Genomic DNA, 326,267 nt, shown 5'->3' with positions numbered 1-326,267 from the left:
ACAAAGAAAAAGAAGCAAAAAGAAAGCTTCAACAATAATAATAACATATTAATTCTTGTTGAAGCTAATCTAAAGGTAAGTTTGATTATATAACCCCTGCTTTCTCCAGCTCCACCTGCATTTCCTGTTGAATTTTTTGTGCTTCGGCTCTTGCCGCTTCGGCAAAGTCTTCACCGTTTGATGCATAAATAATAGATCGTGAAGCATTTACAATCAGCCCGCAATCCTTATTCATTCCATAGTGACAGACCTCGGCGAGATTGCCGCCCTGCGCGCCCACACCGGGCACCAGTAAAAAATTATCCGGTGCGTATTTGCGGATGTTGGTAAACTCAGTGCTTTTGGTGGCGCCAACCACGTACATTATCCGGTCCGCATTGGCCCAGGTATTGGCCTTTTGTATTACAGCTTCATATAAAAAACCCTTCTCTGTTGTAAGGTATTGAAAGTCCTTGCTTCCCGCCGAGGAGGTAAGTGCCAAAATGATCACCCATTTATCCTTATATTCCAGGTATGGCGATACGGCGTCATGCCCCATGTAGGGCGACAGGGTTATCGCGTCAAAGCTCATCCCTCCTGCTGATTCGTCAAAAAATGCCCTGGCGTACATTCCCGAGGTGTTGCCCATATCGCCACGCTTGGCATCAATTATGTTTAAGCAATCTTTGGGCAGGTATTTCCAGGTGGCTATTAGGCTTTGCAAACCTTTAACACCATGTTTTTCATAAAATGCAGCATTGGGTTTATAAGAAATGCAAAGGTCCTTAGTTGCATCAATTATCCTTTTGTTGAATTCAAATATCGGGTCGGGAAAGTCTTTTAAAAACACCGGGATCTTTTCTATATCGGTATCGAGGCCCACACATAAAAACGATTTCTTTTGTTTTATTTGGTCGATAAGAAATTGACGGGAGATCATGGGCTATGTTTTATTTTTTGAATGCCCAAAAAAACTAAAATTTACTCGAAGTGTTAGCCCCTTAATGGATATTTTTTAAAATAGTTTGATAATATGAATTAATTGAGTAAAATTGCAGTGTTTTCCGTTGAATTTTTCTTGCACTAAAGAAACAATTTAAAACTCCACGTTATTTTATTAAAATATTTTACTTGGGTTTAGATGTTGCATACTAAGTTGCATAACAAATTTATTTCATAAAAACATTTTATCGAGACACACTTAAAACCCCTTTAGGGTGATTATCTTAACGTTTAGTGAGAATGCTGCTACCCCTGATTTCCGTTGAAAAATAAGAACTTCTACAAAAAATATTCAAATTAAAAATCCTTTTGAACTATAATTCATAATATGTTTGATACAAACGAATTGAACGACAAACTCGTTTCAGAGTTGCGCGAAATTGCCAAAAATTTAGGTATTGCCGAGGCTGATGAACTTAGAAAAGCCGCACTGGTAACCCGTATTGTTGAACAGGAACAATTAATTGAGGCGGCCCGCGCCCAACAAGATACCGTTAACAGCAACTATGCCGCTGTTGAACCTCCACCACCGGCAGCAGAAGCAGGTGAAAAAACACGCAAAAGGATCCGCGTTATAAAAAGCAGCACTGCACCGCGCATTGAAGTGCCGCTGGACGACACCAACCTTTTTGATATGCCTGATGACGAAAACGTTACAGACGAGTCGGAAAATTCGGATACCCAACCAACAGGACCGCAACCAGGTTCGGAGCCTGAGCAACCCGCAGAAAATGAGGAAAAAAGCGAAGAGGTAGTAACCGAAGGTGTACGCCCTCAGAAATTTGAGCGCCGTGTTAACCAGGCTGCCCCGCAAAAAAATCAGGAACCTGCGATCAATCTTGATTTTGATAATGTTATTGTAAACGAAGGTGTACTTGAGATCATGCCCGATGGCTATGGCTTCCTGCGTTCATCCGATTATAACTATTTAACATCTCCTGATGATATTTACGTATCACAGTCGCAAATAAAATTATTCGGCCTTAAAACCGGGGATACTGTGCGTGGCAGCATCAGGCCGCCGAAAGAAGGCGAAAAATATTTCCCTTTGGTACGGGTTGAAGCCATTAACGGCCGCATCCCTGCTGAAGTACGTGATCGTGTACCTTTCGACCACTTAACGCCGTTGTTCCCATCCGAAAAATTGAGCCTGTTTACAGACGCCGGTAACTATTCAACACGCATAATGGACCTGTTCTCTCCTATCGGTAAAGGACAACGCGGTTTAATTGTGGCCCAGCCTAAAACAGGTAAAACCATGTTGCTAAAGGATGTTGCTAACGCGATAGCCAAAAATCACCCGGAAGTTTACCTGATCATATTACTGATTGATGAGCGCCCGGAAGAAGTAACTGACATGGCCCGCAGCGTACGCGCCGAAGTGGTATCATCAACATTTGATGAGCCGGCTGAGCGTCACGTAAAAATCGCCAACATTGTGCTTGAAAAGGCAAAGCGTATGGTTGAATGTGGCCATGATGTTGTTATCCTATTGGATTCTATCACCCGCCTTGCACGTGCCTACAATACTGTAGCTCCGGCATCAGGTAAGATCCTGTCTGGTGGTGTTGACGCCAATGCCTTACATAAGCCAAAACGTTTCTTTGGTGCGGCACGTAACATTGAGGATGGCGGTTCATTAACCATTATTGCTACTGCATTAACTGAAACCGGATCGAAAATGGACGAGGTTATATTTGAAGAATTTAAGGGTACCGGTAATATGGAATTACAGTTGGATCGTAAATTATCCAACAAACGTATTTTCCCTGCTATTGATATCACTGCTTCGAGTACCCGCCGCGACGACTTGCTGCTTGATCGCGAAACATTACAGCGCATCTGGATCCTCCGTAACCACCTGGCTGACATGAACTCCCAAGAATCGATGGAGTTCCTGCAAGCGCAAATAAGGGGCACCAAAACCAACGAGGAATTTTTGATTTCGATGAACTCGTAATAAAATAATATTTGTGAAGTTTTATATTAGCATAAAAGTTAATATTTAACTTCACACTTTATTTAATAATTCTTGATACCTTCATACCGGAATGAAGAATCGCGTAAAAAAACACTTGCCTAATGCTATTACCTGCGCAAACCTGTTTAGCGGATGTATAGGGATAGTTTTGGCTTTCAAGGGTGAGCTTATTGCTGCCTCATATGCAATATTCTTATCAGCCATTTTTGACTTTTTTGATGGACTCGCATCACGTGTGCTTAAATCGTTTTCGGGCATAGGTAAAGATCTTGATTCCCTGGCCGATATGGTGAGCTTTGGTGTATTGCCTGCGGTAATAATGTACCAATTATTGCTTGATGCGCATCAAATAGACAACATCAGCCAATATTTAAACTTTATAGCATTCCTGATCCCGGTATTCTCAGCTTTAAGGCTGGCTAAGTTTAACGTAGATACACGCCAGGCGGAGCATTTTATTGGCCTGCCAACTCCTGCAAATGCCATTCTAATCGCCTCGTTCCCGCTGATCCTTGATCACCATAACCGATATTTTACCGGACCCTTGCAAAACCCCTATTTTCTATCGGTACTTATTATTATTATGTGCACACTGTTAGTAGTAGAAGTGCCGATGATGTCATTAAAATTTAAAAACCGCGATTTTAACAAAAATATTTTCCGCTATTTATTGTTACTATTTTCGGCAATACTCATACTATTTTTTAAATTTGCAGCAGTTCCGGTAGTTATTGTATTTTATATCATCCTATCGTTTATCCAGTTCAAATTTTCAAATGAAGATATCCTGGGACATCCGCAAAAAGAAGGCTGATAGCTCCGGTTAATTCGATCTAAATAACTAAAATGAAAAAATTCCAGGCAGAAATTGATGTAATGCCCAAAAAAGAAATACTTGATCCTCAAGGTAAAGCTGTAACCGGAAGCATGAAAAATCTTGGTTTATCTGAAATACACAATATCCGTATCGGTAAACATATTTCGCTGGAAATTGACGCTGAAAACGAAGAAACAGCCAACGCCAAAGTTGATACCGCCTGCAAAAGCCTGTTAGCCAACCTGATAATGGAAAGCTACAGTTTCAGCGTTAAGGAACTTTAGTAATTTGCAGATAATCAGCGCTTAGTACTATACTAAGGTATGTAAAAAGGTTGCCATATGGCATTGCTATTAAACCTCGGATAACTAATCTCTAATCTCCAGCCTCTAATCACTACCGGCTACAGCCCTGCTTGTTTTTCGGCCCGGATAGTTTCCAGTCGCGGCAAGTTAGCTGAGATAACTGCATGCACCGCATAGAATTTCGAAATCAAAAGCTCAGGGTCGGGTGCGCCGGCTTTAGCCATTAACTCAACTTCCTGGATGTTAGCCTGGCTGGCAGGCATTCCAAAAAATCCGAGGTTAGGTTTTAGCTTATGGGCTGCTGAAGCTGCAAGGGTCCAGTCTTTGTTTTCTATCGCACCGGTAATGGTTTGAAGCAGATCAGGGGTTTGCTGCAGGAACATTTCAATTGACTCTACAATAAATTCGTCACTGCCATCGGCAATTTCAAACAAGAAGGAGAGATCGAGGTCATGCTCAGGAAATATGTGTGACATATTGCGGTTTATATATTTCAAAATTATAACTTTTTTACGATCAAGTCATCTTTAAGTTCATTTTTGATCATTAAAATTGTTTTATTTATTACCGGGTGTGTTAAATCGGGCGCAATTTCGGCAAGCGGCTCCAACACGAACCTCCTTTTGTGCAACCCCGGGTGCGGAACTGTCAGCTCCTGGTCATCAATAATATCGTTCCCATAAAACAAAATATCAATGTCGATGGTGCGCGAACCCCATTTCTCTTCCCGTACTCGCCCTAATACAAGCTCAATACCCAGGATCCGGCGCAAAATCTCATGTGCCGGAAAACCCGTTTCAATAACTATTACCTGGTTTAAGTAATCGGGCGCATCAGTTTTTCCCCATGATTGTGTCTCGTATACCGATGAGGTTTTTAAAACCGGCGCAATATCTGCTTCAATTAACTTAATGGCCTCATGCATATAGAAATGCCGGTTGCCAAGGTTGCTGCCAAGTAATAAAAAAACAGTATTCATGTTGTAACAAATATTATAGATTTAGCTCTTAATATTATCCATATCGAATTGCTAAGTTTGCATAGATAAAAGATTTATAACAGTTAATGAAACAATTCTTCAAATTTGTACTCGCCAGCATGGTGGGATCTTTAGTTATAAGCGTCCTGATAATATTATTCGTTTTTATTTTCATCGGCGGGCTTATCGCAACTGCAGGCAGCGACAAAACAGCTGATGTATCGCCAAACAGTGTTCTGCAATTAAAATTCAACTATCCCATTTCTGAGCGTACGCCCAATAATCCCTTATCTGCTCTAAGTTTTCTAGGTGTTGATGGTGATAAAGCCGTTGGCCTTAACGATATCCTTGCTAATATTAAAAAGGCAAAAACCGACCCCAATATAAAAGGCATTTTCCTTGACGAAAGTTCAATGTCGGCTGGTCAGGCTACAGTGGAAGAGATCCGCAATGCACTTATCAACTTTAAAAAATCCGGAAAATTTGTAATAGCCTATTCAGAAGTTTATACACAAAGCTTTTACTACCTGGCATCGGTTGCTGATAAAGTATACGTCAATCCGAAAGGTATTTTTGAATTTAAAGGCTTTAGCTCGCAGGTCACCTTTTTAAAGGGTGCGCTCGATAAGCTGGGTATCGATGCACAAATAATAAAGGTTGGCACCTATAAAAGCGCAGTTGAACCCTTCTTTTTAACAAAAATGAGCGATGCCAACCGTCTGCAGGTAAATTCATATCTCGGCTCATTGTACGATCATTTTTTAACCGGCATCAGCGAAAGCCGTAAGATCAGGAAGGACTCGTTGTTCAATATCGCCAATGACCTTAAGATCCGCCTGCCGGAAGATGCACTAAGATATAAACTGGTAGACGGCTTAAAGTATAAGGACGAAATTTTAGATGAATTAAAAAAACGCTGTGGAACCAGCCCTAAGAGCGACTTGAAAAGCGTCGAATTAAGTGACTATACCTCGGGTGAGTCCACTTCTGACGATAAAAATGAAACATCAGGAAATCAAATAGCAGTAGTTTACGCCTCGGGCGATATTGTGGGCGGGGAGGGTGACGATCATTCCATTGGCTCCGAAAGAATTTCAAAGGCGTTGCGCCAGGCGAGGGAAGACGATAAGGTTAAGGCGGTTGTCTTGCGGATCAATTCCCCGGGCGGCAGCTCGTTGGCCAGCGATGTGATCTGGCGCGAGGTGGCGCTTACAAAAAAGGTGAAGCCGATCATTGTATCTATGGGCGATCTTGCTGCATCAGGCGGTTACTACATTGCCTGTGCTGCCGATTCAATTATTGCTGAACCCAATACCATAACAGGCTCCATCGGTATTTTCGCGGTACTGCCAAACATGCAAAAATTCTTTAATGATAAATTAGGCGTAACTTTCGACGGCGTAAAAACCGGGAAGTTTGCTGATCTGGGCGAGACATCAAGGCCTTTAACGCCGGAAGAAAAAGCTATCCTGCAAAACCAGGTTAACCAGGGCTATGATTGGTTCACCAAAGCAGTGGCCGATGGTCGCCATAAAACACAGGCGTATGTAAACAGCATTGGACAAGGCCGGGTTTGGACAGGCACACAGGCAGTACAGAATGGTTTGGTTGATCGTTTGGGTAATATTAATGATGCCGTAAAATCGGCAGCAAGAATGGCTCATCTCAAAAAATATAAATTGGCAGCTTATCCTGAGCAAAAAAGCTTCCTGAATAAATTCGGCTTAGGCATGAACGCCGAGATAAGAGCCCACTTTATGAAATCGGAACTGGGTGATAACTTTAAGTATTACGAACAGATAAAAAGCGTAACCCAACTGATGCGCACTCCACAGGCACGCATCCCTTATGATATAGAGATTAATTAAGTGTCGTGTCATTTCTGAATTGACGTTGAGCAAATAGTCATACTAAAATGTTAACCCTGTCTTTTCAATAAATACATTCAAGTAGTTTATTAACAGATACTTATATAATGGTTAACATAAAACTATGTTAACCCTGTAAACCCCCTTTTTTGTTAATTTGAGTCAATCTCAACCCATAACTATACGTCAGTTTATCATCGGGGTAACACTGGTTAGAAATATATTTTGATTAGAAAGCCACCTGATTTGGATGGCTTTCGTATTTTTACACCCTCGATCAATTATGGAAAATAAACCAATAGCCCGTAAGCTTCGCCTGTTATCGCAATTAATGGAGTTGCATGAGGAAAATCCATTTAAGATAAAATCAATAGCCAACGCGGCTTTTAAGGTGGATAAGCTGCCCTTCCCTGTTGCAGGGAAAAGCTTTGCAGAACTTGAAAAAGTTGACGGCATAGGTAAAAGCACCGCAGGAAAGATCATCGAGTTGCTGGAGAAAGGCACCATGACCGAGCTGGACGATATGCTTGCCAAAACGCCGGAGGGTATTGTTGAAATGATGGGTATCAAAGGCATCGGCCCAAAAAAGGTTGCCACCATCTGGAAGGAACTAGGCATCGAGAACATCGGTGAGCTTTTTTATGCATGTAACGAGAACCGACTGGTTGAGGCAAAAGGCTTCGGTTTAAAAACACAGGAAGATATCCGAAAGGTTATAGAATTCAACATGGCCAGCCATGGTAAATTCCTGTATGCCAAAGTTGAACAGGAAGCGAAGGATCTATTGGAACAGCTAAAAGGCGTTTTCCCGGATGCACTGATAGAGTTTGCGGGCGAATTTCGCAGGTACTGCGAGATCATCAATAAACTTGTTATTGTACTCGGGAGCCGCGACCAGGAGATCGCATTTAACACATTACAACATTCCGAACTTTTACAGGAGATAAAAACAGAGGGAAATCATATAACCGGCCATATTGAACACGGTTTAAAGGTGGAGCTTATTTGTGTGGAGAAGCGCTATTTTTATTCGGCACTTTTTGAATTTACAGGCGATGATGAGCATGTGCAGGCGGTGTTAAGCAGAACGGCCGACCTAATTGACCAGCCAACTAGTGAAGATTTGATCTACACAAAAGCAGGCCTTGAATATGTTTTCCCGGAGCTCAGAGAGGGTGATACTTTCATTGAAAAAGCTGCAAAAAAAACACTTCCACATTTAATAAATCATGCTGACCTCAAAGGCACCTTACATAACCACAGCACCTGGAGCGACGGCATAAATACTGTTGAGGAAATGGCCCTATATTGCCGTGATGAACTTAAGCTGGAATATTTAGGCATGTGCGACCACAGCAAAAGTGCCTTTTATGCAAAGGGACTAAGCACCGAACGTGTGCTGCAACAGCAGGAAGAAATAGATCACCTCAACAAAAAACTAAACGGCTTCCATATATTTAAAGGAATTGAATCTGATATTTTGTATGATGGTTCGCTCGATTACCCGGATGAGATCCTGGCAAAGTTTGATTTTATTGTTGCTTCAGTGCACTCCATACTTAAGATGGATGAAGAGAAGGCAACTTCACGCCTAATAAAAGCCATTGAAAATCCTTATACTACAATATTAGGTCACCCTACCGGAAGATTGTTATTAAGCCGTAAAGGCTACCCCATCGACTATAAAAAAGTGATCGACGCATGCGCTGCAAACAATGTAGTAATAGAAATAAATGCCAACCCGCTCCGCCTTGACCTAGATTGGCGCTGGCACCAGTATGCGTTGGAAAAGGGCGTTTGGCTCTCCATCAACCCGGACGCCCATAGGAAGGAAGGCTTTTTGGATATGTATTATGGCCTGCTGGTAGCACGAAAAGGCGGCTTATACAAGGAAAGATGCTTAAATGCATTATCATTGCAGGAAATTGGGGGGTTTTTTGGTAGAAAAAACTCAGTGATTAAAGGTTAGAGACCAGAGATTGGGTAAAACCTGTAATAAATAGACTGCGTCGTACCAATGACTAAAGAACCAGTGAACAAATGAATTTAATAAACAAAGTACGATCCATTCAGTCAGCACAAACAAAGCCATCGATACTTGTTATCGGCGATCTCATGATCGACCATTATATTTGGGGAAATGCGTCACGCCTGTCACCCGAGGCACCTGTGCCGATAGTAAATGTTAAAAGTGAATCCACAACACTTGGTGGAGCTGGTAACGTTGTACAAAACTTGGTCGCGCTTGGCGCTAACGTTACTGTTGCCGGTGTAATTGGCGATGACGCCACCGGGAATGACCTGATTAAAATACTGCAAAGCGAGGGCGTTAAAACCAATACGATAATTAAGGATCCCTCAAGGCCCACTACTGTTAAAACCAGGGTTTTAGCCGGAAGGCACCAATTGGTGAGGGTTGACCGTGAAGTTACGGAACCAATATCGAAGGTATTGGAAGACGATATGGCGGATAAGCTTTCTTCAATTATTGACCTGACCGACATCGTCATATTTTCGGATTATAATAAAGGGCTGTTTGCGCCCGCCCTAACCCAACGACTTATAAAAATTGCAACTGACCATAAAAAAAAGGTAATTATCGATCCAAAAGGGTTGAATTACGAAAAATATGGCGGCGCTTATTTAATAAAGCCAAACCGTAAGGAACTGGCGGAAGCCGCAAAAACAGAGTCGATAAAGAATATTGGCGAACTACAGGAAGCTGCAAAAACCATCTTCGCACAAACCAAGACTGCCTATTTAATAGTCACCCTTTCAGAAGAAGGGATGGCTATTGTGACCGAGCGATCCAGTAAGTTATTGCCGGTAAAGGCTACGGAGGTTTTTGATGTTACCGGTGCCGGAGATACCGTAATAGCCGCCATAGCTTATTTTATAGCTGCGGGTCTTACTGTGGAGGAGGCTTGTGAATTAGCTAACCATGCTGCAGCCATAGTGATAAGGCATGTGGGCAGTGCCACCACAACAATCGATGAAATTATAAAGGACATGGAGATCTAGTTATTGGTTCACTTGTTCATTAGTTCATAGGTATATTTGCAAACAAGAAAAAAATAATCCGAATTCAAAAATACGTCCCAATAATTATAGGGATCCGAAATCCAAACAAATGGTAATTGAAGAACTAAACGACCATCAGCAACTTGTAAAAAAAGTAATTGAGCAACTCGGTGGCGACATTGAGAAAGGTTGCGAAATGATTGTGTCGGCTATACAAAACGGAAAAAAAGTACTAACAGCGGGTAATGGCGGCAGCGCTGCCGATGCCCAGCACATTGCAGCTGAATTGAGCGGTCGCTTTGTTAAACACCGTAAAGCTTTGCCTGGCATCGCCTTGACTACCGATACTTCTGCATTAACCGCCATTGCGAATGATTATGGTTATGACCATGTTTTTTCAAGACAGGTGGAGGCTTTGGCGCAACCAGGCGATTTATTTATCGGTATTTCTACCAGCGGCAACAGCCAGGGAGTTTTGAATGCCTTTGAAACTGCCCGGAATTTGGGTTGCGTTACCTTAGGGCTATCTGGCAGAACCGGCGGCAAAATGAATGGCCTTTGCGATTTGAATGTTATTGTGCCATCGGAGATTACGGCCCGCATCCAGGAAATGCACATTTTAATAGGTCATATACTTTGTAAGGCCGTTGACGATTTGTTTTAATCAAGATGAGAATCGATTTAGAAAAAACACTGTTAAATAAAATTCAGCCTTTAGCCAACCTAAAAGCCACGGTTTCAACATGGCAAGCGGATGGTAAAAAGGTAGTTTTCACTAACGGCGTTTTTGATCTGCTTCACCTTGGCCATGTAACATACCTCGCAAAAGCTGGCGAATTGGGCGATAAGCTCATCATAGGTCTAAATTCCGACAGTTCGGTAAAGCGAATTAAAGGCGAAGACAGGCCGATAAACGATCAAAGTAACCGGGCAGCACTACTCGCCGCTTTGTTTTTTGTAGATGCGGTGGTTTTGTTTGAAGAGGATACCCCCTTTAACCTGATCACCTCGCTAATGCCTGATATACTGGTAAAAGGCGCTGACTATACCATAGACAATATTGTTGGCGCAAAGGAGGTTATTGCAAACGGAGGCGAGGTTAAAACAATTACCTTTGTCGAGGGATATTCATCAACCTCAATTATTAAAAAGATTAAAGAAAGAGAATTATAAAATGATAAGTGAGCTTTGCAACAAAGTATTTATAAAAACGATTTATGATTATCATTTATATAATGATATAAACTTCCGTTACGAAAACCCTTACGAAGTTGGTTCGTTTGAAAATTTGCTGTATACAAAATGTTGGATAGATACCGCCCAATGGCACATGGAAGACGAGATCCGCAACCCGTTGATTGACCCGGTTATTGCCTTGAAATGGAAGCGCCGCATTGACAGTTCGAACCAGGAACGCACTGATTTGGTAGAAGAGATAGATACCTACTTCCTGGACAAATACAAAGATGTCAAACCACTTGCATCCGCTCGAATAAATACCGAAAGCCCGGCCTGGGCAGTTGACCGCCTTTCCATTCTCGCATTAAAGATCTATCACATGCACGAGGAAAGTGTAAGGCCAAGTGTAAATGAGGCCGAATTAAACAAGCGAAAAACAAAACTAGGTATACTGTTACAACAGCGAACCGACCTGTCCCTGGCTATTGATGAACTGATTGAAGACATTCAAAAAGGCGAAAAGTATATGAAAGTGTACCGCCAGATGAAAATGTACAACGATCCTGAACTGAACCCTGTTTTGTATAACAGCAAAAAATAAATGCCGGCACCAAAGCATATATTGGCAATAAGGTTGTCGGCAATGGGCGATGTGGCGATGACCGTGCCTGTAATAAAAGCTGTGCTAAAGCAGAACCCCGAACTCATTATAACCTTTATATCCAGACCTGAATTTGCCGGTTTCTTTAACGACATCCCGAGACTCAGCTATTTTTCAGTTGATCTGAATAACGAATACAAAGGCTTAAAAGGTATTGTAAAACTGTTCAGAACACTAAATAAGAATACCCAATACGACGCACTTGCCGACCTTCACGATAATTTAAGAACAAAAATATTAAGAAAACTCTTCCGGCTTTCGGGCCTGCCCTATGCATACGTGGATAAGGGCCGGCCAGAAAAAAAGCTATTGACACGCTTCCCCGGTAAGGTTTTAAAACCGCTTAAATTAACTACGGAGCGTTATGCAGATGTGTTTATTGATTTAGGTTTTAACGCTCATCTTGACCACCAACTAGTGAAGCATCCGCAGCTGCTTACAACTGAGATACTTGCAATAAGTGGTGAAAAAACGAAGCCATGGATAGGCATTGCCCCCTTTGCAAAGCATAAGGGTAAAATTTACCCGCTGGAGCGGACAGAGGAAGTCATCAAATTACTGGATAACAGGAATGTAAATATATTCCTGTTTGGCGGATCGGTTTTAGAGCAGGAAATTTGTGAGCAATGGCAGGAAAAATATGTTTCAGTTATTTCGTTGGTTCGTAAAACAACCATGGAACAGGAACTTGCAATAATAAGCCGGCTTGATGTGATGATGAGCATGGATTCTGCCGGGATGCACCTGGCATCGCTTGAGGGCATTCCGGTAGTTTCGGTTTGGGGAGCAACCCATCATTATGCGGGTTTTTTAGGCTATGGCCAATCGGAAGGTGATATAGTTGCTGACGATATTGAATGCCGGCCCTGCTCAATTTATGGAAATAAACCCTGCTTTCGTAAGGATTACGCCTGTCTATACAATATTCAACCGGAAACAATTGTCGCCGCAATTGACAAGCATATCCGTTGAAGGATTGATAAATTAAACGATATTTTTTGAAACAATTTATATAAAAATTAGCTTCATTTAAATACCAATTAATTGTACTTTGTAACGTTATTATCGCTGGAACGTACAAGCTAAAAAGCTTTTAAAATATATCGTCGAAATGAAAAAATTACTGTTGGTAAGGCATGCTAAAGCAGAAAAGGATGCTGCGGGGAGGGATTTTGACAGGCCGCTAAAATATATCGGCATGCAGGATGCTGGTTTTATGGCCGACAGGATAAAGGATAAGGGGCTGATTCCGGAGTTAATAATAACAAGCCCGGCGCAGCGCACACTAACTACCGCCGAAATATTTGCTGACCATTTAGGTTTACCGGAACCTGCAAAAAATAAAGCCATTTATGAAGCAAGTGAAAAAACACTTTTAAGGGTTATCAATGCATTTCCTAACGAAGTTGGTTTCGTTGCACTTGTTGGCCATAATCCAGGTATAGCCTACATATTGCAATATTTAACCGGCGAGACTAGAGAAGTACATACCAGCACCACCGCATTAATTGATTTTGAAGTAGATGATTGGGCCCTGGTAACTGAGGATTTAGGTAAATTGGTTTACTATAGCTCACCGAATGAATAGGTTAGTCATTAGGCACTTGTTATTAGTCATTGGGAAAAGCTTCCGAATTTATGCCTAACTTGTTTATTCAAAATTCAATGATCAATAACTAAGAAATACAATACGTTTTCCCCGGCAGCGACCTTATATACCCCTGCATTTCCATATTCAATAAATTCATGGCCAGCTTACTGGTTGGCATATTAGTTTTTATCGAAAGGTCGTCAATTGCCAATGGGCCGTTATTTCCCTTTATAAAATTCAGGATCAGGCTTTCATCCGACGATAGATCAAGCGGTAAAACATACTGTTCAACAGTTTTTGTAACATCCGGTGTTTCCCAACCCAGGCTAAAGGCGAGATCAGCCACGCACGTAAGTAATTGTGCCTTATTGTTACGGATCAGGAAGTTACATCCCTCGGAATATTCGTCGCCTAATCGACCGGGGAACGCAAAGACATCGCGGTTGTAAGAATTTGCTATTTCGGCAGTGATCAATGCGCCACCTTTTATACTGGCTTCAACAACGATCGTGGCATCTGCCATTCCGGCAACAATGCGGTTTCGCTGCGGAAAGTTCTCCCTGTCAGGAATGGTTCCGGATGGATATTCTGATAACAGGCCACCATGTTCCAGCATTTTATCGGCAGTTGCCCGGTTCTGGCTCGGGTACATCCTGTCGAGCCCATGTCCTACTACACCAACGGTCGGTACGTTATGTTTTAAGCACTCCTTATGTACGGCAACATCAATCCCAAGGGCAAGGCCGCTTACAACCAAAACATTATGCATCTGTAATTCTTCAATCATTTGCCTGCATAGTTGTTTGCCATAATCAGTTGCATTACGGGTGCCCACAATGCTTACTATGTGTTGGGTATTTAAATCGGCATTACCCTTAGCATATAATAATACCGGCGAATCATTGCAATTTTTTAAGCGTTTGGGATATTTGCTGTCAGTGTAAAAAATCACCTCGACGTTGTTCTTCTCTATAAATTTCAGCTCTGTTTCTGCCTTTTTTAGTGCAACGTCAAAGTCCAGTTGATTAACCGTCTTCTCTCCTATCCCCGGCACCTTTAACAATTTAACAGCCGAAGCGCTGAAAACCTCCTCGGCGCCGCCAAAGTGAGCTACTAATGATTTAGCCAGCGTTGGGCCAATATTTTTTACGAAGGTTAAGGCAACACGATGAAGTAGCGACATATGTACTCTTAGCGGACGGCTTAGTTGCCGGCTGCTTTATCGCTCTAAAATATAAAAATCCTAACAATTTTAGCAAAAAATAAAAAACTATAAAAATAGTTTGCAAACTATGAAAATAGTTCTACCTTTATCGAACTATAAAAATAGTTTGCTATGAACATTAAGGAACTGACAAAAGCCGAAGAACAGGTAATGCAAATATTGTGGCAATTAAAAGAAGCCATAGTAAAGGACATTATTGAAGAAATGCCCGATCCGAAACCTGCGTATAACACCGTATCAACCGTAGTAAGAGTATTAGAGGGCAAAGGCTTTATCGATCATAAAGCCTACGGAAACTCACACGTTTACTTCCCTGCTATTAGCGATGCAGATTATAAAAAATTCACATTCGATAAAATGATGAAGAATTATTTTAGCAATTCATACAAAAGCCTGGTATCATTTATTGTAGATGAAAAGGATTTGGATGTGAAGGAACTGGACGAACTGACCAAACTAATTGACAACCTTAAAAACAAGAAATCATGAACTGGCTGCATTATTTATTAGAAGCTAATATATACCTGGGGGTGTTTTATTTGCTGTATTTTTTGTTGTTAAATAATGAAACGCATTATAAACTAAACCGGGCTTATCTTTTATTCACGCCTGTGCTTTCCTATATTATTCCACTGGTACAGGTTGGTGCTCTAAAATCATTCGAGGACGATGGGAATACGGTAACAACTATAATTATTAATCCGACCCACAAGGTAAACTCCGCGGCTGCTTCTATACATTTTACTTTACAGGATGTGCTGTTATATGGCTACCTGGCTGGCGCGGGAATTATGCTGACCGTGTTTATTTTCAAAATCATCCAGTTGGTAAAGCTAACGCGGGCACAAAAAAGCTTATTCGATAACAAGTATAAACTGGTTAAGGTGAAGGATACTAACACCGCCTTTTCCTTTTTTAACTATGTATTTATCGGGACCAATGTAGATGGCGCAGATACCATGATAAGGCATGAGCTGGTGCATATCGAACAAAAACATTCTTTCGACATTGTTTTTTTAGAATTGTTAAAAATCGTCAATTGGTTTAATCCATTTATTTACCTGTGGCAGCGCAGCGTAAAAACGCTTCATGAATATATTGCCGACGAACAAACCGCAGCTTATGAAAATGATGCCATCGGTTATTCTTCGTTCCTGGTAAGCAACGCCTATGGACTTAGCGGCTCTTCTATATCAAATTCATTTTTCAATTATAATTTACTAAAAAAGAGGATTATTATGTTAAATCAAAAACGCTCGGGTAATTTAGCAAGGCTAAAGTACCTGGCAGTAATTCCGCTATCTGCAGGATTACTTTGTGTGTCAACCCTTGGGTTCAGTAAAACTTATGGTTGGGTAGATCTTGCGCCGCAAACCGCCGCCAAATCGGGCTCACCCACCACTACCATTAAAGACACAAAAACAGGTGTGTCTACAAAAGAAGAAGCTTATAAGATTAATGGAAAAACCTATTACAAGGCTACCATTACTGATAAAACAGGTAAAACACACATCTATTATTCAAAAAACACTTCAGTCGCTGATCGTGCAATGTTGTGGCAGAAATACCAGTTCCATTTTTCGTCAGATACGGTTAAATCTATAACGCTCTCGCCGCCGCCATCGCTTAAATTGAAGAGCATTCCGCCGCCCCCACCACCCGCACCACCGAAATCAAAAAAAGCAGCTCTAAAAGCTAAAAGTGACGAAATAACAATAGACGAGCCCACAAAAACACCGGCAACTATCATCAAAAGTGACATAGCCGCAGCAAGAGCTAAAGCTGAAAGCGAGCAGCACAAAACGCCTCCCCCTCCTCCTCCAATGGGACCGTTTATGGCACCATCAAAGGTATTTGACGAAATGAACAGGTACGTTTCAAAGCATGTTAGGTATCCGGCAGTTGCCAGGGAAAACAAATCAGTGGGAAGTGTTATTGTTAAGTTCGATATTGCTGAAAACCGTAAGCTATCAAATGTTATTTTGATAAAAGGGATTGGCAGCGGTTGTGATGAAGAGGTTTTAAGGGTAATTAAAGGTTTTACCGGTGATATCAATACGAAATCGGGAACTTACAAATTAACCATTACCTTTAATTTAGACGGAATAGACGCTCCAAAATCAGCAAGTGAAAGTTTAGGTGGCGACCCGTCTTTCGCAGGCGAAATAGTTGTAATGGGCTATCCATCAAAATAAATTATTCTTCAATTAATATTGAGGAGCAATTGCTGAACGGCCTAAAACCGCTTTGGCAATTTGTTGCATACAGGGTTTTTGAAGGAAAAATATTACTTTTGGGATAACAGGGCCACTAGCCTCAAAATCCTAAACCATTATGCAACCCATCAAAAAGCCTGCAGCATTAAAACTAAATTACCTGCCGCATATAATGTTAGGTTTAGTTTTAAGTTTATGCGCGCTTAATAGCTTTTCACAAACATTTCCGCCTATTCCGCCGCCTCCACCCTTAATGTCTGATCCGGACAATACAACAACGACACCCGTTAATCAACACATTCGACTTGGAGATAGCCTGCACAAGGTAATGATGAAGGGACAACATGAATTTTTCGAAAAAATAGAAATGTTCATGATCAAAAAAATCCATAATGTAATCGGGCAGGATAACACCTTTTTAGGAATAATAACCATCCGCTTTACCGTTGGAGCAGACCGCCATATCAACAAAGTAATACTAATAAAGGGAACCGGAACCAAATACGATCAGATAACTGTAGATGCGTTAAAAGCGCAAACAGGCGAATTCAAGTATCTAACACCATTAACTTACGATCTTACAGTCGAGTATACTCCCGACCTGGCACATAGCATTCACGGCATTAAGATGAGTGATTTCAGAAGCGTCCGCGAAAAATAAAACTTTGGCTAAGCTTTTACATAGATCACTTGCTTGGTTTCAAAAAACTCTTCAGCGAAATAATCCTTTAAATGATATTGGGTAACCTTTAATCCTGATTCAGAAATTTCCTGCGTCAGGTCGCCACCCTTGAGGTATAGAATGCCATTGGGCAGCGTGTTTTTAGAATTTTTTTTAAATTTTCCGCGCACCCATGGGTAAAAATCTTTTAGCTGCGTTACGGCCCGTGATACTACAAAATCAAATTTTTCATCGATCTGTTCAGCGCGCTGGTGCGTAGCCTTAACATTTTTTAAGCCAAGTGCATTTGCAACCTCCTGTACCACCTTTATTTTTTTGCCGATGGAATCTACCAAGTGAAACTGCGTTTCGGGGAATAAAATTGCCAGGGGAATGCCGGGAAAGCCGCCGCCGGTGCCTACGTCAAGCACCGTTTCGCCCGGTAAAAACGATAACACCTTTGCAATACCTAAAGAATGCAACACGTGGCGCTCACCAAGTAACTCAATATCCTTGCGTGAAATTACATTGATCTGGTTGTTCCAGAACGTGTAAAGTTCAGGCAGCTGGTCAAATTGCTGTACCTGTTGTGCAGTAAGATCGGGGAAATATTTTAGCAGATAATTAGATATCATCCCTGTTAAAGCGGTTTATGATATTTCCAAGCAGGTACCTGGCCCTAAAAAGCTGGGCCTTAACTGTACCCAAAGGCAGGTCGAGTTGCTGGGCAATTTCTTCGTATGAAAGCTCGTCAAAGTAACGCAGCGTAATCAGGTTACGGTAGCGCGGCGGTAAGCTTTCTATCAGTAATTTTAACTCCTGGGTTTGTTGTTTTTTAATGGATGTCTCTTCCGGGTTAAGCACATCCGCCTTAATTTGCAGCTGTTTTTCCTCGCCATCCTCATCCGTCATGCCGTGGATCGACATCGTATTCAGCTTTTTTTTACGGATAAAATCGATACAATTATTGGTGGCCACACGGAAAAGCCAGGTGCTGAATGCGTAATCGGGCTGATATTTTTCTAATTTCTCGAAGGCCTTGGCGAAGGTTTCAACGGTAAGGTCCATTGCATCTTCCTTATTGTTCACCATTTTTAGCACCATAAAATAAATGGAATCCTTATACCTGTGCATCAGATCGGCATAAGCTTTTTGATCGCCTTGGCGCGCTCTGACAACAAGGTGAAAATCGTTCTTTGCGTTCTCGGTAAAATTCGAATTTATTTCCATTGAGTGGTTTTTATAAAGGTCCCAATTAATCCAAAAGTATTTAGGTAAATATAGTAAATAGCATCAAAAACAGGCAAATACCATACAAGGCCTTTGCCATCTAATCGCTTAAATAACTTACTATATATGATCAATTGAAAAATCAACCTAAACATAAGCAAACCTAAAGCTAACAAGGGTTCAAAGTTGAAAACTAAGCATAATGTTAGTAAAATGTAGAATAGAAAACCACTTACGGCATCAATGCTTAATGCCCGGCGATGCCTTTGTTTATATAATTTACCTACCCCAAAATGCCGTTTTTTTTGGCGGAACAACGATGCTATAGTTGTTTTAGCATCGGTGTAAGTAAACGATTCAGCATTAATTTCAATGGCCGTATTGTCTGGAGTGGCATTTTGATTTACGAACAGATCATCATCTCCCGATAGGACGTGCATATGGGCAGCAAAGCCCTTTGCCCCGAAAAACAATGTTTTTGTATAGGCCAAATTTCGCCCGATCCCCATATAAGCATCGCCCCTTAAGGCTGCAGACAAATAATTAATTGCCGTTTTTATAGTTTCAAAGCGGATGAATGGATTTAAGAAATTACCGGTCTTTTTATACGGCGAATATCCTAACACAATTTGGGCTGAACCTTTGAAATTTGAAGCCATATAGGTTATCCAGTTTTCAGAAGCCGGCACACAATCCGCGTCGGTAAATAACATGTGCTCGTTTTTTGCCGCCTTTATGCCCAGGGTTAAAGCGAATTTCTTACCGGTTTTAAACCGATCATGCTCTGTTATGGTAACAATTTTTAAACGGGGATATTTTTGACTTAACTCCTTTAATACATCTTCCGATGAATCATATGAGCAATCGTTTATTACTACAACCTCAAAGTCGGGATAGTTTTGTTCTAAAATTGAGGGCAGATTTTCGCGGAGGTTTTCGGATTCGTTACGCGCACTTATAATAACTGATATGGGCAAGGTTACTTCAGGCAGCTCCTCCAACGGTTTATAGCCGCGCAGTTTGCTTTGATTTGTTAGCAGGAAATATAGCTGAATTAAAAAACAAAACTGGAATAAAATGACAAATGCTTCGCGTATATATGTTTCCAAAACCCTCTTTAAATAATCGTGCAAAGTTGTTAAAAATTGTTGGAAAGTTGTAAGGTTGAAATGCTGTAATGTTAAATAAATCAAAAGATTTGCTCCAAAGTTTACAACATTTCAACTTTGTAACATTCCAACCTTACAACATAATTATTATGCTAATTTTGCACTCGTAATAATGAAATTTAACTTAACAGCACAAGATCCGCTTTCAAAGGCCCGGGCGGGTGAGATCACTACCGATCACGGCACTATTCAAACACCTATATTTATGCCTGTTGGTACCGCAGGTACTGTAAAGGCAGTACATCAGCACGAGCTTAAAAACGATATTAAGGCGCAAATAATCCTTGGAAATACGTATCATTTATATCTAAGACCGGGTTTAAATACGATAGAAAGCGCTGGCGGATTGCATAAATTTAACGGCTGGGATGGCCCGATATTAACTGATAGCGGCGGCTACCAGGTATATTCCTTAACCGATGTTCGTAAAATAAAGGAAGAGGGCGTCACCTTCAGATCACATATCGACGGCTCAAAACACCTGTTTACTCCTGAAAATGTGATGGATACACAGCGTACAATAGGCGCCGATATCATAATGGCTTTTGATGAATGCACCCCCTACCCCTGCGAATATCACTATGCACGCCGCTCTATAGAAATGACGCACCGCTGGCTAAGGCGCTGCTGCGACCGTTTCGACACCACCGAGCCTAAATATGGATACAGCCAAACCCTGTTCCCTATAGTACAGGGATCAGTATATAAGGATCTACGCGTAAAATCGGCCGAGGTTATCGCTTCGTTTGAGCGAGAGGGGAATGCAATTGGCGGCCTTTCTGTTGGCGAACCGGCTGAAGAGATGTACGCTATGACCGAAATTGTTTGCAATATATTACCGGAGCAAAAACCGCGTTATCTAATGGGCGTTGGAACTCCAGTTAACATATTGGAAAATATTGCCTTAGGAATTGATATGTTTGATTGTGTAATGCCAACGCGCAACGCCCGTAATGGCATGCTTTTTACAAAGGATGGCATAATCAACATTAAAAATGAGAAGTGGAAGAACGACTTTTCGCCAATTGAAGCCGATAGCGACCTGTTTGCCGATAAAGCCTATACAAAAGCCTATCTACGCCATTTGATCCATTCGGGCGAGATGCTGGGTGCGCAGATCGCTACTTTGCATAACTTACACTTTTATTTGTGGTTAGTTCAGGAAGCACGAAATAAAATCATTGCCGGAGAGTTTTATAGCTGGAAAAACATAATGGTAAACCGTTTAGGACAAAGATTGTAAATGAGGGCTTTTTTAAGAAGATATTTAAAAACAATCGACCGGTATATCATTAAGAAATACCTGGGCACCTTTGCGTTTACGCTCGGCATTTTCGTGGTGATAACGGTTGTCTTTGACATCTCGGAGCATATCGACAACTTCTTAAAAAACCACTCAACATTACAGGAAATAGTATTTAAGTATTACGCCGGATTCATACCATTTTACATGAATCTATTATCACCATTGATCAACTTCCTGGCGGTAATTTACTTCACCGCGAAGATGGCCAATCAAACCGAAATAGTACCCATACTTAGCGGTAAGGCAAGTTTCAGTCGTTTCCTGCGACCATATTTTATCTGCGCTACACTGATATTTATTGTATCGCTTTTCGCTAATCTTTACCTCATCCCCTTTACCAATAACCTTAAAATAACTTTCGAAAACTCAAACCAGTTTAATGGAGACCAGGATGTAAAAAATGAGGTACATATTCAATTAGATAAGCACACATTTGTGTATGTGCAGTCGTTTGATAACACCATTCATACCGGCTACCAGTTTATAATGGAGAAGTTTGACGGTGATCAGCTAAGGGAAAAGCTAGTGGCAAATACCATAGTTTATGATTCTGTTAAGCGTGTATGGAAGCTGAGAGCTTATACAATTAAGTATGTAAACGGCTTAAAGGAAAAATATGTTGATAGCACAAGCCGCGAAAAAGATACCGTTTTGGATATGCGGCCTGTTGATTTTATACATTATGATAATGTGTATACAGCAATGTCGACCAGGGACCTCAACCGGAATATTGAAAAGGAAAAGATAAGGGGAACGGGTGCGTTAAAGGAAATGCTGTATGAAAAATACCGGCGTTTTGTATACCCGTTATCCTCATACGTACTCACTTTAATAGGGGTGTCTATATCGTCACGTAAGGTTAGAGGAGGGATAGGACTGCCCCTTGGAATAGGAATATTCCTCTGTTTTGCCTATATAGTTATTGACCGTTTTGCATTGGTGTTTGCTGTAAAAGGCAGTATGGTACCCCTGATAGCCGTGTGTATGCCTAATGGGATATTTGCCCTGGTTGGGTTATATTTGCTATCAAAAGCACCCAAATAATGAGCGAGGAAACCGCACCATCGGCACTAAACAAAAACCTGGTAATTCTTCATTTCACCGTATTTATTTGGGGCTTTACGGGCATTCTTGGCCAGCTCATTTCCATATCCGCGGTAAGCCTGGTTTGGTACCGCGTACTCATCGCATCGGTATCATTATTTCTTTATTTTAAGGTGAATAAAACCGCATTAAAACTAAGCAGAAACAGCTTTCTGCAATTGATATTTACGGGCGCTTTGGTAGGCGGGCATTGGATCCTTTTCTTCGCGTCCATCAAACTTTCAACAGTTCCGGTTGCCTTGGTTTGCCTCTCATCAATCACATTGTTTACTGCAATTTTCGAACCGCTGATCAACAAAAAGAAGATCTCAAAACTCGAAATCCTGGCAGGCCTCCTGATAATAATTGGCATTGCCACTATTTTTAAATTTGAAAGCAGGTACACTAAGGGTATTGAAGCAGGCCTTTTAAGCGCCGTGTTTGCAAGCCTCTTTTCTATCATAAATTCACGCCAGGTAAAGAAATACGAGGCTCCTGTAATTGCATTTTATGAACTCTCGGGAGCCTTTGTATGGATCACTATTTATCTTTTATGCACCGGGGAATTCAACCAAAGCATGTACCTGAGAGGTGCCGATATTGGCTATCTCTTTATCCTCGGCACTATCTGTACTTCGCTTGCCTACGTTGCCGGGGTGTCTGTAATGCGCGAGCTTTCCGCATTCAGGGTAGCGCTTATTACCAACCTCGAGCCGGTGTACGGGATCGTCATGTCGCTTGTTTTTTTCAAGGACATGAACAAAATGACCATAGGTTTTTGGGTCGGAGCGGTAATAATTTTGTCTACCATCTTCCTCTTTCCGGTCGCAAAAAAACAAATTACCCGTCGAAAAGGCCGTTCGTAAGAAGACTTGTTATCACCTATCAAGCTCTGATTTATCATCACATCCATCACGCTTCAGGCAGTTATTTGCATCCCCTTCCGTGATAAATCTTTCAATCCCTGGTGGGGTGGGGGATAAAAACACCCGTGCTTAAAACACCATTCCAAGCCCGTCAAGCGATTATCTTTTTTTACCCTCACTCGCCAGCCATTTTATATTTCGTTGCAACACAGGCAAAATTTCAAAAAAACCTTAGTGTATTTAATCCAAAATAAAAGCGGTAGAGAAAAATTCAAAAACAATACGTAACTATAGTTTATTTCAGCGTAAAAAAGACATATACTGTAAAATAAGTAAATAATAATTACCTTATAATCTAATGTTTATATTAATCAACTAATTTAAAAATTTAAACTTTGCAAACTTTCAAATTTTATAAATACTAATAATTTTAGCCGAATTAAAATTAAGTCTATAAATAAGTATTCATATTATTGTAAATCAATATATTAAATCACATTAAATAAAGTTTATCTTTTATAACAAAGGATTTAACATCAAGTTTAGCTAAGTGTAACAAACCCGCAAATTATAATTTTCAAGAATTCGGAATTTTCCGGGTATTGTATACCAAAATAAAAACCGGGCAGAAAATGAACGTAATTTTAAAGCAGAAAAATCGACCGAAGGTCGCCTGTAAAATCAAATGAAATTAATTCTCACAGGGGCGGAATGTTGACTTAATTAACTTTGAGAGTTGGCCAGGAAAAACCAGAGAGGTAATTATTGAGCGTTCAAATTTCGGGCATCCTTCCTGGCCGAAACATCAACACCGGGATAAGTCAAAATTGAATTGTAAAAATTCAAATATCCGCGAGTTGTTTTTTTACCCCGCTCCGTCCTCCTTGAATTTGCCCCACGAAAATTTTGCGACATTTTTATTCCACATTAAAAAACCGGATATTGTATTAAATGTTAAACTAAATCACCATGAGAATAAAAACTATCATCATCATCGTCATCGCCGTACTGCTCACCATCGTGCTGATGCAAAATACAGGCCGGGTTAATTTCGAATTTTTATGGGCTACATTCTGGATGTCGAAATTGGTGATGCTGTTTTTTGTGGCAGCCATTTCATTTGTATTGGGGTTTATGGTTGGCCGCCCGAAACGGGTTAAAAAGCTTGGCGGCGACTACACCGACATTAATTCAGATAAAAGCAATCCCAGTACACTAAGCGACGACGACAAAGAATACATCAACTAAAATTATGGATAAGAAAATTGGATTTATCGGGCTCGGTAACATGGGCATTCCGATGGCAAAAAATTTGATCAGTGCAGGCTATCACCTGCAGGTTTACAACCGCACCATTTCAAAAGTTGACGAACTGGATGCGGCCTCAACTACCAAATGCAAAACGCCCGCCGAAGCTGCCAGCGGGGTGCAGATAATTATCACCATGCTATCCGAAGACGAGATCGTAAAGGAGAATGTTTTGGGTGAGGATGGGATTCTTAAAACACTCCCTAAAAATGCGCTCCATATTTCCATGAGCACCATCGCTCCTGACACCGCACAACTGCTCTCTGAAGCACACAAAATCGCAGGCAGCAACTACCTCGCTTCGCCAGTTTTCGGCAGACCGGAAGCCGCCGTCGCGAAGAAGCTTTGGATCTGTGTTTCCGGCTCTCAGCAGTCGAAGGAAATTGCGAAACCTTTGCTGGAAAGTTTAGGCCAGGGCATCTTTGATTTTGGTGAAACTGCTGGTGGAGCAAACGTTGTAAAAGTTGCAGGAAACTTCATGATCATGGCGTCAATGGAGATGATGGCCGAGGCTTATACCCTTGCTGAAAAAAATGGACTGGACAGGTTGAAGGTTGCCGAGTTTTTTGGCTCCACTTTATTTAACGCTCCCATTTTTCAAAATTACGGGCGGACCATTGCCGGCAAGCAATACCAGCCGGTGGGCTTCAAATCAAAATTAGGCTATAAGGACGCGCGTATTGCATTTAAATTATCACAGCAGAGCGAAACACCAATGCCGATAGTTTCTGTCGTACACAACCGCTTATTGAGCGCCGTCGCAAAAGGCTGGGGTGAGAATGATTGGTCGGAGGGTGTGGGCCGTGGCGTTAGTGAAGATGCAGGAGTTTAGAGAATTTCGAAAGTCGGATGTTCGATTTCGGATTTAACTGATTGCAGATTAATTAATTTATGAATACTCTGATTTTTATATCGGAATAAGTTCGGATTAGAATTGTCAACTTTTAAAAAGTTGACAATTCTGTATCTCTTCGAATATCGGAATTTCGAATTAGCGTGATAGTTCTAACAAAGGGATATAAAATTTATTTTTGCAATGCCTGCACCTGTAGTTTGTTTGTTTTATTAAAAGAGCCCTTACCAGGAAGTAAACACCGTACACTGCCACCGGAATGGTAAATGCAAGAAAAGCCAACAACATGATACCAGCCGGTGGACCCGGAATATCATCATCCTTTAAATTTAAAAGTAGTAGCCAGTAGGGCAAAACTACAATGGTGCAAACAGCCGACTTGAGTAAATACCTTCGCCGGCTCATGACCTTTATGTTCCTGCTTTTACATTCCGGACATTTTTGCGCCGGAAGTTTAGGTTTGCTGGGATCAACCGGTGGTTTTAAATTATAACGTTTAGGGTAGGTGGCCTTTTCCATCTTTCTAAATCCAATTTTTACGGTAAATCCGAAATCGAATATCTGAGTTTCGAGATTCTAATAAAAAACCTGGTTCTCTTCTTCCAGCCCGCTCAAGTCCGGAGCGTTTTCAAAGATACCGAAAACTGATGCCCCGCTCCCGCTCATGCTGGCGTATAAGGCACCGGCTTCGTAAAGCGCGGCCTTTACCCCTCTTATCTCCGGATGATTTTTAAAAATCGAACCTTCAAAGTCGTTTTTGATATATTTTTTCCATTCGCTAATGGGCTCATAAATTAAATCCATTAACGAGTCTTTTACTGGCGCAGGTTTTACGCCGCGATAAGCTTCGGCTGTAGAAATTTGAACAGGCGGCATAACCAGCACAACCTGGTATTTGGACAGGTCAAGTTTTATAGGTTCAAATTCGTCACCTACCTCGAACGCAAATACCGGTTCATTTTTAATGAAGAAGGCACAGTCGGCGCCAAGCTTTTTTGCATAGCCGATCATCTGTTCATCATCCATTCCCAACTCAAATTTTTGATTGACCAGGCAAATGAAAAAAGCAGCGTCGGATGAGCCGCCCCCAAGTCCTGCGCCTATTGGGATGTGTTTATGCAGATGGATCTTTACCGGTGGAATATCAAAATCCTTTTTCAACAGGTGATAACCCTTAACACAAAGGTTATCCTCTGCCCTGCCCGGAATCTCAAGTCCCGACGACTCGAAGCTCAATTCATCAGCCTCAACAATTTCCAGCGCATCTTTTATATTCACCGGGTAGAAAATAGTTTCCAGGTTATGGTAGCCATCATCGCGGCGATTAATTACATTGAGGCCTATATTTATTTTTGCGTTGGGGAAGATTATCATTAGTTGATTGGGTTGATTAAGTGAGTGGTTGATTAGGTTGATCATGTCACCCAACTGGCTGTGTCCTCACAGCCAGCATTCCTTTGCCGCAAAGTTATTATGTTCTGCGTGATTTAAGAATGATTAACAAACCTCTATTTTTGAACATCCGTAGGTTTCACAAATTAGATTATCTTAATTTGTATTTTTTAAATAAATTGATTCAGTTAGATTAAGTTGAATAGGTTGACTAAGTTGTTATCGATTATAACCATTTTCTTAAATAACAGCCTCATCAAAACCCACTAAACTCAATCAACTCAATCAACCCAATCAACTCAAAAAAATGAAACAGTATCTCGACCTGATGAAGCATGTGATGGAAACCGGCGCGCAAAAGCACGACCGCACCGGAACCGGAACATTAAGTGTGTTTGGCTACCAGATGCGTTTTAACCTGCAGGATGGCTTCCCGATGGTAACCACTAAAAAGCTGCACCTGAAATCCATCATCCACGAGCTGATCTGGTTTTTAAGCGGAGATACCAATATTAAATATTTAAAGGATAACAGCGTCCGCATTTGGGACGAGTGGGCTGATGCTGATGGGAACCTCGGGCCCGTTTACGGCTACCAGTGGCGCTCATGGCCAAAACCCGATGGGGGGCATATCGACCAAATCACCCAGGTGGTAAATCAAATAAAAAACAATCCGGACTCGCGCCGGATGATGGTTTCCGCCTGGAATGTTGCTGATGTTAACCAGATGGCCCTTCCACCCTGCCACAGCCTGTTCCAGTTTTATGTAGAGCCCCCTAACCCCTTAAAGGGGGAACTAAAGGGCAAGTTGTCATGCCAGTTATACCAGCGGAGCGCTGATATATTTTTAGGTGTGCCATTTAACATTGCATCATACGCTTTATTGACGATGATGATGGCCCAGGTTTGTGATCTTGAATACGGCGACTTTGTACACACATTTGGCGACGCTCATATTTACAACAATCACCTGGAGCAGGCGCAGCTGCAACTAAGCCGCGATCCGCGCCCCTTACCAACCATGAAAATCAATCCTGATGTTAAGGATATTTTTGCATTTACGTTCGAAGACTTTGAATTAGTGAATTACGATCCATGGCCGCATATAAAGGCTGTTGTGGCGGTTTAATCATTACTTCACAGGAAAGGATTACTCGTGCGTCCTTGCGAGGAACGAAGCAATCTCTTCACACGCAAATCAGGGAACGAAATATTGTGGCGATAAAACAACGGCTTTAAGGTTCCATCAACATACAGGTTCGTTGATTGTCCTACGCAGAGCTTGCTTCGTTCCTCGCAATGACGGGTTTTAAATCAACTATTTCATTATCTCAAAATTCTATGACCAAAACAATAGTAGTAGCCATTTCCGAAAACCATGCCATTGGCAAGGACAATAAATTATTATGGCACTTACCGAAGGATCTCAAGCACTTTAAGGAGATCACTACCGGTGGCACGGTAATAATGGGCCGCAAAACTTATGAATCAGTAGGTAAGCCATTGCCTAACCGAAGGAACATCATAATAACCAGGCAGGATATTAAAATTGAGGGATGCAAAGTGGTAAACTCAATTGAAGCAGCAATCGATCTTTGTAAAACCGAGAAAGAAGTCTTTATTGTTGGCGGAGCCGAGATCTATAAACAATCCATGCATCTTACCGACCGGATCTACTTAACCATTGTTCACAAAAATTTTGATGGCGACAGTTTTTTCCCTGAGATTAGCCTAAACGAATGGAAGGAAGTTTATCGCGAAGATCACGAGCCGGATGAGAAGAATTTATTGCCTTATTCCTTCATTACATATGAGCGGTTTTAGGGGTTAGAGATTGGTGATCAAAAATTGGTTTTTCTTTATAAAAACGACCGAAAACACGATTTATTGAATCATGTTTTAAAAAATTTAAAACTTTACAATTCACATAACATATTTATTATCAAACACTAACAAGCCCAACATCTAATCTCCGGGTCGAAATCTTAATCTCTCCGGCAATGATTTAAATTAAAAATTTCATGCTTAGGAAATTTTATTAGATTTGCCGTCTTATTTAAAATGCTTATAAACTAATTAATTACATATTTTAATTCACAATGCAAGGTAAAGGGGTTGTTAAATTTTTCGCCATATTGCTGGCTGCTGTATGTATATACCAGCTTTCATTTACATGGGTTGCACACAAAGTAGAGAATGATGCGCACGTATTTGCAAAGGGCGATACAACAAAAGAAAAGGCTTACCTGGATTCAATTTCAACGCAACCGGTATATCCGTTGTTAGGTCACAATTTTCAGTACGTTAAACAAAGAGAGCTGGCCCTTGGTTTGGACCTTGAAGGCGGCATGAGCGTTACCATGCAAATCAAGTTGAACGACCTGGTTAAAAAATTATCGAACGATAACACGGATCCGATATTTAATCAGGCCATGGCGGCGGCTACTGTTGACGGTATAAAAAGTCAGGATGACTACATTACCTTATTTGTTAATGAGTATGAAAAGCTTAACCCAAACGGAAAATTAGCCAGTATTTTTGCAACTAAGGATAACCAGGATCATATAAAATTTAACGCCACCAACAGCGAAGTTGAAAGCTACCTGAAAGATGAAGCCAGCACCGCCGTTACACAGTCGTACACGATTTTAAATACGCGTATCGACCAGTTTGGTGTTGCCAACGCTAATATTCAGCGTCAAAAAAATTCAGACAGGATTTTAATTGAATTACCTGGTGTGAAAGAACCGGAACGCGTTCGTAAACTGTTATCAGGAACTGCGAAGCTTGAGTTTTACCAAACTTATGATAACAGGCAGGTGAACCAGTTACTGACCAGCATCAATGGCATTATTGCTGCTAAGGTAAAACAGTCGAAAAAAGACACTACAAAAGCTGCGGTTAAACCAGTCACTCCTGCAACTGCTGCTACTGCCGCCGCTAAAACCGATACATCGAAAGGCAAAGATGCCCTCTCATTACTTAAAAAAGTTCAAAAAACAGGCGCAAAAGATACTTCCGCTTTAACCGGCAAGACACAATTTGCAGAGCAATATCCATTCTTCGCAGTTTTGAAGCCGGCGATATACCAGGGACAAAACGGACAGGGTGAAATTGCTCCGGGTTCTATAGTTGGCCACGCTGAAGTAAAGGATACTGCACAAGTTAACAAATACCTTCGCAGTCCCGAAGTAAAATCGGTTATCCCGCAAAGCATGAAATTCCTTTGGTCGGTAAAACCAATTCCAAAAACAAAAACATTCGAATTATATGCCATTAAATTGGTAACAGCAGCGAACGGCCCGGTACTTGCAGGCGACGTGATTAATGATGCCCACTACGACGTTGACCAGAAGGGTAATCACGAAGTGGTTATGGTAATGAATTCTGACGGTGCTCAAAAATGGCGCGCTGTAACTGCCGAAGCTGCTGCCGATCCGAATAACAAACAGCAAATAGCAATTGTACTTGACGACAATGTTTACTCTGCCCCTGTCGTTCAAAATGAAATATCAGGCGGTGTATCCTCAATTTCAGGTAACTTTACACTTGATGAGGCAAAGGATTTGGCCAACGTATTAAAGGCTGGTCGCTTGCCTGCCCCGGCACACATTGTTGCTGAAGCTGTTGTTGGTCCATCGTTGGGCCAGGAGGCTATTCATGCAGGTCTGCTATCCAGCCTTGTAGGCTTACTGGTGGTACTTGTATTTATGATAGCCTACTACAACAGGGCGGGCACCGTAGCAGTGGTTGCGGTTATTATCAACATCTTCTTCCTGATGGGCGTATTGACCAGCCTCGGTGCGGTGTTGACAATGCCGGGTGTTGCAGGTATCGTGCTTACCTTAGGTATCTCGGTGGATGCGAACGTACTGATCTACGAGCGGGTTCGTGAGGAATTGGCTTTAGGTAAATCGCTTCGTATTGCAATTACAGATGGCTTTAAACATGCGTTATCATCCATTCTCGATTCAAACATCAGTACATTCCTTACGGGTTTGATCCTTTTTGTTTTCGGTACAGGCCCAATCCAGGGTTTTGCGGTTACCTTGATGATCGGTATCATTACTTCCCTGTTCTGTTCATTATTGATCTCAAGACTGGTATTTGAATACATGCTTGAAAAAGGATGGGATATCAAATTCTCAAACCCATGGAGTTCACATACCTTCAAAAACGCTAATTACGCATTTGTTAAAAACCGTTTTAAATTTTACATATTCTCAGGCATCTTTATTGTTGCCGGTTTAATATCAATGGCTACCCAAGGCTTTAACTATGGTGTTGACTTTGTGGGCGGGCGTACTTATGTAATGAGGTTTGCTACTAAGGACGTAAGCACTGAAACTGTACGTAAAATTGTTGACAAGAATTTGGGCGAGGGTAACGAGGTTAAAACATTTGGTACAGATATAAGCATAACAACTAAATACCTGCTTGATAAAGATTCACCAACAAGTGATGCACAAGTACAGGCTGCGTTGATAAAGGCATTAAATACGAACCCGACAACACACGTTACCGAGAAAAGTATAATGAACTATCAAAAAGTTGTACCTACCATAGCAAACGGACTTAAAAAATCTGCTGCTTTAACGGTAATTTTTGCCATCATTATTATATCGGCATACATACTTATCCGTTTCCGCAAATGGCAATTTAGCTTAGGCGCGATGGTTGCAACTGCGCACGATGCTTTAATGGTACTATCATTCTTCTCTATATTTAAGGATGTGCTTCCGTTCTCGCTTGATATTGACCAGTCGTTTATTGCTGCAATATTAACGGTAATAGGTTATTCCATTAATGATACAGTGGTTGTATTTGACCGTATCCGCGAGTTCCTGAACCTGCACCATGCAAAAACTGATGATCCTAAGACCGTCATTAACGACGCGATCAATAACACCTTAAGCCGTACGATTATTACAGCTTTAACTGTGGTGTTGATCTTGCTGGTATTATTCATCTTTGGTGGCGATGTTATCCGCGGCTTCTCGTTCGCATTGTTGATCGGGGTATGTTTCGGTACCTACTCGTCGATCTGTGTGGCAACACCGGTAATCATCGACTTTGGAAAGAAAGATCTGAGATAAGTAAAAAAAATAGTTTATCTAAAGGCTCCAAAGAACATTTGGAGCCTTTTTTGTTTCATATACAAACTAAAATTAATTGGTTATGGATACTAAGGATAAAGCAAAGTTCCCCCAGGTGGTAATCGTTGGTGGCGGTTTTGGCGGCCTGCAGGTGGCAAGCCATCTGAAGGATGAGCCGGTAGAAGTGTTGATGCTCGATAAGCATAACTACCACACGTTTCAGCCGCTGTTATACCAGGTGGCCACCGGAAGTTTGGAGGCTGAATCAATTGCATTTTCGCTCCGTAAGAACTTTGCGGGTCAAAAAAACTTCCGCTTTAACATAGCTGAGGTTACAAAAGTGAATCCTGAAAAAAACACGATAGATACGTCCATTGGCGAAATCGCCTATGATTACCTGGTTATAGCAACTGGATCAAACACCAATTTCTTCGGCAATAAGGATATCGAAAAGTTTGCAATGCCGATGAAGTCAATCCCCGAGGCATTAAATCTGCGCTACCTGATATTGCAAAACCTGGAGGAAGCAACTATAAAAGCTACCCGCGAGGAAAAGGCCCCGCTTTTAACATTTGTGCTGGTAGGTGCAGGGCCAACAGGTGTGGAGCTAGCCGGAGCATTGGCCGAGATCAGGAACCATATACTTTGTAAGGACTATCCCGAGTTAAAAAAAGAAGACATGAAAGTTTACCTGGTCGACTTTTTACCAAAGGTACTCGGCCCGTTCTCTGACGAGGCATCAAGAAAGGCTTATGAGTTTTTAACCAACATGGGTGTTGAAGTACTACTGAATGTAAAAGTTGACAGCTACGATGGCGACGAGATAAAATTTGAGGGCGGTAAAACCATTCGTACCAAAAATGTGATCTGGTCGGCGGGCGTTATGGGGGAAGTTCCTGAAGGCTTGAATAAGGATATTATAGTTAGAGGCAACAGGATAAAGGTTGACGATAATTGCCGTGTTGAGGGCAGTAAAAACATCTTTGCGATAGGCGATGTGGCAGCAATGATAACCAGGGATACACCCAAGGGTCATCCGGGTGTGGCGCAGGTAGCTATTCAAATGGGCAAGTATGTAGCACAAATCATACTACAAATGCTTAACGGAGAACAAACAAAGCCGTTTAAATATTTTGATAAGGGTTCGTTAGCCACAATTGGCCGCAATAAAGCGGTTGCCGATCTGGGTAAGGTAAAATTCCAGGGATTTTTTGCCTGGCTGGTTTGGATGTTTGTACATTTGATCTCGCTTTTGGGCTTTAGGAATAAGGTGATCGTTTTTATAAACTGGATAGGCAGCTACATCAGTTTTAACGGTGGCAACAGGCTTATCATCAGGCAGTTTAGAAGTGAAACTTTGCCCGATAAAACCAAACAGGTATCAAAACCGGATTAACTTTGACAAATTCAACCGTAAAAATAACCGAATGCCCGCGCGATGCCATGCAGGGGCTGCATGATTTTATAGCGACCGATCTAAAAGTGGCGTATATAAATTCGCTTTTACAAGTTGGTTTTGATACGATAGATTTTGGCAGTTTTGTGTCGCCAAAGGCTATCCCTCAAATGCGGGATACTGCGGATGTCTTAAGTAAGCTTGATTTAAGCAATAGCAAGTCGAAACTGTTAGCTATCATTGCTAATTATCGCGGCGCGGAAGAAGCTGCCAGCCACCCGGAAATATCATATTTGGGTTACCCCTTTTCAATTTCGGAGACATTTCAAAGACGAAACACAAATTCAGGTATTAATGATTCATTTGATACTGTAAAACGGATGAATGAATTATGCGGTGCACGCAACAAGCAACTTCTTGTTTACCTGTCCATGGGGTTTGGAAATCCGTACGGTGATGAATGGAACGAAGAAATAGTATTGCAATGGGCAGAAAAGCTGATTGACGAGGGCATTCAACACATTGCGTTGGCTGATACGATCGGCATTGCAAGTCCCGAACAAATCAGTAGTTTATATCCGTTACTAAAAAGCAACTTCCCGGAAACTGACATTGGCATTCACCTCCACTCAACACCCAATACATGGCAGAAAAAAATTGAAGCCGCCTATAAAAGCGGTTGCAGAAGTTTTGATACTACAGTAAAAGGATACGGAGGCTGCCCAATGGCTAAAGACGAGCTTACAGGCAACATAGCTACAGAAAACCTGATTATATACTTACAATCTCAAAACGAGCCCATAGGGCTTGATATGGATAAATTCAGGGAGGCGATGGAATATTCGGGAAAGGTTTTTGGCTGATTAAGAGACTCGCTATTTGAGTTAAGCAAAAATCATTAAAACCAATTAACTCAATCAACCCAGTCCAACTTAATCAACTTTTAACCATCTTATAGTGCTTCATCCCCGCTTCTTCAAATTCCGGCCCGGTTTTTTCAAATCCAAATTTCTCGTATAAACTCACCGCCTGGATTTGTGAATTCAGATAAACATAAGTGGCATCGGCAGGCAGATCATCCAAAACGGCTTTCACCAGCACCTGCCCTACGCCCATTCCTCGAAATTTCTGCAGTACAGCGAAGCGTTCCAACTTGTAGCCATTCTCCGTCTTGCGCCAGCGACATGCTCCAGCGGGTTCGGCGTCAACTGTTGCTAAAAAATGTGTCGATACATCGTTAAATTCCAGCTCAAGGTCGGGAGGGCAGTGTTGCTCGCCTACAAATACTTCATAGCGGATTGCAAATACTTTTTCAACGTCGGCAGCATCACTTACTTTGCGCGCTTTTATTATGGGCATTTTTATACGAGTTTCTTTGCTTAAAACTGGCTTGCTTACTTGAATTATTTTCATTAGCCGCATCAATAGAATGCGTACAGGTTAAATCATCTTCCTGTTCGGCTAATTTAGATAATTGCACATAAAATTTTTGTAAATGATCGAGTTCTTTTTCAGTGAGATCTTCAATATTCACCATCCGGTTACTGGTACCCTGGTGCGATGCTATTAACTCATTCAGTTTAAGGTGAATCGCCTTCGAATCCTTATTCTGAGATTTCTGGATCAAAAACACCATCAAAAAGGTAACTATTGTAGTACCTGTATTGATGATGAGCTGCCAGGTATTTGAGTACTGGAAGATCGGCCCTGTTATGCCCCAGATCAATATGATAGCTGCGGCTCCTATAAAGGCGGCCGAACTACCCGTTGCTATAGTGGCCCAATTGGCAAAACGTTCAAATAAGTTCTTCTTTTTAGTCATGGTAAAACTATTTGATACAGAACAAAAAAAAGCGATAATGTTTTTTTAACATTACCGCTTTTTTTGTTTAATAGTGCACTAAGTTAGATTGAGTTGATTAAGTGATTGTTGCAATTTTCAACATAATCAACCACTCACTTAATCAACCTAATAAACTATAACTTACTATTTACATCGATGCAATTCAAATCGCCAAATGCTTCGGTCAGCCTTTTAACAAAGCTTTCTTCGCCTTTGCGCAACCAAACGCGCGGATCATAATATTTTTTGTTCGGAGAATCCTCGCCGTCCGGGTTACCGATTTGGGTTTGCAGGTATCCTTCCTTTGATTTATAATAATCCTTTATACCTTCCCAATAAGCCCATTGCATATCGGTATCAATATTCATTTTTATAGCACCATAAGATATGGCTTCCCTAATCTCTTCCTGGGTTGAACCTGATCCGCCATGGAATACAAAGTTGATCGGTTTTTCGGCAGTAAGGCCAAAGTGTTTTTTAACATACTCCTGAGAGTTATGTAAAATCACCGGTTGTAGTTTAACATTACCTGGTTTGTAAACGCCATGTACGTTACCAAATGCTGCTGCAACTGTAAAACGCGGACTAACCTTTGAAAGCTCCTCATACGAGTAAGCTACATCTTCTGGCTGTGTATATAAACGTGAGCTGTCAACATCAGAGTTGTCAACACCGTCTTCCTCACCACCGGTAACACCAAGCTCAATTTCGAGTGTCATACCCATTTTTGCCATGCGGGCAAGGTATTTGGCAGAGATTTCGATATTTTCGTGCAAAGGCTCTTCTGAAAGATCAAGCATGTGCGACGAGAATAATGGCTTGCCTGTTTCAGCAAAAAACTTTTCACCGTGATCCAATAAGCCGTCGATCCATGGTAAAAATTTCATCGCAGCATGATCCGTATGTAATATCACTGCTATACCGTAATGCTCGGCTAACAAATGCACATGCTTTGCAGCAGATACACCGCCAAGGATACAAGCCTGCAGCTTAGAGTTGTCTAATGATTTACCGGCATAGAACTGTGCACCACCGTTTGATAATTGAATAATCACCGGGGAGTTAACAGCCTTTGCCGTTTCCATAACCGCGTTAATGGTATTGGTACCTATTACGTTTACCGCAGGCAAAGCAAACTGGTGCTTTTTTGCTGCTTCAAATAGCTCCTGCACCTGGTCTCCGTGCAAAACGCCCTTATAATTTTTTAAATCCATTTAACTTTTAATTGGGGCTCGAAGTTAAAAAAAATAATGGTCATAGGTAATAATCACTTATTTAAACATCACTTTTTGCAAGTTTTTGAATAAACAATTGTTAATTATGTTTATGCTAAAAACAAGTATATAAATGAAGTGTAAATTTAGAGTTTTACAATAATCAAATGTAAAATTTGAGATATAAGGTTTGAGATAAGCGATTTGACTTAAGGAAACTAAATAAAAACAGCTGCAAAACCGTTTGTAAACCATGATATTGGGCACGAATTATTACTTCATAACTCTCCCCGATCTCATATCTCACATCTAATATCTTACATCTCGGAAAATATTTCGTTACTTTGCAGTCAATTGAAAGAGTTAGATATAGATATGGCTTGGTTTAAACGTGAGATCAAAGGGATAATTACGACCACTGAGGAAAAGAAGGAAGCCCCTGATGGGATCTGGAACAAATGCCCTGAATGTAAGAAGCCCCTTCACTATTCCGAACAGGTTGAAAATCAATATGTTTGTCACTACTGCGGGTATCACCTGCGCATCGGTTCAAAGGAATATTTCTCCATACTTTTTGATAATAACGAGTTTACAGAATTGTTCCCTGATTTGATTTCAGGTGATCCGCTGCATTTTGAGGATACCAAAAAGTACACCGACAGGCTAAAGGAAACCATGAGCAAAACCGGTTTAAAGGATGCTATTCGCGCCGGAGCCGGCAAAATCGGCGGGCAAGACCTGGTTATTGCCTGTATGGACTTCAACTTCATCGGCGGTTCAATGGGTTCAGTTGTAGGCGAAAAAATTGCCCGTTCAATTGATTATGCCATTGCTAACAAGGTTCCTTTCCTGATGATTTCCAAATCGGGCGGCGCGCGTATGATGGAGGCTGCATTTTCATTGATGCAAATGGCTAAAACATCCGCAAAGCTGGCTTTACTATCACAGGCTAAAATTCCTTATATTTCATTGTTAACCGATCCTACCACGGGCGGAGTAACTGCATCATATGCGATGCTTGGCGATATCAATATTGCGGAACCGGGCTCATTAATAGGCTTTGCAGGACCACGTGTTATAAAGGAAACTATTAAAAAGGATCTTCCAAAAGGTTTCCAGACTGCTGAATTTGTCCAGGAACACGGATTCTTAGATTTCATCGTCGACCGCAGAGAGATGAAAGAAAGATTAAGCTCATTTTTAAAAATGATGGCTAATTAAAACAGGTCTTAAACATTCAAAATAAAAAAGAGGTTGTCCAAAAAGGCAACCTCTTTTCATTTGTGCAGATTCAGGCTGAATATTAATATTTATTTAAAGATGCCTGCATTTTGGCCGGTGTCGCCTTCGGAGCCTTCGCTAAGTTTATCGTAGTTCGGCCCATCAACTTCAGCCTCTCCCTCACCCTTGTAAGTTTTTGATTTTGGGTCGCCGCGATTTATTTCGGCGGCATGTTCACTTCTTGAATTTTTAAAGGATTTTGTGGGATCATCCAAATCAGCATCCTGCTGTTTTATTTTTGGATCTATATTATTATTTTCCATTGGTTTATCATTTATAGATGTAAATAAGAAAGGTTACCAATAATGATAACCCTTCGTTAATACTGATCTTTTATCAGAAAAATTTAATTATTTATATGCCGCCTTCGGTACCAGGCTCATGACCAACCATTCTGCCGGTTGTACGGCCATGATTACTTGGTTTAAAATCGGTGGTTGCATTTCCTACTGCGGGAAATTCCTTTTGATCGGGAGGAGTAACGTCATTTCGCTCACTATATGAGGCATCGTTACCACTTTGCTGCTGCTCCTGTTCTGTTTGTTGAGAATAACCCGATCCTTCCTGTTCAGATTGCTTTTTTTCAGGAATTTCGTTCGGGCGACCCTGGCCTGAACGTTCCTGGTTTCTTCCGGGATTTTGATTATTTGAATTCATGGCGATTTTTAATTTATAATTAAATAAACCAACGAATTCCGCGTTTTGTTTTTACAAAGTGTAAAAAAACTATACTCCGGGAAAATTTAGCAGAAGTTTAAGCGCTAACCAAACAAAGCTCGCGAACCTTAGCTACGGTGTAATCTACCTCCTCCTTAGTGCTGTATTTGGAGAATGAGAAACGTACAGACGGCCGTGAAGAACTTGCGCCAATTGCGGTTAATACATGCGAACCAATATCACTTCCCGAGCTGCAGGCGCTGCCGCCAGACGCAGAAATACCGGCTATATCCAGGTTAAACAACAGCATATCTGCCATTTCCATTTCAGGGAACTGCACATTCAATACAGTATATAAGCTTTTTGCAGGATCGGTTTCGCCGTTAAAATTGATGCCGGGGATGCCTTCGGTTAACTGATTGATCATATAGGTTTTTAAGCCCTGGATATGATGCTGATGCTGTTCCATTTCGCTGTAGGCTATTTCAAGCGCCTTGGCGAGGCCAACAATACCGTAAATATTTTCAGTACCACCGCGCATATTGCGTTCCTGCGCACCGCCATAGATCAATGGCTTTATTTTTATACGATGGTTTACGTGCAAAAAGCCAACGCCTTTGGGTCCGTGTAGCTTATGCCCTGCGCAAACCAAAAAATGTGCTTTTAGCTTGCTCAAATCATGCTGATAGTGCCCCATGGTTTGTACAGTATCGCAATGATAAATGGCATTATAGGCTTCGCAAATATCACCAACATGCTCCATATCCGAAAGGGTACCTATTTCGTTATTCGCATGCATCAGGGATACAAAGCTGCGTTCATTATCCTTTAGTAAAGTTTCTAAATGATCGTAATCAACACTTCCTTTGCCGTCTACATCAACATAGCTTAATTTAATAACGCCTGCCCTTTCAAGCGCTTCCATGGTATGGATAACTGCATGGTGCTCCAAACGGCTGGTGATGGCATGTTTAATGTTATGATCGATAATGCCGCACCTGATGGCTGTATTATCAGCCTCGGTACCGCTTGAAGTAAAAAAGATCTCAGCAGGCGAGGTATGCAGCAGGTTAGCTATAGTTTTGCGAGCCCTCTCGATAAGTGTGCGTGCCTCACGGCCATGTGAATGAATGGATGACGGGTTACCGTAGGTATTTTCCATTACCTTTATCATTTCCTTAGTTACCTCAGGGTCAAGTGGCGTTGTGGCAGCATTGTCTAAATAAACACGCATGTTTGTAATTGATGAATGGGTCAGTTAGTGAATTAATGATGTATAAATCAATAATTCACAGCAAATTTTGTTACTACTATTATCTTCCGGTCTTTACCGAGTTCCGGGCTAACTTAACTTTAAAATCTCTTTTATATCGGCAATAATTTTATTTGCCAGGTTGTTAGCAACCGTTTCCGAATTCCCTTCCGAATAGATCCGGATGATCGGCTCGGTATTTGACTTGCGCAAATGTACCCATTCTTTGTCAAATTCTATCTTCAAGCCATCGATGGTGCTGTGGGGTTGCTTCTTATATTTCTCTTCAACCTTTAGCAGCAAGCCATCAATATCCATCTCAGGCGTAAGCGTTATTTTGTTCTTGGAGATAAAATATCCCGGGTAAGTGCTTCTCAGGTTCGAAACCGATTTACCATATTTTGCAAGATGCGTCAAAAACAACGCGATACCCACTAAAGCATCCCGGCCGTAATGTAATTCGGGATAAATCACCCCGCCATTGCCCTCGCCACCTATCACGGCATTTACTTCCTTCATTTTGTTTACAACGTTCACCTCTCCTACCGCAGCAGCATGGTATTCGCCGCCAGCCTTTTCAGTAACATCGCGCAACGCGCGGGTTGATGATAGGTTAGATACGGTATTCCCTTTAGTATTCTGTAACACGTAATCGGCAACCGCTACAAGCGTATATTCCTCGCCAAACATATTGCCATCCTCGCAAACAAAGCAAAGGCGGTCAACATCCGGATCGACAGCTATACCCAAATCGGCACGCTTGCTTACTACTTCCTTTGAAAGCGCGGTAAGATTCTCCGGTAATGGCTCCGGGTTATGCGGAAAATTGCCATCAGGCTTGCAATAAAGTTCATGAACAGTGTTTACACCCAACGCTTTTAACAAAGCTGGTACAAAAATGCCACCTGTTGAGTTTACACAATCAATAACCACCTTGAAATTAGCCTTGGCAATAGCATCCACATCAACCAAAGGCAGCGCCAATATTTTGTCGATATGCTTTTGTAAATAGTTTTCGCTGTTATCAACATTACCAAGGTCATTTACATCGGCAAACTTAAAATCGCTGGCTTCAGCTATTTCGAGCACTTCTTTACCATCGGCATCACTAATAAATTCACCATCGGCGTTCAGTAATTTCAGTGCATTCCATTGTTTTGGGTTATGGCTGGCGGTTAAGATAATGCCACCGGCCGCCTTCTCATCAGGAACGGCAACTTCAACAGTTGGTGTAGTGGATAAACCAAGATCGATCACATCAATTCCCAAACCCTGCAAGGTACCGATAACAAGGCTATTTACCATACTACCCGAGATGCGGGCATCGCGGCCTATAACAACCTTTTTTAAGCCCGACTTTTTAACGGCCCAACTTCCGTATGCCGCTGTAAATTTTACAATATCCAGGGGGGTTAATCCCTCTCCCACCGAACCACCTATGGTGCCTCTTATTCCCGAAATTGATTTTATTAATGTCAAAGTGTAAATGTTTTTGTGCCCGCAAAAATAAAGATATTTAACCGAAGCAGTAATAAAAATTACATTGTTTTAACCCTGTGGTAAATAGTTATATTTACAGCTTTATAATTAATCCAGGCAATGCCCGATTTCCTTTTACAACTCGACCGGCATCTATTCTACTTCATCAACCATGATCTTACCAATCCTTTTTTTGATTGGATAATGCCCTGGATGCGCAACGCTAAATTCTGGATCCCGCTTTACTTGTTTATTATCGGCTTTTGCATCTATAGATACAAAAAACAGGGCCTGATTATCATATTACTGTTAGCCTTATCCGCAGGATTTGCGGATTTCACCAGCGCAAATATTGCAAAACAAATGGTAAAAAGGGACAGGCCCTGCCGGGATACAATTGTTTCAAAAACTGATATAGCCCGCGTACCTTGCGGAACAGGTTACAGCTTCCCCTCAACACATGCAACCGATCATTTCGCAGTGGCTTTTTTCCTGATCATGTTGTTTCATAAAAAATGGCGCTGGATCTGGTTTTGGGCTATTCTTTGGGCTAGTGCCATCAGCTTCGCACAGGTATACGTAGGTGTACATTTCCCAATAGACGTTTTCTGCGGTGCGCTTTACGGAATTCTTGTAGGATGGACGTTTTCGGTATTGTTTAGGAAGATCATGCCGAATTGGGTTGCTTAAAGAATTTCAGATTTATGAAGTTTTAAAAACTTCGTAAATCTCGAGGAGAAATTACCCACGCAACTTATCCAGCAAATCACTTAATTGCGCAGCTTCCTCTTCGGTTAGATTATCTTTAAGCAAGTCCTTAATTTTAAACTCCTGGTCCATTTTTGCAAGGATTTCAAGGCCCTGTTCGCTTATCCTGATATCAACGGCACGACGATCCTTTGTGTTGGTACAACGGGATACCATACCTTTTTGTACCAGCCGATCAACAATACGCGAGGCATCCGACATTTTATCAACCATCCGCTCTTTTAGTAAATTCACCGTGGCCGGTTTCGGGTATTGCCCCCTTAAGATCCGTAGGATGTTGAATTGCTGCAGCGTAATATTATTTTGTTCGAAAAGCCCGCGCGACAGGTTGTTTACCCAACCATAGGTATATGAGAGATTGATAATTGCCTTATGGTAATTATTCTCAAATTTACTGCTTTGTATTTCGTCGTCTATCCGCATAATATTATTGCCTTAATACAAATATCCTTAATTATTTCTTAACATCCTTAGCCTGATCGGGTTTTCCATAATCCCACGGACAATTAAGGCACTTATTTTTACAACAATATCCGCGTTTTAAGTGATATTCCTTTGTAAAAACAAAGTTGCCATCTTCATTAATATAGTAGTCAATTCCCTCTACGAGCATTTCAATTAAGGATTTTCACAAAGATATCATCGCCGAAATACTTTTTCAAATGCATTCCATTGCCGTGCAATGTCCAGATCTGTGTTGGCTTTACGTGCGCAATGGCTTGTAAAATATCGTCCCAGTCTACATGGTCAGATATGTATAGCGTATCCTGGTTATTAACCTGCAAGTTTTTCCAGCCGGATGCAAATAACCGCTTCACACCCGCAGCCCTGATATAGCTGTCAAAGGTAAAGGGCGGCACTATATAAACAAACTCGTCCTGCTCCTTCATTAATTTACGGCTATAAATTTGGTGCTTACCCAACACCATTCCCATCTTTTCATAAATGGCATTAATTGGCATTATGCGGTGATGCACCAGGATTTGCTTTTGGGGCGCATACTCATTTATCATGTGGATCAGTCGCTGGCTTTTGCCCAATCCATAAGCGCCAAGCAGGATATTGCTTTTAATGTCATTCAGCTTTTTTATTTCCTCAACCGGGTCGGGGTGCAAAATTGCGGGATCTGCAAAGGTACTTTCGGTTATCAGCACATCAGCATTTACCCATTCAATGGGCTCGCAGGTAGCATCAGGCTGTAATTTATAGTCGCCGGTGTAAAGATACCTAACGCCCTGGTACTCCATTAAAACCTGTGCAGAACCAAGCATGTGGCCGGCGGAAACAAAAGTTACGGTAACGCCACCAACATTAAAAGGTGAATTATATCCGGCGATATTAAACTCCCTGCCTGCATTTTTTCCATATCGTAATTTCATAAAAGCGTGGGTAGCCTCCGTACAAAAAATGATATTATTCCCCGGCAAGGCATGATCAGCATGTGCGTGCGAGATCACAGCCCGTGTTACAGGCAGAATCGGATCTAAATAAAAATCACCGTATTTGCAGTAAAGGCCGTTGGGGTTAAAGGAAACAAAATTTTCTATTATCATTGAGTCATTTTTGCGTTCGGGAATGATAGAGATGTGGCGTCGTTAACAATGACCTAATGACTTTAATGACCTAATGACAAAAATTCATCATGCAATTTCAAAACCTGGGGTATTACCAACTGCACCTCGTCATTTATAATTATATAATCGGCCAATCCCGATTTCCTTTCTTCAGTAAACTGTTTGGCATTGCGGCCTTCAACTTCGGCCCGCGTAAGGTTATCCCGTTTCATCACCCGTTGGATCCGCGTTTCAAGCGGCGATTGTACCATGATGGAATAATCGCACATTTTATACGAATCACTTTCAAAAAGCAACGCGGCCTCCTTTAAAACATAAGGCGCATCATTTTTAACATTCCTTACCCATTCATCAAATGCCCTGAATGTTGCCGGATGCACCAATGCATTTAGTTTTATCAATTCATCAGCATCATTAAAAACTATGTTGGCAATATGCTTCCTGTTTAAGCTCCCGTCTTCAAAATAAGATAATTTTCCAAAAGTCGCCTTGATAGCTTCAATAAGGACAGGATCATTTACCATAACATTTTTTGCAGCATCATCGGCATAAAAAACAGGAATCCCCAATAGCTCAAATACCTTGCTGACGGTAGTTTTCCCGCTGCCTATATTCCCGGTTAAACCTATTTTAAGCATTATTTTTTGATGATAAAATCAACATTCTGCGGTTCAATCTTTACGATCTTGCTGTACGCCGGCGATTTAAAGATCACCACCGGCAATGATTTGTAACCATGTTTACGCCAAAGATCAAGATCTGCTGTCGCTTCAAAAAAATCCTCATCAGTTTGCGCATAGCGGCTTAATGAAGTAGTAAAGGTTACCCGCACCTTTAGCGGGAAAATTTTCACATCATCATAGTCATTATTATTGATCAATTTAACCGGAATCTCCAGCGTTTTCTCAGTATACTCATCAACAGGAATATTTACCTGCACATTTTTAGGCACTACACTGATATTGCCCTCCCTGGTAGCCTGTAAGTTCACCCTTGTGGTTATCGTTTCAGCAATACTGTCCAGCTTCAATGTGTCCGTTTTCCAGCTGGTTATATTATCAATAACATTGGCGGGGCCGTTTACAATCACATAGGCGGGGTTAAGCGTAATATTCCCTGATTGCGAAAATTGATGTTTGTAACCTAACGAGCTTAACAACTGTATAGGGACTCTTTTCACCTTCCTGTTAGAGAAATCAAAATAAAGCGTATCGGGATTAAAGCTGACTAGCTGCTGCCCCGGGTCTTTTTTTTCGTTGATCTGTGCCAGCTGCGAACTGAGCACGATATAGCTTTTGTATTCAAGCGATCTCAGATCTACCGAAACAGGGTTTACATCGTTATGCATCTTTGAAAAAAGCATTTGCCAGCCACTACCGTTAATAATCGCATTAACCGTATCTGATTGTAATGAATGAAAAGCACGCCTTTGCGGCGTATTTTTAAAATTCAGCACCTCTTTAACAGTATAACTGTAGGAATTTGACATCACCGTAAAGACCCACGCAACAATGGCAAGCACCAGGCATGTAAAAAATGCCGATGCCCGTCTTCGTTCTGTTGCAGATAACTTTATTATTGCCATATAGAAAAGTTAAAAGCTGAAAGGTTAAAGCTAAAAGCTGCAATTGCTTTTCCACTTCATACTTTCAGCTCTATTTTCTGTCTTGCTTTTTGCTTTCGCCTTTAAGCTTTCAGCTTACTTTGTAACCACCGGAGGCGTATTTAACGCCTTCGAAGCTTCTAATGATATTGCAGATTTATCAAACCTGATCTTGCCATTATCAACTTCTACTAAAAAGGTGGTATCGTTAACATCAACTATTCTTCCGTGTATCCCGGCAGTGGTAACTACCTTGTCACCCTTTTTTAATTCAGTTACGTATTTTTTCTGATCCTTTTGCTTTTTAACCTGCGGCCTTATCATAAAGAAATAAAACACTACTGCAATTAACGCAAAGGTTATAATTTGCTGTGTTGGAAGTCCGCCTGCAGCCTGTAATAAAATAGTTGCTATCATTTTAATTTATAAATTTATTTTGCCAGTACCTCGCCAACTAAATGTACCCTGGTTTGAGCAGGATTGGTGTTGGCGGTAATTGTAATTTGCTTATCCTGCAGACCAGATTTGCCTGCACTGTTAAATGTAACGTGTATCATGCCGCTTTCGCCGGGCTTAACCGGTGTTTTTGGCCATTCGGGTTTGGTGCAGCCGCACGTTGCAACAGCATCAGTAATAATTAACGGAGAGCTGCCGGTATTGGTGAATTTAAAATCGTAGCTAACCTTGTCGCCTGTTTTTATTTTACCAAAATCATGGGCATCGTTTTCAAATTTCATCGCAGCCGTACTGGCGGCGTTACCTGTGGTTTTAGTAGAGTCAGCAGCAGCGGCTCCGGTTTTGTTTGAATTGCAGGCTGATAATAATACACCTGCCGCCAATAAGGTTAAAAACAGTCTTTTCATTGTATTTAAGGGGTTATTCAATTAGTCCTCTGCCTATTTTCTTTACTTTATTTGTTGCTTTTAAATCAGCTAAAATCTTGTCCAATATACCGTTTATAAATGAATTACTCTTTGGCGTACTGAACTCCTTCGAGATCTCCAGGTATTCATTTATGGTTACCTTAACCGGGATTGAGTTAAAATTAACAAACTCTGCAATCGCCATTTTCATTAGCAATGTATCCATCATTGCTATACGGTCAGGCTCCCAATTTTGGGTTTTACTGGTTATCAGGTTTTGATATTCCTCATTATGACGGATGCTTTCCTCAAATAAGTTAACAATAAAATCCCTGTCCTCTTCCCAATTGCCGGTTACTTCGGCCAGCTTATTCAGCTCAGGCTCGTCGTTTGCAAAGTTCTTAAATGTTTTTGCAATCAAAGCTTGCAAAACATCCTTATCAACCGGCCAGTATAAAAACTTATCTTCAAAAACCTGTTCGGCTAATGACGACTTGAGGATCACCTTTTTGAAAATGAATTTGATGATATCCTTATCCGTCTGTATAGTGTCGCCTGTTTTTACCAGGTACTCCTTGTAATCTTCTGAATTTTTAAGAATAATGAACAAGGATTTAACCAGTTCAGGTTCAAAATCCCAGGCTATTTTATATTTTTTCAGTCCTGCTAAATAGTCCTTATTTTCATGCAACGACAGGATAAACCTGTTTGTTAATATTTTAAGATTGGGATTCAGGTCCTCTGCGGTAGGCAAATGTTTGTTAGCCCTCTCCTCGGCATCGTTTTCTGCGTAGCTGGTTATTTCTGAGATTAATGACAGCATCCAGATATACATTTCGTATACCTTATCAATGGTTTGCAATAAATTTTTTTCATGCTGTTTGATGTCGCCGCTGTTTGATTGGTGATAAGCGTATAACGACTGAAGAACTTTTACCCTTAGGTGTCTGCGGTTTAACATTTTGTAAGAACGATTTTAGTCCGCAAAAATAGCGGATTTTGATTGTATTTAATAGGTTGATTTTACTTTTTTTATATCGTCGATTCTTTTTTCGGCAATTTTGTTTGCTGCCTCAATGGTGGAAATGCTTTCGGCTTTAGAAAGCTTTAAAACATTACGTGTTGCCTCGTAAATATTTTCCGTCAGTTGCAGACTCCTCTTTTTACTAAATCCCATCAGCTCAGAGTAGCAATTTATCAGGCCGCCTGCATTTATTACATAGTCTGGCGCATATAAAATACCCTTATCAAGCAACATTTGCCCGTGTACGGCTTCATCTTCCAACTGGTTATTAGCTGAGCCGGCAATTATGGCGCACTTTAATTTTTTTATTGTTTGCGTGTTGATGGTTGCACCTAAAGCGCATGGGGCATAAATATCTGCATCAATATCAAAAATAATATTGTTTGATGCTGCCTCGGCGCCATACTTTTTTGCGACCTGGCCAAGCCTGTCCTCATTGATATCGCTGGCATAAACTTTAGCATTTTCGTCACGCAGTAATTTCACCAGGTTCTCTCCTACGTGTCCTATCCCCTGTACAATTACCGATCTGCCTGCCAGGTTATCATTGCCGTAAAGTTCCTTTATACAGGCCTTGATTCCCATAAAAACACCAAGGGCCGCTATTGGGGCCGGATCACCGCTGCCACCAATTGATTCAGGCACGCCGGTAACATACTGGGTTTCCATACGAATATATTCCATATCCCGCGGATTGGTGCCAACATCTTCGGCAGTTATAAATTCGCCGTTAAGGTTTTTTATGAACCGCCCAAACTTGCGTAGCAAAGCCTCCGATTTGTTCCTGTGCGAATCGCCAATGATAACCGCTTTACCCCCACCTAAATTGAGTCCTGTAATAGCAGCCTTATAGGTCATCCCCTTTGATAAACGCAGCACATCGTGCAAAGCATCAGCTTCAGTTTTATAGGCCCACATACGTGTTCCGCCCAAGGCAGGACCAAGTGTGGTGTCATGAATGGCGATGATTGCCTTTAAGCCGGTATCAGGATCACTGCAGAATACAACTTTTTTATGCCCGAAAGCCTCGAGCTGGCTAAAAATTGATTCGTTTGAGTTTGAATTCGGCATCAGAGGTGACAAAGTGAAATAATGTGTTCAGTGTGGACAAAAGTAGGTGTTTTTTTTATTGCGGCAAACATTAAGTTAGTTCGAAAGACGGAAAAGTCGGAAAAGTCCGAAAGAAAAAAAGAAATCCAAATCACCTAATCTTGAAAATATTGTCATCTTTCGTACATTCTTATTCATGTGTTGAATAAGTAATTTCATTATTCTACTTTTGGTCTTTCCGTCTTCCGGACTCTCAACACATGAAGGATCTTGCATACCTCAATAAGTTTTTCATCAAATATCGCTGGCGACTTATCCCGGGGGTGCTATTCGTAATCATATCCAATATTTTCGGCATACTTCCGGCGCAGGTAATCAGGGTTGCATTTGACCTGGTAACCGAAAACATTGCGGTTTACCGACTTTTTTCAGGTTTTAACAGGCAGGAAATTATCTACCAGATCTTTGGCTATAGCCTGTTCCTGTTTGGTGTGCTGGTATTAGTTTTGGCTTTAATTCGCGGTTTGTTCCTGTTTTTTATGCGGCAAACAATTATCTTAATGTCGCGGCATATAGAGTATGATCTTAAGAATGAGATCTATCACCACTACCAAAAGCTTTCCCTTGCGTTTTATCGCCGCCACAATACCGGCGACTTGATGAACCGCGTTACCGAAGACGTAAGCCGTGTGCGCATGTACCTGGGGCCGGGAATTATGTACACCATAAATACAGTGGTGCTTTTTGTAATGGTTATTTATGTAATGCTTACGGTGAATGTAAGGCTGGCTATCTGGTCGGTATTACCGCTGCCTATTTTAGCAATCATCATTTATTACGTAAACAATACCATCAATTTCCGCAGCGAAAAAATCCAACAGCGCCTCTCAGCGCTTTCCAGCTTTGTACAGGAAAATTTTTCCGGAATCAGGGTTATTAAATCATACGTTCGTGAGGGGCACGTAACCAGCAAGTTTGCGGCCGAGAGCGAAAACTATAAAACCCACTCCATGGAGCTGGTAAAGGTACAGGCCATGTTTTACCCGCTTATGCTGCTTTTAGTCGGTTTAAGTAACGTTATCACCATGTATGTAGGTGGCGTGGAGGTGATGAAGGGCAATATCACCTCGGGTAATATTGCTGAATTTATTGTTTATCTGAATCAGCTTACCTTCCCGGTTATTGCCTTAGGTTGGGTAACATCGCTCATCCAGCGCGCCGCTGCGTCTCAAAAAAGGATCAACGAGTTTTTAGACCAGCAACCCGAGATCATCTCGCCGGATGTTGCCAAAATTGACATCAATGGCCGCATCGAGTTCAATGATGTCTCCTTTGTTTATCCCGATACCGGGATCCAGGCATTAAAGAACGTATCATTTGTTGCGGAACCGGGCGAGATGGTAGCCATTATAGGCCGTACAGGATCTGGCAAATCAACCATCGCCAATTTAATTATGCGAATGTACGATACGACCGGCGGGCAGATCATGATCGACCAACAGGCAATTACACTGCTTAACCTGGAGGGTTACCGATCGCAAATTGGCTTTGTACCACAAGAGGTTTTCCTCTTTTCAGATACTATCGCCAATAATATTGCATTCAGCGCCGACGTGCTTGAAATGGACAAGGTGAACCAGGCGGCCAAAGACGCAGCTGTTTATACCAACATTATGGAGCTTGAACAAGGTTTTGAAACGTTGATTGGCGAGCGCGGCATAACGTTATCTGGCGGCCAAAAGCAACGTGTGTCCATAGCGAGGGCGATAGTTAAGCAGCCGCAGATCCTTATTTTTGACGATTGCCTGTCGGCAGTTGATACCCGGACTGAAGAGGAAATTTTAAATAACCTTGGCAGGAACATGCTGGGGAAAACAAGTATCATTATTGCCCATCGCATCTCCACAATAAAAAATGCTGATAAGATTCTGGTGATGGAAAATGGAGAAATTATTGAACAGGGAAATCACACGGACCTGATGCTGCAAAAAGGCACTTACTTTGAGTTATACGAAAAACAATTGCTTGAAGAAGAGGAAAGCGCATAGAAATCGGCCGAAAAATAGAATAATCTTAACAAAAGTTCATTTATATTGGAATTAATACTTGTACTTTGAAAAATTATTTATATTTATGCCAACCAAAACTAGTTACGATAATATATTATGGGAGATTTTGAAAACAGAGAGCGTGAAGAGGTTTATTCAAAGAAGGTAAGAGCAGGGAAGAGGACTTATTTTTTTGACGTAAAAGCGACCCGTTCGAACGATTATTACGTTACGATCACCGAAAGCAAAAAGCGTTTGGAAGACGGCGTTTTTATTAAACACAAGATCTTTTTGTACAAGGAGGATTTTGAAAAGTTTGCAGAGGGCTTAAAGGATACTATCGAGTACATTAAGGCAAACCAGGAAGTTGTTGAAAAACGCTACGAATACAGCGAACACCAGGAAGTTGCAAAAACTGCTGATGAGGACTTCTCCTTCGAAATTTAAACAGAACAAACTAAACTAACTAAACTAAATTAAACCCCTGCCTTAACCAAGCAGGGGTTTTCTATTTTTAGCGATGATCTATTTGTTCATCATTGATGCCGCTGCTGCACCAAATATTATAGCGCCTATAATTATCAGTGCATACAAACACAATATGATAATTGTAAGGATCCCCCAAAGTTTAAAAAACGACTTTAATTTACCAAAAGCGCCCGTTACATGATTATTGTCGAAAAACATGATTCCCTTTTTTACCTGGCTACCAAATTGATATAGGTAGAGAGAAAAGAAAAAATAAACAAGACCGATAAGCAAATAGAAAACGGTTAAAAAGCCACTCATTCCAGCCATCATTCCTGTATACCTAAAAAGCTGGCCCATTTACCTGCCTCACGCAAGTAAGACTGCGCTTCTAAATTTTAAATTAAAGCAGGCTCTGCAGCTGGCTGTTCAAAAATTTCCGGTGTCTCCATTGTTTTAAAAGTGATTTATTGTTTTGGATTTAGTTTATCTAAAGTTAAAAACTCTTCCTAATGAAACAACAGAATATCCCAATTATTTGTGCAGCACGCTGCCCAATACCACTAATGCGATGCTAAAATAAATGATCAACCCGGTAACATCCACCAGTGTAGCCACGAATGGCGCTGACGACGTTGCCGGGTCCAGGCCCAATCTTTTCATCGCAAGCGGGAGCATAGAGCCCGCAAGTGATCCCCATAAAACAATGCCTATCAATGACAAACCAACGGTAACAGCTATTAAAAATGAATGAGGCCCATAAATATTACTGAATGAGCTCCATGCTTCGATCCGGAAAAAGCCAATGGTACCTAATATTGCGCCCAACATCAAACCTGAAAGTATCTCCCGGCGCATTACCCGCCACCAGTCAACCACGGTAACTTCGCCCAATGCCATGGCCTGTATAATTAATGTAGACGCCTGCGACCCGCTATTGCCACCGCTCGACATGATGAGGGGAATAAAAAATGTCAATTGCACCACCACGGCAATTTCATCATTAAAATATTGCATGGCTGTTGAGGTAAGCATCTCGCTCAAAAAAAGAATGATCAGCCAGCCTACCCGTTTCTTCACCAGCTTAAACAGGTTGATATCCAGGTAAGGTTCGTCCAACGCTTCGGTACCCCCTATTTTTTGGATATCTTCGGTATACTCTTCGTTGGCTATCCATAAAATATCATCTACTGTAACAATACCCAATAATATATTTTCGGCATCAATTACCGGCAGCGCAGTACGGTTGTTCATCCTGAATACGTTGATCGCGTCTTGCTGCGGATCACTTGCGCTCAGGGAGATCAGCCGGCCGTCCATCAGCTCACTCACTTTTGTTTCAGGCTTTACGAGCAGGATCTCACGGATACGGATATCATCCAGCAAAACACCGCCTTTATCTATTACATAAATAACGTCTATAGTTTCTGAATTTTTCCCATATCTGCGGATATGCGATAACACGCGTTCTACATCCCATTCTTTTTTAACGGCGATATAATCGGGCGTCATTAAACGACCGATGGAGTCTTCTTCGTAACCTAGAAGAGAAAGCGCCTCTTTGCGATCATCAGGCGATAAATGCAGGATCAACTTTTGAACCGCATCGCCGTGCAGTTCGCTGAATAGCGAGGTACGGTCATCCGGTGGCAACTCATTTATGAGGCCGGAAACCCGTTCGCCGGAAAGTTTTTTGATGATGCGTTCCTGGGTTGGAAAATCCAGGATGCGGAATACATTTACGGCGCGGTTAAGCGATAAGGTTTCAATAAATAAAGGGCCGTGTTCAGGAAGTTCATCTATCAGTTCTTCAACATCCGATATGTTCAGGCTGTTCAAATATTCTTTTAGCTGTTTAGTATTCTCACTTTCAAGTAATACATTGATTTGTTCAACCATTTCTTCCATTAATAAACCTCCTGTTACATATTTAAATCTGTCGTTTTGTGTATTGCCGCAAAAGTCGTTTATTTTTTCAAAACACGGGCAATTTTTTCTGTTATCTTTGCGGACTTTTTGGGGATAAGTTCATAGTTGATAGTTCATGGTTCATGGCTGCCTTTCTATGAACTATCAACCATGAACCATGAACTAGAAAATAAAATAATGGGACTACAATGTGGTATAGTAGGTTTACCGAATGTGGGTAAATCAACACTTTTTAATTGCTTATCAAATGCCAAGGCGCAGGCGGCTAATTTTCCGTTTTGTACCATCGAGCCAAATGTGGGTGTAATTACCGTTCCTGATGAGCGCTTAACAAAGCTTACAGAAATAGTAAACCCTAAAAATGTAGTGCCAAACGTTATCGAGATAGTTGATATTGCAGGGCTTGTTAAAGGCGCCAGCAAGGGTGAGGGTCTGGGTAACCAGTTTTTGGCAAATATTCGTTCAACAAATGCGATTATTCACGTACTGCGTTGTTTTGATAATGACAACGTAATTCACGTAGATGGATCTGTTGATCCAATCCGCGATAAGGAGATCATCGACACAGAGTTGCAACTAAAGGACCTGGATTCAATAGAAAAGAAGATCCAAAAGGTTGAGAAGGCAGCGAAAACCGGTGGCGACAAGGAGGCAAAAAAGGCATTTGATGTTTTAACTGTTTATAAAAATCACTTATTGGCCGGTAAATCGGCCCGTACCGCACCTGTTGCTGAAGAGGACCAGGAGTATATTGCTGACATATGGCTGTTAACCGCCAAACCGGTAATGTATGTTTGTAATGTCGACGAAGCATCGGTTAATACCGGCAATGCTTATGTTGACAGAGTTAAAGCATCTGTAAAAGAAGAAAATGCAGAGGTGTTGATCATATCTGCACAAATAGAATCTGAAATATCTGAAATGGAAACCTACGAGGAACGCCAGATGTTTTTGGATGATCTGGGCTTGACGGAATCAGGCGTAAATAAGCTAATTAAAGCTGCGTACAAGCTCCTTAACCTTGCCACCTACTTCACCGCCGGCGTACAGGAAGTACGCGCATGGACCATCACTAAAGGCTTTACAGCCCCACAGGCCGCAGGCGTGATCCATACCGATTTTGAAAAAGGCTTTATCCGCGCAGAGGTGATCAAATACGAGGACTTTGTAAAATTCAATGGATCTGAAGCCATTATTAAAGAAAACGGTAAATTAGGTATTGAAGGTAAAACCTACATTGTTCAGGACGGGGACATAATGCATTTCAGGTTTAACGTGTAGGTAGAGCCAAGAATCAAGAGACAAGATTCAAGAAAAAAAAGAAAAGACAATTATTAAAAAAGCGTCCCGGCTCTCATCCGGGACGCTTACCAAATCATCGAACGATGATAACCAACTTAAACCTACTTAAGTGCTTTTATAATAGTCGGATATTTTCCGAACACTATGCTATTTGATTGCACCATCAGCCTTTAACTTAGCCGCTGCTTCTATCATCATCACACCGCTTAATTGTATGGTAAGATCGGTGCTCCCCGATGGAAGTATGCTCCAGTCTGGGCTTATCATAAAGGATGGCCTGCCAATACCTTTAACATATAATGTCTGTGCGTTTTGCTTTAGGAAATTGGCGTATTTTGTTTTATCAGCGGCATCAAGGTCCGGTAGTTCAGTTAACAACGTCAGGTATCTTACCGCTACGCCCTTAAAAAGTCCGCCATCCCCCTGGCCCTCGCTCTTAAGTATACCATTAACCGTAAGGTTTGGATCAGCAACTGTATTGTTCGCTGTGCGGATTGCATCCTGCAAATAGGCGGGATCTTTCGTGATGTTATAAAGCTCAACTGCCGAGCCTATAAACAGCCCCTGGTTATAGGTAAAGATCCAATTGTCTACCTGCCCGTCCTGGTTCCGGTTAATTCCGTCAAGCACCACTCCTGATGTTGCGTTAACTAAATTAGTTTTCATCCAGGTATAAAGGCTTTTGGCTAAAGCCAGGTCCTCCGCTTTATTTTGCAATTCATAAAACCGCGCGGCGAGGATCGTCATGTTGCCCGTCGATGGAATATTTTTATAATATAGCTGGCTGCGTTGCCAGGCTATGCCGCCACCAGCTATGCTGTTTGAGCCGCCTTTAATTTCGGCATATAGAATTTGGGCAACGTTTAAATAGTCTGCATCATTAGTTATGATATAATCGCGCAGACTTGCATTGGCCAGCCAACCCATATCGTCATAAAATTCGTTTGGATATGCGCCGCCATTCGCTGTTTTAATTCCGTTTAACAGCGCTTTCATCCTTTGCGTGTAAACCCCGCTTTTTGTTCTTAAATAACCATCCGTTAAAACGTCAAGCATATGTGCCTGCGGCCAATAGTTAAAGGTATTATTGCCGGTATTGTTTTGGATAAAGTAATTACCATCTGCAGATTTGAATGTGCCATAAGTATATGTTTGCAATGTATCCGCAAGCGACGCGTAATTGTAAACAAATGGTTTTACCGTAGTTGTGTCGGTGTTTTTTGGGGGCGGTACCGGGTCGTTCTTTTTTGAACAAGACGACAACGCCAACCCAATAAACAACGTTGATATGGTTAGGGTGTAATAATTAATGCGTTTGAATTTCATAGCGTAGATTTAAAGATTAATGGGTTACAACTAACAAGCCGTAACCCATTTTAATTGTTTATTTTAAAGTAATTGTATTGTTATAGTTCGGGATACCCGGACTAAAGTTTACATTAACATTGGCATTTTTATTATTGTAGGCCGGAACAATTTTGAAGCAAAAATTAAATTGTGAATTGTCTACCGGGTACATGTAAAAATAGGACGCAGGGCTGGCAGTAGAAGGATCGGGATTATCGGAATTTATACTTCCATACCATTCTACAGATTGATTCCCGTTTGAATCCATCACAGTAAATTTATACTTGTAACGGCTATCCAAACCATACGACTCCTGCGGGATAACAATTTTAACATTATCAATTTCCCACTGGCTGTTTCCTACATAAGGCAGTTCAAAGTAAACTTTATTATCAGGTGCGTTAAAGAATCCAACAGAAACAATTTGAGTTATAGTGGCCGCTGCGTTACTAAGGTCCAGCGAAATCCTGTATACATTTTTGCTGCCTGTTACGGTTGTGCTGCCACCTGCAACAACAGAAATGTTATTTTGGATAGAATAGCTGGTTGGGGTTCCGGTGGTGCCGTCAACTAAACTATAAGTGCCTGCGGTTAGCGAAGTGTACAACTCAAACACACCGTCGCTGATCTTTTTAAATGGCAGGGCTTTTGACAAATCTGTACCTTGTTCAGTAGCGCTTCCGGTAAGATAAAGCGCTGCAGGCAGCACGGCAAAGCCGGCCGGCCTGGTTAGCTGAATGGTATGGCTTGTAGTACTAACTTTTGCATTAGTTTCCTTAGATACAATAACCGCCCATTTTAAAGTTCCGGTACTTAACGAGGCAATTCCTGCCATTGATGCAATGGTATTTAAAACCTTTTGCGTTATTGTAGCCTGTGTCTGCACCCCTGATCCGTCAGAAAGCACCTTATAAATTGGCTTGCTAAAATCGCCGTCGGCTTTATCAAAAGCTACCTCGTATAGTACAAGGTCCTGTGTTGGGCTGGCAGTCCATTTAAATTGGATGCTTGGCCCGGTTGCAGGCGCGAGGGTAAAGCTTGCCGCATTATCAGGTGCAGAAAGCGTGGTTACCGGGGCAACATCGGCATTAAAGGCCCGTGTATCTTTTTTACAGGAAGTAATAGCAATAATGGTTAACATAACCATAAAGCTTATTTTTATAAAAGTCTTCATTTTTTCTGTTTATGGTTTTGTGAATTAATAGCCTGGGTTTTGGGTTAGGTTTTTATCAAGACTAAGGTCATTTGCAGGTATCGCCCAGAAATAGTCCCTGGCCGGGTTAAATTGCCTTTTTTGAGCCCTGATGTAACCGTTGTCAGTAGTTAAGTCTCCTGAGAACCTGGCACCATGTGCATATCCGTTCATCGTAGTTTCAGCTATTTTCCATCTTCTGATATCGTCTACCCTGATGCCTTCCAAAGCCAATTCCACCCTTCTTTCGCGCCTGATGATGGTAGTCATATCACCGCTGGCGGGGTAGTTTAACGCACCCGGATCAGTAAAGCCGGCTCTTGCCCGCAAAGCACCGATAGTTTGGTTCCAAACAGCGGCATTCATTTGGCCTAGGCTGTTTTTTGCTTCAGCATAATCAAGCAGAACCTCGGCATACCTGATCAAATGCAGGTTTAAGCCGGATACATAACTTGCAAGTGCATTTGGATCAAAGTACTTCCGCCAGTAGTAAGCTGTTGGCGATGAGCTTTCCCTGTCCCCAACATATTCGTCAGGACCATTTGGATTACTTGCATTATCACCGGGATCACTTCCAGGTTTTATGTAAATGGTTTTACTAGTACCATTAACACCGCCACCATTGTTCCATTTGTACCCATCATAAACCACGGTGGCAGTAAGCCTTGGGTCGCGGTTGACGTATGGATTATTGATATCATAACCTGAACCGGCATCAGTAATACCTTTTCCGTTCAGCATGATGTAGTCGTCAACGAGCTCCTGTGTCGGTGAATTTGCAATTACGCGGCCACCCACTGATAGCGGTGCAAAGTCGAAGAAGTCTGACCAGGTATAAGTAGTAGGTACATATTGTAATGAAAGCATGGATTCGTTATTGGTTTTGTTAACCACCTTGTCGCTAAACAAATCAGTGTAGCTTGAATTTAATGAATAGCTGCCATTAACATTTTGTTGGTTTATTAGTTTTTCGCAAACAGTAACAACATCAGCCATCCGGTCGCCCTGGTACAACAGCACCCTCGCCTCCAGCGCCAGTGCGGCACCTTTAGTAATCCTTCCGTTTTCACTTGCCGGAAGCGCATCTTTTGATGGGAGGTTTGGTATAGCTGCTTCCAGTTCGGCAATAATAAATTTAACGACGTCTGCTTTCGGCGTGCGTGCTATTACTTTTGCTTCGTCAGGAGTAATATTGTCGGTTACCAGTGGTACATCTCCCCACCACTTTGTCAGGTTAAAATGCGCGAAGGCACGTAAAAAACGTGTTTCGGCTATCATCCTGTTTAATACGTCTTTTGACAGTGTGGTATTTTGACCAACAAAAGTTAAAAACTCGTTACACGATTTTATGTCAGAGTAATAATTTGACCAGTCGCCTGCAAACTTTCCGGTAGCAGCAGTTGCGTTTCCACCAGATATAATGGCAGGATCGCCTGCACGTGAGTAAGCGTTGTCAGATAAGGCTTCTGCGCTAAAATACAAACCGTCATTATAAATTAAATGGTAGTTATTGTATAGTGCGTTGTATACGTTGGCGTCAACCTTCCAGAATGTAGCATCCGAAAATCTATCGGTAGGAACAATATCCAGCTTTTTACATCCTGTTATTGCTGTAGTTATTATAACTGCAATGAAGAACTTTTTAAAAAGGTTCATATTTCTATATTTAAAATGTTTTTATTAAAATGTTAAATCAATCCCTACGCCGTAAAATGCCGATAGCAGGTAACTACGCGGGCTGTTTGAGCTTGAGGTTATAGCAACGTTACTACCAAATTCCGATGTTTCAGGATCTGCAAATTTTAACTTGGTAAGCGTGGCAAGATTTTGCCCGATAAGGGATACTCGGACGTTATTGATTCCTAATTTTTTAACAATGTTTTTAGGTAACGTATACCCGATGTTCACATTTTTTAGCCTTGCATAAGCGGCGTTATATTTGAAAAGATCAGACCCGGTTTGCCAGTTGTTAACGTTTGAAGGGCCGGATGTGGCCAGTCTTGGATATTTGGCGCCTGGATTTTCAGGAGTCCAGAAATCTGTTTGGTGATCATAAAGAGTAGCCCCGTATCCCCCCTGGTAAGGCTCAACCAATTCACCCCTTAAAAATTCATCCCTTTTACCTACTCCCTGTATAAATATCGTCGCATCAAAACCGGCAACAGCTATTCTGTAGGTGAATCCAAAAGTGTAACGTGGAAAGGGGTTGCCTAATTCGGTTTTATCCTTCGAATCAATTACACCGTCATGGTTTAAATCTTTAAACTTCAAGTCGCCCGGACTAACAGCGAGACCTGCTATTTTCGGAGATGCATCAATGTCTGCCTGGTTTTGATATAAGCCATTTGTTTCATAACCGTAGTATTCCGTAATTGGGGAGCCAACTTTTCTTATCAATGCGTAAACGTCGGGTTGGTTAATTTGCTGTGTTGCGGTTCCGGTTAACTTCAATAAAGTGTTTTGGTTGTCGGCAACGTTTATGCTAAAGCTTTGACTAACCTTTTGACCTCTCAGATTATAGGTCAATGCTGCTTCCCAGCCTGCATCTCTAACTTTAGCAACATTGGCATCGGCAAGACCTGCGCCGAAAATTGAAGGTACATCTTGCGGTGTCTGTAAAATGTTACGTGTTACTTTATTAAAGTAATCAAACGAGCCCGACAGTTTGCCGTTAAATAAGCTAAAATCAACGCCAAGGTTAAAGGTTGCAGCACTTTCCCATGTCAAATCAGGGTTTGACTGAAAGGTACCTGCCCCACCCACTAACTGGTTATTAAACCCATAGGCAGCTGTGTAATTAAAATAGGTAGTTTCGTATTGAAAGTTACCCACGTTTTGATTACCCAATATGCCATATGACGATCTTAGTTTAAGATTGGTTAGGGTATTAGTTATAGGCTTCATAAAGTCCTCATCCGTTACCACCCAGCCGGCAGTTACTGATGGGAAGAAACTCGCCCTTTTGCCCGGTGCAAACTTGGATGATGCATCATCACGGAATACAAAATCCAGGAAATACTTGCTTTCATAATTATAATTTACACGGCCAAATACCGAAAGCAAGCTGTTGGCATCAATACCAACGCTATTGTTCGATCCGGTAGGGCTTATAGTAGTACCTGTTGTAGGCGTTCCCAAAGTAGGATCGGTAAGACTTTTGGACAAGCTGAATCCCCTGCCACTGTAGGTTTCGCTCGAAACACCAGCCGTAGCACTAATTGAATGTTTGCCTAAACTCTTATTATAACTTAAATAAAGCTGAGTATTGAATAGGTTGCTTTTGTAATTCCCATCATTAACCGACAAGTCATTATTCGCCGATGCCCCTGCCGGTAAAAAGTCAACTACCTTATCGTTATAAAAGCTGCCGTTATTATCAAGCGTACCGCCAAAAACACCGGTTAGCTTTAGGTCCTTGGTAATTGTTAAAGTACCGTTTAGGTTACCAAAAATCTCATCGTAATCGGTTTGATTAAATCCTCCTAACCTTAACATGCCTAACGCATTTTGTTGAGAGGATACCGGGTTGGTTAAATAATTACCATTAGCATCCTGCCAATTAAAATTCGAAGGTACACGATTCGCATCTGCGATAGTAAAGCCTTCATTTGCCGCTGTAGTTTTATTCCGGCTTTTTGTGTAATTAAGGATGGCGTTAAATTTAAATTTTCCAATTATTGAAGTTTGGTTTAAACGGAGGTTATATTTCTGATACCCGTATTTACTGCCTGAACCGCCATTACCAACAAAGCTGTTCATTTGATCCAGGTAACCGCCTGATATAAAATAAGAATTGGTTTCACCACCTCCGCTTATATTCAAATTGTGCGATTGCAAAGGCGCGTTGTACACCAAATGGTTTAAATCCCATGTTCCCCTGCCTTCATTTGCCAACTCCTGAATTTGCTCAGGTGTGTAAGCCGGCGCCAGACCTGAATTAACCAGGGCCATGTTTTTATCGTAGGCATTTTCTGCGGCACTTATTTTATGAACCATTATGTCGGGCACTTGTAAACCGTAACTGCCGTTATAGGTTACGGCTGCTTTTTGGTTGAGCTTTCCGCTTTTGGTTGTAATCAATATTACGCCATTGGCCGCACGCGAACCATAAATAGCAGCCGAACCGGCATCCTTAAGTATGGTTACGTTTGCAATATCGTTGGGGTTTATAGTGTTTAAGCTTCCGGTGCTCTGTGTTACAATTCCATCAATTACTACTAATGGATCATTACTGCCCGTAGTACCCACTCCCCTGATGTTAACTGTTGGAGTAGCACCAGGATCAAGTGAACTTTGCTGGATAATTAAATTTGGAGATTCACCCTGAAGCGCCTGAAAAGCATTCAATACAGGTTTGTCGCCTATGTCTTTGGCACCTACTGTATTTACTGCCCCATTGATGCTCGCCCTGGTTTGCGTACCGTAGCCTACAACAACCACTTCATTTAGCTTTGTATTTGCTTCTTTTAGCCTGATGCTGATTGTGCCATTGTCTGTAACCGGAACTTCCTGCTGTACATAGCCAAGGAAAGAAAATACCAAAACGGCGCCATTATCAGCCACCGAGATGCTGTACTTACCACTTACATCTGTGCTTACCGCGTTCTGAGTACCTTTTTCGTGTACGGTTACACCGGGTAAAGGTAAACCAGCAGTATCGGTAACCATACCTGTAATGGTCTTTTTAAGTACCTGCGCCACAACCGGGGCTGCCTTCCTGGTAATTAATATCGTGGTGTTTTCAATGGTATACGTTAAAGGCTGATTTTTAAAGCAGTCATCAAGCGCATCCTTTAAATTGGTATTTTTTACATTCAGCGTTATGGGCTTCGATGCCTTTAAGTCGTCAGCATTATATAAAAAGTCATAGCTTGTTTGTGCCTGGATCTTTTCAAAAACTTCCTTTATGGTCGCGCCTTTAACCTTGAGAGTGATTTTTTGCGCGTACGTTGCTGCCGACACCTGCAAAAAGGTTGCCGTTAGCAAAATAAGGGTTAATTTCATGACGAGCAGTAGTTTGTGAATGCAGCAAGGTTGCTTACTGCAATTGAAATCAGTAAAAATTTTATACATTTGAATGTTAGGTTAATTAATTGATTGTGTTAAGCTGCAATTATTCATTTATCTGACTTTGGCCTCGGCCTTTAGCCAGGGGCGTTGGAGCGCTCCTGGTTTTATTTTGCAGATAATTGTTTATTGAGGATGTACCGATCACTTCATAACAATTATCCTCCTTCCTTCAATCATAATGTGTATTTTTCCTATTTTTCCCAGGTATTGGAGTAGTTCTGTTATACTTTTTGAACGGTAAAATGTGCCGCCGAATTTCTGATCGCTCACACTGCCCTGGTAGTTTACGCTCACATCATACCAGCGCGATACCTTTTTCATGATCCCGATAATATCGTCATCATCAAAAATGAAGTAACCATTTTTCCAGGCCATCGCATCTTCAATATTTGCCTCAGATACGGCAATGTTGTCCGAATTGTTATTAATGATTGCCTTTTGCCCTGGCTTGAGCATCGAATGGGCGTTATTTTTGGTTATCTGCACGGCTCCTTCCAGCAGGGTAGCTGTTACTTCATTATCATCGCCGTAGGCAGCAATGTTAAAATGCGTCCCCAATACCCTTATCTGCACATTATTGGTACTCACATAAAAAGGCATTTCCTTGTTTTTTGCTACTTCAAAATAGGCCTCGCCGGTAAGCGTTATATGACGTTCCTTCCCTGTGAATGCTACGGGGTAGCTTATTGATGAAGCAGCATTTAACCACACCTTGGTACCGTCAGACAAAACCACCTGGTAGGTACCTCCTCTTGGGGTCGACAGCGTGTTAATGTTGTCCTGGCTTGCAGCCGCTTCGGTCTTATTTGCCGCGTTGTATAAAATTTGCCCATTGTTTGTTTTTAACACATTGCCCGCTCCCGTTTGTGCAAGCAAACCATTCGCCGCGTTTTTAAGCACGATTGTTTTGCCACCGGCCAATGTTAAAATAGCTTTATTACTTCCAGGCACAATGGCTGCAGACTGCTGATCAAAAGCATGTTTTTTTGTCGTTTGGTTCGATATATTTTTATTGAAGATGACCAATGCAGCAGTTCCGAACACCAGCAAGGCCGCAGCAATTTGAAACCAGCGGCCACTGTAAAATTTGACAACAACAGGATAAGCTTCTTCAACAACCGGCTGTTGAGTAAATCTTGGATCCGATTTGATGCGGCTCAAAACGTCTGCCGATTGTTTGCCCTTAAATTCCGGGCCTTTGTTAAAGTTGATCAGCTCTGTATCAATAACATCAGCAATTTCATCCGGATTGGTATTATTTAAATAATCCAACAGTTCGACACAATCAGCACGGCTTATTGTATCATTAAAATATTGATGCACAAGGCGTTGCAGCTTTGCTTTTTTCATTGTTAAGTATGGTTTATAATAATCCCCGGACGGGTGGTTCTGAGTATAGAACACCGGGGAAGCGCGGTAGGACTAGTGGGAAGTAAAAAAAATTAAATAAGGTAAGCCAACACGATACAATAGATGATATCGGAATATCGCAGTTGAGATCTTAAGGTCTTTAAAGCCTCAACCATGTGGTTTTTAACTGTATTCGGGGAGATATTTAGCTGCTCTGCAATTTCCTTATATGAAAGGCCTTCAACCCGGCTTAATTTAAACACCAGCTGCTGCTGGCGCGGAAGTTTCTCGATAATTTTACCTGTAAAGTTCTCCAGGTCGCGGGCGAGCACTTCTTCTTCGGTGCTATTTTGCTCTTCCATAAAATTCAGGAGATTTTCAACAAAATCGTTTGATTTGCATGCCTGCCTTAATGAATTAAGCGCCAACCGCTTTGCAACAACATACAAATAAAGCCACATGTTGCCCTCGGGGTCAAGCTTTTCCCTACTGAGCCAAACATTAATAAATGTTTCCTGTACCACCTCTTCGCTCAGCGCCTTATCCTTCAAAAAACGAAATGCAAGCCTATAAACCTTTTCGCTGTACGATTCATACAGCGAAGTAAACACATCCTCATTGCCTTCAATAAGCTGTTTAATGCTATTACCGTCAATTGGTTTGTTACTCACTTTTTGCAGATGTTTATAATTGGTGGCTAAATGTAAAAAGTATTAATTAGATATTAAATAATTCCCTGCAAAATATTGCTCAATTGTCCCGGACTAGGGTTCTTTAAACTTTTCGCATTTCTATATGTATTAGCGCAAACATCTATTCGCATACATAGTTTTAAACTGGTGATCATAAAAAAGGATTTATTTTTACCTTTAGGCCATTAACATTCCCTAATGGCTGCTATAAAATACTTTTCAAAAAACTCCCTGTTTTACTTTATCCTTTTTTCGTTAGTCTTTACCAAGGCGTCAGCGCAAAACAAATACGAACTTAATGACGGCTGGAAATGCCAAAAGTTAGCTAACGTACATGCAAATGGTACACAGGTTTCGAAACCCGAATTCTCAGTAGATAGCTGGCTAAATGCTACCGTTCCGGGCACGGTTTTAACTACACTGCTAAATAACAAACTGGTTCCTGACCCTTTTTGGGGGATGAACAATGCTCACATTAAGGATATTTATGATACGGGGCGGGATTATTATACTTATTGGTTTGTAAGGGATTTTACCCAGGCTGCACCTATTGGCAGCAACCAGGTTTACCTAAACTTAAGAGGTGTTAATTATAGCTGTGAAGTTTTTTTGAATGGAAAAAAAGTAAACAAGCAAACGCACTATGGTATGTTTTTGCGGCAGTCGTATAACATTACGGCGTTGCTGAACAAAACTGGCAATAACCGTTTAGCCGTTTTGGTATACCCTCCTGATCCGGTTGGAAATCCCAATGGTGGCCAGGGCGGCGATGGGCGCATAGCCAAAAACGTTGGTCTGCAGTATACCGCCGGCTGGGACTGGATCCAACCAATGCGCGACAGGAACACCGGAATTTGGGATAAGGTAACCATTGAAACAACAGGAGCTGTAAGAATTACCGATCCGCATGTAATTACACTGGTGCCGGGCATTCGGCAGGTGGAGGGCAAACAACAACCCGCAATCATTAAATCATCTGCTACGTTGAACAATCCTACCGCAAAGCCGGTAACCGGTGTGCTTCAATTTTTGATGGACGGACAGCGGATTACAAAAAGCATCACCGTTAAAGCAAATTCGTCAATTGACGTAAATCTTAACGACCTGGTTTTAAAAGACCCTAAATTATGGTGGCCAAATGGTTATGGCGATCACCATCTATATAAAACATCGCTTCAATTTTTGATCACAAACAAACCGTCGGACAAGGCTGATGTTAACGTTGGCGTGCGCGAAATTCAAACAAGCTGGAACGAGCAAACCAAAAGCAGGCAGGTTGAAGTTAACGGCCAAAAGATCTTTATAAAGGGGGGCAATTGGATCATCTCCGACGCCATGCTGCGCTTTTCGGATGCTCGTTATAACGCAGAAGTACGTTTTCACCACGATATGAATTTAAACCTCATCCGCGTTTGGGGCGGCGCTTTGGTTGAAAGACCGGAGTTTTACAATGCCTGCGACGAATACGGTATGCTGGTTTTCCAGGATTTCTGGGTATCCGGAGATGCAAATGGCCGCTGGTTTGACCCGATGAAGGCGGAAGATCAATGGACACGTCGCAAATATCCGGATGATCATAAATTATACTTAAAATCACTTGTTGATCAAATCAAACTTGTGCGAAACCATCCTTCACTGGCTATCTGGTGCGGAGGGAATGAGATCACTCCACCTGAAGATATCCTGCTGCCTGTTCGTGATTCTATTTTGCCAAAGCTTGATGGTACCCGTTGGTTTGTTGAATATTCCAATTCTGATAAAATGTCGCTCAATACGCTTGGCGGCAATGGCGATGGCCCATACGGTGTTCAGCCGGATTCGGCATTTTGGTCGGTGCATACATTTCCATTTAACTCCGAAATCGGTTCGGTGGGCATCAATGATTTTGAATCGTTAAAAAGATTTATCCCGACAGAAAATTTAATAGCGCCGGAATTTTCATCCGATAAAAAGAAAAATAAGGTGGATTCCGTTTGGGATTATCACAAATATATCGGCTATGATGCGTCAATAGAGCCTTATGGAAAGGCTACAGATGCAAAGGATTTCGCCGCCAAGGCGCAATTGGTTAATTACAACCAGTACCGCGCATTAATGGAAGGCTTTAGCGACCACATGTGGGATTGGTACACCGGTGTCATCATCTGGAAAACTCAAAACCCGTGGACAGCCATGCGCGGCCAGATGTACGACTATTATCTTGACCCAAATGCTTGTTTATATGGCCTGCACAGCGGCAGCGAACCGTTGCACGTAATGTACAACCCATTAAACGGTATGGCGACTATTGTAAATAACAACTTTACCACCAAACGCGACCTGATGCTTTCCATTAAAACCTATGATATGCAGGGAAGGGAAAAAATGCTGACCCAGGTTTTCGAGGAGATCCAGCCGCAATCGGTTAAAGGCTTTGTGCCGGTAAGGGAAGAGGTAGATGCGCTTGCAAAAAAAGAGGGCGTTTTTCTTTCACTTAGACTGACTGATCTAAAGCAAAATATAGTAAGCGATAACCTGTACTGGCTGCCCGATGAAAAAGGCGTTTATTCGGGTTTAAAAAAGATTGCAGCCTCGCAGGTTGAAACCACTGCAAAGCAAATTGGGCCCGGTAAAGTTGAAGTTACCTTAACAAATCCAGCCAATGCACCGGTTGCATTTTTCAACCGGGTATCGTTGGTTAATTCGCAAACCGGGAATCGTTTGCTGCCCGTATTCTATAGCGATAATTACGTATCGGTTTTGCCGGGCGAGAAGAAGACAATCACCCTTAATTATGATGCCGGTAAAATAAAAAATACGGCAATGATTAGTGTGAGCGGATGGAATTTGAAAGAGAAAACGATCCCGATAAACTAACATTGCGTCTAATTGACACAGATTTCATGTCTTTTGCAGATTTATTACATGTTTAATCAAACTCAAACATGCAATAAATCAGGCACTTCCGCAATCGATTTCATAAATCATAAGTATGTGAGTAACAATTAAGTATCATTTTAATTTCAAAGCACATTTTCGCCCTTTTTTATTTAAATTGAGCCCCTGTTAAACCAATATATTTACCGGCATATTTCATCATTAAAAAAACAGGCAATGCGTCTTAAATTTACTTTTCTTGTACTTATCCCCTTTTTATTCCTGGGCTTCGCTCCTATTAAGCCAAAGATCCTGGTGTTTACCAAAACTGCGGGTTATCACCATGCTTCTATACCGCTTGGGGTGGCAGCGATCACTAAATTAGGCCAGGAAAACGGATTCAGTGTGGATACGACATCCGACGATAAAAAATTCACAGAAAGCAATCTTAAAAAATACAGCGCCGTTGTTTTTTTAAGCACCACCGGCGATTTACTTACAGCTACCGAGCGTAACGATTTTGAAAGATATATCCAGGCCGGCGGCGGCTATGTAGGTATCCATGCTGCAGCTGATGCTAATTACGACTGGCATTGGTACGGTCGCTTAGTCGGCGGTTATTTCGTTAGTCACCCGGCACAACAGGAAGCGGTTTTGCATGTGGTTGATAAAACCCATATTTCAACCAAACACCTGCCCGATACCTGGAAAAGAAAGGACGAATGGTATAATTACAAGGATCTTGTAAAAGATCTGCATGTGCTGATCACTATTGACGAAACCAGCTACACCGGCGGTATCAACGGTTCATTCCACCCTATGGCGTGGTATCATAATTATGACGGCGGCAGGGCATGGTATACCGAGCTTGGCCACGTTGACGAATCATACAGCGATCCGCTCTTTTTAAAGCATATCCTTGGTGGGATCCAATGGGCCATCGGCGATCATGTTAAATTGAACTATGCAAAAGTTACTACGGAACGCATACCTGAAGAAAACCGGTTTGTAAAAACCCAGCTGATAACCGGCACCTTTTTTGAGCCTACCGAATTAACGGTATTACCGAACCTGGATATTTTGATAACCCAGCGTCGCGGCGAGATCCTGCTTTATAAAAACGACACCAAAAAAGTTAAACAGGCAGGGTTTTTAGATGCATACTGGAAGGCCCATGTTAAGGGCGTAAATGCCGAAGAAGGCGTTTTAGGCATCCAGGCCGATCCGGACTTTAAGAACAATCATTACATTTATATTTATTACAGCCCCGCCGATACCAGTGTAAATCGTTTATCGCGTTTTACATTTGTAAACGATACCATCGACAATAAAACAGAAAAGATAGTATTGCAGCTTTATTCACAACGCGAGATCTGTTGCCATACAGGTGGTTCCATAGCCTTTGGACCGGACAATATGCTATTCCTGTCGACCGGAGATAATTCTACGCCGTTTGACGAGGATGGAAATCCACCCTACAACACTCACGCCTTTGCGCCGCTTGATGACCGGCCGGGCTTTGATCATTATGACTCAAGGCGCTCAGCAGGCAATACCAACGATCTGCGCGGAAAGATCCTAAGGATAAAAATGAAGCCGGATGGCACTTACGACATCCCGGAAGGAAACTTGTTTAAACCAGGCCAGCCCAAAACAAGACCCGAAATTTATGTTATGGGCGACAGGAACCCGTACCGCATTTCGGTGGATAAAAAGAACAGCAATTTATATTGGGGCGAAGTTGGCCCTGATGCCAATAACGACAGCCTTGCTACCAGAGGCCCGCGTGGCTATGATGAATTTAACCAGGCACGCAAAGCCGGATTTTTTGGCTGGCCACTTTTCATCGGCCCAAATATTTCTTACCACGAATATAATTACGCAACAGGCGTTTCCGGTCCGGCATTTGACCCGGCAAAACCGATAAACAATTCAAAAAACAATACAGGTTTGCCAGAGCTGCCACCGGCCCAGCCCGCAATGATCTGGTATCCTTATGCTGCATCACCTGAGTTCCCGGAAGTAGGTTCCGGAGGTCGTACAACGATGGCGGGGCCTATATATTACACTGATTTGTACCCTAAGGCCACCCGTTTCCCGGATTACTATAACAGCAAGGTGATCTTTTACGATTGGATCCGTGGTTGGATAAAGGCAATCACCCTGCAGCCAAACGGCGATTTTGATAAAATGGAACCATTTATGCCATCCACCAAGTTTAATGCACCTATTGACATGGAGGCGGGCCCCGACGGCAGGATCTATGTGCTGGAATATGGTAACGGTTGGTTCCAGAAGAACCCTGACGCAGGCCTGGCGAGAATAGACTACAACCGTGGTAACCGTGCACCTGAGATCAGCAAGGTTAATGCAAGCAAAACTTACGGAGCGTTACCACTTACCGTTGTATTTACGGTTGCAGCAAAAGATCCGGAGGGCGATAAAATGAGCTACACCTGGAACCTGGGTAATGGCGTTACCAAAAAAACCGTTCTCCCAAAACTGATCTATACTTATACCAAAAAAGGAAATTATAATGCAACAGTTGATGTTGCGGACGACCAGGCTGCTACCGTAAAAAGTAAACTGCTTAACATCACACCAGGCAGCATGGTATCTAACATGTCAAACATCGGTGCGAACAGCCCGGGTAAAGCATTAATGATGACGCTTGATTGTAAAACCTGCCACAAAGTAGCAGAAAAATCGATAGGGCCGGCATTTACCGAGGTTGCTAAAAAATACCCGAATAACAAAGCATCTATGGCGCATTTAACGCAAAAGGTTATCAATGGCGGTACAGGTGTTTGGGGCGATGTGAGCATGCCTGCACACCCCGCGCTGAAACCGGCAGAAGCCAAACAAATAATAGGCTGGATCCTGTCGCTTAAGCAATAAACGATCTTTATAACCATTCAGCAGGATAATTACTTAATTATCCTGCTTTTTAATTTACCGCTCAATAGTGTTTTTAAATTTGCAACACTGTTTGACATTTTTACCCGCCCTTAATGAAAAAATTACTCCCCCTGTTTCTATTGCTGATCATTTTCTGCTCAGTCAAAGCACAAAAATTAACCGATATTTCCGGCGTTATCACCGGCACAACTTCGCAGCCTGTTTCCGGGGCGACGATAACACTGCTAAATACCAATTTCAATACGATCAGTAACGCTAAGGGTGAATTCAGCATCAATAGGATCCCTGAAGGAAACTATGTAATGCACATCAGTAACGTAGCCTATGCCGAACGCAGCATGACTATAACCGTTGGCGGTAAAGGCATGATCTTTAACATCAAACTTAAGGATGCCAACAACCAGCTTGATGAGGTGGTAGTTACTGCGCAAAAACGCGAAGAGGCCGTACAGCAGGTACCCATCAGCATTTCAACACTGTCAGCCAAACAAGTTCAGGCCTACGGCTTACAAAACCTTAAGGAGATCACGGCGATAGTACCCAACTTATATTCCGCAGGACCGGGTGATAACCGCAACGTAACTGGTATAAGAGGCATTGCCACCACATCATATGACCCTGCAGTGGTTACATATGTGGATGGCGTTAACCAGTTTAGCCTGGATACCTATATTCCACAGCTTTTTGATGTGGAACGTATCGAAGTTTTACGCGGACCACAGGGAACTTTGTACGGTAGAAACGCGCTGGGTGGCGTAATTAATGTAATCACCAAACAACCCTCAAACCAGACCAGCGGGTTCGCTGAGATTGAATTTGGCAATTACGGTGAGCAGCGCTATAGTCTCGGTCTGCGTACTGCGCTGATTAAGAATAAACTATTCTTAGGCGTAGCGGGAGTTTATTCGGGCTTTGATGGTTTTTACACCAACACCTACAACAATACTAAATTCGATAAGCAGCACTTCTTTTTAGGCAACTATTATCTGAAGTTTTTGGCAAGCGATAAGCTTACGCTGAATCTGAATGTGAAGAACTACGCGAACAGGAACAACGGTCCGTTTCAGTTGGCCGGCAGTCCACAGGAAGCTTTGAGCAATCCGTTTAAGGTTGACCAAAACGCTACCACAAAAATGATAGATAATATTTTTAATGCTTCATTATCGGCTAATTACAGCGGCAGTAACTTCAACTTTACTTCGGTTAGCTCGTACCAGGAAAATTACAGGTATTATACTACCCCGATAGATGGGGACTTTTCTGCTGACGATGCAGTAACGCTTATAAATAATTACGGCAATAAATGGAACAATGTTAAAGTTGGCACCCAGGAATTCAGGTTCAGTTCGCCGGCATCATCACAATCACCTTTAAAGTGGACAGCCGGGCTTTATGGTTTTTATCGCCACAGCCCGACCAAAACAGGGACGCATCTTGGAGACGGCACAAACCTAACCTTCATCAACACCAATATTGAAAATAATTACGGTGCTGCGGCATACGGTCAGGCTGTTTATACCATTACTCCAAAATGGGACATTACGGCAGGGATAAGGTATGATTTTGAGCATAAAAAAGAAGAAGTAAAAGGCGAGACACAGCCGGATGGCCAGGACGCGGCGGTAACCCAAGCTGATACTTCATCTAAGGCAAATTTCAGGGCGTTTACACCCAAGCTAGCCGTAGCCTACCATTTAACGGATAAAAATAACCTGTTTGCCACTTACAGCAGGGGTTTTCGCGCCGGGGGGATAAGTCAGCTGGGCGCAGACCCATCGCAACCACCATTATATGCTTACAAACCTGAATACAGCGACAATTATGAGGTCGGTTCAAAAAACTCGTTTTTCAATAAAAAATTAACAGTAAATATCTCAGCATTTTATACCGCCGTCAACAACGCGCAGGTGCCAACCCTGGTATTACCTGGCCCCATTACCATCACTAAAAATGCTGGCAAGCTAAAAAGCAAAGGCATCGAGGCAGAAATTGCGGCAACCCTTCTAAAGGGATTTGATGTGGCTTATAACTTCGGTTACACACATGCACGTTATACCGACCTCCTGGTCGCCAGCAACGGCGATGCTTTAAACCTGAAGGGTAATCACCAGGTTTATACACCTGATGTAACTTCGATGTTGGCATTGCAATACGCTTATGCGCTTGTTGGTTCGCCGGATGTTCAACTGATTGCGCGCGGTGAATGGAAATATTTGGGTAATCAATACTTCGATCTTGCCAACCAGATAGAACAAAAAGCCTACAACTTGTTTAATGCCCGCATTGGTGTAAGTACAAAACACTTCGATGTGTTTTTATGGGGGAAAAACCTGGCTGAAAAAAAGTATATCGATTACGCCTATGATTTCGGTGCGTCGCATCTTGGTAATCCAAGGACTTACGGAATTAGTTTAAGAACTAATTTTTAGGTGATAATTGCCACACTTTTGTTACACATATTTAACTTCTAAGTAAAACTTTTTCTAACGCGTGTGTGTTTATTAGTTAACACACATCAACCATGAAAAAATTTAACGAACATGATACGGTAATTTATACGGACGCGGCGGGACGGCTGATAGATACTTTTGTTATTTATGACACCGACCCATTAACAGGCCTTACGCACATAAATCACGAAAATTTAAAGGTGCCCGAGAAGGCATTAACATTGCATCCCAATACGATTGTTCAAAAGTATAATATGCCAATGAATGATGCCTTCAGCTTCGAGATCTTCAAAAAATTGAAGGAGAAATTTGATGGCACCGAAAACCAGGCAATCCGCCGTGAGTTAAAGGTTGAGTCGGTTTATAAAGAGCAATTGGCTAAGGCGTCATAAATCGCTTATGATCAATTTCTGAAATTTATCAGATCAGAAATAATAACAAAGCCGGACATTGATTTCAATGTCCGGCTTTGTTATGCCTTATGGATTCACTTCCATCCTCATCCCTTCAGAGTGCGCATTAAATTCTGGTGCATACATACATTGTACAGTGCTTATTCCTGTTGAGAAATTGCCCGGCTGCGATACCCGCAACTGGTACTCAAACACGTAATTACCCTTGTTTAAATTGCTGATGAAAAAGTTGGTTGCCACATCTTTAGTAACCTGGTAGTAATACAGCCCGTCCTGGTATTTATAATTCGACAAAACATCAACCGGCTCGGTACCTGCCGGGCGCATATCTTTCAGCTGCACATATTCAAAATCACGACCAGCTTTCAGGTAAACAACCACTTTAAGCAAGTCGCCGGTTTTCGGCTGATGTGTTGCATCAACCACTGTCAGTATTTGCCCGGCATTTCCCTGCTTTACAATAAAGTATTTACGCTCCAAATGGATGTCGGTCGATGATGGGGTGATCTTATCCAGATTTTCCAAATACTGCCAGTGTAATGCGCCGTAACTGAGCGTTTTTCCTGTGTTATTTATTTGCACTTTACCCAGTTCAGGTTTAACCTGCTCATCAACCCAAGCAGTCTTAATGTAGCCGGTGCCCGCATCAGCCTTAACATCGGGCTTTAATTCAGAAAGGCTTTTTCCACCTAAACTGATCTCAGGAACAGCTTGATCCGCAAGCCAGTTATCCCCTTTCATTAATAAAGCATAGCACGCGGCAGCGGTTGCCTTGGTAGTTTGCCAGTTGCTGGTTTGTTTACTCCGCAACAACCAAATCTTCATTTCTTCTACTGCTTTGGGGTTATTACCTGCTTCGGTAAACAACTCTATCAACAAGCTCTGGGTTTCAATTGGCGATTCATACCAATAATACCCCCGTTGGTTTTTAGCCCAATACATCCCCATATCATCAGTCTGCTGAGCAGTTTCCATTAATGATTTAATAATGGCTTGCGCAACTTCGGGCTTTTGGTTGCGTTGCATCGTCAGCGCTATCATCCCCTTTTCATACACGCCTTTATTTGCCCATTGTTTTGCTGCAAGCTGCAGGTAGCTGCGCAATAGGGCCTTCTGATCTGCGTTCATTTCCCGCGCTGTAAAATAGCTTTGCGTGTAATAGGCATGAATTTCCAAAGGTGTAATTACACTTTTATCGAAAGTCTTATTCTTCTTCAGTGCGGCAGCATCTGAAAGGAGTTCCTTATCCAAATAAACCATTGCCTTATCAACGATATCTTTTAAAGTTTGATTTTTAGGATCCGCGATTCCTAAATGATATAGCTGACCGATACCCGCCAATACGTTTTGGGTAATATATCTATCAGCATAATTGCCGCCAAACCATGGGAAACTACCATCAGGTAATTGCTTCTTTTGCAATTTATCAAGGTTGGTTTGCAGCTCATAGCTCATTTTATTCAAGTTGAATAGCAAGGCGATCCTTTTCTTTTGTTCCGATTCGCTTACCGCATCCTTTAACCATGGGGTTTCTTCAATTAAAGTTGATTTCAATTCCTCATTCTTTTCAAGGTTCGAAAGCAGTTCTGTGCTGTTTACGCTTTTCCATTGATCAAACACCTGCTTAATTACCGGCATTTTATTCACCAGGTTAGTTGCAAGACTATTGGCATAATAACGGCTAAATACCTGTTCCGAACATTCGTAGGGAAACTCCATCATATATGGCAATGCCTGTACGGCATACCATGCAGGGTTTTGCGTGTACTCAAGCGTTAATGTTTTGTTCTTTAGCGTAGTGCTATTTTGATTGATCAGCCTGTCGAAATTAAACGACTTAGATTGCCCGGCCCTCACTATCATCGGCATAGATTCGGTTACCAGCATACGGTTTGGTAATACCGGCAGGGTATTTTCCTCGCCATCACTATAATTGCCCGATTCGGCAGTTAAGCGATAGGTGATGGCTGACAATCCAGCTGGGATAAACAACTTAAACGACACCGGTCTATTGGCGTTGCTGTCAACCTCGAACTTTTGCTGTGCGTCATCAGCGTTGGCAAACAGGCTTACTGGCTGCATGTTTAACGCATTGAATAATTGCAGCTGCACCTTGCCTCTCAATTTTGATGCGGTTAGATTTGCCAGCCTTGCAGAAATAATTATCGTATCACCCTCCCTTAAAAAGCGCGGCGTATTCGCAGTAATACTCAATTCCTTTTGAGTTACCACCTGACCTTCGATGTAGCCGGTTTTAAGATCTTTAGTATGTGCAAAACCCTTAAACTGCCATTTGGTTAACGATTCGGGAATGGTAAAATCAATTACAATTTCCCCTTTTTCATTCGTCTGTAACTGCGGATAGAAAAAGGCAGTTTCGTTAAAGTTTTTGCGGGTGGTGATATTGGCGCCGGTTAAATTTGCCTGATCGCCATAATCATCAACCGACTGTAAGAATTTAAGATTTTTACGGCCCGGATCGGCTACTTTTAATTCCTCTAAAATAGGTGCTTTATCCGAATATTGTGATTTATAACCCAATGCTTCTGAATCTGCTTTTGCCATCGGAGCCTGCATTGCCACTGATGCCATTGCTGCACTGGAGTTACCCCTTATCCTGACAAGTCCTAAAGCCCGCGAAGTAAAGATCTGGTTGGCATCTCCACCATTTTCAGGAACAACTAATTGTTCGTATGAGCGGGCAGTCGGGTTAAAATAATCGTTGTTATATTTTAACGGCTGTGTTTGTACCTGGTTGATAAAATTGTTCTCCCAGTAAAAAAACCGACCTTCGTAGGTATACCTTGAATTCAAAATATTGCTCCAGTTATCGGCACCAGATGTGAGCGCGTCAAGTGATGCGTCATACAGATCGGCGACCATTTCAGCGGCTTCCTTTTGCTTAGCGCTCCCGGTTATTTGCAGCTTCCACTGTTCCTTTTCTCCAGGTTGCAGCTTATTCCTGAACGTAAGGAATTTTATATTCAGCTGATCATTATAATCTTCATTGGTGATCGGATACCGGTTATTATACAGTCGGTTTTGGCTCACCATTAAAAACTGTACGGTTATTTTATTTTCGCCGGTATCAACCGGAACTTTTATCAATTGCTGTTTATCGCCAGAAATACTTAACCATTTCATCGATAGCACTTTTGAATCAGATAATGTTTCCATCAAAACCATAGCCGGTTGTCCTATCCCAAGCAGGAACTGGGCAGGTTGCCCGGGTTTTACGCTGATTTTTATCGGGGTTACCCAATCTGTAAGTAGTTGCGGCCTGGCAGCCGCATTAACAACATGCACGTAGCTTACCGACGATGTCGTATCGCCATGTTCACCTTTTGCATTTACTATTATTTTATAATACCCGGTCGGCTGTTTCTTCAAAACAGCGAGATCAAAATCAACTGCCTTTTTACCATCGGCGTCTTTATTTATTTCGGTAATTGTATTTTGAGTTGCCCAATTTTCTTTACTATCTTCTTTACCGTAAGCATAATCCGGAAAATCCTTCCGGTATTGTTCTTCCGTTAGCATTTTTTGATCGGGTTGCTCCCATAGCTTTGTTTTGAACAAATAGCCGGGAGCTTTAAGCGAATACACTTTCAAATTGATCGATCCGCTTTGCATCTCGCCGTCCAGGTTTGTGATTTGCGCTGATACATGTGTAGAATCGTTGTCTTTGATAGTAGCAGGTACATCGGCAATAACCTGTAAATTATTAACAGCAACTGTAGTTGATGTATTTGCCGATCGGGTTTCGCCACTACCATCAGTTACATCAGCACTTACCGCGAAACGGTAATTTAAATCGCCGGGCTTTAGCGTTTCATCAGTAGCTGCCTTAAACTTTATTGTAAACTCGCCCCTGTCGTTTGTTTTGATGGTGTCTGTAGCAATCTCGACATTGCGGTTTAACACGTTACCGAACCTTTTAACTGCGTAATAATTTATTACCTGGGGTTGCCTGGTAACATGGTAGGCCACCTTAGCCTGCGAAATTCCATAACCCGAATAAGCAGTCACCGTTCCCTTAAGCGTTACACTGTCGTTGGGCTTATAACTATGTTGAATTGGTGTAAAAGCCACGCTAAAGGTTGGGCGCTTATATTCCTCAACGTTTACATATTTACTCCCGTCTGACGCGTTAATGGAAAGTGATCCATTCAAAATGTTTTGAGGAATAATAAAAGTGCCGCTAAAAGAGCCGAAGTCGTTTGATGATACCGGAATCGAAACAAGTTCCTTATTATTACCATCCCTTACGGTAACTATCCGTTTTTCATTAAATAGCAAAGTGCTTTTACCATTTTTGGTTTGAATATGCAGGCCCTTAAAATACACTGTTTGCCCGGGGCGATAGATCTGCCTGTCGGTAAACAGGGTGGTGTTTGTCCGGATATTATTATCGTTAAAATACCCGCTATATCGTTGCCCTACGTAAAGAGTGTCATTTGCAGTGGTCAACTTAACTGAATATGTATTGTTCTGTTTTAACGCGACATAGCAAATCCCGTCGGCATTTGTGTTTTGGTGTTCAGTTTCGGCGATGGTAAAGTTAACACCTTGCATAGGCGAACCTGTTTCCCTATCCATTACGCTTACTTCCAGCTTGCTGTCAGCATTTCGGCGGGCGGTAAATGATAGCTGGCTAACTTTAAAAGTTGTTAATTGCGTTAAAGATGGGTCATTTGAAGAGGGATCGTTTATCACAAGCAGGTAGATACCCTTTTGTAAGGGGTCTATCTTAAACTCAGCGGTATGGGGTCGATAGTCTTGTGGATCTGGCAATTGCAAGTTATCAACTCTTACGGGCTTTAGTTTCTTTAGGTAGTCTAAAACTTTCGTTGAAATTTGAACAACTCCGTTATTATCAAGATTACCATCATTATCAGGCATCCTGGCCAGGTCATTATACTCGGTTGCCCAAACCTTATAAATAGCAACGTGCACCGTTTTAATATTACGATAGGCAAGCTGCGCCAATATCGGCTTACCAGGCATATTTACATCCTCGGTGGAAGCTGAAAGCGTCTTCCTTTTTATTTCGGCAATTAAACCTGCGGCATTTTTGCCTCCCAAACTTTTTGGGAAGGCGGCAGCCGCTTTTGAATAATAAATTAGCGCAGTTTTTAAGCTATCCTTTTGCTGGATATATTTTCCATGCAGAACCCACGCATCTGCACTTATTGGGCTTGACGAAAACTTCGCGGCAATCCCATCAACTGCCTTCAAATAAAGCGAATCCTGGTTGGGCACATTGCCATGTGTGTATACAAATTCAAGCCGTTGCAGGTCGAGATCGGCCAACGCATCTTCGTTTTGTTTTTGCAGGTGGAAAAGTGTGGCCTGCTGCAGCAACTTTATGCCCTGGTAAAATGTCGATCCATAATCCTTTGTTTCAATTTGCAGGTTTGCAAAGGCACGACTATCGCCAAACAAAAATGGATTGCTAAGTGTAAAAGGCTGTTTGGGTCGTGTAATTGCTGCTTCTTCTGATAGGAAATAATCCAACGCGCGCTGCGCCAGCAGATCATAAAGCGTTGGGCGCAAATAGCGATTGGCCTTATCGCCTGCCAAAACGCCGTCAAGCACACTCACTGGCGTGGTTTGTTCAAGTTTGTAGTCTTTAAGCGACAGCTTAAACAATCCGCCAATGTGGTCGATCAATGTTTGCAGGTCCCATGTCGTAAAGTCGTCGCCCGGTTTTTCAATTGCGGTCCGTCGCGCAAATTGCAAACGGTTTTGCTGGTAATATTGCTGGTACATCGACGCCAATAATGATTGCAAAATGGGTTTAACAGGATATTCCCTGTTATCAACATCTTTTTTTAGGCGGTTTATTATTGCTACCTGCGCGTTTTCGTCCGTGGCATATTGCAAGGCTATCCGGTATAAAACAACCTGTACCTGCACTGGTGTATTTTTATTCCGCTGCGCCAATTTATCGAGCTTATCCACCTCTACCAATGCTGATTTCGGCAAACCAGCTTTCATAAGTGAATCTATCCGGGCATTTATTTTTTTATACCCCTGGGCAGTTGCGAAGCTGCAATAAAGCACAAAGGCAAGTAATAGGGTTGTTTTTTTTAACAGGAGATGTTTTGAAGACATAATGTTCTTATTGTTTAGGATAATGATGCAATGGAGCTTTTGTTTCCATAATCATTTTTTAAATTTATTTGCAGGGGTATTCCGGATTCAAACGAACTTTAAAGCAACAATGTATAAAATACAAAACCTGCCAATAAATTATCAGCAGGCTTTGTAAAATATTTTGTGCTCCCGACGAGATTCGAACTCATATCGATGGTACCGGAAACCATAATTCTATCCATTGAACTACGGAAGCAATATCGGCAAAGATATACATTCGGCACATTATTCATCAACTGAATGTTTAAATAATGTATGGCTTATAACATAGGTTATATAGTTCGCGTGCACTTTGGTTAGAGATTCAGGCCCCAAAACTTCGAAGTTTCTAACATCGTGGTTTGATAATTTTATTCGCTCTTCAAACTCTTAACCGGATTAGTTACCGCTACCTTTATGGTTTGATAACCTATCACCAAAATAGAAATTAATAGGATAACAAACACAGGTGATACCAGCAGCCACCAATTGATGCTGATGTGATAGGCATAGGTGGCGAGCCATTTATTCATTACCAATAAAGTTATGGGGATGGCTAAAACGGCTGCTATGGCTATTAGTTTTACAAAATCTTTTGCCAGCAACACCAGCAGTTGATTTAAGGCAGCGCCCAAAACCTTGCGGATGCCAATCTCCTTTGTGCGTTGAGTGGCGATTAAATGGGCTAACCCATAAAGACCAAGACAAGCCAAAAAGATGGAGAGCAACGTAAAATAATTAAACAGCTTTATACTGCTAACATCCTTTTGATACAACACATTAAATGAGCTGTCCATAAAATCATAAGTAAATGGATAATCCGAGAAATAAGACTGCCAGACATTTTTTACCAATTGCAGATTTTCAGGACTGATCTTAACCAACACGGCCGACGGTCTGAAAGTTGTGTAAACCATAACTAACGGTGCAATCGGGTTGTGCATGGAGGCATAATGAAAGTCTTTTATCACCCCTACTACATGGCCTTTATGATCAAATCCTTCTATCGCCTGGCCAATAGGCTTTTTCCATCCCACCTGTTTTACAAAGGCTTCGTTTACTATAAACCCTTCTTTTTTGTCGGTGGCCATTTCTTCCGAGAAATTCCGGCCGGCATCCAGTTGTACTTTTAGTAAGGGTATAAATTTGTCATCTACCGAAAAGTAATTCGACATCAACTCTCTTTTAACCCCATTTGCAGTTACCATAGTGGTTGATTTTGCCTGACCGGCGTTAAGAATGGCAAGCCCGCTTTGTACTGATGTTCCTTTCACCTGGCTTATTTCGTTCAATGCATTATTGAAAACAAGCACGCGTTGTAAGGCTACAGAATCTGGCGGTAAGGAAACACTCAAAACCTGGTTCTGATCGTACCCTAAGGACCTGTGCTGAACAAAATTGATTTGCCTGTTCATAATAAATGCACCGGCTATCATTACCGTGGCAATTACGAATTGTGTAATGGTGATAACCTTACGGAGGGTCAAGCCTTTAGCCCCGTGTTTAAAATTTCCTTTTAAAGCTGTGATTGGTTGAAATGCAGATAGCACAAAGGCCGGATAAAGCCCTGTCAATAAAGATGAAGCCAAAACCAGCCCGCAAATAATCATAAAACTTGCAGACGAACTCCAGAACGAGATTTTGATTTGCAGCAGACTGTTTAAAAATGGCAGGGAGATCAGCGTTAATGCAACCGCTATTACCAAAGCAAGCAGCGTAATAAAAAACGACTCGAACAAAAATTGCCCTACCAGGCTGGATTGAATTGCGCCATTAACCTTGCGCACACCAACTTCTTTTGCCCGTTCGGCAGCGCGGGCGGTTGAAAGATTGATGTAATTCAATAGCGCGATCAATAGGATCACTATAGATAAAATGGAGAAAATGTAAACCAGTTGCTTATCACCTTTAATGGTGTCCCCTACTTTTCCGTCGCTAAAATGCACATCGGTCAAAGGTTCCACGTTAAAATCCAATGAATATTTTACCGCGCCCATTTTATTTAATTCAGGCTGGATATCCTGTTTTGAGATCTTCGCCAATTTCTTTCCAAAGGCAGTCAAGTCAGGTGTTTGTTTAAAAAGAACAAAGGTATATACCGAAAAATCGTCGGCTAACCATTTAGTCGTTTTTGAATAATCGGCTGGAGTAATTGCACTTATTTTTAAATCCGAGTTTTCCGGCAGGTCTTCCAAAACTGCGGACACCTTACAAGGTATTTTATTACAGATAAGGCTTTTACCAATTGCGTTGCCATTACCAAAATATTTTGTCGCCAGTTTTTTGGTGATAACAATGCTATGCGGATCAGCTAAAGCTTGTGCTGCCGTCCCTTCAGCAAATTTATAATCAAAGATTTTGAATACAGCTGCATCTGCTTTGTAGACATTCTCTTCACTGAATAATTGGTTATCAACTTTTATTACCCCCGCGTCAGGTTCAAAACGTACCGCCAGCTCTACCTCAGGATAATTATGATTTAAAGCCGTGGCTAAAAGTGCGGGCGATAACGCTACGTTTACATTATCATTCTCCGGCGTGTGCATCAGGTTTGTGATACGAACTATCCTGTCCTTTTTTGTGTGATAGCCGTCAAAGCTCAATTGATAGTGCACATATAGAGAAATCAGCAGGCATGCTGCGATCCCTATTGATAAGCCCCCAATATTGATAAAGGAAAAACTTTTATGACGGATTAGGTTACGCCAGGCGATCTTTAAATAGCTTTTTATCATGATTACAGTTATTGGATTAACAAATGTAATTGATCCCGGTTACCGTAAAACCTGGTTAACAGTTATTTAACAGCTTTTAACAAGAATTAACGTTGGTGAATAGAGGTTAGAGCTTAGGAAAAAATTAAAACGCCTCTCCGACGTCGATAAACAAGCCGTTTGATCCCTGGCTGCCAAAGCCATAATCAATAGTGATGTTTGTGTTTGAGGTTTTATTAAGTTTTAACCTTACACCGGGACCATAGCCCGGTTGGATGCGTTGTAACCCAGTACCGGGGGCAGCTGAAAATGATTCCCCGTTAATAAACAGAACTCCGCCCAACAATCCGTTTCGAGTAATCTTAAACCGGTATTCGCTCTCAAAGTATACCATCTGTGCGCCGCGAAACCTGCCCTGAATATACCCCCTGCCGGTAGCGGAGTTGGTATCCCATTGTGTGCTTGGCAAGTCGAGGTAGCCGGGTTTCCCGCTTAAAACAAACCAATTATAACTCCATAAGGCAAGTACATTATCGGTTCCCGCAGGCAGTCTGATGTACTTACGAACGTCAATTATCAGCGAACGCCACGGGTCGCTGCTACCTAAAAATTCGTAGTTATCCCTGTATTGCAGGGACGCATATGCGCCTTTTAACGGATTAATCCCGTTATCGCGTGAGTCAAGCTGCATATTAAAGGTAAGCCCTGATGCTACTGTATGTGATTCCTTTCCATAAAGCGAATAATCCGATACCGTTCCGTTCGAATTCCCTTTGTCAGATATGTTCCAATGCGTATCAAAAATAAAGCCCACTCCGGCATAAAGATCGCCCGTTATGTGCCTCAATACAGTTTGATAAAACATAAAGTAGGAATAATCCATCGGGTCCACATTCTTTATACTGCAGCTGCTCCCCAGTCCGTAAGTACTTTGCGGATATTTATAATACTGGTATGCCCCAACAAAGTTGTAGTTATTATCCTTACTCCAGATGTTGGTTTGAACCGGGAGGATAAACTGTTTATTTTGCGTGTACGATACGCTGGCGATAATAGTCGATATCCGCGAATTCGGTCCGGTTTTAAGGATAGCATTGCCCGATAACACTAAGGCAAACTTGGACAACAGCGTATAACCGATTGCCGGGGCAATAGAAATCTCTGGTTTTGAAGTAATTGAATCAACCGCTCTGGATGGTTTACGGTGACGAATGCGGGCTATGAAATCAGAAATATCTTCCTTCCCGTTGTCTATCGCGATACTATCAGCAGCAATGGTATCCTTTAAAACAACAACGCCTCCTTTGCCTTTGTGTTTAACCGGAATGGTTTTTAACGGAACAGGGTTATTCTGCGCAAAAAGCCCGGTTGAAAATAACAGGGCAGTAATGAATGTTACTAAGGAGAGATTTAGCTTCATGCAGTCAGTTGATAAACCAGCCAAATTTTTCGTAAAAGCAACATTATTTAAGTGCCGAAAACCGGTTTATAATATGGGTCGAATGTAGTAAATCTGTTACATAATGGGGAATAAATTTGATAGTTAGCTGCGGATAAATAGCAGTTTGCGGTCAATATTACTATCCTATGACCGCAAACTGCTACCTAAACTCCAATTGGTTTACTCGCTTCTCAGGCTCTTAACCGGGTTTGCCAGCGCTGCCTTAACAGATTGAAAGCTGATTGTGGCAAATGCAATAACTACCGCAATAATTCCGGCTATTGCAAATACTGCCCAGCTTAAATTTATACGGTAGGCAAATGTTTGGAGCCAGTTATGCATAGCTAACCATGCAAGTGGCGTAGCAATCACAACGGCAATTAATACAAGCTTTATAAAATCCTGTGCCAGCATACCTACAATTCTGCCCACGCTGGCCCCAAGCACTTTGCGCACGCCAATTTCGCGGGTACGTACCTGTGCGGTGAATGCCGCAAGCCCAAGTAATCCCAGGCACGAGATCATGATAGCTATACCTGCAAAATAATTAAAGAGTGTGCCCTCCCGTTGCTCTGACTGGTACAATCCGTTGAACACATCGTCAAGGAAAGCATAGCCAAATGGGTATTCGCCGTTATATTGTTTAAATTGAGCCTGCGCCGCTGCAATAGCTTTCTGCGCATCTTTAGTTGTAGTTTTTACATAGATAGTGCTCAAATACTTCGGCGCATACCAGAATACTGCCGGCGCGATTTTTTCCTTCATTGAGGCGTAGTGAAAATCCTTCACCACACCTATTATCTTCCCATTAATTGTATTCATCCTGAAACGCTTGCCTATCGGATCTTTTAAACCCATTTCCTTAACCGCGGCTTCATTCAAAATATATCGGGCAGTATCGCTTACCGCGCCGGTAAATGAAGCGCCTGCAACAAGCCTCATATTAAAAAAAGAGATCAGATCTTTATCAACCGAAATCGGGTGTATGATAAATGTTGAGTTAGGCGCCTTGCCGTCCCAATCGTTATCACCGGAAATCCCTCCAAACCTTACGATATTTTGGTTTGAGCGTGTTACAGCAAGCACACCTGGTTGTTTCAAAAGCTCTGCCTTAACCGCGTCATAGTGCTGTTTGGCATCGCGCATCCAAAATGAAAAAACGTTCGTTTTGTCGTACCCTAATTTCTTCGACCTGATGTAATTTAGCTGGCCGGTAATTACTATAGTGCCTACGATCAAAATTATCGAAAACACAAATTGGGTTACAACCAATATCTTCCTGAACATTACGTCGCCAATCCCGGCAGAGATCTTCCCCTTTAATGCCTTTAACGGCTCAAATGAGGAAAGCAGCATTGCCGGGTAAATGCTCGAGGCGACTAACGTCACGGCTATTGCCAGCAGGATAACTGTCCATACATGGTAATCGGTAATATTAAGTGCAAGTTCCTTTCCGGAAAGCTGGTTGAATTCGGGTATCAATAACGCGATAAGCACCAATGCAAAAATGGCCGCAATAGTGAAAAGAAGTGCGGTTTCAACTATAAACTGCAGGAAAAGCTGAATTTTTGCCGCACCCACAATTTTGCGCATGCTAATCTCCTTAGACCGCAGCATTGACCGTGCAGTTGAAAGATTCACATAATTAATACAAGCGATAACCAAAATCAGCAAAGCGACTACTATGAAGATCCGCACCGTACTCATTCCCTTATCGGTCAGGTCGGCATTATACAAGTGCATTTTCGATAATGGAAGCAATAAATAATCAGCATCAGTATCGTCAGGTTTATGATTTAGGTGGATCTGCCGGATTTTGACAGACAGATTTTTTAACGATACACCAGGTTTAAGTAATAAATAAGTCTCATAGCTAAAGTATGAAAAATTGGTATTCATATCCACTTTGTTATTAACGAGCATGCTTTTGATGTTGTAGCTCATCGGCATTATCATGTCAAATTTAAAACTGGAGTTTTTTGGAAAATTATCGATCACGCCACTTACGGTAAAATTTTCCTTGCCATCAGCAGTTATTACCTTCCCTATTGGATTTTCTGTTCCGAAGAATTTTTCAGCAGCCTTCCTGGTAATTACTACCGAATTATCACTCGTAAAAGGTCTTGATTTATCGCCCTGTACCAATGGAAAATCAAAAACTGAAAAAAATGAGGGATCAGCAAAGGTTGCCTGATCGTCACCAAAAACCTTATCGTTATATTTATAGAGCGAGAAATTATAATTACCAGTTAATCGTACCTGGTCAAGCACCTCGGGCAATTGCTGTTTAATAAGCGGACCGATGGGCGCAACGCCTACTGTCCAGATTTGCCTGCTGGCACCCGTTCCGCCAAAAAGCTCAAGACGATAGATATTCGGCGTTTTTTTGTGAAAGCTGTCAAAGCTAAGCTCATCCTGTACCCAAAGTAATATCAGGATACCGATAGCTAAGCCGGCGGTTAAGCCAACAATGTTTATCAGCGTATAAAATTTGTTCTTTAACAAATTACGCCAGGCGGTTTTAATGTAGTTTCTTAACATTGTTCTTGTTTATTAGTTCAATTGTTCATTGGTGGATGACCTACAACAATCAAACACACCTTAAATACTGCAGTAAAAATAAAAGGTTACAAACTTTTCAAGTAAACTAAAAAGCCGATAGCCTTAAAGATACCATCATTTTTCACTTTCATTTTTTTCCTAATCCACTGGTCTCTAATTAACTAATCTCTAATCCTTACTCCGTTTTTAAACTCTTTACAGGGTTCATTAATGCAGCCTTAAAGCTGAGGTATGATACAGTTGAAAAAGCAACAAACAGGACTACTATAAACGGAATAACAAACAATGTCCAGTTAATATCAATACGGAACGCATAGGTTTGGAGCCATTGATGACTTGCATACCAACCCAGTGGCGCTGATACCAGGAAGGCAACAACAACCAGTTTCGCAAAGTCTTTATATAAAAGTTGCAGAATGCCATTTACCGATGAGCCCAATACTTTGCGGATTCCGATTTCCTTAGTGCGTTGCACGATGGTGTATGACACCAGGCCGAATAAACCCAAACAAGCCACGAAGATCCCTATCCCGGTAAACGCCGCAAACACCTGCCCGAATTGTTTATCAGCATGGTATTGCTCATTAAAGTGCTGATCAAGGAAGAAGTAATCAAACTGATCCCCAGGGAAAAACTCCTTCCAATTTGCTTTGAGTGCGGCAATGGTTCGGGGCAGGTCTGTGGTGTTTATTTTTACCGATACATTGCCCCTTACATCCGGGATGCATCTGAAGATTAATGCATCATAAGCATCATGTAATGATTGCTGGTGGTAATTATCAACCACACCGATAATGGTGTACACGTCGCCCCAAAAATCAACCCGTTTACCAATTGCATCAGCAGGTTTGGCAAAACCCATTTGTTGTGTGGCTTTTATATTGAATACAACAGCATGCGGATCGGTACTGAAATCTTTTGAGAATACCCTGCCTAAAATTACTTTTGCGCCAAATGCTTTCAGGTAATCATAATCACCGCCTATTATACGGTACTGCTTACCCTCGCTTTCGGGTGTGCCTACCAGTTTAATGCCACCCGCGTTCCATTGCACTGGTTCGCCAGGGATAGAGGTTGATACCGTTACACTTTTAACAGCAGCGTTTCTCAGGCTTTCATTTTTAAACGCGCTCATGCTGCGGTAAAATGAATCAACGCGCGACAATGGCGGTTTGATGACCAGCGTTTGATTGATATTGATTCCAAGGCTTTGCTTTTCCATAAACGAGATCTGCCTATAAACTGTTAGTGAGCCAATCAGCAAAAAAATAGAAGCCGCAAACTGGAACACCACCATGGCCTTGCGTAATATAATCCCACGGGGCGATGCGGACAGTTTGCCCTTTAATACCTCAACAGGCTTAAAATTTGATAAAACCATTGCCGGGTAAAAACCGGAGAAGAAAGAGCCTAACAAAAACAACCCGATCACCCCAAGCCAAAACGCAGGCTTAACCAACAGTGTTAGGCTTAAATACTGACCGGAGATAGACGAGAACACCGGGATAAAGACGATGATTAATGCTATTGCCAATACTATTGCCAATCCGTTCAGCAGCATTGCTTCCAGCATAAATTGTGTTATCAATTGGCCCTTTGCAGACCCAAGAGTCTTACGCACACCTACTTCCTTAGCCCTGCCAATGCCGCGGGCGGTCGCAAGGTTAATGTAGTTTATCCATGCTATTATTATCACAAATATGGCTATCCCGGCCAATAAATAAACAGATTTTCCGTCACCGTTTGGCTCAGCCTCTATCATTAAATGCGAATAAAGGTGAATGCTTTCCAGCGGCTGCAAATAGTATTTTGCACCATCTCCAGATCCCTTAAACGCTGCATACTCCTTATTTACGTAAGGCACAAACTTTGCCTCCAACGCCTTCGGGTTAACACCCGGCCTCAACAACACGTATGTTAATGCGCCATCGTTACGCCATGCGTTATCGATATCGTTTTTAGGGCCTACAAACTTTAATAAGGTGGCGTATGATAAAAGTACGTCTGTTTTGAAATGGGTATTAACCGGAAAATCTTTGATTACCCCGGTTATTTTCACAGGGTCATTATAGCCAAATGAAAGTAATTTACCTATCGGGTTAGCCGTACCAAAAAGCTTTTTGGCGTTTGTTTCAGTTATCACTACCGAGAACGGTTCAAGCAAAGCCGTTTTCGGATCACCGCTAACCATCTGGTAGCTAAAAATATTAAAAAACGAATTGCCCGCAAAATATACTTTGTCAAGGGTGATCCGTTGATCCTGGTAGGTCGCTAAAACTGATCCCGCTCCTACTACTTTTACAAAATCCTCGATCTCAGGAAAGTTGGCTTTAAATTTACTCCCCACTGCAAAAGCACCGGCAGCCCATTGCGTGCTCAGCTTGCCATTGTTATACCTATCCTGGCTTACCCGGAATACTCTTTCCTTTTTTACATGGAAGTTATCATAACTCAATTCAAATACCACATATTGAATAATGAGCAGACCGGCAGCCATACCAATAGCCAGCCCAACTATATTGATAAACGAAAACGCTTTGTTCTTTTTGAGATTTCTGAAAGCGATAAGTAAATAGTTTTTTATCATAACCACAGGATTTAGGCAAATCGTCCCGCTAAGATTATGCCGATTTTATAATTAATTGACTATCAATTACTTAAAACATACACATTTAAAATACACGTACGTTAATAGCATAGTAATCGTCCGATGGCGGACAGTGATAATTCTCCTTAATCAACAGGAATATGCGGGCTCAAAAGAAATTTGCGTACAAACCTCAAAATGTCTGTAACCTTTTATTTTACCAGAAGTCTTTAGGGCATAACAGTCATTCAAATACAACCAACAATATGAAATATTTAAACAAAACTAGTATTCTTCGCCTGCTGCCGATACTTGGCTTTGTGGCGTGTTTATTTACCAGTCCGGCGGTTATAGCACAGGCAATTGTTGTAAGTCCGAACCCTGTGGTAAATGTTAATGTTAACCCGATGGTAAACCCTGTTATTAAGGTAAATGCTAATCCGGTGGCGAATCCTCTAGTTAACGTAAACCCCAATCCTGTGGTGAATGTTAACCCAGTTGTGGATGTGAACGTTGATGCAGATGTAGACGTGAACATTTCTACTCCCGACCGCTCAGAAGGCAGTTGGTTTGCAACCATTCATAACGATAAGATAAGGATCGAGTTCAGGAGCGCCATTCCAGATGAGGACCACGATTGGTCGAGCAGCTCGGACTTTTTGTTGAGCGATTTCCCTAATCTGCCAAAAACCGATAAAGGCGAGTTTAGCCTGAAAAGAGAAGCAGGAATAATGTTGTTCATCGGTAAGTTTGAAGGTAACGAAGGTTACGGCCATTATAAATTCACCGCCGATAACTCGTTTAACGACTTTATTAAAGCCCACAACATTGATGGTGATGATGGTAAGGATCTGTTCACTTATTTTATAGTCGATCTTAAAAAAAACTATGTAGAAATGTTACAGAGAAATGGTTACAGCGATATTTCAAGGAACCGTTTGATTGCTATGTGTTCACTCAAAATCACTGAAGAATATATTCATTCCTTTAAGAGCGTTGGTTATGACAGCATTCCTGCCAACCAACTTATCGCAATGAAATCAATGAGAATTACCCCCGACTATATAAAAAGCTTCTCACAATATGGATATAACGACATTCCATTACATACGCTGGTAGCTTTGAAATCACAAAGAGTTGATGGTGAATTTATAAAGGGGTTCGATGCTATCGGTTATAAGAATATCCCGCCCAACGAACTGGTTACCTTTAAATCATTACGTATCACACCCGAATTTGTGAAAGGCTTTACAGATCTGGGTTATAAAGATATTCCGGCACATACTCTTGTACCTTTAAAATCTTTAAATATAACTCCTGAATATATCAACGGATTTAAAAAGCTTGGATTTACTGACATCCCATTAAATGAATTACCTGCTTTAAAATCAACAGGTGTAACTCCCGAATACGTCGCTGAGATGCAGCAAAAAGGCTTTAAGTCCGACAATCTAAGAAAATACATCCAGTTAAAAAACACGTTTGCCCAAAACAACTAAATCACTTATCGTAATGAAAAAGATATTAATTACCTGCTTGTCAGCGATTGCTTTACTAACAGCATTTTCCGGCAGCGTATTTTCTCAACAGAAGCAAAAAATAAAAGTCGCCAAACCACCGGTTAATAACGATGACGACAGCTGGACATTTGACGACAAACGCTCTCCCGGCACCTGGGATGCAGTAATCGATGCCGACCAGGTAAACATTCAGTTTTATGGGCTGCACTGGGGCTTGGGTCGCAATATCCCGGCATCGGAGTTAGGCCCACTTCCAACCGATAAAATTTCTGAATTTGTATTAAACCGGGAAGCCGGCAAAGCATCTTTTAAAGGTGTCTTCCAGGGCCGCTTTGGACATGGCACTTACCAATTTGAGGAAAATGCGCAATTTAAAGCCTACCTGGCCCAACGTGGTTTTAAAGGCCTTGATAACGAATTGATGATGAACGTATTTTTCACAGATATCAACAAAGGCTATTTTGATTACCTGAAGGAAAATGGTTATGCAACAATCACCAGCGATCAGTTTAAAGACCTTGCCGAACAGGATTTGAGCCGCAAAAAATTAGCTGAGTATTTCGACCTGTTTAAAACTGAAGGCTACGGGCACCAAACAATAGACAAAATAGTTGAGTTACGCGAACATGGTGTGAGCGCCAAATTTGTAAATGGCTTTCATCAAGCTGGCTTTAAAAACATACCACTAGATAAGGTGCTTGAATTGCGCGACCATGGCGTAAGTCCTGAATTCATCAGCCAATTTACAGCATTGGGATATAAGGATATTTCATTAGATAAAGCGCTTGATTTGAGGGACCACGGTGTTAACCCGGCGTTCATCAGCAGCATTCAAAAAATGGGGTACGGTAAGCTAACCCTTGATAAAGCACAGGAATTAAGAGATCATGGCGTTAATCCCCAATTTATTGATAATTTAAAAAAGCTTGGATACGCTGACTTATCACTCGAAAAGGCGCAGGAACTGCGTGATCACGGCGTAAACGCGGATTTTATTCGCGGTGTTCAAAAAATGGGATTTAAAGATTTGACATTGGACAAAGCCCAGGAACTGCGCGATCATGGTGTTAATTTAGCCTACATGCAAAAAGTAAAAAGCAAAAACCCCGATAGCGTTAAAACACTTGACGATTACATTAAATTAAGAGACAGCGGGTTTTAATTTTCTCCTTTACTTATATAGCTAAAGCAAATTGGGTCAGCCTGGTTTGCTTTTTTTGTTTTTAGGATACCGTCTGGTATAAACCATCAAAAAGTTTATTTTTATAACAAATTAACCGGGCTATGTTTTTTTTCTTTTCGAAGGTGCTATTAATCTTTATTTTACCTTTCACATGGGTAGTAATATTTATAATAGCCGCATTTATTGCAAGGATATGGAAACCACGTCTTCAATGCCCTTTTTTTGTTACATCAGGAGTAATACTGCTATTATTCTCTAATCCGTTTTTATTTAACCTGTTTGCAAGCCGTTGGGATATTAAACCGGTACCGCTAAAACAATCAGGCAGCTACAGTTGTGCGATAATTCTTGGCGGATTTAGCGGACCAGATGCAAAAGGCGAAGGCCGTTTTAATGGCTCGGCTGACAGGTTTATACAAGGACTGAAATTGTTGAGTACTGGAAAAGTGACGCATTTATTGGTTTCCGGTGGCAACGGCAATTTGGTACCTGGCAACTTTAGGGAAGGTACTTGGGTAAAAACACAGCTTGAATTATTGAAAGTACCGGATAGCTGTATAGTTGTTGAAAGCCAAAGCCGTAACACATTAGAAAATGCAGCTTTCTCAAAAACCATTTTAGCTCAAAAGCGTCTGCAACCACCTTATTTACTAGTAACGTCGGCATTCCATATGCGCCGGGCGGTTGGCATCTTTAGGAAGGAAAAAGTGGACATTATCCCCTACCCTTGCAATTATATGGTGGCGGATCCTGAACTTTCTTTTGATCAGTTGATGCCCGATGCAGGAATACTTGGCGGGTGGAATTTTTACATTAAAGAGCTGGTTGGTAACATTGTTAATTATTTTAAATAATTCCTTACACCTTATTACCTCTTATTTAAGTAATTTGGCCAGTTAAAATTATTGCTCATCCATATATTACGAAATGACTTATTGCTTAGGAATTAAGGTAAAAGAAGGCCTGCTGGCCATTGCAGACACGCGTATAACTTCAGGAACTGATACTACCATAAAAAAGAAGATCACTATAGAACAAAAGGATAAATTTTCACTTTTCATTATGACGAGTGGTTTACGGTCAGTAAGAGATAAGGCGCTGGTTTATTTTAATGAACTGATGGAAACCACCGAGTTCAATAAACTGTACAAGGCAGTTAACGCATTTGGAGAACAGGTTAAACGTGTTGCCAATGAAGACAAAGCGGCGCTTGAAAAAGCCGGTTTTAAATTTGATTTGAACACCATAATTGGCGGCCAGCTTTCTGGAGATGAAGAACACAAGCTGTTTTTATTATACCCGGAAGGCAATTGGGTAGAACTTGGGCAGGGAGCGCCTTATGTTATCATCGGTAACTCTGGTCATGGCAAGGCGATTTTGAACAGGATTCTCGATGAAAATTCGAGTTTAAAGCTTTCGCTTAAAACCGGCTTTCTTTCATTTGACTCGACCAGGGTAAGTTCGAACAACGTCGACTTCCCGATAGATGTAGCGATCTACAAAAAGGATAGCTTTCATATCATCGAAAACAGGTACGAAAAAAAGGACCTGGAATATATCTCAGTTCAATGGGCCGAAGAGCTAAAAACTGCTCTCGAAAATATATCCGAAGGCTGGATGGATAAAGCTTTTGATAAGGTTGATTGAGTTGGGGAAAAGTTGTAAGTGTTGTAGAAGTTGAAAGCAATAATCTATAACAATTTCCTCTCCCTAGCCACTGAAAACCCTTACAACGCTTATAACGCCTACAATATTTATAACTAAGAAAAATGAAATTCAACGTACACACTGAAATGGAATATACGGCTGCTTCGGCGGGTACTTTGATATTAAATATCCATGCGCTGCGAACGCCAAGACAGACGGTTATCAGCGAGGAGTTTGTGATCGATCCTTATATTAAGGTAGAGGAATTGATATCAGTTGGCAATGATAATCGTGTTTTTCGGTTCGAAATAGCAGAAAATAGCAACATAAAAGTAATCTACAAGGCTACAATTGATAATTATTGCGAGGTTAAGGATTACAGCAACCTGGTTGAAATCCCGATTGCGCAAATGGATAACTCCATTTTACCCTACCTATACCCCAGCCGTTATTGCCAAAGCGACAAGCTTTATCGTTTAGCAAATAACCTTTTCGGTCATATTGACAATCCTTTTCAGAAGGTTTTAGCATTAACAGAATGGATCAACAAAAATGTGCAATACCTGAGCGGATCAACTAATGCACAAACCTCAGCTTATGATACGGTTACCCAGCAGCTTGGCGTTTGCCGCGATTTTGCACATCTGGGAATTGCTTTGTGCCGTGCACTCACTATCCCGGCGCGCTATTTTACCGGCTATGCCTATGAACTGAAACCTGCTGATTTCCACGCCTGTTTTGAAGCTTACCTGGGCAATGAATGGATCTTGTTTGATGCAACAGGACTGGTACCGCTGAATGGGCTGATAAAAATAGCATCGGGCCGGGATGCAGCCGACACCGCCATCGCCAATATTTTTGGCAATGTTAGCTTTACGTCAATGCTGGTTAGCTGCGAATTGGCTGAAGATGGCTTTAATCCCTATAACTACAACCCATCCAAGCTGGAAGGATTATCTTATTTATAAGGGTCAAATCAATAATTGCAAGCCTGGAGTATTGAAGAGCGACTCAGGACTATAGACTCAAGATTACAGATAAATTTAGACGTCGCGGGTAGATTCGAACTACCGTATGGGGTTTTGCAGACTCCAGCCTATCCTCTCGGTCACGCGACTTGATATAAAACTACTTAATCACTTATCAGAGGACCGGAGGGGCGGGATAACCTATCTTTCTCCGCAAGCGGAGCAGGAGTTAGCACCTTTTATCGAGTCTATAGTCTTGAGTATGTAATCGTAAGTCGTAATTAAAGTTGCCGCTTTAATTTTTTATGACTCCGGACTCATGACTTTAGACGTTACTCTAAATACAGGTTGCTAAGACTTCACAGGGCCTTTTCCCTCAGTCTTTCTGGATAAGCGAAAACAAAGAACGATTTGTTGATGCAAACATACATATTAATTCTATAATTCCTATAGACATTATATAATATATTGACATTAAATTAAAAGTATCTGAAAATCAGATAATTATTTTTTTACCACATCTATCTAATTTGTGGCATTCACGCAGGCTTAACAGGGCTTCCGGTCCAATCCGTACCCGGAGAAAGGCGCTCACCCTTCATCACCAGTGATAAGGCCTCAATATTTGTATCATCGCCCAATTCGCTATCATATAAAATAATGGTACCTGAACCAACACTGCTTCGCGCTCCTATTTTTACCGATCCCACCTTCATTACCCGATCTTCAAACAAATGTGTCTGCGGGCCGCAATCAGCATTAAGCGCGGCATCGTCACAAATCGTTACCATGTCAAACTCCGTAATATCCGTTGTGTTCATAAAGACCCTTTTCCCTGTTTTTACGCCCAGCAGCCGCATTACAATTGGTAACCAGGGTGTCCCCTGCAGATATTCCAGCAAAAAAGGAATGGATAATGCCTCATAGGTTGAGGTGATAGCTTCACTGCGCCAAACATTCCAGCTCCACATCGGCCTTTGTTTAGGCTTGTATTTTCCAATAAACGCCCACTTCAATAAAACGGTGATCAGGAATGCAGGAATCCCCATATAAAAGAGGTAATAAAAAGGAAAATATAAGATGATCTTCCACAATGGTTCATCAACTACAAGATCGTGCCCGTACGCAATAAATAAAATTGAGCCGCAAATAATCGCGCTTTCAGGAAGAATAATCCTTATAAATTCAACCAGGCCCCGTGCAATTTTCCTGCTGGTCTTAGGGTGAATGGTTAACTCAGGCGGAAAAGGATTGCTTTCCTGTCTGCGTGGCAACGGAATTGCAGGTGAGCCAAACCAATCCCTGGCGTCATTATCAGCCATTTGCTGTTTATCAGGCGGGGTAGATAATACCCCTATCAACATATTTCCATCAAGATGATATCCCTGCGGAATCAACGCGCTGTTACCAACAAAGCTGTTACCTTCAATAGTCGTTTTTTCAAGAATAAGCTGTTGACCGCGGATATCAGCCTCACCAAGTGTTACCGCATCAGCAACAAAGGCACCGTCGCCAATTTCAAGCAAGGGGTGCGTTACACTGCTGGCGGTGGAGATCTCTGTATCCTTGCCTATTTTGGCGCCAAGGGCCCTAAAAAAACTTGCAACGTACACCGTAGCATAGATAGGATGTAATACGATCAGACTTAACGCCATTAGCTGGTCAACAAACCACTTGCGCACGTAAAACATACTGTAGATAGGGTATTTACCAGATTTTACATCATGCTGTAATAAACGGGTGAGTATAATGGTTTCGGCAGCAAAAAGTATAATATACACCAAAGCCAGTAAAGGCGCACCTATCATATAGGTAAAGTCGTAATCTCCGGCGGCGTTATCAAGTTTGTTTATAGTGATTATCGTTGGGAGCAGTGGCAACAGGATGATGAAGGGGAAGATCATGATGAAGAGCGTAAATATTAGCTTGTACTTACGCCTCGTAAATGCTGAAACAGCGAGGGGCTGAGGTAGATCCTCAATATCCTTTTTCTCCTTAAGCTGCGCAGGGCTGCCCTGCCATATTTCGCCCTGACCAATTGTTTTACCGGGCTGAAGAAGGCTAAGGTCCTGCAGTTCGCTCCAGGCCTCCATTGTACTGCCGCCCGATATAATGGCGCTGCTGCCAATATAGGCATGATCTCCAAGGGTTATGGTGCGCAGTTTTAGCATGCCATCTTCAACAAAAGCATTGTTTAAATTAGTTTGTGAGCTTATGCTTACATCACTACCGATTGTGATCAAGTCTTCGGCGCCAAATGCAAAATCACTTATCTGCGCATCCGGAGCTATTTTTACACCCAACCAACGCAGGTACACCGGGTACAAGGGTGTACCATTTAAAAACTGCGCAGGCAGCAGGCGCTGCATAGTTTTTACAAACCACCACCTAAAGTAATAGGTACCCCAAAGCGGGTAATCGCCAGCCTTCATTTTACCTATGACAATCCATTTGGTGCCAATGCAAACAGCTGTAAATATCGGCGGGATCAATGAAAATAAAAGCAATGAGGTTATAATTGAATAAAGCACATTGCTGGTTTCCTGGTCGACATAATAATACCCCAGGTAAGGGATAAAGATCTGGAAGGCAAACAAGCCATAAATTATCAGCAGGGCAATAGTTTGTGCTATCCAACACGTGATATGCCTTATCAACGGGATTTTATTAAATACGCGCTTGGGCTTTGCAGCTGTTTCCGCACGTGTGCTCCACTCCTGGATTAAATTATTGACGGGTCTATGGATATAAACATCCTTAAGGGACGCGTTAGGCAGCCCCGCATCACGTCTTAGCTGCGATACAAAACCGGCAGCCAATAAGGAGTGCCCGCCCAAATCAGTAAAGAAATCCATCGACGGATCAATAGTCCGGTTTGGAAATATTTTACTCAATACCGCTAAGATCCTGTCCTGAATTGGCGCGTTTAGGTCCAGTGTCCCCAATGATCCGGAATCAGCCGATAAAAGCGGCGGCACAGGTAATGCCTTGCGGTTTATTTTTCCGCTCGGCATTCGGGGCATTTCGGCTAAAACCATTATAGTTGACGGGATCATATATGATGGTAAGCCTTTTGAAAGCTCCATCCTGAAGGCGCCTTCATCAATGCAGGCAAGCCCTTCAGTTACCACATAGCCCACCAGGTGTTCCTGGTCGCTAAAATCTTTTTTTACAGCTACAGCAGCCGATCTTACGCCTGCAATTTCATTCAGCTTTGTCTCAATTTCACCCAGCTCTATGCGGTATCCACGCAGCTTTATCTGGTCGTCAATACGTCCCTGCATATCAACGCTGCCATCCTTATTGATAATGGCTATATCACCCGTCCGATACACCATACTCCCGGGCAAGGCGTCTAACGATGCAGGCTTTGCAATAAATTTTTCTTTGGTAAGCTGGGGAAGTTTAACATAGCCGTTAGCAACGCCCGGGCCGGTTATTACCAACTCTCCTGCTTCCCCAACCGGCACAAGATTTAAAGCTTCGTCAACAACTGCCAGGTTATAATTCGGCAGCGGCTGCCCGATTACAATATGATCATGTGGACCAAGTTGCGCCATGGTTGCAGTTACAGTTGTTTCAGTTGGGCCATAGCTGTTAAAAAACCGCATCCCTTCTTTTGACCATTTGGCCAGCACTTGCGGTGTACATGCTTCACCGCCCGCATTTACCAATCTCAGGCCTGGCAAACTATCTTCCATAACTGCCAGCAGACTGGGTACAGCATGCAGGATAGTAATATTTTCCCTTCGTAATGTATCGCTTAATTCATCAATGGCTTTTGACGTTGTATTATCGGCAACCCATAAAGTGGCTCCCGCAAAATAACTTATCCAGGTTTCCTCGCACCACATATCGAAGGAAACAGAAAAGCCCTGATACACTTTATCAGTCGGCTTAATTTGAAGGATGCTTTGCTCCGATCGTATTAAATGGCAGATCTGGCTATGGCTAATGGGAATCCCCTTTGGCTTCCCGGTGCTGCCAGAAGTATAAAGTACGTAAGCGCAGTCGGACCCGCTTATAACATTTTCCGCTGAAGCTACCGCACTAACTGTTTGCGGCTTTTCGGGTGGGTTTAATATTAAACAATTAACGTTGAGCTGTTGCATACTGTAACATGCTGCAGCGCCTACCTCTTGCATGATAACCTCAACCCGCTCAGCCGGAATCTCTCTGTCGACAGGCACATAAGCCGCTCCGGCTTTAACTATCCCTAATATAATTGCGTGCAGCGGCAGACCACGCTGCCACCAAACGCCAACTTTATCGCCGCGTTTTATTCCTTCTTTATAAAGTTGCAGGGCAATTTCATCGCTCCAGCGGTTTAGCTCAGCATAGGTCAAAAATTCTTCATGAAAAATAAGTGCGGTTTTATCTGCAAACTCATTTGCTGTTTTTCTGAATAGTGATGGTAGTGTTTCTTCTTTTATAAGGTCAGGGCGAACATCACCCAGGATAATACTCAAATCGTTCATATAGGTTAATAGGGGCAGCTTAATCGGTTACTCTAATTACACTCAAGAGTAGCCATTGTTTTGAGATATTAGATATAAAATAGTGAAATAGTTTAATCAATAAATTAAAGAAAGCTTGATATAAGCAACCAACTCACCCCAAACCTTTTTTCATGCGCATTAAGGCTAAGCTATTTTACCCCTTCAGCGTTCCAAGCGTTCCATTTTTATACGTGGAACACCCGGAACACTATGAAACACGCTGATTATCAATGATTTCAATTTAAATCAAGAGTTCAATAGATATAAGCCACTGATAATCAGATATTATAACAATAACCTCATCCCGAATTCACGTTAAATTATCAATAATACCCCGTTTAGTAGCCGGTTTCACTACAGCAGGTAGCTCCGCACACACTAACAATCGGGGCGATTTTTGTAAGCATCTTTAATTAAGTCGATATTTATTAAATCCCCGGTATAAAAAAATGCTATTTTTATACCGCTTAATTGCCGCATAAAATGAAGAAACTACTGTTTATTTTCTTATTGACCATTTCTGCACCCATTGTATTTGCGCAGGGAAAAACACTAGCCATCAATCATTTCGAGATCAGGCAGAACAACTACGCCAGCAACGAGGTAGTTGTCGTGGCAACCGACACAGCCGGCCACGTACTTGAAAACATAACCGGCGTATTCAACTTTACCATGAATGGTTTCCAGGATACGCTTAAATTTGAAAACGGTGTTGCCTTCTACAAGCATAAAATCGATAAATCGACTTTTTTATACGCCAAGCACCAAAATGAAAGCGGAACGCATGGTATACTTTATTATATCTATAATCATAACGATAAACTGACGCCACTGCATATCAGCTGGATCTTATTGCTGGCAATCCCCTGCGGACTGTTCCTGCTGGCCTATATGTTCAAAAGGTTTATTATTGTGGCCATCATTATCTTCGTGATCTTTATGTTCTTTAATTACCACAATAACCTGAGCATTCCTACATTTTTCGAGAGTATAATTGACGGCTTGAAAAATATATTTTAGCCCTGTATGTATGTGATAAACATGTTTTTAGATGGCATGAATGCAAATCAGAACATTGCTCCTGCTAACAAAACAAATCCCTTGTCACTTTTGTAGTATCTTCATCAAACTAAAAGCAAATGACTAACCCACTTCAGCTTAGCCTTGTAAAAGAAGATGGCACAAAACGGTATATTATTATTGAGCCAATATTAGAAAAGTACGAAAAGGGCTTGCGAAATACAGGTACCTATAAGCTTTTTAAAGATGGATTTGGTGAGGAATCAACATTATTTACCGAACCACTTGAAACTACCGATCCTAATACCGATCTGGCAGACAATTTGAATCCGGATTATCTAGGAAAAATAACATTCGATGGCCAAAGCCACTGGCACTATTCCGATGGGCTGCTAAGTTTGGATGAACAAAAACAGGCCGCAACCTGCATCCTGAAATACTGATTAGTTAGCGAATTAGTGATTTGCTGAATTAGTGATTAATTTAAAAATCCCAAACCGGCGTGTCATCTAACGCGGTAGTAAAATATCGGCAATTTCCTTTTTGTGGCTGCTTTCAGCATTTTGGTATTGCGCCTTGCAACTGCCTGTCCGTTCCTGGCGCCGGATTCACCGCTGCCTGCAACCGTGGTTACCACACCATCAGCGGTTATTTTACGGATCAGGTTATTATTTGAATCTGCAACATATACATTCCCTGCTGCATCAACCGCAAGCCCGGAGGGCCCGTCAAATGAGGCCTTTGTACCTGTGCTATCCGCCGCTCCTGCAATACCGCTCCCGGCAAGGGTGCTTACCAAACCACCAGGAGTAATTTTACGGATCAGGTTATTAACGCCGTCGGCCACATACAAGTTGTTTGCAGCATCAACCGCAACGCTATTTGGAAAGGAAAATGTGGCTGTGGTATCCTGCCCGTTGTCGGCGCCGGCTACGCCACTTCCGGCGAAGGCGCTCACGCCCCCGGCTGCGTTTATTTTTAGTATATTGTTATTGATAAAATTTGCCACAAAAACATTTCCCGATCCATCAACCGCAACGCCCGTTGGATTGCTAAAGATATTTGCTGCAGTATTCCCCACGCTGTTGCCGGCAAAGGTACTAACTGTGCCGTCGGGCTTTACCTTGCGGATAAGGCCATTACCTGCATCCGCCACGTAAACGTTGCCCGATGCATCAAGCGCTACACCTTCAGGGTGAAAAAATGCCGCTGTTGCACCCGGTCCGTCTGTATAACCAGTACTATCGCTGCCCGCCAGGGTGGTTACAATACCAGCGGGTGTAATTAAACGGATGCGATCGTTACCTGCATCCCCCACATAAACATTTCCAGATGCGTCCACCGCAATACCTGTAGGTTGATTAAAAGAAGCAAGTGCACCGGTAGCATTTATCTGCCCCTGGTTTCCGCTGCCCGCTAGTGTGCTCACTACGCCTGCCGGTGTTATTTTACGGATGAGGTTATTGCCATAATCAGCCACATAAATATTTCCGGCAACATCAATCGCAACCCCGGTTGGGCTATAGAATGATGGCAGGGTATCAACCACCACTGTGCTGTCATTGCCACTAGTGCCACCACTATTATGATTTATGGCGATGTGCTGTTTTTTACAAGCCCCAAGCATCCCGGCGATAAAGAATAACAGGAAAACGTTGAACAGCGGTTTGGGGTAAAAGAAATTCATTGAGATAAAAGTAGAGAATAATTATTGAATTAGCACCTAAAGCAGTCTAAACCCAACCGTGCGGTTTTAACAAATTCATTTTTATCGACACATAAAACCTGTTCATCGATACACTGCCAAACCCGGATACTTTCTATTTATTTATGCCGTTCGTTTTTCGTTAAACACAACAGCGAAGCTATCTAATCATTTTACATCTATGATCATACAACTATGCGGATTATCAGGTGCAGGCAAGTCGACCATAACAAATGCGGTAAAAAACCGGCTGCAGGCAAACGGCTATCAAACCGAAATAATTGACGGTGACGAGTACAGGATGGCGCTGTGCAAGGACCTTGGCTTTTCAATGGAAGACAGGCACGAGAATATTCGCAGGCTGGCCTTTATTGCTGACAGGCTGTCATCGCACGGGATTATCGTTTTGATAAGTGCCATAAACCCTTACGAGGAAATAAGGCTCGAGGTGGCAAAAACCTATAAAAACGTAAGAACTGTTTTTGTTGATTGCAGCATTGATATGTTGTTAAAGCGTGATACGAAGGGGTTGTATGCCAGGGCGCTGCTGCCGGACGGGCACCCGGAAAAAATTTCAAACTTAACAGGTATAAATGACAGGTTTGATATACCTCAAAATCCTGATCTGCATATTAACACTTGCACCTGTTCTATTAAGGAATGTACCGATAAGCTGTTTGACTATGTAGCATCCAACTGGGACACAATTTCATCGCAATATGACTGAGCAGGCATCAAAAGTATTAATCATTGCCGGCATGCATCGTTCCGGTACATCAGTGGTGAGTAACTGGCTGCACAAATGCAACCTCAATATTGGCGATAACCTTTTAGGCGCCGATATTGGCAATCCCGAAGGACATTTTGAAGACGTTGATTTTTACCGCTTTCATGAAGATGTGCTCGAGGATAATCATTTGAGCAAATTTGGTTACGTTAACCGGCCTGTTAAAAGCCTGAGCCATTTTCAGGAAGAAAAACTAAAGGCAATTACTGGCTTTAAAAGTAAGATCTACAGCCAATGGGGATGGAAGGAACCCCGTACCTGCTTGTTTTTAACACATTACCGCAGGCTGATTCCCGATGCTTATTATTTAATTGTGCTTCGCGACCATATTTCAACCGTAAACTCCCTGATCGTGCGTGACTTTAAATACGTTGATGCTAAATACATGGATCGCGGCTGGCTTTCCAGGCTGGTATGGAAGGGATTGAGGCGTGAACGCAAAAGGAAGAAGCTTTATAAGGATCTTGCCGCGTATTACCTGAGTGTATGGATCACCTATGCCCGCGAACTGTTAAATCACCTTGAAGTTTTACCGGATGGCAAATTTGTAGTTGTAGATTACAACTTACTGAATTACAGCGACAAAGAAACTTTTTCAATACTAACCAACGATTGGAAATTCTCATTGCAATATTTTGATTTTAAGAAGGTATTTAAGGAGAAACTTATTAGTAAAGTAGTTGATATCGATGAATTTATAACTAACAAATCTTTGCTGCAAACGGCTAAAAATTTAGAAAACGAATTAAAGGAATATGTATAACGAAAAAGTCACAGCCGACGAAGTTATTGTAATAATCCCTGTTTACCGGGATTACTTGTCTGCTTATGAGCGGGTCTCATTACAACAAGGCGTAAGTATCCTTGCTAAATATAAGATAGTTGTTATAAAGCCCCGGTCATTAAAATTAACCGTTTTTAATAATTTCCCGTTTATTGAATATATATCCTTCAATGACAATTGCTTTTTGGATGTTGATTCATACAGCCAGCTAATGATGTCGGCAAAGTTTTACCAGGAATTTTTGAGCTATAAGTATATGCTGATCTACCAACTGGACGCTTTTGTTTTCAAAGATGAATTGTTGGATTGGTGCAATATGGGTTATGATTATGTGGGAGCACCCTGGCTTAAGGATAATGACTATACCGATATATTTCATTACCTAAAATCGAAGATGCTCATCTTTTTGAGCATCAGGTATAACAAAAAAGTGCGTGGCAAGGATGAGCCGTCAAGACGTCAATTTGAAAACCAGGTGGGTAACGGTGGATTTTCATTACGCCGGATAGACAAGTTTTACCAGCTTGCCAACCAATATGCCGATCCATTTAACTGTAATCATTTGGGCCTTGACAACTGGTTGCCTGAAGATATTTTTTGGGCGATAAGCATTAACCGGTTAAAAACCAACCTGAGAATCCCCGGGTATAAACAGGCCATCCGGTTTTCTTTTGAGAATACTTTGGAGCGGGCATTCTCATTAACAAATAACGTTCTTCCATTTGGCTGCCATGCATGGGACCGGCACACAGACTTTTGGCACAACATTTTTATTGAACAGGGGTATCCTATTTAATAGGATTAGTTTCAATTAACAACTTTGTGCTCAGAACGGCATCCCTATCCCGAAGTTTAGCTGCATAAAGTTGTAGGTATCTCCACTGTTAGCAGCTTTGTAGCGCGCCTTGAAATCGCCCGATTTAAACAATTCATTAAAATGATTTATCAGCACCCATGAATCAGAGCCGCTGAATTGAGGATCCTTAAATTTAAGGGCCGCATCCAATCGAAATACGAAGAAAGCCAAGTCAAATCGAAAACCTGTACCGATGCCAATTGCTGTAGATTGCAAAATATTGTTAAGCCTGAACTCTACATTTGGGTCGCCATCCTGCTTGTGAAGCCGCCAAACATTACCAGCGTCAACAAAAAAGGCCCCCTTTAATTTAGCACCGAAGAAATTATCAGCAAGCGTGTAGCGGTATTCAGCATTGGCAATTATTTTTATTTCCCCAAACTGGTCAAGATATTTCAAACGGGTTCGTACCGTATCAGCCTTGGCATCGGTTCCATAAAATGTGGCACGGTTAAACTGCCCGGGGCCAAGGGTACGCGGCAGCCAGGCGCGCATGTCATTAGCACCCCCGGCATAAAACTCCTTTTCGAAGATCCAATGCTGATCGTCGCTGTTGCCGTATGGGATCCCTATACCAGGGCTAATACGAAAGATAAACTGCCGTTCGCCACCAAGACTTTTATAGATCCGCAGGTCAATTTCCGCTTTGGCGTATTGCGCAAACGGGTACCCAAAAAATGTTCTGTTCCCCGCAGTATCGCGTTTACTGTTAAATAGTTTACTAAGGACGTTTAATGTATTACCGCCAACATCAAGGCTCCCTCTAAAATAGGTGAAGTTTCCATAACTGTTAAGGTGATTGGCGTTGAGCTGGTAAGTGTATTGACTTCCGATAGTAAATATGGTGCGTCCAATTAAATAACTATAGGCGAATAAATTCTTCTGCAGCAGATCAGCTTGCGCCTGCGGATCAATAGTTCCTTTCGAGAATTCAAAATTTATTGGGGTAAAGGTGTGGTATTTGCTGCTGGTTTCAAAAAAATCGTAGGTTATAGAGTTGATGAAACTTTCGCGGGATACCAGCCCCTTTTGATAAAATAACTGGTAATTAGTGGACAGCGTTGTATGTGGAACCGAGTACTTGCCGAAGATAGGAATTGTAAAAAATGGGACTATCAACCGTGGATAAATCAGGCTGGCACCAAGCCGGAGGTCCTGGTTTTGTATGGCAGCCGTGTTGATACTATTGTTGCTATTATCAAACAATACGCTCCAGTTGGCTTTTATTTGCAGGATGGCGGCGTTTTTAAACAAATTTCTATCGGTAAAAGTGTTGCCCAGGTTATAGCCGAATCGCCCACCATTGAACAGGAACTCACCTTCAATCCTGTTACTGAATTGCTTAAGCGGGGTAATGTCAATTTTGGTATTTAGCCTGTTGGTACTATCCGGTAGTTTGGTATACGTGGGATTGGGAACATTACGAAAGACATTTAGCTCTGAAAGCCGCGAAGTAGTTAAAGTTTGCTGATCAATGTTATATATATCTTTCTTTTTCTGAAAAATGTAGTTAGTTACCGAGTGCGGCTTGAATTTATGCGAAAAATCCACATACCTGAATTGGGAATCAACCTGGATGGTATCCGCCTGACCTGTACTGCGGCCGTTTGTTTTTGAAACTGTTACCAGCGTATTGTTTATGGTGTAAACAGGATGGCTTGACCGGCCGGCCGGGTTGTCGATGGTCATTTTGATATCAACCACACTGCTGCGAAAGGTTGAATCGTATACAAAATTGATGTACTGCCGGTAAAAATCGTAATAACCATTGCGCTTCATTATCAGGTAAAACTCATCCCTGTCAAACGCCAGGCTATCCATATCAAACCTGCCGCCAGGTTGAACGTGGGAAAAGCGGGGACGATTTACCCTATAAAGATTTTGTACACTTTTATCGGGTATGCTATCCTCAATCTTTCTAATCTTAAATAATGGACCTTCGGTAGCAGAAAAAATCAGCTCGGCTTTTTTCTTTTTTATTTTGATCGTGTCGGCAACCTTTGCCTTCAGATATCCCTTGTTCTGTAAAAAACGCTCAATCTGGGTTCGCGAAAATTCAACCAGGTTACTATCCAGTATGGCAGGCGGCTCCCCAATATCCTTTTTCCCGTTTTTGCTGAACATGTAGTAGAATTGCAGGTTGATGACATTGTTGGGCTGCTGCTCTTTATCAACATATAAAACTGCAGCATCAGCAAACTCCTTATCGACACCCTTTATGGTAATTTTACGCACAAGCGCCTCGTTGTCCTTAAGCCGGCGCGTTAAACTGCAGCCTGACCCTATAAAGAGCAGCAAAATACTTAATATTGTAAGGCGGTAACCAACGGGTTTAATATATGCTTTCAAAATCTCAAATCAGTTTACTAAAGTCCCTACAACACAAAAAAGAGCGCAAGGAAAACAGCTTGTTTTTAGTTGAAGGACACAAATCAGTTGCTGAATTCATTAACTCCTCCTATAAAGTTGATGCTATTTATCATACGGCTTCGTTCGACCCAAAAATGCTCAAATTATCGCAAAAAATAAACTTATATAATATTTCTGTTACAGATATTGAAAAAATAAGCAGTTTAAAAACTCCGCAGGAGGTTATTGCACTTGTTAAAATACCTGTCCATCCGAGGCTTAATAACGAAAAGCTTAAACAAAAGTTCTCATTAGTTTTAGATGGCATCCAGGATCCGGGAAATATGGGAACCATCATCCGTACTGCCGACTGGTTTGGGATTGATAATATTATTTGTTCAGACGACACTGTAGATGCTTATAACCCAAAAGTGGTACAAGCCAGCATGGGTTCATTGTCGCGAATAAATATGCACTATGTTGATTTAACAACTGTTTTACCTCAAATCGGGTTGCGGATTTTTGGTGCGATGCTGAATGGCGAAAACATCTACAAAACTCAATTTGGCGCAGAAGGACTGATAGTTATGGGTAATGAGGGCAACGGTTTACGGCCTGAAGTTGAACGCTTAATCAACAAAGCAGTAACCATTCCACGATCCGGAAAAGCTGAATCCCTGAACGTCGGCATAGCTACAGCGTTATTTTGTTCAGAAATAAGCAGAAATAAACTTGGCAGCCAATAAATAATTACTATTTTTGCAACCTTGAAAATTGGTCGGGTGGCCGAGTGGCTAGGCAGAGGTCTGCAAAACCTTTTACAGCGGTTCGAATCCGCTCCCGACCTCAAAGGATTTAAAAACATTAAAATAATACCATCATGGGCGTTACTCGTTTAAAAAGAAAAGATAGAAAAAACAAGACTACTTCACGTTTAGAAGTACAATTTTTAAAGCTGGCTACAAACCTTGAACCAGGAAGCCGCAGCGCTGAAAAGAAAGACAGCCAGATAGCAAAAAACAATGCTGCATTGTTAATTGCTGCAGGTAAATAATTTCTCTTTTCAAGGGGAATATATTTATTTTGAATGATATTTAAGATCCTGTTGGTGTATGCCGATGGGATTTTTTTATTTGCTCCCTTTATTGCGAAATCAGATTAGATAATTTCGGATAAAATCTATTGTGTCCAAAGTATTCAATCTCTTTAAAATGCTTTTAAAAAGGGTTATACCCACTAAGAAGGCGAATTATGAGTTTATCAATAAATTCTGATAATTTATAGTCTAAGGCTTCGATCCATATAGTTTCTTTAGAATATAACGCCGCCTCATATACTTGCGGATCATCAACTCCTTCGTCAAGATATATAAGTACAAATTGGTCATACGCATTGTAAACATCTATTGCGAAAAAGCGCCTGCTGATTTGTTTATTGTGATCTGGCAGCCAAGACCTTACCGCCTCTTGCATTTCAGATTGCGTATCATAAATGCCGTAATCTAATACATAACAATGTTTTCCTGCCAAAAACAAAAGCTCCCGTAAGGCAGCCGGAAAAATATCGCCGTGGTTATAACTCGCTTCTAAGGTTTCAATTTCTTCCATTGCCATTTGGGTCCGATCAAAAGTTACATTTTGGCTAACCCAGGAAATAGTTGGATTGTCTCTTAATTTTATTAAATATTTAATATCCATTACTTTGACTCTCAATAACGGCGCAAAAACCTAATCCTTCAATATCCTCTTGTTTATCCGCCCAATCAATCCCGGGCCCTCATAAATAAACCCGGTATACAATTGAACTAAAACTGCGCCTGCATTTATTTTTTCAATTGCGTCTTCTGCCGAATGAATGCCCCCCACCCCTATTATAGGAAATGCACCGCTTGATTTTTTGTGCAGGTAGGCAATTACTTCTGTTGAGCGCTTGGTTAACGGTACGCCGCTGAGGCCACCCATTTCATTCTTCAATTCATCTTCCGATAACAGGCTGTCGCGGCTGATAGTGGTGTTTGTAGCTATTATACCAGCAATGCCGGTTTGTTGCACAATCTCTACGATGTCATCCAGTTGTTCATTGGTAAGATCCGGGGCTATTTTAAGCAGGATAGGTCGACTTATACCGTTCTTTGAATTGCGTTTTTGCAGGGTATTTAACAGGTCCATTAAGGGTTCCTTTTCCTGTAAGGCGCGTAAGCCAGGTGTATTTGGTGAGCTAACGTTCACTACAAAATAATCAACCACATCAAAAAGACGGTCGAAGCATTTAATGTAGTCACTTACAGCATCTTCATTTGGCGTAACCTTATTTTTGCCGATATTACCACCAATGATCAATCCTTTTTGCCCGGCCTTGCTTTTGCGAAATGCTGCCAGCCTCTCGGCTACAACATCAACTCCGAGGTTGTTAAAACCCATACGATTGATTAACCCGCCATCCTTGGGTAAACGGAACATACGCGGCTTGGGATTACCGGGTTGAGGCAAGGGGGTAACGGTTCCAACTTCAACAAAACCAAAGCCAAGGTTTGCCATTTCGCCCATCATTTCGCCGTTTTTATCAAAACCAGCAGCAAGGCCAACAGGGTTTCGGAATTTCAGGCCAAATACTTCTCTTTCGAGTTTTGGGCTTTTAACATCCCATAGCGATCTGCTTATTGCCGCCCCTCCTGGAAACCGATTAAAACGCTTAAGATTAGCAGTTACAAAATAATGTACATTTTCCGGATCGAACTTAAAGAGCAGTGGCTTTATTAAAAAATACATGGCGCGAAGTTAAGTTTTTTGGTTCATGGTTCATAGTTGATGGATCATAGTAGCACCTTACAATGTAACAAATTGTATTAACCTTATAGCGCAGCAAAAGGAATTTCTATCTTAGCAATATTAAACCATAGCCTTTCGGCTATGAACTATGAACCATCAACTATGAACCATCTATGAACACGCGTCGTAATTTCATAAAGAACGCAGCTATCGGCTCGCTTGCCAGCCTGGCTTTACCGCAAATAGTTTCGGCGGCAGTTGCCGAAAGTGGTATGAAAAAGATCAGTATCGACAAAAACGATATTATACTTTTCCAGGGTGATTCTATTACCGATTGGGGCCGCGATCATAATAAGAATACGCCCAACGATACCAGCACTTTAGGCACAGGATATGTACTCATTGCTACCGCTCAACTATTAATAAAATACCCCGCAAATAACCTGCAGGTGTATAACAAGGGCATCAGCGGCAACAAGGTTTACCAACTGGCCGAACGCTGGGATACCGATGCGCTTGCTATTAAGCCAAATGTGTTGAGCATTCACATTGGGGTAAACGATTTTTGGCATACCCTAACCAACGGTTATACCGGCACTATTGAAACCTATATTTCAGATTACCATGCCTTGCTCGACCGTACAAAAAAAGCGCTGCCAAATGTGAAGTTTGTGATCTGTGAGCCTTTTGCAGTTAAAAATGTACGAGCGGTTGATGATAAATGGTATCCAACATTTGATTTATTTCGAAAGGCGGCAAAGGATATAGCAAATGAATACAACGCTCCCTTTGTACCATACCAGGCCGCTTTTGACAAGGCGCTGGAACTTGCACCCGGCGCCTATTGGACCCTCGATGGCGTGCACCCCAGCATTGCGGGTGAAGCGTTGATGGCAAGAACGTGGATGGAAGCTATCGCTTAGTGATCAGAGGCTAGAGATCAGAGATTAGTTAAAAACAGAAAAGATTAACCGCCAACGATAAGACGGTCTATCAAATAGTTGCTTTTTTAGCTAAACTTTTACGGCTTTCAGACAAAAACCTAACCTCCAGCCTCTAATCTCTAGCCTCTAATCCGTATCTTTGCGCGCAAATGATAGCTATAAATAACCTTACGTTTGAGATTGGTGCGCGCGCCTTATATGATGAAGCTAACTGGCATATAAAACCCGGGGAAAAAATCGGCCTTATTGGCGCAAACGGTACCGGTAAAACCACCCTGCTTAAAATTATTGTAGGCGACTACAAACCCACCTCGGGTACCATATCGATGGCTAAGGACCTTACTATGGGTTATCTTAACCAGGATCTGCTTTCCTACTCATCTGATAAAAACATTTTGCATGTAGCCATGGAGGCCTTTGAGCGCCAGAACCAACTGCATGACGAAATAGAAAATATCCTCCAAAAACTGGAAAACGACTATAGCGAAGACCTGCTACACAAGCTAAGCGATAAGCAGCACGAGTTTGAGGCTTTGGATGGATACAACATTGAATATAAAGCCCACGAAATTTTAGCAGGTCTCGGCTTTACCGAGGCTGATACACATCGTAAACTCAGCACGTTTTCGGGTGGCTGGCGGATGCGTGTCATGCTGGCCAAGATCCTGTTACAAGCTCCTGATATATTGTTACTGGATGAGCCTACCAACCACCTTGACTTACCCTCAATTGTTTGGCTGGAAGATTATCTGAAAGCTTTTGATGGCGCAATAGTGATCGTATCGCACGACAGGTGGTTTTTAGATAAGGTAATTAACCGTACGGTTGAGTCGCGTAAAGGTAAGCTTACCGTTTATGCAGGGAACTATAGTTTCTATTTGGAAGAAAAGGCGCTGCGTGAAGAAATTCAACGGGGCGAATTTAAAAATCAGCAATCAAAAATAAAACAGGAAGAGCGTTTGATTGAGCGTTTCCGCGCAAAGGCCTCAAAGGCTAAAATGGCGCAGTCGCGTATAAAAATGCTGGATAAAATGGAGCGGGTTGATGATGTGGATGATGATAATCCGTCGGTAAACTTCGCATTTCGTTTTTCAAAGCAATCAGGCCGCCACGTAGTAACACTGGATAATATCGTTAAAAAATATCCAGCCATTGATATTTTAAACGGCGGTGAGGCGGTTATTGAAAAAGGCGATAAAATTGCTTTGATAGGGGCCAACGGCAAGGGTAAATCAACATTGCTGCGGATTATTGCGGGCGCTGATCACGACTTTACAGGTAAGGCAGAAACTGGACACAATGTTTCGCAAACCTTCTTTGCACAGCACCAGTTGGAGGCATTACATTTGGAGCATACCGCCTTGCAGGAATTACAGTCGTTCGCACCGAAGCATACTGAAACCGAACTCCGTACCATTTTAGGTTCGTTCCTGTTTACTGGTGATGATGTATTTAAAAAGATAAAAGTACTTTCCGGAGGCGAGAAATCACGTGTCGCGTTAGCAAAGGCATTAACTGCAGATGCAAATTTCCTGGTACTGGATGAGCCCACCAACCACCTTGACATTGCATCGGTAAATATATTAATCCAGGCGCTGCAACAGTTTGAAGGCACATTCATCGTTGTATCGCACGACAGGTATTTCCTTGATAATATTGCCAACAAGATCTGGTTCATTGAAGACCAGCAAATAAAACAATACCCGGGCACATACGCCGAGTTTGACGTATGGTTTGCCAAGCGTAAACTGGAACCAAAGGCAGCCATCCCTGCTCCTCAACCTAAAAAGGAGGAGAAAAAGGAAGCTGCGCCGGCGAAACAACAGCCATCTGAAAATAAACATCAACAGTTAAAAAAACTCAACCAGGATCTGGGTAAAATGGAGGAGCAGATTGCCGCGCTCGAAAAAACCGTAAAGCAACTGGAAGCACAATTGGCGGATGATAAGTTGTATAACGACGTAGCTAAGATGAAGGAGATCAACATCGATTACGATAAAAAGAAAATGGAGTTGGGCCACATACAGTTGCAATGGGAAGCATTGGCTGAACAGATAATGGAGCTGGAAGCGTAGTTATTTCGGAATTCGGATGTTCGATTTCGGATTCCCCCCAAGTGTTTGTGTCCCCACAAACACTTCCAGGATGCCGGCTGTGAGGACACAGCCGGTACGGAGTTGATTTTCGGATTGACATATAAGGTTTCGGATTTATTTTTACCTTAGAACTTATAAATCACGATTAATTTATGAAAATCCCTGTCGGAGTTAAATTTTTTCTTTTCGTCGTTTTCCTTTTTACATTTTACACATCGTTTGCACAACCCTACACCGACAGCGTTTATCATCATGAAATAAAAAGCATCGAATTTTATAACTCAGCCAAAAAAGCTTCGTTTCCAATAGTCCCGTTAAACGCTGCTGAAACCCTGACTTTAGGTTTTGATAACCTACAGGGCGGCACACTTAACTACCATTACACGATTGAGCATTGCGACGCAGACTGGAACTCATCGAATATTTCAACTGCCGAATACCTAAAAAACTATAATGACGACCGAATCCTTAATTACAGTTATTCGATAGCCACGGTTCAGAAATATACGCACTATGAGCTAAAGCTGCCGAATGAAAATATCGCCCCAAAAATACCGGGGAATTATATACTAAAGGTGTATGAGGACAGTGATCCTACCAAACTGGTTTTAACTCGCAGGTTTTACGTGGTTAGTCCCAAGATCTCCATCAATGCAGAGATAGTACCATCGAGCGATAACAATACCCGGCAAACCAATCAGAAGGTAAATTTCACGCTTGATTATGGTAGCCTAAGGGTACAAAACCCAAACAGGGATGTGCGAACGCTGGTGATGCAAAATAACCGCAGTGAAACGGGCATCATGAATTCGCAGCCCATCTACATCCGCGGGACGCAGCTTATTTACAGCGATATTAATATCAACGACTTTCCGGCAGGAAATGAGTTCAGGCATTTTGATACGCGTACCCTTAAATTGAACTCGCAAAACATTTTGCATATCTACCGCGACACCGCCAATACGGTAATGATGCTGACCGACCCCGACAGGAACAAAGCTAATTACACCCTTGAATATGATTTAAACGGCAGCTATTATATCATAAACCAGGATGGCACCGACCCGCGCATCGATGCCGATTACTCACATATGATCTTTGGCTTAACAACTACCCGGCAACCAAACTCGGGTGCGGCTTATGTTGTTGGCCGGTTTAATGATTATAAGCTTGACGAGCACAGCAAAATGACATTTGATGCAAATAACAACCGGTATACAAATAGCTTATTTTTAAAGCAAGGAGTATACGACTACACTTATATTTGGGTCGATAAGGCCGGAAAACCGGATGATTTTGCACTGGAAGGCAGCTACTTTGAAACCGAGAACGACTACCAGGTATTGGTTTATTACCGGCCATCCGGCGCCCGCTGGGAAGAGTTAGTTGGGTACAAACTCTTAAATTCCTCAAAGAAATAATAAACTACTCCCATTCAATAATTTTTAAGGATTCGCAAAAACTTTTAGCTTAGTTATTTGATTATACTTAAAGAACTAAAAAGCGCTCACCCTTTGAAAAAACTTTAGAATTGGAACGATTTGGACGAATAGCCCTAAAAACCATACTATGGATAATTGCAAGTATCATTTTCCTGGTACTCCTTATCGTAATTTTAATACAGGTACCTTCCGTTCAAAATTTTGTTAAGGATAAAGCGGTTACTTTTATCCAGGGTAAAATTCACACTCCCGTAAAAATAGGTCACATTAGCCTGGGGCTGCCAAAGCTCATCGTTTTAGAAGACGTATATTTTGAGGACCAACACAAGGACACTCTTATTGCAGGCGAAAAGTTAAAACTTGACATCAGTTTGTTAAAGCTACTGAGTAATAAGGTGGAGATCAACGAAATTAACCTGCAAGGCATCACCACCAACATTAGCCGCGGCACCGACAGCGTTTTCAACTTCGATTACATTACAAAAGCATTTGCTGGCGAACAGAAAAAAGAGGTAAAACCTACTGATACCGCGTCCACAATGAAGTTCTCTATCGATAAGATCATCCTTGACAAGATCAATGTATCGTACAAAGACAAAATAACCGGCAACGATGTAAAATTTATCCTCGGACACTTTGATACCCGGATAAAGGACTTTGATATGGATAAAATGAAATTTACCATACCTAAGATCAACATTTCGGATGTTGATGCCCGCATTATACAATCACCGATAACTTCGGATGACACAAGGGTGGTCCCGGTTGATACTACCACCACTCCTATCAGCATGACGCTTAAGCTTGGTACTATCGATGTATCAAAAGTTAAGGTTGACTACCGCAGCAAGGAAATGAGCAGCAAGGTTAACCTGGGTAAATTTTTGATGGTGATGGATAAGATCGACCTTAAAAACCAGGTAATAGGCATAAAAAACATTACGCTTGATGATACCAAAGCAGGCATCACATTTGCCAAACCTGAATCTGTAAAGAAAGAAGTTGTAAAAGCAGTAAAGAAGCTTGATACACTGGTAGCAACCCCAACCAGTGGAAAGGGCTGGCGGGCTAAATTAGCAAAGGTTAGCTTTAGCAATGACAATATCCAATTTGATAATGATGCACAAAAAGCTTTGCCGAAAGGGCTTGACTTTGCGCATATGGATATTAAAAATCTGAATGCCGATGTGGAGGATATTTCCTATAGCCTGGATACCATATCAGGGAAAGTTAACTCGTTCACATTTGCTGAAAAAAGCGGCCTTATCATTCAGAAATTCCATACTTCATTTTTATACGGACCAAAAAGCGCTTACCTAAACGACCTATTGGTTGAAACGCCACAAACAGTATTGCAAAAGCAATTGCAGGTTAGCTATCCGTCTATCGCATCGATCACCAAAGATATTGGCCAGCTATATGTTAACGCAAATTTAGACGGCAGCAAACTTGGCCTAAAGGATGTTTTATTGCTTATGCCAACTATGGCGAGCATGGAACCATTTAAACATTCGCCGAATGCTGTTTTCAGAATTGATGGCAGAGTTATAGGTAACGTGAATAATTTGAGCATCCCTAATTTTGAAGTGAAGGGACTGAGCAATACCCATATCAAGGCTTCGGCCAATATGCGCGGATTGCCGAACATGAATAAAGCTTATTTTGATGTTACCATCGCGGATTTAACCACCAGTCGCGCAGACATAAGTAAGCTTGTTGCCGCGTCAATGATCCCCGCTTCGGTAAGCATTCCTGCCAACCTAAACCTAAAGGGAACTTTTAAGGGCAGCATGTACACTTTTAACACCAAAATGAACCTGCGCTCCACCTATGGTGCGGTTGATTTGGTTGCCGCCATGAAGAACGGTAATAATAAGGCAACAGCAAGCTATTCGGCTAATATTAAAGCAAATAATTTAAACGTTGGTGCATTAACAAAACAACCGCAGACGGTCGGCAGCATAACGCTTACAGCAACTATCAAAGGCGCCGGCCTCGACCCTAAAAAGGCGAACCTGCAATTCAGTGGCAATGTGGTAAAAGCCTATGTTAAGGGTTACACTTACCAAAATCTGGTAATGACAGGCACTGCACATGATGGCAATTATACCGCAAAAGCCAACATGAAGGACCCCAACATCAACTTTACGCTGGATGGAAAGGCCGACATGAACAAGAAATACCCGTCTGTAGCGGCTACTTTACAACTGGATAGTATCAATCTAAAAAACCTGAATTTCACCAAGGATGATATGCGGATTCATGGTAAAATTGTAGCCGATGTACCAACTGCCGACCCTGATTATTTGAATGCCAACATTAAAGTAACTGATTTTCTGCTGGCACAAAAAGACCAGACGATAAAGCTGGACACCATTAGCCTGGTTTCAACTGCAAATGCGGACAGCAGCACACTGCGGCTAAAGGCGCCAATGCTTAACGCACACATGGCAGGTAAATATAAGCTCACCGAAGTTGCACCGGCGATGCAGGATCTGATCAATAAATATTATAACACTACTGTAGCATCAAATAAAACGGTGGTAAAATATTCACCACAGCAGTTTAAGTTTGACATCAGGGTTGTTAAAACGCCATTGACGGACAAGCTTGTCCCTGATCTAAAAACGCTTGATCCTGTTCTAATCAGTGGAAACTTTGACAGCGAGGCTGGCGTCCTTGATATAAATGGCTCGATGCCAAAGGTTGTTTATGGCACTAACGTTGTTAACAACATGAAGTTGGCCATCAATACCAATAACAACGCGCTAAATTATAGCCTTACTGCCGATGATATAAAAGCTTCGTCGAGCATTAACTTGTTGTACACCAGTGTAACGGGGAGCGCGCAAAATAATAAGCTCAATATTAATTTACAGATCCGCGATGCTGCGAAAAAGGAACGCTACCGACTAGCGGGAGTATTCAGCGTTTTACCGGATGAATACCAGTTTAACTTTTTACAGGACGGCCTTATCCTGAATTATACGCAATGGGCGGTTAACGCAAACAACGCATTTCAATTTGGCAACAAAGGTATAATGGCCCGCGATTTTACTTTAACCAACAACAACCAGGTTTTAAGCATAAACAGCGACACCCAGGAATACAACGCCCCGATAACGGTTAGCTTTAAGAACTTTAAAATAGAAACCCTAACCACTGCTGCCCAGCAGGATTCATTACAAGTTGGCGGCGTCATTGACGGTGATACCCATATCAGTAATTTTCAGAAATCTCCGGTATTTACAGCAGCGCTAAATGTAAAGGACTTTAACTTTAAAGGCGATACAGTAGGTAACATAGCCTTGAAGGTGAATAATCAAACAGCTAATGCCTATGCCGCTGACGTTACAGTTACGGGCAAGGGCAACCAGGTTAACTTAAATGGTTTGTATTACACCGCACCTGAAAGTAAATTTGATTTGAACCTGAATATTGTGAGCCTGAAAATGAAAAGCATTGAGGGCTTTAGCTTTGGCAGCATCAGGCGTGCCAGCGGAGATATTACCGGGCAGTTAAAAATAACTGGAACCACAGACGCACCGGTTGTTAGGGGCGATGTGAATTTTAATAAGGTAGGCTTTAATGTTTCTATGCTTAACTCCTACTTTACCATGCCAAACGAAAAGATCACATTCAACAACGATGGCATCCTCTTTGATGATTTTACCCTGATCGATTCGCTGGGTAATAAGGCAATTGTTACGGGAACGCTCTATACCAAAACATTTACCGATTTTAAATTTGGTATCGATATTAACGCAACCAATTTCAGGGCAATTAATTCGACTCAGGAAGACAACAGGCTGTATTATGGGAAACTGTTTATAGATACCCGGATTACCATCCGCGGTAATATGGCTAAACCTGTTGTTGATGCCAACCTTACCGTTAACGACAAGACGGACCTCACCATTGTATTGCCACAAGATGACCCCGGCATTGAGGATCGAAAGGGTGTTGTTGAAGTAATAAACCCGAATGCGCCCAAACTCGACTCTATATTTTTAGCCAAACAATTGGATTCGTTGCGAAAATCAGACGTGACCGGGCTGGATGCTACCGCAAATATCAACGTAAATAAAAACGCAAAATTCACGATTGTAATAGACGAACGAAATGGTGATGTGGTTCATTTGCAAGGTGAAGCCCATTTAAACGGGGGCATAGACCCTAGCGGAAAAATAAACTTAACAGGTAAATATACCGTAGCAAGTGGCTCATATAACCTGGCTTACGCTACTGTTAAACGCAAATTTAACTTCAAACCTGGCAGCACAATTAACTGGACCGGAGATCCGACCAGCGCCAACGTTGACCTTACAGCTATATATGTAGCAAACGTCCCTCCTATCGACCTTGTGAGTGACCAGCTTGGCGGCGATCAGACCACCACAACCATGTATAAGCAAAAGCTCCCGTTTAACGTAAACCTGCGCTTACAGAACGAACTTTTAAAACCTGATATCAGTTTTGATATTGTATTGCCGGATAGTAGTTATACAGTATCTCCTGATGTGGTATCAACTGTAAATCAGCGCCTTTCACAAATACGAACAGACCCTAACGAAATGAACAAGCAAGTGCTGGGCGTGTTGGTGCTGGGTCACTTTATTGGCGACAATCCGTTCCAGAGCCAGGGGGGCAATGCTGGAATCGGGGGTGCCATACGCAATAGCGTGAGTAGTTTATTGTCCGATCAACTGAACAAGCTTGCAGGCAACCTGATAGGTGGCGTGCAGCTAAGCTTTGACCTGACATCAGGACAGGACTACTCAACAGGCACCGAGCAAAACCGAACGGATCTCAACGTCGGGCTTTCCAAGCAGTTCCTTAACGACCGCCTGACCGTAACAGTTGGTAATAACTTTAACCTGGAAGGGCAAAATCAGCCTGGTCAAAAATCTACAGATATTGCGGGCAACGTTTCGGTTAACTATAAAATCACCAAGGATGGCAGATACATGGTGAGAGTTTACCGTAAGGATGAATTTATAGTGGTTGAAGGCGAAGTTATAGAAACCGGCATCGGTTTTACATTAACTTACGAGTACAACCGTTTTAAGGAACTATTCGCCAAAAAATCGAAAAAAGATAAGCAACTGGAGAAGGAATATAACGAAAAGCAGAAAGCAATAAAGAACGAACAAAAGGCTGCTGATAAAAAAGTCGATTCTACAGCAGCGCCGGTTCAGCCAGTCCAAAACAATAAACCACAAAACTAAATATGGCCAAGCTTAGATATCTATTTGTAGTTTTTGCTCTTTTTTTAAGCGCCTGCAGCAATACCAAGTATTTAGCTCCAAACCAAAAGTTATATACGGGCGGTGAGATAAAAATTGATGATAAGGATATCAAAAAAAGTGAGGCTAATGCTCTTCAAGAGAATCTGGAGGCCTTATTACGCCCCCAACCGAACAGCAGTATATTAGGTTTAAGATTTAAGCTTTGGGTTTATAATAAAACACGTACCAATAAAAGAACAGGCTTAAGGCATTATTTGAATACTCATATTGGCGAACCACCGGTATTGGTTAGCAGTGTTGACCTGACAAAAAACAGCTCGATACTGCAGAACAGACTGCAAAATGTAAGCTACTTTTTGGCCCAGGTAAGTGGTGATACGGTAAGCAAAAACAAAACAGCCAAAGCTGTTTATACAGTGCATGCCGGGCCGTCATATCATTATCGTAAGATTGTATTCCCGGGCGAAAAAGACGATCTGGATACTGCGGTTACAGGCACCTCTGCCAATACCTTTTTAAAAGCAGGTGACAAGTACAATCTTGACGTTATCAAAAATGAAAGGATAAGAATAGATGCACGCTTGAAGGAAGAGGGCTATTTTTATTTCGCTCCGGAGGATTTGATAATGAAGTATGATAGCACAGTTGCGGGGCATCAAATTGACATGTTTGTTAAAGTAAAGAACGCAACACCTGACGAAGCACGCTGGATCTATAAGATCAGGAACATCTATGTTTATCCACGTTATACCTTGCGCGATACCGCAACTAAATTAGATTCTGCAGTAAAATACCGCTGGTATAATGTAATCGATCCCAAAAAAACTGTCAGGCCCTTCGTATTTAAAAATGCGGTTTTGCTGCATCCAGGTGATACATATAATCGCACCAAACACAACAACTCATTAAACAGGATGATCAATCTGGGGCCATTCAGCTATGTAAAAAACAGGTTTGAAGACGTAACACCAGATTCGCCTTACCTGGATATTTACTACCAGTTAACTCAATACAAGAGGAAGGCGCTATCGCTTGACCTGTTAGGAAGGCAAACTTCTGCAAACTACAACGGAGCCCAGATAAATCTAAATTTTAAAAACCGGAATACGTTTAAAGGTGCAGAACTATTTACTCTCACCCTGTTTGGGAGTACCGATCTGCAATTTGGCGGGACAGGTAATGGGTACAACGTTTACCAGGCGGGTATTCAGCCAAGTATCAGCTGGCCAAGGTTTATCGGTCCGTTCAGTTTCAACACCGATAATGCATTTATCCCGCACACCATTTTAACGGCGGGCTATACACTGATTAACCGGACCAAGCTTTACACATTAAATTCGTTCAATACGTCGTTTGGTTACTCGTGGAAGCCAAACCTTCATAAGCAGCACGATCTGAACCTCATGAATATTACTTATGTTGATGCGGCAAGTATTTCACAGATCTACAAGGACAGTATTGCGCATACGCGTAACCCTGCCTTAGCCCACGTAATAAATAACCAGTTCACGTTCGGCCCGTCATACGGTTACACTTATACCAACACAACCGAGGATTACCGAACAAATACTTTTTATTACAATGGAAAGGTAAGTACGTCGGCAAATATTTTTGGATTGGTAACCGGCGCGGATACGCTTGCAGGCAAAGTTAAAAAGCTATTTGGAACCCCTTTCAATCAATATGTTAAATTAGAGAACGAGATCAGGTTTTATCATAAATTAACCCCGGGGATTAAACTGGCCACGCGCTTTTTAGTAGGTGTTGGATTGCCTTATGGAAACTCAACAGTTTTACCGTACAGTCAGCAATTTTTCATAGGTGGTCCTAACAGCCTTCGCGGCTTCCAGGCACGTTCATTGGGCCCCGGCGCGTACAATTTACCACCGTCACTAAATACCGGGAATGCCTTCCTGGCAGATGAATCGGGCGATATAAAAATTGAGGCTAATGCCGAGTTCCGCCCTAAGTTGTTCAGTATTGTTGAGGGAGCGCTATTTGTTGATGCCGGTAATATTTGGCTATTGCGGCCTAACAGGCTTCAGCCCGGCGCTGCATTTGGTTCCAACTTCATCAATCAAATGGCCGTTGATGCCGGCTTTGGTTTACGTTTCAATTTAACTGTGCTGGTTTTGAGGACTGATTTTGGCTTTCCCCTTATCGAACCAAACTTACCTGCCAGTCAACGTAAAGTTATCAATGGCATTGATTTCACCGATGCAAAATGGCACGGCAGCAACATGATCTTTAACCTTGCCATTGGATATCCATTTTAATTAAGTCCATTAAATGGTAATTTAAAAATAGTTCCGGATAAACAAAATCTACCCTTCGGTCACCATCCATAATTTATTAGCCATAAATTTGACCCTGGTTAAAAAACAAACGTTTTTAACTAGCTTTTAATTTAACTTTATCGCAACAGCTAACCGGGTGTTATACGTAAAAGGCTTGGGATTATTACTTTTTTTATGCCAGACCTGTCGTCAGTAAATGTATAAGCCAAAGAGAAATACAACAATCTTAGTGATTGCAACCCTTTCCGCAATTATGGGATGCATTGCTATAGCTGCATGGCTTTTTGACATAACGGCTCTTAAGGACCTCATCATCAGTTCGCTTTTTACAAAATTCTATTTCCCCCTCTGCCATATCGTAGTGGGTTCAATACTATTGTATACCCAAATTGGAATGAATAGGGTTAGGTCGCGGGATTTTAAAAAGAGTGAAGAAAAATATCAGTCGCTCATCGAACAGGCATCCGATGCAATATATATACTTGATTTCCAGGGCAATTTCACCGATGTTAACGCCAGCATGTGTAAAATGACAGGCTACACCAAGGAGGAATTACTGCATTTAAGCATTGAGTCGATAATTGATCCAGAAGAATTAAAAGTTGATCCCCTGCCGAAAAAAATGGATAAAACCGATGGATCAGTGATCCGTGAAAGGCGATTTGTTAGTAAAACCAAAACGATCTTTACTGTCGAAGTTAATGTAAAACGATTTTCTGACGATAGTATAATGGTCATAGCACGGGATATCACAGGTCGTAAAAAAATGGAATCGGAACTAAGGGAAGCTGAGCTGAAATTCAGAACTGTCACCGAAAAATCGATGGTGGGTATTTACATCGTTCAAAACGAAAAATTCTCCTATGTTAATCCCCGGTTTGCCGAAGTTTTTGGATACAGCCCGGAGGAAATGACGGGGACCTTCAAAGTTGATTCAATACTTCATCACGACTACAAAGCAATTGCGAATGATAATGTTAGAAAAAGAATAACTGGTGAGGTGGAAAGTGTAAACTATGAGGCAATGGGCACTAAAAAGGATGGCACAGTTAATTGGGTTGAATTTCATGGAAGCCGGGCCATTATTGATGGTGAACCCACCATTATTGGCTCAATGATCGATGTTACCGAACGGAAAAAAGCAGAAGAGGAGTTGCGCTCGTCCGAACAGCAATACAAACTGCTTTTTGACAGTAACCCCATGCCCATGTGGATGATAGCAAAGGACGACCAGACGATAATTGCGGTCAACGATGCCGGGGCGAAGCATTACGGCTATGAAAAGGCAGAACTTTTGCATAAAAGCACGAAAATTTTCAGAGCTAAGGATGATTACGATGAACAAATGGAGGGATACCGACAGGAAGCTCAAAATACAGATGGTTCGCGGATTGTAAAACATTTTAAAAAGAATGGCACAGCAATGTATGTTCAGATAATAGCATACGACATAACATTTGAGGGCCGGCCTGTTAGACTGTCTATGACGAATGACATCACGGAAAAATTAAACGCTGAACAGAATCTAAAAAATGCTTACGAAAGCATTCAAAACCATATTAACAGTATAAAGGAAATGGCCTGGAAGCAGTCTCATCTTATCCGGAGTCCCTTAGCTAATTTACAGGCACTTATAGCCATGCTAAAGGAAGATCCAAAAGATGGCGAATTATTTACCCACATGCAAAATGAGTTAAAAAGGATGGATACAATTATTATCGAGATGGCAAAAGAAGCAGCAGATCATGACTAAAACTAAATCGGCCAGTGTGCCAAAAAGAATAACCGTCCCGCTACAAATAATCGATCTACATGAGGATGGCTTCCACCCTTTGGTTAAGATAAAGGTCTTTGGAAAAAAGTTTATCGTTGTTTTGGATACCGGTGCCTCAAAAACCGCCTTTGATCAAACCATGCTGCTCCAGGCATCAGAGAACGCTGTCCTTACCACGAGTGAAAGGCTTTCCACCGGCTTGGGAACAAACAGTATGGAATCATCAACAGCGGCAATAACTGATATGCGGATCGGTAAGCTTTTGATTGATGAATTTGAAGTGGCTGTGCTTGATCTTTCAACCATAAACATCGCCTATCGTCAACTCGGCCACCCCGAAGTTTTGGGTGTTTTAGGCGGAGATCTGCTAATGAAATATAAGGCTGTGATTGATTATGGAAAAAGTCGCATGTTGTTAAGGAAATAAAGCTTCAACAAAAAGGCCTTGCTCGTTAAAGCAAGGCCTTTGAAAAATTATTTTTCTAAATCTTATGTATCTATTCTCGCGTATTTCGCATTTTTCTCGATAAATTCTCTGCGCGGGGCAACTTCATCACCCATAAGCATACTGAAGGTATGATCACACTCGGCAGGATTTTCAATGCTTGCACGTTTCAAGGTACGGGTTGCCGGATTCATAGTGGTATCCCATAACTGCTCGGCGTTCATCTCACCTAAACCTTTATAACGCTGGATATGTACGCTGTCTTCTTTACCTGCTCCCTTTAGGCGTTGTACGGCCGCATCTCGTTGTTCTTCTGTCCAGCAATATTCAAATTCCTTACCTTTTTTAACCTGGTATAATGGCGGCGATGCAACATACACATATCCATTTTCAATCAACTCCTTCATATAACGGAAAAAGAATGTCAGGATAAGGGTAGTGATGTGGGAACCGTCCACGTCAGCATCCGTCATGATCACAATTTTGTGATAACGAAGCTTGGTCATGTTCAGCGCCTTATCATCTTCCGGTGTGCCACGGCTAACACCCAGGCCGGTAAACATATTCTTTATTTCCTCGTTCTCGTAGATCTTGTGCTCCATGGCCTTCTCCACGTTCAGGATCTTACCACGTAATGGTAAAATTGCCTGGTATTCGCGGTTACGCCCTTGTTTGGCGGTACCACCCGCCGAGTCACCTTCCACAAGGTATAATTCACATAATGCAGGATCACTATTAGCACAATCCGAAAGCTTGCCTGGTAGCCCTGAGCCCCCCATAACGCTTTTACGTTGCACCATTTCACGGGCTTTGCGGGCAGCAGCACGGGCTGTTGCAGCAAGTATTACCTTGCTTACTATCATCCTGGCTTCCTTAGGGTGCTCCTCCAGGTAATTTCCAAGGATCTCACCTACCGCCATATCCACAGCGCCCATCACTTCGTTGTTACCCAACTTGGATTTGGTTTGCCCTTCAAATTGTGGCTCCTGTACCTTAACCGAAATTACGGCGGTCATCCCTTCACGGAAGTCATCGCCTGTAATTTCAACCTTCATATTTTTCAATAATCCTTCTTTATCAGCATAAGCCTTTAAGGTACGGGTTAAACCCCGGCGGAAACCTGCAACGTGCGTACCACCTTCAATGGTGTTGATGTTATTAACATATGAGTGTACATTCTCAGTGTAAGTATCATTGTACTGCAGCGCCAGTTCAACCGGGATACCGTTCTTTATACCGTCAACATAAATTGGCTCCGGTATAATTGACGTACGGGTACCATCTAAAAATTTAACAAACTCGCTTAAACCACCTGTTGAGTAAAATTCCTCCATAGGGAAACTTCCATCCTCTTCAGGCTCACGCTCATCGGTTAAAGTTAACCTAATACCTTTATTTAAATACGCTAGTTCGCGTAACCGCGCAGCCAGCGTATCGAACTTATATTCAGTAGTTAGTGTAAATATCTCCGGATCGGGTTGAAAGGTTTGGGTAGTCCCTGTGCGGGCAGAGACGCCGATTTCTTTTACAGGGAATAAGGGCTTGCCTTGTGCATATTCCTGGGTAAACATTTTGCCTTCACGCTCAACAACGGTTTTCATGTGGGTTGATAGTGCGTTAACGCAACTTACCCCTACACCGTGCAAACCGCCGGATACTTTGTAAGTATCTTTATCGAACTTGCCCCCCGCGTGCAAAACCGTCATTACGATTTGCAGTGCCGAAACCTTTTCTTTTGTAGTGATCCCCGTTGGAATACCACGGCCATTATCTACAACCGTAATGGAATTTCCTTTGTGAATGGTAACGTTTATGGTGTCGCAGTAGCCGGCCAGCGCCTCATCTATCGAGTTGTCAACAACTTCATATACCAAATGGTGAAGGCCTTTAACACCTGTATCACCAATGTACATGGATGGGCGTTTACGTACCGCCTCTAAACCCTCTAAAACCTGTATATTATCTGCTGAATAATTTGATTTGTCTTCTTTTTCTTCGCTCATATATGGTTAAAACAATAACCTTCAAAAGTACGAAAATAACCCCAAATTACAGTCATTGTTGATAAATATGGCAGTATATAAACATGCCCGCTAAAAGATTAGGATACTTGTTCCGAAAGTTTATCTTTGTCAAAATTTATATAAATTAGAACGATCAAAATTTCGTGCGTAGATACGCAGCAAAACCAATTTTAAAAATGAAACAAACGGCTTCGATTTTTACAAAAATCACTTTAGGTGTGTTACTTGCAGGAAGCATCACAGCATGTAACCAAAACAAACCGGCTGATAAAACAGCTGCAACAACTGCGCCCAGCGTTAAACCCGAAATAGTTTACATAAACCAGGATAGCGTATCACTTAAATACGAATATGCTAAAGACATGCGCAAACGCATGGAAGATAAAGGCAAGGCCGCGCAAAATGACGTAGGCGGCCGCAAACAAGCTTTTCAAAGAGAAGTTGCCGAGTATCAAAAAGTTGCAAATACTTTGAGTGCAGATCAACGCCAGACAAAAGAGCAGGATTTACAGCGTAAGGGCCAGGACCTGCAAACTTATGAACAAAATGCAAGTGCACAGTTCCAGAATGAACAGGCAGGTGAAACTCAAAAACTTTATGAAAAGGTGTATAGTTTCAGTAAACAATATGCTAAGGATAACGGCTACAAAATGATCCTGACATTCCAAACCGGCAACACGCAATTGCTATATGCTGATCCAAGCCTGGAGATAACAGCAGATTTCCTTAAAAAATTGAATGACGCTTACGCAAAGGACAAAAAATAATGCATAAATGCAAATAAAGACTATCGCATTTATTAAGAAAAACCCCGGCCATAAGCCGGGGTTTTTTAATTTTGGGCTGATGAAAAACCAGTTACACGAAAAATTTATGCGGATGGCAATTGAACTGTCTGAGCATAATCTTAAAAGCGGCCTGGGAGGTCCGTTTGGAGCGGTGATTGTTAAAGACGGCGAGATAATAGCCAGCAGCGCAAATAAAGTCGCAACGGAAAATGATCCTACTGCACATGCAGAGATCTCGGCAATTCGGCTGGCTTGCAAAGAGTTGGATACATATAATTTGTCGGGTTGTGAAATTTACACCAGCTGCGAGCCCTGCCCTATGTGCCTTGGAGCTATTTATTGGGCTCGTATTGATAAAATTTATTATGCTAATACAAAAACCGATGCGGCTAATATCGGCTTTGACGACAATTTTATTTACGAAGAGATTGAACGCAAAATGGAAGAACGTAAACTTCCTTTTATTCAGTTATTGCGGGAAGAGGCTTTACCGGTCTTCAAGTTATGGCGAACAGGTGATTTTGGCAATACACATTATTGATAGTTTGATTTGGGATTATTAACTTAAAAAGCATTCTCCTCCCCTTTCAGCGAGTTCCGGATTGTTAGGAAAACAATTTTAAGATCGAGCAGGAACGACCAATTTTCCAGGTACCAGATATCAGCTTCGACTCGTTGCTCCATATCTTCCACAGTTTTTGTTTCCCCCCTGAGTCCGTTTGTCTGCGCCCAACCGGTAATACCTGGTTTTAAAAAGTGCCTTACCATAAACATATCTATCAACGCAGAGTACTCTACAGTATGGTTTATCATATGCGGCCGCGGACCAACTACTGACATATTACCTATCAAAACATTAAAAAATTGTGGTAATTCATCCAGACTGGTTTTTCTGAGAAATGCACCAGATTTGGTAATACGGCGATCATTACGGGTAGCCTGCACCTTATCCGAGTCGTTATTAACCCTCATACTCCTTAATTTGTAACATTTAAACGGATGGTTGTCTCGCCCTGACCTGGTTTGTGTGAAAAATACTGGCCCTTTTGATTCCAGCTTTATAATAATTGCCAGGATGGGAAACAACCAGCTGAATACAAAAAGTATTACAAATAAGGAAAATGCAATGTCAAAAATCCTTTTCTTAGACCTGTTGAGCAGGTTTTCAAGCGGCTCAGTCCTAACTGAAATAATAGGGATATGTCCGAAGCTTTGTATATAGGTTGGTTTTTTATGGTAATCGTAATATTCAGGCACTGATTTAAAACGAATAAGATTTTTATCAGCCTCAACCATCAATCTTTCAACTTTTTCCGAATCAGATACAGGCAGGGTGCAAAAAATCTCCGCGCCCTTATTATGTTTTACATACTCAATGCAATCATTTATGCCGCCTAGGTACAATTCCTTTTCCTTAATATTAGCCGGGATATCATCGAAAAAGCCAAGCACCTTATATCCAACATCAGGGTTTTGCAAAAAGTAGTTATGCAGGTCAATCCCAATCCGTCCGGCCCCCACAATTATCACGTCCCTGGTATCAATTAACGAAGCACGTTCACTTTTTCTAATTATCAAAAAGATGAGCTTCCAAAGTCCCAGCAAAAATCCAAAAAGCGCTAAAGAATAAAATAAATATTGACGTGTTATGAAATAAGCCTCTGTGCCTATTAATATGAGAATTGTAAAACAGATAAAACTCACAAAAAGAAAATAAGTGCGGATTACACTTCGATAAGTTTTCACTGAATCCTTATTCAGCACCTGTTCATATAACCCCGAAATATTGGCCGACAAAAGCCATATCAGGTTAAAGACTAACACGATCGGCAGATACCTTCTATTATTCGCCCAAAATACATTTGACCTATCCTCAATAAAGTAGGTTGTTACCATACTTATATTAAGTATCAAATAGTCAATTGTCAGATTTAAAGCTTTAAAAAATGTAGTATGTCTGTTTATCATTCAAATTCTGCAGATTAAAAATAGATATAGATCTGTGAAGTATCTATTAAGATAATTGCTAAAATATTTTATGTCTTTCCATTTGATAACATAATAGCTGTCGCAATTATTTGAAAACCAAAACGAATTAGTTTTTATTAAATATTTCAATTAATTATAATAACAACTAAAGTACGGAATGGTAAACGGCTTAGATTATTTAAGGCTACGACTTAAAGTTTAATGATTCTAAGGGCCCTCGTGAAATAAAAAATTAGCTTTTAATTTACAACCGTTATTGCAAAAGCCATTGATGAAGGGAATAAAAAAACGATCTGGTAGATTTTTTTTCATACTATTAATCAATACATATATTAATTATCTTTCTATTAATATTAAGCTCAAAAATATGGTTTTTTATTAAAAAAAAAGAATCATTTAGCTACGCAATTACCATTTAAAAACAAATTTATTATGGATAAATATAATATAAATTTTATTAAATGTATCCGGAAAGTTACAATGAGTAATGCTTTAAAACGGTCAAACCTCAGCACATTAATCACCCTTTTCGAAAAAATCATCCTTTAATCCGTCAATTTCCCGCCTGTCCCTCTTAGTTGGGCGCCCCGTCCCCCTGTCGCGTTTTAGTAATGGAGCATGAAACATTGATTTAAATGCGGGGGTTTGCTCAACAGGAGTAATATCTTCATAAAAATCAATTGCTTTTTTTGCATCTACACGATTTTCGAGCAAGCCGGTAACCTTAACTATCTTCTTATCTGGCCCTTTTGAAACCTGGTAAACTTCCCCTAGCTTAACCTCATGCGACGGTTTAATATTTTGGCTATCCAACTTCACCCGGCCAGCTTTGCAGGCATCAGAAGCAAGCGTGCGTGTTTTAAACAACCTTATCGCCCACAAATATTTATCTATTCTAAGTTTTTCCTTTACTGGCATTGGCGCTCAAAATTACAAACATTTATATAATGCAGGTTTAAGTTTATAATAATTTTATGTTTGTGAATTAGCTGTTAACACTTAGTTAAACAAATTCCCTAAAAATCCTTTAATTTGCTGAAAGTTAAATTTTACTGATGCAAGACCTAAAAAAACTTATTGAAGAGGCCTGGGAAGACAGGAACCTGCTGCATTACACTGAATATATCAATGCGATTGATACCGTGATTGAAAATTTAGACAAAGGCACTATGCGCGTTGCCGAATTGATTGGAACACGCTGGCATACACATGAATGGATGAAAAAAGCAGTAATACTGTACTTTCCAACCCGCCAGATGGTAGAAATGTCAGTCGGCCCATTTGTTTTTCATGATAAAATGAAATTAAAAACGGATTATGCGACAACAGGCGTACGCGTGGTTCCGCATGCTATAGCCCGCTATGGCGCTCATTTGGCAAAAGGCGTTATCATGATGCCTTCATATGTAAATATTGGCGCTTATGTAGACGAAGGCACCATGGTTGACACATGGGCTACAGTTGGCTCATGCGCACAAATTGGCAAACATGTACATTTAAGCGGAGGAGTTGGTATTGGCGGTGTTTTAGAACCTGTGCAAGCTGCACCGGTTATTATTGAAGACAATTGCTTTCTAGGTTCAAGGGCTATAGTTGTTGAAGGAGTTCACCTTGAAAAAGAAGTTGTGCTGGGCGCAAATGTTGTGTTAACCGCATCAACAAAAATCATCGACGTTACCCATGATGAACCTATTGAATACAAAGGACACGTTCCTGCACGTTCAGTTGTTATTCCGGGTTCCTACACTAAAAAGTTCCCGGCCGGCGAATACCAGGTGCCTTGCGCGCTGATTATTGGTAAGCGTAAGGAATCAACAGATAAGAAGACATCACTGAATGATGCGCTGCGCGAAAATAACGTTGCTGTGTAGTTAGATTCGAGACGTGAGATTTGAGATGCCAGATTAATCAATCGGTCTCATATCTCATATCTCATATCTCAAATATGAAGATCCTGATAAGACTCCCTAATTGGCTTGGCGATGTGGTGATGAGCACGGCATTCGTTGCTGCTGTTAGGGAGTTTTACCCCGACGCAACTATCGATGTGGTCATAAAGACGGAATTAAGCGGTATTGCAGCTTTAATTCCCGGCCTAAATGCTGTTCATCCATTTGCAAAACAGGAAAACAAGGGCTTAGCCGGCGTTTTTCGATTTGGCAAAGGATTTCGTAATGAAAAGTATGATCTTTTCTTCAACTTGCCAACGTCGTTGTCATCATTAGTAATGGCATGGGCCACGGGCGCCAAAAAACGAGTAGGTTTTGGTAAGGAGGGTGCTTTTTTCCTGTTAACCGATTGCTACCGGCAGCCGTTAAGGCTACACCGAACCGATGAATACATTTTCCTGTTAGAGCAGTTTACAGGCAAAGCGATCAATTCCCGGCTGGTTAAATTAAATGCAGGCAACTTATCGGCCCCAAATAATAATCGATTGATTATTAATTTTAACTCGGAAGCCGAATCAAGGAGGATGCCGGTTGATAAGGCAAAATCGATTATTAACACCTTAACCCGTACTTTCACTGGCACGACTTTTACATTTATCGGCTCCCCTAAGGAAGAGGCGTTTGTTAACGATATAACAAAAGGGGTTGAAAATTACGATAGGATCGAAAACCTTGCCGGTAAAACTAACTTGGCTGGGCTTGCCGGGTTAATGGCAAATTCGGCTGCGGTACTTACTACGGATTCCGGTCCCGCTCACCTTGCAAACAGCGTTGGAACCCCTACTGTTGTTTTATTCGGTGCAGGTAATGAACAAAATACAGCTCCTTACAATAAACAGAATTTGACCGTGCTGCGCTATGGGAAACTGAACTGCGAACCCTGTGTGAAAAACACCTGTAAGCTTTACGGCATTCCGAAATGCCTGGAACTATTAGATGAATTACAAATCATTAATGCATTGAGCGTATATTTGCACCATGCTTAAAGACGAAGTAGCAAAAGCTTTAAAGGTGATCCAGAACGGCGGAATCATCCTATACCCTACTGATACCATTTGGGGAATAGGCTGTGATGCCACCAATACCGAAGCGATAAATAAAATCTATAGGTTAAAACAGCGTGGCGAGGCAAAAAGCATGATCATTTTGCTGGATACAGAGAACAAGCTGGAAAGTTATATCAGCGATGTAAATCCACTGGCTTATGACCTGATAGAATATGCCGAGCACCCGCTAACTTTAGTTATGCCCGGCGCAAAAAATATTTCGCCGGCACTTATTGCCAGTGACGGAAGTGTTGGCATACGTGTGGCCAAACACCCTTTCTGCCAACAGTTGATCCAGCGCCTGCGAAAACCGTTGGTGTCAACTTCAGCAAACATAAGCGGCAAGCCATCGCCACAATATTTTTCGCAGATTGATGATGAAATAATTGGTGGTGTTGATTATGTAGTTGATATCGACCAGCATGAAATGGAGATTAAAACACCATCAACCATAATGAGGCTTGCTCCTGACGGTAAATTTGAATTTATCAGGAAGTAGTTGATTTGGTTAATTCAGTTAGATTGAGTTGATTAGGTTAAAAAGGACAGCTACAATTAAATTAACTAACGAATCAGTTTCATTACAACTGTCAGTAAACGTCGACGATTATCAATCATTAAATCAAAAGAATCAGCGGTTCATGAAACAACACCTGCAACATCCTATCTTCTCTATTATATCAAATATCGCCGGCGGGCAAAATGTGCAGGCTTATGCCATAGGCGGCTTTGTGCGCGATATTTTTTTAGAAAGGCCGTCGAAGGATATCGATATTGTGGTGATCGGCAATGGGATTGGTTTTGCTGAAAGTGTTGCTGCAAAATTAAAAGTAAAGCTATCCGTATTTAAAAACTTCGGAACAGCTTCACTAAAATATCAAGACCTGGAAATTGAGTTTGTTGGCGCCCGTAAAGAATCGTATAGGCTTGATTCACGAAAGCCTATTGTTGAAAACGGAACACTTGATGATGACCAAAAACGCAGGGATTTTACGATCAATGCTTTGGCTATTTCCCTTCATCCGGACTCATTCGGTCAACTTTTAGATCCCTTTGACGGCCTAGCTGACCTGGAACGAAAACTGATCCGTACCCCATTAAATCCAATTGAGACATTTTCTGACGATCCTTTGCGGATGATGAGAGCAATCCGATTTGCTACCCAGTTAGATTTCAAAATCGACGAATTAGCCGTTGCTGCTATAAAGAGTAACGTCGACAGGATCAACATCATTTCGCAGGAGCGGATAACGGATGAAATGAACAAGATCATTTTGTCGCCTCGGCCATCAATTGGTTTTAATTACCTTTTTGATACCGGACTGCTTCATAAAATATTTCCGCTGATGACGACGCTTTACGGTGTTGAATATATTGATGGCAAGGGTCATAAGGATAATTTCTACCATACACTACAAGTGTTGGATAATATCTGCGAAACAACCGGCGATTTGTGGCTGCGCTGGGCGGCTATCTTACACGATATTGCCAAACCGGCAACCAAACGCTTTGAACCGGGGCACGGCTGGACGTTCCATGGGCATGAAGATCGCGGAGCACGCATGGTTCCTAAAATATTCACGCAACTCAAGCTCCCGCTCAACGAAAAAATGAAGTTTGTACAAAAAATGGTGCAACTGCATTTAAGACCCATTGTTTTGGCACAATCTATTGTTACCGATTCAGCGGTACGGCGTTTATTATTTGAAGCAGGGGAAGACATTGAGAGTTTAATGCTGTTGTGTAAAGCAGACATCACCACAAAAAACGAGTATAAGGTAAAAAAATACCGTAATAATTTTGAGCTTGTTCAGCAAAAATTAAAGGACGTTGAAGAACGTGACAATATGCGAAACTGGCAGCCCCCTGTTACAGGAATAGATATTATGGAGCTTTTTGGTATAAAAGAGGGTCGTGAGGTTGGGATTATTAAAAATCAGATCAGGGAGGCTATACTGGAGGGCGAAATTCCAAACTCGCGCGAAGAGGCAATTAAATATACAATTGCAAAAGGCGCTGAAATTGGCTTAAAAGTTGTGGGGGAGGAATAAATATTACGGGTACGGGATTAGGGATTGCGATTTTTAAAAAAATCCTATACAGCGCAGCCCTCTTGAGTTCCGTTGAAAAAAGACAAAAGCGAAAAATCAAACATCCGAATTCCGAAATAAAACTAAAACATTACTATTTTTGTAAACAACTATACGATACTAAAAAATGGCTTTATACAGGTTCAGGATTACTTTTGAAGATTACGATGACGTGGTAAGAGAGATTGACGTAAAATCCAATCAAACGTTTGAAGATCTTCATAGAGCGATCCATCAGTCAACTGGTTACAATTCAGAATATCCTTCTTCTTTTTATATAAGTAATGATCAGTGGATAAAAGGCGAAGAAATCACTTATTTACCAAACCAGAAAAGAATTGATCGAGGCGTTGCCCTGATGGACAAGGTAAAGCTACTCAGCTATATCGATGATCCACATCAGAAATTCTACTATACATTTAATTTCGATCGACCATTTGATTTCCATGTTGAATTGATGAAGATCATTCTTGACGAAGCGCCCGGCGTTACCTATCCGGCAGTTGTCAAATCAACAGGCGAAGCGCCAAAACAATTTGGTAATGTGCTTAATGTCCCTGTTGCGGCACCAGAAGTCGACGATTTCGACTTCCTTAATGAAATGGCTATTGGCGAGGATGATACCGACGACTTTTCGGAAGTAACGGAAACAGGTGAAGAAGATGATGTGATAGCTAAAGTTGACGATGAGGAGGAAGAAGATGAATTCGGAAGCGAGTTCAGCGACGACGAAGGATTCGAAGACGACAGCAAAATGTCGCATGGAGACGATTACTAGGTAGTTCACGGTTGATAGCTGATGGTTTATAGTGGAAATCAAAACGGCTATAAACCGTCCTTATTACTTATCAATAGTATGTAACGGCTATTAACAATCAACCATCAACTGTGAACTCCTCCAAAACACTTATTGTTATCGCAGGCCCTACTGCATCTGGCAAAACGGCGGCAGCCATAGAAATAGCAAAGCATTACAATACCGTTGTAATTTCAGCTGATTCCAGGCAGTTTTATCGGGAAATGTCAATTGGAACAGCAAAACCTACAAGCAGGGAATTGAATGAAGTAAAGCATTATTTTATCGACTCTCTGTCTATTGCCGAAACCTATACAGCCGGAGATTATGAAAAACAGTGCCTTGATCTTCTGGAAGAGTTGTTTAAAACTCATCCCTTAGTTGTATTGGCCGGAGGATCGGGCTTATTTATTAAAGCAGTGTGTGAGGGCTTTGATGAATTCCCGGAAGTTGATCCTGATGTAAGAGAAAGGTTGAATAACGAACTTACAAACTATGGATTAACTCATCTACAAGAGAAATTAAAAACTGTTGATCCGGATTATTCTTCAAGTGTTGATATCAGTAACCCGCAGCGCATTATAAGAGCGCTTGAAGTGTTTGAAGGCACAGGTAGGCCATACTCCTCCTATCGTAAATTAACTTCAAATAATCGCCCTTTCAACATTATAAAGTTAGGGCTTAACATGGAAAGGCCCGTTTTATACCAACGCATTAATCAGCGTGTTGATGATATGGTTAGGCAGGGTTTGGTTGATGAAGTAAAGTCGCTTTTACCTTACAGACAGTTAAATGCATTAAATACCGTTGGTTACAGCGAACTATTTGATTATTTTGATGGAAAAACAGACCTGAATACAGCCATTGAACTTATTAAACAAAATACCCGCCGCTTTGCAAAAAGACAGATGACCTGGTTTGGGAAAGACAAAGAAATACTATGGTTTAAAGCAGATAGTCAAACCCTTATTCATGATATGTCGGCCATGATAGATAGTGCATTATTTTAGTAAACAGGCTGCTTACAGGCTTAAGTTTCGACAGTTTTTTTCTCTTCACCCTTCGCCTCAGTAAACTGTGGTATAAGTTGCACTATTTATATTAAACGCCGATTTAGTGTTATTAGGTTTTCGTATACTTATCTAAAAAGTCGTTATAAGCTAATTTTATGCCTTCTTCCAGTTTAATAGTGTGCTTCCACCCTTTGCTGTGAAGTTTGGTAACATCCATCAATTTGCGGGGCGTTCCATCCGGCTTTGTGGTATCAAAATTTATTTCACCCGGATAGTCAATGATCTTTTTAACCAGTAAAGCCAAGTCCTTAATAGAAATATCTTCTCCTGTACCAATGTTAACTAATCCTTCTTCATCATAATTCTGCATCAAAAAGTAACATGCCTCGGCTAAATCATCCGCAAATAAAAATTCACGCTTAGGTGAACCAGTGCCCCAAATAGTTACCTCAGGTAAGTTTTGCTCCTTCGCTTCATGAAAACGACGGATCAACGCAGGCAACACATGTGAATTTTGAGGGTGGTAGTTATCGTTATAACCATAAAGGTTGGTAGGCATCACAGATATAAAGTTACACCCATATTGAGCACGATAAGCATCGCACATTTTTATACCCGCTATTTTGGCTATAGCATAAGGTTCATTAGTAGGTTCAAGAATGCCGGTTAACAAATATTCTTCTTTTAGCGGCTGGGGAGCCAATTTTGGGTATATACAACTTGAACCCAGGAACATCAATTTTCTTACGCCATTTAAGTATGACTGATGGATAACGTTATTTTGAATCTGCAGGTTATCATACAGAAATTCAGCCCGATAAGTATTGTTAGCAACAATGCCCCCAACTTTAGCTGCAGCTAAGAAAACATAATCAGGTTTTTCCTGCTCAAAAAAATCGGCCGCCTGCTGCTGGCTCCGCAAATCGAGCGTATCTGATGTTCTTGTAATAAAATTACTGAAGCCCTCTTTTTCGAGCTTACGATATATGGCTGAACCAACCATGCCCCGGTGACCGGCTATATATATTTTTGCCTCTTTTTCCATTCAAATTTCATTCAAACTATTCTTCAATAACATAATCTGAATTTTTATTATTTTTCTTTGATAAATAAATATCGATGGTTATCCATTTTGAAAAGCATACTTAACTTCCCAAGTTATTTAGGCTAGTTTTGTCGAATAGCCGACTCGACGCTTACATTCATTTGTAAATGGCAAAATATTAATCAATAATAATTTAACTCAATTTTTATTGTGCGATGCCTTGTATATACTTGCCATATCCACTTTTTATATATTTGGTAGCTAAGGCTTGTAGCGCAGCATAGTTAATAAAGCCCATTCTGTAAGCCACTTCTTCGATGCAGCCTATTTTGGTATCCTGACGCTTTTCAATAACACGCACAAATTCAGAAGCGTCACTCAATGAATCAAAGGTCCCTGTATCAAGCCACGCTGTTCCTCTATCCATTACCCCTACATGCAACTCTTCTTTTTCAAGATATACTTTATTTACATCAGTAATTTCAAACTCTCCTCTTGGCGATGCCGGAATATTTTTAGCTATTTCAACAACCTGGTTGTCATAAAAATAAAGCCCCGGAACTGCGTAGTTCGATTTTGGCTTTAATGGCTTTTCTTCAATAGAAAGCGCCTTGAAATTTTTATCAAATTCTACAACACCGTAACGTTCGGGATCAGCAACAGGGTAAGCAAATATAGCCGCACCATTTACATTGTTAAAGCTTTGTATTAGCGTGCTGAAACCAGAGCCGTAAAATATATTATCGCCAAGTACCAGTGCTACTTTATCATCACCTATAAAATCGGCGCCTATTACAAAAGCCTGTGCCAATCCGTTAGGAACCTCCTGTACAGCAAATTCAAAACGGCAGCCAAGTTCGCTGCCATCGCCTAATAAGCGTATAAAACCCGCCTGGTCCTCGGGCGTGGTAATTATCAATATTTCATTTATCCCTGCCAGCATAAGTACTGATAGCGGGTAATAGATCATTGGCTTATCGTAAATAGGCATCAACTGCTTGCTGATAGCTTTGGTAATAGGATAAAGACGGGTTCCGGAACCGCCTGCCAGTATAATTCCTTTCATAGATGAGATATTTATTGTATTGAGTTTAATTCTTTAAGACAACCTATCAGGCTATCGCGCCAGTAAGGTATTTCCAAACCGAACGTTTTTTTTATTTTAGCTTTATCCATTACTGAAAAAGCAGGTCTTGTTGCCCTTGCTGGGTATTCACTCGTCCGTATAGGGTAGGTTTTCACTTGTGTTCCTGACAAATCAAAGATACCTTTGGCAAAATCATACCATGAAGTTACACCTTCATTACTATAATGATAAATCCCATAGTTTTCACTACCCGAAGTGATAATATCAAGTATGGCACCGGCCAGATCTATGGCATAAGTAGGTGTACCGACCTGGTCAGCTATGATTTTCAGTTCGTCCCTTTCTGCCCCAAGCTTTAACATGGTTTTTACAAAATTGTTGGCAAATTCAGAGTATAGCCAACTGGTACGTAATATGTAATGCCGCGGTAAAATAGCAGCCACATCCTGTTCACCTTCCAACTTTGTAAGTCCATAAATACTTATAGGCTCAGCAATGTCATCCTCAACCAGCGGATACGGCTTATCACCTTTAAAAACAAAATCTGTAGATACCTGAATTAATACCGCCCCATTAGCTTTGCATTGAATAGCAAGATTCTCCGCACCGGTTTTATTGATCTTACGGGCAAGGTCCACATCATCTTCAGCTTTGTCAACTGCGGTGTACGCTGCACAATTGATGGCGTAAGCTGGTTTATATTGCTCAAAAACTTTATTCAATAAAGCGGCATCTAATATATTGGCTTCCGATTCGGGCGGGAAAACAATAGAAGTAATACCTTTTAATCCGGCCACCTTTTTTAAACATTGGCCTAACTGACCGGAAGCGCCGAATACAACTATATTGTCCATATCGAAATTTTTATAATCTGTTTATCAAGGTTAAATGTAAATTATTAAAACCCAAAATCGGCTGCATCTTTTAAAAATGGTAGTTCCAGGTCTTTCTCGGATACCAGCAATTCATCTTTAGGCATGCCCCAGTCTATATTCAGATCAGGATCGGCATAATGAAGACCGCCTTCTGAAGCTTTATTGTAGTAGTTATCGCACTTATATTGAAATATAGCAATATCACTCAGTACAATAAATCCGTGAGCAAATCCGCGTGGAATAAAAAACTGCTGATGGTTTTCTTCTGAAAGCTTTACCGAAAAATGCTGTCCGTATGTGGGCGATGTTTTTCTCAGATCTACAGCCACATCCAAAACCTCGCCCTTTGTTACCCTTACCAGTTTTGCTTGTGCATGTTCACCTCGCTGAAGATGCATACCTCTGAAAACACCCTTTGTAGAATAGGACTGATTATCCTGAACAAAATTAACTTCGTAGCCTACTGCTTTATTAAAACTTTGTGTATTGTATGATTCAAAAAAATAACCCCTGTCGTCATTAAATATCCTGGGGGTTATAACTATACATCCTTCGAGGGGAGTAGGGGTAATTGTCATAAAGTGTATATGGTGAGTTTCACTATTATTTATTAATTAGCGTATTGATTATCGTAATAACTGGCATAGGCTCCGCTTGTAACATTATTTAACCAGGTTTTGTTTGCTAAAAACCAATCAATAGTTTCAGAAAGTCCCTGCTCAAAAGTCACTGAAGGATACCAGCCAAGTTCTTTATTGATTTTTCCGGCGTCGATGGCATAGCGCCTGTCGTGTCCCGGCCTGTCTTTAACATAGGTAATGAGTTGCTTACTTCTGCCTGCCTCGCGACCCAGCTTTTGGTCCATTTGTTCACAAAGCAGGTTTACAAGATCAATGTTTTTCCACTCGTTAAAACCGCCAATGTTATACGTATCGCCAACTTTGCCTTCATGAAATATAAGATCAATTGCTATTGCATGATCTTTTACAAATAACCAATCACGCGTATACTTTCCATCCCCATAAACCGGCAGGGGCTTGTTATTGATGATATTATTAATCATCAACGGAATTAGTTTTTCCGGAAAATGGTATGGGCCGTAGTTATTTGAACAGTTGGAAACCACAACTTTTATACCGTAAGTATCGTGATAAGCCCTTACAAAATGATCTGACGCTGCCTTACTTGCACTATACGGAGAATGCGGATCATAACGGGTTTCCTCTGTAAATAAACCCTCGGCACCTAAAGCTCCGTAAACTTCATCAGTTGATACATGGTAAAATAAATGCTTATTGAAATTCCCTTTCCATTTTTCTTTGGCAACTTCCAATAAGTTTACCGTGCCGATAACATTTGTATATACAAAATCCATCGGGCTTAAAATTGACCTGTCAACATGTGATTCAGCAGCCAGGTGTACTACATCGGTAACTTCATACTTATCAAAAATAGCACTTATGCCATCCTTGTCCATTATATCGGCCTTCTCAAATTTGTAATTTGGACTATGCTCAATATCCTCCAGATTTTCCAGGTTTCCGGCGTAAGTAAGCGCGTCAACATTAACTATTAAATATTCCGGGTACCTGGTTACAAAACGACGGACTACGTGTGAGCCGATAAAGCCGGCTCCGCCGGTTATAAGTAATGTTTTCATGGTGTTTGTCAATAAATAAATTATAATTACCTAAAAGGATATTCTTTCTAAAATAATATCCTTAAATGTTCATTTTATTCCTTCTTTCAACTTGATTTTATGTTTCCATCACCTTCCCCTGCTGTAAAGTTTTCTGATATTCATCAGCTTTCCTGGTTCCCGATCCAGCTTCTGCATTAAACAATAGACGGCCTCAACCAAGTCATCAGCAAATAAAAATTGCTGTTAGGTAACGCTGTATTCAAATGATTACAGCTACGATATTACCTCCCTTCGCCGCATAAAGCGAAGAATAAAATGCTGGCAACGTGTGAGTTTTGAAAGTGTAATTATCATTATACCCATACAAACTGCCGGGCATAACAGAAATATAATTACAGCCATATTGTATTCTAAGGCATTGTACATTTTTATGCCTGATATTTTCGCAATGGCATATGGCTCACACACCCTAATTATCTTGTAAGATAACAGCAGGTAGATTGTATCACCCTGAGCTCATTATACAACAACCAAAAATACATAATTTTTATCAAGTACACCTTAATTTAAATGGCCATTCATGTCGATATTAAATAAAACAATCAAGTGTTTACCTGCGTGAATGAAATATTTCCGCTATAAAAAAGCATTTTGATCAAATAGCATATGTTCTTCGACCGTTATTTCAGTTTCTATACGTTCTTCTAAATACCTAAAAATATTTTGACAAAAAACAATTTTCATAAACGTGAGTTTTGTTTAAATAATTCTAATATTCTAAATGAATAAAATTAAAACGAATTCCAATAAATTATTAAAAAGGGCGTTAATATAGCAAAAACCACTATTATTGTAAATATTATAATCCCATCAGGTTCTAAACAATTTAATACCCCAAAAATCATGAAATACACTTTGAAATGTATCATTTTACTGTTCCTCACATTTTGCTTTGGCCATAATTTACTTTTCGCCGCAAATTCTTTAAAAAAGAAACATTTATCCTACAAAAAACCCCAAAATGATACTTTAAAGAAAGCTGCTAGTTTTCCTATTGGTGTTGGCATTGGTACTCGTGAACTGAATGATCCCAAAATGAGACAATTAATAGCTCAAGAGTTCAGTAGTATAAGCACCGCAAGTTCAATATTTTGGAACCAGATCTCACCGTCACCCGGTGTATTCCTATTTGGCCCAGCAGACAACCTTGTGAATTTTGCGTTAAAAAACGGCCTTCGTGTACACGGGCATTGCCTGGTTCACTTCCAGGGTACCCCCGATTGGGTTCAAAATTTCCAAGGCGATTCTTTAGCGTGGGAAAATTTATTCAAAACTCATATTCAAACAATAGTCACGCATTTTAAAGGCAGAGTCAGTTCCTGGGACGTAGTTAATGAAGCATTTGATGATGATGGCATACCCAGAATGGCCGACGAAGACAAAGCACATAATAAAAAGTATGTAAACATATGGGCGTTACACCTGGGCAAGGATTATATCGCCAGGGCGTTCATTTATGCTCACGAGGCGGATCCAAATGCCATCTTATTTTATAACGATTACGCTCAGGAGCGCCTCCCGAAAAGACTGCAGGCTATTATAAACATGGCGAATAATCTTAAAGCCAGGCATGTTCCCATTGGAGGATTGGGCCTACAAATGCATATTAATGTTAGGACGTCTGAAGCTGGAATCAGAAATGCCCTTACACAAGTGGCTAAAACCGGTTTACAAATTCGCATATCCGAATTGGATATCCGCGTAAACCCAAGTAACAAAATTCATGATATAGACTCATTAAAAAATGCTACCACACAAGCAAGTCTTTTTTATTCTGTTGCTCATGACTACAAAACCATTATCCCAAAAAACCAACAATACGGCATTACATTTTGGTGCGTTACCGATGGAGACAGCTATATCAATATATTAACGCATAACAGGGATCAACCGTTATTATTTGATGTAAACTATAATAAAAAATCGTCCTACAAATCGTTTATTTCCGGATTAAAACACTAGGATCCGGTGTTAAAAGTAGCTGATAAGATTTTTGTATCCATCGATGTGATACTTACCAGCTACTTTTGATCATTAATTAATAATTAGGTAATGAAGACAAAAATAGCTGACGGACTCGATGAAAGAATGGATTATACAGCTAATGCGGATATAAAAAGGACACACGGCCGCAGAAATGCAGCTTGTTAGCAATATTAATCTTTGAATGATAATCATCTGGAGCCAAGCTAAAGCTTGGCTTTTTTCATAGATGAGATTAGCTTAATGGGCTTTCTATATCCTTTTTAATCCCTCATACCGTTCACTACTGGTTAGCAAGTATTGTAGTGTGGGCGTGCGTAAACTTTATGTTATTGTCCCGTTTTGAGGATAAGCACGGATCATTCCTATCCCAAAACGTATTGCCTATTTGTTTGCGCTTGTCCCGGAACCATTTAAAATATTGCTCTTAATAATTCGCTCCATAATCATATTTGTAAAAACGTCGGCTCCTTCTTTATTTAAATGAGCTTGGTCAATAAATAAATTACATTTATTTACAAAGCTTTCATCATTTGCATAGTCCCAATAATCCACTTTACTATTCATTAATAAAAGCTTCAATTTGTCTCTGTATGCATTTTGCTTTATACCATAAAGCAATGGCGTAGTTGTAACTACAAGAGGAATATGCGCGTTTTGAATGTCTTTAATAAGTGAACTCAATGATTGTATTATTTTCTCATCGAATTTTATTTTTTTGGAGATACTATTCTCATTTTCCATGGAAATTTTCTGACAAAAATTTCCATATTGAGGGTCAAATCCCAAACTCTTATAACTTTTATTTTCCGACTTATTTGAAACATTAAATAAAATATACCCTATAGTTGAATTATATCTATAAAGTGATGACCATGCTTCTAACTTTTCACCTCCGCCCATTAAATATATGCTGGAATCGACATATTTATTCTGATGAAAATAGGGCAAAAAAATTGACAGTCTTTGATAATTAGTAGGATTAAAACTCAACTCAGTACAGTCAAGATTCATAATTATTAATTTGGGTTTATGATAATTTAAAACCGATTTTATAATCGGATAATAATATAGCATACTTTGCCCCTGAACACCGAAATTAAACGCTGATACTTTTAATTTTTCAGCCATTAATGGTGTATTAAAGTGTTGGGCAGCATGTGAGTTGCCAAAGACTAAAATATCCTGATTGGTATTTTTTAAAGCGTACGTAGTGATAAAATACTTTCCACTTTTTTGTTTATTGAAAACATAAGTAATAGCAAAGCCGATCACAACATCGCTAACTATTAATATTATTAGTAAAACGGCAGCCTTACTTAAAAATATTTTAAATTCCTTCATATAAACTAAGAGTTATTACTTGAAATGTTCGTCAAAATTGAAAATAGATGAACTGCCCCCCATCTAATACACCAAAAAGCAAAATCGTTATTATTGTTAATGTATAAAAGGCATACCTGATTATGCCGCTTTTATTATCAAATAATTTAAATTTCTGTGGGAAATACTCTCTCATAAATTCAATTATTAATAGAAACAAAATAGCTGCAATGGAATATAAAAAGTGATCTTTAGGGTTGCCAAAGTATAAAGAACCCTTAAATTGAATAATCTTCTTTACTATATCGTAAGCCTGGCTGGCAGTAGATGCTCTAAAAAACACCCATGTTAAACAAATTAGTGAGAACGTTATAAACGTTCTTATAATTCTCTTCCACCACGACGTGGTCGTAAATGGTATTTTTAAAGTAGATTCAATGATTAATAAAAATCCGTTTAGCGCTCCCCATATTACAAAGGTCCAATTGGCCCCATGCCATAAGCCACTTATTAAAAAAACCACTAACAAATTAAAATATCTTCTGGATATACTTTTTACCCTGCTGCCACCTAAGGGAAAGTACAGATAATCTTTAAACCAGGTAGACAAAGAGATATGCCAACGTCGCCAAAATTCACTTATAGACAATGAAAAGTATGGTCTGTTGAAGTTTTTCATCAAATCAAATCCCATTACCTTAGCAGCGCCAATCGCGATATCCGAGTAGCCTGAAAAATCACAATATATTTGTATGGCAAAAAAAACAGTGGCAACTAATAAGGATTTCCCTGATTGTGATGAAGAACTACTGTAAATTGTATCTACATAAATTGAAAGACGATCAGCCACAACAAGTTTTTTTAGAAAACCAACCATCATTTGCTTTAGCCCTGAGCTAACCCGCTCGCTACTAAATTCGTGCTTTTCATAAAATTGGTGCAATAAATTTTGTGGTCTTTCAATTGGCCCTGCAACCAATTGCGGGTAAAACATCACATATAAAGCATATATACCAAAATTTCTCTCTGCAGGCTGATTTCCTCTATATACCTCTATGGTATAACTCATAGCTTGAAATGTATGAAATGAAAGACCAATTGGCAATAATATCAGCAAAAATGGAAAAGGATTGCCATGTCCTAAATGAGATAACAAAATACTTAAGTTTTCATTAAGAAAATTGTAGTATTTAAAAACACAAAGCACACCAATATTGGCTATCAGGCTTGTCGTTAGAAAAAGTTTACGCTTGGCGCCCTTCGCATTTTCTATATAAATCCCGGCAAAATAGTCAACTACTATAGTAAACCCGAGTATTATGATATAAATAGGCACAAATGCCATGTAGAAGTAACAACTCGCAAGTAAGAGCAACAGCCATCTGTATTTTTGGCTTAGTGCAAAATACAGAGTTGTGACAACTATGAAAAATATAACAAAATTTATAGAGTTGAATAGCATATTATCGAACAATTAATTGTTTATAAATGTTATACGTCTGTTTTGAAATCGTACCCCAATCGTAACTTTGTAATTCATAAACATTACTTCTTGCCGGTTGAGATAATTTTTGCTCCAGTTGGCCTGCCAAACCATTTACATTGCCGGTTGCAAAATAAAACTGGTCCTTTAAACATACTTCCTTATTGGCTGGGATATCGCTTGCCAATATATCCAAACCATAACTCATTGCTTCAAGTAACGCAATGGGAAGCCCCTCATAAAACGAAGGAAGCACAAATAAACGAGCATGTGTATATAACTGATGAAGCTTACCATTCTTAATAAAACCTGTCAAAATTATGCCTTCTTTTTGAGCCATTTGACGTAACTGTTTTGAATATTCAGTCTCATGATCTGCCTCACCTGCGATAACAAGTTTATAATCATTTGCAACTTTGGATTTTTTATAGGCCTCGATTAGATAATCGAAACCCTTTTCGGGAACAAATCTTCCAAGCGTGAATATATATTTCTGAGGTTCTATCCCAAGCTCACTCAGGTATTCTACTTGATTGTTTCTTATTGCTTCCGGCACCCCATTGTGTATTAGCTCGTATGTCTTCCGGCCATACTTTTTTTGGATGCTTTCTCCAATTCCTTTAGAAATTACTATTACCTTGTTTGCAAACTTAACGCCGGCCAGCTCACCCATCTTTAAAAATGCTTTGGCAGTTACTCCCCATTTCTTACGTTCATAATCAGGACCGTGATGTGTCATAATTACTTTTAACCCTAATATTCTTGCAAAAGGAGTAAACAAACTCGGGCCTACAGCATGAATATGTAAAATATCCGGGCGTTTTATCCCGGCATAAACAACAGCTAAAAAAGTATGCACTATAGCTTCAAAGCTTTTGTTTTTGGGAGAATATAATGTTTTTAGAGTAATCCCTTTGTAATTCCTTAGGTTACGGCTATTAATTGTATACGCACTGCGCCTGATAATAGTGACCTTAATATCATGTTGTTGCACAAGATGGGAATATAATTCTTCACAATGCGTTTCCACACCCCCTTGAATATTTGGAATTCCTCTTGTACCAATAACCATTACATTCATGGAAAGCTTTCTTATTATGCTTTTTTAAATAACTGATTAAAATCGACTTTTTCAAATATGTCAAGCTTACCATTTGGAGTTGCATCTTTTATTATCCTTCCGCTATCTTCAAAGGCTTTTTTTGCCAGCCTATAAGCTAACTCTTCGGAATGATAATCAGGCGCATCCCATTTTTGGCCTGGCTTATAATATTTAGGTGAAAAGTGATTTAGATCATTACCATCACTTATTACAACATTTGTTGGCTTTACATTTGTATCATACGAATGATCTTTACCAATAATATATACTTCGCTAAAGCCCATATAAAAGGCAAATTGTATACATATGTAAGTAACAGTTTTACCATTCCCCAGCATATTTTTCAGAGGGTCCTTTGAAAAAGTAGGCGCAAATCTTCCTTTTAAAAAATGTTGATTTTCCTTTTTGCTAAATATATTGTTCAAATCCCAGTTGTAAAAACAAGTCATATCTACCGCATCAAATTCTTCGGTAAATTGCATTAATTGTACAGCCTTATCATAGCAGAATAAATAGCTTGGTCTGAAATTATTTATTTCCTCCATCAAATAAATTCTGTTCATGCCTATCGTATATTCATCTTTCAATAACGACAGATCCATTTTATTTAAGCTGGGGCCATTACATACTATAAAACATCTTTTACCTGCATGTATGTCTTTAAATTTTCTAATTTTCTCCTTATTGAGTTTCGAAAATCCAAATGGAAAATACCAGGTACCCAAATACCAAATATTACCTATCCTTCTTAAAATAGCCCTTACAACCCTACCAAATGTCAGATCTTTAATATTAAATGACAACAACCGTTTTATACCTTCCATAGTTTATAAATAATATTGTTTACCGAATTTTTCCTAGTTCGTTACGAGCATTTGTTCCCATGAAAAGAAAATCTGTACTAAATGCTATGAAGTTATAACCCTCATCAATTTTTGCCTGCAGTCTTTCAGCATTAGTTTCAATTACATGGAAACCCATTGAAAAACGTTTTTCCTTGCAAATTCTCTTAAAACGCTCAAGCGCATCAACTACAATTGGTTCTTCATATTTACCTGGAATTCCTAATGAGCCTGATAAATCATAAGGGCCTATAAACACCCCGTCTATACCCTCAACCTCTAATATATTTTCAAGGTCATTTATTCCATTAATATGCTCTATTTGGGCTATAACTACGAGATCTGTTTTAACCCACTCTTTGTAAGCTTCAAATGCTGTTCCATATTGTTGGGCCCGGGCCAAACCTACTCCTCTTGTACCTTCTGGGGGGTATTTCGCATATTTTACGGCCTGCTTTGCTTCATCCGCAGAACATATCATTGGTACAATTATTCCATCAGCACCTGCATCTAAAACACGCTTTATAATTACCTCTTCATTTTTACTTACCCTCACAAAAGCAGCAATGCCCTTTGATTGAATTGCCGTTATTAAAATTTGCACCATTGACAAATCAATTGTTGTGTGCTCTATATCAATTACCAACCAATCAAAGTTTGCACTGGCAAGTATTTCAGCAATAGAGGGATGCCCTATAGTTATCCATGAACCTATGGTAAGTTCTCTGTTTCTAAGCTTTTGTTTTATTGTTTTGTTAATCATATCTATTTTTCAATATCGGCAAAAACAGTTACTGCTCCGCCATTTCCATCTTCAACAAACATCGGGGCAACAATTACAGATCTTATACTATTGTTTACAGCTGCAAGCGCCATATCTTCAATCACCAGGATCGTCTTTTCCTCATCCGTCGGACAAAGAAAAGCTTTATGGCTTATTCTGCCCTCGGGTCTAAAGTTCCATGATGTTAGCGATATAAAATCAAATCCCACACATCTTAATTTATGATATTTATTTCTAAAGTAATCAGCTAACTCAGCTGCGAGGCCCGGGCTATCATTCCAGTACTTGTCAATTGTTCTGTACTGTTCGTATCCTGTACGTATAAGTAACAATTCAATATCATCCCGTTCAATTTCTTCCTCAACCTTTTTAAAATCCTCAATTGAAATCAAAATCCCAGTAGTACAGGGTATATCAACAAGAACTACTTTATCATAAAAAAAATCATTAACATCAAATTCTTGGGTCTTTCTCCCGGTTGCAGAAAAGTGTCGCGGCGAATCAATATGAGTACCAATATGATTATTTGAAAAGATCCAGCACGAAGAATTTGCAGTTTCACCTTTCAAGATAGAAGAATTATCCCTTATAAATATCCTGTCACGGTTACCATATGCAGGCGTTGACTGTGATATAATATGTGAAAGGCTTATGTTATTCCGCATTTTTTAAACTCTACTTTTTGAAATTTTGCCAAGGCTTTGCTTTGTAACTGTTATTTACACGTGCGACAATGTTTTTATCGAACTTTTACTTTTATAACAATTTTTTTTATGTATCCTGGTTCTCCGTCACTGTAAACAGGCGCATGTCCATCTTCAGGATAAAATACCGCAAAAATATCATTACCTATAACTACCTCACCCTGCGGCTCAATCATATCATAAAATGTAAAATCCTTTTCCACATTATAATTTGTATTTGGTGTAAGTCTTTTAAGGTTTGACCATGGTATACGCTCTGTATTTTTTATACAATATTGTACATCAATAACGTGCTTGTGTGCCTCATAACCAAAATCATTCTTAATCTTGGTTTCGTATTCCATTACCACCGCCTTAGCAGTTTCTGTAAGCGGATAGTCGCCAAGTGCAATTTCAGGATCAGCATTTTTTATAAACACCAGTCCTTGATATATATCATTATTTATCGATTTATAAAATTCAATATTGGTTAGCGAATCAATGATCATATGCTTTAGCTTTTAGTTTATTGTATGCCAAACTGCTTCTTGCGATTATAAGCTATTTGCAATTCTTCTTTGTAATAGAAATTCGGTCCAGTAAAAATCTTCCAGGTCATCAATATCCGCCGCCTCAAGTCTTTCAATAGGGAACATCATAGGGTTTGAACCTAACCTGCTTTTTATTTTGTGATTGGTTTCCTTTGAAAAAATATAGAAACAGGAGTTTTCATGATATATCGGCTCCAGGTCCTGCGTCCTTATCAAAAACTTAGGGTCATGATTTATACCTCGGCCATCGGGCCAATAAAAGCGCTGCTTCACTTCAGTAACCGAAAAAAGCGCGTCATGTTCTTTCTGAGCAAAAAATGCTTCGATAGCATGGTCAACAGATTCTACAGTAAGCAACGGGTTGGTACTATGCGTTTGTAAAAAATATTCGGCATCCGTTTGCTCAATATCATACGCAATAAGTGGCTGAATGCTAACCATATCCCCAAGTAAAAAATCAGGTCTTTCCAATATCTTTACCTTATCAAAATTAGCTTTGGCACTTTCTGCAATTTCTGGCGAATCTGTGTTTACCAGTATTTCATTAATATAGGCACTTTTAGATAGGGTTTCCATTATCCAATGAAAGGCAGGTTTACCTACCAGCGGGCGGATATTTTTATGAGGCACCCTTTCAGAATGCCCCTTCATCGGTACCAGGGCGGTTATTTTGGGTATTTCCATTTTTTGTCAGATAGCTATTTTAACAGTTATTTTTTTTATGGTTTCGGGTTTACCAATATAATGCTGCGGGCCGTGGCCATCCTCAGGGAACATAATAGCAAATATGCCTTCGCCAATATCTACATGCGTTCCGCGCGACGATGGGTCTTTATAAAATGTGCGATCCTTAGCTTCGTCATAAGGGATATTTATATTCATGCCCTCTATAGGCGACCATTTTACACGCTCCAAACCCCGCACCGGGTATTGAATATCGATAACGTGCTTATGGGCTTCATAGCCTCTTGAAAAGTCGGCAATAGTTTCGTACTCGCTTACTATAGCCTTCGTGTTTTCATTGATAACATATGTTCCAAGTTCAATATCTGGCGTAGCCTTCTGCAAAAATTGCAGGCCAGCATAAATATCAGGCGAAATACCTTTATAAATGTCGATATTTTTTAGCTGATCGAGTATCATACCGTTTGAGGTGTTAACTGGGTATCAAAATATTCTTTAAGCCAACCTATAAATTCATCATCCATAGGGCGCATGTCTTTGAAAATTTTCCCGCATCCTTTATTCAATATAAGGCCGAGTGTTTTACCAACGTTCTTTTTATCCTTACTTAAAGCAACCGTGAATTTTTGCAGTTCTATGTCTCTAATATCAGTGCCTTCCCATATCTGGCTTAAAAGCGCCCTGATATACAACCGGGTTTCTTCAGTAATGTAACCCAGTTTTACCGATACAAAGTTTGCCATATCCATTCCATAGCTTACCGCTATTCCGTGCGGAATACGGTAATTGGTTAAAGATTCAATAGCATGTCCAAACGAGTGTCCATAGTTAAATACCAACCGCTCGTTTTGATCAAACTCGTCGCGTTCTATATAGCCTTTTTTGATTTCGAGGCTACGGTTAATAATACCAGCAAGTACTTTTTTATCTGTTAAAGCTGCAGGGTATTCAGTTTTGTAACGATCAAAATCTTCCTGGCTTGATACAATGAAGTAATGGCACATTTCGCCCATGCCTGATTTTAAATCCCAGATTGATAAGGTATTTAAAAAATCCAGATTGATAAATATTTGGTTGGGAGGATAAAAACCGCCTATTTGATTTTTGAACTTTTTGAAGTTGATTGACGTTTTACTGCCTATACAACTATCGCCCTGCGCCAGTAACGAGGTTGGAAAAAAAAGCCACTTAACGCCGCGGTAAAGAATAGATGCTATAAACGCTGTAGCATCCTGGGTAATGCCTCCGCCAATAGCAACCAGGCGATGGTTTTTACGAAAACCATTTTCAATAAGATCTTCGATTAAAGGTTCAACACCCTGATAACTTTTCACAGATTCGTGAGCATCAATGCAGATATGCCTATACAATTTAAAAACTGGTTCAAGCACATCTTTATATAGCTCCTTTATCTTATTATCTATAATGATTACATCACCTTCTTTTAATTCACTTAAAAGTACTTTTTGTGTGTCATCAATAAACTGCACACTATAATCGTGTATGATTGATTTAACTGTAAAATTATACATTGGTGTATCCTCCGTCAACAATTATATTTTGTCCTGTTAAATAACTATTAAGATCGCTGCTTAAAAAAAGTATCACGTTAGCTATCTCTACAGGCTGAGCCATCCTGTTCATGGGTATTAGCTCCGTTATTTTCTTAAGCTCCTCGGCCGAATTGGTTGAGGCTGTAAGTTCAGTAAGCGTAAAACCCGGGCCAACTGAATTTACCAGTATATCATATTTCCCTAACTCAATTGCCAGTGTTTTGGTAAGCCCGGCTACAGCGTTTTTGTTAGTGGTATAAATGGAGCGCCCCGGCCTGGTAATAGCACTCCAGATAGACGTTATATTCACTATTCTGCCATACCCATTCTTCTTCATTACTTTGCTTACTTCCCTGCAAAGCACATAAGGGCCTTTTACATTAACATTATGAAGCAAATCGAAATCAGCATCAGTGGTTTCTGTATTTAAAGCTATTTTGTTTATACCGGCGTTATTTACAAGCACATCTATCCTGTCAAAGTTATTTAACTTCAATAAAAACGCTTCAACTGATGCAGGATCATTAAAATCTAACTGTAAATAACTAATTCTTTCAGATGTATTTACACTATTTAATTGCTCAATTTCTGCGGCGCTTGTTCCAGTAAGGATCACTGAAGATCCGGCGTCAAGAAAACGTTCAGCAATGGCTTTTCCAATGCCCCTGGTGCCACCGGTTATAAGAGCAATTTTAGCTGTCAGATCAATCTTTATATTTGATATACTATTCATCAAAAGCTGTTAATTAGCGGTAAGTGCCAAAAATTCCTCGTCTTTTGAAAGATAGTTAACAATTATATGATTCAATATCATGTGCACATCTTCAATTGGGCCATAATCGCCTTTAGGGTTTGGCGTATACAACGGTACTGTTGATATTTCATTCAGCTTGCCACCTAAGAAGCCAACAAAAGCAATGGTTTTGCCGCCAAGCTCATTAGCATATTCAGCAGCCTTAACTAAATTTGGCGAGTTACCACTGGCAGATATCGCTATCAAAACGTCGCCTGCTACAAATTGGCCGCGCATTTGCTCAACAAAAACATCGTCAAAGTTATTATCATTACCTATTGCGGTTATCATAGGTACGTTATCTGTTAAAGCAATAATTTTAGGACGAAATTTTGAGAAGTAACGCACAAAAAACCTAAAGTCGGCTTGCATGTGTGATGCCGTAGCAGCGCTGCCTCCGTTACCAACTACATAAATTGTATTACCGCTTTTAAAGGCTTCAATAAAGGTTGTAACAACCTGTCCTAATTTTTCAGGATCGATTTTATTTAAAATATCCGTTAAACGGCCAACATAGTCCTGTAAATAGTCTTTTAGCAAATTTGTTCTTTCCATGTTATTAATAAGTTATTTTACAATGATTTAAAAATCTTTCTGCTCGTATACTTTATCAATAATGCGCATTAATTTAAGCGCATCATCTGAGTTGCCAATAGTTACCGATTTATTATTATCAATGGCATCAAAAAAATGATCCATTTCATAACGCCAGCTATTATTATTTACATATTTAGTTATCACCTCATCTTGCCATGTAGCGGCAGGTGCTGTAGATCGGTTTTTAGCAACAGAAAGCGTTTCTTCACCGTACGACATGCTCGAAGTTATCAGGCCATTTAGCACCATATAACCTTTTTCCAAAAATATCTCTAATGAAAATAAATGGCGCCACTGAGACATTGTAGAATGAAGAGATGCTACTTTTCCCGTAGCAGATTCTTTAAGAATAACAAAGGCATTGTCTTCCACGTCCATATGCCAATAAAGGTTTGAAACTTCAGCTTTAACAACATCAAAATCGCCAGACAAAAACAAAAACAGATCAAGCATATGAATACCCTGGTCCATTAATATCCCCCCTCCCGCAAGTTCTTTTTTTGCACGCCATTGATTAAAATAATCAGCAGTTACACTTTTACCATAACGCCCCCTTAGCCACAAAACTTTGCCATATTCATTGCTGTCAATAAGCCTTTTCATGTGCATCACACTATCATGATGGCGATGATTAAAGCCATACATGAGCACTTTACCGCTATTTTTTTCAGCAATTATTATTTCTTCAATATCCGCCCCTGTAAATGCCGGTGGCTTTTCGCAAAAAACGTGCTTACCGGCATTAAGAGCTCTTATTGTAAGGTCTTTATTAAGAAAATTAGGCGTGCAAACAACAATTACGTCCAGATCAGGATGATTAATAATTTCTTCGTGGCTCAAATTAGGAATTCCCTCAAAATCAGCTCCCAGGTTTGGTTCTGATATCGCGACGACCTTCCCCCTTTTAATTTCAGTTATAGCCAGGTTACGGGTTTTACCCATTACACCATAGCCAATAATACCGACTTTGTAATTCATATAGATAGTAGTTTTATTTTAAAGCATTAATAAGGTTATTAACTGCATCTATTTCCATCAGCAGCTTTCCTTCTTCCGCATATGATCCTAGATGAGGGGTTAGTACCACATTATCAAGATCACACAGGTTACCTGTATACGGTTCTTCGGAGAATACATCAATTGCTGCACCGGCTAATTTCTTACTGGCAAGCGCTTCATATAAAGCAGTTTCGTCAACAATACCACCACGAGATATATTGATTAAAAAAGCCGCAGGTTTAATCAAGTCTATCTCTGAGGCCCCTATTACTGGCGAACCATCTTCATTGCCAGGAACATGTATTGTTATAATGTCCGCCGTTTTTAACAATGTTTCAAGATCTACCAGCTTAACTCCATGCTTTGAAGCCCAGGCTTCGTCGGCATATGGGTCATATCCAATTATAGGATTACCGATGCCACTAAACAACTCTGATACTAACTTACCTATCCTCCCTAATCCAATAACTCCTACAACTTTATTTAGAATAAGGTTTCCAACCTGCTTTTTCCAAATCTTATTTTTTAAATCGTAGTGGGCCTGAGGAATTTTTCGCAGTAATGATAAGGTCATGGCCAGGGTAAGTTCTGCTACGGCACGGGTTGGCCCATCAGGTGTATTTCTTATAATTATACCTTTTTTAGCTGCATAATTTAAATCAACGCTATCCATCCCGATGCCTACCCTGCTAATACATTTAAGATTTGGCAATACGTCCATAACACGCGCAGTTAATGGTTCAACGCCTGCCACAATACCAACACAATCCGCAGCCAGCTCTATTACTTCATCTTCGGTAAGTTTTCTTCCATATGGATTGTTGATTACATCAAAACCATTTTTGGTAAGTAAATCAATAGGTTCGCTGCTAATTTGCCCGAAAGAAGAGGGCGATGTCAAAATTTTCATAGAGTAGGTAACAAAAAATATTAAATTAAGCTATTTTATAGTTTTCAACAAAATATCCATTTAAATGTAAAAATAGCAATTATTAGTAAATAAAGTTAAAATATTACGAATTTGTTTATCTATCGACCAATACTTATTAATTACAAAAAGCGTTCGAACTCACCTTTTTCAAAATTCTTCCGATTATAATCTCTTATCGCGTAATATATAGCACTGTAATATATTATTGAACCTTTTTTAAATAGTTGGATACCAGCTTTGATAAATGCTTTAAAAGTTTCCTTTAAAGAGATAAATAAAAAGTTTGCCGGCTTAGAATGTCTTTTAAACAAATAAAATTTGTTCCTCAACCGCAAGTATTCTTTTGCCGGCTTTGGCGATGACTTCCCAACTTTATGAAGAATTTTGGCAGCAGGAATACACACAACATCAAACTTCTCTTTCTTCGCTCTTAAGCAGAAATCCAGTTCTTCTGAATAGGCAAAAAAATTAGCATCCAGGGCGCCAATTTTTGCTTCTACCGAAGATCGGAACATTAGTGAAGATCCCGGAACATAATCCATATCCATAATCTCTAAGTCGGGATTTATATCCATAAGCTTGATTTTCCCGGTTTGAAGGGAAACTTTAGCGCCCGCCTGCCAAATTTTTCCAGGATCAGAGTAGTAATAATTCACTGCTCCCGCTATACCAACATTTGGATACTTAAACATGATATTGGTCATTTTAGCCAATAAATCATCTAATAGCAAGGTGTCATTATTTAGCAGCAATATGTAATCTACATTATACTTTAATATAGCCTCAATGCCCACATTATTCCCCTCGGCAAAGCCTTTATTTTCGCTATTTTTAATTACTACTAAGGGGATATCCCATTTTGAGTTGAATAAGGGTTCGATCGACTCGGAAGAATTATTGTCAACCAGCACAACTAAAAAGTCATCGCTTTTGCAATAATTTTGAATAGATACTAAACATTCCAATGTATCATCCAGCCCGTTCCAGTTCAAAATAACTATCCCGGTTTTATACCTGTCTTTAACTATATTGATTTTACTATGCTCCACTTTGCTGATGAATCTATTATACTATTCAGTGTTTAGAGAACTGCGCTCTCACTAATTACTGGTATGCCCGCATCTGGGTACTCATTATAAAGAGCATTTTCCTTTTCTTCCCTTAATTTAACAAATATATACTTGCTGGCGATGCCAAGATAAAGCATAAAAAATGGAAAGGTATTCATCTCACCAGTAAGACTTATAAATGTAAAGTGGCAAATTATAGTAACAATTATGACGCTTACCCCCCTGGAAATATCCTTATTTAATGCCTTCTTCTTTTCCTTTATAAAACTGCGTATGATATTAATGTAAAATAATAGATAGGCTATAATACCAATTATGCCAGTATCAATTAAAACGACAAACCAGATACTTTCGGCCCCTTTCAAATCTGTATCAGATCCAGAATCATGAAGTAATTTTCTTACCGATCCAAAGCCATTTCCTGTAATTAGCTTGTCTTTAATTGTTGATACTGCAGATGCAAGTTGGGTCGCCCTTAATTCGGAGCTGCTTCCCTTAACACTTCCATCATCTTTAGCTGTGAAATACATCTTAAAACTATCGAGTAATTTGGGTGAAAACGCCATCGAAAAAACCGTGGCCATCACTAAAAAGGAGATAAATATGGCCTTTTTTTTATTCCTGGGCATGATCCATAATAAGGCAAAAATTGATGCCATAGTAGGTAAAAAACAAGACCTGGAACGTGTAAAAAAGATATTTAAAAAGATGATCAAAAATACCAGGCTATATTTATAAAACAAAGTTGTTGTTTTGGCATTAAATACCAGATATAAATATGTCGAGGCCAAAATCACCAGGCAACCACCCCAGGAATAAGCATGATAAAAAATTGTTTGTACCCGGTATCCACGATCGTCATCGGCTGTATACCTTAAGATAGTATCGGCATCAATTCCTTTTGAACTGCTATTCGCGAGGAAATCAATTATCGGATTAGCATGAAGTAAACTTTCAATTATACCATATATAGCAAGCAGAAAGAATATCTTTAGTATTTTTCCAATTAGCTGTTCTCCTTTTTTTACGCTGTTAAATGCCATCCAGCCTATATAAGCTACAGACAGTTTTTGAAAAAACATTATCAAAAAATTAACAACATTCGTACCAATTATATTCAGATTGAATATAACGGTCAACAATAAAAGAATGGTAAAAAGTGCTATTGGATATGAAAGAAAATTAGACTTCATTTCCACTTCCTTTTTTTTGTTCGACAGTCTTTTCACAATAATACATGAAAACACTATCGCAGTTAAAATTAAAGGCATGGGATAGTGAGTTCCCCCAAAACCCAAAACCAAGTACGGCTGCAAAAACGGGAAAAGCAATACATAGAATTGTACGCCCCTGTTCAAGCTTAACATCGTCAACCCGGCTGTAAAAATAAAAATGAAATAAACTATAATAGTTTCCATAACTTAAACTGATTGGTTATTTAGCAATAATTAAACATCATTCCATTTTTGCGGAGAAAAAACCTACAGCGTTTATATCTTCAATCTTTTTATGCGAAAGAAATTCAATGTTTTCTTCTATAATAGAAGGGGTTAAATTGCTATAATTGATTTTTAGCAATTCAGTGATAACGTCATTTGAGAACCTGTATTTTTTTAAAACTGCCGGATTGCCGGCAACTATTGAATATGGTTCAACACTTTTAGTAACTACACTTCCGGTCCCTACAACTGCACCCTGGCCTATAGTAATCCCGGAAAGTATTATCACACTTTCACCAATCCAAACATCATCTTCTATAACAATAGGTCCCTTCGAATAAGATAATGTTTGTTTACCGAATATTTTTTGTTGAAAAGGATAAGTTGATAAAGTATCGGAGGGGTGATTACCGCCAAGGATAAATTTGGTATCCGTACCTATTGAAACAAAATGCCCAATCTTCAAATACTCATTATCTGAACCGTAAGTCCTTACGTTTAAATTACCGTATGTATAGTTCCCAACCTCAACCTTTTCAACCGGAAAAGTACTTTTAGCTATAGTAAAGTTATGGTTATTTCTTTTCCTCCAAGCTTTATTAAATTGCATTTTAACAATTTCCCTAATAACCATATTTTTAAATGCCTTCATATTTCTAATATTTATTTAAGAAATTAGTTTGCGTAACTTCGAAAACAATTTAATGCCGTGTCTATAAATTCTTGCTATTCCTTTGGGCAAATAAGCGATAGGATAGCAGCACAAGTAAAAATAAAAATTGCCCTTGTATAGGGTTTGCAATTCATTTATTGGATCAGCCTTGATAAAATCATTTTTGTAGTTTGTTCTAAATCTCAAAATATAATCAGGAAAAAAACCGATCAGTAAATTTCTATTTATCACTTTCTTTATCTTTTTAATCAATTCGGGACTTGCTGCTCTCGCTTCGTCTATAATTTTGTTAAAATTTCTACCGAATACTTTAAATAAATTATATCCCCCGGTATTATCCAATTCAACCCCTAACAAAACTGTATTAATAATTGCATTCTTGGGGGCGGAAATAATGGCTTCTAAAATAAATGGAACCTGCGGTAAACTTGTACCCAAATAGTTTAACATATATTCCCTATCCAGGTATTTTGTGTTTACAATATTTCCCGATATAAAGGTTATATAATAATGTACCTTCTTTATAAAGATTAAAGGATCCGAAAATTCTTCATAACTAAATTTGTCGGCATCCACACTATCTTTACTATTCTTATTATATCCAGAGCTCTTAAAATAAACATCTCCATAATCAGAGCCAGTTAGTAATTCTGTTAATAATTTCAATGAGCCTTCTAACAAAAAATCGTCATCCCCCAAGGCTAAAACATATTTACCCCGTGCTAATAAATAACATTGGGCTATGTTAAAGTCCATGCCCTTATTAACAGCATTCTTGAAATATTGTATATTTAAACCATCTTTTATATGCTTTGTTACAATATTTTCGGTATCGTCAATCGAGCAGTTGTCTGATACTATGACTTCAACGGGGAGATCATCATTTTTTAGTTGTTTAGATAAATAACTTAATGCTCTATCTAAAAATACCGATCTGTTATAAGTTGGTATTGCAATAGTCAATAATGGATTTTCAATTGTTGACATATGTTAACGTTCAATTAGATCCTGTCAATTCTGGTACCTCAGAATGCCATTCTATCTTTTTCCTCTTAAATATGATAAAAGCCCAAATCAAACTTATGCAAACAGTTAGAAATGTATAACTGGCAACAATACCCATCAATCCAAACATTTTTCCAAATCCTAATGTGGCCCCTGCCGTTAAAATTGCCAACACTATAGAAAAAACGAGAAAGGGCTCTCTTTTGTGGCATCTTAAATATGTAGCCCATGCCGATACCAATTGATTTACGAAGGTGGATAATGATAAAAGTATTAATGGTAAAATTGGCAAAAATCGATTTCCTATGCTCATTTTATGGCTTTTAAAAACAGCAATAACAACAACAAAACAAAACAAACATAAAATACAAATTAAACTTGCTTGCTTTAATGTTCTATTGAACACGTTATCCAACTCGGAGTAATTCTTTTTTGCAACTAAGCTTGAAAATAACGGAACCTTTGTATTTATCCAGCTTAAGGATATGGTTAATATCCCGGACAAAGCTGCCAGGGAAATTCCCATTTGGCCGGCTACTATAGGGCCATCAGTGGCAAAAAGTACAGGGTTAAATAATTGGTACATAAAATACCCGCTTATCCAACTCAATGCAATACGCCATTGATACGGGAATATTTCGTTGCGATAATGTATGGTCCATTCTTTTAGCTTATCCCATATAAAATATAGAAGTTTCCTTTTATAAGAGAAGAATATCCATATCGGTACCACAACAAATGACATAAACGATCCTATTGGACTTGCATAGAGTTTGCCCCCCAACGGCAACAGAAAAAAAAGAAAAAACAAATTAAGAACTTGTTGTAACAACTTAACCTGGGCTACTTCCTTAACCAATCCTAACCCCGAAAAAAAAGCCAAAATTGGTGATACCATCAGCAAACATGCTGTAGCCACTGATAAAACAACCCACGGCAGCTGCCAGCTTATCTGGGAATTTTTGCCATACTTGTTAAAGAAAACGTAGCCCGTAATTATTAATATAAAAATTAAAACAAACGAAATAACAGCAAACCACTTTACACAAAAGCGCAAAAGCGATGACAAACGTGATAAAGCCTCAGGAGATCCTTCCAACTCACTTTTGCTGGTCCAGGACAAATGGGCAACCTCGTGAGCAACAAATTGGGTTATGATATTTGAAAGACCTAATTCGAAAAATATTTGTATAGCTATTATACTGCTAAACGTAAAATAGTACCCTTGCTCAACATTGTTAAGATACCGTGCAATAAATACAATAGATATTGCTCCACCACCAGCCTGTAGTACACGGGCCAGCACTGTGTAAGCAATGGCCTGATCAATACCAAATCTTTTAAAAGTATTTCGAATAACAACAAGCATGTTACCCATTTAAATAGTCAGCTATTACTTTTTCTATATAATCATAGTGAACTTCATCTAACCCAGGCCACACACCCAGCCAAAAAGATCGGTTCATGATGATATCTGTGTTAGTTAAGTCGCCAACTACCCTATGTTTTGCGTCTGCATAAGCCGGCTGGCGAAGCAGGTTTCCTGCAAATAATAAACGGGTACCTATTTTATTTTCTTCCAGATGTTGAACCAGCATGTGTCTGTCAGCAGCATCCCCATCTCTAAGAGTCATCAAAAAGCCGAACCATGACGGATCGCTATTTGGAGTAGGTTCCGGCAGAATAAAAACATCTTCAAATCGCTTCATACGTTGATATAAAGCCTTATAATTCTGTTTCCTCTTTTCAACAAACCTATCTACTTTTCGTAACTGAGAAAGACCGATGGCAGCCTGCATATCGGTAACTTTTAAGTTAAAGCCAATATGTGAGTAAGTATACTTATGGTCATATCCATAAGGTAGTGATCCTAATTGTTGTGCAAAGCGGCAACCGCAGGTATTATCTTTACCTGGTTCACAATAACAGTCCCGCCCCCAATCTCTAAAGCTTTCTGCAAGCTTACTTAATACCGGGTTGTTTATTAAAACAGCCCCCCCCTCGCCCATTGTGATGTGATGGGCCGGATAAAATGAAAATGTAGATATATCTCCAAACGTTCCGGTCTTCTTTCCTTTGTAAGTAGCGCCCAAAGAATCACAATCATCTTCTACCACCCATAAATTATATTTTCGGGCTACTCTCATCACCTCATCCAGGTCAAACGGATTCCCTAACGAGTGAGCAATCATTATGGCTTTTGTCTTGGGTGATACGGCTGACTCAATAAGATCAGCTTTTACATTATGCGTCGCAATATCCACATCGATAAAAACAGGGATTGCGCCAAACTGAACTATTGGGTTTACAGTTGTAGGGAAACCCGCAGCAACTGTAATTACTTCATCACCGGGTTTAATTGCCCTCTCACCCAACTTTGGAGATGTTAATGCATAAAATGCTACCAGATTTGCTGATGAGCCTGAATTTACTAATAATGCTTTGGGGGCGCCAAAATAATCAGCGAATTCCTTTTCAAAAGCGTTTGAGAACCTTCCAGCTGTAAGCCAGCCGTCTGCTACCGCTTCCATACCAAGCATCAGATCGTCTTCTTCAATTATTTTACCTGTTACAGGAATATAGTTAACTCCTGGTACGCTAGGTTTAAATGTTTTTAAGTCAAAATCAATTTTCATAGGTAAACCTTTCTTTCTCTGTTTGAATTATTTTTTTCAATGCTTGTGTTATATCATATTGAGGTTTCCATCCCAATTTTTTCAATGGATCTATATTTGCATACGAATCCTCTATTTCTCCATTCCGAACTGGTATTGCGCCAAAGTTTAAAATAGCTTTAGTTTCAGTCATTTCAGCAATACCATTAACAAACTCTTTAACACTAATAGATTGCCCAGTGCCTACTTCAAATTCATGGTATCCGCTAAGAAGACTATTCTCTTCTATAATAGTTATAAAAGCATTAACAACGTCATCCACGTAAATAAAATCCCGTTTTTGTAAGCCTTCAGTAAGCAATATTTCCTTTTCGTTTCGGAGGGCTTGCTTAAATATACTGGTTACAAATTTCTGTTCAGAATCATTTTCTCCATACAAATGCTCTATTCTAAGATTTACTATGCCAAGTTCTGAAGATACCGTTTGCAAAAGCCCTTCCAATATTCTTTTTGATGATGTATAATTATTTAAATACTGTAAATTGAATTGACTTTTACCAAAAAATGTATCGGTATTTACAAACAGCTTAAGTTTATGCTTTAAACCGGCTTCAATAAGCTTTAATGGAAAAATAACGTTGGTTTCAATAATTTGTGATAACGGTTTTTGTCTTCCATATTCTGTAGCTGTGTGTAATATTGCTTCAATATCGTGTTGATCAAATAATAATTGTATATCCCTTTCCAGATTACCTTCCGAAATAAAAGCTTTGTAACTTTCCCGCAAATGTTTAATTCGCCATGTATCGGAGTTTGCCCGCAAAAACACCACAGGTGTATAACCTTTTTTAATAAGCAAATCCAGCAAATGGCTGCCTAAAAAGCCGCTGGCACCCGTTACTAAGATTTTCCTTATATCGCCCATTCAATTTTCTTTTGTATGGCTTTATTTGTATATAATTTTATTTGTTCCACCCTTTTTGAAAGAATATCGTTAGCTGAAATATCATCTTTATAACCGCTTACTGTAAAATCGGCAGTCTCATCAAATGATAATACAGGCCGCCAGTTTAAATAATTTACAGCTTTTGATATATCTAACTTTAACAAAGTCGCCTCATGAGGTTTAACAGCATTTTCAGGGATTTCATAGCCTCCTGTACTGTCAATTAAAAGCATTTTATCAATAAGGTCTTTTACTGAATAGTTCGCAGTGTCCTCGGGCCCAAAATTCCACCCGCCAACATATTTATCACCTTTCTCATAAAGTGATGCCGCCAGGCACAGATACCCACTTAACGGCTCAAGCACATGCTGCCAGGGCCTGGTGGCATGAGGATTTCTTATAGTAAGTTTTTGTCCTGCTTTAAATGCCCTGAAATAATCAGGAACTATACGATCTTTAGCCCAATCACCTCCTCCTATAACATTCCCTGCCCTGGCAGAAGCCACGAGGCAGTGGCTATTATTAAAAAACGAATGTAAGTATGAGCTGGTGATAAGTTCTGCACATCCTTTCGAGGCGCTATAAGGATCCTTTCCACCCATTGGGTCATTTTCCCGGTACCCCCAAACCCACTCTTTATTGTCATAGCATTTATCGCTGGTTACGTTTATGGCCACCTTAACTGAAGGGGTTGTACGAACCGCCTCAAAAAAATTAATTACCCCCATCAGGTTTGTTTCAAATGTTCCAACCGGATCGCTATACGAAAGCAATACCAGTGGCTGTGCAGCAAGATGAAAAGCAATATCCGGCTGAATTTCAGCAAAGTATCCTGTAAGCTTAGCTCCATCTCTTACATCCCCTTCGAAATGATTTATCTGTTTTGCCAGGCCTGTAGTAACAAAATTATCTTGATCTGAATATGGGGGTAAGGCATATCCATAAACTTCGGCGCCTAATTCCTTAAGCCATATAGCTAACCACGACCCTTTGAAACCAGTATGTCCGGTTATTAAAACTTTTTTTCCGCTAAAGATATTATTAAAGCCCATATTACCAGGTTTTCCATTTAGCATTATTGTTTAACCAATCAGTTTCAAGCTCCTGCTTATCCCTTAATGTATCCATAGGCTTCCAAAAGCCGTCATGTTCATACGCGGTCATTTGTCCATCAAGCGCAATTTTTTCCATAGGGTCTCTTTCCCATATTGTGCTGTCACCCTCAATATAGTCGAAAACAGCGGGCTCGCAAACAAAAAATCCTCCGTTTATCCATGCCCCATCCCCCTTGGGCTTCTCCATAAAAGAGTGAACACTTTTGTCATCATTGATATTTATGGCGCCAAAACGTCCTGACGGCTGAACGGAAGTAACTGTACAATATTTACCTTTCTCCTTGTGATATTTGGCCAGTTCTGTAATATTTACATTGCTTACTCCATCACCGTAAGTAAGCATAAAAGTTTCGTTACCAATATGGGATTGTATTCTTTTAATCCGCCCCCCGGTCATTGATTCATTACCTGTGTCAACCAAAGTTATGGTCCATGGCTCTGCCTGACTGTCATGTACTTTGATAGAATTGTCTTTCAAGTTAATAGTTACGTCTGATTTATGCAAAAAGTAATTGGCAAAGTATTCTTTAATTATATAACCCTTATAGCCTAAACAAATTACAAAATCATTAAATCCATGGGATGAATAGATCTTCATAATATGCCACAAAATAGGCATACCTCCAATTTCAACCATTGGCTTGGGCCTTAAGATGGTTTCTTCTGACAATCGGGTTCCTAACCCGCCGGCTAATAAAACTACTTTCATTATGTTTCTCTATTATTAAATGTAAATCTTTAAAAAACAGCAAGTTGGACATTATCCGACAATGGATATCCGCAACACAATAAGCACTCGTCTTTTGCCAGTTGCTCAGGTATCCTTTTTAAACCTATCATTTTAACATTGCCACGCAATATTTTTGCCTTACAAAGCATACAACTTCCTGTTTGGCAGGAATAATCCAGATCAACCAATGCGTCCAATCCAGCGTTTAGTATGCTATTGCCTTTTGTAACTTCAACTTTTGTTCTATCCCCGCCCTTTACAATCTCGATAAACTGCGTAGTGATATCCTCAAAATCTGTCAAGTCCTTCACAACCTCAAAATCTTCAGTTAATACATTCTCATCCGGCACTGAAAATTTATTTAAAACATTTCGTACAGACTCCTTTAGACCTGCTGGCCCACATATATAATGAATTGTTTCACTAAGATTAGTTTCATTTTTCATTACCGAGAGAACCGTTTCCGGGCTTATCCTACCCTGGATTACATTGGTATAGCCTTCAACAAGACTTAATTGGGTATGAAAATGCCAGGTATCAAAATCCTTTTGAAATTCTCGTTCCAATGCGAATATCTGATCTTTAAATATAACGGCCTCTGTGTTTCGGTTACCGTAAACCAATATCACCTTATTGCCCGTTTTATTGTGCAAGATATATTTAGCAATCGAAATCAGCGGTGTTATACCACTACCGGCTCCCCATAAAAAGATGTGCTTATCAGCACCTATTTGTTCCGGATTGAATGTAAACTCGCCCATGGGAGGAAAAATCTCAACCACGTCATCAATCTTCACAAAATCATTTATGTGATTTGATACGATACCGCCAGGTACACGTTTTACAGTTACGCATAAGTATTGATCAACGCCAGGGGCCGATGAAAACGAATAAGGCCTTATATACTTGCGTCCGTTTATTCTAAATATTAATGTAAGATATTGCCCTGGTAAATATTTTATTTTTTTTAACCCCGGCTGTTTTAGGCACAATGTTACTGTGTCGGAATTTTCCCTTATTATTTCGGCTATTTTTAGAGTAAAAGTCAACATTGTTTTAATTCAACCAATACATTAAAGCACAATTAACTATTCTGCCAGTTTTAAAAAATCTTTATTCGCTCTCTTAGAAAAAAGTATAAGAATAAATAAAAATTATGCTTAAGCATGTTTCTTTTTAAAAAGCTTGCTATACCACTTCTCCTTTGTTTTCGTATCCTCACCATAACCGTAGCCATAGCCGTAACCATACCCGTAGCCATAGCCGTAACCACCGTAGTATCCAGCTTTTTTAAATTCAATATCATTCACAACAAGATATGCCCGCTTCAATTTATTAGTAGCAACAAGGTCATTTACAATACCCAGTTGTGATTTTAATGTATATTTCTGTCGAATTATATACAATGTAATGTCTGCATACTTTTCAATTATTAACGCATCCGAAACCATTCCAACTGGCGCACTATCAATTATAATGTAATCAAACCGAGCCTTTAATTTCTCTATCAAATCACCTAATTTCTCATTTAATAATAGTTCGGAAGGGTTAGGAGGTATGCCACCAGAACTAATAATAAAACAGTTTTCAACAGATTCAATCGGTTTTAATATGGAATCAATATCAAGTTTGTCAGATATGATATAGTTGGAAAATCCGTTAGATTTATCAAGACCCAAATTTTCAGATAATTTAGGCTTACGTAAATCCAACTCAAGAAAAACAACTTTCTTTCCACTTAAAGCAATAACACTACCGACATTCAATGATATAAAAGATTTTCCTTCACCACTCATACTTGAAGTAAGCAAAATTACCTGGGATTTATTTGAACTTAACAGATATTGTAAATTAGTTCGTAAATCACGAAATTGTTCCGAGATAATTGACCTTGATTTGTTTTCAATAACCATTCCGCTGCTGTCTGGATTATGACTTATTTCGCCAACAATGGGTATTTTCGAATACGCTTCAATATCGTCTTTAGAAATTATCCTAATATTAAACAATTCTTTAAGAGAGAGAAATCCCAGTGGAAGTAAAAAACCCGAGGCCAAAAACAAAAGTGCAATAAAATTTACTTTAGATTTATCGGGCTCATAAGCACTTTTAGCTGGATCTATAATTCTGGCAGTAGAAATCGTAGACGTTTTTGAAATAGCTGTTTCTTCTCTTTTTTGCAATAAAAAAACGTATAAGTCTTGTTTTACAGTTTGTAACCTGCTAAAATCTAAAAACTTCCTCGATAAAGCAGGTACACTTTCTATTTTCCCATTAAATACTTTGTTTTGAGATTGGAGGTTATCCTTGCTTACTATTAACGATTGGTAATAAATATCTAAATTTTTGAGAATGGTTGTCCTAAAACCGTCAATCTGTGAATCTAAACCTTTAATATATGGATTATCATCCGTGACAATCAAACTCTGTTTATCTCTTTCGAGTAATAATTCATTATAGGTACTAATAGTTTTTGATAAAGCATCACTTTGAATAGACAAAGTAGCAGGTATAATTTTTTTGTTATTGGGGTTGTTTAGATATTTTTTCAAATCCTGAACAACCGAAATCTGTACATCAAGTGTGCTCAATTGTTTTTGAAAATCACTTGAAGCATCAATTAATGCCTTCGATTGCTCATCAACATCCGCAATTTTATTTTCTTTTCTAAACTGTTCAAAGTTTGTCTCCACACCCGACAATTCCTTATCAACCAGATCTAATCGATTCTTAATAAAAGCAAGGGTACTATCAGCAATTTGAACCTTATTTGATATATTATCTTTTAAATAAACGTCCATAATTTTATTTAGAATAGCTTCACCCTTTTTCGAATTAGGATATTGTAGGGCCAAATCAATGGTTGTCGTTGTCTTACTTGATAGACCAATTTCGAGTGCCTTTGACAAATTCTCAACCGCCTTATCTGCCGATAAAATAGCTATAGTATATCCTAATTTTTCTATAGGACGGTTTGGTTTTAAAGTGAAAGTTAAATCATAGCCATTAAGATGGATAACCTGGCCAAAGCTGGCATTTATATTAATGTCATCTCCGCTATTTGTTAAATTCAATTTATCCCCTTTAATATTTAATTTATACTCTTTGGTTTGAATGGAATCTAATTTATGAGTGATTGCAACCGAAAAAGGGGCCTCATCGTATAATTCAACCGATCTTAAATTTTCATTCCTGTATATGATAAGATCAAGTTGCATATCGTTAACAACTTCACTTACTACACTCCTGGACTTAAGTATTTCCGCTTCATTTTCAGCATTGTTGGGAACGCCCAATAGTGAGGATATATCAGTTAAAGCGCTTAGTCCACTCCCTGCGCCGCCCGACGAACTGCCCGGTTTGTCATCAGACACAAGTATCATTGCATTAATTTTATAATTTAAGGTAGAATAATGCCTGTAGAAATATCCGACAATACCAAATAGTAGAACGCAAATCAAAAATATCGGCCAATTCGAAATAATCTTCGTTAAAAAATTTTTGAAATCAAATTCATCGTCTTCTTGCTGATTTTGAAATGCCTGATTTTGAGTTATTGGATTTTGAGTACCCATTACAATTAAAAATTTCCCTATAAATTAAAAAACACTTAATGATAGTATATGCCCGGTATACAATGTTAAAAACTGCTTAGTAGTTCTTGAGCTTATTATCACAAAATTAATTTGCTATTTCCTTGTTGCAATAATGATTAAAATAGATAAAACAGAAGCTGCCAAAGTTATATACTTTGCCTGAGAGGCATCTGTTGCGTCGGACTTCGCTTTTCTAGGCTCTACATAGATCACATCATTTTGACGAAGATAAAAATACGGCGCTGACATAATATCGCTCCTTTTTAAATTGATCCTATATGGTGTCTTGGAGCCATCTGAATTCTCCCTAATTAGTAGTACATTTTCTCGTTTGCCAAATATTGTCAAATCTCCTGCTAATGCTAACGCGTCTAACACACTCACCTTTTCATTAGGCATAACATATACACCGGGTTTTAATACTTCACCAGTAACACTAATTTTAAAATTTGCAAACCGCACAATTACAGTGAGATTTTTATAATATTTCAATGCTGCCTCATTTATTTTCGCAGTGGCTTCCGATGTTGTTAAGCCGGCTACTTTTATTTTCCCGAGTATTAGTACTTCAATTTCGCCATTCTTATCGACCAAATAACCTGAGGATACCTGTTGGCTTGCCGTTGCCAAACTACTCGAACTTAGCGATGTACCTGTACTTGAAACAGGAACGTTTCCTAAATTGATTACAGCAGTGTTTTGCGGATCAATAGTTGAAACAATAACAGTTAAAATATCGTCAACTTTTATTACTGGTGGAGTATATTCAACTTTAGCAATTGTTTTCAGTTGCCCAGAATCTGGAATATCCTGAAAATATTTAATTTTCTTAACAGATGAACAGGAGACAATTGTGAATGACAGGTATAAAACCGACGCAAATAAACAAAATCTCTTAATTAAAGATTTCCTCATGTATTTATAATTAATGTTTCTTAATAGCAGATAAATAGTGATGCAATATAGTAATTTGTATTTTTTATAACAACTAAAAATTTATTTTTTTTAATTAATGAGCCAAAATTCTAATTAATTATCAATAAATGTGGCTTAATATTAATAAATTATGAATTTAAGCCTGCCCAACCGTTCCTCCAAAATTCATAGGAAATCCCGAAGGTTCCTGCTGAATTTTTATACGCCCGTTCACTGCTTCAAACTTTTCAAGGTTGTCTTCCAACGCAGTCAAAAGGCGTTTGGCATGCTCAGGTGTTAAAATTATTCGTGATCGCACTTTTGCTTTTGGCACTCCGGGCATCACACGTATAAAGTCAAGCACAAACTCAGAACTTGAATGTGTAATTATGGCAAGGTTTGAATAAATACCTTCAGCAATTTCTTCTGAAAGTTCAATATTCAATTGATTCTCGTTTTGTTCTTCCATCTTTCAAAAATAACAAAGCTTGTCATTTAAATGTAAGCTTTCTCTAAATTTAACTCTCTGTTTAATTTATTATAATCTCCCATCAACAATATCACGGTCAAGCACTGCTTTAGTATCAAATATTACAGTTTTATTGTTACTGTATTTACTTAAATCAAGTTCAATGAACTCCACATGCGATACTGCCAATATGATGGCATCGTATAACATACCATCATCCGCTATTGTTTTAAAATTTTTGATTATTTCGATCCCATATTGCTTTTTTACTTCATCTGCATTGGCGTGAGGGTCGAAAACATCAACAGTCAGGCCAAATTGATTCAGTTCGTTATATATGTCAATAACCTGAGAATTACGTATATCCGGGCAGTTTTCCTTGAACGTTATCCCCAAGATAAGCGCCTTTGAGCCATCAATCTTATGCCCTTTTTTTACCATTAATTTAATCACCTTATTGGCTACAAAAACCCCCATATTATCATTAACCCTGCGGCCTGAAAGTATAACCTGAGGATGATAGCCTAATGATTCCGCTTTGTGAGCGAGGTAATATGGGTCAACGCCTATACAATGGCCCCCAACTAAGCCTGGTTTGTATTTTAAAAAGTTCCATTTTGTTCCGGCGGCCGCCAAAACATCATTGGTATCAATACCTATCAGGTCAAAAATCAAAGCCAGTTCATTTACAAAAGAAATGTTAACATCCCGTTGGGCATTTTCAATGGCCTTCGAGGCTTCAGCAACCTTTATACTTGGCGCCTTATAGGTTCCTGCTTCAATTATAGAGCCGTATAGATCATCAACATAGTCGGCTATGGCTGGTGTCGAGCCGGAGGTTACTTTTATGATCTTTGTTAAGGTGTTAATTTTGTCTCCCGGATTGATGCGCTCGGGCGAGTATCCGCAAAAAAAATCCTCGTTGAATTTTAAGCCTGAATACTTTTCTAACACAGGTACGCAGTCATCCTCCGTGCAACCCGGGTAAACAGTAGATTCATAAATCACTATGTCATTTCTCTTTAACTTCCCCCCTACTATCTCTGACGCATATAACAATGGTTTCAAATCCGGCGATTTAAAATGATCAACAGGTGTCGGCACAGTAATTATAAAAGTATTGCACGCGCTCAGATCCTGAAGATTTGAAGAAAAATATAGCCCCCTATTTAAAACGGCTGACGTCATCACCTTGTTCATTTCCTCAACGTCAGCCTCGTTGGTATAATCTTTACCCCGCAGTAAATCATTTATTCGATCTTTTTTAATATCGAATCCAACAACAGCATACTTCTTTGCAAATTCAATTGCAAGGGGAAGCCCAACATAGCCTAAGCCAATTATCGCAATTTTAGAATTTACCGGGTCAAATTTCTCCATCCTTATAAGGTGCAATCTATATTTTTTACAAACACAGTCATATACCAACTAGTCGGTATATTTCAAATATTTTGGCTAAAATAACAAAGCCTTCCCGTTTTAATGGGAAGGCTTTTGTTATTATTATAAGTTTAATCTGCTTATGCTTCTATTTCCTCAGTTTTTGAAGCCATCAGGCGGTCAAATTCTTCCTGAGAACCTACGCGGATATTTTCATATTCACGTAAACCTGTTCCTGAAGGAATAAGGTGACCCACAATAACGTTCTCCTTTAAACCAAGCATTAAGTCCTTCTTACCTGCAATTGCAGCTTCGTTCAGAACCTTTGTAGTTTCCTGGAACGATGCAGCCGAGATAAACGACTTAGTACCTAACGAAGCCCTTGTAATACCTTGCAGCATTGGGCTTGAAGTTGCAGCAATAGCGTCACGTACTTCAACTAATCTTAAATCCTTACGTTTTAAGATTGAGTTTTCGTCGCGTAATCTTCTTACTGATACTATCTGACCTGATTTCAAGCTTGTTGAATCACCTGGTTCAGTAACAACCTTCTTGTCAAAGATATCGTCATTTTCCAGCATGAAATCCCAGCTGTCAACTGCTTCCCTTTCAAGGAAACGGGTATCGCCGGCATCTTCAATAGCTACCTTCTGCATCATCTGGTGAACGATCACTTCAAAGTGTTTATCGTTGATCTTCACACCCTGTAAACGGTAAACTTCCTGTATACCATTCACCAGGTATTCCTGCACTGCAGCAGGGCCTTTAATAGCAAGGATGTCAGCAGGAGATATTGAACCATCAGACAATGGCATACCAGCCTTCACAAAGTCGTTATCCTGTACCAGGATGTGTTTCGACAATGGAACAAGGTACTTTTTAACCTGTCCGTCTTTTGATTCAATGGTGATCTCACGATTACCACGTTTAACACCACCTAAAGTTACCACACCGTCAATTTCAGTTACTACAGCAGGGTTTGATGGGTTACGTGCTTCAAATAACTCGGTTACACGTGGCAAACCACCTGTAATATCCCGGGTTTTACCGGTTGAGCGAGGGATTTTAGCAATAACCTGTCCTGTTTGTAGTTTTTCACCTTCTTCAACAGCAATGTGAGCTCCTACAGGAATGTTATATCCTTTAATGATATTTGCTTTATTATCAGCAACCTGGATAACCGGGTTCTTAGTTTTATCTCTCGTATCGATAATTACCTTTTCGCGGTGACCTGTTTGCTCATCTGATTCTTCACGGAAGGTAATACCTTCCAATACAGCCTCAAACTTGGCAACACCTGCAAATTCAGATATAATTACCGCGTTATATGGATCCCATGAACAGATCCGGTCACCTTTGGTGATCTTGCTGCCATCCTTCACATATAAGTAAGCACCATATGGGATGTTGTTGGTTACAATAACTTTATTTGTACCTTCTTCAACAATGCGGAACTCACCTGAACGGCCCAATACAACTTCTACCAAACCCTCTTCGGTTTTGTATTCAACTGTACGAACGTTTTCAAACTCGATAATACCATCGAACCTTGCGTTGATCTGTGATTCAGCCGCGATGTTTGATGCGGTACCACCCACGTGGAATGTACGTAACGTTAACTGTGTTCCCGGCTCACCAATCGACTGTGCAGCAATTACACCAACAGCTTCACCTTTCTGCACGCGTTTGCCGCTTGCAAGGTTACGTCCGTAGCACAATGCACATACACCGCGTTTGCTTTCGCAAGTTAATACCGAACGAATTTCGATACCCTCTAAAGGAGAGTTCTCGATAGTTTTACCAATTTCTTCAGTGATGTCCTGACCAGCCGATACCAATAATTTATTAGTAATAGGGTCGAGTACATCATGTAAAGAGGTACGGCCTAAAATACGGTCATACAATGGTTCAACAATATCCTCGTTATCTTTTAATGCAGTTGTGTAGATACCTCTTAAAGTACCGCAATCAACTGTACCTACGATCATATCCTGGGCAACGTCATGCAACCTACGGGTTAAGTAACCAGCATCCGCTGTCTTTAACGCCGTATCCGCCAAACCTTTACGTGCACCGTGAGTTGAGATAAAGTATTCCAATACCGACAAACCTTCTTTAAAGTTCGAAAGGATCGGGTTTTCAATGATCTCACCACCTGAACCTGATTTCTGAGGCTTAGCCATCAAACCACGCATACCTGCAAGCTGACGAATCTGCTCTTTAGAACCGCGCGCTCCGGAGTCAAGCATCATATATACAGAGTTGAAGCCCTGGTTATCATTCGAAAGGATGTCCATCACATTCGCAGTTAAGCGGTTGTTGATACGGGTCCAGATATCGATGATCTGATTGTAACGCTCATTATTTGTAATGAAACCCATGTTGTAGTTACCCATTACCTCTTCAACTTGTTTAGAAGCTGTTTCGATGAGTGTAACTTTTTCAGCAGGGATATTGATGTCTTTCAGGTTAAATGATAAACCACCCTGGAAGGCCATTCTGAAACCTAATTCCTTAATATCATCAAGGAATTGGGCAGCGCGTGCCATACCGGTAATTTTCACCACTTCACCAATGATATCACGCAGTGATTTCTTGGTAAGCAACTCATTTATATAACCTACTTCAACCGGGACATGTTGGTTAAACAACACGCGGCCAACGGTAGTATCAATAATTTTGCTAACTATATGCCCGTCACGTTCTTTGATCATTCCTTTTACCTTAATAAAGGCGTGCAGGTCAATCTTGCGTTCGTTATAAGCTATAATTACTTCTTCTGCAGAATAGAATGTTAAACCTTCACCTTTTACAACGCGATCAGCATCTGTTTTACGGCCTTTGGTTATGTAGTACAAACCCAGCACCATGTCCTGAGATGGAACGGTAATAGGTGTTCCGTTAGCAGGGTTAAGGATGTTGTGCGATGCAAGCATTAATACCTGGGCTTCCAAAATTGCTGCGTTACCCAGGGGTACGTGAACAGCCATCTGGTCACCGTCAAAATCCGCGTTAAAGGCGGTACAGGTTAACGGGTGTAATTGAATCGCCTTACCTTCAACCAGTTTTGGCTGGAAGGCCTGGATACCTAACCTGTGCAGCGTAGGCGCACGGTTTAATAATACAGGGTGGCCCTTCAATACGTTTTCCAAAATGTCCCAAACTAATGGGTCTTTACGGTCAACAATCTTTTTGGCAGATTTTACTGTTTTAACTACACCACGCTCAATCATTTTGCGGATGATAAATGGTTTAAACAGCTCGGCAGCCATATCTTTTGGTAAACCACACTCGTGTAATTTAAGGTTAGGACCTACAACAATTACCGAACGGGCTGAATAATCAACACGTTTACCTAATAAGTTCTGACGGAAACGGCCTTGTTTACCTTTCAGGATGTCTGAAAGTGATTTCAAAGCGCGGTTACCTTCGGTTTTAACCGCGTTTACCTTACGTGAGTTATCGAACAACGAGTCAACAGCTTCCTGTAACATACGTTTTTCGTTACGTAAAATAACTTCCGGTGCTTTTATCTCGATCAAACGTTTTAAACGGTTGTTACGGATAATTACACGACGGTAAAGGTCATTTAAGTCGGACGTTGCAAAACGACCGCCTTCCAATGGCACTAACGGACGCAATTCAGGCGGGATAACCGGAACGATCTTAACGATCATCCACTCAGGGTTATTTTCAATCCTTGTTTTTGCATCACGGAAAGCTTCAACAACCTGTAAACGTTTCAAAGCTTCGTTTTTACGTTGCTGTGAAGTTTCGTTAGCAGCCTGGTGACGTAAGCTAAATGAAAGTTCATCAAGGTTAAGGCGTTTTAACAACTCCTCTAAAGCCTCGGCGCCCATTTTAGCTACGAATTTTTGCGGATCCTTATCATCCAGGTACTGGTTTTCCTTTGGTAAGGTATCCAATACGTCAAGGTATTCTTCTTCTGTAAGGAAATCCATTTTGTTGATTCCGTCAGCCTCTTTAATACCAGCCTGGATTACTACATAACGTTCGTAGTAAATGATTAAGTCAAGTCTTTTTGTTGGTAAGCCCAATAAGTAACCAATTTTATTTGGTAACGAGCGGAAGTACCAGATGTGCGCAACAGGAACCACCAGATTGATGTGGCCCATACGCTCACGACGCACCTTCTTTTCGGTTACTTCAACACCGCAACGGTCGCAAACAATACCCTTGTAACGGATACGCTTGTATTTACCGCAATGGCACTCATAATCTTTAACCGGACCAAAAATACGCTCGCAGAATAAACCATCACGCTCAGGCTTGTAGGTCCTGTAGTTAATGGTTTCAGGTTTTAAAACTTCACCGCTTGAACGCTCAAGAATAGATTCCGGGGAAGCTAAACTGATGGTAATCGTGGTGAAATTACTCTTGATTTTATTATCCTTTTTGTAAGACATAGTCTCCTTTGTTTTTAATGATTGAATTAGCGAGTTAGTGAATTAGTGAGTTTATCACCGTTTCTTTTTGGAATGAGTGAATTAACAATTGATTGGCTCAATCACTAATTCACTCCTTCACTAAATCTCTAATTATTCCAACGTGATATCCAAGCCCAAACCTCTTAATTCATGAACCAATACGTTGAATGATTCAGGAACTGATGGTGTTGGCAGGTTTTCGCCTTTAACAATAGCCTCATAAGTTTTGGCACGGCCGATAACATCATCCGATTTAACGGTTAATATTTCCTGCAGTATGTTCGACGCACCGAATGCTTCCAGTGCCCAAACTTCCATCTCACCAAAACGCTGACCACCAAACTGGGCTTTACCACCCAATGGTTGTTGTGTAATTAATGAGTATGGCCCAATTGAACGTGCGTGCATCTTATCATCAACCATGTGGCCCAGTTTCAGCATGTAGATGATACCTACAGTTGTTTGCTGGTCAAAACGGTCGCCTGTTAAGCCATTGTATAAATAGGTACGGCCTGATTCAGGTAAGTTTGCCTTTTTAACCCACTCTTCCACTTCTTCATGGCTTGCACCATCAAAAATCGGGGTAGCGAATTTAATTCCAAGCTCTTTACCAGCCCAACCTAATACAGTTTCGTAGATCTGACCTAAGTTCATACGTGAAGGTACACCCAGCGGGTTCAACACAATATCAACCGGTGTTCCGTCTTCAAGGAAAGGCATATCCTCGTCACGTACAATACGTGCAACAATACCCTTATTACCGTGACGGCCCGCCATTTTATCACCCACTTTAAGCTTACGCTTCTTAGCGATGTAAACTTTAGCCATTTGTACGATACCTGATGGCAACTCATCACCTACGCTGATAGCGAATTTATCACGACGGTAAGCACCCAATTCCTCATTCAACTTAATGTTGTAGTTATGAAGCAAGGTTTTTATCTGGTCGTTTTTATCATCATCAGTTGTCCATTTAGTTGGGTTGATATTGTCATAGCTAAGCTCAACTAAAATCTTTTGGGTGAATTTTACGCCCTTAGGTACATGCAGCTCTTTGTAAACGTTGTAAACACCTTGTGATGTTTTGCCGTTCACAATCTCAAATAACTTCTCAATCAAAGTATTTTTAAGATCTTTTACTGCTTTATCATGCTTGTTATCTAATTTCTCTAACTGTGCTTTTTCTTCAGCTTTTGAAGTTTTCTTAGCACGGCTAAATAATTTTGTATCAATAACGACACCTGCGATAGATGGCGGAGTTTTCAATGATGCATCTTTAACATCACCTGCCTTATCACCAAATATAGCACGTAACAGTTTTTCTTCCGGCGATGGGTCAGACTCACCTTTTGGAGTGATCTTACCAATCAGGATGTCACCTTCCTTAACCTCGGCGCCAACACGGATGATTCCGTCTTCGTCAAGGTCTTTGGTGGCTTCTTCTGATACGTTAGGGATATCCGGTGTTAATTCTTCCTCACCACGTTTTGTATCACGAACTTCAAGTTCAAATTCTTCAACGTGAAGAGAAGTGAATATATCCTGCGATACTACGCGCTCAGATATTACAATCGCATCCTCAAAGTTATATCCCTGCCAAGGCATGAACGCCACCTTCAGGTTACGACCTAATGCTAATTCACCTGCTTGCGTTGCATATCCTTCGCAAAGCACCTCTCCCTTTGAAACTCTCTGGCCCTTCTTAACGATAGGCTTAAGGTTCATGGTAGTGCTCTGGTTAGTTTTCTTAAACTTGGTTAAGCGGTAGCTCCTGCTATCACCGTCGAAAGAGATCAAACGATCAAGATCATTACGGTCATATTTAATTCGGATTTCGTTAGCGTCAACGTATTCTACCACACCATCGCCTTCGGCGTTGATCAGTGTACGTGAATCCTTAGCCACACGACCTTCCAAACCGGTACCAACAATAGGAGCTTCGGGGCGCAATAAAGGCACTGCCTGGCGCTGCATGTTCGATCCCATCAATGCACGGTTAGCATCATCATGTTCCAGGAACGGAATTAATGAAGCCGCGATAGATGTGATCTGGTTTGGCGCGATGTCCATTAAATCAAGCCTTTCAGGCTCAATGATCGGGAAGTCACCTTCAAAACGTGCTTTTACCTTAGGTAATGCAAATACACCCTTATCATCATAATGGGCATTTGCCTGGCCTATTGTCTTGCCATCCTCATCCTCAGCAGAAAGATAGATAACATCTTCCTGAACCTGTACCTTACCGTCAACCACACGTTTGTATGGCGTTTCAATAAAGCCTAAGTTGTTGATCTTTGCGTGTACGCAAAGTGAAGAGATCAAACCAATGTTCGGTCCTTCCGGAGTTTCAATAGTACATAACCTGCCGTAGTGAGTATAGTGTACGTCACGAACCTCAAAACCTGCACGCTCACGTGACAGACCACCGGGCCCTAAGGCTGACAGACGACGCTTGTGCGTGATCTCTGCCAGTGGGTTGGTTTGGTCCATAAACTGTGAAAGCTGGTTTGTTCCGAAGAACGAGTTAATAACTGACGACAATGTACGTGCATTGATCAGGTCGGTCGGTGTGAACACCTCGTTGTCACGAATGTTCATACGCTCACGGATGGTACGGGCCATACGTGCTAAACCAACACCAAACTGTGCATACAATTGCTCGCCAACGGTACGAACACGACGGTTTGACAAGTGATCAATATCATCCACCTCAGCTTTTGAGTTGATTAATTTGATCAGGTATTTAACAATCGCGATAATATCCTGCTTGGTTAAAACCTTAGTCTCATCAGAGGTTGACAGTTTTAATTTACGGTTGATGCGGTAGCGGCCTACATCACCCAGGTCATATCTTTTATCAGAAAAGAACAAACGGTCGATGATACCACGGGCAGTTTCCTCATCAGGTGGTTCAGCGTTACGTAATTGACGGTAGATATGCTCAACCGCTTCTTTTTCTGAGTTTGAAGTATCCTTCTGTAAAGTATTGTATATAATAGTATAATCGCCGCTGGTAGCTGCATCTTCCTTGTTCAGGATGATGGTTTTTACACCTGCATCGATGATCATATCGATATGATCGTCTTCAAGCACAGTTTCGCGTTCCAGGATGATTTCGTTACGGTCGATAGAAACAACCTCGCCGGTATCTTCGTCCACAAAGTCTTCAACCCATTTCTTCAATACCCTTGCAGCAAGCTTACGGCCGATGAACTTCTTCAGGCCTGATTTGCTAACCTTTACCTCGTCGGCTAATTCGAACAACTCTAAGATGTCTTTATCAGAGTCGTAACCAATTGCGCGCAATAAAGTGGTTACCGGGAATTTCTTTTTACGGTCGATGTACGCATACATCACGTTGTTAACGTCGGTAGCAAACTCAATCCATGATCCTTTGAAAGGGATAACACGGGCAGAGTATAATTTAGTACCGTTGGTATGACGGCTTTGGCCGAAGAACACACCAGGTGAACGGTGTAACTGTGATACAATTACACGCTCAGCGCCGTTGATAACAAAGGTACCCTTAGGTGTCATGTAGGGAATAGTTCCCAGGTACACATCTTGTACAATAGTTTCAAAATCTTCGTGTTCCTCGTCATTACATGACAGGCGAAGCTTGGCTTTTAAAGGCACACTATAAGTTAATCCGCGCTCAATACATTCTTGTATATCATAACGTGGCGGATCAATAAAGTAATCAAGAAACTCTAATACGAAGATGTTTCTTGAATCGGAGATAGGAAAATTTTCAGCAAACACTTTAAACAAACCTTCTTTATAGCGGTTGTCTGAGGTAGTTTCCAATTGAAAAAATTCCTGGAAAGATTGCAATTGCACATCAAGGAAATCGGGATAATCCAATACCTTTCTGCTGGTTGCAAAATTTACTCTTTGATTAATTTTGTTTGCCAAGGGAATAAAATTTTAGTTTATTAATAAACTGATGTAGGTGTTTTCGGTAGATGCTGAGATTCAGATTATTACCAGGTATAACCAATTAACAATAACCTGAACTATATAAACAGCAATAGACCCCGACCAAAAAGGTCGGAGTCTGATGCTATATTGGTATGGGTTAACTTATTTAACCTCAACTACTGCTCCGGCTTCTTCTAATTGTTTTTTCAGAGATTCAGCTTCTTCTTTAGTAACACCAGTTTTTACTTCTTTAGGTGCACCATCAACTAAGTCTTTAGCTTCTTTCAAACCAAGGCCGGTTAAGTCTTTTACTAATTTTACAACTGCTAATTTAGCGCCACCTGCTTCTTTCAGGATAACGTCAAATGCTGTTTGAACAGCTTCAGCAGCAGGGGCGTCATCGCCACCAGCAGGAGCAGCAGCAACAGCAACAGCTGCAGCAGCAGGCTCAATACCATACTCGTCTTTTAAGATCTGAGCTAATTCGTTTACTTCCTTTACTGTTAAGTTTACCAACTGTTCAGCAAACGCTTTTAAATCCGCCATTTTATTTTAAATTTTACTTTTAATGCTTTTTGTTTAATATCGAACTTTAAGGTGTTCGGTTAACCTCTTTCCTGTAATGTTTTTACAACGCCCGCAAGGATGTTTCCGCCTGATTGCAGTGCAGAAATAACATTCTTGGCTGGTGATTGCAATAATCCAATGATCTCTCCAACCAGTTGCTCTTTTGATTTCAATGCAATCAAAGTATCGATCTGGTTATCACCAATAAATATTGATGAATCAATGTAAGCTGCTTTTAAAATTGGTTTTTCACCTTTTTTCCTTAACTGCTTGATCAGCTTTGCCGGAGCAGTTGCTGATTTTGAGAAAAGAATTGATGAAGAACCTTTCAAAACGTCAAACATTTCGGTATAATCGTCACCGGCAGCTTCCATAGCTTTTTGAATAAGGCTATTTTTTGCTACTTTCATTGTAATGTCGCTTTCGAAACATTTACGGCGAATGTCATTGATTTTTGCAACCGTCAAATTTGAAGTATCGGTGATATAAAAATTACCGTACTCTTTCATTTGCTCAGTAAGGGCGATTACTAATTCGTGTTTTTCTTCTTTATTCATGATTTAGATCCCCGCTACTGTTTTGGTTTCAATTTCAATTCCAGGTGACATTGTTGAAGAGATATGAATACTCTTAAAATATGTTCCTTTTGCTGCTGAAGGCTTTAATTTTGAAATGGTTTGCAATACTTCCAAAGCATTTTCATAAATTTTATCAGCAGGGAAAGATACTTTTCCTATTGAGGCATGGATGATACCGGTCTTATCAACCTTGAAGTCGATCTTACCACCTTTTACATCAGTTACAGCTTTTCCAACTTCTGGAGTTACTGTTCCTGATTTAGGGTTTGGCATAAGGTTACGCGGGCCTAAAATACGACCTAAACGACCTACCTTTGCCATAACACTAGGCATAGTGATAATGATATCAACGTCAGTCCATCCACCTTCAATTTTGGCAATATAATCATCCAAACCTACATAATCCGCACCTGCATCCTTTGCTTCTTGTTCCTTATCAGGAGTACAAAGCACCAATACACGTACAGTTTTGCCGGTTCCATGAGGTAAGGTTGCGATACCACGTACCATTTGATTGGCTTTACGCGGGTCAACACCTAAACGAACATCAATATCAACAGATGAATCAAATTTGGTATTAGTAATATCTTTTACCAAAGATGTTGCATCCTGTAAGGAATACGCTTTGTTTGCCTCAATTTTGGACACTGCCACTTTTTGATTTTTTGTTAATCTAGCCACTGTCTTAAACTGATTTGTATAAATTAATTAATTCCAGGGAGCCGTACCTGATACGGTTATTCCCATACTACGGGCAGTACCTGCCACCATTTTCATGGCTGATTCTACAGTAAATGCATTCAGATCTACCATTTTATCCTTGGCTATAGTCTCAACCTGGCCCCAGTTTACACTGGCTACCTTTTTACGGTTGGGTTCAGCCGAACCACTTTTTAAACCGGTTGCTTCCAATAACTGGATTGCAACAGGAGGGGTTTTGATGATAAATTCGAAAGATTTGTCAACATAAACAGTAATCAAAACAGGCAACACTTTTCCAGCTTTATCCTGGGTGCGTGCATTGAACTGCTTGCAAAACTCCATAATGTTCACACCTTTTGCACCCAATGCAGGGCCAATTGGAGGAGATGGATTTGCAGCGCCGCCCTTTACCTGTAGCTTTACCATTGCACCGACTTCTTTTGCCATTTTTATTTATTTAATTTGTAACTCAATGTTAGTAAGTGGAAGCTAAGTAACATTTAAGATTTTGATGATTTTGGATTTCGGATGTTCCATTTCGGATTTATCACCTTTTAAAACAAAATCTAATATTTTATATTTAAAATTTCCGACATCGAAAATCCGACATCCGAAATTCTTTTACTCTTTCTCTACCTGCATGTAATTCAATTCGAGCGGCGTACGGCGCCCGAAAATCTTTACCATTACCTTTAGTTTTTTCTTTTCTTCATTAACCTCTTCAATCACCCCGCTAAATCCGTTGAAAGGTCCGTCCATCACTTTAACACCCTCACCTATATAATAAGGCACATTCATGGTTTCACCCTGTGCTGTCATTTCGTCAACCTTACCTAAAATACGGCTAACTTCAGAAGGGCGCATCGGGATGGCATTACCCGCCTTATCGCCTAAAAATCCTATAACACTATTTATGTTCTTAATAATGTGCTCAATTTCGGCATCAAGCTGAGCTTCCATCAACACGTAACCCGGAAGAATATTGCGTTCTTTTGCAATTTTCTTACCGTCGCGCATCTGGTAGTATTTTTCTGTTGGGATCAATACCTGGGGAACCAGGTGTGTAATACCCAAACGGCTGATTTCAGCGTCAATATATTGCTTAACCTTCTTTTCTTTGCCGCTTATAGCCCGTACCACATACCATTTTAACTGATCACTCATCTGTTTATACTATATATTAGGTTAGTGATTTATAAAACTGATCAAGCAAAAAGTGTATGCTCTGATCCATCAACAATATAATTAACGCAATGATAAGCGCCGCAACCAATACCAGGATTGAGCTGTTTTGCAGATCTCTCCAGGTTGGCCAGGTTACCTTTTGGGTTAACTCTATGTAAGATTCCTTAATATATTCGGATACGTTAGCCATTTTTATTTACTGTGTTATGCACGGGAACAAGGATTCGAACCCTGATCAAAGGTTTTGGAGACCTCTATTCTACCATTGAACTATTCCCGTATGTAACCCCTATTCTCCAAAGGGTGTTTATTTATTAACAAAGTACTTAGCTAAAAAGCTAAGTACTTTGCGTTAAATTAACCATAACCTAACCTTGTTTTCGCCTGTTGGCGAAGCAAGTGGTTATTTCAATATTTCAGTTACCTGGCCGGCACCTACTGTTCTGCCACCTTCACGGATAGCGAAACGTAAGCCTTTTTCCATTGCGATAGCGTTGATCAGCTTTACAGTGATGGTAACGTTATCACCTGGCATAACCATTTCTACACCTTCAGCCAATGAAATCTCACCGGTTACGTCAGTTGTACGGAAATAGAATTGCGGACGGTATTTGTTGAAGAATGGAGTGTGACGGCCACCTTCTGCTTTTGATAATACGTAAACTTCTGCTTTAAAATCAGTGTGCGGGTTTACAGAACCTGGTTTGCAAATAACCATACCACGACGGATATCAGTTTTTTCAATACCACGTAATAATAAACCTACGTTGTCACCTGCTTCGCCACGATCAAGGATCTTGCGGAACATTTCAACACCAGTTACAGTTGATTTTAAGTTTTCAGCACCCATACCAAGGATGTCAACTTGCTCGCCTGAGTTAATTACACCACGCTCGATACGACCAGTTGCAACAGTACCACGACCAGTGATCGAGAATACGTCTTCAACAGGCATCAAGAATGGAAGATCAGTTAAACGAGGAGGAATTGGAATGTAGCTATCAACAGCATCCATTAATTCCATAATTTTTTCAACCCATTTCGGATCGTTATTTAAGCCACCAAGTGCAGAACCTTGAATAACAGGAATATCATCACCAGGGAAATCATAGAATGATAATAATTCGCGGATTTCCATTTCAACTAATTCTAATAACTCAGGATCATCAACCATATCCACTTTGTTCATGAATACAACTAATGAAGGTACACCTACCTGGCGTGCTAACAGGATGTGTTCGCGAGTTTGTGGCATCGGACCATCTGTTGCAGCCACTACTATAATCGCACCGTCCATTTGTGCAGCACCTGTAACCATGTTTTTTACATAGTCAGCGTGACCCGGACAATCTACGTGAGCATAGTGACGGTTTGCAGTTGAATACTCAACGTGCGCTGTGTTAATAGTAATACCACGTTCTTTTTCTTCAGGAGCTGAGTCAATTGAATCAAATGAACGAGCTTCTGACAAGCCTTTATCAGCTAATACTTTAGTGATAGCTGCGGTAAGGGTTGTTTTACCGTGGTCAACGTGACCGATTGTACCGATGTTTAAGTGCGGTTTACTGCGGTCAAACTTTTCTTTTGCCATGATTATATTTAATTATTTGTAGGTTAATTTATACTTAAAAATGTATTCTATTATATGCTTATTATAATATTGAGCCAACAATGGGATTTGAACCCATGACCTCTTCCTTACCAAGGAAGTGCTCTACCCCTGAGCTACGTCGGCTAATTTCGATCTCGGATTTCGGATGTTCAATTTCGGATTTACACCCTTGTCAACAATTTACCCGGCACCCAGCCATCTTTTTTAAACGTCCGAAATCGAAATTTCGAAATCCGACATATCATTGAGCGGAAGACGAGGTTCGAACTCGCGACCTATAGCTTGGAAGGCTATCGCTCTACCAACTGAGCTACTTCCGCTTTTTAATTAAATGAGTGAATTAGCGAGTTAGTGATTTATTGAATTATAAAATTCAACCACCAACTCACCAATTCATCCCTCACTAATTGTTTTTGTGGGGGGAGAAGGATTCGAACCTTCGTAGCCGAAGCAACGGATTTACAGTCCGTCCCATTTGACCGCTCTGGTATCCCCCCATTGTTTATTCCGGACTCGTAATGTCCAAAGTTGAAGCTAAACATTCTTCATCCGAAATTAACAGAGCCTCCTATCGGGATCGAACCAATGACCTACTGATTACAAGTCAGTCGCTCTACCAGCTGAGCTAAGGAGGCTTAAATTTTCCCCTTCTTATTCCATCTGTCATTACTGACTTCGGAAATATTCCGGTTAATTAATTAGGCTGTATTTTTTTATTTTAAAGAACCAACCCTTTTAACAGCGAGAAGACATTTACATACCTCTCCGAAAGGGATTGCAAATTTACACATTTTTAGTCCTGAACAAAATTTATTTTCCAAAAAAAAATCGGCAGGCTGAAACCCACCGATTTACGTTAAAAATTAATATTTATTTAGCTTAAAACTCGTCTGTTACTGTTAGTAAAACTGCTTTTTTTGCAGCAGCATCAGCGGCTATTTTCTTTTGTTTATGCTTTTCAATCTGCTTTCTAAGGCTCTCGATCGCCAGGTCGGTAGCTTCTTCAAATGTTTTACATTGCTCTTTGGCGAATATTTGATTGCCCGGCAGCATCAGTTTAATCTCCGTTATTTTATTGGCCTCGTCTTCTACGTTTTCCAGTTTTAAGTAAACTTCACCGCTGATAATATGATCATAAAAGGTATCAAGCTTATCAGCCTTCTTCTGGATAAAATCCAATAATTTCTTGTCTGCATTAAAACGAATAGATTGCACTGTGATTTTCATGATTCCTCCTTTTTATGCCTTTGGATGGGCTTGTTTGTAAATTGACTTTAATCTTTCAACAGAATTGTGTGTATAAATTTGGGTAGCGCTTAGGTTAGCGTGCCCCAAAAGTTCTTTAATGGCGTTTAAGTCCGCGCCCCTGTTTAACAGGCTGGTTGCAAACGTATGGCGCAGCACATGCGGGCTTCTTTTGTTTTGGGTTGATATGTAGGATAGATACTTCTGCACTATTAAATAAATGAGCTTTGAATAAGCATTTGCTCCTTTATCTGTAACGATCAGGGTTAAGGAATTGTTACCGGAAAAATCCTGATTTTTCTTTAACTGCTGGTATTCAGCTAATAATAATTTCAGTTCGTGGTTCACCGGGATGATGCGCTCCTTATTGCGTTTACCCAATACCTTTATCGTTCCCTCATAAACATTTATATCGTTATCCTTAACGCCCAGGAGCTCAGAAAGCCGCATCCCTGTACCAAATAACATCTCGATAACCAACTTATCGCGCAGTCCTTTAAAATCGTGGCTGAACACTTCATTTTCATCAAGCATCTGCGACAACTTAACATCTTCAACTATTACCGGTAAGTTTTTTGGGATCTTCGGCGTGATGATCTTCGACGCAGGATTGATTTCTATCACTCCCTCCTGCAATAAAAATTTAAAATACTTGCGCAGCGTAGCGATTTTACGATTGATTGAACGGGCCATGATCTGGTCGTTCATTAGTTCAACCATCCAGTTTCTGATCTGGTAATGCGTAATTTGTGATGGATGCGTTATTTCGGGCGATGGCGCCGGAGTTTTACCTTCAGGGTTATTGATAAAGGCAATAAACTGGTCAAGGTCTGATTGATAGGCCGATACCGTATGCGGAGAGTACCGCTTTTCGAATTTAATATAACGGATAAAACGGGCTATAAACATAAAAACTACTTGTACATCCGAATGATGAATGTACAAATAGTTTTAATATATTGATAGAAAAATCGAAAATTCTTTTACAAGAATTAAACGGTTGTTTCTAAGTTCATATTTTGCTTGTAGATGGCGTGTTTAATTTCGTGACGACGGGTAATTGATTTTTTTTCAAATGCCTGGCGACTGCGAAGTTCTCTTAAAACACCTGTCTTTTCAAATTTCTTCTTGAAGCGTTTCAATGCTTTATCTAATGATTCGCCGTCTTTTACGTTAATAATGATCATAATTCCAAATACCTCCTTTCAGGGAGGGCAAAGCTAAGTATTTAATTTTGAATATTAAAGAGTGTTTTTGAAATAGTTATATTGGTTGATCAATACGGGCTTTTAGCTGTAGTAATGCCGGCAGGAAGTTGAAATATTGCTGCATCCAATTTCATCGGCTTTACCGATGTCGCTATAGTTTCAAGTGAGAATTGCGCATTATTTATGACCATTTTCAGCGGAATAGCATTTGCCATCGAAAGATAAGTAAACCAATTACCGAACTTATGGTTGGTGTACAGCTTACTGTCGACAGGTAATTTTGATGAAAAGTAATATTTCTGAACACCCGTTTTACAGTTCAATACCAATTCATCGCATTTGTACCCCAGTATATCGGCCACACCGACATGCAGCTCACTACTTAATACCGAATCAGGGTTAACTGCACAATCATTATAAAGCACCGCCTCTGAGCTCGAAAACTTGTTATAAAGCTTATTTTCTTTATTAATGTACAGCTGCCATAAAATCACGGAGCCATTCGTATCTGATTTGTAATCGCCGCCCTTAATGTAATAGTTCATGGTGCTGCCTACCATGGCAGTAAACTGATCGTCAGTTACATTGGGTAGTTTGCTTTTGCATTGGGTTTGATACACTACCTGGCCCTCAAAAGATTGAGCGAACGTGAACAGGCAGCAAACAGAAAGTAATAGGGTGATAAGGGTTTGTTTCATGTGCTAAAGATACAGATTGGAAGCTGCGTTTAAAACAGCATCCATATTTCAGCACGAAATTACCAAAACACCCGAATTTTGGAGCAAAAAAAAGACGGGCAGCAAACGCAACCCATCTTCATTCTGATAATTAAGAATAATGTCTTATTTATTTAACTGTTTTCCTTGCAGGGATCAAAGGAAGAACGATTACTGCTAAAAGGGCTGCTACTTCTAATACAACTAACATGATTGTGTTTTTTATGATTAATAATATATAATAATTAGGATTTTCCTGTACTGGGATCGACACAAAACATGCCATAACTTAAAATCATTTTTTGGGGCCAAAAATCATCAAAAACAAAATTTGCCTTATTTTATTTTTCTTGAAAAAATATCGGCTTACTTCAAAATATCGGGACATTTTCACCTCAAAAACAAAAAAAAGGCAAATTATTTCGGCAATAATTCTATTTTTTAGTAAAATCACGACTCCCGACGCGATAAAAACCTGCAAAATGCAAAAGTCGCGACAAAAACTGTGAAATCTAAAAATGATGATTGAGCAAAATAAAGTTTGAGATTTACGTAAGTGTAATTCAATCTTTTTGGCGATAGCTTATCCTCCCATTTATATTCAAAATGTAATTTTAGGGATCAGAAAAATATTTTTGTCAATTTGTCATAGAGCATGACACAGATATAAATAACTGGAAAAAGGCAACTAAAAAGCATGACAAAACACTGACAGATTTACAGTTTGGCAACTATACAATGCAAAGTCGCCTTTAAAATTAATTGGCATAGTGGGTTATGTTATGGGATCGTTATGGTATTGCGCCATAAAATATGATACTTTCGAAGTAACATTAACTCGCAAAGCAATAAGCACATCCCCGCTCCTCTGCACGGCCCACTGCCCAAACACCTGATGGTACAAGCTGAACACCCGGGAGCAAACCAGCCAGCCATTCCTTTTTCACTGTAGCAGCATCTTGTTTGGTCTTTTCAGCAATGGTTGCACTTAAACCGGTAAGCGCCATGTCGCAAACGCAAAACATTACGCCGCTATCCTGTAGTTGATTGATGCCGATAAGTATTTCGCCGGTAGGGCCCTTGTAAGTTCCAGGCTTGGGTTCCCAAAATGGATTGTGTGTTGCAGGAGCTTTAGTTTCCGCGTCATCTATTTTAAGATATTCGCCAAACTTATATTTTTCCCAAAGCTGGCTATTCATCGCATACGCCGCAGAAGTATGCCGCAATACAACAACTACGCCGCATTCTTCAGGTGGAGTGCCGGTTTTGCCATTAGTAGCCAAAAAGATCCGGGGCCATGCAAAGGGAAATATCCCGTGAGGCTGCGTTACATCGAAAACCATTTTGTGTTTTCCCTTAACCCTTTTAAACCACTCGTCAGCTTCAGAATCGTTCCGAGATGATAATCTTTCAGCTGCCGAAACAATTGCCGGCTTTGCAAAAATGCCGGCTCCTAACGCTGCCGCGCCTGTCAAAAACTGCCTCAAGAAACCGCGGCGTTCGCTTGATTGGGATTGATCCTTTTCCATGGAAGAAATTAAATTGATGGGATAATGAATATTAGTTATATACCTAAATGTAGGCATTTTATAATTAATACAAATCTTCCGGCAACAACCTAACTTATCAATTCCGCCGGCTATTTCAATACCTCGCGACTGATCACTATCTTTTGGATCTCACTTGTCCCCTCGCCTATTGTACATAGCTTAGCATCGCGATAGTACTTTTCTACCGGGAAATCTTTTGTGTAACCGTAGCCACCGAAAATTTGAATAGCTTCTGTTGCTGTGCGCACCGCTACTTCAGATGCGAAGTATTTGGCCATAGCCGATTGCTTGGTTACCGGCAGGTGCCTGTTCTTTAAATCAGCTGCCTGCATGATTAATAATTCTGACGCTTCAATTTCAGTCGCCATATCTGCCAGCTTAAACGCTATCCCCTGGAAATTACTGATCGGTTGACCAAATTGTTTGCGTTCCTTTGAATAAGCCACGGCTGCTTCAAAAGCACCTTTAGCGATACCCAGCGATAATGCCGCTATAGAGATGCGCCCGCCATCCAATACCTTCATGGCCTGTTTAAAGCCTTCGCCCTCCACGCCTAAAAGGTTTTCCTTTGGTACGCGACAGTTATCAAATATCAGTTCGGTAGTTTCGGATGCGCGCATACCCAACTTATTTTCCTTTTTACCGTGGGTGAAGCCCGGGGTTCCCTTTTCAATAACCAGGGCCGAGATTCCTTTTGAATCACCCTTTTCGCCGGTCCGAACCATCACAACTGCTACGTTGCCCGATTTACCATGCGTGATCCAGTTTTTAGAACCGTTTACGACATAATGGTCACCATCTAATACCGCAGTAGTATTCATACCCAATGCATCTGAGCCGGTATTGGCTTCGGTTAGTCCCCATGCCCCTATCCATTCTGCAGTGGCCAATTTAGGCAACCAGCGGTGCTTCTGCTCCTCATTGCCAAACGCCAGGATATGACCTGTACATAATGAATTATGCGCCGCCACTGATAAACCTATAGAACCACATACTTTGGCTATTTCAACAATAACAGTTACATATTCAAAGTACCCGAAACCAGAACCACCATATTCCTCCGGAACAAATACGCTCATCATCCCCAGCTCGCCTAACTTCTTAAACAGCTCAATCGGAAAGTGCTGTGCTTCGTCCCATTCCATTACATGGGGGCGAATATGCTTTTCGGCAAAATCTTTGGCCATCTGGCCTATCATTTTTTGATTGTCGTTTATAGAGAAATCATACCCGGCGGGTATATCGGTAAGTAAGGAATCCATGTGTTTACAATTGATTTACAGTCAAAGTAACGCAATAAATTATGCAATAGTTTGGTATTTGCCAGCTACGAAAAGGGACACATTTGGTATACGGTATAAATTGTGGGTTTAGCTGTCGGCGTGGGGTTTATCAGCTAAGAAATAATGAAAATTATTTTGCGACATCCTCAATACTCCGCCAACACCACCACCTTATTACAAACCGGTGTCAACCGCTCCATCCCATTCAAAAACCCCAATTCCACCACAAAGGAAAATCCGGCAACCACTCCACCCATTTCCTGTATCAACTCGCTTGCGGCCAACGCGGTCCCTCCGGTTGCCAGCAGGTCGTCATGAATTAAAATATGTTGACCGGGTTCAAATGCATCGGTGTGCAGTTCAATAGTAGCAGTACCATATTCCAGTTTATAGGCCTTTTGTTTAATGGTAAAGGGCAGCTTTCCTGCCTTGCGTACAGGAACGAATGGAATTCCAAGTTTGGTAGCAAGGGATAATCCAAACAAGAACCCCCGACTTTCAATACCCGCAATGGCATCTATGCGGGTATCTTTTAATTGGTCTGCAAAGGCTTCCACTATGTTTTCGCATAACTGCGGATCTTTTAATATAGGCGTTATATCTTTAAAGATGATCCCCGGCTTTGGGAAATCAGGAATATCACGAATGGCCGATTTTATTTGCTGCGCTATCATTTAAAACTTATATATGGTTCAATTTTACGTAAAATTCCATCATCAAGCAGTACAATATTTTTCAGATCGTCTATGGATGTGTAATTGCCATGCTGCTCGCGATATTCTATAATTGCATTTACCTGTTTGTAGCTGAAATAGGGGAATAACCGGAGTTGATCAAACGAAATGGTGTTTATCGCTATCTTATTGATCTTAGCGGCATTTACTGTCACTTGTTTTTTGATCTCATCATATTTCAGGGAGTCGATACCGTAAACCTCCTTTAATTGCTCCTTTTTATAAAAGCCCCCCAGCCTTGTCCTGTATCTTACTATTCTTATGGCAAATGAACCGCCTATTCCGCTCAGTTCAGTAAGTTTTGCAGAATCCGCTGTGTTTAGTTCAATAACTTCACCAGTCTTGATCTTCTTTGAAAAATGTTCCGTTTCCGGGATCTCGATAAACGGTTCCAGTCTTTTATAGTCGTCAGCCGTGAGCGCATAGATTTTTTTTACATCTTCCTTAGTATAAAACCTGCCGCCTTTATCTACGTAATGTTTTATTACTTCGGCCTGGTGCTCACTGAGTCCGAGTTGCTTCCATTGAACTATAGTGAGCTTATTAGGATTAAAAGGGAACATAACCGGCTTTGCAAGCTTTTCACCGGATGCCGTACTATCGGCATTAAATCCCACCTTTCCGCCCGCTTTGTTTATTTGCGCAACTGCTTTATCAAACTCTTTAAAATTTATTGTATTATCTTTGCGGAACAATTGATAAACATAGGGCGAAGCCAGTACCAATGCAATCAAAACGACAAGGATCACCAAACCATTCCATTCTTTTTTGGTTATCGACAGGTAATTTTTTATCCGCGTTTTCATTTAAAGGTTTATCAGCGTTAAATTAAATAATTTTTCAGGACATTTATTCCCTTAACGACAGGGTTTATTTTATAGATATGAAGGTAATTACCACAGAAGAGTTCGCCAAAGCCACCAAGCTGGATAAGCTAAGGATGCCTGGCCTGGCAGCTATATTGATGGAATTAATGAAAATTAACCAGGTGAACGACCTGTTTGCCCAGGCTCAACCCAAGGTGGGCCCCGAATTTGTGGATGCTATTTTAGCGGGCTGCGGCATTGAAGTAGAATTTGACGAAAAGGATTTACGGAATATTCCTAAGGAAGGCAGTTTTATTGCTATTGCTAATCATCCTTACGGAGGCATAGAAGGCATGGTATTGTTAAAGATGCTTTGCATGGTGAGGCCTGACGCCAAGCTGATGGCTAATTTCCTGCTGAAAAAGATCCCCAACCTTGCAGATTACTTTATCGCAGTAAATCCGTTTGAGAACGTAGAGCATTCTTCAAGCATCAGTGGCTTAAAAAACACTTTAGAATTATTAGCTAACGGAACACCTATCGGGATCTTCCCTGCAGGTGAAGTATCAACTTTTAAGGTGGATAAAAAGGAAGTGACCGACCGTTTATGGCACCCGGTTGTAGGTAAGATAATCGCGAAAGCAAAAGTGCCCGTAGTCCCAATCTATTTCCACGGAAATAACGGATTGCTGTTTAACTTACTAAGTTTAATCCACCCGGCCTTACGCACCGCTAAGTTGCCGTCTGAATTATTCAACAAAAGTGGTCACACTATAAAATTAAGGATCGGTAAACCAATTAATGTAACCGATATACCCGATTACGCCAACAGCGCCAAATTGCTAAATTATTTAAGGGCACGCACCTATGCCTTAGGGACTGGCCTTGAGGATGAAAAGAAAATATTCAACCCACGCAACCTGTTCAAGGTAAAAAAGGAACCTGTAGAAATTGCTCCGGAAATTAAAGGTGAGATCCTTGAAAAGGAAATTGAGCCGCTAAGAAAGGACTACCGGATTTGGGTTGAGAAAAACTATGAGGTGTACATTGCGCCAACCACTTTGATCCCTAACACCATCCGCGAGATCGGCAGGCTGCGTGAAGTAACATTCAGAGAAATTGGCGAGGGAACCAATAAGGCGTTCGACCTTGATGAATATGATATTTATTACCACCACCTTTTTATATGGGATACGGAAGCCAGGATGCTGGTAGGTGCATACCGCATAGGCCTGGGCGACGAGATCTTTTATAGCATCGGCAAAAAAGGTTTTTACGTTTCCGAGCTATTCAAGATCAAATCGCAATTTACCCCGATACTTAAAAAAAGCATAGAGCTTGGCCGCTCATGGGTCCGTAAGGAATACCAGCAAAAGCCATTGCCATTGTTTTTACTTTGGAAGGGGATCCTGAAATACCTGGTAGAGAACCCACGCTACCGCTATTTAATAGGGCCGGTAAGCATCAGCAATTCGTTTTCTAACTTCTCCAAATCACTTATTGTCGATTATATTAACCGCAACCACTTTGATGAAGAAATGGCGCAGTATGTAAAGCCGCGTAAAAAGTTCAAGGTTGATCTGGGCTCAATCGATACTGACCTGCTAATGTCGGGTGAGGATAGTTTTAAGGGATTGGATAACCTGATCTCGGAAGTGGAAACCAGGAGCTTAAAGGTGCCTGTATTGCTTCGTCAATATATTGGGCTAAATGCAAAGATCATTTGCTTCAATATCGATCCTAAATTTGCTGATTGCCTGGATGGTTTCCTGGTACTTGACCTCGAGAAAATACCACAGGAGATGTTGGATAAATTGGGGAAGAACTTTTAGAAGTTAAGAGCCAGGAATCAAGAAGACAGACAGACAGAGAGAAGAGTTAAGAAAATAAGAATCAAGATTAAAAATACCTTGACAAGAACTACTAATGTGAATTGACGTTTAGTTGTGAGTCAAAAGTATTAAGTTCTGAGTCAGGGAAAAGATAAAATCTGACTTAAAATTATCTTTCTGTTTCTTTTTTCCTAATACCTTATAGAATACTTCTTCAATATAAAATGGAGCAGCCATATCGGGCCAATAAGCAGAAATTTAAGATCATCTAAAAACGAAGGCTTTTTTCCTTCAATTTTGTGCCCTATAAATTGCCCTATCCATGACAGTACAAAAATAACAAGAGATATTTCCCACAAGGCGGGGCCACCTGTTTTATGCCATTGGTCAAGCTCACTAATTCCATAGCTAAATCCAAACAATATCAGCAACATTAAATAGGAAAGTACCGGCGACAGTTTAATGTAGTAATAAACACTGAAGGCCAGTAAAAATGAAGCCCAGTTAAAATACCCATTATATTGCCCTAAAAATTTAATATAAGGAAAAGGAATTGACCAGATCAATCCAAATAAACTAAATACAATAAGTGGCACGCAGATCCAATGGATCAGTTTATTTGTAGGGTTTTGATGGCTCTCGGCGTATTTATCAAAATAAACATCAACAGGCCTTGCTTCAGCAACTGTTTTTGTTGAAGAAGAAGATCCACTCTTGTTGCTGCTATTTTTATTTGTCGCCATTATAAAAGCCCTCCTTTTTCAAAGAGGGCTGTATTAATTTTTATTTAATTATTTAGCAAAAGCCACCGATCTTGTTTCCCGGATAACGGTAACCTTGATCTGGCCCGGATAGGTCATTTCAGTTTGGATGCGGTTTGAAATATCAGCCGCTAAAACTTCTGACTGTGCATCACTGATCTTTTCGCTTTCAACAACTACACGCAACTCGCGGCCAGCCTGGATAGCAAAGGTTTTTTCAACCCCCGGATACGACAATGCAAGCTCTTCCAGCTCTTTTAAACGCTTGATGTAGCTTTCAACCACCTCGCGGCGCGCACCTGGCCTTGCGCCTGATATAGCGTCACAAACCTGGATGATCGGCGATAACATGGATGTCATCTCCACTTCATCGTGGTGGGCTCCTATAGCGTTGCAAACTTCAGGATGTTCCTTATATTTTTCAGCAAGCTGCATCCCTAAAATAGCGTGTGGCAATTCCGGGTTGTCATCAGGTACCTTACCAATATCATGCAGTAAACCCGCACGTTTTGCAAGTTTCACGTTCAAACCTAATTCTGCCGCCATAGTAGCACAGAAATTAGCTACCTCACGGGAGTGCTGCAACAGGTTTTGACCATAAGATGAGCGGTAACGCATCCTGCCAACCATACGGATCAGCTCAGGGTGCAAACCGCTAATTCCTAAGTCGATCACGGTACGCTCGCCTATTTCAACTATTTCTTCTTCAATTTGCTTCCTGGTTTTGGCAACAACCTCTTCGATACGTGCCGGGTGGATGCGTCCGTCCGTCACCAGGCGGTGCATAGCCAGACGGGCAATCTCCCTGCGGACAGGGTCGAAACCTGAAAGAATGATTGCTTCCGGGGTATCATCAACAATAATTTCAATGCCGGTAGCAGCTTCCAGCGCACGGATATTACGACCTTCACGACCGATGATCCTGCCTTTTATTTCATCATTTTCGATATTGAAAATTGAAACTGTATTCTCGATAGCTGCTTCCGTAGCCGTACGTTGAATAGTCTGGATAACTATCTTCTTAGCTTCTTTGGTAGCGGTTAGCTTGGCTTCGTCAACAATATCTTTTATCTGCGCCATTGCCTTGCTGCGTGCTTCTTCGCGCAGGTTATCGATCAGTTGGTTTTTGGCATCTTCGGCAGATAACCCTGCAATGGTTTCCAACTGCTGCACGTGTGAGTTTTTCAACACTTCAACATCCTCTTGTTTTTTAAGAACAATTTCAGTTTGCTTTTCTAAATTCTTACGAAGATTATCCAGCTCACTATCCTTGCGGTTCTGGTTTTCCAGGCGCTGGTTTAATGATTGTTCTTTTTGTTTGATGCCATTTTCGCGCTGATTGATCGTATTATTTTTTTCATTGATCTGCTGCTCGTGCTCGGCCTTCATCTGTAAAAACTTCTCCTTCGCTTCCAGCAGCCTATTCTTTTTCAGGATCTCGGCATCATTTTCAGCATCCTTCAGGATCTTTTTTACTTTGGTTTGTGCTGCGACCTCCTGGTCTTTAAACAGCTTTTTCAGTAAGAAACGCCCCAGGATGAAACCCGGCAGCCCCCCTATCAACACTCCGATGATAAGGTATAATATGGTTGTACTCATGTCTATAATTGGTATATAATAAAAAAAACCGCAACTAATATTTAAGTTTCATGTATTTAAAACCTCGTTAAGTTACGAATCCCGGGTTACCATTAACCGTACGATTAATGCATACCTCTTCGATCCGTTCATATTGAAGCGTTAAGTTTTTAATAGTGAAACTTAAAATTTAACTGCGGTTAAATCTTAATTGCTCTGTTTATGTTAAAGAACGCTTATTGCTTTGAAAAAAATTCTGATAATAAATAGTCCAACTGGTACACCTTTTCCGTCACTTCCGTATCTTCCGTTGTAACCTTCATATCGGCCTTTAATGATGATGTTGCATAGTGCAACACGCACATTGAAAGCAAATCCTGTTTATCCCTTACTGCATAATTCTCCTGATATTCCTTTATCCGGTCATTAATCAGCTTGGCTGCTCGTCGTATTATTTCTTCCTCTTCCATGTTTACCTTTAAGGGGTAAACTCTGTCAGCAATATTTATTTTAATAGAGATTTCTCCCATTTGAGCTTTTCACTTTTGTATTATTTCTTCAATAATACAATACACTTATCTATTTCCTGCACAAATTCGTTAATTTTTTGCTTTATGTCAAGACTTTTTTCATTTGTTTCTGAAAACGACTTCGCCATCTTCAATGCGCGGAGCTTTTCATCAAGCTCCTTTGTCTTATTTTTGCTGGCATCAAGGGCTACCGAAAGCGCCTCGCTCTCCAGTTTCAATAAGTCGTTTTCCTCCTGCAAAGCAGCACAAAGCTCAATTAAGCGCTCCGTTCTTTCTACAATTGTATTTAATTGCTCTGCTAAGGCCATGTGTTTTAATTGGTGATTTTGTGAATAACTGAATTAGTGATTTATTTAATTATTTAATAAAATATTTAGTTAATGTTACTTATTGATTAAATCTTTAACAGGTGGAAATATATTGATTAATTTTTAATATCCCATCAAACGCAATCACTAATTCACTAACTCGCTAATTCACTAACTACTTCCTAATCTCCGCTCCTGCTTCTTTTCCCAAGTTGTAAATTAACTTTTGCATAATGCTGTCGATAGCTTTATCGGTCAGCGTTTTTTCACTATCCTGGATGATGAAGCTTAACGCATACGACTTCTTGCCTGCAGGCAGCTTGTCACCCTCGTACACGTCGAATACACTTACCTCCTGCAACAGCTTACGTTCTGTCCGTTCGGCTATTTGCTTCAGCTGGCCAAACGTTACCGCTTTATCGATTAGCATAGAAAGATCACGCCTTACCGCCGGAAATTTCGATACATCCTGGAAGATGATCTTGTTCTTACGAACAGCATTTAAGATCAGATCGAAATTAAAATCGGCACAAAAAACTTCCTTATCCATATCCACCTTTTTCAAGGCTTCTACCGCTACCTTGCCGAACTTAACCAGTTGCTTTCCATTACGACTGTATTGCATCCCCCATGCAAGTTTTTTGCAGGTTGATTCTTCAAGTGTCAGGTCGCTGATGTTTAGTTTGGTGATGATACCATCAACAATAGCCTTTAGGTTATAGAAAGATACCGTTTTGGCTTTTTGGTTCCATTGTTCCGGCTTGTCGATACCTGATATAAACAGGGCAAACCTTTGGGTTTCCGAATACTTATCTTCATTAACCTCGTACACCTTACCAAACTCGTACAGCTTCAAATCAGCATTACGGCGATTGGTGTTATAGGCAATGGCTTCCAGCCCCGAGTAAATCAGCGTTTGGCGCATTACGTCCAAATCACTACTTAGCGGGTTCAGGATCTTAACCGCTTTATCCAGGTTTGATGAATAAGCAGATTTGGTTAGCGAGTTCGACATGATCTCATTAAAACCATTGGCGCTCAGCATGTCGGAGATCAGGTTTTGAACGGTATCCTTCTCAGGTCTTATAGATGTATTTAACGAAGCCCTGATCTGGGTTGGGATTTCTATGTTGTTGTAACCGTAGATGCGTAGGATCTCTTCTACAATGTCAACCTCGCGGGTAATATCCACACGGTATGGCGGCACTTTTAATGAAAGCCCCTCTCCTGTTTCGCCAACTATCTGGATGTCTAAAGCGGTAAGGATTCCCTTGATCTCGCCATGCGGAATTTCCTTGCCGATGAGCCTGTGGATATTTTTATAGGTAACTTCTATCTCGAACGGCGCAACCGGGTTTGGATAATGATCCGAAATTTCTGACGAGATACTTCCGCCTGCAATTTCCTTGATCAACAAGGCAGCACGTTTTAAGGCGAACACGGTCATATCCGGATCGGTACCGCGCTCAAACCTAAACGATGCATCTGTTTTTAACCCATGGCGTTTGGATGTTTTACGAACCGAAACCGCGTTAAAATAAGCGCTCTCCAGGAAGATATTTTTTGTAGATGCCTTAACGCCTGAATCCGCACCACCGAAAACACCGGCTATGCACATCGGTACTTCAGCATTGCCAATCATCAAATCATCGGCGCTTAACTTGCGCTCTACATCGTCTAAAGTCTTGAATAAAGTTCCTTCGGGATAGTTTTTTACTACAACAGTATCGCCGGTAATCGCGTCCGCATCAAAAGCATGCAGCGGCTGACCAAGGTCATGCAGTACATAGTTAGTCGCGTCAACAATGTTATTGATAGAACGGATGCCGATAACCGCCAACCTTTCTTTTAACCACTTTGGTGATTCCTTAACTTCAACACCTGATATGGTAACACCTGAATACCTCGGGCTTGCAGCTTCATTTTCCACCACAACCTTGATAGTCCTGCTGGTATTATCCACCTTAAATGCCGAAACATCCGGCCTTTTAACGGCGATCTTTAAAAACGCGGCAATATCCCTTGCCGTACCTAAATGCGAAGTAGCGTCGGCGCGGTTTGGCGTAAGGCCTATCTCGTAAAGGTAATCGTCGTTTAGTTTAAAGTAGTCTTTGGCAAAAGTGCCGATGGCTGCATCAGCGTCGAGCACCATAATGCCGGCATGGTCGGTACCTAAACCTATTTCATCCTCGGCGCAGATCATTCCTTCGGATACCTCGCCCCTTATTTTTGATTTGTTAATTTTAAATGGCTCGCCTACGGTTGGGTATACGGTTGTGCCAACGGTAGCCACCACTACCTTTTGCCCGGCATCAACATTATGTGCGCCGCAAACAATTTGCAGGTCCTCTCCTGTGCCTACGTCAACTTTGGTGATGCTGAGCCTGTCGGCATTGGGATGCTGGGCGCGTTCCTTCACGTAGCCGATCACTAATCCCTCAAGCCCGCCGGGAATAGCCTGCACTTTTTCGAGGCTCTCCACCTCCAAACCGGTGCCGGTTAAAATGGTCGAGATCTCTTGAGGAGTTTTATCTGTATCAATAAATTCCTTAAGCCAATTATACGATATCTTCATTATAGCGAAATGATAATCGGCAAAGATAGGATTTGGCGCGGAAAGGCGAAAGGTGAAAGTAGCGAAAAGCAGAAAGCTTAAAGCGAAAGAAAAAGAGAAGCTAAAAGCAGAAAGCCTAAAGCGGAAAGAAAAAAAGGAATAACCAATAAATACATAATGCAAAACGGCTTTAGGCTTTTGCCTTTTTGCTTTAAGCTTCTTTTAAGGCAGATTCTTTTAAGGCAGAAAGGCAACAGCTTTAAGCTTTCACCTTTCTGCTTTAAGCTCTATTTATTCGTCATCACCCGTATCCGTGTCACCATCTTCACCTAAATTGAGGGTAAAGGAAGCTTCGGCGGCATCGTAGGCGCGTTTTAGTTTATCGGGATCAGCGTAATCAACTGTATCGCCGGATTCCGGCAAATCATCCAAACCGTTTGAATGTACGTCTTTCTGGCTTTGCTGATCGTCAGATTCATTGTTTTCTGAATCATCAATAGGGATCTGGTTATCTGGAGTTATCATAGCTTTAGAAATTTGTTTAAAGATAACGTTATTATTTAACGGTTGTTTCAGAAAAAGTGAAAGAGCTAACTACAGCGTCATTGCGAGGAACGAAGCAAACTCTACGCTTGCTGATCAAGGAACAACGGTATTGTGGCTACCATTCAGCCGCTGTAAGGTCTCGTCAGTATAAAGGTCCGTGATTGTCCTTAGCAGAGGTTGCTTCGTTCCTCGCAATGACGCGATAGAGAGAATCCAGCTCAAAAAAGCCCCTCATCCGCCATGCTATAAAACCCTTTATCCGTCACTATCAAATGGTCAAGCACTTTGATATCCAACAGCCTTCCTGCTTCAACTAATTTTTTGGTGAGATGAATATCTTCATGGCTCGGCTTTAAATTGCCCGACGGATGGTTATGCAGCAAAAAAACGTTCGTTGCCTTGTGTTGCAATGCCAACCCGAATATGATCTTCGGGTCGACGACCGTAGCTGCAAGTCCGCCTTTGCTAACGAGTTCTTTGGCAATGAGCTTCGATGATCGGCTGGTGAGCACAATCCAGAATTCTTCGTGGTTAAGATCGATGAAGTGACGCTTCATGATGTTGTAGGTATCCCTGCTGCTGCCGATATGTTCGGGCGATGCGCTTTCGGTTTCGCTTCTCCGCCTGCCGATTTCAAGGGCGGCTATGATAGAGATGGCTTTAGCTTCGCCGATGCCTTTAAAGTTGGAGAGCTCAGCAATGGAGGCTTTGCCGAGCTTGTTCAGGTCGTTACCATAATGGTGCAGAATACGCTTGCTCAACTCCACCGCGGTTTCATCACGACTACCCGAGCCTATCAATATCGCAATCAGCTCAGCATCGGTTAAGGCACGCCTGCCCTGCCCGCTCAGCTTTTCACGCGGCCGGTCTTCTTCCGCCCATGATTTGATCCCGATTTTGGTGTCGTAATTGTTCACGAGGTTAAATTAAAAAAGATTTTTCGTTTCACCACGCGCCAATTATAAAACGCGTCATTGCGAGGAACGAAGCAACCCCTGAGCTATACAGATCAAGGAACGGAGATATTGTGGCAACCGATCAGCGGCTGCAAGGTCCCTCCAAAACAAGGAAAACTGATTGTCCTTTGTAGAGTTTGCTTCGTTCCTCGCAATGACGCAAAAAAAAACGGGTTAAGCCAACAAATTCTTCCAGCTCACCATATCACCCAAAATCTTTTCCAGTTCAGCAGCGTCAACGCGTTCCTGCTTCATGGTATCGCGATAGCGGATGGTTACTGTGTTATCCTCCAAAGTTTGGTGATCCACAGTAACACAAATTGGTGTTCCTATGGCATCCTGGCGGCGGTAGCGTTTACCGATGGCGTCCTTTTCTTCGTATTGCAGGTTGAAGTCAAGCTTCAGCTTGTCCATTATCTCACGGGCCTTTTCAGGTAGGCCATCTTTCTTAATCAGCGGGAAAATGGCGGCTTTAACCGGGGCCAGGCAAGGGTGCAGGCGCAACACGGTGCGGCTATCCTGTTTTTCTTCGGTGCTCAAATCTTCTTCTTCAAAGGCGTTGATCATCGTTAATAAAAACATCCTGTCTAAACCAATAGAAGTTTCGATAACGTAAGGGATGTAGTTACCATATGGCTTCTCTGTAGCTGGATCAATCTCCGGATCGAAGTACTGCATTTTTTTGTTGCTGAACTTTTGGTGCTGGCTCAAATCAAAATCGGTACGACTGTGGATCCCCTCAACTTCCTTAAAGCCAAACGGAAATTCAAATTCAATATCATAAGCAGCATCAGCGTAATGCGCCAGCTTGGTATGTTCGTGGTAACGGTATTTTTCGGGAGCGGTACCTAAGGCAAGGTGCCATTTCAAACGGGTTTCCTTCCATTTGTTAAACCACTCCTTTTGTGTGCCAGGGCGAACGAAGAATTGCATCTCCATCTGTTCAAACTCGCGCATGCGGATAATGAACTGGCGGGCAATCACCTCGTTACGGAAAGCCTTACCAATCTGTGCAATCCCAAATGGAATTTTCATCCTGCCTGATTTCTGCACGTTCAGGTAGTTCACAAAGATTCCCTGCGCAGTTTCCGGGCGAAGGTAAACCAGGTCGGCATCATCAGCCACGGCGCCCATCTGGGTGCTGAACATCAGGTTAAACTGGCGAACGTCCGTCCAGTTACGGGTGCCGCTTACCGGGTCAGCAATTTCGTGTGCTAAAATTAAATCCTTTAAGCCGACAAGGTTTTCCATTTTCAAAGCCTCATCCAATTCCTCCTGCAGTAATTCAGCCTTATCGGTTTTTCCGTCTTTTTTATAACGCTCAATCTTATCTTCCAATAACTGATCGGCACGGTAACGCTTGTTGGAATCCTTATTATCGATCATCGGGTCGCTAAAACCTGCAACGTGACCGCTGGCCTCCCAGATCTTCGGGTGCATAAATATGGCAGAATCAATCCCGACAATATTCTCATTCATCTGCACCATGGCCTTCCACCAATAGGTTTTGATGTTGTTCTTCAGCTCCGAGCCAAATTGCCCGTAGTCGTAAACGGCGCTCAGGCCATCATAAATTTCACTGCTCTGAAAAACAAAGCCGTATTCTTTAGCGTGCGATATAACGTTTTTAAAAAGTTCGTCGGTTGATTTGCTCATAATAGCGCAAAGATATGTTTTGATTTCGGATGTCGGAATTTCGATTTCGGAATTTTTCATTTGAAACTTATGAAGAATCGAAAAGAGGAAAAAGTTATTTAAAGTTTACACCCCACCTGTTAAATGATGTTAAACAATTCATCTGCAATGTTTTCTTTGTTATTTTTGGGTAGATATCTTAACCGGGCCTGTTATTACGCTATGAAATACCTTTTGTTCTTCATGCTTCTTGTTAATACGATTTGCAGCTACGGGCAGCAGATCAGGGGCACTGTGATCTATAATGACACTAAGCTCCCGGTTAACGGCGCAATGGCGAGTATCGGCAAAAACCAGTCGTTCACTAATTCGTTCGGGGAATTTAGCGTTGCAGCTTCAGGGAGTAATGACAGCCTCAAAGTGAGCTTCTTTGGTTATAAAACTTTTAGTACAAAAGTAAGCGTGGTAATGGCGCATATTCATGTAGAGCTTGAGGCTGCAAAAATTCAGTTGCGGCAGGTAACCATCCACGCAAACAGGAAGCTCGATTTTAAAAAGGACTCTGCCGCCAACCGTAAATTTTATGCCAAACAATTTAACTATAAAGGGCCAAGGGTGATTGATGCCTTTATTCCCCGGCCAGTTACAAATACCAGTCAGCTGATAAGTATTGATTTAATTACTTTAGTCCGTGCGCTTACCAAGAAAAGCACCCGCGAATACAAGTTTAACAAGGTATTGATCCGCGATGAAAAAACCGATTACATCAACCAGAAGTTCAGCCACGGGCTGGTTGCCAAGGTAACCGGGCTTAAAGGCGATACGCTTTCTACCTTTATCGTTAACTACCGCCCCACCTACCAGTACGCCAGCAAAGCCTCCGATTACAAGATGGAACTTTATATTAAAGATTGCTATCAGAAGTTTTTAAAGAATGGCTTCAAAAGCAATGAGCTGTTTAACGCTAATAAAAGGGATACGGCTGAGTTTAGGTTGAATTAGGACGATATCAAACCGTTCTAAAACTATGTCATTGCGAGCGATAGCGCGGCAACCTCGTCGCCAATGCAATTACGCTATGCAAATTCTACACCCTTCTATTCGCCCTGTAGTGTTCGCGATTGCTTCGTACCTCGCAATGACACGAGCGGGTTAATTCAACACCGGCTGTACATTCGTCAAATTGAAAATATCAGCCATCAGGTCATCGCTTGGGTTTACCTTAAAATTTTTGGATGGCAGCTCAACCAGCATATTCTCTTCCCTGTCCTTAATCATAAATTTAAGGGTGCAGTTTTTTACCGGGTATTTTTGATTGTTAATGTCGATAAGGCCCTGCAGATCGGCCAGCAACCTGCTGTTTAGCGCATTCAGCTCCAGGCATACAGTTAATGATTTAGTGAGTTTATCCCTCATTTCAGATAACAGGCTTATCACCGTGATCTTCATATCCCAGTTATCCTTCTGGCGGAATTTCTCTTCAATAATACCCCTTAAGTGCAGGAAGTAACCATCTACCATCATGTTCCTGAATTTCACGTAATCCTCGCCAAACAATGCAAACTCGTATGATTCATTGTAATCCTCCAAAACAAATGTACCGAACGGCTTACCGGTTTTGGTCATTTTATGCTGAACGTTGCCTACCAAACCACCAATGCAGATCTCGCCTTTGCGGCGCAGGTTTGCAAATGCGTTCATGATCTCCTCGCCACCCTCGCCCGAGCGGGCCTTCTGCATGTTCTTTAAATCGGCGATACCGGCGTTGCAGAACCTTTCCAGTTCTACCTTATAATTATCAAGCGGGTGACCGGTTAAATAGATCCCAATCACATCCTTTTCGTATTTCAGTTTTTCTATCAGCGGCCATTCATCAGCTTCCGGCATGGCTGGCTCCGGGATATAGGACGCCACCGAACCACCAAACAGTGATGATTGTGAGCTGTTCTGGGTATTCTGATAATCATTGGCGTATTTTATCAAACGCTCAACGCCTGTCAATACGCCATTTTCTGTTTTGGCAAAGAACTGTGCACGGTTTAATCCAAACTCGTCGAACGCACCGCCATAAACCAGGTTCTCGTACGATTTACGGTTCACACTCCGGGTATTGCTCCGTTGTGCAAAATCGTAAACAGATTTATAAGGACCGCGTTCCACCCTTTCCTCAATAATGCTTTCAACCGCTTTATCACCTACACCCTTTACGCCTGTCAACCCGAAACGCACCTGTCCTTTGGCGTTTACAGCGAATGACATATCACTTTCATTAATGTCAGGCCCTAAAACCTGCACACCCATGCGGCGGCACTCCTCCATAAAGAAGGTGATCTTCTCCATGTTGTTCTGGTTATTTAAAACCGCCGCCATGTATTCTGATGGATAATGCGCCTTTAAATAGGCCGTTTGATAAGCCACAAAAGCATAACAAGTGGAGTGCGATTTATTGAACGCGTATTGAGCAAATGCCTTCCAGTCGGTCCAGATTTTAGTTAGTTTATCTTTAGGGTGACCTTTTGCTGTGGCGCCTTCCATAAACTGGGCCTCCATCTTGTTCAACACCTCAATCTGCTTCTTACCCATCGCCTTACGCAAAACGTCGGCATCACCCTTACTAAAGCCGGCCAGCTTTTGCGATAAAAGCATCACCTGTTCCTGGTACACCGTGATCCCATAGGTCTCACCCAGGTATTCCTCCATATCCGGAACGTCGAACGTAATTGGTTCACGGCCATGCTTACGACTGATGAAGTTGGGGATATATTCTATCGGGCCCGGGCGGTAAAGGGCGTTCATCGCAATCAAATCCTCAAACTTATCCGGCTTTAGTTCGCGCAGGTACATCTGCATCCCGTCGCTTTCAAACTGGAACGTACCGTTGGTATCGCCGCGCTGGTAAAGCTCAAATGTTTCCTTATCATCAAGGGGAATGTAATCTATGTCGATAACTACGCCATGGTTCTGCTTGATCATCCGCAGGGCATCTTTTAAAATGGTTAGGGTCTTCAGTCCCAAAAAGTCCATCTTAATAACGCCTGCATCTTCAATTACACGCCCGTCGTATTGCGTTACCAGCAGGTCAGAGTCCTTTGCAACCGCAACGGGTACAATGTCTGTTAAATCGTAAGGGGCAATGATGATACCCGCAGCATGCACACCCGTATTACGTACCGATCCTTCCAACTTTTCAGCTTCGCGAAGCACCTGGGCACGCAGATCGTTTCCTTTTAAAATTTCCTTCAGCTCGGGCACCTGCTCAATGGCATCCTTCAGGGTGATGCCCAAAGTATCAGGAACCAGCTTTTTAATAGCGTTCATTTCAGATAACGGCATATCCAGCACACGGCCAACATCCTGGATGCTGGTACGGGCAGCCATGGAACCGTAGGTGATGATCTGCGCCACCTGGTTTTTACCGTATTTATCAACCACGTAGTCAATAACTTTCTGGCGACCGGCATCGTCAAAATCCGTATCAATATCGGGCATCGATTTACGATCCGGGTTCAGGAACCTCTCGAACAGGAGGTTGTATTTCATCGGGTCGATATTGGTGATCCCGGTACAATAGGCCACCACCGAACCGGCAGCTGAACCACGACCAGGGCCGATAAATACGCCCATATCCCTGCCTGCCCGTATAAAGTCGGCAACGATGAGGAAGTAGCCCGCAAAACCCATGGTACGGATGGTGAACAGCTCAAAGTTGATGCGTTCTTCGGTTTCGGCGTCAATATCCCTATATCTTTCCTTAGCCCCTTTAAATGTAAGGTCCTTCAGGTATTCCCACTGGTTCAGGGTATCCGCATCGGCAACACTGTCGCCATGAATCTTAAATTCGGGCGGGATCACGTAATTTGGCAGTAGAATGTCGCGTTTCAACTTGAGCACCTCTACCTTGTCAACAATCTCGTTCGTATTATCCAACGATTCCGGCACATCGTTAAACAGCTTGCCCATTTCGGCTTGCGTTTTAAAATAAAACTGGTCGTTAGGGAAACCGAAGCGATAACCCTTGCCACCTTCTTCATCGGTAGCTATCGGGGTGCTCTGCATATCGCCGGTATTCACGCAAAGCAAAATATCATGCGCGTTTGAATCCTGCTGATCCACATAGTGCGAATCGTTTGAGCAGATCATCTTCACATTATACTTTTTGGCGAACTTCATCAGCACCGCATTCACAGTATTTTGTTCAGGAATGTCGTGCCGCTGCATTTCAATGTAGTAATCCTCGCCAAAAAGGTCCAGCCACCATTTAAATTCGGTTTCGGCTTCTTCTTCGCTTCCCCTTAAAATAGCCTGTGGCACAGATGCACCCAGGCAGCAGGTAGTCGCAATTAAACCTTTATGGTGTTTTAAAATGAGTTCCTTGTCAATCCGCGGCCATTTGCTGTACAGGCCCTCCATGTAACCAAGTGAGCACAGCTTAACCAGGTTTTTATAACCTTCGGGATTTTTAGCCAGCATCAGCTGGTGATAGCGTTTGTCTTTTTTCTCCTTGGTAAATTGCTTTTTATGGCGATCATCCACTACGTAAAATTCACAGCCGACGATTGGTTTCACGTTATGCTTACCGGCCTCTGCCACAAATTTGAATACGCCAAACATATTACCATGGTCGGTAATAGCCAGGGCCTTCATGCCATCGGCTGCTGCTTTTTTGTAGAGTTTGGAGATATCGGCAGCACCGTCGAGCAGTGAAAATTGGGTATGAACGTGTAAGTGTGAAAAATCGGGCATCGTCTATTCTGTTCCTTTAATGAAGATACCAAAGTTATTGTGAATTTCGGATTTCGGATGTTCGATTTCTGATTTGTGGAGAAAAAACGCTGATTATTAACAAGTAAAAATTTAGCCGCTTACCTCCCATTGTCATTGCGAGCGATAGCGCGGCAACCTCGTCGTAAGCATGGCGAATATGCATTGCGAGGAGATTGCTTCGTCGTTCCTCCTCGCAATGACAAAAGTTTTTATTATTTATTATTCAAATTCGGCAAATCACTCTTCCCTTTCAAATTCTTCTCTAAAAACTGGAAGCTTACGTTCTCTATCAATTGGTAACTTGGCCAGTTGTAGGCCGCGCCATGTGCTCCGGGTGGATAGATCCGCAATTCAGCGTCCTTACCTGCATTGGTTAAGGCGGTTAGTAATTGCATGGTATTAGCCGGGTGCACGTTATCATCGCTCATGGAGTGGATCAGCAGTAAATGATCCTTCAGGTTAGCGGCATAAGGGATATCAGAGCTATTTTTGTAACCTTCCTCATTTTCGTTTAAAGGCGCCATGTAACGCTCGGTGTAAATATCGTCATACAAACGCCAGTCGGTAACAGGCGAGTTGGCTATGCCTACCTTAAATACGCCGGGATGGGTAAGCAACGTATAAGTTGTGCTGAAGCCGCCGTAGCTGGTGCCCATTATTGCCATGTTATCTGCGTCAACAATGCCCTTTTTAACCAGGTATTGGGCGGTCTCAACAAAATCGCTGCTTTCCAGCTTACCCAATTGCTTATAAACCGATTTCATAAAGGCGCTGCCATAATTGGCTATTCCCCTGTTATTTACATTGGCAACCACATACCCGTTTTGCGCAAGCCATTGGGCCCAGGTACTAGTAGTAAAATTATCAAATATATCATGCGATTCCGGACCGCCGTAAACCGTCATTACCAGCGGGTATTTTTTATTGGGGTCGTAATTAAATGGTTTTATGTAATAGCCGTCGAGCTTTACACCCTCGCTGTTTGTGAACTGAAAATGTTCCTCGGGCGAGTAAGCATGTGTTTTTATAAACTCACTTACTTCATGGTTGTCTTCAAGCATTTTAAGCACCCTGCCTTTATCATCACTTAAAGCCACATGCCATGGTGTAGTTACATTGCTGTAATTGTCTAAAAAATATTTAGTATTGGGCGACATGTTGATGTCATGATAGCCGCTTACGGTGGATAGCTTTGCTTTATTGTTTCCGTCAAAATTAACCGTCCAAAGCTCCTGGTTAAGACCACCTGTTTCTGCTGACAGGTAATAGATCTTCTTTGCTGCCGCATCAATCCCGGTAACCTTTATCATATCCCAATTACCTTGTGTAACCTGGTTAATCAGCTTCCCATCATACCCATAACGGTAAATATGGTAATAGCCCGACCGGTCAGACACCCAGAAAAACTCCTTCGATTTCTCCGGAAAGTAGATCATATCATTCACATTGGTATAGAAGTTAAATATGGCTACCCAGGTTTTATTCTGCTCCTCCAGTACTACATGGTGCTCACCGGTCTTCACGTTGAAGAAATACAGCTTCATGTGGTTTTGCGCACGATTGAGGGTCATCAGCGCTATCACATCCGGGGTGCTTGTCCAGTAAATGCGGGGGATATAAAAATCGCCCGTTTCATCCGGGGCGAGCCAAACCTTTTTGCCTGATTCCACATCAACCACGCCAATTTTAACCGATGGGTTAGCATCGCCAACCTGCGGGATAGAAATATGGATCTGATCCGGGTGGTTCCCTTCAAAATTGGTCATCTGGAAATCGGGCACCTTACGCTCGTCAAACTGCCAAAAGGCCATGTACTTGTTATCCGGCGACCAGTTCCATGCCTGTGCCTGGCCAAATTCTTCTTCATAAACCCAATCGTAATGACCATTGAAAATGCCGTGCTCGTCGGTTTGGTCGTTGGTGAGCTGCGTTTCTTTTGCTGTCGCGAAATTGTAAACGTACATATTACCGCCGCGTTCTATACCAACCTTTGAACCATCCGGAGATAGCTCAGCCGACCGTGCATCCTTTGCCGCCTGTTTTAATTGCTTGCCTGCCAAATCATAAATAAAATAATCCGACACACCCGATCTGCGATAAATGGGTCGGAAATTAGTTTTAAAAACCAAATGCTTTGAATCATGCGACCATTGGAACGATTCGTAGTTAAATGCGCTGTCGGAGCCGGGGAACTTCAGGCCTTTGTTAGTGAATACCAGCTCATCCTTTTGTGTTTTGGCGTCCATCGAACGGATCTCGTCGTTGTTGATAAAAGAATATTTGTTGCCGCCATCGGTCCAGTTAACGCTTTGCGGACCGGGATTGCCATACAGCTTCCCGCCTGATTGTAAAGCATCCTCCAAACTCGCATAGCCCGGTTTGGTTTGTGCTATGCTGCCAACAGGCAATAAAAAGCCCAGCGCAAGAGAGCAAACTAAACCTGCGCGCATAAATTTATGATTCATAAAAGTGATTTGAATATTTTGATTGGCTAAGCTAATGGAATTGGGTCATTTGAACAAGAGCAGAAAGCTGAAAGGAGAAAGCTGAAAGCAAAAAAGGAAAAACTCCAAGCTGGAAGCAATTAAAGCTTTGGACTTTACGCTTTAAGCTTTATGCTTACATTTGCCTTATGAAAGGAAAATCGCCTAAAGAGTCGCATACCATTATGAATGAGCTGGTGTTACCCAACGACACCAATACACTGAACAATTTAATGGGCGGGCGATTACTGCACTGGATGGATATTGCCGCTGCTATATCGGCGCAAAAGCATTGCAACCGGGTTGTGGTAACGGCATCGGTTGATAATGTTTCCTTTAAGCATTCTGTAAAGTTGGGCGACGTGGTGACCATTGAAGCCAAGGTTTCAAGAGCGTTTAATACTTCGGTTGAGGTGAGGCTTGATGTCTGGGCCGAGAATATCCCTTCCGGCACCAGGGTTAAAAGCAATGAGGCCTATTATACATTTGTGGCGCTTGATCAAAACGGCCAAAGTGTATCGGTACCGGAGCTGATCCCTGTCACTATTGAAGACATGGTGTTGTTTGAGGGCGCGCTTCGCCGCAGGCAGTTAAGGTTGATACTGGGTGGTAAAATGAAGCCGGATGATGCTACGGAGTTAAAGGCTTTGTTTTTTGGGGAAGAAGAGAAGTAGTAACCATTCCATTTTAGCTTCAATTTAAAAAAGTATCAAAATCAGGTATCACGTTATCGCCAGTGTTTTTTGTGGCAGGCACATATAAAAACAATGGTTTTTTATTGGTCGCGCTATCCATCTGATCGGTTCGATAATTGGGTCCCTGCCATTTAAAAGGATATAAATTTCCAGATCCCTGCCATTGTAATTTATAAACATCCGCCGATGGCTGCGAAATGACGATGCTTTGCGTTTTTAACTTTTCACCATTAAAAACAAACGGACGAGAGAACAGAAGCGAATCCAGAGGCGTGAATTTTGCAAATTTTACATCAGATGAGTCAGGGTAGGATTTATTCCTGTATGTATTAAAGCCTCTTAAACTGCGCCCCATATAAAAACGCAACAACGACATTTTAAAATCAATTTTTATACTGTCGCCCGGTGGAACATAAATGGCGTACATAAACGGAGGGTAGCCATCTTCTACAGACGTATACTTCCTGACGTATATATCGTATGTTTCCCGGTAATAAGCAATTACAACGCACTCATTGTAAGTATTGTTAAATATATTAAGGCTATTAAGGTTATGCCTCGTGCCAATGTTGTTGAATTGAAAAACATCGTTAGTAAAAGGGTTAGCATATTTTGCAGGCTTTACTATCGGTTCCCTCCACGAGTTTAACGGATAATTTAGCGAAAAATACCGCGCCTCTACAAACCTGCCCATTTTGCTTTTTGCGGAATCCATGGGATTCGGCTCTTCCGCGATTTTCTGATAAAGCTGCGATTGTGAGTTATAGGACACATCCCGGTTATTATTAACATAGCTAGAGTTACCTACATTGGCACAAAAACGCAGGAGCGAAATCAAAAAAAACAGAACACCCACATAAGGAGCCCATGGGCTGCGGCTGCGGGTTGAGTAATACACAGCATTACCGGTGATGGTACGTAAAAAATAGTCCAGCTTCAAATCATCGGCATTAAAATAACGCATGGCTATCACCATGTCTTGTAGTAATTGCGCTTTGAAATTTTTCCGGTTCTGCTTTAAGTACGTTGCTGTAGCATAGACGTATCTTTCAAAATATTTCAGATCTACATCGCTAAGCAGCATAAAAAAAACTTTATCTGCCAGGAACCTGCAATTGTTATTGAACTCGCTCTGGCCTGTATGTTTTTTCAATTCGTTTAAGCCGAAATCTATCTTGTTTTGCAGCCGCTGGAAAACAACATTCAGGATATTGATGGGTAAAAGTGCTTTATAGTGTAAAAGCACCCTCAGGTTGTTCCAGTTCGGCGCGTTGCCGCTAAAGTTAAGGTTGATGTAAGTTAACACATCATCATAAAAGTAAGCTGCTATAACCTGCCGTATTCTTTCGGCCTCGGCGGCCGGATGGCGCCGTACAGTATCTATTTCTTCAGCATCAACACCAACCAAAATACCATACAAACATTGGTATTGGCAAAGCCAGTGCAAAACGTCAGGGTAATCTTTTAAAAGCTTAATAATCCGGCTAACATCGTTTTTTGTTAACTCTTCATTTAGCCGACTTTCGGCGGTCAGTTTTTTTTCAATGCGGATAATCTCATCATTGTTGATGCCGGTTAAATGTTCCCGCGTCAAGCCTATACTTTCTAAAGCTCTTAAAATTTGCACTGCTTACTATCTGTGATAAAATTGCTTAAAGGTATAATCAAATAAAATTATCTTCGTGATAAATTAAAAATATAATGTTAGCCATTATTAACCAGGTTTTTGAGTTAGAGCAAAAATTGCAATCAAGGGATGACCTTTCTGCAGAAAGGAATTTTAAACGGATATTTCATGAGTTTGAGGAAATGGGTTACCGAGTTATTAATCCGATAAACCGAAAATATTCCGAAACGGATAGCGATATCGAAGCAACGCTTCCTGCAACCCTGAATGGTGATTTACGTATCACACGCGTACTAAAACCTGTTATTTATCAAAAAGGGAATATCGATGATATAAGTTTGGTACAAAAGGGAATTGTTATAGTTGAGGCAGTGTAAATATGGATAATATAAATTTCGGCATTGATTTGGGTACTACCAATTCGGGGATCGGTAAATATGAGAACGGAAAGGTACAGGTTTTAAAAAACCCTGTTGGGCATCGCGAAATACTCTCGTCAGTAGTATCGTTCAGGAAGGGCCGCATAATTGTTGGCGATAAAGCCCGCGAACAATACCTATCGAACGCACAAAACGTATTCAGCGCCTTTAAACGTAAAATTGGCACCAACGAAATATACCCGGTTAACCAACAAGACGAAATAACAGAAGTTTCAGCTATCGACTTATCGGCCTATGTTTTAAAGGAACTTAAAAGCTACATACACGGCAATCCACCCGAAGCAGCCGTAATCACCATTCCTGCTTCTTTTGATACCATACAATCCAACGCGACCAAAAAAGCAGGATACCTGGCCGGGTTTGAGCATGTTGTTCTTTTGCAGGAGCCGGTGGCGGCCTGCCTTGCCTACGCCAATCTTAGCCATTTGAATATAGAGGACGAACAACGCTGGCTGGTTTATGATTTTGGGGGTGGCACCTTCGACACAGCCCTGGTGTACATTAACCAGCGGGAACTGAAGGTTATTGACAATAAGGGTAATAATTTCTTAGGTGGCGTAGATATCGATCATGCGTTTATCGCCCAGGTAATTATCCCACGCCTGGCCGAACTGACCGGCGATGCTGAACTTTGGCAAAAAGTATCGCAAAAAACCGGCGTTTACGAAAAACTTTGGCACTACTTAAATTACCAGGCCGAGGAGGCTAAAAAAGAGCTTTCAATGTCTCCATCCGTTTGGATAGAGATAAATTTTCCTGAATTAGATATATCTGCCGAATTTGAGATAACCCGCGATGTCTTTAATACTGTAGTTGAGCCAAAATATAAAGAGACAGAGGAATTTATCCGGTCCCTGCTGTTAGAGAACAGCATGTCGTTCAGCGATATTTCACGTATTATTTTGGTTGGAGGTACAACCTATATCCCCTACATTAAAGACGCACTGAAGAATATATCCAATACAATAATTGACGATAGCGTTGACCCGACTACGGCAGTTATTGTTGGAGCCGCATATTATGCCGGTTCGCAGCCAAAACCAGTTTCAGAAAACCCTGTTGTACAAAACGACCAGCCCAAAGCCACAATTGATATCAAGCTTTCATACGAGGCATTTACAAATGATAAAGAAGAGCTGATCGCTTTTAAAACGGCCAACCCTTTTACCGGGTACTACCGCATTACAAGAAGCGATGGCGGATTTGACAGCGGGCTGCGCTCGTTCGACCAATCGGCTTCTGAATTTGTGACGCTTATACCAAAATCGAAGAATACTTTCCGCTTAGGAATCTTTGATATCAGGCAAAAAGAGATCTACAGCAATTCGGCCATTAGCATATCGCATGGTTTATATAATGTTAGCGGTCAGTTATTGCCGGAGGACATTTGCATCGAACTGGACAAAAATAACGGCACCACTTACCTTGAACCGATTTTTAAACGCAACAATATACTGCCATTGAACAGGACGCTGTACAAGGTATTTTCAAAATCGGTTATTAAAAACTCTGATGATAAGATCATCATTAATGTTGTTGAGGGTAAGGGTGGGACCATGCCGGGTTCAAACCTGAGCATAGGTTATATCGAGATCTCAGGAAAGGACATATCTACCGATCTGATCCAGGGAACTGACATCGAACTAATGTTAACAATGGACGAATCGAGAGGGCTTAATATAGAGGTTTACATCCCGTCGTCCGGCCAATTGATAAAACACAGCTTCCATATTTCAAGCCGTGATGTTAGTGTCGACAAAAGTTTATATGATATTGCACAGGCAGAAAATATATTGAACAGGGAGATCAGGCTGAGTAATGATGACGAAGCTTACGAGGTATCGGCCTTATTTCAAAAAATCGCCTCCGATCTCAACAGCCTGAAAGGCGAGTTGCACGCCATAAAAAACGATAATATCACTGCCGAGAAATACAGGCTCGACGAAAAAAAAAGGCGACTGCTTGGTGAGCTGGACAGCCTGACGCGCGCCCGCGACGTGCATGCCGCGCTTCACAAGTACCGCGAGCAAAAACAATTATTTATCGACCGAAAGGGAACGGCCACGAGCCAGCAGCTAACTGCGTTTGAAAATATAGTAAGTCGGGAAGGCGAGTTTTTGAACTCGGGAGACAAACATTTGATTGAAAAGTATCAAAAGGAACTGACGGAGCTGAACTGGGCCATTTTTCTGCAAAGCGATGAAAACTATGTGTCCCTATTTTATAATATAGCCTCCAGGCCGCCTGAACATTTTAAAGAACCTGCAAATCTTGGCTTTTTGATAGAAGAAGGAATTCGCCATATCAACGAAAAAAATTATCAACAATTAAGACAATTGGTTTACGTACTAAGTGCAAATGTGAAGAATGAATTCAAAAAACGAGAAAACCCGGATGAGCAGGTTGGCGGCGGATCAACTTCTAACCTTGGGTTACGATAATTTATGATACTAAAACCAGAATTTGATATAACTTCCGATGAAACCGAAGAATTGAAGATCCTGTTTTTGAAAAGGAGGAAGAGAAATAAAAAAAAATTTCGTTGCGAGCGATAGCGTGGCAACCTCGTAACTATACAGAGCGAAGAGAAAGGTGTAGAACCTGCATGATGAATATGCATAGCGACAAGGTTGCTTCGTCGTTCCTCCTCGCAATTACAAGTTTTTATAGTTTTAACTATTCACCCCTACCATCTCCCCCTTCAAAATCTCCAAAATAGATGGCGTAATATTCCCAAACAACGATACTCCATGTGCGCCATTCTTCAACGCCAATTGAATACCCTGCTTAATTTCGTCGTCATTTTTAAAATCAGAAATGTAAAGCCCGGCATACAGCGGGAACTCGCCAGCTAAAAAATGTACCCCTTCGGCAACGGCATCGCCTATCCAGCCTACCTTTTCCTTGTAAAATCCGTGGTAGATCATCGGGCAAACGCCGTCGAGGTGAAAGTTTGTCCAATCCTGGCGTACGTTGCGGCGGGCTATTTCGGGTGTTGGGAAAACGGCGGCGGTAATTTGTTTTTTATGCTGATGGGCTATAGCCGAAATGCTGTTCACCACGCGGATGATGTTGCCATAACGGAACAGTCGCCATGATAAACTGGCCTCCGGAAATTGAATATCCGACAGGTCGGTTCCATACTGTTCCTTAAATTTTGCACGACAAACGTTACAGTAGCAAAAATCATATTCGGGCAACTCCTTTATCTGTTCAATCTTATAATTGGCCCAAAGGTTAACCGGTAAGACCACATCGCAATAACGCACATAATCCAGGTGGATGCCGTCTACATATTCCTTGTCTAATATGTCCTTAACCGTTTGCTCCAAATATTGCTGCACCTCGGGGCGCGACGGGCAAAGCCAGCGGTAATAGTTTACATAAGGCGGCTTGTCAGCACATGAATCACCGTTACGGCTCTTGCTGTACCAATCCGGGTGAACACTTACCAGCTCGGCGCGGTTAAAGGTCCAGATCCAGCGGTGCGCCTCGATGCCATGCGCCTTTGCCGCACGGAAATGCCGCTCACTGTCCGACTCAAAAAAGATCCCGGTTATCCCGCCTGCCTTAAACCCTGCAAAACGCGTATTGATTTCCTCGTCAGTATCCTTTTGATTGGGGTTGGTCCATACCCAGTTTTTAAATTTGGGGTGCTTTTTAGCGGCGACAGGTTTTGCGGCTACATTTCCCAACGGCAAGGCTGCGGCTGCACCGGCGACCAGGCCGGCCTTTAAAAAATCACGCTTATTCATTCGGGTCCTTTTTTAATATGGTAACTAAACCCTCCTGGTTTATCGTCCAGGTTATGTTATTTGTTGTATCGGTTATCAGCGCCATAAACTGGTGCGGCGTAGCCTCCAGTTGCAGTGTGTTTTTACCGGTATCTATGGTAATCTTACTGTCAACACCCAACTCATCCAGCGTTGCGGCATAAACTTTATTCTTTTTCTGCCATTCCTTTTGCCGGTAGTAAACCAGCCACAAGTACTCCTTTTGTTTTTCAGCATAAGGTAGTGTAAATGTTTTATCGCCTGCCTCGCCCTTTGTGAATTGCAGGTAACCCCAACGCTCGGGGCAGTGCATGGCTATTAGTCCCTGCGGGCTCCAGCTCCAGTTATGCTCGGGCAGGTTACGGCCGTTTTCACCCTTCAGCTTTTCATATTTCCCGTTAACCACTTTGGTATCCCATTCCACCCGCGAAAAGTTGATGCGCCATGTTGTTCCGTCCTTTGGCTGCTGAAACCTGTTGCTCAGGCCCAGCGCCCTGAACGGAATTACCATCTCCATCGTCCAGCCCTGGTCTTTGTCCGACGGATCATTTACCGTGCCCTGCACCTTTACTGCCGACTGCATCCCCGGCGTGTTCCAGGCACTCATGGGGTTGCCGCCGTTGCGGTAGGCTTTGTTCAAATAAAGGTCGAATATGGTATTGATGGCATTGCATTCAATTTCGTAATACTGGTGCATGCTGTTATTGGGGTTGATGAACATTTCCACATCGTTATCCATGAAAACGATATCATCACGATGCTTTAAGTAGGCCCATACGTTTGGTTCCATTATGCGGGCTGCGATGTACAGGCTGCTGTCGCCCCAAAGCATTTTGATATTGGTTTGCAGCGGCGGTTTGGGTTTCAGATCGCCCTCAATGTCAACAAAATCATCACTCCATTTAGCTTGCTGCCAAACCGGGTCGTTAACATCGCCGTCAATAACAGGCGGTGTTTTTGTATAGCCCACCACATAGCCTTTGGGGACGGTAAATAAATTCTCCAGTCCCTTAAACTGCTCCTGTGCTTTGGCATAAGGTGCGGCAAAAAAGATGGATAAGAGGACAAATATTTTCGGGTAATTGCGGAATAGGTTGTTCATAAGCTTACCGGCTGCTAAGTTCAAGGATCCGGTCAAACTCTTCACGCTTCACCCCCATTACTGAAAGGCGTCCCTGGCGCACCAGGCCGATATCCTTCAGCTGCGCATCAGCCTTGATCTCCTCCAAAGTAACAGGGGTTTTCAGCGCCTCAACAGGCGCAAGGTCAACCACTACCCAATTTGGATCGCTGGTGGTGGGGTCCTGATAAGCTTCCTTCACAACCTTGGCTATACCGACAACCTCCTTACCCTCGTTACTGTGGTAAAACAGCACCAGGTCGCCCTCCTTCATTTCACGCAGGTTGTTGCGCGCCTGGTAGTTACGCACGCCATCCCAAAAGGTGCGGCCGTCTTTATTGAATTTCTCCCAACTGTATTTAAATGGTTCTGATTTTACCAACCAATGCTGCATAGATAATCGTTTTGCCAAATGTAATTAATTTGGGGAAAATGGCAAGCACAAAGGGGGTTAACAGGGTTAACACAATTTCGAATATTTTAGCATTAAATACCTATTAATCAATCAATTGAAAAAACAGGGGGGTTAACATTAAATTATGTTTTTGTTCTTTGTCTTCGCAGGCTCTCCTGCAATGCCCCACGGATTGGAATGTATTTAATTGAGAAATACTAAACATCTTTTTTGACTCCATGAAAAAAAAAGTGGGTTTACATGGTTTACATATTTCAGGGTTTAAACTGTATATAAATAACTGTTAATCAAATCATTAAATAGATTTTCAATGAAAAAAAGTGGGTTTACATGTAAACCCACTTTTTTGTCTTCTCACGCCGGCAAAGCGTTCCATTTTTACATGTGGAACACCCGGAACACTATGAAACATCCTCATTATCAATCTATTTTATTTTCACCAAGGATTAAACAAATGTAAATAGCTGGTAATTTGTTTTCGCAGGGCCTCTTGAAAGGGCCCCTGCGCCGTATGCTAAGTATACTGCCGGCATTATCCATGTGCATCATTGATTGCAAACCATCGCTGGGGCCTCCATGAGAGACCCTGCGGGAACTGAAAATTGTTTTGCCAGGCGGCACGCTGGACGGGTCTTTTCAACCCAAAGCCATTTTATCCCTCAATTTTAAACAAGCTCTAAAAATTAAAAATATTTATAAATTAGCCTAACCAAAAATCTCAAAGCCTATGTCCTTGTTTACAAAACAGTCCAATATCTATTCCGTAAATAAGCAGCTATTAAAAGTTACTTACCAACGTGTATTCACCGTTATTATATAGCCTAAAATATCAGTTGCCTCAAACCTTGTCAGGATGACGGGAGGAAGGCAAAGATCTTATTACTGTCAATTATACTCAGCTTCAACTACGGGGTACCTTATTTAAAAAACTAATTATCTAATGCGGAAATAGCCTAATGAGTCCAATACAAATCCCCACTTTTATCATCAACTTAAAAAGCCGGGCCGACCGCAGGCAACACATTATACACGAGTTTGCCGCACATAATGAGTTTAATGTGAAAATTATTGAAGCCCGCGAACATCAAATAGGCTCCGTTGGCTTATGGCTCACTATAAAATACATTTTACAAGAAACAGCCGGCAGTGATGATGAATATATTCTCATTTGTGAAGACGACCATCAGTTTACGTCGTTTTATTCAAAGGAGCTGCTTTTTAAAAGCATAAGCCAGGCAAAAGAGCTAAATGCAGATATCCTGATAGGCGGCGTTAATTGGTTCGACGGTGTGGCCCCGGTGAACGACACCTTGCTTTGGTCGTATATTTTTAACGGCACACAATTTATAATTGTGTTTAAGAAATTTTTTGAGGCCATATTACAAGCTGACTTTGGTGACTACGATGCCGCCGATTTCAAAATATCTGCGCTTACGCAAGATAAATTTATAATTTACCCTTTTGTTTCGATACAAAAAGATTTTGGTTATTCGGATGCCACCCCTATGAACAACCTGCCGGGCCGGGCCGATGAGTTATTTTTAAAAAGCGCAACGTGGTTGCAAAACTTAAAAAACGTTGCAGGGTACTACAACAATATCACCCAGCCCGATGAACAGGATGCTGAAATATATAACACTTTAACCATACCTACCTATATTATTAATTTACCTGAACGAACGGAAAGGCTGGCCCACATAAAACAGCAATTTGAAAACAAACCCGAATTTGATGTCACCATTGTGGAGGCCTGTAAACACGAAATTGCTGCGGTTGGCTTATGGCAAAGTATTCGTAAAATTATCCGGATGGCAATTGATGCGGATGATGATGTTATTGTTATTTGTGCGGACAACCACGAGTTTACCGACCATTATTCAAAAGCGTATTTATTAAAAAATATCATCGAAGCTCACGCAAGCGGCGTAAGTTACTTATCGGGCGGCAGTAGTATTACCGAGAATGAAGTAATGATTGCTGCTAACCGGTTTTGGGTTTCCCGCTGTCTGGCCACCCCGTTTATTGTTTTGTACAAAATTTTTTTTCAGCAAATATTAGATGAACCTGTTAATGACAATGTACTTGCAGACCACTTACTCGCAGAAATGACGAGTAGCAAAATGGTTTTATACCCTTTTATTTCGGTACAAAAAGATTTTGGCTATTCAGATATAGCTGTAATTCACAATGAACAAAAAGGTATAGCAGAAAATATGTTTGCAGCCTCGGCAAAAAAATTAGAAAGTATTAAACAGGCATATATCAGGTATAACGTTTAAAGTTCCGGTTCATAGGTTACTTTATAGCCATTAACCCTTCGAAAATCGGCGGCTTCATAAAACAAGGCTGCGGTAAGATCATCGGGGAATAACCCTCCGCGCAAGCTTCATCGGGTAAACTTTCTACAAGCGGAATATTGAATGCGATAACGCGATCATTCCGGGAACGCCTCCGGAGTATGCCAATTATTTTTCATTAATACTTGTATTATAGACATCTATAAATTAGATTTGAAATACCAATTAATATTCCTAAGCACTATCCCATCAGACCTTATTATGAAAAATAACCTGTCATTCGTCTTAACCTGTCTCGTACGCCAACTTTATATACTTAATAATATTGATGCCGTATTAAAGAAAATCCTGGTCATTCAAGTTTATTTCCCTCGGGCACCTATCAAAGCAACTCCCGCCGTATTTATTAACGGGCGCAGGCTCCCCTAAACTATAAACCAAATATTTTATATAAAATATGACTGCAAAGAAATTGTCTCGCGAACAATAAGTTGCCTGCCTTCGGTAAAACAGGATAGGGAAAGCCGCAACCCGATAATAGAGGCCCAATTTAAATAAATTATAATGAAAAAATTAAAGCTCAAAGCGCTTGAATTAGGCGCCACGGGGTTGCTTACAAGAGCAGAGCTCAGAAATGTGATGGGAAAAGGTAGTATAGGTGCCAATTGCATTGCAGATAGCAATGGCCATTCCCCTATTTGTGGTAGCGACTGCTGCGTCAATAGCAAGTGCGCTCCTTGCCCTGGTGGATCCGGTAATGGCCCTGATTGCCGACAAACGGGATGCCCGTCTGGTTGGCATTGTGGTCCTTTTGGTGGTGCTTATGCTTGTTACGTGGGATAAATTTCTCGTAGAACCGGTAAGTACCATAAACCACCGTATTTATAAACCACCAGGCATTTTTATGGCTGCATTTACTTGCTAAAACGATGGTTGCGACCAATGTCATTAACTTGAGCCGAGGGCGAAATGAACAAAATTTGTATTGATTAGCGATTATTGATTTGTTTTGTTTATTTCTCTTAAAACTAAGTTAATGGCATTTTTTTTTCGCAGGGTCTCGCACGCAGGCAAAGCGTTCCATTTTACATGTGGAACACCCGGAACACTATGAAGCATCCTCATTATCAGTCTATTTGATTTTTATCAAGGCTTAAACAGATGTAAATAGCTGGTAATTTGTTTTCGCAGGGTCTCTTGAAAGTGCTCCCTGCGCTGCATGTTAAGTATACTGCTGGCTTTATCCATGTGCATGAATGATTACAAACTATCGCAGAGTCCTAGATGAGAGATCCTGCGGAATCAACCCTACATAGACGATCGTTTTGTCAAATGTATTTTTTGAGAAAATTAGGAAGGGAATGGGAGAATTTTGGAGGAGTAATGTGGGATGACATAAAATGTGGTATCTTTAGTAGTTCCAAATAGTCTATGGAATAACAATATTTTCTCCCATTTTTTATAATGAACCAAGACCAAATCATAAAACAAATTGAACCTATCATAGCGCAAAGTATAGATGGCCAGGCTATTGAAAATTTAAAAATTGACTGTAAAAGTAAATGGTGGGATTTAAAAAGCATTTATGGTCTTAATGAATTTCTGAAAGACACCTGTGCAATTGCGAATACGTTTGGGTTGGACGGCTTTATTATAATAGGGTTCGACGACAAAACGAATTCCTTTACAGATACTAAATTTTCTGATAGTGGATTAAAAGATAGCGCAGAACTCAGGAACGTTTTAATTAAACGTATTGATATTGTTTTTGATTTAAATACTTTCGATATAACCATCTCAGGGCATCAACTGAGTATAATCCATATCCCGCCTTCGGTCGACAAACCTCATATTTTGAGAGTGTATAAACGTGAAACTAAAAACGGGATTAGAGAGGAATTCAATAAAATATTTATAAGAAAGAATTCGTCGAATTATGATGCTTCTAAAAATGATATTGATATTATGTATTATGATAGAAAAAATATCATTCCTGAATACAAAATAATCGTCGGTGTCAAACGTCAAACCTTACAGATCAATGGTCAAGGGGCGGCGGGGACTTATAATTCGATGAATATACAACCGACTTTAACGTTTGAAAACCAAGGTTCAAGGCCATTGGCTATAGTCGACATTGAACTTAAATTTAGCGAGGAGATCGAACCACGTGCCGAAGAAGAATATACTTTCAAAATGGTTGACAATCAACCAATTTTGGTCGCTATTAATGATATTATAAATTATTCGCCAATATTGGAAGGAATTTTTTCCAATAATAAATCAATTCAACGAGCACAGAGGATAAATTTAAATTTAAAAAATGTTGTTGTCCAAGCTATTGTCTTAACCATGAATAGCGGAAAAGTTATTAGTCTCCCTTTAATGGTATACTAATATAACACCCGCCGTTTAAGCGTCCATCTTTGAATAATCTGACTTTCTAATTTTAGTTAATTGAAAAAATGCAAATAACCCAGATCATATTAGAAGCTATAATTATTTTATTAACTACCTACATTGCTTTTGTTAAAAGCTATTCGCAAGAAAAAGGAAAAAATTTAGCTACAAAAGAAGATATAGAAGAAATAACTAATAAGATCGAAAATGTTAAGTCCGAAGTTCAGCACGCGTACTCCCAAAAATCCCAATATCTTGAAAAAAACAAACTCGCTTTAATAAACTTTTATGAAGAATATGTTTACTGGACAGAGTTTTCAATAAAGAATATAAGCGTCGTTATAAATCAAGTTTTCGAACCTGAAAAAATCAGGGAAGTTATTAATGATTTGAATCGTCAACAATCTGTCGTAAGTAGGGCGTTTTGGGTATTATCACTATTTGAGTTGGAAGATGAAACTTTTATTAAGCAAATGAAAACCAGTTACTTGGAAGCAAATAATTTGTGTAGATCAACATTTGACTACCTAATTTCAGTAGAAACTTTTGCTGTTAATTACAAAATGACTGGCGTAATTAATGATTCCATGATTCGAGAAAATAATTCGTCAAGAGAACGTTTTATTGAGAATAGGAATCTTCAAGAGGAAATTGTAAATAGACTTACCGTTGTGTTAACTAACGTCATACGAAAAAAGATGATTGAAAAATACTCGTAAATACTCATGAACTCGGCCTATTCAAGCATGCTTAAATGGGCGACTTGCATAATAAACTTACTTCTGTATCTCCAAAGCCTATACTATAACACCAAACAAAAACCCATGAAATACCTCCCACTCCTAATCACCCTTATCCTCACCCAATCCCTCTTCGCCCAAACAAACCTGCCAATCATCAAAGCAACCTCCAAAAAGGTAGCCATTAACGATGGCGGTGTGCTGGATAAAAATGCATGGTCGCTTTCGCCGGGCGCCAGGCCTGATGTTTACACCGCCGGCAGGACCCGCAAAACAAAATGGGTTACCTTTTATACCGATCTCGATTCCATCAGGGTAAAGGTAAAGCCGGGCACCAGGTTTAACTTCGTGATCCTGCTGAACGGCAAGGATTCCTGCTATACACAAATTGCCAGCTCCTTCCCGCCGGAAGATCCGCTGAAAAGAAACCGGGTTATCAACGATACCATCCCTTTCGAACTTACTGCTGCCAACGCCATCCATGTAAAAGGCGTTATCAACAATACCGATACGCTGAACATGCATTTTGATATCAGCTCCTTCGATTTTCATATCACTAAGGAAGCCATCCTTAAAAAAAAGCTACTGGCTAACCAGCCCGATGCCCTGGCAGGCAAAGCCGAGCCAAACTACAACAAGCTTACAAAGATATTTAAGCTGCAAATAGGCAATATGATTTGGAATGATCCGCCTGTTTCGGCCACCAACTTAGCCGCCGAGGGTATGGACGGCCGCATCGGCTGGACCGTGTTCAACGATAAAATCATCGAGCTTGATTACGACAAAAGCCTGATGATCATCCACTCACAATTGCCAAAGGGTTTAAAAAGCTACACCAAAGCAAAATTGGGCTTCACCCGTTTCGATCCTTACATCAACGCCACCTTTGAGATAGCGGGCAAACAATACACCGGCGGCTTCATCATGGACAATGGCTCGGCCGAAGCTGTTATTTTAAACGGTGAATGGGCCGCCAAACAAAACTTCCCCACCAATTTAAAGGTGATCAAAACCGCCTCCATCCGCGATGCCGACGGCGGTAAATACGAGACCAAAACGGTGATTGCCCCGGTGCTGAAGCTCAACGGCTTAACGCTAACCAACATCCCAACCATTGTGTTAAGCAGCAAGATCAAGGTAGAAAACACGCTCAACTTCTTCGGCAACGGCGCCCTCAAACGCTTCAACATGGTCCTCGATCTAAAAAATGACTTTATCTATTTGAAACCCAATAAATTGTTTGGGGTGAAATATAAAGGCGATTCGTAGGCTGCACAAAAACAAATTTTAAAAATCCGAAAAGTAACAAACACACCAGGTGTAAACAATGATACACATCAGCTGACAACGTGTTAGCGGTCAAATGCGGTCAAAACATTAGGGGATAGATTTGCGGCATAAATACAAATTTTATGAAAAAGCTTATTCTATCATCCTTTACTTTAGTATTAATTACTACCGCCACCTGCTTTGCGCAGCAAAAACACGAATTAGACATCCGTCTCCGCGCCATTGACGTTGTTCCGCAGGAAAGCGCCACGATCGGCGTGATCGGGGGCGGTGTAAAAATCGACAACACGGTTGTTCCCGAACTTGATTTCACTTACTTTTTTGCCAACAACTTTTCTGCCGAGCTGATCCTGGCCACAACGCGCCATACTGTTAGCACCACATCATCAAACCTGTCGGCAATTGGCGGCAGCACATCTGCCAATGTACCGTTGGGGAAAAAATGGTTGCTGCCTCCTACCCTAACGCTTCAGTATCACCTGCCTACTACCGGCATCATTAAACCATATATTGGTACCGGTGTTAATTACACCTTCTTTTACAGCGGCGATCCGGGACCGGTTGTAAACAGTGTGAGCTATAAAAATCACTTTGGCTTTGCCACACAGTTGGGTACAGACATTAATTTAGACAAGAAGTTTTTCTTAAACATCGACGTAAAAAAAATATGGCTAAAAACCAACGTAACAGTTAACGCTGCCAACTTAACGCCTGCATCATCACCAGAGCTGGCGCCTGTTTTGGCAAACATCCCGGCATCGGTAAAAATAAACCCCTGGGTTATAGGTTTCGGCGTAGGTTACAGGATCAAATAAGTCGCAACAAGCCACAAAAAAAGCTGCATATTAAGGTATGCGGCTTTTTTTGTAAATATCAAATTTTCGCTTACCTTAAATGTTAGTTAGTGCGCTTGCCGTTTATTTAGCTTAACTCATTTTATCTACAAAAAAAGACAACAAATCATTTTTTTTCTCATCAAGGAGCTTTTAAAGGGCCCTATTCCCACCGATTTACTACCTAAATTCGCTAATCTGACGATACTGAATAAAATTATACAACTCATTATCAACAAATTAACAAATATATCGATATTTAGATAGAACTATGTATTGCATATTACTGTATTAAACATATATCTTTGTGTTATACGATAAGCATAATGCCAATACAGATCATTCACCCTAAACGTAATAATATGAAAACAAGCTTTTTTATTGCAGCCTTTTGCCTCCTTGCATTAAGCATTTTTGTTGGCTGGGCAAAACTTGAACACAACAACGACGACATCTCCATCGCGGTTTCCGACACGGATGATACCTACACCTTTAAGGCATCCTTCAATGAAAACACCACCGGCAAGGTGCAGGATTTTATGAACGACAGCATGCGCCCAAACGGCATTTTCAGATCAACAAGCGACAACTTTAACGTAACTACCACCCTTAAAGACGGCACCGATTTCTACATCAAAGAATCGCCCGGAGAACTAAAAGTCGAGATCGATAAAAGAAAAAACTCTACCGCCTCGTTCCTGCGCATCAAAAAGATGTGCGATGGCGTGGCGAAGATCCTGAAGGGGAGGTGAAGAGGAAAGTCCGAAAGTCGGAAAAGTCCGGAAGTCCGAAAGAAATGGCGGAATATTGGACTGATCCTGAATTTCCTCACTCACTGATTCACCACTCACTAATTCACTAATTCACTAATTCACTAATTCACTAATTCACTAATTATAATATGAAAAAAATCATTCTTACATTATCAATACTGATCGGCCTCAGCGCGGCAACATTTGCGCAATGCGATAAAAGCGTGGTGCTTAGCTCTTCGAAAACCGAACACCTGGACGAGGCCGGTGCCATTACCCGCACCGTTGACGAAAACGCTACCATCGAACTGAGCAAAACCATGCTGGACATTACCGTTAATGATCGCAAGATCTTTAGTGGCAACGTTAAGGACAATACCTGCAACTGGACAACACCATTTAAGGTTGGAAAATCTGTGGTACACGCAACCGTTACCAACGACGATGGCGCTGAAAAGCAGGTAACCATAACCATTGAGGGCAAGGACGGAAAGGTTACCCTTTTCTTCGAGATGGAAGGCGAGCCGGGCGACAAGGTTAGGGTTTACATTGACAAATTCACGGAGAAGGCTTAATCATCATTATTAAACAAAATAATCATCACAACAAATGAAAAAGATCCTCTTAACCCTTGTATTACTGGCTTCCATAAGTGTTGCCGCCCTTGCACAGTGCGATAAAACCGCAGTGCTTACCTCATCAAAAACAGATCATATCGACGCCGGCGGAGCCTTGATCAGAACGGTTACTGAAGCTGTGATCCTGGAAATCAGCAAAACCGAAGTAAATGTTTCAGTTGACGGCGACCCTAAAATAAAAGCCATTATTAAATCAAACACCTGCAATTGGACAGTGCCGTTTAAAGAAGGGAAGACAGTTATCCACGGCGTGGCCCAGCATGATGGGAACGACATGCCCGTGACTTTAACCCTTGAAGGCAAGGACGGAAAGGTTACCCTCATATTCCAAATGGACGAACGTACCGACGACAGGGTAAGGATTACCGCTGATAAGTTTACAGAGAAGGGATAGCGACCTAAAACTTGCGAAGTCTTGAAGACTTCGCAAGTTTTTCGGTTATATTTGGTTTGAAATCTCAACCTTCAAACCGAATGAAACTAACTATTGCAGTAGCACTTCTTTTTATTAGCTACAATGTAACCGCTCAAATCACTATTGTTAAGCTTGATAAAAACACCTTACCTAAATTGATAAAATACACAGGGCACGTTATAGACGCTGTAAAGTTTATTGATGGTGATGGCGAACACTTGCTTATTACAACCGAAACAGGTATAACCAAATCAAAAGGGGACGAAGATTTCCGTAGTGCTGCATTATATGCTTATCACTATAAGGTTAATGGCAGCGAATTCAAGCTTACCTGGCAAACCTATGATTTTGTTAATGACTGTCCGGTTGACCTTGAGGCCAGTTACGTACCCAATACCTTTGCCATTACAGATCTGAACAAAGATGGTAAGGCGGAGATATGGCTGATGTACCGAACGGTTTGCCATGGAGATGTTAGTCCAGGCGAAATGAAGGTAATTATGCACGAGGCAGATAAAAAATATGCCATGCGGGGTACTAGCAAAGCAAAGATTTCAGCTACCGATTACATGGGCGGTAAATACACTTTCGATCCTGCGTTTATCAGTGGCCCGGAACCTTTTCGCCAATACGCAGAGCGGCTTTGGAAAAAGAACTTGATGGAATAATCTGCATAACAGAAGTTTACTTTACCACCTCTCCCTTTTCGTTCAAAGTTTCTATAACCGGCTGGTTATCTTTATTTATGTAGATATTGAGCCTGGGCTTGCCATTGGCATCATTTAAAAACAAACCTACTTCGCCTTTTGTATTTTTGCCTACAAACAGCCGCTGATGAGTATTACCGGCTGCTTTGAGTTTCGCTATGCCTGCCTTAAAAGCAACTGTATCATTCAGCTTTTGCAATGAATCATAATAAGCAAGTTGTTTGCTGAGAGTAAATTCATCCTTCCTGTCCCACATATTCAAACCATAGCTCCTTACCATTTTTCCTTGATCCTTTTCCTGGTCGTATTGCAGCTGCATGATCTGGTCATTTTTATACTGATCAAAAGAATAAGTCATGCTGGCGCCGTTTTTATTGCCATCGTAAACCAGGCCGCCGTCCTCATCGCCATCATCGTTGAAAAATATCATGCCTGCGGGGCGATCGCGGGTTGGCAGGTCCTTATCGTCCATCCGGCCGGGATGTTGCCGTTCCTTGTTACTGATCACCATGCGCAGCCTTCCTGTCTTCTCGACGATGTTTATGCGTTCGGCAGTTATTTCCTTATAATGACCGCTGTTTAAGCTGATAGAATAGGCTATAAATCCTATTACCACCAGTGTGAGTACAATAGCGTAGATCTTTAATATTTTAACCTGCTTTTCTAAGTTTTCCATGTGATTGATTTAATTAAATAAATGGTAGACGCGATGCATCGCGTCTACGTGCAATATCACTAAGTTAAGTCCATTTCTCTTTTTCACCCTCTTTGCGGAGCAGAGAGGGTCGCCCAGCGCAGCGTCGGCGGGGTGAGTAAAACCGCCGTGCATTGGCGCCAATGCAATTGCGTGAACATCGTGAGCAGATTTACCCACCCGGTCGACGCTTCGCTGGACCTGCCCTCCCTTTGCTGTGCACAAGGAGGGCTAAAAAGCTTGACTTAATGACATCTTTCTACGTCTCAAAAGGTAAATCTCAATGCAAAATCTTAAACACCAGTTCTTTCATCAGTCCGCCATGATCGGTCATTGAATCCACGCCTTTGCTTTTGAGGTCGTACTCGCGAAGGTAGCTGATGATCTGCATGGTTTTGCCATAGTTATAGCTGCGGGCAGCCTGTTCATAGTCCTTTATAAAATACGGACTCACCCCCAGTTCCCTCGCCAAATTCCCCGGCGACTTATCCTTTACATAGTGATAGGTAAGTACCTTGCTGAAAAAATTATTCAAATTCCCCAAAACCAGCACTATCGGGTTCGACTTTGGATTCGCCTCAAAATAATTGATGATCTGGTTTGCCTTGAATGCGTCCTTTCTGCCAAGCGCGGCCTGCAGTTCAAACACATTATATTCCTTGCTGATGCCTATGTTATCATGGATATGCTTCAGGGTGATCTCCTGCCCCGCCTGTACATTCAGCATCAGCTTTTCAAGCTCGTTGCTGATCTTGGAAAGGTCGTTACCGAGGTATTCAGCCAGCATAAGGGAGGCTTGCGGATTTATCTTATAGCCCTTATCCGCAATAAAACCCTCTATCCACGCCGGAATCTTACTATCGTACAAAGCCGCCGACTCAAAAATGAGCCCGTTCTTTTCAATGGCCTTGTAAGTCTTTTTGCGCTTATCAAACTTCCCGTACTTGTAACAAAAAACAAGGATGGTACTCGGCAGCGGGTTTTCCAGGTAACTAAGCAGTGGGTTCATGCTCTTCTTATCGGCATCATCGCTTCCCCATTTCATATCCTGCGCCTCCTTTACCAGCACCACCTGGTAGTCGGCCATCATTGGGTAACGCTTTGAAGCGTTTAGTACAGTCATTATATCCGTATCCTTACCGTATAAAACTGTTTGGTTAAAGCCCTTCTCAGCCTCCGATAAAAGTTTACGCTCCACAAACTCCCCCACCAAATCAATAAAATAAGGTTCCTCCCCATGCAGCAAATACAAGGGTTTATACTTTTTATTCTTAAGATCTTTTATGATATCTGTCGCCGTCATTTCAAGGGGCAAAATAAGGATTTTTGGTGAATGGTGAGTGGGCGAATAACTAGCAGATCATTAACATTCACAACTACCTATTCATTCCTCACTGACAAACATTAGGATTCCCCCCGATAAATTTCCATTTTCGCGATATGGAACTGCTGTTGCCGCTTAATCTTCCACCATACCCATTCAAAATAAACGACCATAACGGCCAGTTAACTTTGTTTGATGTGATCCGGAAAAGGGAGATCATTATTACCCCCGAGGAATGGGTACGCCAGCATTTTGTTCAATACCTTATAAATCAAAAAAAATATCCTAAAACCTTGATAAAGCTGGAGGGCGGCCACAAACTTCACGGAATGGCCAAGCGCACGGATATCGTGGTTTATAACCCGGCAGGCGAGAAAATACTATTAGTTGAATGCAAGGCGCCCTCTGTACCCATCGATCAAAAAACGTTCGACCAAATTGCCCGGTATAATATGGTTCATAAGGTAAAGCTGCTTGCTGTTACAAATGGCCTGCAACATTATTTTTGCCTGATAGATTTTGACAAAAAGGATTATAAATTTATTGAGGAGTTGCCAGCCTACGATACGCGCTGACCAGCGCCGGCAAAAACCAGGTTCTGGATCTTTTCCATCAGTTCTTCCGGCTTAAATGGTTTGGATACATAATCATTCATGCCGGCATTAAAAATTTGCTCTTCAATGTCAAGCAAGGCGGCAGCAGTTAGGGCAATGATAGGAACATTGGCTTTTTTCATATCAGGCAATTTTCTTATTTGAATTGCAGCATCAAAACCGTTCATAACGGGCATCTGCAGGTCCATTAAAATAATATCAAAACTGCCGCTTTTAAAAATTTCTATGGCGTGTTCGCCGTTATCAGCTATAGTTGGCTTAATTTTCCACCTGGAAAGCAGTTTCCTCATCAACAATACATTCACAGGGTTATCTTCAGCAATTAACATATTAAGATTGCTCAGCATCTCTGTATTTTTTAACGACGGGTGGTTCTCCCCAATCTCGTTAATATTTGATGATGACACGGCAAATTCCATGTTAAATGAAAATTCGGAGCCTTCACCTACCTTACTTGATACATGCATATGCAGCCCCTGCAATGCCAGTAAACGCTTTACAATGGCAAGGCCCATACCCGTGCCTCCATATTGGCGGGTGGTGGTAATTGATTCCTGGGTAAAGGGTTCAAAAATGCTTTCAAGATTGCTTTTATCGATCCCGATACCGGTATCCTTTACGGTAAAGGTTACCCTCACTTTTGAATTTTGATTCTCGTAACAGAAAGCCTTCACATAAATACTGCCGGTGCTCGTGAACTTTATGGCATTGCTAACCAGGTTAAATAATATCTGGTTCAGGCGGGTAGGATCGCCAAAAAGAACCCGGTTGTTAAGGGTGGGATCAATTTTCAGGGCAAATTTAAGCCCCTTTTCCTCTGCCTTCAGGCGTTGCGCCGCGCACATGTTCTGCAGCAGGTCAACCAGGTTAAACTTCACATTTTCAAACATCACCTTCCCCGCCTCTATCTTATTAAAATCGAGCACGTCATTCACTATCGATTGTAAATTATTAGCGGAGGATTTTAATACGTTGAGGTTTTCCCGTTGGTCATCACGGGGGTTAGCCATTATCATTACGTTGCTCATCCCAACTATTGCGTTCAGCGGCGTTCGGATCTCGTGCGACATAGTGGCCAAAAATTCCGATTTTATCTGTGACGATTTCTCGGCTTTTTCGATCGCATATTCCAGCTTACTGTTCAGGATGGCCTGTTCCTGGCCGGTTTCTTTTAGCTGTTTTATATTCTTAATAAACGCGCTATAAAAATGGCTGTGGATATATATAATGATGATAAAATTAGCGAACATGCTAATGATTATCGTGCTTTGATCCACCTGTTCGGGCTTCAGGGCTATAAAGTAACTTTCGTTGTAGTTTAGCACATAAAATACCAGTACCGGAATAATATTGATAAGCGAATACAGGAGGCCTACGCGCTGGCCCAACATATAATAGCCGAACAAAATCACCATCAAAATCACCTGTATGGTAATGATATCAACCTTTTGAATTACTATAAAAACATTGCTCAGGTTAACCAGGGTAGCCATAAGCAATAGCGCATGTGATACCCGCCGCCATCGGGGCGCCCATGTAAGGTACTTGAATAAAGCCGCAATACAAATAAGTACTATACCGGAAGTAGTAGTAAGTAATGTTAAATGCTGCAGGTAGACACTAAGAAACAAGCCGAAGGCCGCAACAAATATGATGTAAAAGCCATAATAAAGTAAGCGGATGCGTGCCTGATCAAGAATGGACTGGCTATCAGAAAGTATCTTGGCTAATGAAAAATTAAAAAAACCGGCGTCCTTGCTCATTAAGAATTGGCACTTAGCTGTTAAAGTTGCTCATAAAAATCAGGAATAACAAGGGGTCTAAAAAAAAGTTAAACCCCCTGCTCCCAATAATTTATCGCAAGCATATATGCAATTAACAAGCCAAAGCCGCGAGGTTCTCCTCCAGTATTTTTAGTTTAGCTTCTGCATCGGCCTTCTTCTTTAACTCAACCTCAATAATCTCTGGTTTTGCGTTAGCCATGAAGCGTTCATTTCCTAACTTAGAGTTAACAGCCTTTAAGAATCCGGTTAAATAATCCTTCTCCTTATTTAGTTTTTCACACTCAGCAACAGGGTCAATACTTTCCTCCAGCGGCACGTAAAACTCATCAGTTGAGACCATAAACCCTGCAGCTTGTGCCAGCTTATCGGTAGTAAAACCAAAGGTGCTGATGTTCCCAAGTTTAGTTATAATTAATCCGTACAAGTTGTAAGCAACCTCAGAGTTTGCCTTAACCGAAAGGTCCAGTTTTTCTTTTGGAGAGATTTGTTTTGCGTTGCGAATATTCCTAACCTGCGTGATAATTTGTTTTACAATTTCAATATCATCCAATAGCCGGGTATTTATTTGCCCATATTTTGGTAATTGGGCAACGATGCAGCAATCCAATTCTGAGCGGTCGCCAAACAACTCATCATGCCATAGTTCTTCAGTAATAAATGGCATAAAAGGATGCAGGATCTTCAGGATATTTTCGAAAAACGCAATGGTTTTATCATAAGTTTCCCTGTCGATAGGATGTTGGTAAACCGGCTTGATCATCTCCAGGTACCACGCACAGAAATCGTCCCAAACCAGCTTATAAGTAGCCATTAAAGCTTCCGAAAGGCGGAACTGCTCAAAGTTACTCTCTATCTCTGTTAAAGCCTGGTTAAACCTGCTGTCGAACCATTCTATGGCAACTTCGTTAGGGTTTACAAGGTTCTCATCAACCTCCCAGCCTTTTATCAGCTTAAATGCATTCCAGATCTTGTTGGCGAAATTGCGCCCTTGTTCGCAATAGCTTTCATCAAACATCAGGTCGTTACCGGCAGGCGAGCAAAGCAGCATACCTACCCTAACGCCATCGGCCCCGAACTTCTCGATCAGTTCCAGCGGATCAGGCGAATTACCCAGGGACTTAGACATCTTGCGACCAAGCTTATCTCTAACAATACCGGTTAAGTAAACGTTTTTAAACGGAGCCTCGCCCCTGAATTCGTGACCGGCCATAATCATCCTGGCCACCCAGAAGAAAAGGATCTCAGGAGCTGTAACCAGGTCGTTTGTTGGGTAGTAATAGTTGATATCGGCATTGTTCGGATCTTTAAATCCGTCAAATACCGAGATCGGCCATAACCATGACGAAAACCAGGTGTCTAGTACGTCCTCGTCCTGTTTTAAGTCTAAAGTCGTAAGTCCGGAGCCCGGAGTCGATGCGTTTGCAAGTTCAAGCGCTTCCTCCGCAGTTTTAGCAATAACAAACTGCCCGTTTGGTAAATACCACGCCGGGATTTGCTGCCCCCACCATAACTGGCGACTGATACACCAATCCTTTACATTCTCCATCCAATGGCGGTAGGTATTGGTGAATTTTTCGGGAATCAATTTTATATCGCCCTTCAGCACGTAATCCAGTGCAGGTTTGGCCATTTCGTCCATCTTGCAAAACCATTGCATAGAAAGCTTTGGTTCAATAACTGCATCGGTCCGTTCTGAAAAACCTATCTGTGATTTGTAGTCTTCAACTTTATCTAAATAACCATCAGCTTCAAGCAAAACGGCGATTTTTTTACGGGCAGCAAAACGGTCCTCGCCTACTAAGATCTGTGCCTTTTCATTCAGCGTGCCGTCATCGTTTAAAATATCGATAACTGGCAGGTTATGTTTCTGGCCGAGTTCGTAGTCATTCAGATCATGCGCAGGCGTTACCTTTAAGCAGCCGGTACCAAAATCCATGGTAACATACTCGTCCAATATAACGGGGATCTCCCTGTTAATAAGCGGGATCAACACCTTTTTACCGTGTAAATGAAAGTAGCGCTCGTCATTAGGATTGATACAGATTGCTGCATCAGCCATGATAGTTTCAGGACGGGTGGTAGCAATAGTAAGGAACTCAGTATTTGAGCCCTCACCTACTACATTGTATTTGATATAATAAAGCTTCTGATTAACTTCCTTGCGGATAACTTCTTCATCACTCACCGCAGTTTTTCCCTGCGGATCCCAATTTACCATGCGTACACCACGGTAGATCAAGCCTTTTTTGTAAAAGTGTATAAAAGTATCAATTACGGCTTCCGAAAGATCATCCTCCATGGTAAATCGCGTACGATCCCAATCACAAGATGCGCCTAATTTTTTAAGCTGATCAAGGATGATACCGCCGTATTTTTCCTTCCATTCCCAGGCGTAGGCCAAAAATTCGGGGCGGGTAAGGTCCTTTTTACCGATCCCGCGTTCCTTTAGCATGGCAACAACCTTTGCCTCAGTAGCAATACTGGCATGGTCGGTACCAGGTACCCAGCAGGCGTTTTTACCCTTCATGCGGGCACGACGGATCAATACATCCTGTATGGTATTGTTCAACATATGCCCCATGTGCAGCACCCCGGTGACGTTTGGCGGAGGGATTACAATGGTGTAAGGCTCGCGTTCGTCAGGCACCGATTTAAAAAAATCGTGCTTTAACCAGTAACTGTACCACTTTTCTTCAGCTTCTTTGGGCAGGTATGTTTTAGAAATATTCATAAGGCTGCAAATTTAAGAATAGTTCATGGATCATGGTTCATGGTTCATGGTTTTTTGTAGTGGAATTGGTCTTTAGCGATCATCTTCCGTAAAAAATCTTCAGAGAAAATTACACCCAATCGCTTTTTTTCCATGATCCATGAACCATGAACCATGAACCATGAACCATGAACTCTGCCTATTTTACTATGAACCATGAACTATCAACCATGAACTTCCTTCCATCACAATATTTTTACAATTAAAAAGTTTAATCTAAAAAGGCCCCCATGTCCATCAAAACACTGCCCTTACACCGTTTTCTGCTGGAAATGCTTAAAAAAGCACGCTCGTCGTTCTTAGTAAAGTGGTTTAATCGTTAGCGTCCCCTAATGCCTGTTTGCAGGCTTGCTTCCTAATTTTATTAACTTTAGTTTTCAGTAACTGATATGAAACAAAACATAAACAATTTTATGCTGATGGGTATGCTCTGCCTGTCTATGGGCGCTTCCGCCCAGGTTGGGGTAAAAACTAAGGACAAGTCAAAGTCTCCCCAAGTTAAATTAGACCTCAAAAAATATATCGATCCTGCCAACATGGATCTCTCCGTAAAGCCCGGTGACGATTTTTTTGAATACGCTGATGGTAGCTGGGTAAAAAACAACGCTATCCCCGCAAAGGAAACCCGTTGGGGAAGTTTCGGGATTCTTCACGAGGAAAATACCAAAAAACTACTTGGCATCCTGAACGATGTAAGCAAAACACCCCGTGAACCAAAAGGCAGTTTGAGGCAACGTGTTGGCGATCTTTATGCCAGCGGGATGGATAGCCTTACAATAGAAAAACAAGGATATGATCCAATAAAACCTGACCTGGAACGCGTTGCCAAGGTATCCGACCTCGATGGTGTAATAAAAGAAGCGGTTTACCAACGCACAAATGGTGTAGGCAGTCCCCTGTTTGGTTTTGGCGTAGGCCAGGATTCAAAGCATCCCACAGTTAACATCGTAAGCTTTGGCCAGGGCGGCACCAGTTTACCTGACCGCGATAATTATTTAAAGGATGACGCACGTACCAAAAAGATCCAGGCTGCTTACAAGCAATACATCATTTCATTATATAAGCTGACGGGTGCAAGCGATGCTGATGCCGCAAAAAATGCAGAAACGATATTCACCATTGAAACCGCGATTGCTAAGGCACAACTAAGCCGGGTTGCCATGCGCGACCCGAATAAAACCTACAACAAACTGTCTGTAACGGATTTTGGTAAGCTTACCCCGCATTTAAACTGGGCGCAGTTATTACCGTTGATGAAAATCACCGGGCAAGATACCGTTATCGTTTCCTCGCCTGAATTTTATAAGGCCCTGGATGCCCAGTTAGCAGCAACACCTATTGCTGATTGGAAAACCTACCTGGAATGGAACGTTTTAAAAGGATCTGCATCGTCGCTTAGTTCACCATTTGTTAAGGCAAGCTTTGATTTCAGCGCTGCTTTGAGTGGCCAAAAGGTACAGGCACCGCGCGATGAGCGCATGTCGGGCCTGGTTGACGGCAGCCTTGGTGAATTACTTGGACAGATCTATGTAGAAAAATATTTCACACCTGCCGCCAAGGCATACATGGCGAGCCTGGTGAATAACCTGAAAGTTACCTTAGGCGAACGCATCCAGGGCTTAACATGGATGAGCCCGGAAACAAAAGCCCGTGCCTTGAAAAAACTGGCTGCATTTACGGTTAAAATAGGCTATCCTGATAAATGGCAGGACTACGCCGGTTTGGAGATTGAAAGAGGCGATTATTCCGGCAACTTGCGTCGTATTTCGCAATGGAGATATAATTACAATGTAAGTCAGTTAGGTAAGCCAGTTGACAAAACTCGCTGGGGCATGAGTCCGCCGACAGTTAACGCTTACTACAGCCCAACCAATAACGAGATTGTTTTCCCTGCGGGGATCCTCCAGTTCCCATTCTTTGATTTTGGTGCAGATGATGCCGTTAATTACGGCGGTATAGGCGCGGTAATCGGCCACGAAATGACGCACGGATTTGACGACCAGGGCCGCCAATACGATGCTGATGGCACCCTGCGCGATTGGTGGACAAAGGACGATGCTGATAAGTTTAAAATCCGCGCCGACCAGGTGGTAAATCAATACAACCAGTTTACCGTTGTTGATACCATCCACGTGAATGGTAAGTTAACCTTAGGCGAAAACCTTGCAGATCTTGGTGGATTAAATGTTGCCTACGCGGCGTTCAAGAAAACTAAGGAAGGCAAATCAAACACAAAAATTGATGGCTTCACGCCCGATCAGCGTTTCTTCCTGTCATGGGCACAGGTTTGGAGAAGCTCACAACGCCCTGAGGCTGCGGCTCAGCGCATCTTAACCGATCCGCACTCGCCGGAACAATATCGTACTGATGCACCGCTCACTAATATTGATGCGTGGTATAAGGCGTTTGGTGTTAAACCGGGCGATAAAATGTATAAAAAGCCGGAGGACAGGACAAAGGTTTGGTAATTTTTGGACCATAGTCCATGGACGATAGACCATAGGAAAGGCCTGCTGAAAAGCGGGCTTTTTTGTTTTTTCATTCTCCCTTCCCCTCCGGCTGTGTCCTCACAGCCGGCCTATGCTTATGGTTTGAACTAAAATTTATAGGATAAAATGATTTCAGGAACCTTTATACCGGCATTGGTCTCACCACATGGCATTCCGGAAGTGGCTGTGGGGACACAGCCACGGGGTTGGTGGACTAGATTTGCGAAGTTTTTCAAACTTCGCAAATCTTCTATTAAGAATTATCCGGAGTTAACATAATGTGCTTCGGACTTTCGGACTTTCGGACTTTCGGACTTTCGGACTTTCGGACTTTCGGACTTTCGGACTTTCGGACTTTCGGACTTTCGGACTTTCGGACTTTCGGACTTTCGGACTTTCGGACTCCCCTAAAATATCGCTTCTGCAATCCTTTTCGTTGGCCCGGGATTGCTCATGGTATAAAAATGCAACACAGGCGCTCCAACAGTTACCAGTTCCTTACATTGGTTGATCATCCACTCTATTCCAACTTCCCTTACTTCCTTTTCCGATTTACAATTATGAACCGCGTCGCTCAAATCTTCCGGAATATCAATATGAAAGATCTTTGGCAGGTTGATGAGTTGTTTGGACGAGGTGATCGGCTTTAAACCCGGAATGATCGGCACATTGATTCCGTTTTCACGACATTGCTTCACAAACTCAACATATTTGCTATTATCAAAAAACATCTGTGTAACTATGAATTCGGCGCCCATATCTACCTTTTGTTTCAGGTATTTAAAGTCAGTTTTAAGGTTTGGGGCCTCAAAGTGCTTTTCAGGATATCCGGCAACGCCGATGCAAAAATTAGCGTTTACCACCTCATGATCCTCATACAGGTACTTACCGTTGTTCATGTCGACAACCTGCTGTAACAGATCAGTGGCATACGAATGTCCGCCGGGAGTTGGGATAAACGAGGTATCTGCATGCCGGGCATCGCCGCGCAAAACCAACACGTTATCGATGCCTAAAAACTGTAGGTCGATCAACGCATTTTCGGTTTCCTCTTTGGTAAAACCACCACAGATCAGGTGCGGCACGGCATCAACCTTGTACCGGTTCATGATGGCCGCGCAAATAGCCACTGTCCCGGGGCGCTTACGGTAAGCTACCTTTTCAAGCAAACCGTTTTCATGTTGCTTATAAATATAATCCTCCCGATGATAGGTTACATCAATAAATGGCGGATTAAACTCCATCAGCGGATCAATAGCATCATAAATCCCCTGGATGCTTTGCCCCTTAACCGGCGGTAAAAGTTCGAATGAAAAAAGGGTTTTGCCTTTTGCGTTTTGTATGTGTTCTGTTATTTTCATTTGTGATCCTGTCCGGGTCAAATATTTAAGAGCGTTTTATATAACATGTCATTGCGAGCGTAGCGCGGCAACCTCGTCGCCGTGCATTAACGCCAATGCATTGCTGTCATGCATAGCTACGAGGTTGCTTCGTCGTTCCTCCTCGCAATGACAGATTTTTTAGTAGTTTATATTAGGTCCCAGCCACCTTTCGGCTGTTCCCAAATCCATATTTTTTCTTTTTGCATAATCTTCAACCTGATCCTTGCTAATCTTCCCTAATCCAAAGTACCTTGCCTGCGGATGTGCAAAATAAAATCCGCTTACAGACGCTGCCGGCGTCATGGCCAGGCTTTCGGTGAGGTGCATTTGTGCGTTATCTTCTGCCTGCAATATTTCAAACAAGGTAGTTTTTTCCGTATGATCCGGACAGGCGGGATAACCCGGCGCCGGGCGGATGCCCTGGTATTCTTCCTTTATCAGGTCATCGGTGCTCAGTTGTTCACCTTTTGAGTAACCCCAATATTCCTTACGTACCAGCTCATGCATTTTTTCGGCGAAGGCTTCTGCTAAACGGTCGGCCAAGGCTTTAGCCATAATGCTGTTGTAATCGTCATGATCAGCTTCGAATTCAGCAACCAACTCGTCGCAGCCGATCCCTGTGGTTACAGCAAATCCGCCAAAATAATCAGGTACGCCGCTTTCTTTTGTAGCGATGAAATCCGACAGCGCATAATATGGATCACCTTTAACCTTTTCAGCCTGCTGGCGTAAGGTGTGAATACGGGTTAGCAATGTTTTGCGGGTTTCGTCAGTGTACAATTCGATATCATCACCTACGCTGTTGGCCGGCCAGAAACCGATCACGCCGTTTGCATGTAGCAACTTATCGTCAACTATTCTTTTTAACAATACCTGCGCATCATCAAAAAGTTTTTTTGCTTCATCGCCCACAAACTTATCGGCAAAGATCTTCGGATAACTGCCGCGCAGTTCCCAGGTATGGAAAAACGGCGTCCAGTCAATATAAGGCAACAGTTCCTCCATGGGATAATCTTCCAATACTTTTGTTCCGGTAAACGTCGGCTTCTGTGCCACATCGCCATCCAAACTGATCTGGAACTTTTCCTTCCTGGCCTGATCAATAGATACAAAACGCTTATCAGAGCGTTTGTTCAAATGCGCCTCGCGTGCCTTGGCGTATTCATCCTTTATCCCGTTGATATAAGCATCCCTATTATCCTTGCTCATCAAACTGCTGCACACAGTAACACTTCGCGAAGCATCCAGCACATGAATGGCAGCCCCCGAATAGTTAGGCGCCACTTTCACCGCGGCATGGATCCGGGATGTTGTCGCCCCACCAATGATCAAAGGAATAGTAAACCCTTCACGCTCCATTTCCTTAGCAAAATGAACCATTTCATCAAGCGATGGCGTGATCAACCCGCTTAGCCCTATTATATCTACGTTTTGTTTTTTAGCTTCTTCGATAATGCGTTGCGCCGGCACCATCACGCCAAGGTCTATCACCTCGAAGTTATTACAAGCCAATACAACGCCTACTATATTTTTACCTATATCATGCACATCACCCTTAACGGTCGCCATCAGGATCTTACCTGCGTTTGCCCTGCTCCCGCTTGAATCCTCCCCGGCATCAATAACACGCTGCTTCTCCAGCTCAATGAATGGCAGCAGGTAGGCAACCGCCTTTTTCATTACACGGGCAGATTTTACCACCTGCGGCAAAAACATCTTGCCCGCACCAAAAAGGTCCCCTACTATGTTCATACCGTCCATTAATGGTCCTTCGATCACTTCCAGTGGCTTGGCGTAGGCTTGCCTTGCTTCCTCAACATCATCATCAAGGTATTCAATGATACCTTTTACCAATGCGTGCGATAAACGCTCCTGCACGGTTCCCTTGCGCCATTCCTCGTCGCGCTCAATTACCTTGCCCTTACTTTTTATGGTATCGGCAAATTCAACCAAACGTTCAGTGGCATCCGGACGACGGTTCAATAAAACATCTTCCACTAATTCCAATAGATCCTTTGGGATCTCCTGGTAAACTTCCAGCATCCCTGCGTTTACAATCCCCATATCCATTCCAGCCTTTATAGCGTGGTAAAGAAACGCAGAGTGCATTGCTTCGCGCACGGTGTTGTTACCGCGGAACGAGAATGAAATATTACTTACCCCGCCGCTAACTTTAGCATACGGCAGGTTTTGTTTGATCCAGCGGGTAGCTTCAATAAAGTCAACTGCATAGTTGTTATGTTCTTCAAGTCCGGTAGCTACTGTTAAAATATTGGGGTCGAAGATGATGTCCTGAGGTGGAAAACCTACCTCGTTCACCAATATATCATATGATCGCTTACAGATCTCAGTCCTGCGCTGTAACGAATCGGCCTGGCCGGTTTCATCAAATGCCATTACCACGGTAGCCGCACCATAGCTCAAGATCTTACGTGCCTGCTCCTTAAACTTTTCCTCGCCTTCCTTTAGCGAGATAGAGTTTACAATCCCCTTACCCTGGATACATTTCAAACCAGCCTCGATAACCGACCATTTTGACGAATCTATCATAATGGGCAGCTTGGCAATATCGGGTTCAGAAGCAACAAGGTTCAAAAACTTCACCATCACGGCTTCAGAATCGATCATTCCCTCATCCATGTTGATGTCGATCACCTGCGCACCGCCTTCTACCTGCTGACGGGCAACCGTTAAAGCGGCTTCGTAATCCTCGGCCAAAATCAGCTTTGAAAATTTAGGCGAACCTGTGATATTGGTACGCTCACCCACGTTTACGAAGATGCTTTCGGGCGTGATGGTAACAGCTTCCAGTCCGCTTAGCCTCATGAACGGCTCAATGTCCGGGATCAGGCGTGGCGGATACTTGGCGGCTTTCTCAGCAATACATTTAATGTGTTCAGGTGTAGTCCCACAGCATCCGCCAACTATATTCACCAGGCCGTTTTTTATAAAGTCATCAACCTGGTGCGCAGTTTCATGTGCGGTTTCATCATACTGGCCAAACTCATTCGGTAAGCCCGCATTCGGATAAGCTGAAATATATACGTTGGCCTTTTCAGACAATTCCTGGATGTGCGGCCGCATTTCCTTTGCTCCCAAAGCACAATTCAACCCAACTGATAGTAAATTGGCGTGACTAACCGAATCCCAAAATGCTTCAACGGTTTGTCCTGATAAGGTACGACCCGAAGCATCAGTAATAGTACCGGAGATCATGATCGGCAAATGTTTGCCTGATTCATTTGCATAACGGTTTATCGCAAACAAAGCAGCCTTTGCATTCAGCGTATCAAATATAGTTTCAACCAACAGCATATCAGAGCCACCGTCCACTAATCCCCTAACCTGGTCGTAATAAGCTCCAGCAAGATCATCGAATGTAACAGCACGATAACCCGGGTCATTAACGTCCGGCGATAAAGAAGCAGTACGGTTTGTAGGCCCAACAGCACCTGCCACAAAGCGCGGCTTCGCCGGATTTTTTATATTGTATTCATCAGCAACCTCGCGGGCAATGCGGGCACCTTCGTAGCTTAGCTCATAAGCCAGCTCTTCAAGTGCATAATCTGCCAGCGAAATGCGCTGCGTGCTAAAGGTATTTGTTTCAATAATATCAGCACCTGCATCCAAATATTCAGCGTGAATAGCTTTGATGATATCCGGGCGGGTAATATTCAGCAGGTCATTATTGCCCTGCAAATCGGAAGTATGCTCACGAAAACGTTCACCACGGAAATCGGCCTCGGTTAATTGATACCGCTGGATCATGGTACCCATTGCCCCGTCAATAACCAGGATTCGTTTTTCTAATTCTTTTCTAATATCCATTATAATGATTTCACCGATTATTTGATTTTGATTTCACCGATTATTGATTTGTATTTCGTCGATTTATCCAGCACAAGTGCAGCTATCGGTGTAATCATCTCTAATCAGTGCAATCAAAAAAACTAAAAGCTTATCTCGAAAAGTCGGGTGTTATTTGACTTTCGCTTATCTTTCCCGGGGCCGTTTGGCTGCCGGGTAGAATGTAGCACCTTGTAAGTACAGGTTGCTAAGACATCGCAGGGTCTATCCCTCCGTCTTTCTCCATAAGCACCACAAAGATGCAGAATAAACAGGCATTTTGCAATAGATTTTAGTTGTCATAGGATAAGAAATGACAGGGGAAATAGAATCAGAAAAGTAAGAATCAAGAGGCAAGAAAAAATTACCGTAAACAAAAAAAGCTGCCTGTGTTTGCAGGCAGCTTTTTTATAAAGAATGCAGTTATTATCTCCTTCTTCCGAATAAACGCAATAAGAAAAGGAACAGGTTGATAAAATCAAGATAAAGGGTTAAGCCGCCCATCAATGCCATTTTTGATGCAGTAGCATCACCATAGGTCAAACCGGCGCCGATTTGTTTTAGTTTTTGAACGTCGTAAGCAGTTAAGCCAACAAATACCGCAACACCTATATAGCTAATAAGCATATCAAGGCCTGAACTGTGTAGAAACATATTAACCAATGATGCTACAACGATTCCGATAAGAAACATGATTAAAATTGAACCAAATTTTGTTAAGTCCTGCTTAGTTGTATAACCGGCAATTGCCATTACACCGAACACTACCGATGACGTTAAAAACACGCCCAAAACTGATGATGCAGTAAAAGCAAGTAATATAAAACTTAGGCTAATACCGGTTACTGCTGCATAAGCAACAAATAAAAGGGCAAGTACAGGGTATGAAATTCGGTTCAAGCCAAACCGCATTAAAAGCACAAATGCAAGAGGTGCAAACATTACAAGGTAAGCGAAGCCAGATAACTGGCGGGTTTCTTCATTAACCATCATGCGCATCAAAGATGTGTCATTCGCGAATATATAAGCACATAATGCAGATACACCCAATGCCACAAACATCCACATGAATACATTAGCTAAAAACTTACGTGAAGTATCTGTTTCATTAATTTGTATAACGTTATTATAAACGTCAGTTGATCTGTTATTTTCCATTTTTAATTTAAAAAATTTATTATTCAAATTTAGTTATTGAATTGAGATTTAGACATGCAATTGAAGAAAAAGTTTAGTTTAACAATTAACGGAAGCATTGCCCGTTTTATTTGATCTGAACAAAAAATTACAAACCTACTATGAAAGCCTTTTTTACATTCACCGCCCTGCTTTTTATTGCCTCCGCATCATTTGCCCAGGTTAATACCTTTAGCATCGACAGCGCCAAACTAAATAAACCTTTAATGCTGGTGCTAGATACCATTTACAAGGATGACCAGGGCGCAAGATACAGAGCTCAGGACCTGTCGAAAACCAAGGCAAGTGGCGCGCAGACCGATTCGGCTATGAAGGTTGTTCGTGAAAATGATACCCGCGACTTAATTAAGGTAACCGCAATTATTGATAAATACGGATGGCTCGGTCCGCAGGATGTAGGCATGAACGGCAGCCAGGCTTTATTTTTAGTAATCCAGCATGCCGACCTTGCCACGCAGCAAAAATACCTGCCTATGATCAGAACCGCGGTTAAAGACGGCAAAACCTTGTCCAGTAATCTGGCATTGCTGGAAGACCGTGTTGCTATGCGCGAAGGACGGAATCAAATTTATGGCAGCCAGCTTTTCAGAAACAAAACAACCGGCAAAATGTGCTTCTATCCCATTGCCGATCCCGACCACGTTGACGAAAAACGCAAAACGATGGGCCTGCAGCCAATAGCTGATTATGCAAAATTATTCAGTCTGAATTGGGATGTGGAGGAATATAAAAAGGATCTGCCTGAAATTGAGAAGGCAGCGCGATTGCAGTGATTAGTTAATTAGAGGCCAGAGATTAGTTGAAAAATTAACGATAGGTGATTCGATTAGTCGATTTAAGCCGGTTCGCTTTTTCCTGATCTCTAATTAACTAATCTCTAGTCAACTAATTCAATCTCCTCGTCAGTTGTTCTTCCACCTTTTTGAACACCTGGATAGGTTTTAATGTCCGCCAGGCCAAATCGTCAAGCACGCCGCCGAAATTGATGTAATAATCGATGTTGTTGCGCTTAAACTCGTCTATTACGTGATCTCTAAAGTTGATGCCTGCTATCCAGCCATCCTCCACATCCTGGAACCATTCCTCGTAGTAGCAATCGTCGGATGAATGAAAATTCAGCACGTTCTCTCCGATCAGGATAAAATGATTGATGCCGTTATCGATCATTAGCTCCAGGATCTCGCGCTTCATCAGCATGATATCGTTGTTGATCGCATCGTTCCACTCCCCTATAAATTCAATAATGCTGTATCCCTTTTCGTAATCAACAAACAGCACCTTCATATACAGCGTATTTGAACCGAACGAATCCCACTGCGGGTGCAGCAGGTAATTGTACACCTGCTTATCAAATTCAAATTCGCTATACTGCGTAGCATAAAAGGGCGAATATTCATCTTCCGCTGCCACGTAATCGTCACGCCACTTATAATATGGTTCTATCTCGTGCATAATCTTAATTCCGAATGTGCGGATGTGCGAATTAAGCCTCACATCCGGCAACAAAGCATGTCCCTATTATTTAACCAACCCTATTTAATACTCATTCGCACATTTGCATATCCACGCATCTGCACATCATTTTTCAATTCGCACATCCGCATATCCACGCATCCGCACATCATATCCCGCTATTTTCCACTGCCTTTCTCACGCTGCCATATTTTTTCAGCAGTTCAGCAGCAGTCTGTTCATCCAGGCCGGTTTCACTCATCACCATGTGGGTGCCGCGGTCAACCAGCTTATGGTTGCTTAACTGCATATCAACCATTTTATTCCCCTTGACCCTGCCAAGCCGGATCATGACGCTGGTACTCAGCATATTTAAAACCAGCTTCTGCGCTGTACCTGCCTTCATGCGGGTTGAGCCGGTTAAAAACTCCGGCCCGGTTATTACCTCAACCGGGTATTTGGCCTCCGCTGCAACCGGGCTGCCTGCATTACACACAATACAGCCCGTGGTAATATTATTTGCGTTTGCCTTTTGTAAGCCACCTATCACATAGGGCGTTGTGCCTGATGCTGCTATGCCTACCAATACATCCTTATTATTAATATTAAATTCCTCCAGGTCTATCCAGGCCTGTTCGGTGTTATCCTCGGCAAATTCAACAGCCTTGCGGATGGCAAAATCACCTCCTGCTATTATACCAACCACTTCATCAAACGGCACTCCAAATGTTGGCGGGCACTCCGAAGCATCAACCACGCCTAACCTGCCGCTTGTTCCGGCGCCTATGTAAAACAAACGACCACCGGCCTTCATTTTTTCGGCAGTAATCTTTACAAGCGCCTCAATTTGCGGAATCGCCTTTTCAACAGCCAATGGCACACTTTGATCCTCTTTATTTATATTTCTAAGGATTTCAGGCAGCGGCATTTGCTCCAGGTTGTTATAGTGCGAATCTTTCTCGGTCGTTCTTTCCATGCAGATCGGCTGTTTTTTTAGCAAAATTGAGGAAAAATATTGAGAGTTGTTCGGCTATCATGACATCATACCAATAAAATGACTTTAATAGATGTTTAAACCGCTTTTAGCCAAATAATTATTACAAAATAATGGCTCACACAATGTATACTAAACCACTATACTTAGCAACAATTTTGTAAATTTGTACCATATTAAAATATGAAAAGGGCTGCAGGTGTAATTTTCAGGACGATGGTATTGGTTTTGCTGGGTATTTTTATCGGCGTGGTGATCAGTAACCATAGTTTGATGAGCCGCAGCCTGGGCATCCCAATGATGGAGAACGACAAGATCTCCAAGGTACTTTCGCTTGTCAAACAAAATTATGTAGATTCTGTGAATGTCGATAGCGTTGAAGGCGTTACCGTTAATAGCATGCTGCAAAACCTCGACCCGCATTCTCTTTATCTCCCTGAACAAAAGGCAACCACATTGAATGAAGGCTTAGCCGGCGGTTTCAACGGAATAGGTTTAGAGTATCAGTTACTTCGCGACACATTGGTAATTACACAGGTGTACGCCGGCGGACCAGCAGCAAATGCTGGCCTGGTTACCGGCGACAGGATCATCGATGTAAATAATAAAAAGTTCTCTGGCACAAAGCTCACCATACCGCTTGTAAATAAAACACTGCGGGGTAGCATGGATTCGGCATTGTTGCTTGCTGTTGCAGCGCCAAACTCAACCGCCAAAAAGCTGTATACCTTAAAACGTGGCTATGTTAACACCAGCAGCCTCGATGCATCGTATATGGCCGCTCCGGATGTGGGCTATATAAAGATCAGCAAGTTCGCATTAACTACCGATACCGACTTTCGCGAAGCCTTGAAAAAGCTAAAAATCGCAGGAATGCAGAAGCTGGTGCTTGATCTGCGTGAGAATGGCGGCGGTTATTTAACCACCGCTACTGCCCTTGCCGATGAATTTCTAAAAAAGGGAAAACTCATAGTTTATACCCAGGGAATCCACGAAGAACGCAGGGACTATTTCGCAACAGACTCCGGCAATTTCCAGGATGGTAAATTAGCTGTTATAATTGACGAATATTCCGCTTCTGCCAGTGAGATTCTGGCCGGCGCATTGCAGGACCTTGACCGTGCCGTAATAGTTGGCCGCAGGTCGTTTGGAAAAGGCCTGGTGCAGCAACAATTTAGCTTTGATGACGGATCAGCAGTAAATTTAACCATAGCCAGGTACTACACGCCGTCAGGAAGATCTATCCAAAAATCATATCGGGGGGGTATCGACAACTATCACCATGAAATTTCTGAAAGGATGCGCAAGGGCGAATTTTTCTCCGCGCAAAGTAACCTGGACGACAGCATTTTCAAAAAACCATCGCCTTATCATACGGCAAACGGACGTAAAGTCTTTAGCGGCGGCGGCATTATGCCTGATATTTTTGTACCTGCTGATACAACTGGGAATACAGAACTATTACAGCAACTAACCGATCAGCAACAGTTTACTGCCTACACAATTGATAAGCTGCAGCCGCAGTTGAATAAATTCAACTCCGCAGATGCATTTATGAAGCAATATACCGTTAGCGATAATGAGGTTGACAATTTTATCCTTTATGCATCTCAAACTGTAAAGGAGATGGACTCACACGAACTGCTAATCTCCAAACCTACAATAAAAACAATGCTCAAAGCCGTGGCTGCCCGCTTTAAGTGGGGCGCCAATGCCTATTATGAAGCCATTAATAGTGACGATATGACACTTGCGAAAGCTGTGGAAGCGGTGAGGTAAATGTGCGGATTTTTGATGTGCAGATGTGCGAATTGAAAAGCCTAACAAATTTACTCATCCGCACATTTTCATATCCGCACATTCGCACATCATCTCCCTATTTCTGTCTAAACCAAACTTGTACGGGTGCTCCGTTGAAGTTAAAGTTCTCCCTGATCTTATTTTCTATAAAGCGATAATAAGGCTCTTTAACGTACTGAGGTAAGTTACAGAAGAAGGCAAACATCGGTGATGTTCCCGCAATTTGTGTGATGTATTTTATCTTAACGTATTTGCCTTTTATCGATGGCGGCGGATAAGCCTCGATAATTGGCAGCATTATTTCATTTAACTTGGAGGTAGGGATTTTCCTGATCTTATTTTGGTAAACGTCATTTGCTGTTTCGATCACCTTTAACACCCTTTGCTTTTCTGTAACAGATGTGAATACAATAGGCACATCGGTAAATGGCGCTATTTTATCGCGGATCTGCTCTTCAAAAACTTTAATGGTCTTGTTGTTTTTTTCGATCAAATCCCACTTATTAACTACGATCACCACACCCTTTTTATTCTTTTCGGCCAGGTGGAAGATATTGATATCCTGCGATTCAATTCCTTCAACGGCATCTATCATCAGGATCACAACATCAGCTTCTTCCAATGCCTTAATGGTACGCATTACAGAATAAAATTCGATATTCTCCTTAACCTTGGTTTTCTTACGCATCCCGGCAGTATCGATCAGCATAAAATCATGACCGTACTGGTTATAATGGATATGAATGGAATCGCGGGTGGTACCGGCAATCGGCGTTACAATGTTACGGTCCTTGCCAATCAACGAATTGATAATAGATGATTTACCAACATTCGGGCGGCCGATGATAGCATATTTTGGCAGCGTATTTTCTTCAATAGGCTCATCATCAAAATGCTTAACCACTTCATCAAGTAACTCACCGGTTCCTGAACCGGTCATCGACGAAATGTTATAAAGTTCGCCTAAGCCCAGGCTGTAAAACACCATCGAGTCAGCTAATTGCTGGTTATTATCCAGCTTGTTCACCACCACAAATACAGGCTTTTTACCCTTGCGTAATAGTGTTGCTATTTCATCATCCAGATCGGTAATGCCGGTGGTAACGTCAACCATAAACAATATAACGGTTGCCTCTTCAATGGCAATAATTACCTGCTCACGAATGGCGGCTTCAAAAACATCGGCAGAATTGGCTACATAACCACCTGTATCAATCACCGTAAACTGGCGACCGATCCATTCAGAAACACCGTAATGCCTGTCGCGGGTTACACCGCTAAAATCGTCGACGATGGCCTTGCGGGTTTCGGTTAAACGGTTATATAAAGTTGATTTGCCTACGTTGGGCCGGCCCACTATGGCTACTATATTGCTCATTTTATTATTAGATTCAAGAATCAAGAGTCAAGAATCAAGATAGCTGCATTACGCAATCTTAATCTATTTGCTTAATTCTAATATACGATTATTATATTTTTTTGCCTTAAAATCTTGATTCTTGCATCTTGATTCCTGGCTCTTCCCTATTCGTACCCAAACTTCTTCAGGTAGTTTTTCTTACTGCGCCAATCGGGGATAACTTTTACAAACATCTCTAAAAAGATTTTCTTCTGGAAAAACTCCTCCATATCGCGGCGTGCATAGGTGCCAACAATTTTCAGCATCGCCCCCCCTGTTCCAATGATGATATTCTTTTGCGAGTCGCGTTCCACTATAATTTCAGCGCTGATGCGGTGCAACTTTTCGCCTTCAACAAATGCAGTTACAATAACTTCTGTGCTGTAAGGGATTTCCTTTTTGTATTGTTTCAGGATCTGCGCCCTGATCATTTCCGATGCAAAAAAGCGGTCGTTACGATCTGTTAAAGCATCTTTCTCGTAATATGGCGGATGTTCCGGCAGGTGCTCAATAACAAAATTCATTACAGCCAGCACATTGTAGTCTTTTAATGCCGAGATAGCAAAAATCGCCTTTGGCTTCAGCTTCTCTTCCCAAAATTCAACTTTGGCTTTTACAGTTTCCTCGTCACTTTGGTCAACCTTATTGATCAATACGGCAACGGGTGCTTGTGTGCCTTCCAGCTTCTTCAGCACGTCAGTTTCGTCGTACTCTTCGTAAATATCTGTAACAAGCAGGATCAAATCGGCGTCCACTATCGATCCATCCACCTGGTGCATCATACTTTCGTGAAGTGCATAGTGCGGTTTAATAACACCGGGAGTATCTGAGAACACGATCTGGTAATCTTCCTCGTTAACAATCCCTAAAATGCGGTGCCTTGTTGTTTGTGCTTTGGGGGTGATGATGGACATTTTTTCACCTACAAGAGCGTTCATAAGCGTTGATTTACCCGCGTTGGGCTTACCAATTATACTCACGAAACCTGCCTTATGCGCCATAGAAAAATAATTAAAATAATATTTGGACTGCAAAGAAACGAATTATATCTTTGCAGTCCAATTAAAAAAGGGGATTACACCGATTTAAAAGGATTACACCGAAAATAACTAATCGGTGAAATCGAAACTAATCGGTGAAATCAAAAAAACAAAAATAGAGTGCGGGATGGAGCAGTTGGTAGCTCGTCGGGCTCATAACCCGAAGGTCGTAGGTTCGAGTCCTGCTCCCGCTACCCAGAAAGAAAGAGCCTTTAGCTTAAGTCTAAAGGCTTTTCTCTTTAAATGAATTGTGAAGGATAACACAATAAAATAAAAAGACCCCTTTCTGCAGTAATGAAGCAGATCGTATAATAAAAACAGTGCGGGATGGAGCAGTTGGTAGCTCGTCGGGCTCATAACCCGAAGGTCATAGGTTCGAGTCCTGTTCCCGCTACCTAAGAAACAGGCAGTTACGTTGATCGTAACTGCCTTACTTTTTTCTGTTAAAATATTATAACGGTTTTTAGCTTGATTTTGGCTTAAATAAAGATACTCATTTACCGGAATAATATTATACCTTGCATTTACTAAAACAACCTTATCCATATCCGATGAAAAGCCATCCAGATTTCCTATTTATCTCTCTAAAACAGCCAAATTGCGTGCTTCCGAAGGAGATATTTACATTAACTGGAAACTTACAAAGATGGAACCATGGACTTGCAGGGAACTGACTTCGTGAATACCGGCGACACTTTGATCTCATCGAATACCGTTTACGTGTACACTAAATTGATGAACCGCACACGCCGGCAAATACTTACTAGGTTGGCACTTTGAAATACACCAAATCAACACAGTCAACAGTTATCATAACCAATCCAAACTAAAAACAAACAACATGTACAAATTGCTCCTATGCTTCCTTCTTGTTACTATTGGAACTGAAACCTTTGCCCAAAACAAAAAGGTGGCTGTTGTAACTTTTTATGCCGATAAGCGCATTGACCTTTCAGACTTTGGCCTGAACATGACTGCCGACCTGCTGAAACTGGACGAAGATCCTAATTTTAACCTTACCCCTATGGTAGATGACTTTCATGGCCGATTTTTCAACGATTATGCGAAGAGCTTTCCCTTCCAATTAGTTCCGGAAGCCGAGATCACCGGGACTGATGCCTATAAAACCTATGCGCCGGACGACCGCCCGACTATGGTAAAAGATGTCATGTTCACCCCTGCTATTGGCTATAAAGTGATAGAATACAACTGGGGAAAGAAGAACGAGCAAAACCTGCTTAAAATGTTCCCGCAGTACGATGGCATCATGTTCGTATCGATCAATTTCTCCTTACAAAAAGGATTTGCAATTGGCGGAACCGGGACGGTGAAAGTTAGGGCCACTGCGAACATTGTTTTGCTTAGTAAAGACGACAAAAAGGTATTCAGTATAAATGAAAGTTCGACTTCCAAAAAAACAACGATCGCCATCGGGGGGATTCCGGTACTAAAGCCGGAAAAGATTTTGCCGATGTGCGAAAGCGCGCTGAATGAACTGATGGAAGACCTGCAAAAACGGATACCGAAGATCATAAAAAAGACTGAAGCAAAATTATAGATTGAAAATATAAAAGCTGTCTAGTATGCCCGATAATTAATTTTTGCACGAAATTCATTTTTATTTACTGATCCTGAGGAGATTACGCAAAGTGCGGACCAGGCTTACTTGCCGATGTCTGCCGATGCATACGGCTGACGAGTAAGTTAAACTGCCACGTGTAGAATAAGGGGTTTCGGCAATAATCCCTGCTTATTCGTTATGTATTAACCAAAAAAATCAAGGATGGTATTTTAAACACCAATTTAAAAAACACACCATCATGAAAAGAAGGAGCCTTGAATCGAAAGATTTGAGGCTTTTTTATTTTCGGTAGCTGTGTCACACGCACGCGGGCGATGGGCAGAAGCCTGCGCTTTATTGCCTATACTAGAACACTAAAACAGGCAAATCTTCCGACTTTTTATAGTTTTGTTATTTGTCGCTATCCACCCCTATTTTTGTCACTTTTACACGGCGTAAAATCCTGAAATCCCTTCGATCTTTGTATTGTCAATAAAGTCAAACTAATTTAAATAACATTTTATGAAAAGAGTATTCAAAGGATCTAATTTCCTCAAGCCGGTATTAATTATTGCTTTGCTTTTTTTTACAGTATTTCAATCTAACGGGCAACAGCTTAAACCCGCCGGCAGTGGCTACGTGCCTGTTAATGGCATTAAAGTTTATTACGAAGTATATGGCGAGGGTAAGCCGCTTGTTTTGCTGCATGGTGCCTTTATGAACATTCAGATGAACTGGGGGCAGTTAATACCTGAATTGTCAAAAACAAGAAAAGTAATTGCCATTGAAATGCAGGGACATGGGCATACACAGTATTCTGACAGGAAATTAGACCTGGCTACAATGGCAAGTGATGTGGATGGAGTAATGAATTACTTAAAGGTCGACAGCGCCGATGTGGTAGGTTATAGCATGGGCGGTTCCATAGCCTACCAGCTGATCATTCAAAATCCTAAGCGTGTAAAAAAATTGGTGATCATCTCCTCTACATATAAAAGTACGGGCTGGGCGCCCCAGGTAGCTAATGCGTTTAAAAACATGAAGCCTGAAATGTTTGCGAATAGTCCGATGAAAACGGCATACGATGCAACAGCGCCTGACAAAACAAAATGGAATAAATTCGTGGAACAGATGCTTGCCTTTGTCGGGTCAACTTTCGACATGGGTGACAGCAATATTGCAAAAATTACTTCGCCGGTATTGATCATCTCGGGCGACAATGATGGTCTGGATAAAGTTGAGCTGGCGAAAACCTATCAATTACTCGGAGGTGGAGTAGCTGCTGATATGGCACCGATGCCAAAATCACATTTGGCCGTTGTTCCTTCGCAGAGTCATGTGAGCCTGATGATGCAGACGAATATAATATTGGGTTACTTAAATGACTTTTTAAAGTAAAACTGGTTGGGATTGCTATTAAAAAGATGGTTCGATGAATATTTCGAACTATTAATTAAAAACAAGCAACAACTTCAATTAAACTAATATGAGAAAGATAATCGTTTTAACATTTATTACATTAGATGGAGTAATGCAGGCACCCGGCGGACCCGAGGAAGATACATCGGGTGGCTTCAAATATGGCGGCTGGTCAGCACCTTATGGTGACGATGTTACCGGCAAAGTGATGCAAAAACAGATGCAACCTACGGATATTCTCCTGGGCAGAAAAACATTTGAGATTTTTGCCTCCTACTGGCCTGCGCATGCTGACTATTGGCCGGGCATCAATGATGTCACGAAATACGTCGTGTCCAACACCATGAAAGAGTCGAACTGGAAAAACTCCGTGTTCCTCACAAATGTGGCTGATATTGAAAAGCTCAAAAACACTGAAGGTTCCGACATCAAAGTTTGGGGCAGCGGCGAACTAACTCAATTACTACTGAAGCATGATTTAGTAGACGAACTTTGGCTCAAAATTTACCCGGTGACGCTTGGCGAAGGAAAGAAGCTGTTTGATAGTGGTACGATGCCTGCAGCATTTAAATTAACAGAGAGTCTTGTTACACCAAATGGTGTTATTGTTGCCAATTACGCTCGCGCGGGAAATGTTGAGACGGGTACTATTGGAGCTTAAGAGAAATAAATCGCTAAACGGCTTAAATATTAAAACCATATATAACACTAAAATCATTTACCTATGTTACCCATCAAACCACACCTCTGGTTCGACCAGGATGCAAAACAAGCAGCTGAATTCTACGCATCATTCATGCCTGGTTCAACTGTCAATTATGCCAATCACTTCCCAATGCCTGGTGGCGAATGTGAAGTAGTAGAATTTACTATTGCCGGCCAGCAGTTCTTCGGCATCAGTGCCGGTCACAAGCTCGGCATCAATCCGTCCATTTCTTTTATGATCAATTTTGATCCCTCGCGTGACCCGGATGCCACCCAACATATCGACGAAATTTGGAATAAGCTAATCGAAAATGGCAAAATAATGATGCCATTGGATAGCTACCCTTTCAGTAAACGTTACGGCTGGGTTGAAGACAAACACGGCGTATCCTGGCAACTGATCCTGACCAACCCGGCCGGTGAGGAAAGGCCTGTGATCACTCCTTCATTGATGTTCACCCAACCGGTGGCCGGTAAAGCCGATGAGGCAGTCGACTTTTACTGCTCAATATTCAAGGACAGCAAACGCGGCACCACTGCCCCGCGCCCGGAGGATATGGGGCCGGATAAAGCGGGCACACTTATGTTTGCTGATTTTCACATCGATGACACCTGGCTGGCCGCTATGGATAGCGCGCATCAGCACGGTTTCAATTTTAATGATGCGGTGTCGCTATTGATCCCATGTGAAACCCAGGAAGAGATCGATTACTACTGGTCGGCACTTTCAGCTGGTGGCGAAGCCGGGCAATGTGGTTGGTTAAAGGATAAATACGGCGTATCATGGCAGGTGGCCTCCACCGTGATGTTCGATGCGCTCAAAAACGGCAGCCCTGAACAGATTGAACGGGTTACACAAACTTTTATGACGATGAAGAAAGTTGACATCGAAACTCTGCAGCGGGCTTATGATGGTGGCTGATCAATTAATTATCATGATCTATAAACATTGCTGAATTTCGACAGTAGGTGCCGAGTTGATATTTACCCGGTTACGTGTCTGAAAAGACAAAATTGATAAAACTTCTAAATCTTTAACCTAATAGCTCGAGTTCAGTCCGGTTCCCGCTACTTCTTAAAAAGTCAGAAGCCTCAAGTCGAAAGATTTGAAGCTTTTTTTGTTCCTTTATTATTGTAATTTCGATTGTAGACACTCAAAATTATTTTGGATTAACCAGAATACTGTGGGATATCGTAAAAATATTCCGCTTGATCCAGTTTCAGGTATTATTGGAAGAATGAATAAAAAAATGAACGTATATATTAGGGTTTTCACGTTGCTTGTTTCGGCATGTACAAGTCGTGATTCGTCAGTTGACAAAAGTACACTGTTAGGTGTCGATTACCGCCTTTTTCAGGAGACACCTGCCTGGGAACTTGCCAAGGCAGTACAAGACGGCGACACGGTAAAAATAAAACAAGAGATACAGAAGAAAAAAGATCTTATTGATTTCAGGGAGGAGCGTTTCGGCCAAACATTGCTAGGGCTTTCGGTGTCAAATATGAATTATCCATCGGCCAAAACGCTGATGGAATTGGGTGCCGATCCCAATTTGCAGGACTCGGAGTACGGCGATTCTCCGTTAATGGAAGCTGCAAAGCTGGAAAATCCAATTTCTGGTTCAGACCCAAGATTTCTAAAATTATTGTTGAAACATGGCGGCGATCCTAATGCAATGCAGAACGGGCCAAAGAAGACAAGGCGGACACCTTTAATGATTGCCTGTGAGGCCGGTGACTTGGATTATATGAAAATATTAGTTGATGCAGGAGCAAAAGTAGATATGGTAAATGAGTACGGAAGTAGTCTGTTAGAGTCAGCAGTTGATGCAGCTGGTTTATACAGACGTCCGGAGATCGTCATTTATTTGATAAGTAAAGGCGCAGGATTCAAAAAGGTACTTTATAAAACTATAGAAGGTCAAAATAAATATATCACCGATGGTATGCGACAATGGTATTTTGAATTAGGTTCAGCAGAATATAAAAAGAAGTTGCAAATAGTTGACTTCTTAAAAAGAAATGGGATGGACTATAGAGCTTCAGAAATACCGAAAGAAGACTTAAATAATTATTCTAAAGAATATCTGGAAAAATATTAAAATCATTGAAATGAACAAGTGTTTCATCATTGCATATTTGCTGCCCGGCCAAAAAGCCTCAAATCGTTAGCTTTGAGGCTTTTTTATACCCAAAATGCTGCTGAATTAATCTCCATAACATCAATTTGCACATTCGCTCAAATTTAATATGTTTGAGCTATGAACCAGCAACCTGTCCCCGCAAATTCTGTAAGCCGGATCCTTACTGCAAGCCTCATCGGAACCACCATCGAATTTTTTGACTTTTATATCTATGCCACTGCTGCGGTGTTGGTTTTTCCCAAGTTATTTTTCTCTGCGGCTGATCCAACTTCGGCTACGCTGGAGTCGTTGGCCACTTTTGCACTGGCCTTTTTTGCACGGCCATTGGGCGCGGCTTTATTCGGGCATTTTGGCGATCGTAAGGGGCGTAAGGCCACGCTGGTTGCAGCGTTATTAACCATGGGACCGTCAACAGTTGCTATCGGGCTTTTACCGGGCTATGCTTCCATAGGCATTGCAGCCCCGATATTACTGGCCATTTTTCGTTTCGGGCAAGGTTTGGGACTGGGCGGCGAGTGGGGCGGCGCAGTGTTACTGGCTACCGAAAATGCCCCTGCCGACAAAAAAGCCTGGTATGGAATGTTTCCTCAGCTCGGCGCTCCCATAGGTTTCCTGATCTCCAGCGGTACTTTTTTTATACTGAGCAAAACCATGAGCGAGGGCGATTTTATCAGCTATGGCTGGCGGATCCCATTTATTGCCAGTGCGTTGCTGGTTTGGGTAGGCCTTTATGTACGGTTAAAAATATCCGAAACACCGGAATTTATGAAGATAATTGATAATGACCAGCGCGCAAAAGTGCCGTTTGCTGATGTTTTTGTTAAACACACTGCAGCCATAACACTAGGTACACTAGCTACTATAACCACATTCCTGCTATTTTATTTGATGACGGTGTTCACCCTAAGCTGGGGGACCTCGGCGCTACACTACCCCAAAAGCAATTTCCTGATCATACAAATGATCTCCATGCTGTTCTTCGGTTTGGGGATTCCTCTCTCGGCCGTACTGGCCGACAAATACGGCCGCAACAAAATGCTTGTTGTAGCAACCATCTTAATTATGATATTCGGGATTGTCTTCGCACCTCTATTTACCACAGGCAGTTTGTTTATAACGGCTATATTCCTGTCGCTGGGCATGTTCCTGATGGGGCTTACCTACGGACCAATAGGAACTGCGCTTGCCGGCATTTTTCCGCCATCGGTGCGTTATACCGGTGCTTCGCTCGCATTTACGCTGGCCGGTATTTTAGGCGCATCGCTTACGCCGTACCTGGCCACTACATTGGCGCATAAGTTCGGGCTTGCATACGTAGGCTATTACCTTACAGCAGCCTCAACAGTTACGCTGCTAGCCTTGCTTGGTGCCAGGAAAATAATGAAGCAGCAAGCCGAATAAGGCTTTCTACGTTTGCATTTCATTGCCCGTTTTAAATTCAATGCGTAATGCTGGCATAAGACTCAGCATTTAACGTAAAAAAGTTTATTTTGATAAATCGATTTAGCAAATTACTTGTACATTAGCCGAACCTAATGGGCCTCAAGCCGCAATTGATTTTTCAAAATGAAAACTAATAAAGTACAACTGATTTTATTACTGGCTGCCATACTTCAATCAGTAACAATTTATATCGCCAATGCGCAAATAATTAAAACTCCCCGTGGAATACTTGTGAAAGCCGGAAACCAGTCGGTTGGGCTATCGGTAGCCAAGGATGCGGCATTTTGTTTAAGCTTAAACGACTCAATAGCGCCATCCACTATTAAAAGTATTTTTATTGACGGAACCAACACAGCTACCACCCAGTTTACGGTGATTTCCGCTCGTCCCTCTTACGGCATCAAAACATCATATGGAAAATTGATGATCAATACTAAAACTGGGGTATGGTCTCTATACGATGCAACGGGCCGGATACTTATCCGTGATGGTGCTTTTTCATCCACAGGCAAAGCAATACAAATTACACATACGGCAGCAGGCTTGCTTTATGGCTCCGGGAACAACGCATCGAAAAAACTTGAGAAAAATCAGTCCGGTTCTTCTGCCAGCAATGGCGTCGCCGACATTCCGTATTTTTGGAATAGCAGGGGCTACAGTGCATTTGCCGTCTCCTCAAATGATGATATACCCGCAACCTGGAACCGGGCCGTGGATAAAGCGACCTTAACCTGGCAATTTTCCGGAAGGGCTGCAAATTTATACCTATGGCCAGCAAAAACTATGTATGACGCTGCACGTGGATATGTGAAGCTTACCGGAAAACCCAAGCTGCCGCCGAGGTGGGCATTTGGTTACCTGCAAAGCAAATGGGGCTGGGACGACAGCACTTATGTAGCAGATGTTGCCACTAAGTTTCGCACGCATAAATTGCCGGTAGATGCGTTTATTTTCGACTTCGAATGGTATACCACCCTCCCCGACTATGCCGTGAAAAAGGAAGGCAAGGAAGGATTTTCTGATTTTACGTTTAACGCCAAAGTATTCCCCTCTCCTGCCAAACAAATAGCTAATTTAAAAAGCGAGGGCTTTAAATTTATTGGCATCCGCAAGCCGAGGCTGGGCAATGCGGCGAGGCTGGATACAGCCAGGAAAAACGGTTGGCTGATCAGCCCGAAAACTGATAACCGCGATTTAAACTTCAGCAGTCCTGCCCTGCGAAAATGGTATGAGGAAAGAAACCGCCCACTAATCAAAGCAGGTGTTGATGCCTGGTGGGACGACGAGGGCGAATCATATTACACCTGTTATTACTGGTGGAATAAAGCACAATATGATTTGCTGGCATCGGCCCGGCCAAATTATCGCCACTTTACCCTTAACCGGGCATTCAGCCCGGGCGATCAGCGTTTGGGCTATAGCACCTGGAGCGGCGATATTCCTTCAACCTGGCCCTCTTTGGTTAATGTGCCCATGGACCTGCTTAATTTCAGCCTGGCAGGTATGTACTACGGCTCTTGCGACATCGGCGGTTTCCAGGGAACGCCGACAAAAGAAATGTTAGTGCGCTGGTTCCAGGCGGGGGTATTTTTACCGATAATGCGCGCTCACTCCAACATTGGTACAACTCCCCGTTTTCCTTATTTATGGGATACCGACGGTGAAGCTGCTATGCGCAAGGCGCTGAACCTGAGGTACCAGTTGTTGCCTTATATTTATAGCCTCGGTCACGAAGCTTACAACACCGGCTCTCCTATTATGCGGCCCCTGGTAATGGAGTTTCAGGCAGATACAACCGTTGCCAACATGACGGATGAATGGCTGGTAGGCAAAGGCTTGTTAGCGGCACCCGTATTAAATGCAGGCGGCAAGCGAAATGTATATTTACCTGGCGATACCTGGTATGATTATTACACCGGCGATGTGATCAAAGGCCCCAAAACTATTTCGGTTGATAAGGCGCTCGATGAGATCCCGGTTTACGTGCGCGCGGGTGCTATACTTCCGATTGGTCCTGTTATTCAATATTCGGAACAGACATCCGATACCCCGCTTGAAATCCATATATATCCCGGAAAAAACGGCAGCTTTAAAATGGTAGAGGATGATGGGGTATCCTACAATTACACTAGAAGCGATACAAGAATAACAGATTATTATTGGAGCGATAAAATCAAAACATTAACATGGAACGTAACCGGCCACTATGCCGGTAAAAACGTTTATAAAACCATTAAGGTAGTTTTGGGTAAGGATCAAAAGGTTACCTCTATCGGCAAAAAAGGACGCCTGGCTTTTAAGTGATAAAAGCATGATCCGCTTTGATATTATGACGAGGAACTGATTATCCTGGTTATCGTGTTATTTTCTATAGAATATTCCCCGAGGTGATTCCCATCAGGACATGACGTGATCTGGGTCATTTTGTCAAGCCAGCATACTGTGTAAACTTGTAAGAGAAAAACAGTACCATGAAGGGGATTATCATTTATCAGGGTAAATATGGCGCCACGGAGCAATATGCGCAGTGGCTGGGTTCATCACTACACTTGTCATCATTGAAGGTCAAAGACGCGACGGCAGATGCACTGGCAGGTTATGATCTTGTCATTGTGGGAAGTTCAGTGTATGTCGGCAAGCTGGTTATACGAAAGTGGCTAAGGCAAAACCTCGGCTTACTGGCTAGTAAAAAACTTATCCTGTTTATCGTTTGCGGCACGACGGCCGAAGATAAGATCCAGCAACAGCAATTGGTGCACAACAACCTCGATCCCCTGATCAGGAAAAGCACTAAAGTGTTTTTCCTGCCCGGCAGGTGCATCGTTGCCAAATTGTCACTGATTGACCGCCTCGTTTTAAAAATGGGCGCCATGCTGGAAAAAGATCCCAGGAAGAAAGCGGTTATGAACAATGGTTTTGATGGCATAGATCAAAAATGCCTGGACAATCTGATCGAAGTGGCCGAGCCCTTCCTAAACCCTGAACTGGTGACAAGCACGCAATAAAAGCACAACAAAAGGGAGATAGCAGGATGTTAGGTAAATTAAACGAAGAACAGATAGAAAACTTGCTCAAAAAGCAAGTCACAGGCCGTATTGCTTGCACTGACCACGGCTTGCCCTATATTGTGCCGGTAAACTATGTTTATGATGGAAAACAGATCATCAGTCACAGTGCTCCCGGCAAAAAGGTTGAAATGATGCGGAAGAACCCCCGTGTTTGTTTCCAGGTGGACGAGATCAAAACCATTTTCAATTGGCAGAGCGTGGTAGCCTGGGGTCGGTTTGAGGAAATCACCGACATGGCGGAAAAGGAACAGGCTATTTTGGCCCTGACCCACCGCATAATGCCCTTCGCTGAAAAACCAATCAATCATACTTCCCACGGATTGGCCGAAAATGAAGAAGATGTTGGCACCAGGCTAGACCTGATCTTATATAAGATAGTGCTGATTAGTAAGACTGGCCGGTTTGAGCACAGTTAGTCAACGGACTCCAGTATTGTTATTAAATAATTCAGGAAGCAGGAACATTTTATTTATTCCTCAAAACGACAGGGGCTACCGGATCGGGAACGATTGGTTCCCCCGTTCCACCACCTTTGTCATGTTCCCAACGTTCCACTATAGTTAAGACAGTACAAACAAGTTTAAGCGCCCTTTTTAAATTGAAACAATTGTATTGCTTTTTAAAAACAAAACTCATCGTTGATTCTTCCGATTTTTTGAAAAAAACTATAAAAATAGTTTGTAAACTATGAAATTAGTTTTTACATTTGGTTAACTACAAAAATAGTTACCATGCCTGTCAAAGAACTTACCAAAGCAGAAGAAACTGTAATGCAATTATTATGGCAATTAAATGAGGCTATGGTAAAAGATATCATCGAACTGATGCCTGAACCTAAGCCGGCTTATAACACGGTATCAACCGTTGTGCGGGTTTTGGAAAGCAAAGGCTTTGTCGGCCACAAAGCATACAGCAATGTGCATATGTATTTCCCACTAGTAAGCGAATCGGAGTATAAGAAATTCACATTCGACAAGATGATGAGCGGCTATTTCAGCAACTCGTACAAAAGTTTGGTATCGTTTATTGCAGACGAGAAGAAACTGGATTTACGCCAACTGGATGAATTAACCCAACTGATAGCAGATCTTAAACGCAAAAAGAAATGAACGTGCTGTATTATCTTGCAGAAGCTAATTTATACGTTGGCGTATTTTATTTGGCCTACTGCTTATTTTTAAATCGGAACACGCACTACCAGCTAAGCCGGGTCTACCTGATATTTAGTTGCGTAGTTGCTTTTATACTGCCGCTTGTGCAGGTAAGCGCGTTAAGGTCGGTTAAACCTGTTGAATCAGAGAGTACGTTAAGCCCGGTTAAGTTTGCGGCTCCTGCAATTACAGCTACCGAAGCCATACCTCCTGTTATCTCCCCGGCGGTAACGGTTGCCAAACAGTACCACTATCAGGCTCCTACTCTGGCCTCGCCAGCAGCTCCGGCAGTGCTCGCACGGCATCTTAGCTGGCAGGAAGGTTTATTATATGCCTACCTTGTTGGCGCAGCCGTTTTATTTTTTATGCTTTTTATTAAACTTTATACATTGTTCAAAATGTTCAATAATAAGCAAACAGTTAATGAAGGCAAATACCGCATAGTCTATTTGAACGGACCAGATGTGGCATTTTCATTTTTCAACTATCTTTTCATAAGCACCGATATACATGGAGCCAACACCATCATCAGGCATGAGCTGGTACATATCAGGCAAAAACATTCGATCGATATTATATTGCTTGAATTGCTGAAGATTGTTAACTGGTTTAACCCCTTTGTCTACCTTTTACAAAACAGCTTAAAAACCATACATGAATATATTGCAGATGAGCAAACCGCAGCTTACGAAAGCGATACATTAACATACGCTTCGTTTTTGTTAGACAGTGCTTATGGCGCAGGGGGTACGTCAATTGCAAATTCATTTTTCAATTATAACTTGCTAAAAAAGAGAATTATCATGCTAAATCAGCAACGTTCGGGTAATTTGGCAAGGCTGAGGTACCTTGTGGCTGTTCCAATCTGCGCTGCGTTATTATGCACTTCTACCCTTTTATTCAGTAAAAATTATGGTTGGGTTGATCTTGCCCCTGCAGGCGTAAAATCACCTGGCAAATATGCTATGCTAAATGCCAGGTTTACAGCAAGACCGAAACTTTTAAAAATTACAGAAAATGGAGTAAGTACCATCACTAATCAGCTTTCCGTTGATCAGCAAAACAAAAAAGTCGCTTATACGGCTGCAACAATTACCAGGGCCGATAGCTTGTCATTACTCAAAAACCACAACATCAAGGTTGAAGTAGTTGCGGACAGCGCAAAATTTACTACCAGGGATGGGCGACCAATATTGCCTGTTGTAAATGTTGACGGTTATTACCTTATGGATCATTTTTTACGCAACAATATCCATTATACTTCGGCCAAAGACGAAAAAGGCGGCCTGGTAGAAGTAGGCTTCGCGCTGGACAAGGATCGCCGCATAACCAACGCGAGGGTTGTTAAAAGCGGGGGCGCCAAACTGGATGCGCTGGCGCTAAACGGGTTTAACGCCTATAAAGGTATAGTTAATGACGACCCTGGTAAAAATTTAAAAATAGGCGTATATTTTTTTACTGGTGATTATTCGATATTTAAAACCGATTCGCTCGGCAACGATCCTGAATTTGGAGGAGAATTGATTATAACCAATTACAAATATTCAGCGACACGTACCATCAAAGGATATGAGTATGACGAGAGTAACGTTGGCTTCCCCGGCGACAATGGTAACACAGCGTCTGCTAAAGTTGTAATTTATGAAAAAAATGGCGAGGGCATCTGGTATTTTCAAAACAAATGCACCCCGGCCGATTTAAAAATGCTGAAGGATAAATACGGCTATACCTTTCCGTCTGCTGCGTCGATGACTATCCAATTTTTTCATCCCAATGACAGACATAGCCGTTTAGCCTATATTTTTGATGCGGTATCCTACCTGGATGCGCCGTATGCCAACCAATTTTATAACTATATGCTCGACAGCGTAAAATATCCCGAAAAAGCCAAAAAGGCGCTTACTGGGGGCGTTGTGGTATTGAACTTTAACCTCGATAACGACGGGATGATAGGCAATGTTAGTGTGGAAAAAAGCGCCGGCAACGGCTTTGACGAAGCAGCTGTTAGGGCTTTGCAATCGTACAAGTTTGCTATTAAGGATAGCCCAGGCAAACATATTATTGCGGTATCATTTTGTGTTGCCGAAAACAAATATCGCCCGGTTGTAGGCGAAGCTATCAAAAAGGATGGCTATGTAGGTGAACTGGCTATCAGCGATATTAAGTCAATGTTTAAAATGGGAACAGCTAAATATTATCCTGCTGGAACAGTTATACAAAAGGTGGGACATTAAAAAAGCGGCATAGTTCTTAATTTTCATGCTTTCGGTGATAGCATTGAAATGAAAAAGCCTCAAGTCGAAAAGATTTGAGGCTTCATTGTATCCTTTATTAATTTTACGCAATCTCTTTTCTTCTCTCCTCGATGGACGTCACTCCTAACCAATAGATCAGTTAAGATATATTGCGCCCCCCTTCATCACAAAAACTACATTTTTCATGGTGCTAATGTCACTCAGCGGGTCGCCGTCTACGGCTATGATGTCTGCAAGTTTTCCCTTACTGATGCTGCCCAACTCATTTTCCTTCCCCAACAGAATTGCAGCGTTTGAGGTCGCCGATTTAATTGCTTCCATGGGTGGCATCCCTGCTTCCACCATATAACCAAACTCCAGGTAATTTTTCCCGTGATCAAATGCCCCGGCATCCGTTCCGAAAGCTATCTTAATGCCCGCCTTGTATGCTTTTGCAAACGTTTTCTGGATCTGGTCACCAAATGCTATGGCTTTGCCGGCAATAACCGGCGGATAGTATCCTTTTTTTGCTGAATCAGCAACAGCTTTACCCGCAATAATTGTAGGCACATACCATGTACCATATTGCTTCATTAGTTTTATATCTTCATCATCCATATAGGTACCGTGTTCAATTGAAGTAACACCACCCAAAATTGCCCGCCTGATACCTTCTGCTCCGTGGGCATGGCAGGCTACTTTTAAACCATAGTCATTTGCCGTTTCAACCACCGCCTTAATTTCATCCACCGTAAACTTTGCTTTTTTGTTATTATCTCCCAACTCAAAAACGCCGCCGGTTGATGCAATTTTGATGACATCGGCGCCCGCCTTTATTTGCAGCCGTACGGCTTTTACCAATTCATCTCTCCCGTCTGCAACACCGTCGTTAGGCCCGGAACGTTGAAAAACGTCATCCCGGAAACCGTTTGACGGGTCACTTGCACCTCCGCTTGATGAAATGATCTTCCCCGCTGCAAAAATCCGCGGACCGTCAACCCATCCGTTTTCAACCGCTTTTTTAAGGCTGATATCTATCCCGCCGCCTCCTAAATCTCTTACGGTTGTAAAACCGGCCAGCAAAGTTCTTTTTGCAAAATTTACCGACCGGTATGCTATATCAGCATCTGTTAGTGTAAAAACTTCAAGCAATGTATTGGTACTCAAAATGGCTTCAAGGTGTACGTGGCAGTCTATAAGTCCGGGCAAAACCGTTTTCGATTTCAAATCAATTATTTTAACGGTATTGCCTGCATCAGCATAACCATTAATGATATTTTTGATCCGGCCGCTGTCAACAACAATTGTAACTTGCTTTTGCACAGTATTCGAAATACCGTCAATAAGCTTACCGCAGTATATATAGGTTTTTTGCGCGTGTACACTTTGTGCAAAGCATATTAAAGCCAATACAAAGAGCTTTTTCATTTCCTTTTAATTTGTTTTAAATTATCAATTCAAAGGAAGGTTTTCAACCGTTACGTCCCAATGTGCCAGTACAATTTCCCAACGGCGCTGTTCCTCCTTCTTATATGTTTCCTGGTCGGGGAACAATTGTAGCTTATATGGGTCAACAATGCTGTAATCAAAAGCCAGTTTCGCAGTTTTAAAAACAACGCTTACTTTTAAGTCCCAACGGCTCTCTTCGCTGCTATGAAGCCTGGGGGTTTCCGCTTCAATGCTAATCACATCTCCTTTTTCCAACAGCTTTTTCAATAAAGGGTAATGGTTCTTTTTCCATAAGGCGATAAACTCATCTGCGTACCCCCATTTTATTTTATAATAATCCTCGATCTTAAAATAATCAGCAGTACCGGCTTTTTGTGCCGAAGACGGGTTACTGATAGTCAATAAAAGCAGGGTTGCCAACACACTGGCAAATAGCTTGATTGCGGTTTTACTTCTTTTTTTCATTTTTTGATATTTATGCTTTAGTTTTTATCCCAGAATAATTTGGTGGCTATATTATCTCCGCCTATAGCTGTAGCTGCCTGGCTGTAATTAGCCTGGTTAACGTTCTGCTCGGTTATTGGATAGGTAAACCTGTTAAGGTATGATGTTTGGTTCGGCGGCAGGGGCAAAACAAGTCCGAGTCTCCTGATCTCTGTCCAGGCCTCATATCCCCTGTTGTAAAGGGCTATGTATTTTTGAGAACCTATTTTTAATTTATAGGAACCACCGGCTGCTGTATAAGCTACCTTAGGGTTGAGCAGGTAAGTATTGATATCATTGGAGCTGCCGCCCCAATAACTTATTGAAGCCGTAATGGCGTTGTTATAGTGTTGTTGGGCTGTACCGTTAACTGTAAAACCTCTTTCAACTGCTTCTGCCAGGTCAAATTCTACTTCCGAATAATCGGCCAGCACTGATGGAAGATCCGGAGCCGCAATAGTGTTACTAAAGGTGGAGTATTTGTTATACGTATTCACCTTTCCAATTACACCGCCCTTGTAAACCAATATATCATTAGGAGCAGGATTTGCATTGGTATCTATAGCGGTATAATAAGCTGGCCTGCGCGGGTCATTTAAACTATTTAATAAATCCACCAGCGTAGCCCCTGCAACATAGTCTATCAGATGGCCCTGTACCTGGTCAACCCATAGCGGGTTGGTATTAGGTGTTGTGGTGAGGTACTTAAAGCTAACATTATCAGCATTAGATTGTAGCGCATTTGGGGCGGCAGCTTCCACGGCAATTTTTGCCTTCGCCGGTTCAGCATCTGCCAGCGTTATCCCAAGCTTTAATTTAATTGTATTGCCAAATTTTTTCCACGAACTGATTTCATTCACCCCGTTGAAAAGCAGGTCGGCGGTATTAAAACCGTTAGCTGAAGTATTCAGCTTTAACAAGGCATCATCCAGGCGGCTTAGCAGGCTGTCATAAACCTGGCTCGCATCGTCATATTTTGGTGTTGTGTTGGTGTAATCTATCGCCTGTGTGTAAGGTATATTTCCAAAGGTATTCACCAATACTGAATAGGCATACACCTCCAATATATTGATCTGCGCCAGTTGGTTGTTTTTTTGTGCTGTTGATAAGCTGGCATCTGCTAAAGTAAGCTTGTTTGCTTCGTATAAGTTACGGAGAACGTTAATGTAAATAGCATTCCAGAAACCATCCGGCACATTACGCAATTTAAGGTCGTAATCACTTTCGGATATAGCAGTAGTTTGCGTCCATTGCTGAGCGGTGAGCCTGAATATATTTACATTATAGGCGCTGGTTGCCAGCACATCTGCCAATTGCTTTTCAGCATAAGAAAATAAAGTGGCGGCGGGCACTACCGTGGCACTCTTGGTATCATTATTCAGGTATTCGTTTTTCTTTACACAGCCACTCAGTACTATTGTGGCCAGCAGCGTAATTATCGTCTTTTTCATCAGTTTAGAAGCTAAATTTTAAGTTAAAACCATATCGGCGTACATTAGGGTACGAGCCAAGCTGAACGCCCTGGTAAGCGCTGCCTGCGCCAAGCCCGTCTTCCGGATCAGCGTATGGAATATTTTTATGAATGATCCATAGATTGCGGCCGGTAAGCGAAATGTCTATAGCCTTTACTGCACCTATTTTTTGCACAAAAGAGGCTGGCACGCTGTAGGTTAATGCAGCCTCCCGCAATTTGATATAGGATGCATCATAGACAAAGGCTTTATTCGGTGCTGTTTGGTAACCATAGGCCGACTGGTTTTGCGAAGCGTCTATCCTGGTTGTATTTGGTGTTCCATCGGCATGTACCCCCGGCAGAATAACTCCGCCGCCCTGTGCAAGTGCATTTCTTTTAGGGTTCCCGAGGTCGTTTAAACCTGCAGTTTCAGGATACAGGCCGGTCCAAAGGCCAAAAACCATATCCACATCATAAATACTTCCGCCGTGGCTAAAGTCAATCAAAAAACTAAGCGTAAAATTCTTATACCTGAAGGCATTAAAAACCCCACCTGTCCAATCCGGGTTTGAATTGCCAATTACGTTGTTGGAGTTTGAAGTGAATAGGTAACGACCATTTGCATCAACTTCCTTCTGCCCGTTATTGTATATAAAATCTGTTCCTCTTAAAGTTCCATAAGCTTCCCCCACTGTAACATTGGTAGTTACACCGCCTTTATATGCTGCCAACTGGTAATTATTTACATCATTATAAAGTGATAAAACCTTATTTGTATTTTTTGCAAAGTTTACGTTGATATTCCATGAAAAATCGTTGGTTTTAAATGGGGTGCCATTAAGTGAAACTTCAACCCCTTTATTTTGAACATTCCCTGAATTAACATATAATCCGCTATAGCCCGTAACAGTCGACACCGACACCGGCAAAATCTGGTTGATGGTATTATTTTTATAATAAGTAAAATCAAAGCCCAGGCGATTTTTAAGGAATGACGCTTCCAGGCCAGCTTCAAAGCTCTTCGTTCTCTCGGGCTTCAGGTCGGCATTGTTCCTTACGGTTGATACATAATAAAGTGCTTCTGATCCAAAATTGGCCGCTTTGTCATACACCTCATTGATGCGTCGTGAAGGTGCATCATTACCAACCTCGGCATAATTAAGTTTCACTTTTCCGCTGGAAAGCCAATCATAATTTTTCAGCAGGTTCGAAAAAACAAAACTGCCGGCAACAGATGGATAATAATAGGTATTGTTTTTGTCAGGCAATGTAGTCGACTGATCCCTTCTTAATGTTCCATCGAGAAAAAACAGATCTTTATAGCCTAAGGTAACACCGCCAAAAATACCGGTTACCACCTTTTGGTCTACTACTTCAACAGGATAATCTATTGGGTTTACTGAATTGCTTAAAGAAAACAGTCCCGGTACAACCAGCCCTCCGTTGGTTGCAGCACTTATTGAATTGATATTCTGGCGCCTTGCATTTAAGCCTAAAACGCCTTTAAAGTTGATATCATTTGTAATTGCTTTATTGAAATTCAGTAAAAAATCGAAGTTGTTTTCTTTGTAGGTACGGTTCAGGCGGTAATATGACGAGGGTGTAACCACACTACCTACATTTATCCTTTGTTCCTGAAACTCATTGTAATAATCTTCCGAGGCCCTGCCAAGTATATCAAGCCAGCTGAATAATTTGTAATCAAGGCTAACATTTCCAAAGTAGCGATCCCTGCTGTCGGTCTCATAATTTTGATACTGAACAAAGTAGGGGTTATCCCAATAGGCGGAGCTAAGGTCATTAGGGCTTTTTACATTCCAGTTATCATTGCTTCGGGTCCTGAAATAGGCATCCTTTAAATCCTGTACATCCACATTTACCTGCCAGAATTCGCGAAAGTTTTGAAGAATATTCATTGGTTCGCCGTTTTGGCCCCCAAAACCGGTGCCCCCTCTTCCCTTGCCTGCCGTTTGGGTATAATTCACACTGGCCTGGGCGGTCAGCTTATCCGAAAGTTTGTATGATCCGCCAAAATTGAACAGGTTTTTAACGATGCTGCTATTTGGCAGAATCCCGTGATCGTCAGACCTGGTATACCCCAATTTGTAGTTCCCCTTATCGGTACCGCCATCAATAAATAAGCTATTATTTAATGTATACGGCTGATTAAAAAAGGTTGATGGGTCATTTTTTGCGGCCACCCATGGGCTTTGCTTATGATAGTTGGCCGATGTCGGATCCAGAGACCGCCAGTCGTAAACCAATAAGCTGGGGTCAAATTTCTGCCCGTACGAAGCATCGTCATAGGTGGGTACAACCAATTGTTTAACCCCGTTACCTAGTATATCGGTATAATCAAAGTGACTCCCCGGCGTATTAGGATCATAATAAGGGCCGTATCCGGCACCGTAGTCCTTTTGGTATTTGGCAAAGGTGCTTTTATCAACCGAACCAAATTGTACACCAGTGTTTAACGTTACATTGAGGCCTTTTGACCCTTTTTTTGTGGTGATGATAATCGCACCGTTAGCAGCGCGTGATCCATATAGCGCTGTTGAAGCTGCGCCTTTTAAAACAGTGACATTAGCAATATCGTCAGGGTTAACATCTGCACCGGGACTGCCATAATCATAGCCACCCTTGCCATTACGCTGATTTTGTGTTACATTACTTGTACCCCCAAGTTCCAGGTCGCTTGAATTATCGATAGGTACGCCATCAACCACAAAAAGAGGCTGGTTACTGCCCGACAATGATTTAGGCCCCCTCAACACAATATTGGTTGAACCGCCGATGTCATTAGCCTGCTTAATTTGCGCACCGGCTATTTTTCCGGATAATTCACTAAGCACATTGGTGGTACGGTTACTGCTCACTTCCGTTCCGCTAAGTGTTTGGGCAGAGTAGGGCAATTCGTTTTTGTTGCGCGAAAGACCCAGTGCAACAACTACAACTTCACCAAGCTGCTTATCATTGCGGATTAATATCACATTTATTACCGATTGATTTACTGCTACTTCCTGGCCAGTGTAGCCAACAAACGAAAAAATGAGCACTTCACCGTCCGCAGCTTTAATAGCGTAATCACCCTTTCCATCGGTTATTGTCCCCCTTGATGTATTCTTGATTTTTATACTAACACCAGGTAAGCCACCTTGTTGGTCGCTTACAGTGCCGCGTATAACTTGCTGTTGCGCAAGTGTTATAAGCGGGCTTAAAAAAATAAACAGCGCAAGCCATTTAGCATGTAATGGTTTCATCATAAAATATTTTAATTTTTTAATAATTTTTTCGCGCAGGAATAGCACGGAGAAACCCAAACGGGTTTAACCCATGAAATTTTCAGGCAAAATTTTGTCAATTATCCTTTTAACCCGGGGTCGGGTTTAAAATGGTGTTTAGCTAAACAGAAGGTTTAGCAGCAACAACAAAGAATGCCGTCAGTAGAATGCGTAGCGATAGAAAGGGACGTTGATTTTTTGAGGGGTTTGTGTGTTTTCATCGTGTGTTTAAATTAATACAGTGCCTGGCAGAACCACCTGCCATTTGAAAAGCAAAAGTAAACTTAAATTCTACTAATTCTATGGATATTATATACTTTATTTCATTAATATGTCATTTTATGTATTTTAAAGCTATTAATATTGTTCGAAGATGATGGCCCGAGCCATGACCACTTGATTAATAATCAAAATTGGATTCATTTAAAACGTTGACAACGAAGTAAGATGTCCGATCTGTGGCTTTCTCTTATGGTGAGTGGAGGGCAAATAAACATTCGTTATTTCTCGATTATTCCACTGTTACAAAACAGTCAGTGAAATGGCTGCAAACTCGCTACTTTATCTTTTGGCGATGATTTAATCCCCATTCAACCAAAGTTTCAGTAACCGGGAAAACACTTAAACCGTACTCTGTAATTGCATATTTCACCGTTACCGGTCGGGTATCCAATACCTTCCTGGTAACAAGCAGATTGGTTTCCAACTCCTGCAATTCCTTTGAAAGCATTTTCGCGGATATGCCGTCGACTTCCCGCTGGATCTTTTTAAAAGTATTGGTTTCAGATATATGATTATTCAGGTGACGCATGATCCTAAGTTTCCATTTACCTCCCAATATTTCCACGCTATCCCTGATAGCGGTTAATTCCTGTTCGCAAGTAGCGTCTGCTCTCTTTTCGTTTTCCATGATTTGATAAGATAGTTAACACCAGGTAACCGGTAACCTTTAGTTAACTGATAATAAAAGTAAACTATTGACATATAACTTTGAGAAATAAATTAAAGACTGACATAATTAAAGCAAATGAAAAAGTTAAAATATTTTGTTTTGGACGTTTTTACTGACGAAAGATACAAGGGCAATCAACTGTCTGTTGTTTACACAGATGACGAACTCGACATAAATCAATACCATGATATTTCACGGGAATTTGGCTATTCGGAAACGTCATTTATAAAATATTCACCAAGAGAAAATACCTTAAAGGTACGTTCCTTTACTACTGCAAAGTTCGAGGTAATTGGCGCGGGCCATAACCTGTTGGGCGCGGTATGTTTGGCGTTGGAAAAAAAATGGGACATTTTTAAAAATCAGGATGGGCAACCCTCGGTAATGATCGGAGATGCTAAAATTCCTTTGAAGATTGATGAACAAAACGGCCACACCTATGTGGGCATGAAGCAACGTTCTGCAAAAATCATCAAACAGGCGCCTGCCGATATTATTGCTGAAGCCGTCGGATTAAGTATAAATGATCTTGATTTAGATCTATGGAAGATTAACATTGTTGAAACAGAAGTTGCCCATTTGATGGTTCCGGTAAAAAACTTGGAGTCGTTGCAAAAAGCTGTTTCCAATAAATCCTTATTAAAAAAAGCGTCTGAAAAATTCGGCTTCGAAGGCTGTTATTTGTTCACCACAATCGGTCCAAATGCACAATACCTTGCTGAAACCAGGTTTTTCAATCCCAGTATCGGAATTGATGAAGATCCGGCAACCGGTACTGCAGCCGGGCCCCTGGCTGGTTATCTTGAACAATCAGGTTATATCGATAAGGACAAGGATTTTCAGATCCTGCAGGGAAAATACATAAATCAGCCTTCTATAATTCATGTTAAGGTTGTTGATGACGGGATTTGGGTAAGCGGGACTTCTGCAATTGTGATGGAGGGTGAGCTCTATTTATAATTGATTTCAGGCTGTTCATTATCGATTTTATTTAATTTTATTCATTTGTATATTATTTCTATAGAATTAATATACTATAATTGTAAACACGAATTAAATAAATACAATTTCCGATCATCAAAATGGCAGATCCAAAATCAAAACAAACAGCCTTAGGCGACGCAGCCGCACGGCAATTGGCCATCGCTACGCGTACGGTCCCTCAATTATCAAGAATTACTCCCCGCTGGCTTCCGCAGTTGTTAAACTGGGTTCCGGTTGAATCCGGCGTTTACCGGTTAAATAAGGTTAAGGACGCGGAAAATGTAGAAGTGGATTGCTCTTCGCGGGATGAACGGGAGCTTCCATCTACCTTCGTCGACTACGTGGAGAATCCGCGGGAGTACAACCTGAGCGCTGTTAATACAGTACTGGATGTACATACCCGTGTATCTGATCTTTATAGTAAACCCTATAACCAGATCAGCGAACAGCTTCGCCTTACTATTGAAATTATCAAAGAGCGTCAGGAAAGCGAATTGATCAACAACGAAGAATATGGTTTGCTGCATAGCGTTGTTGCCAGTCAAAAGATAAAAACAAGGCTCGGCCCTCCTACCCCGGATGATTTAGATGAACTGATCACAAAAGTTTGGAAGGAGCCCGGATTTTTCCTGCTTCATCCTTTAGCGATTGCAGCGTTCGGCCGCGAATGTACCCGCAGGGGCGTACCGCCGCCAACAGTATCGCTGTTTGGCTCACAGTTTATCACCTGGAGAGGGATCCCGCTTATTCCATCTGACAAATTGCCTATTGAAAATAACAAGTCTAAAATCATCCTGCTGAGAACTGGCGAGAGCCGCCAGGGCGTTGTCGGGTTGTTCCAGCCAGGCTTGCCGGGTGAGCAATCTCCGGGTTTATCGGTTCGCTTTATGGGGATCAATAACAAGGCTATAGCCTCATACCTGGTTTCGCTTTACTGCTCATTGGCCGTATTAGTTGATGATGCAATTGCTGTTTTGGAAGATGTGGATTTAGGTAATTACCATGAGTACAAATACTAAGCCGGAAGGCCTTTTAGATATTAGGGAGCTTGAAAAGCTGGCTAACCAGTTTTTCAAATCATCACCGGGGGAAGCACCGGTAACCCCGGTTGTATCCCAGGCGCCATTGAATGATTATCATCCTTCAATTGAACAACTGGATACTATACCCGGCGGTAATGGATTGCCGCTAAATTTATATGGCAGTGCTCCGCAATCAACGCCGGTCTCGGGTGTTGGCGCTTCTCCTTCTGCAATTACGCAGGGGAATGTGATAGATTTAAAAGACCCCCAGACCAGCTTTGACGATCCGGCATTAAACACTGGCAGGCCATCATCTAAGGAAAACGTAACTGGTTTTAGTCTTTCCGGCACAGAACTGCTTTCGGATAATTTTACACAGGCACCCTACCAGCAAGAGCAATCGTTTGAAAAAGATTTACAGGCAGCGCTAAATCAAATCATAGCGTTTCCGCATATCCCGCAAATTCCTTTTAAACCGGATGCGCAGGTGCCGGAACCGTCATACTATTTTCTCAAGAACGTACCCGCAGTATTTTCGGCTGAACGGCCTAAAGGGGCAAGCGGAATAATAACAGCTCCCTTTAATGTAAACATCATCAGGCGAGACTTTCCAATACTTGGCGAAACCGTAAACGGCAAACCTTTGGTCTGGCTTGACAATGCCGCTACTACACAAAAGCCCAAACAAGTAATCGACAGGATTAGCTACTTTTATGAGCATGAGAATTCAAACATTCACCGTGCGGCGCACGAGTTGGCGGCAAGGGCGACAGATGCTTATGAGGGTGCCCGTAAAAAAGTCCAGCAGTTCCTGAATGCAGCTTCACCTAACGAAATTATTTTTGTACGTGGCGCTACAGAAGGCATCAATCTGGTGGCTAAGAGCTGGGGTGAGCAAAACCTACAGGCCGGAGACGAAATTATTGTCAGTCACCTGGAGCATCATGCAAACATAGTCCCCTGGCAGCAGCTTGCCGCTAAGAAAAATCTGAAAATAAAAGTGATCCCGGTTGATGACGATGGACAGCTGATCGTTGATGAGTATATTAAACTGCTTGGCCCTAAAACAAAGCTGGTGGCATTCACCCAGGTATCAAACGCACTGGGTACGGTTACGCCGGCAGCACAAATTGTAAAGCTGGGACATTTAGCCGGGGCAAAAGTATTGGTGGATGGCGCACAATCTGTTTCACATATGCCGGTGGATGTACAGGCGCTTGATGCGGATTGGTTTGTATTTTCAGGTCATAAGGTTTTTGCGCCGACGGGTATTGGCGCATTATACGGCAAGGAAGACTTGCTAAATGAAACCCAACCATGGCAGGGCGGCGGCAATATGATACAGGACGTGACCTTCGAGGAAACAAAATATCACAATGCCCCGGGTAGGTTTGAGGCCGGTACCGGGAACATTGCAGATGCAGTTGGCTTAGGTGCCGCAATTGATTATGTAACCCGCATAGGTATGCAGGCCATATCCCAATATGAGCATTACCTGCTGGTTTACGCTACGGAGCTTTTAAAAGAAGTTAAAGGTTTGCGGCTGATCGGAACGGCGCCGGATAAAGCAAGCGTATTGTCATTTGTACTTGACGGTTACAAAACAGAAGAAGTTGGAGCCGAATTGAATAAACAGGGCATTGCCGTCCGTTCGGGGCATCATTGTGCGCAACCTATCTTACGCCGCTTCGGGTTGGAAAGTACGGTTAGACCATCGCTGGCATTTTATAATACCTGTGCAGAGGTTGATTTATTGGTTGACACACTTCATCGCCTGAAAAGATAATGGAAGCTAACCGGATTAACACATTTATAGAACACCTTTACCAGGTTCATAAGGCGGAATGGGAAGCAACTCCTTCCTTCAGACAGGCTGTGGATTGGCTGTCAGACCTGTATGAATTCCTATTTCCGAATAACCGGTTAAACAGGCAATCGATTTATGAAGGGCAGCTAAAGAAGAACCAGATTGACCTGGAGAATATTTTGCTAAGCTATCTGGATCCGGCTGACATCAATATCGACGAGGTGATCTATAAATTTTACGCATCACTTGAAGAAATTTATCAAAGCCTACGACTGGATGCAACAAAAACCTTTGAGGACGACCCTGCGGCAGGCAGTATCCACGAAGTAATAGTTTCTTACCCCGGCTTTTATGCGGTTGCCGTTTACCGGATCGCCAACAGACTTTCGCAGTTAGGTGTGCCTATCCTGCCGCGCATTCTTAGTGAGCATGCACATGGTAAAACAGGCGTAGATATTCACCCAAGTGCCCAAATAGGCGTGCCGGTCTTTTTCGATCATGGTACAGGCATCGTTATTGGTGCCACCAGTATCATCGGCAAAAATGTATCCATTTACCAGGGTGTAACTTTAGGGGCATCACAAGTAAGTAAGATCCTTTCTGACGTAAAACGCCATCCAACGGTAGAGGACAATGTAATTATTTATGCACGCAGTACCATTTTGGGAGGAAGAACGGTTATAGGCCACGACAGCATAATAGGCGGAAGTGTATTCTTAACGAAAAGCGTCGCACCATATTCCAGTGTGTTTAATACGCACCAGTTGCGCATTGAGGTAAAAGAAGATCAAATCAGTGAATCAAGTGGCTAACCACCGGTCCTAAAAGCTGGAATTGGTGACGAAGATACTCTCCTATCGCCGATAAAATTGTTTTTCTATTTAATATATACTTAATCCATAGATTTTATATACATTTGTTCCGAGTAATTGATTATTAGTTTTTAAACTTAACAGGAATGGTGAAGGCAGCAGCCTTCGCTTCCTGCTAGGTTTAGGTTAAGTAGGTAATAACAAACAAATGAAAGTATACCTGGACAACGCAGCGAGCACACCGCTTGATAGAGAAGTTTACAACGCTATGACCCCCTATTTGCTTGATCAGTACGGCACCCCTTCTACACACCACGGTTACGGCCGGGATGCAAAAGCGGCGGTCGAAATCAGCAGAGTAGGAATCGCAAAGTTATTAAATGCATCACCCGAAGAGATTATTTTTACATCGGGCGCTACGGAGGCAGATAACATTGCTATTTTATCTGCTGTAAATTGTGCCCTCATTGACCATATTATTACAACGCCATTTGAGCACCAGGCTGTGCTTCAGAGCCTAAATGCCTTGCAAAGAAAACACGACATCAGGATCAGTTACATCAGGCATGACGAACGCGGGAATCTTGATCTTAATCACCTGGAGTACCTACTCAGAACAAACACGCGCAACTTCGTCTCCGTTATGCATGCTAATAACGAGATCGGGAACCTGAACGACATTGAAACAATAGGTCGCCTTTGTGAAAAATACAAAGCGCTTTTTCATACAGATGCAGCGCAAACTGTCGGCAAGTATACTCATGACCTCGCGAATTTAAACGTAAATTTCCTCGCGGCGTCGGCACATAAATTTCATGGACCAAAAGGAATCGGGTTTTTGTACTGCCGAAAAGGAACAAGGCACATCTCAGGCCTCAATGGACAGGGTACAGAAAATGTCCCCGGCATTGTTGGAATAAGCAAGGCGCTTGCTATTGCCTGTGAAGAAATGGAGGCACAGCATATAAAAATTCAGGGCCTGAAAAACAGGATGATCACACAGCTATCGGAGTTGCTACCCACTGTAACATTCAACGGAAATTCAGGCATCGCCGCAAAAAGTATTTCTTCAATATTAAATGTCAACTTGCCGCATACGAATATGAACAGAAGTTTTGCGCAGTATCTTGACGAACATCAGATAGCTGCTTCCGGTGGACAGGGCGCTCCATCCCATGTATTAAAAGCCTTGGGTATTGCAAACAATGCTGAAAGCATTCGCTTTTCCTTCAGCAAGTTCAATACCATTCAGGAAATAGATCATGTTGCAGAGGTTATTGCTTCAGTTTACCAGACAGTAGCTGCATAGCAGGGACAAATGTTCGGATAGTTCCTTTAAATTGATCTCAAAAAGGCGGAGTGGCCGAGTGGTTAGGCGGGAGTCTGCAAAACTCTTTACGACGGTTCGAACCCGTCCTCACGCCTCAATAAAAGTGCTTTTCATAATTTAGGTTTATAATTTGGTTGAAATGAGCTCCTGTTTACCGGGAGCTTTTTCTTTTTAAAAAGGTCAGCCTGAATGAATAATTTGTTATGGCATTCAAGCATTCTGTAAAATCAAAGTACGGTTGACAACTGCTCAGCCCGAATCATATCTGCAATACTCGTTTCTGACAGGATTTTAAGTTCTTCTTCCCGTATTTTAACATAAACCTTTTTAATACTGCATGTAGCTTCATCAAGGCATTCTTCGCAGCTGCGATAATGATATGCGCTGGCACAGGACACCCTCGCTATGGGTCCATCCATTAACCTGACTATGCCAACCAAAAACATTTCTTCAGGCGTTTTATTTAAAATGTATCCACCATTTACTCCCTTTCGGCTATATAAATAGCCGGCATTTCTCAATTCTAATAAAATTACTTCTAAAGACTTCTTAGGGATTTTTTCCAGTTCAGAGATCTTTGAAACCGGCAATGGAGGTTGATCAATATTTTTCGCAAGAAATATCAGCGCTTTTACAGCGTATTTCGCTTTTTTAGACAGCATATAATTAAATCATTTTGCCGGTTGTTGTTTTATAGTCAATTGATCTGGTAATATTCACCAGCCTTTGATAGCCCCGCCTTTAAATGCAACTTCTGCAGCTTGCGCCACTTCCGGCGATTGATAAGCCTTCACAAACCGGGCCACATTATCCTGGCTTTTGTTATCTTCCCTTGATACAATGATGTTTACATAAGGCGATTTCTCGTCTTCCACAAATATGCCATCACGTTTGGCAACCAGCCCTGCGGGCCCGGCAAAAGTGTTGTTGATAATCGCGATGGTTACATTCTGGTCATCAAGCGAACGCGGCAACTGAGGGGCTTCAAGTTCTAGGATCTTAAGGTTCTTCGGATTGCTTACAATATCATTCACTGTCGGTAATAACCCTACGCCATCCTTTAACTTTAACAAGCCTGCCTTTTGTAAAAGCAGCAGGGAACGTCCGCTATTGGTTGGATCATTAGGAATAATGATGGTGCTGCCGTCCTTCAGCTGGTCGATACTTTTTATTTTACGGGAGTATCCGGCCAGGGGGTATACAAATGTATTACCTAAGATTGCAAATTTGTAGCCGCGTTGCTTGGCCTGTACATCTAGGTACGGTTTGTTCTGAAAAACATTCAGATCAATATCACCCTGGCTTAAAGCAGCATTTGGCATTACATAATCATTAAACTGTACCAATTCCACATCCAGGCCATATCTTTCCTTAGCAACTTTTTGCGCAGCTTCCGCTACCTTAAATTCCGGGCCCGATTCTACACCCACTTTAATGTGGTTAGTGTTATTCGCCTGTGGTTTTCTACCGCAGGCAACCAGGCTTATTGACAGTATGACAATGCTGCTTAACTTTTTTATATTCATGTTTTTAATTTAAATTATTTACGGTGATCCACCTTTTTCGCTATGAAATCACCAGAAACCTGGATAAAAAACACCAATGCCACCAATAAAATCAATACCGTATTCATTACCACTATATCATAGCCTACATAACCATACTGGTAACCAATTTGACCCAGACCGCCAGCACCTACAGCGCCGCCCATAGCGGAATAACCTACCAGGGTGATCAGGGTAATTGATGCTGCGCTAATTATAGAAGGCAGCGCTTCAGGCAGCAGTACCTTCAACACAATTTGTAATGGCCTTGCACCCATTGCCCTTGCCGCCTCTATTAAGCCATTGGGGATTTCCACCAGGCTGTTTTCAACCATCCGGGCTATGAATGGCGCAGCACCAATGCTTAGCGGTACGAGGGCGGCCTGTACTCCAATTGACGTACCAACCAGCGCTCTTGTAAACGGGATCATCCACACAATAAGTATGATAAACGGAATTGAACGGAATATATTCACCAGAATAGAAACAACGCTATTGAGCCAACGATTTTCTGAAACCTGGCCTTTACGGGTCATAAAAAGCAATACACCGGTTGGCAGCCCGAGAACAAATCCAAAAAAACCAGATACAAAGGTCATTACGATGGTTTCAAGCAATCCTCTTAAAATCATCCACACCATTGGTTCAGACATAGCCCAACACCTCCACTTCTATCTTTTTACTTTTATAGTAAGCTAATGATTTGTCCGTACTTTCCGGGTCACCGGTCACTTCAATCAACATTATTCCATATTTAACTCCGCCTGTATAATCCATTTGCGCGCTGATAATGTTATTATCTACCCCGAAAAGCCTGCTGGCTTCTGACAATATAGTCGCTTCGGCGGAACGCCCGGTAAATTCAAGTTTTACCACCGGGTGGTTTTTACCTGATGGTGCCGCTGTTAAACGCTGCTCATACTCAACTGGTAATGCCGCGTGAAGTGACGAAGAAATAAATTGCTTTGCAATGCCGGTTTCGGGGTACGAAAACACTTCACTAACCGATCCGCGTTCAATCAGCTTGCCATCACTGATCACCGCAACCTCGTTGCAGATAGCTTTTACAACATTCATCTCGTGAGTGATTAGCAATATGGTGATATTGAAGCGCAGATTAATATCCTTTAGCAAGGCAAGAATTGACCTGGTTGTAGCAGGATCCAAAGCACTGGTTGCTTCGTCGCACAATAACACTTTGGGATTACTAGCCAACGTTCTGGCAATGGCAACCCTTTGCTTTTGCCCGCCGGATAAATTTGCCGGGTACTCGTTTGCCTTTTCCTCCAGACCAACTAGTTGTAACAATTCGTTTACCCGGCTTTTAGTTTCCGATTTAGAAGTTTTATCCAATTCGAGCGGGAATGCTATATTTTCAAAAACCGTTCTTGAAGACAATAAATTAAAATGCTGAAAGATCATCCCGATTTGCCGCCTTGCCTTCGCAAGTTCAGATGGCGAAAGATTGGTGAGGTTTTGCCCGTTAACGATCACCTCGCCTTTGGTTGGCTTTTCAAGTAAATTGACGCAGCGGATAAGTGTGCTCTTACCTGCTCCGGATGCTCCGATAACACCGAGAATTCTGCCCTGCGGCACAATTAAGGATACATTTGACAGGGCCGTTACCTGGCTATGCTTTTTGGTAAACGTTTTAGTTATATTTCTTAGCTCGATCATTTAATATTTCGCGCAAATATACTCTATAATTCCTATAGAACTAATTCACTTATATTAAACTTACACTAAAATTAAAAAGCTAAATTTTCATATTTGGACAAACAGACGTTTTGAATCCTTGACTAAAAATAAAAACCCGGCCCCTAATAAAAGGGAGCCGGGAACCTCTGTATGAAAAAATCAACCTTTTAGCAAATAGGCTTCACCTTTACAAAGGCACCGTTCGCATCAAATTGTAAAACGTAATGTGTATTGTTTGCTGTTATAAATACGTCGTAACCGGTAACTGTGCTGCCGGTGCTGATTGAAAATGCCTTATCAATAACGTATCCAGGATAGCTTGCTGTTAAATAGGTAGCAATAGCAGCAGGTAAATTGGCTGCTGCTACGGCAGTATGTTTGCCGCCATGCTGTTCGGCCTGAATCCGTTTTATTAGGACGCCAGTTGCGCTTATATCGGTAGCGTACAGCACTACGTTCTTGCTGATCAGGATATAAGTTGAATCAGATGTTATAGCTGCATGCAGCAATGTGTCGGTTGGATAAGTTGTAGTGAAGAATGTTTTCACAACTGATGGAATTGCGCTTAAAGCAATAGTATCTTTGTGTTTGCCGTCCCGGTCACTAAAAAGTCCGCCTTCATGCCATCCCGGCCCCTTACCTTTCATATCAACTCCTGCCATTTGCTCAAGTACGCTTACAAAAGTTCCGGTTGCTGTAAATTTCAGGCCAACCAGGTTGCTGTTGTATTTAATTACCACAATGTAATTGGTAACAACACTTAAGCTATCGGTTATTTTGAAAGCCTTTTCAAAAGTGTAACCTGAATAATTTGTTGTCAGGTAAGTCGTAACCGCAGCAGGCAATGCGCTGGCAGCCACAGAATCCTTTTTAGAATGTTTTGAAAAGCAGTTTACCAGGTAAATACTGTCCGTACTTCCAGATGAGCTCGCAAGTGAAGCGATGGAGATTGTCCCGGAGGATGTTGTAGTACTGGTTGTAGTTGAGGTAGATTTTGCATCTTTCTTGCACGAAGAAAAAATGCAAAGGATGCCTAAAAGCATCATTGCGGGGTAAGTAAAATTTGTTTTCATTTTTTTTAAATTGATTTGCAATTGGTATGCGGTTCTAAAATTATGGTTGCAGGATATTTCATGCTACCATGTACCGACGAAGTGCGGAATTAAATCGATGAACTAATGCTTACTCTCTAATCATTCTTCAATCCTATCTGGTGGCCGGCGTAATCTGTCAAAAATTCGTTGCTGATAAAAAAGTCCAGGCTGAATATAGTCCGGTAGTCACCGGTAACATTGGGGTTTTCAATTTCGGTTAGGTTACCGGTGCTTGTAGTGGTATATGCATAAACAAACCCTTTATTGGTAGTTACGGTTACCTTGGTGTCAACAGGCAGTTCGCCAATACTGTTTGTGGCCTTAGAGTCTTCAATAATAGTAACGGATGGAGTGCCTGTATCAAACAGTATTTCGGCAGATGTGCTGTTACTGCCGTATGTTATAGTTGCCGGGATTTCGGGTGAATAACCGCCAACGCTATAATAAGTTAAAGGATGCATAATAAAGCCTGATGCTGATGCCAGGTCCGTAGATGTTAAACCAATGGTAAGTAATGCGGGAACATACTTTACAGTGCTGGTGAAATAGCTGCTAACCATGGTTGCCAGCTTAAACCCGCTGGTTAAACCTGTTCCGGGTGAGTAGTAGCTGAGGGGGCTTGCTATCAAATTACTGCTGTAGCTTACACCCGGCCCTACGCCAAATACATCGGCTGAATGTGCCGCCTCCTGCTGGCCATTGCCGTCTACAATTTTGTAATAGAGAAAAAACGGGGTCCTGGTGATGGATAGCTTGCCATTGGCATCGCCGATAGTTACTGCCGCATAGGCAAGGTAGCCGTATTCTTTGGTTATATCATCGCCGCCGCCATAGGCTATTACAGACTTCTGCGAGGTAATGGTAATACCATTTACCACCGTCGAGTCGCCGGTGAAGGTAATGCCGCTACTGGTGATCATGGATGCAGGGATGATATCCGCAGCGTCCAACGTCATCCCGGTTGAACCGGTATCAAATATCCCCAAATAAGAGATCGTTTTTGTGCCGATCTTGGTCAGAGGGATAAAAATCCGTTTGTCAACCCCCACAGCATACTCATACAAGCCGAGCGTTACAGGGCTGGCAGTAACCGATGATGCAAGCGAAGTACTGCTTTTGGTAGAAGTACCTTCCTTTTTACAGGAAGCAAATACGATAAGTAAAAATAAACAAACAACTATTTTGGGGTTGGTACTTTTCTTCTCCATAGCGGTTAATTTTAAATGATTAAAATTAAACTGCTACGAAGCAGCTAAAAACGAAACATCGATAAAGGTTGGTTATTTATCGACTAACCTCATTATTGGCAGCGAGACAGGCCATCGGTACTGGAATCATCACCTGGCTTTATGATCAGGGCCTTTTCGAAATAAGGTTTTGCCTCTGCTTTATGGTTGGCCATCAGCATGGCCCAGGCCAGCATGTGGTTGCCGTCATAATCAAAGGGGTAAAGGTTTACCACCACCCTGAAACATTTGATGGCTGGGTCGTACTGTTTGCGGTTGTAGTAAATAACGCCCGCCCAATAACTAGCCTGCGTATTTTGAGGATCGATCTTTAATATGGCCAAATATTGCTCAAGTACTTTATCCCAGCTTTGCAGAAACGACAGCGGTTTTACATAACCGAACTTGGCCTCAACCGATCCAGGCTTTATAATTGTAGCTTTTAGATAATACGACTGCGACGCGTTATAATTTTTATTGAGATAATTTAGCCAACCAAGCCGAATATTCACCTCATAACTATTCTCAGAATAATAGGGTGATATATCGCTTATCGCCGCCGGATAGTTCTTGTTATACTCATCGGTATAGCTATTATGAAATGCCTTTTGTAAAACAGCATTGGTTTGTGCACTTAATCTTATCGCACAAAAAACCAATAGAATAATAAAAAGTAAACGTTTCAAAATTTCCATAGTATCCCCGCAGTAATGGCGTATTGATTATAATTGAGACTGTGTGTTTCGTCGGTCTTTTTTTCAAAACTGTAATTCAGCTGCAACTGAGCATGTCTGCCAATTTGGTAAAAAGCAGTTTCACCCAGTTTTAATTTCGATACATCAATCGCGTTGTAAATATATAAAGCATCGGCATCAATATAATCATCTAAATTGCTGAACGTTGCTGAACTTTCAAGCCATGTATTCTTCATCAGCTTAAAACCGGCGCGTTCATCAAATATCATCCTGCCGTTGCTGCCTGCGCGCTGATAACTTTCTCTGCTTATGGCATACAGGTTAAGATTTCCCAGCGGGTACCATGTAATTCCGGCGTTATATTGCTGCAGCTTTTTATCAATCATATTTCCAAAATTCACATCAGCCTGTAAATCAAAATATGTGTCTGTGTATTTAAAGCCCAATAAGCCTATATGACTATCATAAGTTTTATCCAGGTAGTTTGTGTTCAAATAATGATAAGCCCCTAATATGATAATATTTTCTGTGATTGCATAGCGTAAACGTGCATAATATTCAAGCTGGCGATCTAAATGATTAGCTGTGTCGTGAGGCTCATCCAAAACTTTATTGTTTACCGATTGACCGTAATAGATGGCGGATAAGTCAAGGGTTAATTTCCAGTTTAGCCGTGTTTGCAGAAATATGCGGTTATAAGCTGCCGTTCCTCTATAGTAATTATCGTTATACTTTATCCCGGTTTCAAGGCCAGTGCTTAGGATATGGAATGAATAAAGATTAAAGCCTTGCTGATGTTCGGCATCAAGATAAGCCCCATTGTATGAGGCCCCCGGTTCCTGATTAAGGTATAAATGGCACAAGTAGGCATAATACCGGGCATCCTGGTTGTAGGAATTATTTTTAAATACCTGGTCATATGCATTTAATGCTGCTTTATAATTCCCGGTCATCATGTAAGCATAGCCCATTCTTGACCGCAGTTCGGGAAAGTCAATTCCATTTTTAATAGCCTGCTTTCCAAAAACTGCTAACCGGCTCCAGTCAGCTCTGCCAAATAACGTTGCCGAGGTGCTGTCAGCCTGTTCAAAGGTTTGTACCTGTGCCCGGGCTGAGTTTAAGCAAAATAAAAAAGTAAAGATTAATACATATTTTCTTTCACCCATTGTGCTTCAACTTTTTTGCCTTTATGGTCCACTATAAAAGTTTTTATTTCACTGCCGTCAAAATTTATAAGTGCCTCCATCGTCTGCCGCGCTCCACCAAATCCTTGCTTAATTTGTTTTGACCGTATGAGAGGATTGGTGCCGTTTAGTGTGCACGAACTTTCATAACTCAATTTTACAAATTGGTAAAATGGCGCTAATATATCATGCAACCATAAAACATACTTACCCGGGGCCAATTGCAGGGGATACAGGTCCTTCACTTCTATTACAGGATCTGTTATAAACATCACTTTATAAGCAGCTAAATAAAAACTATATAAAAGCGAGTTCTTATCACCATAAAAGCTGGTAAAGTAAAATGATGTGCCATTATTGATGAAATAAGCAGTTGCTCCCTTTGTTTTGCTGTAGATATAAGATTGATTAAACTCATCGGTAAAAACCTCAAGCATTTCCGGCTCCCGGCCTTGCGCCAGCAATGTGGCAATATAGCCGGGTTGAAAATTGAATGCTTGCTTAACAGCATTGTTTATAATCGCAGGGCTAATGGTATCGCCTTCAGCAGGAACTTCAAAACTTGATAATACGTCGCCTTTAAGATAATAAGCAAAAGGATAGGTCAGTGTTTTGGAGCCGATATAGGGTGTTGCCTGCACCTGGAAATGTAAATGCGGCTCGGGCGAGCGACCGGAATTACCCACAGTTGCCAACTGCTCACCCCGTTTTACATAGTCACCAATTTTTACCTTCAGCGAATTTTTTTTCAGGTGCGATATTTTGCTATAAAGGCCCGTGGCGTGTTTTATCACAATGGTGTTGCCCCAATTTTCGGCGGTATTTACCTGGCCAATGCCGTTATCATCGATGTGCGCTACCGCCTCTTCCACTACTCCATCGCCGCAGGCAAATACCGGCTTGTTAAAGCAATAATAGTTTGCGGCATCTGTTCCTGTTGATTTATAGGTTTGTCCATCTTCGTCCTTTATCACAAAATCCAGCGCCTCAGCCCACTCCCCCTTGTGCGTTATGTCACCCTTGTAACCTTGCGACACCGTCCAGTTGCCCATAAACGGGAGGCTGAATTTAAAATAGTAAATATCGCGCAGCCGTTCGCGGGTGTTGAGGTATTGGTACAGGTTGCGCTCCGGCGAATAATGCTGCAGCGGCGTCAATACCAGTTTGCCTGCTCTTGTCCTAAGCCTTAGAAAATAAAGCGTTAAAAAAGCGGTAACACAAAATGGGAGCGACAATACAGGCAGGTCATAAACGCCCAATATTTTTGTGAGCCCATTAATAAATAAAAGCGTTAACGGAACAGTGATAGCCGCCAATAAATATGAGCGGCCCGACGGGATGAGAAAAAAGCAGCCGGTTGCAGCTGAAGCCATCATTATATTACTGCCCAAATGATAATAGCTGATGCCTTCGGGGTAGGTGCCGGTAAGTGAATTAAACAGGCACGCGGTTATAAATGCAATTACCAGCAAGCTAAAATGGATGCGTGAATGAATAACAACACCAACACTGATAATTAACCCGGCCATAATGCTGTTTTGAAATAACACCGCGCTTAATGACCTGAAAAATAAGCCAGGCCAGTAAAGAAAACTTTCTTTGCCGGCGATGAATATCTCATTAAGAACTGCGCTGTTCTTTTGAGTTAGCCCCATGTGGTAAATGCTGTTTGCCGACGATAACAGCAGCCAGAATGTCAAGATAAAAGGGATAGACAGAATAGGGTAATTTCGTTTACCCAGCGCGGCAGCCATTGTTACACTCATCATGGTTGCAATGGTGCAGCCAATTATCAGCCATATAAAAAAGGTTGGATTAGGCTGGTAAAAAGTTCCGAAGCCTATGCCCAGAAGCAGTGGGTTAAAGCTGTAGAAACCCATCCTGATGCCTTCGCGGTTATATCCCAGCAAAGTAACCAGGGTGAGGGATAATGCCAAACCGATAAAACCTGCCAGGCCTGCGGTAATATTAAAAAAGGAAACAACAAGCAATAAGGCGCCCAGTATTTGATTTTGCGAGAAAAACAAAATAGCATAGCTGTTGATAACAGCCTGTGATATGAATTTTATTTGCTTGCTCACTTATTTGTTTTATCCGGTGTTAAATGTTCGGGTACCAGTTCAGGGGCTTCCATATATTCAAGTGTTTCCGGTTTTCGTACCTGGTGCACCCGGCTGTTTTCATCAATTAGTACGATGCCCGGCCTGCTGGTAATAAACTGCATCCATTGGGTCATGTTATAAGCGCCCACTTTATGAACAACCAAATTATCTCCCGGGTTAAGCATCGGCAGGTTAATGCTTTCGCGGATCACATCAATATTCATGCATAACGGGCCGTATAAGACCATGTTTTCGGAATGCTGCGAAAACTCCTGCGCCGGGGTAATTTGGTGGTTGTACCAAAACGACGTAAACAAAGTATTTACCCCAAAATCAACAATGGTGGCCCGCCGCCCGTCGCCGAGGCGCTTATTGGCTATTACGCTGCCAAGCAGGTAGCCAGCATCATCAATTAGCACCCGGCCGCATTCCATTATCAGCAGTGGCAGTTCGTCTTGGCTAAACCCGGCTTCCAATATGGCAGTCGTTATCGCTTCGGCAAAGTCGTCTACCGACGGCACGGTATCCACACCTGGCAAATAAGCGCCCTTTAAGGTATTGGTTGATGGTAAGCCGCCGCCCAGGTCTAAATATTCAATAGGGTTATTCAGCTGGCTTTTGCACCTTAATGCCAGGGTACACATTTTGCGGGCTGCTATACTGTATGCATTTACCGAGAGCATAAATGTACCGATATGGCAATGCAGCCCCACCAGGTTTAATTTGCCTGACGAAATGATCTTTGTTATTGCCGACCAGGCCTCTTCATTTTCATAATTAAAACCAAAGCGGTCCCATGACGGATAGATGCCGGTATCCATATTTACCCTTATGGCTACCCTCGGTTTTTTACTGATGGTTTCGCAGATGGAAAGCAAAGTGTACAGCTCATCCAAATGATCAATGTGCAACAGAGAATCGTTCTCTATTGCCAGCAAAAGGTCTTCTATTTGTTTGGCGGGGCCATTAAAGATTATTTTGTTGCCGGGAACGCCATTGCCCAGTGCTTTACGGTATTCAAAGCCCGATACAACTTCGGCCCAGCTACCTTCCTGGTGAAAGATGTTGCAGACGGCGTTGAGGTAATTGGTTTTATAGCTCCATGCAAATTGCACCGCCGGGTAACGTGTTTTAAATGAGCGCAACGCAGCGCGTACATTTTTGCGGATCTGCTTTTCAGACAGCACAAACAACGGCGAGCCATACTGCGCCAGCAATTCCTTTACAGGGTGCTCCTCAATCGAACTTACGTACTGCGACTCCGGCGCTGCGCCGAACTTATTCATCGGGTTGGCGTTCAGCTTTCTTATAAAAGGCCGTTCGTATTTAAGCTTTCCCATTTTTATAAATGAACTTTAGCTATACTAAGCTCACCAAAGGCCGAATATTGCTGAAAATCGGCAATATCAACCAGGTGATCCCATGAATAGCGGATAAACATTTTTCCTGCCGTGTATTCAGTAAAGGGCTCAACATCGGCCCCCATAGCCATTTTCACCAATGCAGCCGGCTGATTTTGACCAACCCCGGCAGTAAGATAAACCCATGCCGGGAACCGGGGATTTATCTCCATAATAAACAGCCTCCCACCTTCATCACGCATTATCTCCATTTCAAAGCCGCCCTTCCATTTGGTTACACTGGCAAACTTTACTGCAAGTTTAATTAGTTCCTCATCCTCAATGGTTATGCCCGCCCATGCCTTCCCTTTGTCAGTTAGATAAAGCTTCCGCATCGGGATAACGCTTATGGCATTTCCTTTTCCATCAGCCAGTCCTGCAATGTTTATTTCGGTGCCTTTAATAAATTGCTGGGCAATAACCGGCAAGCCCCATTTAGCGCTTAAATGATGGAATGATTTTATGGCAAGATCTGGCGTGTGATTTACAAACGCCTCGTAATATTTTCCCTTTACCACCAGCGGGTATCCGAGCTCGTGGCCGGCTTTGGTAATATCGCCCGCTGTATGTAGCTTATGATCAGCCGGGACGTTAAAGCCATGCTCAGCTCCAAAGTCAGATAAGTTCATTTTATCGCGGGCTGCCAACTGTTCTTCGGTTGGTAAATAAGTTCTGATCCCAATGGAATCAAGCCAGGGCGTTATTTTAATAAAATTATAAAGTTCAGCGTCGAAATTCGGAATAACCAAATCAAGCATCTCCTGTTCATGAATATATTGAAGTCGGCTTTTTAGCGCAGCAATGCCGGCAGTTGGATAAGGGATCTGGTAGGTTTTATCAACCATACCGGACATATAAATACCGGGTTCAAGCGATTCATAGCTCAGACCGATTATGCGCACATCATGCCCCAACTCATCCCTTATGGCCCTTATAACGGCAATACCCGGGCCCGGATTATCATTGGCATTTAAACCTGTTATAGCAATGGTCATATCAGCACTCAATTAAGTTTGCCTCCCTTAACTGTATTGTCCAGTCCTCCCAATCGCGATTAAGCTGCTCTGCCGTAACATCATATTTTTCAAGGATGTTCTTCCTGATCTGCTCATCAGGTTCATTGTTTTTCATTGCTGATAAAATAGCCGTAGCCATAGCATTTCCTGAAAACGAATCGCCGGTAGCCGGGTTAAATATAAACCCGTTCTCGCTGGTAGCTATGTTCTTTTTTATTTTCATTTGGCGGCAACAAATTTCAAGGTCATAAATGTAAGGTTTAACTACGAAGCCATCAAATACTCAATTCTTGACGCCAGCACATCCATGTCCTTCGGCTTAATAAAAAGTGCATCATACTTGTATGAGTCAGCAATAACTTTTTTGCTGCGGTATACGGTTACTACAATCACGGGGATCTCTCTTAACTGCTCGTCTTCCTTTAAATCGTTGATAATATCTTCACAATCTGCATCCAGCAATAAATAATCCAAAATAATCAGATCGGGATTCAACTCTTTTGCCCTGTCGTATACCGAGTTTGGGTCGTAAATAGTAAGCAGGTTATAATCGCCATAAAATAAAACCTGGTCAACCGCAGATAACACGCGGCTTCCTTTATCTAATACCAGGATGTTTTTTCTTGCTGCCGGAAATTCCATAACTTAATGATTTTAATGTAATTACATAAAGTTGCATAGAATTGCGACGGCGGGTAAACATTTATCGGTAAACCGGGGATATGTACCGATGAACTGGTGGAGAGTCAGTAGTCCTTGGTCTTAAGTTAGTAGTCGATAGTCGTTAGGTTTGCCTTCGAAAATCGCTCCATTTACTTTTTCCAGGATTCAATAGCTACATCTTATCTGACTTAATACTAAGGACTACAGACTCAAGACTACCTACTTCTGCCAGTTCTTAATAAAATCAGCATAATTATTACCAACCGGCACCTCTGCCATATTAAGCTTTACCTTACGGTTATGGATAGATCTTATCTTTTTTAAGGCAACAGCATAGCTTCGGTGGATGCGGGTGAACTGATCGGCAGGCAATTTTTCAAGCACGCTTTTCATCGACATCAAAGTTAAAATCGGCTTTTCGGCACTTGTGAGGAATATTTTGATATAGTCCTGCATACTTTCAATGTATTCAATATCCTTTAGCGGGATTTTGATCACCCGATACTCCGAGTGTACATAAATACATTCGTTGCCGGTGTCGCCGTCCGAATTCTTATACCTGGCATATTCAACCGCCTTGTTTACAGCGGTGGCAAAGCGCTTAATGTTTATCGGTTTTAACAGGTAATCCAGCGCTTCCAGCTCAAATCCCTCAAATGCAAAGTTTTTATATGCAGTGGTAAATATGATCATGGGTTTATCAACCAGTGAGCGCACCAGATCGACCCCGGTAATATCCGGCATGTCGATGTCAATAAATAACAGGTCCACGTGGTTTTTTGTGAGAAATTCAGCGCCGGAAACAGCATCTTCAAAAGTTCTTAAAAGCTGCAGTTCAGTAAACTCACCAATATACTTTTTCATGATCTCCAACGCCAGTGGCTCGTCATCTATGGCTATACATTTTAGTTTCATTTGTATTAATTTTAATATTAATAAACTACGTTTAGGCAGTTAACAATCAATCTCCAGCCTAACCGTAAACAAATCATCATTTGTGCTGATCTCCAGCTTATGCTTTCCCGGGTAAATATGCTCCAGTCGTTGCCGGGTATTTGCAATGCCAATTCCTTTCCGTTTGTTGGATGCGCTTTTTTCAAATATGGTGTTACTACAATAAAAGAACACCTTGCCGTCATCCACATCAAGTTTTATCTCTATCACTCCCTTTTTGTTTTTGCTGATACCGTACTTAAATACATTTTCAATAAAGGTCATCAGCACCAGTGGTGCAATTTTCTGGTTCTTTATTGCCCCATTAAGCGTAAAGTTCAGTTTGGTTAGTTTGCCCAGCCGCAGTTTTTGCAGGTCGATATAATCGTTAATACAATCTATTTCACTTTGCAGTAGTACAAAATCTTCGGTAACCTCGTCGGTAACATAACGCATAATGTTCGAGAGTTTCATAATACTCTCCGAAGTATGCTCGCTTGCAGTTACCGAAAGGGCGTATATATTATTAAGCGTGTTGAAAAGGAAATGCGGGTTTATCTGCGCTTTTAAAAAGGAGAGTTCGGCATGTGCCTTTTCTGCCTGGGCCTTTACCACCATTTGTTCCGTCACCTGCCATTTTTGGACGGTACTTATGGCAATGCTCAAGCCAATAACAATAATGAAAATGAAGAGCGCCACCAAATCGATATTACCAGACTGGTGGATGATGAGTAAGCGGTTTGCCGGCTTTAATAACGGATCCTCCATCCGCAGGTCCTGGTGTGGCAACGGGCCGAAGGGCAGATTCTTTAAACCGGGAGAACTGCTGTCGGGCTGCATCATAGAGGTGCCCGCCGGGTTATTCAGATTAGGGTTTTTCAGCAAGTTATGACCAAGCAGGTTATCAAAAGGCTGTAAAAAATAAACAAGGCCCGATAGCAGCAAAATGATAATGCCATACCTGATATATTTCTTTTTAAAAACAAAGCGCGGCACCAGCACCCAGGCGTTTAAATAAAACATGAAAATATAGGTAAGGCAAAACAGCCAGTAATAAGGCGACGACAGGATACGTAAATTATTGCTGCTGCCGTGTTGCGTGCGATTCATGAATAACAGCGGGAAGCCCAAAAACACCAGCCAACCAGCGGCGTGGATAAAAATGTTTGCGGCTTTAGAACGAAGCATATTCACTTTGTAATTATTTAAAATAGCTTTTGGTATGTTTTTGTTTACCGTTTCCATTACCCGATTATTTTAAAACCTTTTGCCACAGCAAAGGCACGTTCTTAGGGCCGTTAATATAGGAATAAACTATTTTCATTTATAAATAAAGCTTCCTTAAAATAAACACCTGCAACCGCAGGCGCTCCCAAGCGCGAAACCGGACAACCCGGGTTTATTTACTCTCCAAGTCCTATACGCAGATGAAAGGTCAAAACTGCAGTAATATCTCCGGGTGGCCAACAGTCAATCGGTGAACGGGTATTTTGTATGGATGAATGAGATGGGTGTAAATACTGAATAACATTTTGTTGCATATGTCGATGAATGCTGAAACAGATGCGCCGTTGAATTACTATCGTGGAACACCCGCAAAAACTCCTGAATGTTTTACCCGCCCCGTCCCTCGCGAACGCAAAAAAAATCAAAAAATTATATAGTTAATTAGTCGATAAAAACCGGCTCCCTGTCGATAATTTGATTGCTGCTGCGTCCGCTTCCTCCACATTTGGTCATTGTTTCACCAGAGAAAATTAAAACGCGTATGAGGTCATTCTGACTATTGTTTAATTATTAATTCTAATGTCGAATGAGATCGTATGTTCAAATTACAGGACTGCTTATCCTGATGCTAAGCGCCTGCCAGCCAAGTCTTTATAACACCCCTAAAACCCGTGCTGTTTCTATAAAACGGCTCATCCCGCCCGATGGGATGGTGTACATTCCATCGGGTACTTTTTTGTACAAAATGCTGAATGATGATAAGGCAGAGCAAAGGAAAGTGAGTGTAAGCGCCTTCTTTATCGACAAAACTGAAGTGAACAACAAGCAATACCAGGCCTTCGTAAACTGGGTTGCCGATTCGGTTGCCATTACCGATTACCTGCACGATGATTCCTTTTATCTGCCCGCAACCGGCGCCACCGTTGGGACGCGCAATAAAGAGATCAGGCTGATAGACTGGAGCAAGGTAAACAAGATCTCACCGCTCTGGAAAAAGGCCCCGCCCGAGGTAAAGGAAAAGCTGGCGCCAATGATGACTATGCTTAACGGCGCCCGCATGCCCAACCCCGACCTGATGATCTACCGCTTTTATTACATCCGCATGGATGGCGTAAAAAACAACGAGTATAAGGAGGATACCGTTAGGGTGTATCCACATGAGGCTGTTTGGTCGGCTGATTTCCCGAACTCGCAAATGACGGTTATGGATGCCAACTATTTCACCAACAAGGTATATCAATACAACCCGGTGGTAGGGGTAAGCTGGAAACAGGCAAGGGCCTATGCCGACTGGCGCAGCACGCAGCTGAGGATCATGATAAAAAACAACCCTAACCTGCGGAACTTTAAGCTCAGCTTCAGCCTGCCAACCGAGGCCCAATGGCAATATGCTGCCGAAGCCAAGCTTGACCCTGCAGATACTTTAGATCATACGGTTAAAACCACCGTTGATAAAGTATCTGGTAAGGAGCAGCTATCACTGAATTTTAAACAGGGTGAAGGAAGCTATTCAAGCGATGGATCGACATTTACACTGCCGGTTACCTCCTACACACCAAATGCATTCGGCATCTATAATATGGCCGGCAATGTTTCGGAATGGACGCTGGATGCCTTCAGTCCGTCTTCATCTCAATTGGTAAATGACCTTAACCCGGCGCTGTTGTATGACGCAAGTATTAATGATGCTCCGCTGATGCGCCGCAAGGTAGTACGCGGCGGATCATGGAAAGATAATGGCGAGATGCTAAACACTGACACCCGAAGCTTTGACGACCAGGACGCGGCGCATTCCTACATCGGTTTCCGCTGTGTGATGGCAGCCTTTGAGCTCACCGGCGAACAGGTTAAAACCAGGAAATACACTAAAAAATAAAATTATGAAAAACATGAAAAAAATAACCGCAGTAATTCTCCTGCTATTGGGGACCTGCATCCATACAGTATTTGCGCAGGCTGTTTTGGCCGATAGCACTATCACCGATACGCTGCCGGCTTACGACGTAAACCTGCAGCAAATTGATCTGAGCCAGGCAAGGCCTTTTCCGTATCCAAAATCAACTGCGGCAAGCATCCGGCTATACGCACGGGTTTGGCGGGTGATAGATCTGGCTGATAGCGGCAACGCCATCCTGAGTATCCCGGGTCACTCCCTGATGGAAACCATAATGAAGGGCATAGAAAAGGGAAAGCTTACACCCTATGAGAAGGATGATTTCAAAAAGAAATTATCTGCCCGACAGGGAAAGCAACGCTTTGCCGACTCGGTGCTGGTGCCAAAGTTTGATAAGGACGGCAACGAGATCTCGTCAAAAATGGTGCTCAATGAATTTAATCCCGACAGGATAACAAAATTCAGGATTGAGGAGGATGTGTTTTTTGACAGGCAGCGGGGCAGGGTTGATACCCGGATAATTGCCCTGGCACCTATGATGATGATCACGGGGTCGTCTGATCTGCCGGCAAACATGTCGTCGACACCTGCCTTCTGGCTTTATTTTCCGCAGCTACGTTATGCTTTGGTAAAGGAAGATGTAAGCGATCCGGATAAGGAAGTTTTTGATGTAACACTCGACGATGTTTTTATGCAGCAAAAGTTTACCGCTTACCTGGTTAGGGAATTTACACCCGGCAGAACGGATGGCGGTCAGTTTGATCCGGGCAGCCCCGAAGCGCTTAAGCTCGAACAGAAACTTGCCGGGTTAAAGAAAAACATCTGGAAAAATCCAAAAGGAATAAATGATAAGAACCTGGTTGATAAAACCATAAATAATAAGGAGGCAAAGCCATGACAATGCAAGGAAGATTAATAAAGGACTTTATCTGGTGGATGGTAATTTTAGCAGGAATGGCCTGGTGTGGCAAAGTGGAAGCACAGGTATTACCTGAATACAGTGCATTCCCAAAAACATCTGTTGGTTTGCAATTGGGCACACAGGGCATCGGGATACAGGGTACCGCAAGCTTTTTGCGCGCCTTTAATGCAAGGTTTGGTTTTAACATGGTGCCCGGCATAACCGTGCTTTATAATAGCCGTGATTTAAGATTGGACCGCAGCAGTGTATACGCAATTGTTGACTGGCAGCCACGCTATGGCGGCGGTGATTGGTGGTCGCGTAAATGGTTTGTGAGCGCGGGGATGGGCTACTATTTCAGCAACACCATTTACCGCGAAGGAATAGGCGCCACACCAAATTATTCGGTATCAATGTCGAAAGTAAGGCCATACATAGGTACCGGGCTCGGCAATATCCGGGTGTTTAATGACATCAGCATGCGTGCGGATTTTGGATTTTTTATCCCTACCAGCGCTCCAACATCAACCTATGAAAACAAGGCAAACACCATAACAAACGGGTTAAAGGGCCTTTTGCCCGGCATGAATGCTGGCCTTACATTTTATTACCATTTCTGAATTTATTAACCATTAAATTTTATATCATGAAAAAGACAAAAAAAATCAACTGGCTGCATGTAGCAATCTCGTGGGGAGCCAGCATAGTAATTCTTGGCGCAATGTTCAAGATCAACCACTGGGGCGGCGTGTTAGGCACTTATATGATCGGCATGGGGCTGACGGTAGAAGCGCTGTTATTTTTTACACTGGGATTTTTCCCGCCGGCACAGGACCCTGAATGGGAACGTGTATACCCCGAACTGGCTATAGACTATGATGGGGAATTGCCAACAGTGGGAACTGCTAAATTAAGCCCAACAGGTAATACTGCAGCGCTAGACAAACTGCTGGCGCAGGAAGTGAGCCCCGAAAGCATCAATAAGTTGGGTGAGGGATTAAGGGTTTTTGCCGATAAGATGAACAGGATTAATACACTGGCGGATATTTCATTAGGGACCGACGAATTCTCCATCAAGCTTAAACAGGCGTCGTCAAAATTCGATTTGTTTGGATTAGCATTTGAACGGGCCACAGCAGGACTTTCGGCAATTGCCGAAAGCAGGGCTGACACCAACGCATATCAGCTCCAGGTGGCAAAGCTTACTCATAACCTTGGGCAGCTGAACTCTTTGTATGAAACCGAACTGAAGGGGGCTGATGCCAACTTAAGGCAGGTGAACCATTTTTATGAAGGATTAAGCAGAACGCTTCAAAACCTTAATGAATCTGCGGATGACAGCAGGATGTTTAAGGACGAGGTTAACAAGCTGGCTAAAAATATTTCGGCACTCAATGTATTTTATGCCAACATGCTTTCTGCAATGAACCAGCCGCGGATGTAGATCTCGGCAGGAAAAAATAAGTTTAGGTATTAACATTTAAAACAAAGGATATGGCTGCTGCAGGAAAAGAAACCACCAGGCAAAAAATGATAAATTTCATGTACCTGGTATTATTGGCAATGCTGGCCCTGAATGTATCTGAAACAATATTAGACGCGTTTAAAACTATAAACGACAGTCTTACTGCTTCGGCAGGTAACGTAGGTAATTCAATACAGCAATTATTCACCACATTTGAACAAACCCGGCTGCGGGAGTCGCCGGAGCGGGCGAAGCCCATTTATGAAAAAGCCAAACAGGCCGAAAAGGTAACGCGCGACCTGGATGATTTTATCATGGACATAAAAAGGGAGCTCACCAATCAAAGCAATGGCGTTGATGAAACTACCGGCGATCTGAAGGATCGTGATAACCTGGATATTGGTTATAATGTAATGATCAATAAAAAAAGGGCGAAGGCGCTTAAGGAAAAGATCAAAGACACCCGCGAAAAGCTGAAGGAGATCCTCGGGAAGGACGACAGCCGCCTGGTATCATTCACCCTAAATGCGGATGATCCGGTTAAGCATTCGGGTAACATCCGTACCTGGGAGGAACTAAATTTTGGCGAAGGTGTGCCGCTTACTGCAACTTTCACCATCCTCTCAAAGATCCAGGCGGATAATAAAAATGCCGAATCGGAAGTGGTTAAAAAGATCCTGGGCAAGATGGATCAGGCCGTGGTTAACCTCGACAAATTTGAAGCTGTTGCGGTAGCACCTACATCCTACCTCATCCAGGGGCAGCCTTACAAGGCCCAGGTATTCCTAACGGCATACGATTCAAAGTCGGACCCGGTAATGCAGGTTGGCGGTACGCCTATTAATGTATCCGATGGTAGGGGCGAATACACAGTAGGAACCTCCCGCGAAGGCATTTTCAAATGGCAGGGAACCATAAACGTTAAGCAGACTGATGGCACCATAAAAACCTATACCACGCCTGAACAGCAGTATATGGTTGCCCGCCCGTCTGCAGTTGTTTCGCCGGATAAAATGAATGTGTTTTATATCGGGGTTGATAACCCGGTGTCGGTATCGGTGCCGGGCATCCCCTCAAAAAATATCAGGATCGGGATGTCGTCCGGCATACTTACCGGCTCATCGGGAAAATACATTGCTAAGGTGTCTACCCCGGGTACGGTTACGGTAACCGTGTCAGCTGAAGTTTCGCCGGGTAAAACGCAGGTATTAAGCAGCACACAGTTCAGGGCAAAAAGGATCCCCGACCCTATTGCAAGGTTCTCGGGCAAATCAGGCGGCAGTGTGCCAACTGTAGCACTGAAGGCACAGGACGCCATTTACGCTACGCTGGATAATTTCGATTTTGATGCGCGGTTCCATATTACCCGGTTTAGCCTCATCATTGCTAATCCAAGGGAAACGGCATCGGTACAGATGGGATCAGGCAACTCCCTTAGTTCAGAAATGCATGAATCGCTTAATGGCATTAAGCCTGGCTCAAGGGTGATATTTGACAATATTATAGCAGTAGGGCCCGATGGTTCGCCCCGGCAGCTGGCACCGGTAGCGCTAACGGCAAACTAAAGCGGCATGTAAAGTGTACCTCCGAGCTTCGTTAAAAAGTCTTCAGACTTAAGTCTGAAGACTCTTTTGTTTCGAAATCCCGTTTTGGCAACAAATACCCCATTTCTGTTGCAGTACTTTTGCTATTTGTCTAAATGTTGATGCTGTTGAGTTTGCGCTCAGAGGCAATCAACTCCGGCCATTCGCTAAAAAGCTGTTTGTAATAAGCTATCCCATTCTGCAGCTGCGCCTTAAATTTATCCAGGTGTTTTCTTTTCTTATCATTCAGATCTTTGATGTGTTTCTCCAGATCAGCCTGCAGGTAATCAATATAAAGGTTCAGTTCCTTGATAAAAACATGCGGCCGTTTAATATTTTCCAATAAATCGAGCCTGCCATAAATGTGGCTTACCATTTCCTCCAGCGAGTAGATCCTGGAGAAATAGGCCATGTTGGGGCCGGGGCAAATTGACACTGCGGTATTTTCCTTTGGTTTGTTGATATTGTATTTAAGGTATGCAGAGGAACAGAGGCCCTCGCAAAGGCAAATTTTCTCGGTTATGGTATCAAACTGTTCCTGGTATTCATCTTCAGGCAGCGACAAAGCCTGTAATTGCTTTATTTTTAAATTCTGGTATTCTCTCGATGATGTGCAGATGGGCTTTTCTGTAAATTCCGTATTGGTGCACAAGTACTTTTTGGTGCAAGGACTACCCGGACGATCGTTTTCAATCCGTTCGTTTCGTTGTTTTTCCATCGATGCCGGCTTAAAATTATTGAACAGGATCCCCAATGGCGATGCGCCGCTCAGGTAAAAATCCTCCTCCTTAGCTCCGGCCAACTGCATTAAAGTTTCCTCATCTACGTTGGTCACTTCCGGTACAAGCAGGAAGGGGCTTCCCCATCCGGTGGCATCCAGGTGGTAATACTCCATCAGGAAATTACTTTCCATGGCAGTACCTATCCCTCCTTGAACGCTCAGGCGTTGTTCCGGCACCCGATCGCAGGCAATGTTCTTGTTTATCAAAGCCCCCAGGTATAATGAGTAAAGCTCATCCACCATTTCCTGTCTTTTTTCTTTAAACTCTTCCAGTATCGGCCCTAGTAAGAAGCCATCTGTTGCGAAAGCATGCCCGCCGCAGTTCAAACCCGATTCTACCCTGAATTCTGATACCCACAAGCCTTTTTTAGCCAGGAATTTGGCTTGTATAAGGGCTGAACGAAAATCGCTCACCTTTAAAATTATCCGCTTGCGTAGTTTCCCCGTTTTATCCGGGAAAAAGTCATTAAACGATTCAATATAACTATACAGCCTTGGATTCATCCCTGCCGATAAAATAATTGCCGATTCCAGGTCGCTTTCTGCAAACCCGCGTAGTGCTGCCAATGCATCTGTATTTTCGCTGCCTGTATATTCTCCCTCAGCGGTAAAATTCATTTTATCCACCTTCGACATGATATTAACATCTATGGAGCCCTTGGTCATGTGCTGACGCAGGATATTCTGAAAGATTGTCTTTCGCTCCTTATCGGGATATTCCATCATCAGGTCGTAACCTTGTCTTAATAATGATTTTTCAGGCAGTAGTTCAAAATACCGGCACAGGTCGCTGCCTGCTTCAAATAATTCGGCCTTTAAACTTTCAAATTGTCGGTTTACAGCCCGGGCTAGCAGGTTGAGATAAGCGGTGATCCGCCTGGCCCTGCTATCCACCTCGGACTTTGAAATGGCATTGTATATTTCATTATTTTTTTCTGAATGGTATTCCCGCATTCTTTCAATCAACTCGTCATCAACGATGGAGAGCACTGAAGAAATACCATAGCGGGAAACTTTAAGTGGTGTATCGATGGAATAACCAAGTCCTAGTACAGGAATATGGAATGTGTGGCTCATGTTATCAGTATTGAATGGCCAAAGCTACATAGCCTGTTTTACCTAAAAATTGACGAAGGTCACATTTTGCACGTTTTATTGTCATTCTTTAATTTCTTCAAACCCGGCAGCTTTGGACGTTAAGAAAAACAAGCATGGCGGGAAGCACGATCCTCGAAAAAACCACCTGTTATCACTGCGGTGATGACTGCGACACTTTAAATATCAGCATTGATGAAAAAAACTTTTGCTGCAATGGCTGTAAAGGTGTTTACCAGGTATTATCTGAAAACAAACTTTGCAGTTATTATACCTATAATGACCACCCCGGCGCATCTCAGGAGCGTACCGATAAACGGTTTGATTATTTAAGCGAACCCACCATCATCAGTGAGCTGATTGATTATACTGACGCGGAAAAAACAATTGTTACCTTTTATGTCCCGCAGATCCATTGCAGTTCATGCCTTTGGCTGCTGGAACAATTGAATAAAATCAATCCTGCCATTCATTATGGGCGGGTTGATTTTCTAAAAAAACAATTAAACATCAGGTTTGATCACCGGCAGGTTAGTTTACGACAAGTGGTGGAGTTGCTGGATGACATCGGTTACGAACCGCTGATCAGCCTGCAGGATATTATCAAGGAACAAAATGCCGCAACAAAGGACAACCTGGTTAGTAAAATAGCAGTTGCCGGGTTTTGTTTCGGTAATGTGATGCTGCTCAGCTTCCCTGAATATTTCGGCATAGCTGCCGCGGAACAGTCCTTTAAATATTTCTTTGGACTGCTTAACATTCTTTTTATTTTGCCGGTTGTATTTTACAGCGGGAGCGGTTATTTTATTTCGGCCTGGCAAAACCTGCGCAATAAGGTTTTAAATATTGATTTCCCCCTGGCGTTGGGAATTGCGGTATTGTTTATTCGCTCTGTTGTTGAAATCATTACCAGGAGCGGCGCCGGATTTGCGGATACACTTTGCGGGTTGGTGTTTTTTTTGCTGATTGGAAAGTTTGTACAAAAGAAAACCTATCACCACATTTCCTTTGAGCGGGATTATCGCTCCTTTTTCCCTGTTGCTGTTCAAATTATAGAGGACAGTACGGAACGGCCTGTCCCTTTATCCCAACTCCACACCGGCCACCGTATAGTGATCCGCCATAACGAGATCATCCCTGCCGATGCCATTTTATTAAAAGGAGAAGCGCTTGTAGATTTCAGCTTTGTTACCGGCGAAGCAATCCCGGTTGGTAAAACTTTAGGCGAAATCATTTATGCTGGTGGCAGGCAAACTGGTGAAGCCATCGAGCTGGAGGTGATAAAGCCCGTTTCGCAAAGTTACCTCACCCAGCTTTGGAACAATGAAGCATTTACCCGAAAACAGGATAACCGCATGCAAACCTTTAATGACAAGGTTAGTAAATATTTTACCGTTGTGCTGTTGACCATTGCCTTTGCTGCTTTTCTTTTTTGGCTGCCCACTGATTTTAAAAGAGGTTTAGCTGCATTTACTGCCGTATTGATTGTAGCATGTCCTTGCGCTTTGGCATTAAGTACGCCTTTTACCATGTCTGCGGCGCTTGGTGTTTTCGACAAAAATCGTTTCTATCTAAAAAACACGGCTGTTGTTGAACAGCTTGCCGCTATTGATACCATTGTACTCGATAAGACTGGAACCATTACTAATGGGAATAATAGCAGTATCGAACTAAAAGCTGATCTGACAAGTGAGCAAAAGCAATTGGTATATAGTGTTTGTATGAACTCAAGCCATCCGTTGAGCCGTATGATTTGCCACTTTTTAGGCAGGGAGGAGCGTTTAGAAGTGACGCGTTATACAGAAATTGCCGGTAGAGGTATTACGGCCGATATCTATCCGCACAGGTTGCGAATAGGAAGTCGAAAATTCGTGCCAGGCCCACGGTCAACAACTCCGGAAGCAACTTGTGTGCATATAATGATCGACGAAAAGTATCTCGGCTACTTTTCCTTTGTTCAATCTTATCGTAATGGCCTTGAGAAAATTGCTGAACTTAAGGCAGGCTACAACCTGCAATTACTTTCCGGCGACCAGAACCACGAACTGCCCGAATTACTGCCATTTTTTGGGTTTGAAGCCAATATGCATTTTAACCAGTCGCCGCAGCAAAAGCTGGATTTTATCCAAAGCCTGCAAGCTAATGGGAATAAAATAATGATGATTGGGGACGGGCTAAATGATTCCGGCGCGTTAAAGCAAAGTGACCTTGGCATTGCCGTAACAGATAACATAAATAACTTCTCGCCGGGTAGCGATGCCATCCTTGACGGCGGCTCGTTTCACCTGCTGCCCGTGTTTCTCCGTTTTTCGAAGGATACCGTTAACATCATCCATTTTTCATTCTTAATATCTCTTACTTATAATTTAATCGGGCTGAGCTATGCCATAACCGGTAAATTATCGCCGTTAACTGCTGCCATACTGATGCCGGTAAGCACCGTGACCATCATTTCATTTACAAGCCTGGCTACACATTTTGCGGCAAAAAGGAGGAAGCTTTTATGAGCATCCTTTATTTTTTAATCGGTTGCAGTGTGCTGCTTGCCCTTGTTTTTTTAGGCGCATTTTTCTGGGCGCAAAAAAACGGGCAGAATGACGACTTATATACACCATCCATGCGTATGCTGCTTGATGAAGAAGATGAGATTCCGCCTGAAAAATGATGACTGTCATTTTTTTAACTAATAGGCGTCATTCCCCTGAAAAACGGGGCAGCCTAATTTTACAACCATTAAAAAGACACACTTTATGCAGCCTGAAAAATTTTACTACGACAACAAGATCGTTCGGAACTTCGGTATAGCAACCGTAATTTGGGGCATCGCCGGCATGACCATCGGCCTCCTGATAGCTATACAGCTATACTATCCCGGTGCAAATATGCACAACCAGTATACTACCTTCGGCAGGATCAGGCCCTTGCATACCAATGCGGTTATTTTTGCATTTGTTGGTAACGCCATCTTTATGGGCGTTTATTATTCTCTGCAACGCTTGCTCAAAGCAAGGATGTTTAGCGATAAGCTAAGCGCTATCCATTTTTGGGGATGGCAGTTAATTATTGTAAGCGCTTTGATCACCTTACCGTTGGGCATTACAACATCACATGAATACGCGGAGCTCGAATGGCCGATAGATATCGCTATAACTATCATTTGGGTGGTTTTTGGCTGGAATATGTTCGGTACTATATTTAAGCGCAGGGAGCGGCACTTGTATGTGGCCATTTGGTTTTACATAGCCACTTTTGTTACCATAGCAGTACTGCACATCGTTAACTCAATTGAAGTACCGGTATCGTTCTGGAAAAGCTATATGGTTTATGCCGGTGTACAGGATGCGTTAGTACAATGGTGGTATGGTCATAACGCGGTGGCGTTCTTTTTAACTACTCCATACCTGGGGATGATGTATTACTTTTTGCCCAAAATGGCAAATCGCCCCATCTACTCCTATAAATTAAGTATCCTGCATTTTTGGGCGCTCATCTTCATTTATATCTGGGCAGGCCCACACCATTTATTATATACCACCTTACCAGGCTGGGCGCAATCATTAGGTGTTGCCTTCTCTATCATGCTGATCGCACCAAGCTGGGGCGGTATGATAAATGGGTTGTTAACTCTGCGCGGAGCATGGGATAAGGTACGCGATGACGTGATCCTTAAATTCATGGTGGTTGGTTTAACTGCTTACGGTATGGCTACCTTTGAGGGCCCTATGCTTGCCTTGAAGCAAGTAAATGCCATTGCACACTTTTCCGACTGGATCGTTGCACACGTTCACGTTGGCGCCCTGGGATGGAACGGATTTTTAACTTTCGCCATACTTTATTGGTTGATCCCGAGAATCTATAAAACAGAGCTTTATTCTAAAAAACTGGCGTCATTCCACTTCTGGATCGGTACGCTTGGAATCTTATTTTATGTGATCCCGCTGTATTGGGCCGGTTTCACCCAGGGTTTGATGTTGAAGGAATTTACCCCGGAAGGCATTCTTAAATATAATTTCTTGGAAACCGTATTGCGTATTGTCCCAATGTGGGTTACCCGCTCCCTTGGAGGCGGTATGTACCTTACCGGTGTAATTGTTATGGCTTATAACTTAACACGTACCGCGCTACAAGGTAAACTGCTGGCAAACGAGCCTGCACAGGCCATGCCGCTAGAGCCTGTAAGTACAATGGTTAAAGAAAAAAGCTGGCATCGCAGGCTGGAACGCAGGCCCATCCAGTTTTTGATCGCTGCGCTAATTGTTATCCTGATCGGTTCATTTGTCGAGATCATGCCGACCTTAACGATTGCGTCTAATATCCCAACCATAGCAAGTGTTAAGCCTTACACCCCGTTAGAATTGCAAGGCCGTGATTTGTATATCCGTGAGGGTTGTCTTGCCTGCCACTCGCAAACAGTAAGGCCATTTAGGTCGGAAACTGAGCGGTATGGCGAATACAGCAAGGCTGGAGAGTTTGTATACGATCACCCATTTCTTTGGGGATCTGAGCGAAAAGGGCCAGACCTGGCACGGGTAGGTAGTAAATACCCCAATGCATGGCACTATAACCACCTAATGGATCCCCGTTTAATGTCGCCCGGAAGTATCATGCCGAACTATGATTGGCTGATTACACAGGACCTGGATACTACCACAACAATTGCTAAAATCAATGCGATGCGAAAAGTTGGTGTACCATATCCGGCGGGTTATGAAAAAATTGCTAACGCCGATTTGGACAAGCAAGCCAAAGGCATTGCTGCTAACCTTGCTACGGACCACATCAGGGTTTCCAGCAGGAAGGAAATAATTGCTATTACAGCTTACCTGCAAAGGCTGGGAATGGATATTAAAGCGAATAAAGTAACCACCAAATAATTATATCATGTTTGATCAATTTGTAAAAGATGTTTCAGGAAAAGAAATGTACCTGATCTTCTCCCTATGGATATTCCTTGTGTTTTTTGTTGTAGTGAGCGTCATGCTTTTTATCACCAAAAAACAGCACATAACTTACATGAGTGATCTTCCATTGGAAGATGGGACACAAGACTTACCTCAATCATTACCACTATGAGATACTTATCAATCATCACAGTAATTGACGATCACAGTTTGCTCTCTGGTGATCTGGAAAACTATATAGGCTACGGCGTTATCATTAGCATGTTGTTGCTGTTTCTTGTGGTAATGCTTGTGCTGTTAAGGACATTTAAAGTGCTCACCAGGATCGCTTTGAGGTCACAAGGCCTTACAAATGAACAGATCGAAGCAGAAATGAACCCGGTAAAACCTAAAAAGGATAAAAAGGCAAAAGCGGAGGTTTGGAATAAAATACTTTCTTTAAGGCCACTGTCTGAAGAAAAGGAAATGTTGATTGCCCATGATTATGACGGGATCCAGGAATTGGACAATCCAATCCCTGCCTGGTTCATGTGGCTATTTTATGGCACCATCATTTTCGCCGTGGGTTACCTGCTTAATTATCACGTTTTTAATACCGGGCCGCTTCAATACCAAGAATATAAAACAGAAATGGCACAGGCTGACATTGCTAAAAAAATATATTTAAGCAAGGCTGCCAACCAGGTTGATGAAAATACGGTAAAGCTGGTTCATGACCCTGTTGCAATTGCAGCAGGCAAAGCAATATTCGTGCAAAATTGTGTAGCCTGCCATGGACCGAATGGAGCAGGAAATGTTGGGCCAAATTTAACAGATGATTACTGGCTACACGGTAATAAAATAAGCGACCTGTTTAAAACCGTTAAATACGGGGTTTTGACAAAAGGAATGCCGACATGGGAAAAGATATTATCTCCTAAACAGATCTCGGATGTGGTAAACTATGTAAAATCTATCCACGACTCCAATCCGCCAAATCCCAAAGCGCCACAGGGCGTAAAGGAAACCGAGAAGGACGATAAACTGGCTTCAAACTAAAACAATGGATGCATTACTGGAGGCAAGTGACGATGGAAAAAGAAAATGGATGTATCCGTGGATCCGCAAGGGACGGTATTATAAATGGAGAAGTTGGCTGAGCTATGCTTACCTGGTTCTGTTTTTTACAGGGCCGTTCCTGCGGATCAACGGCCAGCCATTTTTAATGCTCAACGTGATCGACCGGCAATTTGTACTGCTTGGGCAGGTTTTCTGGCCGCAGGACATATTCCTGTTCATGCTGGCATCGCTGGTATTTGTGGTCTGCGTTGTGTTATTCACCATTGCCTTTGGGCGCATCTTCTGCGGCTGGATCTGTCCGCAAACCATATTTATGGAAATGGTTTTCCGGAAGTTGGAGATCTGGATTGAGGGCGATGCCACCAAAAGAAAAAAACTGGATGCCGGCCCCTGGGATAAGGATAAAATAAGAAAAAAAACATTAAAGCATTTCCTGTTCCTGGTACTGTCGTTCTTAATTGCCAATACCTTTTTGGCTTATATTATCGGAAGCGAAAACCTGGTTAAGATCATAACGCAGCCAATCAACATGCATTGGGTAGGTTTTTTTAGCATTTGGGTATTCACCATAGTTTTCTATTTGGTATACAGCCGGGTACGGGAGCTGGTTTGTACAGTGATATGCCCTTATGGCAGGTTGCAAGGTGTACTAATGGATGAAAACACATTGGTTGTTGCCTATAACGAGGTACGGGGAGAACCCCGCGGAAAATTAGACCGCACTGAGTTTTCAACAAAAGGTGACTGCGTTGATTGTGGTTTGTGCGTAGCAGTTTGCCCAACCGGCATAGATATTCGCAAAGGGACGCAATTGGAATGTATCAACTGCACCGCTTGTATCGACGCCTGCGATGAAGTGATGGATAAAATTCATAAACCACGTAACCTGATTGGCTACTATTCCGAAACAATGATCCATACGCAGCAAAAACCATCATTCAACAATCGAATGAAAGGGTATAGTGCGGTAATAGCAGCGCTAATGGTTGTGTTGAGTTATTTTATTTTTAGTCGTACCGACATGGATATAACGGTGATGCGGGGCGCAGGCATGCTTTACCAGGAACAACCAAACGGCTATATCAGCAATATTTACAATGCAGATATTACAAACAAGGCCAATACAAGCCGTTCAATTATCTTAAGACCCGAAGATCCGAATATCAAATTAAAATACATCCAGGCTCCGGGGATTGCAGGGAAAGGCGGCGAGGTAAAAGCAGTGTTTTTTATACTTATTCCCGCAAATAAAATCAAGGCATTAAAAACTGATGTGCGGATTGAGCTGATATCAGGCAATAAAATAATACAAACCGTTACGACCACGTTTGTAGGTCCGTTAAATAATTAAAATTATGAACTGGGGAAAGGCAACTGTATTGATCCTAATTGTATTTGTGCTGTTTATTGGCAGCATGAGCTATTATATGTTCAGGTCTCCCAAGGATGACTACGATCACCGGTATTATGAGGATGGGATAAATTTCGATCATGATTACAACCGCGAGGCACAGGTGGCAAAGGACCATGCACAGCCAGAGATTAATTATAAAACTGATTCCATCAAATTTACCTTTCCGCAGATAGTTGATGGGAAGGTGAAACTGATGAGACCCGCCAGTGATGCCGCTGATAAAATCTTTCCACTGGAAGGCAAGGTTATTACAATTCCTGTATCACAATTGACAAGGGGTAAGTGGCAGCTGGTGTTTGAATGGAAAAGCAACGATAAGGCATACCTGTATCACACAGAAATATTTATAAAATGAGCAATAATGAGATCGCTTTTTTTATTGGTTTATTTGGAAGCGTTCATTGCGTAGGCATGTGCGGCCCGCTTGCACTGGCAGTACCATCTTTTCAAAATCGCTGGTGGCTCATCGTGTTCGATAAGCTGCTTTATAATATCGGGCGTATAATCACCTACTCGTTTTTGGGCTTGCTTATCGGTCTTATTGGCAAACAGCTTTGGCTATCCGGCCTGCAACAGGGGGTAAGCATTGTGAGTGGCTTACTTATCATATTGGCAGGCTTTTCAAGGATCTTTAAAATTCAGTTCCCCGGCAGTAAGCTATTGCTGCCTGTTAACCGCCTGTTAAATTATGCACTCCGGCATAAGGCGGGGCATTTGGTTGTCGGCTTGCTTAATGGGTTTCTGCCCTGCGGGTTTGTTTACCTGGCCCTCGTGGGCGCTATAAATACCACTTCTCCAATAGCAGCTTCGGCATATATGTTTTGGTTTGGCATTGGCACATTTCCGCTGATGTTATTGGCGATGGTCAGCAGTGGCTTTATTAGTCCGGCTATTCGCAGGCATATTAATAAAGGAATGCCCTACCTGATGGTTTGCCTTGGCCTATGGTTTATGTTAAGAGGGATGGGCTTAAATATTCCCTACCTTAGTCCTCAAAACCAAACTTCAGGTACCAGCATTTGCAATTAACCCGATCAGCATGTTAAGACACCAGGGCACCAAACGAACATATGTACACAATGTTAAGTTAGCTTCCCTACTCGGCATTACAGCGGGATTTATAAATGCAGCTGGCTTTTTAGCATTTTCTGTCCTAACCACCAATGTGACCGGCCACGCGGCTTTATTCGCCGAGCGGATCGCCATGGAAGATTGGAAGACCGCAAGAGTAGTGGCCTTGTGGATGTTTCTTTTTCTTGCTGGCGCCTTTGTCTCCAGCCTGATCGTTTCGCGCGTAGGGCGAAACCAACGGTTCTCTTACGTTATTCCTATTCTTATCGAAATGAGCATTTTGCTGGGCGTGAGTTTTTTTGGCTACCGGTATGACCGGAGCCTTGTTGCGAAGGAAATTTTTGCTGGCAGCCTGCTCTTTGCAATGGGCCTTCAAAACTCCCTGGTTTCCCTTGTGTCTGGATCTGTTGTAAGGACTACGCATTTAACTGGAACCTTTACCGATTTGGGGATAGAGCTGGCCCAGGTACTGCAAAAGAAACGGGATGACAGGCCTGCGCTCAAATCAAGGATCGTGCTGCGGGCAGCCATCATCTTCTTTTTTATGGCAGGCGCTTTGGCTGGAGCTTTTCTTTATCGCCGTTTAGGCTTTTATGCTTTCCTGATCCCTGTATTATTCCTGTTGATCGCTTTACTTTATGATATTTTAAGAATCACGGTTACACGTTATTACAGGCAGCTGCACCCTATTAAAAAAGACTAAATGATAATTGTCATTTTTCGGTGCGATTTTGATCATTCTACTGCTTTTGTTTACTGACCATCTTTGTATAAATAAAATATATAAACATGGCAACTATAAAAATAAGCAGTACTAAAAATTGGAATGTTGACACTGCAAATCAAGTACAACACAGTTCTATATGGAATAAATTCACAAACATGGCAGATAGCCAGGCGGACAATAAAACGCTTTGGTTTGTGGTTTCGCTAATTGCACAGGGCGTATTATTTTTGCCGGTGCCTGCAATATTAATATACTATTACAATGCACCGGTATTGATTGTAGTAGCAACCCTGGCCTTGTTTTTTGCAAACGTGATTGCCGGAATGGGCGGAGCCGGAATCAGAACACTGTTAACCTTATTTTTTGCAAGCGTAATTGCTCACTTGTTGATACTGATAGTTTTTATCCTTTGATAATCAAAGCAGTATAAAAAAAGCGGCTGGCAAAAATGCCAGCCGCTTTTTTTATAAGCTCATACTGAATTTTTGGCTTTCGGGCTGGGCCTTCCACAAACGGTCATCGAGGGCCATGCAGATGTTTCTAAGAAACCGCCTGCCAGATTCAGTTACCTCAATCCCGGATGAATGGAGCCTGATCAGGCCATCGACGGCAAGAGGCTCTAATCTCTCAATTGCTGCCGAAACGAAAGTTTCTATAGCCGCATCCCACGTAGTAATACCTCTGCACATGATATTCAAAATGTGCAGGCGAATGATCATGTCTTCACCTGTTAATAAATGGCCTTTTAACACCGGCAGAACACCCTCATCTACCAGGCGCAGGTAATCTTCTACAATTTTAACATTTTGAGAAAATGCTGTTTCCGCATCGCTGATGGAGGAAACACCAAGACCAATTAATAATTTCGTATAGTGATCCGTATAACCCATAAAGTTACGGTGTAAAGTTCCTGATCGCTCCGCATAAAAAAGCGTATCGTCAGGCAATGCAAAATGATCCATGCCTATTTCCAGGTAGCCATAGCTTTTTAGTAAGTTTCTGCCTGTTTCATAAAGCAGTGATTTAGCAGCAGCGTCTGGCAGATCCTGTTCGGTGAAACGGCGTTGTCCCGGTTTTAACCAGGGAACATGCGCATAACTGTAAAACGCAATCCGTTCGGGCATAAGTTCCGAAACCAGGTTGATCGTATTGATAAGTCCATCCAATGTTTGCAGCGGCAGGCCATAGATAAGGTCATAGTTAACAGAAGTATAACCGATGCGGCGTGCTTGCTGTGTTATTACTTGCACCTGTTCAAAACTTTGCCTGCGGTTAATAATGAACTGCACCTTTGGATCAAAATCCTGGATACCCAGGCTCAACCGTTTAAAACCAAGATCATATAGCGTCTCTAAGTGGTCAACCGTAGTATTATCAGGGTGCGCCTCAAAACTAAACTCAGCGTCCTTGTGAATAATTGTATCGTTCAGGATGCCATTTATCAGCAGCAGCAGGTTCTCTGCACTAAAAAATGTTGGTGTGCCGCCACCTAAATGAATTTCACGGATAACAGGTGTTTCATCCATTAACTCCCGGTACATCTTCCATTCTTTTAACACCGCTTGAATGTATGGAACTTCAACCCGGTGATTTTTAGTTATCCGGGTATTGCAGCCGCAATAGGTACAAAGATTCTCGCAAAAAGGCAGGTGGATATAAAGGCTGATCCCATCCCTTTGATTGGTCATTTCAAACGTTTGGCTTACAGCCTCTTCCCAATCGGGCAGATTAAACGCGGCTGTGTCCCAATAGGGCATAGTCGGGTAACTGGTATAACGGGGAGCTGCTACATTATATTTCTCGGTGAGTATCATCAGAGTCATTTTAATACAAAACTATACCCTATTGCCATGTATATAATTGACTTTCATCAGCAAGAAATATGATGCTTGTCATTTTACCGGAGGAGCAAAGTGGATGTTATTCATAATGGTATACAAAACCTACGGCTAAATCGGACTCAAAATGTCAGCACGTCACTTTATAAGATGACATTTGTCATTATTAAGCCGCTCCGGAATATTCACCTTTACAACAGGTAAAAATCAATTCCAATGAAAAAATTTCTTCTACCGACCGACTTTTCAGCCAATGCACTACATGCTGCTGAATACGGGTATAACCTGGCAAAACAGGTAAAAACGGATGTAATTCTTTGCAACGCAGTCATTGTTCCTGCAGAGATGCCTCAATCGGGAATGATTGCCTGGCCCATAGAGGAATCGGATCTCCTGTTACAGGACAGCAATGATGAACTTAATAGAATTAAATCGCGCCTGGAAAACAGCACCGGTGCAGACGGCTATCGTCCTACCATCGGCTATATGAATGGGTCAGGCAGCGTTACAGATATTGTAAACCACCTGGTAGGCAGCCAGGAAATTGACCTGGTGGTCATCGGAACCCACGGAAGCAGTGGCTTATCCACTTTACTGCTGGGTAACCACAGCCGCCAGATGATTGATGAGGTAGCAAGGCCACTACTATTGGTTCCGCCGACAGCACCAATAAAACAGGTGAAAAAAATAGCGTTCGCTACCGATTTTACCAATCCGGAAGAAGATTTGATACATCTGCACAGTATAGTAACACTTGCCCGCTTGCTTAACGCGGAAATATTACTCACGCATATTTCCGATGAAAAGGCGCAAACACCGGAATTTAACAAATGGATTAAGGAGTTTGTTGCGGACTTGTGTGACGAGGCGGACTATCCTAACATCCACTACCACATTGTTAAAAGTAATAATGTAGGTCGCGGCCTTGATTGGTTATGTGAATATGGGGACATTGATATGCTGGCCATGGTACATCGCACGCACAATTTTATTGACCGCCTTTTTTACGGAAGTCAGACAAAAAAAATAGCTGCACATATTCCCGTTCCTTTACTTGTATTTCAACAAAAATGAAAAATGATCAGTAGTTAAAGGCAGAAGTAAAGCATGCAATAGGATTTAAATCTTTATTAAATGCAGCGGCCATAAGTGTTTCAGTAAAAGATGGCGTTGTAACGCTTACTACACAGGTTAATGTTTTCGAAGCGCCCGGTTTTTTTACTGATAATAATTCTATAAAGAATCAATTCTACATCGCTACCCACATCACTTGCATTGGGCGTAATTCCATGCGAGGGATGGTCGTCATCATTTTTCAGAAATGGTATCATCCTGTCAATCAGCTTTTGCATAGCCTCTTCCTTTTCACGCAGCACTGTTATTTCTTCATATGTTCCCCAAAGGATCACGCTCTGCCAGTTGAAAATGCTTTTAATATCATCTACTTCAAAGCAAACTTGCGGATTGCTCCGCATCATATCTATCTTCATGCCCTCGGAGGAATGGGCATAAATACTGGTTCCATCATAAAAGTAATTCACCGGCACTATGTAAGTAGTGTCGTTTGAATGGCAGCCTATCCGGCCAATTAATTGGCTCCTCAGCAACTCTTCTACCTGGTTTTCGCTTAATTTTCCTAACATAATGTAATTGATTAATTTTTCATTTTGCTCAGGTTTGCGATATTCAACAGGGTTATCGCACTTCCCTTTTTATCAATTAATCCCTCTTCCTTAAAATCCGATAAGGTACGGCTCACCGTTTCGGTAGCCATCCCGGCCATAGCTGCAAGATCTTCCCTGCTGATCTTAATCTGCGGGTCCTTGTCGTCTTGCTGCCTGTGCAGGCGCAGCAGGGACAGCGCCAATTTCTTCCTGACAGATTGGTAGGCCAATTGTAATAATTGATCTTCCTTTTCGCGGATATTATTTGATAAAAGTTTGATAAACTCTTTGGCTACTACAGGATAAAGATTTAAAAGCTGTTCTATCTGATCCTTAGGAATCAGGCACAATACGCTGTCTTCCAAGGCAGTGGCAGTATCCGAATACGGTTCATTGGCGAGGATCACGTTTACGCCCAGGTAATCATCAACGGTGTACATGCCTGTCATCAATTCCCGGCCATCCTCCGATAGCTTAATAGTTTTTACTCTTCCACTAATAACGAGATAAAGGCCATTACCGGTATCCCCGTCATAATAAATCACCTGGTTCTTTTTAAATTGCCTGGTCCGGCGTTCCTGCACAATTCTCCTTAACTCACCAAGCCCGTCGTTTTTCGATACAAGCGCATTTAATTTGTCGAGTGATTTACTGTAAAACTCCAGCGCGATCTCCTTTTTCTTAAGCCTGCTTTCAACGGCGTTTAACAGTTCCATATCGTCAAAAGGCTTGGTAAGGTAATCGTCTGCACCCATTTCCATCCCTTTCCGTAAATCTACACGCTCCGCCTTTGCTGTTAAGAATATGAACGGAATGGTGCCGGTTTCCGGGTTTTTGTTCAGCAGATACAGCACACCGTATCCATCGAGTTCTGGCATCATGATATCACATAAAATAATATCAGGTATAATTTTCGTAACCAGCTCCACACCTTCCTTCCCGTTTTTGGCACCCTGCACTGTGTAGCTGGCCAGTTCTAATATCTCGATGATATTTTCACGGATATCGTCATTGTCTTCAATGACCAGTACTTTTTTGCTCATTTTCCTGGAATGTAATAGTGAATAATGTCCCCTTGTTAACCGTGCTCGTAAAAATTTATAGTTCCATTCATCAGCTCAACAAGTCATTGGTTATCAATGATACTGATGCCATTTACCGCATTTTGAATAATTGCAGTTAACAGCGCAGGTGTTTGCATATAAGCTACTTGTGGGACAAAAAACCTCCAAAAACAAAGATTGCCAAAGCAAACCGGATAATAAGTGATCAAATTCAAATGAAAAAGTGATGCTGGTTACATTTTATAGCAATGAGCATCATTTTTTTCAGGTAGATACTGAAGTAAGTTTGTTTAAATGATGAGAGAGTTGGAAGATGAGTGCTTTAACCTGTGAAACCGATTAAATACAGATAAAATGAAAACCATACTTGTTTTTAATGACAACTCACCTGCAGCTAAGCACGCGATTGCCTTTGCCGTTAACATAGCGAAAACAACAGAGGCGGCAATTTTACTGGCCAATACCTCTAAAATAAGTAATAAACTGGCAGATATGGTGGCGGCCGGCACAGTTACGGAAAGTAAAGATGATGACCTGGCTATGGAAATACTAACGCCCGGAATTGAAGAACTGGACATTTCATCTATGGACGAAAATCAAATTGCCGGCTTCGTAAACAGCAACCAGGTATGGATGATGGTTAAAGGCATGCCTAACCACCCATCTGAACTTGTAGCTGAAGATAGTATAAATGTTCAAACTATACTCAATAAGGTGCTTTGCCCGCTGTTGCTGGTTCCCGTCAGCTGGCCAATAAAGCAAATTGAGCGCTTGGTTTATATTACCGATTTACGGTACTGCAGGATTAAAATAGTTCAATACCTCACCCAGTTGGCAAAGCCACACCAGGCAGACCTTCTGATTGCACACCTATCGGCAAAAGGTTTACCAGGCATCGAACAAAAATATGCAATACAACTATTTAATGACCAGGTTACTTCCAATGTTAAGTATGAACAGTTATTTTTCAACAACATCAAAGAGGATGACTTGCCAACTGCTGTTGACGTTATCATCAACGGGATGAATAATGATCTCCTTGTATTGGTCAACCACAGGTTTCATTTTGAAGAAATTATCGGGAGGTACCTGGCGGCCACGCTTCCCGCGCATATTACAATTCCTTTGTTAATTTTTCCATCCTGATCGTACCGCTTTGAAAGCAAAGAAGATCCTTAGGGGAAAAGTCGTTATCAGGCATTGAATTTATAAGAAATCAAGCTGTTCATTTTTGAAATAGTGCCGAATATCAGGTTTTGTAATGACCTGTATCATCAGACAAGCGCCGACGGCGAAGGATCTTTACAGCATAATTATGAGTACCACGCAAAAAGTCATGCAGTTAATTAGAATATATATTTTACTATTGCTGTTATTTGCAGCCTCCGATTTGAAGGCGGCAGATACAACCGGCCTCCGCGCGCAATTAGCAGCACACAGAAATGAATTATATTATCCTAATTCTGTAGAGCGATTTTATAAGGCATCTGGCTATCAACTTGCCTGGATCGCGCCTGATACAGCCAAAACACACGCATTTGATGCCATGCTCTTGCTGGATTGCGTAATCCAATACGGATTGAATCATTCCGATTACCATCCTGATCGGTTATTATACCCTAAACTCCATGAACTTATGGAGCATCCCGGCAAACCAAACAATCGGCAAGCGGCTCTTTATGATATCATGTTAACAGATGCGGTAATTGCTTTTGTAAATAACCTGCATTATGGCAGGCTGAACCCGGAATGGCCCGCATTCAAAATAGATAACAAGGTAACAACTAATTTTCGGGCTGAAATTACCCTGGCAAATGCAATCAGGCAAAATGATTTTTATAGTGCAATTATCAGCGCTCAGCCAACTTCGGCACCCTACAAATCCCTGCAATATAAAATGCACCTGGTTACCGGGCTTTATACCGGCGACTGCTACGAAACGCCGCAAAGTGAGATAAGGCTGATGGCTGTTAACCTTGAAAGAATGCGCTGGATAAATGCTAACGCTATTAATTTCATAACCGTCAACATACCGTCTAAAATATTGAGCTATTACACCAGGGATACCGTTTATAGATTCAAAATAAAAAACGGGATTTCCCGCGATTTACCTTCTGCGTTTAATGAGTTAGTTACCAGTAAAGGGGTAGTCATTCTACGGCAGCGAAAGAAACCACTAACAATACCGGTTGAAGGGAAGCAACTAACAACAAATAACTTTATTACCGTGCAGGATGCCACTAAATTAGCTTCTCTGTTATCCGGCCAACTGACTGTTAACAGACCGCCCGGACATTTTCAATTGATAAAACCATTGGCCGTTTATATAACATATTACACCTGCGAAATGCAAAACGGTGAACTAATTACCTACAAAGACATCGATCACCTCGACGCGAAGCTTGAAAGTGCTCTATATCACACTAAAAAGTCTCCAGCGAACTGAAATATTAAAAACGCGTACTACTTAGATAAATGAAACTCGCGCCGAATAAAATAATACTATCTTTAATTTGTTACTAAATTTGAGTTCGAAAATGGCTAAGATATTTTCACAAGCGCAAAAGCCAGGAAACAGATGGATCGTCAGAAAAAACCGACAGGCTTACCAACAGCATTGAATCAATTAGGTGATCCATATCCCAAATTATATTTCTACCGGCGGATAGTCCAGGCAAAACTTTTTATCGATCAGCATTTTGCCGAAAACATCGAACTTTTCTCTATTGCTGATGAAGCCTGCTATTCGAAGTTTCACTTCATCAGGAAGTTCAAGGAAATATATCGTAAAACGCCGCATCAATATTTGATTTCTGTAAGAATTGAAAATGCCATGAAATTGCTGGCCTCCGGCATTCCGGTTACTGCTGTTTGTGACGCGGTAGGTTTTGAAGAATTAAGCTCCTTTAGCCGGTCATTCAAACGCATAATTGGAATTAACCCATCCGACTATTTGTTAAAACAGCAAATCCTCAAAAAACAGATAACCGATTCACCATTAACGGTAATACCCCACTGCTTTGCCTATCAATATGGCTGGTTGGAGAAATAGCAATTTCGGACAAGTGAGATTGTTATTTTACCTGTTTCTTTGCGTAAACCATTAAAACGCAATGAAATGATAACAAGGATGACACATATGAACATCTACGTCCTGGACCAGGACAGCGCCCTTGACTTTTACGTTAATAAACTCGGACTAAAGGTAGTTATTGATGCGCCGATGAATAAAGACGCGCGCTGGCTTACCGTTGGCACTCCGGAGCAGCCCGGTTTTGAGATCAACTTAACGCCAATACACGAAAGCCTGTTACATTCAAAAGATACCGCTGAAGCGTTACGCGATCTTGTAAAAAAGGGAACTTTTGGCGTGGGTATTTTTACGTGCACCGATATTTTTGCAACCTATGAAGAGTTGCAGGCAAAGGGTGTAGAATTTATCAAACCTCCTACAAAGGAGTTTTATGGCACCGAAGCCTTATTTAAAGACGACTCTGGTAATTGGTTTTCACTGGCACAACTTAACTAAGAGGGACGATGAAAACTATATTTGATTCCAAAACAAGAGAAGAGGTGCTTGCAAGAATAAACACGCTTAATGAAGACAGTCATGCCGAATGGGGAGAAATGACTACCTATCAAATGATCAGGCATTGTATAAAATGGGAAGAAATGCTGCTTGGTAAAACTATCTACAGGCAATCTTTTCTTGGGCGGTTGGTTGGCAAATTTGCATTGAAGGATATGATGAAGGATGAACCTGCGAAACACAATCTGCCCACTGTTCCGTCGTTTAAAATGACCGGACATGGCGACGTGGCGCCCGCCAAAGCAGAATGGATCAGCCTGATCCATGAACATGAGCAGCGGGAGGGCTTGGGATTCGTTCATCCTTTTTTCGGCCAGCTAACGGCCGACCAGGCCGGTCGCATGGCCTATAAACACGTCGATCATCATTTGCGGCAATTTAATAGTTAGCTTTATGTCATTAAACCAATAAGCCTATAAGCAGGCATATTTAACGCCTGCTTATAGTTAAACCTGTTATGGGTTACAACGCCATCCCACCGGAAACCTCAATGCGCTGCCCATTCACCCACCTGGCGTCTTCAGTGCAAAGAAAGGCGACTACCCCACCAATATCCTCGGCCACACCAGGCCTGCCTAACGCCGTTACGCTGCTGATGAAATTTTGCAATTGTTCATCTCCGCGGAGGTGACCGCCACCAAAATCGGTCATGATAGCGCCAGGAGCGACGATATTAGCCCTGATCCTTCGCCCGCCCAATTCTTTAGCAAGGTATTTTGTAAATGTTTCCACCGCACTTTTCATTGAAGCATATGCAGATGATGCCGGCACTGTAACGCGTGTAAGTCCGCTGGAGACATTTACTATGCCTCCCCCGTCGTTCATTAATGGCAGAAGACGTTGCGTAAGAAAATAAACGCCTTTGAAGTGGATATTCAACAGTTCATCAAACAATTCTTCGGTTACATCAGCAATTGGCGAATAGCCGCCTACGCCTGCATTGTTGATCAGGTAATCGATATGATCAGCGTTAAACGTATTAGCCAAAACCCCGATCAGGCTGTCTGTGAATGTAACAAAGGATTTAAGATCACCTGTATTTAGTTGCAGTGCAGCGGCCTTCCCTCCCAGCCCTTCGATTTGCACTACTACGTTTTGTGCATCTTCTGCTTTGCTATTGTAGGTAATAACAACATCTAATCCCTTCTCCGCCAGGCGTAAAGCCATATCCTTCCCCAGTCCGCGGCTGCCACCGGTTACCAGGGCTATTTTATTTTTATTTTCCATCTTGATATTTTTCTACAAAGATGGCGGGTAAAATACGAAGCTTGTTTGTGTCAATCAATCCATTTATTGTATAAATCAAATAACCCCGTTGTTGGCAGATTTCGTTTTGCGCTGTTACTATTTATACCTGCCTCACCGGCTCAAGGCCATGGATTTTCATTATAGCCAGTATCTTTTGCATATCGGGAGGACCTCCGGCGTTGATGACCGCTGCAATCTCATGAAAATAAGCCGGGCCTATGTCGGCCGGTGAAAGTGTACAAAGGACTCTTGCAGGTTTGTCGTGTAGGTTATTAAAACCATGTACAATTCCTCTTTTTATAAAACAGTGATCGCCGGCACGAAGTTCACGTATTTCAGTGCCGACAGTTTGCGTAAGGGTTCCATCCAATATATACAATGTTTCATCAACGCCGACATGAAAATGTGGCGCCGGAACCTTAACATTAGGCGGCACGACCATCTCAAACTGTACCAGGGTGCCTTCTGTATCATTGCCATCAAGCAGAAAATTGAGTTCAAGGTTGCCTAAGCGGATGGTTTCTTTAATGTGCGGGAACATAAATAGTTAATTTGGGTGTAACAAGTCCTCATAAATTTATACAAAAATTGTAAATAAGCATTTTAAATTGACGATAAACGGTTCGGTTTCGGTCTTATTGGAACTACTTTAAATACGAAAGCCTTGAATCGAAGAAGTTGAGACCTTCTACCTCTTCCGTCTCCCTCTTTTTCCTGATAAACTTTCGAAACGATACAACACTTAACGGATAAGGCTGTCCTTAAAGCATTAAAACTTACAATCATGATCAAAAGCTTTTTCAAAACTGCTTTGCGTGCTATCCGCAGCAACAAAACCTATAGTTTTCTGAACATTGGAGTCCTGGCATAGGGAGCGGAACCTTACCGTTAATGAACCATATTAATTAAATATGGCCCAAAGGCTCAAGTTAAAATACTTAGGCTTTCTGTTTCAAATAGTGCTCAGCCCAAAGTGTGTTAGAAAAGGCGTAATAATTATTTTGCCGCCCCGATAATTATTATTAATTTAACTTAGTGCTAACCAATATCAATTATTCTTCCAAAACGATTTAAACCAATTATTCATGTCAAATTTCTTTACGCCGCTAATTATAGTTGCTGCGGGTTTGCTTGTAAGCAAAACTTGCACCGGCCAAAATAACAGAACTGCCAAGGACACAACGGATCGCAAGTGGTGGAAAGAAGCCGTAGTTTACCAGGTATACCCCCGGAGTTTTAAGGATATGGATGGCGACGGCATTGGTGACCTGAAAGGAATAATTTCTAAGCTGGATTATATTAAAAGTTTAGGGGTTGATGTGGTATGGCTTAACCCGATATACGGCTCTCCGAATGACGATAACGGCTATGACGTAAGCGATTACCGCAACATCATGAAAGATTTCGGCACAATGGACGACTTTGACACTATGCTAAAAGGCATGCATACCCGTGGAATTAAGCTTGTGATGGACCTGGTTGTAAATCACAGCAGCGATGAGCACGAGTGGTTTAAGCAAAGCCGAAGCTCACGTAAAAATCCATATCGCGAATATTACCATTGGTGGAATGCCGAAAAAGGCAAACCGCCATATCGTTATAGCTTATTTGATGTAAACCATGACGCATGGCGCTATGATTCGCTTACAAATGCCTATTACCTGCACTATTTTTCACGTAAACAGCCGGACCTCAATTGGGAAAACCCTAAGCTCCGCGCGGAGGTCTATGATATCATGAAGTTTTGGGCCGATAAAGGGATTGACGGCTTCAGGCTTGATGCCTTCCAGTTTGCGGCAAAGGATACCACATTCCCGGCATTTCCAAATGGATTTGAGAGGGACTTTACCCAATATTACGGGATGCAGGGAAACCTGCACGGTTACCTGCAGGAAATGAACCAAGAAGTATTGAGCAAATACAATGTGATGAGTGTAGCAGAAGGAGCCGGAAATACGTTTGAAGACGCACACAACTTGGTTGATGCTAACAGGAATGAACTGAACATGGCTTATGCATTTGAAGCTGTGGACATTGCAAAGCCTGATGGTTACAGCGTAGTACATTTAAAGGATGTATTTACCAAATGGGATAGTGCCTTTACAGATAAAGGCTGGTTGTCGATATTTTTGGCCAATCATGACCAGGCACGTTTGGTAAGCCGATTCGGAAATGATAGCCCGCAGTTTAGGGAAGCATCGTCAAAAATGCTTACCACTTTTATAATGACCATGCGAGGCACCCCTTACTATTACAACGGCGACGAGTTGGGAATGACCAATGCCGGATTTACAAAAATTGAGGATTACCGGGATGTACAAACGCTAAACGAATACCAGCGACAAAAAAATATTGGTGCCGATATGCAGGCATATCTAAAATTCATAGCTTTCAGCAGTAGGGATAACGGCCGCACGCCTTTTCAATGGGATGCCACTCAAAACTCCGGATTTACAAAAGGTACGCCCTGGATAAATGTAAATTCAAACTACAAAACAATCAACGCCGCAAGCCAGGAGAAAGACCCGAATAGCACACTAAATTACTTCAGAAAAGTTGTAAAACTCCGAAAAAACAACCCGGTACTGGTTTATGGAAAATACACCCTTATCGACAGGGAAAATCCAGATACCTACGCCTATACCAGGGAGTTGAATGGTAAGAAGTTACTGATCTTACTTAATTTCAAAAACAAAGCAATGAACGCAAAGACAGGGATTGACCTTAGTAAAGCAACAATTTTATTGTCCAATTATGATAAGCCATCTAATACCGGAAGGTTGAGGCCTTACGGGGCTGTTATTTATGAATTAAATTGAACTTTATTAATAGCACCTCTTCTGCGAACGACACCGTCTTGAAGATGTTTTATTTCTGCCCTATTTACGCTTTTAAACACGGACCTGAAATATTTTGGTTTACTTTTTGTATCAAACGTTTCAGGGTAAACATCGCCATTTAATCAACAGGTTATAAAACATCAATTGATTAATTGCCATTTTCTCACAACATAGCGTAAACCTTTATATTTCCCATTTCGTTTAACTTCGCCATGCCCTTTATCCCATAGAAGGTTTACGGTATTATACACGCCCTTATCATAATCAAAAGTTAGCCCATCGTCTTCAAATAGCTGCGCATCTGTTTTTGTAGTGCCGTATACATAACAGGTGACCTGGAATTTTGTATCCGGCGCTACATGCTCCACGGGTTCGGCAAGCGGCAAAATAGTTCCGGCTTTAATAAATATTGGCAATTGCGTAAGGCCTGGCTTAATGGTGTAGCTTTTACCGCCGTCAAATTTTTGGTTGGTATTAAAATCGTACCAGGTGCCGGCGGGTAAATACACGGTTCGCCCATCCGCCCTTTCGGTTAATGGCGCCGCAAGAATGCCATCCCCTATCATATACTCGTCAGATAGGTTGAATGTATTTTTATCCTTCGGATAGTCCATTACAAGTGCTCTAAATACGGGAATCCCCTTAAAATGATACGCAGCAAAAGCATTATAAAGATATGGGATCAGGCTCATTCTGAAATTAAGCAGCTTCCGAACATCCGCCTCAACATCCTTTGCATCCGGCATCAACTCATCCTTGTTGTTTTTTTCCTTATTGATCTGTAGCCACGGCGGGTTTTTAAGGTACCACGAGTTATACAGCGTTTGGGCGGATAGCACTGCGGTTTGGCTCCTGCGCATAAAATCCTTGATGGAAGTTGACTCCCTAACCTCCGGTGACCAGATCATCCCCGCAAAACCCGAGTTTACGATCATCCTGATGTATTCGTCATGTACGTAGGTGTCGCTGTATAAAGCAGCCGGGTATGATGAGGCAAATGCATTTGAGGCCCGCACATCAAGATAAGTGCGCTTGTTTGATTTTTTGTAGATGTTATAAATGGTTTTCTGGTAAAGCAGCCCGAATAACTGGTGCATCTGCTCGCCATCAATGCCTGATGGGAAGCTGCTTAATTCCGGGAAGCTCCAACTGTCACGGCCGAAGGCAATGTTTGAATTATCGCACTCATCCATTTTGAAGCCAGAGATCCCTTCGTTTACAAAGGTATCGCGATGATAGGTGGCAAAAATATTGGCGGCGGCTGTGTCAGCAAAATCAGGAACAAGACCGTTCCACACTAAATAATTTCCCGCTTTATTTTTCAGCGGTTCATACAACGGCGATTTTGGCGATGTAAAAGCATGTTCCCATAAATTTATATGAAAACCTTTATTTTTCATCGTGTCGATAAATTCATTGGGGGACGGGAAAAAACTTTTGTTCCACACGTATGAACAGGAATAGGATGCGGTTTGCCATCTCGGCTCCAAACCAAGCACATCGCAGGGAATGTGATTGTTCCTGAAATAAGCGGCCATTTTGCCTACCTGGCTTTGATTAAAATCCGCCTTGACCCTGTATTTTACGCCAAGCCCCCATATGGCAGGCAAAGCGCCACCACCGGAAAATAAGTTATAGCGCTGCATCACACTTTTAAGATCAGGCCCCTCAAAAACAAAAATATCTATCCCCTTGGCGCCGGGAATATCCACGGTTACATAACCTGCAGCTTTCTTATCGTTTTTGTATAATTCCTCGACGGAGTTACCCGTTTTACCAGCGTCATTCCGTTTGTTGTTCTTATTTAGCTTATCCGTTGTGCCGCAATAGAAGGTGGTGTAACGGGCGGTATTAATTAAAATACCGTAACCTTTGTTTGATACATAGAGCGTTGTGGGGCCGTGTGTGTAACCGAGATCATTAAGCGGGTTATCATTAACTATCGGGCGTTTTTTTAAACCACGTTGGTTAAACGAACCTATCTGCAAGCCAAAACCATATAATTGCTCCTCATCATCCAGCGGCACTTCAACTACCACACCTCTATCAGTAATATTGATTTTTATATCACCTATATCAAATGGTAATTTACCTGCCGGCAGCTTATCTAAAGCAGCAGCCATTGGCGCTTCTGAACAGAAACCGTAAGGCGTAAATTTATCAACGACGCCTGATGATATTTTCTTTACACCAGCGGCCAGTTGTACGGCTTGTCCAAAAAGGTTTATGGCAATTACCTGTAGGGCAATGCACAAAATGGTGGAATAAGATCTATGTTTTCTCATGTGATTGTATGACAATATTACGCAATGGCGGCCAATTTATATTCAATGCGTAAAATCAAACAACAGAGTGCCCTTCACTGGCTTACCATCGGCATGATTCGTCTGGCTTTGCGGCCCCATCACTTTGGCTGCCTGGAACTTTGTTCCAATCGGGCTTATGGCATTTAAGAACCCGATACTGCCTTGCGGAAATGGCGGCTCAACATTATTATTATCAAGCGCATCCTTTTCCCTGGCGGGATGCAGCATTTGCAGGTATATATTCTTATCTGTTGTATACACCGTGAAAGGCGATTCCTTATTCTCAATCACCACCCAGTTAACTTCGGCATGATAACCTTTAAATTCCGGGTAACCCCAGGTTTCGCCGGTGATGCTATTGTTGTAGGCTTTATGCCAAACGCCAAACTGCTGGCCTTTCAGCCTGTTTTTCCAAACGCGGTACGGGCCCCTCCCCAACCACGTCATACCCGTAATTTTTTCGTCCGGATAGCTAAAGGTAATCCCCATAAAATCGGCATCTCCTGACTGGATATATTGATATTCGAGTTTTACCTTTTGTCCCGGTGCAAAGGTCCATTTTACGTGTAGAGATGCGTCGCCTGTATAATCGGCTTCAACGGTATACTTTCCTCCGGCAGTATTGTGACTGAATCGCTTCAGCTCCGTATTGACGCCTGCTAAAACCGGCCCGCCAGACAATGAAACGGTTGTATTGGATTTTACTACCTTCTGAATATACCCGGTTGCCTTATCAAAATAATAAGCTATGCCATCGCATTTTACAACCAGTGTGTTAGCTGTTTCTTCCGCTTTTATTGTCGATTTTTGGGGTGCCGGGATGATTTTCTTAACAACATCCTTCGGAGATTTGATTGCCCAGCTCCAGGTAAAGATCTCTTTCTGATCGGGACCGATAGCTGTAAGATATAGTGCATCGTTTAACGACCATGTTTTTGGCAAGGTAAGGTTTAATGTTCCTTTTTCCCCTGGTTTAAGATTGAGGCGTGAAAGCGATCCGCTTACAGTTATTTTAGCAACTGTTGTTTTATCATGTGCCGATGGAAATTTCACCAGCTTCCATTTAAATGTACATTGATTCAGATTTGTGAATGAATACCTATTTTCAACAGCGATCTTTCCATTAAAGCTGCCTTCTACAGGCTTCGGCTCAATGTAAACCGGCGACCAGATTTCCTTTATCGCGTAAAAGCTGGCTTCCTTTTCGCGGTGCGGGCCAACAATACCGTCGGGCGCATGGTTACCGTCCGAATCATAAACGCCATTTTTATCCGTACGGATCACGGCTTCATCCAAAAAAGCCCATATAAAGCCGCCCGCCCCATGGGGATGCTTCATCATCAGCGCCCAAAAATCATCTAGCGCCGCCCCTGCTCCCCCATCATACAAGCCGTGCATAAACTCCGTGGGGAAAAACACTTCCTGCCCGGTTGCTACCGACTTTTTGATGTATTCATAATCCGGGTAATGTTTGGTATCAGTCCCGTTAAATTTCTCCCATGGATGGATCACCGTACGGTTTTGCGGATCATATAAACCATAGTCGTTATCTAAGGCCCTATTAAAACCGCCCTCGTTGCCGTTATCCCAAAATACAATTGACGGGTGATTTACATCGCGAACAACCAGTTCCCTAACCAGCTTGCGGCCTACCACCGTATCATATTTTGCCTGCCAGCCGGTAAGCTCATCCAGCACATACAAACCAAGCGAATCGCATACGTCAAGAAAATCAGCATCCGGAGGATAATGCGACATGCGCACCGCGTTCATATTCATTTCCTTCATCAGCCTTACATCCATTAATTGGATCTTATGGCTTAAGGTTCTCCCCGACTCTGGCCAAAAGCTGTGACGGTTACATCCCTTTAACATCACCCTTGCGCCATTTACATAAAACCCGTCATTTTTCCTCAATTCAACTGTACGGAACCCAAACTTTTGCTTAACCTGGTGAATAATGCCCTGTTTGTTTTTTATTGAGACAACTACCTGGTACAGATTAGGAAATTCTGCGCTCCACAATAATGGTTTTATGAAATTACTTTTTAGCTGCTGGCGATCGAGGGTAGGATCAGCTTTGATCGAAAATGACCTACCAATATTTTGGCCGTTTAACTTTTGTACCTGCGCTTCAATAGTTTCATCACCTTTTAAATTTTGCGGGAATACATCCATTTGAAAGCTGCCATCAGCCTTCGCATTAACAGCAACTCTTTCGACAAAGGTTTGCGGAACTATCTCCAGGTAAACAGGCCGGAAAATACCACCGAACACCCAAAAATCACTATTCCTGCGTTCAGCATCATTAACCGAGCTATTTGCCGACGTTTTATCAACCGTAGCCTCCAACAGGTTTTTTTCATTTGGCTTAAGCAAATTGGTGATATCGTATTTAAAACGATAGAAACTGCCCTGATGCACCGGCCCGGCTGATTTGCCGTTTATCATAACTTTGGTATCTGTCATTGATCCTTCGAAAACAATGAACACATTTTTACCACTTAAATCGCTTACAAAAAACTCGTGCTTATACTGCCCCTGTTCATTGCCCTTATTCTTATCGTGCCCATAGTTATAGGTACCAAAGCCCTGCAATTCCCAATTGGAGGGAACTGCAATTTTTGTCCACTCCCCGCTTTTACGTCCGCCGGTACAATAAAAATCCCATGGTACGGTATGATCTTTATCCGTCCCTGAGAGATATTTGATGATGGTTCCCTGTGAAAAGGAACTTAAACTGATAAACGTGAATAATAATTGCAGGCAGATCTTTTTCATTATTATTTTTTGGCAGCTGTACAGCCAGCAAATTAGTCAATTTTCACGTTGCAAGGCATTACCCTTTTGAAAGTTTTATTAATTGAACCTGGCAAGGCGTTCCATTTTTTCACATGGAACGGGTGGAACACTATGAAACATACTGATTATAAGCACTTTAAAATTTTACAATTTTTAACTACCCGATAATCAACTGATATTGAATTGAATGACTTTTGAGGAGTTATTGTAATTTATTAATAATCAACATGTTTCACTTTTCTGTCTGGTTGGATTTTTAACTAATCCCGTATAAAGTTTACACTCCAGTGCCTAGTTTGATTTCACCTAACTATCAGCGTTGTTTGTAACACAGTTATCGCATTACCAAAACGGGGGCCGCCAAAATCCGTTTCATCGCCGTTAAGAATGCGGCGGGATTTGAATGACCCATTTTCGTAAGCACCCTCCTCCACTTTCAAGTACTGCCAGGCTTTGCCCGTATTATTGCCGGTGGGCTGGAATGTTATGTGACAATGTGAGCCTACCAGGATAAATTTATTTTCATCTAACTGAACGATCATCATTTTCCCATCCGACCTTGCATCTGTTTTCAATTCACTATTCTCACTGCTTCCAAATGATATAATTGCCTTCCATGCACCCAGATCTATCGTTTGCTCCGCATGATCCTCCCGTTCAACAGCTGCTTTAATTTTCCCTTCAAAAGCCCATTTTGCAAGTTCGGGCATCATGGGCGCGGCAGCTTCGTATTCCTGTGCGAAAGGCGCAAGGCGTTCATTTAGTTCGGTTATTGTTGAACCATGTCCGTTGTCATCTATTCCGAAAGGGGAAAAACCAATCCCGCCGCGTGCCATCACTCCGTAAAGGTATTTTGCATTAGCGGCCATTAAACCGGCTTCGGGCACAAACAGGGGATTATCCGGGCGGTTGTATAAATCAAGTACCTTTAATACCCGTTCGCTGCCTGAAAGATAAATATCCGGCGCCAGCAGATCGAGTGCAGGCGCAGCAATTTTCCAGATCGGGATCACATTGTCTGTTGGGCCACCGCTTTCGTAATTTGTTGCCAGCGGGTTGGTAAGCGGGTCGCGCAGTGCGGCGTTAACATACATGGGTAAAGCGTATTCGGCTTTACCTGCCGCCGCCACCTGCCCAATGAACCGCGCAATAAACCACGCCTGGAAATATTCATCAGCCCTAACCCCAAACACCTTTTGCCACGAACCGCCGGAAACAACAGGAGCGCCGAGCGCTTTAAGCACACCCGGTTTTAGTAGTTCAGCAGGCACATCGCCCTCAAATAATTTTTGAGCAACAGCTGAATAATCCCGCATGGTATCCCACGAACCTGGTTCATTTTCCACCTGCACCATCAGCACCGTATGTTGCTGATCTGCCTTTTTTAAATAGCGCATAACAGCGGTAAAAGCTTTGATATCAGCATCCAGTGTAGCCTTACTGTGCGGCGATGGCGAATCTATCGAACGGCCATCCTTACTTATAACATTCGGGTATTTTGCAGCTTCGCGTTTCATCCACTCGGGCATATAGTGGTTGCTCCCATTTTTCCAGGTGGCAAACCAAAGTAATACCAGGTGCATTTTGCGTTCCCGCGATTGGGCAAGCAGGGTATCGATCATTGAAAAATCGAACTTGCCGGGTTGCGGCTCAATTTGCTCCCAATAAAGGGGCACTTCCAGCGTGTTGGCGTGCATCAGCCCGATTGCTTGCCACAATTGTGGCAGCATGGCTGGCCATCCGCTTGAGTTATGTGCCTGCCCTCCCAGTATAAAGTATGGCTTACCGTCTACCAAAAGCGCATGGCGGCCATCTTTTTCAACAATTTTGGGCATTGATTTTTCGGCAGACTGTCCATAGCCTTTAATAAATATTAGAAAAACCAGCACGAGCAAAAAAGATAATGTTTTAGTCATTTTATAGGTAAGATTTCAGGATTATAGCTTAGGTAAAAGTATAGTTTGAAAAAGTTTAAAGCAATGAAAAAATAGCTATTTATAATGAAAAAATAGCATGTTGCCCATAGGCAAGCCATGTTTCATTACACTCCGGGCTCGTGTAATCTGTTTTATCAAAGTTTAGCAGTATTCGGCCGTTAAATGATTAAACTGCTTAAAAAGCTTCATTCAAATTCAGGAAGAATCCTTTGGAATCGTATTTACCCCAGGCGTAGTCAAGGCACAAATTGGTGCGGGTTGCTTTGTTAAACAAAATGCGCAAACCGGCGCCATAAGCGGGTTGCCACGTC

269 protein-coding genes, 10 tRNA genes and 2 riboswitches (1 of these 281 cut by a window edge) are annotated in these 326,267 nt (G+C 41.7%); of the genes, 122 read left to right on the top strand and 157 right to left on the bottom strand.

The features are described 5' to 3' along the window. Positions 1-85 precede the first annotated feature (85 nt). A complete protein-coding gene (gene pyrF / locus KXD93_RS19545; protein ID WP_258139035.1) occupies positions 86-916 on the bottom strand; it encodes an orotidine-5'-phosphate decarboxylase in 831 nt (276 codons plus the stop codon). A 393-nt stretch (positions 917-1,309) separates the two neighbouring features. Here pyrF and rho point away from each other — a divergent pair, with 393 nt between their 5' ends. From rho to purS, 3 genes are all read left to right on the top strand, one after another. Continuing rightward, on the top strand, positions 1,310-2,941 hold the full coding sequence (gene rho / locus KXD93_RS19540; protein WP_258139028.1) for a transcription termination factor Rho: 1,632 nt from the start codon (positions 1,310-1,312) through the stop codon (positions 2,939-2,941). Between the two features lie 91 nt (positions 2,942-3,032). Then, positions 3,033-3,776 (top strand): CDP-diacylglycerol--serine O-phosphatidyltransferase, encoded by a 744-nt coding sequence (gene pssA, locus KXD93_RS19535; protein ID WP_258139027.1) that lies wholly within the window; start codon positions 3,033-3,035, stop codon positions 3,774-3,776. 32 nt (positions 3,777-3,808) lie between these two features. After that, the gene (purS, locus tag KXD93_RS19530; protein WP_258139026.1) at positions 3,809-4,063 is read left to right on the top strand and encodes a phosphoribosylformylglycinamidine synthase subunit PurS; all 255 of its coding nucleotides are present in this window, start codon (positions 3,809-3,811) and stop codon (positions 4,061-4,063) included. Between the two features lie 119 nt (positions 4,064-4,182). On the opposite strand, the gene KXD93_RS19525 is transcribed toward purS, so the two are convergent. Then, complete coding sequence (locus KXD93_RS19525; RefSeq protein ID WP_258139025.1) at positions 4,183-4,560, bottom strand: Hpt domain-containing protein; 378 nt, start codon at positions 4,558-4,560, stop codon at positions 4,183-4,185. Positions 4,561-4,583: 23 nt separating this feature from the next. Then, on the bottom strand, positions 4,584-5,063 hold the full coding sequence (gene folK / locus KXD93_RS19520) for a 2-amino-4-hydroxy-6-hydroxymethyldihydropteridine diphosphokinase (RefSeq protein WP_258139024.1): 480 nt from the start codon (positions 5,061-5,063) through the stop codon (positions 4,584-4,586). Between the two features lie 86 nt (positions 5,064-5,149). On the opposite strand from folK, the gene sppA reads away from it, so the two are divergent. The 8 genes from sppA to KXD93_RS19480 all read left to right on the top strand — a co-directional run bounded on the left by sppA (position 5,150) and on the right by KXD93_RS19480 (position 13,380). Then, positions 5,150-6,931 (top strand): signal peptide peptidase SppA, encoded by a 1,782-nt coding sequence (sppA, locus tag KXD93_RS19515; protein WP_258139023.1) that lies wholly within the window; start codon positions 5,150-5,152, stop codon positions 6,929-6,931. 283 nt (positions 6,932-7,214) lie between these two features. Then, the gene (locus tag KXD93_RS19510) at positions 7,215-8,900 is read left to right on the top strand and encodes a DNA polymerase/3'-5' exonuclease PolX (RefSeq protein WP_258139022.1); all 1,686 of its coding nucleotides are present in this window, start codon (positions 7,215-7,217) and stop codon (positions 8,898-8,900) included. Between the two features lie 71 nt (positions 8,901-8,971). Next, entirely contained in the window at positions 8,972-9,952 is a 981-nt protein-coding gene (rfaE1, locus tag KXD93_RS19505; protein ID WP_258139021.1) for a D-glycero-beta-D-manno-heptose-7-phosphate kinase, read from the top strand. Between the two features lie 109 nt (positions 9,953-10,061). Further along, a complete protein-coding gene (locus KXD93_RS19500) occupies positions 10,062-10,616 on the top strand; it encodes a D-sedoheptulose 7-phosphate isomerase (protein ID WP_258139020.1) in 555 nt (184 codons plus the stop codon). Between the two features lie 5 nt (positions 10,617-10,621). After that, positions 10,622-11,125 carry a D-glycero-beta-D-manno-heptose 1-phosphate adenylyltransferase gene (gene rfaE2 / locus KXD93_RS19495; RefSeq protein WP_258139019.1) on the top strand — a complete coding sequence of 168 codons (504 nt, stop codon included), beginning with the start codon at positions 10,622-10,624 and terminating at the stop codon, positions 11,123-11,125. Between the two features lies 1 nt (position 11,126). Then, complete coding sequence (locus KXD93_RS19490; protein ID WP_258139018.1) at positions 11,127-11,732, top strand: DUF4254 domain-containing protein; 606 nt, start codon at positions 11,127-11,129, stop codon at positions 11,730-11,732. After that, on the top strand, positions 11,733-12,764 hold the full coding sequence (locus KXD93_RS19485; protein WP_258139017.1) for a glycosyltransferase family 9 protein: 1,032 nt from the start codon (positions 11,733-11,735) through the stop codon (positions 12,762-12,764). It begins immediately after the preceding gene. Between the two features lie 139 nt (positions 12,765-12,903). Continuing rightward, positions 12,904-13,380: a SixA phosphatase family protein gene (locus KXD93_RS19480; RefSeq protein WP_258139016.1), complete on the top strand. Its 477-nt coding sequence runs from the start codon at positions 12,904-12,906 to the stop codon at positions 13,378-13,380. A gap of 88 nt (positions 13,381-13,468) precedes the next feature. Here KXD93_RS19480 and dprA read toward each other — a convergent pair whose 3' ends face one another. Beyond that, the gene (gene dprA, locus KXD93_RS19475; RefSeq protein WP_258139015.1) at positions 13,469-14,566 is read right to left on the bottom strand and encodes a DNA-processing protein DprA; all 1,098 of its coding nucleotides are present in this window, start codon (positions 14,564-14,566) and stop codon (positions 13,469-13,471) included. Between the two features lie 192 nt (positions 14,567-14,758). Here dprA and KXD93_RS19470 point away from each other — a divergent pair, with 192 nt between their 5' ends. The 3 genes from KXD93_RS19470 to KXD93_RS19460 all read left to right on the top strand — a co-directional run bounded on the left by KXD93_RS19470 (position 14,759) and on the right by KXD93_RS19460 (position 17,485). After that, positions 14,759-15,097, top strand: coding sequence for a BlaI/MecI/CopY family transcriptional regulator (locus KXD93_RS19470; protein ID WP_373417366.1), 339 nt, complete (start codon positions 14,759-14,761; stop codon positions 15,095-15,097). Continuing rightward, positions 15,094-16,803 (top strand): M56 family metallopeptidase, encoded by a 1,710-nt coding sequence (locus KXD93_RS19465; RefSeq protein ID WP_258139013.1) that lies wholly within the window; start codon positions 15,094-15,096, stop codon positions 16,801-16,803. The genes KXD93_RS19470 and KXD93_RS19465 overlap by 4 nt, the downstream gene beginning before the upstream one ends. A 139-nt stretch (positions 16,804-16,942) precedes the next feature. Beyond that, on the top strand, positions 16,943-17,485 hold the full coding sequence (locus KXD93_RS19460) for a hypothetical protein (protein ID WP_258139012.1): 543 nt from the start codon (positions 16,943-16,945) through the stop codon (positions 17,483-17,485). Between the two features lie 8 nt (positions 17,486-17,493). On the opposite strand, the gene rsmG is transcribed toward KXD93_RS19460, so the two are convergent. The 3 genes from rsmG to KXD93_RS19445 are packed head-to-tail and all read right to left on the bottom strand — an operon-like array spanning position 17,494 to position 19,824. After that, positions 17,494-18,120 (bottom strand): 16S rRNA (guanine(527)-N(7))-methyltransferase RsmG, encoded by a 627-nt coding sequence (gene rsmG, locus KXD93_RS19455; RefSeq protein ID WP_258139011.1) that lies wholly within the window; start codon positions 18,118-18,120, stop codon positions 17,494-17,496. Next, on the bottom strand, positions 18,110-18,715 hold the full coding sequence (locus KXD93_RS19450; protein ID WP_258139010.1) for an RNA polymerase sigma factor: 606 nt from the start codon (positions 18,713-18,715) through the stop codon (positions 18,110-18,112). Before KXD93_RS19450 ends, rsmG begins: the two co-directional genes overlap by 11 nt. Next, positions 18,706-19,824, bottom strand: coding sequence for a glycosyltransferase (locus KXD93_RS19445; RefSeq protein WP_258139009.1), 1,119 nt, complete (start codon positions 19,822-19,824; stop codon positions 18,706-18,708). The genes KXD93_RS19450 and KXD93_RS19445 overlap by 10 nt, the downstream gene beginning before the upstream one ends. Positions 19,825-19,996: 172 nt before the next feature. On the opposite strand from KXD93_RS19445, the gene tgt reads away from it, so the two are divergent. The 5 genes from tgt to KXD93_RS19420 all read left to right on the top strand — a co-directional run bounded on the left by tgt (position 19,997) and on the right by KXD93_RS19420 (position 25,279). Next, positions 19,997-21,127, top strand: coding sequence for a tRNA guanosine(34) transglycosylase Tgt (tgt, locus tag KXD93_RS19440; protein ID WP_258139008.1), 1,131 nt, complete (start codon positions 19,997-19,999; stop codon positions 21,125-21,127). After that, positions 21,128-22,234 carry an LptF/LptG family permease gene (locus KXD93_RS19435; protein ID WP_258139007.1) on the top strand — a complete coding sequence of 369 codons (1,107 nt, stop codon included), beginning with the start codon at positions 21,128-21,130 and terminating at the stop codon, positions 22,232-22,234. Continuing rightward, complete coding sequence (locus KXD93_RS19430) at positions 22,234-23,139, top strand: DMT family transporter (protein WP_258139006.1); 906 nt, start codon at positions 22,234-22,236, stop codon at positions 23,137-23,139. The genes KXD93_RS19435 and KXD93_RS19430 overlap by 1 nt, the downstream gene beginning before the upstream one ends. Positions 23,140-24,108: 969 nt before the next feature. Beyond that, positions 24,109-24,387 (top strand): hypothetical protein, encoded by a 279-nt coding sequence (locus KXD93_RS19425; protein ID WP_258139005.1) that lies wholly within the window; start codon positions 24,109-24,111, stop codon positions 24,385-24,387. Positions 24,388-24,391: 4 nt separating this feature from the next. Then, entirely contained in the window at positions 24,392-25,279 is an 888-nt protein-coding gene (locus KXD93_RS19420) for an NAD(P)-dependent oxidoreductase (RefSeq protein ID WP_258139004.1), read from the top strand. 159 nt (positions 25,280-25,438) lie between these two features. Here the strand turns inward: KXD93_RS19420 and KXD93_RS19415 are convergent, their stop codons facing one another. Both KXD93_RS19415 and ispE read right to left on the bottom strand, forming a co-directional pair. Then, positions 25,439-25,819: a hypothetical protein gene (locus KXD93_RS19415; RefSeq protein ID WP_258139003.1), complete on the bottom strand. Its 381-nt coding sequence runs from the start codon at positions 25,817-25,819 to the stop codon at positions 25,439-25,441. 57 nt (positions 25,820-25,876) lie between these two features. Continuing rightward, entirely contained in the window at positions 25,877-26,674 is a 798-nt protein-coding gene (ispE, locus tag KXD93_RS19410) for a 4-(cytidine 5'-diphospho)-2-C-methyl-D-erythritol kinase (RefSeq protein WP_258139002.1), read from the bottom strand. Positions 26,675-26,999: 325 nt separating this feature from the next. On the opposite strand from ispE, the gene KXD93_RS19405 reads away from it, so the two are divergent. The 5 genes from KXD93_RS19405 (at position 27,000) to KXD93_RS19385 (ending at position 34,047) form a co-directional block, all read left to right on the top strand. Continuing rightward, on the top strand, positions 27,000-27,821 hold the full coding sequence (locus KXD93_RS19405; RefSeq protein ID WP_258139001.1) for a thymidylate synthase: 822 nt from the start codon (positions 27,000-27,002) through the stop codon (positions 27,819-27,821). 212 nt (positions 27,822-28,033) lie between these two features. Beyond that, positions 28,034-28,516, top strand: coding sequence for a dihydrofolate reductase (locus KXD93_RS19400; RefSeq protein WP_258139000.1), 483 nt, complete (start codon positions 28,034-28,036; stop codon positions 28,514-28,516). 275 nt (positions 28,517-28,791) lie between these two features. Beyond that, positions 28,792-31,788, top strand: coding sequence for a protein translocase subunit SecDF (gene secDF / locus KXD93_RS19395; RefSeq protein ID WP_258138999.1), 2,997 nt, complete (start codon positions 28,792-28,794; stop codon positions 31,786-31,788). Between the two features lie 82 nt (positions 31,789-31,870). Beyond that, positions 31,871-33,184 carry an NAD(P)/FAD-dependent oxidoreductase gene (locus tag KXD93_RS19390; RefSeq protein WP_258138998.1) on the top strand — a complete coding sequence of 438 codons (1,314 nt, stop codon included), beginning with the start codon at positions 31,871-31,873 and terminating at the stop codon, positions 33,182-33,184. A gap of 2 nt (positions 33,185-33,186) precedes the next feature. Then, on the top strand, positions 33,187-34,047 hold the full coding sequence (locus tag KXD93_RS19385) for a hydroxymethylglutaryl-CoA lyase (RefSeq protein ID WP_258138997.1): 861 nt from the start codon (positions 33,187-33,189) through the stop codon (positions 34,045-34,047). Between the two features lie 73 nt (positions 34,048-34,120). Here the strand turns inward: KXD93_RS19385 and KXD93_RS19380 are convergent, their stop codons facing one another. The 3 genes from KXD93_RS19380 to fbaA all read right to left on the bottom strand — a co-directional run bounded on the left by KXD93_RS19380 (position 34,121) and on the right by fbaA (position 36,241). Continuing rightward, on the bottom strand, positions 34,121-34,543 hold the full coding sequence (locus KXD93_RS19380; protein WP_258138996.1) for a GNAT family N-acetyltransferase: 423 nt from the start codon (positions 34,541-34,543) through the stop codon (positions 34,121-34,123). Next, positions 34,512-35,006, bottom strand: coding sequence for a low affinity iron permease family protein (locus KXD93_RS19375; RefSeq protein ID WP_258138995.1), 495 nt, complete (start codon positions 35,004-35,006; stop codon positions 34,512-34,514). Before KXD93_RS19375 ends, KXD93_RS19380 begins: the two co-directional genes overlap by 32 nt. Positions 35,007-35,161: 155 nt before the next feature. Continuing rightward, complete coding sequence (gene fbaA / locus KXD93_RS19370) at positions 35,162-36,241, bottom strand: class II fructose-bisphosphate aldolase (RefSeq protein ID WP_258138994.1); 1,080 nt, start codon at positions 36,239-36,241, stop codon at positions 35,162-35,164. A 375-nt stretch (positions 36,242-36,616) separates the two neighbouring features. On the opposite strand from fbaA, the gene accD reads away from it, so the two are divergent. Next, positions 36,617-37,462 (top strand): acetyl-CoA carboxylase, carboxyltransferase subunit beta, encoded by an 846-nt coding sequence (accD, locus tag KXD93_RS19365; protein WP_258138993.1) that lies wholly within the window; start codon positions 36,617-36,619, stop codon positions 37,460-37,462. An 89-nt stretch (positions 37,463-37,551) separates the two neighbouring features. On the opposite strand, the gene KXD93_RS19360 is transcribed toward accD, so the two are convergent. From KXD93_RS19360 to glmM, 4 genes are all read right to left on the bottom strand, one after another. Then, a complete protein-coding gene (locus tag KXD93_RS19360) occupies positions 37,552-37,785 on the bottom strand; it encodes a hypothetical protein (RefSeq protein ID WP_258138992.1) in 234 nt (77 codons plus the stop codon). Positions 37,786-37,876: 91 nt separating this feature from the next. Continuing rightward, positions 37,877-38,179: a hypothetical protein gene (locus KXD93_RS19355; protein WP_258138991.1), complete on the bottom strand. Its 303-nt coding sequence runs from the start codon at positions 38,177-38,179 to the stop codon at positions 37,877-37,879. A gap of 97 nt (positions 38,180-38,276) precedes the next feature. Further along, complete coding sequence (locus tag KXD93_RS19350) at positions 38,277-39,413, bottom strand: cysteine desulfurase family protein (RefSeq protein ID WP_258138990.1); 1,137 nt, start codon at positions 39,411-39,413, stop codon at positions 38,277-38,279. Positions 39,414-39,521: 108 nt separating this feature from the next. Next, positions 39,522-40,910, bottom strand: a complete 1,389-nt coding sequence (glmM, locus tag KXD93_RS19345; RefSeq protein WP_258138989.1) for a phosphoglucosamine mutase — start codon at positions 40,908-40,910, stop codon at positions 39,522-39,524. 120 nt (positions 40,911-41,030) lie between these two features. Here glmM and KXD93_RS19340 point away from each other — a divergent pair, with 120 nt between their 5' ends. After that, a complete protein-coding gene (locus tag KXD93_RS19340) occupies positions 41,031-41,600 on the top strand; it encodes a phosphatase PAP2 family protein (protein WP_258138988.1) in 570 nt (189 codons plus the stop codon). Between the two features lie 51 nt (positions 41,601-41,651). Here the strand turns inward: KXD93_RS19340 and KXD93_RS19335 are convergent, their stop codons facing one another. The 9 genes from KXD93_RS19335 to KXD93_RS19295 form a co-directional block, all read right to left on the bottom strand. Continuing rightward, positions 41,652-42,101 carry a MarR family winged helix-turn-helix transcriptional regulator gene (locus tag KXD93_RS19335; RefSeq protein WP_258138987.1) on the bottom strand — a complete coding sequence of 150 codons (450 nt, stop codon included), beginning with the start codon at positions 42,099-42,101 and terminating at the stop codon, positions 41,652-41,654. Between the two features lie 31 nt (positions 42,102-42,132). Further along, positions 42,133-42,291 carry a C1orf53 family protein gene (locus tag KXD93_RS19330; protein WP_258138986.1) on the bottom strand — a complete coding sequence of 53 codons (159 nt, stop codon included), beginning with the start codon at positions 42,289-42,291 and terminating at the stop codon, positions 42,133-42,135. A 1-nt stretch (position 42,292) separates the two neighbouring features. After that, positions 42,293-43,231: an MBL fold metallo-hydrolase gene (locus tag KXD93_RS19325; protein WP_258138985.1), complete on the bottom strand. Its 939-nt coding sequence runs from the start codon at positions 43,229-43,231 to the stop codon at positions 42,293-42,295. Between the two features lie 62 nt (positions 43,232-43,293). Further along, positions 43,294-43,890 carry a dephospho-CoA kinase gene (gene coaE / locus KXD93_RS19320; RefSeq protein ID WP_258138984.1) on the bottom strand — a complete coding sequence of 199 codons (597 nt, stop codon included), beginning with the start codon at positions 43,888-43,890 and terminating at the stop codon, positions 43,294-43,296. Next, entirely contained in the window at positions 43,890-44,837 is a 948-nt protein-coding gene (locus tag KXD93_RS19315; protein ID WP_258138983.1) for a CdaR family protein, read from the bottom strand. Before KXD93_RS19315 ends, coaE begins: the two co-directional genes overlap by 1 nt. A 114-nt stretch (positions 44,838-44,951) precedes the next feature. Further along, positions 44,952-45,272 carry a preprotein translocase subunit YajC gene (gene yajC / locus KXD93_RS19310; protein ID WP_258138982.1) on the bottom strand — a complete coding sequence of 107 codons (321 nt, stop codon included), beginning with the start codon at positions 45,270-45,272 and terminating at the stop codon, positions 44,952-44,954. A gap of 14 nt (positions 45,273-45,286) precedes the next feature. Continuing rightward, positions 45,287-45,718: a DUF1573 domain-containing protein gene (locus KXD93_RS19305; protein WP_258138981.1), complete on the bottom strand. Its 432-nt coding sequence runs from the start codon at positions 45,716-45,718 to the stop codon at positions 45,287-45,289. 13 nt (positions 45,719-45,731) lie between these two features. Next, positions 45,732-46,679, bottom strand: coding sequence for a transcription antitermination factor NusB (gene nusB / locus KXD93_RS19300; RefSeq protein WP_258138980.1), 948 nt, complete (start codon positions 46,677-46,679; stop codon positions 45,732-45,734). 48 nt (positions 46,680-46,727) lie between these two features. After that, positions 46,728-47,813 (bottom strand): Glu/Leu/Phe/Val family dehydrogenase, encoded by a 1,086-nt coding sequence (locus KXD93_RS19295; protein ID WP_258138979.1) that lies wholly within the window; start codon positions 47,811-47,813, stop codon positions 46,728-46,730. Between the two features lie 239 nt (positions 47,814-48,052). Here KXD93_RS19295 and KXD93_RS19290 point away from each other — a divergent pair, with 239 nt between their 5' ends. Both KXD93_RS19290 and KXD93_RS19285 read left to right on the top strand, forming a co-directional pair. Then, positions 48,053-49,840: an ABC transporter ATP-binding protein gene (locus tag KXD93_RS19290; RefSeq protein WP_258138978.1), complete on the top strand. Its 1,788-nt coding sequence runs from the start codon at positions 48,053-48,055 to the stop codon at positions 49,838-49,840. Between the two features lie 117 nt (positions 49,841-49,957). Then, complete coding sequence (locus tag KXD93_RS19285; RefSeq protein WP_258138977.1) at positions 49,958-50,287, top strand: DUF3276 family protein; 330 nt, start codon at positions 49,958-49,960, stop codon at positions 50,285-50,287. 78 nt (positions 50,288-50,365) lie between these two features. On the opposite strand, the gene KXD93_RS19280 is transcribed toward KXD93_RS19285, so the two are convergent. Further along, on the bottom strand, positions 50,366-50,668 hold the full coding sequence (locus KXD93_RS19280; protein ID WP_258138976.1) for a DUF5362 family protein: 303 nt from the start codon (positions 50,666-50,668) through the stop codon (positions 50,366-50,368). Between the two features lie 174 nt (positions 50,669-50,842). Further along, entirely contained in the window at positions 50,843-52,216 is a 1,374-nt protein-coding gene (mgtE, locus tag KXD93_RS19275; protein WP_258138975.1) for a magnesium transporter, read from the bottom strand. Positions 52,217-52,414: 198 nt separating this feature from the next. On the opposite strand from mgtE, the gene ychF reads away from it, so the two are divergent. Next, the gene (gene ychF, locus KXD93_RS19270; protein WP_258139034.1) at positions 52,415-53,518 is read left to right on the top strand and encodes a redox-regulated ATPase YchF; all 1,104 of its coding nucleotides are present in this window, start codon (positions 52,415-52,417) and stop codon (positions 53,516-53,518) included. A 168-nt stretch (positions 53,519-53,686) separates the two neighbouring features. Here the strand turns inward: ychF and KXD93_RS19265 are convergent, their stop codons facing one another. The 6 genes from KXD93_RS19265 to KXD93_RS19240 form a co-directional block, all read right to left on the bottom strand. Continuing rightward, positions 53,687-54,865: a glycoside hydrolase family 76 protein gene (locus KXD93_RS19265; protein WP_258138974.1), complete on the bottom strand. Its 1,179-nt coding sequence runs from the start codon at positions 54,863-54,865 to the stop codon at positions 53,687-53,689. Positions 54,866-54,923: 58 nt separating this feature from the next. Further along, positions 54,924-56,060 carry a SusE domain-containing protein gene (locus KXD93_RS19260; protein WP_258138973.1) on the bottom strand — a complete coding sequence of 379 codons (1,137 nt, stop codon included), beginning with the start codon at positions 56,058-56,060 and terminating at the stop codon, positions 54,924-54,926. Positions 56,061-56,084: 24 nt separating this feature from the next. Continuing rightward, positions 56,085-57,734, bottom strand: a complete 1,650-nt coding sequence (locus KXD93_RS19255) for a RagB/SusD family nutrient uptake outer membrane protein (protein ID WP_258138972.1) — start codon at positions 57,732-57,734, stop codon at positions 56,085-56,087. Positions 57,735-57,758: 24 nt separating this feature from the next. After that, the gene (locus tag KXD93_RS19250) at positions 57,759-61,082 is read right to left on the bottom strand and encodes a TonB-dependent receptor (protein WP_258138971.1); all 3,324 of its coding nucleotides are present in this window, start codon (positions 61,080-61,082) and stop codon (positions 57,759-57,761) included. A 207-nt stretch (positions 61,083-61,289) separates the two neighbouring features. After that, positions 61,290-62,498 (bottom strand): FecR family protein, encoded by a 1,209-nt coding sequence (locus tag KXD93_RS19245; RefSeq protein ID WP_258138970.1) that lies wholly within the window; start codon positions 62,496-62,498, stop codon positions 61,290-61,292. 92 nt (positions 62,499-62,590) lie between these two features. Beyond that, complete coding sequence (locus tag KXD93_RS19240) at positions 62,591-63,169, bottom strand: RNA polymerase sigma factor (protein ID WP_258138969.1); 579 nt, start codon at positions 63,167-63,169, stop codon at positions 62,591-62,593. 219 nt (positions 63,170-63,388) lie between these two features. On the opposite strand from KXD93_RS19240, the gene KXD93_RS19235 reads away from it, so the two are divergent. From KXD93_RS19235 to KXD93_RS19220, 4 genes are all read left to right on the top strand, one after another. Beyond that, positions 63,389-66,046 carry a glycoside hydrolase family 2 protein gene (locus KXD93_RS19235; RefSeq protein WP_258138968.1) on the top strand — a complete coding sequence of 886 codons (2,658 nt, stop codon included), beginning with the start codon at positions 63,389-63,391 and terminating at the stop codon, positions 66,044-66,046. A 237-nt stretch (positions 66,047-66,283) separates the two neighbouring features. After that, positions 66,284-68,944, top strand: a complete 2,661-nt coding sequence (locus tag KXD93_RS19230) for a ThuA domain-containing protein (protein WP_258138967.1) — start codon at positions 66,284-66,286, stop codon at positions 68,942-68,944. Between the two features lie 113 nt (positions 68,945-69,057). Beyond that, entirely contained in the window at positions 69,058-71,394 is a 2,337-nt protein-coding gene (locus tag KXD93_RS19225; RefSeq protein ID WP_258138966.1) for a TonB-dependent receptor, read from the top strand. Between the two features lie 92 nt (positions 71,395-71,486). Further along, positions 71,487-71,807, top strand: coding sequence for a hypothetical protein (locus tag KXD93_RS19220; protein WP_258138965.1), 321 nt, complete (start codon positions 71,487-71,489; stop codon positions 71,805-71,807). Positions 71,808-71,894: 87 nt separating this feature from the next. On the opposite strand, the gene KXD93_RS19215 is transcribed toward KXD93_RS19220, so the two are convergent. The 6 genes from KXD93_RS19215 to KXD93_RS19190 all read right to left on the bottom strand — a co-directional run bounded on the left by KXD93_RS19215 (position 71,895) and on the right by KXD93_RS19190 (position 87,270). Then, complete coding sequence (locus KXD93_RS19215) at positions 71,895-77,945, bottom strand: alpha-2-macroglobulin family protein (protein WP_258138964.1); 6,051 nt, start codon at positions 77,943-77,945, stop codon at positions 71,895-71,897. A gap of 166 nt (positions 77,946-78,111) precedes the next feature. Next, positions 78,112-78,183: transfer RNA gene (locus tag KXD93_RS19210), tRNA-Arg, on the bottom strand. A 154-nt stretch (positions 78,184-78,337) separates the two neighbouring features. After that, positions 78,338-80,701 carry an ABC transporter permease gene (locus KXD93_RS19205; RefSeq protein ID WP_258138963.1) on the bottom strand — a complete coding sequence of 788 codons (2,364 nt, stop codon included), beginning with the start codon at positions 80,699-80,701 and terminating at the stop codon, positions 78,338-78,340. A 124-nt stretch (positions 80,702-80,825) separates the two neighbouring features. Next, positions 80,826-82,100 carry a BamA/TamA family outer membrane protein gene (locus tag KXD93_RS19200; RefSeq protein WP_258138962.1) on the bottom strand — a complete coding sequence of 425 codons (1,275 nt, stop codon included), beginning with the start codon at positions 82,098-82,100 and terminating at the stop codon, positions 80,826-80,828. 201 nt (positions 82,101-82,301) lie between these two features. Further along, the gene (locus tag KXD93_RS19195; RefSeq protein WP_258138961.1) at positions 82,302-84,662 is read right to left on the bottom strand and encodes an ABC transporter permease; all 2,361 of its coding nucleotides are present in this window, start codon (positions 84,660-84,662) and stop codon (positions 82,302-82,304) included. 196 nt (positions 84,663-84,858) lie between these two features. Next, positions 84,859-87,270, bottom strand: a complete 2,412-nt coding sequence (locus KXD93_RS19190) for an ABC transporter permease (RefSeq protein WP_258138960.1) — start codon at positions 87,268-87,270, stop codon at positions 84,859-84,861. 266 nt (positions 87,271-87,536) lie between these two features. Here KXD93_RS19190 and KXD93_RS19185 point away from each other — a divergent pair, with 266 nt between their 5' ends. The 5 genes from KXD93_RS19185 to KXD93_RS19165 all read left to right on the top strand — a co-directional run bounded on the left by KXD93_RS19185 (position 87,537) and on the right by KXD93_RS19165 (position 92,588). After that, on the top strand, positions 87,537-88,769 hold the full coding sequence (locus KXD93_RS19185; RefSeq protein WP_258138959.1) for a hypothetical protein: 1,233 nt from the start codon (positions 87,537-87,539) through the stop codon (positions 88,767-88,769). Between the two features lie 13 nt (positions 88,770-88,782). After that, positions 88,783-89,952, top strand: a complete 1,170-nt coding sequence (locus KXD93_RS19180) for a hypothetical protein (RefSeq protein ID WP_258138958.1) — start codon at positions 88,783-88,785, stop codon at positions 89,950-89,952. 122 nt (positions 89,953-90,074) lie between these two features. Further along, on the top strand, positions 90,075-90,827 hold the full coding sequence (locus tag KXD93_RS19175; RefSeq protein WP_258138957.1) for a YdcF family protein: 753 nt from the start codon (positions 90,075-90,077) through the stop codon (positions 90,825-90,827). Positions 90,828-90,900: 73 nt separating this feature from the next. Further along, complete coding sequence (locus KXD93_RS19170; protein WP_258138956.1) at positions 90,901-91,620, top strand: proteasome-type protease; 720 nt, start codon at positions 90,901-90,903, stop codon at positions 91,618-91,620. Between the two features lie 122 nt (positions 91,621-91,742). Then, positions 91,743-92,588: a transglutaminase-like domain-containing protein gene (locus KXD93_RS19165; protein WP_258138955.1), complete on the top strand. Its 846-nt coding sequence runs from the start codon at positions 91,743-91,745 to the stop codon at positions 92,586-92,588. Positions 92,589-92,786: 198 nt separating this feature from the next. Further along, positions 92,787-92,984, bottom strand: a riboswitch (SAM riboswitch). Between the two features lie 143 nt (positions 92,985-93,127). Here KXD93_RS19165 and KXD93_RS19160 read toward each other — a convergent pair. Beyond that, on the bottom strand, positions 93,128-97,066 hold the full coding sequence (locus KXD93_RS19160; RefSeq protein ID WP_258138954.1) for a Pls/PosA family non-ribosomal peptide synthetase: 3,939 nt from the start codon (positions 97,064-97,066) through the stop codon (positions 93,128-93,130). Between the two features lie 504 nt (positions 97,067-97,570). Between KXD93_RS19160 and KXD93_RS19155 the strand changes: the two genes are divergently transcribed. Next, positions 97,571-98,107, top strand: coding sequence for a hypothetical protein (locus KXD93_RS19155; RefSeq protein WP_258138953.1), 537 nt, complete (start codon positions 97,571-97,573; stop codon positions 98,105-98,107). 119 nt (positions 98,108-98,226) lie between these two features. Next, entirely contained in the window at positions 98,227-98,550 is a 324-nt protein-coding gene (locus KXD93_RS19150; protein WP_258138952.1) for a hypothetical protein, read from the top strand. 62 nt (positions 98,551-98,612) lie between these two features. Here the strand turns inward: KXD93_RS19150 and KXD93_RS19145 are convergent, their stop codons facing one another. After that, complete coding sequence (locus KXD93_RS19145) at positions 98,613-99,794, bottom strand: NHL repeat-containing protein (RefSeq protein WP_258138951.1); 1,182 nt, start codon at positions 99,792-99,794, stop codon at positions 98,613-98,615. A 73-nt stretch (positions 99,795-99,867) separates the two neighbouring features. On the opposite strand from KXD93_RS19145, the gene cysC reads away from it, so the two are divergent. Genes cysC through KXD93_RS19130 form a run of 3 tightly spaced genes read left to right on the top strand, consistent with a single transcriptional unit; the run spans position 99,868 to position 102,179 of the window. Then, on the top strand, positions 99,868-100,539 hold the full coding sequence (gene cysC / locus KXD93_RS19140; protein WP_308726295.1) for an adenylyl-sulfate kinase: 672 nt from the start codon (positions 99,868-99,870) through the stop codon (positions 100,537-100,539). Beyond that, on the top strand, positions 100,532-101,362 hold the full coding sequence (locus tag KXD93_RS19135) for a sulfotransferase family protein (RefSeq protein ID WP_258138950.1): 831 nt from the start codon (positions 100,532-100,534) through the stop codon (positions 101,360-101,362). Before cysC ends, KXD93_RS19135 begins: the two co-directional genes overlap by 8 nt. Continuing rightward, the gene (locus tag KXD93_RS19130) at positions 101,355-102,179 is read left to right on the top strand and encodes a DUF5672 family protein (protein ID WP_258138949.1); all 825 of its coding nucleotides are present in this window, start codon (positions 101,355-101,357) and stop codon (positions 102,177-102,179) included. Before KXD93_RS19135 ends, KXD93_RS19130 begins: the two co-directional genes overlap by 8 nt. A gap of 30 nt (positions 102,180-102,209) precedes the next feature. Here the strand turns inward: KXD93_RS19130 and tamL (KXD93_RS19125) are convergent, their stop codons facing one another. Next, positions 102,210-104,588: a translocation and assembly module lipoprotein TamL gene (tamL, locus tag KXD93_RS19125; RefSeq protein ID WP_258138948.1), complete on the bottom strand. Its 2,379-nt coding sequence runs from the start codon at positions 104,586-104,588 to the stop codon at positions 102,210-102,212. Between tamL (KXD93_RS19125) and KXD93_RS19120 the strand changes: the two genes are divergently transcribed. The 3 genes from KXD93_RS19120 to KXD93_RS19110 all read left to right on the top strand — a co-directional run bounded on the left by KXD93_RS19120 (position 104,579) and on the right by KXD93_RS19110 (position 105,642). Continuing rightward, complete coding sequence (locus KXD93_RS19120) at positions 104,579-105,334, top strand: TrmH family RNA methyltransferase (protein ID WP_258138947.1); 756 nt, start codon at positions 104,579-104,581, stop codon at positions 105,332-105,334. The two genes, tamL (KXD93_RS19125) and KXD93_RS19120, sit on opposite strands and share 10 nt — an antisense overlap. A 30-nt stretch (positions 105,335-105,364) precedes the next feature. Further along, positions 105,365-105,435 (top strand) — tRNA-Cys (locus KXD93_RS19115). 33 nt (positions 105,436-105,468) lie between these two features. Continuing rightward, on the top strand, positions 105,469-105,642 hold the full coding sequence (locus KXD93_RS19110; RefSeq protein WP_073405483.1) for a spore protein: 174 nt from the start codon (positions 105,469-105,471) through the stop codon (positions 105,640-105,642). A 163-nt stretch (positions 105,643-105,805) separates the two neighbouring features. On the opposite strand, the gene KXD93_RS19105 is transcribed toward KXD93_RS19110, so the two are convergent. Beyond that, positions 105,806-106,285, bottom strand: a complete 480-nt coding sequence (locus KXD93_RS19105; RefSeq protein WP_258138946.1) for a hypothetical protein — start codon at positions 106,283-106,285, stop codon at positions 105,806-105,808. Between the two features lie 30 nt (positions 106,286-106,315). Further along, entirely contained in the window at positions 106,316-107,356 is a 1,041-nt protein-coding gene (locus tag KXD93_RS19100; RefSeq protein WP_258138945.1) for a quinone-dependent dihydroorotate dehydrogenase, read from the bottom strand. A 173-nt stretch (positions 107,357-107,529) separates the two neighbouring features. On the opposite strand from KXD93_RS19100, the gene KXD93_RS19095 reads away from it, so the two are divergent. From KXD93_RS19095 to KXD93_RS19065, 7 genes are all read left to right on the top strand, one after another. Then, positions 107,530-108,279, top strand: a complete 750-nt coding sequence (locus KXD93_RS19095) for an SGNH/GDSL hydrolase family protein (RefSeq protein WP_258138944.1) — start codon at positions 107,530-107,532, stop codon at positions 108,277-108,279. A gap of 170 nt (positions 108,280-108,449) precedes the next feature. After that, on the top strand, positions 108,450-110,375 hold the full coding sequence (locus KXD93_RS19090) for an ABC-F family ATP-binding cassette domain-containing protein (RefSeq protein WP_258138943.1): 1,926 nt from the start codon (positions 108,450-108,452) through the stop codon (positions 110,373-110,375). Positions 110,376-110,548: 173 nt separating this feature from the next. After that, a complete protein-coding gene (locus tag KXD93_RS19085; RefSeq protein WP_258138942.1) occupies positions 110,549-111,817 on the top strand; it encodes a type IX secretion system plug protein in 1,269 nt (422 codons plus the stop codon). Positions 111,818-111,927: 110 nt separating this feature from the next. Next, positions 111,928-117,066 carry a translocation/assembly module TamB domain-containing protein gene (locus tag KXD93_RS19080; protein WP_258138941.1) on the top strand — a complete coding sequence of 1,713 codons (5,139 nt, stop codon included), beginning with the start codon at positions 111,928-111,930 and terminating at the stop codon, positions 117,064-117,066. 2 nt (positions 117,067-117,068) lie between these two features. After that, positions 117,069-119,363: a translocation and assembly module lipoprotein TamL gene (gene tamL, locus KXD93_RS19075; protein WP_258138940.1), complete on the top strand. Its 2,295-nt coding sequence runs from the start codon at positions 117,069-117,071 to the stop codon at positions 119,361-119,363. A gap of 274 nt (positions 119,364-119,637) precedes the next feature. After that, positions 119,638-121,137, top strand: coding sequence for a PAS domain-containing protein (locus tag KXD93_RS19070; protein ID WP_258138939.1), 1,500 nt, complete (start codon positions 119,638-119,640; stop codon positions 121,135-121,137). Then, entirely contained in the window at positions 121,130-121,585 is a 456-nt protein-coding gene (locus tag KXD93_RS19065; protein ID WP_258138938.1) for an aspartyl protease family protein, read from the top strand. Before KXD93_RS19070 ends, KXD93_RS19065 begins: the two co-directional genes overlap by 8 nt. 62 nt (positions 121,586-121,647) lie before the next feature. Here the strand turns inward: KXD93_RS19065 and gyrB are convergent, their stop codons facing one another. After that, complete coding sequence (gyrB, locus tag KXD93_RS19060; RefSeq protein WP_258138937.1) at positions 121,648-123,606, bottom strand: DNA topoisomerase (ATP-hydrolyzing) subunit B; 1,959 nt, start codon at positions 123,604-123,606, stop codon at positions 121,648-121,650. 197 nt (positions 123,607-123,803) lie between these two features. Here gyrB and KXD93_RS19055 point away from each other — a divergent pair, with 197 nt between their 5' ends. Both KXD93_RS19055 and KXD93_RS19050 read left to right on the top strand, forming a co-directional pair. Continuing rightward, the gene (locus tag KXD93_RS19055; protein WP_258138936.1) at positions 123,804-124,394 is read left to right on the top strand and encodes an OmpH/Skp family outer membrane protein; all 591 of its coding nucleotides are present in this window, start codon (positions 123,804-123,806) and stop codon (positions 124,392-124,394) included. 79 nt (positions 124,395-124,473) lie between these two features. Further along, positions 124,474-124,956: a nucleoside deaminase gene (locus KXD93_RS19050; RefSeq protein ID WP_258138935.1), complete on the top strand. Its 483-nt coding sequence runs from the start codon at positions 124,474-124,476 to the stop codon at positions 124,954-124,956. 23 nt (positions 124,957-124,979) lie between these two features. On the opposite strand, the gene KXD93_RS19045 is transcribed toward KXD93_RS19050, so the two are convergent. Both KXD93_RS19045 and KXD93_RS19040 read right to left on the bottom strand, forming a co-directional pair. Then, positions 124,980-126,383, bottom strand: coding sequence for an undecaprenyl-phosphate glucose phosphotransferase (locus KXD93_RS19045; RefSeq protein WP_258138934.1), 1,404 nt, complete (start codon positions 126,381-126,383; stop codon positions 124,980-124,982). A 537-nt stretch (positions 126,384-126,920) separates the two neighbouring features. Next, positions 126,921-127,322, bottom strand: coding sequence for an RNA-binding S4 domain-containing protein (locus KXD93_RS19040; protein WP_258138933.1), 402 nt, complete (start codon positions 127,320-127,322; stop codon positions 126,921-126,923). Positions 127,323-127,459: 137 nt separating this feature from the next. Between KXD93_RS19040 and KXD93_RS19035 the strand changes: the two genes are divergently transcribed. The 6 genes from KXD93_RS19035 (at position 127,460) to miaA (ending at position 133,295) form a co-directional block, all read left to right on the top strand. Beyond that, positions 127,460-128,275 (top strand): 2,3,4,5-tetrahydropyridine-2,6-dicarboxylate N-succinyltransferase, encoded by an 816-nt coding sequence (locus KXD93_RS19035; protein ID WP_258138932.1) that lies wholly within the window; start codon positions 127,460-127,462, stop codon positions 128,273-128,275. A 74-nt stretch (positions 128,276-128,349) separates the two neighbouring features. Next, positions 128,350-129,339: a glycosyltransferase family 9 protein gene (locus KXD93_RS19030; protein ID WP_258138931.1), complete on the top strand. Its 990-nt coding sequence runs from the start codon at positions 128,350-128,352 to the stop codon at positions 129,337-129,339. Then, positions 129,332-129,898 (top strand): L-threonylcarbamoyladenylate synthase, encoded by a 567-nt coding sequence (locus KXD93_RS19025; protein ID WP_258138930.1) that lies wholly within the window; start codon positions 129,332-129,334, stop codon positions 129,896-129,898. The genes KXD93_RS19030 and KXD93_RS19025 overlap by 8 nt, the downstream gene beginning before the upstream one ends. A 142-nt stretch (positions 129,899-130,040) precedes the next feature. After that, positions 130,041-131,450: a CCA tRNA nucleotidyltransferase gene (locus tag KXD93_RS19020; RefSeq protein WP_258138929.1), complete on the top strand. Its 1,410-nt coding sequence runs from the start codon at positions 130,041-130,043 to the stop codon at positions 131,448-131,450. 166 nt (positions 131,451-131,616) lie between these two features. After that, positions 131,617-132,267, top strand: coding sequence for an IS1096 element passenger TnpR family protein (locus KXD93_RS19015; protein WP_258138928.1), 651 nt, complete (start codon positions 131,617-131,619; stop codon positions 132,265-132,267). Between the two features lie 110 nt (positions 132,268-132,377). Beyond that, a complete protein-coding gene (miaA, locus tag KXD93_RS19010; protein ID WP_258138927.1) occupies positions 132,378-133,295 on the top strand; it encodes a tRNA (adenosine(37)-N6)-dimethylallyltransferase MiaA in 918 nt (305 codons plus the stop codon). Positions 133,296-133,407: 112 nt separating this feature from the next. Here miaA and fcl read toward each other — a convergent pair whose 3' ends face one another. From fcl to rfbB, 5 genes are all read right to left on the bottom strand, one after another. Continuing rightward, a complete protein-coding gene (gene fcl / locus KXD93_RS19005; protein ID WP_258138926.1) occupies positions 133,408-134,343 on the bottom strand; it encodes a GDP-L-fucose synthase in 936 nt (311 codons plus the stop codon). Between the two features lie 205 nt (positions 134,344-134,548). After that, the gene (gene rfbA, locus KXD93_RS19000; protein ID WP_258138925.1) at positions 134,549-135,409 is read right to left on the bottom strand and encodes a glucose-1-phosphate thymidylyltransferase RfbA; all 861 of its coding nucleotides are present in this window, start codon (positions 135,407-135,409) and stop codon (positions 134,549-134,551) included. 11 nt (positions 135,410-135,420) lie between these two features. Further along, positions 135,421-136,284 carry a dTDP-4-dehydrorhamnose reductase gene (rfbD, locus tag KXD93_RS18995; RefSeq protein ID WP_258138924.1) on the bottom strand — a complete coding sequence of 288 codons (864 nt, stop codon included), beginning with the start codon at positions 136,282-136,284 and terminating at the stop codon, positions 135,421-135,423. Between the two features lie 44 nt (positions 136,285-136,328). Further along, positions 136,329-136,883, bottom strand: coding sequence for a dTDP-4-dehydrorhamnose 3,5-epimerase (rfbC, locus tag KXD93_RS18990; protein ID WP_258138923.1), 555 nt, complete (start codon positions 136,881-136,883; stop codon positions 136,329-136,331). Positions 136,884-136,915: 32 nt separating this feature from the next. Continuing rightward, positions 136,916-137,965: a dTDP-glucose 4,6-dehydratase gene (gene rfbB / locus KXD93_RS18985; protein ID WP_258138922.1), complete on the bottom strand. Its 1,050-nt coding sequence runs from the start codon at positions 137,963-137,965 to the stop codon at positions 136,916-136,918. A gap of 885 nt (positions 137,966-138,850) precedes the next feature. Here rfbB and KXD93_RS18980 point away from each other — a divergent pair. Continuing rightward, on the top strand, positions 138,851-139,969 hold the full coding sequence (locus KXD93_RS18980) for an endo-1,4-beta-xylanase (protein WP_258138921.1): 1,119 nt from the start codon (positions 138,851-138,853) through the stop codon (positions 139,967-139,969). A 405-nt stretch (positions 139,970-140,374) separates the two neighbouring features. Here the strand turns inward: KXD93_RS18980 and KXD93_RS18975 are convergent, their stop codons facing one another. From KXD93_RS18975 to KXD93_RS18730, 50 genes are all read right to left on the bottom strand, one after another. Then, positions 140,375-141,334 (bottom strand): DUF1574 domain-containing protein, encoded by a 960-nt coding sequence (locus KXD93_RS18975; RefSeq protein WP_258138920.1) that lies wholly within the window; start codon positions 141,332-141,334, stop codon positions 140,375-140,377. 31 nt (positions 141,335-141,365) lie between these two features. Further along, a complete protein-coding gene (locus tag KXD93_RS18970; protein ID WP_258138919.1) occupies positions 141,366-142,658 on the bottom strand; it encodes an MBOAT family O-acyltransferase in 1,293 nt (430 codons plus the stop codon). A 118-nt stretch (positions 142,659-142,776) separates the two neighbouring features. Beyond that, positions 142,777-143,877, bottom strand: a complete 1,101-nt coding sequence (locus KXD93_RS18965; protein WP_258138918.1) for a glycosyltransferase family 4 protein — start codon at positions 143,875-143,877, stop codon at positions 142,777-142,779. 14 nt (positions 143,878-143,891) lie between these two features. Then, positions 143,892-144,722 (bottom strand): 6-hydroxymethylpterin diphosphokinase MptE-like protein, encoded by an 831-nt coding sequence (locus tag KXD93_RS18960; protein WP_258138917.1) that lies wholly within the window; start codon positions 144,720-144,722, stop codon positions 143,892-143,894. Positions 144,723-144,741: 19 nt separating this feature from the next. Continuing rightward, positions 144,742-145,503, bottom strand: a complete 762-nt coding sequence (locus tag KXD93_RS18955; protein ID WP_258138916.1) for an HpcH/HpaI aldolase family protein — start codon at positions 145,501-145,503, stop codon at positions 144,742-144,744. A gap of 2 nt (positions 145,504-145,505) precedes the next feature. Next, positions 145,506-146,189, bottom strand: a complete 684-nt coding sequence (locus tag KXD93_RS18950) for a cyclase family protein (protein WP_258138915.1) — start codon at positions 146,187-146,189, stop codon at positions 145,506-145,508. A gap of 74 nt (positions 146,190-146,263) precedes the next feature. Continuing rightward, the gene (locus tag KXD93_RS18945; protein ID WP_258138914.1) at positions 146,264-146,716 is read right to left on the bottom strand and encodes a NanQ anomerase/TabA/YiaL family protein; all 453 of its coding nucleotides are present in this window, start codon (positions 146,714-146,716) and stop codon (positions 146,264-146,266) included. Between the two features lie 45 nt (positions 146,717-146,761). Continuing rightward, complete coding sequence (locus tag KXD93_RS18940; RefSeq protein ID WP_258138913.1) at positions 146,762-147,442, bottom strand: acylneuraminate cytidylyltransferase family protein; 681 nt, start codon at positions 147,440-147,442, stop codon at positions 146,762-146,764. A 6-nt stretch (positions 147,443-147,448) separates the two neighbouring features. Next, the gene (locus KXD93_RS18935) at positions 147,449-147,901 is read right to left on the bottom strand and encodes a NanQ anomerase/TabA/YiaL family protein (RefSeq protein ID WP_258138912.1); all 453 of its coding nucleotides are present in this window, start codon (positions 147,899-147,901) and stop codon (positions 147,449-147,451) included. Further along, positions 147,898-148,974 (bottom strand): AroB-related putative sugar phosphate phospholyase (cyclizing), encoded by a 1,077-nt coding sequence (locus KXD93_RS18930; RefSeq protein ID WP_258138911.1) that lies wholly within the window; start codon positions 148,972-148,974, stop codon positions 147,898-147,900. The genes KXD93_RS18935 and KXD93_RS18930 overlap by 4 nt, the downstream gene beginning before the upstream one ends. Beyond that, positions 148,967-149,728, bottom strand: a complete 762-nt coding sequence (locus KXD93_RS18925) for an SDR family NAD(P)-dependent oxidoreductase (protein WP_258138910.1) — start codon at positions 149,726-149,728, stop codon at positions 148,967-148,969. The genes KXD93_RS18930 and KXD93_RS18925 overlap by 8 nt, the downstream gene beginning before the upstream one ends. A gap of 9 nt (positions 149,729-149,737) precedes the next feature. Further along, a complete protein-coding gene (locus tag KXD93_RS18920) occupies positions 149,738-150,343 on the bottom strand; it encodes a D-sedoheptulose-7-phosphate isomerase (RefSeq protein ID WP_258138909.1) in 606 nt (201 codons plus the stop codon). Between the two features lie 27 nt (positions 150,344-150,370). Continuing rightward, entirely contained in the window at positions 150,371-151,363 is a 993-nt protein-coding gene (locus KXD93_RS18915) for a Gfo/Idh/MocA family protein (RefSeq protein ID WP_258138908.1), read from the bottom strand. A 13-nt stretch (positions 151,364-151,376) separates the two neighbouring features. Beyond that, a complete protein-coding gene (locus tag KXD93_RS18910; RefSeq protein WP_258138907.1) occupies positions 151,377-152,294 on the bottom strand; it encodes a phosphoglycerate dehydrogenase in 918 nt (305 codons plus the stop codon). Between the two features lie 140 nt (positions 152,295-152,434). Then, on the bottom strand, positions 152,435-153,307 hold the full coding sequence (locus KXD93_RS18905) for a glycosyltransferase family 2 protein (RefSeq protein WP_258138906.1): 873 nt from the start codon (positions 153,305-153,307) through the stop codon (positions 152,435-152,437). Between the two features lie 89 nt (positions 153,308-153,396). Next, complete coding sequence (locus tag KXD93_RS18900; RefSeq protein WP_258139032.1) at positions 153,397-154,428, bottom strand: O-antigen ligase family protein; 1,032 nt, start codon at positions 154,426-154,428, stop codon at positions 153,397-153,399. Positions 154,429-154,840: 412 nt separating this feature from the next. Then, positions 154,841-155,476 carry a CatB-related O-acetyltransferase gene (locus KXD93_RS18895; protein WP_258138905.1) on the bottom strand — a complete coding sequence of 212 codons (636 nt, stop codon included), beginning with the start codon at positions 155,474-155,476 and terminating at the stop codon, positions 154,841-154,843. Positions 155,477-155,491: 15 nt separating this feature from the next. Further along, positions 155,492-156,484, bottom strand: coding sequence for a glycosyltransferase family 2 protein (locus KXD93_RS18890; RefSeq protein WP_258138904.1), 993 nt, complete (start codon positions 156,482-156,484; stop codon positions 155,492-155,494). Positions 156,485-156,494: 10 nt separating this feature from the next. After that, the gene (locus tag KXD93_RS18885; RefSeq protein WP_258138903.1) at positions 156,495-157,871 is read right to left on the bottom strand and encodes a lipopolysaccharide biosynthesis protein; all 1,377 of its coding nucleotides are present in this window, start codon (positions 157,869-157,871) and stop codon (positions 156,495-156,497) included. A gap of 1 nt (position 157,872) precedes the next feature. Continuing rightward, the gene (rfbH, locus tag KXD93_RS18880; RefSeq protein WP_258138902.1) at positions 157,873-159,138 is read right to left on the bottom strand and encodes a lipopolysaccharide biosynthesis protein RfbH; all 1,266 of its coding nucleotides are present in this window, start codon (positions 159,136-159,138) and stop codon (positions 157,873-157,875) included. Continuing rightward, on the bottom strand, positions 159,128-160,042 hold the full coding sequence (locus KXD93_RS18875) for an NAD-dependent epimerase/dehydratase family protein (protein WP_258138901.1): 915 nt from the start codon (positions 160,040-160,042) through the stop codon (positions 159,128-159,130). Before KXD93_RS18875 ends, rfbH begins: the two co-directional genes overlap by 11 nt. Further along, a complete protein-coding gene (gene rfbG / locus KXD93_RS18870; protein WP_258138900.1) occupies positions 160,030-161,139 on the bottom strand; it encodes a CDP-glucose 4,6-dehydratase in 1,110 nt (369 codons plus the stop codon). Before rfbG ends, KXD93_RS18875 begins: the two co-directional genes overlap by 13 nt. After that, on the bottom strand, positions 161,117-161,887 hold the full coding sequence (gene rfbF / locus KXD93_RS18865) for a glucose-1-phosphate cytidylyltransferase (protein ID WP_258138899.1): 771 nt from the start codon (positions 161,885-161,887) through the stop codon (positions 161,117-161,119). The genes rfbG and rfbF overlap by 23 nt, the downstream gene beginning before the upstream one ends. A 29-nt stretch (positions 161,888-161,916) precedes the next feature. After that, entirely contained in the window at positions 161,917-162,960 is a 1,044-nt protein-coding gene (locus KXD93_RS18860; RefSeq protein WP_258138898.1) for a ferredoxin--NADP reductase, read from the bottom strand. A 108-nt stretch (positions 162,961-163,068) separates the two neighbouring features. Beyond that, positions 163,069-165,483 (bottom strand): GumC family protein, encoded by a 2,415-nt coding sequence (locus KXD93_RS18855; RefSeq protein ID WP_258138897.1) that lies wholly within the window; start codon positions 165,481-165,483, stop codon positions 163,069-163,071. A 114-nt stretch (positions 165,484-165,597) separates the two neighbouring features. Continuing rightward, positions 165,598-166,419 carry a polysaccharide biosynthesis/export family protein gene (locus KXD93_RS18850; RefSeq protein ID WP_258138896.1) on the bottom strand — a complete coding sequence of 274 codons (822 nt, stop codon included), beginning with the start codon at positions 166,417-166,419 and terminating at the stop codon, positions 165,598-165,600. A gap of 157 nt (positions 166,420-166,576) precedes the next feature. Next, on the bottom strand, positions 166,577-166,888 hold the full coding sequence (locus KXD93_RS18845) for a DUF3467 domain-containing protein (protein WP_258138895.1): 312 nt from the start codon (positions 166,886-166,888) through the stop codon (positions 166,577-166,579). A gap of 69 nt (positions 166,889-166,957) precedes the next feature. Further along, positions 166,958-168,268: a nucleotide sugar dehydrogenase gene (locus KXD93_RS18840; RefSeq protein WP_258138894.1), complete on the bottom strand. Its 1,311-nt coding sequence runs from the start codon at positions 168,266-168,268 to the stop codon at positions 166,958-166,960. A 140-nt stretch (positions 168,269-168,408) separates the two neighbouring features. Continuing rightward, on the bottom strand, positions 168,409-172,695 hold the full coding sequence (rpoC, locus tag KXD93_RS18835; protein WP_258138893.1) for a DNA-directed RNA polymerase subunit beta': 4,287 nt from the start codon (positions 172,693-172,695) through the stop codon (positions 168,409-168,411). 132 nt (positions 172,696-172,827) lie between these two features. Then, positions 172,828-176,631, bottom strand: coding sequence for a DNA-directed RNA polymerase subunit beta (gene rpoB, locus KXD93_RS18830; protein WP_258138892.1), 3,804 nt, complete (start codon positions 176,629-176,631; stop codon positions 172,828-172,830). A gap of 168 nt (positions 176,632-176,799) precedes the next feature. After that, positions 176,800-177,183: a 50S ribosomal protein L7/L12 gene (gene rplL, locus KXD93_RS18825; protein WP_073405423.1), complete on the bottom strand. Its 384-nt coding sequence runs from the start codon at positions 177,181-177,183 to the stop codon at positions 176,800-176,802. A 59-nt stretch (positions 177,184-177,242) separates the two neighbouring features. Further along, positions 177,243-177,761, bottom strand: coding sequence for a 50S ribosomal protein L10 (gene rplJ, locus KXD93_RS18820; protein ID WP_258138891.1), 519 nt, complete (start codon positions 177,759-177,761; stop codon positions 177,243-177,245). 3 nt (positions 177,762-177,764) lie between these two features. Further along, positions 177,765-178,463, bottom strand: coding sequence for a 50S ribosomal protein L1 (rplA, locus tag KXD93_RS18815; protein ID WP_258138889.1), 699 nt, complete (start codon positions 178,461-178,463; stop codon positions 177,765-177,767). 27 nt (positions 178,464-178,490) lie between these two features. Then, positions 178,491-178,931: a 50S ribosomal protein L11 gene (gene rplK / locus KXD93_RS18810; protein WP_258138888.1), complete on the bottom strand. Its 441-nt coding sequence runs from the start codon at positions 178,929-178,931 to the stop codon at positions 178,491-178,493. 174 nt (positions 178,932-179,105) lie between these two features. Then, complete coding sequence (gene nusG / locus KXD93_RS18805; protein WP_258138887.1) at positions 179,106-179,648, bottom strand: transcription termination/antitermination protein NusG; 543 nt, start codon at positions 179,646-179,648, stop codon at positions 179,106-179,108. 16 nt (positions 179,649-179,664) lie between these two features. Further along, the gene (gene secE / locus KXD93_RS18800; RefSeq protein ID WP_258138886.1) at positions 179,665-179,859 is read right to left on the bottom strand and encodes a preprotein translocase subunit SecE; all 195 of its coding nucleotides are present in this window, start codon (positions 179,857-179,859) and stop codon (positions 179,665-179,667) included. 19 nt (positions 179,860-179,878) lie between these two features. Next, positions 179,879-179,949 (bottom strand) — tRNA-Trp (locus tag KXD93_RS18795). 123 nt (positions 179,950-180,072) lie between these two features. After that, positions 180,073-181,260 (bottom strand): elongation factor Tu, encoded by a 1,188-nt coding sequence (tuf, locus tag KXD93_RS18790; RefSeq protein WP_258138885.1) that lies wholly within the window; start codon positions 181,258-181,260, stop codon positions 180,073-180,075. Between the two features lie 72 nt (positions 181,261-181,332). Further along, positions 181,333-181,404: transfer RNA gene (locus tag KXD93_RS18785), tRNA-Thr, on the bottom strand. A 124-nt stretch (positions 181,405-181,528) separates the two neighbouring features. Next, positions 181,529-181,601 (bottom strand) — tRNA-Gly (locus KXD93_RS18780). A 96-nt stretch (positions 181,602-181,697) separates the two neighbouring features. Next, a tRNA-Tyr gene (locus KXD93_RS18775) sits at positions 181,698-181,778 on the bottom strand. A gap of 65 nt (positions 181,779-181,843) precedes the next feature. Further along, a tRNA-Thr gene (locus KXD93_RS18770) sits at positions 181,844-181,916 on the bottom strand. Positions 181,917-182,160: 244 nt separating this feature from the next. Then, positions 182,161-182,508: a ribosome hibernation-promoting factor, HPF/YfiA family gene (gene hpf, locus KXD93_RS18765; protein ID WP_258138884.1), complete on the bottom strand. Its 348-nt coding sequence runs from the start codon at positions 182,506-182,508 to the stop codon at positions 182,161-182,163. 12 nt (positions 182,509-182,520) lie between these two features. After that, on the bottom strand, positions 182,521-183,471 hold the full coding sequence (locus tag KXD93_RS18760; protein ID WP_308726294.1) for a tyrosine-type recombinase/integrase: 951 nt from the start codon (positions 183,469-183,471) through the stop codon (positions 182,521-182,523). Positions 183,472-183,518: 47 nt separating this feature from the next. Beyond that, positions 183,519-183,713 carry a 30S ribosomal protein S21 gene (rpsU, locus tag KXD93_RS18755; protein WP_067059690.1) on the bottom strand — a complete coding sequence of 65 codons (195 nt, stop codon included), beginning with the start codon at positions 183,711-183,713 and terminating at the stop codon, positions 183,519-183,521. An 89-nt stretch (positions 183,714-183,802) separates the two neighbouring features. Beyond that, complete coding sequence (locus tag KXD93_RS18750) at positions 183,803-184,432, bottom strand: DUF4412 domain-containing protein (RefSeq protein WP_258138883.1); 630 nt, start codon at positions 184,430-184,432, stop codon at positions 183,803-183,805. A gap of 851 nt (positions 184,433-185,283) precedes the next feature. Continuing rightward, positions 185,284-185,979, bottom strand: coding sequence for a hypothetical protein (locus tag KXD93_RS18745; RefSeq protein WP_258138882.1), 696 nt, complete (start codon positions 185,977-185,979; stop codon positions 185,284-185,286). 110 nt (positions 185,980-186,089) lie between these two features. After that, entirely contained in the window at positions 186,090-187,262 is a 1,173-nt protein-coding gene (locus KXD93_RS18740; RefSeq protein ID WP_258138881.1) for an acyl-CoA dehydrogenase, read from the bottom strand. Positions 187,263-187,429: 167 nt separating this feature from the next. Further along, positions 187,430-187,957 (bottom strand): adenine phosphoribosyltransferase, encoded by a 528-nt coding sequence (locus KXD93_RS18735; RefSeq protein ID WP_258138879.1) that lies wholly within the window; start codon positions 187,955-187,957, stop codon positions 187,430-187,432. Further along, entirely contained in the window at positions 187,954-188,823 is an 870-nt protein-coding gene (locus tag KXD93_RS18730) for a helix-hairpin-helix domain-containing protein (protein WP_258138878.1), read from the bottom strand. The genes KXD93_RS18735 and KXD93_RS18730 overlap by 4 nt, the downstream gene beginning before the upstream one ends. 77 nt (positions 188,824-188,900) lie before the next feature. Between KXD93_RS18730 and KXD93_RS18725 the strand changes: the two genes are divergently transcribed. Beyond that, positions 188,901-190,655, top strand: coding sequence for a bifunctional lysophospholipid acyltransferase family protein/GNAT family N-acetyltransferase (locus KXD93_RS18725; RefSeq protein ID WP_258138877.1), 1,755 nt, complete (start codon positions 188,901-188,903; stop codon positions 190,653-190,655). A gap of 191 nt (positions 190,656-190,846) precedes the next feature. On the opposite strand, the gene KXD93_RS18720 is transcribed toward KXD93_RS18725, so the two are convergent. The 8 genes from KXD93_RS18720 to KXD93_RS18685 all read right to left on the bottom strand — a co-directional run bounded on the left by KXD93_RS18720 (position 190,847) and on the right by KXD93_RS18685 (position 199,544). Further along, on the bottom strand, positions 190,847-191,398 hold the full coding sequence (locus tag KXD93_RS18720) for an Mpo1 family 2-hydroxy fatty acid dioxygenase (protein ID WP_258138876.1): 552 nt from the start codon (positions 191,396-191,398) through the stop codon (positions 190,847-190,849). Between the two features lie 48 nt (positions 191,399-191,446). Continuing rightward, positions 191,447-193,015, bottom strand: a complete 1,569-nt coding sequence (gene rny, locus KXD93_RS18715; protein ID WP_258138875.1) for a ribonuclease Y — start codon at positions 193,013-193,015, stop codon at positions 191,447-191,449. A gap of 215 nt (positions 193,016-193,230) precedes the next feature. Beyond that, positions 193,231-193,524: a cell division protein ZapA gene (locus KXD93_RS18710; RefSeq protein WP_258138874.1), complete on the bottom strand. Its 294-nt coding sequence runs from the start codon at positions 193,522-193,524 to the stop codon at positions 193,231-193,233. Between the two features lie 20 nt (positions 193,525-193,544). Next, positions 193,545-193,832 carry a coiled-coil domain-containing protein gene (locus tag KXD93_RS18705; RefSeq protein ID WP_073405404.1) on the bottom strand — a complete coding sequence of 96 codons (288 nt, stop codon included), beginning with the start codon at positions 193,830-193,832 and terminating at the stop codon, positions 193,545-193,547. Between the two features lie 175 nt (positions 193,833-194,007). Next, positions 194,008-196,407 carry a phenylalanine--tRNA ligase subunit beta gene (gene pheT / locus KXD93_RS18700; protein WP_258138873.1) on the bottom strand — a complete coding sequence of 800 codons (2,400 nt, stop codon included), beginning with the start codon at positions 196,405-196,407 and terminating at the stop codon, positions 194,008-194,010. 270 nt (positions 196,408-196,677) lie between these two features. Continuing rightward, positions 196,678-196,911 carry a hypothetical protein gene (locus KXD93_RS18695; protein ID WP_258138872.1) on the bottom strand — a complete coding sequence of 78 codons (234 nt, stop codon included), beginning with the start codon at positions 196,909-196,911 and terminating at the stop codon, positions 196,678-196,680. 239 nt (positions 196,912-197,150) lie between these two features. Next, positions 197,151-197,849: a RadC family protein gene (gene radC / locus KXD93_RS18690; protein WP_258138871.1), complete on the bottom strand. Its 699-nt coding sequence runs from the start codon at positions 197,847-197,849 to the stop codon at positions 197,151-197,153. A gap of 213 nt (positions 197,850-198,062) precedes the next feature. Further along, the gene (locus KXD93_RS18685) at positions 198,063-199,544 is read right to left on the bottom strand and encodes a glycine--tRNA ligase (protein ID WP_258138870.1); all 1,482 of its coding nucleotides are present in this window, start codon (positions 199,542-199,544) and stop codon (positions 198,063-198,065) included. A 201-nt stretch (positions 199,545-199,745) separates the two neighbouring features. Between KXD93_RS18685 and KXD93_RS18680 the strand changes: the two genes are divergently transcribed. Beyond that, the gene (locus tag KXD93_RS18680; RefSeq protein ID WP_258138869.1) at positions 199,746-200,525 is read left to right on the top strand and encodes a carboxypeptidase-like regulatory domain-containing protein; all 780 of its coding nucleotides are present in this window, start codon (positions 199,746-199,748) and stop codon (positions 200,523-200,525) included. A gap of 150 nt (positions 200,526-200,675) precedes the next feature. Here the strand turns inward: KXD93_RS18680 and dnaE are convergent, their stop codons facing one another. Together dnaE and KXD93_RS18670 are read right to left on the bottom strand one after the other, a co-directional pair. Next, entirely contained in the window at positions 200,676-204,266 is a 3,591-nt protein-coding gene (gene dnaE / locus KXD93_RS18675) for a DNA polymerase III subunit alpha (RefSeq protein WP_258138868.1), read from the bottom strand. Positions 204,267-204,499: 233 nt separating this feature from the next. Beyond that, positions 204,500-206,752 (bottom strand): S9 family peptidase, encoded by a 2,253-nt coding sequence (locus tag KXD93_RS18670; protein WP_258138867.1) that lies wholly within the window; start codon positions 206,750-206,752, stop codon positions 204,500-204,502. A 167-nt stretch (positions 206,753-206,919) separates the two neighbouring features. Here KXD93_RS18670 and KXD93_RS18665 point away from each other — a divergent pair, with 167 nt between their 5' ends. Next, complete coding sequence (locus KXD93_RS18665; RefSeq protein WP_258138866.1) at positions 206,920-207,444, top strand: acyl-CoA thioesterase; 525 nt, start codon at positions 206,920-206,922, stop codon at positions 207,442-207,444. A 19-nt stretch (positions 207,445-207,463) separates the two neighbouring features. Here KXD93_RS18665 and KXD93_RS18660 read toward each other — a convergent pair whose 3' ends face one another. Continuing rightward, positions 207,464-209,092: a hypothetical protein gene (locus tag KXD93_RS18660; protein ID WP_258138864.1), complete on the bottom strand. Its 1,629-nt coding sequence runs from the start codon at positions 209,090-209,092 to the stop codon at positions 207,464-207,466. Between the two features lie 74 nt (positions 209,093-209,166). Between KXD93_RS18660 and KXD93_RS18655 the strand changes: the two genes are divergently transcribed. Then, entirely contained in the window at positions 209,167-209,469 is a 303-nt protein-coding gene (locus tag KXD93_RS18655; protein WP_258138863.1) for a hypothetical protein, read from the top strand. A 2-nt stretch (positions 209,470-209,471) separates the two neighbouring features. Further along, a complete protein-coding gene (locus KXD93_RS18650; protein ID WP_258138862.1) occupies positions 209,472-211,973 on the top strand; it encodes an Hsp70 family protein in 2,502 nt (833 codons plus the stop codon). Between the two features lie 231 nt (positions 211,974-212,204). On the opposite strand, the gene KXD93_RS18645 is transcribed toward KXD93_RS18650, so the two are convergent. Genes KXD93_RS18645 through KXD93_RS18635 form a run of 3 tightly spaced genes read right to left on the bottom strand, consistent with a single transcriptional unit; the run spans position 212,205 to position 214,819 of the window. Further along, positions 212,205-213,287 carry a family 10 glycosylhydrolase gene (locus tag KXD93_RS18645; RefSeq protein ID WP_258138861.1) on the bottom strand — a complete coding sequence of 361 codons (1,083 nt, stop codon included), beginning with the start codon at positions 213,285-213,287 and terminating at the stop codon, positions 212,205-212,207. Next, positions 213,280-214,407 carry a carbohydrate-binding family 9-like protein gene (locus KXD93_RS18640; RefSeq protein WP_258138860.1) on the bottom strand — a complete coding sequence of 376 codons (1,128 nt, stop codon included), beginning with the start codon at positions 214,405-214,407 and terminating at the stop codon, positions 213,280-213,282. The genes KXD93_RS18645 and KXD93_RS18640 overlap by 8 nt, the downstream gene beginning before the upstream one ends. 4 nt (positions 214,408-214,411) lie before the next feature. Next, entirely contained in the window at positions 214,412-214,819 is a 408-nt protein-coding gene (locus tag KXD93_RS18635; RefSeq protein WP_258139030.1) for an EVE domain-containing protein, read from the bottom strand. 977 nt (positions 214,820-215,796) lie between these two features. Between KXD93_RS18635 and KXD93_RS18630 the strand changes: the two genes are divergently transcribed. From KXD93_RS18630 to KXD93_RS18585, 10 genes are all read left to right on the top strand, one after another. Beyond that, positions 215,797-217,119 (top strand): glycosyltransferase family 25 protein, encoded by a 1,323-nt coding sequence (locus tag KXD93_RS18630; RefSeq protein WP_258138859.1) that lies wholly within the window; start codon positions 215,797-215,799, stop codon positions 217,117-217,119. A gap of 700 nt (positions 217,120-217,819) precedes the next feature. Then, the gene (locus tag KXD93_RS18625) at positions 217,820-218,062 is read left to right on the top strand and encodes a hypothetical protein (RefSeq protein WP_258138858.1); all 243 of its coding nucleotides are present in this window, start codon (positions 217,820-217,822) and stop codon (positions 218,060-218,062) included. Between the two features lie 539 nt (positions 218,063-218,601). After that, entirely contained in the window at positions 218,602-219,534 is a 933-nt protein-coding gene (locus KXD93_RS18620) for an AlbA family DNA-binding domain-containing protein (protein ID WP_258138857.1), read from the top strand. Positions 219,535-219,602: 68 nt separating this feature from the next. Next, the gene (locus tag KXD93_RS18615; RefSeq protein ID WP_258138856.1) at positions 219,603-220,256 is read left to right on the top strand and encodes a hypothetical protein; all 654 of its coding nucleotides are present in this window, start codon (positions 219,603-219,605) and stop codon (positions 220,254-220,256) included. Positions 220,257-220,361: 105 nt separating this feature from the next. Then, a complete protein-coding gene (locus KXD93_RS18610; protein WP_258138855.1) occupies positions 220,362-221,546 on the top strand; it encodes a hypothetical protein in 1,185 nt (394 codons plus the stop codon). Positions 221,547-221,689: 143 nt separating this feature from the next. Then, entirely contained in the window at positions 221,690-222,382 is a 693-nt protein-coding gene (locus KXD93_RS18605) for an OmpW/AlkL family protein (RefSeq protein ID WP_258138854.1), read from the top strand. Positions 222,383-222,762: 380 nt separating this feature from the next. After that, on the top strand, positions 222,763-223,152 hold the full coding sequence (locus KXD93_RS18600) for a hypothetical protein (protein ID WP_258138853.1): 390 nt from the start codon (positions 222,763-222,765) through the stop codon (positions 223,150-223,152). A gap of 149 nt (positions 223,153-223,301) precedes the next feature. After that, complete coding sequence (locus KXD93_RS18595; RefSeq protein WP_258138852.1) at positions 223,302-223,727, top strand: VCBS domain-containing protein; 426 nt, start codon at positions 223,302-223,304, stop codon at positions 223,725-223,727. 34 nt (positions 223,728-223,761) lie between these two features. Beyond that, a complete protein-coding gene (locus KXD93_RS18590; RefSeq protein ID WP_258138850.1) occupies positions 223,762-224,184 on the top strand; it encodes a hypothetical protein in 423 nt (140 codons plus the stop codon). Positions 224,185-224,264: 80 nt separating this feature from the next. Beyond that, positions 224,265-224,873, top strand: coding sequence for a M949_RS01915 family surface polysaccharide biosynthesis protein (locus KXD93_RS18585; protein ID WP_258138849.1), 609 nt, complete (start codon positions 224,265-224,267; stop codon positions 224,871-224,873). Between the two features lie 16 nt (positions 224,874-224,889). Here KXD93_RS18585 and KXD93_RS18580 read toward each other — a convergent pair whose 3' ends face one another. Next, positions 224,890-225,588, bottom strand: coding sequence for a hypothetical protein (locus KXD93_RS18580; protein ID WP_258138848.1), 699 nt, complete (start codon positions 225,586-225,588; stop codon positions 224,890-224,892). A gap of 298 nt (positions 225,589-225,886) precedes the next feature. Next, positions 225,887-226,909 carry a DNA polymerase III subunit delta gene (gene holA / locus KXD93_RS18575; protein WP_258138847.1) on the bottom strand — a complete coding sequence of 341 codons (1,023 nt, stop codon included), beginning with the start codon at positions 226,907-226,909 and terminating at the stop codon, positions 225,887-225,889. Positions 226,910-227,046: 137 nt separating this feature from the next. Here holA and KXD93_RS18570 point away from each other — a divergent pair, with 137 nt between their 5' ends. Next, positions 227,047-227,505, top strand: coding sequence for a type I restriction enzyme HsdR N-terminal domain-containing protein (locus KXD93_RS18570; protein WP_258138846.1), 459 nt, complete (start codon positions 227,047-227,049; stop codon positions 227,503-227,505). Here KXD93_RS18570 and KXD93_RS18565 read toward each other — a convergent pair. Continuing rightward, entirely contained in the window at positions 227,490-229,307 is a 1,818-nt protein-coding gene (locus KXD93_RS18565; protein WP_258138845.1) for an ATP-binding protein, read from the bottom strand. The two genes, KXD93_RS18570 and KXD93_RS18565, sit on opposite strands and share 16 nt — an antisense overlap. Positions 229,308-229,419: 112 nt before the next feature. Then, on the bottom strand, positions 229,420-232,059 hold the full coding sequence (locus tag KXD93_RS18560) for a valine--tRNA ligase (RefSeq protein WP_258138844.1): 2,640 nt from the start codon (positions 232,057-232,059) through the stop codon (positions 229,420-229,422). A gap of 428 nt (positions 232,060-232,487) precedes the next feature. Here KXD93_RS18560 and KXD93_RS18555 point away from each other — a divergent pair, with 428 nt between their 5' ends. Then, on the top strand, positions 232,488-234,566 hold the full coding sequence (locus KXD93_RS18555; protein ID WP_258138843.1) for a M13 family metallopeptidase: 2,079 nt from the start codon (positions 232,488-232,490) through the stop codon (positions 234,564-234,566). A 428-nt stretch (positions 234,567-234,994) separates the two neighbouring features. Here KXD93_RS18555 and metF read toward each other — a convergent pair whose 3' ends face one another. From metF to KXD93_RS18540, 3 genes are all read right to left on the bottom strand, one after another. Further along, positions 234,995-235,948 carry a methylenetetrahydrofolate reductase [NAD(P)H] gene (gene metF, locus KXD93_RS18550; protein WP_258138842.1) on the bottom strand — a complete coding sequence of 318 codons (954 nt, stop codon included), beginning with the start codon at positions 235,946-235,948 and terminating at the stop codon, positions 234,995-234,997. 159 nt (positions 235,949-236,107) lie between these two features. Beyond that, positions 236,108-239,797 carry a methionine synthase gene (metH, locus tag KXD93_RS18545; protein ID WP_258138840.1) on the bottom strand — a complete coding sequence of 1,230 codons (3,690 nt, stop codon included), beginning with the start codon at positions 239,795-239,797 and terminating at the stop codon, positions 236,108-236,110. Positions 239,798-239,959: 162 nt separating this feature from the next. Then, positions 239,960-240,067, bottom strand: a riboswitch (SAM riboswitch). A 174-nt stretch (positions 240,068-240,241) separates the two neighbouring features. After that, a complete protein-coding gene (locus KXD93_RS18540) occupies positions 240,242-240,973 on the bottom strand; it encodes a Bax inhibitor-1/YccA family protein (RefSeq protein ID WP_258138839.1) in 732 nt (243 codons plus the stop codon). Positions 240,974-241,113: 140 nt separating this feature from the next. Here KXD93_RS18540 and KXD93_RS18535 point away from each other — a divergent pair, with 140 nt between their 5' ends. After that, positions 241,114-241,785, top strand: a complete 672-nt coding sequence (locus tag KXD93_RS18535; protein WP_258138838.1) for a DUF6624 domain-containing protein — start codon at positions 241,114-241,116, stop codon at positions 241,783-241,785. A 112-nt stretch (positions 241,786-241,897) separates the two neighbouring features. Here KXD93_RS18535 and KXD93_RS18530 read toward each other — a convergent pair whose 3' ends face one another. After that, a complete protein-coding gene (locus KXD93_RS18530) occupies positions 241,898-242,464 on the bottom strand; it encodes a hypothetical protein (RefSeq protein WP_258138837.1) in 567 nt (188 codons plus the stop codon). A gap of 169 nt (positions 242,465-242,633) precedes the next feature. After that, on the bottom strand, positions 242,634-243,440 hold the full coding sequence (gene murQ, locus KXD93_RS18525) for an N-acetylmuramic acid 6-phosphate etherase (RefSeq protein ID WP_258138835.1): 807 nt from the start codon (positions 243,438-243,440) through the stop codon (positions 242,634-242,636). Between the two features lie 201 nt (positions 243,441-243,641). Between murQ and KXD93_RS18520 the strand changes: the two genes are divergently transcribed. Further along, positions 243,642-245,237 carry a S41 family peptidase gene (locus KXD93_RS18520; RefSeq protein ID WP_258138834.1) on the top strand — a complete coding sequence of 532 codons (1,596 nt, stop codon included), beginning with the start codon at positions 243,642-243,644 and terminating at the stop codon, positions 245,235-245,237. Between the two features lie 97 nt (positions 245,238-245,334). Here the strand turns inward: KXD93_RS18520 and der are convergent, their stop codons facing one another. Both der and era read right to left on the bottom strand, forming a co-directional pair. Continuing rightward, positions 245,335-246,636: a ribosome biogenesis GTPase Der gene (gene der / locus KXD93_RS18515; RefSeq protein WP_258138833.1), complete on the bottom strand. Its 1,302-nt coding sequence runs from the start codon at positions 246,634-246,636 to the stop codon at positions 245,335-245,337. A 146-nt stretch (positions 246,637-246,782) separates the two neighbouring features. Continuing rightward, complete coding sequence (gene era, locus KXD93_RS18510) at positions 246,783-247,658, bottom strand: GTPase Era (protein WP_258138832.1); 876 nt, start codon at positions 247,656-247,658, stop codon at positions 246,783-246,785. A 160-nt stretch (positions 247,659-247,818) separates the two neighbouring features. Between era and KXD93_RS18505 the strand changes: the two genes are divergently transcribed. From KXD93_RS18505 to KXD93_RS18445, 13 genes are all read left to right on the top strand, one after another. Then, positions 247,819-247,895, top strand: a tRNA-Met gene (locus KXD93_RS18505). Positions 247,896-248,018: 123 nt separating this feature from the next. Beyond that, positions 248,019-248,091 (top strand) — tRNA-Met (locus KXD93_RS18500). 447 nt (positions 248,092-248,538) lie between these two features. Continuing rightward, the gene (locus tag KXD93_RS18495) at positions 248,539-249,255 is read left to right on the top strand and encodes a hypothetical protein (protein ID WP_258138831.1); all 717 of its coding nucleotides are present in this window, start codon (positions 248,539-248,541) and stop codon (positions 249,253-249,255) included. 525 nt (positions 249,256-249,780) lie between these two features. Then, positions 249,781-250,656, top strand: coding sequence for an alpha/beta fold hydrolase (locus KXD93_RS18490; protein WP_258138830.1), 876 nt, complete (start codon positions 249,781-249,783; stop codon positions 250,654-250,656). An 88-nt stretch (positions 250,657-250,744) separates the two neighbouring features. Further along, positions 250,745-251,338 (top strand): dihydrofolate reductase family protein, encoded by a 594-nt coding sequence (locus KXD93_RS18485; RefSeq protein ID WP_258138829.1) that lies wholly within the window; start codon positions 250,745-250,747, stop codon positions 251,336-251,338. A 63-nt stretch (positions 251,339-251,401) separates the two neighbouring features. Continuing rightward, positions 251,402-252,304 (top strand): VOC family protein, encoded by a 903-nt coding sequence (locus KXD93_RS18480; protein WP_258138828.1) that lies wholly within the window; start codon positions 251,402-251,404, stop codon positions 252,302-252,304. A gap of 262 nt (positions 252,305-252,566) precedes the next feature. Beyond that, entirely contained in the window at positions 252,567-253,484 is a 918-nt protein-coding gene (locus KXD93_RS18475; RefSeq protein ID WP_258138827.1) for an ankyrin repeat domain-containing protein, read from the top strand. Between the two features lie 159 nt (positions 253,485-253,643). Further along, positions 253,644-254,927 (top strand): MFS transporter, encoded by a 1,284-nt coding sequence (locus KXD93_RS18470; protein WP_258138826.1) that lies wholly within the window; start codon positions 253,644-253,646, stop codon positions 254,925-254,927. A gap of 165 nt (positions 254,928-255,092) precedes the next feature. Beyond that, complete coding sequence (locus KXD93_RS18465) at positions 255,093-257,273, top strand: TIM-barrel domain-containing protein (RefSeq protein WP_258138825.1); 2,181 nt, start codon at positions 255,093-255,095, stop codon at positions 257,271-257,273. Between the two features lie 167 nt (positions 257,274-257,440). Further along, positions 257,441-257,974 (top strand): flavodoxin domain-containing protein, encoded by a 534-nt coding sequence (locus KXD93_RS18460; protein ID WP_258138824.1) that lies wholly within the window; start codon positions 257,441-257,443, stop codon positions 257,972-257,974. 26 nt (positions 257,975-258,000) lie between these two features. Beyond that, a complete protein-coding gene (locus KXD93_RS18455; protein WP_258138823.1) occupies positions 258,001-258,453 on the top strand; it encodes a pyridoxamine 5'-phosphate oxidase family protein in 453 nt (150 codons plus the stop codon). A gap of 315 nt (positions 258,454-258,768) precedes the next feature. Continuing rightward, positions 258,769-259,146, top strand: a complete 378-nt coding sequence (locus KXD93_RS18450) for a BlaI/MecI/CopY family transcriptional regulator (protein ID WP_258138822.1) — start codon at positions 258,769-258,771, stop codon at positions 259,144-259,146. Continuing rightward, positions 259,143-261,422, top strand: a complete 2,280-nt coding sequence (locus tag KXD93_RS18445) for a M56 family metallopeptidase (protein ID WP_258138820.1) — start codon at positions 259,143-259,145, stop codon at positions 261,420-261,422. Before KXD93_RS18450 ends, KXD93_RS18445 begins: the two co-directional genes overlap by 4 nt. Positions 261,423-261,578: 156 nt before the next feature. Here KXD93_RS18445 and KXD93_RS18440 read toward each other — a convergent pair whose 3' ends face one another. From KXD93_RS18440 to KXD93_RS18420, 5 genes are all read right to left on the bottom strand, one after another. Then, the gene (locus KXD93_RS18440) at positions 261,579-262,850 is read right to left on the bottom strand and encodes a metal-dependent hydrolase family protein (RefSeq protein ID WP_258138819.1); all 1,272 of its coding nucleotides are present in this window, start codon (positions 262,848-262,850) and stop codon (positions 261,579-261,581) included. A gap of 24 nt (positions 262,851-262,874) precedes the next feature. Continuing rightward, positions 262,875-263,336 (bottom strand): hypothetical protein, encoded by a 462-nt coding sequence (locus KXD93_RS18435; protein ID WP_258138817.1) that lies wholly within the window; start codon positions 263,334-263,336, stop codon positions 262,875-262,877. Between the two features lie 17 nt (positions 263,337-263,353). After that, complete coding sequence (locus tag KXD93_RS18430) at positions 263,354-264,805, bottom strand: SusD/RagB family nutrient-binding outer membrane lipoprotein (RefSeq protein WP_258138816.1); 1,452 nt, start codon at positions 264,803-264,805, stop codon at positions 263,354-263,356. A 4-nt stretch (positions 264,806-264,809) separates the two neighbouring features. Next, complete coding sequence (locus KXD93_RS18425; RefSeq protein WP_258138815.1) at positions 264,810-268,070, bottom strand: SusC/RagA family TonB-linked outer membrane protein; 3,261 nt, start codon at positions 268,068-268,070, stop codon at positions 264,810-264,812. 574 nt (positions 268,071-268,644) lie between these two features. Beyond that, positions 268,645-268,998 carry a winged helix-turn-helix transcriptional regulator gene (locus tag KXD93_RS18420; RefSeq protein WP_258138814.1) on the bottom strand — a complete coding sequence of 118 codons (354 nt, stop codon included), beginning with the start codon at positions 268,996-268,998 and terminating at the stop codon, positions 268,645-268,647. A gap of 117 nt (positions 268,999-269,115) precedes the next feature. Here KXD93_RS18420 and KXD93_RS18415 point away from each other — a divergent pair, with 117 nt between their 5' ends. From KXD93_RS18415 to KXD93_RS18390, 6 genes are all read left to right on the top strand, one after another. Beyond that, entirely contained in the window at positions 269,116-270,000 is an 885-nt protein-coding gene (locus KXD93_RS18415) for a PhzF family phenazine biosynthesis protein (RefSeq protein WP_258138812.1), read from the top strand. A 122-nt stretch (positions 270,001-270,122) separates the two neighbouring features. Beyond that, entirely contained in the window at positions 270,123-271,043 is a 921-nt protein-coding gene (locus tag KXD93_RS18410; protein ID WP_258138811.1) for a family 2A encapsulin nanocompartment shell protein, read from the top strand. After that, the gene (locus KXD93_RS18405) at positions 271,027-272,832 is read left to right on the top strand and encodes a family 2A encapsulin nanocompartment cargo protein cysteine desulfurase (protein ID WP_258138809.1); all 1,806 of its coding nucleotides are present in this window, start codon (positions 271,027-271,029) and stop codon (positions 272,830-272,832) included. Before KXD93_RS18410 ends, KXD93_RS18405 begins: the two co-directional genes overlap by 17 nt. Then, positions 272,832-273,665, top strand: coding sequence for a serine O-acetyltransferase (locus tag KXD93_RS18400; RefSeq protein WP_258138808.1), 834 nt, complete (start codon positions 272,832-272,834; stop codon positions 273,663-273,665). The genes KXD93_RS18405 and KXD93_RS18400 overlap by 1 nt, the downstream gene beginning before the upstream one ends. Before the next feature lie 208 nt (positions 273,666-273,873). Next, complete coding sequence (locus tag KXD93_RS18395) at positions 273,874-274,974, top strand: cysteine desulfurase family protein (RefSeq protein ID WP_258138807.1); 1,101 nt, start codon at positions 273,874-273,876, stop codon at positions 274,972-274,974. Between the two features lie 44 nt (positions 274,975-275,018). After that, positions 275,019-275,090: transfer RNA gene (locus KXD93_RS18390), tRNA-Cys, on the top strand. Positions 275,091-275,222: 132 nt separating this feature from the next. On the opposite strand, the gene KXD93_RS18385 is transcribed toward KXD93_RS18390, so the two are convergent. The 15 genes from KXD93_RS18385 to KXD93_RS18315 form a co-directional block, all read right to left on the bottom strand. Further along, positions 275,223-275,657 carry an RrF2 family transcriptional regulator gene (locus KXD93_RS18385; RefSeq protein ID WP_258138805.1) on the bottom strand — a complete coding sequence of 145 codons (435 nt, stop codon included), beginning with the start codon at positions 275,655-275,657 and terminating at the stop codon, positions 275,223-275,225. Between the two features lie 54 nt (positions 275,658-275,711). After that, positions 275,712-276,521, bottom strand: coding sequence for a methionine ABC transporter substrate-binding lipoprotein MetQ (gene metQ, locus KXD93_RS18380; protein ID WP_258138804.1), 810 nt, complete (start codon positions 276,519-276,521; stop codon positions 275,712-275,714). A gap of 14 nt (positions 276,522-276,535) precedes the next feature. Continuing rightward, complete coding sequence (gene metI / locus KXD93_RS18375; RefSeq protein WP_258138803.1) at positions 276,536-277,192, bottom strand: methionine ABC transporter permease MetI; 657 nt, start codon at positions 277,190-277,192, stop codon at positions 276,536-276,538. Then, entirely contained in the window at positions 277,185-278,216 is a 1,032-nt protein-coding gene (gene metN, locus KXD93_RS18370) for a methionine ABC transporter ATP-binding protein MetN (protein WP_258138802.1), read from the bottom strand. Before metN ends, metI begins: the two co-directional genes overlap by 8 nt. Positions 278,217-278,404: 188 nt before the next feature. Then, positions 278,405-279,310 (bottom strand): PepSY-like domain-containing protein, encoded by a 906-nt coding sequence (locus KXD93_RS18365; RefSeq protein WP_258138801.1) that lies wholly within the window; start codon positions 279,308-279,310, stop codon positions 278,405-278,407. Positions 279,311-279,426: 116 nt separating this feature from the next. Continuing rightward, a complete protein-coding gene (locus KXD93_RS18360) occupies positions 279,427-280,539 on the bottom strand; it encodes a hypothetical protein (protein ID WP_258138799.1) in 1,113 nt (370 codons plus the stop codon). 92 nt (positions 280,540-280,631) lie between these two features. Continuing rightward, positions 280,632-281,252: a tetratricopeptide repeat protein gene (locus KXD93_RS18355; protein ID WP_258138798.1), complete on the bottom strand. Its 621-nt coding sequence runs from the start codon at positions 281,250-281,252 to the stop codon at positions 280,632-280,634. Continuing rightward, a complete protein-coding gene (locus KXD93_RS18350; RefSeq protein WP_258138797.1) occupies positions 281,240-282,418 on the bottom strand; it encodes a tetratricopeptide repeat protein in 1,179 nt (392 codons plus the stop codon). Before KXD93_RS18350 ends, KXD93_RS18355 begins: the two co-directional genes overlap by 13 nt. Beyond that, positions 282,394-284,517, bottom strand: a complete 2,124-nt coding sequence (locus KXD93_RS18345) for an urea transporter (protein WP_258138796.1) — start codon at positions 284,515-284,517, stop codon at positions 282,394-282,396. The genes KXD93_RS18350 and KXD93_RS18345 overlap by 25 nt, the downstream gene beginning before the upstream one ends. After that, complete coding sequence (locus KXD93_RS18340; protein WP_258138795.1) at positions 284,514-285,878, bottom strand: type III PLP-dependent enzyme domain-containing protein; 1,365 nt, start codon at positions 285,876-285,878, stop codon at positions 284,514-284,516. The genes KXD93_RS18345 and KXD93_RS18340 overlap by 4 nt, the downstream gene beginning before the upstream one ends. 2 nt (positions 285,879-285,880) lie before the next feature. Further along, complete coding sequence (locus KXD93_RS18335) at positions 285,881-286,933, bottom strand: ATP-grasp domain-containing protein (RefSeq protein WP_258138794.1); 1,053 nt, start codon at positions 286,931-286,933, stop codon at positions 285,881-285,883. A 1-nt stretch (position 286,934) separates the two neighbouring features. Then, entirely contained in the window at positions 286,935-287,177 is a 243-nt protein-coding gene (locus KXD93_RS18330) for a PqqD family protein (RefSeq protein ID WP_258138792.1), read from the bottom strand. Between the two features lie 41 nt (positions 287,178-287,218). Next, entirely contained in the window at positions 287,219-287,596 is a 378-nt protein-coding gene (locus KXD93_RS18325) for a response regulator (protein WP_258138791.1), read from the bottom strand. Positions 287,597-287,836: 240 nt separating this feature from the next. Next, positions 287,837-288,532: a LytR/AlgR family response regulator transcription factor gene (locus KXD93_RS18320; protein ID WP_258138790.1), complete on the bottom strand. Its 696-nt coding sequence runs from the start codon at positions 288,530-288,532 to the stop codon at positions 287,837-287,839. Positions 288,533-288,571: 39 nt separating this feature from the next. Continuing rightward, positions 288,572-289,795 carry a sensor histidine kinase gene (locus tag KXD93_RS18315; protein ID WP_258138788.1) on the bottom strand — a complete coding sequence of 408 codons (1,224 nt, stop codon included), beginning with the start codon at positions 289,793-289,795 and terminating at the stop codon, positions 288,572-288,574. Between the two features lie 568 nt (positions 289,796-290,363). Here KXD93_RS18315 and porK point away from each other — a divergent pair. The 5 genes from porK to porM are packed head-to-tail and all read left to right on the top strand — an operon-like array spanning position 290,364 to position 295,602. After that, positions 290,364-291,653 carry a T9SS ring complex lipoprotein PorK/GldK gene (gene porK, locus KXD93_RS18310; RefSeq protein WP_258138787.1) on the top strand — a complete coding sequence of 430 codons (1,290 nt, stop codon included), beginning with the start codon at positions 290,364-290,366 and terminating at the stop codon, positions 291,651-291,653. 4 nt (positions 291,654-291,657) lie between these two features. Then, the gene (locus tag KXD93_RS18305) at positions 291,658-292,569 is read left to right on the top strand and encodes a hypothetical protein (RefSeq protein ID WP_258138786.1); all 912 of its coding nucleotides are present in this window, start codon (positions 291,658-291,660) and stop codon (positions 292,567-292,569) included. Further along, a complete protein-coding gene (locus KXD93_RS18300) occupies positions 292,566-293,192 on the top strand; it encodes a hypothetical protein (RefSeq protein WP_258138785.1) in 627 nt (208 codons plus the stop codon). Before KXD93_RS18305 ends, KXD93_RS18300 begins: the two co-directional genes overlap by 4 nt. Before the next feature lie 26 nt (positions 293,193-293,218). Continuing rightward, positions 293,219-294,016, top strand: coding sequence for a type IX secretion system motor protein PorL/GldL (gene porL, locus KXD93_RS18295; RefSeq protein WP_258138784.1), 798 nt, complete (start codon positions 293,219-293,221; stop codon positions 294,014-294,016). Between the two features lie 50 nt (positions 294,017-294,066). After that, complete coding sequence (porM, locus tag KXD93_RS18290) at positions 294,067-295,602, top strand: type IX secretion system motor protein PorM/GldM (protein WP_258138783.1); 1,536 nt, start codon at positions 294,067-294,069, stop codon at positions 295,600-295,602. A gap of 130 nt (positions 295,603-295,732) precedes the next feature. Here porM and KXD93_RS18285 read toward each other — a convergent pair whose 3' ends face one another. Further along, positions 295,733-297,478: a Clp protease/crotonase-like domain-containing protein gene (locus KXD93_RS18285; RefSeq protein ID WP_258138781.1), complete on the bottom strand. Its 1,746-nt coding sequence runs from the start codon at positions 297,476-297,478 to the stop codon at positions 295,733-295,735. A 134-nt stretch (positions 297,479-297,612) separates the two neighbouring features. Between KXD93_RS18285 and KXD93_RS18280 the strand changes: the two genes are divergently transcribed. The 10 genes from KXD93_RS18280 to KXD93_RS18235 all read left to right on the top strand — a co-directional run bounded on the left by KXD93_RS18280 (position 297,613) and on the right by KXD93_RS18235 (position 307,081). Further along, positions 297,613-300,003 (top strand): heavy metal translocating P-type ATPase, encoded by a 2,391-nt coding sequence (locus tag KXD93_RS18280; RefSeq protein ID WP_258138779.1) that lies wholly within the window; start codon positions 297,613-297,615, stop codon positions 300,001-300,003. Beyond that, positions 300,000-300,161, top strand: a complete 162-nt coding sequence (ccoS, locus tag KXD93_RS18275) for a cbb3-type cytochrome oxidase assembly protein CcoS (protein ID WP_258138778.1) — start codon at positions 300,000-300,002, stop codon at positions 300,159-300,161. Before KXD93_RS18280 ends, ccoS begins: the two co-directional genes overlap by 4 nt. An 85-nt stretch (positions 300,162-300,246) precedes the next feature. After that, complete coding sequence (gene ccoN / locus KXD93_RS18270; protein ID WP_258138777.1) at positions 300,247-302,370, top strand: cytochrome-c oxidase, cbb3-type subunit I; 2,124 nt, start codon at positions 300,247-300,249, stop codon at positions 302,368-302,370. 7 nt (positions 302,371-302,377) lie between these two features. Beyond that, entirely contained in the window at positions 302,378-302,569 is a 192-nt protein-coding gene (locus KXD93_RS18265; protein WP_258138776.1) for a hypothetical protein, read from the top strand. Continuing rightward, positions 302,566-303,435 carry a cbb3-type cytochrome c oxidase N-terminal domain-containing protein gene (locus KXD93_RS18260; RefSeq protein ID WP_258138775.1) on the top strand — a complete coding sequence of 290 codons (870 nt, stop codon included), beginning with the start codon at positions 302,566-302,568 and terminating at the stop codon, positions 303,433-303,435. The genes KXD93_RS18265 and KXD93_RS18260 overlap by 4 nt, the downstream gene beginning before the upstream one ends. A gap of 4 nt (positions 303,436-303,439) precedes the next feature. Further along, on the top strand, positions 303,440-304,807 hold the full coding sequence (ccoG, locus tag KXD93_RS18255; protein WP_258138774.1) for a cytochrome c oxidase accessory protein CcoG: 1,368 nt from the start codon (positions 303,440-303,442) through the stop codon (positions 304,805-304,807). Between the two features lie 4 nt (positions 304,808-304,811). Then, positions 304,812-305,225 (top strand): FixH family protein, encoded by a 414-nt coding sequence (locus tag KXD93_RS18250; protein ID WP_258138773.1) that lies wholly within the window; start codon positions 304,812-304,814, stop codon positions 305,223-305,225. Then, the gene (locus tag KXD93_RS18245) at positions 305,222-305,899 is read left to right on the top strand and encodes a sulfite exporter TauE/SafE family protein (protein ID WP_258138772.1); all 678 of its coding nucleotides are present in this window, start codon (positions 305,222-305,224) and stop codon (positions 305,897-305,899) included. Before KXD93_RS18250 ends, KXD93_RS18245 begins: the two co-directional genes overlap by 4 nt. A gap of 10 nt (positions 305,900-305,909) precedes the next feature. Beyond that, entirely contained in the window at positions 305,910-306,644 is a 735-nt protein-coding gene (locus KXD93_RS18240; RefSeq protein WP_258138771.1) for a YoaK family protein, read from the top strand. 86 nt (positions 306,645-306,730) lie between these two features. Further along, positions 306,731-307,081 carry a hypothetical protein gene (locus KXD93_RS18235; protein ID WP_258138770.1) on the top strand — a complete coding sequence of 117 codons (351 nt, stop codon included), beginning with the start codon at positions 306,731-306,733 and terminating at the stop codon, positions 307,079-307,081. Between the two features lie 51 nt (positions 307,082-307,132). On the opposite strand, the gene hemN is transcribed toward KXD93_RS18235, so the two are convergent. Next, complete coding sequence (gene hemN / locus KXD93_RS18230; RefSeq protein ID WP_258138769.1) at positions 307,133-308,491, bottom strand: oxygen-independent coproporphyrinogen III oxidase; 1,359 nt, start codon at positions 308,489-308,491, stop codon at positions 307,133-307,135. A 231-nt stretch (positions 308,492-308,722) separates the two neighbouring features. On the opposite strand from hemN, the gene KXD93_RS18225 reads away from it, so the two are divergent. Then, complete coding sequence (locus tag KXD93_RS18225) at positions 308,723-309,580, top strand: universal stress protein (protein WP_258138768.1); 858 nt, start codon at positions 308,723-308,725, stop codon at positions 309,578-309,580. Positions 309,581-309,660: 80 nt separating this feature from the next. Here KXD93_RS18225 and KXD93_RS18220 read toward each other — a convergent pair whose 3' ends face one another. Beyond that, positions 309,661-310,149, bottom strand: a complete 489-nt coding sequence (locus KXD93_RS18220) for a pyridoxamine 5'-phosphate oxidase family protein (protein WP_258138767.1) — start codon at positions 310,147-310,149, stop codon at positions 309,661-309,663. Between the two features lie 11 nt (positions 310,150-310,160). Beyond that, a complete protein-coding gene (locus tag KXD93_RS18215; RefSeq protein ID WP_258138766.1) occupies positions 310,161-311,213 on the bottom strand; it encodes a response regulator in 1,053 nt (350 codons plus the stop codon). 375 nt (positions 311,214-311,588) lie between these two features. Between KXD93_RS18215 and KXD93_RS18210 the strand changes: the two genes are divergently transcribed. From KXD93_RS18210 to KXD93_RS18190, 5 genes are all read left to right on the top strand, one after another. Next, positions 311,589-312,380 (top strand): universal stress protein, encoded by a 792-nt coding sequence (locus KXD93_RS18210; RefSeq protein ID WP_258138765.1) that lies wholly within the window; start codon positions 311,589-311,591, stop codon positions 312,378-312,380. Between the two features lie 169 nt (positions 312,381-312,549). Further along, a complete protein-coding gene (locus KXD93_RS18205) occupies positions 312,550-313,680 on the top strand; it encodes a L,D-transpeptidase scaffold domain-containing protein (RefSeq protein ID WP_258138764.1) in 1,131 nt (376 codons plus the stop codon). 132 nt (positions 313,681-313,812) lie between these two features. Beyond that, positions 313,813-314,286 (top strand): helix-turn-helix transcriptional regulator, encoded by a 474-nt coding sequence (locus KXD93_RS18200; protein WP_258138763.1) that lies wholly within the window; start codon positions 313,813-313,815, stop codon positions 314,284-314,286. 66 nt (positions 314,287-314,352) lie between these two features. Then, on the top strand, positions 314,353-314,763 hold the full coding sequence (locus tag KXD93_RS18195) for a VOC family protein (protein WP_258138762.1): 411 nt from the start codon (positions 314,353-314,355) through the stop codon (positions 314,761-314,763). An 8-nt stretch (positions 314,764-314,771) separates the two neighbouring features. Then, entirely contained in the window at positions 314,772-315,212 is a 441-nt protein-coding gene (locus KXD93_RS18190; protein ID WP_258138761.1) for a DUF1569 domain-containing protein, read from the top strand. Positions 315,213-315,285: 73 nt separating this feature from the next. Here KXD93_RS18190 and KXD93_RS18185 read toward each other — a convergent pair whose 3' ends face one another. Together KXD93_RS18185 and KXD93_RS18180 are read right to left on the bottom strand one after the other, a co-directional pair. Further along, positions 315,286-316,050: an SDR family NAD(P)-dependent oxidoreductase gene (locus KXD93_RS18185; protein WP_258138760.1), complete on the bottom strand. Its 765-nt coding sequence runs from the start codon at positions 316,048-316,050 to the stop codon at positions 315,286-315,288. A gap of 121 nt (positions 316,051-316,171) precedes the next feature. Further along, positions 316,172-316,612 carry a cupin domain-containing protein gene (locus KXD93_RS18180; RefSeq protein ID WP_258138759.1) on the bottom strand — a complete coding sequence of 147 codons (441 nt, stop codon included), beginning with the start codon at positions 316,610-316,612 and terminating at the stop codon, positions 316,172-316,174. A gap of 544 nt (positions 316,613-317,156) precedes the next feature. Between KXD93_RS18180 and KXD93_RS18175 the strand changes: the two genes are divergently transcribed. After that, on the top strand, positions 317,157-318,890 hold the full coding sequence (locus tag KXD93_RS18175; RefSeq protein ID WP_258138758.1) for a glycoside hydrolase family 13 protein: 1,734 nt from the start codon (positions 317,157-317,159) through the stop codon (positions 318,888-318,890). Positions 318,891-319,051: 161 nt separating this feature from the next. Here KXD93_RS18175 and KXD93_RS18170 read toward each other — a convergent pair whose 3' ends face one another. From KXD93_RS18170 to KXD93_RS18155, 4 genes are all read right to left on the bottom strand, one after another. Beyond that, entirely contained in the window at positions 319,052-321,196 is a 2,145-nt protein-coding gene (locus KXD93_RS18170; RefSeq protein WP_258138757.1) for a glycoside hydrolase family 31 protein, read from the bottom strand. A gap of 42 nt (positions 321,197-321,238) precedes the next feature. Next, the gene (locus KXD93_RS18165) at positions 321,239-323,998 is read right to left on the bottom strand and encodes a glycoside hydrolase family 2 protein (RefSeq protein WP_258138756.1); all 2,760 of its coding nucleotides are present in this window, start codon (positions 323,996-323,998) and stop codon (positions 321,239-321,241) included. Between the two features lie 323 nt (positions 323,999-324,321). Continuing rightward, on the bottom strand, positions 324,322-325,935 hold the full coding sequence (locus tag KXD93_RS18160; protein WP_258138755.1) for a GH35 family beta-galactosidase: 1,614 nt from the start codon (positions 325,933-325,935) through the stop codon (positions 324,322-324,324). Between the two features lie 196 nt (positions 325,936-326,131). Beyond that, positions 326,132-326,267 carry the end of a BamA/TamA family outer membrane protein gene (locus KXD93_RS18155; protein ID WP_258138754.1) on the bottom strand. It continues 1,211 nt past the right edge of the window, so only the last 136 of its 1,347 coding nucleotides appear in the window; its start codon lies off the right edge, out of view — the gene reads right to left on this strand; the stop codon is at positions 326,132-326,134.

The sequence above is a fragment of the Mucilaginibacter phenanthrenivorans genome, from assembly GCF_024721155.1.
GTDB classification, from domain to species: Bacteria; Bacteroidota; Bacteroidia; order Sphingobacteriales; family Sphingobacteriaceae; genus Mucilaginibacter; species Mucilaginibacter phenanthrenivorans.
This window is presented reverse-complemented; position numbering and strand designations above follow the sequence as displayed.

Coding starts and splice junctions, on each gene's coding strand:
- KXD93_RS19135 (WP_258138950.1), top strand. CDS start 100,532: ATGACTGAGCAGGCATCAAAAGTATTAATCATTGCCGGCATGCATCGT.
- KXD93_RS19020 (WP_258138929.1), top strand. CDS start 130,041: ATGAAACAACACCTGCAACATCCTATCTTCTCTATTATATCAAATATC.
- KXD93_RS18190 (WP_258138761.1), top strand. CDS start 314,772: ATGAAAACTATATTTGATTCCAAAACAAGAGAAGAGGTGCTTGCAAGA.
- KXD93_RS18600 (WP_258138853.1), top strand. CDS start 222,763: ATGAAAACAAGCTTTTTTATTGCAGCCTTTTGCCTCCTTGCATTAAGC.
- KXD93_RS18960 (WP_258138917.1), bottom strand. CDS start 144,722: ATGGAAGGTATAAAACGGTTGTTGTCATTTAATATTAAAGATCTGACA.
- KXD93_RS18685 (WP_258138870.1), bottom strand. CDS start 199,544: ATGAGCAAATCAACCGACGAACTTTTTAAAAACGTTATATCGCACGCT.
- porL (WP_258138784.1), top strand. CDS start 293,219: ATGAAAAAGACAAAAAAAATCAACTGGCTGCATGTAGCAATCTCGTGG.
- metQ (WP_258138804.1), bottom strand. CDS start 276,521: ATGAATATAAAAAAGTTAAGCAGCATTGTCATACTGTCAATAAGCCTG.
- KXD93_RS18185 (WP_258138760.1), bottom strand. CDS start 316,050: ATGGAAAATAAAAATAAAATAGCCCTGGTAACCGGTGGCAGCCGCGGA.
- KXD93_RS18735 (WP_258138879.1), bottom strand. CDS start 187,957: ATGATAGCGCAGCAAATAAAATCGGCCATTCGTGATATTCCTGATTTC.
- KXD93_RS18165 (WP_258138756.1), bottom strand. CDS start 323,998: ATGAAAAAGATCTGCCTGCAATTATTATTCACGTTTATCAGTTTAAGT.
- KXD93_RS18335 (WP_258138794.1), bottom strand. CDS start 286,933: ATGACCATTGCTATAACAGGTTTAAATGCCAATGATAATCCGGGCCCG.
- KXD93_RS18885 (WP_258138903.1), bottom strand. CDS start 157,871: ATGCTTGTTGTTATTCGAAATACTTTTAAAAGATTTGGTATTGATCAG.
- KXD93_RS18860 (WP_258138898.1), bottom strand. CDS start 162,960: ATGTTGACTTTTACTCTAAAAATAGCCGAAATAATAAGGGAAAATTCC.
- KXD93_RS18250 (WP_258138773.1), top strand. CDS start 304,812: ATGAACTGGGGAAAGGCAACTGTATTGATCCTAATTGTATTTGTGCTG.
- KXD93_RS18365 (WP_258138801.1), bottom strand. CDS start 279,310: ATGAAAACAAATTTTACTTACCCCGCAATGATGCTTTTAGGCATCCTT.
- KXD93_RS18240 (WP_258138771.1), top strand. CDS start 305,910: ATGTTAAGACACCAGGGCACCAAACGAACATATGTACACAATGTTAAG.
- KXD93_RS18340 (WP_258138795.1), bottom strand. CDS start 285,878: ATGGGAAAGCTTAAATACGAACGGCCTTTTATAAGAAAGCTGAACGCC.
- KXD93_RS18855 (WP_258138897.1), bottom strand. CDS start 165,483: ATGGGTACTCAAAATCCAATAACTCAAAATCAGGCATTTCAAAATCAG.
- KXD93_RS18170 (WP_258138757.1), bottom strand. CDS start 321,196: ATGAGAAAACATAGATCTTATTCCACCATTTTGTGCATTGCCCTACAG.
- KXD93_RS19220 (WP_258138965.1), top strand. CDS start 71,487: ATGAAAAAATTTAACGAACATGATACGGTAATTTATACGGACGCGGCG.
- tgt (WP_258139008.1), top strand. CDS start 19,997: ATGAAATTTAACTTAACAGCACAAGATCCGCTTTCAAAGGCCCGGGCG.
- KXD93_RS18360 (WP_258138799.1), bottom strand. CDS start 280,539: ATGGAGAAGAAAAGTACCAACCCCAAAATAGTTGTTTGTTTATTTTTA.
- ispE (WP_258139002.1), bottom strand. CDS start 26,674: ATGATAATCTTCCCCAACGCAAAAATAAATATAGGCCTCAATGTAATT.
- KXD93_RS18460 (WP_258138824.1), top strand. CDS start 257,441: ATGAAGGGGATTATCATTTATCAGGGTAAATATGGCGCCACGGAGCAA.
- KXD93_RS18265 (WP_258138776.1), top strand. CDS start 302,378: ATGTTTGATCAATTTGTAAAAGATGTTTCAGGAAAAGAAATGTACCTG.
- KXD93_RS18595 (WP_258138852.1), top strand. CDS start 223,302: ATGAAAAAAATCATTCTTACATTATCAATACTGATCGGCCTCAGCGCG.
- KXD93_RS18630 (WP_258138859.1), top strand. CDS start 215,797: ATGAGTCCAATACAAATCCCCACTTTTATCATCAACTTAAAAAGCCGG.
- rfaE1 (WP_258139021.1), top strand. CDS start 8,972: ATGAATTTAATAAACAAAGTACGATCCATTCAGTCAGCACAAACAAAG.
- KXD93_RS19285 (WP_258138977.1), top strand. CDS start 49,958: ATGGGAGATTTTGAAAACAGAGAGCGTGAAGAGGTTTATTCAAAGAAG.
- KXD93_RS19190 (WP_258138960.1), bottom strand. CDS start 87,270: ATGATAAAAAACTATTTACTTATCGCTTTCAGAAATCTCAAAAAGAAC.
- hpf (WP_258138884.1), bottom strand. CDS start 182,508: ATGAAAATCACAGTGCAATCTATTCGTTTTAATGCAGACAAGAAATTA.
- accD (WP_258138993.1), top strand. CDS start 36,617: ATGGCTTGGTTTAAACGTGAGATCAAAGGGATAATTACGACCACTGAG.
- KXD93_RS19315 (WP_258138983.1), bottom strand. CDS start 44,837: ATGGCAATAATAAAGTTATCTGCAACAGAACGAAGACGGGCATCGGCA.
- KXD93_RS18615 (WP_258138856.1), top strand. CDS start 219,603: ATGCAAATAACCCAGATCATATTAGAAGCTATAATTATTTTATTAACT.
- KXD93_RS19045 (WP_258138934.1), bottom strand. CDS start 126,383: ATGATAAACAGACATACTACATTTTTTAAAGCTTTAAATCTGACAATT.
- mgtE (WP_258138975.1), bottom strand. CDS start 52,216: ATGGAAGAAATGGTTGAACAAATCAATGTATTACTTGAAAGTGAGAAT.
- KXD93_RS19120 (WP_258138947.1), top strand. CDS start 104,579: ATGCTTTCAAAATCTCAAATCAGTTTACTAAAGTCCCTACAACACAAA.
- purS (WP_258139026.1), top strand. CDS start 3,809: ATGAAAAAATTCCAGGCAGAAATTGATGTAATGCCCAAAAAAGAAATA.
- KXD93_RS18970 (WP_258138919.1), bottom strand. CDS start 142,658: ATGGCATTTGTGCCTATTTATATCATAATACTCGGGTTTACTATAGTA.
- KXD93_RS19290 (WP_258138978.1), top strand. CDS start 48,053: ATGAAGGATCTTGCATACCTCAATAAGTTTTTCATCAAATATCGCTGG.
- KXD93_RS18580 (WP_258138848.1), bottom strand. CDS start 225,588: ATGGAAAACTTAGAAAAGCAGGTTAAAATATTAAAGATCTACGCTATT.
- KXD93_RS18750 (WP_258138883.1), bottom strand. CDS start 184,432: ATGAAACAAACCCTTATCACCCTATTACTTTCTGTTTGCTGCCTGTTC.
- KXD93_RS18280 (WP_258138779.1), top strand. CDS start 297,613: ATGGCGGGAAGCACGATCCTCGAAAAAACCACCTGTTATCACTGCGGT.
- KXD93_RS19260 (WP_258138973.1), bottom strand. CDS start 56,060: ATGAAGACTTTTATAAAAATAAGCTTTATGGTTATGTTAACCATTATT.
- KXD93_RS19480 (WP_258139016.1), top strand. CDS start 12,904: ATGAAAAAATTACTGTTGGTAAGGCATGCTAAAGCAGAAAAGGATGCT.
- porM (WP_258138783.1), top strand. CDS start 294,067: ATGGCTGCTGCAGGAAAAGAAACCACCAGGCAAAAAATGATAAATTTC.
- secDF (WP_258138999.1), top strand. CDS start 28,792: ATGCAAGGTAAAGGGGTTGTTAAATTTTTCGCCATATTGCTGGCTGCT.
- der (WP_258138833.1), bottom strand. CDS start 246,636: ATGAGCAATATAGTAGCCATAGTGGGCCGGCCCAACGTAGGCAAATCA.
- KXD93_RS18965 (WP_258138918.1), bottom strand. CDS start 143,877: ATGAATGTAATGGTTATTGGTACAAGAGGAATTCCAAATATTCAAGGG.
- KXD93_RS19380 (WP_258138996.1), bottom strand. CDS start 34,543: ATGCCCATAATAAAAGCGCGCAAAGTAAGTGATGCTGCCGACGTTGAA.
- KXD93_RS19360 (WP_258138992.1), bottom strand. CDS start 37,785: ATGGAAAATAATAATATAGATCCAAAAATAAAACAGCAGGATGCTGAT.
- KXD93_RS19355 (WP_258138991.1), bottom strand. CDS start 38,179: ATGAATTCAAATAATCAAAATCCCGGAAGAAACCAGGAACGTTCAGGC.
- KXD93_RS19525 (WP_258139025.1), bottom strand. CDS start 4,560: ATGTCACACATATTTCCTGAGCATGACCTCGATCTCTCCTTCTTGTTT.
- KXD93_RS19230 (WP_258138967.1), top strand. CDS start 66,284: ATGCGTCTTAAATTTACTTTTCTTGTACTTATCCCCTTTTTATTCCTG.
- KXD93_RS19185 (WP_258138959.1), top strand. CDS start 87,537: ATGAAATATTTAAACAAAACTAGTATTCTTCGCCTGCTGCCGATACTT.
- KXD93_RS19095 (WP_258138944.1), top strand. CDS start 107,530: ATGAACACGCGTCGTAATTTCATAAAGAACGCAGCTATCGGCTCGCTT.
- KXD93_RS18560 (WP_258138844.1), bottom strand. CDS start 232,059: ATGAATATTTCTAAAACATACCTGCCCAAAGAAGCTGAAGAAAAGTGG.
- KXD93_RS19070 (WP_258138939.1), top strand. CDS start 119,638: ATGGGATGCATTGCTATAGCTGCATGGCTTTTTGACATAACGGCTCTT.
- KXD93_RS18845 (WP_258138895.1), bottom strand. CDS start 166,888: ATGGAAGAACAAAACGAGAATCAATTGAATATTGAACTTTCAGAAGAA.
- KXD93_RS19100 (WP_258138945.1), bottom strand. CDS start 107,356: ATGTATTTTTTAATAAAGCCACTGCTCTTTAAGTTCGATCCGGAAAAT.
- KXD93_RS19085 (WP_258138942.1), top strand. CDS start 110,549: ATGAAAATCCCTGTCGGAGTTAAATTTTTTCTTTTCGTCGTTTTCCTT.
- KXD93_RS18405 (WP_258138809.1), top strand. CDS start 271,027: ATGAGTACAAATACTAAGCCGGAAGGCCTTTTAGATATTAGGGAGCTT.
- KXD93_RS19255 (WP_258138972.1), bottom strand. CDS start 57,734: ATGAACCTTTTTAAAAAGTTCTTCATTGCAGTTATAATAACTACAGCA.
- KXD93_RS18910 (WP_258138907.1), bottom strand. CDS start 152,294: ATGAAAATTTTGACATCGCCCTCTTCTTTCGGGCAAATTAGCAGCGAA.
- KXD93_RS18850 (WP_258138896.1), bottom strand. CDS start 166,419: ATGAGGAAATCTTTAATTAAGAGATTTTGTTTATTTGCGTCGGTTTTA.
- KXD93_RS18535 (WP_258138838.1), top strand. CDS start 241,114: ATGAAAGCCTTTTTTACATTCACCGCCCTGCTTTTTATTGCCTCCGCA.
- KXD93_RS18435 (WP_258138817.1), bottom strand. CDS start 263,336: ATGAAAAAAAGAAGTAAAACCGCAATCAAGCTATTTGCCAGTGTGTTG.
- KXD93_RS19165 (WP_258138955.1), top strand. CDS start 91,743: ATGAAATTCAACGTACACACTGAAATGGAATATACGGCTGCTTCGGCG.
- sppA (WP_258139023.1), top strand. CDS start 5,150: ATGAAACAATTCTTCAAATTTGTACTCGCCAGCATGGTGGGATCTTTA.
- KXD93_RS19035 (WP_258138932.1), top strand. CDS start 127,460: ATGCAAGACCTAAAAAAACTTATTGAAGAGGCCTGGGAAGACAGGAAC.
- KXD93_RS18635 (WP_258139030.1), bottom strand. CDS start 214,819: ATGCAGCATTGGTTGGTAAAATCAGAACCATTTAAATACAGTTGGGAG.
- KXD93_RS19055 (WP_258138936.1), top strand. CDS start 123,804: ATGAAACAAACGGCTTCGATTTTTACAAAAATCACTTTAGGTGTGTTA.
- KXD93_RS18590 (WP_258138850.1), top strand. CDS start 223,762: ATGAAAAAGATCCTCTTAACCCTTGTATTACTGGCTTCCATAAGTGTT.
- KXD93_RS19430 (WP_258139006.1), top strand. CDS start 22,234: ATGAGCGAGGAAACCGCACCATCGGCACTAAACAAAAACCTGGTAATT.
- KXD93_RS18935 (WP_258138912.1), bottom strand. CDS start 147,901: ATGATACTCGATCAGCTAAAAAATATCGACATTTATAAAGGTATTTCG.
- rfbF (WP_258138899.1), bottom strand. CDS start 161,887: ATGAAAGTAGTTTTATTAGCCGGCGGGTTAGGAACCCGATTGTCAGAA.
- KXD93_RS19335 (WP_258138987.1), bottom strand. CDS start 42,101: ATGCGGATAGACGACGAAATACAAAGCAGTAAATTTGAGAATAATTAC.
- KXD93_RS19435 (WP_258139007.1), top strand. CDS start 21,128: ATGAGGGCTTTTTTAAGAAGATATTTAAAAACAATCGACCGGTATATC.
- KXD93_RS18495 (WP_258138831.1), top strand. CDS start 248,539: ATGTACAAATTGCTCCTATGCTTCCTTCTTGTTACTATTGGAACTGAA.
- rfbG (WP_258138900.1), bottom strand. CDS start 161,139: ATGCTAAATGGAAAACCTGGTAATATGGGCTTTAATAATATCTTTAGC.
- KXD93_RS18485 (WP_258138829.1), top strand. CDS start 250,745: ATGAGAAAGATAATCGTTTTAACATTTATTACATTAGATGGAGTAATG.
- KXD93_RS18395 (WP_258138807.1), top strand. CDS start 273,874: ATGAAAGTATACCTGGACAACGCAGCGAGCACACCGCTTGATAGAGAA.
- KXD93_RS18220 (WP_258138767.1), bottom strand. CDS start 310,149: ATGTTAGGAAAATTAAGCGAAAACCAGGTAGAAGAGTTGCTGAGGAGC.
- rfaE2 (WP_258139019.1), top strand. CDS start 10,622: ATGAGAATCGATTTAGAAAAAACACTGTTAAATAAAATTCAGCCTTTA.
- KXD93_RS18695 (WP_258138872.1), bottom strand. CDS start 196,911: ATGATAACTCCAGATAACCAGATCCCTATTGATGATTCAGAAAACAAT.
- KXD93_RS18945 (WP_258138914.1), bottom strand. CDS start 146,716: ATGATCATTGATTCGCTAACCAATATTGAATTTTATAAATCGATAAAT.
- KXD93_RS18555 (WP_258138843.1), top strand. CDS start 232,488: ATGAAACAAAACATAAACAATTTTATGCTGATGGGTATGCTCTGCCTG.
- KXD93_RS18895 (WP_258138905.1), bottom strand. CDS start 155,476: ATGAAGGCATTTAAAAATATGGTTATTAGGGAAATTGTTAAAATGCAA.
- KXD93_RS19050 (WP_258138935.1), top strand. CDS start 124,474: ATGAAAAACCAGTTACACGAAAAATTTATGCGGATGGCAATTGAACTG.
- KXD93_RS18520 (WP_258138834.1), top strand. CDS start 243,642: ATGAAAAGGGCTGCAGGTGTAATTTTCAGGACGATGGTATTGGTTTTG.
- KXD93_RS18565 (WP_258138845.1), bottom strand. CDS start 229,307: ATGAGCAAGGACGCCGGTTTTTTTAATTTTTCATTAGCCAAGATACTT.
- KXD93_RS18180 (WP_258138759.1), bottom strand. CDS start 316,612: ATGTTCCCGCACATTAAAGAAACCATCCGCTTAGGCAACCTTGAACTC.
- KXD93_RS19215 (WP_258138964.1), bottom strand. CDS start 77,945: ATGTCTTCAAAACATCTCCTGTTAAAAAAAACAACCCTATTACTTGCC.
- KXD93_RS18940 (WP_258138913.1), bottom strand. CDS start 147,442: ATGGAAATACCCAAAATAACCGCCCTGGTACCGATGAAGGGGCATTCT.
- KXD93_RS18665 (WP_258138866.1), top strand. CDS start 206,920: ATGAAAGGAAAATCGCCTAAAGAGTCGCATACCATTATGAATGAGCTG.
- pheT (WP_258138873.1), bottom strand. CDS start 196,407: ATGAAGATATCGTATAATTGGCTTAAGGAATTTATTGATACAGATAAA.
- KXD93_RS18900 (WP_258139032.1), bottom strand. CDS start 154,428: ATGGCATTTAACAGCGTAAAAAAAGGAGAACAGCTAATTGGAAAAATA.
- KXD93_RS18585 (WP_258138849.1), top strand. CDS start 224,265: ATGAAACTAACTATTGCAGTAGCACTTCTTTTTATTAGCTACAATGTA.
- ccoN (WP_258138777.1), top strand. CDS start 300,247: ATGCAGCCTGAAAAATTTTACTACGACAACAAGATCGTTCGGAACTTC.
- KXD93_RS18730 (WP_258138878.1), bottom strand. CDS start 188,823: ATGAAAACGCGGATAAAAAATTACCTGTCGATAACCAAAAAAGAATGG.
- KXD93_RS19090 (WP_258138943.1), top strand. CDS start 108,450: ATGATAGCTATAAATAACCTTACGTTTGAGATTGGTGCGCGCGCCTTA.
- murQ (WP_258138835.1), bottom strand. CDS start 243,440: ATGGAAAGAACGACCGAGAAAGATTCGCACTATAACAACCTGGAGCAA.
- KXD93_RS18650 (WP_258138862.1), top strand. CDS start 209,472: ATGGATAATATAAATTTCGGCATTGATTTGGGTACTACCAATTCGGGG.
- KXD93_RS18655 (WP_258138863.1), top strand. CDS start 209,167: ATGTTAGCCATTATTAACCAGGTTTTTGAGTTAGAGCAAAAATTGCAA.
- KXD93_RS19025 (WP_258138930.1), top strand. CDS start 129,332: ATGCTTAAAGACGAAGTAGCAAAAGCTTTAAAGGTGATCCAGAACGGC.
- KXD93_RS19490 (WP_258139018.1), top strand. CDS start 11,127: ATGATAAGTGAGCTTTGCAACAAAGTATTTATAAAAACGATTTATGAT.
- KXD93_RS18350 (WP_258138797.1), bottom strand. CDS start 282,418: ATGGGTGAAAGAAAATATGTATTAATCTTTACTTTTTTATTTTGCTTA.
- KXD93_RS19400 (WP_258139000.1), top strand. CDS start 28,034: ATGACCAAAACAATAGTAGTAGCCATTTCCGAAAACCATGCCATTGGC.
- KXD93_RS18320 (WP_258138790.1), bottom strand. CDS start 288,532: ATGAAACTAAAATGTATAGCCATAGATGACGAGCCACTGGCGTTGGAG.
- KXD93_RS19150 (WP_258138952.1), top strand. CDS start 98,227: ATGACTAACCCACTTCAGCTTAGCCTTGTAAAAGAAGATGGCACAAAA.
- KXD93_RS19065 (WP_258138938.1), top strand. CDS start 121,130: ATGACTAAAACTAAATCGGCCAGTGTGCCAAAAAGAATAACCGTCCCG.
- KXD93_RS19225 (WP_258138966.1), top strand. CDS start 69,058: ATGAAAAAATTACTCCCCCTGTTTCTATTGCTGATCATTTTCTGCTCA.
- KXD93_RS18235 (WP_258138770.1), top strand. CDS start 306,731: ATGGCAACTATAAAAATAAGCAGTACTAAAAATTGGAATGTTGACACT.
- KXD93_RS18160 (WP_258138755.1), bottom strand. CDS start 325,935: ATGACTAAAACATTATCTTTTTTGCTCGTGCTGGTTTTTCTAATATTT.
- KXD93_RS19465 (WP_258139013.1), top strand. CDS start 15,094: ATGAACTGGCTGCATTATTTATTAGAAGCTAATATATACCTGGGGGTG.
- KXD93_RS18215 (WP_258138766.1), bottom strand. CDS start 311,213: ATGAGCAAAAAAGTACTGGTCATTGAAGACAATGACGATATCCGTGAA.
- KXD93_RS19110 (WP_073405483.1), top strand. CDS start 105,469: ATGGGCGTTACTCGTTTAAAAAGAAAAGATAGAAAAAACAAGACTACT.
- KXD93_RS18450 (WP_258138822.1), top strand. CDS start 258,769: ATGCCTGTCAAAGAACTTACCAAAGCAGAAGAAACTGTAATGCAATTA.
- KXD93_RS18420 (WP_258138814.1), bottom strand. CDS start 268,998: ATGGAAAACGAAAAGAGAGCAGACGCTACTTGCGAACAGGAATTAACC.
- KXD93_RS19405 (WP_258139001.1), top strand. CDS start 27,000: ATGAAACAGTATCTCGACCTGATGAAGCATGTGATGGAAACCGGCGCG.
- KXD93_RS18890 (WP_258138904.1), bottom strand. CDS start 156,484: ATGTCAACAATTGAAAATCCATTATTGACTATTGCAATACCAACTTAT.
- dprA (WP_258139015.1), bottom strand. CDS start 14,566: ATGTCGCTACTTCATCGTGTTGCCTTAACCTTCGTAAAAAATATTGGC.
- rfbD (WP_258138924.1), bottom strand. CDS start 136,284: ATGGACAATATAGTTGTATTCGGCGCTTCCGGTCAGTTAGGCCAATGT.
- KXD93_RS19485 (WP_258139017.1), top strand. CDS start 11,733: ATGCCGGCACCAAAGCATATATTGGCAATAAGGTTGTCGGCAATGGGC.
- KXD93_RS18680 (WP_258138869.1), top strand. CDS start 199,746: ATGAAATACCTTTTGTTCTTCATGCTTCTTGTTAATACGATTTGCAGC.
- KXD93_RS19030 (WP_258138931.1), top strand. CDS start 128,350: ATGAAGATCCTGATAAGACTCCCTAATTGGCTTGGCGATGTGGTGATG.
- KXD93_RS18260 (WP_258138775.1), top strand. CDS start 302,566: ATGAGATACTTATCAATCATCACAGTAATTGACGATCACAGTTTGCTC.
- KXD93_RS18225 (WP_258138768.1), top strand. CDS start 308,723: ATGAAAAAATTTCTTCTACCGACCGACTTTTCAGCCAATGCACTACAT.
- KXD93_RS18415 (WP_258138812.1), top strand. CDS start 269,116: ATGAAAAAGTTAAAATATTTTGTTTTGGACGTTTTTACTGACGAAAGA.
- rpoC (WP_258138893.1), bottom strand. CDS start 172,695: ATGTCTTACAAAAAGGATAATAAAATCAAGAGTAATTTCACCACGATT.
- KXD93_RS19375 (WP_258138995.1), bottom strand. CDS start 35,006: ATGACTAAAAAGAAGAACTTATTTGAACGTTTTGCCAATTGGGCCACT.
- KXD93_RS19040 (WP_258138933.1), bottom strand. CDS start 127,322: ATGCCAGTAAAGGAAAAACTTAGAATAGATAAATATTTGTGGGCGATA.
- KXD93_RS19325 (WP_258138985.1), bottom strand. CDS start 43,231: ATGATAATAGAAAATTTTGTTTCCTTTAACCCCAACGGCCTTTACTGC.
- fcl (WP_258138926.1), bottom strand. CDS start 134,343: ATGGAAAAAGAGGCAAAAATATATATAGCCGGTCACCGGGGCATGGTT.
- KXD93_RS18955 (WP_258138916.1), bottom strand. CDS start 145,503: ATGATTAACAAAACAATAAAACAAAAGCTTAGAAACAGAGAACTTACC.
- metI (WP_258138803.1), bottom strand. CDS start 277,192: ATGTCTGAACCAATGGTGTGGATGATTTTAAGAGGATTGCTTGAAACC.
- rplK (WP_258138888.1), bottom strand. CDS start 178,931: ATGGCAAAAGAAGTCGGTGCAATGGTAAAGCTACAGGTAAAGGGCGGC.
- fbaA (WP_258138994.1), bottom strand. CDS start 36,241: ATGGATTTAAAAAATTATAAGGGCGTTTTGCACGGAGACCAGGTGCAG.
- KXD93_RS18400 (WP_258138808.1), top strand. CDS start 272,832: ATGGAAGCTAACCGGATTAACACATTTATAGAACACCTTTACCAGGTT.
- KXD93_RS18175 (WP_258138758.1), top strand. CDS start 317,157: ATGTCAAATTTCTTTACGCCGCTAATTATAGTTGCTGCGGGTTTGCTT.
- KXD93_RS18425 (WP_258138815.1), bottom strand. CDS start 268,070: ATGATGAAACCATTACATGCTAAATGGCTTGCGCTGTTTATTTTTTTA.
- KXD93_RS19245 (WP_258138970.1), bottom strand. CDS start 62,498: ATGAAAAAAGCAAAGCTGCAACGCCTTGTGCATCAATATTTTAATGAT.
- rny (WP_258138875.1), bottom strand. CDS start 193,015: ATGAGTACAACCATATTATACCTTATCATCGGAGTGTTGATAGGGGGG.
- rsmG (WP_258139011.1), bottom strand. CDS start 18,120: ATGATATCTAATTATCTGCTAAAATATTTCCCCGATCTTACTGCACAA.
- tamL (WP_258138940.1), top strand. CDS start 117,069: ATGGCCAAGCTTAGATATCTATTTGTAGTTTTTGCTCTTTTTTTAAGC.
- KXD93_RS18200 (WP_258138763.1), top strand. CDS start 313,813: ATGGATCGTCAGAAAAAACCGACAGGCTTACCAACAGCATTGAATCAA.
- KXD93_RS19180 (WP_258138958.1), top strand. CDS start 88,783: ATGAAAAAGATATTAATTACCTGCTTGTCAGCGATTGCTTTACTAACA.
- KXD93_RS18875 (WP_258138901.1), bottom strand. CDS start 160,042: ATGGGCGATATAAGGAAAATCTTAGTAACGGGTGCCAGCGGCTTTTTA.
- KXD93_RS18975 (WP_258138920.1), bottom strand. CDS start 141,334: ATGAAGGAATTTAAAATATTTTTAAGTAAGGCTGCCGTTTTACTAATA.
- KXD93_RS19330 (WP_258138986.1), bottom strand. CDS start 42,291: ATGCTCGTAGAGGGAATTGACTACTATATTAATGAAGATGGCAACTTT.
- KXD93_RS18720 (WP_258138876.1), bottom strand. CDS start 191,398: ATGGCGACAAATAAAAATAGCAGCAACAAGAGTGGATCTTCTTCTTCA.
- hemN (WP_258138769.1), bottom strand. CDS start 308,491: ATGACTCTGATGATACTCACCGAGAAATATAATGTAGCAGCTCCCCGT.
- KXD93_RS18205 (WP_258138764.1), top strand. CDS start 312,550: ATGAGTACCACGCAAAAAGTCATGCAGTTAATTAGAATATATATTTTA.
- KXD93_RS19195 (WP_258138961.1), bottom strand. CDS start 84,662: ATGTTAAGAAACTACATTAAAACCGCCTGGCGTAATTTGTTAAAGAAC.
- KXD93_RS19500 (WP_258139020.1), top strand. CDS start 10,062: ATGGTAATTGAAGAACTAAACGACCATCAGCAACTTGTAAAAAAAGTA.
- KXD93_RS18950 (WP_258138915.1), bottom strand. CDS start 146,189: ATGCGGAATAACATAAGCCTTTCACATATTATATCACAGTCAACGCCT.
- KXD93_RS19280 (WP_258138976.1), bottom strand. CDS start 50,668: ATGGGCCAGCTTTTTAGGTATACAGGAATGATGGCTGGAATGAGTGGC.
- KXD93_RS19340 (WP_258138988.1), top strand. CDS start 41,031: ATGCCCGATTTCCTTTTACAACTCGACCGGCATCTATTCTACTTCATC.
- KXD93_RS19170 (WP_258138956.1), top strand. CDS start 90,901: ATGACTTATTGCTTAGGAATTAAGGTAAAAGAAGGCCTGCTGGCCATT.
- KXD93_RS19250 (WP_258138971.1), bottom strand. CDS start 61,082: ATGAAATTAACCCTTATTTTGCTAACGGCAACCTTTTTGCAGGTGTCG.
- KXD93_RS18745 (WP_258138882.1), bottom strand. CDS start 185,979: ATGGAAAAGGATCAATCCCAATCAAGCGAACGCCGCGGTTTCTTGAGG.
- rpsU (WP_067059690.1), bottom strand. CDS start 183,713: ATGATCATTATTAACGTAAAAGACGGCGAATCATTAGATAAAGCATTG.
- metN (WP_258138802.1), bottom strand. CDS start 278,216: ATGATCGAGCTAAGAAATATAACTAAAACGTTTACCAAAAAGCATAGC.
- KXD93_RS19460 (WP_258139012.1), top strand. CDS start 16,943: ATGCAACCCATCAAAAAGCCTGCAGCATTAAAACTAAATTACCTGCCG.
- KXD93_RS18670 (WP_258138867.1), bottom strand. CDS start 206,752: ATGAATCATAAATTTATGCGCGCAGGTTTAGTTTGCTCTCTTGCGCTG.
- KXD93_RS18305 (WP_258138786.1), top strand. CDS start 291,658: ATGAAAAACATGAAAAAAATAACCGCAGTAATTCTCCTGCTATTGGGG.
- KXD93_RS18385 (WP_258138805.1), bottom strand. CDS start 275,657: ATGCTGTCTAAAAAAGCGAAATACGCTGTAAAAGCGCTGATATTTCTT.
- KXD93_RS19200 (WP_258138962.1), bottom strand. CDS start 82,100: ATGAAGCTAAATCTCTCCTTAGTAACATTCATTACTGCCCTGTTATTT.
- ccoS (WP_258138778.1), top strand. CDS start 300,000: ATGAGCATCCTTTATTTTTTAATCGGTTGCAGTGTGCTGCTTGCCCTT.
- KXD93_RS19415 (WP_258139003.1), bottom strand. CDS start 25,819: ATGGAAAAGGCCACCTACCCTAAACGTTATAATTTAAAACCACCGGTT.
- KXD93_RS18325 (WP_258138791.1), bottom strand. CDS start 287,596: ATGGAATTTCCGGCAGCAAGAAAAAACATCCTGGTATTAGATAAAGGA.
- KXD93_RS19145 (WP_258138951.1), bottom strand. CDS start 99,794: ATGAATTTCTTTTACCCCAAACCGCTGTTCAACGTTTTCCTGTTATTC.
- rplJ (WP_258138891.1), bottom strand. CDS start 177,761: ATGAATAAAGAAGAAAAACACGAATTAGTAATCGCCCTTACTGAGCAA.
- KXD93_RS19175 (WP_258138957.1), top strand. CDS start 90,075: ATGTTTTTTTTCTTTTCGAAGGTGCTATTAATCTTTATTTTACCTTTC.
- KXD93_RS18480 (WP_258138828.1), top strand. CDS start 251,402: ATGTTACCCATCAAACCACACCTCTGGTTCGACCAGGATGCAAAACAA.
- KXD93_RS18915 (WP_258138908.1), bottom strand. CDS start 151,363: ATGAATTACAAAGTCGGTATTATTGGCTATGGTGTAATGGGTAAAACC.
- KXD93_RS18740 (WP_258138881.1), bottom strand. CDS start 187,262: ATGGATTCCTTACTTACCGATATACCCGCCGGGTATGATTTCTCTATA.
- era (WP_258138832.1), bottom strand. CDS start 247,658: ATGGCGCATAAGGCAGGTTTCGTGAGTATAATTGGTAAGCCCAACGCG.
- KXD93_RS18705 (WP_073405404.1), bottom strand. CDS start 193,832: ATGGCCTTAGCAGAGCAATTAAATACAATTGTAGAAAGAACGGAGCGC.
- KXD93_RS18465 (WP_258138825.1), top strand. CDS start 255,093: ATGAAAACTAATAAAGTACAACTGATTTTATTACTGGCTGCCATACTT.
- KXD93_RS19265 (WP_258138974.1), bottom strand. CDS start 54,865: ATGAAATTCAAACGCATTAATTATTACACCCTAACCATATCAACGTTG.
- rfbH (WP_258138902.1), bottom strand. CDS start 159,138: ATGAAAATTGATTTTGACTTAAAAACATTTAAACCTAGCGTACCAGGA.
- yajC (WP_258138982.1), bottom strand. CDS start 45,272: ATGATAGCAACTATTTTATTACAGGCTGCAGGCGGACTTCCAACACAG.
- KXD93_RS18300 (WP_258138785.1), top strand. CDS start 292,566: ATGACAATGCAAGGAAGATTAATAAAGGACTTTATCTGGTGGATGGTA.
- pssA (WP_258139027.1), top strand. CDS start 3,033: ATGAAGAATCGCGTAAAAAAACACTTGCCTAATGCTATTACCTGCGCA.
- KXD93_RS19305 (WP_258138981.1), bottom strand. CDS start 45,718: ATGAAAAGACTGTTTTTAACCTTATTGGCGGCAGGTGTATTATTATCA.
- KXD93_RS18925 (WP_258138910.1), bottom strand. CDS start 149,728: ATGAATAGTATATCAAATATAAAGATTGATCTGACAGCTAAAATTGCT.
- KXD93_RS18605 (WP_258138854.1), top strand. CDS start 221,690: ATGAAAAAGCTTATTCTATCATCCTTTACTTTAGTATTAATTACTACC.
- KXD93_RS18430 (WP_258138816.1), bottom strand. CDS start 264,805: ATGAAAAAGACGATAATTACGCTGCTGGCCACAATAGTACTGAGTGGC.
- KXD93_RS18440 (WP_258138819.1), bottom strand. CDS start 262,850: ATGAAAAAGCTCTTTGTATTGGCTTTAATATGCTTTGCACAAAGTGTA.
- KXD93_RS18540 (WP_258138839.1), bottom strand. CDS start 240,973: ATGGAAAATAACAGATCAACTGACGTTTATAATAACGTTATACAAATT.
- KXD93_RS18625 (WP_258138858.1), top strand. CDS start 217,820: ATGGCCATTCCCCTATTTGTGGTAGCGACTGCTGCGTCAATAGCAAGT.
- KXD93_RS19510 (WP_258139022.1), top strand. CDS start 7,215: ATGGAAAATAAACCAATAGCCCGTAAGCTTCGCCTGTTATCGCAATTA.
- KXD93_RS18355 (WP_258138798.1), bottom strand. CDS start 281,252: ATGGAAATTTTGAAACGTTTACTTTTTATTATTCTATTGGTTTTTTGT.
- nusB (WP_258138980.1), bottom strand. CDS start 46,679: ATGTTAAACCGCAGACACCTAAGGGTAAAAGTTCTTCAGTCGTTATAC.
- KXD93_RS18570 (WP_258138846.1), top strand. CDS start 227,047: ATGGAACTGCTGTTGCCGCTTAATCTTCCACCATACCCATTCAAAATA.
- KXD93_RS18530 (WP_258138837.1), bottom strand. CDS start 242,464: ATGCACGAGATAGAACCATATTATAAGTGGCGTGACGATTACGTGGCA.
- rfbC (WP_258138923.1), bottom strand. CDS start 136,883: ATGACAATTACCCCTACTCCCCTCGAAGGATGTATAGTTATAACCCCC.
- holA (WP_258138847.1), bottom strand. CDS start 226,909: ATGACGGCGACAGATATCATAAAAGATCTTAAGAATAAAAAGTATAAA.
- folK (WP_258139024.1), bottom strand. CDS start 5,063: ATGAATACTGTTTTTTTATTACTTGGCAGCAACCTTGGCAACCGGCAT.
- metF (WP_258138842.1), bottom strand. CDS start 235,948: ATGAAAATAACAGAACACATACAAAACGCAAAAGGCAAAACCCTTTTT.
- KXD93_RS18710 (WP_258138874.1), bottom strand. CDS start 193,524: ATGGGAGAAATCTCTATTAAAATAAATATTGCTGACAGAGTTTACCCC.
- KXD93_RS18315 (WP_258138788.1), bottom strand. CDS start 289,795: ATGGAAACGGTAAACAAAAACATACCAAAAGCTATTTTAAATAATTAC.
- rfbB (WP_258138922.1), bottom strand. CDS start 137,965: ATGAAAACATTACTTATAACCGGCGGAGCCGGCTTTATCGGCTCACAC.
- KXD93_RS18725 (WP_258138877.1), top strand. CDS start 188,901: ATGAAGGTAATTACCACAGAAGAGTTCGCCAAAGCCACCAAGCTGGAT.
- KXD93_RS18490 (WP_258138830.1), top strand. CDS start 249,781: ATGAAAAGAGTATTCAAAGGATCTAATTTCCTCAAGCCGGTATTAATT.
- KXD93_RS19235 (WP_258138968.1), top strand. CDS start 63,389: ATGGCTGCTATAAAATACTTTTCAAAAAACTCCCTGTTTTACTTTATC.
- rho (WP_258139028.1), top strand. CDS start 1,310: ATGTTTGATACAAACGAATTGAACGACAAACTCGTTTCAGAGTTGCGC.
- KXD93_RS19450 (WP_258139010.1), bottom strand. CDS start 18,715: ATGGAAATAAATTCGAATTTTACCGAGAACGCAAAGAACGATTTTCAC.
- KXD93_RS18980 (WP_258138921.1), top strand. CDS start 138,851: ATGAAATACACTTTGAAATGTATCATTTTACTGTTCCTCACATTTTGC.
- tuf (WP_258138885.1), bottom strand. CDS start 181,260: ATGGCAAAAGAAAAGTTTGACCGCAGTAAACCGCACTTAAACATCGGT.
- KXD93_RS19105 (WP_258138946.1), bottom strand. CDS start 106,285: ATGGATATTAAATATTTAATAAAATTAAGAGACAATCCAACTATTTCC.
- KXD93_RS18445 (WP_258138820.1), top strand. CDS start 259,143: ATGAACGTGCTGTATTATCTTGCAGAAGCTAATTTATACGTTGGCGTA.
- KXD93_RS18455 (WP_258138823.1), top strand. CDS start 258,001: ATGTTAGGTAAATTAAACGAAGAACAGATAGAAAACTTGCTCAAAAAG.
- KXD93_RS19205 (WP_258138963.1), bottom strand. CDS start 80,701: ATGATAAAAAGCTATTTAAAGATCGCCTGGCGTAACCTAATCCGTCAT.
- coaE (WP_258138984.1), bottom strand. CDS start 43,890: ATGCTTAAAATAGGTTTAACCGGGAATATAGGCAGCGGGAAAACTACC.
- KXD93_RS18610 (WP_258138855.1), top strand. CDS start 220,362: ATGAAATACCTCCCACTCCTAATCACCCTTATCCTCACCCAATCCCTC.
- rfbA (WP_258138925.1), bottom strand. CDS start 135,409: ATGAAAGGAATTATACTGGCAGGCGGTTCCGGAACCCGTCTTTATCCT.
- nusG (WP_258138887.1), bottom strand. CDS start 179,648: ATGAGTGATCAGTTAAAATGGTATGTGGTACGGGCTATAAGCGGCAAA.
- KXD93_RS18410 (WP_258138811.1), top strand. CDS start 270,123: ATGGCAGATCCAAAATCAAAACAAACAGCCTTAGGCGACGCAGCCGCA.
- KXD93_RS18920 (WP_258138909.1), bottom strand. CDS start 150,343: ATGGAAAGAACAAATTTGCTAAAAGACTATTTACAGGACTATGTTGGC.
- KXD93_RS18930 (WP_258138911.1), bottom strand. CDS start 148,974: ATGTATAATTTTACAGTTAAATCAATCATACACGATTATAGTGTGCAG.
- rplL (WP_073405423.1), bottom strand. CDS start 177,183: ATGGCGGATTTAAAAGCGTTTGCTGAACAGTTGGTAAACTTAACAGTA.
- KXD93_RS18245 (WP_258138772.1), top strand. CDS start 305,222: ATGAGCAATAATGAGATCGCTTTTTTTATTGGTTTATTTGGAAGCGTT.
- KXD93_RS18195 (WP_258138762.1), top strand. CDS start 314,353: ATGATAACAAGGATGACACATATGAACATCTACGTCCTGGACCAGGAC.
- KXD93_RS19390 (WP_258138998.1), top strand. CDS start 31,871: ATGGATACTAAGGATAAAGCAAAGTTCCCCCAGGTGGTAATCGTTGGT.
- KXD93_RS18470 (WP_258138826.1), top strand. CDS start 253,644: ATGAACCAGCAACCTGTCCCCGCAAATTCTGTAAGCCGGATCCTTACT.
- KXD93_RS19130 (WP_258138949.1), top strand. CDS start 101,355: ATGTATAACGAAAAAGTCACAGCCGACGAAGTTATTGTAATAATCCCT.
- KXD93_RS18840 (WP_258138894.1), bottom strand. CDS start 168,268: ATGGAGAAATTTGACCCGGTAAATTCTAAAATTGCGATAATTGGCTTA.
- KXD93_RS19295 (WP_258138979.1), bottom strand. CDS start 47,813: ATGCCGAATTCAAACTCAAACGAATCAATTTTTAGCCAGCTCGAGGCT.
- KXD93_RS18330 (WP_258138792.1), bottom strand. CDS start 287,177: ATGAAAATAAAAAAGAACATAGCTACCAGCGAGAACGGGTTTATATTT.
- ccoG (WP_258138774.1), top strand. CDS start 303,440: ATGGATGCATTACTGGAGGCAAGTGACGATGGAAAAAGAAAATGGATG.
- KXD93_RS18645 (WP_258138861.1), bottom strand. CDS start 213,287: ATGAATAAGCGTGATTTTTTAAAGGCCGGCCTGGTCGCCGGTGCAGCC.
- metH (WP_258138840.1), bottom strand. CDS start 239,797: ATGGATATTAGAAAAGAATTAGAAAAACGAATCCTGGTTATTGACGGG.
- ychF (WP_258139034.1), top strand. CDS start 52,415: ATGGGACTACAATGTGGTATAGTAGGTTTACCGAATGTGGGTAAATCA.
- gyrB (WP_258138937.1), bottom strand. CDS start 123,606: ATGAGCGAAGAAAAAGAAGACAAATCAAATTATTCAGCAGATAATATA.
- KXD93_RS18285 (WP_258138781.1), bottom strand. CDS start 297,478: ATGAGCCACACATTCCATATTCCTGTACTAGGACTTGGTTATTCCATC.
- KXD93_RS18640 (WP_258138860.1), bottom strand. CDS start 214,407: ATGAACAACCTATTCCGCAATTACCCGAAAATATTTGTCCTCTTATCC.
- KXD93_RS19160 (WP_258138954.1), bottom strand. CDS start 97,066: ATGAACGATTTGAGTATTATCCTGGGTGATGTTCGCCCTGACCTTATA.
- secE (WP_258138886.1), bottom strand. CDS start 179,859: ATGGCTAACGTATCCGAATATATTAAGGAATCTTACATAGAGTTAACC.
- KXD93_RS19015 (WP_258138928.1), top strand. CDS start 131,617: ATGGCTTTATACAGGTTCAGGATTACTTTTGAAGATTACGATGACGTG.
- KXD93_RS18210 (WP_258138765.1), top strand. CDS start 311,589: ATGAAAACCATACTTGTTTTTAATGACAACTCACCTGCAGCTAAGCAC.
- KXD93_RS19350 (WP_258138990.1), bottom strand. CDS start 39,413: ATGCGTGTTTATTTAGACAATGCTGCCACAACGCCACTTGACCCTGAG.
- KXD93_RS19425 (WP_258139005.1), top strand. CDS start 24,109: ATGAGAATAAAAACTATCATCATCATCGTCATCGCCGTACTGCTCACC.
- KXD93_RS19420 (WP_258139004.1), top strand. CDS start 24,392: ATGGATAAGAAAATTGGATTTATCGGGCTCGGTAACATGGGCATTCCG.
- porK (WP_258138787.1), top strand. CDS start 290,364: ATGAGATCGTATGTTCAAATTACAGGACTGCTTATCCTGATGCTAAGC.
- dnaE (WP_258138868.1), bottom strand. CDS start 204,266: ATGCCCGATTTTTCACACTTACACGTTCATACCCAATTTTCACTGCTC.
- KXD93_RS19155 (WP_258138953.1), top strand. CDS start 97,571: ATGAAGAAACTACTGTTTATTTTCTTATTGACCATTTCTGCACCCATT.
- KXD93_RS19470 (WP_373417366.1), top strand. CDS start 14,759: ATGCAAATATTGTGGCAATTAAAAGAAGCCATAGTAAAGGACATTATT.
- KXD93_RS18620 (WP_258138857.1), top strand. CDS start 218,602: ATGAACCAAGACCAAATCATAAAACAAATTGAACCTATCATAGCGCAA.